This window comes from Williamsia sp. Y844 (genome assembly GCF_056786475.1).
Window position 1 is genome coordinate 573,924 of the sequence record NZ_JBXCJB010000001.1, and the last position, 461,373, is coordinate 1,035,296.

Genomic DNA, 461,373 nt, shown 5'->3' on the forward strand with positions numbered 1-461,373 from the left:
CTTTTCTGCCGCCACCTCCCTCAATGCCCGGCTGTTGATCAAACGCGTCGACCGGCACATCAACGACTGTCTCGACAACGAAGCCGTGACGGAACTCGGATCGCTGGTGGATCAACCAGCCAGCGTCGTCCTCCCGCCCGCACGGCCGAAGAACACCGACACGGACGAGCCGCCTGCTGGCGACCTCGACGAGGTGTACCAACGCCACATCCGCAATGCCCTCACTGCTACCGCGGTGGACCCGAAGAAGGAAGACGACGTCATGCCGGCGCTGCTGAACGCCGGATTGCGCGCCTGGGCAGTCGAATCCGGTTCTGACGACTTCACGATCGACCAGGTCGGAGGTCAGTTCCGCCTCCATGCCAGACTGCGCCAGAGCCTCGACTCCCTCACCGACGACGAACATCACTGGGCATTTCGCGCGATCTCGGCAACACACGCCGGGGCCGTACAGTCCCGCCTGCGGAATGCTTCGATCGATGCGGGTCTGTCCTCATCGGTCCCCCGTCGTCAACTCTTCATCCTGCGAAACATCGACTGGCCGGGCGGACCCAAAACGGCCGACATGGTCGACGAGTTCACCGCGAACGGTGGCCAGGTACTTGCGATGTCGTACGACGACCTCGCCAAACTCAGCGCGCTCAACGAGATGACCAAGGCCATGCTCGCGGGGTTCGACACCTGGCTCCGAACGCATCGACCTGCCCACGGCATCGAGTTCTTGAGCGCCGCACTCGGTGATGCCGGAACCACCCCTGCGCGCCAACCCATCCCGGCCGAGCACACCGACTGGACTACGCCAACCATCCCGGCCGAGCATCAGACACCCGCGTTCGACGAGCCACCCGCAGCGCGGACCCGCGAGTTGTCGGCGGAGATCACCACCGAGATACCGATATACGATCCGACGGTCCAGCCCGAAGTCGCCGCCCCACCGTCCACTACCTCGACGTCCACCACCCCGACAAGCATCAGCCTCGGCGTTTCACGATCGGGCAAGACAGCGACGGTCGATCTCGAGGCACTCCGCAAACACACCGCCATCTTCGCGGGATCTGGTTCGGGAAAGACGGTGATGATCCGTCGGCTCATCGAAGAATGTGCTCTGCAGGGTGTCTCGGCCATCGTGTTGGATCCCAACAACGACCTCGCACGGCTCGGTACCGCTTGGCCTGAACCACCGGCGGGCTGGTCTGGCGACGACGCCGCGAAAGCCGCCGACTACATCGACAACGTCGAGACCGTGATCTGGACACCCCGCCTCAACGGCGGTCGTCCGTTGAGCTTTCAGCCACTGCCCGACTTCGTGGCCGTCCAAGAGAACCCCGACGAGTTCGACTTGGCCGTCGATGCCGCAGTGTCCGCGCTCAAGCCGTATGCCGGGGTCAGCGGCGCGAAAGCAGCTCTCCAGGAAGCCATTCTCAAGCGATCCATGGCGCTGTACGGCCGACAAGGCGGCGGGTCACTTGCCGGGTACGTCGCCCTTCTGTCAGAGATGACGGACGACATGAGCGGTCTGACAGACACCGAGAAGCTCGCCGGCATTCTTGCTGAGAACCTCAAGGCGGCGATGATCATCAATCCCATGCTGGGCGGCGGTGGAACACCGGTCGACCCATCGGTCCTCCTCACCCCGACCGCAGGCAAACGCGCCCGCATCTCGGTGATCAGCCTGATCGGCCTACCGGACGAAGGCAATCGACAGGGTTTCGTCAATCAGCTCGAACTCGCCCTGTTCGCTTGGATCAAGAAGAACCCAGCCGGCGATCGCCCACTCGGCGCGTTGTTCGTCATGGACGAGGCCCAGACCCTGGTTCCGTCGGGACGAGTGACCCCGTGCACGCGAAGCACCGTTGCGCTCGCGTCGCAGGCGCGCAAATACGGACTGGGCCTGGTGTTCGCGACACAGGCACCCAAGGGCATCGACGCCAAAATCGTCGGCAACGCCTCTACCCAGTTCTTCGGCCGCCTCAACACACCGGTACAGATCAACGCCGCGAACGAGATGGCCTCAGCCAAAGGGAGCCGGATCAATGACATCGGGCGCCTCGGCACCGGCGAGTTCTACGTGGCCCCCGATGGCGGGACCTTCCAGAAGGTGAACACCTCGATGTGCTTGAGCTTTCACCCGTCGTCGCCGCTATCCGATGAGGAAGTGCTCGCTCTCAGCAGGCAGTGACCCCGTCCGAAGTCATCCCGGCGCGGTTCTGGCGCAACAACGCAAATGCGGCCCGCCCCTTTACAGGGACGGGCCGCATTTGTTGAAAACGTTTGGCTTACTTGGCCTTCTCGAGGACCTCAACCAGACGCCAGCGCTTGGTGGCACTGGTCGGGCGGGTCTCCATCAGCCGAACGCGGTCGCCGACACCGGCGGTCTCGTTCTCATCGTGAGCCTTGACCTTGCTGGTGGTGCGGATGATCTTGCCGTAAAGCGGGTGCTTCACACGATCTTCCAGCTCGACCACAATGGTCTTCTGCATCTTGTCCGAGACGACGTACCCGATGCGCTCTTTGCGCCGTGCACGGTCCTCGGCGGACGTTTCTGTCACTTCCTGGTCCTTACTCATGCGTCGTCACCGTCCGTAGCTTCGGGTCCGGCGGCCAGGCCCAGCTCACGTTCCCGCATGACTGTGTACACGCGCGCGATTTCGCGACGCACGGTACGCAGCCGGCGGTTGTTGTCGAGCTGACCGGTGGCCATCTGGAACCGAAGGTTGAACAGCTCTTCCTTCGACTCACGCAAACGCTCAACCAGTTCTTCGTCACTGAGCTCGCGGAGCTCGGCGGCGGCGATTCCGATACTCATCAGAACAGCTCCTCCCTGGTCACGATGCGGGTTTTGATCGGGAGCTTGTGCTGCGCGCGGCGCAAGGCCTCGCGAGCAGTCTCCTCACTGGGGTAACTCATCTCGAAGAGGATGCGACCCGGCTTGACCGGGGCGACCCACCACTCGGGAGAACCCTTACCGGAACCCATGCGGGTTTCGGCAGGCTTCTTCGTCAACGGGCGGTCGGGGAAGATGTTGATCCACACCTTGCCGCCACGCTTGATATGCCGGTTGATGGCAATACGAGCTGACTCGATCTGACGGTTGGTGATGTACGCGCTCTCCAGTGCCTGGATGCCGTAGTCACCGAACGTCACCTTGGTTCCGCCCGAGGCCTGACCTTTCAGGCTGGGGTGGTGCTGCTTGCGGTGCTTGACCCGACGAGGGATCAACATGCCTCAGCCCTCCTGGTTCTCAGCCTGCGCGGGCGCAGGCGTTGTCGCTGGAGCGTCAGCAGCCGCAGAAGCACCGGCCGTTGCGGCGCGTCCAGCTTCAGTGCTGGTCGCTGTGGTGCCCGACGAACCGCTTCGCTTCGGACGTGCGGGACGACGCGGACGACGGTCTTCACTCGGAGCAGCAGCCGAGGACAGTGCCTCGCGCTTGCCACCGACGATGTCGCCCTTGTAGATCCACACCTTCACGCCGATACGGCCGAAGGTTGTCTTGGCCTCGTAGAGGCCGTAGTCGATGTCAGCGCGCAGGGTGTGCAGCGGCACACGACCTTCGCGGTAGAACTCGCTACGGCTCATCTCCGCACCGCCGAGGCGACCCGAGCACTGGACCCGGATTCCCTTGACGTTGGGCTGACGCATGGCCGACTGGATGGCCTTACGCATCGCCCGACGGAATGCCACGCGGTTGCTGAGCTGCTCTGCGACACCCTGTGCCACCAGCTGAGCTTCCGATTCGGCGTTCTTGACCTCGAGGATGTTCAGCTGCACCTGCTTGCCGGACAGCTTCTCCAGGTCACCACGGATCCGGTCGGCCTCGGCGCCGCGGCGACCGATGACGATGCCCGGACGGGCGGTGTGGATGTCGACGCGAACCCGGTCACGGGTACGTTCGATCTCCACCTTGGCGATGCCGGCGCGCTCGAGGCCGGTGGCCAGGAGCTTGCGGATGGCAACATCCTCTTTCACGTACTCCGCGTACTGCTTGTCTGCGTACCAACGGGACTTCCAGTCCGTGGTGATACCGAGACGGAAGCCATGCGGGTTGATCTTCTGGCCCACTACTGAGCTCCCTTCCGGCGGTTGCGGCTGGTCGCCGCACCCTTGTCGGCGATGCTCTCGACGACGACGGTGATGTGGCTGGTCCGCTTACGGATCCGGAACGCACGCCCTTGGGCACGCGGACGGAACCGCTTCATGGTCGGTCCCTCGTCGGCGAACGCCTGTGCCACCACGAGGGTGCGACGGTCGAGGTCGAGGTTGTTCTCGGCGTTGGCAACGGCGCTGGCAAGCACCTTCGCCACCGGCTCGCTCGCAGCCTGCGGTGCGAACTGCAGGATGTCGAGTGCCTCGTCCACGTTCTTGCCGCGAACCAGATCGATGACGCGACGCGCCTTCATCGGGGTCACACGCACGAAACGAGCGGTGGCCTTGGCGGTCGGGTTGGTTGTTTCAATAGTCATCTACCGACGCTTCGCTTTCCGGTCGTCTTTGATGTGTCCCTTGAAGGTGCGCGTCGGCGCGAACTCGCCGAGCTTGTGCCCGACCATCGAGTCCGAGACGAACACCGGTACGTGCTTGCGACCGTCGTGGACGGCGAAAGTGTGTCCGATGAAGTCCGGAATGATGGTGGACCGACGGGACCAGGTCTTGATGACCTGCTTGGTGCCCTTTTCGTTCTGAACATCGACCTTGCCCAACAGGTGGTCGTCGACGAACGGGCCTTTCTTGAGGCTGCGTGGCATTCTCTAACTCCCTCCTGGGTTATCGCTTGTTCTTGCCGGTGCGGCGGCGGCGGACGATGAGCTTGTCGCTCGGCTTGTTCTTGCGGGTGCGGCCCTCGGGCTTGCCCCACGGGCTGACCGGGTGGCGACCACCGGAGGTCTTACCCTCACCACCACCGTGCGGGTGGTCGACCGGGTTCATGACGACACCACGGACGGTTGGGCGCTTGCCCTTCCAGCGCATGCGGCCGGCCTTGCCCCAGTTGATGTTGCTCTGCTCGGCGTTGCCCACCTCGCCGACGGTTGCGCGGCAGCGCACGTCGACACGACGGATTTCACCGGAAGGCAGACGCACTGTGGCGTAGGCGCCTTCCTTACCGAGCAGCTGCGCGCCGGCTCCGGCGGAACGGACCAACTTGGCTCCGCCACCCGGACGCAGTTCCACAGCGTGGATCTGGGTACCGGTCGGGATGTTGCGCATCGGCAGGTTGTTGCCCGGCTTGATGTCGGCGGTAGGACCGCTCTCCACCACGTCGAACTGCTTCAGGCCCTTGGGGGCGATGATGTAACGCTTTTCGCCATCGACGTAGTGCAGCAACGCGATCCGCGCAGTGCGGTTGGGGTCGTACTCGATGTGAGCGACCTTGGCGTTGATGCCGTCTTTGTCGTTACGACGGAAGTCGATGAGACGGTAAGCCCGCTTGTGGCCACCACCCCGGTGACGGGTCGTGATGCGACCGTGCGCGTTTCGTCCACCGGTGCTGTGCAACGGACGAACGAGTGACTTTTCCGGGGTACTACGTGTCACCTCGGCGAAGTCTGCGCCAGACGAGCCACGACGACCGGGAGTCGTCGGCTTGTACTTACGAATTGCCATGAGTCTTCTTGTCCTCTACTTCTTCTGAGTCCGACCGGCGTCAGCCGACCGGGCCTCCGAAGATCTCGATGGGCTTACTGTCGGCGGCCAAGGTCACGATCGCGCGCTTGGTGTCCTTGCGCTTGCCGTAGCCGAACTTGGTCCGCTTGCGCTTACCCTGACGGTTGGCGGTGTTCACGCTCGTGACCTGCACGTCGAAGATCGCTTCGATGGCGATCTTGATCTGGGTCTTGTTCGACTCCGGATGCACGAAGAACGTGTACACGTTGTCCTCGATCAGTCCGTAGGACTTCTCGGAGATCACCGGGGCCAGGATGATGTCGCGGGGGTTTGCCTGAACTGTCATGTTCCTCAGGCCTCCTTCTGCTCTTTGTTGGCACCGTCGAGGAACGCACCCAGAGCTTCGCGGCTGAAGACAACCTCATCGGCGTCGAGGACGTCGTAGGTGTTCAGCTGATCCGGAGCGATCGGCAGCACGTGCTGCAGGTTCGCAACGCTCTTCCATGCGGCGGTGTCCTCGCGGCCGACCACCAACAGGAACTTCCGGCGATCAGACAGCTCTTCGAGGAACAGTCGTGCCGTCTTGGTCGACGGGGCCTGCCCGGCAACCAGTTCGGTGATCACGTGGATGCGCTCGTTGCGTGCCCGGTCAGAGAGGGCTCCGCGCAGGGCGGCTGCCTTCATCTTCTTCGGGGTGCGCTGGCTGTAGTCACGCGGCTGCGGGCCGTGGACGATGCCACCACCGGCGAACTGAGGGGCGCGGGTCGAGCCCTGACGAGCGCGACCGGTTCCCTTCTGGCGGTAAGGCTTTGCGCCACCACCGCGGACCTCGGCCCGCGTCTTGGTGGAGTGCGTGCCCTGGCGTGCAGCGCCCAGCTGGGCGATGACGACCTGGTGCAGCAGCGAGATGTTCGCAGGCGCATCGAAGATCGCGGCGGGCAGTTCGACGGTTCCGTCGGTCTTGCCACCGAAGCTCTTCACATCGACCGTGCGGGTCTGCTGCTTCTCGGTGTTGACAGTCATTAGCTCGCACCACCCTTCATGGCGTCACGGACGATGACAACCGCGCCCTTGCGACCCGGGATCGCTCCCTTGATCAGCAGCAGGCCCGATTCAGCGTCCACCTTGTGGACCTTCAGGTTCTGGGTGGTGACCTTGTCATTACCCATCCGACCGGCCATCCGCATGCCCTTGAACACGCGACCGGGGGTGGCGCAGCCACCGATGGAACCGGGTGAGCGGTGCACGCGGTGCACGCCGTGGCTCGCGCCCAGGCCCTTGAAGCCGTGACGCTTCATGACACCGGCGAAGCCCTTGCCCTTGGAGGTTCCGGTCACGTCGACGAGGGCACCGTCGGCGAAGATCTCCGCCGTCAGTTCCTGTCCGACCGTGTACGGCGAAACGTCGTGGACGCGGATCTCGGCAACATGCCGGCGCGGGGTGACCCCGGCCTTGGCAAACTGACCGGCAACCGGCTTGGTGACCTTGCGCGGGTCGATCGCGCCGTAGGCGAGCTGCACGGCGCTGTAGCCGTCGATCTCCTCGGTGCGGATCTGCGTGACCACATTGGGTCCCGCCTTGACGACTGTCACCGGGATCACCCGGTTGTCCTCGTCGAATACCTGGGTCATCCCGAGCTTGGTGCCCAGGATTCCCTTCACATTTGTCTGAGTCATCTGTTAAATCCCGCCACTCACTGGATGTTGACGTCGACGCTGGCCGGCAGATCGATACGCATCAAGGCGTCAACGGTCTTCGGCGTGGGATCGAGGATGTCGATCAGTCGCTTGTGTGTACGCATCTCGAAGTGCTCGCGCGAATCCTTGTACTTGTGCGGCGAGCGGATGACGCAATACACGTTCTTTTCGGTGGGCAACGGCACCGGGCCAACGACACGTGCACCCGTACGGGTCACGGTCTCCACGATCTTGCGCGCCGACGCGTCGATCGCCTCGTGGTCATAGGCCTTGAGCCGGATGCGGATCTTTTGTCCCGCCACGCTGTGTCCTCTTCCGTCATATTCGGCTGCACAGATGAACACCTCGTGGAAACGACTGTGGTCGCATCCTCGTGACCATTACCTCACGGTGGTGATCGACGCTGTTCATCTGTCATTGTTCAAAACCCGCTTGCACGAGTCGTCGTACTGCGCCCAAATCTTGCGGGCCTCCGGTCCACGCACTCGGGTGTGTCGCGGTGGCTACACACGCTTGTGCGCATGCGCTTACCGCTTGTATCCGACTGCATCTATCTGAACTCGGGTCTATCTTTGCTTGTTGTGCATCACAACGGAAGCTCGAACCAGTTCGCAAGCCGCTTAGTTCGTCCGGTGATGCTCTTCGGTCGACAGGCGCTCTGCTGCCGGTTGGACGCATATAGCTTCCAGCCGGGACATACAGGGCCGCACTGCCAATCAAGGCAACCCGACAAGTATGCAATAGATCCGGCTCAGGACCAAATTCGTCCGCTCGGCCCCTTCATCTGCGTCCCGACCTCGACCTCCACCTCGGCCGAGTCCGCCATCCACAGCACATCTTACTGGTCGGTAGGATAACGAATATGCCGACTGAGAACGCGCTGACCAGCACCAGCCCGACCTACCGCCTGCGCCAGAAGTTGCCTGCCGGACGTCTGGGCTCCGTGCTCTTCTCGATGGGGATCTGCGTCCGTGTTCCGTACTTCGCGACGATCCTGCCCTATGTCAAGACCATGGAACCCGGACGATGCGAGGTCACCGCCCCCAAGTGGTACGGCATCCGCAACCATCTGGGCACCTTCCATGCCATCGCCGCGTGCAACCTGGCGGAGACCGCGATGGGCATGCTCATGGAGGCCACAGTCCCCTCTACCCACCGCTGGATCCCGAAAGCGATGACCAGCCAGTACCTGAAGAAGGCAACGACCGGCTTACGGGCCGTCGCCACCCTGCGCGAACCGCTCGACTTCGGCACGATCACCGAGGGCCGCGACGTGGTCGTCGACATCAAGATCACCGACACCCACGGCGTCGAAGTGGTTCACTGCGACATCACCACCTGGGTGACCCCGGCGTAGCTGCGCTTCGTCTTGGGGGGGTCGAAGGTCCCGGGTTTTCCCAACCCTCACCACGTAACCGCAGGTACAAAAACCGCACGTCACACAGTGTTTGACCACACATCAAGAATATGCGCATCTCCGATGCGGAATTACTACGGTGAGTCGTATGCAGCTGACCCGATTCACCGACCTCGGTCTGCGGGCGTTGATGTTGCTCGCCGCAGCCGAGGAAGACGGCCATCGGGTCACGACCGGCGCAATCGCGCACAGCGTCGCCGCCTCTGAAAATCACGTCGCGAAGGCCGTGGCCCGACTCTCAGAACTCGGCCTGGTGCACTCCCAACGGGGCAGGCGCGGCGGGCTGTCCTTGACCGACGCCGGCCGCCGCGCCTCGGTCGGTCGACTGATCCGCGAGCTCGAAGGCGACAAGGAGGTCGTCGACTGCACCGGGGACAACCCCTGTCCGCTCCTGCCCGCTTGCCGCCTGCGGCGTGCGCTCGCCGACGCCAAGGAAGCGTTCTACGCCGCGCTCGACCAGCACGTCGTCAGCGACCTGGTGAAAGGCACGCAGATACCGCTTCTCCCCCTCGTCCGGCTTCCCCACTCTTCCACCGAACAACTGTTGTCACCCATCGAGAGGACACATCCATGACCACTGCATCCACTTCTGCCCCCGAGCGGCTCACCGCAACCCGGGCACAAACCCTCGAACCGCATCACGCGGAGATGATCGCCGCGACGCTGCCACTGGTCGGCGCGAACATCGATGCCATCACCACCGAGTTCTACCGGCGCTTGTTCGCCGATCACCCCGAATTGCTCCGCAATCTGTTCAACCGGTCCAACCAGGCCCAGGGCACGCAGCAGCGCGCACTGGCCGCATCCATTGCCACGTACGCGACGCACCTCATCGATCCGGCGTTGGAGGATCCCGCGGAACTGCTCGGCCGGATCGGACACAAGCACGCATCGCTCGGGGTGACGGCCGATCAGTACCCGCTGGTTCATACCCATCTGTTCGCCGCGATCGTCGACGTCCTGGGAGCCGAGACCGTCACGGCCGAGGTCGCGGCCGCGTGGGACCGGGTCTACTGGTTGATGGCGAACACACTGATCGATCTCGAACACCGCCTCTATGCGGACGCGGAAGTCGGGGCCGGCGATGTCTTCCGCCGCGCGCGGGTGACCGCAAGGACGGACGACCCATCGGGCACAGTCGTGCTCACCGTCGCCGCCACAGTCGACACATTTCCTAATTTCCTTCCGGGACAATACATCTCGGTTGGTACAACACTCCCCGACGGTGCCCGGCAGATCCGCCAGTACAGCCTGATCAACACTCCCGGATCCGGTGAGCTCACGTTCGCCGTCCGTCCTGTTGTCGCCTCCGCCGACGCACCCGCCGGAGAGGTGTCGACACATATCGCCGCGCATGTGGCCGTTGGCGACCTGCTGGACGTCAGCATCCCGTTCGGCGATCTCCCCGTCGACAGTGTCGGTTCGCGGCCGCTGGTCCTGATCTCCGCGGGCATCGGGATCACGCCGATGATCGGCATCCTCGAGCACCTCGCGGCGAACGCCCCGGGCTGCCGGGTACAAGCCCTGCACGCCGACAGGTCGCCGGACGCGCATCCACTCCGGCAGCGCCAGCGTGAGCTGATCGGCGAACTCGCCGAGGGCAGCCTCGACCTCTGGTACGAGATCCCCGGCCAAGACGAGCCGACGATCCATCATGGTCTGATGCAGGTCGACACCATCACATTCGATGAGGACGCAGAGTTCTTCCTCTGCGGGAACAACGGTTTCGTCCAAGCCGTCCGAGGCCAGCTCCTCGCCCGGGGTGTGGCATCGGGGCGGTTGCACTGCGAGCTCTTCTCACCCAACGACTGGCTCCTGGGCTGACGGGCACGGTCGGGGGCGGGCACGGTCGAGAAGCCAACTGCGTCATCGGCGCCTAGAATCCACCGATACCCCCGCCCCGACCGTCCACCGCAGAGGTCGCCTTGCCATCACAACCACCGAACCGTCCACTGATCAGCTACCTGAACGGCGAACTCGCGGGCAGCGCACAGGCCAGTGTGTTCGATGAACTGCGCCGCGTCATCCTCGACGGCAGCGCAGCCCCCGGGTCGGCGATCCCGGTGGGAAGTGTTGCCGAGTTGTTCGGCGTGAGTGCGATACCGGTACGAGAAGCCCTGAAAACCCTTGTCGGCGAAGGCCTGGTGGGTCACCGGACCGGCGGCGGGTACTACGTCGCACAACTGACGCTTACCGAACTCCGAGAGATCTACTTCGTCCGCGGCGTGCTCGAACAAGCCGCACTGACCCGGGCCTGCGCGGTGGCCACCGAGGCCGACCTGGACCGCGCCCGATCCGAACACCGGGCGCTACAAGAGGCCACCATCGCCGGCGACCGCAAGGCCTATCACGTGCATTCACGCCGTTTCCATCAGGCGTTGGTCGGCCCCTGCGGAATGCATCGGTTACTCAACATGTTCGACTCCACCTGGGACATCACCGAACCGTTCCAGGTGATGCAGCGGGCGACCGGCCCCACCCAGCTCCAGCTGCACGGCGATCACGAGAAGATGATCAACGCCATGGCCCGGCGCGATGCCACCGAACTTGTTGCCGTTGCGCAACAACACCATCAGCGACTCGAATCGGTGATCATCGAAACTGCCGCCGAACTGAACGTCGCCCGCGAAGAATCCCCACCCACGTAGCGCCCGATCGCTCGGGAAGCCACGTGGCATCCTCTTGGTGATGGACTGAAGGCCACACGATGGCGCAGTCGATACACCGCCTTCCCGGAATATATCCACTTCCCTGGGCCGGACCCGCGCTAATTGTCACGCACGTAATCCCCGGGAAATATCGCGATCTTAAGTTTTCCTCAGTCCTACGAGGAGCCCGAATCCAGGTTCCGTTCCGACGCTGAAGGAATGCCCATGACCGATGTTCAATCTCCCGATTCAGAGGTCCCGACAAATCATCACAATGCCGCAGGCGAGAGCGTCATCAAGCTCAGTTACGACCAGCGGCTGACCAACGAGGATTTGGCTCCGCTGCGGAATCAGACCTGGACCTGGTACAACATCTTCGCGTTCTGGATGTCCGACGTACACAGCGTCGGCGGATATGTGTTCGCGGGCAGCCTGTTTGCCCTCGGTATCGCCGCGTGGCAGGTGCTGGTCGCCCTGGTCGTCGGCATCGTGATCGTCAACCTGCTGTGCAATCTGGTCGCCAAACCCTCTCAGCAGGCCGGGGTTCCCTATCCGGTGACCACCCGCATCGCATTCGGTGTCCGCGGTGCCAATGTTCCGGCCATCATTCGCGGCCTCATCGCGGTCGCGTGGTATGGCATCCAAACATACTTGGCCTCAGTGGCTTTCGGACTGCTGGCCCTGAAGTTCTGGCCGTCACTCGACAAGTACAGCGAGAGCGGCGACATGTCCTTCCTCGGACTCTCGCCGCTCGGCTGGGCCGGCTTCATGCTCATGTGGGTACTGCAGGCGGTCGTCTTCTGGAACGGTATGGAAACGATCCGCAAGTTCATCGACTTCTGTGGTCCCGCGGTCTACGTCGTCATGGTCATCTTGGCCGGCTACCTGATCTGGAAGGCCGGCTGGGACAACGTCAGCTTCGACCTCTCGGTAGGTGAATCGAAGACCGGTTGGGCCTCGATCACCGCACTCATCTCGGCGATAGCCCTTGTGGTGTCGTACTTCTCGGGTCCGATGCTCAACTTCGGAGACTTCTCGCGTTACGGCAAGTCGTTCAGTGAGGTCAAGAAGGGCAACTTCTGGGGTCTGCCGGTCAACTTCCTGTTCTTCTCGATCCTGGTGGTGTGCACGGTTTCCGCCGGTGCCACCGTGATCGGTAAGGACGACGCAGGCAACATCATCACCGACCCGGTCCACATCGTGGACAAGATCGACAACACCACCGCGGCAGTGCTCGGCGTACTCACCTTTGCCATCGCGACCATCGGCATCAACATCGTGGCCAACTTCGTCTCCCCCGCATTCGACTTCTCGAATGTGGCACCGACCAAGATCACCTGGCGCACCGGCGGCATGATCGCCGCAGTCGGCTCGATCCTGATCACGCCGTGGAACCTCTACAACAATCCGGACGCGATCCACTACACGCTGGACACGCTCGGTGCGGTGATCGGACCGCTGTTCGGCATCCTCATCGCCGACTTCTACCTCATCAAGAAGCAGAAGATCGACATCGACGACCTGTTCACGATGGATGAGAACTCGCAGTACTACTTCCGCGGGGGCGTCAACCCGGTGGCGGTCGTGTCCACGGTCATCGCAGCGCTGGTCCCGATCGGTGTTGTCATCTGGGGTACCGCGTATCAGGCAAGTTTCACGTGGTTCATCGGTGCCGGCATCGGATTCGTCTTGTACATGGCGGGCATGAAGTACCTGCCGCAACACCTGATCTACGGAACCCGCCCGGCCCCGGCCGCGGCCTGAGCCCTCCGATGATGTGGCCTTCTGGCCAACAAACCCGCAGGTCACGGACGCCACAAGGCCACATCATCGGTGTAGCGAGGAGCATGAAGCAATGCGCATCTGCGTGATCAACCCGAACACGACGGCGTCGATGACCGACCAGATCGCCACCGCCGCCCGGTCGGTGGCCGGGCCCGGAACGGAGATCGTGCCGCTCACCTCGACGATGGGGCCCGCCTCGATCGAGTCGCACTACGACGAGGCACTCGCGGTACCCGGCGTGCTCGAGGCAATCTTGGCGTCCGAACGCAGTGAGCGCCGCGCGGACGGGTATCTGCTGGCCTGTTTCGGTGACCCCGGGCTTGATGCGGCGCGAGAAGTCTCGTCGGGTCCGGTACTCGGGATCGCCGAAGCCGGTATGCACGCGGCATCGATGTTGGGGCGGCGATTCTCTGTGGTCACCACATTGGGCCGGACGATCGGCCGGGCCGACGAACTGGCCGAAAGATACGGGATGAGCAAACACTGCATCGGATTCCACGCGTGCGAGATCCCGGTACTGGAGCTCGAATCCAACCCTGAGACCGCCGCTATTCTCATCGAGGCCTGCCGCTCGGCTGCCGAAGCCGATGGCTGCGACGCAATCCTGCTCGGGTGCGCCGGCATGGCAGATCTGGCCAAGACCATCAGCGCAAAAATCGGGCTTCCGGTGATCGACGGGGTCGCCGCCGGGACAGCGTTCCTGCAGTCGTTGATCACCCTCGGCATGGCGCCGGCATGTGTCGGCGAATTGGCGCCCCCGCGACCCAAACACTATGCGGGCCTGCTCGCTCCGTTTGGCATCCCGGACACTCACCCGGCCCGGAATACACCCGATGACTGTGCGTAGCAGTCGGATTCTGCACCCGTCTCAGTCCAATGAATATCTCTACCTGAGAAAAGCCTGTCATTGATAGTGTTTTGTCTCCGCGTTCAATATTCAGGCACACTGGACGTCAATGCATAAGCCGACGATGTCACTGGTAATACCCGCCTACAACGAGGCCGAGACAATCGGCTGGTTACTGGACTCGCTGAAAACCGAGCTCGACGAACTCGACGAGATCATCGTCGTCGACAACAATTCGACCGATGACACCGCAGCGATCGCCACCTCGTTCTGCGAGCAGATCCCGCAACTGCGGCTCGTCAAAGAGACCAGGCGGGGTGTGATCGCCGCACGAAATACAGGCTTCGACGACGTCACCAGCGACATCATCGGCCGCCTCGACGCAGACACCCGCGCCAAGCCCGGATGGGCGGCCGCGGTCCGGGACTATTTCGCCCGCGCCGACGAGACCGTCGGAGCCGGCACCGGGCTCTTCGACCAGTACGACATGCCACTGCAGTGGCTTCACCGGCGTCTCGTCAAGCTGGCGATGTCGAATGCCGATCGCAATGGTGGCGACATACCGTCGCTCTTCGGGGCCAACATGGCAATCCGCCGCACGACCTGGGAGAAGATCCGGCCGATCCTGCTCGAACAGGACGGAATCTTCGACGACCTCGATATCACGTTGTGTACCAAAGAGACCGGACAGCGCAGCGTGTTCATCCCGAACATGGAGATCGGCGCCTCGGGGCGGCGCATGCTGTCGAGCACCGCCATTTATCGGCAGTTCACCGCATATATGCCGGCCACATTGGAAGCCCGCGGCATGCCCGAGGCGGCGAAGCGGTCATGGGCAAACGTGCGCACGATGCGACTGCTCCACCGGCTCTTCTGGGTGCCCGCGCGGGCCTGGGACCCCATCAAGGGTCGGTACTCTCCACGACAACTCTTCTCCGAGCGACAGCAGCGCGTCCTGCCCTACGGCTCCGACTGAGTCGACTCCAGCAGCCCGACCACGGTGGATCGGACGGGTCGACCCCCGCGTACCGGTGGCGCAGGGCTTTCGGTCACGTGGGCGAAGGGCTCGTGGTGTCAATTCGCTCACAGTTTCAAAACTGTGTCGGCGCGAAAGATTGTCATCAGAAATAGGCGGAAGCCGAATACTGACAATAGCGGCACCTTCGCAGCGAAAATGCACAACAGCAAATCCGCGACCAGGGGAGTTGTAACCCCGAATAGTCGGCGTGCGATCATGAAATACAGGGAACAACCGATTCTTCGATGACATATCGCAGCTGGAGGTAGCACATTGATGCGTGATTGGCGGCGCCCGATCGGCGCGTTGGCTGTTGCTGTCCTGCTCAGCATCGGCGCTCACGTCGGCGTTGGCGCGCCTGCGCAGGCCGCGCCTGCGCGATCACCCGAGGGCGCCAATGACCCATCGTGCGTTCCGTCCGCAGAGCACCCTCGTCCGGTTGTTCTCGTGCACGGCACCTGGGCCGACATGGACACCACGTGGAAGACCCTGGCCCCCATACTGAAAGACGAGGGCTACTGCGTTTACGCCCTCAACTACGGGAAGAGTGTTCCGGGCTCCGGCCAGAACCTTCTCGATCTGGTCGGCGGCGACACCGTGGTCCGGTCCGCGCAGACGCTCGCCGGCTTCGTCGCACAGGTCCGGACGCAAACCGGTGCCGCGCAGGTCGATCTGATCGGCCATTCGCAGGGCGCCCTGGTGGCCCGCGAATACTTGAAGAATGCGGGCGGCACCGACATCGACAATCCGGCGCAGAACGCGGTGCACACACTCATCAGTCTGGCCGGCACCAATCACGGCACCAGCTTCCACCTGAACCAGGGACTCGGTGCCATCGCGCAGTTGCTCGGGATCCCGGTCATCGCGCTGTCCAACGTCGCAGTCGGTCCCTCCTACGTCGAACAGATGGCCGGTTCGCCGTTCCTCGGCGACCTCAATGAAGGCGGCGACACCCGGCCCGGCGTCGAGTACATCGCCATCGCGACGCGTGACGACATGATGGTCACACCGGCCGAGAACGCCTTCCTCATGCCCTCCCCCGGCCATACAGTGCGGAACGTCTGGGTTCAGGACGGCTGCCCCGCAGCAGAAGTCGACCACATGCAGATGACCAGCAACCCCCGCGCGATGTGGCTCACGCTCGACGCGTTGGATCCGGGATACGCCGCGACACATCCCGCCCCTTGCCCCTAGTGTCGCGGGGGGGGGTGGGGACGGCACGGATACTGACCAGCCCACGACGCTGAATTCCTGGCTGCCTCCGACGCTCGGTGCGTAGCCGACTTCGAAGACTCCGGCCAGCAGCAGGACGAGCCAAGCGCCGGTGTTCCGCAGTCCGCTCGCCGCAGCGAAATCGCCTGTCGCACCTGTGATGTCTCGGGACATCACAATCGATGTGTCGTACCCCTCGTTTATTCTCGCATGTATGTTCGAAGGGGAGATCGAAGATGCAGGCGGGGACGACGAAATCGGCCCTGTCGAGTCGCTGGACGTCAACGAGTTGCTGCACACCACCACACTCGCGATGGCACAGCAAAGCCGGATGGAATGGCAGCGATATGCCGCCGCGGCCATGGTCCATCGCAAGCTGGTGGAACCAACAGTCGGCACCGACGATGAACTGCGGGCCCTTGATCCGTTCACCCAATGCGCGGCGAGACTGGCCATAGCTCAGGGGCTGACCCAGCAGGCCGCAGAGTTGCAAGTCCATCGCGGGGTGGCGCTGCGCGATCGTCTGCCCGCGGTCAACGCGCTACTGCGGGCGGGACGGGTTGCCGCCCATCACATTCCCGACATTATTGCTCGGACCGAGTTGATCGACGGGTCGGCCCATCGCGCCGAAATCGATCAGGCCATCGCCGAAGCGCTTGCTCGTCAGGGATCGTGGGGTGTGGGGGTCGAATGCCGACCATGGGATGGCGGTGATGGACGCGCACGGCACGGCTGAAGAGATCACGATGATCATGGCCCGCTTGGAAAAGCTGGCCATGGCGACCTGTAAAGCTGATCCGCGCCGCAAAGCTGATCGGATGGCCGATGCTCTGTTCGCGACGGTGATGGGCCGCGAGTTCTACTGTCAATGCCCCAACGATCCGAAACATCCCTGCACCGCCGAGATCATCACCGTCCCCGCCGATCAGGTCATCTCCGGTGTGGATGCGAAGATCGTGATGCATGTGATCACCGATCAGGCCACCCTCGACGGCCGTGCCGAGGATCCGGGCTATCTCGACGGGCATGGCGTCATCTCCGGCGACCATGTGCGCGATATCGCGGCTCGTCCGGAAACCGTCACCCGCCCGATGGGCAACAAGACCGAACCTGTCCAGCCGCACACTGCCGAACCTGCACCTGCACCTGCACCAGCATCTGCGGATACAGGGCCCGTGCAACCACCGGTCACCGAGCCGCCACCACCTGCCGAACCTCGACGCACGGTGAACATGCGTGGGCCACAGAACCCCACACTCGACGAGTTCCCTGACACTGCCGACGTGACCGAAGCACCGTTCCTGCAAGCAGTCCCGCTGCCGGCCACCCAACCCGGCGACAAGTACCGCCCTTCGGCAGTCCTGGACAGCTACCTCCGCATCCGCGACATCTACTGCATGTGGCCCGGCTGTGAGCACAAAGCCTGGGGCGCCGACCTGGATCACACCCACGAATACGACCACGCCTGTCCAGATGCGGGTGGCTGCACCCATCCCTCGGAGATGAAGACACTGTGCCGCTTTCACCATCTACTCAAGACCTACTCCGATTGGCTTGATGATCAATACCCCGACCCCACGACCGGGCGAACGTGCCTGATCGTCACCACCCCCGAAAGCCGTCACTACCACGGCCCGGCCTGGACCGGTGAGGATTTGTTCCCGACGTTGAGGCTGATCGTCTTCGATCAACGCGGTTCACCGGGCGCATCATCGCCACGGACACCGCCACCACCGTCATCGCGCAGGCCGCAGACACGGACCGCTACCAAACACGCACGCCGCCAACAGGAACGGTTGGCAAACCGTCGACAGCGCGAACTGCAGGAACAACACAGCCAGGCACTGCGCGACGAGCGAGGAAGGAACGAGCCGCCACCGACCTACTAGGCGTTGTCGCCGTCCGCACCGGACCTCAGGGTCAGTGAACGGAGCGTTCGGCCAGGGCCCGCAGTGCCAATATCCAGTGCGCGACCAACTCATCGAGATCGTCGCGGTCCAGTACGTCCGGCAGATAGGTCACGTAGGCGCGGACCACGGTCCCGTCCGGCCCTGCGGTGGCCATCGACTGGATGTCGATTTCTGCCTGTGCCGGCATCCGGTTGCCACGTGCGATCACCTCGGCGTCATCGGTGCTGCCCAGATCCGGACCGTTGACGTCGGGGAACCACGGCGCGCGGGCCACCTCGGCAGGCACGTCACCGCCGCCGGGGATCAAACCGATGTAGTTGAAGACGATCTGCGGGTCGGCGAACCCCGAGAGAGCCTGGGCGCCTTCGGTATCGAGATAGCGCAGCATCCCGTATCCGATCCCGCGCTCCGGGTTGGCCGCCATGGCCTCCCGGGTGCGGGTGAGTACGTCCTCGGCGATTTCTGCCCGGGCGTACAACTCTTCGATGTTGATGCCGTCGAGGTCGATCCGGGTCGGGAACATCGACGTGAACCAGCCGACGGTCCGGGACAGGTCGGCACCCGGCACAACCGCTTCCTGCCTGCCGTGACCCTCGAGTGTGAGCAGGGCGTTGTTGATCTGGTAACCACGATCGCGTCGCCACCCGACAACGGCTGCCGCGAGTCCGGCGACCAACTGGTCGGCCACCGTGACATCGGCGCCTGCCGCCGCCAACAGCGGCTCGACGATCTCGGCCGGAATCTCGACCTCCGTGCGGCTTTGCAGGTCCACCCGATCCCGGGTGACGTCGAGACGGCGCGCACCCAGAGCCGGGTCCTCCCCACCGAGCACCGCCGACCAGTGGTCGAGCTCGCCGCGGCGAGATCCGGCCTGGGCGTGCTGTGCGACGGACCACTCGGTCCAGGTGGTGCCGGCATCCGGTAGATCCACTGCCCCACCGGCAGAGACCTGCGAACCCGCAGTTGCGATGTCGGCGACCAGGATCCGCCACGACACCGCGTCGACGACGAGGTGGTGGGCAACGATGAGCAACCGGCCGGTGGCGTCCGGACCCGCGTCCAGCCACACGAACTGCAGCATGACCCCGGCCTCGGGATCCACGCGGTCGACACCGTCGAACAGAGCATCACGCAGTGCGGATTGGTATCCCGGCTCTCCCGGATGTGCATCACCGGCGAGTTCCACCCGCGACAGAAGCGACCTGACGTCGACGCCACCGGCAGGAGCGATCACCAGAGTGCGTTCATCGCTGTCCAGCCGCGAGCGGAGCGCGTCGTGCTGATCGGTCACCGCACTCATCGTCGCGACGATGTCGTCTTCGGTCACACCCACGGGCAGGTTGACAACCATCGGCATCACGAACCGGCGGTGGTCGCCACCGCGTTCGATCATCTTCGCGGCAACCGGACTCAACGGTGCGATACGCGTATGGGCGGCAACATCTCCCGGGATCTCGCCGACAGTTGCTGTTGCAGTTGTGGTCGATGCGGCCGCGGCCAGTGCGGCGATGGTGCGCAACTCCAGGACGTCCCGGGCGGTGAACCTCAGGCCGGCACTGCGCGCCCGGCTCACCAGTTGCATCGCCATGATGCTGTCGCCTCCGAGCTCGAAGAACGAGTCATCGGCTCCGGCTTCGTCGACTCCGACGACGTCGGCGACGATCTGGCAGAGCAGTCGTTCGTACTCGGTCTCCGGGGCGCGCCCGGCCGTCGAGACGGCCTCGGGCAACGGCAATTCGCGGCGGGCGATCTTGCCGGATCGTCCACGCGGGAACTCGTCGAGCACCACGATCGTCTGGGGCACCATGTACGAGGCCAACATTCGCGCAGCGTGTTCGCGTATCGCGGCCGGGTCGACATCGTGTCCGGCGCGTGGGCTGACGTAGCCCACCAATTGCTGGCGGCCCCCGTCGGTATGGATGACGGCAGCGGCCTGCTCGACCGTGTCGTGGCGGGCCAACGCCGTTTCGATCTCTTCGAGTTCGATGCGCAGGCCGCGCACCTTCACCTGGAAATCGACACGTCCGACGTAGTCGAGGGTGCCGTCGGGTAGTCGCCGCACCCGGTCGCCGGTCCGGTACATCACCGAACCTGCCGGGCCGTGGACCGACGGCACAAACCGCTCAGCGGTCAGATCCGGCCGTCCGAGGTATCCGCGGGCGAGCTGCTGCCCGGAAAGATAAAGCTCACCAACAGCTCCCACCACACAGGGACGCAACCAGCGATCGAGCACCACGGTCCGGGTGTTCCACACGGGCGCGCCAATCGGGGTGATGTCGGCCTCGACATTCGAGATGGCCTGCTCAGTGGCACCGGTCGCCGCAACCTGCGACGTGGCATCAACGGTGACCTCGGTGGGTCCGTACAGGTTGACCACTCGCGTATCTGCGAGTGCGGCAACCCGTGTGGCCAGCGGCAGCGGCAGCGCCTCGCCGCCGCTGAACACCAGCCGCAGTGTCGAGACGGTCTCGGGTGTGGCCAGCTGTGAGAAGACTGTCAGCACCGATGGCACGAACTGCACGATCGTCACCGCATGGCGGGCGATCAGTGCCACGAGCTCGTCGACGTCCCGATGTGCCTGCGGTGGGGCCACAATCGTGCGGGCACCCACCAGAGCCGGTGCGAACATCTCCCACACCGAGGCGTCGAAGGTGAACGGCGTCTTGTGCAGCACGACGTCGTCGGCCGAGAAGTGGTGTTCGGCGGCCATCCACCGCAATTGGTTGACCAACGCCCGCTGGGTGATCTGGACACCCTTGGGGCGACCGGTCGACCCGGAGGTGAACAGGACGTACGCAAGCGATTCCGGATGAATGCGTCCACGCCGCTCGGTGTCCCGGAGTGCACTCGCATCGGATGGTTGCAGATCGGGTGCCGTCAGATCCACGCAGACAACACCGCGCAGTACTGACCGCAGACGGCTCAGCAGATCAGCGCTTGCGACGACGCAACGCACGCCGGCATCGCTCACCACGGTCCGCAACCGGTCGTCCGGGCCCTCGATGTCCAGCGGCAGGTACGCCCCGCCGGCTTTGAGGATTCCGTAGACCGTCGCCACCTGTTCGAGCCCGCGCTGCATCGCAATGCCGACAATGCTGTCGGGTCCGATGCCCTGAGCGATCAGGGCCCGGGCACGCCGGTTCGTCAGCGCGTCGAACTCGGCGAATGTCAGTTCGGTGCTGTTGTCCTGGAAGGCGATTGCAGAAGGCGTGGCCTTCACCTGATCGGCGAACAGCTGCATCGCGGTGCGGTCGGGGATCTGCCGATCGGTGGCGTTCCAGGTCTGCAATTGCGCAGTCACTTCGTCCTGGTCCAGCAAGTCCAGCTCACGCACCGGCGTCCAGCTCGCCTGCGCGATGGTGTCGAGGACCGCCGCGATCCGGCGCGCAAGCGTCTCCGCCCGGTCACCGGCCACCAGCGCCGGGACATACTTCAGCGTGAGCGCCAGATCCGGATCCGACTGTGCGAGAACCGTAACCGGGTAATGCGAGGCGTCGTTGATCTGTGCTCCCGCGATGAACATGCCATCGATGCCGGACTCCGTTTGCTGACGGGTCCGATCGACCGGGTACGACTCGAAGACCGTCAACGTGTCGAAGAGCACCGGCAGGCCGGCGGAACGCTGAATGGTCGGCAGACCGACATGGTGGGCGTCGAGCAGCCCTGCCTGCTCGGACTGGATCCGTTCGAGCAGTCCGAGGATCGTCTCGCGTTCGCCCAGCCTGATCCGCACCGGGATCGTGTTGATGAACAGTCCGAGGATCGATTCCACGCCGGTCACCTCAGGCGGCCGGCCCGAGACCGTCGCACCGAAGACCACGTCGTCGCTACCCAGCGTCCGTGCGAGCACGATGCCCCAGGCAGCCTGCACCAACGTGTTCATCGTGATGCCGCGCTCCCGCGAGAGGTCGGCCAGACCGCTCGACGTACGCGGACTGATGTCGAGCGCCATCTCGATCGGCACGGTGTCACCGGCATCGGCGGCCACGGTGTCGGCGACCAGCAGCGTCGGCGACTCCAGTCCGTCGAGCGCCTGCTGCCACGACGAGATCGCCGCGGTCGGGTCACGTTTGGCGAGCCAGACCAGGAAGTCGCGGTACGACCGGTTCCGCGGCAGATGGGTGTCGTCCCCACCGGTGGCGTAGAGGACGAAGAGTTGCTCCATCAGCAGCGGCCCAGACCAACCGTCGAGCAGGATGTGATGGTTGGTCATCGACATCCGGTAACGCTCTTGGCCGCCCTCGTCCGGCCCCATCCGCAACATCATCACGCGCACCAGTGGCGGCGCCGACATGTCGAACCGGGCGCTGCGATGTTCGAACAGCAGGCGCTCGGCCTCGCGGTCGGCAGCGGCGCGATCGTCACCGTATTCGGCGCACAGATCGACGAGCTGCCACGGTGCCTCGACACCGGCCGCCACGAACTGCACGGGCGAACCGTCCTTGACGTGCCGGAAACCCACCCGCAGGTTGGGGTTTCGATCGATGAGCGCGCGCACGGCCTTGCGCATCCGATCGGTATCCACCGCGCCTGCCAGGTCGAAGACGATCTGGGCGGTGTAGATGTCGGTGACGTGCTGATCGGCGACCTCGGCGTGGAACAACATGCCCATCTGCAGCGGCGCCAACGACCAGATGTCCTCGATCGTGGGGAAATCTCCCTCGAGTGCCTCGATCTCGTCCTGTCCGATCCGGACCAGGGGCACATCGGACGGGGTCAGGCCGCCGGCGGCCGGCGATTGGTCGTGCACCGCGAGAGCAGCGGCCGCCTGCGCCCACAGGTCACCCAGTTCGCGGACGTCGTCGGATTCCAGGATCCCGCCGGCATAGGCCAGTGACGCCGACAGCCGTGGACCGTCGGGGTGATCGGTGGTGACGGCGTTGATGCCGAGCACGGCAGGCGCGACCATACCCGCATCCTGCGCACCGCCGAGCGGGCCACCATCTTTCGCCCGCTGCCACCCGAAATCGGTTGCCATATCGGTGTTGTCGTCATGTCCGGCGGCTACCCTGCCGAGATAGTTGAACCCGATCTGGGCACCACGGTAGTCGGCGAGCGCACGGGTCCGATCATCACCGCTGTACTCCAGCAGACCGAAACCGATACCGGCCTGCGGGACCGCGAGCAGCTGCTCTTTGACCGCTTTGACGGCGCCGCCGGCAGCGGGCCCTCCAGCGAACGCGTCTTCGAGGTCGATTCCGGTCAGATCCAGCGCGAGCGGGTACATCGAGGTGAACCAGCCGACGGTACGTGACAGGTCGGCACCGCCCACCGCATCTTCTTCCCGACCGTGACCCTCAAGATCGATGAGGACGGTGCCGGCATCCGAACCGCGACGAGACCGCCAGGCCCGCACGGCCATTGCCAGCGCGGTCAGCAGCGCATCGTTCACGCCACCGCGGTAGGTGGCACTCACGCCGGTGAGCATCGACTCGGTCACCGCGGTGGGGAACTCGAGGTCGATTCGCTTGATGGTGCCCGCGGTGTCCTGATCGGGATCGATGCGCCGGGTACCCAGGACCGGATCTTCGGTCTCGACGATCTTTGTCCAGTAGTCGATCTCGTCGCTGTGCTGCGTGGCGGAATCTACGAGTGCGGTGGCCCAGGTGCGCAGCGAGGTACCGACCTCGGCCAGCTGTGGGGTGCCGCCGTTTTCGCTCTGGCCCCAGGCCACAGCGAGGTCGGGCAGCAGGATCCGCCACGACACCCCGTCGACCACCAGGTGATGAACGAGTACGTAGAGCCGTCCGGTGACACCGGCCGGACTGTTCGGGGCGGGATCGAACCAGACCACCTGGATCATCGAGCCGGTCGCCGGATCGAGGCGCGCAATCGCCTCGGCCGCCGCTGCCTGGGTCGTCTCGACGAACTCGGGACTCCCTGGCACGGCGGTGAACTCGACCCGGGTCAGCACCGACCGCGGATCGATGGAGCCGACGGCCCCGATCTCGAGATGTGCCGGTCCGTCGCCGGACACCAGGCGGGACCGGAGCGCGTCGTGCCGGTCGAGTACTGCGCCGAGCGCGGCGAGCAACCGGTCGGCGCCGGGGTCTGCGGGCAGGGTGAGGAAGCTGGCCTGTGAGAACTCACGGTACTCACGCCGACTGTCGACGAGCCAACGCATGATCGGGGTCAGTGGCATCGAACCCACACCACCGCCGGGCAATTCGGCCAGCATCTGGATCTGTGCGTCTGCCTCGAACTGGGCCACGTGTGCCAGTTCGGCGATGGTCCGCCGGTCGAAGACATCACGCGGGGTGAACACGATGCCCGCGGCCCGGGCCCGCGACACCAACTGGATCGAGACGATGCTGTCGCCACCGAGCGCGAAGAACGAGTCGTCGACGCCGATGCGCTCGGCACCCAGCACGTCGGCGAACAGTTCTGCCAGTCGCCGTTCCATGTCGGTGCTCGGCGCCCGATAGGCATCGGAGTCCGCGTTGAAGACCGGTTCGGGTAGCGCTCGGCGATCCAACTTGCCTGCCGGCGTCAACGGAACCGAGTCCAGGACTGTGATCGAGGAGGGCACCATGTGTCCGGGAAGTCGCTGCCCCAGAGCCGAACCGAGATCTGCCACCGACACGCTCCGACCGGGGCGCGGGTACACGTATGCCACCAACACCGTCTGGCCGGTGTGCGGATGGCGGTGCCCGATGGTCACGGCGAAGTCGACATCAGGGTGATCGCCGAGCGCGGCATCGATCTCGCCGAGTTCGACCCGGAAACCACGGATCTTCACCTGGTGGTCGCTACGCCCGAGGAACTCCAGCTCGAGCCGGCCCGAGGACAGCTGCCTCCACCGCACGACGTCGCCGGTGCGATACATGCGCGCCCCCGGCTCACCGTACGGATCGGCCACAAAACGACCGGCCGTCAGTTCCGGCCTGCCGAGGTACCCGCGGCCGACCGAGGCACCGGAGACATACAGTTCCCCGGCCACGCCCAGCGGCACCGGCTGCAACCGCGAATCCGCCACGAGCGCACGGACACCGGTGACCGGTCCGCCGATCGTGACCGGCATCTCCGGATCCATCGATGCGGTCGAGGTCGACCAGATGGTGGCCTCCGACGGTCCGTACAGGTTGAACATCGAGCGGCCCGGCGCCCAGCGCCGAACCAGCTCGGGCGGGCACACATCGCCTGCGACAGCGATCATCTCGACGCAATCGAGGCCGTCGGCCGGCACGGTGGCCAAGGCTGCGGGTGTCACAAAGGCATGTGTCACCCGGTTGTCGGCGAGCAGCCGCGCCAGGTCGGAGCCACCGAAGATCGTCGGCGGTGCGATCACCTGGGTCGAGGCAGATGTCACGGCCATCATGATCTCGAAGATCGACGCATCAAAGCTCGGGGACGCGAAATGCAGGACCCGCGATGACTTCGTGACGTTGAAACGTGGCGCCATCTCGGCGATCAGATTGGCCAGTCCACGGTGTGTGGTGCCGACACCCTTGGGCCGTCCGGTCGAACCCGACGTGAAGATCACATACGACAGGTCGTCCAGCGACACCGTGACCGGTGCGCCGGCACCATCGGTCTCGGCAAGCTCCGACTCGGAGCCTTCCGACAGCGGCAACCACGTGGTGCGCTGCGGAAGCCGGTCGACGAGGTCGCCCGTGGTGAGTCCGATCCGCACGTCCGCGTCGGCGACCATGTTCTCGATGCGCTCGGCGGGATAATTCGGGTCGATCGGCAGCACCGCGCCGCCGGACTTCACGATCGCCCAGAAGGCGGTCATGGACTCGATGGAGCGGCCGATGGCGAGCGCCACCGGCGTACCCGGGGTGATACCGCGATCGCGGAGCCGGGCGGCATGGCGGCCGGCGCGGCGGTCGAGTTCACGGTAGGTCACCGAGGTGTCGCCACAGACGAGGGCAACACCGTCGGGGTGTGCGGCCACCGCATCGTCGAAGATCTCGATCATGGTGCGCGGCGGTACATCCGGAGCCCCGGTGACCGGCGAGAGTGCGGCCCGCTGCTCGGCCCCGAGCAGATCGATATCGCCAACCCGGATGTCGGCATCGGTGGCCACGGCCGCCACGATCGCACTGAAGCGCTGCGCCAGGGCCGCAATCGTCTCGGGATCGAACAACGCCGTGGCGTAGGTGAACTGTGCGGACAGGCCGGTGTTGCCGTCCTCGTCGACGGTATCGGAGAGCGTCAGCTGCAGGTCGAACTTGGTTGTCGGTGTGGATGATTCGAGTCCCGAGACGCGCATACCCGGAAGCTCCAGCACAGCCCGCTCGTTGTTCTGGAATGCCAGAGCGACCTGGAACAGCGGCGCGTAGGACGTCTCCCGCTCCGGCGCCAGGTGTTCGACCAGACGCTCGAATGGGATCTCGGTATGCGTGAACGCGGCGATGTCGGTGCTGCGGGTCCGGGCCAGCAGATCACTGAACCGCTCACCCGCCTCGACAGGCGTCCGCAACACCAGGGTGTTGACGAACATGCCGACCAGATCATCGAGTTCGGCTTCACCGCGCCCGGCGATCGCCGTACCGACAACGATGTCGTCAGTGGTGCCGGAGCGGGCCAGCAGCACGGCCAGCGCCGCATGGCAGACCATGAACATCGTCGCCTGGTGCCCCGCTGCCACTCGCTGCAGTCCGCCACGCACAGTCGCATCGAGTTCGAACTCGAAGGCGGCTCCGGCCGTCGATTGCACCGGCGGCCGGGGTCGATCCAGCGGCAGGTCGATGACATCGGGGATGCCGTCGAGTTGCTCTGTCCAGTACCCGATCTGACGTGCGGCCAGGGATTCGGGATCGGTTTCCTCGCCGAGTACCGCGCGCTGCCACAGGGCGTAGTCGGCATATTGCACCGGCAACGCCGACCAGCTGGGCTCGCTGCCTGCAGTTCTGGCGGTGTAGGCGACCATGATGTCGCGGGCCAACGGTGCGACCGACGAGCCGTCGCCGCTGATGTGGTGGATCACCATCACCAGTACGTGTTCGGTCTCCTCGCGCCGCAACAGTGCGATCCGCACCGGAATCGACTCGGTCACATCGAATCCGATGCCGATCAGGGCCCGCAGCCGAACGGGGAGATCGTTGTCGTCGGCGACATCGTGGAGCTCGAGGGCCAACGCCGACTCGGGCAGGTCGTCGACGTCGACGATCAGCTGCTGCGGTCCGTGGCCGTCGTCGGGGTACCGGGTCCGCAGGATCTCATGGCGGGACACCACATCTGCGACAGCGGCGCGCAGCGCTGCCACATCGAGCTCGCCCGACATCGCGATCGCGGCGGGGATGTTGTACGCCGGTGACGATGTGTCGAATTGGTTGATGAACCACATCCGGCTCTGGGCCGGAGACAGCGGAATCCGGTCCGGACGCGGCCCGGCCACCAGCGGTGGTCGGTCGCGGCCACCGTCGGCCCGCTCGGCCAATGCAGCCAACCCGGCGACGGTCGGTTCGACGAACAGGTCACGGACGGCGAGATTCGATCCCACCGCGGCGTTGATCTGGGCCACCACACGCGTGGCGGTCAGCGAGTTGCCACCGAGCACGAAGAAGCTGTCGTGGACTCCGACCTGTTCGACACCGACCAGGTCGGCGATGATCGATGCCACGATTTCTTCGACCGGCGTGCGCGGCGGCGCATAGCCCTCGGTGCTGGCGAACACCGGTTCCGGCAACGCTTTTCGATCGAGTTTGCCGTTGATGTTCAGCGGCAGCCCGTCGAGCGATACCACCAGCGCAGGCACCATGTAGGCGGGCAATTCCTCGGCGGCGGCCGCCAGGATCGCGCCGGTGTCCGGCGCTCCGGTGCCTTCGGTGACCAGGTACGCCACCAGCTGCTCCCCCACCTGGGGATCGCTGTGGACGGTCACGACGGCGGCCTCGACCTGCGGCGACTGCAGCAGGACACGCTCGATTTCGCCGAGTTCGATGCGGAATCCGCGGACCTTCACCTGGAAGTCGCTGCGCCCGACGTATTCGAGCGTGGGGGCATCGCCGGCGACCGTGACCCAGCGGGCCAGGTCACCGGTGCGGTACATCCGGGTTCCGTTGCCGCCGAACGGGTTGGCGACAAACCGTTCGGAGGACAGGTCACTGCGTCCCTGATACCCGCGGGCGAGTTGGGCGCCTGCGAGGTACAACTCACCGGTCACCCCGTCGGGCACCGGCTGCAGGCGGGTGTCGAGAACGTAGATCTGCGTATTCCACTCGGGACGGCCGATCGGAACCGCGGAACCGATCGTGGCAGGCACCGGTTGGTGCGTGACGCTGACCGCGGCCTCCGTCGGCCCGTACAGGTTGTGCAACTCCGGCGCGGTGGCCCCGGCGGTCAGCTGCCGGAACCGGTGCACCACATCGGGGGTCAATGCCTCACCGATGCAGAGCACGTGGCGCAGCGATGTCAGTTGCTCGGACCGGGCGTCCGACAGGAAAGCCCCGAGCAGTGAGGGTACGAAGGTCACAGCGGTCACGCCGGTGCGCTCGATGAGCCCGGCGAGGTAGACCGGATCCCGATGCCCCTGCGGCTCGGCGACCACCAGACGGGCGCCTGCGGCCGGTGCCCACCAGAACTCCCAGACCGACAGGTCGAAGGTGGCCTGGGTACGCAGTAGCACCGCGTCGTCGGTGCCGAGCCGGAACTGGGCGTTGATCCAGTTGAGCTGGTTGACGATTGCCGCATGCGATACGGCCACACCCTTGGGCCGTCCGGTCGAACCGGACGTGTAGATGACGTACGCGGTGTTCTCCGGACGCAGCGGCGCCAACCGCGCACTGTCATCGATCGCATCCGCCGAGACCGACGAGGTGTCGAGCGCGGTCAGATCCAGTACCTCGACGTCCTCGGGCAGACCGGATGGCCGCTCCCCCGCCACCAGCACCATCACCGGCTGCGCGCTGTCGATGATGAAGGAGATCCGGTCGAGGGGATGATCGGGATCGATGGGCAGGTATGCGCCACCGGCCATCGAGATCGCGTACATCCCGACCAGGAGGTCGAGTGAACGCGGGATGGCGAGTCCGACAACCGTTTCCGGACCGACACCGCGGTCGATCAGAATCCGGGCTGCGGCGTTGACCCGCGATCGGAGTTCGGCGTAGGTCACCGACAGACCGTGCTCGCCCTCGATCGCGACCAGATCGGAGTTCGACGCCCACGACTGCTGCAGGAGGCCGGGCAGTGTTCCGGGAGTGAGCACCACCGAGGTGTTGTTGCGACCCCGCAGTACCTCGTGACGCTGCCGCTCGGTCAACATCGGCAGATCACCGACGGCGGTGGACGGCTCGGCGATGATCTCACCGACCAGCGTGAGGAAACGGCTTGCGAAGGTGTCGACCGTCTGCGCGTCGAACAGATCGTCGGCATAGGTGAACACCGCGTCGAGACCGACGGGCCTGCCCGCGTCGTCATAGTTGTCGGACAGGATCAGCTGCAGATCGAATTGCGCGACACCGTCCGGCAATTCGACCGGTTCGATGCTCAGACCGGGCAGTTCCAGACTGGACCGCTCCATGTTCTGGAACGACAGACCGACCTGGAAGATCGGGTGATGCGCGGTGGACCGGACCGGGTTGAGGACCTCCACCAAACGCTCGAAAGGCACGTCGGCGTGGGAGAACGCCTCTGCGTCCCGGCCGCGGACGGCGTCGAGCAACGTGGTGAAGCTCGCTCCGAGATCGATGTCGGTCCGCAACGCCAGCGTGTTGACGAACATGCCGATGACACCCTCGACCTCACTCTCACCACGACCACCGATCGGTGTGCCCACGGTGATGTCGGTGTTGCCGCTCAGACGGGCGAGCAGCAGCGCAAAAGCGCTGTGGAAGGCCATGAAGGTACTCGCGCCGCGCGTGCGTGCCAGGTCGGCCATACCGCGATGCAGATCCGCCGAGACGGTGAACGCGTGCTGTCGACCGCGCAGCGACTGCACCGGCGGCCGCGGCCGGTCGGTGGGTAGTTCCAGCTGATCGGGTACACCGTCGAGATTGCGTTTCCAGAACTCGATCTGCGTCGACAGCAGGCTGGTCGGGTCATTCTCGTCGCCGAGGAGTTCGCGCTGCCAGATCGAGTAGTCGGCGTACTGCACCGCCAACGGTGTCCAGCGTGGGCTCTGTCCCTGCGACCGCGCCGCGTACGCCATCGCGAGGTCACCGACAAACGGTGCCACCGATTGACCGTCGGCGGCCACGTGATGGATGACCATCGCCAGCACATGCCGGGTCGCGTCGACCCGCAACAGGCCGATCCGCACCGGCACCGCGATGGTCACGTCGAATCCACGCGAGACGAACTCGCGCATCGTCTCGTCGACCATCTCTTCGGCCGTCTCGAGGAGCTCGATCTCAGGTGTCGCCTGTTGCGGCGTGAGGATCACCTGATGAGGACCGGACGGTGAATCGGGGTAGATCGTCCGCAGCGACTCATGCCGGGCCGCCACGTCTGCGATGGCCTTCCGTAGTGCAGGCAGGTCGAGTTCGCCGACGAGGGTGAGCGCCGCCGGGATGTTGTAGGCGGTCGAGTCGGGATCGAATCGGTTGAGGAACCACATCCGGGTTTGCGCCAGCGACAACGGGATCCGAACCGGTCGCGGACGCGCCACCAGCGGTGGTCGCTGCGTGCGCACGCCGACCTCGGACTGCAGTCGCTGCGCGAGTTCGGCGACGGTGGGCGCCGCGAACAGCTCACGGACTCCGATCTTGCCGCCGAGGGCGGCTCCGGCGCGCCCGACCACCTTGGTGGCGCTGAGCGAGTTGCCTCCGAGATCGAAGAAACTCTCGTCGATGCTGACCTCGGTGACACCGAGCACCTCGGCGAAGACCTCGGCCAGGGTGGCCTCGATCTGATTGCGTGGCGCGATGTACGTCCGCTCGCCCACGCTGAAGACCGGCTCCGGCAGGGCCCGACGATCCAGCTTACCGATCGGCGTGAGCGGGATCGCGTCCAGCAACATGACAACCGTCGGCACCATGTGCTGCGGAAGTTGCTCTCCGACACTGCGCTTGAGTGCTTCGATGTCGAGGTCCCGCTTGCCCTTGGCCAGGACATAAGAGACCAGGACGTTGTCGCCCTGCGGACCGGCAGTACCGATCGTGACCGCGAAGTCGATGTCGGGATGGCCGTCGAGGACCCGGTCGATTTCGCCGAGTTCCACCCGGAAGCCACGGATCTTGACCTGGAAGTCGCTGCGGCCCACGTATTCCAGCGAGTTCGGGGCCACGTCGGGATCGGTGCTGTACCGGACGAGGTCGCCCGTGCGGTACAACCGCGCCCCGGGTTCGCCGTAGGGGTCGGCCACGAACCGCTGCGCGGTGATCTGCGGGCGATCGTGGTAGCCCCGGGCCACACCCGGACCTGACAGGTAGAGCTCACCGACCACGCCGCGCGGGACCACCCGCAGACGCGAGTCGAGGACGCGGGTGGTGACACCACGCAGCGGGGCGCCGATGGTCACGCGGTCGCCGGCGGCCAGGGCCGGCGTGATGGTGACGATGACCGTCGCCTCGGTGGGTCCGTATGCATTTCGGAGCGCGTCCGGCCACCGCTCGGTCAGTTCGGGAGGACAGATGTCGCCGCCGACAACCACAGACTGCACCGAGTCCAGGCCGGCCGGATCGACGGTCATCAAGGCGGTCGGGGTCATCACCACATGCGTGATCTGCTGCGCTGCGACCAGCTCGGACAGCGCGGTGCCACCGAAGACGTCCTGCGGGGCGACGATGACCGCGGCACCGGCGGTGAACGCGGCCAGCAGTTCACCCACCGAGGTGTCGAAACTGGGTGAGGCGACATGCAGGAACCGGGAATCCGCGGCGACGTCGTAGTGCTCCCGGACGTCGGCGGACAGGTTTGCCAGCCCGCGGTGGGTGACCACCACGGCCTTCGGCTTGCCGGTCGATCCGGAGGTGTAGATCAGGTACGCGGCGTGATCGACACGCAGCGCCGTCGTGCGGTCGGCGTCGGTGATGACGGCGCCGGACTCGTCATCGGCCGACAGCGCATCGAGGTCATGCCACTCGAGCCCTGCGGGCAGGTCGCCTGCGTCGTCGGTAACCGTGAGCCCGAACAGGGCACCCGAATCCTCGAGCATCTCCACTATCCGCTCTCGCGGGTAGTCGACATTGATCGGCAGGTAGGCCGCACCGGTCTTGGCTATCGCCCACGTGCCGACAACGGATGCCAGCGATCTGCGAATACCGAGTGCCACCACGGTTTCCGGTCCGGCACCGGCGGCGATCAGCCGGCGCGCGACACGGTTGGTGAGGTGATCGAGTTCGGTGTAGGTCAGAGTGCGACCGCGGTAGGACACCGCGACACCCGACGGATTGAGGGCCGCGCCGCGACCAAGAAGTGCGGGCAACGTCTCCGGCTCGATGGCGGCCGGACCGCAGATCGACACCAGATCGGCGGACTCGGTGCCCGAAAGCATGTCGATGTCGCTGACCACCACGTTGGGATCGGTGGCCACCGCGCTCAGGATCCGCACCAGGCGGTCGGCGAATGCGCTGATCGACGATGCGTCGAACAGGTCGCTGGCATAGGTCAGCAGGCCACGCATCGCTGCGCCCGGTTCGTCGTTGTCCCCGATCGACAACTGCAGATCGAACTTCGCGACGTCGAAGTCGGCACGTACCGGTGACACCCGCAATCCGGGGAGTGTCAGTTCGGGGACCTCGTTGTTGTCGAACGACAGCGCCACCTGGAACAGCGGATGGTGCGCGGTCGAACGGTGTACATCGAGCACCTCCACAAGACGCTCAAAAGGTATGTCGCCGTGCGCCATCGCGTCGATGTCGGCCGTCCGGACAGCCGCGAGGAGATCGGCAAACGTCTGCGCGGGGTCGACCTCGGTCCGCAGCACCACGGTGTTGACGAACATGCCCACCAGTGGATCGAGCGCCTGCTCCCCGCGGCCGGCGATCGGGGTACCCACAGCGATGTCGGTGACGCCGCTGAGACGTTCCATGAACACGGCCAGTGCGGCGTGGATCAGCATGAACATGCTGACGCCGTGCGTGCGGGCGATCTGTTGCAGTGCTTCGCGGGTCTGCGCAGGCACCTCGAACTCGTGGCCCCCACCGCGCAGCGATTGCGTCGCCGGACGCTGATGATCGGTCGGCAGATCCACTGATTCGGGCAGCCCCGACAGGGTCGTGCGCCAGAAGCCGATCTGCTGCGCGGCAAGCGATTCGGGATCCTTCTCGTCGCCGAGAACCTCGCGCTGCCACAGGGAGTAGTCGGCGTATTGCACGGCCAACGGTTCGAAGTCGGGGGCCGCACCCGACCGCCGCGCCTCGTATGCGCGCAGCAGATCGGCGAACAGCGGGGCCATGGAGGCGCCGTCGGCGGCAATGTGGTGGACCACCATCATCAGCAGGTGCTCGGTATCGGCCAGACGCATCAGCACGATGCGGATCGGCAGTTCGACGGTCACGTCGAATCCGGCGACCGCGTGCCTGCGAAGCTCCTCCGCGACAGCGCTCTGGTCGGAGCGCACCTCGATCTCACGGTAGATGTCGGTGACCGAGGCATCGACCGGATGGATGACCTGATGGGGACCATCGGGCGAATCCGGGAACGTGGTGCGCAGCGACTCGTGGCGCTGCGCCACATCGCCGATGGCGGCACGTAGGGCGGCGACATCGAGTTCACCGGACAACCGCAGCGGCAGCGGCAGGTTGTATGCCGGTGAGCTGGTGTCGAACTGGTTGATGAACCACATCCGGGACTGGGCCAGCGAGAGCGGGATCTGGTCCGGTCGCTCGCGCGGCCCCAGTGGCGGGCGGGTGGAGACCGCGCCCGTACGTGAAGCTGCCAGCTCCGCCAATTCCGCAACCGTCGGATGGTCGAAGATGTCGCGGACGCTGATCTCGATACCGAGTGCTGTTGCCACCCGCGCCGCCACCCGGGTGGCCCCCAGTGATGTGCCACCGATGTCGAAGAACGAGTCCGTGGCGCCCACCTGTGCGGCCCTGGCGACGTCGGCGAAGACTGCGGCCACGGCGCGTTCGCCTGCTGTCCGCGGTTCGACGTGCTGGGTGTCGTCGCCACCCGACTCCGGTCGGGGTAGCGCAGCGCGGTCCAGTTTGCCGTTGACCGTGAGCGGGAGCGCATCGAGGATCATGACCACATCCGGGACCATGTAACTGGTCAGGAACTCTGCCACCGCAGCGCGAACCCCGGTGGTGCTCAACGCGGCTCCGAACTCGGGGACCACGTAGGCGATCAGACGTTCACCGGTGGACAGGCCCTGCCCGTTTGCGCCCTCGACGATCGCAACTGCCGAGGCCACGCCGTCGGTCCTCAGCAGCGCTGCCTCCACCTCACCGAGCTCGACCCGGTAACCGCGAAGCTGAACCTGGGAGTCGCTACGCCCCAGGTATTCCAGTTGATCGTGGGTATTCCAGCGCGCGATATCGCCGGACCGGTAGAGCCGCTCACCGGGAGCGCCGAACGGGTTGGCGACAAAACGATGGGCGGTCAGATCCTGCCGATCCAGATAACCCCGGCCGAGCTGGACGCCCGAGACGTACAGATCACCGGCGACGCCCGTGGTCACCGGGTGCAGGCGGCCGTCGAGAATGTGGACCCGCAGACCGCTGATGGGCTCACCGACCACCGACGACGTTGCCTGCGCGGCGAACTCGCGATCGAGACGCATCTTCGTGACATGCACGGTGGTCTCGGTGATCCCGTACATGTTCACCAGCACCGGAGCGGTGTCGGCGTGCCGGGCGTACCACCGGTCCAGCTGTCCGAGATCGAGTGCTTCGCCACCGAAGATCACATACCGCAACGCCAGATCGCCCGATTCGGCCACCCGATCGGCCTCGGCGAACTGATAGAACGCCGACGGTGTCTGGTTGAGGACCGTGACCTGTTCCCGGACAAGGAGCTCGCGGAACTCGTGCGGCGATCGAGACGTCGCGAAGTCGACCATGACAAGCGCGCCGCCGTACAGCAGCGGGCCCCACAGTTCCCAGACCGAGAAATCGAAGGCGTACGAGTGGAACATCGTCCACACGTCAGTTTCGTCGAAACCGAAGTCACGCTGTGTGTTCCGGAACAGGGCCACCACTGTTTCGTGCGTGATCACCACGCCCTTGGGACGTCCGGTCGAACCCGATGTGTAGATCACGTACGCGGTGTTCGCGGGTACGAGCGGCCCGGCGAGCTCGGCCTCGGCCACCGGGGATCCGTCGAGGGTCGCGAGTTCGTCGGCAACAGCGGGCGCGTCGAGCACCACGGTCGTCGGCAACTCCGACGGCAACGCCGCCCGGTGCTTCTCGGTCATCAGCACCAGGACGGGCGCCGCATCATCGAAGACGAACTGCACACGCTCAGCCGGGTGGCTGACGTCGATGGGCAGGTAGCCGCCACCGGCCTTCAACACCGCCAGCAACGCCACCACCAGATCAGCGGTTCGATCGAGTGCGATCGCCACCAGATTCTCGGGTCCGACACCGCGGGCGATCAGCAGTCGGGCAAGTTTGTTGACGCGCTCATCGAGTTCGGCGTACGTCAAGACCGCGTCACCGTCGATGAGAGCGCGATTGCCGGGCGTGCGCACGACCTGTTCGTCGAACAGCCGCACCAGGGTGGCGCCACGTGCCGACCCCTCCCCCGATTCCATGATGACCGAGGCGAGCATGCCCGTGAACTGTTCGGCAAAGCCAACGGCGGAGTCGCCTTCGAGAAGTCCGGGAAGCAACGTCGACAACGCGACCGTGATGGCGGCCTCGGCACCGACACCGACCGCCGCCAGTGTCACCACGAGTTCGGTCGACTTGGCATGCAGGGCGCCATAGGTCACATCGGTGCCATTGTGCGAGAGCGCGATTCCATCGGGATTGATCCGCGCCGCGGTTTCCAGCAGTTCTGAGAGCGACTTGCCCTTGAGCTCGGCAAGTGCCGATCCGAAGCCCTCTGCCTCTGCACCACCGGTCGATCGATCGTGCGATCGGCGTTCGGCCGAGGTGAGGATGTCGATGTCTCCGACGACGACGGCCGGATCGGCCGCGATCGCGGTCAGCACCGACAAGAATCGCTGCGCCATCGACTCGACGGTCGACTCATCGAAGATGTCCACCGCGTAGTCGAGTACCGCATCGATGCCACGGCCACGGCCGTCGGTACCGAAGGACTCCGAGACGGACAGTCCCAGATCGGATTTCACGTACCGCAACGGCGACTCGAGTTCACTGACCTGCAGACCCGGCAGCGTGACGGTGGGGATGTCGATGTTCTGCATCGTGAGCATGGCCTGCACCAGCGGCGCGTACTTACGCGAGCGCACCGGCGCGAGTGCTTCGACAACCTGCTCGAAGGGCAGGTCGGCGTTGTTGAACGCGGCCAGGTCCGACGCCTTCGTCTCGGCGAGCATCGAGGTGAAGGACGCCGAGAAATCCACCCGGCTACGCATCACCAGGGTGTTGACGAACATGCCGACCAGTCCTTCGACGGCCGAGGCATTGCGTCCGGCGGTCGGGGTGCCGACGGCAACATCGGCAGAACCGCTCAGCCGCGACAACAAGATCGCGTAGGCGGCGTGGACCACCATGAACAGCGTGCTCTCGTTGTCCTTGGCGATGGTGTGCAACTGCTGCTGCAGCTCGGCTCCGATCGTGAACCGAACCTCACCGCCTGCCACCGACCGCTTGTCGGTACGCGGCCGATCGGTGGGGATGTCCAGCAGCTCGGGGAGCCCGGCAAGGTGTTGCCGCCAGAAGGAGATCTGCTGCGAGGCAACCGAATCCGAATCCTCTTCGGACCCCATCACAGAGCGCTGCCAGATCGCGTAATCGGCGTACTGCACCGACAGTGGTCGGAACACCGGTGAGCTGCCCGCGGCGCGCGCCGTATAGGCGGACATCAGATCGGTGGCCAGCGGCACCAGCGACGAACCATCCGCCGCGATGTGGTGGATCACCAGGAGCACCACGTGATCATCAGGTCCGACCTCGATCAACAACGCGCGCAACGGAGGCGCCGCGGTGACGTCGAATCCCTCGGTGGCCATCTCGAGGCACAGCGCCAGGAGTTCGTCCTCGGAGCCCACGGTCCCCGAGATCAGCGCCGGCGCAGCCTCATCGACGGTCAAGACCTTCTGGTAGGGCCCCTGGACCGAATCCGGATAGACCGTACGCAGGATCTCCTGCCGCTCCACGACATCCGTCAGGGCCGCGGTCAAGGCGGCTTCATCGAGCCGTCCCCGCAGCCGCAGACCGAGAGGAATGTTGTAGTCCGCGGCATCGGGGTTGAGCCGGTTCACGAACCACATTCGCTGCTGCGCGAGTGACAGGGGGATCCGGTCGGGCCGCGGCTGCGGCGTCAACGGCCGGATGGGCATGCCATCGAGGTCCGGGGAGGCACTGATCGCCTCGGCGAGATCTGCCACCACGGGCGCCTCGAACAGGATCCGGACGCCCAGACGCACACCAAGGACCTCGTTGATCCTCGCGATGGCCCGGGTGGCGGCAAGGGAATTGCCACCGAGATCGAAGAACGAGTCGTCGGCGCCCACTGCCTCGACCCCGAGGACGTCGGCATAGGCCGCGGCGATCGCATGTTCCATCGGTGTGGACGGTTCCCGGTGTTCGGTCGCCGCGGACGCGAACTCGGGTGCGGGCAGAGCCCTCTTGTCGAGTTTGCCCACCGGGGTCAGCGGCACGTCGTCGAGGAACACCATCGAACTGGGGACCATGAACTTGGGCAGGAATCCACCGGCATAGTCACCGAGATCGCGTGAGTCGATGGTGGCGCCGGGCTTCAGTTTCAGATATGCGGCGAGCGCGGTGTCACCGGCGGGGCCGTCGACACCGATGGTCACGGCGAAGTCCACTGCGGGATGACCGGCGAGCACGGCGTCGATCTCACCGAGTTCGATTCGGAAACCGCGCACCTTGACCTGCTGATCAGACCGGCCCATGTAGCCGACTTCGTAGCCGACGTGTCCGTCCGGACCGGTGACCGCAACCCACCGGACGACGTCACCGGTGCGATACATCCGCTCACCGTGGGCGCCATACGGATTGGCGACAAATCGGGTCGAGGTCAGATCCGGCCGGGCGCGGTAGGCGCGGGAGACACCGGGTCCGCTGATGTACAGCTCGCCCGGGACACCGACGGGCACCGGATGCAATCGGCTGTCGAGTACCAGCGCACTCACGCCGGCGATCGGAGCACCGATGGTGATCGGTTCACCGGCCGTCATCGGATCACTGATGTTGGTCATGATCGTGGTCTCGGTGGGGCCGTAACCGTTGTACAGGCGACGGCCGGGAGCCCAGCGCTGCACCAGATCTGACGGCACCGCCTCGCCGCCGGCCACCACATCGGAGAAGTGCGGAAGACCCTGCGGGTCGATCGACGCCAGGGCCGAAGGCGTGATGAACGCATGCGTGACCTGATGCTCGGCCAGCAGTGCGTGGAGCTCGGCACCGCCGTACACCCCGGGCGGCACGATGACCATGGTGGCGCCTGCACCAACGGCCAGCAGCAGTTCGAGGATCGACGCGTCAAAGCTCGGTGACGCAAAGTGCAGTGTGCGCGAGGAGCTCTCGGTCCGGTAACGGCGCCGCTGCTCGTCGCTGAAAGCTGCCAGACCGCGGTGGGTGACCTCCACGCCCTTCGGCTTCCCGGTGGTACCCGAGGTGTAGATGATGTACGCGCAGTTCGACACCCGCACACTGCCGCGGCGTTCGGCGGCGGTGATCGGATCACCTGCATGACGGTGCAACGCCGGATCGTCGATGTCGAGCCAGTCGATCGTCTCCGGCAGCCGCATGGCGTCGACGCGACGCGTCATACCGATCCGCGCCCCGGAATCGGCGAGCATGTGCGCCACCCGATCGGCCGGATAGTTCGGGTCGACAGGCACGAACGCCGCACCACTTCGAGCAACCGCCCACACCGCAAGCACCGATTCGATGCTGCGGGTGATGCCCAGTGCCACCACGTCTTCGGGTCCCAGACCGCGCGAGATCAATTCCCTGGCAAGACGGTTCGATCGGTTGTCGAGCTCACGGTAGGTCATGGCCTGCTCGCCGCAGATCAGCGCGACACCATCCGGGTCAGCGGCGGCTGCGTGGTCGAGCAGATCGATCAGGGTTGCCGGTTCCGGCGCGGGTACACCGCGCACGGGAGCCAGGTCGGTGCGTGCCTGCTCGTCGAGCAGGTCGATCTCACCGATGAGTACATCGTTGTCTGCGACCATGCCTTGCAGGATCCGCAGGAGCCGATCCGCCAAGGCCTGCGCGGTCGACGGATCGAAGATGTCGGTGGCGTAACCGAGGAAGCCGGCCAGCCCGGCGGCCGCTCCGCTCTCGCCCCACTGTTCGGTGAGTTCGAAAGACAGGTCGAACTTGCTGAATGCGGTGTCCACCGCACCCGGGGTCACCTCGAGTCCTTCGAGTTCGAACGTGGGCCGGGCGTTGTTGTTCAACCCGAACACCACCTGGATCAGCGGTGTATGTGCCGTTGATCGACTCACTGTCAGGGTGTCGACGATCTGCTCGAATGGAACGTCACTGTGGTCGAATGCGTCCAGGTCGCGGGCCCGGACGTCGGACAGGAAGTCGCCGACCGACCGGTCCATTGGGACATCGGTCCGCAGGACCAGGGTGTTGACGAACATCCCGACCACCGGATCGAGTTCTGCGGCGCCGCGCCCACCGACGGGGGTCCCGAGGGCAACATCCCGATCAGCTCCGCTGCGGGCCAGCAGAATTGCCACGGCGGCATGCAGGACCATGAAGCTCGACAGCCCGCGGGCCCCGGCCAGAGCCACCACCTGCTGATGCAGATCAGCGGGCACGTAGAACAGGTGACTGCCACCCACGTCACTGCGCACATTCGACCGCGGACGGTCGGTGGGCAGACCGATCACCTCGGGCATGCCTGCCAATTGTGTTCGCCAGAAGTCCAGTTGGGCTGCTGCCGCGCCACCGGGGTCATCGGCCGCGCCGAAGTTCTCCTGCTGCCAGATCGCGAAGTCGGTGTACTGCACCGCAAGTGGTGCCCAACCGGGCGCCCGGCCCTGGCTACGGGCCTCGTAGGCGGTCAGCAGGTCGGACGCCATCGGACGCATCGACAATCCGTCCGAGGCGATGTGATGGACAACGATCACGAGCAGATGCTGTTCGCGGGTGTCGCCGCTGCTGACACCATCGTCCGGTTCGATGCGCCACAGGGCCGAACGGAACGGCACCGTGGTCGTGACATCGAACCCGATGCGGGCGAATGTCTGGATGCGTTCCCACACCTGGTCCCGTGCGATCACATCGAGGCGGAAAGGCGGTAGGGCATCCATCACCGGAACCACCACCTGCTCGGGTCCGTCGGGACCCTGTGGGTAGACAGTCCTCATCACGTGCTGACGATCGACCAGATCGACCAACGCCTCACTCAGCGCCTCGACGTCGAGTTCACCGGTGAGCAGGAGCGTCATCGGGATGTTGTAGGCACCGGACTCCGGGTCATACCGATTGATGAACCAAAGCCGCTGCTGTGCGAGTGAGAGCGGTATCCGCTCGGGCGCAGGGCCTTCGGGCTTCGAGAAGCGGGTGACCGCGTGACCGGACCGGCCGGACCCATCGGTGCGGCGCCGCTCCACCAGCGTGGCGAGTTCGGCCGGGGTCACCGCGTCGAAGACATCGCGCAGCCCGACGGTTGTACCGAGGGCATTGGACAGCCGGTTGGCCAGCCGGGCGGCGCTCAACGAGTTGCCGCCCTGCTCGAAGAACGATGCGGTGGCACTGACCCGATCGACGCCGACGGTGTCGGCGAACACCCCGGCGATGATCTCTTCGAGCGGTGTCCGGGGAGCCACGAAGGATTCCCCGGCGTCCTGCCCGAATTCGGGGGCGGGCAACGCCTTTCGGTCGACCTTTCCGTTCGGGTTGAGCGGCAGTGATTCCATGACCACGAGGGCTTCGGGAACCATGTAGTCCGGCAGCATCTTGGCCAGTTCGGCCCGGACCGATGCGACGTCGAGTTCCGGATCGGCGGACAGGTGGGCCGCCAGACGACGGTCCGAGGACTCGCCGTGCGCCGACACCACGGCCTGGCGGATACCGGCCAGGGCCGTCAGCGCGGATTCGATCTCACCGAGTTCGATCCGCAGACCACGGACCTTGACCTGGAAATCGCTACGTCCGATGAACATCGCGTCGCCACCGGGAAGGCGTCGCACCAGGTCTCCGGTGCGGTACATCCGGGCGCCGGCCGCGCCTGCGGGATCGGCCACGAATCGGGCGGCGGTGGTGCCGGGCATCCGTCCGTAACCGCGGGCAAGCGCGACACCGCCGATGTAGAGCTCGCCCACCACACCGATGGGTACCGGACGCAGGCGCTGATCCAGGATCTTGTGGGTCACGTTGGGGATGGTGTGCCCCAGTGTGATCGGCCCGATGTCGCGGGTCTCGCCCTCGGCGTTGGCCGCGTGATCGGCCAGTGGCACCCACCGCGCCGCCGTGGTGGCCGCGGCCTCGGTGGGCCCGTACATGGAGAGCATCGCGGTGTCGGTCCCGAGCAGGGTGCGATAGGCGCGCGGCATCAAGGCCTCGCCACCGGTCGCGACCGTGTCGAGGGTGGTCAGTACGTTCCCCGCGTCGAGCTCGGTGAGCAGCTCAAGCGCGCTCGGCGCGACGTTCAGCAGGGAGATGTCCTCGGATCCGATGATGCCGAGGATCTCTTCGGGGTCAAAGCCTTCGGTGACCAGGCGGATCACACCGCCGACGCGCAACGCGGTCCAGATGTTCTTCTGGGTGAGGTCGAAACGCGGTGACGACGCGATGATGACGGTGTCGCCGTCGGAGAACCGGAGCTGATCGCGGTACCAGCCCCACATGTTCAGCAGCCCGCCTGCCGGCACCAGGGTCGGCTTCGGTCGTCCGGTCGACCCGGACGTGGTGATCACGTAGGCCAGCCGCAGATCGGCGCCGGGCTCGGCCCAGCGATCTGCGTGGCCGGAGGCGTCGAGCCCGCCGAGGGCGGCATCGGTTTCGGTGTCGCCGAGCTCGATCAGGGCCGCCCCGGCAGCGATGATCCCGGCACGGAGATCGTCGGTGAGGACATCGTGGCTCGCGACAACCACGCGCGTACCGGCGTCGGCGACGATCGACGACGCCCGCTCCGCCGGTGCAGCCGGATCCAGTGGAAGATACGCCGCGCCCGCCTTCCATGCGGCGAGCAGCCCGATCACCCAGTGCGCCGACCGTGCGGTGAGCAGTCCGACGACATCGTCGGGGCCGATACCTCGCGAGATGAGTTCGGTGGCAAGTTGATTGGCCGACCGGTCGAGCTGGCGGCGGGTCAGCGACGCTTCCGGGCTCCGGACCGCCGGGGCGTCCGGGTTCTCACGGACGCGCGCATCCCAGTCGGTGAGCGGGGTCGCGGCGGCTGCGACGGCAGCGGTGGTGGCCGGCGACACCGCAGGCGTACTGCGGTAGCCGGAGAGGTCACGGCCACCGAGCAGGCGGGCGGCATCGGCGATGACGTTGTCGAGAGCGACAGCAAAGCCGTCCGGGATGGCCACGATGGTGGGAACCAGGCTGGTGAGCACCACCGACGCGATGGCATCGGCGTCCATGCCCCGCTCGCCGAGCGGACCCGACAGCGCGCCGAAGCGGTCACTGAAGTCGCGGTAGGTGATCGCGGCGCCGTCGGCGTCGAGTGCCACCGCATCGGGATCGATGTCGACCGCGGCGGCGAGGAGCGCGGCGAGGTCCGCGGCGCTGTATGCCGGGGCGGGCACGGTCGCGGGCTCGGGGTCCTGCGCCACGAGCTCGTCCTCGAGGTGTTCGGCCGCGGTGAGGATGTCGATGTCCCCGACCACGGTGGTCGGGTCCGCGGCGACCGCGCGCGCCAGGATCGCGAAGCGTTCGGCGATGGCGGCCACCGTCTCGTGCTCGAAAACGTCTGTGGCGTAGGTGATCCGGCCGCGCAGATCATGACGGCCGTCGGCGCCGATGGTGTCGTCGATGGTGAACGTGAGGTCGAACTTGGCGCCCTGGATCATCCCGTCGACGACGCCCACGCGCAGTCCGGGCAGGTCGATCGAGGCGGTCTCGTTGTTCTCGAACGACAGCAGCACCTGGAACAGCGGCGAATGGGACTGTTGCCTGCGCGGCACCAGCGCCCCGACCACGGTCTCGAACGGGATGTCGTCGTTGGCGAAGGCGTCGAGATCAGCCACCCGTACCCGGGCGAGCACATCGTCGAAACGATCGGCGGGATCGATTGCAGACCGCAGCACAACGGTGTTGACGAACATGCCGACCAGATCGTCGAGAGCGACGTGGTCGCGTCCACCGACCGGCGTGCCGACGGTGATGTCCGATGAACCCGACAGCCGCGCAAGCAGAGTCGCGACGATCGCGTGAACCACCATGAACACCGATGCCTGCCGGCGCTGCGCGTAGGCGTCAAGCGCGGCCACCACATCGCCGGAGATCACCAACGGCACCGAGGCGCCCTGCATCGTCCGCCTGGCCGGGCGCGGGCGGTCCAGTGGCAGATCGACGACCTCGGGCACACCCGACAATGTGGTGCGCCAGAAGTCGAGCTGGCGGGCGGCGATGGACGCGGGATCATCCGGCGAACCGAGCACCTGCCGCTGCCAGTGCGCGTAATCGGTGTACTGCACCGGAAGCGGCGCCCAGGTGAGCTGCGGATCGGTACCGGTGGTCCGGGCTGCGTAGGCGGTCACCAGATCACGGGCCAGCGGAGCCATCGAGGCGCCGTCGGCGACGATGTGGTGGACGACCACGATCAGCAGGTGTTCGCCGCCGGCACGCAGCAACCGGGACCGAACCGGGGCCGCTTCGGTGACATCGAAACCGCGGGCGGCGAAATCTGCTGCAGCGGAGAGCATCTGACCCTCGTCGGCGACGTCCACCGGGTCGAGATCGACCTGGACATCGTCCGCCGACAGCACCCGCTGGTACGGGCCGTGGGCGGTGTCCGGGAACACCGAGCGCAGCGTGTGCTGGCGCTCGAGTACGTCTGCGATTGCGGCCGTCAGGGCCTCGACATCGAGTGCGCCGGACAGCCGCAAAGGCAGCACGATGTTGTAGGCCGGGGACTGCGGATCGAGACGATTGAGCAACCACATGGCCTGCTGGGCGAGCGACAACGGTGGCCGCTCCCCCGCCCCGCCTGCCACGAGTTCGGGCAGGTCGGCTTCGATCGGCGTGGTGTCGAGGCACCTGGCCAGCGTTTCCACTGTCGGGTTCTCGAAGATCTCGCGCACCGCCACGCGGCGACCGACGAGCGCGCTGATGCGGGCCGCCGCCTTGGTGGCCACCAGCGAGTTGCCGCCGAGATCGAAGAACGAGTCACTCACGCCGATCGATGACAGTCCGAGGACCTCCGCCAGCACCGCGGCCAGCATCCGCTCGGTCTCCGTCGACGGCGCCGCACCGGCCGAGGCCAGCGCAGCCAGGTCCGGTTCGGGCAGCGCGGATCGGTCGAGTTTGCCTGCCTGGGTCAGCGGGATCTCGGCCAGGAACACGATGGTGGCGGGCACCATGTGCGAGGGCAGCCGCTCGCCGACAAAATCCCGAACAGCCTTGGTGTCCAACGGCTTCGAAGCCAGCACATGCGCCACCAAGGTGGTGACGCCCGAGGGCATCCGGGCGCCGGAGGTGACCGCGAAGTCGATGTCGGGGTGCGCGGCCAATGCGGCGTCGACCTCCCCGAGTTCGATGCGGAAGCCGCGAACCTTGACCTGGAAGTCGCTGCGTCCGACGTACTTCACCTCGAGGCCACCGGATTCGGTGCGGACCCACCGCACCACGTCACCGGTTCGGTACATGCGGGCACCGGGTGCGCCATGCGGATCGGCGATGAAGCGTTCGGCGGTCAGCGCGGCGCGGTTGTGATAGCCGCGGGCCACCGCCGGGCCGCTCAGGAACAACTCACCGTCGACGCCCACCGGGACCGGCTGCAGACGGCGGTCGAGGATCAGCGACGTCAGCCCACGCACCGGTGAGCCGATCGTGATCTCACCGGCAGGGTCCATCGGTCCCGCGATGCTCGCGACAATCGTTGTCTCGGTGGGTCCGTAGGCGTTGAACATGCGTCGGCCCGGGGCCCAACGCGCGACCAGCTCGGGCGGACAGGACTCACCGCCGACGACAACGGATTCGAGGCAGTCCAGGCCCGCGGGATCGACCGAGGCCAGCGCGGCAGGTGTGATGAAGGCGTGGGTGACGCCGTATTCGGCGAGGAGGTCGTGTAGTTCGTCGCCGCCGTAGATCTCCGTCGGCGCGATCACCATCACCGATCCGTGGGCCAGCGCCAGCAACAACTCAAGCACGGACGCATCGAAGCTCGGTGAAGCGAAGTGCAGGGTGCGTGAATTCTGGGTCAGCACAAAGCGATCCGACTGCTCACCCATCATGCTCGCCAGGCCGCCGTGGGTGACGACCACGCCCTTGGGGACCCCGGTGGTGCCGGAGGTGTAGATCATGTAGGCCGGGTTGGTGATCCGGATCGGGGTGGTCCGGTCGGCATCGGTGACCGGTGCGTCCGATTCCCGCGAGATCGCGGCGGCGGTCTCCTGCGAATCGAGTTCGAGCCAGTCGATCGTCTCCGGTCGCGCCGATCGCCAGGTCGACGTCGAAAGCCCGTAAGCCGCACCCGAATCGGCGAGCATGTGTTCGATGCGCTCGGCCGGGTACTGCATGTCGACGGGCAGATAGCCGGCGCCGGTCTTCGCCACCGCCCACAGCCCCACCAGGAAGTCGATCGAGCGGCCCATCCCCAGCGCCACGATCTGATCGGGTCCGATCCCACGGGAGATCATGATCCGCGCCAGTGCATTCGACCGTGCGTCGAGTTCGCGGTAGGTGATCGAGCCGGTCGGCGACACGGCGGCGTCGCGATCGCCGCCCGTGGCGGCCGCAGCGGCGAGCAGTTCGGGGAGCGTGTCGAAGGCGGTCTCGCCGGACCCCTGCCTGCCGAGCAGTTCGGTCCGCTCCGGCGCAGACAGGACCTCGACCTGACCCACCGGAACCGAGGAATCCGTGGAGATCTCACCCAGTACCCGCAGGAACATCTGCAGGATCTGCTCGGCCTGATCCCGGTCGACGGTCGCCGGCAGGTATTTCGCCGAGAGTCGCAGTCCCGGTTCGGTTGTCGCGATCAGCGTCAAGGGGTAATGGGTGGCGTCGAGGATGTCGGCGTCGGCGACGGCCATCCCGTCGATCGCGGCGGCGGCGGCGAGCGCGCTGCGATCGAATGGGTACGACTCGTACACCATCATGGTGTCGAACAGCGCGTCGGCGTCGGTGGTCGCGGTGATCGCTGCGAGGCCGATGGTGTGGTGGTCGAGCAGTTCGGTCTGCTCGTTGGCGACCCGGGTGATCAGCCCGTCGAGATCTGAGTTGTTGTCCAGACGCACCCGCACCGGCAGCGTGTTGATGAACAGCCCGAGCATCGACTCGATGCCCGAGACCTGCGGCGGCCGGCCCGACACCGTGGTCCCGAAGATCACGTCGTCGCGACCGGTCAACCGCGCCAACACGACTCCCCAGGCCGTTTGCAGAACGGTGTTGAGGGTGGTGCCGGCGCTCCGAACGTATTCGGTCAACCGGCGCGAGACGTCGTCGGCGACATCGACGTCGACCACATGCGGCACCTGACCGGCACTGTGCGCGGAGGCCGCCGGAAAGAGCGTGGTCGGTTCGGTCACGCCGGCCAGGGCCGCGGTCCATGCGGACAGCGCCGCGTCGGTCGACTGCGACCGCAGCCAGGTCAGATAGTTCCGGTAGGGAGCTGCGGGGCGCAGCGCCTTCGCATCGCCGCCTGCACGGTAGATCTCGAGCAGGTCGCCCATGAAGATCGGCATGGACCAGCCGTCGAGCAGGATGTGGTGATTGGTCACCACGAAGCGGTACGACGTGGCGCCGCGCCTGATCATCGTGAACCGGATGAGCGGCGCAGCGTCCATCTCGAACGGGGCGATCCGTTCCTGATGTGTCAGCTCCGAGACACGTGTCTCGCGATCGCTCTCGTCGACCTCGGTCAGGTCGTGCTCGCTCCAGGGTGCCTCCACGCGTGACGGGACCACAGCCAGAGCCGTGCCCTCGCTGTCGGTGACAAATGCGCTGCGCAGGTTGGGATGTCGGTCGATCAACGCCTGGGCGCTGCGCCTCATCCGGTCGGGATCGACACCGGTCAGATCGAGCACCATCTGAGCGGCGTAGACATCCATCCCGTCGGCGGCGAGCTCGGCATGGAACAGCAGCCCCTCCTGCAGGGGTGTCAGCGGCCACACGTCGACGATGTCGTCGAATCGCTGCTCGAGCTCGTCGACCTGCGGCTGCCGCAGGTCCACCAGCGCCAGATCGGATGGGGTCAGACCACCCGCCCCTGGCGACGCCGCGTGCAGCGCAATCGATTCCAGCGCCTGGGTCCACAGTTCTGTGAAGCGGTCCACCGAGGCGTCATCGAGCAGCGCGGCGGGATATTCGATCGTGGCCGAGAACTGCGGGCCTGCCGCCGATTCGGTCACCATCGCGTTGATGTCCAGTGCGGTCCGAACAGGCACCGCGGTGCCGCGGGTCCCCCGCAGGGCACTCTCGCCGTCCGGGATCCAGGGACCTGACATCCCGGTACCGGACAGCCGGCCCAGGTAGTTGAAACCGATCGCGGGTTCGGCGAACTGCGACAGTTCGGCGGCACCGGCCTCGTTCAGATACCGCAGCAGGCCAAAGCCGACACCGCGCCGGGGTACCGCGGCGAGCTGTTCCTTGATCGACTTGACCAGATCACCCGCGGCGGCGCCACCGGCCATCGCATCGTCGACATCGATGCCGGTGGTGCGCAGGAGTACCGGATAGGCGGTGGTGAACCAGCCGGCAGTCCGGGAGAGGTCGGATCCGGCGAGCAGTTCTTCCTCGCGGCCATGCGCTTCGAGTGCCACGACGATTGACCGTCCGAGCGCTTGCGTGCCGTGCGTCTCCGTCTCGGCGTCGCCGCGTTCACCCAGCCAGGTGCTCGCGGCCAGCGACAGCGCCGCGAGCAGCCCGTCGTTCACACCACCGTGGAAGGCCTGCGGCACCCGCGTCAGCAGGGCGTCGGTGAGCGCGGGCGAGATCGTGAACTCCCGGCGCCGCAGGGTCCCGACCAGATCGCGGGCGGGATCGACCCGCAGGCTCTGATCGTCGATCGCAGAGAGCACCGAACGCCAGTGGCCGAGTTCGCTGGTGAGCTCGGGCTGCGCGGCCAGTTCGGTCAGATTGTGAGCCCAGCGGCGCATCGAGGTGCCGGTCGGCGCGAGCACCACCTCATCACCTGCGGCGGCCGCCGACCAGGCGATGGCCAGGTCCGGCAACAGGATTCGCCAGGTGACCCCGTCGACCGCGAGATGATGGAGCACGATCAGCAGACGCCGACCGAGCTCGGGAGCCCAGTCGCCGGTCACCACCGTCACCGACATGATCGACCCTGTGGCCGGATCGAGCGCTTCGGTGGCATCGAGCGCAGCGGCGGCAACGGCGTCGTCGAACCCCGCCGTCCCGGGCGCCGGGTTCACCGTGATCTCCGATACCGCAACAGCTCTGGCGTCGGAGGTGGGATCGATGACGTGGTGCAGGCGTCCCGCATCGTCACCGAACAGGCGCGATCGCAAGATGTCGTGGTGGGCCACCACGGCGGCAAGCGTGCGGTTCAGAGTGTCGACAGAGAAGGGCTCGGGGGCAGGTACCACCACCGACTGGGAGAACGCTCGTGCATTCTCGGGCTCGGCGGTCATCCACCGCATGATCGGCGTCAGCGCCACCTCGCCCACTGCCCCACCGGGCAGTTCGTGGACCACGGCTGCCGACCCCTCGTCCCTGGCGACCGATGCCAGCGCGCCGATGGTGTTGTGCTCGAACACCTCTCGCGACGAAAAGTGCAGACCGATCGCTCGGGCGCGGGAGACGAGCTGGATGGACATGATGCTGTCGCCACCGAGACCGAAGAACGAATCGTCGAGTCCGACCTCCGGATGTCCGAGCAGGTCGCCGACGAGTCCGGCGATGGCCTTTTCGGCGTCCGTGGTCGGAGCGCGGAATGCGGTGGTGCGTACCGTGAAGTCGGGTGCAGGCAACGCCTTACGATCGATCTTGCCGCTGGGCCCCAGTGGCATCTGCGGTAGTTCGACGAACGCATCGGGCAGCATGTAGTCGGGAACCAAGGCCGCGACGGTGTTGGTCAGGGCGGCGGTGTCGATCGACGATTGCCCGGCGGCACCGACCACGTAGACCACCAGGCGCTGACCGTGTTCGCTCTCGTGGACCGTCACCACTGCCTCGCGAACAGTGGCGTCCGACAGCACCGCGGATTCGATCTCCCCGAGTTCGATGCGAAGTCCGCGGACCTTGACCTGGAAGTCGCTGCGTCCCTGGTACTCCAGTGCTCCGTCTGCCGACCAGCGAACCAGATCACCGGTGCGGTACATACGTGTTCCGGCAGGTCCGAAGACGGCAGGCACGTATCGTTCCGCGGTCAGATCGGCGCGGCCGAGGTAGCCGCGGGTGAGCTGCTCACCCGACAGGTAGAGCTCGCCGACGGCGCCGACCACACACGGCCGCAGTTGCCGGTCGAGGACCCAGACCTGGCAGTTCCACACCGGACGGCCGATCGGGACACCGCGATCGATGTCCGGGCCGACCGACGCGGATGTGGCATGAACGGTGAATTCGGTCGGGCCATAAAGGTTTTCGATCCGGACGGCGGGTAGCTCGCGACTCGCCCGATGGGCCAGCCGCTCGCCGAAGGCCTCACCGGCCACCAGCAGCAGACGCAGGGCGGCGGGGTCGATGGGTCCGTTCTCGCCCAGGAAGAGCTGCAGCATCGAGGGTACAAACGAGGTCGCGGTTACCCGCTCCGACGTGATCACGTCGAGCAGGTACTGCGGATCCAGGTGCCCGTCGGGCCGGGCGATGACCACCCGTGCGCCCACGGTCGGTGCGAACAGCTCCCACACCGAGACGTCGAACGTCGTCGGCGTCTTCTGCAGGACAACGTCGTCGGGCCCGATTCCGTAGTGCCCGGCCAGCCATGCCATCTGGTTGACCACGGCGCGATGCGGAACCGCAACGCCCTTGGGTTTGCCCGTCGAGCCGGAGGTGAACAGGACGTAGGCCAGGGAGTCCGGGCGCAACCGGCGCTCTCCGTCGGTCAGCGGCGCATCCGGGTAACCGGCGAGATCGATCTGCTCGAGTTCGACGGCCTCGACGCCGGTGTCCGCGACCACGGCGCGATCGGCGCCGGCGACGACAACACAGATCGGCGCAGCGGTCTGCAGGACGTCGATCGTCCGGCTTCGCGGATGGTCCGGATCGATGGGTACGTAGGCACCACCGGCCTTGAGGACCGCGTACAGGGTTGCCACGAGCTCGAGGCCGCGGCGCAGGGCCACCCCTACGCGGACGTCGGGTCCCACGCCTGCGGCGATGAGATGTCGTGCGAGCTGGTTGGTCCAGGCGTCGAACTCGGCGAAGGTCACCCGGCGGGACCCGTCGACGAAGGCCGTCGCATCCGGGGTCCGCTCTACCTGGCGGCGCCACATCGCGATCAGGTCAGTGGCATCGACCTCGTGCTCGGTGTCATTCGGTTCCACCGTCGTCGCCGCGATCTCGGCCGATGAGCCCAGGGTGAGCGATCCGACCGGCGTTCCAGGGGCGGCCTGCAGCAGCCGGCCGAGGAAGTGGGTGAAGCGTTCGTGGTGCCGGGTGAGGTCGGCGTCGGAGTAGGACTGCGGGTTCGCCTCGAAGTCAACCCGCAGGTTCGAGCCCGACACACCCGGATACAGGTTCATCGAGAGGTCCTCGACAGGACCGGTGGTGAGGACGTGCAGATGTCCGACGACATCGCCGAGTTCCAGGATGGGATGGAACATCATCAGGTTTATGGACGGGCCGAACAGACCACGCCTGCCGGTGCCCTGCCCGATGTCGCGGCGGATGTCCTCGTGCCGATAGAGCTGCCGCCGCAGCGCGCCCGTCAGTTCGGTCTGCACATCTGTGATGAGCTCGTCGATTGTCGTGGCCGACGCCACCGTCAGGCGCAGCGGGACGATGTTGGAGACCATGCCGCCCGCACGGCGGAGTTTGGCGGTGTTGCGCCCCGAGACGGGCAGGCTCAACACGACGTCTTCGCTGTCGGTCATCCGGGCCAGGTAGGCGGCAAAGGCGGCGATCACCGTCGGCGCGGTGCTGCCTCCGGACTTCTCGGCCGCCTCGTCGAGCATTGCGGCGATGTCGTCGGGAAGGGTGCCCGAGGCGAGTTGTGAATAGGCGCCGGGGGCAGCACGGTGCGCAGACAGGGACAGCGGGCCGGGCAGGTCGGCCGTGCGCTCTGACCAATAGTCGCGATCCTTGACGAAGCGATCAGAGTCCCGGTACTTGCGTTCGTCCGCGATGATGTCGGGCAGTGCGGCGCCCTTGGACGGCGCCGGCTCACGTCCGGCCACCAGTGCCGAGTACACCTCGGCGATCCGGGTGACCGTGGCCATCGAACCGAATCCGTCGAGGGCGATGTGGTGAGTGCGGACGTACCAGAAGTGATGGTCCTCGCCGAGGCGCAGCAGCGCACTGACCGTGAGTCGATCGGCCAGCACGTCGACGGGGCGCCGGTACTCCTCGCGCATCCACCGTTGTGCGGCGGCGTGCGGATCGGGCTCCCCGGACAGGTCGACGAACTCGATGCTGTCGTCGATCGACTTGTCGACGAACTGGAGCGGTAGTCCGCCGGTCTCGACCAGGCTCAGATAAGCCGAGCCCATCTCCCGGCCGGCAACCTGGGAGGCCCTGCTCAGCAGATCTGGATCGATGCGCCCGACCAATTCGACGTACTGGGCGATATTGATCGGAATCGTACCCAGGGATTGCTGGGCGAAATAGATTCCGCGCTGCGCGGCCGAAAGCTCAAATATTGCGCCACCGGGTATATTCACTGGTTCGTCGGAGCGGCCAGCAATCAAAAGCTCTCGCTCCATTCTCGAACGAAATGCTCGCCTCGGGACACAAAGAACTCAGCTTACATGCATCTGGCGATGCCAAAGTCCACGGCCCTGCTTATTCCGCATTTCGCCTGATCGGAGGTTATTTACCACTCTAAATAAATTTTCGTGAATGAGTAGTTAGACAGGAAAATCTGTCAGCGCGGTCCCACGTCGGGGAACCGGGCGGCACAGCGCGACCGCGCAGGGACGAACAGATCCGCCAACGAGCCCCACCGGGTGCGGCAGGGCAGCGGACTAAAGGAGTCGCCGGAGAAACACACGGCGGATCGGGGAGCCGGTCAGGCGCCGGACAACCGGCTGGCGACGACGCGGAGGTCGATCTCATTTGTGCCGCCGGCATGCATCGGCGCAACGGGCGCGATGATGTTGTGCAGGTCGACCACGTCGGTGGATATACCGTTGACGGCTCCGTCGACGACCGATGCCACCACGGCCGGATCGGGCTCGCCGCCCAGAGCAGGCAGGCCCGCGAAGATCGCCGCCACCACCGCGGACCGATCATCCATCCGTTGACCCCGGATCACCGGCATCATCAGCCTGATCGCGGCATCGAGTTCGTGGTAGGTCAGCGCACGCTCGCGGTAACGGGCCACCACGCGTTCTGGTGTCGCGGCGGCGATCCGGGCGACAGCGTCGGGCAGTTCGATAGGTCCAGAAGTCTCGTCCGCGACCTGGTGGCGGGACCGAACAGTTGAGGTAGCCATTTGCACTCCAAACCTGGGCCCTCCAGCGACTTGAGAGGGCCTTGCACAGCCCATGGTCACAGGACAAACACCATAAGGAAAGGTTTCGAGCAAAGCCGTTACATCACCGAAATGTGCAGCCCGTCACATTTGATCGTCAAGATCAGACAACTGGACGTACGGAGGACAAGACCCGACGTCGGCCGGAACCGGATTCAAGGGATTCGGTGCCACCGGAACAGCAGATTGCCCAACGCCGCAGGATTTCTCCCACCCTCGGGCGAGATGTCGATGGCGGGGTGCGGCGGACCGCCCGCGGCTCAGCCCTCCGCGAGGACGATCAGGGCCCGGAGCCGGATAGCGCCCAACGTCTCCTCGAGGGCACGAGGGCCGGCCACGGCGAGCCCTGGAACGGTTGTCATCAACGCGACTGTGAGGGCGGAGTCGTCGATGCGTGGTGAACCGGTCATGGCGGTGGCGGCCCCTTGGGCGCGTGCCCGCAGGTCCGCGAACGTCACCGTGAAGTCACTTCCGCTCACTGCGGGCCGGTCGGGCGCGGCGTCGGCCGCGACGGCCAGCAGTTCGGTCAGGGCTCGGGGGTCTCGCCGACCTCGGAGGGTCTGTACCCCAACTATGGGATACATCTCTTTGTCATCACCTCGGACCTGTGTCACCACAACGCCCACCCCTTTCCGCGACCTGCTAATCAAACTGCACCTATCACACGACATTCCGCCTGCACCCCTGGGATATTCCCCCATAACGCCGTCGCTAAACTATGCATTTGAAGGCTATTACCAAGCAAAACGGAATTTTTCCTTTTCTGGGGAGGGTTATCGCCGGATGACCACTTGGTGTTACTGCTGGATTCTGCGATACGTTCGATGACGTCAGGTAAGGGCGATCGCGTCGCCGCGTGACCAAGATGACGACGGGATCGAAATGCAAGCTAAGCACAGTGGTGGTGCCCGAACGAGCCGGTCAGGTGAGTTCGACGTGTCGGTCGCTGCGCATACGCACGGCGTGGTTGCCGACGGGCTGGTGAAGCGTTTCGGCGACTTCACGGCCGTCGACGGAGTCAGCTTCGAGGTGCCAACCGGCACCGTGCTCGGCCTACTGGGTCCCAACGGTGCCGGGAAAACGACGACGGTCAACATGCTTGCCACCTTGCTCACACCGGACGAGGGCACTGCGCGCATCGCCGGCTACGACGTCGTCCGGGACCGGGCCGCCGTTCGCGCCTCGATCATGCTGACGGGCCAGTTCGCGGCTCTGGACGAGTCCTTGACCGGCCGCGAGAACCTGGTGTTGTTCGGCAAGTTGATGGGCCTGAGCAAAACCGAGGCGGCGCAGCGCGCTGCCGAGCTCCTCGATGCCTTCGATCTCGTCGATGCCGCGTCGCGACGCGTCGGAAAATTCTCCGGCGGCATGCGCCGCAGAATCGACATCGCGTGCGGTTTGGTGGTGCGGCCCGAGGTCGTCTTCCTCGACGAGCCCACGACCGGACTCGATCCGCGTAGCCGCCAGGATGTCTGGAACATCGTGACCTCGCTGCGAGACCTGGGGATCACCACATTGCTGACAACTCAATACCTGGAAGAGGCAGACCTCCTCAGCGACCGGATCGTGGTGATCGACAAGGGCCGCGTCATCGCCGAGGGCACCGCGGCAGAACTCAAGGAACAGGTCAGTGGGACGTTCTGTGAAGTTGTCACGAGCAACCCGGACGACCTCGCCCGGATCAAGGCGTTGCTGACCGAACTCGTTCCTGCGGACGAGATACGGATCGATCTGAACCGCAACTCGCTGACCATGCCTGCGGTGCGTTCGACGCAGACTCTGGTCGATGTCGTACGTCTCACCGATTTGGCCGGCATAGAACTCACCGATGTGGGCTTGCGGCGACCGTCACTGGACGACGTGTTCCTCAAGCTGACGGAAGGCCCGGCCGACGGCGCGGAGCACGCATGACAGTGACCGACGCCACGCGGGTGGCGATTTCCGCAGGCGGTCGCCGCCCCTCGGTCAGACCCGGCCGTCAGTGGCTGGCCCTGACCCAACGTTCCATCATCGGTATGAAGCGACAGGGCGAGTTCTTCCTGTCCATCACCGCACCCGTGCTGCTGACGCTCTGCTTCTACATTCCGCTGCGGACCATCATGGATGGTTATCCCGGAATGGATTACGCGCAGTTCCTCATGCCCGTCATCTGCCTGCAGTCGGTGGGCTTCGTCGCGACGTCGGCCGCGATGCGTGCGGCGAACGACGGCAGTACGGGGCTGACCAACCGGTTACGCAGTATGCCGGTGAACACCTTTGTCCCGCCGTTGGCCCGATTGGCCTCGAACGTCGTGCTGTTGGTGATCTCACTGGTGTGGGCGATCATCTCGGGTCTGGTGATCGGCTGGAGGCCCACCGCCGGGCTCCTCGATTTCATCGGGTTCATCGGGGTCGCGATGGTCGTCGGCGTGATTCTCGCCTTCGGCGCCGATACGATCGGCGCCGTCTCGAAGAACCCCGCGGCCACCAGCCAGGCCCTGGCCCTCCCCCAGTTGATCCTCGGAATGCTCTCGACCGGTTTCGTGCCCGAAGAGCGCTTTCCCGAATGGATCCAGCCGTTTGCGCGCAATCAGCCGATCTCACAGTTCACCGAACTGATGCGTGGATTCGACGCGGGCGATGTGTCCTGGGAACTGGCGCTGCCGTCCATCTGCTGGGCGGCAGGCATCACCGCGGCGGGTCTGGCCGCCGGTGCCCTCGTGACGATCCGGAGCAGCCGACGATGAGCAGGCACAGAGGAGACGACGGCGCCCCCCAACAGCACTGGTGGCGCAGCGATACCGGCGGATCGAGTCCCTCGCCGCGCCGCGTCCGCACCGGCGATCAGCCCACCACACGCTTTTCCCAGGAGGAACAAGACCGGGCCGATGCCGGCCAGTCCGGCTCCCATCAGACCCTCGTCGGTCCGTGGACCCTGCTTTCCCCCGGGGCCGCGGCAGCCGAATGGACCTCCGAACATTCGGCCGTGAGATACCCGCAGGCACCCGAACAGACCGGGCGCCCAATGACCCGGATCACCGACCGGGACTCCCTGGACCCGGTGGAACTGACCCCGGCGATGCAGCAGGCGCCCACGGTCCGGCTGGATCTCGGGCAGATCGCGGCGGCACAGATCGCGGCGGAACAAGCCGCGACGGAACAAGCGGCCGCGCTCAGCGGGAGGTCCACGACGGCCGCGACACGATTCCCCGCCGCCCGGACCACCGACGAGCGAGGGTTTCGCGCCTATCTCACGCATTCGAAAATCCTCACCGGACGACAGCTCCGAGTTGTCACCCGGGACCGGCTGACCCTGATTCAGAGTCTGCTGTTCCCGTTGCTGAGCATGGTCATGTTCAAGGTGGTGCTCGGTGATGCGGTCGGCGGTGCGACCGGGGAGAACAGTGCATACGGCACTGTTCCACTGGTGGTGCTCGTCGGGGCGATGTTCGGTTCGCTGGCAGTCGGGACCCGCTTGATCAGTGAACGCCGAACCGGCTTGCTGACGCGCCTGTACGTCATGCCGGTCCACCGCGGGGCCGACCTGACGTCGCGGATCACCGTGGAGATGCTGCGGATCCTCGTCGGTACGCTCGTGATCACGACGGCCGGAATGCTCATCGGCTGGCGTTTCGACGAAGGGCTGCTTTCGGCCGTCGGGATCTTCGCAGTGGCACTTCTCTACGGTGCGGCGTACTCGACCATCGTTCTCACAGTGGCGATGTCGGCGTCAAACGCTCCCCTGGTGCCCATCATGTCGCTGTGCACCAGTCTGCTGATGTTCTTCAATTCGGGGTTCTCGCCGGTCGAGGCCTACCCGGAAGTGCTGCAGCCATTGGTCCAGAACCAACCGATGACATGCGCGATAGAAACGATGCGGGCGTTGGCCATCGGCGGTCCGGTGGCAGAAAATCTCATCAAGACCCTCATCTGGGCCGTCGGCATACTGGTGGTCTTCGCCTATCCGGCACTTCTGTCCTACCGCCGGGCGGCCGCGGCGCGGGGTTGATGTCACAACCCGGTCCGGACACACCGACGAGGGGGACCGTCCGTCGGACGGTCCCCCTCGTGCGCGTTGTCAGTCCTTGTTCGCCTGGTCCGCGTTCATCGCGTCGATCAGGCTCTTCGGCCGCAGGTCGGTCCAGTTCTGCTCGACGTATTCGAGGCAGGCAGCCCGTGAATCTTCGCCGAAAACCTTGTTCCAGCCCGCCGGGATCTCGGCGAAGGTCGGCCACAGCGAGTGCTGATTCTCGTCATTGACGAGCACGAAGAAACGGCCGTCCTCGTCGTCGAATGGGTTGGTCATGTTGATACTCCCTTCCACTCCGGATGCACCGAGAGTGATGTCGCCTGTTTGTCGTTCTGTCGGATCCTGTTGTTAGCCGGATCTGGTGTAGAAGACCCCGCTCTGACTTGCTCCGCCACCCACGCCCATCGGATCGACCATCACCGGTCAACACTACTCGACCTGTCGGCGAGGAACTCTGCCAACATCGGGCCCGCCTGTGCCAGCGCGTCCGCGCTCATCATCGCCCAGTGCGTGGCCTCGACGCTGTGGTGAACCACCTCTCCCGACACGGCGCCTCGCCATGCGCGCGGTGCGATGGTGTCGTCGTCGCGCCCCGAGCCCGCCGTGAACAGCAGGAGATCGCCGTCGACGGTCCGCGGTTCATAGCGGCGCATCAACGTCATGGATTGCGTGGCCGTCGCGATCATGTTCTCGAGCCACTCCGCGGTGACATCTGCAAATGCCGGACCGCCGGCTTCCCGAAGTTTCCCGGCGACGATGTCGGGAGAATCCAGAACCGGATCGACCCCCATCTCGGCGGGCAGTCCCAGCCCGGCGATGATCTCGCTGGGTGCGACACCCTCCTCCCCGAGGACTTTGGCCGACTCCCCTGGGAAGCTGTCGAACATCACGAGCATCTCGACCTGCTGCCCCTCGTCCTGCAGTCGTGCCGCGACCGCGTGAGCGATCACGCCACCGAGCGACCAACCCAGCAACCGGTACGGACCATCAGGCCGGATCGCGCGGATCTCATCGGCATATCTGGCCGCTATCTCCTCGACCGATTCCGGATTCCACTGACCGGTCGCTGCCGGTGACTGGACACCATAGATCGGGATCGCGGGATCCATTGCGTCGATCAGCCCCCGATACGCCCAGGCCAGCCCGAGCACCGGGTGGATGCAGAACACCGGATTACCGGCGCCCTGCTCTCGAATCGGCAGCATGACATCGAATACACCGGCGGACGAACCACCTCCGGATTCTGCACTTGCCGCGATCCCGGTCACGGTCGGATCGAGGAAGATCGCCCGCAGCGACATCGGTGTACCGAGCGCGTCGGTCAGCCGCGCGACAAGTCGCGTGGCCGACAGCGAGTTACCGCCGAGATCGAAGAACGACGCGTCCGCCGACACCCTTTCGAGCCCCAGAACCTCGGCCAGCACGTCCGCGACGATGCGTTCGATCTCGGTGGCCGGCGCCACGTACTCTCCGATCCGATGGAACTCGGGTAGCGGCAACAGTTTCCGGTCCAGCTTGCCACTCGGGTTCAGCGGGAACTCGTCGAGCACGACAACCGCATCGGGCACCATGTACTTCGGCAGCGAACGACCCACAACGGCTCGCAATTGTTCTGTGTCGAGGTCGGCGCCCCGGTGCGCGATCACGTAAGCGATCAGGTGGTCCCCGGTCCGCGGATCCTTGTGTACCAGCACCGCGCTCTGGCGAATCGGGGTATAGGCCAGCACCGCCGATTCGATCTCCTCGAGTTCGATACGCTGGCCGCGCAGTTTGACCTGGAAGTCGGTGCGTCCGATGTACTCCAGGGCCCCGTCGGCCCGGCGGCGCACCAGGTCGCCGGTCCGGTACATCCGCTCCCCCGGCTGCCCGAACGGATTGGCGACAAACCGGTCGCAGGTGATCCCCGGACGTTGCAGATAGCCACGTGCCAGCTGGGTGCCACCGAGGTACAGCTCACCGGCCACACCGGCCGGGGTCGGTCGCAGACCGGAGTCGAGCACGTGGGCGGTGACGTTCCACTGTGGCACACCGATGGGAACTGTCTGCGTATCCGCCTGTCCAACTTGCCAATTCGTCACGCTGACGGCCGCTTCGGTCGGACCGTACATGTTGTTCAGGCTCGCCGAACACAGTTCACGGAAGCGCTCCGCGGTCTCCGGCGGCAGCGCCTCACCGATCACGAACGCGTGGCGCAAGGTGCGCAGCGCGGACGGATCCGCCTCGGCCACGAACACTCCCAACGGGGACGGGACGAACGTTGCTGTCGTGATCCCGTACTGCTCGATGAGCGATGCCAGATAGCGCATGTCCTTGTGTCCGTCGGGTTTGGCGATCACCAGGGTGGCACCGTTCTGCAGTCCCCAGAAGAACTCCCAGACCGACACGTCGAACGTCATCGCTATCTGCTGCAACACCACGTCGTCGGTCCCGAGCCGGTACTCGGATTGCTTCCACAGCAACTGGTTGACGATCGCGCGATGGGTGATGACCACACCCTTCGGCTTTCCGGTGGAACCCGAGGTGAACATGACGTATGCGGTGTTGCCGGGCCGCAGCGACGCGATGCGGTCGACATCGGTGACCGGGCCGGCGGGCAGATCGGAGAGATCAAGGGTGTCGATCTCGACGACCGCGAAATCCGCCGAGATGTCGATTCCGTCACCGACGGTCGTCAGCACACACACCGGATCCGCGATCTGCAGAACGTAGGTGGTCCGATCCGCCGGGTGGTCGGGGTCGATCGGGACGTATGCCGCCCCGGCTTTGATGATCCCGTACATCCCCACCAGCAGGTCCAGTGACCGCCGCATTGCGATGGCGACCTTCGATTCGGGCCCGACACCCATCCCGATGAGATGGCGCGCGAGACGGTTTGCGCGGGAATCGAATTCGGCGTAACTCAGCACCTCGCCTTCGAAGACGAGGGCGTCGGCGTCCGGGGTGCGGAGCACCTGTGCATCGAACAGGTCGACCAGAGTGCGGTCCGGAACGTCGACCTCGGTTGCGTTGAATCCCGCGAGTTGCTCGCGCTCGGCCGGGACCAGCACGTCGACCCGGCCGACCGGGACGTCGGGCTGAGCGGCGATCTGGGCGAGCATGTGATCAACCCGCGCCAGGATGACATCGACTTCGTCATGGGTGAACACATCGGCGAGGAACTTCGCCTGCAGGCGCACTCGGTCGCCCGCAGTGATGAACAGCGACAGGGGGAAGTTGTTCGCGTCCACACCGGACACATCGAGCACCCGCAAACCGTCGATGTCGGTGACCGAGCCTGATGCCACGGCATCGACCGGGTAGGACTCGAAGACCGTCAGCGTGTCGAAACCGGCTCCGGCCCCGACGCGTCCGGCGATCACCGGCAACCCCACGTAGTGGTGTTCGACCAGTTCGGACTGCTCGACCTGCAACCGCACCAGGAAGTCGGCGAGTGTCTCGGACCTGTTGATCCGGGCTCGGACGGGCAGTGTGTTGATGAACAAGCCGATCATCGACTCCACACCCTCGAGGTGGCCTGGCCGACCCGAAACAGTGGCACCGAATACCACGTCATCCCGGCCGGTCAGTCGCGAAAGCACCAGACCCCAGGCCGCCTGGACGACCGTGTTCATCGTCACCCCAAGGCGTTTGGCGACCGCATCGAGCTCCGTCGTCCGCTCCGGACTGATCTCGAGGAGCATCTCACCGGGCATGCTCTGCTGCTCGCGGGCACGATTTGCCGGCGCCAGCAACGTGGGCTCGGTGACCTCGGACAACGCCGCAGCCCAATGTTCCACCGACGCCGCCAGATCCCGGCAGGCAAGCCACTGCAGGAACCCCCGGTATGAACGAGGCGCAGGCAGCACCGTGGCATCGCCGCTGGTGGCATACAGCGTGAACAGCTCACGCAGTATCAGCGGCATGGACCAGCCATCGAGGAGGATGTGGTGGCTCGTCATCACGAAGTCGACCCGATCGGCATCGAGCCGGATTGCCGTGAACCGCATCAGCGGTGGCGCGTGCATCTCGAATCGGCGATTCCTGTCTTCGTCGAGGATCGCAGCACGGACGTCCTCGGCATCGGGATCGGCGCGCAGATCATGCTCTGCGAACGGAGCCACGGCGGATTCGACGATGACCGCGACGGCTTCATCGGAGAGATCATCGCGGAACGCGGCACGCAGATTCGGATGGCGATCGAGCAGCGCCGCAGCCGCCGCGCGCAACCGACCGATGTCGACGGTACCCCCCAATCGAAGGATCACCTGCGAGGTGTACACGTCGAGCGAACCCTCGGCGAGCCTGGCGTGGAACAACATCCCACGTTGCAACGGCGACAGCGACCACACGTCGGTCATCGACGGATAGTCGATCGCAAGCATGTCGACGGCGCGTTGATCGAGATTCACCAGCGGCAGATCCGACGGTGTGAACACCCGGCCGGACGCACTCGACGACCACTCGGCAACTGCTTTCGCGGCCCGGATCCACAAATCGGTGAGCGATCGCACCTCGGACTCGCGCAGCAGTGTGTTCGGGAACGCGAACGTCGCCTCGAGTCGATCGCCGGTCACCGCGGCGTTGATGTCGATAGCGGCGGCCACCGGCATGTCTGGATCCGGGCCTGCCGATGCGGCGAGTTCACCGCTTGGCGCCGGCAACCATCCGACTGCACCCGACGCGCTCTCGGTACCGATCCGGCCGAGATAGTTGAACCCGATCGTAGGTTGCGGATAGGCCGACAAGTGATGCGCGGTATCTGCATTCAGGTATCGCAGCATCCCGTAGCCGATGCCCTTGTCGGGTACCGCCAAGAGCTGTTCCTTGATCGATTTCACGGCATCGGCAACCGCAGGCCCACCTGCCAGCGCGTCATCGATGTCGACGCCGGTCAGATCCAGCCCCAGCGGGAACATGGTGGTGAACCATCCCACCGTCCGCGACAGGTCGGCTCCGGAGACGACCTCTTCCTCTCGGCCATGACCTTCGAGTTTGATCGTGGTTGCGTCGGTGTGGACCCCGCGGTCGCGTAGCCAGGCGATCGATGCGATCGCGAGGACGGCCAGCAGACCGTCGTTGACCCCGCCACCGAAAACCCTTGGGACCGTGGTGAGAAGCGCGTCGGTCACATGCTCGGGTAGTTGTAGCTTCACCGATTCCACGGTGCCGAACACGTCCAGAGCCGGATCGAGCGGACGCCCGCCGATATCGGCGCTGCCCTGTTCCAGCAGATTCGACCAGAAGCCGAGTTCGGCGACCCGGTCCGGATCGACGGATTGCTCCGACAGAGCGTGCGCCCAACGACGCATGGAGGTACCGACCGGTTTCAGTTGCGGCGGCTGGTTCTGCGAAACCGCCTGCCATGCCGTCACCAGATCCTCGACGAGAACCCGCCAGGACACACCGTCGACGACCAGGTGATGGGCGACGATCAACAACCGGCCGCCACCGGACACATCGGGTTCGGGTTGCAGCCACACCAGCCGCAACACCTGCCCCCGGGCCAAATCCAGTTGGGCGGCCGCACGATCGAAGGCAGGTTCGACCAATTCGGCGAACGCCGGCGTCCCGGGAGCTGCCGAAGCGCCGAACTCGACGCGTTCGATCATGCCTGCGATATCGAGCACCTGACGATCCCGGACATTGATCGTGCCGTCCTCGTATGAGAGCGAGGCCCTGAGCATGTCGTGGTGATCGACCACCGCCGCGAGTGTGTCCACGAGTTGTGCGTGGTCGATGGATTCGGGCAGCGCCACGTACAGCGGCATGATCAGGCGGTTGTGCCCGCCACCTCGCTCGATCATCCATCGCACGATCGGGGTTGCGGGCATCTCACCGACGCCACCACCGGGCAGCTCTTCGAGAACCGTGACCGCCGCGTCGGCACTCATGGTCGCCACCCGGGCAATTTCGGCAACGGTTTTGTGCTCGAATATGTTGCGCGCCGAGATCAGGACACCGGCCGCCTTGGCGCGGGATACCAGCTGGATCGAGATGATGCTGTCGCCGCCGAGGGAGAAGAAGGAGTCGGTGACACCGACCCGTTCGACACCGAGGACATCGGCGAACACGGCGGCCAGGATCTCCTCGGTTGGCGTGCTCGGTGCGACATACTCCTGGGCCGACTCCTCGAAAGCCGGGTGCGGCAGCGCCTTTCGGTCGACCTTTCCGTTGACGGTCAGCGGCATCTCGTCGAGCACCATCACCACCGCAGGCACCATGTGCGCGGGCAGCGATCGGCCGGCGAACGTCATCAGCGCCGACGAACCCACCGTCGTGCCAACGGAGGGCACCACGTACGAGACCAACATCGTTGCCCCCGAAGGACCTTGGACGCCCTGGGTCGTGACGAACTCGACCGAATCGTGCTCGGCGAGGACCGCGTCAATTTCCCCCAGTTCGATGCGGAAACCGCGTACCTTGACCTGGAAATCGCTGCGGCCGATGTATTCGACCTCAAGCGCGCCGGATGGTGTTCGGACCCAACGGACCACGTCTCCGGTTCGATACATCCGCCGACCGGGATCAGAGGGGTCGGCGACGAAACGCTCTGCGCTCAACCCGCTCCTGGCGTGATAGCCACGTGCCAGTTGTATCCCGGAGATGTACAACTCACCGGGCGCACCGACCGGCACCGGGCGCAGGAACCCATCCCGTATCGAAGCCGACACACCGCGGATCGGGCTACCGATCGTTGGTCGGTCACCGGGGAGTATCCGATCGCTGATCGTCACCATGATCTGGGTCTCGGTCGGGCCGTAACCGATGTAGAACTGCCGATCCGGTCCCCAGATCTCGACCAACCGGTTCGGCACGGCCTCACCGCCGACCACCAGGTGTTGCAGACTGTCCAGCCCAGCGGGATCGAGCGTCGCCAGGGCGGCCGGTGTGATGAACGCGTGCGTGACGCGGTGCTCCGCGATGGTCGTCGCGAGTTCGTCGCCACCGTAGACACCCGGAGGCACGATCACCAGCACCGCACCCACCGGGACGACAAGTAACAACTCCAGCATCGACGCGTCGAAGCTGGGTGACGAAAAATGTAGTGCCCGTGAACGTTTGGTCAGCGCGTATCGTGCGGCTTGCTCGGCGGCGAAGTTCGCCAGACCCGCGTGCGACATCACCACGCCCTTGGGCAGGCCGGTCGATCCGGACGTGTAGATCATGTAGGCGGCGTTGTCGATCTGCAGCCGGCGCGGACGTTCTTCCGGCAGGAGGGGCTCGTCAGGTCGCGTCGAGCACTGCATCTCGAACTGCTGATCGTCGAGAACGAACCACTCTGTGGCGGCAGGCAGGTGGGTGCGATGCGCCTCGATCGTCAAACCGATCCGGGCACCCGAATCACGGACCATGTGTTCGATACGGTCGGCCGGGTAGGCCGGATCCATCGGGACCAGGACGCCGCCGGCCTTCGCGACAGCCCACAGCACAAGATTCGAGTACACCGAACGCGGCAGTGCGGAGGCAACTGCGACCTCGGGGCCGACCCCGAGCGCGATGAGCTCGCGCGCAAGGCGATTCGACCAGCGATCCAGCTCCCCGTAGGTGACTCGTCTGTCACCGAGTACCAGGGCGATGGACTCTGTTCCGGCAGCCTGAACCGCTGCGGCGAGCATCTGGGGCAGAACCACAGCCGGTTCGGCGGGTGCGCCACTGACCTGCTGCAACTGGGCGCGTTCGTCACCGGAGAGCAGATCTATCGCTCCGACCGGCACGTCGGGCGCAGTGATCAGGGCCGTCAGTGCCGCGAGGAGTCGCATTGAGATGCGCTCCATGGTGGGTTCATCGACCAGTTCGGGCGAATAGCTGAACTTGAACTTCAAGGCTCCGCGCATGCTGGCGGTCAAAGTCACCGGATAGTGGGCGGCGTCCTGTCCGCTGAACCCGGTAACCCGCATTCCGGCGATGTCGGTCTCGGCTGTGGCACCGGCCATGTCGACGGGGAACGACTCGAAGACGGCCAACGTGTCGAACTGCGCGGCCTCGCCAACCGCCCGTTGGATGTCGGCCAACCCCACGTGCTGATGATCGAGCAATGTCGACTGCTCGACCTGCACCCTGGCGAGCAGCTGATCGACCGTCTCCGAGGCCTTGACCCGCACCCGAACCGGAATCGTGTTGATGAACAACCCGATCATGGACTCGACGCCCGCCACATCGGCGGGCCGACCTGAAACCGTCGCTCCGAAAACGCAATCGGATCGTCCGGTCAACGCGTTCAGCACGATCGCCCAGGCGGTCTGCACAAATGTGTTCGGTGTGACACCGAGCGCCCTGGACCGGGCCTGCAGCATCGTCGTGGTCTCCTCGGTGATGCTCGCATGGAGTTCTGCGACACCTTCGTGTTGCCTGCGACCGCGATCACCGGAGATCAGCAGCGTCGGCCCTTCGACACCGCCCAGGGCATCGACCCAAGCCTGCCGCGATTCCTCCGGCTTCCGTCCCGCCAGCCACGACAGGAAGTCACGGTACGAGCGTGGCGCGGGCAGGACCGAGGCGTCGCCTCCGGTCGCATACAGGACGAGCAATTCCTTGATGACCAATGGTGTTGACCAACCGTCGATCACGATGTGGTGATTGGTGACCAACAGTTCGTACCGATCGGCGGCGGTTCGGAGCAGCGTGAACCGCATCAACGGCGGCTTCTCCATGTCGAAGGGTGCCCGTAGATCGGCAGCCGCCATGTCGGCCCGGGTCCTCTCGACCCCGGCACCGAGAGGATCCGTGCAATCCACTGTGCGCCAGGGGATGTCAACGTCATCGAGGACGACCTGCACCGTGTTTCCGGTCCCGTCGGTGACAAAGGCGGTTCGGAAGGCCTGATGACGTGCGATCAATGCCCGTGCACTGCGACGTAGCCGCTCGGGGTCGACCGTTCCGGCCAGGTGGAGCGACATCTGCGCCGAGTACACGTCCACCGCCCCCTCGGCAAGGGAGGCATGAAAGTGCATGCCCCGCTGCAGTGGTGAGAGCGGCCAGATGTCTTCGAGATCCGGGAACGCCCGTTCCAGCGCCTCGATCTCACCTTGCGTCAGCGTGACCAGACCGAAGTCGGACGGCGTCCGGCCACCTGCCCCTGGTGCGGACGCGTATCGGGCAACCTGTTCGAGCGCCGATGACCACGCCGCAGCCAACTCCCCGACCTCGGTCCGCGTGAACAAACCGACGGGAAAGTCGATGGCTGCCGACAGCCGTTCCGCGCCTTCGCGCTCGGACACGACAGCGTTGATCTCCAGAGCGGGGACCGGCATGTCCGGGTCGAGCGACGATCCCAGTTCACCGCCGTCGCGGGCCGGAACCCAACCGATCTCCCGCATCTCGTCGGTGAACTCGATCGCCGACGTGCGACCGAGATAGTTGAAACTGATCTGTGGCTCCGGTCCGGTCAATTCTGCGGCCGTCTCGTCGTTGAGATACCTCAGCAGACCCCAGCCGATGCCGTTGTCGGGTGCGGATCGGAGATTTTCCTTCGTTGCCTTGATCAGCCGGCCGAGATCGTCACCGCCGGCCAGCGCGCCGTCGACATCGAGTCCGGCCAGATCGAGACGGAGTGGGTATGCCGTGGTGAACCAGCCGACCGTGCGGCCGATCTCGGCCCCCGGCAGTGCCCCTTCCTCACGACCGTGGCCCTCCAGCTGCAGGTAGACGTGATCGGCCGACCGGCCCCGCCTCGACCTCCACTTAGCAAGAGCCAACGCGAATCCGGCCAGCAGTCCGTCATTGACGCTGCCGCCGAAGGCTTCTGGGACCGCGGTGATCAGCACTCGCGTCGCCTCCTCCGAGAGCTCGAACCGCACGCGCTCGGTCGTTCCGACCGTGTCGGAACCGGGGTCGGGGGCCCGCTGCCCCAGCAACGGGTCGTCCACGTCGATCACGGTGCGCCAGAAGCCCAATTCGGCCAGCCGGTCAGGTGTGTTCGCCATCTCGGCCAGCCCGTGCGCCCATCTGCGCAGCGACGTACCCACCGGTTGCAGCCTGGGTCCGTCACCGGCCAGGATGCCTCCCCAGGCCGCAGCCAGATCAGGCAACAGGACGCGCCACGAGACACCGTCGACCGCCAGATGGTGGATCACGATCAACAGGCGTCCATTGCTGCGCAATTCGGCGGCCGGGTCGAACCATACGAACTGAGCGACGATTCCCGCCTCAGGATCCAATCGATCGGCGGCCGAGCTGAACTCGCGCTGAACCAGGGCCTCGAAATCGTCTGTACCGGGCAGACTTTCGAACCGGACTCGATGCAGTATCGACCGACCCTGTTCGGGTTGCGGTTCCTCGACACGCAGATGCCCCACTGTGCCGTCGTCCCCCCGCACCCAACGCAGCCGCAGTGCATCGTGATGCGATACCACCGCATCGACCACCGATTCGATGGTCGTCTGATCGATGCCGTGCGGCAGGGTCACGAAATTCGATTGCGAGAAACGCTTGTGCCCGCCGGGTGCGGACCCGAACGCGGCCATGATCGGTGTCAGGGGTAGCTCCCCCACACCGCCACCGGGAAGTTCGGCGATCATGTTCCGTTGATCGTCTGCGAGATCGGTCGCCACCGTCGCCAGCGCGGCAACGGTCTTGTGTTCGAACACATCCCGTGCGGTCAGACCGATGCCGAGCGCCTTCGCGCGGGATACCAGCTGAATCGACATGATGCTGTCGCCGCCGAGGGCAAAGAATGACTCCACCGCGCTCACCCGGTCCCGGCCAAGCACCTCGGCGAACACCGCAGCGATCTTGACCTCGGCGTCCGATGCGGGCGCCACAAAAGCAGCGCTCTCGACGTTGAAGACGGGCTCGGGCAACGCCTTGCGATCAAACTTTCCGTTGGCCGAGATCGGCATGCTCTCGAGCACCGTGAACGAATCGGGGACCATGTAGTCCGGCAACGACGCGGCGATCGCAGTGCGCAGGGCGGCCACGTCGATCGCGGCACCGTCGGCGGGCGTCACATATGCCGCCAGCCTGCGTCCGTGCTCACTCTGCACAGCCAGGACCGCAACCAGCCCGACAGAGTCATGCCGGGCCGCCGCCGCCTCGATCTCGCCGAGCTCGATCCGCAGACCCCTGATCTTGATCTGGTGATCGGTCCGTCCGAGGTATTCGAGTTGGCCGTACCGATTGATCCGCGCCAGGTCGCCGGTGCGATACATGACGGTACCTGCATCACCGAGTGGATCGGCCACGAACCGGTCTACCGTGAGATCTGGCCGCCCCAGATAGCCTCGGGCCAGCTGGATTCCGGCGAGATACAGCTCACCACCGGTTCCCGGCACCACGGGCCGCAGGCGGGCATCGAGTACGTATGCCCGGGTGTTCCACACCGGTGTTCCGATCGGTACAGCGCCCGACTCCGTGCCGTCGAGCCGATGAGTTGTCGCGGTGACGGTCGCCTCGGTGGGTCCATATTGATTGTCGAGGTACGCCGTATTGTGTTCGAGGAATCGCTGTGCCAGCGACTCCGGCAGGGCTTCGCCGCCCACCGCGATACCGCGCACCGATTCGGGCAGTGCCGGCTGCTTCTCGCTCAGCATGATCGCGAGCATCGAAGGAACGAAATCGAGTAGAGCGACATTCCACCGGCGGACGATCTCGATCAGGTACTCCGGATCCCGGTGACCGTCTGGCCTGGCGATCACGAGATGTCCGCCACATGCGAACGGCACGAACAACTCCCAGATCGACGCATCGAACACGAGCGGGGTCTTCTGGAGGAAGGTGTCCTGCGCGGAGCACTCCAGCCGGGCACTCATCCAACGAATCTGGTTCACCGCGGCCGCATGGGTCACCACCACACCCTTGGGCTTACCGGTCGAACCCGAGGTGAAGATCACGTATGCGGAGTTCTGCGGACGAAGCGGAGTTCGGCGTCCGGTATCGTCCAACGGCCCGTCGTCGAACCCTGACAGGTCCACCCGGTCGATATCGATGACGGTGCAGTCGACCACCGGTTCCATCTGGTCCGGTGCGTTGGTGAGCACGCAGGCCGGCGCAGCCTGGTCGACGACCTCGGCGATCCGCTCTCGGGGCTGATCGGGATCGACCGGCACGTACACGCCGCCCGACTCCATCACCGCGTAAATCGCGACCATCATCTCGATCGACCGGCGCACCGCCACGACCACGGTCACCTCTGGTCCGACACCCTGTGTGATCAGCAGTCGGGCCAGTGCGTTGACCCGGGCGGAGAACGACACGTAGTCCAGGGTCCTGTCCTCGAACGTGACTGCCGGAGCCTGCGGTGCCACATCGACTCCGGCACTGAGGAAGTCGGTCAGTACGCGTTCGGCCACCGGGGTCACGGTGTCGTTGAGCTCGTGGAGGACCAGAGCCCGCTCGCGGTCGTCGAAGATGTCGATGTCCCCGACCCGCAGGTCTGGCTCGGTAACTGCGGCTGCAAGCACGCGAAGAAAGCGCTCGGTCATCGCCGCAATCGTCGGCCGATCGAACAGCGCAGTGGAATAAGCGAATACACCTGAGTACCCCGACTGCGTACCGTCGGTGTCGACCTTGGGCGACAGCGAGAGTTCCAGGTCATATTTCACCTCGAACAATTCGACCGGCAAGGGACTGATACTCAGATCCGGCAGGTCGAGTGCGGGACGCTCGACGTTCTCGAATCCGAAGGACACCTGAGCCAATGGCGCATAGGCCGTGGACCGCTGCGGATTGAGGACCTCGACCACCCGCTCGAACGGCACGTCGGCGTGAGAGAACGCGCCGAGATCCGCATCCCGTACGGCCGCGAGCGTCTGCGTGAACGTCGAATTGCCGTCCACCGTTGTCCGCAGCACCAGCGTGTTGACGAACATTCCCACCAGTCGGTCGAGCGCCTGCTCACCCCGCCCGGCGATCGCGGTGCCCATGGCGATGTCGCCGGACCCGGAGATCCGGGCGAGCAATACCGCAAATGCCGTCTGCAGCACCATGAACGGGGTGGTACCGGTGTTCCGGGCGATGCCTTCGACCGCCTTCGCGAGCTCCGCCGAAACCGAGAACGGCAATCGCTGCCCGGTGGTGGATTGCACCGGTGGCCGAGGTCGATCCGTCGGCAGTTCGAGCACATCGGGGAGATCGGCCAAAGTCCCCCGCCAGTATCCTATTTGCCGGGAGATCACCGATTCGGTGTCGTTTTCCGAGCCGAGCACCTCTTGCTGCCACAGACTGAAGTCCGCGTATTGCACGGGCATCGGCTGCCAATCGGGATCGCTTCCCTGCTGCGCGCGTGACAGATACGCCAACATCACGTCCTGGGCGAGCGGCGCCATCGATGCGCCGTCGGCACTGATGTGGTGCACCACCACGACGAGTACATGGTCGTCGGGACCGATACCGAACAGTGCGGCACGCAACGGCACCGACTCGGTGACGTCGAAACCCTGTCGGCCGAACGCAATCGCCGCCGCGATCACCTCGTCTTCGGAGATCTCCACGATGTTCAGCGACACCCCGGCATCGACCACGGACAACACCCGCTGCTCGGGGCCCTCGGGACCGGAGGGAAACACCGTTCGCAGCGATTCATGGCGTGCCAGAACGTCATCCATCGCAACACGTAGCGCGTCGAGGTCGAGCGCTCCCGTCAACCTGACCGCCATCGGAATGTTGTAAGCCGCCGACGTGGTGTCGAACTGGTTGAGGAACCACATCCGTTGCTGCGCCATCGACAACGGGATCCGGGCCGGACGAGTCCGTCGCGTGAGCGGTGGATGACCGGACTCACGCTTGGTCGCAACCGATGCGGCGGCGGCGATTCCGGACACTGTCGGAGCGTCGAAGATGGTCCGCACCCCGAGTTCGACGTCGAGGGCCTGGTTGACCCGGGCGACGACGCGGGTCGCCGACAGTGAGTTCCCGCCCAGCTCGAAGAAGTCCGCATCGCTGGAGACCCGTTCGACACCGAGCACGTCGGCAATCACCCCGGCGACTATCTCCTCGATCGGTGTCCGCGGAATCTGGAATTCTCCGTCGGTCTCCCATACCGGCGCCGGAAGCGCCCGGCGATCGGTCTTACCATTGGTGGTCAGTGGCATCGAGTCCAGCTCGACGAACGCGGCGGGCACCATGTGCGAAGGCAATTCTCGCCGCGCGTGCGACCGCAATTCCTTCGGATCGATGGCCACACCGGTGGCGCGCGTGACGTAGGCGACCAACGCAACCGACCCGCTGGGAGTCCGCACATCCACGGTTGTCGACATCCCGACATTCGGATGACGCGTCAGCACAGAGTCGATTTCACTCAACTCGATACGGAATCCGCGAATTTTGAGCTGGAAATCCACCCGGCCGATGTAGTCGATCACGTACTCGTCGTCGTTGATCACCCAGCGGACCACATCGCCCGTCCGATACATCCGGCTGCCTTCAGGGCCAAAAGGATTCGCGACGAAGGTGCCTGCGCTCAGGCCGGGGCGGTTCTGGTATCCCCTGGCCAGTCCGCCGCCGATCATGTAGAGCTCGCCGTTGACACCGATAGGCACCGGGCGCAGCCGGGAGTCCAGCACCACGGCTTGCATACCCCGGAACGGTGCTCCGATGTCGACCGGGCGATCGCGGCGCAACGGAACGCTGACCGTGCAGATGATGGTTGTCTCGGTCGGGCCGTACATGTTGAGTACATCCCTGCCTTCGGCCCATGCCTCGATCAGTTCCGGTGGTGTTGTCTCACCGCCGAGGACCACGGTTCGGTAGGTGTCCAGACCAGCCGGATCAACCGTCGCCAACGCGGCAGGCGGAATGAACGCCATCTCAACGGCCTTGTCCTGCAGCAGGCCTGCCAATTCTCGGCCGCCGTAAATCCCCGGCGGGACGACAACCATCGTATTGCCGCCGCTCGCGCCGAGCAGCAGATCGAAGATCGCGCCGTCGAACCCTGGCGAGGAGAACAGGGCGGTACGGACCGCCGCATCACCACGGGTCACCCGTTTCCTTATGGCTTCGAAAACACCTGACAGGCCGCGATGGGTGGCGACCACGCCCTTTGGTTTCCCGGTCGAGCCCGAGGTGTAGATGGTGTACGCCACATTGTCGACCGACGCCGCAGTGCGATCGGCATCGGTCAGCGGCGCGCTCGAGAGGTGCTCGAGTTCCTGCAGCGTCGAGGGATCATCGAGGACGAGCCACTCGATATCGGCAGGCAACGAGTCCCGGAACTGTGCGGTCGTGATACCGAACCGTGCCCCGGCATCGGCGACGATGAACTGCATCCTCGACATCGGGTACGACGAGTCGAGTGGGACGAAAGCCGCACCCGCCTTTCCGACCGCCCACACCGTGGTGACCCACTCGATCGACCGCGGAAGCGCGACCGCAAGGAACTTCTCGCGCCCGGCACCGCGTTCGATGAGCACGCGAGCCAGCCGATTCGACTCGGCGTCGAGTTCGCGATAGGTGATCGACCGATCGTTCTCGAGAACGGCGGGCAAATCCGGGTACAGATCGGCGCCCCGCGAGATGAGGGCGTCAAGCGTCATCGGCTCCGGATTCGGACCCGCGCTATAGGGGACCACTTCCCTGCGTTCGGCCCCGTCGAGAAGTTCGAGGGCTCCGACGGTCACCGTGATGTCATCGGCCACGGCGCGACACACGCGCACGAAGTAATCGGTGAAACGTCTCGCGGCCGCCGGATCGAACAGGTCGGCCGCATAGGTGAGCGTCGCGTCCAGCGCGGGACCGTCCTCGGTGTCACGCTCGATCATCATCAGCTGGAGGTCGAATTTCGCTGTCTCCAAGCCGGATTCGACCGGCTTGATGACGAGATCGGGGAGGTTCAGCTCAGCCCGTTCGACGTTCTGGAACGCCAGCGCCACCTGCGCCAACGGTGAGTGCGACCGGGAACGTTCCGGGTTCAGGGCCTCGACCAGCTGTTCAAACGGCAACTCGGAATGACTGAAGGCAGCCAGGTCGGACTCCCGCACCTGTTGCAGCAGATCGATGAAGCGCAGATCGGGATCGGTGCGGGTTCGCAGCACCAGGGTGTTCACGAACATCCCGATCAGGTCGTCGAGTTCACGTTCGCCACGCCCGGCGACCGGGGTCGCCACCGCGATGTCGTCACCACCGCTGAGTCGAGACAACAGCACCACCAGACAGGCATGAACGGTCATGAAAAGTGTTGCACCACTGTCGGTACCGATCGTACTGAGGCCGGCCCTGGTCGCCGCGTCAACTGTGAAGTCGACGGTGCCCGCCCGGAACGACTGCACCGGTGGACGTGGGTACGTGGTGGGCAGTTCGAGCACCGTCGGCAGGTCGGCGAGCTCGGCCCGCCAGAAATCCAGTTGCTCGGTGGCAGCCGATGCCGGGTCGTCGATGGAACCGAGCCAGTTCCGTTGCCAGACGCTGAAGTCGGCATACTGCACTGCCAGAGGCACCCATGCAGGCGCGCCGCCCTGCATTCGCGCGACGTAGGCGGTGACCAGGTCCCTGGCCAGCGGAGCGCGAGATGCTCCGTCGGAGGCGATGTGATGGATCGACATCAACAGCACGTGCTCATCAGTACCGAACTCGATCAGCGCAACCCGCAACGGAATACGTTTCGCGACATCGAACCCCTGCGAGAAGAACTCGATCATCCGCAACGGGAGGTCATCTTCACCGCAATTGATCCGGGCGACATCGATGTCCGCATCGACCACATCGAGAATGTGCTGGTGGGGTCCGGCTCCGGAATCAGGGAATACCGTACGCAGCGATTCGTGTCGCTCGAGCACATCGAGCAACGCAGCCGAGAGGACGTCGATGTCGAGGCTTCCGGTGAGCCTGATCGCGACCGGGATGTTGTAGACCGGTGAGGCGGTGTCGAACTGATTCAGGAACCACATCCGCTGCTGTGCGAGTGAGAGCGGGATCGCGGCTGGTCGCACGGTGGCGATCAGCGGTGTCCGCGATCGCCCTTCTCCCGCGCTGCGGCCGAGTCGGGAGGCCAGTCCGGCGACCGACGAATCCTCGAACAGATCGCGCAGCCCCAGTCGCGCATCGCCGGCGGCGTTGAGGCGGGCGATGACCCGGGTCGCAATCAACGAGTCACCACCGATGTCGAAGAACCGGTCGTCGACGGACACCCGTTCGAGGCCCAACACCTCACCGAAGACCGACGCCACCATCTCTTCGTACACGGTGACCGGTGCCCGATATTCGGCTGCCGCACTGCCGAACTGCGGATCGGGAAGGGCGCGCCGGTCGAGTTTGCCGTTGACGGTGAGCGGCAGTTCGGTCAGGACGACAACCGCCGATGGGACCAAGGCCGCAGGCAACACCGCTCGTGCACGTTCGAGCAGATCCTCCGGTTCACTCCCCGTGGTCTCCGGGACCACGTAGGCGACGAGCCGATCAACACCCTGCGGACTCGTCTTGAGCGCCGCGGCGCAATGCCGAATCCGGTCGTCGGAGGCGAGTACACCCTCGATCTCGCCGAGTTCGATTCGGATGCCGCGAAGCTTGACCTGCAGATCGGCCCGGCCGAGGTAGTCCAGGGTTCCATCTGATCGACGCATCGCCAGATCGCCTGTGCGATAGAGCCTCGCACCGGGCTCGCCCTGCGGATCGGCAACAAAACGTTCCGCGGTCAGCACCGGCTTCGAGGCATATCCGCGGGCCAGCTGAACGCCGCCGAGATAGAGCTCTCCCACCGCACCCGGAGGAGCTTCGCGCAGCGCCCGATCGAGCACGCGCGCGACCACATTCGCCACCGGGAACCCGATTCCCACCGATCCGTGCAAGACGTCGTCGGCGGTGGTCTGCAGTCGGGTGGAGGTCACCGTCGACTCGGTCGGCCCGTACTCATTGTGTAGCGACGCGATCGACATCGACCGGAAACGGTTCAGGGACGTCACCGACAGTGCTTCACCGCCGCAGAAGACCATTCGTAACGCCGAGATCTCTTCTGGTTCGACGGCGGAGAGAAAGACGTCGAGCATCGAGGGGACAAAGTGCATTGCGGTGATCCGATGGCGCGATACCGCCTCGGCGAGGTAACGCGGATCGCGATGGCCATCCGGGGTCGCGATCACCAGCGCCGCACCGTGCGTCAGGGGCCACCACAGCTCGCGCACCGACGCGTCAAAGGTGAACGGCGTCTTCTGGAGAAGCCGATCATCGGCTCCTAACCGATAGACCGATTGCCGCCACTGCACCATGTTCACCACGGAGCCGTGGGTGACCTCCACCCCCTTGGGCAGGCCGGTTGATCCGGACGTGAACACCACGTAGGCCAGATGTTCGGAGCGCAGCGGCGAGTGCCGTTCGAGAGCATCGATCGGCGCATCAGCGTGGCGCGCGAGTTCATCTGCCAGCGAGTCGATCTCGAGGACCGGACTGTCGCCGGGGACGTCCAGTGGTCGCTTCGAGGTGGTGAGAGTCAACATCGTTTCCGACGCGCGCATCATGTGTTCGATGCGCTCCGGCGGGGCGTCGACGTCGACCGGGACGTACGCGGCACCTGCCTTCGCGACGGCATAGATCGCGATCATCAATTCCGTCGACCGCTCGATGACCAGCGCGACCCGCTTCTCGGGGCCGACTCCGTGGCCGATCAGCACTCTGGCAAGCCGGTTGACGCGAGAGTCGAACTCCGCGTATGTCAGGACCTCGCCGTCGCCGATGAGTGCGGTGGCGGTGGGCGTTCGGGCAACCTGGTCCTCGAAGAGGTCGACCAGCGTCCGGCCCCCGATCGGCTCCGGCGACGGGTTCCACCGGAGCTCCGCGATCCGTTCCTCCGGCGAGGCCGGCTGTAGCGCGGCCAGTCTCGCCACCGGATCAGCGATGAACGACCTCAGCACCCGCAGCAGTCGATCGAGGTGCGAGTCGGCGACGGCCTCGGTGAAACTCTCGCGCGCGAACTTCGCGGCGAAGTGCAGACGATCGGTGTTCGCCGCCACGATCGACAACGGAAAGTGGCTCGCGGCAGCGGATTCCACATTGCGCAGCCGAACGCCGGCGATGTCCACACCACCGCCGACCCCGGCACTGTCCACGGGATAGGACTCGTAGAGGACCGCGGTGTCGAAGACCGCCCCGGTGCCACCGTGGCGATGGATGTCCGCCAGCCCCAGGTACTGATGGTCGAGCATGTTCGACGAAGCGCTCTGCAACCGCTGCAGGAACTCGGCCACCTCGAGCGCGTTGTCGACGCGGACCGCCACCGGCACGGTGTTGATGAACAGACCGATCATCGACTCCACGCCGGTGATCGACGGGGGCCGGCCGGAGACGGTTGATCCGAAGACCACGTCGGCACGGTTCGTCATGGCGCTCAGCACGATTGCCCACGCACCCTGCACCAGGGTGTTCATCGTGACACCCAGTCGGCCGGCGAGTGCCGCGGCCTGCTGCGTCTCGTGGGCGGTGAGTTCACGCCTGACCACGCCCGGCACCGCGGCATGGTCACGGCCTCGTGACTGTGGTGAGAGCAACGTCGGTCCATCGACGTCGGACAGTGCCCGCTGCCAGGCCGCCGTCGAGGCGGCGCGGTCCTGCTGCTGCAACCAATGCAGGTAGAGACTGTACGGGCGGGTGACAGGCATCGACGATTGGTCGGCATCGGTGGCATAGAGCACCATCAGCTCGCGCAGCACGAGGGGCGTCGACCAACCATCAAGAATCGCATGATGGTTGGTGATCACCACATCCCAGCGATCTGATGCCAAACGCAATGCGGCGAGTCTGATCAGTGGGCCCGCCGACATGTCGAAACCGGTCGCCCGGTCGGCAGACAAGATCCGGTCGCGCTCGGCAACCCTTTCGGCGTCGTCGATCATCGTCAGATCATGAACCTCGACAACAACGTTCAGATCAGTGCGTACCAGCGCGACCGCGCCCAGGTCTTCGTCGATGACGAACGTCGACCGCATACTCTGATGCCGCTCCAACAGCGCATTGCAGGCTCGGCCGAGCCGTTCGACATCGAGCAGCCCGTCGAGACCGAGGACGAACTGCGCGACGTACACATCGACCACCGACGTCGATTCGCGAGCCATCAACGCATGGAACAGCATTCCGTGCTGCAACGGCGAAAGCGGCCACACGTCGGCGATGCCGGGGTGGCCCTTCTCCAGTGAATCCAGTTGCGCCTGGGTCGCAGTAAGGAGGGACAGGTCAGAGGGAGTCAATCCGCCCGCATCGGGTTGTGTGGCGTGGCGGGCAATGGCCGAGACCGCGGTGGTCCAGTGCTCGGCCAGAGCAACGATCTCGTGTTCGGTGAACAGATTCGCGGCGTAGGTGAACGTTGTGGACAGTGTTCCGCCACCGAGCACCGACACGTTGACATCGACCGCGGCGCCGAGCGCCATGTCGGGATCGGTCGCACCACCGAGGTTCTGGCCCTCGACCACCGGAACCCAACCGTGCTCGGTCATCTCGTCGGTGATCTCTTGACCACCGAACCGCCCCAGATAGTTGAAACTGACCTGCGGGTCGGACGCTGCCGCAAGAACCGGCCCGGTCTCGGGGTTCAGATAGCGCAGAAGGCCGTAGCCGATCCCGTTGTCGGGGACCGATCTCAGGGTCTCCTTGACCACCTTGATCAACCCGCCTGCCGCGGGGCCACCTGCCAACGCCTCGTCGATGTCCACACCACCGATGTCCAGGCGGATCGGATACACCGTGGTGAACCAGCCGACGGTCTTCGACAGGTCCGCGCCCGGGGCCACACTCTCTTCGCGGCCGTGGCCCTCGAGAGTGATTCCGAACGGAGCCCGTCGCTCGGCAACACCGCGGTCACGGCGCCAGGCGGCAATCGCCAGCGCGAGCGCAGCCAGCAGACCGTCTTGGACGCCGGCTCTGTACGCACGCGGAACCGCCGTGGTCAACGCCTCGGTGAGTTCCGCGGGCAGGGTGACCGAATGCTTCTGTGCGGTCCGCGTGGTGTCGGTGGCCGGGTCCAGAGCACGTGCGCCGATGGCTGATTCGACGGGATCGGACACCGACTGCCAGTAAGGCAGTTCATCGATGCGGCCCGGCTCGGTCGCCTGCACGGTCAACGCATGAGACCACCGCCGCATCGACGTCACCTCTGCGCCGAGGTCGAGGGTCACGTCGGCCGTCAGTTCGGCCCAGGCACCGGCCAACGCGGGAACGAGTACCCGCCAGGAGATCCCATCGACCGCGAGGTGGTGCAGAACCAGCAGCAGTCGTCCGTTTCCGTCGACGCCTGCGGCCGGTTCGAACCACACGAACCGGGCCAGGATGCCTCCGGCAGGATCGAGCCGGTCCGCGGCCTCATCGAGGACCGTGCGAGCGAGTGCAGCGAAGCCCTCGGATGACGGCATCGCGTCGGCGTCGAACTCCACCCTCGTGATCGCCGGTCCCACCTCGATTCCACCGACCTCGGCGACCACCAGCTTCGGAGCCGCCCCGTCCGCGGCGACAAGATGGGCGCGAAGCATGTCATGGCTGTCGACAACCCGCTGGAGTATCGCAACGAGCGTGGAGTGATCAATACCCACCGGCAGTGTGACCATCACCGCCTGCGAGAAGCGATCGCCCATTCCACGCTCGAGAGCCCAATGCATGACCGGGGTCAGTGGCATCTCGCCGACCCCGCCTCCGTCGAGCTCCTCGAGCACCGGTGTCATGTCCGCGGACTGTAGAACGGCCACTTCGGCCAATCCGGCAACTGTCTTGCGCTCGAACACATCTCGCGCGGTGATCTGGACACCCGCGGCCTTGGCTCGCGAGACGAGCTGGATGGACACGATGCTGTCGCCGCCGAGCGCGAAGAAGGAATCCGTCACCCCGACTCTCGGCACCCCCAGCACCTCGGCGAACACGCCGGCCAGAATCTCTTCGAGCGTCGAAGCAGGCGCCATATACGATTCGCTCGCGATGGCCTCGAAATCGGGCTCCGGCAGCGCCGCGCGGTCGAGCTTGCCGTTCACCGTCATCGGTACCGAATCGAGAACCATGACAACGGACGGAACCATATGCTCCGGAAGGGATTCGGCGGCATGGCGGAGCAGTTCGTCGGTGTCGACGGTAGAACCTTCCACCGGAACAACCGTGGACACCAGGACCGTGGCACCCGTTGGTCCGGTGCGGCCCTGGGTCACCGCGAATTCGATGGTCTTGTGGGCCTGCAGAACTGCGTCGATCTCTCCGAGCTCGATCCGGAAACCACGCACCTTCACCTGGAAGTCACTGCGGCCCAGGTACTCAAGGTTCAGTTCTCCTGCCGGATCGGTCATCCACCGGACGACGTCACCGGTCCGATACATCCGGGTTCCGGACTCCCCGAACGGGTTCGCCACGAACCGGCCGCTGGTCAATCCGGCGCGGCGATGATATCCGCGGGCCATGTGCAGCCCGCTTATATACAGTTCGCCGCTCACCCCGATCGGAACCGGACGCAGGCCCCTGTCGAGAACCATCGCCGCGACACCGCGTATCGGACCACCGATCGTCATGGCGTCGTCGGGTTGCAGCCGACGCGACATGGTCACCATGATGATGGTCTCGGTGGGACCATAACCATTGTGGAAGTGACGGCCGGGCGCCCAATCCGTCAGCAGATGCTCGGGTACGGCCTCGCCGCCGACCACCAACTCCTGTAGCGAATCGGCCTCGCAGGCATTGATGGTGGCCAACGCCGACGGTGTGATGAACGCGTGGGTGACCGCGGACCCGCTGATCACCCGCGACAGTTCGTCACCGCCGTACACACCTGGCGGCACGATCACCAGGGCTGCCCCGGCCGACACCGCGAACAACAACTCGAGCATCGATGCGTCAAAGCTCGGCGACGAGAAATGCAGCACTCGGGCCTGCGATGTCACCGAGTATCGCTCCCGCAATTCCGCGGCAAAGTTCGCCATGGCCCGATGGGTGACCACCACGCCCTTGGGCAGCCCGGTCGAGCCCGAGGTGTAGATCATGTACGCCGCATTGTCGATGCGCTGTGGCGACACGCGAACCGGGATGTCACCGCCCGTCGCCGCGGCTTCGTCCAGCACCTGTCGGGTCTCCGGGTCGTCCAGTACCACCCACCGCACCGAATCGGGTAGCTGCGAGCGATGTTCGGCCAGGGTGACGCCGATTGCCGCCCCGGAGTCGGTGATCATGTGATCGATGCGCTCACGCGGGTAGGCCGGGTCGACAGGGACAAAGGCGGCGCCAGATTTGACCACTGCCCACAGCCCGACCTGTTCGTCGAATGAACGCGGAAGAGCCAGTGGGACGAACTGATCGGCGCGAGCCCCGCCAGAGATCAAGATCTGCGCCAGCGCGCTCGACCGTCGGTCGAGTTCACGGTAGCTGTGGACTTCGTCGTCACAGATCACCGCCGCCGCATTCTCATCGACGCTCACTGCCGAATGAAGAAGTTCGCCGAATGTAACCGCGGTTTCGCCGGCCCGGCCCACAACCGGACACAATTCCGCGATCTCGGAATCGGAAAGCACACCGATCCGTCCGACGATGACGTCGGGCTGCGCGACAACCTGATTCAGGATCCGAACGAAGCGCTCGGCGAGTTTCTGGATCGACGCCTGGTCGAACAGGTCCGCGGCGTAGACGAACATCCCCTCCAGACCACCGGCAACCGTCGGATTCAGGGCCAGCTGTATATCGAACTTCGCAAACGTGACTCCACTGTCGTACTCGGCCACCGACAGATCCGGCGCGTCCAGTACCGGCGGCTCGTTGTTCTGCAAGGCCAGTGTGACCTGAAAGATCGGCGTGTGGGCGGTCGTGCGCTCCGGCGCAAGCACTTCCACCAACCGCTCGAATGGAACATCAGCATGAGCCAGGGCGCCGAGGTCGGTGTCAGCGGTGGCCCGCAACAAGTCTGCGAACGTGGCCTCCGGTTTGATCCTGGTGCGAAGTGCGAGCGTGTTGACGAACATCCCGACGAGTCCGTCCAGTTCCCGCTCTCCACGGCCCTCGATCGGTGTACCGATGACGATGTCGTCCATGCCGGACAGTGCGGACAGCGTGAGCGCAAACGCTGTGTGCAATACGCTGAACTCCGTTGTGCCGCAGTCCCGCGCCACTGTGGCGACCCGCTGGTGCAGGGGCCGGTCGATGATGAAGTCCGCGCGCCCGCCAAGCATCGAGGGACGGATGGGCCGAGGCCGATCGGTCGGAAGGTCGAGCACCGCGGGTATATCCGCCAGGACGTCGGTCCAGTAGGAGATCTGCCGCGAGACCAGCGAGTCCGGCTCGGACTCGGACCCGAGCAGTTCACGTTGCCAGAGAGCATAATCGGCGTACTGCACGGGAAGCGGCTCCCACTGCGGGCCGTCATCGATCGAGCACCCCAGGTATGCGGTGACCAGATCCCGCGCCAGCGGCGACATGGACGCACCGTCGGCCGCGATGTGGTGCAACACCAGGACCAGCACGTGCGAGGTCGGTCCGAGTCGGAAGATGGCCGGTCGAACAGGAACCTGAGCGGTCACGTCGAAACCTTGTGATGCCAACGCGGCCAGCCGGTTCCGCAGTTCTTCCTCGTCGGCAACGTCGATCGGGTCGAGGGCGAGATCGACCTGGGTCGGGTGGAGAACCTGCTGCCACGGCCCGTCTTCACCGGACGGAAAAACAGTGCGCAATGCCTCATGCCGCTCGATGACACCCCGGACCGCATTCGCGATGAGATCGAGATCGACTGTTCCGGTCAACCGCACCGCCAGCGGCAGATTGTATGCGGGCGAGGAGGTGTCGAATTGATTGATGAACCACATTCGGGACTGGGCCAGCGAGAGCGGCGGATGATCAGGACGCAGTCGAGGTGCCAGGCGCGGACGATCGACCGAACCCGCTGCCGATTCGCCGACGACGGCGAAGCTCGTCACCGTCGGGTTCTTGAACAGCTCGGCCAGCCCGATATCCGAGTTGAGCATGGAATTGACCCGGGCCACGACCCGCGTCGCAGACAGTGAGTTTCCACCGACGTCGAAGAACGAGTCGTCCGCACCCACCCGGTCCACGCCGAGGACTTCCGCGAAGACAGCGGCGACCGCGATCTCCGTTGATGTGCTCGGCTCCCGGTACGGGGTGGTCGATCTCGCGGCGTGCGGCTGCGGCAGTGCTTTTCGGTCGAGCTTCCCGTGCGCGGTCAACGGCAGCTCGTCGAGCGCGATGATCGTGGCCGGAATCATGTAGTCCGGCAGGAACTCTGCCAGGTGACTTCGCACAGCGTCGGTGTCTTCGACATCCGAGGTCGGACGGACGACGTAGCCGATCAGTCGCTCGAATCCCGAGTCGTCCGTATTGACCACGACCACGGTTCGGACCGCACCGGTCACCCGGGCGAGTACCGTCTCGACCTCACCCAGTTCGATCCGGAACCCACGCAACTTCACCTGGAAGTCAGTGCGGCCCAGGTACTCGAGATCGCCGTTGGGTCGCCGCCGGGCCTCGTCACCGGTCCGGTACATCACCTCGCCCGCCGGGCCCGCCGGATCGGCCACATAGCGTGCGGCGGTCAGGTCCGGGCGGCTGACGTACCCCCGCGTGATCTGCGGACCCGCCAGATAGATCTCGCCTGGAATGCCGGGTGGGACCTCCCGAAGTCGGCGATCGAGCAGGTGAGCACGCAGACCCGCGTACGGGGTGCCGATGGCAACCACCGGTAGCGACAAGTCGTCGTCGGCGCTCGCATACCGGGTGCCCGACACCGTGAACTCCGTTGGGCCATACTCATTGCTCACCGAGGCATCCAGTTTGGCACGAATCTGCCCGAGGAGTTGCGACGTCAATTGCTCTCCGCCGCTGAGGATCTCGCGGAGGGATTGTCCCTCCCCCGGTTGCAGTGCGTCAACAAACACCGCCAGCATGGACGGCACGAAGTGCATCACTGTCACGCCGTGACGATCGACCGCGGCGGCGAGGTACCTCGGGTCCCGCTGCCCGTCAGCGGTGGCGATTGCCAGCCGCGCTCCGCTGACCAATGGCCACCACAGTTCACGCACCGCGGCGTCGAACGTCACCGGGGTCTTCTGCAACATGCAATCGGACGGTCCGACACCGTAGACCTGCTGCCGCCGAGACAAGAACTCCCCGACCGAACGGTGCGACACCACAACACCTTTGGGACGACCGGTCGACCCGGAGGTGAAGATCACGTACGCCGGATTGTCCGCCCGCAGCGGCGCTCGGCGCTCGGAGTCGGCGATCGGGCCGTCGTCGTGAGCCGACAGATCCAGCAGATCCGGATCGACGACAGTCACTCCGGCAGGAACCGTCAGACCGTCAACATCCCGGGCGACCACGCAGAGCGGGGCAACCGACGAGATGACCTCCGCAACTCGCGCCGCGGGATGATCCGGGTCGACCGGCACGTAGGCGCCACCGGCCTTCACGATCGCGTAGATCGCCACCATCATGTCCAGTGAGCGTCGAACGCCCATCACCACCGGGATTTCGGGGCCGACACCGATCCCGATGAGGTGGCGTGCCAGCCGGTTGACCCGCCGATCGAACTCGCCGTACGTCCACGTTGTCTCTTCGCAGATGAGCGCCACCGCATCAGGTGTGGCCCCCACCTGAGTGTCGAACAGATCGGGCAGCATCGCGGTCGTGGTCGCGGCGGACTCCGCCTCGACCACCGCCTGCACCTCCCCGACGGCCCTCGTCAAGGCACCGCCCGCAGCGGCAATCGTCGGGGACAAGCCGGAGATGGCGACGGACAACACCTCGGTCGGGCCCATTCCCCGATCCGCCAACGGTGCGGCCAGCAAACCCAGGCGCGTGTCGAGTTCTACCCAGGTGACCCCGACCCCTTCGTGTTCGTACGCAACGGCTCCGGGATCACGCGTTGTGAGTCGACTGATCGCATCGAGCAACTGCGCGAACGACAATTTGTCCTCCTGGTGGAACTCGATGATTGCGGTCTCGGATGCGCATTGCCCTGTTTTTGTATGTGATCGGTCAGGCGATTCGGGCAGGGTTCGACGACATCCTTGCCACCGTCTGCGCTGCCAGCGAGACGTCTGCAACGAGGGTGTCCACGATCTCCTCGAGATTGGGTCCGGTGCCTGGTAGGAGCAGATCCGGCGCCAGTCCGGACAACGCCGTCATCACCACTGCATCGATGCCGATTCCGCTGGGGGCCAGCGATTCCTGCAGGATCGACAGCCGGTCATGCAGATCCCGGAACGTCACCTCGGTCGCCCCTGATCGCAAGGCAGGCCGGTCAGGATCCTCGCCGGCGACCAGCGCCACCATCCCCGGCAGGTCGGCCACCGTCGTCGGCTCCACCAACGAATCACGCAAACTCTCGGGTTGCGCTGCGGCAGACCAGATGTCGATGTCTCCCACCACGGCACGCGGATCGGTGGCGACCGCGTCGAGAATCCGGATCAATTGGTCTGCGAATCGCGCGATCGTGCTCCGATCGAACAAGTCGGTCGCGTACACGAACGACGCGTTCAGCGGACCGACAACACTGCCGTCCTCACGGTTGTCCGCGAAGGTCAACTTCAGGTCCATTTTCGCGGGCACGACTCCCCAGTCGTATTCACCGACGGTCAGTCCGGGCAGCAGCAGCCCCGACACGGCTGGATTCTCCATCGCGAGCATGACCTGCGCAAGCGGCGAGAAGGCCTCACTGCGAACCGGTTTGAGTTGGTCGACCACCGAGTCGAACGGCACGTCGGCGTGGGCGTAGGCCTCGAGGTCGGTCTTCTGGGCACCGTGCAGCAGATCGATGAACTCCGCGCCGGGATCGACGTCGACCCGCAGGACCACGGTGTTGACGAACATTCCGATGAGATCGTCGAGAGCCTCTTCACCACGCCCCGCGACCGGCGTTGCGATGGCGATGTCATCGCGTCCGCTCAATCGCGACAACAGGGCGGAGAACGCGGCGTGCATGACCATGAACAGTGTGGCTCCATGACCGGCCGCAATGTGATTGAGCCTGGAGACCAACTGTTCGCCGATCTCGAAGTCCACCCGCGCGCCGCGCATCGACTGTTGCGGCGGACGCGGACGGTCGGCGGGCAGTTCGAGGAGTTCGGGCATGCCGTGCAACGCGCGTTCCCAGTACGACAGCTCGCGTCCGGCCACCGTGGCCGGATTGTCGGCGTCACCGAGCAGATCCCGCTTCCACAGCGTGTAGTCGGCGTACTGCACCGCGAGCGGTTGCCAGGCCGGCGCCTCGCCGCGCGAGCGAGCGACATACGCGACCATCAGGTCCCGTGCGAGTGGACCCATCGACTCACCGTCGGCACTGATGTGATGTGCCACAACCGCCAGCACGTGATGATCATCGGACACCCGGAGAAGTCGCATCCGCAGTGGGGGTGCGGCCGTCACATCGAATCCCTGTGCAGCAAAGACGATGAGCTCGTCATCGAGACGTTCGACGTCGACCGGGACCGGATCGAGGGAGACCACGAACTCCGACGGCGCCAGGACAACCTGGCCCGGTACCCCATCACGCTCCGGGTAGTGGGTGCGCAACGATTCGTGACGGCCGATCACATCGCGGGCCGCGTGTTCCAGCGCTTCGACATCCAGTTGCCCCTGCAACCTCAGCGCGCCGGCGATGTTGTATGCAGGCGAACTCTTATCGAGGCGGTTGATGAGCCAGATACGTTGTTGCGCAAGTGACAACGGCAAGAACTCGGGACGCGGCATCGCTGTCAGCTCCGGACGGGAACCAACATCCGGCGCCGCTGCGAGACGGGCGGCGAGCGCTGCGGGTGACGGCGCCTCGAAGAGGTCGCGTACCCCGAGCTGCCGACCGGTGGCCGCGGTGACACGGGCGACCGCGCGCGTCGCCGACAAGGAATCGCCGCCGAGACGGAAGAAAGACTCGACTGCGGACACCCGCTCGATCGACAGGACGTCGGCGAACACCCCGGCGATCGCGATCTCCTCCGGTGTGGTCGGGGCGACGTATATCGCCTCCGCGGAATCGCCGAAGTCGGGTTCGGGCAATGCCGCGCGATCCACCTTGCCGTTGACGGTCAGTGGGACCGTGTCGAGCACCATGATGCTCGACGGCACCATGTGAGCCGGAAGTGTCTGTGCGACAAATGTTGTCAGTTCACCGGCGGTCACGCAGGCCCCCGGAACGAGAACGATGTACGAGACAAGGGCCGTGGTCCCCGACGGGCCGCGGCGCCCGACCGTGGTCGCGAAGTCGACTGATTCGTGGGCTGCCAGCGCCACGTCGACCTCGCCGAGCTCGATGCGAAATCCACGCACCTTGACCTGAAAATCGCTGCGTCCGACGTATTCGATCTGCAGGCGCGGAGCTTCTCCGGCGCCGGCACGATCAACCCACCGCACCACATCACCGGTGCGGTACATCCGGCCACCGGGGTTGTTCGGATCGGCGACGAACCGTCCCGCGGTCAGACCGGGTTTACCGTGGTATCCACGCGCCAAACCCGCACCGGCTACGTACAATTCGCCTTCGGCGCCCACCGGTACCGGCCGCAGCCAGCTGTCGAGCACCACCTCGGCGACACCCCCGATCGGACCGCCGACGGTGACCGGCGAATCGTCCACCGTCAGCTGCTCGCTGACATTGGTGGCCACTGTTGCCTCGGTGGGTCCGTATGCGTTGAACATTGCCCGTCCCACGCCCCACCGGGCCACCAGATCGGCGCCGCATGCGTCGCCGCCGACGATCACCGTGCGCAGCTGTGGCAAACCTTCGGGATCAACCGTGGCCAGGGCGGCAGGTGTGACAAAGGCGTGCGTGATCTCCTCACCGGCCAGGAGCTGATGCAGTTCTTCACCGCCGTAGACGGTCTGGTCGGCGATCACCATCGTCGACGATGCCGCGGTCGCGAGGAACAATTCCAGAATCGAGGCGTCGAAACTCGGAGACGAGAAGTGCAGGGTGCGTGATCGCGCGGTCAGCCCGTAACGCACGCGTTGGTCATTGACGAGATTCGTCAGACCGGCATGCGTCACCACCACGCCCTTGGGCACACCGGTCGAGCCCGAGGTGTAGATCATGTAGGCCGCCTGATGCGGCAGAACCGGTCGACGGCTGATCGGCCCGATCTGGGACGTGCGGGGCATCGCACACCGCTCGCGGAGTGCCGGGCGGTCGAGTTCCAGCCACGTCACATTCTCCGGAAGCGCTGCGACATGGGCGGAGGTCGTCAGCCCGATCGTCGCGCCGGAGTCGGTGATCATGTGTGCCACGCGATCGGCCGGGTAGCCCGGATCGACGGGTACGAAGGCCGCGCCCGCCTTGGCGACCGCCCACTGGGCGACCTGCGATTGCACCGATCGGCCTATGGCGACTGCGACGAAGTCGTCGGGTTTGACTCCTTCGCTGCGCAACACCCGCGCCAGCGAACTGGACAGCTGATCGAGCTCTCGGTAGCTGACGATCCGGTCGGCAGCCACGAGGGCAATGGCATCCGGGGCGTTCCGGGCCGCGGTCCTGAGTAGGTCCGGCAAGGTCGTGACCGGTTCAGCAGCACTTCCGCGCACCGGCATCAGAAGCCGCCGTTCCGCTTCGCCGATCACCGGGAGCTGCGCGATCCGGCGCTCGTGGTCCTCGGTGAACCCCTTGATCACCGACAGCATCCGGTCGGCGAGGTCCGCAACGACCGCGGCATCCAGCCCGGACGACAGATACTTGAACTTGATCTCGAGCCGCTCGCCCGGCATGCCCACCACCGAGAGTGGGTAGTGCGAACCGTCCCGCACGCCCACGCCCCGCAGCTGCATGCCCGCGATGTCGGTGTCCTCGGACAACCCCTGCTTGTCGATCGGATACGACTCGAGCACCAGCAGTGAATCGAACAGGTTTCCGCCGCCCGAAGTGGCCATGACCTCGTTGAGGGCAAGGTGCTGGTGGTCCAGCATTTCGGTCTGCTCGCGCTGCAGCCTGGTCAGGAAGGCCGCTACGGACTCGTCTGGTTCCAGCCGGACCCTGACCGGCACGGTGTTGATGAACAGGCCGACCATCGTCTCGACCCCGCTCAGCTCCGCGGGCCTGCCGGACACGGTCGACCCGAACACCACATCCGACCGACCGGTCTTCGACGCCAGCACCATTGCCCAGGCCGCCTGCAGAACCGTGTTGGCGGTGATGTCGAGCGCCCGCGTCATCGAGCGCAGCGCCCCGTCCAATTCGGGGTCCAGCGTTCGGGTCATGTCGATCGGCACGTCGGAGCCGTCCGGTTCGAAGCGCTCGACGAGCATCGTCGGTTCGGAGCCCTGCAGCGCCTCCGCCCATCGGTGCGTGGCCTCTTCCTTGTCGCGCGTCTGCAACCAGCCGAGGAAATCGCCGTAGGAGCGGACTCGTGGCAGCGCATCCGCCGAACCGATCGCGTACATCGTGAGCAGATCGCGGATCAGCAGGGGTGTCGACCACCCGTCGGCAATCACGTGATGATTGGTGATCGCCAGGACCCAGTGGCCCTCGTCTTGCCGGATCAGGTGCATCCGGGTCAGAGGAGCGGACGCGAGATCGAACCTCTCGGCGCGTTCGGTATCGAGCAACCCCTCGCGTGCTGCGGCACGATCCGCCGGAGCGAGGGTACTGAGATCAGTGAAGCGCCAAGGCAATTCGACCTCGCGGCGCACCAATTGGATGACCTCTCCGGTGCCGGCATCCTGGGTGATCGCCGTACGCAACACGTCATGTCGCGCCAGCAGGCCCTCACCGGCGGCCCGCATCCGATCCGGATCGACGATGCCCTCGAGTTCGAGCACCATCTGTGCCGTGTACACGTCGCCGCCGTCTGCCAACAGGGAGTGGAAGTACATCCCCTGCTGTAGCGGCGACAGCGGCCAGACATCGGTCAATCCCGGGTAGTGGTCCTCCAGGGCGCCGATCTGGCGTTGGTCCAACTCGACCAGCGGCAGGTCGGACGGCGTGAGTCCACCACTTCCGGTATCGCCTGCGTGGTGCGATAGCGCGGTCATCGCCTCGACCCACAGCGCGCCGATCTCCAGTGCATCTGATTCGGACAGGACTCCGGTGGCATAGGTGAGCGAAGCCACCAGTCGTGCGGCGGCTCCATCACCCTCCACACCGGCGTTGATCTCCAGCGGAGCCGTCAATGGCGCGTCCGGATCCACGGTCGCCATGAACCCGCAGATCCCCACGCTTTCCTCCGGCATCCAGGCCACGGCACCAGAGTCCGTTCCGGTGCCGCCGACCGTTCGGCGGCCGAGGTAGTTGAAGATCAGGTGTGGCTCGGCGCCACCCGACAACTGTTGGCGCCCATCGGCATCGAGGTAGCGCAAGATACCGTAACCGACACCGCCATCCGGGATCTCGAGTAGTTGTTCTTTCACCGCCTTGATCGCACGAGCAGCATCGGGGCCGCCGCGCAGTGCGTCGTCGAGGTCGGTGGCCGAGGGCAAGGTCAGCTGAACAGGGAACAAGCTGGTGAACCAGCCGACCGTGCGCGAGAGGTCGGCGCCTGCGACTATGTCGTCGTCGCGACCGTGTCCCTCGAGAGCGACCAGGACCGAGTCCGAATCGTCGCCGCCCAACTGTCGCCAGCGGCTGACCGCGAGCAGCAACGCCGTCAGCAATCCGTCGTTGACACCACCTCGGAACGCAGCGGGCAGGCGGGTGAGCATCGCTCCGGTGACATCCGCGGGAACCGTCACCTTGACTGTCGCCGCTGTCGCCGCTTTGTCGACGTCGGAGTTCAGCGGCCGCGATCCCAACGGCTCCTGCGGCGAGTGGACTGTTCGAAGCCACAGTGGCATTTCGTCTCGACGGCTTGCGGCCGCCGCGATCTCTGTGGTCGCGTGCGACCATCTGCGCAGCGATGTCCCCACCGGTTCGAGCGAAACCGGAAGCCCGGCAGCACATTGCGACCAGGCAATCGCCAGATCTGGCAGCAGCACCCGCCACGAAACGCCATCCACCACAAGGTGATGTGCAACGAGGAGCAGCAGACCGCCGGTACCACTCGAGTCCGGCAGATGTACTGCCTGGAACATCACTCCCCGACCCGGATCCAGCCGCTTAGCGGCCAGTTCGAGCTCGGCTGCGATGAGAACGCCGGAGGTGGTGTGGTCATCTACGACGGCGCTCAGTACATCGCGTGCATCAACTGCGCCTCGCTCGCGGACGTGCATCCGCCATTGATCATCGACCTCGATCAGGCGCGAACGAAGTGCATCATGATGATCGATGATCGCCTGCAACGCCGGTTCCAGGCTTTCGGTGCGCAGGTCTTCGGGCAATCTGATCGCCGTCGCCTGAGACAGGCGCGTCCAGTGCTGCTGCTCGATCATCCAGTGTCCGATGGGAAGCAGCGGCAAATCGCCGCCGCCACCGCCCGGTAGTTCTTCGAGCACCTCCACCACATAGTCCGTCGCTGCTCGCTGGGCGATCAGATCTGCCAGTCCGGCAACAGTTTTGCAATCGAAGACGTCACGGGTGGTGAGGGCGATGCCGGCCTCCCGCGCTTGAGAGACCAGCTGGATCGACATGATGCTGTCGCCACCGAGGACAAAGAAGCTGTCAGCCGTACTGACTCGCGCCAACCCGAGCACCTCACCGAAAACGCCTGCGATGGTCTCTTCGAGCTGCGTGGACGGGGCAACGAAGGTGGTCGAGCGGACACCGAAGTCGGGCTCCGGCAATGCCTTTCGATCGACTTTCCCATTGCCGCTGAGCGGCATCACATCGAGCACCACCACCGCTGCCGGAACCATGTAGCTGGGCAGGGTCTCGGCCAGGTATTCGATCACCGCCCACCGATCGGGGTCGGTGCCCTCGGCGGCCACCACGTAACCGATCAATCGGGTGCTCGGGCCACTCGTGTCGATGGTCACCACCGCTTGCGCCACATCGTGGTGTGAAAGCAATGCGGACTCGATGTCGCCAAGCTCGATCCGCAAACCGCGGATCTTGACCTGGTGGTCGGCACGACCGAGATACCGCAGCTCGCCCTGCCGATCCCAGCTGACAACATCGCCGGTTCGATACATGCGCTCGCCGGATCCGTAGGGGTTGGCGACGAAGCTCGCGGCCGTCGCCCCGAATCGATTCGCGTATCCCCGTCCCACGCCGACACCGGCGAGGTAGAGCTCGCCTGCCACCCCTTGCGGTACCGGGCGCAGTCGTGAATCCAGCACATAGAGCGAGATGTTGTCGATGGGACCACCGATCGGCACCGCTCTGGCGGCATAGGCATCCGGTGCGGAGTCCATCTGGTGGAACGAGACCACATCCGAGAATTCCGTCGGTCCGTAGCTGTTATAGATCGCCGTGCCTGCTGCCAGATGCTCACGCACCTGGTCCGGTCTCACCGGCTCGCCACCGAGTACCAGCGACCTCACCGACGTGGTCATCCTCGACGGATCGTGTTCGGAGAGAACAGCGAACGCGCTCGGCGCCATGTTCAACACGTCATCGGCACCACCACCGATACGGGCCGAGATGTCGTCCGGATCGAATCCGTCATTCGCCAGACTGATCGTCGCGCCGTCTGCCAGCGCCGCCCAGATGTTCTTCTGGGTGAGGTCGAAGGTCGGCGACGAGGCAACCAGCACACCGTCGCCGTCACCGAGTGACATCGTCCGCCGGTACCAGCCGAGCGTGTTGGCAACCCCGGTCATCGGCACCAGTACCGGCTTGGGGCGCCCGGTGGAGCCCGACGTCGAGATGACGTACGCCAGGCGCGCGCCGGCGCCGGCCTCCGCCCACCGGTCCGATGGCGTTGCGGGGTCACGCCGGGCGATGCTCGCAGCACACTGCGGGTCGTCCAGCACGATGATGTGGCTGTTCGCGGCGGCAGGTGCTGCCGCGTCCTTCCACGACGCGGTGGTGACCACAACCCTGCTGTCGCAATCGTCGAGAATCGCCGAGACCCGGTTGCGCGGGACATCGGGGTCGATGGGTGCGTAGGCGGCGCCGGCTTTCCACGCGGCCAACATCGACACGACCCAGTCCGTACCACGCGGCAAGATCAGGCCGACGACATCGTCGGGCCCGATTCCACGCGAGATCAATTCGTTGGCGAGCCTGTTCGCACGTTCATCGAGCTCGGCGCGCGACAGGCCGGCTCCGGCACCAACCACGGCGACTCGGTCCGGTCCGGCGCAGACCTGCTGATTCCACAGTCTCAGCGGACTCGGATCGACCACGACGGGTACGCCTGTGCCGGACTCCAGGATCCGCCCGGTCTCGGCCTCGTCGAGCAGCTCGAGATCGCTGACCGCGGCATCGTCCCCCGCTTCGAGGTACCTGTGCAGGAAAGCCAGGAAACGCCTGTGGTGATCGGCCAGTTCATCAGCGTCGTAGAGATTCGGGTTCGCCTCGAAATCGATTCGCAGATTATCCGATTCGCCCGTATAGATGTTCAGCGACAGATCCAGAACCGGGCCGGTACTGAGTACCTGAGTGGTACCGGTCGCCGTTCCCAGCTCCACAGTCGGCGAGAACATCATGATGTTGACCGCCGGGCCGAAACGTCCGTGTTCACCGGCGATACCGATGTCCCGACGCATGTCCTCGTGCCGATACAGCTGGTGACGCAGCGCGCCGGTCAGCTCGGTCTGTGCCGCCTTTCGCAACTCGCCGACCGAACGATCGAGCGCCACCCCGAGGCGGAGCGGGACAATGTTGGAAACCATACCGCCGCAACGCCGTAGCGCCGCGGTGTGGCGGGCCGAGACCGGGAGACTGAGGACGACGTCGTCCGCTCCGCACATCCGGGACAGGTACCCGGCGAACGCTGCGACGACCACTGGTGCCGCACCGCCCACCGACTCGGCCGAGCGCGAGAGCAGCTGCGCGGTCTCGGTGTCCAATTCCGTGGACGCCACGAGCGAATAGGCGCCGGGGGCGGCGACCTTCGGACTGAGCGATAGCGCGGCCGAGAGCCCGGCCGTGCGCTCCGACCAGTACTCACGATCCATTGCGAACCGCGTCGATTCCCGATATTTCTGCTCATTGGCAACGATCTGCGGAAGATCGGGCGCCTTGCCCGGTGACGGGTTCCGCCCCTCCGCCATTGCGCTGTATACGTCGGCGACCTGGCGTAAACCGGTCATCGCGGAGAATCCATCCGCGGCGATGTGGTGACTGCGCATGTACCAGAAGAACCTGTCGGTGCCGATCTTCAAGAGCGCGGAGACTGCGAGGCGGTCGGTGAACAGAGCGACCGGACGACCATAGTCGGCACGCATCCATGCCATGGCCGCCGCGCGGGGATCGGGCTCTCCGACGAAGTCCACGAATTCGATCGTGTCGTCGAAGCGGCGGTCCACCACCTGCATCGGAAGGCCATCGGTTTCGATGAGTTTGAGATATCCCGAAGCTGTCTCGTGAGCAACGGCGCGGGTTGCCTCCGTCAGCAGTCCCAGATCGACCGGACCTGACAGATCAACAAAAAGCGCAATGTTGATAGGGGTGTCCCCCAGAGCGTGCTGGGCGAACCATATTCCGCGTTGCGCTGCAGAAATTGGAAACGCACTGTCGCGAAGATCGCGCTGTGAACCCGTAACTGCATCAGTCACACCCACCGCTGCTCCGATCCCGGACCAGATGTCCATGACGTCATCGCAGAACACTCCCCCGATCTTTTCCGACAAAACTCACGAGAATGAAATGGTATCCAAACCCACTGGCCCATCTGGCCGGTTGCAGGCGCGTTAGGTTGAAGGGACGACAATTCATTCTCCGGATCACCAAAGAATGCTTCTTGCAATATCTCCCCGGCTCCCCCAGGCGTTACACACCTATTCGGCGACATGACCGAACAGCTTCATAATGCCCTTATCGGACCGGAGCCCGAAATGGTTACGACACTCGCGAGATCTCATCGCCCAACCTCCGTCCCCTGCGGGGCAACAGTCAGTCAATCGACTGATTTGCCCATCGATCCGGTGGATATCACGACCGATCACGAACTCGCCGAATCCGCCGTGCCAGACGTTCGCAGCCGTGCCCGGTTTCGAGTTGGTGCTCGTATCTTTGGGCAGTCGGCGGCGAATACAGTAACGGTATCGCCGCAGGTCGCCGCGAACACGAGTAGCCGGGTACCCGAAAATCTCAGTCCCTCAACGCCGCCATGCGAGTAGGACTTTCACGCGGTCAGTACGTGCGCGGACCCCCCGACGCTTGCCACCCCGACCCGAATCCGGACAGTGGCTTGAAGCGGACATTTCGAACGAATCCTCCGAATCCGGCACCACCCGAAATTCCTGCACTAACCTTGGTGACCGTATGTGGACGTGGAAATAAATCACCACGCCTGGGTATTTCTTTGCTTCTTTCCACTACGATCAAGTCCCGTCCGCCGCGTCGCCGCGTGGGCGAAATCTTAGGCCATCGGACGCGCACCGATTCGGTGGCGGCGTGAGCGATTTCGTTCTTTTCGCCACCCTGGGCGCCCTATTTTTTGCATAGAAGACACTGCGGGCGCAAGATAAAACTTACCTAAAGCAATTAAAAGCTCTGCTAAGCATTAGTTGTAACGGCGACACCTCCGGCACGATGAATAGGACAGCTGACCGGCATGGTATTTGTGGAATCAAAGAGGGTGGGCCGCAAGCATGGCAGAACCGACCTGGCGATGACTGTCGGCGACGAAGAAGCCCCGACAGCTCGTGCGACGCAAACTAGAACGGACTGGACAATGCAGGTGCAGGCGCAACCTGATACGGCCGACTCGGAAGTCGGCCCACAGACCAACGTGACAGGCGCGCGTCATCGGGCGCCGGAATCGCATCCGGGTCCACCGACACCGACCGAGGGCACACAGGTCGGTGAAACCCAGGTCGGTGAAACACAGGCCCCTCACTCGCAGGACGGCGGAATCGGGCACCCTGTCGATCACACCGGTACGGACAGCGGATCTGGTGACCGGTCAGAAGCACCAACACCGGCACCAACACCGGCACCGGCACCGGCACCAACCCTTGCCGACGACGATGCGGTCGTGGTCGACGGACTGGTCAAACGGTTCGGCGACTTCACGGCTGTCGACGGCATCAGTTTTCGGGTCGCGCGCGGTCAGGTCCTCGGGCTCCTCGGCCCGAATGGCGCGGGCAAGACCACCATGGTCAACATGTTGTGCACACTCTTGCGTCCCGACGACGGTCAAGCGTTCGTTGCCGGCCACGACATCGCCAAAGACCGTGCAGCCGTTCGCAAATCGATCATGCTGACCGGTCAGTTCGCAGCCTTGGACGAATCCTTGTCCGGCCGTGAGAATCTCGTCCTGTTCGGCAGGCTGATGGGCCTACCCAAAAAGGCTGCGACCCGGCGGGCCGACGAATTGCTGGTCGCATTCGACTTGGAGGTCGCCGGCTCCCGGCGCGTCGGTAAGTTCTCCGGTGGAATGCGCCGCCGAATCGATATCGCCTGCGGCCTGGTGGTTCGACCGGAGGTGGTGTTCCTCGATGAGCCGACCACCGGGCTCGACCCCCGGAGCCGACAGGAGGTCTGGAAGATCGTCAATGCCCTGCGAGAACAAGGCATCACCACCGTTCTGACCACCCAGTATCTCGAGGAAGCAGATCTGCTGAGCGACAACATCATTGTCATCGACAAAGGCAAAGTGATCGCCGAGGGTACAGCCGCCGAACTGAAGGAACAGGTCGCCGGAACATTCTGCGAGATCCTCCCGGAGCTGCCCGCCGATCTACCGCGCATCCGCGAGTTGCTCACCGGCCTCGTGGCAGATGATGCGATCCGGGCCGACGCGGCCGGGAGCTCGCTTATCGTTCCGGCGCCCCAGGGTGCAGCAACGCTCGTCGAAATCGTCCGCCGCACCGACGAAGCCAACATCACGTTGACCGACATCGGTCTACGCCGACCCTCTCTCGACGACGTGTTCCTGACGCTGACCGAACACTCGCACGTTCAGCAGGGTGACAAACCGTGAGTACCGTCATCAATCCCGGCACCCTCGATTCGGCGCGCCCACATATACAACCGATCAGCCAATGGCTCGCGCTGAATCGGAGGTTCCTGACCACGATGTGGCGCCACGGCGAGTTCGCGCTGTGCGTCCTGGCCCCGATACTCCTGACGCTCTGCTTCTTTGTGCCCCTCAACAAGGTCATGGGCCTGTACGCGGGCATCGACTACGCCCAGTTCCTCATGCCCATCATCTGTCTGCAGTCGACGAGCTTCGTGGCAACCTCTGCGGCGATGCGTTCGGCCAACGACCTCACGATCGGTGTGACCACCCGTCTGCGAACGGTGCCCATCAACCCGATGGTCTCGCCGCTCTCACGGCTCGGCGCGAACACCGTTCTGCTTGTCGTCTCCCTGACGTCGGCGATGATCTCGGGGCTGGTCATCGGGTGGCGGGCACACCACGGGCCGTGGTACCTGCTCGGATTCCTTGCGGTCGCTTTTGTGGTCGGTGTGGTCTTCGCCTTCGGGGCCGACGTGATCGGAACGCTGGCGGGCAACCCGGAATCAACGAGCCAAGCGATGACACTGCCCACGCTCATCCTCGGCATGTTGTCGACCGGGTTCGTTCCCGAGTCCCAGTTCCCGGAATGGATACAACCATTCGCCCGCAATCAGCCCGTCTCTCAATTCGCCGCTCTGATGCGACAATTCGACGAGGGTGCGGTGACAACCGGACAGGTGATCCCAGCGGTGTGCTGGGCTGCCGGGCTGATCGCACTCGCAGTCGCCGGGATCGTACTGGCAGCCTTCCGGACCTCACGCGCATGACAACAACCGAGAATTCGATGTCGGAGTCGACGACCCCACGGCATCGGGCCGCCAGTACAGATCAACAGGATCATTGGTGGCGGGCCCATCTGGACCCGGAGCGCGCGCGAACAAGGCGGGCGGTCGACAGGGACGAAGATGAGACGATCAACTTTCCGGGGACCGGGTCGCTGCGCAATGCGGTGGGGCCCTGGGTTAGCGCACGACCGGGCGATGGCGACGGGACCGGTGTCGTGACATCCGAATCCCTCGAGGATGCCGACCGGCCGCAGTATTCACCGACCGGAGATCGGACCGACGAGCGGTTGGTGGCACTGGCAACCGCATTCCCCGCCGACACCCATGCGCAAGAGACCGGTCTTCGGGCCTACCTACTGCACACCGCGATCCTCTCGTCCCGGCAACTCACGGTGTGGACCCGTGACAAGAAGGTCCTCATCCAGAGCATCGTCTTCCCCGCACTGAGCATGATCATGTTCAAAGTGGTACTCGGCGACGCGATCACGGCTGCCACAGGTATCAACAGCGCATACGGCACCGTCCCCCTCGTGGTCCTTGTCGGTGCGATGTTCGGGTCGCTCATCGCCGGCATCAGACTTCGGCGTGAGCAACGCACGGGACTGCTGACCCGCCTCTACGTCCTGCCGGTTCACAAGGGAGCCGACCTGAGCGCGCGTCTCATCTCAGAACTGGCCCGGATCCTCGTCGCCACAATCGCTCTGACCACGTTCGGCATGCTGATCGGGTGGCGGTTCGACCAGGGACTGCTGCCCGCATTGGGGATCTTTCTCGTGCCGCTGCTCTTCGGCGCCGCATTTTCGACAGTGATGCTGACGGTCGCGATGTCGTCGACCAACCTGCCACTGGTACAACTCATGTCACTGTTCTCGAGCCTGCTGATGTTCTTCAATTCCGGTTTCGCACCGGTGTACGCCTACCCCGCGTGGATACAGCCGATCGTGCGCGAGCAACCGATGACGTGTGCGATCGACAGTATGCGTGCGCTCGCCCTCGGTGGTCCGGTGGCCGAAAGTTTGACCAAGACCATCCTGTGGGCAGTTCTCGTCATTGCGATCTTCTTCTATCCGGCTGTCCGTGGATTCCGCAGGGCTGCAGCCACCCGCGCCTGACGGCTAGGCCGTCATATCGAGCGCTGCAATGACTTTCGTCGGCTCGATCCAGACCACCAGTTCACCGGGAACGCCGTTGCGGTCGCCGAATTCTTTTCCGCGATCGGCGCCCATATAGCGCACCCCGCAAGCCGTTGCGATTCGATGTACGTCGGCCAGATCATCGCTGACATGGGCGATGCCCTGCACCTGGACAAAGGCGTAGGGCGGTTCTTGTAGGTCGACGCACATCACAACCCGATCGTCGCGGACAAGTGCCTTACCCTTTGCCGTACCCGCTCCGGTGTTGAACGCGAACCGGTCACCGTCGACCACGAACCAGACCGGGGCCACCAGCGGTCTGCCATCCGATGCGGTGAAACCGAGGTGACCGGTCTTCGTTCCATCCTCGAGGAACGCCCGGATCGCGGGATCAGAAAGTGAGGTCATCGCTTCACGATACCCACGATTCCACTTCTGATCTCAAATATTCTGTGGACTCAGGCAATCTGGTCTGCGATGTGCGAGGCCACCATCATCACCGTTGCATGCGGACCACTCGACCCCGCGGTCGGCAGAATCGATGCATCGAGGACCCGCAATCCGGGGACCGCGGTCACCGCGCCGTGCCAATCGGTGTCGACACCCATCGGAAGTGTCCCCCACGCATGTTGGGACGTGCGGATCACCGGGTCGGCCACCGCACCACCCCGGCTCCGATCGGCCAGGCCGGCAAAGCGCGGGCCATCGAGCATCTCGCGGACGCGCTCGGCCCATACCTCGAGCTTCTCGACGTCGGATCGGCTCACCTCACCGAGATCGACAACCAGACCACTCGTCAGGTCCCACTCGATCGATCCGGGGTTCTCGGGATGCATCAGGGCAACCCCCATCGCCGGACCAGAGGCCGGGACCCCGGTGATGAAGTCCGCGAAATCTCCGTTGTAGCAGCGCACTTCGATTCCGTCGTCGGTATGCAACACCGATTGCAACAACGCGCGCGCCACACCCACCGCCGGATCGGCCGGTGTGAACCGGACAAGCATCTCGCGATGCTCCCAGACGCCGGCGTTCTGCGTGCCGAGGATCCCGGACCGGGCCAGGAGCGCAGCGGTGCCCAATGTTCCCGCGCACAGGATCACCTCGTCGGCAGCGATGACCTGCTCCCCGACCACGACCGCGGTGACGCGGTCGCCGCAGCGCCGCAATTGCGTCACCTCGGCGTCGGTGACCAACTGCAGATTGGGGCGGCCCTCGATACGCTGCGCGATCGATTCCGCCGCGGTCCACCGCAGACCGCCGTCGCGGTTCGATCGCACCCGGACCACACCCACATCCGGCCACGGCGATACAACGTCACCGAAACCCTCGTCATGCCAATGACTTTCAAATGCTTGCGCATAGTCGTGCAACTCGTCGTCACCAAAGGCCGACACATGCATGCTGCCGCCCCCGGGACTGCCTCCGTCGAGCCGGTCATAGGTCGCGGAGATCCCGGATCGCTGCCACGGCCAGCCGGCGAAATCGGATTCGTGCCATCGCATGAAGTAGCCACCGTTGACCGCCGACGAACCACCCAGACCCCGTCCTCGTGGCAGATCAAAACCCTGGCGGCTCGGAAAGTGGACCACGCGCCCCGAACCGGCCTCCACCGGCAGTCGATCCAGCCTCAACGAGGCCGCCTCCGGCATTCCGGGACCGGCCTCCAGCCACAGCACCGTGCGCTCGGGGTCGCGCGAAAGACGTTCGGCCACCACACATCCGCTGCTACCGGCACCGACAACGATCACGTCCGCACCGTTCGGGGTCAACCGGGATCGCCCCGGCTCAACCGAACTCACCCGGCGGCGGCAGGCACGTCCGGTGAACGCGGCCTGGCGTTGGCCGAGTTACCGATCTGCGGGTACAGCGCTTCCATACTGCGCCCGGTCAATGCACCCTGCCAGAGCCCGGTCCCGTAGGCGAGGTCGTCGAGACGCTTGAGGACCATGAACCGCCACCAGCCGACCCTGGCGCCGGGGGTGGGGTTGACCAATTCCAGCCGCACCCACTCGTATGCAGCCTCACCCACTGCAACCGCGAGGAGCAGTGTCCGGAATCGCTTGGACACCAGTGCAAGCAGGAATGACAGCGGCCAGTAGTGCCGGCACATCGCCGACGCCGACTGCAACAATCCGAATCCCACCGATTGGGCGGTCAGCTTGGCCGCCATCCGGGCCGCATCCGGCATCGACGACACCCTGCGATGAAGACGCCCGCCCAGTACACCGAACACAACCAATGCCACCAGGACACCCCAGCCGGTACCGGTCACCAGTGCAGCCATCGCTGCCGCCATCGGGACGGTCAAGGCCAGCGGTGCGGCCATGCCGGGGTGGCGACCGGACAGCAGCGCTGCCCCGGTTCCGTAATATCGTTTGCGATCCAGACTCTTCGACAGCCGCTGCCGATGATCGTGGGCCACCGTGGCCACCGGGTCGTACCGCAGCGACCAGCCACGTTGATGTAGCCGCCAGCACAGGTCGACGTCCTCGGCCACTTCCATCGACTCGTCGAAACCGTCAAAACAACTGCGCCGCAAGACCATCGCGGCGCTCGGAACATAGGGGATCCGCGACCGGGGCGCGATCTGCCCCTCCCGCCAACCCATGTCGAGTGACGAGCACAGCGCCTCGTAGCGCGACATCGCGCCGCCACCGGGGTCGAGGGCGACGATTCGCGGCGCCACCAGCGCCACCTTCGGATCGGAGAAATGACCGAGCAGCTTGGTCAGCCAGTCGTGCTCGGGAACGACATCCGAGTCGAGAAACGCGACCAGTTCGGTATCGGCCTGCGCAGCACCACGATTGCGGGCCGCGGCCGGACCCTGACTCTTCTCGTTGCGCAACACGGTCGCGCCTGGCGCGGTGATCGGAACGGCCGAACCGTCGTCAACCACGACGACCTTGTGGCCGTCGAGCACAGCCAACAGTCGATCGATACCGGGTTGGTTGTCGCGCACCGGGATCACCACGGTGACAGCGGAATCCGTGGGTCCGAACATCGGCCGGGGATGCCCTACCCCGGCATCGAGGAGTTTGCGGGCCAGACTGGAGGTCAGCTGATCGCGCACGGTCAGCCGGCCGTCGGCATCGAGCAGGCCTCCGGCGACCTCGGACAGGTTCAGCAGTCGCACCGGAGAGCCGCCGACGATATGGCGGCGATCGGAAGTCACCGTGCAGTGGGAGTCGATCTGCACCTGGAAGCCGACCGGCGGAAACTGCGCCGCCGGATCTGCCGCTGCCGGGGCCACACACTCATCGGGGCGGTTGTCTTGCTCCGAGATCACTGCAGCATTCCGTTCGCATCGGCCTGCCACCGCTCGAGTCCGTCGGACAGTTTCGCGGCCATCTCGTTCAACATTCGCCTTCCGTCGGCCGCCGAGGCGGCCAGGGGGTCCCCGAGTACTCCGTTGTCACTCACCGCCGCGACACCCCCGGTACGCATCGACGCCATCAGCTCCGACACCGGGGCCACGTTGCCGCGGACCATCTCGTCGGACCGCACGACCAACGGTGAAATATGAAGCAGTAGCGATGTTTCGGTGTGGCCCGCGTGTGCATCGCCACCGGTCGTGGCGCAAGGAAACCAAGCGACGTCACGTCCTTCCGAACGTAGCTGCGTGACCGCGGATACCAGGGTCCGACCGTTACCACCATGCCCGTTGACGAACAGCAATCGCGAAGACCAACGGCAGGCACTTCGACCGTACTCGACAAGCACCGAATGCAGAACCTCCTGACCGATCGAAATCGTGCCGGGAAAGCCTTCGTGCTCACCGGCGGCACCATAGCTCAGTGGCGGGGCGAGCAAGAGGTCGTGAGCGGTGTTTACCGGGTCGTCGACGCTGCCGGGTCGAACTGCCGCCTCCGCCACCGCCACCGCGATCCGCACGTCGGTGTCGAGGGGCAGGTGTGGTCCATGTTGTTCGATGGATCCCAATGGGACGACAAGGGTTGTTGATCGCTCGTTGAGCTCGGTCCAGCTCCGAAGTCCGAGCTCGCCCGCCGGTGTCATTCCGACCATGTTAGACCGTATCGGTCGACGCCTGAAGGGTTTACCGCCCGAGCAATCGCTCGGTACCTGGTTTACTGGGAAACCGACCGTATCTGGTTGCGAAAGATCGCGCCCGCGAGACGCGGCGCACGACCATTCAACGATGAGGGGCAGCGAATGACGAAGAACGGACCGTTGAGCGGGACACGGGTGATCGAGTTCGCGGGGATCGGGCCGGGCCCGCATGCCGCGATGATGCTCGGAGACCTGGGGGCCGATGTCGTGCGTATCGAGCGCGCGGGCAAGTTGCCCGCGCAGGGCGAGGTGGCCGACCAACTGCTACGCAACCGGACCGTCGTCGAAGCGAACCTCAAGGACCCCGTCGACAAAGAGGCGATCATGAACCTCATCGCGAAGGCGGATGTGGTGATCGAGGGTTTCCGGCCCGGCGTGACCGAGCGGCTGGGCTTCGGGCCCGAGGACGTCGCGAAGGTCAACCCACGCATCGTCTACGGCCGCATGACCGGATGGGGCCAGGACGGACCGCTGGCGAACGTGGCGGGCCACGACATCAACTACATCTCCCTGACCGGCATGCTGCACGCGGTCGGTCGCGCGGACGAGGTTCCCACTCCCCCACTGAACCTCTTCGGCGATTTCGGCGGTGGATCGATGTTCCTGGTGCAGGGCATCCTGGCCGCCCTCCTCGAACGCGAGAAGTCCGGGAAGGGCCAGACCATCGACGCCGCAATGGTCGACGGTGTGTCCGTGCTCGGCCAAATGATGTGGGCCTGGCGCGGTACCGGCTTCTGGGGAGACCAGCGCGGCTCCAATCTTCTCGACACCGGCGCACCGTTCTATGAGGTCTACGAGACCGCGGACGGCAAGTACTTCGCCGTCGGGGCGATCGAGCCACAGTTCTACGCCCTGCTCCTCGAAGGCATGGGCCTGACGGACGACACCACACTGCCGCACCAACTCGACATGCCGCAGTGGCCCGCGATGAAGATCCGTTTCGCCGAAGTATTCAAATCCAAGACGCGCGACGAGTGGACCGCGATCTTCGATGGCACGGATGCCTGCGCGTCGCCCGTTCTCGATTGGGAGGAGGCCACCGAGAACAAGCACCTGGTGGCACGCCAAACCCTGATCGAACTCGACGGTGTCACGCAACCTGCTGTGGCCCCGCGCTTTTCCCGGTCGGTCCCCGACGCCCCGGCCGCGCCGGCCCGCACCGCGACCGACCCGGCGACCCTCTGGCTCGACTGACACCAGCCAGACGCTCCACATATACAAGGACGCTCCACATATTTGTGGAGCGTCCTCGTATTTCCGGAGCGTTTGTGAGGGGTCAGACCTTGGTGGCACCCATGTCGACCTCGATCGAGGACGCGGTGATGAACTTGGCCTTCTTCGAGCACAGGAACATCACCGAATCGGTGATGTCGACCGACTTGGCCATCCCGGTCAGGATCGGCTCGAAATGCGCCTTGTACTGCGGCATCTCGAAGACAGCCAGTGCATCGGTGTCCTCGAGACACATCGGGGTGTCGACGCCGTAGGGGTGGACGGTGTTGACGCGAATCCGGTGCTGTCCCAGCTCTTTTGCCGTGGTCTGCGCCAAACCCACCAGTGCGTGCTTGGACGCCGAGTACGACGCCTGCATCGGCATCGCCTTGATCCCCGCGACCGAGGAGATGATCACGATCGAACCGCCGTTGCCGGCCTCGATCATGGCCGGGATGGTCGCCTTGAGCGTCTTCCAGGTGCCGTTGACATTGATGTCGATGACGTCGGTGAACTGACTCTCGCGCAGCTCGGTGACACCACCCCAGGTGAGGACGCCGGCATTGGCGATCACGTAGTCGAGGCGACCGAACTGCGCCACCCCGTCGGCCACGAGCTGTTGCTGGGCAACAAGATCGCGCGTATCGGCCTGCCGCGCCAGGATGCTGCCTCCGGCCGCCTTCACCAACCGGACCGTCTCCTCGAGATCCTCCGCGGTGGCCGGTGGATATCCGGTGGCGGTGACCGCTTGGCAGACGTCGAGTCCGATGACCGCGGCCCCTTCCTCCGCGAACCGAATCGCGTGGCTACGACCCTGCCCACGGGCGATGCCCGTGATGTAGACGACCTTGCCGTCAAAATCTCCCATAGACGAACTGTAACGTGTTCTAGTCTTGTTGCCCAGTAATCCGCGGACAGACAAAACCACCCGTTGCAGTCATACCCAGGTGCCGTGCAACTGCTGGATATGTCCGGAACGGGTGGTTCTGTTCGTGATGCCTATCCGGTGATCTCGCCGAACCGCTTCTCGAAGCCTTCCGGGATGATGATGTCGTCGCGGGTGAGGTCGTGGATGCTCTTGCGTCCCAACCCCATCAGCGCCGAGTCGATACCGCCACGCAGGATGTCGAGAACGTTTTCGACACCGGTCTGGCCGTTTGCCGCCAGGCCCCACAGGTATGCGCGACCGATCATGACGGCGTCGGCACCCAGAGCCAGCGCCTTGACCACGTCGCTGCCGCGGCGGATACCACCGTCGAGCAGCACCTGGATGTCGCCACCGACGGCGTCGGCGATCGGCCCGAGCATCCGGATGGTGGCCGGGGTGCCGTCGAGGTTGTTGCCGCCGTGATTCGACACCGAGATCGCGGTGGCACCGATGTCCACAGCACGCTTGGCGTCATCGAGTCGGGTGATGCCCTTGACCATGAACGGGCCATCCCACTCCTTGCGGAGCCATTCCAGATCCTCCCAGGACGGCGGCGCGGTCTGCATCCACTGTCCGTAGGCACCGAAGAACGTCGGACCCTGCTCACCCTTGTCAACCACGTTGGGGGCGGTCAGGTCTGGGATGTTGATCTTGCCCTTGTTGAACCAGTCCAGCGCGTAGCGCGGGCGCATCGCGATCTCCGGCGCGAGCTTGAGCAGCGCCTTGAAGTCGACCTTCTCGGGGATCTCCGGACTGCCCCAGTCGCGTCCCATCGAGAACGACCAGTCGGTGGTGACGATCAGGCCCTTGGCCCCGGCCTCGCGGGCCCGCTCTGCGCGCTTGAGGATGTCCTCGCGGGAGTTGAGCCAGTAGGCCTGGAAGAAGATCTTGTCATTGACCGCGGTGACCTCTTCGATGGGCTTGCTGGCAAAACTCGACAGTCCCATCGCAGTGCCACGCGCCGCCGCTGCACGTGCGACGGCGACCTCGCCCTCCGGGTCCACGGCCTGTACACCGGTCGGCGAAATGATGACGGGCAACGAAATGTCTTGCCCCATGATCGATGTCGACAACTCGCGCTGCGCCTGCGCGCCGACGACGTGCGGTGCGAATCCCAATTCGGAGAACGCATCGACATTGTCGGCGAGCGTGATGCCCTTCTCACTGCCCGCGATCAGCGAGGAGTAGACCGATTTGGGGAGCCGCTTCTTCGCCCGACGCTGGGCTTCGAGCACCGTCTCGAACCAGGGGTTCGCCATTACTTCATCCTTTGCTCTCCCGGCAACGCTGCCGGGGGTTCTTCGTTATTTGGCGGGGGTCAGACCGGCCGGCTCGAGGCCGGCACCGTCTTTGAGATCGTCGGGCAGGAACCCGGCGAGCGGGTTTTCGTCGCAGTCGCGTGAGGGCGGCCTGGTCATCAGGGTCAGCGGCACGCCGCGTGAGTGGTCCTTGTTGGCCGAAGGCACCTTGCGGTCTTCGGCGAGCAGGGATTCACCGAAGCCCTGTACACATTCGGGGTCGGGGCCGGCCAGCGGAAGTCCGGTGAAGAACTTCGCTGCCATGCAACCACCACGGCAGGCGTCGAAGTGCTGGCACTTGGTGCACGCTCCGGCGTTCTGCGGTTCACGCAGTTCGAGAAACAGATCCGACTCTTGCCAGATCGTCTTGAATCCGCCGTCCGACAGAATGTTTCCGGCGAGGAAGTTCTCGTGGATGGCGAACGGGCAGGCGTACACGTCGCCGATCGGATCGATCAGGCAGACAACACGTCCGGCGCCGCAGAGGTTGAGCCCGGGCAGGGCACCCTGTCCGGGCTCGGCGAAGGCAGACAGGTGGAAGAACGAATCCCCGGTCAGAACCCGATCACCGTGTTCGACCAGCCAGTTGTAGAGGTCGCGCTGCTGTTCCGGCAACGGGTGCAGGTCATCCCACACGTCGGCGCCGCGGCCCGACGGACGAAGACGGGTGATCCGCAACGTGGCGCCGTACTTGTCTGCGAGCGCTTTGAACTCGTCGAGCTGCGTTGCATTCTGGCGGGTGACGACCACACTGATCTTGGCATCGGCGAAACCGGCTTCGTGCAGGTTCTCGAGGGCCTTGATCGCCATGTCGAACGATCCCGCACCACGCACCGCGTCGTTGACCTCGGCGGTGGCGCCGTCGAGCGAGATCTGCACGTCGACGTAGTCGCTGGCGGCCAGACGCTGCGCCACCTTCTTGTCGATCTTCAGACCGTTGGTCGAAAACTTCACGCCCACTTGGTGATCAGTGGCGTAGTCGACAAGTTCCCAGAAGTCCGAGCGCACCGTCGGCTCGCCGCCACCGATGTTGACGTAGAAGACCTGCATCCGCTGCAGCTCGTCGATGATGGCCTTGCACTGTTCGGTGTCGAGCTCACGCGGGTCGCGCTTACCCGAGGACGACAGGCAGTGCACACACGACAGGTTGCAGGCGTAGGTCAACTCCCACGTCAGGCAGATCGGTGCGTCGAGGCCTTTCTCGAACTGATCAACCAGACGGCCGACCGGCTGACGAGGCGCCGCGGGGCGCTCCAAAATGGAAGTCATTGGGATTCCTCACAAGTGAACATGGGGGGCGTGGGCTGACGCCTGTCGTGCTGCTCGGGACCGAGGGCTGCGGCGCCGAGCAGCACGGGAGAACTCAGGATTTGGGGACGATCATTCCCGAAGTTGCCAGCGCGGCAAGCGCATTGACATACAACGAGCGGTCGCTGTCGGCGATTCCGGCAGCGGCGATTGCGTCAGCGGCATTGTCGTGGTCACCGAGCGACTGCACCACTTCGACCACTGTCAGATTCTTCAGAAACGACAGCTTACGAGTGCCGAAGTGGTACAGCAGCGCGCCGAACGGTTCGGGTCGCAGGGCGACCGAAGAGTTCAGGACCCACGCCCGGTCGATATCGAATGCGACCACCGGTGTCGTGGGCGCAGACGAAGGCGAAGCCGGAGTCATGGGCGCGGACGAAGGCGAAGCCGGAGTCATGGGCGCAGACGAAGGCGAAGCCGGAGCTCGACTCGTCGAAACTGACATGTCAGTAGACGCCGCACATGCCGTCGATGGACACTTCTTCGACCAGCGACTCGGTGACGAGATCGTTCTCGGTGCCGGTGGTGTCGGCCGACACGGAAGGATTCTGGGCTGCCATCTGGGTTACCTCCTGGTTGTTGGTGTGAGGCTCACCATAATGGCACCGAGTGCATAAACACCAGGGTTTCTGCCCGCTCTTTCTGTTAAATCTTTGAAAAACGACCATCAGCCCAGGTCCGGGGGCTCTGCGCCTACACTCCGAGATCCCGCCCGATGAGATCCTTCATGATCTCGGTGGTGCCACCGAAAATCGTCTGGATCCTGGCATCGACGTAGGCCTTGGCAACCGGGTACTCGTTCATGTACCCGTACCCGCCGTGTAGCTGCACGCAACTGTCGACGACGCGCTTGGCGAGCTCGGTCGCCCACCACTTCGCCTTGGCCGCATCCACGGCCGTCAGTTCACCGTCGACCACCGCCCGCAGGCAGCGATCGACATATTGCTCGGCGATGTCGAGTTCGGTGGCCATCTCCGCGAGCTGGAACCGGTTGTGTTGAAAGGACCCGATGGATTGACCGAAAGCCTTGCGGTCCTTGGCGTACTGCAGGGTCTGCGCAAAGGTCTTCCGGGCGCCGGCGACCGCCGCGATCGCAATGGACAACCGTTCAGATGGAAGGTTGTGCATGAGGTGATAGAAGCCCTTGCCGACCTCCCCCAGCACGTTGGTCACCGGCACCGCCACGTCGGTGAAGTTCAACTCGGCGGTGTCCTGGGCATGCTGGCCCATCTTGTCGAGCTTGCGGCCACGTTCGAATCCGGGCATCCCTCGCTCGACAACCAGCAACGAGAATCCCTTGTGCCCGGCTTCGGGATCGGTGCGCGCGACCACGATGACCAGGTCCGAATTGATACCTGCGGAGATGAATGTCTTGGCACCGTTGAGAATCCAGTGGTCGCCATCGAGAACCGCGGAGGTCTTGATACCCGCCAGATCACTGCCCGCGCCGGGTTCACTCATGGCGATGGCGCCGATCAGTTCACCCGAAGCGAATCCCGGTACCCAGCGCTCTTTCTGCTCCGTGGTGGTCAGGTTCGCCATATACGGGCCGACGATGTCGTTTTGCAGGCTCAGCGCTGGACATGCGGACCCGAATTTCGCGAGTTCTTCGACGATCACGGCATTGAACCGGAAGTCGTCGACCCCGCCGCCCCCGTACTCCTGCGGGAGATTGAACCCGATGAGCCCGTATTTGCCCGCGGCCACGTACACGGATCGATCGACCAGCCGATCGGATTCCCATTGCGCCGCATGGGGTGCGATCTCACGCTCGATGAATTGCTTTGTGGTATCCCGCAATTGTTCATGTTCGGTCTCGAAGACGATCCTGCGCATTGATTTCCGCCCCTCACCCGGGTACCGATGTCTTCGGATGTGTGACCTCGGCATCGGCTGCCATGGTAGACGTTGAAGATGCTGGTCACGGGCGATTCGGCGAGAATCAAATCGCCCCCGGTCGGGCGACCGCCCGAGCGTGAACCCGGGACACCTACCCTGCCGACCATGGGGCTACCCGAGGTGACACAGTCGAAGTGATCCCCCCGAGAGGAGTTGTATCCGTGCCGACAACAACACCACCGCAGCCCAGGCAAGTCGAGTTCACCGGGTCAGGCGGCATTCGACTCGTGGCCGACCACTGGTCCCCCGCATCGCCGGACCGGGCAGCCGACGGCGCGATCGGCACGTCGTCACCACGGATCGTTCTCCTCATGCACGGTGGTGGCCAGACGCGGTTCTCCTGGAAGAACACCGGCGCATTGCTGGCTGCCCACGGCCATGAGGTGATCTCTCTCGATACCCGCGGGCATGGCGAAAGTGATTGGGCCCCCGACGGCGACTACAGCCCGGCCGCCCTGCAGGCCGACGGACTCGGGGTGCTCGAACAGCTTTCCGCCGTGACGGGCCGAACACTGCCGGTCACCATCGTCGGTGCCAGCCTCGGCGGCCTGACCGGGATCGGGGTGGCCGCGATGGCGCCGCCGAACACGGTCGACCGCCTCATTCTCGTCGACGTGGTGCCCCGGCCGGAAGAGCGTGGCACCACGCGGATCCGGGATTTCATGGCATCAGGCGGTGACGGATTCGACGATCTCGAACAAGCCGCGGCAGCCATTTCCGAGTACCTGCCGCACCGCCCGTCCACCGGAGCAACCGAGGGCCTCAAGCGAAACCTGCGCCGCCGCGAGGACGGCCGGTGGTATTGGCACTGGGACCCGGCGTTCCTCAGCGTCACCGGCGGTCCGGCCGTGCTGCCCAGCGACATGTTCGAGGAACAGGCGCTGGGGCTCACGATCCCGATCCAGTTGATCCGCGGCCGTCTCTCGGACGTCGTGAGCCAGGAGTCGGTTGATGCGTTCCGCGAACTCATCCCGAATCTCGAGGTGACCGAACTGCTCAGCGCCGGGCACACCGCGGCCGGTGACAGCAACGACGCCTTCACCTCGGCGGTGATCGACTTCATCGATCGATGACGATCTACCATGGATCTTCCACACAATTTGCAGGTCAGGCGAACGGAGATGATGAGTTGATCAACGCATCACGGTTGCCATGACCACCCCCATCGGACGTCGGCCCACCACCACCAAGTCGAAGATCACCGACGCGGCCATCGACCTGTTCACCGAGGCCGGATTCGACGAGACCAGCGTCGACGACGTCGCCGCAGCGGCCGGCATCGCCCGCCGCACGCTGTTCCGGTACTACCCGTCGAAGAACGCCATCGCGTGGGGTGATTTCGACGAGCATCTCCACGGCATGCGTCGCCTGCTGGCCGATGTCCCGGCCGACATGCCTGTCTCCGAGGCCCTGCGCAGCGCCCTACTGGCCTTCAACCGGGTGCCGCCGCACTACCGCGAGCACCATCGTAAACGGATGCGCCTGCTGCTGGGTGTACCTGCACTGCAAGCACATTCGATGCTGATGTACACCGGCTGGCGCGAGGTGGTCGCCGAGTTCGTGGCCACGCGCACCGGTACCGAGCCGGGCGACCATCTACCGCAGACCGTCGCGTGGACGTTGCTGGCCACCGCCCTTGCCGCATATCAGCAGTGGCTCGACGACCCGGATTCCGACCTCGACGAACTGCTCACGCGAGGCACCCGCCTGCTGAGCAACGGCCTCAACAGCGAGTTGGGGTCGACCACAGCTGCTGGTAATCTAAACTAGAACGTGTTCTCGTTTTGTCGCATCTGAGTGTTCATTGCATCGAGGAGGTACGCCGGTGACCGTCACCCCACACAGCACGCGCAGTGTTGTGCTGACCGTGGCCGAGGTGATCGACGAGACGAGCGACGCAAAGTCGCTGGTCTTCGACATCCCGGACGATGCCGCCGGCCGGTTCGACTACAAACCCGGCCAGTTCCTGACGCTCCGGATCCCCAGCGACCAAACCGGATCGGTGGCCCGCTGCTATTCCCTGGCATCGTCGCCGTTGGGTGACGAGAAGCCCAAGGTCACCGTCAAGCGCACCGTCGACGGCTATGGATCGAACTGGATCTGCGACCACGTCGGCGCCGGTGACCAGATCGAGGTCCTGCCGCCTTCCGGAGTTTTCACACCGGCCGATCTCGACGCGCCGATCCTCCTGCTCGGAGCGGGCAGCGGCATCACCCCGGTGATGTCGATCCTCAAATCCGCACTACTCAAAGGCAGCGGCCGCCTGGTCCTGGTCTACGCGAACCGCAGCGAGAACGACGTGATCTTCTCAGGCGAGCTGAAAGACCTGCAAAACCGATACCCGCAGCGACTCACCGTTGTCCACTGGCTCGAATCGGTCCAGGGGCTTCCGTCGTCCGACAAGCTCGCCACACTGCTCCGCCCGTTCAAGGCGTATCACGCCTACATGTGCGGTCCCGGACCGTTCATGGACGCCGTGCACAAAGCCCTCGCCGAGGTGGAGATGTCGCACCATCAGGTGCACGCCGAGGTGTTCACGTCGCTGTCGGGCGACCCGTTCGAAGACACCGAACCTGCCGAGCTCACCGAAGAGCAGCTCGCCGACGCCGCATCGGTCGAGGTCGAGCTCGACGGTGAAATCCACCAATTGTCCTGGCCCAAAAGCCAAACGCTGGTCGACATCATGCTCGGCGCCGGCCTCGACGTGCCCTATTCGTGCCGCGAGGGCGAATGTGGTTCGTGTGCCTGCACACTCACCGAGGGAACCGTCGACATGGAACACATCGGAGCGCTCGACGAGGAAGACGTCGCCGACGGCTACATCCTCGGATGCCAGGCACGGCCGACATCACCGGTCCTCAAGGTCGAGTTCTGAACGCGGTCACCTGAGCCCACGGTAGTGGGCCCGTTGTTCGGGATCGAGGTGCTCGGTCGCGTAACTCAGTGCGGTACGGCCCATCTGGGCGGCATGGGCTTCGAGGAAGGCCAGCAGCAACGCCCGGTCGATGCGCTTGCCCATCTCCCGGAGCATCCAGCCGACCGCCTTCTGGATGAGGTCGCGACGGTCGGCCAGAACCCGCGGCGCCACATCCAGAATCGGCACCGGGTCACCGCTCTTGATGAAGGCCGCGGTCGCGATGATCGCCACCCGGCGCACCCAGAGATCTTCGTGGTCGGCGAGTTCGAGCAGTAACCCGTGGTCCCCATCCAGCATCCAGGCCCCCAGGATGTACTCGGCGGAGCTGTCCACCAGATCCCAGTTGTTGACGCAGCCGTCGAACACTGCCCGCAGGTAGAAATCCACCCAGGCCTGACGGTCCCCCACGGTCGCGGCCTTCTCGAATCCGCTGCGCAGCAAGAACAATCCGGTCAGGCGATGCTCGTGGACATCGCTGTCGAGCAACGCCGCGACACCCGCCCGGTCGAGGCCGCGGAACTCCTTGGCGACCCGTCGCTGCTCCGGGACCGTCACCCCGACAAAGAAATCACCTTCGCCGTACTCGCCGGGACCGGTCTTGAAAAACGATGCCGAACTCCGGGCGCGATCGGGATCACCCAGTGCATCGAGCGCCGCCATCACCGCAGCAGCGGTGGGTCGTGGGCTCCCGGCGCCACCCCGCGGCATCAGCCCAAGAGTTCCGAAATCGGCGTCGGGACAAGCAGTTTGGCGCGCATCTTCATCACTGCTGCCGGCTTACCAGCACCGACCACCGCGGTGAAGACGCCGCTGCGGCTGTAATAGACCACAAACTTGCCGTCCTCTTCGAGGACCACGTTTACATCGTCCAGGCCGGACGGATGACCCAGCGCCTGGATCTTCACCTCGAACTGATCGCTCCAGAAGTACGCAACGGCAGGGCGCGGGTTCTCGACCACGACACCGAGGATCGCGTTGGCGACCTTGCTCGCCTGCTCGACCACATTGTTCCAGTGCTCGACTCGTGACGGCACCCCGGCCGCGTCCTTCCAGTTCGCGACATCGCCCAGTGCGTAGACGTCGGCTGCGCTGGTCCGGCCTTCGGAGTCACAGGCGATACCGCCGCCGACGGTGCGGTCTGCGAGTTCGATGCCGGAACCGTCGAGGAAGCCGACCACCGGTGTCGACCCGATGCCCACGACAACGATGTCGGCGGGCACCACCGTCCCGTCCGCCAGTACGACGCCGGTCACCTTGCCGCCCTCGCCGACGATATCGGCGACGCCGACGCCGGTGCGGACCTCGACCCCACGGTCGGTGAGGATGCGGCCGACCATGTTGCCGACCTTCTCGCCAAGCGCCACAGCCATCGGTGCAGGTGCCGGTTCGACCACGGTGACGTCGAGACCGCGGGTCTTGAGGCTCGCGGCGACCTCACAGCCGATGAATCCGGCCCCGACGACCACCGCTCGGGTGGCACCGTCGATCTCCGAACGCAACGAGTGAGCATCGTCGACGGTGCGCAGCACGTGGACGCCGGACAGTCCGTCGGCGAAAGGCAGGGTGCGGGGATCCAGACCGGTCGACAGGACCAATGAGCTGTAGGAGATCGTCTCGGACTCGCCACCGCCGGTGGGCTGCACGGTGATCGTGTGTGCAGCCGGATCGATTGCGGTGACCAGGGTTCCGGTCCGCAGATCGATCTTGTTCTCGACGTAGAAGTCGTCGGGCTTGAGGTCGACCCGATCTTGCTCCCCGACCAACACGGCCTTGGACAGCGGCGGGCGGTCGTACGGTGCGTAGTCCTCTTTGCCGATGAGGATGAGGTCGCCCTCGTAACCTTCGCTGCGGAGGTCGTCGACCACCCGCGCGCCGCCGAGTCCGGCTCCGACAATCACAATCGCGGCGCTCATCGCCACACCTCGCATCCCTACTTGGAGTTGATCCGCCCGCGCTAGCCCGGCCCAACAGGTTGCAGCCCGGCAAGGCGCCAATTGCCGTTGACCTTACGCATGTCCGCCCACCTTGTGACAGCCACCACCTGTTGTTGCGGCTGTGCCGTAGGTAACGAGATGTCCTGATTCACGAACACCAGCACCCGAGCGCTGTTGTCATCGATGTCCTCGACTCCCGTCGCCAGAACCTGCGCAGTCATCTCCGCGCCGGACTCGACCGCGGTCGGTAGGACCACCCCGGGGCCCTGGCTCCGGAACTGCAACAGCAGACGTCCGGTGAGACGGGCACCGACGGTCTCCTGTGCGGCGGTCAAGGTGTCGGGCCGAAAGGTCATCAGTGCGGTGACCGCGTCGGCAGTGGCCGACTGCACCGCTCGGCGCTCGCCATCGTCACCGCGCCCCGACTCGGAGGGACCGATGAACCCGACGATCGCGATCGCCGACAGGATCGCCAACGAAGCGGCCAGGAGTCCACCGACGATCCGGTGCCGCACCGACATCGCGCGCAAGAACCGATTCATTGGAGCTCTGTTCGATCGATGGTCCAGTGGTCACCGGAATCGTTCATGGTCACCAGCAATGCCACCCGGCTCTGCGAAGGGTCGGCTCCCAGCACCGCCGGGTTGGTTCCCTCGGCGACCACCAGCACCTGTGCGCTACCACCGCCGACCTCGCCGACGATCCCGGCGGAGAGCACCTGTCCGGTGCTGGGCACCCGAAGCCCGCCGATCACCTCGACCAGCTGTTCACGCGACGCCTCCAACCGGTTGCGCTGCTCGCCGGAGGTGACCGCGATCGCCTGATCGACGAACTCCTCGGGCCGTGCCGGGTCGATGGTGAGCATCGTCGTCACCGCAGTGCGGGTGTCGGCGAGGACGGTCGCGTCGCGTTCGCGATCAGCCTCGGCGCCGCGGTGTGCGATGACGAGAACCACCGTGATGGCCAGCAGCACCACGGCCACGACGGCGCAGCAGACGGTGACCAGCATCAGACGCCCGCGCCGACGTTCGGCGCGCGCCTGCAGTGCCGGCGCCGCCGCGGCCCTGGCCTGCTTTGCGGCCGCGCCCGCCTCGGCCACGCGCTCACGTGCCTTGTCGACCCGATGTGAGGCAGCGGTGGTGGGTTGTTCGCTCACAACACCTCGTCCGCTCGGGCGATCTTCCACTGATCACCGATTCGTTCGAGTTCTACCTCGACCACCTTGGTGACATCGGTGGCCTCGGTGCCGGGCACGGCCTCGGTGACGAGCGCAGAGACAACCGCGTCGGCATGGTTCTCCGAGACGCCGGAAATGCCGGTGTGCACCGGTTTCCACACGATCGTCACACCGGCTGGGGGTTCGACATCCAGGACGTCGGCATACTGTTGCGCGAACTCGTCGGTGACCGCAGCCCGGGCCTGCTCACGACCCGCCGGATTTGCCGCGTCAGCGGAAAAGAGTTGGGCCACCAATGGACCCGCCGCTCGAGCGACCTCGGCGCGATTCTTGTCGAGTCGCTGATCGTCGGCATGCGCCTGCCACGCGACACCGAGCCCCACCGCGCAAGCCACGACCACCAACACTGCGATGACGGCAGCGGTGATCGGTCCACGAAGACTCATCCGAAGAACTCCAGCGCCGAGATCTTCAGGGAACCGTCGTCCGGCACCATCTCCACCTGCACCCGGAATCGGCGCGGCGCCGGGTCTGTCGACGCGGCATCGGTCAGATCACTACGCACCGTGATCGCAGCCGTCACGATCAAAGTCGCCCGGTCCCCCGACCTCGTCGACATACCCACGCCGTCGACGGTGCCGGTCGCCACCGCACCGATCTGCGTGACGAATTGCGTATATGCGTCGACCGATTGCGCGAACTCGTCTTCGAACTCACCGGTCGCCCCGGCCAGGATCTGTGCCGATCGACGTCCCTCGTCACCGCCGTCGGGCGTGAGCAGCACCTGAACCCGAGCCGCCGCCGCACGCATGTAGTCATCGTCGCTGTAGCCGCGGTCGGACTGTGCGTAGCGGACTCCGCCCACCACCGCTGCCACCGCCGCGACCACCACCAACGCCGCCAGAACCAACAGCCATCTCGGGCGTGTCTCATGCCGGCGTTCACCGAAGTCGGTTTCCAGCTCCGCCAACGCGGCGTCGGCGGCACGCAACTCTGCCTGTGCCGCTGCATCGGCCTTGATCAGCGCACGTTCCGATGCAGGAGCAGCCGTCAGCAACGCGCGAACATTGGGCATCGGTTCATCGTAGTGGCGCAGCGCACGTCCGCAGGCAATACGAGTGCTCAGCCTGCCGAACTGCGCCGGCGAGCGATAGATTGCCTTGCATGAGCATCGTTGTCGGGTATCAACCAGGACGCGGCGGCGGTGAGGCAATCGAACTCGGCGCCGGTCTTGCCGATGCCATGGCAACCGACGTGGTCGTGGTCACCGCCACCCCCAAGCCCTGGACCACTCCGTCGATGGCCCGGGTCGACGCCGAGTTCAGAGCCTACGCCCGGCGCTACGGCGACGACGCAGAATCCGCCGCCCGCGCCCAACTCGACCAGCGCTTCCCGCAGACCCCGGCGACGTTCCTTCGGGTCAGTGAGCGGTCCGTCTCCACGTCGTTGCACAAGGTTCTCGCCGAACACGACGCAGACATTCTCGTACTGGGCACCAGTCACAGTTCAGAGAGCGGCCGGATGTCCTTGGGCGCGACCACAAGCCGACTCATGCACTCGAGTTCGATCCCCTTGGCCCTGGCCCCCAAGGGGTACACCTGCTCGCAGATCACCGGCATCACCTGTGCCTACTCGGGTGACGAACACGGCATCGACGTGGTGGTGGCGGCCCGTGACCTGGCCAAACAGATGGCGGTTCCGTTGCGGGTGGCCACCTTTGGGGTGCGGCCCGCCGACATGTTTCCACCGGAGATCGGATTGGAGATCGAACGCAGCGTGATGGACGCCTGGCGAGAACAGATTGCCGACGCGATGAACGCGCTGGTGACCGCCAACATCATCGACCCGACAACAACAACCACGATCAGTACCGGCAGTGACTGGGACGCGGCATTCGACGCGATCGAGTGGCGCGGCGGTGAGGTGCTGGCCATCGGCACCACACCCCGCGATCCGATCAAGCGAGTGTTCTTGGGCTCTCGGGCCGCGAAAATCATTGCCTCCGCGACCGTTCCGACGATTATTTTCCCAGGCTGAGGGCGCACACATGGACATGAACAAGAAGCAGGCGCAGCCAGGTGCACTGACCGCAGCAACGCTATTGCGCCGCAAGCCCATTCCGAAGGGCGGTGAGGCAGAGGCCGATACCGGTCTCGAACGCACCATCAGCACCACACAACTGGCCTGCTTCGGTATCGGCGCGACCATCGGCACCGGCATCTTCTTCGTGATGAGCGAAGCCGTACCCAAAGCCGGACCGTCGGTGGTGGTCGCGTTCATCGTCGCAGGCATCGCGGCCGGCCTGGCCGCGATCTGCTACGCCGAGATGGCGTCGTCGGTACCGGTCTCCGGATCCACGTATTCCTACGCCTACGCCACACTCGGTGAACTCGTCGCCATGGCGGTGGCCGGCTGCCTGCTCCTGGAGTACGGGGTGTCGACGGCGGCGGTTGCGGTGGGCTGGAGTCAGTACCTCAACGAGTTACTCGCCCATCTGCACATCCCGGCCATACCGCAGGCGCTGTCGGCCGCGCCATGGGACGACAAGGCAGGCTGGGTCAATCTGCCTGCCGTCGTCCTCGTCGGGCTCTGCGCGCTGTTGCTCATCCGCGGTGCGAGTGAGTCGGCCAAGGCAAACGCCGTGATGGTTGCCATCAAACTCGCTGTGCTGGCAATGTTTTGCGCGATCGCCTTCAGCGCGTTCAGCAGCGACAACCTGACCCCGTTCTTCGCCGATGGCGCCAACGGCGTCACCGCTGCGGCCGGCGTCATCTTCTTCTCCTTCATCGGCCTGGACGCGGTTTCCACTGCCGGTGAAGAGGTCAAAGATCCACAACGCACGATGCCGCGGGCGTTGATGGCCGCACTGGTCGTCGTTGTCCTGGTCTACGTACTGGTGGCGTTGGCGGCGGTCGGCGCTCAACAGGCGTCGAAATTCGAGGGTCAGGAGGCGGGTCTCGCCGTCATCCTCCAAGACGTCACCGGACAGTCGTGGCCGGCGCTGGTGCTCTCGCTCGGCGCGGTGATCTCGATCTTCTCGGTCACGCTGGTGACTCTCTACGGACAGACCCGCATCCTGTTCGCCATGGGTCGGGACGGGATGCTCCCGAAGTTCTTCACCAGGATCGACCCTCGTACGATGACGCCGGTCAACAACACCGTGGTCGTCGCGATCATCGTTGCGTTACTTGCCGGATTCGTCCCGCTCCACTACTTGGTCGACATGGTCTCGATCGGCACCCTCACAGCCTTCACCGTGGTGAGCGTCGGTGTGATCATCCTCCGCCGACGCGAACCAGATCTCTATCGGCCGTTCAAGGTGCCGCTTTATCCCCTCACACCCATCCTGGCGATCGCCGCATGTATCTACATCCTCTACGGATTGCACTGGTACACATACATGTTCTTCTTGCTGTGGGTTTCAGTGGTGGTGACCTACTACCTCATCTACGGCCGAAAGCACTCACTGCTCAACTTCACCGGCGAAACGCTCGACACCGGGGGCGCTTCGCGCGGCAACAAGAGCATCTAGCGTCAGCTTCGTGACCTTGCCCTGCGCTCCGCGGGGCAACTCGGGCACCACGAACACGTCCCGCGGTACACGTGAGCGCGAGAGCTCGATGCCGACATACGTTTTCACATCGGCCTCATCGATCGTCACCCCGTCACGCGGGACGACAAAAGCACGCAAGCGCTGACCGAAGTCGGCGTCGGCAACTGCCACCACCGCGGCATCGATGATGTCCCGATGACGGCCGAGTGCGAGTTCGACCTCTTCGGGAAAGACGTTCTCACCGCCGGAGATGATCATCCCGTCACTGCGTCCCTCGACGAACAGTCGACCGGCGGCATCGATCCGTCCGGTGTCGCCGGTGTTGAGCATCCCGTCGAGCGTTTCCTTGGACGATCCGTTGGTGTACTTGCTGATCTGACTGCCCGACCGGACATAGATCTGGCCCGACTGCCCCTCGGGTACCCGGACTCCACCGGAGATGATGGCAACCTCGACGCCGAGTGGCGGTCGCCCGGCGCTCGTCGGGGCGACCGCAAGATCTTCCGGGGTCGCGATCGTGATGTATGAGGCCTCTGTGGCGCCGTAGAGGTTGTGCAGCACATGCCCGAACTGTTTCTGCACCGAAAGCACCAGGGATTCATCGAGTTTGGCTCCGCCCGACGCGATCATCCGCAGCGTGGAGCGATCGACCCTGGACAGCTCGTCGTCGCCCTGATCCATCAACCGCCGCAACATGGTCGGCACCATCATCGCCGCGGTACAACGATGCTCGATCAGCAGCTCCAGGGAGTTCGGAGCCAAAAAGCGCCGGTCCATGACCACGGTCGCACCGGTGAGCAGGCAGACCATGGTCGCCAGCAGGCCCCATCCATGGAAGGCCGGAGCCGACATCAGTACGCGATCGGTGCCCCGGACCGCGATCTTCGACACGAATCCCGCGGGCAGCGACATCGCCAGACCGCCTTCGCGCGGCGCACCTTTCGGCGCGCCGGTGCTGCCGCTGGTCAAAATGACCAACGAGGACGAATATGCCGGTGCCTGCGGCAAACCGGTGGATGAACGCGCCACGAGCTCATCGATTGTCTGCGCGTCGATCGCACTGTTATCGCCGGGTTCACCGGACCACGCGAGGTAGCGACGCACAGTCGGATCGATCAATGCCAAGACCGGGGTGAACTCGGCGTCGTGCAGGATGACGTCCACCCGTTCACGTTCGACCACCTCGGCCATCTGCTTGGCACCGAGGTCGGTGTTCAGCAATACGACCCGAGCGCCGAGCCCGGTGGCCGAGAGCAGGCCGATGACCGCAAACCTGCTGTTGCGGCACATCACGCCCACGGTCGGCTGCTTGCCGGTCGGCAACACCGCCCGCAGGCCGTTGATCACCCCGTTGCAGGTGCGCGCGAGTTCGGCGTAGGTCAACGGTCCGCGGGGATCGATGATCGCCACCCGATCGCCGTACATCAACCCATAGATCGACGGGCTTGCGGCCTCCCCGCCCGCACGACGCAGTTTGCCGATCTTCGGCAACAATTTCAGACTCGGCAGTGCGCCGGCACGAGACAACTCCCGGACGGCGAGCAACTCGGTCCGGATCTTCTGCAGTTTTGACATCGAGCGGTTACCTGACCATGGGTGCGAGGTAGCGGCGCGCGAACTCGCGCACCGACTCCGGGGACTGCCGCCCTTCATCGAGCGGCGGCGTATCGAGGAATGAGATGACCAGACGCACAAGGATTTCGGTCACCGCATGCAGATCATCGTCCGGCATCTGTGCTCCGGCGCCACGTAGCGTCTGCATGATGCGGCCGGTGACGATCTCGATGAACAGACCGGTCACCGACTTGGTGATCCCCTGCAGCGCATCACGTTCATCGAGCATCATCCGCCGGATCAGCGGGTCGTCATTGACCATCTGCGCCCCGGCAACAAAGGCTTCGACCACCGCGTCCGCAGCGCCGTGGCCCACGGTTGCGGCTTCGAGCATGCGCATACCGTCGAGGTAGACGTACTCGGCCACACCCAACAGGAGTGCCTCCTTGTTGGGGAAACGCCGATACAGGGTGCTACGACTCACGCCGGCCCGCTTCGCGACATCGTCGACGCCGGTCTTTCGGATCCCGTTCTCTTCGAACTCTTTTCGGGCCGCCGTCAGGATCGCGTCCTCCTGCTCCTTTGGCGACTCGGTATTGCGTACCTTCCGGCCACCGGCCACACGGCCCGCCGTGCCCGAAGTGCGCTGCGCCATCACACTCGCCGCATCGTGACGGGAAACTTGTCTTTCGGGACGGGTAGCGCACTGTAATCCATCGGCATCGTGTAATCATCCGGGACGGACCATTCGAAGCCGCGCAGCAGGTGATGCATGATCGTCTTGATCTCCAGCTGACCGAAGTACAGCCCGATGCACTTGTGCACGCCGCCGCCAAATGGATGCCATGCCATCCGATGCGACTTGTCCTCTGCCCGTTCCGAAGTGAACCGCTCGGGATCGAAGGTGTATGGATCCTTCCAGTATTCGGGGTCGTAGTGGTTGGTCAGTCCGGGGATCGAGACCATCGCACCCTTGGGGATGAAGTGCCCCAAGACCTCGGTGTCCTTCACCGCAACCCGCGGCTGGCCCGGAACCGGTGCACACATCCGCAGCGACTCTTTCATGATCAGATCGATGTCGGTCAACTTCGCCAGATCGTCGTATGCCAGTTCCGGTCCGAGTTCGAGTGATTGCGCGCGGGCCCGTTCCTGCCACTGCGGCGACTTCGCCATGTGATAGGCCATCTGGGTCATGGTCATGGTGGAGGTGTCGTGCGCGGCCATCAGCACGAAGATCATGTGGTTGACGACGTCCTCGTCGGTGAACCGGTGTCCCTCTTCGCTTTCCGCATGGCACAGCACCGAGAACAGGTCAGGGGTCTCGGTCGCACGTTTGGCTGCGATATGACTCATGAAGAATTCTTCGAGGATCTTGCGCGAGCGCAGACCCTTCCACCAGCGACCGCCCGGAACCGGCCGGCGAACGATCGCCACACCGGCGCGCACCGTCTCGATGAACGCCTTGTTGATCCGGTCGGCTTCGTCCTGCGGGAGTTCGAGCCCCATGAACACCTCGAGGGCAACATCGAGTGTCAGCGCCTTGAACTCACTGAACAGCTTCACCTGACCGACGGGGAACTGTTTGATGCGCTCGGCGATCATCGGCTGCATGGCCTGCATGTAGCCCTTGAGAACCGGCGGGGTGAAGGCCTGCTGCAAGATCAGTCGGTGGTGCCGGTGCTCTTCGAAGTCGAGCAGCATCACACCGCGGTTGAAGAACGGTCCGATGAAGAAGCTCCACGCAGGCCCGTTGGCAAACGCCTTCTGCTTGTTCATCAGGATCTGGTCGGCCGCCACCGGACCGCGGCAGGTGACCATCTGCTGCCCGAACGCGTTGATGAAGGAGATGTTGCCGAACTCGGCCTGCTGCGCCCGAGCAAAGGCAAACGGATCGCGGCGCATCCTGAGAATCTGGATCACGCCGTTGGTGGTTGACCCATGAACGGGTTTGAGATCACTGTCGGGTGGTACCGGTGCCAGGATGACCGTCATGGGTTGAAACCTCCGCTAATGGAACGTTTTGAAGAAATTGTATCTTCAAAGTCCGCGGCGATCCAGACCCAGGTCGCGTTCAGCTCGCTGCGAGCACCGCATGACATCGGCGCAATCTGTCCAGCCACCAGCGACGACGCTCCTCGGAGGCGAGCGGGACGGACGCGATGTCGACCTCAACCCGCCGGGGTGTCACCATCCCGCCGTCGGGCACAAACGGCTCGGCCACATCGGTGACGAACAGACCTCCTGTTCCCAGGCCGCAGGCCGGGGGTGCCAGCGGCAGCGCCGCTGCGGCGGCAACACCGGCGGACATGCCCACCGCCGAATCCAGTGCGCTGGAGATCACCACCGGGATCGGGATCTGAGCAGCCAGATCCAGGACCCGTCGCATCCCGCCCAGCGGTGCGACCTTCAGGATCGCCACGTCGGCGGCCTTGGCCTCGATCACCCGCAACGGATCCTCGGCCCGGCGGATGCTCTCATCGGCGGCGATCGGAGTGCGCACCGCCGCCCGCACTGCCGCCAGTTCTTCCAAGGTGGCGCAGGGTTGCTCGGCATACTCGAGTTCGCCGAGCGCCCGCAACGCCGTGATCGCTTGCGGGACAGTCCACTTCCCGTTTGCATCCACCCGCACGGAGCCGATGTGTTCGCGCACCGCGGCCACCCGCGCGACGTCGTCGTCGAGGGTTTGCCCCTCCTGCGCGACCTTGACCTTGGCAGTGGTGGCGCCCGGGAACCGAGCGAGCAGCGCCGCGACCTCGTGCGCGGGAATGGCAGGCACCGTGGCGTTGACCGTGACATGGTCCCGGATCAGCTCCGGCGGCCCCAGGTACGCGGCCTCGATACCGGCCGCCAGCCACGCCGACGACTCGACATCGTCGTACTCGGGAAAGGCGCCGAACTCGCCCCACCCCGCCGGACCTCGGAACAACAGCACTTCTCGGGTGGTTATGCCCCGGAACCGCACGTTCATCGGCAACGAGACAACAACGGCCTCCTCGGCCAATTCCGCATAGGACGGAAGTCCCATCATCCGACCGTCATTCCGAAGGCCCCGACAACCAGCGGAGTAGCAGTTCGAGCCGTGCCTCATCGCGCGCGGGCTGCGGATTGACCGTAGCCATGACAGATTCACCGTCGAATAGATGAACCACCGTCAGTACGATCAGTTCGATCTGCCCCTCCGGAAGGTATTGGACCGCAGGCAACGTACGCGCAAAGGCGGCAATCTGGTCGTGATACTCGGATGCCAAGGGCGCCAGTTGTTCCCGCAATGCGGCATCGGTGCGGGCCGCAACGAGCAGCTCGTACCAGGCGCCGTTGATCGGAGCCCGGCAAGCCGCACGCAGCAGTCGCATACAGTCCGACAGCGTCCCCGCCCCCAGTAACGCCAATGACTGCGAGAATGCCTCGAACTGCTTCTGCCGCACGTCGTCCGCTGCCGCGATGACCAGATCCAGTCGGGTCGGGAAGTGCCGGAACAGACCACCCTGCGACACTCCGCTGCGGGCACAGATCTCACTGATGGTGCTGCGCTGATAGCCGAGTTCACACAAGGAATCCACACAGGCCTGCACCAGCCGGCCCTTCGTGGCGTTTCGTCGCTGCTCCTGGGTACGCCGTGGTGGCGGGATGATCTCGTGCTCAGTGCCTGCGGTAGAACTCACGAAGCAACCTCGACGACAGTCGGCTTCTTGTCACCGGCGGCCCCGGCCCGCAAAAACTGTCCACTGCGCGTACTGGTACCGAATCCGGGCGCGAATTGCCCACGGCCATATAGGTATTCGCCGGATACCACCACCGCGCTCACCGCGTCGTCATTCCTGTTGACCATCCGCTTGATCCCCCCGAACTCAGCCATCGGCTCTTCCGCATATTCCTTGCTCTCATCATTCAACCCGTGCGGGTTGACGACCACAAGATCGGCACGGTCACCCACGCGCAGGAATCCGGCGTCGAGGTTGTAGAACTCACCGAGTTCACCGGTGAGTTTGTGGACGGCGGCCTCAACCGTGAGGAAAGGGGTCCGCGCTCCGCCCTGGGCTTCTTTCACCCTTTGCAGCAACCTGATTCCGTAGTTGTAGAACGCCATGTTGCGCAGGTGCGCGCCGGCGTCGGAGAAGCCGACGGTCACGCCGTTCTGGTTGATCAGCCAGTCGGCGATGTCCGGGCGGTCGTTGGTGATCACGGTGCGCCACCGGAATGCAGTGCCGTGTTCGACGACCAGATCGAGGAACAGATCGGTGTTGTGGATGCCGCGCTCACGCGCCACCTGTTCCACGGTTTTGCCGATCACCGAGGCGTCGGGGCAGTCGGTGATCTCCGCGTCGTCGAAGTCCCGGTGCCAGATCCGCGGGCTGAACTTCTTCTCGAAGTCCTCGCGGAACCAACGTCGGTATTCGGGGTCCGTCAGGAGGTCGTTGCGCCCCATCTCTTCTCGCAGGTGCAGGGCCGCCCGGCCCGACGCGAACTCCTCGAATACCACCAGGTCGATGCCGTCGCTGTACACCTGGAACGGGACCGGTAGATGCTGCCACCGCAGCGCCCCCCGTCCCCAGGAGTTGGCAACCGTGGAGATCGGACCGAATATCCGGCGCACCCACCGATCCGACTTCGCATCAGCGGCGGCGAGCACCGAGGTCTTGAGTGGTTTGCGGCCCAGTCCGGTACTCGAGGCGAGGAAGAAGAGGATGTCGTATTTGGTGTTGAGGTTCGGAATGGTCTGCAGCACCCGATCGCGCCGCCGCAGCACCTTGTTGATCTTGCGGCGCTCACTCCAGCGCGCGTAGACCGACGGCAACGATCGAGACCGGTAGCGGTCTCCGTCGAGCTTGTCCCAGGGATTCGTCATCGCCGAGACCCCGAGGAAGCCCGCGTCCAGCGCTTCTTCGACAGCTTCGAGCATCCTGGCCATCTCACCCCGGCTCGGCCTGTGGGCGCGGTCCGTGGACCGTCCCAAACCCATGACGTCGGCGCGGATATCCGAGTGACCCAGGAAGGCCGCGATGTTGGGGCCGAGCGGCAGCCGTTCGATCGCCTCGATATACGACGCCGGATCGGTCCAGGTCTTACCGCCTTCGAGCGCGGCGATGACCTGATCCCGCGGCAGGGCTTCGACCCGGCTGAACAGGTCCGCCGAATCGATCGGGCTGGAATAGACGGTGGACAGCGAACAGTTACCGATGAACGCCGTGGTGACTCCGTGGCGCACCGACTCCCCCAGCCCCGGGGCGACCAGCACCTCGGCGTCGTAGTGGGTGTGGACGTCGATGAATCCCGGCATCACCCATTGGCCGCCCGCCTCGATCACGCGTGTCCTCGATCCGACCGGCAGCGGCCGGGCCGATACCTCCACTACACGACCGTCGCGGATCCCGAGATCGCGAGCCAGGCCCGGCGCCCCGGTTCCGTCGAACCAGGTCCCGCCACGAACCACGAGGTCGTAGGACCGCCCGCCGGTATCCTCGGCACCCCGGGTGTTGTCCAATTGCACGCTCATCAGTGACCTCCATCACGAACTTTGCGGACAATCTAACATCGCGAGCAATCACTCGCTATGTATTTCCGGATTCTGCCCACAGCAGATCCCGCCACCGCCCGGCGAGCGTGCCAACTATCGTCGAACCCATGGGCCCATATCTCACCCGCGTTGCCGACCCCGACCCCGTGTCGATCGAGCTGCTCTGGCGTGAAGCACTCGGCACTGTCCTGCGGCGGGTACGCACCGAACAACAACGCATACTCACCGACATCGCCGCCGAGGCCGGGGTCTCACCGCAATATCTGTCCGAGATCGAGCGTGGCCGCAAGGAACCATCGTCCGAGATCTTGGCCGCCGTCAGCGGCGCCCTCGGACTCTCACTCCTGCAGGTCACCCGCGGCGTCGCCGAGGTACTCGAAGACCTCGCCCGGCCACGGCCTGCCGTTACCGCGGTCGGCGGAGTTCAGCGCACGACGGCAACGATGCGCCGCCCCGGCGGCCACGTGAGCCTCCGGATGGTCTCCTGAGCACCATCCGGAAGGGCCCTGTGACGGCGGCGCATTCGGAGGTCAGGCTGCGACGGGCGTGGAGCGCCCGCACCGAAACAGCTCAGACAGCGCCGGTACGACAAGGCCCCGCCCGGTGAATTGCACCTACAAACGGGCCTGGAGTATCTCGTCGGCGAGACCGTAATCGACTGCTTGGTCGGCGCGCAGAATGAGGTCGCGGTCCGTGTCGCGCCGCAAGGTCTCGAGGTCTTTTCCGGTATGCCGGGACAACAACTCCTCCAATTCACCCCGCACGCGAAGTACTTCATCGGCATGGATGATCAGGTCCGGGATCGACCCCTTCCCCTCGATGGCCGGCTGATGCAACACCACTCGTCCGTGGCGGAGAATCCCCCGCTGTCCGGCAGTACCTCCGGCCAGTAGGACGGCCGCGGCACCGACGGCCTGACCCACACACGTCGTCGCGACATCGCAGCTGATGAAGCGCATGGTGTCGTAGACGGCAAGCATTGCCGACGGAAAACCACCCGGCGAGTTGATGTAGAGGTTGATCGGTTGCCCGGCACTGTCAGATGCGAGGTGCAACATCTGGGCGATCAGCACGTTCGCAACGCCGTCATCGATTTCCGTTCCGAGATAGACGATCCGCTCCGAGAGCAACCGGCTGTACACGTCCAGTGAGCGCTCGCCGCCCGCGGTCTTCTCGATCACGTAAGGCACGGTGTAGCTGCTCATCGCTTGCCGCCCAACGCAACCGGACGTGCGAATGCCGGGTAGATGTCTTCGACGCCGTCGACAACCCGATCGACGAACCCATAGTCCACAGCCTGCGCGGCGGTGTACCACCTGTCACGCAGGGAGTCGCTCACGATCCGCTCGAGCGGCGTTCCGGTGTTGGCTGCGATCAGCGAGAGCACCGTATCGCGAGTATGCCGCAGATCGTCGGCCTGCAATTCCACATCAACGGCCGTACCACCGATACCGGATGATCCCTGGTGCATCAGGATCCGCGAGTGCGTGAGCGCATATCGTTTGCCTGGCGTGCCTGCCGACAACAGGAACTGGCCCGCACTGGCGGCTATCCCGATTGCCAAGGTGCTCACGTCATTCGGGATGGCCCGCATCACGTCCATGATCGCGAGCATCGCAGGCACCGAACCGCCCGGTGAATTGATCCAGAAGCTGATGTCCTTGTGCGGATCCTCGGCAGACAGAAGAAGTAGCTGGCTGCAGAGCCGGTTGCCCAACGTCTGGTCGAGCTGGTCACCGAGCACGACAACGCGTTGATGAAAGAGCCTGCTCACCAATTCATCGTCGATCGTGCTGTTGCCGTTCTGAATGTTGTTCATGTCGCCCAGCGTGCCGAATCGCGCCGATCCACGAAAGAGATTGCTGCCCACAGCAGTTCTGCCGTCGGCAGCTCCGGCAGATCGGCCCACTCGATGGTCGGTTCGGCACGCTCGACGGTCACCTGCGGCGCAGGGTCACCGGCAGTCCGTCTTTCGGGATCGGCAGGGAACTGTAGTCCATCGGGATCTCGTAGCCGGCGGGCACCGACCACTCGAAGTTGCGCAGCAGATGATGCATGATCGTCTTGATCTCCATCTGACCGAAATACAGGCCGATGCACTTGTGTACGCCACCGCCGAACGGACTCCACGCCATCCGGTGCACCTTGTCCTCGGCTCGCTCCTTGCTGAACCGTTCCGGGTCGAAGGTCCACGGATCCTTCCAATACTCCGCGTCCACGTGGTTCGCCTGGCTCGGCACAGCGACCATCGTGCCCTTCGGAACGAAATAGCCCTGAATCTCGGTGTCCTGCACAGCGGTTCGTGGATGAGCAGGCACCGGCGGACACAGTCGCAGCGATTCCTTCATCACGAAGTCGAGATCGGTCAGCGCCGCGAGATCCTCATACGACAACTCCGACCCCAGTTCGAGCGACTGCGAACGGGCCCGCTCCTGCCACTGTGGCGCCTTCGCCATCTGGTAGCACATCTGGGTCATCGTGATGGTCGACGTGTCATGTGCGGCCATCAGCACAAAGATCATGTGGTTCACGACGTCCTCGTCGGTGAACCGATGTCCCTCTTCGCTTTCGGCAAAGCACAGCTGTGAGAACAGATCCGGTGTCCGGGCGGCTCGTTTTGCGGAGATATGCTTGTAGAAGAACTCCTCGAGGATCTTGCGAGACCGCACTCCGCGCCACCACCGGGTTCCGGGGACGGGCTTACGGATCACCGCGGTGCCTGCCTGCACCGTCTCCAGGAATGCCTTGTTGATCCGGTCGGCTTCGGCCTTCGACAGCTCCATGCCGAGAAACACCTCGAGGGCCACATCAAGGGTCAGCGCCTTGAACTCCTTGAACAGCAGCACATCTCCGGTCGGGAACTGTTCCATCCGCCGCCGGATCATCGGCTGCATGGCATCCATATAGCCCTTGAGTACCTTCGTGTTGAAGGCCTGCTGCAGGATCAGGCGGTGATGGCGATGCTCGTCGAAGTCGAGCAACATCACGCCCCGGTTGAAGAATGGGCCGATCAGATAGGACCACGCAGGCCCGTTGGCGAAGGCCTTCTTCTTGTTCATCAGCAGCTCGTCGGCCGCCGCAGGCCCGGACGCCACGACGATCTTCTGGCCGAACGCATTGATCCCGGAAACCCTGCCGAACTTCGCATGTCGCTCGTCCGCATGCTTGAAGGGATCCCGCCGCATCGCAAGCACCTCGAGCGCCCCGTTGCGCGTCGAGAACGGGATCTCCTTGAGGTCGGAACCGGCGGGTATCTCCGAGAACTTTGTGGACATGGTCCGAGAACCTCCATTGGAACGAATTTTCCTAATCGTATCTTTGGAGGTAGGTACTTGTAAACCGTGTAAACAGATAGTTTTCCGGTCCAGGACAGACAAAAGCGCCCGACCCCAAAGGGATCGGGCGCTTTCGCTTCTAGCTGGGCACTACTGCTTACTTGATGATCTTGGTGACGCGACCGGCACCAACGGTGCGGCCACCTTCACGGATCGCGTAGCGCAGGCCCTCGTCCATGGCGACCGGCTGAATCAGCTTGACCGTCATCTCGGTGTTGTCACCGGGCATGACCATCTCGGTGCCCTCGGGCAGGGTCACAACGCCCGTCACGTCAGTTGTACGGAAGTAGAACTGGGGACGGTAGTTGTTGAAGAACGGGGTGTGCCGTCCACCCTCGTCCTTCGACAGGATGTAAGCCTGGCCCTCGAACTCGGTGTGCGGGGTGGTGGTACCCGGCTTGATGATGACCTGTCCACGCTCGACGTCCTCACGCTTGAGGCCACGCAGCAGCAGTCCGGCATTGTCGCCGGCCTGTGCCGAGTCGAGCAGCTTGTGGAACATCTCGATACCGGTGACGGTGGTCTTGGTGGTCTTCTCGCGGATGCCGACGATGTCGACTTCCTCGTTCACCTTGACCTCGCCACGCTCCACACGACCGGTGACAACGGTTCCACGACCGGTGATCGTGAACACGTCCTCCACGGGCATCAGGAACGGCTTCTCGGTTTCGCGAACCGGCTCCGGGATGCTCTCGTCGACAGCGTCCATGAGCTCTTCGATGGTCTTGACCCACTCGGGATCACCTTCGAGAGCCTTGAGTGCCGAGACCTTGATGACGGGGGCGTCCTCATCGAAATCCTGGGCGGCGAGGAGCTCACGCACCTCCATCTCGACCAGCTCGATGATCTCGTCGTCGTCAACCATGTCGGCCTTGTTCAGCGCGACAAGGATGTACGGCACGCCCACCTGACGGGCGAGCAGCACGTGCTCGCGAGTCTGCGGCATCGGGCCGTCAGTGGCGGCAACCACGAGGATCGCGCCGTCCATCTGAGCAGCACCGGTGATCATGTTCTTGATGTAGTCCGCGTGACCAGGAGCATCGACATGGGCGTAGTGACGCTTCTCGGTCTGGTACTCAACATGCGAGATGTTGATCGTGATACCACGAGCCTTCTCTTCGGGAGCCTTGTCGATCTGATCGAACGCGAAGCTCTCGTTGAGGGTCGGGTACTTGTCGTGCAGCACCTTGGTGATCGCCGCCGTCAGCGTGGTCTTGCCGTGGTCGACGTGACCGATCGTGCCGACGTTCACGTGCGGCTTGGTCCGCTCGAACTTCGCCTTCGCCACTTGATTGTCCTCCTGGACTGTCGAGCGACCGGGGCAATCCCGGTCACTGTGTGTTTAGTTCTTGGTCGGGGAAGGGCTTTTCAAAACCCTTCCCCGCACAAGCGATCTCTTAATTGTTGTGCGCCGATGGCGCTATCGCCGAGGCGACGGGTGATTACTCGCCCGTTGCCTTGGCAATGATCTCCTTCGCCACGTTCGCCGGAACTTCGGCGTACGAGTCGAACACCATGGAGTAGTTTGCCCGGCCCTGGGTCCGCGACCGAAGGTCGCCGATGTAGCCGAACATCTCCGACAGCGGAACCAATGCCTTAACGATACGGGCACCGCTGCGCTCTTCCATGGCCTGGATTTGACCACGGCGTGAGTTTAGGTCGCCGATCACGTCGCCCATGTAGTCCTCAGGTGTGGTGACCTCAACGGCCATCAACGGTTCGAGGATTACCGGACCCGCCATCCTGGCTGCCTCTTTCATGGCAGCCGATCCGGCGATCTTGAACGCCATCTCCGACGAGTCGACGTCGTGGTACGCGCCGTCGAGCAGAGAGAACTTCAAGTTGACCAGCGGATAACCGGCCAGTACGCCGTACTGCATCGCATCCTGCGCGCCGGCATCCACGGATGGGATGTACTCACGCGGAACGCGACCACCGGTCACGGCATTGACGAACTCGTAGGTGGCGCCATCTTCGGCATCCACCAGGGGCTCGAGCTTGACGATGACCTTGGCGAACTGACCACTACCACCCGTTTGCTTCTTGTGGGTGTAGTCGTGCTTCTCGACCGTCTTGCGAATGGTCTCTCGGTAAGCCACCTGCGGCTTACCAACATTGGCCTCGACCTTGAACTCGCGCTTCATGCGATCGACAAGGATGTCCAGGTGGAGCTCGCCCATACCGCCGATGACGGTCTGGCCGGTCTCGTTGTCCAGCTTGACCGAGAACGTCGGATCCTCTTCGGCCAGCTTCTGGATCGCAAGACCCAGTTTTTCCTGGTCCGACTTGGTCTTCGGCTCGATCGAGACGTTGATGACCGGGTCCGGGAAACTCATCGATTCCAGGACGATCGGGTTTGCCGCGTCACACAGGGTGTCGCCGGTGGTGGTGTCCTTGAGGCCGATCATCGCGTAGATGTGGCCCGCCGTGGCATCCTCAACCGGCATTTCCTTGTTGGCGTGCATCTGGAACAGCTTGCCGATGCGCTCTTTTTTGCCCTTGGTGGCATTGAGCACGCCGGTGCCGGCCGTGATGTGGCCCGAGTAGACCCGCACGAACGTCAACTTGCCGAAGAACGGGTGCGAGGCGATCTTGAACGCCAGCGCCGCGAACGGCTCGTCCGCCGACGGCTTACGCGACAGGATCTCTTCTTCGTTGCCGAGCGCGTGACCTTCCACAGAGGGAACGTCGAGCGGGCTCGGCAGGTAATCGATGACCGCGTCGAGCATGGGCTGAACGCCCTTGTTCTTGAACGCAGAACCACAGATCACCGGGTAGAGCACGCGGTTGACGGTCAGCTTGCGAATCGCAGCCTTGACCTCGGCGATGGTGACCTCTTCGCCGCCGAAGTACTTCTCCAGAAGCACCTCGTCGGTCTCGACGATGGTCTCCATCATCTTCTCGCGGTACTCTTTCGCCTTTTCGAGCAGATCCGCGGGGATCTCTTCGATGGTGGGCTCAGTACCGGACGGGACAACGCCGCGCCAGGTGATGGCACGCATCTCGACCAGGTCGACAACGCCGTCGAAGTCATCCTCGGCGCCGATCGGCAGCTGGAGAACCAGCGGCTTGGCACCGAGACGCTCTTCGATGGTGCGCACCGTGAAGTAGAAGTCGGCGCCCAGTTTGTCCATCTTGTTGACAAAGCAGATACGCGGAACGTCGTACTTCTCGGCCTGCCGCCAGACCTGCTCGGACTGCGGCTCCACACCCTCTTTGCCGTCGAACACCGCAACCGCACCGTCGAGCACACGCAGGCTTCGCTCCACCTCGACGGTGAAGTCGACGTGCCCGGGGGTGTCGATGATGTTGATCTGGTTCTTGTTCCAGAAACAGGTCACCGCAGCGGAGGTGATGGTGATACCCCGCTCCTTCTCCTGCTCCATCCAGTCGGTCGTCGAGGCGCCGTCGTGGGTCTCGCCGATCTTGTAGTTGACACCGGTGTAGAAGAGGATTCGCTCGGTGGTTGTGGTCTTGCCGGCATCGATGTGAGCCATGATGCCGATATTGCGAACCTTGTTGAGGTCGCTGAGCACTTCCTGTGCCACTTAATTCCTCACTCTGAATTGAAAGTTTTTGCAGCTGTTGCTGAGTATCACCAGCGGTAGTGCGCGAACGCCCGGTTGGCCTCGGCCATTTTGTGGGTATCCTCGCGACGCTTGACTGCAGCGCCCAGACCATTGCTCGCATCCAGCATCTCGTTTGCAAGACGCTCGACCATGGTCTTCTCGCGACGCTGACGGCTGAAGGTGACGAGCCAACGCAGAGCGAGGGTGTTCGCGCGACCGGGCTTGACCTCGATGGGCACCTGGTAGGTGGCGCCACCGACACGACGGCTCTTGACCTCGAGGGCGGGGCGGACGTTGTCCAGCGCACGCTTGAGGGTCACGACGGGGTCGGTGCCGGTCTTCTCGCGGGCCTGCTCGAGAGCCTTGTACACGATGCGCTCGGCGGTCGACTTCTTGCCGTCCAGCAGGATCTTGTTCACCAGCTGGGTGACCAGCGGGCTGCCGTATACGGGGTCATTGATGAGTGGGCGTTTTGGTGCGGGTCCTTTACGTGGCATCAGCCCTTCTCCTTCTTCGTGCCGTACTTGCTGCGGCCTTGCTTGCGGGCCTTGACACCCTGGGTGTCGAGCGAGCCACGAATGACCTTGTAACGCACACCCGGGAGGTCCTTCACACGACCACCGCGAACGAGCACCATCGAGTGCTCCTGCAGGTTGTGGCCTTCACCGGGAATGTATGCGGTCACCTCAACCGAACTGGTGAGGCGGACACGGGCGACCTTACGAAGCGCCGAGTTCGGCTTCTTCGGGGTCGTGGTGTAGACGCGGGTGCACACACCGCGTCGCTGCGGGCTGCCCTTCAGCGCTGCCGTTTTCTGCTTGGCAGGCTTGTCGTGACGGCCCTTGCGGACCAGCTGGTTGATAGTTGGCACTGAGAGTCTTCCTTTGGTTGGCGGTCTTCTTTGCTGCTCTGCTGCGGTTTCTGCTCCGGGCAAGTTTCCGATAAATCTCGGAACCTCCGCAGTACGCCCCACCAGTTGAAAAGCCCTGGTCAGGTAACGCCTTCCCTACCCCTTAGTCGGGCGTGTCGAAAACGCCCAGCGTGGCAGGTGAAGGCACGCAGATGGGACCCGGCCATTTGAATTAATGCGGAGGCCGAGCACCAGCGGTCAAGTCTACCGACCCGGTGTGCCCAGGTCAAAATCGTCCGGCACCAGCGCAGACCAAAGCAATTCTGCAGGTCTCCGCCGGTCTCGTGAAGAGGCCGACAACCGACTGCCCAGGGCGGGATTCGGCGTCGTCAACCACCCTTTACGGAAGTCTATTCCTCGGCGATCATTCCGGGTACGACCGGCGTGAACTGAGCTGTGGAAATTGCCCAACCGAGTCTCGACGACGGGTTGACCCGAAGCCGCGCAGGCTCAGGTGGCGCAACGATCACGGAAGGCGGCGACGGCGGCGTCGATGGTCGGATAGAAGTGTCCGGCGCCGAACCTGTCGCCCACCCCGAACCGGATGAGGCGGTCTTTGATAGGACCCTTCATCTCCGCGAAAACCAGATGGATGCCCTTGCCCTCGAGATACGTGTCGAGGTCGACGAGTTCGTCGACTGCGGTGGTGTCGAGTCCGGTGAGGGCCTCCGCAGCGACGATGACCCATTCGACGGGCGTCTTCGCATCCGCCACCACCGATCGCACGAAGTTGTCGAAGACGTCTCCGTTAGCGAAGAACAGCGGGGCGTCGAAGCGCACCAGCACCAGTCCCGGGATTCGATGTCCTTCGGGATGACGGTCGATGTCGTGGAAGCCCGGTTCTCCAGGCGTCTGGACGAGTTCGGTGCGGTAGGGCTGCCACGACCGGGCCACCACTGCGATGAAGGACAGTGCGATCGCCACCAGGACACCCTGCAGGACACCCACCAGCGCGACGCCGAGGAACGCCGCCGAGGCCAGACCGAACTCGGTCCGGCTCATCTGCCACATCCGGATCATCCCGTTGACGTCCACCAGCGCGGTCGCGGCGACGATCACCACGGCGCCCAGCGTCGCGTCGGGAAGATATTCGGTGACGCCGGGCGCGACGAGGATGAACACCAGGACCGCAAGCGCACCGACAACACCGGCCAATTGGGTCTTGGCACCGCTCTGTTCGGCAACCGGGGTCCGAGATCCACTCGCGGAGATGGGAAATCCGCTGAACATTCCGCCTGCGATGTTGGCGACCCCGATCGCCTTCATCTCGGTGCTGCCATTCACGTCCTCGCCATGACGGGCCGCGAAGGTGCGCGAGAGAACACCGGTATCGGCAAAGGCGATCAATGCGATACCGGCGGCGGGCCCGATGAGTTCGGCCACGTCCCCCCAGTCGACGCCACCGAACGACGGCAGCGGCATCCCTTCTGGCAGTGCACCGACCATCCCGATGTCGTCCGTCAGACCCAGCGCAGCCGAGACGATGATCGCCGCGACCACCGCGACGAGCACACCGGGGATACGCGGAACTGCGATGCGAAATCCGATGATGATGGCCAACGAACCGAAACCGATTGTGGCGGCGAGGAGATCGATGTCGCCGTTCGCGATGGCCTTTACGGTCTCCCAGATCTCGCCGAGCAAGCTGTCCGCGTCGACGGAGAACCCGAGCAACTTGGGCAACTGGCCGACCACCACGATCAGGGCGATCGCATTGAGATAGCCGAGTCGGATGGGTTTCGAGAGGAGGTCGGTGACGAATCCGAGACGCAGGAAGCCGGCAAGCAGGAGGATGAGGCCGACCAGAACACCCAGAACGCCGGCCAACGCGAGCGCACTCTCGGGATCATCGGTGACCGCCAGCGGCACGACAGCCGCCGCGATCAGCGGTGCCAGGGACGAATCAGGACCGAGGACAAGGATTTTCGACGGTCCCACCACCGCGTAAGCCAGTAGCGGGACGATGGTGGCGTACAGGCCCGCGTAGGCAGGCAACCCCGCCGCCTCGGCGTATCCCATTCCCGCCGGGATGAGCAGTGCGGTCAGAACGAGCCCGGCGGTGATGTCCGGCCGCAACCATTCGCGGCGGTAGGACCGCGCAGTCGCAACTCCCGGCAACTTGGCAAAGCCATCCGTCACAACATTTCCCATGACATCACCCCGAACGTCCGACTGCTTCAGACCCGGCCCGGATGGGTCACGCGATCATTGTCAGCCCAAAAGATGCCTTCCGACGAACGATTTAGCAATTCCAGATCCACCGTCGACTCAGACCGCGTCGTCGTCCTCTCCGGAATGACGATGGTGTCCGATCGCCGCGACCACAACTGTGATGACCGCAGATGCCAGGACCCCGGCGCTGACATCGATGAACAGCAGCGCCGCACCCACCAGTGCACCGACGCCGATCGCGAGGACGGCGAGCAGTCGTCGCACCCACAACTGCTCGCGCGCGGCACCGAACCGCGAATCGCAGGCCAGCCCCGTGATCGTCGAGGTGACCACCACGGTTGTCACGTCGGCAACCGCCACGTGCCGGGCCACTGCCGCCTGAAGCCCCATCGGGGTGGCGAGCAGGACCGTTGCCAACGGTTTGGTGAGCCCGTGGTCGATCGGCACGACCAGCAGCATGACGCCGGTGGCGCAGAGCACCGCGGCCACCGCGAACAATGCGCCGGTGACCCTCGGTGTCCACTTGGCCTTCTCGTGACGGACGAACCGCCCTCCCATTGCCGCACCCGCCATGAAGCCGGCCAGCGCGAGAATGGGTCCGAGCACCGGCAACCCGTCGGCCTGCCCGATGCCCATACCCATGATCACGACGTTGCCGGTCATGTTCGCGGTGAACACCTTATCGAGCGCGAGGTAGCCGACAGCATCGGAGATACCCGTAGAAAAGGTCAGGGCGAGCATGCAGAACGTCCGGATGTCCGCGGCGTCGAAGCCCCGCAGGCGCCCCGCCCCTGAACTCCCCGAATTCAGTGCCATGGTGCGAAATCCGCCTTTCTGATCCGACAGTGGACGCCCTTGACATCGTCGACGACCTGACCGACAACGGTGTCCGCTGCGGTCAGGCCCATCGGACGACGTCGTGAACGGATAACCCAGCGCATGGCGGCTCCAAAAGAGAGATTTCAGGGAACGCTGACGGATTGTCAGCTCGAAAATCGGGACCACTTGGTCCGACCAAGTCGACCGTAGAGCCGACGCGATTCCGCCGTCAATTGCAGGCGATACTTGTTCACACCAATGAAACAGAGAATCCTGTCGGCGACATCGAAGTCCCACTCAATGGGATCATAAAGACGCGAAATAGACCTTCTACCAGTGGATTCACGAGGATTGCCGGTTCTGGGATTTCGATTTGCCGCAATTGTTAACAGCCCGTTGCAGATCGCCTCCTCACCTGGCGGGCCGCTCGTGAACCCGGCTAAGGTCAGACCAATTCAACCGGATTGGTCAGGCCAAGTCGACAATTCCGAGGACGAGCGAGGCATGATTTGTCACCCACGATCGGGTCTGGGAACTCGGGCGGACGGACTGTACCCGTCGAGGCACTTTCCATCGGCTACAGCACCTCCACCGGTCGCGACAGCGTCAGCGCCGCGATCGCGGCACATCTCGAAAAGCTCATTGCCACAGGTGAACTCGTCCCCGGCGACCGACTGCCATCCGAACGAGAGCTGGCCATTCACATGGGCGTATCACGCGCGTCCTTGCGGGAGGCGATGCATGAACTGCAGTCGAAGCACCTTGTGGAACGCCGACCAGGACGCGGTACCACCGTGATGCCGATGCCCAAACGGGTCCAGACCCTGTACGCCGAGCTCTCCGATGCCGAGCATCAACTCCGTGATGTTGCGGAGCTGCGGGAGACCATCGAACCCAGGCTGGCAGCGCTCGCCGCACTTCGCGCAACACCGACCAATCTCATTGCACTCGAGGAGGTTCTGCGCCGATCAGTCACCGATGCAACGCCGGACGAATCGCTGCGCTGCGACCTCGAGTTTCATATGCTGCTCGCCGCGGCATCGCAGAATCCACTGATGTCGGCCATCAACACCCTGGCCGGATCATGGACCTGCACCACACGCGTTCTGTCACATTCGACCCGCTATGCGCGGGAAGTCTCGTACCTCGGCCACAAGTCGATCCTGGCGGCCGTCTCCGCCGGAAGCGCAGACGGAGCACGAGAAGCGATGCGCAGGCACCTCGGAGAGGTGGCATCCATGACCCAGGAGACATTTGACTACATGACAGACGGTGTGAGGTGACTTGCCGCGAAGGATTGCTTGCGCGAGATCTGTTGATCCACAACGATCCTCGGCTCGAACCATCCTTAAAGGGGCCAACGAGGCACTTTGTTAGACGAAACACCGTTCACCCTTCATTGATGGCCCACGTGACTTAGTGTTGCGCTCATGTCATCTGAATTTCGGGCTCATCCGACCAAGGGGGCGTTTTGGCCTGCGGCCAAACGCCTCTCCGGAACAGCCCTCGTCGCCCTCACGGTCGGTGCCGCTCTCACTGTCGCACCATCCGGCCCGGCGACCGCGGCACCCGCGCCGATCAACTGTCCGGCACCGGGACCCTGGGTAGGTGCGTGGGGCGCACCCGCGTCGGATTCAAGCGCTCGCAGCATCCCTACCGACCCCAGCGGCAATTTTGCGGTCGCGGTTGACAACTCGACCGTTCGCTCGATCATCACCCCCACTCGAGGTGGCGAGGTCCTACGTGTACGTCTCTCGAACCTGTTCGGAATAGCGCCCCTGACGATCGGGCGGGCGAGCGTGGCAAAACAAGCCGGAGGCGCGAAAATCGCCGATCCCGTCCCGCTGCTCTTCAATGGACAGACGTCGGTGACGGTGCCGGTGGGAGTCGATGTCGTCAGCGACCCCACCGTTCTGCCATTCGCCGCCCGCGAATCCCTGGCGATCAGCACCTTCCTGCCCGCATCCGTCACTGTGCCGACGCGCCATTTCGCGGCCCGTCAGCACTCCTACCAAACGGACGCAGGCGCTGGGGATCAGACCTTTGAGGTCGGTGAAGCGCCCTTCGACAACGCCACCACGTCACGGCTGTTCACGACCGGAATGGACGTCCTCACGCCCGGTGTCGGGGCGGTTGTAGCGCTCGGGGACTCACTCACCGACGGCTATCGGGGAACCACAACGCCACCGCATTACCCTGAATCAGCAGTAGGGCTCGACGAACTCGTCCGCTGGCCGGACTTCCTCGCCGCCCGCGTCAATGCCACAGGGCTCCCGTTGACCGTCGTAAACGCCGGGATCACCGGGAACATGGTCACCATGGATGCGAGCTCCAACCCGGCCGCCGGGCCGTCAGCGCTCAGCCGGCTCAGCCGAGACGTGCTGTCGGTGCCGAATGTGAGTACTGTCGTGCTGTTCGAAGGCATCAACGATCTGGGGCACGGTGCAACGTTTGAATCACTCACCCAGGGCTACGAATCCATCGTCGCATCGCTGCACAAACGTGGCATCCGTGTCGTGCAGGGCACCATCACGCCGTCGGGCGGCAACGCGACCTACGGCGATTCCACCGATCCCACATTGAATCCCCTACGTATCCGCGTCAATGAGTGGATCCTCAAAAGCAGCCCGGCCGACAGCGTCGTCGACTTCGACAAGGCCATCGCCGATCCTGCCAAACCCTCATACATCAGAGCTGATCTCGACGGTGGCGACGGTTTGCACTTGACTCCCGCTGGATATCAGATCCTTGCCAACACGATCAGCCTCAAGCAGATCCAGAATCCGTGCTCCTCGCCGTCCGGTTCTTCTTCCTGGGGTTCGGCAGCGTAGCCGGCAGTTTCATCCAACAATCACGATGAGTGAACTCTGTCCCACCGACCGGCGGGGCAGAGTTCATTTTTTGTTGCGGGCCAGGCTTTCTTGGCGTTCGCGGACCACCGCAATCTGCTCAGGAGATCCGATGAGCTCCCGGATCGCGACCTGCTCGGCATCCAAACCTGCTGCCAGATCGGTACGGCCTGCCAGATCCAACAGCGCCTTGGCATGTAACAGCGCGTTGCGGGAGTTTCCGGCGATCTCGGTGGCGAGTGTGGTCGCCGCGAGCACCGGGTTCAAGTTGATACGTGTGGCCAATCCCAGTGTCACGGCTTCGGTTCCGGTGATCTGACGGCCGGTGAAGACAAGTTCTTTGGCCACGTCTCGTCCGACGAGTTCAGGGAGCAGCTGGGTGCCGGTCATATCCGGAATGAGGCCCCAGACGATTTCCATCATCGACAGCTTGGCCTCCGGTCCGACGATCCGGATGTCTGCGCCGAGCGCCAACTGCAATCCCCCACCGAACGCCACCCCATGCACAGCTGCGATCACCGGTACCGGCACCAGCGACCAGACATGCACGGCCTGCTGGGCCAGTGCAGCCGCAGCACCCAGACGTGGGCGTTCGATCACCACCGCATCGGCTCCCGATGCCATCCGTTCGAACTCCGCCATGTCCAGGCCCGCGCAGAACCCGCGACCCTCACCAGCCAGCACCACCGCCGAGATATCGGTCCGTGCGATCAGGTCTTGGCCCACTGCAACCAGTTCTTCGAACATCGCACCGTTGAGAGCGTTCATCTTGTCGGGGCGATTGAGACGCACCTGCGCGATCCCATCGTGCACATCGCACGTCACCACAGCTTGCGTGTTCGGAGTTTGCGTCATGAACCGTTCCTACCAGACCGGCCCCGTTCTCCGACATGGCGGCGCCGGCCTCCCCCGAGCTCGCCGACGGGTCTAAAAGCACGGTCAAGGGTTTTCGGCACGCACCTTGATATCGGCCAGACGGCGATCCCAACCTGATGCGATACTCGCCAGTTCCCGGCCGATCATGCTCAACCGGGCACCAACAGCGGTGAACTGCACCTCGCGACCTACCTTCTCCGAGGAGACGAGGCCAGTTTCCTCCAGTACCGCAAGATGTTTGGCGATGGCCTGCCGCGACACCGGGAACTCGGCGGCAAGCGACGAGGCCGATGCGGATGATTTACCCAACCGCACCAACAGATTCCACCGGGTATCGTCGGCCAGTGCTGCAAAGACAACCGTCAGACCTGGTTCAGCCATTGGCATCGGCGTGCACACCCTCAACATGGCCTTTGGCAACAGTCAGCTCAACGTTCCAGCCCTTGGTGTTGTCGTCGAGCTTCTTGCGCCGCTCGGCCGCATCACCGGGGAGCGAGGCAAAGCCGCTCTCAACAACCCTGAGAGTCACTGAATCAGTGGACCTCTCGTCGATCCAGAACTCGACGAGTGTGGATGCGCTCTCGGTATCGTCGACATCTGCGAGCCAACGAAAGGCGGCGTATTTCGGCGGGTCGAGCGATACCGTCCGGAACGCAAAAGCCCCATGATTCGGATCATGGATGATGCTGACATCCCCTGACTTCTCGATCCGATGCTCGGTGATCTGTTCCTTGTTGATGAACCAACCAGGTTCCGAGATCAGCGTCCAGACGCGCCCGGCCGGCGCGTCGATGTCGATCTGCTTTTCGATGCGATCAAGTTCCACTGTCATGGTTTCCTCAAGGTCGACGATTTTCTTCCTGCAACCAAAGGATTGCACATCCATCGCCATTTATGCAACCAACAGGTTGCACTTCATCGGTTCACCCGAGTCAGGACAACGACGCCTGCAGCACCTGCGCCCAGGTGCCAACCACCTGTTTGCGTCGCGCCGAGTCGTCGGACAAGGTGTCGGCCAACCCCAGCCCCCGAGCGAAATCGAGGGTTGCCTGCACGAGCCGGTGGATGCGCGGATCGGTACCGTCGACACCGAGCATCTGCACTGTCATCCGGTGTGCCGCAACACCGAATCGGCCTTCCAGCGGGAGTATCAGCTCCTTGAGTGCCTGGTCAGACGCCGCCGCACACCACACCTGCAATGCCGCTTTGAACTCCACGCCGGTGTAGAACTCCACCGCGGTCGACACCGCGACCTCTATTCGCCCCTCGCCCTGCGGTAGCCGGTTGGTCTCCTCGACGGCACGCAGCGTGAGGAGCTCGAACGCGTGCTCGAGTGCCGCGGTGATCAGGTCTTCCCGCGTCGGGAAATGGTGTTGTGCCGCGCCCCGGGACACGCCCGCGCGGGTGGCCACCACGCCCACACTGCACGCGGCCCATCCGTCGGTCGCCAGGACATCGATGGTGGCGTCGAGAAGGCGCTGACGGGTCGCCCGGCTGCGTTCCTGCTGCGGTGACCGCGTGGCACCGCGGGTCATCGGTCCGCCAGCCACGGTGGGGGCTGCTTGTTCAGGAACGCCATCATGCCGGCTCTGGCCTCGTCGGAGCCGAACAGTGCCGCCGACTCCGACGCCAGGCGCTGCGCGTCGGCATCGAATGCGGCCAAGATGGCGGCGGTGGTCAGCTTCTTGCTGGCAGCCAGTCCCTGCGGGGAACCTTTGCGCAGGTCAGCGCACCACCGGGCCACGACCTGGTCGACGGCAGCCGCGTCGGGAGCGGCGACGGTGATCAAGCCGATCTGATCTGCGACATTCGCATCGAACTTCTCACCGGTGAGGAAGTACCGACCGGCTGCGCGTGAGGTCAGTCGAGGCAGGACCGCAAGTGAAATCATCGAAGGAGCCACGCCGATCCGGGCCTCGGTCAGCGCAAATGTGCTCGTCGGGCCCGCGACAACAAGATCGCACGCACCGACGAAACCGAATCCACCGGCCCGCACGTGGCCGTCGATCCGGCCGATCACAGGTTTCGGCAATTCCAGGATCGCGCGCATCAGGTCGATCATCACCTCCGGGCGTGACTGTCCCGCCTCACTGAGATCAGCTCCGGCGCAGAAGGTTCCACCGGTATGCGTCAACACCACCACCCGCACCTGCGGGTCGTCGGCAGCTCCGCGCAGCCGCGCAAAGAGCTGCTCCACCAACGACATCGAGATCGCGTTGCGGTTGGCAGGCGAGTCCAGCGTGATGGTGGCGACCCCAGCATCGACCCGATATCGGACAACCTCGTTCATCTGCTCATCCTGTCAGTGCGTCCTCAGTACGACTTCGGAAGGCCCAGGCTGTTCTGCGCCACGAAGTTCAGGATCATCTCCCGGCTCACCGGTGCGACCCGTGCGATACGACAGAGGTTGAGCAGCGGCGCCAGCCCGTATTCGGTGGACAATCCATTGCCGCCCAACGAATGTACGGCCTGATCAACGATTTTCACGCAGGCCTCGGCGGCCGCATATTTCGCCATGTTGGCCGGTTCGGCGGCACCCCAATCATCGCCGGCGTCATACAGGGTCGCGGCCTTCTGCATCATCAGCTTGGCCAGCTCCATCTCGATCTTGCCGACTGCGAGCGGATGCGCGATTGCCTGGTGGGCACCGATCGGCGTCTTCCAGACCGTCCGTTCGTTGACGTATTCCACTGCCCGCCCCAACGCGTACCGGCCCATGCCGACCGCGGTGGCAGCAGCCATGATCCGTTCCGGGTTCAGTCCGGCGAACAACTGACTGAGCGCAGCGTCCTCGGATCCGACAAGTGCGTTCGACGGCAGGCGAACGTCATCGAGGAAGAGCAGGAACTGCTTTTCGGGGTTGACCAGATCCATCGCTATCTGGTTGAACTCGAAGTTCGGCGCATCGGTGGGCACGATGAACAGTGCCGGCTTGAGTCGTCCGGTCTTGGAGTCCTCGGTTCGTGCCACGATCAACACGGCCTGTGCCTGATCCACACCAGAGACATAGATCTTTCGTCCCGACAGCAACCACTCTTCGCCGTCACGCCGAGCAGTGGTGGTGATGTTGTGTGAGTTCGAACCCGCGTCGGGTTCGGTGATACCGAAGGCCATGGTGATCGTCCCGGAGGCCAGGCCCGGCAGCCACGTCTGTTTCTGTTCGTCGGTACCGAACCGCGCGATCACATTGCCGCAGATGGCAGGCGAGACAACCATCATCAGCAGACCGCTACCGATGGCGGCGAGTTCTTCCATGACAATCGACAGTTCGTACATCCCGGCGCCGCCGCCCCCGTACTCCTCCGGGAGATTCACCCCGATGAAGCCGAGTTTGCCTGCTTCCGACCACAACTCGTCGGTCTTTCGTCCGCTGCGCGCGCATTCCAGGAAGTACTCGTGCCCGAACCGGCCACCGAGGCCTGCCACCGCACTGCGCAGGGCCTTCTGTTCATCCGTTTCCACAAAACTCACGATGCCTTCTCCCTCAGTTGCTTTCGGCCAGTTCATGCTCGGTGATGACGGCGAGGATCTCCCCCACCGACACCTGCTGCCCCGGCGCCACGGGTAGCTCTTCCACGATGCCGTCTGCGGAGGCAGCAATCGTGTGTTCCATCTTCATCGCCTCGAGCCACATCAGTGGCTCACCGCGGGTCACTCGTTGGCCCGGTGCCACGGCGATCCGGATCACCGAACCCGGCATCGGCGCCAGCAACGAACCCGGGGTGTTGGTCTCGGCGGGGTCGACGAACCGGGGCTTGCGGATCAGTGCCACCGATCCTCCTGAGAAGTCCACCCACACACCCTCGCCATATCGGTCGACGGTGTACTTGCGGTCCACTCCGGCAACGGTGAGAACGACCGCATCGGCATCGATTCGGGTCACCGTGACATCGGGGTCATCCGCCAAGGCCACACCGTCCCTGGCGTGCCGATAGTGAACCGTGATCTCGTGCTCGCCGTGGAGGTAGGACTTGGACTGCGGGCCCGACGCCAGGTTGCGCCAACCCGAGGGCAGCGGCCTGCCCGACTGCTGCCGGTTCGTCTCCGCATCCGCGAGTGCCACGGCGACGGCCGCGAGGCGGACCTGATCCTGCCCGGCCAGTGGCGCGGAGAGTACATCGAGACCGATCTCCTCGATGAACTTGGTTGTCGTGTTGCCACTGCGGAACTCGTGGTGGCGCAGCATATTCACCAATGTGTCCCGGTTCGTCCGCGGACCGTGTAACCGGGCCGAGGCCAGTGCCCTGGCCAGGATGTTGATCGCGGCGTCGCGGTCGGGTGCCCAGCTGATGACCTTGGCCAACATCGGATCGTAGAAGGTCGACACCTCACCGCCATCGGTGATGCCGGAATCAACCCGCACGCCCGGCTCGGTGAGCCGTCCGAACCGAACATCAGCATCGAACCCGAACCGATGGAACCGTCCCGATTGTGGCTGGTAGTCCACCGCCGGGTCTTCCGCGTACAGCCGAACCTCGATGGAATGTCCTTGCGGCTCCGGCGGATGCGCAGGTAGCAGGTCGCCGCGGGCGATCTGCAGCTGCCAGGCAACCAGATCGAGCTTGGTGGTCTCCTCGGTCACCGGATGTTCCACCTGCAGGCGGGTATTCATCTCGAGAAAGTAGAATCGACCGTCGTCATCGGCCAGGAACTCCACGGTCCCGGCCCCCGTGTAACCGATTGCCGAGGCGGCGGCGCGCGCAGCGTCGAACAGCTTGTCCCGCAGTCCGGTTCCGATCCGCTGCACGAGCGGTGACGGCGCCTCTTCGATGACCTTCTGATGCCGGCGCTGGATCGAGCATTCCCGTTCGCCGACGGCCCACATGGTGCCTGCGATGTCGCCGAGTACCTGCACCTCGATGTGGTGGCCCCGTTCGATGAACGGTTCACAGAACACCGTGCTGTCGCCAAATGCCGACAGTGCCTCACGGCGAGCACCTTCGACCTGCTCGGCAAGTTGGCCGGAGTCGCGGACGATGCGCATGCCGCGTCCGCCGCCGCCTGCCGAGGCCTTGATCAGAACCGGCAACTGGTCGGCCGTCACCGCGGCCGGGTCGAGATCGTCCAGCGTGGGAACGCCCGCCTTGCGCATCATCGCCTTGGCATTGACCTTCGATCCCATCGCAACGATGGCCGCGGGTTCCGGACCGATCCAGGTCAGTCCGGCATCGAGTACCGCCTGAGCGAATTCGGCGTTCTCCGAGAGAAATCCGTACCCCGGGTGGACCGCATCGGCGCCGGCCGACCGGGCCGCGGCTATCACTTTCGCGGCGTCGAGGTACGTGTCAGCGGAAGTATTGCCCGGCAATCGGACCGCCACGTCGGCCTCGCCCACGTGGGGAGCTCCCGCGTCGGGATCGGAATACACCGCCACGGTGCCGATCCCGAGCCGGCGGCAGGTGGCGAACACCCGGCAGGCGATCTCGCCCCGGTTGGCAACAAGCACACTGGTCACGTTCGGTTTGTTCATCACCCATCACATCCGGAATACGCCGAAGTTGCTTGTACCCTCTACGGGCCCGTTGTCGATCGCCGAGAGACACAGGCCGAGAACCGTTCTGCTGTCCCTCGGATCGATGATGCCGTCGTCGTACAACATGCCCGACAGGAAGGCAGGCATCGATTCCTTTTCGATCTGGGCCTCGATCATCGCCCGCATGCCGGCATCCGCTTCTTCGTCCACGGTGCCGCCACGGGCTTCGGTGGCACTGCGCGAGACCATCGAGATCACACCGGCAAGCTGGGCTGCGCCCATCACCGCAGATTTTGCACTGGGCCAGGTGAACAGGAAGCGCGGATTGTATGCCCGTCCGCACATCCCGTAGTGCCCGGCTCCGTAGCTCGCACCGATCAGCATCGAGATATGTGGGACCGTGGAATTCGACACCGCGTTGATCATCATCGAGCCGTGCTTGATGATGCCACCGCGCTCGTACTCCTGCCCGACCATGTAGCCGGTTGTGTTGTGCAGGAACAGCAACGGCGTATTCGACCGATTGGCCAGCTGGATGAACTGGGTGGCCTTCTGCGATTCGGCGCTGAAGAGCACACCTTGGGCGTTGGCCAGGATCCCGATCGGATACCCGTGAATGCGCGCCCATCCGGTACACAACGACGAACCGTATTCGGGTTTGAACTCGTCGAACAGGCTCTCGTCAACGATCCGCGTGATCACCTCGCGCGGATCGAACGGGATCCGCAGATCACCCGGGACGATGCCCAACAGATCCCCGGCTGGATACTTCGGCTCGATGGACGGAGCCACCGGACCCGGACCCTGCTTGCGCCAGTTGAGCCGGGCGACGATCCGCCGTCCGAGGCGGATCGCATCTTGTTCGTCGGCGGCGTAGTAGTCGGCCAGACCGGACTGACGGGCGTGCATTTGTGCGCCGCCCAATGACTCGTCGTCGCTGACCTCACCGGTGGCCATTTTCACCAGCGGCGGACCACCGAGGAACACCTTCGACTGCCCCTCGATCATCACCGTGTGATCCGACATACCCGGAAGATAGGCACCGCCTGCCGTCGAATTTCCGAATACCAATGCGATGGTGGGGATCCCGGCCGCTGACAACCTGGTGATATCGCGGAACATCGCCCCACCGGGAATGAAGACCTCTTTTTGCGTCGGCAGATCAGCGCCACCGGACTCCACCAGGTTGATCAGCGGCAGCCGGTTCTCCAGCGCAATCTGATTGGCCCGCAGACCCTTACGCAACGTCCACGGATTGGAGGTGCCGCCGCGGACGGTGGGGTCGTTGGCGACCAGAACACATTCGACCCCCTCCACCACGCCGATGCCGGTCACGATGGACGCACCCACCGGGAACTCGGATCCATATGCCGCGATCGGGGAGAGCTCGAGGAACGCACTGTCCTCGTCGATGAGCAGCTCGATCCGTTCCCGGGCCAGCAGTTTGCCGCGCTCGCGGTGCCGGGCGACCTTCTTCTCGCCACCACCGGCCAGCGCCTGGGCGAACAACTCCTCGATCTCACCGATCCTGGTGAGCATCGTCTCCGTGGCAGATCCGGTCCCGGCGGCGCTCACGGGTGGTAGCCCAGACGCTTGCCTGCGAGACCGGTGAGGATTTCGGTGGTACCGCCGCCGATCCCGATGATCCGCATGTCCCGATATTGACGCTCCACCTCGGTACCGGTCATATAGCCGGCGCCACCGAAGAGCTGAACAGCCTTGTCCGCCACCCATTCACCGGCCTCGACCGCGGTGTTCTTGGCAAAACAGACTTCGGCGATGAGGTCGGTCTCCCCGGCCATTGCGGCGTCTACGATTGCGTGGGTGTAGGTCCGCGCGACATCGATCTTGCGGGCCATCTCGGTCACGGTCTCCTGCACCGACTGGCGCGCGATGAGCGGCTTGCCGAACGTCTCTCGACTCCGCACCCATTCGAGGGTCAGGTCGAGGCAGCGTTGCGCACATCCGTAGGCCTGAACGGCGAGTCCCACCCGCTCGGTGACAAATGCTCCGGCGATCTGGAAGAACCCCGAGTTCTCGGCATTGACAAGGTTGCTGACCGGAACCCGCGCGTCGACATACGAGAGTTCAGCGGTATCCGATGCGCGCCAACCCATCTTCTCGAGCTTGCGGGTGACTGTGAAGCCCGGCGTACCCTTCTCGACCACCAGCAACGAAACGCCACCGGCACCCGCACCGCCGGTGCGGACCGCGGTCACCACGAAGTCCGCGCGGACACCGGAGGTGATGTACGTCTTGGATCCGTTGACGACGTAGTGGTCGCCGTCGCGAACAGCCGAGGTGGTCAGGTGCCCGACGTCGCTGCCGCCGCCGGGTTCTGTGATGGCGAGGCTGCCGATCTTCTCACCGGCCAGCGTGGGGGTCACCCACTTCTCGATCTGCTCGGGATCATTGGCCGCAATCAGGTGCGGCAACGCGATTCCGCAGGTGAAGAGAGACGAGAAGACGCCACCGGCCACACCCGAACCATGTAGTACCTCACCGCAGATGGTGGCGTCGATCAGATCGCCGCCGCTGCCGCCGACAGACTCGGCGAAGCCCAGCCCGAGCAACCCGGCCTCGGCGGCCTGCTTGTGCAGATCGAGGGGCAGCTCGCCGCTGCGCTCCCACTCATCCTGAAATGGCAGGATGTGCCGCTCCGCGAATGTCCTGACGGAGTCGCGCAACTGCTGACGCTCCGGGGTGTGCCAGACCTTGGACTCAAGGGATTTCATCTATTCTCCAAACCGGATCGGGATCGTGACGTGACGCGAACGCAGCCACTCTCCGAGCCCCTTAGCTTGCGGATCGAATCGAACGTTGTCTGCTACTCCTCGACCGAGAATTCCTTCGATCACGAAGTTCACGGCGAGTAAGTTGGGGAGTTCGTGGCGGTGGACCTCGAGGTCGGCCGCCTCCGGGATCAGCTGTTTGAACAGTTCGGTGCTCAGAGTCGCCGACAACCAATCGAAGTGCTCTGGATTACGCACCCACACACCCACATTCGCGTTGCCACCTTTGTCACCACTGCGGGCGCCTGCGATCTCACCCAGCGGCGCACGACGTGTCGGCCCCCACGAACTGACCGGCTCCGGAGTTGTGGCCCGAGCCTCATCCATAGGTGCAGCCACCTCGACCGGCAGACCGGGTTCGATGATCTGCGTGGACCCGTCCGCATGATGCACTGTGTGCGAGACCTCGCCCACCGGTACGTATCCGGCCTCGAACACCGCATACGGCGAGGCCGACCCTGGCGGTGCGGTCATGGTGAAGCCGGGATAGCTGGCCAGCGCCAACTCGACTGCAGCCGAAGAGAACTGGCGGCCCACGACCTTCTGGTCCGCATCCTTGACAACACACTGCAACAGCGCACTGGCCTGCTGCTCGGAGGGCGCGTCGACCTGATCGAGACGGGTCAGCGTCCAGGTGAGGTCGGCGGGCCTGGCGCTCAATTCGGCCTCGAATTGGCGGCGCGCGAGTTCGGCCTTGGCCTCGATGTCGAGGCCGGTCAACACCATCGTGACCTCGTTCCGAAACCCGGCGAGGTGATTGAGCGACACCTTGAGGGTCTCCGGAGGTGCCTCACCGCGAACACCGCCGACCCGAACGCGGTCGTGTCCGAGATCGGTGAGTGTGATGGTGTCGAGACGGGTGGTCACGTCGGGACCGAGATAGCGCGGACCGCCGACTTCGTACAGCAGCTGCGCGGTGACCGTACCCACGGTGACCGCACCGCCCGTTCCGTCGTGCTTGGTGATGACAGAGCCACCGTCGGACGAGATCTCGGCGATCGGGAAGCCCGGGTGCGCCATGTCGCCGATCTCGGTGAAGAACGAATAGTTGCCGCCCGTGGCCTGCGTGCCGCATTCGATGATGTGCCCGGCCGCCACGGCCCCGGCCAACTGGTCGAGATCATCGCGGCCCCAGGCGAAATGGGCGGCGGCAGGTCCGACGGTCAGAGAGGCGTCGGTGACCCTGCCGGTGACAACGATGTCGGCACCCGATCGCAGGGCGGCCGCGATCCCGAAGCCGCCCAGATAGGCATTGGCGGTCAGTGGCGTTCCGAGTCCGAGTTCGGCGGCCCGGGACCCGAGGTCGTCACCGTCGACGTAGGCGATCTTCGGCGCCAGCCCGAGTTTCTCGGCCAGCTCACCGATCGCTGCGGCGAGGCCGGCCGGGTTCACCCCTCCGGCGTTGCTGACGATCGTGACACCCGCATCCATTGCGGTACCGAGGTTGACCTCGAGTTGTCGCAGGAAGGTTTTTGCATACCCGGTAGTGGGATCCTTGAGCCGATCACGACCCAGGATGAGCATCGTCAGCTCGGCCAGATAGTCGCCGGTCAGGCAGTCGAGTCCGCCGCCGGTGAGCATCTCCTGCATCGCCGAGAATCGGTCGCCGTAAAACCCGGAGGCATTGCCGATCCGAATGGTGTCGATCATTGTCCACCCCCCGGAGGTCCGGCGAAGCACTGCGCAATCGTGATCCAGTGGCGGGCATCGTCACCGGTCGCGCGGATGTCAAGGTCTCGCAGGCCGCGGCGCTGGGTGACCAGCTGACAGAAGTCGAGGGCCGAGCCGGTAACCCGCTGGGTGGCATCGCCGGGACCCCATGTCCAGGTCGAGCCATCTGGCGCATGCAGTTCAATCCGAAAATCGTCGGTCGGCGGGGTTTGGTTGTTGACCTGATAGGCGAAGTCTCGTGTCCGAACACCAAGATGTGCAATGGGTTTCAGCCTTGCCGTCGGCTTGGTGACAATTCCGAGCGCGTCGGCGACGTCCAGGCCATGAGCCCAGACCTCCATCAACCTGGCGGTCGCCATCGAGGCCGCGGACATCGGTGGACCAAACCACGGCAGCTTCTGCCCCGCTGGGACTGCGAGGAGAGCCTCGGTCAGCACACGCCGCCCTTGCCGCCAGTGTTCAAGCAGCTCGACAGGCGGGTTCTGTGCCCGTTCCCTGGCCGCCACGTCGACAAATCCGGTCGGGTTCTGCCAGGCCTGCACCAGAACGCGCTCGAACTCCGCCGGATTCGTGGCCGCAGCAGTGGCCACCGCGTCCGTCCACGACAGATGCGCGATCTGCTCTTTCACGGCCCACCCCTCCGCGGGTGTTGGTGTAGCCCAGCCATTTTCGTCCAGATCTGAAACCATCTGGTCGACAACGTCGGTTTCCGCGGACAGAACAGACACAAGTTCGGCAACGATGCTCACGCGGCCAGCGTGACACGGGCCACTCACAAAAGCAAGCGCTGGTGCTTGTTTTCCCGGATGCCGGACAACTTGCCTACACGTTCAGCTGTGTTTCCCTCCCGGTTACCTGTCGTGTGGTTGTCCGTACAACTGGGGCCGACACAGTGATGGCATGACCGAGCAGAGATATCGCATCATCGCCGACCAGCTCGAATGCGAGGTCAACCGCTTGGCACCGGGCTCCAAGCTCGACAGTGAACACACGTTGATGCAGAGGTTCGATGTCGGCCGCGCCGCCGCTCGCGCCGCTCTCCAAGAATTGGAACGACGGCTACTCGTGCGGCGAATCCAGGGCAGCGGCACGTTTGTCAGCAATCGCATCGACTACGTGATCTCACGCGACCGCCGACCGTCCTGGCATCGCACCGTCCGTAGCGCGGGCGCCGAACCTCGCACCGTGCTGCTCGAACATTCTCTGGCACCCCTGCCACCGGAATGTGCCGAGATGCTCGAACTGGCGCCCGCCACGCCGGCACACCACATGATCCGGCTCAACTACATCAACAACATGGTCGCCGGATTCGCCTCGGAGTGGATCTCTCACGATGTGGTGCCCCACTTGGCCGACGGTATGCGGGTCGAGGAATCACTCGATGAGGTCCTGCGCCAGATGGGCCACGTCCGCTCGGTTCGTTCCTGGTGCCGGACCGCCTCCGATATTCCACCACCCGAGATCCAGGCACGACTGCAACTGGTGACCGCAACCCCGGCCTGGGTGGTCGAAAGCGTGAACCGCGACGCCGATTCCGGCAGGGCACTGACCTACAGCAAGGCCTGGATGCGGGGCGATTCAGTGCGGGTCGTCATGGAAATCGGCACGTCGCCCGCTGACAGCCATACCAACAACCTCACCACCGACACGAAAGAAGTTGCATGGAAATGACATCCACCGGATACAGCCGAGAACGGATCGCCGAGCTACTCGCCGCGGCCGCGGAGGACGAACTCGTCGAGCTCGCGGACGCCGCCCTGGCCACCGGTGCCGAGTTCAGGCTTCTCACCGCCCCGGAGATCGGGACGATCGCCGCGCAGGTCCGTGAGCCCATCGCCTATGACCGGTTCTTTCTCGGCGACGTCCTCGCGTGTCGCGCCGAGGTCACTTTGGCCGGAACCCACGGCTGGGCAATGCGCATGGGAGACAACCGGGCCGCGACCCTGGCCGCCGCCGTCTGCGATGCAGAAGTCCAGGCAGGCGGTCCGAACAGCTCGAGGGTGATCGAGCTGTGCCACCGCGTCGAAACCGACCTCGAGCTCGCAGACCGTGGCGAGTGGGCCCAATTGGCGCCCACCGTCGTCCAATTCGAGGAGCTGACCTGATGACCGACCTGTTCACCGGAAGCACCCTGGGCGTGGGCGTTGATCCCCTCCTGTCGCAGAGCATCTTCCGCGCCATCCTCAACGCCTTCGCACGACCGGGGATCGTCGAAACCCTGCCCCGGACCACCTACCCGCCCGCGATGTTGCCTGCCCTGGCCCTGGCCGACCTCGAGACGGGCACGCACCTGATCGAAGAGTCCCCGGGCACATGGGCTTCGGTGTTGTCCGTCGCGACCGGAGCCCCCGCGCTCTCCCTGGACACAGCCAAGTTCGTGACAGCACTCCGGCCGCTGACCGATCACGAGTTCGGTTCGGTGGCGGTGGGTAGCCCGCTGAGTCCGGAATCCGGTGCCACCGTGATCCTTTCCGTCGACGCGTTGTCCGGTGGAACGCGGGTGGCGATCGAGGGCCCCGGCATCGCCTCGCCGATCGATTTCGCACCGCGCGGGATCTCCGCTGATTTCTGGAACGTTCGGCGCCGGCTGGTCTCGGACTTCCCCACCGGTGCGGACCTGCTGTTCGTCAGTGCCGACGGGGAGCTTGTCGGAATACCCCGCACCACCGTGGTCCACACCATCGACCACCACACACCGACTCCAAACGTCGACCCCAACAACCCGACTCCAAACGTCGGCCACCACACACCGACCGCAAAGGCCTTCTGACATGGGATATTCGGGAGCACGAGGCGGTCTGGATGCGATCCTCGCCGCAGAGTCATTGGTCCGCGGTGCCAGGAATCAGGACCCGGCGCCGTGGTTGACCACCAAACAGATCACCGGCCGCATGCGCCTGGCCGTCGACCGTGTGATGGGCGAAGGCAGCCTGTACCACGAAGAGACGGCTGCGGACGCGCTACGCCAGGCCGAAGGTGACGTCATCGAGGCCACCCACCTGGTCCGCGCACACCAGTCGACCTTGCCGCGACTGGCGGTGAGCGAGCCGATCGACCCCGACGAGATGGTGGTACTGCGGCGAATCGTCCCCGCTCATCGCGTTCCCGACGGCCCCCAGCTCCTCGGCCGCACAAGCGATTACACCGGTCGCATGCTCGACCGGGATCAGGAGACATCGGCAGCTGTCATCGGGCAAGACGAGCTCGGGCAGTCCGAGCGAACCGAATCCGAGCGCCACCCACGTCGCTTCTCCGACATGCTCCGCGAGATGGATCTGCTGGTCGACAACCGGCCCGGCGACAACGACACCGATGAGCCGCCCTTTGACATCTCGCGTCATCCGGCCCGTCCACCAGCTCCTCGTTCGGCGATTCTCGCGAGCATGGCGCGGGCGGAGACCGGTTCACTCATCGGCACCTGGTACCGCTCGATCCGTGGTACCGAGGGCAACTTCCACGAGGTCACGCTCGGCGAGGTCCGCCACGGCCGGCTCCCCCTCCGAGTCCTTCATCCCCACACCGGAAACCCGGTGCAGCTCGGACACATTCGAGCATCCGAGTGCGAAGCGATCGAAGACCTGGACGGCCCCGACGAGGACCGTAGCCGCTTCGACGTCGGGTACGGCCTCTGCTTCGGTCACAACGAACGCAAGGCCATCGCGATGGCCAACCTGGATATCGCCAGCCGACGATACGGAGACACCGGCGGTCTCGAACAGGTGCTGTTGCTCACCACCGATGGACTCGACTCCTGTGGATTCCTCGAGCATCTCAAGCTCCCGCACTACGTCACATTCCGGTCGATGATCGATCGCAAACGGGCCGTTCGCGGCGTCGACGACGACCTCGCCCGCCCCGCTGAACCCATTGGAAGGACCTGCTGATGACGCTCACCGACACCGTCGCCACAACGCCAACCGTCACCACCTCAGATGTGCTGGCGTCCATCGACTCCGCCGCATTTCCGCAAGGCATTCTCGACGAGGGTTCCAAGCGTGAGATCCGCCGCGCCACACTGATAGCGGTCTGCGTCCCCGGCTACCAGGTCCCCTTCGGCTCCCGGGAGATGCCCGTGGCCCGCGGCTGGGGGTCGGGCGGATTGCAGGTCACCCTCGGCATGCTCGGTGCCGACGACACCGTCAAAGTCATCGACCAGGGCGACGACGACGGCGTGAACGCCACCAATCTCCGGCGCCTGATCGTCAACAGTGAACGGTGCCTGCAGACCCAGGACACCCGTGAATCGACCGTCATCCAGAGCCGTCACCGGATCCCGGAAGAGCCGATGGCAGAAGGCCAGACCCTGGTACTCCAGGTTCCCGTCGCCGAACCGCTTCGCGGAGTGCAGAAGTCGGTTCGAGAATGTGCACGGATGCACGCCGAAGCGGACTATTCGATGATCTGGGTCAGCCTCTACGAGGACCTCGTGCGCAACGGCGTCATCACCAAGACCACCGGTTACCCGGTGTTGGTCAACGGCCGTTACATCATGATCACCACCCCGATCCCGCGCTGGGATGTACCCCGCCTCGACGACTCACCCCACCTCACACTGTTCGGTGCAGGCCGAGAGAAGCGGATCTTCGCGGTGCCGCCGTACACCACGGTCGAGCCGATCACCTTCGATGATGTCCCGTTCGAGGTCGAGGGCAACAGCACCCAGAGCTGTGCCCGCTGTGGTTCGGCTGACACATTCCTGGTCGAGGCACCCGGCGGCCGCCTGGCCTGTAGCGACATCGAATGGTGCACACGCACACTGGACGGTGACGTCGACAAGAAGTTGCACACGGATAACGCGCCGCTGCACTTCTTGCCCGATACCTCGCGTCGAGTCCGCGGCAGCGCAGCGACCACGGTGCGCGAGCGCCGCGAGCCGGTGAGCCGGCCGGCCGAGGCCACCGCCGAGGGCTGGACCCTGGCAGCGCGTGGCGTCGGCAAGATCCACGGACCTGGTGGCGCCGAGGCGGTACCCGGCACCGGCCCCGAGGCCGGCACGGCAATCAGCCCACGCACCGGCGCGATCGTCGCCGCCTGGGATGTCAGCTTCGATGTGGCACCCGGCGAAGCACTCGGTCTGATCGGCGAATCCGGCTCGGGTAAATCGACCGTGCTGCGTTGCCTGGTCGGCGAGGACATCGCCACATCCGGGTCGATGTTCCTGACCTCCGTGGACGGGGGCCGCACCGACATCTTCGGTCTCGACGCGGCCGCCCGCCGCGCCCTGCGGATCGACACCCTCGGACTCGTTCACCAGAATCCGGCCGACGGACTGACGATGAACGTATCGGCAGGCGGAAACATCGCCGAGCGTCTGACCGCGGCCGGATGGCGGAATTATCACGAGATCCGCGACCGCGCAGCCTATCTGCTCGAGAAGGTGGAGGTCCCGCTCGACCGGATGGACGATCCGGTCAAGCACTTCTCCGGTGGCATGCGGCAGCGTGTTCAGATCGCAAAGGCCTTGGCCACCGACCCGCGCGTTCTCCTGCTCGACGAGCCCACCACCGGCCTCGACGCCTCCGTCGCGGCGGGTGTGCTGGACCTGCTGCGCAAGCTCCTCGCCGAGCGCGACACCGCAGCCGTTGTGGTCAGCCACGACTTCGCCGTGATCGAAGCCCTCACCGATCGCTGCCTGGTGATGAATGTCGGCCGCGTGGTCGAGAACGGTCTGACCGATCAGCTCTTCCAAGATCCACACCACCCCTACACTCAGCGGCTCGTTGCGGCCGCACGAAGGTGACACCCACGATGTATGAGGCATTGAATCCGGCCACCGACACCCCGGTACTGTCCGTCCGGGATCTACGTAAGACGTTCACCCTGCACACCATTGACGGTCGCACCGTGACCTCACTGCACGGCGTCGACCTCGACGTCGCAGTCGGGGAACATGTGGCGCTGGCAGGCCCCAGCGGCGCAGGCAAGTCCAGCCTGCTGCGATGTGTGCACCGCAGCTACCTCCCCGATTCCGGCACAGTCGCCCTGAACACCGGGTCGACGACGGTGGAATTGACTTCTTTGCCAGACCGGGAGATGGCCAGGATAAGGGGCCGAGAGTTGGGTTACGTCTCTCAGTTCTTGTCCGCCCCTCCCCGCACCGCTCCACTGGAAGTTGTTGCCTCAGCGGGCCGTCGGCGCGGAATGTCGCGCGAGGAAGCCCGCGAGGCCGCCGCGGCGTCGCTGCGACGACTCGCCCTCGACGAAGCATTGTGGGACGTCGACTGTAGCGTCCTGTCCGGCGGAGAACGCCAACGGGTGAATATTGCTGCCGGAACGGTCAATCCACCCCGGTTACTACTCCTCGACGAACCGGTTTCTGCCCTCGACCCCGCCAACCGTGAACTCGCGCTCGAACTCATCGCGTCACTGTCGGCGCAGGGTGTTGCCGTCCTCGCGGTATTTCACGACCTGGATGCCATGCGGCAGTTGGCATCCCGAGTCATCCGTTTCAGTGACGGTCGCATAGCCCAGCAAGGTACCCCCGCAGAAGTCCTGGAGGCAGCAGCATGACCGAATCAACTCAGACACTCTCCCGGCCCACGGCCTGGTCACTGCCACAGGCACCGAGCAACTATGTGCTCGGACACGTCCGGGCGATCCTGCCCGGCGAGGTCCTCGACGACGCCCGGATCGTGGTGCGCGACGGACGGATCGTCGAGGCCGGACCCATGGTCACCGGATCACCGATCGATGTCGACGGTGGCGGGTTGTACTGCCTTCCAGGACTTGTGGATGTGCACTCCGACGGACTCGAGCGTGAACGGATGCCACGTCCCGGGGCCGAATTGCCCTGGATGTTCTCGATGATGTCTTTCGAGGGCAAGCTGCGCGCCGCAGGCGTCACCACCGTCTTCCACGGGGCATCGTTCTCCGACCGCGAGTCGGCTCAGCAGCGCAGCGTCCATGCCGCGGTGTCGATGTGCGAGGCCATCGATGCCTGGAACGGCCGCGAGAGTGATGGACGGCTGGTCGATCACCGGGTCCTGCATCGCCTCGACGTGCGCTCCGCTGCCGGACTCGCGGCCTTGCGCCACCGGTACGACCAACAATGCGTTGTCGGTCAGATCAGCGACACCCTGCCTGCGGTCATCTCTCACGAAGACCACACCCCGGGCATCGGGCAGTACGCCGACCGCACCTTCTACGAGCGTTACATCGCCGGGATGCGCGGTATCTCCGACGACGCCGCCCGCGCGATCGTCGATGAGGTTGCGCACCAACGGGAAAGCAACATCGGAGTTCGTGAAGAGGCGATGGATTGGCTGGCCGGAAGTTCGGCGACCGGCTTCGTTCGCATCTTCGGGCACGACCCCGAATCTGCCGTCGAGATCGCCGACCTGGCGCGGCGCGGCGGCAATGTGGCCGAGTTCCCCACCACCGAGGAAGCAGCACGAGAAGCCCGTGACCGGGGTATGTCCGTCGTGATGGGCGGCCCGAATGTCCTGCGCGGAGGATCCCACTCCGGCAACGTTTCCGCGGTGGAGCTCGCAGGACTGGGATTGGTCACGGCACTGGCATCGGACTACCTGCCTTCATCGCTCCTCGGCGCCGCCTTCAGTCTCGCCACCGACAAGACGATGGCTCTGCACGATGCGGTCTCGCTGATCACCAGTGGTCCCGCCACCGCCGTCGGCCTGTCCGACCGGGGTGCTCTGGAACCCGGGCAGCGCGCCGACATGGTGCTGGTCGGAGTCGAACACGGCTGTCCCGTCGTCCGTTCCGTGCTGCGCGGGATCTGACCGAGCGCATTGTGGGACAACCTTCGGTTACTGACGCCTGGCCGTTTCGTCTGGTTCATCCAGGGTTGTCCCACTCGTTGCCGCGGTAGAGGACGCTCAGTTCCGACCGCGTTTTCACACCCACCGCGGGTCCTTCCAGTCCCTTGCCCGACTTCCCTCCTGAATCCGGGTTCAGCAATACCTGATTACAGAAAACAAGGAGCACACCTTCATGGGCAGCCAACTACACCGCTCACTGGCCACCATCGCCTGCGGCGGCGCAGCGCTGATCGCGCTCGCCGCATGCGGTTCGAGCGCAGCGGACACCTCATCTTCGGACGCTTCGACGAGCTCTGATCCGACAACGCTGGTCCTGGCGTCCATTCCCTCCGAGGACTCACAGAGCCTTCAGCAGCAGTACGCCACCATCGGCTCGGTCATCGAAAAGGAAACGGGCCTCAAGGTCGAGTTCCAGAACGCCACCGATTACGCCGCGGTCATCGAAGGGCAGCGCGCAGGCAAGATCCAGATCGCCGCGTACGGGCCGTTCTCGTACGTCACTGCAAAAGACAGTGGCGTCAACACCATTCCGGTCGCCGTCCCGGTCAATGCCGCCGACGAGGAACCCGGGTACCAGTCGTACGCGATCACCAAGTCCGGGTCAGACATCAAGAGCCTCGAAGATTTCCGCGGCAAGACCATCTGCTTCGTCGACCCGTCCTCGACCTCCGGCTATCTGTACCCCTCTGCCGGACTCCTCGCGGTGGGCATCGACCCCGTCAAGGACGTGACCCCGGTCTTCGCGGGCGGCCATGACGCGTCTGTACTGGCTGTCAACAGTGGCCAGTGCGACGCCGGGTTCGCCTACGACACCATCGTCGACAAGGTCCTCATCGAAAAGGGCCAGATCAAGCCCGGCGACATCACCACCCTGTGGAAGTCCGACTTGATCGCCGCGAGCCCGATCGCCATCTCCGGCGACCTCTCACCGGAGCTCCAGGCCAAACTCACCGACATCTTCCAGAACAAGCTCACCCGACCGGCACTGGTGACGGCGGGTTACTGCGCCGAGGAGGCATCCTGCCCGCTCCCCGACGACGTCGAGTACGGCTACGTAGCCGTGAACGACGCCGTCTACGACGGTGTCCGCAAGGTCTGCGAGGCCACCAAAGCCGAAGCCTGCCAGGGCTGATCAAGGCCAGTCCCACCGAACCATCCCCTTCGAACATCCTCCACAGCAGGGAGAGCCCGATGACCGACTCCGACCATGCCGCGCTCGGCGCGTCCATCGACCGCATCCTCACACCATCGATCGTTCTCGAGAATGTGACCAAGGATTTCGGCCCGCAGGTACACGCACTCGACGACGTATCACTCCGGATACACCCGGGAGAGGTCGTTGCCTTGCTCGGCTTGTCGGGGTCGGGCAAGTCGACCCTGCTGCGGCTACTGGACGGATTGCATCTCCCCACCGACGGCGCCGTGACCGTACTCGGACGCAACGTGGGCACCGCCCGCGGGCGCGAGCTGCGCGAACTGCGCCGTCAGGTGGGGTTTGTGTTCCAGCAATTCCATCTGGTCGGCAGCATGTCTGTCCTCGAGAACGTGTGCACCGGTGCTCTCGGCGCTCTGCGCGGACCACGCTTCGGCTTGTTCAGTTATCCGAAATCGGTACGCCTGGCCGCTATGGAACAACTCGATCGAGTCGGGCTGGCCGACAGGCCGTTTCAGCGCGCCGACACCTTGTCCGGCGGTCAGCAACAGCGAGTTGCGGTCGCGCGGGCGCTCATTCAGCGGCCGAAGATACTTCTTGCCGACGAACCGGTGGCGTCGCTCGACCCCGAATCCTCTGTCCAGGTGATGGCACTGATCTCGCGTATCGCCTCCGAGGACAACCTGACCGTGGTGTGCAGTCTCCACCAGGTCGAACTCGCGCTGTCCTGGGGGCATCGCCTCATCGGACTGCGCTCGGGCCGAGTTGTACTCGACAAGGTGGTCGAAGGCATGAGTCGCGAAGAGGCGATGAGCATCTACACCAGCGTCGCCTCACCGACATCACCACAGTTGGTTTGACGCGCGTGTCCGTTCTGTCACCCGCGCGACCCGACAAGACCCGCGAACCGTCGCAGCGCACCCTTCCTCGCCCATCGCTGACCTCCATCGGTGTGTGGGTCGTGATGACCGTCTGGTTCATCGCCTCCATCTGGTCCATCGCGGCTCTGAAGATCAACCTCGCAACCTTCGTGGACAGCCTCGACAACGCCGCGAACTTCATCTCCCGGATGTTCCCGCTCGACTTCCCGCCGGTCGGCGAGATGCTCACCATGACCGGGCAGACCCTGGCCATCGTCACCTGCGCGACCGCCCTCAGTGTCGCGCTCAGCATGCCCGTCGCCCTGATGGCTGCCCGCAACACCACCGCCGGCACACCGCTGCGGTGGGGCGCCCGGGTGATCATCGTCATCACCCGCGCGGTTCCCGAGATCGTGCTGGCCATCCTGTATCTGCGCCTGTTCGGCCTCGGTGCCGTCGCCGGGATCCTGGCACTGGGCATCCACTCGATCGGCATGATCGGCAAGATGTACGCCGACGCCATCGAAGACACCGATGCCGGCCCCCGTGACGCCCTCCGTGCCGCAGGCGCCACCTGGTGGCAACAGATCACCGGTGGCGTCATCCCGCAGGCCCTGCCGGCATTTGTCGCAATTGCCCTGCACCGCTTCGACATCAACCTGCGCGCTTCGGTGATTCTGGGCTACGTCGGGGTCAGTGGCATCGGCATGGAACTGTCTCTTGCAATGAAGACCCTCAACTATCAACGAGGGATGGCGCTGGCGCTCTTTGTGGTTGCCCTCTGCGTCGCCGTCGAGATGATCTCCGGTGCGATCCGAAAATCCTTACTCGGAGAACAGATGCCGACCCGCATCTCCCTCTGGGGACGGCTGCGACGACGCGTGACCCGATCCTCAGGTGGTTGGCTCGAAGCCGAGGTCGGCACCGCGCAAACCGCCGCGCGTACCAAAACCGGCGAGTACCGGGTGAGCCCACCGTGGACCGGCGAACGCATTCGGCGAACTCTCTACATCGGACTCACCGTGGCTGCCCTGATCCTGGCGACCTGGGGCGCGAAGATCGACTTCTCCCGCGTGCTCGACGGCCTGGCGACGACATCGACCACGCTCGAACTCTTCTTCCCACCCGGCACCGGTGGCATTTGGGACGAACTGCTCGAACAGCTGATCGTCACTGTCCAGATCGCCTTGGCAGCAACCTTTCTCGGCATCCTACTGGCGATACCCATCGGAGTACTGGCCGCACGCAACGTGTCCCCGACACCAGGTATTGCCAAAGCGTTCCGCATCATCATCGTCCTGGTCCGCGGAATCCCCGACCTCATCATCGCGATCATCTTCATCGTCATCACCGGCCTCGGCGCCACCGCGGGTGCGCTGGCACTGTCGGTCGGTGTGGTCGGACTCTTCGGAAAACTCATCGCCGACTCACTCGAGGAGACCGACGTCCGAGTGCAACAAGCGGTCACCGCAGGGGGAAGCAGCCGCAGCCAAGTGTTCGTGGCGGCCACCCTGCGCCAGTCCGCGCCTGCGCTGATCGCGCACCTGTTCTACCAACTCGATGTAAACATCCGCGCGGCAACACTCCTCGGCGTCGTCGGTGCAGGTGGCATCGGCTTCTACCTGATGAACGCTGCCCGCGTCATGCAATTCGATGTGGTCACGACCATCGTCCTGATGGTGTTCGCCGTGGTGATGGTCGTCGAAGGCATCGCCATGTGGATGCGCCGCGCAATGTCGTGAAATCCCAATTGATGAAAGAGATACCGTGAGTTCAGTCGAAAGTGTCAGAACCCGAACCAATTCCGCCCTGCAGGCGGCATCGGACGCCGCGATGGAAGCACACCGCAGCGCCGTGCAGTCGCATACCCGAGAAGAGTTGCGGGCGACCGTGATGACCGGCGCCGACGGCACACCCACCATGCTCATCGACGAACTCGTCGAAAACGCGATCATCGACGTCGCCACCGCGGCGGGCGTGAACGTACTGACCGAAGAACGCGGCTGGATCGATGTCGGCTCGGCCGTCACCCTGGTGATCGATCCCGTCGACGGCTCTGCCAACGCCGCCGCCGGAGTGCCCCTGGCCTGCTTCAGTGCGGCAGTGGTCGTCGATGGTGCGTTCGTCGAGGCCATGACCACCTGGCTGCACACCGGTGAGAGCTGGTGGGCGTCGAGAACTGTTGCGCCCTACCGCACCAGTGGGTGCACCAGCGTCGCCAATGCCGCCGTTTCCGTGCTACGTCCCCACGAACGTAACTGGGACGCCTGGTCCCGGGTTGCCAAGCGCGCCACCAGGGTCCGAATCCTCAGTTGCAGCACCATCGATTCCGCATTCGTGGCCACCGGAGCCGTCGACGCCTTTCTCGATGCGGGCAGCGACACCCACCGTCTCATGGACATCGCGGCCGCAGTTGTCCTGGTCGAGTCGTCCGGAGGGGCCGTGATCGACGCCTACGGCCGCGCCATCGAGTTCGACACCGACCTCACCCGCCGTTGGAGCGGAATCGTCGCAGCCACACCGGATCTCGCCGATGAACTGCGCGCACTGGTCGTCGGGTGACCGCCCGCCTTCTCCCCGGCACCCACCGTCGCCCGACCGATCAAACGGCGGTGGCGTCGGCGGTGGCCTGGGCGACGACGGTGCCGTCCGGGTGACTCATGGTTGCGGTGACCGAACAGATGCGACGACCTGACTTCACCTGCTTCACCACGACGGTCAGGTTGCCCTGATCGACAGCGGGTGAACGCAGGAAGCTCACGGTGAGGTCGGAGACCTGGTAACGCCCGCCTGCTCTGGCCGACAACTCGGCGCCGAGCGAGCAAACTTCGGCCATGATCGACGTCACGATCCCGCCGTGCATTGTGCCCATCCGATTCGCCATCCCGGGACTCGGCGCCACCGCGATCTCGACTTCGTGGTCACCAACAGCAACGACGCGCAGGCCCAGCAGTCGCTGGATCGGGCCTGCCGCAATCGAGCCGTCCGACAGGCCGGCCAGGATCTGTCTGCCGGTCAGATCCGGGTCGAGGGGCTCCGGCAGCGACGACTGTTCGCGATCCTCGCTCGCACTGACCTGCTTGCCGAGTTCGAGCTCCGGGATTTCTCCGATGGCACGGCGGACCAGGACGCCCCGCCCGGTCGCCACGCAGACCACGGTGCCCGCATCGTCGACCAATTCGGCAGAGGTGACCCCGTGGTCACCGGTGGCACCGACCAGGCGGCCTGTGCCTCGCACGCGACTGCCAGATCTCGCCGGGACGGGGGCGGACAACGACAACCGCGCCTGGACCGTCGCCGAACCCTCCGGATGGGAGCGATAGAAGGCATTGCCGCCGACGATCTCCGCCAACGTGGCATACGAAGACATACCGGCGATCCCGCGGTGATCGACGACATCGGTCCCGAGGAACTGGCTGAACGTCCGAGCCCCTTGGTCGTCGACAACGTGTTCGATGCCGAGTACTTCCATGGGGTCTTTCGTCTGCGTCATGAAAACATGCCTATCACGCAGTCGGCACCGACATTCAATCGGCGAGGATGGCCTGCAGTTCGGCCAACGAATACGGCGGTTCGGGATCGTGCCCGCGGTAGGCCACGAACGCCGGCTCGAACGCCGGATACTTTCCGATGAAACCACCTGCTGCACTGTATATCTGGCCGGTGATGCCGCCGGCCAGGTCGCTTGCGAGATAGGCATACAGCGGTGCCACGTACTCCGGTGGCGCCGGATCCAGCGCGGCATCGCGGGTGAATTCGTCGAGCAGACCACGCTCGAACAGGTCTCTGATGTGCGCCTCGTATCCGGCACCCGTCGACAACCTCGTCTTGCCACCCGGGCAGACGACGTTGACCCGCACACCGTGCGGACGCAGGTCCGCGGCCAACGCCAGCGACAGACTGTTCACCCCACCTTTCGCGGCCGGGTACCCAGTCCCTCCGAAGTTGCCTGCCGACGCCGCCGAACCGGTGGTGACAATCGCACCGGAGCCCTGTTCCACGAGGATCGGCGCAGCCGCGCGCACCAGTTCGAACGTGCTCACCAGATGCGCATCGAGCTGGGCAAAGAACTCGTAGGTGCTCATGGTCAGGATCGATGATCCCTCCGGTTCGGCAACGCCTGCGCAGTTGATCACCACATCGAGCCCACCGAACTCACGCATCGCGGTGGACACCGCCTCTTGTGCGACATCCTCCTCCGCGACGTTGCCGACCACTGCAACCGCAATGCCACCACCCTCGACAATCTGCGCTGCGGCAGCCTTGACTGTGGCGTCGTCGCGGCCATTGACCACCACCGACGCACCCTCCGCGGCAAGCTTGCTCGCGACGGCCAGGCCTATGCCACGACTGGATCCGGCGATCACGGCCCGCTTGCCCTGCAGGTGTTGCGAATTCACACTGCTGAGACCGGTGTGATCGACAACGGAATCCCGCGGTCCGCGAACTCGAATGTCGCGCCGCCGCTGAAGCGTGCGATGGCGACCTCGCCGGACTCCTTGATCGCCTCCCCGCGAGCGATCTCGATCACCACGTCATCCCCCTCGAGATGACCGGAGACCGAGGACCACGTGGGATGCACAGCCGACGACATCGCAAGTACCGGCTCGAGGTGTTCGGGATCGATGTAGGCGATCCATCCGTTGTCGGCAATCGCAGCGGAGTTCCCCGGCAACCGCAACCGAACCGTCACGTCGTCCCCCGCGCCGTGGATCGACACCTGCGCGCCGACATACTGCTCCGGCCCGAGAATCGGGTGAACCCGCAACACCGCTGCCAGCCCCTCGGCGTCTTGTTCCACGCCGAGACAGTGGCGCAATCGATCAGCCGTCAGACCCGAGATGCCGGTCAGCTGCTTTCGGAAGATACTGTCGGCCTGACCCTCGTCCTCGGACTTCTCCCGCACCGACATCGCAAACCCGAGTGCCAGAAGTTGGTGTTGCAGCGCAACCTCTTCCGCCATCCGAATCAGCGCGGAGTGTGACCAATCCGCGAACCGCAGATCATCCCAGACCGGGCCGCGGTAGTCGTCGTGGCCTTCGCCTCCGGCGATGATCGGCGACAGTTCGACGTTCGCTGCCCGCGTCGCCGACATGATGATCGACTGCTCGGGCAACGGCAGTTCGTCACGGTCGGGTTCGATGGTCACCGTCCACGCGCAGTGGGGATGCCGATCCGCCGGCCGTCGTGGTGGCCGGTGGATCGGGCGGATCCGCGCCCGCCTGTTGGTGGCGATCGCGGTCGCGTCGAAGGTCGGATCTTCGATGTCGTGACACATCGAAGTGACGTAGTCATCGCCCATCGGCTCGACATCCATCAGTGCGCCACAATGATTCAGTACGAACTCACCGTGATATTCGTCGAAGATCGTGTACCGGAAGTCCATGAACTGCGGTGGTGCTCCGATGTCGAGCTGCAAGCACTTGAACATGTCCGCGACGCCATCACCGTCGATCTGCAACGCGGTACGCATCCGTTTGGTGTAAACGGGGCTGGCCGCCATCCACTCTTCGATCGCGATCTGGGCCATGGTTTCCCGCCCGAAAGCACCGATACAGTGGGCCATTCCGGAACGGTCGATCAGTTGCCCCGACAGCAGCAGCTCCGGCAGGAGTCTGGCCAATGTCGGGCGGTCGAGGTCTGCGTACGACATCGAGTCATCACCACATCTCGACAGGCGTCTTACCCAGCGGATACCAGCCCGGCAGAAGCTCTTTGGCGTTCATGACCCGGTCGATCCGGCCCTGCATCCCCTTGCTCATCACACCGTCGGTCATCATCTCCATGAACAGTGCGGTGACATTTCCGTAGTCGAAGAAGTCGCGCTGCCATCCCCACTGGAAGTTTCCGGCATATTTGAACCAGCTGCCCTGGATGCCCTCGAGTCCGTAGTGGGTGCCGTCGTCGCGGGTGGCCTCGAAGATCTGCTTCCACAGCCCCATCATGTCGCCGGTCTTCTCGTCGATCACCCAGGTCTGGTACGGGTACGTCCAACCATCGAGTCCGTCCATCTCGAAACCGATTGCATAGTCACGGATCTGCTCGCGGCCGATGGCCATGAAGTCGTGCTTGGCACCGTAATTCCACCCGTAGGTGGCATCTTCGGTGTAGTACTCCGCGAGCGGCCGCCAATCGCCGGTCTTCTCGCAATCGATGTTGGCCTGCAGCCAACGCTCCACCATCTCGTCGAGTTCAGCGCGTTCAAATGACATGGGAGTATCCAACTTTCATTCTTCAACAATTTTGAGGGCTTGGGTCGGACAGTAACGCACCGCGCGCTCCACGTCTGCCATATGACTGCTATCCGGTTGGGAATCAAGCAGTTTCACCGATTCGCGTTCGGCTTCGAAGATGTCGGGTGCTTCCATCTCACACATGCCGTGCCCCTGACACAGGTCCAGATCTACTTCGATTTTCACAGGAACCACCTCCACCGCAGCTCTGGGCACTACCTGTTGCGCTTGCGGTACTTGACCTTGCACGGCTGTGCGAGCTGCACAACCATCTTCGAGTGATCGTTCTTGTACGACTCCGGCGGCTGGGCCATCTCGAACTCGTAGTTCTGCAACAGCACCGAGAAGATCGCCTTGAGCTGCATGATCGCGAATTGCGCACCGACACAACGATGCCGGCCCGCACCGAACGGAATCCACGTCCACCGGTTGACAAGGTCTTCTTGGCGGGGTTCGAGATAGCGGTCCGGGTCGAAGCTGTCGGGTTCAGGGAAATCCTCGGGCAGGCGGTTCGAGATCGCAGGCGACACCGCAATCGCTTGTCCGGGTTCGAGTTGGACGCCTTCGACCACGAACTCGTTCTGCACCACGCGCATCAACACGATCAACGGCGGATGCAGACGCAGGGCTTCCTTGAGTGCCGATTCGAGCTTGGGGATCTGCCGCATCGCGCCGAAGCTGTATTCGGCTCCATCGGAGTAGATTTCGCCGAGTTCGGCGGTGACTTGATCCATGTACTCCGGATGGCGGAGAAGTTCGATCAGCGTCCAGGCGGCCGTGCCCGAAGTGGTGTGGTGGCCGGCGAACATCATCGAGATGAACATGCCGGTGATCGTGTCGGCGGTGAAGCGCAGGTTGCCTTCGTCGTCCTTGATCGACATCAGGACATCGAGCAGATCCCGATCCTCGTCCGTCGCCGGCTCTCCGGCGAGACGCGTGTCCATGATCCCCTGGACCAGCTCCACCAAACCGACTCGGGCGGCATCGCGTTTACGGAAGCTCTCGATGTCTGCGTAGGCATCGACGTAGGCGATCGGGTCGGTACCCTTTTCCAAGTCGTGGTAGAGATGCGCGAATCGGCCGTCGAGTTGTTCCCGGAACTTCTTGCCGATCAGGCAGGCAGACGAGGTGTAGATGGTCAGCTCGGCGAAGAACTCCAGCAGATCGATCTCACCCTCATCACCCCAGTTGGCGATGATGCGCTCGGTCTCCTCGGGAATCGTGATGGCGTGCTGCTTCATGTGAGCGCCCTTGAGCGCCTGGTTGTGCAGCATCTCCGAACGACGTTCGGGGCTGGCGTCGAACACCACGCCCTCACCGAAGATCGGTGTCATGAACGGATAGGCGGCAGCCTGATCGAGATCCTCTTCCGAGGCACGGAAGAACGCCTCGTTGGCGGCGGCACCGGAGACCAGCGCGACCTCGCGGTCGGCGAGTTGGAAGACACCGACGTCGCCGCACTCTTCGCGGACGCGCCAGAACAGGCCGATCGGGTCGGTCGAGAGTTCGTCGAGGTGGCCGTGCTCGCCTTCACCACCGGATACGCGCTTGGGCTTGGTAAGGGTCATTTGCTCTCTCCTCCACTGCGTGCGATCGGGGCTTCTGCCTCGACCTCGACCAGGCGCATATGGGCCCCCCGAGGCATGGAAACGATGGTTGCGATGGCTGTTGCGAGATGTTCGGGTTTCAAGAAGTTGCTGTGCCGGGCCAGGCCCCACGGAACCCAGTCGTTGAGAACCGATTCGGCGACCTCGGCCGTGAAGTTCATGCCCATCCCGGTCATGACCTGGCCCGGTCGGACCAGGCTGGAGCGGACGCCGGTGCCCTCGAGCTCCATTCGGGCCACGTCAGACAGGCCTTCGACACCGCGCTTGGCCGCGACGTATGCGGCCATCTGCGGCCTGGGCCACGTGACGACGTCGGAGCTCACGAACACGAAGTCGCCACGTTGCCGCTTGATCATCTCGGGGACGACCCGGCGGAACAGACGCTGGGCACCGAGGAGATGGATGTTGACCTGAGCGGCGAAGTCGTCGTTGCTCAGCTCGTGCGCACGTCCGGGCTCCAGGTCGCCTGCACCGGAGACCGCCACCTCGATCGGGCCCAACTGGGCTTCTGCCTTTGTGACGAACTCATCGATCGATGCCGCATCAGTGACGTCGAGCGGCAGTGCCACCGCCTCGCCTCCCGCCGCGTTGATCTGATCGACGAACTCCTGAGATTTCTGAACTCGCCTGGCGCCCAGTGCAACCGGGTATCCGGCCGCGCCCAGCATCACTGCTGTGGCGGCACCGATTCCGGATGATGCGCCGGCGACGATGACCGGGCGACGATCGGGATGAGCGGGAAAACGGGGCATTCAGCGCACCTTCACCTTCATGGGGAGCGACGCGAATCCGCGAACGTTGACCGAGTGCACGCGGACGGCTTTGTCGATGTCGATGTCGACCTGATTGATCGACTGCACGATCTGTGAGAGAGCAACATTCGCCTCGAGACGCGCCAGGTGCGCCCCCAGGCAGAAGTGGGTGCCGAGACCGAAGCTGGTGAGCGTCTGCGAACTGTCCCGGCCGATCAGGTAACGGTCCGGCTCGTCGAAGACGTCCTCATCACGATTGGCCGATCCGAGAAGCAACAGCACCCGCTGTCCGGCAGCGATGGTGTATCCACCGTATTCGACGTCCTCGATCACGCGTCGCAGCACGATCTGAGTTGAATTGTCGTATCGCAGAGTCTCTTCGGTCCACTGCGGAACCGCTTCGTGATCAGCCATCGGAATCGCCAGCTGATCCGGGAAACGCCAGCCCCAGTACACCGCATTGGACAACAGCTTGGTGGTGGTCTCGTTGCCCGCAACGATCATCAGGATCATGAAGCCGATGATCTCGTCGTCGGTGAGCTTGGTCTTCTCGCCGGTTTCGTCGTCGAGGATCTCTGCGTCGAGCAGCGCCGAGACCAAATCGGTGCCGGGGTTCTTTCGGCGATCGACCAGCAATTCGGAGTAGTACCGATGCAATTCCAGGTAGGCGTAGACCGCGGCTTCAGGAACGTCGAACACGCCTTCGTCGCGGTGGATCAGCAGATCCGACTGGGTCCGCAAGTTGGCGCGGTCGCTCACCGGCACGTCGAGCAGCTCGGAGACAACGTCCATCGGCAACAGACCGGCGAACTCGGTGACGTAGTCGAACTCCCCCATCTCCAGGCAACGACTCCAATGTTGCTGCGTCAGTTCACCGATCCGGTCGGCCAATTCGGCAACACGCTTGGGGGTGAAGCCCTTCGACACCAGCTTCCGGATGCGCATGTGCTTCGGATCATCCAGTGCCAGAAAGGACATCGACTTGTGCGCATCGGGTCCATAGGCTGCCGGGTCGAGGGAGACGCCCCAACTGTTCGACAACCGCGCCGCATCCCGGAAGCCGTTGCGGACATCCTCGTGCTTGGCGAACGCCCAGAAGTCCATATCCGCGTTGCGATAGACCGGCGCCTCGGCCCGCAGGCGCGCATAGGTCGGATAGGGATCCTCGTGGAAGTTGTAGTCGTACGGATCAAACGAAAGCTTTGTCGGCACAGTCATCGGCGCTCCAGCAGTAGTTTTGCCGCGGCGACGAGCCGATCGGCGATGGCGGAATACGATTCGTAACCCATACCGGCGCGGACCAGAGCGCCGGAGTACAGCATTTCCAGGGCTTCGAGCTCCCCTTCGTTGACGGCCTCGCCCGAGTCGCCGACCAGCGCATCCGAAATTCGCTGCCGGATCAGCAAACCGATCCGCAGCCGGAGATGTTCGACGTCGGGGTCCGACCCCAGCAGTGATGCGGTGACCGCGCGCGCGAGATGGCTGTCGTCCTCGACGGCCAGGGACACCGACCGCAACACCACGGCCACCCGGTCTGCGCGCGGTGCCGACGGATCGGGTTCGGTGATGCCCTCGGCCAGCCGGCGCCAGAACAGCTCGGCGACGACGTGCCCCTTGGAGCTGAAATAGGTGTAGGCGGTAGCCGGGGCAACCCCGGCACGCTTGGCCACCGACCGCACGGTGAGGGCGTCGTAGCCGACCTCACGGAGTACTTCGACCGCCGCCTCGGTGAGCTTGGCGACGGTCTCGGCCTGCGCGGTCGTGAGTCGGCGGCGAGTGGATTCGAAAGAAACCGGACTGGACATGGACAGTGACGTTACACTACGTTCAAACCACAGTCCAGACACGTGTCCAGCCAGTCATCCACGAAGGAGAGGTCAGCAATGTCGCTCAGACCAGAAACCAGCTCCGAGCTGCTGATAGATGGGAAGTTGGTGCCTGGATCGGGGGGCACATTCGCGATCATCAACCCGGCAACCGAAGAGCTCATCGGCCACGCCGCCGACGGCACAACCGGGGACATGGAAGCCGCAATCGGCGCCGCCCGGACCGCATTCGACACCACCACGTGGCCCCGCGACCATGCCTTCCGGGCACACTGCCTCCGCCAACTCCGGGATGCGCTGCAGGGCCACATCGAAGAACTCCGCGAGATCACCATCGCCGAGGTCGGTGCCCCGGCATTCCTGACCTCCGGCCCACAGCTCGAAGGCCCGATCGCCGATCTCGGCTACTTCGCCGATCTGGCCGAGAGCTACGAATGGGAGACCGACCTCGGCCGCGCGAAGCCGATGGGCATCAAGACCCATCGCACAGTGCAGCGTGAGGCGGCCGGTGTCGTCGGTGCGATCACCCCGTGGAACTTCCCACACCAGATCAATTTCGCGAAGATCGGTCCCGCACTGGCCGCGGGTTGCACCGTGGTGCTCAAGCCCGCCCCCGACACTCCGTGGTGTGCGGCGCTGGTCGGCAAGGTGATTGCCGAGGAAACCGACTTCCCGCCAGGTGTCATCAACATCGTCACGTCGAGTGATCACAGCGTCGGGGCGTTGCTATCGTCCGATCCGCGCGTGGACGTTGTCTCCTTCACCGGTTCAACCGCCACCGGCAAGAAGGTGATGGTCGCCGCGGCCGAGACACTCAAGCGGGTCTTCCTCGAACTCGGCGGCAAGTCGGCGTACATCGTTCTCGACGACGCCGATCTGGGGGCCGCCTGCTCGATGGCGGCGTTCTCCGTGGTCACCCACGCCGGCCAAGGCTGTGCACTCACCACCCGCATGCTGGTGCCCCGCGAGAAGTACAACGAGGCAATCGAATTGGTCAAGGCCGGTCTGGCCGGGCTCCCCGCCGGCGACCCGACCAACCCCGGGACCATATGCGGTCCGGTGATCTCCGCTGTCCAGCGCGAGCGGATCGAGGGCTATCTACAACTCGCCCGCGACGAAGGCGGCACCATCGAGATCGGCGGCGGGCGTCCGGCCGACAAGGACAAGGGCTTCTTCATCGAGCCGACCTTGATCTCGGGGCTGGACAACTCCGCGCGCGTGGCACAGGAAGAAATCTTCGGGCCGGTTCTGGTGATCATCCCGCACGACGGCGACGACGACGCGATCGCCATTGCCAACGACTCCCCCTACGGCTTGTCGGGCGCGGTGTGGGGCACCGATCCGGATCGGATCAAGAAGGTCGTCGACGGCGTACGCACCGGAACCATGGGCATCAACGGCGGTATCTGGTACTCCGCCGACGTCCCGTTCGGTGGCTACAAACAGTCCGGCATCGGGCGCGAGATGGGCGTGGCCGGATTCGAAGAATATTTGGAAATCAAAGCGGTAGCGACACCTGCATAAGGAGATCGACCTATGAGCAACAACAGATTTGAAGGCAAGACCGCGATAGTCACCGGAGCCGCGGGTGGCATCGGCGAGGTCTATGCCCGCCGGCTCGCTGCCGAGGGCGCGAATGTGGTGGTCGCCGACCTCAACGACGAGGCAGGCAAACAGGTGGCAGCCGACATCGGCGGGCTGTACGTCAACACCGACGTCGCCGAGCCCGAATCGGCACAGGCACTGGCCGCCGCAACGCTGGAAAGCTACGGCCAGATCGACTATCTGGTGAACAACGCGGCGATCTACGGTGGCATGCAGTTGGACTTCCTGATCACCGTTCCGTGGGACTACTACAAGAAGTTCATGAGCGTGAACCTCGACGGCGCACTGAACGTGACCCGCGCGGTTTACGGACACATGAAGCCCGGCAGCGCAATCGTGAACCAGTCCTCCACGGCCGCATGGCTGTACAGCGGTTTCTACGGTCTGGCGAAGGTCGGCGTCAACGGCCTGACCCAGCAGCTCGCCACCGAGCTCGGCGGATCCGGCATTCGTGTCAACGCAATCGCACCCGGCCCGATCGACACCGAGGCCACCAGGTCGACGACACCGAGCAACATGGTCAAGGACATGGTCAGCAAACTGCCGTTGTCGCGCATGGGAACCCCCGACGACCTCGTCGGCATGTGCTTGTTCCTGCTGTCCGACGAGGCCGGCTGGATCACCGGGCAGATCTTCAACGTCGACGGCGGACAGATCATCCGATCATGAGCGAACAACAGGCATCCGACACCGCGTCGGACCAGAGCGCACCTGTCGGGTTCATCGGACTCGGCAACATGGGCGCACCGATGGCCGATCGATTGGCGAAATGGCCGGGCGGCCTGGTGGTCTGCGATACGCGCCCCGAGGCCACGATCGAAGGTTCCACCCGCGCCGACACCCCTGCCGAGGTGGCCAAGACCGCCACCGTCATCGGCGTGACCGTCCTCAACGACGAGCAGGTCAACACCGTGGTCGCCGGGTCACACGGCATCCTCGAGACGGCCGCACCGGGAACCGTCATCGCCATCCATTCCACAATCGGGCCGCAGACCGCGATCGATCTGGAGAAGGTATGTGCCGCACAGGGGGTTTCGCTGGTCGATGCACCTGTCTCCGGCGGCGCGGGTGGCGCCAAAGAGGGCCGTCTTGCCATCATGGTTGGCGGTGAGCGCGAAGCCTACCTGAGGTTGAAGCCGCCGTACTCACTGATGTCCGACATGCTCATCCACGCCGGCCCGATCGGAGCCGGCACCAAGATGAAGCTGGCCCGCAACCTACTGCATTTCATCTCGTTCACCGCCGCCACAGAGGCGTCTCGACTCGCCGAAGCTGCAGGCATCGACATCGTCAAACTCGGCAAGGTGGTCCGCCACACCGATGCGATCACCGGGGGCGCAGGCTCGATCATCCTGCGGGACACCACAGCCCCCATCCCACCGGACGATTTCTGGTACGACATCTTGAGCCACGTCCGCGACCTCGGCGAAAAGGACCTCGGTCTGGCGCTGGCCCTGGGTAGTGAACTCGGCATCGAACTCCCTTTGGGCGAAGTAGCTCTCGACCGTTTCGCCGACGGTCTCGGCGTGGGCGGAGACGCAGCGGAGCGGAGCTCGACCTTTGGAAAGGAAAAGAAATGACAACCGACCAGAGCTCCTCGAATGGCGAATTGCCACCGACATCGGAGCTACGCCAAAAGGGCATGGACACGATGGCCAAGGTGTACGGCTTCGAGATGCAGGACGGGCCGGGTGACTTCTACGCCTATCTCACCGAGCATCTCTTCGCCGACGTCTGGAACCGGGAAGGTCTGAACTTCCGTGATCGTCGCCTGCTGATCTTCGGCGTCCTGGCCGCAACCGGTCAGATCGATGTTGCCGAGATCCAGGCCGGTGCCGCACTCGCCAACGGTGAACTCACCGGCGATGAACTTCTCGAAATCGCCCTGTTCCTCTGCTATTACGTGGGATGGCCGCAGGGTTCGAGAATGAATATGATGTTCGGTTCTGTCATCCAGAAGCACGAGGCCAAACTCGCAAAGCAGAACAAGTCGACATGACCTTCTTCGCGACGCGCTACGACTTTCGTGCGCCCGGGGCCACACCGCAGGGGCGGGCCGAACTATTCAAGCGCGCCGTGGAGCAGGTCACGTATCTCGAAAACCATGACCAGGACGCCGTGATGCTCTCTGAGCATCACGGCTCACCTGATGGCTATCTGCCGAATCCACTGATCGTCGGCTCGGCATTTGCCGCCTGTACCACCCGAATCCAGATCACCATCTCGGCGATCGTGGTGAACCTGCATGATCCACTGCGACTAGCCGAGGACATCGCGCTCCTCGACAACTTGAGCGGTGGCCGGGTGTCGTACACACTCGGCCTCGGTTACCGGCGAGAGGAATACGAACAGTTCGGCAAATCCTGGACCACTCGGGGCGCCGACATCGAACACGCCGTCGGCGTATTACGTCAGGCCTGGACTGGCGAGGAGTTCGAGTACAACGGCCGACGGGTTCGCGTCACACCGACTCCCCTGTCGCAGCCACATCCATTCTTGTTCTACGGCGGCGGTTCTCGGGCCGCCGCACGCCGCGCCGCCCGACTCGATCTGGGATTCGCACCGCAGGTCGCCGACCCCGAACTCCGCAAACTCTACGACGACGAATGCCGTAGCCACGGCCGGAATCCCGGTTTTGTCATGACACCACCACCAGGACCGTCCACCGTTTTCTGCGCCGAAGACCCCGACAAGTTCTGGCACGCCTACGGCGAATACCTCCTCGCCGACGCCCGCGCCTACGACGCCTGGCACGGTGATCACGCTTCTCATGTTCGCGACAGCTCCACCAGCGTTGACGAACTTCGAAGCGGCACAGGATATGTCGTCTGCACACCGGACGAGCTCATCGAACGCTGCCGCAGCAAAGAGTTCCGGCTCGTGACCAGTCACCCGCTCTGCGGCGGCATGCCGGAGGAGCCATCCTGGGACAGCGTGCGGTTGATCGGAGAGAAGGTCATTCCGACCCTGCGCACCCACCCAGATAGTTGATTCAGGGGCCGCGCTCGCGGTCTTCCGTCACAGTCGGACCTATCGTCACGCCCCGGTATCGTCGCGCTACTCTCACAGAGGGAATGTGTTAACACACATAGGGGGATGCAATGACAACACAGGTAGATCCGGAAGATCTGCGTGCTGCGGCGCGACAGATCGGGGGCGGCATGACCGGCACCACCTCATATGGTGGTACCACGCCCGACACAGCGACGAGTTCCCTGCGATTCGGTGGAACGGGCATACCGGGCACGGATACATCAGCGGCCTTGACCACAGCAGCCGGCGCCGCCGCGACGGCAATCGAGGTGGTGCGTTCGCGAATCAGCGAATGGAACACTGTTCTGACCACGTCAGCTGAAACCTTTCAAACAACTGAGGAAGACAGCACACGACGTCTAGAAGCCCTTGGCGACTTCAATACGCGCCCGCAGAGCTGACCCGTGCGACCGACCAAGAGTCAAGTCTCCGCCTTCAACTTCGGCAACATGCCCGCTGCTGCCACCGACTCCACCACCATTGGCGACCAGATCGATGGGGACGGACTGAATATTCAGCGCACCATCAGCGGAATGGACTGGTCTGGCACGTTTCGGAATGCTGCCGTAACGCGCGCCGATCGTGAGAGAGTGCAGTTCGCCAGGGTTGATGATGCCTTCGAGAAGCTCTCAACAGCCATCACCGATGGCCACACGTCGATGAGCCACATCTCCGAGAGGCTCAAAACCGGAGCCGCGGGGTGCGAGGCGACGGGCTACGTTGTGGCCGAAGACTGGACGGTCACCGACAGCTACAACTACGCCTTGGCCGAGTCTATGTACAAGGATGACGATGCAGCGCTGGAGCTCCTCGCCACCATGAGGGCCACGCGGGCGAACAACGCCGCCACGTCAACGACACAACTGCAGCGCTTGGCCGGCGAATTCGAAGTAGCAGATACCAATTGCGCCGCCGCCATCGGTGCAGCGAGTTCTTCGATTTCCACTCTGACACCATTGGAGTCTGCACTCGGTGGTGGCGTCGCGGATCGAATCGGAGAGAAGCTCCGAGACGGGAAGCAGCTGAGCGACTTCGAGCGGCGGGTGTTGGAGGCCGGCACCAATCTCGACGCAGACGAGTTGGAAGCACTCAAGTATGGGAAGCCCGCCACGATGACCCAGGGCGAGTTCGATTTCCTCAAGGAAATTGTTGGCGACCTCGACGGGCTGACCATGGATGAGATAGCCGAACTCGGAGCGGGCGCCCACCACAACGATATTCAAAGCAATCTCGCGAACGCGACTCAGCTGCTGGGGACCCCAAATCTGGGCACCTCCAGCGGAGACCGCGGTGGCATGGCAGCGCTACCAGCGAATATGCGTAGAATCCTGACCACAAATCCAGTGGATGACAACGGATATCTCTTTTCACACTTCCCAGAATTTTCATCATTCGTCGACTTCGTCGCGTCGGGCGATCAGAACGCGCGTCACGGGTCGGATGTGAATCGAGGATTGCTCAAGCAATCATCTGAGATTGCTGGCGCCGACAGCGCAATCAACCCTAATCCCGGCGGCCAGGCCACCATCGACGCGCTCTTGAATACCGCACTGAACGTCGGCGGTTCCGACAGGATAGCCGCCCACGATTTCATCACAGGCGAAAATATGAACGTCACCTGCGACAATGGCGGACAGTACAATGCTGGAATTCATCTCAACAACATCTCGGAATATAAATGGACAGACACCAGTGGCCTACACACCGTGTTTGACACCATCGGCCAAGACGTTGGATCGTCCAATCCGTTCTACGCGGAAATGTCCCGAGAAAACGCCAGCTCGCTGGCTCACTACCTCGGGTCACCGGGAGACATGGCCACCAATGACGACGTTGGCATCACCAACCCCAAACTCGCCCGCATCTACGCAAACGCGTTGAGCCCCTATCTGGGAGACTTCACCGGAATCGACGCGACCAGCACGGGTGCACCGAGCTACGGAGCAGACCGCCTCAACCCTGGAGAACTGGAAAACATATTCCGCTCTCTGAATACTGACGGCGAGGCCGCCGCAACCATGAACTCCGAAGCATATAAGTGGCAGAATCTGATGGCCTTGCAGTATGGAGTGACTGACCAGGCCCACTTCTCAGAATTGGCCGGAATTCTCAGCCAGGCAATGACCGATGGAAATGGCCAGGCCGTAAACCATCTCTCCGAGACGGATCTAGCAGAACGAACGGCGAGTTACAACAACAAGATGGCGCTATTCTCCACCGTTAAGGATCTGACCGGACTATTGCCGGTGGGTAGCGAAGCGGGCATAGCGATGCAACAACCGCTCGCCGACGCGATCTTTGGCGAAGCGCCCACACTCGAGGATGAATCCAACCAAGGAAACGACCGAACTGGGTAGCCCAACTCAACGACCCTGACATTCGCGATTTCTACGAATTGCAGGGCTATATTGCATCTCACCCCGAATTCGGGCAGCGCCTGCCAGATGAGTGGTTTCGCGACGGCAAGTTGGACTGGAATGCGGTCAGCAGCGGCGACAACAAAAACAAGTTCGACGACTGGGTGGGCGACATGAACAGCGACTGGGAAGATGGTTTTGACAAAGGAACCCAAGCGCCTGATTGGCCAATGGAAAGCGTTGATGGATCAAAACCGGAAAATCCCAATGCCCCTGCCCAACAACCACGTTAGATCGATGGCCAGCCGCCGACGCAATTGGCAGGTAGCCCTTCTACTGCGCGGCGCGGCCATAGCAATTGTGCTCACGTTCACGATCTCGAGCTGCGCGGGGCCCACGGAGAAGGCCGGCGACACTTCGGCCCCGCCAAGTTCGATACGCACCGCCGACGATTACCCGGTCGTCTGGTTCAACACCGACAACCTCGACCTCACCACCCCCGACGGCACCTTCATCCGAGCCATCTTCGAGTCGTACATACAGCGATCAGAACTCGGCCCGTCCGCATACTTCCCAGGCTGGGCCGACGCCACCGGAGACAGTTGGTACCACTGGCCTAATAGGCGTAGCAACGGCCCTCGCAATGGCCCCCCCTTCACCATCTTCGCCTGGGTTGCTCCCTTCATCGACCCAGACCCTGCCGGAATCGCCGACTGGACTCCACCATCAAATGTTGTCGGCAGAGTCATGATCTGCTCACGAACCAGCCAGAACATTGACTACGCCATGATCTTCACCTACCAACGCACCGGTACCGCACCCCCGGCAAACCAACGCGGCAACCAGCCAGCCCCAACCCGCACCGTCTACGGCGACTGGACAATCCTCGATACCATCCACCCAGATCACCGGCACATCGACCGGGCCGAACGATGCAACACCCCACCCGCCCCGATCTCCCAAGACATTCACACCCCTAGCCCCGGCTGGCCCGCCAGCAGCCAATAACCCATGACCACAAAAGAACCCAACCTCCCACCACACATCATGGCTGCCCTGCGCTCACCCGAAGGCACCACCGCCGAAGACATCTACCGGCAGTTCCCCGACGCACGACCCGCCCGCACACCCCCACCCATCGACCACGACGAACTCAACGCCCGCCTGCACCAAGCACACGACGACTGGCACCGCCATCACGGTTGGCACACCGACATACCACCAGAGACCAGAGAACAACTCGCCCAACAAGTCCGCGACGAACTCGCCTGGGAACAACGATGACCCGCCACCCTCACACACGCATCAACAGCGATCACCCTCGCGCTGACCATCGCCGGCTGCCGACTCGCCAATTCGCCCGAAGGACCTTCGGTACCGCTCTCCGACCCTATCGGCAGAGGCATCGTCTGCCCACCAGTGAGCCGGGACGTTGACTACGCCATGATCTACACCTACGGAGCAAAACCAGAGAATCCCAATGCCCCTGCCAAACGACCTCGATAGGCCGGTTGCCAGCCCCCGTAGTCAACGGCCGGTAGCCCTTCTACTGCGCGGCGCGACCATAGCAATTGTGCTCACGTTCGCGATCTCGAGCTGCGCGGGGCCCACGGAGAAGGCCGGCGACACTTCGGCCCCGCCAAGTTCGGTACGCACTGTTGACGACTACCCGGTCGTCTGGTTCGACACCGAGAACATCGACCTCGACACCCCCGACGGCACGTTCGTCCGGGCCATCTTCGAGTCCTACATCCTGCGTTCAGAACTGGGGGCGTCCGCATACTTCCCAGGTTTCGCCCATGCCGCCGGGGACAGTTGGTACAACTGGGGCGACAGACCCGGATACGGCCCCCGTAACAACCCCCCGTTCACCATCTTCGCCTGGGTCGCACCATTCATCGACCCAGACCCCGCCGGAATCTCGGACTGGACTCCACCCTCCAATGCGGTCGGCGGAGTCATCATCTGCTCACGGAACAGCCGGAACGAAGACTACGCAATGATTTTCACCTACCAACGCACCGGCACCGCACCCCCGGCCAATCAACACGGAAACCAGCCAACCCCAACCCGCAACGTCTACGGCGACTGGACAATCCTCGATAGCATCTCATCTTCTGCCGGCTTCCACATCGACCGCACCGAACGATGCAACACCCCACCCGCCCCGATCGACCAAGGCATCCAAACCCATAGCCCCGGCTGGCCCGCAAGCAGCCAATAGCCCATGACCACAAGAGAACCCAGTCTCCCGCCACACATCAAGGCCGTCCTGGCTCACCCGCCGTCGAACGACTGCGCGCGAACCGTCGAGGTCATCGAGAGTCTGACGACAACGAGGACCAGCGCCTCGAGTTCATGAGGGCTCTGGTGGCTGCGCACGCGCGAAGTCACGAAGTGCTCGACGCCGTCGCCGACGCCGACAGCGAAAGCTCAGCGAGGGCTTCGCTCGTTCGCCTGCTGGGTGTCACCGATTTCGGCGCAGACTCGATCATGTCGACGCCACTAGCCCACTTCCGTGGAGACCACGTTGAGGGCATTCGGCGCACGCTCGAAACGATGGAGCGCCAACACCGAGGGTGATAGCAAGGCGGCGACCCCACACGATTTGTTTCGTCTGCCTTCCGAAAGATGTTGTGGTCAAGCTAGATACACCACTTTCAACCTTGCGAACATGTGTTCGAATGGGTACAGTGGAGTCAGTCGACCATAAGCATCACGTATCTGACGCCTTCCCCGCAGAGACACTCCGGTCGACGCCCCCGGTTTGCTCTCTCCTTGGAAGGTGCTGTGCTATGCGACTTCTCGAGATGGTCGACGATCTCGTCGACCTAGTGATTCCTGATGACGCGAACGTTGCGCTGGGGGTGGTGAAGGATCTGATCACCCTGCGCAACGCCGCCGAGCACCAACTCGCGATATGCGCAGCGATGATCGATGAATCGGGTATCGCCCGTAAGGCCGGATCGACGACAGCAAAGTTGTTGCAGGCCAACGGGGCAGCACCCGCTTCTGCGTACCGCTGGATACGTATCGGCGCGGGACTGGCCGGCCTGGATCGTACCGCCGGCTATTCACGGGACGGGTTCCTGTCCTCCGAACACATCGACGCAGTGGTCAAAGGTGTCGCCCATATCGTCGGCCGGTCCGAGGATCCGGTGACACCCGAACAACAGGTCGAGTTCGAGCGGAAACTGTTGAGCCACGCCATCTCCGGATGTCCACCGGCTGAGATCGGTGCGGCTGCCCGCATGCTGGGCAACGAGGTCGCCAGGGACACCGGCGGGCCGCCGCCGGCCGAAGACCGGTCACTGAACAGCCTGGACTATGCAGTCCGTGAGGGTCGATGTGTCGGAACGTTCGATGTTGATGCGGTGATCGGAGAAAAGCTGTTCTCCGCGTTGGACTTCTGGTCCAGGGCCCGTCCCGAGCCCGACGGCTCGGATGACAGTCGAAGTCCTACCCAACGCCGCGCCGATGCCTTGCACCAGCTGCTGGATTGCGGTGGTGGCGGGCAATCGCTGGTGTCGGCGCCGCGAACCGAGGTGATCGTGACCGTGCCCGCCGATCATCCCGCGGCTGCGTCCCTGCCATGGATGGGTCCGGTCACCGAAGCAACCGCCGCTGCGTTGGCGTGCGATTCATCAATCACCTCGATCACCCTCGACGGGCAGGACGTACCGATCGATATCAGTCCACCGAAACGGCTGTTCAAAGGGCTGGTCCGTAAAGCGATCATCATCCGCGACACCTGCTGTGTGAAATGCGGGGGACATGCGAGTTGGTCTGACTGCCACCACATCGTCCACTTCGTTGATGGAGGTGCCACCACCCTGGAGAACGGTTGCCTGCTGTGCCGCACCTGCCACATGGCGGTCCACAACACCGACTGGGAGGTGATCATGGGCTCCGACGGGCACCCGTGGCTGATACCGCCCGCCGATATCGATCCGCAGCGAAAACCACTACCGGCCTACAACCGACGAACCCTCACCCTCGCCGCCTGATCCAACTTCACTACCGTCACCGACTCTCCACCACCAGCGCACCCGAGACTTTGTCGGGACCGCGCACGCATCTTTGACAACTCCATAGTGTGAAACGCATATGGTGCTGCCGCCCGGACGAAGTCCGCTTCATTGGCCGGACGAAGTCCGCTCCATCGACCGGACGAGCTGGGCGGCAGCACCACCCCGGCCTCGCCATGGGTAACGTGAAGGTCGTGTGTGAAGTAGCAGGCCTTCCCGTCGCAGAGGCGTCAGCCGTCCAGTCGATCTGGCAGGAGCTCGATCTGCCTGGACTCATCGACGTACACACCCACTTCATGCCGAAATCGGTGATGGACAAGGTGTGGGGCTACTTCGATTCGGTGGGCCCGTTGGTCGGCCGTGAGTGGCCGATCACCTATCGCGCCGATGAAGACCAACGGATCGAGACGCTGCGGGACTTCGGCGTCCGTGCATTCACGTCGATGATCTACCCACACAAACCGGACATGGCTGTCTGGCTGAACGGTTGGGCCGCCGATTTTGCGGCCCGCACACCCGACTGTCTGCATACGGCCACGTTCTACCCGGAGGTATCGGCGCCGAAGTATGTTGCCGATGCCATCGAATCCGGTGCAGCAGTGTTCAAGTCGCATATCCAGGTCGGCGATTACAGTCCCGTCGACCCACTACTCGACGATGTCTGGGGCACGATCTCCGACGCTGCCGTACCCGTGGTGGTCCACTGCGGGTCAGGACCGGCACCGGGGACGTATACCGGCCCCGAGCCCATCGCCGAACTACTGCAACGCTTTCCGCAGCTGCCACTGATCATCGCCCATATGGGCATGCCCGAGTACAACGATTTCCTGGACCTCGCAGGCACCTACGGCAACGTCCACCTCGACACGACCATGGCGTTCACCGCATTCGCCGAGGAAGGCGCACCGTTCCCGGTCGAATCGAGGCACAAACTGATAGACCTGGCTGATCGCATCTTGTGGGGCAGCGACTTTCCGAATATTCCGTATACCTACACCAGTGCCCTCGAAGCCGTTACCGGACTCGGCCTGGGCGACGACTGGGTACGCGGAGTCCTGCACCACAACGCGGCAAGCCTGTTCGGTCTCGAAACTTCCGAACTCGACCGCTAGCTCTTCTTTCCAGTTAACTCTGCCGAGCCGCCTGCGCCGCGATCCGCGCCTGCACTTCGGGGCGCCGCAGCGGTGGCACCGTCTTGGGCGGCTGCCGTCGTGGCGGCAGCGCTTGCAGCAATTCCATGGTCGCTGCCGTGACCCGTTCGACGGCGAGTTCGAAGGCTTCGACATTCGCCGCCGACGGTTTTTGTACGCCGCTCACCTTGCGCACATATTGTCGCGCCGCCGCTTCGATCTCGACGTCACTTGCGGGAGGCTCCAGCCCTCGGAGCTCGGTTATGTTGCGGCACATGGGCTCAACTCCTCATGGTTCTCGATCTGATCATTCGGCTATCTTGACAACCGCCTTGCCCAGGACTTTTCCGTTCGCCAGATCGTCCAGGGCCTGCGGGAGATCGGCCAGCGCATAGGTGCGATTGACCGGCGGGCGCATACCGGCGGCGACCATGGCCGTGAGGTCTTCGTGAAGCTGTGCGGGCAGTCCCGGATGGGTTCGCACGTATTCACCCCACGCCGCACCGACCACAGAAATGTTGCGGAATAGCACGCGGTTCAGCTTCACCGACGGAATCCCCCCTGCCGCGAATCCGATCACCACAAACCTGCCGTCCGGGGCAACCTGACGCAGGGCCTCGTCGAACACCTCGCCGCCGACCGGGTCGATCAGGACATCAACGCCGGTTCCGGTGAGTTCCTTGATCTTTGTGCCCCAGCCTTCTTCGAGCTGAACAACCTCGTCGGCCCCGACGCTTCGCAGCAACTCTTCGGCACCCTTGCGGTGCACGATCGCGATGACTCTCGCGCCCATCGCTTTTGCCACCTGAATGGTCGCAACGCCGACGCCACCGGCACTGCCGAGCACACCGACGGTCTCACCGGGCTGCAGATTGGCCCTGATCTTCAGCGCAAAGATGGCCGTCTGAAGGTTGATGCCCATCGCCGCGCCTTCGTCGAAACTCAGCTCCGGCGGAATCGGAAGCAACTGCTCGTCGGTGGCGACAACCTGCTCGGCAAATCCACCGACCACCGACATCACCTGAACACGGTCGCCTACGGAATATCGGGACGTCGCCGGCGCCTTGGCGACCACGCCGGCCACCTCGGTGCCGGGTGTGAACGGGGTCGGGATCCGGAGCTGGTATTTGCCCTGACTCATCAGGAGGTCGGGAAAGCAGATCCCGCAGGACTTCACGTCGATGAGCAGCTGGTTGTCGGTCGGTACCGGATCAGGCACCTCTGACAACGTCAATCCGCTCGGACCGGTCTCTTCGTTCAGTATCTGAGCCTTCATATCGCCCAACCCTACGCGGGGACGCCGATAGGATCACCGGTATGACATCTGTTCCACAGAAGCACGATGACCAGCCCAGTGAGCTCCAACTCCAAGCGGCCAAAGACGCGCCCGGTTTCATGCCGATCGACGAGGCGATCGCTCTCTATCGGGTTGCGCAGCAGTATCTGTCAGCCCCAGACGCTGTGGGGATCGGCGTCGAGATCGGCACCTATTGCGGTAAATCCACCGTCTTCCTCGGTGCCGCGGCGCAACCGCTCGGTGCGGTGATCACCACCATCGATCACCACCGCGGATCCGAAGAACACCAGGCGGGCTGGGAGTACCACGACATCAGCCTCGTCGACCCGCACACCGGCACGCTGGACACCTCCGCCCGGTTCCGCCGGACGATGTGGGATGCCGGACTCGAAGACACCGTCATCGGGTTGCTGGCCACCTCAACAGCGGCAGCCCGCATTTGGGGCCGACCGGCGGATTTTGTGTTCATCGACGGCGGGCACAGCAGCGAGGCCGCACAAAACGACCTGGCCGGATGGGCACCATGGGTTCGTCTCGGCGGAGCACTGCTGATCCACGATGTATTCCCCGATCCCGCCGACGGTGGCCGACCCCCCTTCGAGATCTACGAGAAGGCGCTCAAGACGGGCCAGTTCACCGAGGTCGGCGTGCAGGGCTCACTGCGGGTTCTGCGACGCGACGCCGGAAGTCCAGGTCAGCCCCTGTTCTAGACAGGTCTGTCTAGGTGGGTCTGTTCTGGGTTGGTCGGGGCAATCGGTGCAGTTGCACGTGAAACACAGAATCGTCGCCGATCGTGGCGGTCATGTACGTGCAGTGCGGTTGTCGTCGGCGGTCGGTCGGTGACCCCGGATTCAGCAGTCGCAGACCGGTGTCGGATGTGGTGTCCCAGGGGATGTGACTGTGGCCGAACACCAGGACGTCGGTATCCGGATAGGCCGCCGACATCCGCTTCTCCCGTCCCGTCGCGGCCCCGGTCTCGTGGGTGACGGTGAACCGCAGGCCACCAAGCACAACATCTGCGCGCTCGGGCATCCGAGCGCGCAGATCGTCACCGTCGTTGTTGCCCCAGCACGCGATCAGACGCGTCGAGCGCGCAGCGAGGGCTTCGTATGACGCCACATTCACCCAGTCGCCTGCGTGGATGACCACGTCGGCGCGCTCCACCGCCTCCCATACCGGTGTCGGCAAGTCGCGGGCCCGCTTGGGGATGTGGGTGTCAGAGATCAGGAGGAGGTCCACACCTCAACCGTAACCCGCTACCCGGCCTCAACCCGAATACTGCTCGCGCACTTTTCGTTTGAGGATCTTCCCGGTGGCACTACGCGGAAACGGCGCAAGGTCGAACACCACGGCTGCGGGCACCTTGTAGTCGGCCAGTGCGCCGCGCGCGATGTCTTGAACGTCGGCCTCCGTCAGGTTCACACCCTCCCGTGTCGCAACCGCGGCGACCACCACCTCACCACGCCTCTCATCGGGAACACCGAACACCGTGACCTCGGTGAACTTGTCGGAAGCCATCAACGCCAGCTCGACTTCGGCGCAGTAGATGTTCTCCCCCGCCGAGATCACCATGTCTTTCTTCCGGTCGACAACGAACACCAGGCCGTTGTTGTCGAGGTAGCCCAGATCGCCACTGCGATACCAGGATCCATCGAAGGCCGCGGCCGTCTCGGTGGGTCGGTCGAGATATCCCGCCATCACCAGCGGGCCGCGGATCTCCAGCTCACCCACCTCACCTGCGGGCAAGACCGTTCCGGTGTCATCAACAACCCGCACCGACATCACCGAACTCAACGGCCCGGACGAGTCCGGGTATGTGGCAAGCAGATCACCACCCGCGGTGCACACACTGCCGGCTGCCTCTGTCATCCCCCAGCCAACACTCCGACCAGCTGATGGGAGTACCTGACTGATTCGATTCACCAGGTCAGGTGACGTGGCCTGCCCGGCAGGTGCCACATTGACCAGACTTGCGAGGGCCTCTGGCGGCGGGTTGGCGGCCAGGAGGTCGGTGATCACCATCGGCGGGCCCGCCAGCATCGCCAGCTTGTGCTTGGCGATCAATCCGATCGCGGTTTCCACATTCCACCGATTCTGGATCACCACGAACCCACCGGAGGTCATCGAGGTCAGGATGCAGACCAGGCCAGAGGTGTGGAACAGCGGAAAGACCAGCAGCGCCGACAGACTCGGCATCAACCCGCGCAGCGCATCGGGCTCCATCCCGTACTTGTGGGCGTTCGTGAGGATATTGACCTCTTTGATCATCCGCAGGTTCATGACCATCGTGCAGATGTTGCGTTGCGTCAGCAGAACGCCTTTACTCCGGCCAGAAGTGCCCGAGGTGAACAGGATCAAACACAACGATTCCGGGTGGACCGAGACCGGCGCCGGCGGAGCGAACGACTCCCCCAGGACATCGGCATACGAGCGGGCGGGCCCGCCTGGCAGCTCGTCGCCAACCACCAACAGCGACACGTCTGAGCCCGCCGAACGCACCAGCGAAGCTCGCCTGTCATCGGCGATCACGACCACGCAGTTGGCATCGGCCAGCGCATGACCGATCTCCGCGACGGACTCCCGGCTGTTGAACAGCACCGCCGCGCCACCGCAACGGGCTATGGCCATGATCGAAACCACATACGCCAGTTGGTTTTTCATCAACACGCCAACCCGGCTCCCGGGTCCGACGCCATAGTCGGCCACGAGCGCGCCCGCCAGCCGTCCGGCCTGCTCCGCAACCTCTCGATAGGTGTACTCGACGCCATCGGAGACCAGCAGGGTGTTGTCGGAATAGGTTTCGACGAGCTCACGGAACACCATGTCGAGCGACGCCGGAGCGTCACGATAGACCAGCATGGACTCCCCGCGGACCGTGGCCGTTGCCAGCGCAAACGGACCATCTCGCCCGGTCAGCTCAGTTTCCAGCTTGCGATAGAGGGATATCGGTTCGAGGACTGCGGTCACGTTCGGCTACCTCCTTGGCTACATACGTCACCGAGCATATGAGAACAGGTTCTAGTTTATGAAGAAAAGCCAGAACCCGCATCAGCAGACCTGCTCGATGATCGCGTCGGCGACAATCCGCGGAAACTCTTCGGGTATCCAGTGGGTGCCGCCTGCGACCTCCACGTACCGATACGGCCCGCTCACATGTTGTGCGCAACGCGCCGGACCGGCAGCGGTGATCGCGATGTCATCGGTACTCCAGATGAACGTCGTCGGGATTGCGACGTCGCCGATGTCATGGGTGTCGAGCGGCATGGCCCGATACCAGTTCAGCGCAGCGGTCAGGGCACCCGGCTCGGACAACACCGCGAGGTGCCGCTCGACGGCCTCGGCCGGAACGGCATCGCCGTACCCCAACCGCAGGGCCAGGCAGTCGTCGGCCAGGAACGCCTTCTCGGGCTCGTCAGGCGTGGCGAAATACTCCATATAGCCCGACCGTTCCCGCTGGTCCGGATCATTTTCGCGCGCCCAGGCAAACGCCGCCGGATGCGGCACCGACACGGCGGTCAATGTATGCAGCCGTTCCGGATGCGCAGCGGCAACCGCCCAGGCGACAATCGCACCCCAGTCGTGTCCGACCAGATGCACCTTCGCCAGGTCGAGGGCATCGCAGAGTCCGATGACGTCGGCCACCAACTCCGGCAACCGGTAGTCGCTGATCGACCCGGGACGCGCTCCCGGCGAGTAGCCACGCTGATCGGGGGCCACCGAGGCGATCCCGGCGCCGGCGAGTAGCTCCGAGACCGCCGACCACGACGCGGACGTCTCCGGGAATCCGTGCAGCAGGACCGCCACGTCACCCGACCCCGTTGGTGGCGTCCACGAGGTGACCGTGAACTCGAGGTCGCGGGTGGACACAGTGGACACCGTGGAAACAGGGGAAACCTTCGCATCTGCGGGGCACATGGATGGAAGTCTCATCGATCGCGTCGAACTCTGCAAGGATTTGCACTGTGCAAACAGAGGCGAAAGTGTTTGGGCGACAACGTCTGCCAATTGCGCCATTCGTCGGCGCATCCGGCTGCTCCCGGCTAATCTGCAGCAATGCGCGCAGCCGTCATCGAGGGTGGAAGGTTTGTCGTCCGCGACGTCGCCGAACCGGAACCCGCACCCGATGAGCTGTTGATCCGGGTCCGCGGCTGCGGAGTCTGCGGCTCGGACCTCAAGACCTATCCCCTGCTGCCCGACGGCGCGATCATGGGACATGAGTTCGCAGGCGAGGTTGTCGGCGCCGGATCCGCCGTCGCCGATCAATGGGCCGAAGGCACCCCGGTCGCGTCGATGCCGGTGATCGGATGCGGTACGTGTCAGCACTGTGTGGCAGGCGACCCGGCCCGATGCGCCACACCGCAGGCCCTCGGACTCGGGATCCGGGCCGGCGGATTCGCCGAATACGTCACCGTGGCCGCATCCGGCACCGTGGCACTCGATCCGGCCGTCGACCTGCGGTCCGGCGCACTGGTCGAACCACTCGCCGTCGGCCTGCACGCGATGAACCGGGGCGGTGCCAGAAGCGGCGACCGCCTGTTGGTAATCGGATCCGGACCGGTCGGACTGTCCGTGGTGATCTGGGCACGTGCGCAGGGAATCACCGACATCACCGTCTGCGATCCGGTGGCACAGCGGAGGCAGGCGGCACTCGATCTCGGTGCCGCCCACGCCTTCGACCCCGCAGGCGAGGATGTCGGAACGGGCTTCGATCTCGTCGTCGAATGCGTTGGCAAGACCGGAATGATCGCCACCTGCCTCGACGCGGCCGGGCCACGCGGCCGGATCGTCATTGCCGGGGTCTGCATGGAACCAGACACGTTCATGCCACTGGGCGCCATCGTCAAAGACGTCACCATGAGCTTTGTCAGCTACTACACCGCCGACGAATTCCGCACCGCCGCCGCAGCATTGGCTGATGGCAGCCTCCGTCTCGACGGCTTTATCAGCGGCTACTCGACCCTGGACGACCTCCAGGAGGTTGTCGCCGGTCTATCCCATCCAAGTGACCAGCAAAAGGTCATCATCACGCCTTAGGAGTGCACCATGGAATCAAGCCCGCTTGCCATTATCACCGGCGGCGCCTCCGGCATCGGGTGGGCCAGTGCACAGGCACTGAGCACCAGAGGATTTCGGGTGGTGATCGCCGACATCAACGCCGACGCCGCGCGCGAACGCGCGGCCGAACTCGGCGGTGATGCAGTGGCCGCCATCGTCGATGTCGCGGACGAGGATTCGGTGTGTGCGTTGTTCGAGTCCGTGAGCACGAACCAAGGCCAACTGACCTCGGTGGTCAATTGTGCAGGCCTGACCATCCCCGGCGCGCTGGCAGACCTGAGCCTGGCCGATTGGAACACCACCATCGCCGTCTGCCAAACCGGCACGTTCCTCACGTTCAAATATGCTGCACGCCATATCGCCGACGGCGGTTCCATCGTCACCATCGCCTCACTCAACGGCCGTCAACCCGCGCCCGGCCTGGGCGCCTACTGCGCGGCAAAGGCTGCGGCACTGATGCTGACCCAGGTTGCCGCCCTCGAACTGGGCGAGCGCGGCATCCGGGTCAACGCGATTTCCCCCGGCCTGGTCGACACACCACTGGTCGCCGGACTGTCCCTGGTCCCGGGGATGACCGAGGACTACATCGAGAACACCCCACTCGGGCGAAGTGGCAAACCCGAAGAGATTGCCGCGATGGTTGCATACCTGCTGTCCGACGAGGCATCCTGGATCACCGGTTCGGCCTTCGACATCAACGGCGGCGCCCACACCAAACGCTATCCAGATCTGCTCAAACATGTTGCTGCAATGGGTTTGTGAACATCAATCCCAGGGAACCGAACCGCCCAGCTGGCCGGTCACGTCGTCGGCAACCGAACTGACGAGCGCGCCCCGCCTGTTCAGTTCGGCACCGGCCATCGGTGCAGAACAACCCAGTACACAGAGCGCCCCGACCACCTCACCTCCGGCATCGAAGATCGGCGCATTCACCGACAACGGGTGATACCAGGCGCTCTCGTCGATGGCACCCACCAGCACATCGGCATCCAGATTCTGTTGTTGACCTTCCACAAACGCGGCGGTACGTCGCGAACCCCGAACACCGGAACCCGTCGCAGCCGAGGCCAGGTCATGAATGCGCCCCGCATCCATCGGGTATTGCTCGACCGCAAAACGCCGGGCGCGCACCGCGGCAAGACGGTCGGTAAGGCGTTGATCGTGCTGTGCCTGCACCGGACTCCGGTCAAGCCAGTCGGCGATGGCCAGGTCATCCGACCACGCAACCAGAACCGAACCCAGCGGGGGCCGAAAGGTGATCCGGTCACCTGATCGCAGATTCAGCCCACCTCCATTGACCTGCCCGGCATCTTGAACACCTGCTATCAACAGGTCGTCACCGGAAGGTACTACAGCACAACATGATTGGCCGGTCATCTCGACGAGCTCTGCGATCGCGCGTGAGGTCGGCGCCAGTTCAGCGATACTGCGCCCGGCCGCTTCACCGATGCGCACCAGCGCCGGACCCAGCCGATAGGCCTTGCTGCTCGGATGTTTGACCACCCATCCGACCCGTGTGAGCTCGGTGAGCATCGGATAGACGGTGGCCTTGTCGAGCCCGAGGAGTGCTGCGATGTCGGTGAGACTGCAGCGCCGGCCCGGTGGATCACTGAGCATTTCGACCACGTCGACGAGGCGTTCGGTCTGCGGGGACCGCCGTACCGTCATACCCCGGGCGACTGCCTGCCGAGATGCCTTGCCAAGAACTTGATCTGGTGGCGCGCAGCGGCTTCGAACCAAGGCTGCCCGGAATAGATTCCGAAGTGATCGCAAGGATAGTGGCGCACTTCGGCTCGGGCCTTCACTGCGGCGTTGGCCGCCGGATGCGTCGGCGCACTCCGATCGAAATCGGCGATCTGCATCAGGACCGGGCATCCGATGTCGCCGGCATCCCGGTCTGGCCGATAGCCACCGATCTCCGGACCGATCGCCGCATCGATCGTGTTCTGCCAGGTCGGACCAGCGATCGCGAGGTAGTCCTGTCGATAGCCCGGCAGCGTCATGGCGCCGACCTCACCCGGCTCGGCGACGATCGGCATCATCTTCGGTGTCCGACCGGCGGCCTTGCGAACCCGGCTCCGCAATCCCAGCGCGGTCGATCGGGCGATCGCCGACACCGGCAGGTTCGCAAACGCCAGCCGTCCCGCCGCAAGACCGTTGACCAACGGCGTCATCGAGATGATCGCGGCCAGGTCGTCGCGCCCGGCTCCCACGGAGAGGACATGCCCTCCCGACAACGAAACACCCCACAACACAATCCTGTTCGGGTCGACGCCCTCAATCGCCTTCACAGCCGAGATGGCGGCACGGTAATCCTCGAGCTGACCCTCGATCGACACCGTCTGCCGAATGTGGCCACCCGAAGACCCGAACCCACGGTAGTCGAAGGCGAACACATCGAGGCCACTTGCGGCCAGCGCTGTGGCGAACGGTTCCAGGCCGGAATCCTTTGTCCCACCGAGCCCGTGCGCCATCACCACAATCGGGGTACCGGCGGGACCCTTGAGAGCGTCGGTGCCTGCCCGGAAGTACCAGGCATCACATTCGACCCCGCCGCTGTAAAACGTCCGGGTCAGGTAATGCCCGGAATCCGAACTGCCGGTGCCGGGGGTTACCGTCTGCGCGGTCATGCGGACACCGCCCAACGGGGCGCACCGAGGTCGGCAGCCCGGGCCAGACCATCCGGCAGCTCCTTGGTCCGCATGTCGTGCTCGTAGATGAAGTAGTCGACCTGCTGGGTGTGCCGCGGGCGATCGAGCATGTGACCGGTGTACTTCTGTTGGTCGCTCACGATCACCTCCTCCATCACCTCGGGCGTCGGCAACCGGTATCTGCCTGCGGCATAGGCGCCGAGTAGCCGGGACTGGCATTCTACGAACGGGAACAGTGTGGGGGTCGACTGCGCGAATCCGATGAACACCAGGTCGTCGATCCCCGGCTTGAACATCCGCTTGTACAGCGGAATGTGGTTGTCGGGCGCGCTGATGAAGTCTTTGTCGAAGAACGGGAAGGTGATGTTGTACCCGGTGGCATACACGATCACATCGAAATCACCGCTGGTGCCGTCCTCGAAATGTACGGTGGCTCCGTCGAGTTCGCGAACATTCGGCTTGGGAATCACATCACCCGAGCCCAGTCGCAGTGGCAGCTCCACCGACTGCGTCGGATGTGCCTCGAACAGTTTGTGATTGGGCGTGGGCAGTCCGTAGTTCTCCGGCCGACCCGACAGCATCGGGTGGCCCATCTGGACCAGCTTGCGCTGCCAGGACAGGGGCAGATAAGGCGTGGTCTGGTAGTACTTGTCCGCAGGTTTGCCTGCTATGTACTTCGGGACGATCCAGGCGCCCGATCGCGTCGACAGTGTCACCTCGTTGCGCAATGTCTTGGACGACAGTTCCACAGCGATGTCGGCCGCGCTGTTGCCCAGTCCGACAACGAGTATCCGCTTGCCGGTCAGGGGCAACGGATCCTGCGGGTCGATGTAGTGATGCGCATGGATCGACTCGCCACTGAAGGTTCCCGGGAAATCGGCGCGGCGCGCATCCCAATGATGTCCGTTGCCCACCACGAGCAGGTCGAACCTTCGGGTCTCGCCTGCCTGGGTCTGCAACTCCCAGCCTCCGCCGTCGAGCCTGCGGGCGTGGGTCACCCCGTTCTGGAACTCGATGTTGTCCTTGAGGTCGAACGCGTCGGCGTAGGCATCCAGATACGACTTGATCTGGGAGTGATGCGGAAAGTCGGGATAGTCCTCCGGCATCGGGAAGTCCTTGAACGACAGACGATGTTTGGAGGTGTCGATGTGCAGTGAACGGTAGGCGCTGCTGTACCCGTTGGGATTCTTGAACGCCCAGTTGCCGCCGACCCGATCCGAGACCTCGAAACACGTGTACGGAATGCCGTAGTCGTTCAAAATCTTTCCGGCTGTCAATCCACTGATACCGGCGCCGATGACAGCCGTGGTCGGACCCTGCATGAGAGCTCCTGAAGCATCTAGTTGACACATTCTGCAATCTGTTGACCCGAGAGTACACAGATCGGAGAATGTGTCTACCAGTTTTGCTATGTTTGCCCCGTGACAGATTCCATCGATGCCCGCAGCGTTCACGATCGACTCCTCGACGCCGCCGAAGTATGTCTCGCGGCCAAGGGCATTCGGGCGACCACCGTGCTGGAGGTCGCCGAGACCGCAGGCGTGTCGCGGGCGTGGCTGTACCGGCACTTTTCGGACAAGTCGGCGCTGCTCGGTGCCACGATCGTGCGACTCAACGATGCATTCTGGGCAGATGCGCACCAGAGACTGGCCGGATTTGACCAGTTCGACGCCCAAATGGCTGCGGGTGTCGCCCACGGCCGCAGCGCCTACGATTCGCCGGGGGCGCTGATGATGAAACTTCGCATGAGTGAACCCGAGGAGTTTGCTGCCTGCGCGGGTATCGGAGTCCAAGGTCTGGTGCCCGACCTCGCGGCGTTCTGGCAGGACTATGTGATCGCTGCCCGCGACCGCGGCGACATCCATCCGCAGACCGACATCGCCGAGGCCTCCGAGTGGGTGGCCCGGGTGCTCATCAATCTGACAACGGTTCCCAGTCCCAGCCTGGACCCCGACGACCAAGCCGCGGTGAGGCGTTACTTCCGGCGCTACGTGATGCCAGGACTGCAGGCCGCTCCCGCACAATAGATTTCGGGTGGATGCGGGTCAGGAGTGGTTCCGGACGCTTTCCTTCACCACATGATGTCCGGATCGGCGCCGAGCCGGTCGCCGGTGTTGAGCCCATCGATCTGCGCCATCTGGTCGTCGGTGAGCTCGAAATCGAATACGCCGAAGTTCGACTCGATACGGTCGGGTGCCGACGATTTCGGGATCACCACCGTATCGCGCTGCAGATGCCAGCGAAGGACCACTTGGGCCGGCGTCTTCGACTGGGCTGCAGCGATATCCACGATCTCCGGGATGGCGAGGGTACTTCCCTGCCCCAGCGGCCCCCAGGCTTCGGTGACGATTCCGAGCGATGCATGGAACTCGCGTAGTTCGTTCTGGGCAAGTCTCGGGTGCAACTCGATCTGGTTGACGACGGGGACCTCACCGGTTCCCTCGATCAGTTCCTCGAGATGCGCGCGGGTGAAGTTGGAGACTCCGATCGAACGGATCACCCCGTCGGCCTTCAGCTTCTGGAAGGCCCGAAACGTATCGACGAACTTGCCCTCCTTCGCCAGCGGCCAATGAATCAGGTATATGTCGACATAGTCGAGACCCAAAGTGGCCAGCGACTTCTCGAAGGCTCTCATCGTGGTGTCGTAGCCCTGATCGTCGTTCCACAACTTCGTGGTCACGAAGAGTTCGGATCGCGGAACCGGTGATGCCCGAACGGCCCGGCCGACCCCGGCCTCGTTTCCGTACATCGCCGCGGTGTCGACACTGCGATAGCCACACCCGATTGCGTGCGTGAGCGCCTCCTCGGCGGCGTCATCGGCCACCTGATAGACCCCGTAGCCGACGGCCGGAATCATGTTGCCGTCCAGCAGGTTCACGGTCGCACCCATGGCGTACTCCTCAGATCTTCTTTCGCGGACGAACTGGCCTGATCGCGGACGGCCGATTCTCGGCCCCACAGCCTGAAGAGAAGACTAAATTGCCTGCGTCCTCGCGTCAATGTGAAACACCATCTTGCGATACGAGAGAGTTTGGACTCCGGGCAACAGTGTTAAGTCTTCATGAAGAGACATCGATCAGGTGCAGTTCGCGTTGACAAGACCTTGATCCAGCCAGGATTCTGTCTCATATTGCGAGTCACTAGCTTGCATACAGAGACGGATAGGACAGGAGCGCCATGGCGTACGTCATCACCAGCCCGTGCATCGACGAGACAGACAAGTCGTGCATGGAGGAATGCCCCGTCGATTGCATCTACGAGGGCGATCGGATGATGTACATCCACCCCGACGAATGCGTCGATTGCGGTCGCTGCGAACCGGTCTGCCCGGTGATCTCGATCTTCCACGAGGAGGACGTACCCGAAGATCGAACCGTGTTCATCGGCATCAACGAACAGTTCTTCGCGAACATCGGATCACCCGGTGGTGCCAGAAAGGTCGGGGTCATCGGCAAGGATCATCCGACGATCGCCGCGTGGGAGGCCACCGAATGACATCCACGACACCAACGCCGGTCACGGTGGACCTGTTGGTCATCGGGGCCGGACCGGCCGGTCTCTACGGGACGTACTACGCCGGTTTTCGGGGGATGTCCGTCGCGTTGATGGACTCGCTCCCGCAGGTGGGTGGACAAGTTGCGGCCCTGTACCCGGAGAAACAGATTTTCGACATCGCCGGCTTCCCCGCTGTCAAAGGGCAGGAACTGATCGATTCCCTGTACACACAGGCACTGCAGAGTGAACCGATCCTGCTCCTCGGCCAGACCGCAGCGAAACTCGAGACCCATCCCGACGGTGTCTCGGTCACCACCGACGCCGGGACCACCGTGCACGCGAAAGCCGTTCTCATCACCGGAGGTGTCGGAAGTTTCGAACCTCGCCAGTTGCCGGTGGGTTCCGACTACGAGGGCCGCGGCCTGCGCTACTTCGTCCCACGTCTGAATGACCTCGCCGGCCACGACGTCGTCATCGTCGGCGGCGGCGACTCTGCCCTCGACTGGGCACTGGGGCTCGAGAAGATCGCGGCGTCGGTGACCCTCGTGCACCGCAGGCCGGTGTTCCGCGCACACGAACGCAGTATCGCTCTGCTCGCGCAGTCGACGGTCACGGTCATGACGCCGTATGAAGTCGCGGCCGTCACCGGCGAGGACGACGTTGCCGAGGTGACGGTCCGGCACGCGAAGAGCTCAGAAACCGTTGCCCTGCCTGCCAACTCGATTGTCGCGGCCCTGGGCTTCATCGCCGATCTCGGCCCACTTGATTCCTGGGGCCTCGAACAGGACAAGCGTCGCATCGTCGTCGGGCGCGACATGCAGACGTCGATCCCCCGGGTCTTCGCAGCCGGGGACATCAGCGAGTACCCGAGCAAGACACGTTTGATGAGTGTCGGTTTCGGTGAAGCGGCGGCCGCGGTGAACAATCTCGCGCCGCTGGTCGACGCGAACCTGTCCGTGACGCCGGGACACTCTTCCGACAGCTAGATCTGCAACCCCAAAGAACGACGACGGCGAGTTGTGGTCACGTTCACCACAACTCGCCGTCATCAGGGGTTCTCGTCAGTGCAGGCCCTCAGGGGACACAACCCCTCAGAGGATGAAGCTCAGTCGTGCACCGGGGTCCATCGCCTCGTTCGTCAGCGTGGCGCGCCGCAACGTGAACGCGAGACCATCGTCGGTCACGAGTAGTTGGTGATCGTAGCGACCGACGTAGTAAAACGCGCCCCCATCGCGGAAACGGTGGATCACGAAATTGGCGCTCACCTGCAAGCAGGCTCCGTCACGCCCGAGGATCCGGACATTGCTCACCAAGCGGGTTGTTCGCGAATGCGGGTTCTCGGCGTGCGCTTTTCGGCTCTTGAGGCGTTTGACCCGCGCGTTCAGCAGATCCCAGTCATCGGCCACAAAGTAGCCCGCCTCCTCGGGGCCCAGACCGCGCGCGTCGGTCGTGGGTACGAACATCGACGCCCCGGGGACGAACCGCGTCAACCATTCTTCGAGCTTCCAGTCATCGAGCAGTGCCGCCTCGTCGTAGAAGAACTCTTCGACCTCGGCACGGGAGACCGCCCGGTCACTTCCGGTGGACACATCCAATTCGATTGCAGTAGTCATCATCCGACCTTTCCGCTGACGCCGTCGATCTCGCCTACGCGCTTACTCCAGTGCCTCCAGAAGCTGCGCATCGCACCTTCGTCGATCGATCGTCCCCGCGGGCCGGTGAGGTCGTCTCCCATACCGCGGGACATGTCACTCCAGTCCAGGTCCACCGAATCGAAGCCGGCAGTGGCGGATACTCCACGCTGGACCGCTTCATACGCTTCGATGTCATCCGGTGTCGCCAGTCCGCCCGGTCCGACGAAACTCGCCATCGTCTTGAGCCGCAACGCCCGTACATCCGCAGGCTCGCCATTCTCGACGAACTGCCAGGCGCGGACATCGGTCACTCCCGGCTCCACCGGCTCGAGCTGCCGAATGGTCAGGGATTCGAGGTCGAAGAGCAGAAGATTGGGGAATACGAACAGGATTCGTGAGGCATTCGCCACGTCGTCCGCACGCTCGGCACCGAGGCGCTCCGCCATCTCCGCGCGCTTGCTCTCGATACGGGTCTTCTCCGGTTCACCGAAGCGCGGTTCCCAGATCATGCCGATACGGCCGTTGTGGCCGGTCAGGATGAGCAGTCCGTGGCCTTGTCCGAGATCATGGGCGTACTGGTCGTGGTCGGTGACGGCGAAGCCCGTCTCCCTCAGATAGCCGACAAAGGTGTTGTGCGTCGGCGCGAAATGATAGCCATCCATGGCATTTTCGACAGCGAGCTTCCAGTTGCCGCGCACGCTGTACTTCTGCACGCCGGGAAGGGTGGTCATCCCTTCTTTACCGATCGAAGCGGTCATGGTCATGTAATCCGCAGCCGGACCGAGATGTTCGAGCAGCGGCGGGACGCCCTCGTCGAAGGCCACGAAGACAAAACCCTCGTGGATGTCCAGACGCGGGACCCGGCGCAGCGAGAGCGAATCGACGAACTCGCTTGCCTCCGGATAGGCGTCACTGTCCGGCAGGGCCGCGAGTTCACCGGAATTGCGGAAAGTCCAGGCGTGATAGAAGCATTGAAAGTTCTTGGTGCGCCCTTCGGCTTCCCGGCAGAGGATGGTTCCGCGGTGGGGGCACGCATTGAGGTACGCCTGCACAACACCGTTCGAGTCCCTGACAAAGATCAGGGGGCGGCCGCCGAGTGTTCGGGTCTTGAAGTCCCCGGCGACCGGGATCTCGGTTTCGTGGCCCAGATAGAGCCAGGTACGGCCCCAGATCTCGTTACGTTCCCGATTGAAGACGGCATTTTCTCGGTAGGCGCCGCGGTGAACTTTGAAGGTCAGCGCATCCCAATCCTGCGCGATCAACGAGTTCCCGACGTCCAGACGTCCAGCATCCGCTGCGGGCAGCGTAGTGGTCATGGTGCACTCACATTTCGTTGTGGTTGTTCAGTGCGAGACATCGTCTCGCACTACGAGATATTCGATCAAGCCCTTGATGCCTTGTCAATTCGCCCGGAGAGCCGGAAAGCGAGGTTTACGAGCATGTTTCACGGCCGTAACCTGCCGGTCCGGCCGCCGGTCCTGATCCGGTGCAACAACGCGGCCGCAACCCCCGCAATCGCGGCGAGGATACCGAAGGCCAGCGGCCACGACGTCGCCTCGACGACCACGCCCATCAACGGGGGCGTGATGGCCATCCCGAGCGCGACGGCCGTGTTCTGAACACCCAGGATCAGACCGATCTTCTTCGGATCGGCCAGCTCCCCGATCGCCGTGAATGCGAGCCCATTCCAACTGATCGCCGCAAATCCCGCACAGACCAGCACGATCACCGCGACCACTCCACCGACGAGTTCGCCGACAACCGCGAGTGCGAACAGCACACTGGTCATCACCGCGACGTACTGCAAGGGGGCGATGCGGACACCTCGCCGGTCCGAGAGGACCCCGAGTCCGATACGAGCCGCGCCACCACCGAGCTGAACGAGCGCCAGCAGTCCGGCGGCAGCCACCGCCGACATGGCATGCCCGTCGACCAGGTAGACGACCAGGAACCCGACGACCGTGAGTTGGGGCACAACGAGGAGGAAAGAGACCAGACACAACTGCACGACGGCACGGCGATTGCCGGTGCGGATCTCGGATCCGTCTGCGCCGGAGGGCGCTTCGACGGGCCCACCCGGATCGCGGACGAACACCCACACCACGATTGCGCCTGCACCACAGGCTCCCGCCGCGACCAGCAAAGCACCGGTGAGCCCCCACATCCCCGCGACGGCAGGCAAAGTCAGCGATGCCACTGCCGCACCGAGTGGGATCGCCGTCTGCCGCGCCCCCATCGCCAGACCACGCTCGGAGCGCGGGAACCACAGGATGACGGCACGCCCACTGGCAGCGTTCACGCTCGCGCAGGCGGCGCCCGCGAGAACCATCGCCGCCATCAATGCCAACACCGTTGTCGACACGGCGGCACAGACCAGGGCCGCGGCACTGAGAAAGAGACCGACCGTCATCACCCGACGCTCACCGATCCGGTCGGCGAGCAGGCCCCAGGGCACGAGGAACAGCAGCAACCCGATCGTGCTGGCAGCCAACACGAACCCGAGTTCGGTCAGCGACAACGAGAACCGGGAACGCAGAATCGGCGACAGACTGGGCATACCCTGCAGCACCGAGGCCGCAGACGCCTGGGCGAAGACGCCCGCAGCCAGGACGACCCACCGGTATCGGCGGGCTGGGCGGTCGCCGGGCACCGGAACGAACGCCTGCTCTTCCGTATGGGTCATGTCGGGCCGTCCTGGGTCCATCTCATGAATCGGCCCATCTCATGAATCATGATGCACTGCGTGATACTCCTCGTTGAGTGACGTCAGGGGTCGTTGGCCCGCGTCGAATCACCGCTGCCAGGGCCAACATTCGCGTTGGTCGCCTTACAATCGGTTGATTCGCATCAGATACGGGCCGGGGCCGGCCCCGTCAAGGGCCGACCCCTACATCTAGACGATGCCTCGAACGAATGGTTTGCCCAGCGCTCTCGGTTCTCGTAGCGCCCCGCTGATCACCACCATCGCGACCAGCGCGAGCACATACGGTGCCGCGATCAACATCTGCGAGTTGAGCTCGAATCCCAAGGCGGGCAGTGCGAGCCGGAGCGCATCGGCAAGTCCGAAGAGCAGGCATCCGAGCAGCGTGCGGCGCAACCGCCACGCACCGAAGATGACGGCGGCAAGAACGATGAAGCCGCGGCCTCCGGTCATGTTCGCGTTGAACGAACCGACTTCGCCGACGGCCAGATACGCACCACCCAGGCCCGAGCAGAGCCCACACCACAGCAATGCCTGCCTACGCAGCTTGTTCACGTCCAGACCGGTCGCGTCGGCGGCCTGCGGGTTGTCGCCGATGGCGCGCAGATTGAGGCCCCAGCGACTACGTTCGACCAACCACCAGGTCAGTGGGATCAGAGCCACCAACAGATACATCGGCCAGCGTTCGACAAACAACGCCTGCCCGATCACCGGTATGTCCCGCAGTATCGGAATACTCATCAGTGACACCTGATGATTGGAGAAGTCGGCCAGTGAGATCAGGTACGTGGTCAGGCCGAGGACAAGCGTGTTGAGCACCAGGCCCACAACAAAGGTGTTGACGTTCAGGCGATGTGACAGGTTGCCGTGGATCAGACCGACGATCATGCCGATGATCGCACCACCGATCAAACCGGTGGTCGCGCTGCCCGTTTCACTGGCGATCGCGATGGACGAGAAGGCGCCTGCCAACATCATCGATTCGACCGAGATGTTCTGGGTACCTGCTCGTTCCGCCAGGTACTCGCCGCAGGCGGCGAATGCCAGTGGTGCGGTGAGCCGCATCGCGCTGGACAGGATGATTCCGATGTCGTCTGGACTCATGACACTTGCTGCGCTTTCTTCGACAGTTTGTCACTGGCGAACGACAGTGCCGGGGCGATGACACATGCCAGCACCAGCAGTGACTGGACGACGTTCACCAGATAGATGGGCACGCCGGTCGCCGACAGGAACGCCGACCCCGTTCGCAAGGCGCCGAACACGATTGCGACCGGAATCGCGACCATCGGCCGGTTTCGGGCGATCAGTGCGATGAGCATGCCATCCCAGCCGATGTTGTTGGCCACCGCGGGCTGGAGCCGGAAAACCGAGCTCTCGACCACAACCGCGCCTGCGAGTCCGGCGCAGGCGCCGGAGATCATCAGAGCCACCGCGCCTACGAGGGCCACCCGTACGCCAGCATGCTGTGCGGTCAACGGGTTCAGACCGACGATGCCCATGGTGAAACCCCATCGGCTGCGGGCCAGTACCACCGCGATGATCACGGTGAGCACAAGGCCGATGATCAGTCCGGCATTGACGCTCAGATCGGGATACTGCCCGATAGAAGGCAACCGATAGTCCTTGGGCAACAGCGCCGATTGGTTGGCGGCTGTGCTAGAGGCGTCGGCTTTCGGTTCCTGCAACAGCCACGGAACACTGACCATGTAACTGACGACCTGGACCGCGATGAACGACATCAACAACGTGCTGACGACGATGTTCACACCACGGATGCGATGCAGGAGAGAACTGACCCCGGCCCACAGCCCACCGAAGATCGCGCCGACCACGATGCTCACGGTGATCACCAGTATCGGCGGACCGGACATGCGGAGCCCGATGAACATCGCCATCAGGGCGCCGATCAGAACCTGCCCTTCCTGACCGATGTTGAAGGCGCCCGCCCGGTTACAGACGCAGGCGCCCACTGCCACGATCAGCAGTGGAGCCGCCGCGAGAAGTGTTTGCGACCACGATGCGGCATCGGACATGCTGCCCTTGAACAGGGCAACCGCCACCGCACTCGGCGAGCCGCCGGTCGCCGCCACCAGGATGGTCGACAGCAGTAGCGCCACAGCGAGCGCGAGGATTGTCAGCCACGCCTGCGCAAACGCACCAGGCCCCGGCGCGATCCGTATCACCGCGCGTCGGAGAAACTCCGAAGGCGGCCGGGGACTCGGCGGCGGTGGCGGCGCGGGCTCCTTGTCCAGAATCGACGTGGTACTCATGCTGCCTCCTCACCACCCAAAAGCATTCCGAGCCGCTCGGCAGTGGCGTCGGGTGTGCGGATCACGCCGACGATCCGACCATCGGAGATCACCGCGATCCGGGAACACAGCGCGGTGACCTCTTCGAGTTCTGTACTGATCAGCAACACCGCGACCCCCTGTTCTGCGGCTTTACGCAAATGCATGTACATGTCCTCGATCGCGCCGATGTCGAGCCCGTGTGTCGGCTGTGCCGCCACGAGCACGGTGGGACCTGCCGCCAGTTCACGCGCCAGCACCACCCGTTGCTGGTTGCCACCGGAGAGGTTGCGAACCGGCGTGTCGATCGACGGGGTCGAGATCCGGTGACGGGCAACCAGTTCCTCGGCACGCTTCCGAATCTCCCTGCGTCGCAACCAGCCTCGTTTCGATAGCGTGTCAAGGTCCTTGAACACGAGATTGTCGGCAACGCTGAGATCGAGTACCACGCCGCAACGGTGCCGGTCCTCGGGGATGACACCGACTCCGGCTTTGCGCAGCGCGCCCGGCTTCGACATCGAGACCGTGCGTCCGGCCACCTTGAGTTCGCCTCCCACAGAGGGAACCAGTCCACAGAGCACGTCACCGAGCTCTGCCTGACCGTTGCCCTCGACGCCGTAGAGCCCGACGATCTCTCCCCTGCGAAGTTGCAGCGACACACCGTCGAGCACGGCCCGACCGTCGGCATTCTTCATCGTCACGCCATCGAGTTCCAAAGCCGCAGGCTCCGAATCGATTTCCTCGACATCGGGGGCATCGACCCCGAGAGATCGGGTGGCAACGCCATCGAGTGCGACCCCGAGTGCGGGGGCCGAGTGGTCGAGCGAGACGTCCCGGCCCACCATCTGCCTCGCCAAGATCTGCGGGGTCGTGTCGGATGTGGCGGCACGGAAGACCACCCGACCCTTGCGCAGCACGGTCACCCGGTCGGTGGCGGCCGAGATCTCCGCCAACTTGTGACTGATCAGGACCACGGCACGGTTCTCGGTGGAGACCACCGTGCGTAGCACCTCGAACAACTCAGCCGACTCGGCCGCCGTGAGCACCGATGTCGGTTCGTCCAGAATCAGGATCTGCGGGTCCCGGCGCAGACACTTGACGATCTCGACCCGCTGACGCTGCCCGGCGGACATCTCTCCGACCACCGCCAACGGATCGATCGGGAGACCATATCGGCGCGAGACCGCTTCGACCTCACTGCACGCCCGATCACGGTCAATCGCACCGCGCTCGCCCAAAACAGTGTTCTCCCAGACGGTCAGGGCATCGATGAGGCTGAAGTGCTGATGCACCATGCCGATTCCCAGTTGCAGGGCGTCGTATGGTGACCCGATCTCGACCCGCTTGCCGCTGCGCATGATCGTTCCGTCGTCCGGTTGTACGAGCCCGAGCAGCACCTTCATCAAGGTCGACTTGCCTGCACCGTTCTCACCGAGCAGTCCGTGGATCTCACCTGTTCGTGCCGACAGATCAACGGCATCACAGGCCACAACCGACCCGTATGACTTCGTGATTCCGCGGGCCGCCAGAGCAGGCGGGGGAGCTCCCACTTCGAAAACCTCAGAGAGCGGTCCGGTTTCGACCACCCGCACCAGCGGCGTCCGATCCCCTGGCGCCCGCACCTGCTCACCGGTCATGCTCTACACGCCCGATTTCGCGATGACGTCGTCCGGCACGATCTCACCGGTGCCGATCTTCTCGATGAAGGTGGCCAGTTCAGCGTTCTGGGCTTCGGTGCCGTTACACAGCTTCACGGTCGGAACGGAGTCCTTACCCATGTGCCATTCACGGACCTCGCCCATCGTGAGCTCACCGTTCTTGAACTTCTCCAGCGCGGCGGCGAAATACGCACCCGGATCGAAGATCACCGAGACACCCCACTTGATGGCCGTCTCGCCGCAGCGGTCGGTACCCGGGGTCGACAGGATGACGCCTGCCTTGGTTCCGAGCTCGCCAACGCTGTCCGTCGCGCCACCCAGATACGGGTAGAGAGCCTCGACGCCCTGGCTGATCTGTGCCTGAGCCGCTTCCCGCGCTTTCGCCGAGTCGTTGAAGTCACCTGTATACGTGGTCGCCAGAGTCGCATTCGGGATCAACTGTTTGATACCCACTTCGAACGCCTTGGCAGCCATCACCGAGAAATCGAGCTCGGGTCCGGAAATGTAACCGGCTTTGGTGGCGTTCCGCTCGCGCATCAGGATGCCGTTTGCGTAACCGGCGGCGAGCATCGCCTCGTTGACGAAATCCTTCGACACGGTCACGTTGGCTGTCGGCTCGATCCCGGTGCCTGCCGGCGAGTACCAGTTGGTGTTGGCGCATACCGGTTCTTCCGCGGCAGGCAGCGCATCCTTGAGTTCCTGCGCGGCGATCGCGATGAGGTCGACATTCTGCCTGCACAGGTTACGGGCCTGTTCCAGCACAGCTGCCGGATTGACCGAGCCGACCTTGATCAGGGTCCAGTCGTTCGCGTCGACGAACTCCTGTGCACTGGCGACAAACGTCTCGTAGTACCCGTTGTCGTTCAGGTCGCCCGGACTGAGCACGCCGACAACAACTTTGCCATCGCCGTTCACGTCGGGTTGAGATCCGGATGTCGACTGTGCAGACCCGCCGCCGCTGGTGTCACTGTTGCCGCGGTCCGAGCACGCGGTGAGTGCGGCCAGCGCGACGCAAGCGACCGCCGCAGCCTGAATGATGCGCGATTTTGACATTGTTCAATCCCTCCAAGGGAGTGAGATGGATCAGGAATGGGGGCAGATCACAGGTCGGCGTAGGCAATACGTTCTTGCTGGAACAGCGCGCCGCCTTCGGCCCGGACGAAGTGGGGGAAGCCCATCCGGCCGACCGGCGCGACACGTGTGGGGTCTATGCGATCCGGCTCTATGAGTATCGATTCGTCGACGGTGATCGAGACGACCTCGGCGAGCACGATGTGTACCCCGGAGAATCGGACCTCCGGCTCACCCCGATGGATCACGTCGAGCACACGGCATTCCAGATTGGCGGGGCTGTCGATGAGGGACGGCACGGCAACCACCTGCGATTCGGTTGTCCCCCACCCCGTGATATCCAACTCCGACACGTCATTTGGGTATTCGCGCGCGACCGCCTCGATGTGATCGGCCATGCCACCGCCGGTGACGTTGACGACGAACTCACCCGTGCGTTCGATGTTGGCCCAGGTGTCCTTCGGTCCATCCGTTGCCTCGCGGAGGCTTCCGATCGTGATGGCGATCGTCGGCGGTTCACCACAGACCGGCATGTAGTAGCTGTACGGCGCGACATTGACCGTGCCGTCGGCGGAGACGGTGGTGATCATGGCGATCGGCCGCGGAATGATCAGGTGCGAGAGCAAGCCCTGCTTCTGAGCCGGGGTTCGACCAGCCAGATCGACGACCTGCCGGGTGGACGAGCGATTGCTCGTAGATGACTGGGAGGCGTTCACAGAGTTTGTCCTTTGACTCAATACGGGATGGCGTACCGCTTTATGAGATGGTTTCCGGTTTTCGTGGCCGTGTCAATCGGCAGCGGACGCCTACCGAAAGACGAAACACAGTATTAAGAGACGTAATGCATCAGTAACGAAAGACACTGCTAACAGGCAGGATCTGGCACATTTGGGCCAGAATCCAAAGAAGAGGCCACCCATTGAACTGGCAATGGGCGGCCTCTTCGATTTCGGCGAGAAGTGTCGCCTATACCGAGACGCTGTTCTCGGATTCCCCCAACAGATTGGCGCCGAGCAGGTTGGCACGCAACGTCGTTCCCGGGTAGTCGGGCGGACGAAGTCCGCGCGAGCGCAACTCAGGAACGAGATGGTCGACCACGTCGTTGACGGCCCCAGGTGTCCGAAGCGGATTAGAGATCATGAAACCACCGAGTGAACCCGTCGCCTCGAATTGGCCCTCCATCTCGTCGGCGACGTCAGCGGCTGTTCCGGCGATGGTCTGGTCGTACCCGGTGGAGTATCGCCAGCCCTCATCGAAGAATTCCTTTCTGCTGAGTCGGGTTTGGGCACCATGGTCGGAAATCAGCCGATCCACGAAGCCCGACTGTGTGCCCTGCGCGTCGACGATCGATTGCCGCAATTCGCCGAGCACGAAGGAGGCAGGCAATACCGAGAAGTCATAGCCGGTGTTGTAGGAGAGATAGGCTCCGACGCCTTCCATGGGAAGCATCCCGAGCAGCTCTTCACGCCGGGCGATCGCCTCGCTTCTGCTCGCACCGAGTACCACTTGGATGGCCCACAGGATGCCCACCGACGCCGGCTCCCGCCCGGCCTTGTCCAGAGCTTTGTCCAACTCCGATCTGTGTCGCCGCTGGGAGTCGAGGTGTCCGCCCGAGCCGAAGACCACGTCGGCGAACGCAGCGGATGCCGCGATCCCCCTGGGCGATGAACCGGCCTGTACCAGAACAGGTCTGCGCTGGGGACTGGGCACACTCGGAAGTGGACCCCGCACCTTGAAGTGTTTGCCGTCGTGGTCGAGGCGGTGGACCTTGGTCGGGTCGGCGAACACCCGGGTCTGGTGATCGCGCACGATCGCTGCCGGTTCGACCGAGTCCCACAAGCGCTGACAGACGTCGACGAACTCTTCCATCCGTTCATACCGGGTGCCGTGATCCATCAACGTGTCGAAACCATAGTTCGCCGCATCCGACGTCCGGGCAGAGGCCACCACGTTGAACGCCATCCGCCCGCCGGTCACGTGATCGAGTGAATTGAGCAGCCGCGCTACGTAAAACGGATGCATGTACGTCGAGGAGTACGTCAGTCCGAAGCCGATCCGCGATGTCGCCTGGCCGAGTGCGGCGATGATCGGCGACATGTCATGGCGCGGCCACGAGATCCCCCATCGGATCGCGGCGTCGGCCGAACCTTCCCACGTATCCGGGATCCCGACCCCGTCGCCGAAGAACAGCATGTCGATGCCGCCGCGTTCGGCGGTCCTGGCCAATTCCGTGAACATACCGACGTCGGGATAGTCGGAGCCGACCCAGGAACCCGGAACCGCCCAGCGACCCTCCGTGTGGGTGAACGACAGATCGAAGGCCAATGCCATCTGCGCCGATTCGTTCACGTTCACCGCGATCCCGCAGCGACGTGTGTCGACAGCGCATCCACAGCGTCGGCTGTGGAGATCTTCTTCGCCGCGTGCAAGGTCAGTGCGGTGACCGCGCCCTCATGTGTCGACAGCTCGTAACTGGCCGTTGCATCCTCGGCCAGAACGACGTGGTATCCGAGTTGCGCGGCATCGAAAACCGTTGCCAAAACGCAGCATTCGGTTGTCAGTCCGGCAACCAGCAGCCACTGTACTCCGGCTTCACTCAACCGGGCGTGCAGGTCCGTCTCGAAGAATGAGCTATATCGCCGCTTGGCGATATGCCATTCCCCTGGCGCCGGGCGCAGCGAGTAGATGTCGGTGCCCGATGTCCCGGCGACACAGGGTTCGGCCGGACCGGGCCAATCCTCCGGTTCGATGTCGCGTAGCCACAACGATGCCGCCCAGGGCTTCTCACGATCCTGCACCAAGGACACCCAGATCACCTGCAAGCCCGCGGTCCTGGCCGCCTCGACGAGCGCACCGGTTCGCTCGACGGCTGCCGCGACCGCCGCGCGACCCTCCTCGCCAACCCAGTCGAGGACCGCCGGATCAGCGAAGGAGTTCTGCACGTCGATCACGAGCAGTGCGCCGTCGGCAATCGGCCCGGGTAGCGCGCTCACGAGGTCACCACCGTGGACAGCGCGGGAAGAACAGCCTCGGCGAACGCGTTCATGTCGGGCACGTAGTCCGGGAAGATCAACATCAGGCCGTCGAGTTCGGCGTAGTCGACCATCTCGTGGATCTTCTCGGTGACCGTCGACGCCGAACCCTTGATGACCTCGGTCTGAAAGCCGCTCTGCTCCAGTGCCTTCGCCCCCGGTGCGTCGTTCTTGTCGACCGGCATGCCATAAGCGATCGCCATGTTGCGCAGAGCTTCTTGATCCGCGCCCGCACCGTACACATCGAACCTGCGTTGAGCGTCCGCGTCCGTATCGCCCATCACGATCGTCGCCATCGCGTAGGTGCGTAGACTCCGTCCCTGGTCCACCGCGGCCGCCTTCGCTTCCCTGCTCACCTTTCGCAGGCCGTCGAGTTCATGCGCCGACAGAAACGATGCGTCGCAATACTTCGCCTGGAATTCCAGACCGGCCGGTGATCGTCCTGCCGAGATGAGCGTCGGTGTTGCAGGCGGGTGTGGCCGCGACGAGCAGGCATTCATGTCAAAGAACTCGCCGTGGTGGGTCACCTCGTCCTGGCTCCACAACGCCAGCAGAACCTGAACCCATTCTTCCGAATAGCGGTAGCGCGCCGCATGATCGAGCTCTTCGGGCCACATACCCATCTGGGCGAACTCTTCAGAGAACGAGCCGACCACGATGTTCATGCCGCAACGCCCGCCGCTGATCTGGTCGAGTGTTGTGAACATCTTCGCGACGATCGCCGGGTTGAACAAGATGGTGTGCACTGTCGACCAGATCTTGACCCGCTCTGTTGCCTCGGCCAAGCCCGACATCATCGTCATCGACTCGAGGGTTCTGCCCCAATGATCGGTCCGGCCACCGTATCCGCGCCATTTTCCCTGCGACATGATGAAGTCGAAACCGAGCTGGTCTGCCGCCACAGCGATTTCGCGATTGTAATCGTAGGTGGCCTCGATGGGCGGCGCGGTGTCGGAGACGATCCAACCGCCGTTGCTGATGGGTAGGAATATGCCGTATTCGTGTTTATTCACGCTCTTTTAGACTTTCTTCACTGAAGTATGGAGGGGACCTTCGTCTCTGCGGCACCGAACGATGCATGCCTGCCGAATATCTCTTACCTGCTGTGAGGAACTCACAAATCCAGGATCAAATCCTCGCCGCACGCCCGCCCGACGCAGACCATCATCGATCGGTTCGCGGTCCGTTCTTCTTCCGTCAACACCGAATCCCGGTGCAATGGCTTCCCGGCGAGTACCCGCGTCTCGCAGGCGCCGCAATACCCTTCCTCGCAGTCGCGCGATATGCCAGGAACCGCCTCGGATATGGCATCGAGCAGCGTTCGGCCGACAGGTACGGTCAGGGTTGTCCCACTGCGCGCCAGGGTCACCGAGAACTCCCGGTCCGGGACGCTCGGCGCCGTGCCGAGCGAGTTCTCCGGAACCGTGCCGAAGTGTTCTCTCCGGAATCTCTTCGACGAACCCGCGCCGCGAGCGGCATTCTCGACTGCTGCGGTCATCGAATACGGACCGCAGCAATAGATCAGTGCATCATCGCCGATTGCGCTCACCCATGACGCGATGTCCGGGCGGAGACTTTCGGCCGTGTCCACGATCGTCAGGGACTCGCCGAGCAGCTCGCGCAATTCGTCGACGTAGGCCATCGAAGCACGGCCGCGGCCGCAGTAGAGCATCGTGACCCGGGCCTGCTGCGCCAGCGCATCTTTCACCATCGGCAGTATCGGGGTCACACCGATGCCACCGGCGATGAAGAGATACTCCGGCGCGTCCTGGAGCCGGAACTTGTTGCGCGGAGGTTCGATGTTCAAGGTTGATCCGGCACCGAGTCGCTGATGGATCTCGGCGGAGCCGCCCCGCCCGGATTCCTCCAGCAGCACTGCGATTCGGTAGCTGCGCAGGTCCTGCGGGTCACCACACAGCGAGTAATGTCTGCGCGTACTCGATGGCAGGGTCACCGGGAGGTGGGCACCGGGAGTCCACTCCGGTAGTCGCTGCTCCGCGGGATGCCGCAGTGTCAACTCGACGACCCCGTCGGCGACCTGGCGGACGGATTCCACCCGAACGGTTCCGAGTGCGAATGTGGTGGACGGATCGACCGGGCCGGGTGTGAAGGTGGCAGGCACCCGATCCCAGCCCGCCTGATTCCCGAGCGTCGGGTACGGCACCACCGCGTTCTCGTCGATCACGTAATCGGGCAGCCGGGTCAGGACCTGCGTGATCATCTCGGTGAACATCGCCCGCGCCAAATGCGCTCCCGGACAACGGTGGCTGCCGATTCCGAATGACAGGTGCCTGCGCGCATCGCGGTCGAGCCGCACCGACTCGGGCTCGTCGAAGACCTCTGGATCGTGGTTGGCCGCCACCCAGGGCAGCAGCACCCTCTGGCCTGCCTGCACCGGGCAACCACCGACGGTGGTGTCGGTGACCGCGGTCCTGGCCATCGCCTGCGAGGGTGCAAAGACCCGGAGAAACTCCTCTGTCGCGTTCTCCAGGGTCTCCGGTTGCGAGATCAGGCGATCACGCTCAGCGGGATTCCTGGCCAACCAGACCAGCGTCGATCCGGTCAGCGACGTAGTGGTGTCCACCCCTCCGGCGACCAGCAGGTAGGTCACCGAGACCAATTCGTCGTCGGTGTACGGCCGTCCTTCGGGGTGGACGGCCTGTACCAGTGTGGTCAGGACATCCGCGGCCGGTTCCGCTCGCCGCGCGGCGAGCAATTCGCGCACCCGTTGTTCGAGGTAACCCAGTCCGGCGACCCCACGCATGCTGCGCTCGCTGCCTGCCGGAGCCGCGAAGATGTCGTGGACGGGACCGGCGAGCAGCGGGAAGTCCTCCTCGGGAAATCCCACCCAGGTCAGGGTGACCGCCGTCGGCAGCGGATTCGTGAGATCGGTGACGAGATCACAAGAACCCGACTCGATGAACCGGTCGATGACGCGAGTCGTCAGCTCGGCGATCATCGGCTTCAGTGCATGCACCGCGTCCGGGGTGAGAAGCGGATTGATCAGGTCTCGGTACGGCTGCGACGCCGGCGGATCGAGTTCGATGGGGTACTGCACCAGGCCGCCGCCCCGGGGTATGACAAACGAGACCCCGTCACCGGGATTCTGGCGCTCCGAGGAGTAATCCTCATCGTCCCGGGCGATCGCCGCGATGTCGGACCACCGCGTGGTGTACCAGTAGCCCTCGTGTGCGTCCGTCCACCCGACAGGGCAGCCGGATCGCCGATCACGGTAGTACGCAACGGGATCGGAGTTGCACTCGTCGGAGTGGTGGTCGAATGACATGTTGCCAAGCTGTGCGGTCATGATATTGACTTTCAGGCATCGAATCTCATGCGCGGTGTTTCCCGGCCGCGCCACCGGGGTTCGCCTCGGGTCAGGCCGGTAGTAGCCGGATCGCCACGCCCTTTTCCTGGGTGTACTCGCGCATTGCGCGATAGCCCCCGCCGCTGCTGAAGCCGCTGTCCTTGCTCATGTTGAACGGGAATCCGATGACCCCGGAATCGGCGAACTGGTTCACCGATACCTGACCGGCCTGCACGGACGCCGCCATCCGCAGTGCGCGTGAGACATCGCCGGTCCAGATCGACGCCAGCAGACCGAAATCCGTGTCATTGGCGATCGACAGCGCCTCGGCATCGGTGGAGAAGGTCTGCAGCGCGAGTACCGGCCCGAAGACCTCCTCGCGAATGATCCGCGAGGACGACTCGGCGTTGTCGATCACCGTCGGTTCGATGAACCAGCCGGTGTCCCCGACTCCTGTCGGCCTGCCACCACCGGTGAGGATCTTCCCGCCCTCGTCCGGCGCAGCGTCGAGAAATCCCTGAACCCGTTCGTACTGAACGCGGTTGACCAGCGGACCCATGTCGAGGTTTGCCTCCCAGTCACCGACCCGCACGCCCCGCATCAGCTCGACGACCCGCTCGCGCACCTCGCCGACGATCTCGGCGCTGACCACCAATCGCGAACCGGCATAACAGTTCTGGCCCGCATTTTCGGTGATCGAGCCGACGATGGCAGGCAGCGCGACATCCAGATCGGCGTCGGCGAACACGATGTTGGGTGATTTGCCGCCCAATTCGAGCTTCACCGGTGTCAACGACTCCGCAGCGGCGTGCATGACCGCGCGACCTGTCGCCGTCGACCCGACAAACGAGATGTGGTCGATACCGCGATGCGCGGTGAGTGCGGCACCGGCGTCGGAAAGTCCGGTGACCACGTTGAACACACCGGCAGGGAGGCCGGCCTGCGCAGCAAGCGCCGCCATGGCCAGGATGACCCGCGGAGCCTCTTCAGAGGGCTTGAGTACGACGGTGTTACCCGCGGCGAGTGCAGGCGCAACGTTGGCAGCGGCCAGCACTGCCGGCACGTTCCACGGTGTGATGACCGCGCACACCCCCAGCGGCTGCAGCAGGGTGTACCCGTGGAAGTCGGGCGTGCGAGTCGGCAGCGTGGCACCGGTGAGTTTGTCTGCCGCACCGGCGAAATAGTTGACGATCGAGGTCGCGATGGCGATGTTCATCGAACCACCCCACAGCGGCTTGCCGACGTCGCGGGATTCGAGTGCGGCCAGCGTGTCCGCGTTTTCTTCCAGTGCACGTGCCCATCTCGCCAGAGCGGCACCGCGATCAGAGGCCGAGGTCGCCGCCCATGCGGGTGCGGCCTCGCGCGCCGCGGCAACGGCCACATCGACCGTCGAGGCGTCTCCACGCGCCACAGTGAAGAAGGCGGCTTCTGTCGAGGGGTCGATCAGCTCGATTGGGTTGCCGCCGCCCGGAACCCAGCCACCGGCGATGAAATGAGAAGCTTCGGGTACTTCGATTACCATAAGCAAATAGTCGCAGCTTGATCGCGCAAGTCAAGACGGCATCTCTTATTCTAAGACAATGAAACCTGATGTTTACGCCGTCACCGCCGCTGTGGTCCGCCACGAGGGCGGCCCCTTCGAACTAGAAGAACTCGTCCTGGAAGGTCCCGCAGAAGGGGAAGTACTCGTCCGGGTGTCGAGTTCGGGCATCTGCGGCACCGACCTCGAGTTTGCCACGATGATGAGTACTCCGGTGGTCCTCGGGCACGAGGGTGCCGGAATCGTCGAGGCCCTCGGCGCCGGTGTCACCGATCTCGCCGTTGGCGACAAGGTCACGATGACGTTCGCGCGATGCGACACGTGCAAGCCTTGCCGATCCGGCGCTCCGGCTTACTGCGAGCAATTCTGGACCCACAACTTCATCGGTTCCCGACCGGACGGCACAACGGCGTTGTCCTACAGCGGCAGCGCGTACCCGCACTCGCCGGTCGGTGGGCACTTCCTGGGACAGTCGTCCTTCGCCACCCGCGTGGTCGCCCGCCGGAGCAGCGTCGTCCGGGTCCCCGACCACACCGACCTCCACACCTCCGGACCCTTCGGATGCGGATTCCAGACCGGCGCCGGGGCCGTGATGAATGTACTGCGCCCCCAGCCTGATTCGACCATCGCCGTGTTCGGGGTCGGCGGCGTCGGAGCCGCAGCGGTGATGGCCGCAGCCATCGAGAAGTGTGGGGCGATCGTGGCCGTCGACGTCAGTGACGCGAAGCTCGCTCAGGCCGCCCGCATCGGCGCCACGCACACGGTCCGCAGCGACGACCCGGACCTGCTGACGATCCTGGACGAGATCGCACCGGGAGGTTTCGACTACACGGTCGAGGCCACCGGTCGCGCCGATGTCGTCCGCAACGCGGTGTCGGCATTGGCGCCGCTCGGTCGATGCGGCGTTGTCGGCGTCGGCGCCAGTGCCGAGATGTCGTTCGAATGGCGCTCAATTCTCGCAGGCCGCAGCGTGACCGGCATCACCGCAGGCAACAGCGTTCCGGAGACATTCCTGCCACGACTCCTCGAGCTCCACCACGACGGGCTCTTTCCGGTCGACCAACTGATGACCAAGTTCGCGTTCGCCGACATCGACAAGGCCATCGACGCGGTCCGACAGGGTTCCGTCGGCAAGGCCGTGCTCATCATGGAGTGACCCCCTGCAAACACAAGGGCGCCCACCCGGAGAAGAATCCGTGTGGGCGCCCTGCGTGTTCAGAACTCAGATCTCAGCGCGGTCATGCACCCCAATCAAGGTCAGGGACAACCGCTTCGGCGATGTGCTTCACCCGGCTCGCAACCGCGGAATCGGCATCGCCACGCGCCTCATCTCTTCCCTGCACGACGTTCTTACCGAAACCCTCGACCATCGGGCGACCGACATCACGCTTGAGCCACAGGCGAAGCAGATGACGTCGACGTTCCGGTTCGGGGTGGTCCTCGAACGAGGTACGCGAATGCAGCGCAGCGTAATTGAGCAGCCACTGCACGTCGCCGGGCTGAAAGTCCATGTCGATGGCCAGACCCGGTTCCTGAGCGATCTCGTCATACAGTTCGAGGAGTTCGATCTGGGCAGGCGTCAACCGCGGCACCTCCGGGTAGTCCTGCGCCGTGAAGATGATCGAACTGCCCGCGTACGTGGAGAAGATACCGTCGACGTAGCTCGCAATCGGGCTCACGTAGAACTTTGCCGGAGCGTCGTGATCCTGCCGGTACCAGTCGAAGTACCAGTCCTCGAACAGCAATGGAGCCAGATCCGGCCTGCGCGCGAGGATCTCGTTGTAGATCGTGGTGCCACTGACCAGGCTGCTCGCGCCGCCCGACTTCGAACCGCGCAGACACATCAACGCAACAACGTCCGAGCTGTCGGAATGGAAGGGCAGCCGGTCCCGCACGCGCGACGGTAGCGCGGACGGATCCGACCACATCTTGTTCGAGGTCGCGATCACGTGGTCGATCAGATCGCCGACCTCGTTCTGCTTCATCGGCACCCCGAGATGCAGACCCATCACGAAAAAGATCGCCCCGGCGACCGCGTCGCCATACTCATCGGTACGCAGACCCCGCACGAGAACGAACCCTCGACCCGAGTCCATCGCAGCGGCGAAGACCTCGATCGCCTTGGCGCATACCGGCAACGGATACTGCTCGGCTCTCACGGTCCGGAGATCTGGATCGTCGGAGACGAACGCACGGCCGACTTCTTCGAGCTCGGTCCGCTCGGCGTCGGAGAGCCGGTAGATCCATTCATCGGTCTTCATGAGCTCGTCGCCGCGCCAGGCACTCGGGCCGGTGATCGGCTCCAGTATTCGAGTTGTCATCTGTAATCCTTCAGATTGATGTCAGCTTGAGCGGCGATCGCACGACATTGCGGAACGCCATCTCGCACTATGCGATAGTGCCAAGCTGCTGAAGGGCTGTCAATCGGGCATTACAGCGTTAACCGTGGCGTTCCTCGGTGGTAACACGCCGAGTTCGCCGATGACGCTTGGATCAGTGCGTAGAGCGCGCCAGCGCCAGGGTGCCCAGATCTCGAATCGCCGCACACGATCGCGCCACCATCGCCGCGAACATGGCGTCGCCACGATCGGTCCGGGTGCCGTAGGCACATCCGAACACGGAGATCAGCGGACCCTGGATCATGGCGAATCGATAGTCATCCCAACAATCGTCGGCGCTGTAGTCCGCCACGCCGTAACCGCTCAGCGCTCGGCGGTAGTCGTCGACAAGCCCGGATTCGTGCTCACGCCGGAGATCCGGCGACAGGCTGGTTCCGATGAAATAGGCGAGATCGCGCGCGGGCAGGGCCAGACTCAGGGTCTGCCAGTCGATGGCGGTGACGCCCTGACCGCCACCGGGCGGGAAGAGCAGGTTGTCGAGCCGGTAGTCGCCATGGACCAGCGCGAACCGCTCGGCGCGGCCCAGGGCCCAACCTTGCGCCACCTCAACACAACCCCAGAGCGTCTCCTGGTCATCATCGGAGATCAGGTCTCCGAGTGCGTCGATGAAGATCTCGGTCGCCGGACCGTACATCTCTGCAAGCAGCTTCGCATTGTCGGGGCTGTTGACCGAGAGTCCGTCGATGTCGAGGAGTGTGGGATCACACCAACGCGGCCCATGGAGCCCCGCGAGATTGATCACCGCATCCCGGGCCTGCGCAACCGAGCATCCGGCGAGTTGATCACCCTGCTGCGACGGACTCATGTCCTCGAGCAACAGGGTGAAATCGGCGCCACTGTCAGAGATCGCCGCGTAGTAACAGTGCGGACTCTTGACGACGACGGTCGATGCGATGTCGGTGTAGAAGCGGGCTTCGGACCGGTACACCCCGGACAGCATCTCCCGGGTCGCCGGGTCGGTGGCAGGCAACTTGGCAAGAAGTCGCTGCGGCACAGCCGTTCCGGTCAGTTCCAACCGGTAACAGGTCCCGATCTGGCCGGTCCCGACCGGTGCAGCCGTGACGGTATCCACGGTCGCTCCGAGCGCGGCCGAGAGCCATCGGGCCGTCAGCTCATCAGGTGAGGTGACGATGGGCGCGGTCACATGTGTCATGGTGCAACCCGTCCGGGGTTCGCGGGAAGGTGGTCGAAACGGCCGGCAGGCCGCACGCGGCGCCAGGCATCGATGACCGGGATGAGTTCTGTGGGTGTCGCACCGTGCATGATGACTCCGTCTGCACCACAATCGAATTGGTCCGCGATCCGGGCTGCGCATGCCTTGGCACTACCTGTCGCCGATGCGGCAAGCCAGTGGTCGGGAAGCAATTCGGCCACCCGGTTCAGATCGTCGACCGTTCCGATCGCATCAAAGGCACCTGCGAAGTTCTGCACGAACTCGTCATTGCGGAACCGGTCGAGGTCTGCCTGGTCCCAGCCGTTCATCTGGACCAGGACCTGGCCATAGCCCTGCAGGTAGGTAGCCATCCGTCCGACGAGTTTTCGGAGGCGTAGCTCCTCTGGAATCGAATCCTCGATCGTCGCCAGTACCGACCAGATCCGCACCGAGGCCGGGTCTCGCCCTGCTTCGGTAGCAGCCTTCCGGATCGTCTGCACCGCATTGTGCAGCGTTTCATCACTGAAAAAGGTGTGCAGCACAACACCATCGGCGATCCGCCCGGCAAGCTTGAGTGTCTTCTCACCGATGGCCACCATCATGATCGGGATATCTTCATCGAACGACGCATCCTGCATGAGGAATGGATATTTGCCCGCAGGCCCGTCGTGACCTGCCACCGCACCACCGGACCAGAGCGTCCGGTAGATACCGACCACATCCTCCAACTGCGCCGAGGTCACCCGCGGCAGACCCATGACATCGAAGAGCATGTCGAAGCCGCGCCCGAGACCCAGCGCATAGCGCCCCCCGGTCAGCCGATGCAGGGTCGTGGCCATGGTTGCCGTGACCAGCGGATGACGGGTGTTGTGATTGGTTGCCGCCGAGGCGATTCCGATCCGCTGACTGACCGCGCCTGCCGCACCGGCCATCACTGCGGCATCCTTGGTGTTGAACCGCTCGGACAGGAAGATCGACCCGATGCCCAGGCGTTCGGCGAGCTCGACCTCACCGAGTAGATCGCGCGGGCTGTTCGCATGCCCGGCGAGTCCATAACAACCGAGTTCCGGAAAATCGACGTGAGCATCCATCTGCAGCATCCTTGGTGTTGAGTGAATTCCCCTGGGCTACGGCTACTTTGGCATGCTCGACGGCAATACGGGCACGTTCGGCGGTATTGAGGGCACGGTCGGCGGTCTTGACAGCCGGTCGACAGTCAGACGCCGACCGGGCGCAGGCCCAGCTTGCCTGCGAGCTTCGCCAGATAGGCACCGGCCTTCTCGGCGTTGTCGTCGGGCACGCCGTACAGAACCGTGGTGACGCCCAGTTCGCGCCACTGGTCGAGCTTCTCGGCGACCGGCTTGAAGTCGAGCACCACGATCTGCGGCGCACCCTCGCGCCCGGCGTCAGCCCAGATCTGCTGCAGCAGCCTCACCGAACCCTCGATGTCCTGCTCCCCCGGCGTGGTGATCCAACCGTCCGCACTACGGGCGATCCACTTGAAATTCTTTTCGTTGCCCGAGGCCCCGACCAGTACCGGCGGGCCGGGCTGCTGGACGGTCTTGGGCCAGGCCCACGAGGGCCCGAAGTTCACGAACTCCCCGCTGTACTCGGCTTCCTCTTGCGACCAGAGCGCCCGCATGGCCTCGATGTACTCGCGCAACATGGTCCGGCGACGCTTCGGCGGAACGTGATGATCGCCGAGTTCGTCCAGGTTCCAACCGAATCCGACGCCGAGGGTCACCCGACCGCCGGACAGGTGGTCCAGTGTTGCGATGCTCTTGGCGAGTGTCAACGGATCCGATTGCACCGGAAGCGCAACAGCGGTGCCGAGCCGGACCCGCGAGGTCACCGCGGCAGCACCACTGAGGGAAACCCAGGGATCGAGCGTGCGCATGTAGCGGTCGTCGGGCAGCGACGAGTCACCGGTCTGCGGATGGGCCGCGTCCCGCCGGGTGGGGATGTGACTGTGTTCGGGGACGAAGTACGCATCGAATCCCGCCTCCTCGATGAGCGGAGCGAGCACCGACGGCGCAAGGCCCCGATCGCTCGTGAACTGGACGATCCCGAAGTCCATGGTTGCAGCCTTTCCGCAAAAGAATCCGACATTCCGAAGCAATATGGACTGGTGACTGGACACCAGTCCGGCGAACCTCAGAAATATAACACGTTCCAGATTCGCCAGACCGGCGTTCACCCAACCCGAAAACAACAATTAGCGACGCGTAAGACATCCTTGTGCTCGCCACCACACACACTTCTGATAGCGTCCCGACTCACATAAGTTACTGGCGGGTAATACCGTCGGCGGAACGCCAACGGGGGCGATGAATGCGGATGTCACGGTTGATATCGACGATTGCGATTGCGGGATTGGTGCAGGTCGCTGGGGTGATCGCAGTGGCGCAGGCCGAACCTGACACCTTTGGTGGCTTCTACACGCCGCCTGCAGATATCAGCGCCGACGCCGGGACCGTGTTGAAAACCCAGTCGATGCCGTTGTACGCCTCGATACCCGGCCGCAGCGGTTCGTGGCCGGGCGAAGGACAGCGGATCATGTACACCTCCGCACTCCAGGACGGCACCGCCACCGCCGTCACCGGCAGCTTCGTCGAACCCGCGGTCCCGTGGCGGGGTGAAGGTGACCGGCCGACGATCGTCATCGGCCCGGGAACCGTCGGCCAGGGCGACCAATGCGCGCCCTCCCGCAACTTCTCCACCGCACTGCGTGTGAGCGACGATCCGCTCTCCGCATCGATCAACTACGAGTTGATCGCCGCCGACCGCTGGCTGGCCGAAGGAGCCCGGGTCTTCATGACCGACTACATCGGGCTCGGTACCCCCGGCACCCATACCTACGTCAACCGCGCCGAGGAAGCACACGCGATGCTCGACGGCGCGCGGGCGGCACTGTCGCTCGGCGACGACGCTGACGCGCCCATCGCCTTCTGGGGTTACTCGCAGGGCGGTGGCGCTGCGGCTGCAGCAGCAGAACTCCAGCCCACCTACGCACCGGAACTCAACGTCAAGGGCACGTTCGCCGGCGCACCACCCGCCGACCTTCTCGACGTCCTGCCCGCAATCGACGACAACCTCATCGCCGGAGCGATCGGCTATGCGTTGAACGGATTTGTCGAGCGTCATCCGGTGCTGGCGGACCTGGTCGACAACAAGTTCACGGACGCCGGAAAAGCTGTCCTGAAGCGGATCTCCACCGAGTGCATCGGCGACAGCATCCTGTCCCACCCGTTCATGTCGACAACATCGCTGACGAAGGACGGACGGTCAATGCTGGACAACGTGAGGGACAGCCCCACCGCGCTCGCGGTGATCGAGGACCAGGAGATCGGCAAACTCACCCCGACCGCACCGGTCCTGGTGACCAACGGCCTCAACGACGACGTCATCCCGTACGCGCAGGCCCGACGGCTGGCACAGAACTGGTGCGACCAGGGCGCAACGGTGGAGTTCCGCAGCAACGGGATCCCGCCGATCCTGTCTGGCACCGCGGCCAATCACGCACTGCCGATGATCACCGACGGTGTACTGCCCGGCGGTGGCGTCGACTACCTCCTCGATCGCTTCGCCGGAAAGCCCCTGTCTGGCTGCCAGTTCAACTGATCGAGTACGCGGCGATCGGGCCGTCGGCCGTGCGGGCATCGTGTGCTGCGCGGTTCTGGTCCACCTCGTCCATGTGCGTCTCGGCCCAGTTCTTCAGGCCGCTCATCAGGTGACGCAGTGACAGACCGAGATCGGTGAGTTCATAGGAGACCGTGACGGGGACGGTGGCGGTCACGGTCCGCGTGATGAAGCCGTCCCGCTCCAGCGAACGCAGTGTCTGCGTGAGCATCTTCTGACTGACGCCTGCAAGCGCCCGGGACAGTTCCGAAAAGCGCATCGGACGGGGTTCGTCGGCTTGGTATCCGCCGCCGAGCGCGCACAGGATCAGGGTGACCCATTTGTCGGACAGCCGATCGAGCAGTTTGCGGCTCGGACAGACATCCAGGAATGCGTCGTATTCGGTCTTGGCCTGAGCGCGCTTATCGGCCGCCGTGGTCGTGCTCATCGTCTGCTCCCTCACCTACGGGTGACAAAGGCACTCGAAAGTGCCCACTTCCCAATAGGAAGTTACAGGACGATTGTGAAGTGAGGCGCCACGAGGCACCGACGCGCGATCGACACGAAAGACACATCCACATGAGCACACTCTCCGCAACACTGCCCGGTGGCACCTGGGCGCTGGGCGATCTGACCGTCACCCGCTTCGGCTACGGCGCAATGCAACTCGCGGGCCCCTGGGTCATGGGCCCGCCCGCCGATCCCGACGGCGCGATCGCCGTCCTGCGCGAGGCCGTCGACCTGGGCATCACCCACATCGACACCAGCGACGTCTACGGGCCTCGCATCACCAACCAGCTGATCCGCGAAGCACTGCATCCCTACCCGGACTCGCTGCACGTCATGACGAAAGTCGGTGCGCAGCGCGACGATCAGGGTGGCTGGCCGACGGCACGAGAGCCGGATCAGCTGCGTCGTCAGGTCGAGGAGAACCTCGAATCGCTCGGACTGCAGACCCTGGATCTGGTGAACCTACGACTCGGCACCGCCGATGGGACGGCGGCGGACCCGGTCGATGAAGCGTTCACGACGCTCGTCGACCTCCAGCGGCAGGGCCTCATCCGTCACCTCGGCCTGAGCAACGTCACCCCCGAACAGGTTGCCGAAGCACAGGACATCGCACCGATCGTGTGCGTGCAGAACATGTACAACCTCGCCCACCGCCGGGACGACGAGCTGATCGACCGGCTCGCCGCGCAGCGCATCGCCTACGTGCCGTTCTTCCCGCTCGGCGGGTTCAGCCCACTCCAGTCCTCGGCGCTCTCCTCCGTGGCCACCCGGCTCGGCGCGACTCCGATGTCGGTTGCCCTGGCCTGGCTGCTGGACAGATCACCGAACATCCTGCTGATCCCCGGCACGTCGTCGATCGCGCACCTCCGCGAGAACATCGCAGGCGCCGGGCTCACACTGTCCGATGACGATCTCGCCGAGCTGGACACCATCGGACGCGAATGACCGCACCGCGCCGCGGATAGCCGAACCCGGTCACGCAGTGGCGCAACCACATCCGTCCGAACCGGTGACCCGGATACGAGCCGCCACCTGATCGGCGTCCCGGAAGATGCCGTTGCCTGCGGTGGTGCGACTGAGCGCATCTACAGCGAGCACCACCGCAGCCGACGTCCAGCAACTCTTCTCGACCGGCCAGCGCTTGCCGTCGGCGAACACCAGTCCGGTCCAGTACGAGCCGTCGGGGTCGCGTAGATGCTGCATGTCACCGAGCAGCAGCGTGGCATCGGCGGTGTCGCCCAACGCATCCAGGGCCAGCACCAGTTCACAGGTCTCGGCGCCGGTCACCCACGGCCGGTGATCCACGCATCGGATGCCCAGATCGGTGACCACGAAATCGTGCCAACGTGCGGCGATCAGTTCTTGTCCGGCGCGACCACGGATCGCGCCGCCGAGCACCGGGTAGTACCAGTCCATCGAGTATTCGGGCTTGGGTTCGAACAGTTCCGGATGACTACGCAGCGCGTGACCCAGGGCCAGCAGTGCGGTTTCCCAATCACCGACCGGCCTGCCCAACTCGTTGCCGATCAGGATCGCGCACCCCAGCCCCTGATGAATGCTGGCGTTCCCGGTGATCAGCGCGCTGTGGTACATCCCCTCGTGGGCACCGGTCTGCGGCGGTAAGGGATGGGTTGCGCCCCAATAGAACTCCCCGCCCGGTGCCTGGAACTCGGCAACCAGGTCGATCGCCGACGACACCGTCGGCCACATCTTCTCCAGGAATCGGATGTCCCCGGTGATCAGGTAGTGATGCCAGACACCGACGGCGATGTACGCGCAGAAGTTGCTGTCGGTGTTGGCGTCGGTCACCTCCCCCACCACCAACCGGATCGGCCATGAACCGTCTTCGCGCTGCAGCCGCCGGGACCACTCGTAGGCCGCCTCCGCCTCCGCGATCAATCCGGTGGCGGACAACGCCATTGCCGACTCGATATGGTCCCACGGGTCGGTCTGTCCACCCGGGAACCACGGCAACGCGCCGGTCGGCTCTTGCATCGCCGCGATGGCCCGGCCGGTCGCCAGCCACTCGTCGACCGTGAGGATCCCGGCGAGGTTCGGCAGGTCGAGTTTGTTCGGCAGTTCAACAGTGTTCGGCGCGTCCGTCAGGTTCGGCAGGTCGGCCATGGATCAGGCCGACCCGGGGCCGGAGGCGGAGCTCGACCCAATTGCGGGCTTCTGCAGATACAGGATCACGCTCTTGCCGATCACCGGGTTGAGGATCTGCTCGCCAACCCGCGTCAGTTTCGGCGCGCTCATCATGTCCCACACCAGCAGCTTGTGATAAGCCTTCACCAGCGGGTTGTCGTTTTTCTCCACGCCCACTGCACATTTGAGCCACCAATATGGCGCATGCAGTGCGTGCGCATGTCCCGTTCCGGTCACCTCGAGTCCGGCATTGCGCAATTTGCCTGCCAGTTCGGACGCCTTGTAGATCCGGATGTGCCCACCCTCATTGGCGTGATACTCGTCCGAGAAAGCCCAGCAGACCTTTTCCGGCCAGTACCGCGGGACCGTCACCGCAGCCAGCCCCCCGGGCTTCAGGATGCGCGCCATCTCCGCGATGGCGTCGGTGTCGTCCGGGATGTGTTCGAGGATCTCCGACATCAGGACCACATCGAACTCACCGTCGGCGTACGGAAGTCGCAGTGCGTCACCGACTTCGGCGCGGGCCTTGGACGAGGCCGGAACCTGCCCCTCCGCGATCATCGCGTCGAACATCTCCGCGACCGCGGCCATGTCGCTTTCCGATTGATCGAATGCGATCACGTCGGCACCACGCCGGAACATCTCGAACGAGTGCCGTCCCTGCCCGGCCCCGATGTCGATCGCCTTGCACCCCGCGCCAACTCCGAGTCGATCAAAATCAACGGTTAACAACTCTGCCCCCTAGTGCCCGAACGTTTCTGATTGATTGAACTCGTCGATCGCGAGCTGGTAGTTCTGTGCGGTCTTGGCGGCGACGGCCGACCAGCTGTACCGGTCCTCGACCCGGGCGCGACCACCTGCGCCGAGCCGATCCCGCAACTCCCTGTCACCGAGCAGCGACCCCAGAGCCGTTGCCAATGCACCCGAATCCATCGGTGGCACCAACAGCGCCGCTTCCTGCGCCTCCCCGACGACCTCGGGGATGGCACCGGCGCGCGTTGCCACCAACGGTGTCCCGCAGCTCATCGCCTCGACCGCGGGCAACGAGAAACCCTCGTAGAGTGACGGCACACAGGCGACTTCGGCCGAGGCCAGCAACGCCGCGAGCTCGTCGTCGTCCAGGCCCGAGACGACCTCGACCGAATCTCGGATCGAGAGCTCGTCGATCCGGGTGTCCGACGGTCCGCCGGGCACCAGCTTCGACACCAGCTTGAGCTCCACATTCCGTTCGGCGCGCAACTTCGCCACCGCTTCGAGCAGATACGACACACCCTTGAGTGGGGCGTCCGCGCTGGCGACACACACGATGCGGCCCGGCACCCGCTGCGCCCCTGGCCGGAATTGTTCGGTGTCGACGCCGAGCGGGATCGTTGTCAGGCGACCTTCGGGGATGCCGAAGGCCTTGCGGATGTCGACCTCGCTGCTGCGCGACACCGTCAGCAGGCGCGGTATCCGACGGGCCACCCGGCCCTGCATGGCCAGGAAGCCGTGCCAGCGTCGCGCGGTGATCTTGCGCCACCCCTTCGCCGCCTTCACCGCGAGTTCCCGGTCCCGCGTGATCGGGTGGTGGATGGTCGCCAGGACCGGTAACCCGTCGCGCTCGATCTGCAACAGTCCGTAGCCCAGGCACTGGTTGTCGTGGACGACGTCGAAATCTTCGGTCCGGTTCCGCAGGAGCCGCGCGGCGCGCAGGCTGAACGTCAGTGGCTCCGGGAATCCCGCGGTCCACATCGTCAGTACCTCGAGGGCGTCGATCCAGCTCTTGATCTCCCACGGCCACGGCGTCCGGAACGGATTCTCGTCGTTGTAGAGATCCAGGCTGGGCACCTTCGTGAGCGTGACACCCGCGGCGATCGCCTTGTCGTCCAGATCGGGATACGGCTGGCCGGAGAACACCTCGACCTGATGTCCCAGCAGCGCCAGTTCCCGCGACAGGTGACGCACGTACACGCCCTGTCCACCACAATGAGGCTTACTTCGGTAAGACAGCAGTGCTACGCGCATTGTGACCTTTCGTACCGGGCCTGGTGGCCGTAACCGTATCCGTCCAGAACGTGCCTTGCTGGTTCGGCAGAACACTGCCGAGGCCGGCCGGATTCACCCGGCCGGCCCCATTTCGGGTGCCTAGGCCTTGGCGGCAGCCTCCATGGCCTCGATGCTGACGAGCTTGATCCGCCGTCGTCCCGCCGCTTTGCCCGCGGTGCGTTCGGCGAGATCGATCTTCTTCCAGCCGGCGCCATCGATCCGGTCGGCGCCGCGCTCCGCGATGAGAGCGGGGATCTCCTCACGCGACTTCACCGGGTCGGAGAGCTTGCCCTCCGTGAAGTCCGCGATGACCGCGAGTGCGGTCTCCTGACCACACAACCGGTTCATGCCGATACCGCCGGTGGCCCCGCGCTTGATCCAGCCGGTGACGTACACGCCCTCGAGCCGTTCACCGCCGGGTGTCTCGAGCACACGCCCTCCGGTGTTGGGCACCACGCCCTGACCACCGTCGAACGGCACACCCTGCAAAGGCAGACCGGTGTAACCGATCGCCCGCATCACCACGCCGGCAGGCAGATCGAACTCTTCGCCCGTCGGCCTGATCGCAACCCGGCTCGATGCCGGCCGTGGTGAATCGCCGGAGTTGTCCGCCGACTCATCCGGGGCGTTCACGAACTCGTTGCGAGCACAACGGACAGTTTCGACGCCCTCACCCGAACCCTTGATCGCCAGCGGCGACACCAGGAAGCGGAACACCACCCGCTTGTTGCCCTCGGTGGGCACGCGCGCGGCGAACTCCTCGGCGATGCGCACCTTGGTGGCGATCGTCGAGTCGAGGGTCCCGGCGTCTCGTGCGGCCTGGTTCGCCGCATCGAGCACGAGTTCTTCGGGGTCGATGATCACGTCGACACCGGGGATGTCGCCCATCGCGAGGAACTCCGAGTTGGTGTACGCGCCCTGGGCCACGCCGCGCCTGCCGAGCAGGACGACCTCCGAGACGTTGCTGCTCCGCAGCTTCTCGAGGGCGTGATCGGCGATGTCGGTCTTGGCGAGCTTGTCTGGGCTGTCCAGCAGGATCCTGGCCACGTCGAGGGCGACGTTGCCGTTGCCGACCACGACCACACGCTGCGCCGACAGGTCGAAGTCTTTGTCGGTGTAATCGGGGTGCCCGTTGTACCAGGCCACGAAATCGGTCGCGGCGATGCTGCCGGACAGATCCTCACCGTCGATACCCAGGTGCTTGTCGGTCGACGCTCCATGTGCGTAGATGACGGCGCCGTAGTGGTCGGTCAGGTCACCGTGGTCGAGGTGCTTGCCGACCTCGACATTCAGGAAGTACTCGAATGTTCGCTTGGCAGCGGTGGACGCGAACGTCTTCTCCACGCCCTTGGTCGACGGATGATCCGGAGCGACACCGGCCCGCACCAGGCCGTACGGGGTCGGGAGGCGGTCGAACATGTCGACGCGGATCGAGCTGTGCCGAACCAGTTCCTCGGCCGCATAGAAGGCAGCGGGCCCGGCCCCGACGATCGCAACGTGGAGTTCTTTGTCAGCAGGGAGCGGCGGCTTCTTGCGCGGTGCGACCAGACCACCCGACACGTCGTGGTCGGTGTAGTAGTCCGCGTTGATCTGGAGGTAACGCTCCTGGCCTTCGTCGAGCGCATCGTCCGGGAAGATCGCTTCCACCGGGCACTCGTCGATGCATGCACCACAGTCGATGCATGTATCCGGATCGATGTACAACATCTCCGCGGTGGCGAACTCCGGCTCATCCGGCGTCGGGTGAATGCAGTTCACCGGACATACGCTGATGCAACTGGCATCGTTGCAACAAGGCTGCGTGATCACGTGTGCCATACGGCCCCTACCTCGACTACTCTCTTCGTTCCAAAAATGGAACCTGTTCCAATTTTTACCCTGAATTTGCCCGGCGTCCAACTACCAGGCCGCGACGAGGAGTTATGGCTGAGTCCCCGCGACCGAGTAGACGTGTCGGAGGTCATCATTCGACACTTTTTGTTACGCCGGTCCCACAAAGGTAATGCCACCCGCCCGATTACGAGAAGCCCATATGCTGCGATCCTGGTGCGGACCTTCGCGACACCCGCTTGCCACCGCGGAAAACGAGAGGACCCGATATGCCGGATTCGCCGATCGACGCTGCACTGCACCCCCTCGAGCTGCCAGATCTCAAGGAAGGCGCCCGCCACTTCGAATCGAACTACCGGGTCCGCACGGGAGACGTCGACCAGTACATGCGCCTGCGATTCGACGGACTGACCCGCTACCTCCAGGACATCGCCAACGACAACCTCGAGGCGACCGACTTCCACACCACCGATCCGTTCTGGATCGTCCGTCGCACGGTGATCGACGTGATCCGCCCGATCTCCTGGCCTGCAGAGGTGAAACTCGAGCGCTGGTGCGGCGCGCTGTCGACCCGCTGGACCAACATGCGGGTCCGGGTGACCTCGACCCACGAGACCAATCGGTTCAACCCGGAGCCTCGCGAAGACGGACTCATCGAGACCGAGGCGTTCTGGATCAACGTCAACGATCAGGGTCTGCCCTCACGGCTGACCGACGAGGCGTTCGAATTGCTGAGCCGGTCGACCGACGAACATCGACTGCGTTGGAAGACGATGAACACCGCCACCGCGCCCGAGCCGTCGGAGGCCGACCGCCCGCATGTTCTCCGGGCCACCGACTTCGATCCGTTCAAGCATCTGAACAACGCCGCATACTTCGCCGTTGTCGAAGATGAAGTCCTCGACCACGAGGACCTCGTCAAGGGCCCACATCGCGTCGTCATCGAATACCTGCGCGCGATCCAACCCGGAGCAACGGTGACGATCCGGCGCCGGCGGGATGCCGACCAGCTCCAGATGTGGATGATCGACGGCGACAAGGTGGCAGCGACCGTCACCATCACCAAACGCCCCGTCTGATCTATCGTTCGAGGCCCGTCACTGTCCGCCGCCGAGCAGTATCTCCATCAGCTTGGTCGGTGCCGCGCAGGGATCTCCGATCGGTGTCGTGCTGCGCGGTTCGACGAACCAGGTGTAGATCCCGCCGCCGGGCGCCCTGGCGGTGATCCCACACGACGCCGGACGGGCCGGGTTGACCTGTGTGAAGGCCGTGACGCTGGCGACCTTGACGTTCTCGGTGGTGTAGCCGAGTTGTTTGGCCGTCGACTTCTCGACCTCGATGTCGCCCCACTCGAACCAGTTGAACGTGACCTCGGTGACGACCGGGCCGTTGACCGTCCATCGGCAGATCGCACCATAGAAGCCCGGTTCGGCGACCGTGCCGCCGACCGCGTTCGCGATGGATTCCGGGGCGATGATCTCGCACTCGTAGAGCAGGCGTTTGTAGTCGTCGGTGTCGACGTTTCCGTCGGCGGTGCCGCTACCTCCACCGATCGCGGTGGCATCCCCGTCGACCGCCCGGGTACAGCCCGCCAGCAGGGCGACAGTGGCCAGCACGGCCAGCAGGGCCGGCCCGGCGACACGGCGACGAACCCCGCTGGGGCGGCCCGTCTTTCGGCGGCCCGTCATTTGGCGTTCTCGACGGATTGGGTGGCAAGCGTTTTGGCCACTTCGCAGATCTCGGCACGGCTCGGGTAGGCCTGACCCGGTGAGGCCAGGCCGTAGGTGACCGACCACTCGAAGAAATCGGCGCCGAAGTCGATACCGATCTCGCAGATACCCTCACTCGAGCCGATGAAGCCGGTGTGGCCGTCGATCGTGATGTCCTCGACCACGTCTCGGGAGAGCTGGATGGTGGCGCGTTCGCGGCCGATCGGGCTGCCGCGGTACCAGTTGAACGACAACTGCGGACCGAGTTGATCCTGCGCGGTGACCCATTCGCAGACCGATGGATTGTTGATCGTGTTCGTCAGGCCACCGATCTTGGAGACCGCAGTGACGTCCTCGGTGGTGACGCCACCACATTCACCGAAGAACGGACCCTCCCCGGCCTTGCCGCTGGGTGCGTCCGCCTTGGTTGTCCGGTCGGTGTCGGCGGAGCTGTCATCGGAGCAACCCACCACCATGAGCATCGCCGCGAACGCCGCCGCCATCACCGCCCCGATCCGATTCTTGCGCGCCGAGGTCATCACAGATTGCAGTGTAGAGAAGTGCCCGCCTGCGGCCGACTGATCAGCTGACATCTGGTCGGCCGAGCAGCCGGTCCGTCTCGCGCCGTTCACGTTTGGTGGGACGACCGCTGCCGCGATCGCGCAACGGGAGCGCGGCGAGCAGTTCCTTGGGAGGAGGAGGTGGGCTGCGGTCGATGAAACACTCCACCGCAACGGGTGGGCCAACTCGCTTGGAGACGACTCGGGCGACCTCCACGATGCGGTCGCGGCCGGCAGCCCGGATCCGGACCTCGTCGCCGATCGCCACATGTTGCGCAGGCTTGGCCGGGGTTCCGTTGACCTTGACGTGTCCACCGCGACAGGCGGTGGCAGCGGCGGATCGGGTCTTGGTCAGCCGGACCGCCCAGATCCAGCTGTCGACCCTGGTGCTGGGTTGCGCGCCTGACATCAGTGTCGGGACATCAATTGCTGAGGAGCTTCCACAGGGCGGCGCCGCCGGCGACCACACCGACGATCAGCGCAATCCAGAAATTGGTGATGAGCCACAGGACACCGAAGACGATCACCGCCGGGGCCAGAGCGAACAACACCATGCCGGGATGGGCGGAGACGGTCTGTTTGACCGCCCGGGTACGGTCTCTGTCGATTTCTTTGGCCATGGTTCCTCCTCGACCTGGCGCGACCTCGGCGGTCGCACGGTGCCCAGTCTACGGAGAATTGCTCGGTGCAGGAATCAACTGCGAACCAGGCTGTGCGCCGCGGACCAGAAGCTCGGCGTCGTCGAGCGGATAGGGCGGTGCTCCGACACCGGTGATCCGTACGGTCCCCCACGGGGTGATCTCCGTGAGGCGGGCCGGTACCGGCTCGCCATCGCCGACCACGACCTCCACCGCGGTGACCTTCGCATCCTTGAGCGCGCGGACCTCGTCACCGAAGGCGATTCCGGCCCAGTGGTACTGGCCGTCGAGGGGATCGACGTAACCCTGGACCCGGATCCGGGAAGTGACCTGATCCTCTTCGTGACCGATGGAAGCCGGTCCGTCGTAGACGCCCTCGTCCCGGATCTCGGCAGAGCTGAAGTCATGGTCGGAGGCATCGAACCGGTTGAGCTCACGGGCGCGTTTGCGCTCACCGCCGTTGGCGCGGACGTACCCGAGCCATGACCGTTCGATCGGTATCCGCACCTGCACCCGGGTCGAGCCGGACAAGACGAGTTCGTCGATGGCCGCACCGATGTAGTCGACCGCAGGACCATCGACGTGAAAAAGGTTGGGCTGCCGACTGCTGACGACTCCGAGGTAGTTGTCGTCGGGCGCAGCGTCCGAGGTGATCAGGATCCGGCTGCGTCCGTCGTTGTCCCAGAGGTCGCTGGTGGCGTCGAACTCCCCGACCGCCGCCACAGTCGAGAACTCGACGTCGATGGGCGATCTGCGCAATCGCGCAACCATCGCCGACATGGCCGGTCCCGATCCGACCAGACCCACGCGTAACCAGCTCATTCGAGGAAGCCCGCCTTGCGCCACGCCCCGCGCGAGAACCGGGTCATCAGACCGTTGTCCTCGAGGAACTGCGCGAGATCGGCGAACCCGAGCAGCTGCATCTGGTGAAAGTTCGGATTGCTGCGGGCGACGCGGGTGGCCTCGTGCTTGTCCAGACCCGCCCGGGCGTACATGGCCGGATTGGTGAAGAGGTATTTGAATCGCAGCGCGGCCAGTCCGTGCAGGTTCGCGGCCAGAAAGGTCTCCCAGCGCCCGCGGGTACTGCGACGACGGACGATGCCGTCCCTGGCGAACCCGATGTGCCGAGACTCTTCGGTGACGTGGATCCGCATCAGCCGGGAGACCAGCGGCTGCAGCTCGGGATCGTCGAGCATCTCGCGCTGCAGCGCATCGAAGATCTCCTCACCGACCAGCGCGGCAACCCACATCATCGAGCCCCGCAATCCGAACGGGAGCGCCAGCATGATCATTCGCTCCCACCCCGCCAAGCCGTAGGCCCGCGCGCCGCTGCGTTCGATGGCGCGCCCGAACATCACCATGTGACGGCATTCGTCGCCCATCTCGGTCAGGGCGTAGTGGCTGACCGACGACGCCGGATCCTGCTTGAGAAGTCGTTGCAGCAGAGACCGGTTGAGCAGATTCTCGAACCAGATACCGATCGAGAGGATGTTGGCGAGTTCTTGGCGGGACACCTCGATCCGCTGCTCCTCGGACAGGCCCGTCCACAACTCGGTGCCGTACAAACTGCACACCCGCGGCGGCAAGAAGTACTTGTCCGGATCGAGTGGGGCGTCCCAGTCGAGGTCGACGATCGGTGAATACGACCGCTTGACCGAACCGCTGAGCAATCTCGCGGCGATCGCCTCACGGCCGCCGGACACCTCGGCCTTCGGTGATTCGGAACGGGATCGGGATGGGGCTGACATCGGGCCTCCTGGTGGCGTTGTGTTCGCTGAACCCGACGCTATGCGCCACCCCACAATGTGTCAATGCTCACTGTCACATAAACCGGTGTCGACATTGGGGTCGGGACCTACCGGGACGCGCGCTGCCGCTGCTGTTGAATAGGAGGATGCCGAGCGACTTCCCAGACGACGACCCCATCGCCGAGGCTCGCCGAAACTGGGAGGCGGCCGGATGGGGTGACGTTGCAGTCGGCATGCAGGCCGTGACATCGGTGATGCGCGTCCATCAGATCCTGCTCGCCCGGGTCGAATCGGTACTCAAGCCCTGGGGGCTGAGCTTCTCCAGGTTCGAACTCCTGCGACTACTGGCATTCAGCAGGCGAGGCGCGCTACCGATCACCAAGGCCAGCGACCGGCTCCAGGTGCACGTGACCTCGGTGACCCACGCGATCCGCCGCCTCGAGGAGGCCGGCATGGTCCGCCGCGTACCGCACCCGACGGACCGTCGCACCACACTCGTCGAGATCACCGATTCCGGGCGCGAGACGGTGGAAGAAGCCACCCTCGCGCTCAACAGCGACGTCTTCGGCGACGTCGGAATGACCGAGTCCCAGGCCAATTCACTGGTCAAGTCGATCAACGCGGTACGCAAGCACTCCGGCGACATCTGAGAACCGATGCCGCCGGAGTGAATTCGGTGTCACTCAGTCGTTGTCGCCGAAGATTGCCTTCGCCTCGAGGAACTCCTCGATCCCGAACTTGCCGAACTCGCGGCCGTTGCCCGACTGTTTGTAGCCACCGAACGGGGCGCTGCGATCCAGCGGGGCCCCGTTGACGTGCACCGTGCCGGTCCGCATGCGGCGCGCGATGCGGCGGGCCCGTTGCGGGTCGGCCGATGAAACCAGCCCGCCCAGACCATAATTCGAGTCGTTGGCGATGCGGACGGCGTCGTCCTCGTCCTGGTAGCCGATGAGTGTCATCACCGGACCGAAGATCTCTTCGCGGGCGATGGTCATGTCATTGGTGACGTCGGCGAACACCGTGGGCCTGACGAAGTAGCCCACCTCGATGCCCTCCGGGCGGCCCGGGCCACCGGTCACCACCGTCGCGCCCTCGTCGATGCCGGTTTGGATCAACCGCTGGATCTTGTCGAACTGCGCTTTCGAAACCACCGGTCCGATAACGGTATCGGCACCATCGGGTGCGCCGACCACGATCTTTGCCGCCGTCGCCCTGGCGATCTCTGCGGCCTCGTCCATCCGCGATGCCGGCACCAGAATGCGTGAGCCGGCGTTGCAGGACTGCCCCGAGTTCACCACCATCGCGGCGACGTCGCGTGCCACGGCCCCGGCGAACGCGTCGTCGTCGACGATGATGTTGGCCGACTTGCCACCGAGTTCCTGCGCCACCCGCTTGACCGTCGGTGCGGCATTCTTGGCGACCTCGATACCGGCGCGGGTCGAACCGGTGAACGAGACCATGTCGACCTCAGGATGCGACGACAGGGCCGCGCCCACCGTCGGACCATCACCGTTGACCAGGTTGAACACACCCGGAGGCACGCCTGCCTCATGCATGATCTCGGCAAATACCAGAGCGTTCAGCGGAGCGATCTCCGACGGCTTGAGAACCATGGTGCAGCCGGTCGCCAGCGCCGGTGCCACCTTCGCCACGATCTGGTTCAACGGCCAGTTCCACGGGGTGATGAAGGCGCAGACGCCAACCGGTTCGTAGACAACAGTGGTCGAACCGAGCTTCTCTTCGAACTCGTAGTCCCGTAGCGCCCGGAGCGTGGCCTTCAGATGTCCGAGCCCGGACGGCGCCTGGGCGGCAGCGGCCAATTTCGCCGGTGCACCCATTTCCGCGCTCACCGCGGCAGCCAGATCATCGAGCCGCGACTTGTACACTTCGATCACCCGTTCCAGCAACGCAATTCGCTCGTCGCGGGTGGTGGCGGCAAATCCGTCGAAGGCCGATCGGGCCGCGGCAACGGCCCGTTCGACGTCTTTTTCATTGCCGAGCGCGATGGTGGCGATACTGCGCTCCGTTGCCGGATCGACGACGTCGAGCGTCGCTGCCCCGACGGGATCGACCCACTGACCGTCGATGTAGAACTTCTGGGCATTGGCGGGCGTCATCGGTTTCTCCTCGCACCTGGACTGATTACCTATCTCTTTACCAGTGGCAGGCCGCTCTACCAATATCGGCGCCGATACAAACAACTCCGCTCACTGTTCTCACATCCGCGCGGCCTGCAGTGCAGACTGCGCGGGCGTGAGTTCAGTGAGCGAAGTGGTGGTGGTCCGACGTCGATCAGCGCAGGGTTTCGATGATGGCGCTGAAGTCCTTGGCGCCGTTCTCCTGTGCGTAGTCGGCGTAGAGCGTCGCGGCGTGCTCGCCGAGCGGGGCGATCGCACCGGTCGACTCGACCGCGGCCATGGCCAGGCCGAGATCCTTGTTCATCAGTGCGGTGGCGAACCCCGGCTTGAAGTCGTTGTTCGCAGGCGATGTCGAAACCGGTCCGGGCACTGGACAATTCGTATGGACCGCCCAGCAGTTACCGGTGGCACCGGTGATCACGTCGAAGAGTGCCTGAGCTTCCAGGCCCAGCTTCTCGGCGAGCACGAATGCCTCACCGATCGCGATCTGTTGCACCGCGAGCACCATGTTGTTGCAGACCTTCGCCGCCTGACCCGCACCCGATCCACCACAGTGGATCACCTTGCCTGCCATCGGATCCAGAATGCTCTGCGCAGTGACGAAGGCCTCGTCGCTGCCACCAACCATGAAGGCCAGGGTGCCGGCATCGGCACCCTTGACACCGCCGGAGACGGGGGCGTCGAGCTGGGCAAAGCCGTGGTCGGCCGCCTGCTGATGCACCTTGCGTGCCTCCTCGACCGAGATCGTCGAGGAATCGATGAGCAGCGCACCGGTTTTGGTTCCGGGAAGGATCTGCGAGTAGCAGTCGACGACGGCCTTGCCGTGCGGCAGCATCGTGATCACGACGTCGGCGTCTGCCACTGCTTCGATCCCACCGGCGAACACCTCGATGCCGTTGGCCGTTGCGGCCGCGGACGCCTCGGGCGACGGATCGAATCCGTGCACGGTGTGTCCGGCCTTGACCAGGTTCTTGGCCATGGGTCCACCCATGTGACCCAGGCCCAGAAACGCGATGGTGCTCATAGATATTGCCCCTTTGTCGACTTGTCGGCCTCTGCCCGGCCGATCACAACCCGCATGATCTCGTTGGTGCCTTCCAGTATTCGGTTCACCCGGAGATCGCGGACGATTTTCTCCAGACCGTATTCCTTCAGGTACCCATAACCACCGTGCAACTGCAGCGCCTGGTCGGCGACGTCGAAGCAGGTGTCGGTGACGTAGCGCTTGGCCATCGCGCACAGTTCGACCTTGTCCGGATGGCCCGCGTCGAGTGCGGCGGCGGCCTTCCAGAGGATCAGCCGCGACGTCTCGAGCGAGGTTGCCATGTCGGCGAGCGTGAACCGGATGGTCGGCTCGTTGATCAGCTTGCCGCCGAAGGCTTCTCGATCCGAGACATACGTGATCGCCTTGTTGTACGCCGCCTGTGCGCCACCGAGCGAGCATGCCGCGATATTGATGCGGCCGCCGTTCAGGCCGTTCATGGCGATCCCGAAGCCTTTGCCCTCTTCTTCGCCGAGAAGATTGGCGGCAGGCACCCGGGCACCCTCCATGATGACCTGCGCGGTGGGCTGCGCGTTCCAGCCCATCTTCTGCTCGTTGGCACCGAAGGACAGCCCGGGGGTGTCCGATGGCACGATGAACGTCGAGATGCCACGCGGCCCTTCGGCACCGGTACGCGCCATGATGATGTACACGTCGGAGACACCACCGCCGGAGATGAACTGCTTCACCCCGTCGAGGATGTAATGGTCGCCGTCCCGAACCGCCTTGGTACGCAACGCCGCAGCGTCACTTCCCGCGGACGGCTCGGTGAGGCAATAGCTCGCGATGGCTTCCATCGACGCCATCTTCGACGCCCAACTCTGGCGCTGGGATTCGGTGCCGTAGGAATCGACCATCCAGGTACACATGTTGTGGATCGACAGAAACGCGGCGGTGGTCGGATCGGCCTTGGCCAACTCCTCGAAGATCCGGACACCGTCGAGACGACGTAGTCCGCTTCCTCCCACATCCTCGCTGGTGTAGATCCCGGCCATACCGAGCTCGGCGGCTTCACGCAGTTCTGCGGCCGGGAAGTGCTTGCGCTCATCCCAGTCGAGGGCGCTGGGCGCCAACCGCTTGCGCGCGAAGGCCGCCGCGGTGTCGACGATGACCTTGTCATCCGCATTCAGATCAAACGGCGAAAAGGTCTCAACTGACATCGAAAAGCCTCAGTCCATGGTCGGGATGACGAACTCGGCGCCATCCTTGATGCCCGACGGCCACCGGGTCGTGATGGTCTTGACCTTGGTGTAGAAGTTGATCGACGCGGTTCCGTGCTGGTTGAGGTCACCGAATCCGGAACGCTTCCAACCACCGAAGGTGTGGTAGGCCACCGGCACCGGGATCGGCACGTTCACGCCGACCATACCCACCTGAACCCGCGAGGTGAAGTCGCGTGCGGCGTCGCCGTCCTGGGTGAAGATCGCGACACCGTTTCCATACTCGTGGTCGGTCGGAAGTGCCAGTGCCTCTTCGTAATCGGCAGCACGGACGATGCAGACGACGGGGCCGAAGATCTCGTCGGTGTAGATCGTCTGATCCTTCTTCACGTGATCGAAGAGGGTGGGTCCGATGAAGTAGCCCTCTTCGAGGCTCTCACCGTTGTAGGTCAGGTCGTTGGCAGCGCGCTCGCGGCCGTCGATGACCAGCTCGGCGCCGGCGTCCACACCCTGCTGGATGTAGTCCTTGACGCGCTCGAGGGCGGCCTTGGTGATCAGTGGGCCGTAGTCGGCCTTGATGTCGTGGCTGTGGCCGACGCGCAGCGCGTTGACCTTGTCGATCAGCTTCTCGCGCAGACGATTTGCAGTGGCCTCTCCGACCGGAACGGCAACCGAGATGGCCATGCAACGCTCGCCTGCACTGCCGTAGCCGGCACCGATCAGCGCATCGACAACCTGATCGAGATCGGCGTCGGGAAGGATGATCATGTGGTTCTTGGCGCCACCGAAACACTGTGCGCGCTTACCGTTGGCCGCTGCAGTGGAGTAGATGTACTGCGCAATATCGGAGCTGCCGACGAAGCCGAATGCCTGGACGTCCTTGTGGTGCAGCAGACCGTCGACGGCTTCTTTGTCGCCATGGATGACCTGGAAGACACCGGCAGGCAGACCGGCTTCGAGGAACAACTCGGCCAGACGAACCGGCACCGACGGGTCGCGCTCGCTGGGCTTGAGGATGAACGCGTTGCCACAGGCAAGCGCGGGGCCCGCCTTCCACAGCGGGATCATGGCCGGGAAGTTGAACGGCGTGATGCCTGCGACCACTCCGAGGGGCTGGCGGATCGAGTGGACATCAATGCCGGTGCCGGCACCTTCTGTGAACTCACCCTTGATCAGGTGCGGGATGCCGATGGCGAACTCGATGACCTCGACGCCGCGCTGAATGTCGCCCTTGGCGTCGGGGACGGTCTTGCCGTGCTCGATGGACAGCAACTCGGCAAGCTCTTCGATGTTCTCGTTGATCAAGGCAACGAATCGCATCATCACGCGAGCGCGACGCTGCGGATTCCACGCAGCCCACACCTTCTGCGCCTCGACCGCGCCTGCGACAGCGGCATCGATGTCAGCCTGGTTGGCCATCGGTACGGTGGCCTGCACTTTGCCGGTGCTCGGGTTCAGCACATCAGCGGTGCGGCCGCTGGTTCCAGCGGTGCGGACGCCGTCCACAAAGTGTTCGATTTGCCTGGTCATGGGGTCCTCACAAGTCATCTACGAACGTGTTGTCTCGATCACTATATACTAGGACTTCCTAGTAATGCGAGGGTTCGTAGATGACCTGCGCAAGGACTACCCGGTCTTGCGGCGGAACTGGTGCGGGCCACCCTCTGCACCGTGCTGACCACCGGCTTTCGAGCCGGCGTCCTTGTGATCTTCCGCCAATTTCCCCTTCTGATTCTTGCGATCGAGGGCCTCGCGGAACTTACGTTTGGTTTCTGAATCGGCAGCCATGCCATATCCCTTCATGTGGGGTCCATCTACGAGCCTAATCATCACAGAATGCGATGTCAGGCGATTTTCTTGCGGTCCGGTTCAGCCAGAATGGGGCCGGTGGACAGTGGTGCGCTCCACCGATCCGTCCGCGGCGAAGTATTGCCACTCCCCCGTCTTCTTGCCGTCCTCTCGATGTCCACGATCGATGAGGTTCCCCTCGGGACTCCACCGCTCCCAGAGGCCGGTCTTCTCACCGTCGACAAAGGTCCCCTTTTGCAGCAGACCTCCGTTTTCTCGATACCAGACGCTCTCGCCGTGGAGGATGCCGAAACGATAGTTCGACTCCGAGCGGACTGTGCCGTCACGAAAGTAGTGCCGCCACAATCCTTCTCGACGACCGTTGTGGTAACTGCCGATGAAATCACCCTTTCGCGCGTCGGCCTCGCGCCACAGTCCGGTTTTGTGACCCTTCGGGTCACGGGCATTCTCGGGCTGCTGGCCAGCGTCGGGTTTCATCCCCCCAGGCTACCGAGCATTACGGGTTGTCTATGACCACCGGATCGGATTCGCTAGCATCACGGACTGGGTACTGCTTGCCCGATGGTCGAAAAGACCGGCCGTTAGGGTAACCTCGGTCGGCCCTCATCCTCGTAGAAAGAGATGTACATGTCTGTTGTGATCCTGTACGGCAGTGAGACCGGCACGGCGGAACTCGTTTCCGATGCGATCTCCGACGTCCTGGCCAAACAACACGATGTCTCGATGTACGACATGAGCGACTTCGCCGTCGAAGATCTCGACACCGACGACTTCCTCGTCGTTGTCTGCAGCACCTACGGCGAGGGTGAGCTCCCGACCGGTGCCGAACCATTCGCCGAAGGCCTCGACGAGGAAAAGCCCGAGCTGGGCGGGCTGCGTTTCGCCGTATTCGGACTCGGCGACAGCGTCTACGACGCGACCTTCAACCGCGGCGGCGAGATCATCGCCGAGAAGCTGACCGAACTCGGCGCGAGCCAGGTCGGCGAGCACGGACGTCACGACATGTCGTCGAAGGTTGCCGCGAGGGTGCAGGCCAAAGAATGGGCCGAGGGCATCAGCAGAGTCGTCAGTTCCCAATAGGTCGAGCTCCGCTGCGCTTCGTCTCCGCCCAATAGGTCGAGCTCTGCTGCGCTTCGTCTCCGCCTAATAGGTCGAGCTCCGCTGCGCTCGTCTCCGCCCAATAGGTCGAGCGCTTCTCTCCACCCCGCGTCCGGCGTCGCCGATTACGCTGCGAACATGTCGACAACAACAGTGATGGCAGAGCTGGTAGCCGCATTGCCCGCGGGCGTGGTGGTCACCGATCCGGACATCGTCGCAGGCTACCGGCAAGACCGGGCCCTCGATCCCGATGCGGGCACCCCCATCGCTGTGGTCCGGGCGACCAGCACCGCCGACGTCCAGGCGACCGTCCGCTGGTGCGCGGAGCATCAGATCCCGGTGATCCCCCGCGGCGCCGGTACCGGCCTGTCCGGCGGCGCCACGGCACTGTCCGGCGGCATCGTGCTGACCACCGAGAAGATGCGCGACATCACCATCGACCCGGTGACCCGGACCGCGGTCTGCAGGCCCGGCCTGCTCAACGCCGAGGTGAAAGCCGCGGCCAAAGAACACGGACTCTGGTATCCGCCGGACCCGTCCTCGTTCGAGATCTGCTCCATCGGCGGAAATGCCGCCACCAACGCCGGTGGCCTGTGCTGCGTGAAATACGGAGTCACCGGCGACTACGTCCTCGGACTCGAAGTGGTCCTGGCCGACGGGCGCGCGGTCCGTCTCGGTGGACCGCGACTGAAGGACACCGCCGGGCTGTCGCTGACCAAGCTGTTCGTCGGCAGCGAGGGCACCTTGGGCATCATCACCGAGGTCACCCTGCGACTGTTGCCGCCGCAACCGCCGGCATCCACGGTGGTGGCATCGTTCGAATCGGTTCATGCCGCGTCGAAGGCGGTGCTGGCCATCACCTCGACCATCCGCCCGGCGATGCTCGAGTTCATGGACAAGGTGGCGATCAACGCCGTCGAGGACCACCTTCATATGGGGCTCGACCGCAGCGCCGGAGCACTGTTGGTCGCCCAGTCCGACGCACCCGGTGCCGCTGCGGCCGCCGAGGTCGCCGTCATGGAACAGGCCTTCACCGACTGCGGGGCCACCGAGGTGTTCTCCACCACCGACCCCGACGAGGGTGAGGCATTCACCGCCGCCCGCCGATTTGCGATCCCCGCCATCGAAAAGATCGGACAACTGCTCCTCGAGGACGTGGGCGTACCGCTGCACAAACTGCCCGACCTGATCGACGGTATCGAGGCGATCGCCGCCAACCGCCGGGTGCTCATCTCCGTGATCGCACACGCAGGCGACGGCAACACCCATCCGCTGATCGTGCACGATCCCACCGACGCCGACGAGACCGCAAGGGCCAATGCCGCATTCGGAGAGGTCATGGATCTGGCAATTGCGCTTGGCGGCACCATCACCGGCGAACACGGTGTCGGCAGGCTCAAAAAAGGTTGGCTACCCGATCAATTGGGCGACGACGTCATCGAACTGACCCGGCGCATCAAGGACACCCTCGATCCCCTCGGCATCCTCAATCCGGGGACCATGCTGTAGACCGCTGACATTCAAACGAATTCATCTGCTGGCCGCAGTCGCCCTGCGGGCGTTACGTTCTTGATCGATCCGCACATCGTTCAAGGAGAACCCTCGTGTCCGCCAACCGATCTGCACGCCGTCTGACCACTGCACTCGGCGTGGGCGCCCTTGGCCTGGGCCTGCTAACCGCCTGTTCGGACAGCTCTGAAGACGGCGCCCCCGTCGCCCAATCGACCACGACCGAAGCGACGAACAGGACCGCAGCCGGGTGCGGTGTTGCCGCACCCGCCGATCGCCTCGCGGTACCGACATCATCAGTCGAATACACCACCGGCACAGCGGCATATTCGGTGACATTGTCCGACGGGACCACGCAGTGCATCACCGTCGAAACCGATTCGAGCGCAGGCGAATACGACGCCATCGACAAGGAGATCGAGATCCGGTTCGGTGACCCATCGGCCGGCATCCTGATCACCATCGACGGCGAGACCGACGGCAATCTGCCCAGCAAGGATCCCCACCAGGTCGAAGACGCCTTCATGGGTCTGCAGGTCGACGGCGGCTACTTCGCCGACAGCATGCACACCGGCTGCGATGTCACCCTGACCGGTTTTGACGACGAGACGATCACCGGCACATTCACCTGCACCGGTGTGGCATTACTCGGCGACGGACCCTTCAGCCGTGATGGCAACGAAACCGTGACGCCACAACCCCTGGACACCTCCATCGAGAAGGCCGAGGGCTGGTTCGCGGTCAGCGTGTGAATCCAACGGAGTCAGTCGAGCGACTCCAGTAGCCGCAGCCAGACCTCACTCACCGAGGGATATGACGGCACCGCGTGCCACAGCGTTGCAATCGGCACTCGCCCGACGATCGCGATGGTCGCGGCGTGGACGAGTTCGTCGACCTCGGGTCCTACAAATGTGGCCCCGACGATGACGTCGGCGCTCCGGTCGATCACCAGGCGGGCCCGCCCGGTGGCGTCGTCCCGCAACAACCCGAACCCGGCAACAGACGACATGTCGACATCGGCGAGCTTCACGTCGATTCCCTTGGCAAGCGCCTCACGTTCGGTCAGCCCGACGCTCGACACCTGCGGATCCGTGAACACCACCTGCGGGACCGGTACGTCGACGGGCGCCGCAGGTGGGACCCGATTCTCGGCGTGGGCGGCGATGGCGTGACCGACATTGCGGGCCTGGTATTTACCCCAATGTGTCAGCGCCGGACCGCCACTGGCATCGCCAACCCAATACAGCCACGACGCATCTTCCTTGACCGAATCGAGCCCGATTCCCGCGCGTGCGGGACGCCTTCCGGTGGCCACCAGGATCTCGTCGGCCGTGATCGACTCGCTGCCTGCCGTCACCGTCACCGCATCACCGTGAATCCGGCCCACCCCGGTATCGGCCGCGACCGGACGGACCACCTCGGTCACCTCCGCGCCCAGCCGCACGTCGATGCCGCTGTTGGTCAAACCCTGCGCAACCAGTTCACCGGCAAACGGCTCGGATTTGCCCAGTAGCGTGCCTCGGGCCACCAGCGTGACCTTGGTACCGAGCGCGGCCATCCACGTCGCGGATTCACAGGCGACCACACCGCCGCCGACCACTATCAGTGACGCCGGGATATCCCGGACACCGGTCGCATCGCGGGATGTCCAGGGATGCGCGGTGGCGTAGATACTCGGGATGATCGGCGTACTCCCGGTGGCCACGACCACCGCCTGCCGGGCCTTGATGGTCCTGCTGCGTCCACCGTTGTCGACCTCGACCGTGCGCTTCCCGACCAGGATCCCGTGACCCCGGACGACGTCGATGTTGAGCCCATGAGCCCACTTCACCTGACCCTCGTCCTCGTAGTCGTTCACCCAGTCGTCGCGACGGCGCAACAGTTCTTCGGGGAGCATCTTCTTGCCGACCTTGATGCCATCGAGGTGGCGGGCGGCGGCGTGGACGGCGACCGGTCGCAGCATCGCTTTGCTGGGCATACAGGCCCAGTAGGAACATTCGCCGCCGAGGAGTTCGTGCTCGATGATCACTGCGGTTCGTGAGGATCCGGCGATGGCGTATTGCGCAGCCACCTCTCCGGCTGGGCCGCCGCCGATCACCACGACGTCGTACTCGGTCTCTGCCATCACCCCACCTTGCCACTGGAGGTGAACGTGTTCCAGACCTACGGGCGGTTCAGTGGTCCGGTGGACCCATGGCGCTGCCCCCGGAGGCGGGAGCAACCTTCTTGATCAGGTCGACTTCGAACTCGGTTTCGCGTTCGGCAGCATGACGCGCCAGCACAAAGACCGCCCGCAACATCGTCACCAGAGCGATTCCGGCCACAACGCCTTCGATCCAGTTGACGTCGATCCGCTCGCCGAGGATCAGTACACCCATCGCCATGGCGACCGCAGGCTCCCACACCGTCATCGCGGGGAACGACGTCTGCAGATCATGGGCTGCGAACGCGAGCTGCTGAGTGACCACCGACCCGGAAGCGACCAAAAGGATCAGATAGACCTCGGGGTGGACGAGGATTTCGACAACACCATCCTCGAGCTGGGTCATCACACCTTTGAGCAGAAACGCCTGCACGCCGGTGAGCAAGCCGGATGCCGAACCCAGCAGGAGCGCTCGATGATGGGCGGACACGAAGCGCGAAGTCACGACCAACGCGGCCAGGACGGCGATCACCACCACGATCGTGCCGGCGAGCGTACCCACCGACACGTGGCCCAAGCCCGCTTCCGGCTGCGCGATCACCACAAACGCCGCAACGCAGACCGTCAGGATGATGCCCCATTTCCACTCGTGGAAATTGAGACGTCGATGGTCCAGATAGGCCTCCATCGGCAAGGCGAACAGCACCGACAGCACGATGAGCGGCTGCACCAAGAGCAGCGATCCCATGCCCAGCGCCGCGGCCTGCAATGCGAAACCGCCCGCCGCGATCACCACTCCCAGCCACCACCGTTTGGTGATGCCACCAGAGGGGGTCGACGAGCGCTGGCGCACGAGAGTTCCGCTGGCGACGAGCAAAGCTGACAGCGTCGCCAACAGCGCCGGGAGGAACAAGTGCACGGCCTCGACATTACTTGCCGAGGGTGGCAGAAAGCTGAGAGCGGCGGCCTCTTGTGAGGCAATCGGCAGCGACTTCCGGATGAACACTGGGACATTTGGGTACTGGTAATCCTGCAACCGATGCGGCGGCGGCTGATAATCGAGAAGCACTGTCCGTATCAGAGAGGTGCCACCATGTCCTTGGCCGACTACACCGAAACAGAACTCGACCTCGACCTGCGCTGGTGGGACGCTGCCAACTACCTGACCGTCGCGCAAATCTACTTGCAGGACAACGTCTTATTGCGGGACCCGCTGAAGAACGAACACATCAAGCCGCGGCTCCTCGGGCACTGGGGCACCAGCCCCGGGCTCTCCCTGATCTACACGCTGATCAATCGCCGGATCCGGGACACCGGGTCGAACTGGCTGTACATCACCGGGCCCGGACACGGCGGTCCGGCGCTGGTGGCTTCGACGTACCTCGAGGGCACGTACAGCGAGATCTACCCGCACGTCTCCCCCGACGCGGCCGGTGTGCGCGCCCTGTGTCGGCAGTTCTCGACACCGGGCGGTGTCCCCAGTCATGTCAGCGTCCAGACCCCCGGGTCGATCCATGAAGGCGGCGAACTCGGATACGCCTTGATCCACGCCGCAGGCGCGGCCTTCGACAATCCCGAACTGGTGGTCGCCTGTGTGGTCGGCGACGGTGAGGCCGAGACCGGCCCTTTGTCCGGGTCGTGGAAGATCCCGGCCTTCCTGAATCCGGTACGCGATGGTGCGGTGCTCCCCATCCTTCATCTCAACGGAGCCAAGATCGCCGCCCCGACAGTGCTCGGCCGGACCAGCGACCGCGACATCGAAGCGTATTTGTCCGGCCAGGGCTGGGCTCCGGTGTTCGTCGAAGGCCACCATCCCCGCCAGGTCTTCACCGACCTCGCCCGGGCACTGGTCGACGCCCACGAGGAGATCGCGAACATTCAGGCCGACGCCCGCAGCGGGGCGCCCAGCGGCAACAAGTGGCCGGCCATCGTCCTGCGGACCCCCAAGGGATGGACCGGCCCACACACGGTCGACGGCAAACTGATCGAGGGCACCCATTGGAGTCATCAGGTTCCGCTGTCCGGGGTTCGTGACAATCCCGAACATCTTGCCCTCCTGGAGGATTGGCTTCGCAAGTACCGCCCGGATGAACTGTTCGACGACAACGGGACGCTTGTGCGCGAACTCGCAGAACTCGCACCCGCGGGCGACCTGCGGATGGGAGCGACCCCGTACGCCAACGGAGGCCGCAACCTCGTCCCGCTGAGGATTCCTCCGCTCGAGTCGTATGCACTGCAGATCGATGCCCCCGGCGCCACGTCGTACGAGACGACCAGGGTGCTCGGTGAACTGATGCGTGACATCTACCGCGACAACTCCGATGCCAACCACGGTGGCAACTTCCGGCTGTTCTCTCCGGACGAAACGGCATCGAACCGATTGCAGGCCGTCTTCGAGGAGACCGACCGGTGCTGGCAACTACCGCGCACCGAGTTCGACGACGGGCTCTCCCCCGAAGGCCGGGTCATGGAGGTTCTCAGCGAACATCTCTGCCAGGGCTGGCTGGAGGGTTATCTGCTGACCGGACGGCACGGTCTGTTCGCCACCTATGAGGCGTTCGCGATGGTCAGTGTGTCGATGCTGGTGCAGCACGCCAAGTGGCTGCAGCATGCGGTGGCCCTGCCCTGGCGCGAGCCGGTCGCCTCGCTGAACATCCTGCTGACCAGTACCTGCTGGCGCAACGACCACAACGGATTCAGCCACCAGGGCCCGGGAATGATCGACGCCGTCATCCCGCTCTCACCCGAGGTGGTCCGGGTCTGGTTGCCGCCGGACTCCAACACGTTGCTGTCGGTTGCCGACCACTGCTTCCGCAGCAAGGACCACGTGAACGTCCTGGTTGTCGACAAGCAGTCACATCCGCAGTACCTGACACTCGAGCAAGCCAACGAGCACTGTGCCGCCGGGGCGTCGATCTGGGAATGGGCGGGTACCGAGAAGACTTCGGTGGTTGGCACCGAAGACGAGCCCGACATCGTGCTGGCCGCCGCCGGTGACGTACCCACCGAAGAGATCCTGGCCGCGGCCCACCTGCTGCGCGAATGGGTGCCGTGGCTGCGTGTCCGAATGGTGAATGTTGTTGACCTGATGGTGCTTCTGCCACAGAACGATCACCCACACGGTCTGCCCGAGCAGGCATTCATCGACCTGTTCACCGCCGACACCCACGTCGTCTTCGCATTCCACGGCTATCCGCGCGCAGTCCACCAACAACTCCACGGACGCACCAACGCCGATCGGTTCCACGTCCGCGGGTTCAGCGAACAGGGCACCACCACAACACCTTTCGACATGGTGGTGCTCAACAAGATGAGTCGCTACCACCTGGTGCTCGAAGCTCTGCGACGCACCAGGCGAGTGCCCGAGAAGACGGCCGAACTCGCCGAGTACTGCGAAAAACAGCTGCAGCGACACCACGATTACGTCCGCGAGCATTTCGAAGATCTGCCCGAGATCCGTGAGTGGCAATGGTCCTGAGTTCAGTCGACGGAGCGGTTCGCATCGCCGGGGCTCTGCTGGCCCGGCCCCTGCGGAAACAGCGGACGACCTGGGGCGCGACCGCGACCGAGATCACGGCCGCCTATCCCGGCGATGAACTTGTACCGCAACCGAAATGGGGCTACACCCACGCGATTGATATCGCTGCACCTCCCGAGCGGGTCTGGCCGTGGCTGGTGCAGCTCGGACAGGGCCGCGGCGGGTTCTACAGCTATGAGGGCCTGGAGAACCTGGTCGGCTGCAACATGCGGAACACCACAGCGATCCTCCCGGAATTCCAGTCACTGATGGTCGGCGACGAGGTGAAGCTTCACGTCAAGGCCCCTGGCCTGCGGGTGGAGGTGGCCGAACCGAACAAGTCGCTGGTTCTGTTCGGCGGCACGGATAGTTCACCCGAAAAGTCGCTGTGGGCCTTTCACATCGTCGATACCGGAAACGGCCGCAGTCGGCTGATCGAACGCGGACGCTATTCGTACGGCGACAAACTCGCCGGCCGGGTCGGGTTCTCTCCGACGTTCCTGGAACCGATCTCCTTTGTGATGAGCCGAAAGATGTTGCTGACCATCGCCGATCTGGCAGGCGGTACCAAAGGTGCGCTGCCGTCCCACCACGTGGACGGGTGACGGTCGGTGGTGAACCGGGTCATGAAACCGGTGGACGCCAGCGATTGATGGCCGTGAGCGGCGCGAGAACCAATCTGTCCGGCAGTACCCGCACGACGGCGTCGCGCAGAGCGGTCGTGGCGGAACCCGGCGGCATCAGCAGCGGTGAGGCAGCTCTGGCCGCCGCCACAACCGCCCGGACACGTCGCCTGCGGCCACGCGAGTAAGAATCGAGGTCCGGCGCGCAGGACGCCAGGACCACGGCATCCTCGATGGCCAGCCCGGCACCCTGCCCGAGGTGGGGTCGCAGCGTGTGTGCCGCATCCCCGACCAACGCGATACGGCCGCGTGCCAGGCTCTTCGGAACCGCCAGGTCGAGAAGCCGATGTTCGATGACCCCGGTGGCCTCCGCGACCAGAGCGGCGACGGGCTCCGGCCAGAGCGCGAAATCGGCGAGGTCGCCTGCGCCGCTTGCGGCAGCGAACACATACGTGCGGTCGCCGGGCAACGGAACGACACCGAACTCGGCGCGCTGCGCCCAGATGGTGCCCACGAAGTCGCCTGGCGGTCGGTCGACGATCCAACGCCACACCCGTATTCCGGTATCCCGCGGACGCCCGTCGTCGGGCCACCACGTTCGACGGATCGTGCTGTGTACGCCGTCTGCGGCCACCACGAGATCGAATGTGCTCACGCCACGCCCGGTTCGGACCCGACCGTCGGGGTGCACGTCGTTGACGGGCTCGCCCACACACATCGTCCCCGGCACCGCCGAGACGAGCACATCGATGAGATCGGCGCGGTGCATCGCAACAACATCCGAATCCGGTCCGGTCACCTGCGTGAGCTGCGCATTGATGAGCGTCCTGCCGTCGCGGGCCCTCACCTGACCGGCACGCGCCGCGATCGCCCGATGCCGGACCTGTGCTCCGACACCAAGATCATCAAGCGCTGCAAGCGCATTCGGCCACAGCGTGATGCCGGCACCGACGTCACCGAACGCGTCTGCACGCTCGAACAGGACCACGTCCCAGCCGGCCCGACCCAAACCGATCGCTGTCGACAATCCCGCAACACCACCCCCGACCACCGCAGCCCGGCCCATCGCCCGAACCTACCGCGTGGCGGGGTCAACACAACAGCATCGCCCGGGACGGCCGCCGGCAAAGGGCCTGGTCGGCGCGGCGACTGGCAGTTGGTCGCAAAGTAGGGCACCCTGGTTCAGGTGAGTGGCCTTTCCGCACCGACGCGAACGATGCTTCGTGATGACCTCGAACGGCTGATGACGTTGAGCCGAGACCAGATCGAGTGGGCCTGCTCCGACACCACCGCGCTGGCCGAACTGATCGAGTTCGGATTCGATGAGGTTGTCGAACTGCGCGAGAACGCCGAACTCGAATGGGTCCGCGGCCACTCCGAGTGCGCACAACACCTCGAACAAGAAGCGTCCGCCTGGAACGCCACCGTCCGCCTGCTCCGTACCGCGCTGGCCGAGGCCCGCCGCGCATCCACCGGTCGGCATCGCCGTACCGCCTGAGCGGTTCACTCGGTGTAGGGCCCGGTCGCAACCGGGTGATATCCCTTCACCACCAAGAACCTTTGTGCGTTCACCGCGGTGAGGCTACCGTCGAAAACGTGACAGGCACATTGATTTTGATGCGGCACGGCAAATCGGGCTATCCCGACGGTGTTGTGGACCATGAACGTCCCCTTGCCGAGCGCGGTCGTCGAGAGGCCGCACTCGCCGGACGGTGGATGGTCGACTCCGGACTGTCCGTGGACTTCGTGCTCTGCTCCACCGCCACCAGAACCCGTCAGACGCTGGAACGTACCGGTATCAACGCGCCGACCACCTATCTCGACGACATCTACGGCGGTGATCCCGACGACGTCTGCGAGGCCATCCGGATATACGTCCCGGCCGACGCTGCGACGGTCTTGGTGGTCGGCCACGAACCGGGGATGCCGGCGACTGCGTTCGCCCTGGATCCCGACGCGGACATCCCGCGGTTCCCGACCTCGGCGTATGCCGTCCTGCACATCGAGACCCCCTGGGCCGAGGTCGGATTGACGCCCGATCCCGGCAACCGAATGGTCAAGATGGTGGTACCGAGGGATTGAACTCGGTCGCGTCGGGCCCTACTTGACGAGGGCGCGCTCCAGAATCGGCGCGAGGTCCAGTCCATCCGGCAGGGTTCCGTACGCGCCTGCCCAGTCGCCACCGAGACGCGTGGCGGCAAACGCCTCTGCAACGGCCGGGTGACCGTGCCGCAGCAGCAATGATCCCTGCAGCGCAATACAAATCGACTCCGCGATTCGACGGGCGGCAGGTTCGGATGCGTTGACCAGTTGCTTCTTCAAGCCGGCCAGGTACCCGTCGTACCTTTCATCGAGTCCCGCGGCCCGGTCGAGTTCGTCGAACAGCGCGTCCACCGACTTCGGGGCGGTGACCATGGCGCGCAACGTGTCCAGAGCGCTGACGTTGCCGCTGCCCTCCCAGATCCCGTACAGCGGCGCCTCCCGATAGAGCCTCGGCATACCGGAGTCCTCGACATACCCGTTGCCACCAAGGCATTCCATCGACTCGGCCACATGCCCGGTGGCCCGCTTGCACAACCAGTATTTCGTGGCGGGCAGCCCGATGCGCCGGAGCATCGTCTCGGTGTCGTCGCCGCGTTCGGCGGCATCGGTGGCCCCTGCCATCCGCATCGACACCATCGTCGCGGCCTCGGACTCGATGGCCAGATCGGCGAGCACATTGCGCATCAGTGGCTGGTCGATCAGATACTCACCGAACACTTTGCGGTGTTGGGCATGATGCATCGCCTGCGTGAGACCGTGTCGCATGTTGCCCGCACTGGCCAGCGCACAGTCGAGCCTTGTCAGGTTCACCATCTCGATGATGGTCCGCACACCGCGGCCCTGCGCCCCGACCAGCCAGGCAGTGGCCCCGTCGTACTCGACCTCCGACGACGCGTTGGCATGATTGCCGAGCTTGGTCTTCAACCGCTGCAAACGCATTCGGTTGCGGGTCCCGTCCGGCAGCACGCGCGGCAAGAAGAAACACGACAGTCCGCCCGGCGCCTGGGCAAGCACCAGGAACAGATCCGACATCGGCGCCGACGTGAACCATTTGTGCCCGGTCAAGGTGTAGCTGCCGTCCGAATTCGGCTGCGCAGTGCTCTGATTGGCCCGAACGTCGGAGCCGCCCTGCTTTTCCGTCATCGACATCCCGGCGATCAGGCCGGCCTTGCCCGACGGCACCGACAGCGTCGGGTCGTAGATACGCGAGCTCAGCAGCGGCTCATAGATCGCGGCGAGCTCGGGATTGTGGCGCAGCGCAGGCACCACGGCATAGGTCATCGAAATCGGGCAGACATGCCCGGCTTCGACGTTCCAGACCCCGAGTTTGGCGGCGCGCACCACATGGGAACCGACCCGGGCGTCGGCCCACGGCGCACCGTGCAGTCCGTGCCCGACCGCCACCTCCATCAACTGGTGGTAAGCGGGGTCATATTCGACCTCATCGATGCGATGTCCGTATCGGTCGTGGGTCCGCAGCACCGGTTGGTTGCGATCGGCCAGCTCACCCCAGCGCTGCGCCTGCGCGGATGCGGCGATGGCACCGAGGGCCATGACCTCGTCGGAACCCCACCCGCCACCTTCTCGAACCAGCGCCTCCGACAACGCCGGACTGGTTGCCGGGTTGTATCCGACCAGCGGTGGAACCTGATTGATCACTTCGTGTGTATCGACCATCACACCATCGTCCCACCAAACGAATTGGTCCGTTTTCGAAACCCTCCGGACGCCGCTATTGTGCGATTTGCACGGTTTTCGTCCGGCGAGGTGTCGGCGGTTCCGGCCATACTGAACATGACGCAACCAGCGATCAGGAGTGCAGCAGGTGAAGTTCTCAGCATCAAGGGCCAATGCCCACGCAGACACCGATCCGGCTCGCGCGCTGTTTCTTGTCCACGACAACGACACCGATCGCGGGATCGCCGACACCGGCACCCTCCGCGAACATGTCGCCGAGCGCGGATACGAGATCGACATCATCCATCCGGCGGATGAGTTCCCCGATGTGACCGCGTACGAGTTCGTGATCGTCATGGGTTCGGCAGAAGCGGCGTACGACGATTCCGTTCCATGGCTCGCCGCCGAAATCGCTTACCTCCGCGTAGCTCTGGCCGCCAACGTGCCGATCTTCGGTGTCTGCTTCGGCGGACAGCTGCTGGCCCGGGTTCTCGGCGGCAAGGTCAAACGTTCCGAGATGCCGGAGCACGGATACGTCATGATGGACACGGTCGCACCGGATCTCGTGTCCCGCGGACCATGGATGCAGATGCATTTCGACCGGTTCACACTCCCACCCGGCGCACGAGAGATTGCCCGCAACGGCGCTGCGCTGCAAGCTTTCACGTTCGGGAAAAGCCTGGGCGTCCAGTTCCATCCGGAGATCTCACCGGCGGTCTGGGCGACGTGGCAGGCGAGCTGGGCGGCCACCCGCGAGGGACAGTTGGTGGTCGAACGCGGCATCGACCTGCAACAGATCACCGCCGAGATCTCCGCGCGCGCCGAAGAGTCCCGAAGAAACTGCGGCAACCTCCTCGACGCGTTCCTCGCCCTCGCTCAGGCACCGGTGTAGGGCGGCACCGCCAGGCAGGGCACCGCGCGGGGGTGCTGTGGATCAAGTGCATTGAGTACCATGGCGGCCGAACGTTGGTTGGCGACGATCGACAGATGGTCGGACCGATCAGCCGAACAGGTGTCCTGGACAACGATATTCGTCACGTCAGTGCCGGCCGGACCAGCCAGGATCCCACTGGTATACGGCACCACCAACTGGTCGTAGCGGGTGACGATGTTGGTGTAGGTGATGCCCTCGACATACGGTCCGCCGCCGGCATCGATGGCCGCTTCAAAGGACTCGTCACCGGGTGCGGCAATACAGTCCGGGCAGTCGGTGTCCGGGATCGCGATCGGCGGCAGGCCCAGGCCGTCGATGAACACCGTCGTGAAGTCCGAATAACTCGCACCGTCGTCGGAGCCCTGCCAGTAGGGCGCCAAGGAAACATACTTGTCGATCTTGGGAGCGCCCCCGTAGTACTTGGCCCAGTACGTCGGGATCTGAGTCCCCTGCGAATGACCCACGATGTCAACCTTTTCCGCACCGGTCTTCGCCAGGACGTTGTCGACGAACACCTTGAGCTGCCACGCGCTGACATCCTTGGGACCCAGACCACCGACCCGTGACACCGGCCATACCGATGACAACTCGCCGTACGTCAACGCGAAGACGCAATAGCCGTCGTTCTTCAGCGTCGGAACCATCGAGATCCAGTTGGTCTGCTGACTGCCTGCGGTTCCGTGCACCAGCACCACCGGATTCGGATGCTCGGCAGAAGGCTTACAGCTGTAGTCGTTCGATCCGGGCAGTGATCCACCCGGGTTGGCGAGTTCGGCCGGGATTCCGGCCAGGAAGTTGTAGGTCACCGGCAGCGGTGCGGCCTGCGCGGCCGGCGCCACACCGACCCCGACCACCAGCAGGATTGTCGTGATCAGCACCGATCGAAATGTCCACCGCATGACATCCATCCTTCCGGGTTCTCGCATTTTTCGAAGCTAGCACTGAACCTTCAGTCCTCGGCAGACATCAGCAGATCGAAGCGCACCCCGAGTAGACGGATCGGGCGATCGAGTTCGAACTTGTGCAGAACATCGAGCATCTCGGATTCCAGGACGGCAAGGTCGGTGGTCGGTGTCGGCAATTTGTGCGACTTCGTGCGGGTATAGAAGGTCTTCGTTCGCACCGTCACCGCCACGCGAAACGGTGTGCGTTGCTCGGAGATCACCTGATCGAGCAGTTCCCGGGTGAGCCGGCGAACGGCGTCGTCGATCTCCACAGGATCGGTGAGATCGGTCGGAAAGGTCTCGACCTTGCTGTGCGAGCGCGCGATGAACGGCTCGGTACTGACGTTGATGTCGCCGCCGCCGCGTGAGAGCAGGTTCAGCCAGTTGCCCAGATGCGGGCCGAATTCTGCGATCAGGCGGCCGCGGTCCTCCGCCGCCAGCTGCGCCACCGTCATGATGCCGAGCTTCTCGAGCTTTGCCGTCGTCTTCGGTCCGACACTCCACAGGTCGCCGACGCCACGCGCCCCCATGACCGGCATCCAATTCTGGTTGTCCAGCGAAAAGACATGGTCTGGTTCGCGTTTGGCAAAACCGGTGGCCATCTTGGCCCGTTGCTTGTTGTCGCTGATCCCCACCGCCGACGACAGCTGGTTGTCATCGAGGATGCGCCGACGGATCGCCTCGGCAAGCCCGCGGAGGTCGACGTCGATGTCGTCGGCCGGAACACCGAGAAACGCTTCGTCCCAGCCGATCACCTCCACCGGATATCCGAAGCTGCGCAGCGTCGCCATCACCTCATCCGAGGCCACGTCGTACGACGGGTGATCGAGCGGGAGGTAGATGGCCTCCGGCATCTTGCGGAACGCCGACCGCAGCGGCATACCTGCCCGAACCCCGAGGTCACGGGCTTCGTAGGACGCACACGTGACAACTTTGCGCGGCTCCATGGGATCCCCGGTACCCCCGACTATCACGGGTACACCGATCAGATCCGGGTTCCGGCGGCGCTCCACCGAGACCTGGAACTGATCCAGGTCGACGTGCATGATCGCGCGAAACCGGCGGATCGGGGGTGATGTCATCGATGCCGACGATATTCGACAACGAGGTCAGGCGCCTGGGGAATCCCCAGACGCCTGACCACCCCGCGATGTGTGTGCCTACACACCGTCCTCATTCGAGTCCGGCGGATACGTTCCGTTCGCGTACGGATTGAACTCGTTGGTGTAGAGGTCCTCCACCTTGATTCCGGCCGGAAGTTCGCCGAGTCGAACCGCTTCGTCCACCCAGACGGTGAACTCTTCGGGTTTGATCACGCCGCCCGGCACCGGAATGCCCGGACTCTTCCACTTCTTCACGAACTCGGTGTTCTCGTTGCGCCCGCGGGCGTCGATGATCTCGACGAATCGGTTGACCACTTCCTCACGTGGACGCAATTGCGCCCACCGGATCGCGCGCGAGACACCCTGCACATAGTCCCGGACCACCTCCGGATTCTCGGCGATGTAGTCGTCCCGGAAGACCTGCGTGGCGATGGAGAGGCTGCCGATCAGGTCCGTGTCCCGGAAGATCTCGTGCAGGCCACCTTTCTCCAGCGCAACGTCTTTGAAGATCGTCCCTAGGTTCCCCGCCTCGATCTGACCCTGACGGAGCGCCAGTTCGGTGTTGATCGGCGGCACCACCGTGAGCGCCACCTTCTTGATGTCGGCGTCCGAGACACCTTCACGATGCAGCCACTGTTTGATGGCGTACTCGTGATAGGCACCAAGGGTGTTGATACCGACGGTCTTTCCCACCAGGTCCTGCGCCGTCTCGATGCCACTGCCTTCCAGGGAGTAGTAGCCGTGGAACGTCTGATCGTCGGATCCGTTGGTCGAAAGAACCCCGGTCACCTTCGACCCGGCCTGCTGGAGCTTGGCGACCGACCCGTTGAACGCGCCACCGGTATCGACCTCACCGGTCGCGACCGCCTGAATGTCCTGTGGCCCACTGGTTGTGTCGCCGACCCACTCGAGTTTGACCTTCTGGAAGTACCCGAGTGATTCGGCGAGCTCCGACCATCCGACCTGCGACGCCCACCCCTGGTAGCGCACCGAGACCTTGCCGTCCTCACCCACCTCGGCGGCGGCTCCCGACGAACACGACGCGAGCAACATCGTGATGGCGGCAAGAACCGCAACAACGGCGCTGGTGGCGACCTGTGGTCGATTGGTCATGGAATATCTCTCTGTCGAGTGCGGTCGCGGCCTATGAGCCGATGAACTGTTCGCCGGAGATGGACACCGATGGCCTGCCGTCGACGCCGATCGGCACATCGCCTTCGATGGTGGTGCGGTACAGCGTCCGCGTCACGTCCAGGTGATTGATGTCGCCCGGCGCCAGATGCGCGGTCGCGCGGTTGTCCCAGACCGCGATGCTGCCCGGCAACCACCGGAAACGCACCGTGTACGCGGGCCTGGACACCTCCTCGAACAGCAGATCGAGGAGCGCATCACTCTGACGTCGGCTGTATCCGATGATCCGGTTCGTGAATCCGGGTTGGACGAACAGTATCCGCTCCCCCGTCACCGGGTGGACCCTCACCACCGAGTGTTCACTGATCAGTGGCGCCTTGCTCACCTTCTCTCCATAGCTGCTGTCGGACTTGAAGATCGGGTGCCGTCCACCAAAGCGGTGCTCGGCACGCAATCCGTCGACGAGTTCCTTCAACGAGTCCGGCAGCCCTTCGTAGGCAGCGGCCAGATTGGTCCAGCTGGTGTCACCCCCGCGCACCGGCGCGACGTCGGCACGCAAGATCGTCACGGCCGGAGGATTCACCAAAGCCGTGACATCCGTGTGCCATTCGTTGGTGTAGCCGGCCGCCTTGATCCCGAACTTGCGTTCGTAGTCCCGGTTGTCGACCTTCAGGATCTCGGGGAACTCGGTGGGCGCATCATCGTCGTAGGGGTGTGATGCCGTGACCCGGCCGAACGTACGCGAAAACGCGATCTGCGCAGCGTGATCGATGTCCTGATCGCGGAAGAACAGCACCTTGTAGTGGTGCAGCCCCTTGGCCAGGGCCCTGGACTGTTCCGGTGTCAGCGGGTCTCGCAAGTCGATTCCGTCGACCTCGGCTCCGATGTGTCCGGCGACGGGGAAGAACCGGAGATCGGCCCGGGTGGTGTTCTCACTGATGTTCTCGGTGATCGTCATGGCTGTTGTTGCCCTTCTGGTTGTTGGTCAGGCGCTCTTGCGCGCAAAGAATGGCTCACCCGAGACGGATCGGGACCGCTGGCCGCCAACCCCTTCGGGCACATCACCTTCCACGGTGGTGCGGTGCAGAACGCGAACGACGTCGAAATGATCCAGATCGGTCGGGGCCTGGTGGATGGTCGCCCGGTTGTCCCAGACACCGACGCTGTCGGGCGTCCAGCGAACTCGAACGGTGATGGCCGGGTTGGTGATCTCCTCGAACAGCAGGTCCAGGATCCGGTCGCTCTGCGACGGGCTGACGCCGAGGATCCGGCTGGTGAATCCCGGGTTGACGTAGATCAGCCGCTGACCGGTCACCGGATGCACGCGGACAACCGGATGTTCGCTGATGATCGGGGTCTGCGTCGTCAGCGCCTCGGACTCAGAGCCACTCTCCCAACGCTTTTCGCGCCCCCCGAACCGGTTCTCGGCGTACAGACCTTCAAGGAACCGCTGCAGCGAGGGCGGCAGGTTGTCATATGCCGCACCGAGATCCGCCCATGTCGTATCACCGCCGACCTCGGGAACCAGCTCGGCCCGCAGGACGGTCACCGCCGGAGGGTTGATCAGCGCGGTGACATCCTGGTGCCAGAAATTGGCGTAGCTGTACCGCCGCGAACCACCACGGCTGGCGTAGGTACGTGAATCCACCTCCAGCACTTCAGGATGACCGGCAGGTGACTTGTCGGTGTACCCCAGCGGATGTGCATCGGTGACCGGTCCGAAGTACTTCGTGAACCGGACTTGCTGCGCATGATCGATCTTCTGATCCCGAAAGAACAAGACCTTGTACTCATACAGCGCATCCCGAAGTTCCTGCTGCGCCCGCACATCGAACTCCTCGGTCAGGCTCAATCCCGAGACCTCGGCGCCGATATAGCCGGCAATCGGCTCCACCGACAACCTCGTCGACACAGATTCCCGGGTGTCTGCAATTGCCGTCATAATTGTTCCATTTCTCTAATCGATAGGCGGGCTATCCGCTTTCTGTGATGGAACTCAATTGATCATCGAGGGTGCAGTTGATGGCAAGGACGCCTTCCACAATGTGAAATCCCGGGCTAGATAGGTTCACTGCGCGCACAAATGTTTGCGACAGACGGCGGTGGCACCACCATGTCAACCAAGGACTGCACGCACACTCCAGGGGGAGGACCACCAGGTGACCGAACTGACCGGGACGGAGCAATCAGGGCGAACCGGATCGCAGTCGGTTGAGCGCGCGATCTCGGTGCTGTACGCGATGGAAGGTGCGGAACACTCACTCACGATCAGCGAACTGGCGGGGCGTGTCGGGCTCCCGGTGAGTACGACGCACCGCATCGCGCAGGCGCTTGTCCGTGGCCGGCTGCTGGCACGGGAAGGGCCGAGTTCGTACCGGATCGGCGACGGGATCACCGCCCTCGCACAAACAGCGGCCCGCCAGATCGACGTCGAAGCTGCGGCCCCTCACCTGCACGGATTGTCGTCAGGAATCCGGATCACCGCCAGCCTCGGGGTTGTTGAGCACAGCGAGGCCGTCACGGTCTATTCAGCGCGGCCACCGTCGATGTTCTGTGGTCATCAATTGCCCAGCCGTCGGTCCAAGCTCGAGGACAGCGCGATGGGGCAGGCGATTGTGGCCTTCGGTCAACGGCGGGACCGGCGTATCGCAGCCATTCCTGACGTCCAGGCATCGCGACGGCGCGGCTACTCGGTGTCCTCGGCGGACGGCGTCACCGCGATCGCGGTACCGGTGTTCGACGCGGACGGTCAGGTCCGGGCATCCATCGGCGTACAAGCACGAAGTGTTCGGCTCAACCACGAACTGATCAACCTGATCCACCCCGCGATGCGGCAGACCGCCGAGTTGCTGCGCGGTGTGGTTGCCGATGGTCCGGTACGGACCAATATCGATCAACTTATACGCGCCACGATTTAATCGAGGCAAATCTTCCACAATGTGAAATACGTTGTTGGGACCAGGGGGGCCCGAGCGTGAGAATCGGTCCACATACCAATTCTGTGTCCGCATTCAGCCGTTGTTCTCGAGCGCATCAATAAATCGGACAAATCGAAAGGAAAGCAGTGAGTCACATTCACAAGTGGCGCGTTCTCGTCGCAGCCGCACTTGCATTGACCGTCGGAGTGAGCGCTGCTGCCTGCGGTTCGTCCGACGAGGCAACCGTCACCGCGGACGGCAAGACCGAACTGCGCTACCTCGGTTCGCCTGCCACCGTGCAGTTTCCGGAGCTGGCCGCCGATCTGGGCTACTTCACCAAGGTATCGCTGAAGTCGGTCGGTGAGACAACCAGTGGCCCCCAGTCGATTCAGGCCACCGCCACGGGTGACTCCGACTTCGGTTCGGCGTTCAACGGCGCCATCGTCAAATTGAAATCGGCTGGATCGCCGATCACCGCGGTTGTCGACTCCTACGGCGCCGACGACAAGACGTACAACGGATTCTATGTGGTCGACGGATCTCCGATCCGCGGTGCGCGTGACCTGATCGGCAAGAAGGTCGGTATCAACACATTGGGTGCACACTCCGAGTTCGTCATCCGTGAATGGCTTGCCCGAGAGGGACTTTCGAAGGACGAGATCGCCTCGGTGCAGCTACTGGTCGTACCGCCGATCAACACCGAGTCGGCACTTCGCGAAGGCCAGATCGATGCCGGGGCCTTCAACAACATCTTCCGTGACAAGGCTCTCGAAACAGGCGGCCTCCGTGAACTGTTCACCGATGCGGTGTTCGGCGACTTCAGCTACGGAACCTTCGTCCTGCGCGACGACTTCATCAAGAAGAACCCGGAGGCCGTCAAGGACTTCACCCAGGGCACTGCCCGTGCCATCCGCTGGACGCAGGTGACACCACGCGACGAGGTCGTCGCCCGGTACAAGGACATCATCACCAAACGCGGAAAGGGTGAAGACCCGGCATTGGCCGACTACTGGCAGAGCTCGTCCATCCCGACCCCCGGCGGAGTCATCAAGCCCGAAGAGTTCGCGCTCTGGATCGATTGGCTCGTGCGCAATAACGAGTTGGATGAAGGTCGGCTGACGCCGGATGATCTGTACACCAACGCCGACAACCCCTATTCCGACGGCACATACCAGCCCGACTCGGGCCCGGACGGCGAAGCGGTGGTGGCAGCGCGATGACAACTCCGAAACTGGAACTGCGAGGCGTACGAAAGACGTTCTCCTCCCCCGGAAAACCCGACTTCGTCGCCATCGACGACATCAGCATCGCATCCGCCGAAGGCGAGTTCCTGGTGCTCGTCGGGCCAAGCGGCAGTGGCAAATCCACGCTACTCGACCTGGTGGGCGGGCTCACCAGGCCGACCGCCGGCGAGATCCTGCTGGACGGCAAAACCATCACGGGTCCGGGCCTGGACCGCGGCGTGGTCTTTCAGCAGTACGCTCTCCTGCCGTGGCGCACAGCCCGCGCCAACATCGAATTCGGGCTGGAGGCCAAAGGGATCTCCCGCAGGCAGCGCCGCGCGATCGCCGACGAGTACCTCGGGTTGGTCGGTCTGGGCGGATTCGCCGACCACTATCCACATGAACTCTCCGGCGGCATGAAACAGCGGGTCGCGATCGCCAGGAGCCTAGCATACGACCCCGAGGTATTACTGATGGACGAACCGTTTGCCGCACTCGATGCGCAGACCCGAGAATCGTTGCAGGACGAGCTTCTTCGCATCTGGCGGGCAACCGGCAAAACGATCCTGTTCATCACACACGGCATCGACGAAGCCATCTACCTCGGCCAACGCGTCGCCGTCCTCACCGAACGTCCGGGCCGGATCAAGGAAGTCCTCTCGATCAGCATCGACCGGGACTCCACAGACGACATCCGGTCATCAGAACAATTCCGCGACTACCGGCACCGCATCTGGTTGTCGTTGCGGCCGGAAGTCCAGAACAGTCTCCACGGAGACGAAGCGCAGCGGAGCTCGACCATTCCACTGATCGGAGTAGGAACCCATGTCTAGTGTCACGTTGGAGAAGGCAGTAACCGCAGCACCGGTCGAGGCACCATCCGACTCGGCGCCGGCATCGACCCAATCGCCAGGCCGCCGAATATTCAGTGGCGCAACCAAATCAGGCAAGTTGATCTTTCGTTCGACGATCGCGCTGGCGTTGCTGATCGCCTTCTGGGAGATAGCACCACGCGCCGGACTCGTCGACCGGACGTTCCTGCCGGAGTTCTCGGTGGTGGTGAAAGCACTGGTGGATCTTGCCGAGAGCGGCCAGTTATGGGAGCACATCTCCGCCAGCCTGAGCCGAGCCCTCAAAGGTTTCGTGATCGCGGTGATCGTCGCGGTGCCGCTCGGCATCGTGATCGGCTGGTACCGGCCGGTGGCCCAGTACCTCAATCCGGTGCTCGAGTTGTTCCGCAACACCGCAGCCCTCGCCCTGCTGCCGGTCTTTGTCCTGATCCTGGGCATCGGCGAGACCTCGAAGGTGGCGCTGGTGATCTACGCCTGCGTCTTCCCGATCCTGCTCAACACGATCTCCGGGGTCCGGACCGTCGACCCGTTGCTGATCAAATCTGCTCGTTCCCTGGGACTTCCGTCCTATCGACTGTTCCAGAAGGTGATCCTGCCTGCTGCGCTACCCACCATCTTCACCGGCATCCGGTTGTCGGCGGCCGCGTCGATCCTGGTGCTGATCGCCGCCGAGATGGTCGGGGCGCGGTCCGGGCTCGGCTACCTGATCATGGCCAGCCAGTTGAACTTCCAGATCCCGCAGATGTACGCGGGCATCCTCACCATTGCACTGGTCGGGTTGGCCTTCAACTTCGTCCTGGTTCTGTTCGAACGTCGGTTCTCACGTTGGCGCACACCCGCCAACGTCTGAATCACTCTCACCAACAAAGGAAATCATCATGTCTCGTCAACTACATCTGAACGCCTTCCTGATGGGAGTCGGACACCACGAGGCCGCCTGGCGCCATCCGAGGACGAACGAACAGGACATTCTCGACGTCGGCCATTTCGTCAGGCTCGGTCAGATCGCCGAACGCGGCCGCCTCGACTCCGTGTTCTTCGCGGACGGCCTGGCTGTGGGACCCAACATCCGCCGGAACACTCAGGCGATTTTCGAGCCGATCACGTTGCTGTCCGCCATCGCAGGCGGCACCAGCAAGGTCGGCCTGATCGCCACTGCCTCAACGGGTTACAGCCATCCGTACACGTTGGCCAGGGCGTTTGCCTCGCTCGAACACATCAGCGGTGGGCGGGCAGGCTGGAACATCGTGACGTCGGGGCAGGAACTGGAAGCACTGAACTACGGCTACGACTCGATCCCGGATCACGCCGGCCGATACCGGCGGGCCCAAGAGTTCGTCGACGTCGTCAATCGGTTGTGGGACAGCTGGGACGACGATGCCGTGGTGCTCGACGTCGAGCGTGCCGAGTTCGCGAATCCAGATCTGGTCAGTCCGATCCACCATGTGGGCGAGCACTTTTCGGTACGCGGTCCGCTGAACTCACCGCGATCTCCGCAGGGAAGGCCGGTGCTGGTCCAGGCCGGATCGTCGGAGGACGGCAAAGAACTCGCCGCGCGGTACGCCGAGGTGGTGTTCACCGCGCAGCGCACCATCACCGAAGGCCAGGACTTCTACCGCGACCTGAAGGGCCGATTGGCTCGCTACGGCAGAAGCCTCGATGATCTACAGATCCTCCCCGGCATCGTGCCGTTCATCGGGAGCACCGAGAAAGAGGCCCTTGACCTCGAGCGGGAGTTCACCGACCTGATCTCCCCGGACTATGCGCTCGGCCAGCTCTCGAACTTCTTCAACGTCGACCTCACCGGGCTCTCACTCGACGCCCAGCTCCCCGACCTGCCACCGGAGTCCGAGATCGAGGGCCACAAGAGCAGGTCGACGCTGGTGCGCCAGCTCGCCGCCAACGGCAATCTGACGATTCGCGAACTCATCGGGCGCCTCGGTGGAGGTCGCGGTCATCGCAGCATCGCCGGTACACCCGAACAGATCGCCGACAACCTGATCGACTGGGTTGACGCCGGGGCAGCCGACGGCTTCAACGTGATGCCACCCTACCTACCCGGCGGACTCGAGGACTTCGTCGACCACGTGGTGCCGATCCTGCAGGCGCGCGGCCGATTCCGCGAGGACTACACCGCATCGACATTGCGTGGGCACTACGGCATCGAGCTGCCGTCGACCACCAACCGGATTCGGGAGACTGCGTCCACGTCGGCATGACGTCACTCGGCGAGCCCGCGCGGGAGACGAAGCCTGCGGAGCTCGACCCGAGGAAGCGGGAGACGAAGCCTGCGGAGCTCGACCCGAGGAAGCGGGAGACGAAGCCTGCGGAGCTCGACCCGATTGGACAGCGTTCCGTCGAGCGCCCACTGCGGTCACTGGCCGGCACCGTCTATCTGCCTGCGGCCGCCTACGGGATCGGGCAGGGGGCGGCGGCACCGGTCATGGTGTTGTCCGCCCTCGAGCTCGGCGCCTCGGCTGCGGTCGCCGGGTTGACGGTGGCCATCGTCGGGCTCGGTCAGGTCATCGGCGATACCTGTTCGGGACAGATCGTGGCGAGGATCGGTGAACGCCGCTCGATCATCGCCGCCAGTTCGGTTGCGGCAACGGGTGCACTCACCTGCCTGTTGGCGAACACCGTGTGGCTGTTGGCTTTTGGAATCCTCCTCGTGGGCCTGGCCAACGCGGTCTGGGGTTTGGCGCGACAGAACTACTTGTCGCTGGCCGTACCGTTCGCCTGGCGCGCGAGAGCGATGTCGTTGTTCGGCGGAGCCATGCGGTTCGGATTCTTCGTCGGGCCGTTGGTGGGGGCAGGCGCGATCGTGCTGATGGGGTCGAGGGGCGGATTCGTTGTCCAACTGGCGGCGATCGTCGTCGCCGGACTGATGATGGCGCGCCTGCCGGATCCGCCGGAGGCCGGTGCCGTGGCTTCACCGCAGAGCCTGCGAGGGGTGTTCTCCGAACATGGCCGCCTGCTGGCCACCCTCGGTGCCGGATCGCTACTGCTCGGGGTGGCCCGCAGCTCGCGAGACGCGATACTGCCGTTGTGGGCCAACCACATCGGATTGTCCCCCGCCGTGGCCAGCCTGTTGTTCGGTGTCGGCGCGGCCGCGGACGTACTGTGCGCCTACCCCGCCGGTCATCTGATGGACCGCTTCGGGCGCACGTTTGTGGCCATCCCTTCGATCGTGGTGCTCGCGATGGCGTATCTGATGCTTCCGCTCACCTCGACCGCGGCCGGTTTCGCCGCCGTTGCCGTCGTGATGGGCATCGGGAACGGGTTCGGGAACGGGGTGATCATGACCATCGGTGCCGACGTCGCACCGGAGTCGGGACGGGCCGAGTTCCTTGCCGCATGGCGCTTGACCCACGATGCGGGATTTCTGACCGGCCCACTGTCGGTCGCGGTGTCGGCAGCGATCTTCCCACTGTCGGCTGCAGCATTTGCGGCAGCGGGACTTTCCGCGGCGGGCGCCGGACTCCTGGGCAAGTATGTTCCGGAATACACCCGTATCAACAGACACAAGGAGCGAAGCGATGGACCTCGGATTGATCGGAAGACGAGCGATAGTCACCGGCGGTAGTAAGGGCATCGGATTGGCGATCGCCTACGCGCTGGCCGCCGAAGGCGCCGACGTGGTGATCGCCGCCCGCGGTGCCGAGGCGCTCGAGAAGTCCGCCGGCGACATCGCCGAACGTTCCGGTCGGCGGATCCTGGCCATCCCTGTCGACACCGGCGACGACGCCTCGGTCCAAAACCTGGTGGCTCGCACGGTTGCGGAGTTGTGTGGCGTCGACATCCTGGTGAACTCGGCGGCGACCCCGTGGAGTGCGGGCAAGCCGACCGACTTCGCCGCGACCACCGACGACATCGTGCGTCGCGAGGTCGAGATCAAGGTCCTCGGCTACCTGCGCACCGCGCGTGCCGTGGCGCCGCATCTCATCGACCAGGGCTGGGGCCGCATCATCAACATCAGCGGTCTCGGTGCGCGGCAGGCGAATTCGATTGCCCAGACCATTCGCAACGTGATTGTGTCGGCGCTGACCAAGAATCTCGCCGACGAGCTGGGGCCGCACGGCATCAACGTCACCGTTGTCCATCCCGGTCGCACCCGAACCGCCCGGCTCGATGAGCAACTGGCCGCCCAGTCCGCGGATACCGGCACCCCCGTCGCAGAACTGGAAGAAGCGTTGGCCACCAACTCCATCCGGCGAATCGTCGATGCGAGCGAGGTCGCCGACGTGGTGGCCTTCCTGGCGTCGCCACGCAGCATCGGGATCACCGGGGACGCGATCGCGGTCGGGGGTGGTGTGCCGGGGCCGGTGTACTACTGAGGCCCGCTAGCCGTCAGATCTGTCCGGTGGCGTCGTACATCCAGGACATGTCGGAGGCGGCCAGCTTTTCCATCCAGTCCGGCGGAGCCGTGGAGGCCAACCCGCCGAAGTCCCAGTAGTCCTTCCACAGGGTGATCTTGCCGCCCGACACCTTGTGAACGGTCACGAAAGCCAGTGTCGCGGTCTCGCCGGAGGGCCAGGACCAGGTCTCGCTGTGCTCGTACATCACGTCGGGGCCGCTGGAGATCAGGAGACCGTCGTGGTTGATGTAGTCGGACAGTGGTTCCAGGCCCACCTTGAGCCGCTTGACGATGTCGTCGGGCCCACACGCCGCGGCGGCGGGCCCGAGCGGCATGTCGACGTAGATGCAGTCGTCGGACACACATCCCTTGACCCCCTCCCAGTCCCGCTTGCTCAACGCTGCCCAGAGACCCAGGACTGCGGACTTGTTGTCATCTGACACGCTCGTACCTCTTTTCAGTTGTTCGCGCGGGTAGGAAACGGCCAAACCTCTTGTGTCCGAGCACCTCTGCCGGACGGCCACCGGTGAACACCGTCTCGCCATTGACCATGACGGTGCGGACGGTGCTGTCGTTGCGGTTGACCATCCGCGACAGCCCGCCGAACTGCTCGACCTCGGCCTCCCGGTAGTCCTCGAGCGATGCGTCCAGATGCTCGGGGTCGAGAAGGGACAGGTCGGCCCGGTCACCGACGCGCAGGTGCCCGGCGTCGATGCCGTACCAGTCGGCAAGCTCGCCGGTCAGGCGATGCACCGCGTGCTCGACGGTCATGAACGGCTCACCGGCTTCGGCGGCCGAGTGCACGTGCCGGAGTAGCCGCAGTCCGAAGTTGTAGAACGCCATACTCCGCAGGTGTGCGCCCGCGTCGGAGAATCCGATCTGGATCCCCGGCTCCTTCGCCAGCTTCTTGAGGAGCTCGGGACGGTGATTGGAAATGGTTGTGCGCCAACGCACTTTCGTCCCGTGCTCGAGAAGGAGGTCGAGGTATGCATCGACCGGGTGAACCCCACCGCGGTCGATACCCACCTGCCCGAATGTCTTGCCGACCACGGTCTGATCCGGACACTCGACGATCTCGGCGTCGAAGAAGTCCCGGTGCCAGACCCGTGGCCCGTACTTTTTGTCGTAGTCCTTACGGAAAGCGCGGCGGTAGTTCTCGTCGCGCATGAGTTCGTTGCGGTCGATCTCGGTCTGCAAGTGCAGCGCTGCGGCGCCGGATCCGAACTCCTCGAACACGGCGAGTTCCATGCCGTCGGCGTACACCTCGAACGGAACGGGCAGGTGCTGCCACCGGAAGTCAGCGCCGAGCCGATTGACTCCCCTCGCGATGGGACCCATTGCGTGGATCACCTCCGGGCGAGCCTTGATGTCCGCCGCGGACAGGAGGCTCGTCTTCAGTTGTGGCCGGCCCCATCCCAGTGATGTGAGCACCTGCGACAGCACGTTGAGTGGACGTGAGATGTCCGGCCCGGACTGCAACACCCGCGCCCGTGTCCGCAGTATCGCGTTGAGCTTCCGTAACTCGCGCCGCTTCGCATACGTGGACGGGAGCGTCCGGGACCGGCAAACATCGCCGTCGAGTTTGTCGAAGAGGAGCTGCTGCGAGGACAACCCCAGGAAGCCCGCATCCAGCGCCTCGGTGAGCATGCGTTCCATTCGGAGCTGCTCCGCAGGCGTGGGCCTGACGTCGCCTCGGGTGGCGCGGTCGAGGCCCATCGTCGCGGCGCGGATGTCGGAGTGCCCGATGAAGGCCGCGACATTGGGGCCAAGGGCGAGGGACTCGAGCGCCTCGACGTACTCGGCCGCGGTCCGCCATGTTCTGTGTTGTTCGATGTTCGAGATGACATGTTGCCGCGGGATCGCCTCGACCCGCCCGAACAGGTCACCGGCGACGTCGGCGTCCACGTGGATCGTCGACAGCGAGCAGGAACCCAGCAGCACCGTGGTGACGCCGTGGCGAAGCGACTCGCTCAGCGCCGGACCCCCGAGCACCTCGACGTCGTAGTGCGTGTGGATGTCGACCATCCCGGGCAGGACCCACAAACCAGTTGCGTCGATGACGTCGGAGCAACCGTCCGCGTCGAGAGGTTCAGCGGAGATCGCGACGATGCGGCCATCGCGGATCCCGATGTCGCGGATCTCTGACGCGGTGCCGGTGCCGTCGAACCACCGGCCGCGACGGATCACGGTGTCGTAGGTCATGGACGGATTACAACCCAGGCCGGGGAGTCACGTCAGCCGAATCACCAACCTGGTGACAAGTTGCCGAATCTCGTTCGCATAGTGCAAATAGTCCTCGATGGGGACCGTCAGGCCGGTGCCGGTTTGTGGTCGGCGACGAGCCTTTCGGCCAACTCGTAATCGTCGTCGCTGTTGTAGGTCAGACCTCCGACGGTCACTCCGGCGCTCTGGTACCAGACGGTGAAACCCTGGTCTGCTTCGATCAGATGCGCGGTGTCGAAGCCGTCGCCCCAGGCGGCGTACTTGAGAGTGTGATCGCCGATGGTCGTCCAGAAGCCCGGCACCGCGCTCCACGATCGTTCGACCCCGGCGACCGTGGCACCGGCGACTTCGCCTTGATCGGCGGCGTCCTGCCAGTGCTCGGTCGCGATCCGGCGGCCCGCAGTCGGGTTGTGGGCGAACGCCACATCACCGACCGCAAGGACGCCGTCTGCACTGGTGCGCATGTGTTCATCGACGACGATCCGGTTCTGTTCGGTGGTCAGCCCCGCGTCCTGCGCGATGTCGGCGCAGGGCGTGATGCCGGTGGCCGCGAGAATCAGGTCGGTGTCGATCCGTACGCCATCATCCAGGGCCACAACCCCGTCATCGAGTCGGGTGACCGTCGCCCCACCGACGTATCGAACACCGGAATCTTCGAGCATCCCGAGTATCTTTCTCCCGGCTTCGGGACCGAGCCGACGTGCTTGGGGCACCTGTAACGGCGCGACGAGGGTGGTCGTGATCCCCCGTGCCGACAACGATGCAGCCGCCTCACATCCGATGAAACCGGCGCCGATGACCACCGCCGAACCGGCCTGCTGCGCAGTGGTGCGCAGGGCCTTGGCCTCGGCGAAGGACCGCAGTATCAGCGCATTCCCGGCGCCGGGCACCGGTATCGTCGCCGGCCTGGCACCCGTTGCCACAATCACGGTGCCGAAGCCGACGGTTTCGCTGGTCGAGAGTTTCGCGGTCCGGGCGTCGATGTCCAGGCCGACAACCGATGTGGCAGTGCGGATTTCGATGTCCCGGTCGGCGTACCACGATTGCGGATGCTGGGTGATGTCATCGAACTCGCTCTTCCCCTGCAGGAATTCCTTGCTCAGGGGCGGACGAAAGTAGGGGGCGTCGGCGTCGGTCGTGACCATCAGAACATGCGCGCTGCCACCGTTGTCCCGGTAGGAATCCGCCGCGGCCACCGCTCCCGGGCCGCTACCGATGATCAGTACGTCCTTGCTGTCCATATGTGGTCGCGTACCCGGATTCGAGATCTGCGAACCATAAAGGACCCGACCTGTCCGCAATAGCTGGGAAGCTGATTTCAGCCCACAGATAGCCCGCAACCAGGAGGAACCGTCATGAACTGGACACTCGAACTCGTCATCCTGCCGGTCACCGACGTCGATCGCGCCAGGGACTTCTACAAGAAGATCGGCTTCAACGTCGACCACGACCAGACCGTGTCCGACGACATCCGTTTCGTGCAGATGACCCCACCCGGCTCGGCCTGCTCCATCGCCTTCGGCAAGGGGGTCACCGACGCCGAGCCCGGCTCGGTGCGAGGCCTGCAGGTCTGTGTCTCCGACATCAACAAAGCTCGGGACCAACTGTTGTCCGTCGGCGTCGACCCCGGCGAAGTCGACATCCAGGCCTGGGGTCACTTCGTCTACTTCACCGACCCCGACGGCAACGCCTGGAATGTCCAATACCTGCCCTACCGCGACAACTCATGACTCCGTCCCCCACCCCCACCTCCAAATTCGCGGCCTCTGCTCACGCCACTTCTCCCGCTCGTACGCCTGTTCAGTCGTTTCACCGGGACGGAGGTAGCGGATGTACTTTGCGTAGCCGTCGAACTCGCCCGCCACCAGACCACCCCAGTCGAAATCGGTGCGGGCCACGAAGGTTCCATCTGGGGTCAGGAATCTGTGCTGCAGACGCGGAACCGGTATGTCGCCGAAGCTCAACATCAATGCGCGAGAGAGGGATTCACCAATGCTTTCGGACTTCCCGTCGGCCACCGCGAGTGCGGCGCGAGCAATCGAGACGCCGGTCCTCCCTGCGCTGCGTCGTAAAACGGTCTCGAGCTCGGATCGCGACACCCCCGCGTACATCGCGCCATCGAGCACACACACCGCCTGAAAGAACGTCCCGGAACGTGCGACATCGATTGCCGTCCTCGCCGGCGAGGTCACCAGGAACTCACCAACCGTGATCACCTCGTCGGGCTCCCATTTCGCCCCGTGCACGACACATGCCCGACCCTTCCGGTGTCCACCTCCGATTCGGTTTGCCGTGAAGTGGACCCGGGTTCGGTCACCATCGAGCGCCGGCAGTCCATGCAGGACTGCGGCAGACCAGTGACTGATCGCCTTGCCCGGCTCGCCGTTGTCGGCAGCGGCAAGCACCTGCCGCCGATAGATCTCCCTTTCGCGGGCAAACCGATCGAGCGCAGCCAGATCTGAGGTGAAGGTGCAGAAGCCGCAAATTCGCGCCACCTGCTTGCGTTCGCGCCTGTTGCAACCGGTGCGAACGCAGGTAAGTGGCGCGAATTTGCGGGTGGGGGCTCAACACAAAAAAAGCGGGCGCCCCCTCGAAAGGGAGCGCCCGCTTTTTGTTGCGTTTACCTAGCGGTAGTCGCTGCTGAAGCCGTAATCGTCCAGCGGGACAGCCGCACCCGACGGGGCACCGAAGGTGCCGTCCGGGCTGTAGTAGGTGTCGTCGTAAGACGGCACCGCGTACGCAGCTGCACGTGCTTCTTCGGTCGGCTGCACCTGGATGTTCCGGTACCGGTTGATACCGGTTCCGGCCGGGATGAGCTTACCGATGATCACGTTCTCCTTGAGGCCGACGAGCTTGTCGCTACGGCTGTTGATGGCCGCATCGGTGAGCACGCGAGTGGTCTCCTGGAACGACGCCGCCGACAACCAGGACTCGGTTGCGAGCGATGCCTTGGTGATACCCATGAGCACCGGACGTCCGGCAGCGGGCTCGCCACCTTCGGCCACGACGCGACGGTTGGCCGCCTCGAACTCGGCGCGCTCGGTGAGCGAACCGGGCAGGAACTCGGTGGCACCGGAATCGATGATCGTCACGCGACGCAGCATCTGACGAACAATCGTCTCGATGTGCTTGTCGTGGATCGACACACCCTGGCTCCGGTAGACCTCCTGGACCTCGTTGACCAGGTGAACCTGCACCTGACGGGGACCCATGACACGCAGCACCTCGTGCGGATCGGCAGCACCTTCCATGAGCTGCTGGCCGACCTCGACATGATCGCCGTCAGCGAGCAGACGCTCACTGCCGTCCTCATGCTTGAACACGCGCAGACGCTGACGCTTCGAGATCTTGTCGTAGATGACCTCTTCCGAGCCGTCGTCCGGGATGATCGTCATCTTGTAGAAGCGATCATCGTCTTCCAGGCGAATGCGTCCGGAAACCTCGGCGATCGGGGCCTTGCCCTTGGGGACACGGGCCTCGAACAGCTCCTGAACACGCGGCAGACCACCGGTGATGTCGTCGCCGACACCACCCTGGTGGAACGTACGCATGGTCAGCTGGGTACCGGGCTCACCGATCGACTGGGCCGCGACGATACCGACGGCCTCACCGATGTCGACGAGCTTGCCGGTGGCCATCGACCGTCCGTAACACGTGGCGCAGACACCGGTGCCGGTGCCACAGGTCAGGACCGAACGGACCTTCACCTGCGAGATGCCGGCCTCGAGCAGAGCCTCGATCGCGGGATCACCGAGATCAAATCCACGGTTGATGATGAGCTTGCCGTTGGCGTCGATCGCGTCGGTGGCCAAAGTCCTTGCGAACGTTGACGTCTCGACGTGGGCGTCGCGGATCAGCGTGCCATCGGCCTGCTTCTCCGCGATGATCGTGTTGATGCCACGCTCGGTGCCACAGTCGGTCTCACGCACGATGACGTCCTGCGAAACGTCCACCAGACGACGGGTTAGGTAACCCGAGTCGGCGGTACGAAGCGCGGTGTCGGCCAGGCCCTTACGGGCACCGTGCGTGTTGATGAAGTACTCGGCGACGGTCAGACCCTCACGGAACGAGGACTTGATCGGACGCGGGATGAACTCACCCTTCGGGTTCGTCACCAGACCCTTCATGCCCGCAAGCGAGCGAATCTGGGTCATGTTGCCCGCGGCACCGGACTGCACGATCATCGGGATCGGGTTGTCGTCGGGGTAGTGACGCTCCATATCGGCGCCAACCTCTTCGGTTGCCTGCTTCCAGATCTCCACCAGAGCGTCACGACGCTCGGCACCGGTCAGGGCACCACGCTGGAACTTGCGCTCCAGACCATCGGCCCGGTCCTCGTACCTTTCGAGGATCTCGCCCTTGTTCGGCGACACGAGCACGTCGGACATCGCGATGGTGACACCCGAACGGGTGGCCCAGTGGAAGCCGGCGTCCTTGAGCTTGTCGACGGTCTGCGCGACAACGATCATCGGGTAGCGCTCGGCCATGTCGTTGATGATCGTGGCCTGACGCTTCTTCGGCATCTGCTCGTTGACGAACGGGTAATCGTTCGGCAGCAATTCGTTGAACAGCACGCGACCCAAAGTGGTCTCGATGATCCACGGGGTGCCGAACTTCCAGCCCTCCGGGAACTGCTCCCGCTCGATCGCCCGGGTCGGACGCTGGTGCGTCAGCCGGACCTTGATCGGCGCCTGCACGCTGAGCACGCCACGGTCGACAGCCATCTGAGCCTCGGACGGGGTCGAGTAGACCCCGCGCTCGACATCGTCGCCGGTCGATGCGGTGTACGCGCCGACCGCCTGATCCTTGAGCGTGGTCAGGTGGAACAGACCGGTCACCATGTCAAGACGCGGCATGGCCAACGGACGGCCCGACGCAGGCGACAGGATGTTGTTCGACGACAGCATCAGGATGCGGGCCTCGGCCTGCGCCTCGGCGGACAGCGGCAGGTGGACTGCCATCTGGTCCCCGTCGAAGTCGGCGTTGAAGGCCTCACACACGAGCGGGTGCAGCTGGATGGCCTTGCCCTCGACCAGCTGGGGCTCGAATGCCTGGATGCCCAGACGGTGCAGGGTCGGCGCACGGTTCAGCAGAACCGGGTGCTCGGCGATGACCTCTTCGAGGACGTCCCACACGGCCGGGCGCTGACGCTCGACCATCCGCTTGGCGGACTTGATGTTCTGCGCCTGGTTCAGGTCGACGAGACGCTTCATCACGAACGGCTTGAACAGCTCGAGTGCCATCAGCTTGGGCAGACCACACTGATGCAGCTTGAGCTGCGGGCCGACGACGATGACCGAACGGCCCGAGTAGTCGACGCGCTTGCCGAGCAGGTTCTGACGGAAACGACCCTGCTTGCCCTTGAGCAGATCGCTCAACGACTTCAGCGGGCGGTTACCCGGTCCGGTGACCGGACGGCCACGACGACCGTTGTCGAACAGTGCGTCGACGGACTCCTGCAGCATCCGCTTCTCATTGTTGACGATGATCTCGGGAGCACCGAGATCGATCAGTCGCTTGAGGCGGTTGTTGCGGTTGATCACGCGGCGGTACAGGTCGTTCAGGTCGGAGGTCGCGAAGCGGCCACCATCGAGCTGGACCATCGGACGCAGCTCCGGCGGGATCACCGGCACGGCGTCGAGAACCATACCCAGCGGCGAGTTGCCCGACCGGTGGAACGCTGCCACGACCTTGAGCCGCTTCAGTGCGCGGAGCTTCTTCTGCCCCTTGCCGTTGCGGATCGTGTCGCGCAGGATCTCGACCTCGGCGGCGATGTCGAAGTCCTCGAGCAGACGCTTGATGGCCTCGGCACCCATGGCTCCGGTGAAGTACTCGCCGTAGCGGTCCTGGATCTCGCGGTACAGCTTCTCGTCGATGATCATCTGCTTGGGAGCAAGTTTGACGAACTTGTCCCAGATCTCGTCGAGATCGTCGAGGGCGCGCTGCGCGGTGTCACGGATACGGCGCATCTCGCGCTCGCCGGCATCCTTCACCTTGCGGCGGGCATCGGCCTTGGCGCCTTCGCGCTCCAGCTCTGCCAGGTCCTCTTCGAGCTTCTTGGCGCGCTCTTCGAGGTCGGAATCCCGAGTGTCTGCGACACCCTTCTTCTCGACCTCCATCTCGGCCTCGAGCGTGGACTTCTCGTTGTGGCGCAGTTCGTCGTCCACAGCGGTGATCACATAGGCGGCGAAGTAGATGATCTTCTCGAGATCCTTCGGCGCCAGGTCGAGCAGGTAACCCAACCGGCTCGGCACACCCTTGAAGTACCAGATGTGGGTGACCGGTGCGGCCAGCTCGATATGACCCATCCGCTCACGACGCACCTTGGCGCGAGTGACCTCGACGCCGCAACGCTCACAGATGATGCCCTTGAAGCGGACACGCTTGTACTTGCCGCAGTAGCACTCCCAGTCCCGGGTGGGACCGAAGATCTTCTCGCAGAACAAGCCATCCTTCTCGGGCTTGAGCGTGCGGTAGTTGATCGTCTCCGGCTTCTTCACCTCACCGAACGACCAGTTGTGGATGTCGTCGGCGGTGGCCAGGCCAATCTTCAGTTCATCGAAAAAGTTGACGTCGAGCACTATTTACCTTTCAGTAGCTCAGACAGAAAAAGCTGGGTGATCAGTTGGCCAGGTCATCGACGGTGGCGGCTTCGTTACGCGAGAGGTTGATACCCAGGTTGGCCGCAGCCCGCTCCAAGTCCTCGTCGTCGCCGTCACGCATCTCGATGGCGGCACCGTCGGAGCTGAGTACCTCGACGTTCAGGCACAGCGACTGAAGTTCCTTCAGCAGCACCTTGAACGACTCGGGGATACCCGGTTCCGGGATGTTCTCGCCCTTGACGATTGCCTCGTAGACCTTCACGCGGCCGACAACGTCGTCCGACTTGATGGTCAGAAGCTCCTGCAGCGTGTACGCCGCACCGTAGGCCTGCATGGCCCAGCACTCCATCTCACCGAAACGCTGACCACCGAACTGCGCTTTACCACCGAGTGGCTGCTGGGTGATCATCGAGTACGGCCCGGTCGAACGAGCGTGGATCTTGTCGTCGACCAAGTGATGCAGCTTGATGATGTACATGTAACCGACCGAGACCGGGTACGGGAACGGCTCGCCACTACGACCGTCGAACAGTGTGGCCTTGCCGTCAGCGTTGACCATCACCTCGCCGTCGCGGTTCGGAAGCGTCGAGGCCAGCAGGCCCGTCAGTTCCTCTTCGCGAGCGCCGTCGAACACCGGGGTGGCGGTGTTGGTTCCCGGCTCCACCGAGAGCATGTCCTCGGGCAGACGCGACGCCCACTCCGGCACACCCTCTGCGACGTTGATATTCCAGCCGGTCTTGGCGATCCACCCGAGGTGGGTCTCCAAGATCTGACCGATGTTCATACGACGCGGAACACCGTGGGTGTTCAGGATGATGTCGACCGGGGTGCCGTCAGGCAGGAAGGGCATGTCCTCGGCGGGCAGGATCTTGCCGATGACGCCCTTGTTGCCGTGGCGGCCGGCGAGCTTGTCGCCGTCCTGGATCTTGCGCTTCTGGGCCACGTACACCCGGACCAGCTCGTTGACACCGGGAGGCAGATCGTCGTCGTCATCACGCGAGAAGACGCGGATGCCGATGACCTTGCCGGTCTCACCGTGAGGAACCTTGAGCGAGGTGTCGCGAACTTCGCGAGCCTTCTCACCGAAGATGGCACGCAGCAGACGCTCTTCCGGGGTCAGCTCGGTCTCGCCCTTCGGCGTGACCTTTCCGACCAGGATGTCGCCGTCGCGGACCTCGGCACCGATGCGGATGATGCCGCGCTCGTCGAGATCGGCGAGCACCTCATCGGAGACGTTCGGGATGTCCCGGGTGATCTCCTCGGCACCGAGCTTGGTGTCGCGCGCGTCGATTTCGTGCTCTTCGATGTGAATCGAGGTGAGCACGTCCTCTTCGACGAGACGCTGGCTCAGGATGATCGCGTCCTCGTAGTTGTGACCTTCCCACGGCATGATCGCCACGAGGAGGTTCTTTCCGAGGGCCATCTCACCGTTCTCGGTGCAAGGACCGTCGGCGAGAACCTGTCCGACCTCGACCCGCTGACCCTCGTCCACGATCGGACGCTGGTTGGCACAAGTGCCCTGGTTCGAGCGTGCGAACTTGCGCATCTGGAAGGTGTCGCGAGTGCCGTCGTCTGCCATCACGGTGATGTAGTCGGCGGAAACCTCTTCGACCACACCGTTCTTCGGCGTCAGGATCACGTCACCGGCGTCGACAGCAGCACGGAGCTCCATGCCGGTACCGACCAACGGCGACTCGCTGCGAACCAGCGGCACCGCCTGACGCTGCATGTTGGCACCCATCAGTGCACGGTTGGCATCGTCGTGCTCGAGGAACGGGATCATGGCCGTGGCCACGGACACCATCTGACGCGGGCTGACGTCGAGGTACTCGACCTGGCTCGACGTCACGAACTCGACCTCGGCGCCCTTCTTACGGACGAGCACGCGCTCATCCGTGATGACACCGCTGGCATCGAAATTGGTGTTGGCCTGACCGATGAGGAAGCGATCTTCTTCATCGGCGGTCATGTACTGGATCTCATCGGTGACGACACCCTCGGTGACCTTGCGGTACGGGGTCTCGATGAAGCCGAACGGATTGACCCGTGCGTACACCGACAGCGAACCGATCAGGCCGATGTTCGGGCCTTCCGGGGTCTCGATCGGGCACATACGGCCGTAGTGCGACGGGTGGACGTCACGGACTTCGAGGCCGGCACGCTCACGGGACAGACCACCGGGGCCCAGCGCCGACAGGCGGCGCTTGTGGGTCAGACCCGACAGCGGGTTGTTCTGGTCCATGAACTGCGACAGCTGCGAGGTTCCGAAGAACTCCTTGATCGCGGCGACCACGGGACGGATGTTGATCAGGGTCTGCGGCGTGATGGCCTCGACGTCCTGGGTCGTCATACGCTCGCGAACGACACGCTCCATGCGGGACAGGCCCACGCGGATCTGGTTCTGGATGAGCTCGCCGACGGTACGCAGGCGACGGTTGCCGAAGTGGTCGATGTCGTCGACCTCGACCGGAACCTCGACGCCACCGGGCACGGTCATGGTGCTGGTGACGTTGGGGTCGGCCTCGTGCAGACGCACCAGGTACTCGACGGTGGCGACGATGTCTTCTTCGGTCAGCACCGGAGCGCCGGCCATCGGGTTCTCGACCAGACCGAGCTTCTTGTTGACCTTGTAACGGCCGACCTTGGCCAGGTCGTAACGCTTCTCCTTGAAGAACAGGTTCTCCAGCAGGGTCTGCGCCGACTCCTTGGTCGGGGGCTCGCCCGGACGCAGCTTGCGGTAGACCTCGAGCAGGGCCTCATCGGTGCCGGCGGTGTTGTCCTTCTCCAGCGTCGACATCATGATCTCGGAGAAGCCGAAGCGCTCCTCGATCTGCTCCTTGGTCCAACCGAGCGCCTTGAGCAGCACGGTGACCGACTGGCGGCGCTTGCGGTCGATACGAACGCCGACGGTGTCGCGCTTGTCGATGTCGAACTCGAGCCAGGCGCCACGACCCGGGATGACCTTGACGCTGTGCAGGGTCTTCTCGGTGGCCTTGTCGATGTTCGCATCGAAGTAGACACCGGGGCTACGGACCAGCTGGCTCACGACGACACGCTCGGTGCCGTTGATGATGAAGCTGCCCTTGTCGGTCATGATCGGGAAATCGCCCATGAACACGGTCTGGGACTTGATTTCGCCGGTGTTGTTGTTGATGAACTCGGCGGTGACGAACAGCGGAGCCGCGTAGGTCATGTCTTTGTCTTTGCACTCCGCGACAGAGGCCTTGACCTCATCGAACCGCGGGTCGGAGAAAGACAGCGACATGGAACCGGAGAAGTCCTCGATCGGGGACAGTTCGGCGAGGATGTCCTCCAGGCCGCCGGTAGGGTTTCCATCGCCGCGAGATGCAGCGCGCTCACGCCATTCCGCGGAACCGACGAGCCACTCAAAGGACTCGAGCTGCACATCAAGCAGTCCGGGTACTTCCAGTGGCTCGCTGATCTTTGCGAAAGAGGCGCGCCGAGGCGCACCTGGAATGGTTGAGGTGGACTGGCGGGTGACTGCCAAGATATGTCCTTCCAACACGAATAACTCGTTAGTGCCCTAGTGGTGTTTCGCTGCTGTACAACCTGGTCAACGGCGATCACCTGGAACACCACAAGCTCTGTGGTTGGAAGGTGAAATCGTGAGGTGGACAGGACGCAGCCAGCGCAACGTCCAACTGTACCAGAAAATGGGCGCACGTAAACAACCCCACGGAGTTACTGCGAACAGACTGCAACCAAGAAGGCCCCGCGTCAAGAGGAACGCGCGGTTTTTGAGGTTAAAAATCAGAGATGCGGCTGATCAACCACTGGCCATCGATCTTCTGTAGGCCGAGTTCGGTACGGGCCTGACCGGGTCCACCCATGACCGCCACACCCTGCTGGGTGCTGCTGATGATCATGGTGGTGATGACGGTCGCATTCGAGTCGTCCATGTGGCTGACCGCAACCATGTCGACCTGGCATTCTGCGCCCTGCCCGCTCTGCGCGGCCAGGTCCTTGGTGGTCGTCTGATATTCGTTGAACTGCGTCAACGCCTCACCGGTGAGACCGGTCTTGGCGTTGTTGGCCCAGTCGTCGAACTTCGTGGGATCCACCGACAGCACCGCACAGATCCGGTCGCCGGCCTGCGCCTTGAGCGCACTCGTATCCGACGCACTGGTGAATGCGAGGTTCGATCCGGATTCCGACACACCGGGCTTGAACGCCGCGATGATCGCGAACACCCCGACCACCAGCGCGATACCGGCAACAACCGCGACCTTGCGCCAGCTCAGGAATCCCGACTCGGGAGTCGGGGCCGAGGGGGCTCGCGGACCGGCCTTCGACGAGGCGTTCGCAGGCGAGGACGCCTTCGTGAGAGAGACGGATTTGTCGTCGACGGCGTCCGTGGCTCGATCGGGCGCAGTGCCGGATGACGGCCCGCTACCGGCGACCCGCACCTTGCCGCGTGGCGCATTCGAACCCGGACGGGCCGGCTTACGTGGACCTGACATCAGTTACCCCCTGTGGTCGGGGCGGTGGTGGTGCCTGCCGGATCCTGCAGTCCGATCGCGTCGATCGATTGGATGTCCGAGGCCTTCCACCCACCGTCGACGTCGACCACATCAACCGAGAAACCCATGTTGGACGTGGCCGGCTGCGCGCCCGGGACGGCGCTGGTGACGTCCACGTACACGAGCACCTTGGCGGTCTTGTCCTCTTTGTTGAACTCGACCACGCCGCTGCGCTTGATCACGGACGTCAGTGTCGCGGTGTTGTCGCCGTTCTCGTCGACCTGCTTGGTGAGCGTCTCGAAGTCTTCCGCGGTGATCTGCGTGCGGGCCTTGCCCGTCAACGACGAGTCCACCTGCTCGCGAAATGCCGACAGATTCTTCGGGTCGATGTTGGTGACGTTGAGGATGACCTGCTCGGCGCCGTCCTGTGCGTCGTCCCGGACCTCCTGGGTGTTCTGCACACCGAAAAAGGCGGAGTCGATCCACCGGTAACCGAACCAGCCCGCGCACACCACCGCGGCCACGAGAGCGACCGCCGCGAGGGCAGCACACACTCGCAGCCACAGTTGCTGCGAACCGAGATGTCGCTTGCCGCCGGGCTCAGAAGTAGAAGTCGTAGTCATCGCCCGCCAAAGGTACACGGTGCCAACGGGTCGAGCTCCGCCTCCGGCTTCGTCTCCGACATATGGTCGAGCTCCGCCTGCGGCTTCGTCTCCGCCACAATCACTTCTCCCGCACGCCCAACAGCGCAGCCATCTGTCGCGCAATGGGATTCAGATTGAGGGTGTCGGGCATCTTCTTCGGGTTGTTGTCCCACGGCTGAGGCGTGTTCGGGTCAGCGAACTGCGCCCGGTCCGCACTTCGTACTCCAGTCGGATTTCCCTGTGCCACATCACAATTGGCCTCGGTGTTGAACGGGAAGTCGTCGTAGTTGGGGTCGAAGTCCGGGTTCTTGGCCTTCTCCGCCGCGATGATCGCCTCGGTGCTCTCGTAACCGACCGTGCAGGCGGGCGGATTGTTGACCTCGAGCACGATTCCGAAGTGGATGGTGCCATCACCGGGGGTCGGGCCGTAGCTACCGCTCGACAGTGCCGAGAGCAACGCCAGCGCCGGGCTGATGCCATAGAACGTCGGGGCGATCGTGTTGACCGTCTCGGCGAGATTGCGGACCACCGTGGTGATGTCACCGCCGCTGTCCTGCAACAGTTGTGAGATCTGGGTGGCGCTTGCGGTACCGGTCGTCAGCAGTCGCCGGATGGCCGGATCAGAGGCCTGCAGCGTCTGCGTCACCAGTTCCAGATTGCGTGACCACGCCAGGATCTCGTCCGATTGATCGGCCTGGGTTCCGAGCACGGTGTCACTGTTCTGGATCAGCGAAATCGTCTGCGGCAGATTGTCCAGACCCGCCTTGGACAGGTTCGACAGCGAATCGACCAGCGACTCCAAATTGTCGGCATTGCCATTGAATGCCTTGCCCAATTCCGTCACCACGGTCCGCAGATCGTCCACCGGGATCGAGCCGGTGAAGTCGACTGCGGACTTCAGCACATCCTGCAGCGGCGGCGGGATCTGCGTGTCGGTGATGACCGACCCCTCTTTGAGATACGGCCCAGAGTTGTTCTTGGGCCGCAGATCCACGTACTGCTCACCGATCGCCGATCGGTTCGCGACGACTGCCATCGCCGAGTCCGGGATCTTCGGGCCACCGGAATCGAGGACCAGTTCGACCTGGACACCGTCGGGTTGCAGCGTCAACGGACCGACGCGGCCGACCGGCACACCGCGGTAGGTCACCTCACCGTTGGTGAAGATGCCGCCGGAATCGGCGAACTCGGCCTTGACCGTGTACGAACCGATGCCCACCAGCCGGTCCAGCCGGGCATACGTGGCACCGACATAGACCAGCGCGATCAGACCGACGACCACAAAGACGATGAGCTGCCATTTCGCGATCTTGGAGATCATGACCCACCACCTTCGGACGGTCCGGTATTGGCATTGGTCAACAGATTCAACGGCCCCTCGATGAAGCTCTGACTGCCCCGTTCTTCCGGCATCAGCGCGTACTGTCCGCCCGAGGGCGGAGTGTTCGGGCCCGGTTGCGCGTTGGGCAACGGCAGCAACGTGATGGTCGGCCACCCCAGACGCGGTCCGTTGCCGTTGTAGTAGGGATTCTTCGGATCGATCTTGGGTGTCGGCCCGGTCCGCGGCGGGCTGTACACCGGATCACCCTGCCCGACACCAAGTGCCTCGAGCTGATTGAGCAGCCGTAGATCGAGGTTGGCGAACAGGTTGGTCGAATCACCGATCACGCCAGGCAACAGGTTGTCCGGGAAGGGGTAGGTGAACAACAGGGGCGCCGCGGTGACGATGTCCGGAGCAGCCCCCGCGAGGGACTGCAGCACCGGTCGCAATGCCTTGAGATCGGTGATGATCTCGTCGCGGGCAGTCCCGAGGACCGCAACGCCGGCGTCGCCGAGGCTGTCGAGTTGCTGGAGCATCGTCACGAACTGCGGCCGCTGCTCCTCGAGAACCTTTACGCCCTTCGGCAATTCATCGAGCACCCGATTGATCTGGTCGGTCTGGGCGCGGGCCCGGGTCGACAAGGCGTCGAGTCCGTCGAGCGCGGTGACGATGTTGTTCTTCTGCTCGTCGAGCCCGTTGATCAGGCGTGCGGTCTCGTCCAGCAGACCCTTGACCTCGGTCTGACGACCCTCTAGCGCCGTGTTCAGCTCGTCGACGATCGGTTTGATCTGTGCCACACCGCCTCCGTTGAGCAGCAGCGACAACGCACCCAGGACCTGTTCGATGTCCGTTGCGGTGCGGGTGCGGCAGTCGGCGTCGCCGACACCGGGACATCCGATGACCTCGGCCGGATTCTGCCGGGGCAGATCTGCGTTCTCTTGCGGATCTTCCAGCGCCACGTACTTCTCACCGAGGAGGTTCGTCTGCTGGATCTCGGCGCGCGCCTGGTCGGAGAGGTCGACGCGATTCTGCACCTCGATGGTGATCTCGGCCGTCCACTTGTCGGGCGCGACCTTGATCTCCTGGACCCGGCCCACCTCGACGCCGTTGAACTTCACCGTCGACTGCGGCACCAGATCGAGCACATCGATGAACTGGAGCTTGTACGTCCGCGGGTTGTCCCCCAGCGGCGCACCGCCGGGTAGCGGGACCGACTGGAGGCCCTGACTACCGCAACCACCCACCGCGATCACCGCAGCGCCGATCAGCGCTGCAGCGCCCGCCTTGAACCACCGGTTCATCAGTTGCCACCCAATCCCGGTGCCGGAGTACCGGGCACCGTTCCTGGGACGGGACCGCGATTCTGGTTGTTCTCGTTGCTCATGATGCCGAACGGCAGGTTCAGCGTCGGCGTCGTGATGCCGTCGTTGATCTGCTCGGCAACGTCCTTGCACTGGTCGATGATCGGCCGCAGGGTTGAGCTGAACTGTTCGAACGCCGGGTCACCGGGCTTGAGCTTGCCCAGATCGAGCAGGCCACACTGTGCGCCGAGCAGGTTCTGCAACTCGGGCAACGTCAAATGCAGGTCGAGTGTCCCCGACTCCGCGTTGTAGGCGTTGACCAGGTTCGACAGGGTCACCGGGAGCACTTCCAGGATTTCCTTCTGGTATTCCTTTGTGTCCACCAACATCTGGGTGGTCGGGATCAGGCCTTCGACCGCGTCGCCGAGCGCCTCACGGTTGTCCTGAACGAATCCCGCGACATCACCGAGTGCCACCGACAACTTGTCCAGAGCGGTACCGAGCTGTTCGCGTTCACCGGCCAGGAAGGTGTTGAACGAGGCCATCTGCGTGTTGAATCGGCGCACCTGCTGATCGTTTTCGGCCAGCATTCCGACAAAGCTGTCGAGGTTCTTGATCGTGTCGACGATGTTGCCGCGCGACTCACTGAGGGTGTCCGCAGCTTTCGACAGTCCGCGGATGGTCTCCCCCAGCGCCTCACCGTTGTCGCCCAGGTTCTCGGCGCCGGTGGCCACCAGTTCCGAGACCGCACCGTCCTTGTTGGCGCCTTCGGGCCCGAGCGCCGTAGACAGCTTCTCGACGCTGGCATAGAGCTCGTCGACCTCCACCGGGACCATCGTCTTCTCGATGGGAAGGGTGAAGCTCTGCGGGGCCTTTGGCCCTTCGATGTAGACCGGGGTGAGCTGAACGTATCGGTCGGCGACCACGGACGGCGTGATCTGCGCGGCACCGACATCGGCCGGCAGGTTCACACTGCCGTCGACGCGCATCTTCACGCGGACCTGGTCACCCTGCGGGGTCACCTCGGTCACCCGCCCCACGGCAACACCGAGCACCCGGACATCGCTGCCCTCATAGATGCCGACACTGCTCCGGAAATCCGCGGTCACCGTGGTGCTGGTGACGCGCTTGAAAACCCACCACATCGAGCCGGCGATCAGCAGCGCCAGGATCAGCCCGATGACGATGAACACGATGTGTTTGGGAGTGAACCAGCGCCCGGGTCCCCGGGTGCCCTGGAGGTCGCGTGCCGTGGTCATCATCCGCCTGCCTCCGTTCCGCCGCTGTTGAGTGTTGTCTTGTTCTTGACGGGAGGCCGTGTGGTGTTCTGCTGCGGCAATGCCGGCGGCAGGATGTTGGTGACCACGGACTCGAACCAGCGACCGTTACCGAGCACGTTGGTGTAGAGCCGGTAGAACGGTGCCATGTAGGTCAGCGACTGCCGCAGATTCTCGTTCTGATCCTGAAGGATCACAATCACCTGCTTGAGGGTTTCGAGCGTTGGACCGATCTGTTCCTGGTTGTCTTTGACGATGCCCGACAACGCATCCGACAACGTGATCGTGCTCGACAACAGGGTCGAGATCGACTGCTGACGATTGTTGAGTTCGGTCAGCAACTCCCCTGCCCCGGAGATCAGCCGTTCGAACTCGTTGTTCCGGTCGGCCAGGAGCTTGGAGGTGTCCTTGGTGGCCGCCAGCAGCTCCTGCACCTTCTGATCGCGGCTGGCGATGGTCTCCGAGAGCCGGGTCAGGCCGTCGAGCGACGACCGCAGGTCGGCAGGTGTTCCCGAGAACGCATCCGAGAGCGTGCGCATACTCGTCGCAAGCTGGTCGGTGTCGAGTTCGTCGACCTGTTCGGCTGCGTCAGAGAACGCCTCGATCACGTCGTAGGGCGACGTGGTCCGGCTCAGCGGGATGACCTCGTCGGGGTCGGCGATCTTGCTGCCCTGCGGATCGAGCGCGATGTACTTCTGCCCCAGAACGGTTTTGATCTGGATGGACGCCTTGGTCTGGTTGCCGATCCAGGCGTTGTTCACGCGCATCTCGACCCGGACCTTGTCGCCGTCGAGGTCGACCGCGCGCACATCGCCCACCTTGACGCCTGCGACGCGTACCTCGGCGCCGGGTTTGAGCCCGGCCGCCTCGGAGAAGTTCGCGGCGTAGGTGACACCCGCCCCGAGCAGCGGCAGTGAGTTGAGGAAGAAGGCGGACATCGACACCATCAGCAGGATCAGGATGCCGAGGAACCCCACGGTCACCGGGCTTCTGCCCTCACCTGGTCGTCGATCACTCATAGCGTCACCCCCCTACCGTGCGTCTGTCTGCGCGTTGTCATGTTCCTGTTTGTCGACATCACGGCGGGTCCTCGTTCGCCCAGCAGCGGGTCGCAGCGCTGGTGTAGAGGACATGATTGATGTCCGGCAGCGGGACCAGTGGCTGTGTCAGTAGCACACTCGAACCGTTTCCGGCGGTCACGTCCAAACCACAGAGATAGAACTGGAACCACGAGCCGAACGTGGCTGCCCGGCCGATCTTCTGGAGCTTGACGGGCAGCGTGGTCAGCGTCTGTTTGATCGAGTCCTGCTGTTCCACGATCGTGGTTCCGAGGTCGTTGAGGGCTGCGATCGAACCCTGGATGGACGGCCGGGTGGGCTGCAGGATCGAGGCCGTCACCGCGGTCAGGTTGGACAACGACGTGATCGCCGACCCGACTGAGTCCTTCTGCGCGGCAAGACCGGTCACGAACTTCTCGGTGTTGGTCAGCAACGCCGTGAACTGATCGTCATGCGCGTTCAGGTTGCCGAGCACCGCATTGAGGTTGTCGATCAGGCTGCCGATCACCGCGTCTCTGTCGGCGATCGTGTTGGTCAGGCTGGCGGTGTCGCGGACCAGTTCCGAAATCGTGCCGCTCTCCCCTTGGAAGACCTGGATGATCGATGCCGACAGCTTGTTCACGTCGTCGGCCGTCAGTTGCTGGAACAGCGGCTTGAATCCGTTGAACAGCTCGGTGAGGTTGATCGCCTCGACCGTGTTGGGCAGTCCGATGGTGGATCCACCGCCGATGGTCTGGGTCTGATCGCCCGGCCCCTTCTCGAGGGCCAGGTAGCGCTGGCCGGTGAGGTTTCGGAGCTTGATAACCACCCTGACCCCGGCCGGGAGCCGGTCGCGGTCGACCGAGAAGCTGACCTTGGCCTGGGTGCGATCGTGGATCTCGACGCCGCTGACCTGGCCGACGCGAACGCCCGCGATCCGGACGTCATCACCCGGTGCGACCTGGGTCGCGTCTTCGAAGATCGCCTTGAAATCGGTGCCGCCTCCGCTGCCACCGTTGGCAACGGCGAACGCGAGCACCGACGTCGCGAACACGGTGACCACCGCGAACACGATCAGTTTGATGAGTGGAGCAACCAAGCCCTTCATTTGATGGTCACCTGGGCTCCCTGCACGGTGGACGCGGCGAGCAGCGTGATCCAGCCCGGGACCTCGGAGGGATCCTTACCGGCCGAGGCCGCCACGATGGCCTGCATCTGGAGCTTGTTCCTCGGATCGTTGTAGTTCGTGACCGACTTCTGCTCCGATGCCGAGCCCTCGGGCATCGTCGAGTACTGCGCTGCCGGCATCTGGGGAACGTTGCGCGGACCGGCATTGCGGGACGGCGGCTGATAGGAGCCGTCGTTCACCGAACCACCCGGGTACTGCGGGAACGGTCTGCCGTTGGTCGCCGGTGCGTAGCAGATCGGTCCACGTTCATCGAACAGGCGCGGTTCGTCCTGGTTGGGCAGGTACCGACCCCGCGGGTTCACGAACTGCAGGTTCACCCGGACACCGGGGTTCTCGGTGCCCAGCCCGGTGATGACATCGGCCTCCGGCACGAGTCCGGCGAAGTTCTCGAACGTGCATCCGAACGCAGGCGACTGCTTGGCCAGCGCTGTGAGCAGCGGTTCGGACTCGATGGCCAGATCGACCAGATCCTGCCGGTTGGTGACCAGGAAGTTGGTGCCGTCGATGGCGACCTGGGTGACCGCGGCGATGGTGGTCCGCAGGTCACCTTGCTTCTCGTACAGCGTGTTGGTTGTCGTGCGCAGGTTGTCCAACGAATCCACCAGGTCGGGCAAAGCCTCGGAGTAGGTCTGGGAGAAACTCGCCAGTCCCCGCAGAGTGCCCTGCAGTTCGGGCATGTTGTCGTTGATCTCGGAGAAGATCGTGTTGAGCTCGGACAGGCTCGTCCCCAACTTCTCGCCGTTGCCTGCCAAGGCCTTCGACAACGCCGACAACGTCACGTTCAGATCGGCAGGCGGGATCGCGTCGAGGACCGGCAACAGCTCATCGAACAGTTGCTGGAGTTCCACGGCGTTACCCGATTGGTCCTGTTCGATGGTCGACCCGCTGGACAGATGATCGGCCGACGAGCCCTCCTGGCCATCGGGGATCTGCAACGCCACATAGCGCTCACCGAAAAGGGTCTTGGGCAGGATGCGCGCGGTGGTGTCGGTCGGCAGCAACTCGACCTTGTCGGGCTGCAGCGCGAGGGTGACGATGACCGAGCCGTCTTCGATGTCCGGTGCGACGTTGCTGACCTCACCGATGATGAGCCCGCGGACCTTCACATCGGCGTTGGTCGGCAGTGCATTGCCCGCCGACGAGGTCAGGAGCTTCACATCCACCGTGCTGGTGAACGACTTGTTGTACTGCATGATCGTCAGCGTCAAGAACAATGCGACAACGAGGAAGAACACCAGGCCCAAGGCCCGGCGGCGTAGTGCCTGCATCGGGTTAGCCCCCCACTCGTACGGACGTGGTGGTGCCCCAGATGGCCAGGCCCAAGAAGAAGTCGAGGATCGCGATGATCACCAGAGCTGCGCGCACGGCGTGCCCGACCGCCACACCGACACCGGCAGGACCGCCGGTGGCGTAGTAGCCGTAGTAGCAGTGGACGAGGATGATCACGAAGGCAAAGACCAGCACCTTGCCGAACGACCAGAGCACATCTTCCGGGGGCAGGAACAGGTTGAAGTAGTGGTCGTAGGAACCGGACGACTGGCCGGTGAACTGCGTGGCTATCAGTCTCGACGCGAAGTAGGCCGACAGCAGTCCGAGCACGTACAGCGGGATGACGGCAACAAAGCCGGCCAGCACGCGGGTGGTCACGAGGAACGGGATCGACGGCACGGCCATCGTCTCGAGTGCGTCGATTTCTTCCGAGATCCGCATGGCGCCGAGCTGCGCAGTGAAACCACAACCCACGGTCGCCGACAACGCGAGGCCGGCGACGAGTGGTGCGACCTCACGGGTGTTGGCATACGCGGCGAGGAATCCAGTCAGGGCTTGCGAACCGAGCTGGTCGAGCGCGTTGGCGCCCTGCAACCCGACGACGACACCGGTGAAGCCGGACATCAGGATCATCACGCCGATGGTGCCGCCGATGACGGCGAGTCCACCCGATCCGAATGCGACCTCGGCGAGCAGCCGCAGCAGCTCTTTGGGATAGCGGCGGATGGTGCGCGGCGACCACCCGATGGCGCGTCCGTAGAACGACATCTGGTCGCCTGCGCCGTCGAGGACCCGTAACGGAATGCGCGCGATCTTGCCTGCGCGGTAGCCGAGCTCTCCTCTGCCTTTCGCGATCGTCACCTGTTCTCCTATGAACCCTTGGCCGGAACGATCTGCAGGTAGACCGCAGTGATGATCAGGTTTGCGAAGAACAACAGCAGGAAGGTGATGACAACACCCTGGTTGACCGCATCACCGACACCCTTGGGACCACCCTTGGGATTGAGTCCCTTGTACGCCGCGACCACTCCGGCGATCACACCGAACACCGCGGCCTTGATCTCGGCCACGTATATGTCCGGCAATTGCGCAAGCGCGCTGAATGATGCCAGATAAGCACCCGGTGTTCCGTCTTGCACGATGACGTTGAAGAAATAGCCTCCGCCGATACCGACAACAGAAACCAGGCCACACAGCAGTACGGCCACCAGGATCATGGCCAGCACACGCGGGACGACAAGACGCTGAACCGGGTTGATACCCAGCACCTTCATCGCGTCGATCTCTTCACGAATCGTCCGGGAGCCGAGATCGGCGGTGACCGCCGATCCGGCGGCACCTGCCACCAGCAGCGACGTCACCAGGGGTGCGCCCTGCTGGATCACCACCAGCACGCTGGCCGCACCGGTGAACGATTCGGCGCCGAGCTGCCGGATCAGCGATCCGGTCTGCAGTGACACGATCGCGCCGAACGGGATGGCGACAAGTGCGGTCGGCAGGATGGTCACACTTGCGATGAACCAGGCCTGCTGGATGAACTCGCGCCATTGAAAAGGACGCACAAACGTTTGGCGTGCGACATCGACGAACAGCTGAACAATATTGCCGGTTTGAGCGAGCGCGCCCGTACCGGCTTTTGCAACCCGATCGACACCACGCGTGGTGGCACTTGTCATCTACAGAGCCTTGTCCCCGGGCCGGTACGGGGGGAACTGCTCGGTCTGAGCATCAGAATCGACGTAGGGGGGTTGCGTCTGCGCATAACCCTGGGTCTGGTCATACGCTCCGGCCCCGGCCGGAGCCATCCGATGCGCGGCCTGCCGCTGATTCTCTTGCGCAGCGTCTTCCTGCACGAAGCTCTCCTCGATCGCCTTCTGCGCGGCCGGTGGCAGCGTATGCAAGATCTCACGGACTCGGGCCTGACGACGTCCGACAGCCTTACGCTCGGGCAATCCCGGGGTGGCCTGTAGCTGCGGGACGATACCGCGGACATCCTCGGCGGTACCACCGTCGGAGTGGCCGGCATCGACCATCTCCTGCTCGCGCTTCTGCTGCGCGTCGTCCTTTTCCTCGGACATACCGATGGGTCCGATGCGACGGCCGTTGAGGAACTGATCAACCACCGGCTCGTCCGATGTCAGCAGCACCTCACGCGGACCGAACATCACCAGTTCCTTGCGGAAGAGCATGCCGATGTTGTCGGGCACGGTCCTGGCGACCTGGATGTTGTGGGTCACGATCAAAATCGTGGCGTCGATCTGGGCATTGATGTCGATCAGCAGCTGCGACAGGTAGGCGGTGCGGACAGGGTCCAGACCCGAGTCGGGCTCGTCGCACAGGATGATCTGGGGATCGAGGACCAGGGCGCGGGCCAGACCGGCGCGCTTGCGCATACCACCGGAGATCTCACCGGGCAGCTTGTGCTCGGCACCGGTCAGACCGACCAGCTCGATCTTGTCCATCACGATCTGACGGATCTCGTCTTCCTTTTTCTTCGTGTGTTCACGAAGCGGGAACGCGATGTTGTCGAACAGGCTCATCGACCCGAACAACGCACCGTCCTGGAAGAGGACACCGAACAGTTTGCGGATCTCATAGAGCTCACGCGAGGAACACTTCGTGATGTCGGTGCCATCGACGATCACCGACCCCTGCTCGGGATGCAGCAACCCGATCAGCGACTTGAGGAACACCGACTTACCCGTACCGGACGGGCCCAACAGAACACTCACCTCGCCCTGCGGCAAGGTCAGCGAGACATCACGCCAAATATTCTGCGACCCGAACGACTTCGTGAGCCCCTCGACACTGACCTCAACACCCACTGAAATGCCCTCCAAATGAAGTCCGCCCCCGTCGCGGAACCTGTGGTTCGGCTCACTCTAACCCACAGGACGTGATGAATAAACGCGCTGTCGACGGATTCACAGACTCGGTCATACCGGAGTCCCGACATGGGTGACGCCGTTCGGTCGCGGTTGCCGCAGGTAGAGGAAAAATCCGGTTACCGGCGAGTAACTTCCGTCACCGTCCGACGACGTAGAAAATTGCTCTGACGAAAAACAAAACGACCCGCAGCCGAGGCTGCGGGTCGTTGTGCGTTCTGGGTGGATCCGGCGAACCAGATCCTCGTCAGATCAGAATTACTTGACGGAAACCTTGGCGCCGGCTTCTTCGAGCTTGGCCTTGGCTGCCGCGGCGGAATCCTTGTCGACCTTCTCGAGCAGTGCCTTGGGGGCAGACTCGACGAGATCCTTGGCTTCCTTCAGGCCCAGTCCGGAGACGAGCTCGCGGACGACCTTGATGACCTGGATCTTCTTGTCGCCGGCCGACTCGAGCACGACGTCGAACTCGTCCTGCTCAGCAGCGGCTTCAGCGGCGGCCGGAGCGGCAGCAGCAGCGGCGACCGGAGCAGCCGCGGTGACCTCGAAGACATCTTCGAACTTCTTCACGAACTCGCTGAGTTCCAGCAGGGTCAGTTCTTTGAACTGCTCGATGAGCTCGTCAGATGAGAGTTTCGCCATGGTGGCAATCCTTTCTGTCTTTCCCATGGGCGCATGGTGACGCGCCCCGGGAATGTTGGTGGGGTTTTATTCGGCCGCTTCTGCGGGTGCGACCGCGGCTTCTTCGCTGCTGGAAGCAGCTTTCTTTTCCTGCAGTGCGGCCGCAAGACGTGCGACCTGGGATGCGGGCTGACTGAACAGACCCGCGGCCTTTGCCAAGTTGCCCTTCATGGCACCGGCGAGCTGTGCAAGGAGTACCTCGCGGGTTTCGAGGTCGGCGATCTTGTTGACCTCATCCACGGACAGCGCGCGGCCATCCATGAATCCACCCTTGATGACGAGAGCCTTGTTGTCCTTGGCGAAGTTCTTGATCGCCTTGGCCGCCACAACCGGTTCACCCTCGATGAAGGCGATAGCGGTGGGGCCAGTGAACAGCTCGTCCAGACCGGTCACGCCCGCATCAGCTGCGGCACGCTTGACCAGGGTGTTCTTGGCGACGGAGTAGACGGCGCCTTCGCCGAGTGAACGACGCAGCTCAGAGATCTGCTTGACCGACAGGCCACGGTATTCCGTGACAACTGCTGCGGTGGCTCCCTTGAACTGCTCGGTGATCTCCGCAACCGCGGAAACCTTTTCGGTGTTTGCCATACTTCGCCTCCTCTCATGACGTGTCGGTTGGCACGTTGGAGCGCGACGCATCGGACGGGCCAAGTGCCCCACCAACGACAAACGCCCCGGCACAAGGGCACGGGGCGCACACGAGCGAAGTGGCATGATGCCACCTGACGGCGATACCTCGTTCACCCTGCGTGGGTCGCCGACGAAAGTCGGGCCTTCGGCCGATCCGCGATAATCGCGTACCGGTAACCAACGGTCTCTGGTTGAACTGACATCCGCGGGCATATGACCCACGAACACCAAGGGGCAACACTACCGGTAAGTGCCTCCCGGTCACAAATCGGCCACATCCAGATCAATTTGTGAAGCCGGATTAACCCGATTGTCGCGACCGAACGCCCGCTCGGCTACATTGATGCAACCAGTCCAGTGTGAGCCCGGTCACGAATACCGGGTAGCACTGGCCAGCAGCACGATGGAGTGTTGTCGCGACCTGAAACCCCCGGTCAGCACCGGGGGTTTGAGATCTCGCCGCATCCCTCCCGGCAGTGGAGAGGGAGCGCCATGGTCTACCAGTTGAGCCCGTACGAGTCCGCAGTGAGCCGCGGGGTCAGCCGGACTGCGCCCACACTCCCCCTCGGCGATCCGACCGGTGGCGCGAACGCCCGCTGGTGGCGCGAACTGGTCGACGGCGAGCCGGAGTTCGCTTCGGTGTCGATCGACCGGTCCGTCGACCTGGAGATGAGCGACGGTGTCCGGTTGCGGGCCACGTTGATCCGGCCGGTCGGCCGCTCCGGCGAGGCTGTCACCACCGCGCTGCCCACCGTCGTCAGCATCAATCCCTACAACCGCGCGATCCTCGACCTCATCGATCAGGCCACCCACCGCCTGCCCCTGCCACCGATGTCCGGCGGCATCCTCGATGTCTTCGGTATCAACCGCAAGCTGGTCCAGAGCGGATACGTACAACTGGTGGTCGATGTCCGCGGGACCGGTTCGTCTCATGGCCGCTGGCAGATCCTCGGTGACCGCGAGCAGCAGGACTCGATCGAAGTCATCGAATGGGCTGCCGGCCAGCAGTGGTGTGATGGCAACGTCGGCATGGCCGGCTGGTCGTATTCGGCCATCAACTCCCTGCAGGCCGCGGGCAACGGATCACCGCATCTCAAGGCCGTCTTTGCGGTGGAGGGTTGCGAAGACATCGTTCGCGACATCTACATCACCGGCGGCGCACCGTCGGTGTTCATCCCGATCTGGCTGGCCGGGGTGAACCTGCTCAAGTGGCTTCCCAATCCGTCCACCGCACTCGGCGACGTGCTCGGCACCAACGGGTTCGCCTGGCTCAAGGATCGACTCGCCTCCCCCGCGACCGAGATCGGTTCTCTGGCAAGGGGATTCCTCACCGGGTCCGATCCCCGGATCTACGACGATCCGTACTTCGACGAACGCGATCCGAACATCGATCAGATCACCGCACCGACATTCGTCTTCGGCGGTTGGCACGACCTGTTCGGCCGCAGCGCAACCCGGATCTACAACCAGCTCAACCTGCCTCCCGGCCATAAGCAGCTCGTCATGGCCGACGGCTATCACATCGATGCCGGTCTCGGCTTCGGCGGACGGGTCTCGCCGCCACGGGTCGATGTCCTCGAGCGCGCCTGGTTCGACCGCTGGCTCAAGGGCATCGACAACGGTGTCGACGAATACGGTCCGGTGACGCTGCAGCAGCAGGGTGGTTCGTGGACGTCGGGACAGTCGTTCCCGCGCAACGACTCCCGAGTGCAGCGCCTCTATCTGTCTGCGGCCCATTCGGATACGTCGAAGCACAGCGTCCACGACGGCAGTCTCGGCACCACCGTCAACACCGAGCCGGCTGCGCTGGGCATTCGCCCGGACGCCCGCGGGATCGTGTCGCGGGACATGACGCAGGTGACCGCAGGTGCGACGCGAGTGCTTGGCAAATGGTTCACCACCGACGCCCGGTTCCAAGAGCGTGGCGCACTGTCGTTCACCACGGCCCCGGTATCCGATTCCGTCCAGATCTCCGGCTCGGTGAACCTGCACCTGCGCACCACCTGTGCGGGAACCGATGCCTTGTGGGCGGTCACACTCAATGATGTTGCACCGGACGGCACCTCGACCGTTCTGTCGAACGGATCACTGACCTCTTCGAATCGCTCGCTTGATCCGGAGTTGTGTGAATACGCCGAAGACGGGTCGCTGCTCCTGGCCCACCATCCGCTGACTTTCAAGCGCAAGCTCAAAGTCGAACCGCACCTGCCGGTCGACCTCGACATCGACCTGGTCGCAACGGATGCCATCCTCGAGCCCGGACACCGACTGCGGGTCGATGTGTACGCCGCCAGTCTGCCGCGTTTTTTGGCGGTGCTGCCCGACCTGATCAAGGCCGGATTCCGGACCCAGAAGATCGTCCTCGACCCCTTCCATCAGAGCTACCTGACCTTCCAGGCGGTCGGCACACCCGCCTGGTAACAACTCGACCGAGGTCGAACCCAACCGCGTCGCGGTTACCATCGACCGTGCCGAACCCACCGCCGAGTGCGCCCATGACTCCGACCACACGAAGGGCGGCTGGTCGTGTTTGACGCGATCGCCCAGACCGTCCCGATCGGGATCGGCCTGACCCTGATCTCGCTACCGATCGCAGTCATGGTTCTGGTCCTGATGTCGGCGGGTGAGTACCGCGCGGTCGTCGCGTTCCTGGCCGGCTGGGTCGCCGGAATCGTGGTGTTGTCGGCGGTCGCGATCGCCATTGTCGATGCGCCGGTGGACGACTCCGCAGACAGCTCGTCCCGATGGGCCGACATCGTGCGGATTGTGGTCGGCGCGGCCGCACTGGCATTGGCGGCGAAGAACTGGACCGGGCGGCCGAAGGGCGACTCGGCGCCACCGATGCCCAAGTGGATGGCTTCGTTCGAAACCATCACCCCGCCCAAGGCCTGCGGACTGGGCTTTCTCCTGGTCACCACCAACCCGAAGAATGCGGTGGTCGTCGTCTCGGGAGCGACAACCATCGCGGCGGCAACCGAACTTGTCGCCCACCAGTCCATCTCGGTGGCAATTCTCGCTGCGATCGGCACCCTGGGTGTCGCTGCACCGGTCATCGCGAAGGCGATTCTCGGGGATCGGGCATCGTCGGTGCTCGACGCCACCAAGGACCAGATGATCCGGCACAACAGTCTCATCATGGCGGCGGTGCTGACCGTCATCGGCGTCGTGCTGATCGTCAACGGCATCACCGGACTCCGCTGAATGCTCAGCCGACGCGGATCCCACTGTCGCCGAAGGTGACCCGATAGACCAACGCCGCTTCCGGCCCCAGCACCAGACCCACCAGGTCGATGAGGGTTCCGGCGAACCGCGGTCCGTGTTTGTCGATGGCCGACCCCGGACTCAGGTGATGGGCCAGCTCGTGCAGAACCACCAACTCCCTCATCGCCCAACGTCCCTGCGTCGCAACCGGAACCGCGATCACGCCGGCGCCGCCGGTGGGGTCGTATTCGTAGTGCGCCTGATGTTGTCCGCGACGGGTTCGGACGCTGACCGGGCTGCGCGCCCGGGCGAATCGGGCGACGACACTTTCCATCGCCAGCACCCGCTCGACGTAGTCGCGGACCGAGTCGACTGATCCGAACTTCGCCTCGGGTGGCAGGGTGACCGTGGTCCCGGCGATGGACAGAACGTTCCCGCCGCCTGCGGCCCGCTCGAACACATTGTGAACCAGCCGTTCTGCCGCATACAGCGCCGACCGCTGGCCATCGCGCACGTTCACCGCCAAACGCTCCGCTTATTCGAAGACGCTCCACATACTTCTGGAGCGTCTTCGTAAAAGTGGAGCGTTTGCGTGGTCACGCCTCGAGTGCCCCGCGAGGGCCACCCAGTGCGATGTCTTCACCCAGTCGTGCACGACGCCCGGCCCGATCGCCTGCCCGGCGCGCACCTTCCGAGTAACCGGCCGACGCGCTGTGGGAACGCCAGGTTCCCCGGGCCGTCGAGACATCCCGATGGAAATCCCGGACCTCGATCTCCTTGTTGCGCAGGACCAGTGCCGTCCCCGACTCCTTGTTGCCACCGTCGGCGGCGACCGCCTGCTCCCGCGCCTCATCGCGAGCCGCGGCGAGCCGTTTGCCGATCCGTTCGGCGAACGCGGACTGAAAGTTCAGCCGGGCCGTGATCGGCGACAGCTGCTTCTCCTCGACGACCCGGCGCGCGTACCGGCCACGACGCTCGGTGACCACGCGGGCGAACGTCTCACCCTTGTAGTCCCCCGACTTCAGGTAGGCGTCACTGGCGGCGACCATCTGCACCACGAGCGAGCTGTACAACGCCTCACACGAGTCGATGTCGCCGGGAAATCCGTAGGCGTAGACGAAGGTCGAGTTGCTCGCGACGTCGCACGTGATGTCGTTGGCCCTGGCGATCGCGACAAACAGCTGCACGTACGTACGCAGACCGCGTTTGCCTGCCTCCCCGATCGCGATATTGCGCTGTTCCGGGGCGACTCGCTGGTTGCCATTGCCGTGCGCCCTTGCCACGGCGAGGTCGATGGACGCCGCGGTGGCCAGCCGCTGAGCCGCCTGCATGAATGCCTGCGCCTCGTGTTCGTTGTCTGTGCCCTCGGCTTGGCGCAGCAGACCCGCGATCTTGGTCAGAAGTTTGTTGTCCTGCACCCGTCCAACCTTAGGGGCTGGCCCCGACCTCACCATTCGGGCGGCGCCGCATTGTGGACGGCGTCCTTTGGTGGGGACAAATGCCGCGGCACACTCTGGTCCGAATTAGGAAATGGTGATTTACTAACTCCTGTGGCCCGACCTCGCGTGAACACCGATACCGCTCTTCTCGACGCTGCCGCGGCGGTGCTCGCCCGGACCGGCTGCGCACGATTCACCCTCGAACTCGCAGGTCAGGAGGCGGGCGTGTCAGCCGCGACCCTGGTCAAGCGGTTCGGATCCAAGCGTGGACTCCTCATCGCGTCCTCACAGCGCTGGATTGATGCCATCGACGCCGACCCGGCACCGAAACCCGGCGAAACGCCGGTGACGACGCTGCATCGACTGTCGGTGCGGTCCTATATCGACCACTCCCACCCCGACGAGGCCGCAAACCATGTGTCGTCACTGGCGGCCGACCTCGGCGATCCCGAGCTGACCCGCCTGTTGGCACTGGGGTGGCAGCGCAAACGCTCGCAGTTCGAACTCCTCATCGCCCGCGCGATCGCGGCCGGGGAACTCCCCCGCGCTCCCGACCCAGCGGCGGCAGCACGCACCCTGTTCGCCCTACTCGAGGGCAGTTTTCTCGGGTGGACCATCGACCCGACCCACCCCCTGGTGTCGATCCTCGACACCGAGTTCAACAACCTCACCTCCGCGTGGAGATGAAAGGAAGCCACCATGACCTCGACCACCGACATCACCGGCGCTGTGTTCATCGCGACCAGTGTCGACGGCTACATCGCCCGCGAGGACGGCGGCATCGACTGGCTCACCAGACGTGATGACGACATGAGCGAAACCGGCTACGACGATTTCGCCGCATCCATCGATGCAATTGCCATGGGCCGCAACACCTACGAGGTCGGCCTGTCGTTCGAGCAGTGGCCGTACGAGGGCATGCGCGTCCTCGTCGTCAGCTCGCTGCTAGACGCAGGCGTCGACGACCGCATCACCGTGCACCGCAGCATCGACGACGTGCTCGAAACCGCGAAGATCGAAGGCCTACGCCACCTGTATGTCGACGGCGGGCGGCTGATAACCGGATTCCTGAACCGCAAGATCATCACCGAACTCACCATCACAACGGTGCCCGTGATCCTCGGTTCGGGACTACCTCTGTTCGGATTCGTCGACGAGGACATCCTCCTCGAACACAAGCGGACCGTGACCCTGAGCAAGGGCCTGGTGCAGTCCGTGTACCGGGTGATCCCGGATGCCATGCTGGAACGGTGAAACAAGACCTCGAGCCGAACGCCGAACGCAAACTCTTCGACCACAGCAACACCTCGCCAGGAGAGTTCTACCGGCTGCTCACCTCGTCGGTCGTGCCGCGCCCGATCGCCTGGGTGTCCTCACGTAGCGCCGCCGGTGTCGACAACCTGGCACCGTTCAGCTTCTTCTCCGTCAGTTCGACGAATCCACCGATCGTGCAGTTCACGACGGTGGGCGGCTTCAAACACAGTTCCGACAACGCCAGAGCCACCGGCCAGTTCGTGATCAACGTGGCGACCGAGCCGATGATCGACTACGTCAACGCCACTTCGGCCGGCTTCGCCGAGGACGTCAACGAGTTCGAAGCCGTCGGGGTGGCATCCGAACCCGCGGCGGTGGTCGATTGTCTGCGGGTCAAGGACAGTCCGGTCTCCATCGAATGTGTTCTGCACCAGATCATCGAGGTGGGAAACTCGCAGGTGGTGATGGGACGGGTCGTGGCGGTCACTGTCGATCCCCGGGTCGCGGCCGACGACGGCCATCCCGACTTCGCAAAACTCGCACCGCTCGCACGTCTCGGACGTCTCGAATGGGGACTGCCCGGAGAGGTAGTCGTCCGCGACCGCCCGTAGGCGCGCAAGCGCTAGTGCACGTTGCGCGCGATGACGGCTCCGACGATTGCCGTGGTCGGAAAGTCTGCCATCACAACACCCGTCCGTCCGGTGGGTTCGACTGCCAGGTGACTTCGGGTGCGCTCGAGTATCCCGACCACCCCGGGTGCGCCTCGCGCCACGGTCACCGGAACCGTCCCCTGCGCGATCGCGATCGGATCGGTCCCGGTGGCACTGAGGTGGTTGACGAACAGGGTCGGCGCCTGCCCGCCGCGGGCCGCGTCGAACTGCCGTTGAACACTGCGCCACTTCGACGGCACATCGGCCAGACTCCCGAGCTCGTAGTCGTCCTGGATATCCATCTGGGCGCCGCCCCATCGCGGCCCGTAGCTTGTCGAAGCGGCGAAATCCTGCAGGACAACAATCTTGCCGCGCACCACACCGAGATCCGGGATGCTGCCGTCGTATCCGGTCGGCGGCGTCCACAGATGTGTGGCCAACAGATCCTTGGTCTGGGGGTTGTTGTGGATGTACCAGTTCAGGGTTTCTTCATACGACCGCGTGTTCTCCGCGGCGATGTGTTCTTCCTTCAGCCGCATCAGGATCGTCTCGCCCGGATGCACCTGCAGGAATTCCGAGATCTGCCTGACCACGTCGCCGAAGTCGGCAGATAGATACTCGACCCCGTGGTGAATCGGGAAACCATCGCGGAAATGCCTGGTCCGGATGTCGACGGCGCGCACCCCGGCCGCCAATTGTGTTGGCAGATCACTGCTCTGCGTCTGCCCGATGATCGTCCCGCGCCAAGCCATCGTGTCGTGGGTGCCAGGGACGGACATCGCCGTCAACGCGGTGCCGTCCGGGATCAGGCTCATCCAGTCCGGTGCCGGCCGCGAACCGAGGTCGTCGCCACCGGCACTACCGGTTGGCAGATCGGCGCTACCGCTCGAGACCGCCGTCGCCGTGTACGACGAGGTCAACGGAAGCAAGGCAACTGCGGGAAGGGCGATCAGGGCGCGCAGCGCAGATCGGCGGCCGAAACCTGCAGAGTTCACAGACAATCCTTTGGTGGTGGCCCTCTTCAGGGTCCGGGGAAGGGACCCGGGGCCAAACGCGTTGCTAGTCATATAACCCGATCGACTTCCAGTTTGTACTCAAGACCCCGAACCAAAGAAGGCTCCCGTATGTCAGTGACTTTGTCCGTGCTCGACCTCGCCCCTATCGCCCCCGGGCAGAGTGCTCGCGAAAGTTTCGCAGGCAGTGTGCAACTGGCCCGCGCCGCGGAACGACACGGTTACAAGCGGGTTTGGTATGCCGAGCACCACAACATGGCAACGATTGCGTCATCGGCCACCAGCGTCCTGATCGCACACATCGCCGCGCATACCGAGACCATTCGACTCGGCGCAGGCGGCATCATGCTCCCGAATCACGCACCCCTGACCATCGCCGAACAGTTCGGGACGTTGGAAACACTTCATCCGGGCCGGATCGATCTCGGTCTGGGCCGGGCACCCGGCAGCGATCAGGCCACCATGCGCGCCCTGCGCCGCGACAACAGCTCAGCTGATCGGTTTCCCCAGGATGTGCTCGAGCTGCAAGGCTTTCTCGGTGACGAGTCCCGGATTCCCGGGATCACCGCGGTTCCCGGAGCCGGAACCCATGTGCCGCTGTACATCCTCGGGTCATCGTTGTTCGGTGCCCAACTCGCGGCGCACCTCGGTCTGCCGTACGCGTTTGCCTCGCACTTCTCCCCCGATGCCCTGCAACAGGCGGTGACCTTGTACCGCCGCGACTTCAAGCCATCGGAACAACTGTCCGAGCCCTACGTCATCGCAGGTGTGAACGTTGTCGCCGCCGACGATCCCGATGCTGCGGCCGCGGACTTCGAGGCGTTGCGGCGCATCCGCGTTCGTGGCCTGATCTCCAGAGGACCATCGACCCCGGAGTACAGCGACGAAGAGATCGACGCCTTCCTGACAACGCGCGAGGGACACCAAATCGCCACGATGATGAAGTACACCGGAATCGGAACCGGCGACGATGCCCGCCGCTATCTGGAGGACTTCGCCGAGATCGCACAGGCCGACGAACTGATGGTCTGCCATCAGTCCGTCTCCATCGAAGGACGTTTGCGCTCACTCGAGCTCACCGCCGACGCGATGAAGGCCGCGCAGGTCTGATCCGCCGAACAACAAAGGCCGGGACCCCCCGTTGGGGAGTCCCGGCCTCATGTCAGTTCAGACGTGCTCAGACTTCTTCGTTGTTGTAATTGCGGTTGACCGACGGATCCACCGGGATGCCCGGTCCGGTGGTGGTCGAGACGGTGACCTTCTTCAGGTACCGGCCCTTGGCTGCCGACGGCTTCGCACGCAGGATCTCGTCCAGCGCAGCGCCGTAGTTCTCGGCCAGCTGCTTCTCGTCGAACGAAGCCTTGCCGATGACGAAGTGCAGGTTCGAGGCCTTGTCGACACGGAAGTTGATCTTTCCGCCCTTGATCTCGTTGACGGCCTTGGTCACGTCAGTGGTGACGGTGCCCGTCTTCGGGTTCGGCATCAGGCCACGCGGTCCGAGGATGCGGGCGATGCGGCCGACCTTGGCCATCTGATCCGGGGTGGCGATCGCGGCGTCGAAGTCGAGCCAGCCTCCCTGGATCTTCTCGATCAGGTCCTCGGCGCCGACCTCGTCAGCTCCGGCAGCGAGGGCCTCATTGGCCTTGTCGCCTGCGGCGAAAACGATCACACGGGCGGTCTTACCGGTGCCGTGCGGAAGGTTGACGGTGCCGCGCACCATCTGGTCGGCCTTACGGGGGTCGACACCGAGACGGACTGCAACCTCAACGGTCGCGTCGGTCTTGGTCGAAGAGGTCTCCTTGGCCAGCTTTGCAGCCTCCAGCGGACTGTAGAGCTTGGACTTGTCGACCTTTTCAGCTGCGGCCTTGTATGCCTTGCTGTTCCTGCTCATATTTGCTCTGTCTTTCTCCGCAACACATGCGGTTTGGTGGTGCGGACCGAGCCGGCCCTGCCACGATTACTTGGTAAAAAGTTCAGCCACTGTCAGAGCTTGCGAGTTCGCAAGCTCACTCGACGGTGATGCCCATGGAGCGGGCGGTTCCGGCGATGATCTTCGCGGCCTGCTCAACGTCGTTGGCGTTGAGGTCTTCCTGCTTGGTCTTTGCGATCTCACGGACCTGATCCATGGTGACCTTGCCGACCTTGGTCTTGTGCGGCTCTCCCGAGCCCTTCTGCAGACCGGCGGCCTTGAGCAGCAGCTTCGCGGCCGGCGGGGTCTTCAACTTGAAGTCGAAGGAACGATCTTCGTAGACGAAGATCTCCACAGGCACGACATTGCCGCGCTGGCTTTCTGTCGCGGCGTTGTACGCCTTGCAGAACTCCATGATGTTCACACCGTGCTGACCAAGTGCCGGACCCACGGGCGGTGCCGGGTTGGCGGCGCCTGCGTTGATCTGGAGCTTGATGATCCCGGTGATCTTCTTCTTCTTCTTTGGGGGCATCCTTTTCCCTGTTTCTGATTGATGTCGCTTGGGCTGATGACTTGCTTCAGCCCGGTTTCACGCCCGCTGGAGACGTGAAAGTCTGTTGGGCGGAAAAGACCTGTTAGATCTTTTCGACCTGGTTGAAGGCGAGCTCGACCGGGGTCTCACGACCGAAGATCGAAACCAGCACCTTCACCTTGCGCTGCTCTGCGTTGACCTCGCTGATCGACGCAGGCAGCGTTGCAAACGGTCCATCCATGACGGTGACCGATTCGCCGACCGTGAAGTCGACCTCGACGACCGGCGCGTTTGCGGCGGCCAGGTCTGCTCCACCCTCGGAACCCGATTTGCCCGAGGCCTTCTTGGGCTCCGTGCGCGGCATCAGGAACTTGAGAACGTCGTCCATCGACAACGGGGACGGACGCGAGGTCAGTCCCACGAAGCCGGTGACGCCGGGCGTGTTGCGCACTGCGCCCCACGACTCGTCGTTCAGTTCCATGCGAACGAGGATGTAGCCGGGCAGCACCTTGCGGTTGACCTTCTTGGGCTGACCGTTCTTGATCTCGGTGACCTCTTCGGTCGGAACCTCGACCTGGAAGATGTAGTCGCCGACGTCGAGGTTCTGCACACGGGTCTCGAGGTTGGCTTTCACCTTGTTCTCGTACCCGGCGTAGGAGTGGATCACGTACCAGTCGCCGGCAGCCTTCTTGAGAGACTTCCGCAGCGCCTCGACTGGGTCTTCTTCTTCCTCGGGCTCGGCAGCTTCAGGGGCATCGACAACCTCTGCGGCGTCGGCAGCCTCGTCGAGGGTCTCCTCGGCGACGTCGTCGCTGTCGGTCGCCTCGGTGTCGGGGGCCTCGTCGGTCGGTTCGGAGTCGGAGACGCCACTGTCAACAGCGCCCGAATCACCGGCCGTCTGATCGATGGTGTCGGTTTCGGTCTCGCTGATATCAGCGTCGTTCTCGGGGGTGCTCACTGCAGCCCACGCTCCCTTTCTTCGAAGCAGTCGCTCGGGTTGGTTACCCGAACAACCACAAAACTCCCTTGGCAAAGCCCAGGTCCAGCGCCGAGACGAACGTAACCATCACGATCACGAAGATCAGCACGATGATCGTGTACTGGATCAGCTGCTTCTGCGTCGGCCAGATGACCTTCTTGAGCTCACTGACAACCTGTGTCAGGAACACGTAGATCCGGATGAACGGATTACGGCTGTCTTCCGGCTTGACCCGCTTGCGCGCGCCATCCTTTTTCTTGTCTTTGCCGGCGTCTTTGGTGGTGACGGCCGACGTGGTGGAGTCGTCGTCATCGCCACCGTCGCTTTTCGCGAGGTTTGGTCGCTTGCCACGCGGCGAACGCTTGCCCGAAGGACGCGCCTGCGTTGCGGTATCACCGCTGGCGGCGTCGTCGTCCACCGAATCCGTTGCGGAGTCCACAGAAGCGTCGAGCTCGACCTCGTCGGTCGGCCCGGCCGCGTTCTTGGCGCGTTCGGCACGGTCGCGCTTGCTCAACTTGATCCTCTCGTGGCTGAAGTCCGCTGCTGACGTGTCGGGCCTGGGCCCTGCCACACAACAACTGACATCGGTTGCCCTTCCGGTGTGTGAAACACACCGCCAAGGGCAGGGGCGACAGGACTTGAACCTGCAACCTGCGGTTTTGGAGACCGCTGCTCTGCCAGTTGAGCTACGCCCCTTTGGGTCGTCTCGGCTTCGCTGACCACGTGATGGCCCTCGAGTCCTCGTCGACCCGGCGTCTGGACTACACAAAACCAACGCGCCACCCTCAGGGCAGCGCGCGAGTTTGAGTAAATCTCAGACTTTAGAAGTGTACGTCACCAGGTGGGTCGAACTCCAACCAGCTCTGTGAGCTGGGCTTTGTCCGTCGATTACCCGGTTCGGTACGAGAGATTCAGTTGAACTGCACTGTGGCGAGCGCGCGCCCGAAGATCTTGCGCTCACCTTGTTTTGCGACCATCGAGATCTGCCCGCGCCGGGTTTCCGGATCGAGCGACTTCACCTTGCCGGTGAAATCGACAGATGCGTAGTCGTCTGCGGGTACGTACACGGGGCTGGTGAAGCGCACGTTGTACTCGCAGATTGCCGCTGGGTCGCCGATGAACTCGCCGAGGAAACTTGCTCCCAGACCCATCGATTGCATGCCATGGGCGACGACGTCGTCCAAGCCGGCGACCTTGATGACCTCATCACTGTAGTGGATGGGGTTCGGGTCTCCGGCAACCCCTGCATAGTTGATCAGGTTGCCACGGGTCAGTTTGAAGGTCCGCGGCGGGAGCTCCTGGCCGACGGTGAGCTCATCGAAGTTGACGGCACCGTAAGCCTGGGGCGAGATGTCGGGATCCGGGTCGTCGTATCGGGCGAACGGCCCTTCGACCGTCTTGCCCGGGTTGATACCGACGGGTTCCTTCATCATCACGTGCTCGAGTTTGTCGACCAGCGCCGGGTCCGCCTCCACCGCGGCGCGGGCGGCCAGGCTGGTGAAGGTGGTCATCACCGGTTCGTTGCGCTGGTTCCAGATGACGTTCTTGGTGACCATCAGATCGGTGCCGGACATCTGACGGAAGGATTCGAGTGAGACGTCGCACACCAGCTGGTCGCCGACCTTGATGGGCTGGTGGAAGACGAGCCGCTGATCGCTCTGCATGATCTGCCAGAGGTCATAGCCGGTGATGACGTCTTCGAACAGGCGTCGTTGGGCGATGATGCCGAGTACCGAGACGAACGTGGGAGCGGCCACGAGGGTGTCGTGCCCCATCTCGCGGGCCTTCTCCTCGTTCCAGTGCACGGGGTTGGTGTCCTGCACGGCGCGGGCGTGTTCGCGTACCTTCTCGCGTCCGACCTCGTAGTAGTCGTCGACGGTGTACTTGAAGCCGACCATCTTCTGCGTGTGCTCGGCGATCTGTTCGGGGGTCTGCTTCTCGCCATCCCCGAGCGGTTCGAGGCGCTGCTCGACCTGTGCTTCGCTCGCATTCGTCACTCGACCGACCTCATCTTTCAACTGTCCATTGGACGCGGGCGGGGCGATCATCGACCAGGGCTGGGATGCCGCCGCGCCATTTCCGCTTCAACACCAAAGACCGGGAACACTGGCGCGTCCCCGGTCGAATAGGCAGTCAGCGACTGACCACCAGATGGTGGCTAGCGCGATTCCTTGTGGTTCTGGTGGGTTCCGCAGTTAGGGCAGAACTTCTTGATCTCAAGGCGATCGGGGTCGTTACGCCGATTCTTCTTGGTGATGTAGTTGCGGTGTTTGCAAACCTCGCAGGCCAAGGTGATCTTGGGGCGCACGTCTGTTGAGGAGGCCACGGGATTGCCTTTCAGGTGGATCGTGTGGTGTGTCTCCTGGTGGGGAGACACTCGGTGGTCATCGCCGGAGCGATACTGCTAGCGCGTTGCCGTAGGCGGCACTGGTAGCACTTTGCCGCAGGCGGCACGGTAGCGCGTTGCCGGAGGCGACCCTGGTAGCGATGGCCGGACTCGAACCGGCGACCTAACGATTATGAGTCGTTCGCTCTAACCAACTGAGCTACACCGCCATGGCCCGGAATCGACTACGGCGGGGCGGCGTCTAGCAGTCCCACCGCTCGATCCTGAGTCCAGCGAGCCCCCTGACGGAATCGAACCGTCGACCTTTTCCTTACCATGGAAACGCTCTACCGTCTGAGCTAAGGGGGCGTGGCTCTGCGCTCCGGTGCCTCGCGGCACCCTTACTTCAGGGCCTCATCGAGATTACACAGCGCGCCCGGCTGGTGCCAAATCCGCTGTTCATCCCTCTTTCGCACCAAACGGCCTCTCACTGAAAAATCCAGCTCGAGGCCGCTTTTCTGGCGCTGTGGCAGGTATAGGATTCGAACCTATGTAGCTTGCGCGGCGGATTTACAATCCGCTCCCTTTGGCCGCTCGGGCAACCTGCCGTGCCACTTTCCGTTGTCTTTTGGACCGTCGGAAAGCAACGCGGGAAACATTACATTGGGTACCCCCCAGAACCACAAATCCGCTGTTCAGCGGCACCGGATCTGGAGCTTTTGACCCGTGATGCAACGTTTCGGCCGAGCACCCGACTACCCTTGTCGGTTATGGCAGATTCAAGTTTCGACGTGGTCAGCAAGCTCGACCGCCAGGAAGTCGACAACGCGCTCAACCAGGCCGCCAAAGAGCTGTCTCAGCGTTACGACTTCCGCGGTACCAACACCACGATCGAGTGGTCCGGCGAAGAGAACATCGTGATCACCTCCGATGCCGAGGAGCGGGCCCAGGCCGGGCTCGAGGTGTTCAAGGAAAAGCTCATCCGCCGGGACATCTCACTCAAGGCGTTCGACGCCGGCGAGGTGGTGGGCTCGGGCAAGACCTACAAGATCACCGGTTCGCTGGTCCAGGGCATCGACTCCGAGAAGGCCAAAAAGATCTCCAAGGCCATCCGCGACGAGGGGCCCAAGGGCGTCAAGGCTCAGATCCAGGGCGAAGAGCTCCGGGTGTCGAGCAAGAAGCGCGACGACCTCCAGGAAGTGATCAACCTCCTCAAGGGCAAAGATTTCGAGATCGCCCTGCAGTTCGTGAACTACCGGTAGTCCTGACCGACTCTCCACCAAACTTCGTCCCCCTGAGTGCCCGCCGAGGGCAAATGACCCTCGGACACCAGTCAGGGGGACGAATTCGGTGACGCTCGGCTCGTCGATGCCGCAGAATCAGGCCCGTGCAGGTCGGAATGACGATGCCGGTGATGGAACCGGACCTTGATGCGGCAATGCTCAGAACCTGGGCGAAGGTCATCGACGAAGGCCCGTTTTCGTCGCTCTGTTGGGGCGAACGGATCGCCTTCGACAATCCCGACAGCCTGACGCTGCTCGGCGCGGTGGCGGCGTGGACCGAGCGGGTACGTCTGGTGACCACCGTGATCGTGCCGCAGTTGCACGATCCGGTGATGCTGGCGAAAGCACTCGCCACCGGAGACGTCATCAGCGGCGGCAGGCTCACCGTCGGTATCGGCGTGGGTGGTCGACACGAGGACTACCGGTCGGTGGGTGCTGATCCGAAAACCCAGACGATGCGGCAGATGGCCGAGCGCGTCGACGTCATGAAGCGCGTGTGGGCCGGTGAACGCCAGACCGATTCCGTACTCCCGGTCGGGCCTACGCCGATCCAAGAGGGCGGACCCCAGCTGCTCGTCGGGACGATCGGACCCAAGACACTTCGCAGCGCGGCCGCGTGGGCTGACGGATTGGCAGGCATCACGCTGGACCTCGACGTCGGCAAGCAGCGGGAGCTGTTCGACATCGCCTCCACCGCATGGTCCGAGGCCGGCAAGAAGCCACCCCACCTCGCCACGTCATTCTGGTTCGCGCTCGGCGACCCCGAACCCGCTCGCGCCCAGATACACCAGCACCTGCGCCACTACATGAACTGGATTCCGGCCGAGTTCGTCGACGCCATTGCGCCCACGACGGGCTGGTCCGGCTCCGACGCCGAACTCGCCATCGTGCTCGAGGAGTTCGCCGCGATCGGCACCGATGAAATCCACCTCATACCAACCAGTTCCGACATCGGCCAGCTCGATCGGGTCGCGGAGATCGTCAAAGACCTTCGGCTATAGCGCCCACATCATGAGCTGCGGCAATCCTGCCGTCGCTTTCGGTCAACGAATCGCCATCTGCTGCACGCGGCCTGCGCTGACGAAGGCTCTGGCCTGTTTGATCTGGCGGACGACAGGGGTCACCTCGATGTCATCAACACCCGCCACGCCTCCGAACCCGGCAGTCATCACCTCGTACAGATGACTGGTGTCGCGACACAGCGCCGACGCCATCAGATTCGTGGTTCCGGTTGTGGCGCAGACGAAAGGGACCTCGGGCAGCGTCCCGACAGCACTACCGGCGGCATCGAGTCGGCTGACCGGAACCTTTCCCCAGATGATGGCCGCCAAGCTCACCCCGAGCTGCGGCAGCGAGACATCGAGATCGAGGTACACCACGCCACTGTCGACGAGTTCACGTAATCGATGCGCGGCCCGCGCGGGCGTCCAACCGAGGTTGTCCGCGATCTTCGCGTATGGCATTCGCGCGTCGCGCTCCAGCATGTTCAACATCTTGTGGTCATCGGTGTCGAGCTGAAGCGTTGCGCGATGGGATCTTTCGTCCCGCTCATGCTCGGTGATGACCGAAAATCGCGTCTCCGCAGCCTCTTTCAATGCTTCGAGTTGATCAGGTTCGAACAGCTCCGGAAAACTCGGCATGCGGGCTACGAGCGGATATCGTCGCACCACCGTGTGCGACGATATCGCCTGCACCAGAGATGTTTTCGGAAGCTGATCGGTGACCATCTGATCGCGCTCCCCCGCCGACTTGGGACGATGGACAGCCATCACCTGCGAGCTGGTGAGATTCACCCAACTCATATCCGGATGCCGCCCGAGGGCCGTCGCGAGCGTGGCGCCACTACCCGGGACCGGCGTGATCCGCAGGACGCTCTGACTGACTCCGAGCGCAAGGGAGTCGATCAGTGCCGTGCACTGCAGGACCCCACCGCGCACCATCGCCTGATAGCGCCGCGCGGCTGTTTGTTCCGCCATGCCCAGCGCCGCCCCGATCTTGGCGAACGACATCCGGATGTCGTAGCCGAGAGCGTGGATGATTCTGCGGTCATTGTCATCGATCATCGCTGATTCCTCTACATCGGCCCATGGGTCTGGAGGTTATCTCGATTATCGACGTCAAGAGTGCTGGATTGTCGGTTGGAGTCCGCACACTCAGGGACAACAACTACGGCTTCAACCGAAAGGACCTGACCATGCGCAAGTGGATACCACTCGTCGCGGCCTGTCTCGGCACATTCATGCTGCTGATCGACATCACCATCGTCAACATCGCACTCCCCGACATCCAGTCGGACCTCGACACCAGCTTCTCCGCGCTCCAATGGGTGCTTGATTCCTACGCACTGGTGCTTGCCGCACTGGTTCTCGCTGCAGGCAGCCTGTCCGACGGTGTCGGACACAAAAAGATCTATCTCATCGGTATCGCGGTGTTCGCGCTCGCTTCGCTGGCGTGCGGGCTGGCGCCCAATGTCGCCGTGTTGATCGCAGCCCGTTGCGTCCAGGGCATCGGCGGCGCGGCCATGTTCGCGACCACCCTCGCCCTTCTTCACGCCACCTACACCGGCCGCGACCGTGGAACAGCCTTCGCAGCGTGGGGCGCTGTCAGCGGCGCCGCAGCCGGAGTAGGTGTCGTCCTCGGTGGCCTGCTGACCGATCTGCTCGACTGGCGGTGGATCTTCTTTGTCAACCTGCCACTCTCGGCGATCACCCTGTGGCTGGCGGCGACCGCGTTCAAGACGGACAACCGCCGTGCCCTGAGACTCGACATCCCCGGCGTGCTCACATTCAGCGTCGGCGCGGCATCGCTGACGTACGCGATCATCCATGGTGGCGAGGACAGCTGGACCGCACCGGTCACCCTGGCCGCATTCGCGGTGGGCGTGGTGATGCTGGCTGCCTTTGTGGTCGTCGAGCGCAAGCAGGAAGCCCCGATGTTGCCGCTCGGCTTGTTCACCCACCGCGGACTCACCGGCAGCGTCATCGGAGCCCTCGGTATCAGCATCGCCGCGTTCTCGAGCTTGCCGCTGCTCGCGATCTGGATGCAGGGCACAGTCGGATTGTCGCCGCTGAACAACGGGCTGGCCGTCCTCCCCATGCCGGTGATGGCGTTCCTCGTCGCCGGTGTCGGCGGGAAGTTCCTGCATGATGTGCCCCCACGAATCACCATCGGCGGCGGACTTGTCATCGTCGGTGTCGGATCGCTGGCACTGATGCTCATCGGGCCCGGGTCGGATTGGTATGCAGCAACTCCCGGCCTCCTGATCATCGGTATCGGCGTGGGTGTGATGTCACCGGCACTCAATGCCACCGCACTTGCTGCGGTACCGCCGCAGCAATCGGGTGTCGCCTCGGGTGCGGTGAACACAGCCCGCCAACTCGGCTTTGCGCTGGGTATCGCGGTCCTCGGATCGGTCTTCCAAACGGTGACCGGCTCCGACACCGATCACAGTTCGACGAACTTCACGTCCGGACTGGACAGCGCCTTCGCCGTCGCGGGCGTTGTCGGGATCATCGGCGGCGCGGTGGTGTTCGCGCTCCTGAGCGCTCGTGCTGACGCCGCCGCCCCAGAGACCGCCCGCGTGTAACGAACCGCGCCGGCCATACGAAGACGCTCCACATATGTGAATCAATATGTGGAGCGTCTTGGCGTATGTGGGAGCACGTCCGGTCAGCGGTGCCCGCGCGACATCTCTTCGAGCCGACGGATACGGTCCTCCATCGGCGGATGCGTGGCGAATATCTTGCTCATCCGCTCACCGGCCCGGAAAGGGTTGGCGATCATCAGATGTGACTGCGCAGCGATCTCCGGATTCGGCGGCAGCGGCGCCTTCTGCACCCCTCCGGAGATCTTGCGCAGCGCCGAGGCCAATGCCAAAGGGTCACCGGTCAATTCGGCTCCGGAGGCGTCTGCCTGATACTCGCGAGACCGCGACACCGCCAGTTTGACCACCATCGCCGCGATCGGACCGAGAATGGTGATCAGCAGCAGCACAATGGGATTCGCCCCGCCGTTACGGTTTCCGCCCAGGATGAATGCGAAGTTGGCGATACCACTGATCACCGCCGCCATCGCACCGGCGATGGACGAGATCAGGATGTCGCGGTTGTAGACATGCGAGAGCTCGTGTCCGAGAACAGCTCTGAGCTCACGCTCGTTGAGGATCTGAAGGATTCCGGACGTGCAACACACTGCCGCATTCTTGGGGTTCCGGCCGGTCGCAAAAGCGTTGGGCGCCTCGGTGGGACTGATGTACAGCGCCGGCATCGGCTGGCGGGCAACGGTCGCAAGTTCGCGCACGATGCGATAGAGCACCGGCGCCTGAACTTCGGTGACCGGCTGCGCATGCATGGACTTCAGCGCCATCTTGGCGCTGTTGAAGTACACGTAGCCGTTGACGCCGACGGCCAAGATGATCGCCACCACCAGGATGGCCGGACTCTGGAATGCCGCACCGATCCCCACGATGATGGCCGACATGAGACCCAGCAGGAGGGCCGTCTTCAGTCCGTTGGCATGGCTGCCCATTGATCACTCCTGTTCTGTTGCACTGGAGGTTCAACGAACGAACCACACGGTGTGGTTCCCCGATGATGTGGCCTTTTGGCGAACAAAAGCCCAGGTGGGTTCCGCCAAAACGGCACTACATCGGGGTGGAGTGGTGGGGTCAGCCGATGCGGTCGATGGTGTAGCGAACCAGTGAGCTCATCGCGTCGTTTGCGGCGCCTTCGGGAAGCTCGGCCAGTTCCGCATAGGCGGCGTCGGCGTATCCTTTCAGGGTCGCCCGGGCCTTCACGAGGCCTTCGGACTTGTTGAGCAACTTGAGGGCCTCTGCGACCTCGTCGTCCGTGGTCAGTGCGCGGTTGCTGCCGTCGGCGGCCACCACGAGTTCCCGCAGGCGGGTCTCGGCCGGGTCCGCCAGAGCGTAGAGCACCGGAAGCGTGTGCACGCCCTCGCGCAGATCGGTTCCCGGGTTCTTACCCGAGTCACCGGCTGCCGAGCTGATGTCGATGATGTCGTCGGATACCTGGAAGGCAACACCGACCGCGTCGCCGAGCCGCGAGAGCCGCTCGATCTGTTCGGTGTCAGCGCCCGATGCCATGGCACCGAACCGGCCACTGGCCGCGATCAACGAACCGGTCTTTTCCCACACGACCCGCAGGTAGTGCTCAACCGGATCAACTTTGCCGCGGGCGCCGACGGTTTCGCGCATCTGACCGGTGACCAATTCCGCGAAGGTGTCGGCGATGATCAGCACGGCATGCGGGCCAAGGGTCGAGACCAGGCGCGACGCCCTGGCGAAGAGGAAGTCGCCTGCCAGGATGGCCACGCTGTTGCTCCACCGACTGTTGGCGCTGAGCGCACCACGGCGCAGCTCGGCTTCATCCATCACATCGTCGTGGTAGAGCGTCGCGAGGTGGATCATCTCGACAACGGTCGCCGAGGTGATCACCTCATCGGAGTGCGGCTGGGGGCCGAAGTGCGCCGACAAGATGGCGAAGATGGGGCGGAACCGCTTGCCACCGGCCTTCGCGAGGTGTGTGGCGGCCTCGGTCAGGAAATCCTCGCCGGACGACAGCTCCTTGAGCAACAGCTCCTCAACGCGATCGAGTGACTGCCCCACATCCGTGGCGAAAGCCTCGGATCCCATTTCAAGACCTGCGAACGTTGTCTTCACGCCTGACCTGCTCCTGTCATAGGGAGAGCCTAGTGGTGCGGGATACTTACCGGGTGAGTGCACCCATCCGCGTTCCCGCGCGCACCGAGATTCTAGTCGTCGGCGCAGGTCCTGGTGGGTCGGCGGCCGCCGCAGCCGCCGCAGCCGCCGGTCGGGAGGTCACCCTGCTCGATTCAGCGGTGTTCCCGCGCGACAAAACCTGCGGTGACGGGTTGACGCCGCGTGCCATCGCCGAACTCGATCGCCTGGGTCTGGCAGATGCGTTCAGTGGCCCCCGCATCGAGGGTCTCGACCTGCAGGGGTGGGGTGGACGGCAGCAGGTGCGGTGGCCGCAGAAGTCCACCCATTTCCCCGCCTACGGCAGTGCCGTGGCCCGCACCGAACTCGATGACCGCATCCGGCACCACGCCTTGGCCGCGGGTGCGACGATGGTATCCGGCGTCAAGGCTGTCGGCGCGACCATCATCGGCGGCAAAGTGACCGCAGTGCAATGCAATACACCCGACGGACCGGCTCAGATCGAGGTCGACAAGGTGATCGTCGCCGATGGTGTCCGCTCGGCGCTGGGCACGTCGCTGGGTCGCGCCTGGCATCGAAACACCGCCTACGGCGTGGCGGCGCGCGCATACGTGGAGTCGGGACGCTGCGACGACACCTGGATGGGATCACACCTCGAATTACGGGACGGGGCAGGCGAATTGCTGCCCGGTTACGGCTGGGTCTTCCCACTGGGCTCCGAGTCCGGGTTGGTGAACATCGGGGTCGGCGCGCTGGCCACCGAGAAGCGTCCGGCCCACATGGCACTGCGGCCGATCATCGAGCACTACACCAACTCTCAGCGCGACGACTGGCAGCTGCGTGGCAAACCCCTGCGCATCGCCTCGGCGTTGTTGCCCATGGGCGGGGCCGTCTCCGGCGTGGCAGGCGCGAACTGGATGCTTATCGGTGATGCCGCGGCCTGCGTCAACCCACTCAACGGTGAGGGTATCGACTACGCCCTCGAAACCGCCCGCCTGGCCGTCGAAGTGCTTGGTGAGAACGACTATTCGACGTTGTGGCCGGATCTGTTGCGGTCGCGCTACGCGCTCGCCTTCTCTGCGGCCCGCCGTCTCGCCGCCGTGTTGACGGTGCCTCGGGTGGTGCCGATCCTGGGGCGTCCCGGTATTCGATCGGCCGCCCTGATGTCGATGGTGGTGCGGGTGATGGGCAACCTGATCACCGAGGACGATTCCGATCTCATCGCCCGCGCCTGGCACCTCGCCGGCCTGACAAGCAACAAACTCGACACCCGCCCACCCTTCACCTGACCCCGACCCCCGATGATGTGCCCTTTTGGCGAACAAAAGCCCAGGTGAGCACCGCCAAAACAGCACATCATCGGGAATTACTCCAGCATCTTGCGGATGTCGTCTGCATCGACGGCGGTGGAGAACATCTCGCCGTCGTCGACCACCGCGTTGAACAACTCACGTTTGCGGTCCTGCAGTGCGACGACCTTCGCCTCGATGGTTCCGGCGGACACCAGCCGGTAGACGGTCACCGGCCGGGTTTGGCCGATCCGGTGCGTCCGGTCGATGGCCTGGGCCTCCGCGGCCGGATTCCACCATGGGTCGCAGACGAAGCAGTAGTCGGCCTCGGTCAGGTTGAGTCCGAAGCCACCGGCTTTGAGACTGATCAGGAAGACCTGCGTCTTACCGGAGGTGAAGTTGTCGATGGCGACGGTCCGCTCCTTCGCCGACAGCGACCCGTCGAGGTAGCTGTACCGGATACCGTCCGCCTCGAGCGCCTTTCGCAATATGCCGAGGAATCCGGTGAACTGACTGAAGACGAGCGCACTGTGGCCTTCGGCGATCAGTTCCGGAAGCTGCTCGCGGATGAAGTCGACTTTCGCCGACGCGACATCGCTGTCGGCAGCGTCCACCAGTCCGGCGTGCAAGCTCAGTTGCCGCAGCATCGTCAACGACCGGAAGATCTGGAAACGGTTTTTCTCCCAGTCCCCGAGTAGTCCGAGCACCACTTCGCGTTCCCGGACCAGCCGGGTGTCGTAGATCTTGCGGTGCTTCGGCGACAACTCGACCTGCAGGACCTGCTCCTGCTTGGCAGGCAGATCCCGCGCGACCTGGTCTTTGGTGCGGCGCAACATCACCGGTTTGATGCGTTTGCGCAGGACCGGCAACCGTTCGGGATCCTCGCCCTTTTCGATGGGTTTACGGAAGAACTCTCCGAACGACTTCGGACTCGGGAACAGCCCGGGCACGGTGATCGACAGCAGCGACCACAACTCCATCAGGTTGTTCTCCATCGGAGTCCCGGTGACGGCGAGTTTGAACGGCACGGACAACCGGCGAGCACACTGGTGAGCTTTCGAATTGTGGTTCTTGACGAACTGCGCTTCGTCGAGAAGCATGCCCGCCCAATCCTGTTCGTCATACGAGTCGAAGTCGATACGCAGCAGGGCGTAGGTGGTGATCACCAGATCGGCATCGGCGATGAACTCTGCCAACGGTTTACGACTTCGCGCCGCGGTCGCGGTGACGGCAACCGCATTCAGGTCGGTGAAGCGATGGCACTCCGACACCCAGTTGCCGACCACACTCGTTGGCGCGACAACCAGAAACCTTCCGGTCTCCCCGTTCTCACGGGCGCGGGCGAACAGCGCCAGGGTCTGCAAGGTCTTACCGAGTCCCATGTCATCGGCCAGGACACCGCCGAGTCCGTTGTCCCAGAGAAACGACAGCCAGTCCAGCCCCTCACGCTGGTAATCACGCAGAGTGGCATCGAGCATCCGGGGCTGTTCCACGCGCTGCGGAGGTCGTGCCGCGCTGAGCTTTTCGACCCGTTCGCGCCACTGCCCGAGTTGCTCGTCGACGACACCGAGTTGTAGCAACTCTTCCCACAGCGTTGCATTCGCCGGGATCGCAGGAACTCGACCGGAGCCCAACTCCCCCAGCGTCTCAGCTTCGGTCATCAACGCTTTGAGCTTGGTCAGCTCCGGTGTGTCCAGCGCGAAGTAGACCCCGGACGGCAGCAACATATGTGTTGCGCCCGTGGACAATTCTGCGAGAACATCGGCCACCGGAACCTGTTCGCCGTCGACATCCATGGTGATCGCCAGGTCGAGCCAGTCGGACTCGGCCGAGTCCGAACCGGAAAACCGTACCCGCGCACGTTCGGTGACCTGCCGATACCGCGTGCTGACCTCGGCCACGTCGAGGACCAGGTCGTCGCGGTCGACGAGCGTCGGCAGGATCTCGGCGAACAGGCGCGCCGTCTCGACGGGGGTCAGCTGCAGGTCGACACGCAGCGTTCTTGTCGTCGCGGCCGCCAGGGCGTGATCATGATCGGCCGGTTGGAGTTCGTGGAGCGGTGGGAAGCTGTCGGTTCCCGGCACTCCCCCGATGTGCGCGACCAGGATGCGATAGGCCGCCATCTGCGACAGGAGGGTGACCGCACCCAGGACGTCACGGAGCTTTTCCCACAGTTCCTGCTCGGCGGCCACATCGCGCCATCGCGGCTCCGTCATCGGGTTGTCACGGAAGTCGCGGGGTTTGTCGTTGACCAGATAGCGCATGGCCCAATGGATGTGGGCGGTGTCGTGGATGAGCTGGACGGTGAGAACAGCGACGGGTCCGGTGATGACGGGTGGCTCGAATACCGATTCATCCACACGCACCGCCACCGATTCGCGCAAGCGCGGCAACATATCCGCAGCGAACGCGGCGGCATCTCCAGCCGGGATGACAATCGGAGGACCATCCAACAGTTGCGCAACCGCACCGTTGTCCGGTTCGAAGGGTGCGAGCGTGAGCACACCATCGTCGTCGATATATGAAACACCGTGCGGCGCCTTGTTTCCCAAGATTTCGACGCCATCGGACGGCAGCGTGACGCCATCGACGTCGATCTCGATCACGACGCGGGTATCACCGCCGAGCTCCCCACCGATGTCGAGGGTGAGCCCGGCCCGCTTGCCGATGTGTACGTCCTCGATTCCGGCAGACGGGTCACCGAGGATCGGGATCCCGGCTGCGATCGCGGCATCGAGCTGCTGCCAGATGGTGGCCGGTGCCGTCGTGAGGATCAATCCGTACGGGAGCCCGTATCTGGTCGTCCGCATGGCGTCCGAGGCCATCGCCTGGAGCGCCGACAGCTGCGCCATGTCGAAATGTCCTGGTCCGAGCCCGACGATCATCGGCCAGTCGATACCCGACCTGATCCATTGCGACCGGGTGCCTGGACGCAACAGTCGCAACGCCAACTGGGCCGGTTTGGGCCGACGCCCCGCGTTGACGCCATCGCTGTAAAAAACCTGCAAGGCCAGCGGTTCGGCAGGTTTGGGCCGGTTCGGCTCGAGCAGCGGCCGCAGCCGGCGCTCCCACTGCGGGACCTGCTGAGCGGGCAAGCGAGACAAGTCGGTGTCGATGCCTTCGGCAAAGGTGAGCAGCAGCGCGACGGCGTGTTTACAGAAGTAGCCGACCGGACAGGTGCACGACGCATCCGCGATCTTCCAGTCCGCACCCAACCCGCTGAAGACAACGCGCATGCCATAGGTGGAGACACCCGAACCCGCGCATCGTCCGGTCAAACGATGCTTTTGCTCGTCCCACTTCACCGCGCTGACGCGGCGCTGCTTCGCATACGCCGATCCACGACCGATCGTCCCCTGCTCGAAGTCGTCGGCAAGCGACGCCGGGGTGATCAAGTGCGCCCAGTCGGTAGTCATTGATTGCAGGTTATCGAGAGATCGAGACAGCGCCGGAATCGAACAACTCGTACCTCCCGATGATGTGGTGTTCTGGCGAACGAAAGCCCTGGTGAGCGCCACCAAAAGGCCACATCATCGGGGTCAGGCAGGTTTGACACCCCGATGCAGCGCGGTGATACCGAAGGTGAGGTTGCGCCAGCGAACATCTTCGAATCCGGCATCGCGCATCTGCTGCGCCAGCGCCGGCTGTTTCGGCCATTCGCGGATCGACTCCGCGAGGTAGACATACGCCTCCGGGTTACTCGACACCTTGGTCGCCACCGCGGGGAGCGCCTTCATCAGGTACTCCATGTAGGCCACCCGCATCGGCTCGAAGACCGGGGTGGAGAACTCGCAAATCACAACGCGGCCACCAGGTTTGAGAACCCGGAACAGCTCGGCGAAGGCGACATCGACATCGTTGACGTTGCGGAGACCGAATGAGATGGTCGCGGCGTCGAAGGTGTTGTCGCCGAACGGCAGATGCAACGCGTCGGCGGCGACCTTCGGCACCGGCCGCTTGGCCCCCGCCTTGAGCATGCCGAGAGAAAAGTCCGCCGCGACGCAAAACGCACCGGACCGCGCGAGCTCGACGGTGGACACCGCAGTGCCTGCCGCGAGGTCGAGTACGACATCGTCGGGCCCAAGCGCCAGCGCCTTGCGGGTGGCAACGCGCCAGCCGCGATCCTGACCGAACGAGAGGACGGTGTTGGTGAGGTCGTAGCGTCCCGCGACACCGTCGAACATGGCCGCGACGTCTTTGGGATTCTTGGCCAGCGATGCACGTGACATGACCGCAACCGTACCGGCTGCGTCGATCAGGCCTGGTGTCGAGCTCCGCCTCCGGCTACGTCTCAGGCCAATTGTCGAGCTACGTCTCAGGCCGCCAGTCGGCGCGCAGCCCGGTTCCGTCCGAGGACGGCGTCGTAGTGCCCGATGAGTTGGTCGGTGATCGCCGACCAGGTCCGGCCCTGCACACTACGGTGCGCTGCGGTACCGAACTCGGAGCGCACGTGATCATCTCCGAGAGTCGTGATCGCGCCCGCGAGACGCTCGGAGAAGTTGTCGAGGCCGAGTAGATATCCGGTTCGGCAGTGGTTGATGAGATCGCGCGGTCCGCCGGCGTCGGGTGCGATCGCCGGGACACCGCTGGCGAGGGCTTCCTGCACCGCCTGGCAGAAGGTCTCGTGCTCCCCGGCGTGGACGAACACGTCCAGGCTCGCGTAGGCCCGCGCGAGTTCGAGGCCACCGAGCTCACCGGTGAAGACCGCGTCGGGCATCAGCCCTTCGAGCGCTCGTCGTTGCGGTCCGTCGCCGACGATCACCAGCTGCACGTCGTCGCGGCCCGAAAGGACAGCCAACCGTTCCACATGCTTCTCAGGGGCCAGGCGACCGACGAATCCGACTATGAGCTTGCCGCCGCTGCTCCAGCGGGCGCGCATGGCGTCGTCGCGGCGCGAGGGATGAAAGCGGGTCTCGTCCACCCCGCGACCCCAGTGGTGGACGCGCGGAACACCCCGGTCGCGGAGGGCCTTGACCGAGACCGTGGACGGGGCCAGGGTGCGGTCGCAGGCGCTGTGCAGTTTTCGGGTCCACACCCAGGCGGCCCAGGTGCCGGGTTTCATGCCGTAGCTGGCGGCGAATCCGGCGACGTCGGTCTGGAACACCGCGACGGTCGGGACATCGAGCCGATGCGCGCAGGCGACGCCCGCCGCACCCACGACAAACGGCGAAGCGAGGTGGACGATGTCGGGGCGAAAGTCGGCCAGCGCTCGATACATCGACAGCGCGGGTACTCCGACCGGCATCGAGCTGACCTTGGGAACCATCATCGACGGGATGTATTTCACCTGCGCACCGGACACCACCGCCGGGCCCGGCTTCGATCGCCCCGACCGCTTCGCCGACCGAGGGATGTCGGGGGCGACGATCAGGACCTCATGTCCGCGACGTTCGAGGTTCTCGGTCACCCGCAGGACCGAGTTGACCACGCCGTTCATGTTCGGCAGGAAGCTCTCCGCGACTATTGCCACTCGCACGAACCCAGTGTCGGGCGTGAAGTTGTCAGGCTGTGTTCGACGCCGTGACCGGGACCGGAACTGCAGATGAACGTCCACCTGTCCGACGCCGGTTGATCTCGGCGAGGAGCACCATGATGCCGCCGATGACCAGCCACGAATACACCAGCACCGACAACGCGGGCAGGATCGCCAGGCTCGCGTCACGCCCGGTGACCCGGACGAGTTCGGGGTCCGACTTCGAGTAGTCGATGCTGATGCGCTGACCCTTGGTCAGTCCACCGGGATAGAAGACACCCAGGCGCGGGCTGTGGAACATGCCGTCTGGTGTGGAGAACGCGACCGACGCCCTGGTCGGACCGGCACTGACCACCTCGGCCACCGTGGTGGCCTTGTCAGAATTGATCAACACGTCGTTCCGGTAGGCCCCGGCGACCATGGTCGCCATCATGATCGTGATGATGATCCCGACAGTGAGCAGCGCGATCTGAACACGGCGCAGCACGGTCGGAGACATGCCGCCACCATAGTCACTCGGTTCTGACGACCCAATTCCGTCGCCACTCATCCCCCCGCGAACGGGTCAGAGGCGGGTTTTGATGGATGCGTGCACGGACCTCAGCGTCGACCGGTCCGTCCGGACCTCGATTACCTCGATGCCTGAACCCGACGCATTCAGCGCGCCGGGCAGCTCATCGAGCGTCACGAGCCGGTGCGGGGTTCCGAATCCGGCACAGACCGATGCCAGGTCGGTCTGGTGCGGTGTGCCGAAGACCCGTTCGTAGGCGCCGAGGTAGTCGGGCCCCGAGAAGCGGGGGTCACCCTGTTCGAGCAGACCGAAAATGCCTCCGCCGTCGTCGTTGGCCACGACGATCGTCAGCCGGTTCGGCCGTGGTTCGGCCGGACCGATCAGCAGTCCGGTGGCGTCGTGCACAAATGTCAGGTCTCCCATCAGCGCGACCGTTCGGACGCCGGTCGCGAGTGCCGCGCCGATCGCGGTGGAGACGTTTCCGTCGATCCCCGCGACACCTCGGTTCGACAGGACCCGAACATCGGGTCCGACACGTCCGGCCAATGCGACGTCGCGGATGGGATTGGACGCCCCGACCACCAGTTGCTCGCCGGGTGCCATCGCCGCGCTGACAACCTTCGCGACGTGCAGTCCGGTGACGGCTTCGGTGGCATCGAGTTCCAGGTCGACGGCGTTGACCGCACGTTGGTGCGCGGCGGCGCAGGTCTTGAGCCAGTCCTCGTCCGGTTCCCCGACAACCTCGGCGCGCGAACCGGTGGCGAGCACGTTGCCCGAGACGTCGGGCCAGCGCGGCCCGGTGGTCAGCGCGTACACGCGGACATTCGGATCGGCGAGCAGCGTCGAGACCTCGCGGTGCAGGGTCGGACGACCACAGATGATGGCCTGGGTGGGACGAACCGCCGACAACGCCAGCGGATGCAGCGGGTTCTCGGGGGCCGGGGCGGTCGGCTCGGCCACGGTCGGCAGTGCGGCCAGCTCGGGTCGATGTCCGGCGCCGTGCCCGGACACCACGACGGTCGGTTCGCTGATGTCGATGTCGACGGGGACGTCCAGCTTGCCGACGGCGGTCACCGTCCAGGGGGCACCGTCGGGCCGGCCTGCGAAGACACCGAGGTCGTCGCTGGGCGCGGCGCCCGGATCCGGAACCAACGGCTCGCGCAATGGAATGTCGAACTGCACCGGTCCGGCGTTGCCCGTGCGGGCGCCGCGGGCCGCGGCGAGCACACGCCCGACTGCCGAACGCCACTGACTGTTGGTGTCAAGGTCCTGCTCGGCCAGCCCGAGGCTGATCGCCGCGCGGACCTGGGTGCCGAAGATCCCGAACTGTTCGATGGTCTGATTCGCACCCGACCCCAGGAGTTCGTAGGGGCGGTTTGCGCTGATCACGACCAGTGGCAGCCGCGCATAGTTGGCCTCGAAGACCGCCGGACTCATGTTCGCCACCGCGGTACCGCTGGTCATCACGATCGGCACGGGCTGCCTGGATGCCGCGGCCAATCCGAGTGCGAGATAGCCGGCCGTGCGCTCGTCGACCCGCACGTGCAGTCGCAGGAGTCCGGCCGCATCGGCGGCATGCAACGCGAACGCGAAGGGTGCGTTGCGTGAGCCGGGGCACAACACGGCTTCGGCCACGCCTCCGCGGATCATCTCGTCGACGATCACGCGCGCCTGCAGGGTCGAAGGATTCATTACTTCAGGCTAGCGGCGCCACCTGCGTGCCCATCGCGTCGACCGGTGTGACGACGCGGACAATCGGCCAGATCGCCCGATCCAAAACGCGGTGCCCGACTTCGGACCGCGAACCCAGCCCTACCGGGTACGGTCGCAAGGGTGATCGGCTTACCGAGATCGGTGACGGCACTACTGTTCGATCTCGACGGAGTTCTGACCGACACGGCAACAGTTCACCGGCGGGCATGGAAGCAGGCTTTCGACACCTTTCTCGTGTCGTACGCCGCGGCAGATCCCGAGCAGCGTCGACCGTTCACCGACGACGACTATCTCCAGTACGTCGATGGCCGGTCCCGGAACGACGGGATCGCGACATTTCTGGCGTCCCGCCACATCACGCTTCCGCCAGGTGACACCGGCGATACCGCGGCCGACGCCACGGTCAGCGGGATCGGTGACACCAAGAACGCATTGTTTCTCGACGAACTGAAAACAACAGGCGCGCAACCATATTCCGATGCAGTAGCGTATCTGAAGGCAGCGCAGCATGCCCGGTTGGCGATCGCCGTGGTGACCAGCTCCAAGAACGGCGCACCCATCCTGGAGGCGACGGGTCTCGCGGCGTATGCCTCGGCCCGGGTCGACGGACTCACGATCGCGCAGCGTGGCCTCGCTGGAAAACCCGCTCCCGATGCATTTCTCGCAGGCGCGGAGGCCCTTGGCGTGCCGCCCGAGCAGGCCGCAGTGTTCGAGGACGCCGTCGCGGGCGTGGCGGCCGGGCACGCCGGTCGTTTCGGCTACGTCGTGGGCGTCGACCGCTCCGGTGGCGTCACGCATGGCGACGACCTGCGCCGTGCCGGTGCCGACCGCGTCGTCACCGCCCTCACCGAACTGTTGGAGGACCGATGACCCAGGCTCCCGGCATGGAAGTGGCGCCCTGGCATCTGAGCTGGCGCGGCACCGATCTGGAATCGCTCGGTCTCATCGAATCGATCTTCGCGCTGTCCAACGGCCACATCGGGTTGCGTGCCAACGTCGAGGAAGCCGAGCCGGTCTTCAACCCCGGGACCTATCTCAACGGCTTCTACGAACGCCGCGAGCTGCCGTACGCGGAAGGCGGCTACGGATATCCCGAGGACGGGCAGACGGTTGTCAACGTCACGAACGGCAAGATCATCCGGCTTCTGGTCGAAGACGAGCCGATGGACCTGCGTTACGGGACCACCCAGCATCACGAATGGAAACTCGACTTTCGTTCGGGAACCCTGCTGCGCACGACCGAGTGGACCTCACCGACCGGCAGGCGGGTCCGGATCACGTCCGAACGGCTGGTGTCGTTCACCGAACGGGCGATCGCCCTCATCCGTTACGAGGTCGAACCGCTCGACGAAGACACCGAGATCGTCCTTCAGTCCGACTTGTTGGCCAATGAATCGGTGGCCAAGCCTCCGGGCAAGGACCCCCGGTTGGCGGCGGCACTGCACCGACCGCTGGTCGGCGAATTCGCCACCGCACACGGGCATCGGGCCGTACTGGGTCACCACACCAGAGAGTCCGGGCTACGCATTGCCGCCGGGATGGATCATGAGCTCGAGGCGCCGAACTCGGTGTCCTGCGAGATCCTCAGCGAGGACCTCGCACGGTTGACCGTGACCGCCACCGTCCCTGTCGGACAACGGGTCGCGATCACGAAGTATCTGTCGTACGGATGGTCGAGCCAGCGATCGACCTCGGCTCTGCAGGCCCAGGTCGAAGCCGCTCTGGCATCGGCCCTCGACAACGGCTGGGACGAGTTGAAGGCCCGCCAACGCCAATATCTCGACGACTTCTGGGCTACCGCCGACGTCATCCTCGACGGCGACCCGGAGCTGCAGCAGGCCGTCCGCTTCGCACTTTTCCAGGTCTTGCAGGCGGGCGCTCGCGGCGAGAACCGAGCCCTGCCCGCCAAGGGCCTCACCGGACCGGGGTATGACGGCCACGCCTTCTGGGATACCGAGACCTTCGTACTGCCGGTCCTGACCTACACCGTCCCCGATGCGACCGCCAACGCGCTCGGCTGGCGACACGCGACGCTTGCCATGGCCAAGAGCCGGGCCATCGAATTGAGTCAGGCGGGTGCGATGTTCCCGTGGCGCTCGATCAATGGCGAGGAGTGTTCGAGCTACTGGCCTGCAGGCAGTGCTGCAGTCCACATCAATGCCGACATCGCCGCAGCGGTCTCGCAGTACGTCGCCGCAACCGGTGACGAGCAGTTCGAGGTCGACCGCGGGCTCGAGCTCCTGATCGAGACGGCACGATCGTGGGCGTCGCTGGGCCATCACGACCTGCGCGGAGATTTTCGCATCGACGGGGTGACCGGGCCGGACGAGTACTCATCGATCGCCAACAACAATATTTATACGAATCTGATGGCGCAGAAGAACTTCCGTGATGCCGTCGCGGCGTGCAAGCGGCATCCCCCGGAGGCTGCCCGATACGGTGTCGACGACGAGGAGACGGCGCACTGGCAGAGCTGCGCAGATCGGATGACGCTTCCGTATGACCCGGAATTGGGTGTCCATCAACAGGCCGAATCGTTCACCCGCCAGGCCCGATGGGATTTCGCGGGCACACCACCCGAGAATTATCCCCTGCTCTTGCACTATCCGTATCAGGATCTCTACCGCAAACAGGTGGTCAAGCAGGCCGATCTGGTGCTCGCGATGTATCTGCGCGGCGATGCGTTCACCGCGGAACAGAAGCGGCGCAACTTCGACTACTACGAGCCGCTGACCGTGCGGGACTCGTCGTTGTCGGCCTGTGCGCAGTCAATTGTCGCGGCAGAGGTCGGACACCTCGATCTCTCGTACGACTACTTCGTCGAGACCGCACTCACCGATCTGCACGACCTGCACCACAATGCGTCGGGTGGCCTGCACATCGCGGCGCTCGCAGGCACCTGGTTGTGCTGTGTCGCCGGCTTCGGCGGGATGCGGGATCACGGCGGGGTCGTCACCTTTGCGCCGCGACTTCCCCTCCGGCTGGACCGCATGGTCTTCCGGATGGCGCTGCGGCGCAGCTACGTCGAGGTCGAAGTGCATCACAACGAGGCGACCTACCGGCTGATCGGCGGCGACCACCAGCAGTTGTCGCACCACGGCGAACAGTTCGTACTCGGTGATCGACCGGTGACACTGCAGATCGACGAACTGCGCCCGGATTCGACGCCTGAACAACCGCCGGGGCGCGAGCCGTATCGACGGGTCGCATCGTATTGATGCCGGAGCACACGTTCGATTTCGTCCTGCTCAACCAGGGTGGCGCGGGCAAACCAAAAGCCGACAACACGCGTATTCAGTAGGGTCGGATCATGACTGATCGCGAGTTCGACATTGTTGTCTTCGGAGCCACCAGTTTCGTCGGCGCACTGACGGCCGAGTACCTGGCCGAACATGCGCCCGCCGGAACCAAGATCGCCCTGGCCGGCCGCAGCGAGCACAAACTCTCACAGATGCGGTTCGACCTGCCTGAGCCCGCCAACGCCTGGCCGCTGATCATCGCCGACGTCGACTCACCGGCGTCGCTCGATGCGATGACCGCTCGCACCCGGGTGTTGTGCACCACCGTCGGCCCCTACCTGAAGTACGGCGAGACGGTCCTGGCGTCGACCGTCAACAACGGCACCGACTACGTCGACCTCACCGGCGAGGTACCTTTTGTTCGGATGTCGATCGACAAGTTCGGTGATCAAGCGAAATCCAACGGCGCACGGATCCTTCATTCCTGCGGATTCGACTGCGTCCCTTCAGATCTCGGCACCTACCTCTTGTACAAAAAGGTCGGTACCGACGGCGAGGGCACGCTGGGCGACACCACGATGATCGTGCGCAGCTTCCGGGGCGGGATCAGCGGCGGGACGATCGATTCGTTTCGGGTGATCGCAAAAGAGGCCGCGAACCCGAACACCCGACGCACCCTGCTCGATCCACATGCCCTGTCCACCGGGCCAGGCGAATACGCCGGAATCAAACGCAGCGCCGAGCCCAGCGATTTCGCCCTGGTCAACGCCTCGAAGGTTGATCCGGGCCTCAAGGGCACGCTGGCCCCTTTCTTCATGGCCAGCGTCAACACCCGGGTCGTGCGCCGAACGAATGCACTGCTGGACAATGCTTATGGCGACAAGTTCCACTACGGCGAGGCCGTGTACGTCGGCAGCACCCCGATCGTCTCGACCGCGGTTTCCGCTGCGGTTGCCGCCGGGACCACGGCATTCCTCGGTGCGATGTCGGTCGGCCCGATCCGCAAGGTGCTGGATCGCGTGCTCCCCAAGCCCGGCGAGGGTCCCAGCAAAAAGGTCAGGGAGGCAGGTCATTTCACGACGGAGACCTACACGACCACCACCACCGGTAAGCGTTATCGGTCCCGGATCGTCGGCAAGGGTGACCCGGGATACAAGGCCACGGCGGTGATGTTGTCGGAGTGTGCGCTGTCGCTGGCGTTGAATCGCGACGAATTGCCGCCGCGCTCGGGCATCTTGACCCCCGCCGCCGCGATCGGCGATGTCCTCATCGAACGGCTGCGTGCCGCCGGCTTCAAACTCGAAGCCGAGCAGCTCACCTAGCCCCCACCTCCGCAAACGAGCCGGTAGTACAAAGACGAGCCACATATTTGTGGCTCGTCTTCGTACTACCGGCTCGTTTGGGGGTGGAAGGAGATCAGACCACCGGCCGCCGCCGACTCACCGATGGAACGAAGGCCGTCCGCGACAACCGCAATACCGCGGCGACCGCCCGGTCGCCCCTCACATCGAACAGTTCGTTGAACTGCGTTGCCAGGGTGGATAACTCGGCACTCTTCTTCGGCGAGATCGCGCCACATTCCGGCGACCCGTCGGCATAGAGAAAGGCCGGCGTGATCGGATGGACGGCCAAGCCCAGCGCCTGCGCGCGGATCCAGAGTTCCTGCATCGTCACCCCACCGCGCACGTACGCGTCGGCACTTCGCCCGTCGACCGTCACCACGGCAAGCGCAGAGGCGGTCATGATCCGCCCCTGTGCATCTGCGCCCAGTGCGGAACCGGCACCCCAGGCATCGAGGTGCGCCATCACGTCGGGACGCCGCAGCAGTGCCAGCAACGGAGCCTGCTGCGGCATGAGTGCCATGTCGCCGACCTCGATCCCGGTGTCGGAGGAGGCTTCTGACGCAGCAACGATCTCTGCCATCATCTCGGACTGCAGGTCCGGATCCAGATACCGCAGACGTTCGGCCGCACCGGCGATCACGCCGAATGCGGCGAGTGTCTCCTGATCCGTGATCAGGCGGGTCTGCGCCCCTTCGGGCAGTTGCTTCAACAGCGCTTCGACGACGTCGTCGCCCAGCTCGCTGCGATCACCGAATCCCCGATTTGTCCGGCGATCGAGCATCGCCTGCAGAGGCGCGGCGCCATCGGCGTCCACGACGCCATCGAACTCGAATCGAACCTGTAGTTGCGCACCCGACCCGGTGATCGCCGTCTTTCCGGCCACCCCTACGGCCGAAGCCGCGACCGTCATGTTGTGCAGCACCGCGCCCAGTGCCACCGCCGATGCCCGTCCACCGACATCCATCCTCGACGACAAGGGGTTCGATCGCGCCGTCACCCCGGTGTCGTCCGCATCAAATCGCCAGGGTTGTGCGTTGCCGAGTGAGGGCGCCCGAGATCCGGCGTACACCAACGCATCTCGAGCATCGAGCGCCGCGAACTCGGCATGCACATCGACGTCGATCCGGGGCGCGGGCGCCGCAGCCAGGGCCGGTTCGGCCAGACCATCGAGGATGGAATCGAGGTCGACCCGGATGCGACCGGACGGTAGCGGTTCTCCCCGGACGATGCGCCGAACAGCTGCGGCGACGGTCGCACCACCGAGTGCGACATCCCCACCGAGTTGCGGCCACGCAGACAGGGTTCGGCCCATTTCGAACACCGAAGCCGCCATTCGCGAAGTCAGTCGGTCGCCGTCAAGAATCTGAAGTGCAAACGGTACTTTCTCCGCCGCCGACAACCCCGACAATGATGCCGCATTGAAATCGCCGAGCAAACCGTGGAACAACGGCCGATCGGGTTCCAGATCAAATCGTTCGACGTCGAGAACACCGCCGTCACTTGTTTCCATGATCACCGGAATCCCCAGTGCCCGCGCCCTATCCCGGACCAATACTTTGGCGTCGAATGAGTCGCATTCTTCGATTACGATATCGAGGCCTGCCAAGAACTCATCGATGGTCGATTCCTGAACACCCTGTTGATGTACCTGGACATCGAGATAAGGATCGATCTCGGCTATGCGCCTGGCCGCGACCACAGCCTTGTTGAGGCCGATGTCAAAGACCGAACCCGGCACACGATTCAAATTCGACAATTCGATGTCGTCGAAATCTGTGAGCCGCAACTGGCCGCACAGGCCTTCGAGTGCCAAGGTATGTGCGACTGCATGTCCGACGCTCAGCCCGACGACACCGACTCTCAACACACCGGCCCGGTCCTGCTCAGCGCTGGTCAACTTGTTGCGATTCCGATCCAGCCGTAGTCGTCGAAATCCGGCGGGGCCGAGCAGTCGAATTGCCTTCTTTCGCCAGGGATAGTAGATCCAGCGCGCCGGCTCATCGAGAATCTGATTGCCCAGCGGCGGGATCAATTCACCTGCTGCCGACAACTGGTTGGCCACCGAATCAAGGAAGTCAATTCCTGATGTGGCGCGCAGTTCCTCGAGCCGGCTGTGCCCCTCCGGATTGCCGTCCTCGAAAACCTCAACGGTGGCCATGGATTCTTTAGCCTGATCGTTCACTACACCATCCTGTTTATAATCTCAACGCGAGGCCGAGATTGAAGCCTGTTCTCTCGACGGTATACGGGAGGCTCACATCCCACATCCCATGGGCCCAAGCGACATTCGGACAACTGAATTGGACATTCGATCAGAAGACTGTCCAAGCCCGAGCGCAAGACAAACCAAATGGGATGAATTCGGCGAGGGAGATTGACACACAGTGACATAACGGCCACAAACAAGCAACAATAAGCAAGGGGCAACAAAACGCTGAGAAATATTTGCTACCTGCAAGACCATCAACGATCCCACACCAACTATCCACGATAGTGAGATAGCAATAGCGCGCACAAGTGTGCAGGCCAGGAGACGCAATGACCACCGCATTCGCCCACGATCGTCGGACCGCACAGATCAGCACCGGAGCACGTGATTTCACCGCTCAGGTGATCGACGAACAGACCGGGACGACACTGATCGTCGGCACGCCACACTCAGTTCCGGACGTATGGATCGAGTATCTCGACGGTGCTCGCGAAAGCTACGCCAAGTACGGCGCGGAGATGGCCCTCGAGTACGACGACGTCGTCCGCGGCAATTGCACAACTCTGTTCTACGCCGCCCTCGATCGCTCGGGAACGGTCATCGGAGGCGTGCGCGCCAAGGGGCCGTACGTCAACGCCCACCAGTCCCACGCACTGCTCGAATGGGCCGGTCAGCCAGGTCTCGAGATGGTCATCGACGCGATCGATTCGCGTCTGGAGGATGGTGTTGTCGAGATGAAGACGGCCTGGGCCGCCGACGGACCCGCCGCCGCGACCGTTGCCGGGATGCTTGCCCGGGTCGCCCTTCCCACAATGACCCTGACCGGCGCTCGCTACATCATGGCCACGGCTGCGGACCACGTGCTGCGTCGCTGGGAATCCTCGGGCGGCCGGGTCGCCGAAGACATCCCCGCCTCGCCGTACCCCGATGCCCGCTACCAGACCAGCCTCATGTGGTGGGACCGTGACCGGATCGCGATCGATGCCAAGCCGAGGGTGCTCGCCCACATGGTGCAGGACACTTCGATCCTCGCGGCCGGTGCCACTCAGAACGTCTGGTCGTCGACAAATGGCGTCGCGGCCTGAGACCGGGCGTCAGCGGCCCGCCGCCTGCGGACCAGGTCGAGATTCCCCACGCGGCGTTCGTCCGCGACAAACTCGATCTGAGGCTCGCTTGGAGGACCAGGAACCCAGACAATCGGCGCACATGTGCGCGAGATCACTTTATTGCGCCCGGCGTCTTTGGCTGCATACATGCACCGATCCGCCTGCCTGGTGAGGAAGTCGATCACGTCGTCGATGTTGGGGCGACCGGTCGTCGATCGGATCAGCGGTGCGTAGATTGCGCCGATACTGATCGTCACGCCGCATTCGGCGTGGATTCGGTGACGGATCTGTTCGGCGAGTTCGATGAGTTCTGCCGGGCTTGCCGACTCTGCCATCACCACGAATTCCTCGCCGCCGAACCGGCTGACCATCGACCGGCTGGGCACGGTCTTCTCGATGACGGCTGCCGCCGACACGAGCACGGAATCCCCCGCAGCATGGCCATGGCTGTCGTTGACGATCTTGAAGTTGTCGAAGTCCATCATCATGAACCCGATCGATTGACGGGTTCTGACGATGCGCTCGAGGAGATCACTGTTTCGGTTCAACAATCCGCGACGGTTGAGCACCCCGGTCAGCGGGTCGGTATCGCCCAGCTTTGCGACCTTGAGGAGCACCGAACCCAATGACTGCCGGAGCGCGGCAACCATGAACACCGGCACGAAAACGGTGGTGACCGCGGCGCCGGTTGCGACGATGAGTGCCACCCCAGAGGTGGCGTTGATGGATGACAGTGCCACCGCCAGCACCATTGCGAGCAGTGTGAACGAGACCGTCACACGCCGCGACGAACCCATGGCAGCGATCGCCGGGATGGCGGCCAACAGTGCCACAATCGCTCGGGCAGCAGCCGGGTCCGTCACCAGATAGGCCGACCAGGCGACACCCAGCATTCCGCCGAATCCGAGTATTGCGAATTGGGTGTCGGACAACCGGCCGATATAAAGCGTGACAGCGAATGTGAATGTGCTGAAAAGCCAGACCAGGACGAGGTATTTCATACCGCCGTCGATAATGAATTCCGGCTGTATGAACGCGAACAAAGGCAACGCGAAGGCGCCCGCCGTACTTATCAGTACCGCAGTCGATCGTGCGTCGAAACGCTCCGACACTTTGTTATCCACAGCGATCAGCTATCCGAATCCCCAGCACGGTGGCGACGCCGCCGGGCAGGTGCGCGAGACCCTGACCAGACGGGCGACGATGGTGAAACCTTCGAGGCGTGAAAATCCACTCAACGCCGGTTCCCGATTGGGAACAACCACACCCAGTCTAGACACGGGTTGGACATCCGGCCATCGGAGGTCGAAATCTGCTCGGGGCGGTAGTCTCAACGATTGAACGAGCGCGAGGTGTGCATTTGTAGGGATGCCGCTGCGCTGGACTGATCATCGGGAGTTGTGCATGTCAGCGTCAACCCCGCCACTGGAGCCATCGGTGGCAACCCGCGATGCCATTCGCGCCCTCATCTCAGATGTCGAATTCCCGTCCCTCGGAGTCGTCCTTGTTTCCATGGACCCGACCTGCCTGCTCGCGGCTGCGTTGGGCTGGCGCTTGGCCAGCAAACTCCGGCCCGCTGTGTCCGCCGAACTGAGCGCGATGTTCGGCGGCCATCCGGCTGTCTGGGAGGGACCGTACGACCACCTGATCCTGGTGTTCTTCAATGCCGACAAGGTCGATACCGAGACCGTCGAACGTCGACTCGCCGAGCGCATGTCACGTCAGGTGATGGTCGAGGGACAAGCTGTCTTCGTTCCGACCTGCCTCGGCATCGCGATTGCCTCCGAGGTGCCAACCGCGCGCGACGCCCCGGATCTGGTCCAAGCGGCAAGTGCTGCCGTCCACCATGCCATCCGCACCTCGTCGACGTCCTTCCGCGCAACGTCACAGTCCGTGGAATTGCTCAAGCATGAAGTGGCGGCGACCACCGAGTTGGCGAAGTCGATCGGCAGCGACTTCACCCTGCACTACCAACCGATCGTCGACCTGGCATCAAGGAAGCGTGTCGGGTTCGAGTCCCTGCTGAGATGGCGGGTGGGTGATGAGCTCCGACTCCCCGCCGACTTCCTCGACGCGGCAGAGGCCACGTCGTTGATCGTCCCGATCGGCCGCTGGGGCGTGAGCGTCGCACTCGAACAGTTGGCGCAGTGGCAGCGGGAATCAGGCGACACGGCTCTGTTCATGTCGGTGAACTTCTCGGCTCGCCAGCTTGTCGACCGCAGGCTGGTGCAGCATGTCGCCGATGCGATTGCGGCGACGGGTGTTCCGGCCAAGTCGGTGTGGGTAGAGGTGACCGAACGTAACCTGATCGAGGTCGGGTCCCCTGCGGCACAAACACTTCTGGAACTCGACGCGCTCGGGTGCACTGTCTGCGTCGACGACCTCGGGACCGGTTTCGCGGCACTGCGATACATGGTGGAACAGCCGGTGCAGGTGGTGAAGATCGACCGCTCCCTCGTTTCCAAGGTGGGTATCGTCGAACCGTTGCGCAGCTTGGTCGGAGCGGTGTGCACGTTGTCGGCATCCCTCGGCATCCTCACTGTCGCCGAAGGTGTTGAGAGCGAAGACGAGGTACGCAAACTCCGCGAGCTCGGTTTCACCCATGCGCAAGGATTCCTGTTCGGCAAACCTGCAGCCGCAGGCGACATCCGGTTGTAACCGCCCGAGCCGTACCATCGGCGTTGACATGAGCGCCTTCGAAACCGGCCCGGTGCCGATCACCCACCCGACTGCCCTGACCCGGCGCCGTTTTCTGATCGCAAGTCCGGCGGCGGCAGCGCTGCTGATCTCCGCATGTTCGTCGTCCGATGCCGGAACACCGACCAGCGGCGACGACGACGACCTCAGCGTTCCGTCAACGTATGTTCTCTCGGATACCGACGCCGACCTGACCGGTTCGGACGACGCGACCGCGGCCCTGCAGTCGATTCTCGACACCACGCCGGCAGGCTGCGAGATCGTGATCCCCGGCGGGGCGGTGCTCCGATGTACCGCAGGCCTCGAACTTCCTGGTGGAAAACACCTTTCCGGCCCGGGCGAGCTGAAGTTCACCGATGGGATCGCACAGGCATCGGGACTGACCGTGACCGGGTCCGGATCCCGGATCCACCGACTGCGCATGACAAATCCCGGCCTGCTCGGGGCTCGATCGCAGACCGGCGAAAACCCGTTCGCCATCACGATCAAGGCCAACAACGTCGAGGTCTCCGAGTGCTTCATCGAGTCGTTCCAGAGCGGGATCGGCGTGGACCCCTACGGCGAGTGGTACTACACCCGAATCCTGAACAACCGCATCAAAGACGTACTTGGCGCCGGTGACGGTCCGGACGATCTCGAGTCGACGCTGGGTGAGGACCGGGGCGACGGAATCGTCACATGGGGTGCCGCCGCGACCATCATCGGCAACGAGGTCGACTGCCGGGCCGGATCCGATGCACGTATCGGAATCCACTGCGAGGCATTGAAAGACCGGGAGCAAGAGTCCGGACCGATGCCGAACTCGATCTATACGGTCGCGAACAACACCGTTCGGGGTCAGTTCCGCCGGGGCATCGTCGTCGAGGACATCACACAGGCCACGATCATCAACAACACTGTCGCCGACAGCACCTGGTGGGGTGTGGCGGTGATCCGCAGCAGCGAGGTCACCGTCGCCGACAACACAATTGAGGTCACCCGCGCCGACTCCGACCGACAGGGCGAGTCCTACGCGCCTCACCGGGCTGCGGTGATGTTGTACGGATCGACCACAATGACTGCGGTGGAGCGCAACTCGATCACCGTGTCCGGTCACGCCGATTCGTACATCGCCATGTTCGGCGTCGACAACGTCGATGACCAGCCACGCAATTGTCACGCCACCGACAACACGGGCAACACGACCGCGGAGGGTGTCACCACCGTCGGTGGCAGCGTCACCCTTGGGGTGTCATGCCGATTCGAACGCAACACACTGACCGATTTTCAGGCCGACGGGATCACGTTCTGGCATACCACCGGTCCGGCAGCACGCCAGAATACGCTCTCCCGCAACGGAGACCGTTCCCATGCCGGCATCCAGTTCGAGAACAGCAACGACGAGTCGGCCGACACCATCACGGACGGAAACAGCATTTCGGGATTTGCCGACGGCATCCTCGATACGAACGCCACCACCGGACGGATCGAGCACCGCGGTAACCGTATCTCCCGATGCACCAACGGGATCAACCTGTTCGACCGCTCCGAGTCGACGGGATCGTTGGACGCCAACGAGTTCGTCGATGTCACGGTCCCAACCGTCAACGTCCCGGAAGGTGTCTCGGTCTCCTAGCCATCGACGGCCTTCACCGGCTCGGCTTCTGTCACAGGCTCGCCTTCTGCCGCAGGTTCGGAGGCCCCGGAGAGGACCGCCGGGGCGATGCTCTTCGGTGATTCGCTGTTGCTCTTCGGCTTTCGACGCCCACGGCCGACCGCCGGGATGAGAACCGAGCCGATCACCTTGGCTCGCACCTTCGCCAGCTGGTCAAGTGCATCCGTGAACTCCCCCGCCCGGGTCCGACCGCCGACACAGACGATGAGAGTTCCTTCGGCGCCGACCGCCAGGACCGACGCGATGTCACCTTCCAGGACCGGCGGGCCCTCGATGACCACGTGCTCGAACGACTTCTTGAGTTCGTCGAACATCTCCGTGGCGCGTGGGGACTTCAGCAACTCCGGTCCCGCACCGCTGCGTGGGCCGGTGCCGAGCACCAGGGGCCCGGGCACCAACTTTCCGAAGATCTTGTCATCGAGCGGATGGGAACCACCCAGCACTGAGCTGACCCCGGGCTCGGACACCTCCTCGCCGACATCAGACAGATCAGCTCTGACGAGTACCACAGAGCGCCCCGTTTTCGACAGTGCTGCAGCAAGATTCGATGCGACCACCGATTGCTCCGGCGACTTCGTCGGGCTCGTGACCAGAATGCTGGAGATCGGGTTGTCCCCTGTCGCATAGGCGACGTTGGTCGACAAGACGTCGAAGGACTGCGCTGCAGCAGTGCCCCGCACTGGCAGGTACGGGAAACCGTCGACCGACTCCAAGCCCTTCGACGAGATCTCGGCGAGCACCGGCGGTGCACCCGGCACCATTGCCACGTCCACAGCGCTCCGCAGGCGATTGTCGAGTACGGCCCGCGTGATCACGACCGCTGTTGCGACCACGATTCCGAAGATCAACGACCAGAACACATTCGCGATCAGATTGGGCGACACCTGCTCGCCGGTCTGGGCCGGGGTGACGATCCGCATTTGTGCCGGCTCGGATTTGCCCTGCTTGTCCGCGGTGGACATGAACCCGGCGAGCGACACCGCGACGCCATTGGCGAGCCTTTGAGCCAGGCCGGCATCGGTATCGCGCACCGCAACCTCGAGCAGCGTGGTTTCCGGTACGGCCAGTGCGGTGATCTCCTTGATCGCGTCGGCGACCGGCATGACGATCTGGGCGTCACGCAAGGCCGCGGTCACGATCTCGGTGGACGTGGCCAGTTCTGAATAGGTGGCGACGAGCCCCTGCAAGCCCTCGGGGGATTCACGTTCACCGCTCTGGTTCGCCACCGAACTGACATACAGGGTGGCGGTGGACTCGTACTCGGATTTCTGTGTGAGCGTGTATCCCACCCCCGCCAGTACCACCACAACCGTGATCGCCACGATCAGAATCCAACCGTTGCGGAGTGCGTTCGCACATAGCCTCAGCCAGTTGGCATCTCGTCGATCCGGTGTCCGGGATGTCATGTCTTTTGCTCCATGGTGGATTCGTGGTGTTCGATCGTCGAGTTGTCATGAGAAGCCGGTGAGCCTCGTGCGACCAGGCAGACCAGCAACACCAATGGCAATATCGGAACCTGATGCCGGAGCGCTGAACCGAAGTCGGGTTCGAATATCGCCTGCACCGTGACGAAGGCGAGCACGAATGCCATCGACCTTCTCACCAACACGTTGATATCCGTCGAGGCTCCCTGCAAAACCCTCCCGACTCGGCTCAGCGACACGAAGAAGTATGCCCAGATGCCCGCGATCAGTATTGCGAGTCCGGCGTAGTAGGCCCCGCCGAGCAGCACCATCGGGATGGGTACGAACAGGAACGCAAAACTCGCGATCGCGTTGACGATGCCTCCGAGCGGATCGGCGATATCGGTGAACGAACCGATGGCGGTCATCGAATCCGGCCCCGCGCCGCGAGTGCTGTTCACCATCTCGCGATAGTGATCGACAGGCAGCCCGAGAAGGACGGCAAATGCCACCGCCAGCGCAACCAGCGACGCGACTCCCATTGCGACGCTGGAGATCACACGTATTCGGCGCCAATTCACGATCCGTAACGCCACGTATACAACCGCGATGATGACCCAATACTGTCGGAAGACCTGCGCATAGACCAGCATCGCGGCAACCAGAACCGCGTCGAAGACAACGCTGCTCGGCACCAGGAGCACCAGGGCCGTGAACGGCAGAACGGTCAGTTCCTTGGAGTAGTACCCGATGTACACCGCTGCCAAGACAATTATCAGGCCGGCCAGAACGGCTTCCGGAAGCCCGCCGGGATATCCCCTGGTGCGCACCAGACACACCAGCACCACAGCCGTTGCCGCCGCCAGCCCCAACAGGGAGGCCGCGGTCGCATGCGGACCAAGTCCCATGAAGTCGTACACCCGTGCGGTATTCGTGTACGAGGCATCTTCCCTGATGACGATCCGGCCGGTGGCGAGCTGCGCGATCACGTCGCCGTCGTAGGAGAACTTGGGTGGAAGAATGACCGTCCGGTGCATGACAACGAAGACGCCGAACACAAAGGCGTAAGCAGTCGCCAGTGCCATGAACACATGGCGGTACCGCTGGTATCTGAAGCCGATACCTACCAGACCGGTTGTCGTAAACATGATTTCGCGAACGGATCCTACTCTTGACACCTACGCCCAGGGGTTTCATCTCGCGCTCCCCCGGGCACGATCGAACGGGCACGCGCCGAGTCGCGGCGCTTCTTTTCAAGACAATAGCTCAGATGTGCCCTTCCTGCGCATTGTGATTGCTCTCATTCTTCAATAGATCAATTACGTAGTATGGTCACTCCGGAATCTTCCAGCGGCGATTGAAGCGATAATGAAACTACTGATGACCGGCCATTTGGGATACCTCGGAACCGAGATGTCATCAATGCTGACCCAGTGCGGCCATGAGGTCTTCGGGCTGGACAACGACTACTTCGAAACCGGGAATTTCCTTGGGGCGCCTGACATTCGGCCGGTGGTGGCGAAGGATCTGCGGGACGTTACTCCGGATGATCTCGAAGGATTCGACGCGGTAATTCATTTAGCAGCCCTATCTAATGACCCTTTGTCAGACCTCAATCCAATTCTGACCTACACGATCAATTTAGATTCTTCCGTGCATTTAGCTAAGGCCGCGAAAACCGCCGGGGTGTCAAGATTCCTTTTCTCTTCTTCCTGCAGCCTCTACGGCAAGGGCGGTGACAACGAGGTCGACGAGAACGCGGAGTTCAATCCCGTCACGCCCTACGGCGAATCCAAGATCCGGGTTGAGCAGGCGTTGATGGAACTTGCCGACGCCAACTTCTCCCCGGTCTATCTGCGCAACGCAACGGCATACGGACTCTCGCGACGCCTGCGGTGCGACATCGTGGTCAACAACCTCGTCGCTCACGCGGTGACCAGCGGCAAGGTCGTGATGGAAAGTGACGGCACACCACACCGCCCGCTTGTCCACGTACTCGATATCGCCCACGCCTTCGCCTGTGTCCTCGACGCACCTCGCGAGGCAATTCACAACGAGGCCTTCAACGTCGGTCGAGTCGGCGAAAACTACCAGGTCAGGGATATCGCAAATCTTGTCGCCCGCGTGGTCCCCGATTGCGTCGTGAGTCTCGGCGAAGGTGCCGCACCAGACATTCGTGACTACAAGGTCGACTTCTCGAAAATCGAACGGAACCTGCCCGGCTACGCCCCGCAATGGACGGTGCCGCGCGGCATCGAAGAGTTGTACAACGCGTATTCGGGTGCGATGACAGACGAACTCTTCAACGGACCCAGGTACTTCCGGCTACGGACCATCAAACAATTGCTCGACGCAGGCGCGTTGGACATCGACCTACGCAGCGTTGTGACGATATGAGTGGGACCGACCACGAAGTAGGCCGCGCATTGCACGACTTCTCCGAGCGCATCCCGGTCGCCGGTCCGTGGGTCACCGAATTGGAGGCCAAGTTCGTCGCGGACGCGGCACTGCACGACTGGTACGGAAACGCCGGCCAGTCCGTCGGGTTGTTCGAAACGGAGTTCGCGGCCCACCTCGGTGCACGCCACGCGCTGGCAGTCCCACATGCGACCTCGGCACTTCACCTGGCGATGGTTGCACTCGATCTCGGTCCCGGCGATGAGGTGATCGTTCCCGAGACCACCTTTGTGGCAACCGCGGCCCCGATCACCTACACCGGCGCAACCCCGGTATTCGCCGACATCGACGCCGACACCTGGTGCATGTCAGCCGATTCGTTGAGAGCACGCCTGAGCCCGCGGACCAAGGCCATCGTCACCGTCGACCTGTACGGGGACGTCCCGGACATGTCGGCGATTCGCGAGCTCGCGGGCGACATCCCTGTCATCGAAGACGCCGCACAGGCGATCGGCGCGAGGCATCACGGCATTCCGGCCGGGATGCTCGGCGACATGGGTGTGTTCAGTTTCCACGGAACCAAGACACTGACCTCGGGCGAGGGCGGCATCGTGGTCACCGACCGAACCGACCTGCACGAGAGGATGGCCCAGCTCCGCAATCTGGGACGGCGGCCCGGCGCGCACGCACAACTGGTATCCGACATCCCGGGATTCAAGTACCAGATGAGCAGCTTGCAGGCTGCTTTCGGCCGAGCCCAATTGCAGCGCGTCGACGAACTGGTTGCGAAGAAACGGCAGCTGTTCGGTTGGTACCGCGACAGACTCGCCGACCTCGACGGCGTCCAACTCAACGCGCAGAGCGCAGGCAGCGTCAACACATACTGGATGACAAACATCGTCGTGGACAAGGCGTTTGGCACCTCGACCCGGCAGATGATGGCGTACTTCGACGACAACGGTGTCGATACGCGCCCCTTCTTCCCGCCGCTCAGCTCGTTGCAGGCGTTTTCGAACTACCCGGACCAGGTCCGCACCGCACGTGCCACCAACTCGGTGGCCTACGACATCGCACAACGCTCGATCAACCTGCCCTCGGCTCTGATGCTGGAAGAACAGCACGTCGACCGGGTCGTGGGGTTGCTGCGGAGTTTTTTGCACACAGAAAAGGACAACCGATGAAGGCTGTCATCTTTGCCGGTGGTCGCGGGACCCGCATCAGCGAGGAATCGCAGACCCGACCCAAGCCCATGGTCGAGATCGCCGGCCAGCCGATCTTGTGGCACATCATGAAAATCTATGGCGCAGCCGACATCACCGAGTTCGTGGTGCTACTCGGCTATAAGGGCTACATGATCAAGGAGTACTTCGCGAACTACTTCTTGCACACCTCTGATGTGACCATCGACCTGGCGACCGACACGATCACCACGCTGCAGTCGAAGGCAGAGCCGTGGAAGGTCACCCTCCTCGACACCGGCCTGGACACCCAGACCGGCGGCCGGCTGCTGCGGGCGAGAGAACACATCGGCGACGAGACGTTCTCCTTCACCTATGGCGACGGGGTCGCCGATCTCGATGTCCGCAAGGTCGTCGATTTCCACAAGAACAACAACACGATCGCCACGGTGACCGCCGTGCAGCCTCCCGGCCGCTACGGAACCCTGGAGATCGGAGACCGTGGCGCAACCACTTTCAGCGAAAAACCCCTTGGCAGCAGCGGCTGGGTCAACGGTGGGTTCTTCGTGGCCGAACCAGAGATCCTCGACTACATCGAGGACGGGGACCCGACGATCTTCGAACGCAAGCCGATGGAACGCCTCTCCGCCGACGGCCAGTTGTCGTCGTACCGGCACGATGGCTTCTGGCTCGGCATGGACACCATGTGGGACAAGATCAACCTCAATCAGATGTGGGATTCGGGCAACGCTCCCTGGAAGATCTGGTCGTGATGAACACCGGGGCACTGTGATGAGTTCTCTACGGGTGCTGCATGTGATCAGCGAGATGGGTGTTGGCGGAGCCGAATCCGTGGTCGCCGAGTTGGTCGCAGGCGGCGATCAGGTGGGATGGGAATCCGCTGTTGCCTCCGGTGGTGGTCAACGTGCCGACCTGTTGGCCGACGCAGGCGTGCCGCAATTCTTCGTCGAACCGCCCCGGCGCTCGCTTGGCGGCCTGGTGAAGGCGAGAAACCATGCTGCCAAGGCGATTTCCGATTATCAACCGGATGCGATAATCGCCCACAATGTGTCGGCAAGCGCACTGACCCGGCTGGCTCAGCGCCAGGTTCCGGTGCTCTCGATCTTTCACGGTGTCGCCGACGACGACTACCACCGTTCGGCCCGGATCCTGGCTGCGACCGCGGACCACATCGTCACCGTGTCCGAGGCGATCGCCACCAGGCTTCAGTCCGTTGCCGGCAGGCGAAAGTTGCCGCTCAGCGTGATCCGCAACGCCATCACCGACATGCCCCGCCCGGACCGTGCGCTCTGCCGCACAGAACTAGGCATCCCGGCCGACAGACCGGTGGCGCTGTGCCTGGCGAGGATGGAACCGCAGAAGCGGCACGACGTTCTCCTCGACGCCTGGGCCGAACTGTCCGGCGAAGAGTTGCTGATACTCGCCTCGGACGGGTCACTGCGGCCCGAACTCGAATCCCAGGCCCAGCGCCTGGAACTGGGCGATCGAGTGCGCTTTTTCGGCAGCGGTGTGCGGTCGGATGTCCCCAAGCTCCTTGCAGCGTGCGACATCTCGGTGCTGACCAGCGACTGGGAGGGACTGCCGATCTCCATCCTGGAGTCGCTGTCGGCCGGCAGGCCGGTGGTGGCCACCGATGTCGACGGACTCCGCGAGATCCTGGGCACCGGCGGCGGGCGACTCGTCTGTGCCCAGGATGTCGACGCGATCGCCGATGCGTTCCGGGAACTGTTGCACGACGAATCGGCCCGCGCGCTCGAAGCCGATCTCGGAATGGAGACCATACGGAGCAGGTACAACCCCGGCCTGATGATGGAGAGCTACGATGCGCTGCTACGCCATCTCGTCCACGGGTAGTCCTCCGCCAATTCATCCGAATCCATCGGCAGGACAACGCCAATGAAGATCATGCATGTGTCACAGCCGGTGGATGCCGGCGTTGCAGCGGTTGTCTCGGCCCTGCTTGCCGACCAGATGTCCCGCGGTTGGTCGCCGATGTTGGCCTGCCCACCCATCGGCCCGCTCCCCGAACGCGCCGCGCAACTGGGTGTGCCCGTTCATCCCTGGCCTGCGACCCGCTCACCCGGGCCATCGATTGCCGCCGAGACCAGGCGCCTGCACGCTGTGTTCCGCGCCGCCGAACCTGATGTGGTCCACCTGCACAGTTCCAAGGCAGGACTGGCAGGCAGGCTCGCTCTGCGAGGTAGTGTGCCGACGATCTTCCAGCCACACCTGTGGTCGTTCCAGGCAGTGGACTCCCCCGTCACCCGGTTGGCGCGCGGCTGGGAGCGACTCGGTGCACGGTGGGCTCATCGCCTGTTGTGTGTCAGCGACGACGAACACCGCATCGGTATATCGGCGGGAATCGACGGGAACTACGCCGTCATCGCCAATGGTGTTGACACCGAGGTGGTTCGGCCGGCATCGGATATCGAGTCCCTTCGCGCGACGCTCGAGCTGTCCGGCGGACCGCTGGCGGTCTGCGTGGGTCGTCTGGCCCGGCAGAAGGGTCAGGACATGTTGTTGGAGGCATGGCAGGATGTGGTCCCGACTCACCCGACCGCCATGCTGGTGATGGTCGGCGACGGTCCGCTGGCACAACAACTACGAGAGAGCGTCCACGGCAGGCATCCGTCGGTGCGATGGATGGGTAGCCGCGACAACCCGACTGCGTACATGTCGGTCGCCGACGTTGTGGTGGTTCCGTCCCGGGTAGAGGGTATGGCGTTGGTTCCCATGGAGGCGATGGCGGCCGGCACCGCCGTCGTCGCCTTTGACTGCGGCGGAATGAAACAATCTGTGGGTGGGGCCGGAACCGTACTCCCGATCGGCGACATCAACGGCCTCGGGGCCGAGATCCGCAAGCGTTTCGACAATCCCGACCTGACCAGATCCGAAGGTCTGGCCGGACGGGCACGGATCGAGCGATGGTTCGACCACCGGCAATCATCACGTGCGGTGGCAGAGCTGGCACAATCACTCGTTTCCGGGCAGAAAGTCGAGGGACGATGAGCACCACCGACATCTCGGTGAGCACCACCATGGTCCAACTCGGTTCGGGAACCCTTCGACGCACCGACACCACGTTGGTCATGTTGGACCTTGTTGCGATCACCGCCTTCATGACACTGTGGTCGAATTCGTTCAAGGTCACACTTGTCGCCGCACTCATCGTCACCCTGTTCATCGAGTTCACCGGCGGTTACGCTCGGGCGATCACGCTCTCTGCGCTCGACGATTTCCCGAGACTGACCGTCACGGTGTCCATCGCAGTCCTGACCGGCCTGGTCATCTTTGATCACGAGTCCACAACGCTGTGGGCCTTGTTCACCGCCGGATTCCTGACGGTCGTCTTGTTTTCCATCCGGCTCATCTATTACTGGATGCGGCGCAGTCGTCGGCGCAGGCGACCGAGTGCACGAAGCCGCACCGCCATCGTGGGCAGCGGAACGGTCGCCTCGGTACTCGTGGAGAGTATGACCCGACAGCCAGAACTCGGGCTCGAGCCGGTGGTGGTCATCGACGCCGAACCCATGTTCGACACCGACCGGTTCCAGATCCCGGTCATCTCCGATGTCCCGCTCGCCGAGCTCGTCAGGCGCGAGCAAATCGGCACGATCATCGTGTCGTTCCGGAATCGTCCCGATTCCTCACTCGTCGCAGACCTGCGCGCATGTGACGAAATGGACTGCGAGATCTACATCGTTCCAAGGCTTTTCGAGTTCCTGCACCTGACCCCGGGGATGGACCGGATCCACACGATCCCGATCGTCAGGGCACGGCGCAACGCCCAGCGGGCGTTCTATTGGTATTGCAAACGGTTACTCGACCTGTGCCTGACGGTGCCCGCACTCATCTTCCTGTCGCCGATACTCGCGGTCACCGCTTGCGGCGTCTACCTCTCCGACAGGTCGGCACCTGTCATCTTCCGCCAGGAGCGCGTCGGCAGGCACGGAAAGACGTTCACCCTCTTGAAGTTCCGGTCGATGAGGCCGGTCTCCACCCATACCTCGGATACCGACTGGACGCCCGGCCAGAACGAGCGCATGGGCAGGTTGGGCCGCTTTCTCCGGCAGACGTCACTTGATGAGTTACCCCAGTTGTGGAATGTGGTCCGAGGGGACATGTCGCTGGTCGGCCCCCGTCCCGAGCGCCCACATTTCGTGGCACAGTTCAGCGATTCGGTGTACTCGTACACCGACAGGCACCGGGTCACCGTCGGACTCACCGGGTGGGCTGCAATCAATGGGCTCCGCGGGGACACCAACATCAACGACCGGGCTCTCTACGACAACTTCTACATCGAGAACTGGTCGGTCTGGCTCGACATCAAGATCATCATCCTGACTGTTCGTGCGGTGTTGCATCGGACGGGTTCGTAGCGGCCAGAATGCAGATCCTCTCGCGCATCAAGAATCTCCGCTCCGTAGGAGTGGGATTTCTGGCGCAAGGAATGACGTTGGTGTCCGGCGTTCTTCCGGCATTTTTCGGCCTCGACGATGTCTTGGTGTTCATCCTTGTCGTGGTTGCGTGCTCGACGATCACGGCCGGTGTTTCCACACTGGCCATCGGTTACCGCTTGCCCACTGCGCATCTCGGTGAACGTCGATCACAGAGTCTCGTGCGCTCGGCACTGCTCTGCACCGGAGCGCTCGGCCTCGGGATACTACTGACCGGAGTGACCGTCTATTCGGTCAACCATTCCGCAGGCACCGTCGTCGCCTGTGTGGCCATCGTTTTGGTTGCTCAGGCGTCATATCTCATCGCGCAGGCAGTCCTGGTGGCAGCGGACTGCTATCCCGAGTTCATGGTCATGCGCTTCACCTATGCCTGCATTCTGCTGACCGGGAACGTACTGCTGTGCCTGGCCTCCGGCAACGAGTTCAGCTTCATCGTCTGCATCGCGGCAGCGTACGGACTGGCGGCGGCAATTGCATTGCTGCGCACAAAGATCAGGCGCATGGCGTTCACCCGGATACCCTACGGCCTCGGCTCGATCGGCCATGACATCCACAGCGGCGGCGCCTTGATCACCGGACAGTTCTTCAACGGCCTGTCGATGCAGTCCGGTGCTCTCGCCGCCGGGACACTGGGCAGCTTTGCACCCGCCTGGGCGTTGGCCACCCGTGTCACCAACGGCTTTCAGACGATCGCCGGGCAGATCCTGACGCCGGCCATCGACACCACGGTCGCCAGAGGGATTCGCGAGCAGTCACGGACGACGGTCCGATCCGGGACGCGCAACGGATTGTTGTTCGGTTCCGCGCTCGGCCTGGGATGCCTCGTCGCCAGTGTTGTCGCAGTGCTGATCACCGGCATACTCCCCGATTCGGGCACGTCGGGCGATCTGTGGGCTTTCTTCGCCGCGACCGCCGTCTACAACTGCCTCAACATCGTGATCATCCCGATCGACCGGATCCTCCCGTTCCTCGGGCGCACTCGCTTCCGGATGATGTGGGACATCTTCCGCGCGGCGACGATGGTGCCGTCGATCATCTTCCTGCACGGCGACGCGATGCTGGTCGCTCTGACGGTCATCTCCGGTATCGCATTCACGATCTACGTCGGCGAGACGTGGAGCATGGTGTGGCGCTACCGATCACACAAGATGCCCCGTAGCCCCTGGCGGATTCCCGGGACAGGCAGGCAACGCCCCGCTGGCAAGCGTTTGGCGAGAGGTAAGACGGCCGACGAGATGGCCACGGAGGCGATCACGATCGAACTCGACATGTCGGTGGCCACTTTGTTCCACACCCGCCGCCAGTACGGCGACATCGAGATGAGCAGCGGCACAACAACTGAACTCAGGGCCTTGCGCGAGCAGAACGCCGACCTCCGACGACGCCTGGCCGAAGCAGAACTGCGCGCCGACGGGCACCGCTACGAATCCGGGTCGTTGATCAAACGAGTTCGGTGATCACGCCCTGTCATTGAGCAATAGGGCCAGTTACTGATCAGCGGGGTTCAGGGCGTCGAAGTCGACTGTGTGACCGCCGCCCTTGGTCCGGGCGTGATACATCGCGGTGTCGGCAGCGCTGATGATGTCCTCGGCGCTGCGCCGATCGCCCGGCCGGATACGTGCCATCCCCACACTCGCCCGGAGCCGGACCTGCGTGCCATCGATCTCTGACGGCTCGGTCAGCAGGACGTGGACGAAGTCCGAGACGTCTTCGACGTCTTCTTCGTCGACATCACGCAGGACCGCGATGAACTCGGCCCCGACCACCCGCCCGATCAGATGCGGTTCGGGCAACTCGTCGCGCAAGCGCTCGGCCGTCATCGCAAGTGCCCTGTCGCCGCCCAGATGTCCCAGGGAGTCGTTCAGTTGCCGCAGTTTGTCGAAGTTGATCACCATGACCACATCGACCTTGGGACGATCCATTGAACGGACGGTCCCCAGCAGTTCGTTGATGTACCGGATCACGTATTTCAGGTTGGGTAGCCCGGTCAGCGCGTCGCGTTCCCCATCGATCGCAAGACGCTCGCGCATGGTCCGCAATTCGGTGACGTCGTTGAACGACACGATCACCAGCGACTCCGGCTCCTCGGGGTGCAGCAGGGTGGCACTGCAGTCGAGCCAGACGCGCTTGCCGTCGATGCGGTCGACGCCGAGAGTGATCCCCGAGACGGGCCCGCCGGTGGCGATGGCACGTTGGTTTGGGAAATCGCCTGCAACCAGGCGCGCGCCGCAATCGCTGCGGAACGTCACGGAGCAGGACTCGTTGAACTCGAGTTTTGACCGCCTGCCGGAGAGCTCCAGAACCCGGTCCGCGGCCGCGTTGGCGGCCTCGACTTTGCCCTCGGGGGTCACCACAACCAGACCACCGACGAGGGAATCCATCACCGTCGCCAATGACCGGGCATCCCAACCCGACCAGTCCTGCCGCACTCCGGCCCCCGTTTCGATCAACCGCATCCTGCTTCCCCTGACTGTCCCAACCCCGTAAGTATGATCCTTACGATCACACAATTCTCCGATGTTCGCGCAGCAATTGCGGTATGCATGGTGGATTGGGGCGATATTTCGCGCGCTCTTTGGATGATCAGGATGCTCTGGGCTGTGATTCGCCGTCACCGGTGCGGCCACCGGCATCTTCGGCAAGGTCGCGCAGGCGAACTGCGCGACCAATAGCGATTGCTACCACAATCGACACGACAAGCCAGGCGATCACCGCTACAGTGACCCAGAACACGATCATGGCGACTATTCTGCCAAGCGAACCTGAGAAAACCCTCTATTCGGGTGATTCAGGCAGGCTTGGGCCACGTTCGGCGCGTGCGCGACTCCAGTTGGGGCGATCAGAGCCGCTTCAGCGCCATGGACGCAAGTGGTACCGCGATCAGAAGAAGCACGCAGATGGAGATCAGCGAGTAAGCCTGCGGGTTCTCCGACGCCCACGTCACGGGGTTCGGTAACAGCGGGTTCACCGTCACCGGATTACCGAAGCATTCACGCAGGCTCTGCGCCACCGAGGTGACCGGGTTCCAGTTGGCGATCTCACGCAACGGTGCAGGCAGCGTGGACGCGGGAACGAAGGCCGACGAGACGAACGTCAACGGGAACAGGATCGTCAGCAACAAACTCTGCGCGGCCTCCGCGGATCCGGCCACCAAGCCCACGACCGCGCCGACCCAGGACAGTGCAAAGCCGAAGAACAGTGCGATGGCATACCCGGCGAGGGCCTCCCACAGACTGGTGTCGATCCGCCAGCCGATCACGAAACCTGCCACCGACATCACCACCAGCCCGACGATGTTGACCGAAATGTCGGAGATGGTCCGTCCGACGACAACGGCCAGGCGTGACATCGGCAGCGCCCGGAAGCGGTCGATCATGCCGTCCTTCAGGTCTGTCGCCAATCCCAACGCCGTGAACCCGGCGTTGAAGGCGACCGTCTGCGTCATGATCCCGCCGATCAGGAACTCCCGGTAGCGGTCGCCGCCGAGCGCCTCACCGAGCACGTAGGAGAACAACAGCACAAACATCAACGGCTGCAGCACGACGCCGAGGATCATCTGCCAGTTCCGCAGGATGGTCCGGATGTTCCGGACCGCGACGACCTCACAGTCGATCAGGAAGGTCCCCACGTTGTGCGGTCGCGGGCCGACCAACGACTGTGAGAAAGGCCGGGAGTGCGAGAAAGGCTGGGATTCGGACAGGGGCTTCGTTTCAGTCACGGGCTTCGTTTCAGTCGCGGGCTGCAGGTCGGTCACGAGCGACCTGCCAGAGATACGAACACATCGTCCAATGTTGGTTCGGAGGTCACGGCGTCGTCGACGTCGATGCCCGCGGTGGTCAGCATCGAGATCGCGCGGGCCATCTGGGGCCCCGCGTCGGCCGCCGAGAACGTCAGAGCGGTTCCCTCGACGCCGACGCCGGATGCGCCGTCCAGCCGCGAGACGATCTCACGGGCGGCCGCTGCGTTGTCCGTGGTCGACAGGTGCAGGCGAACCTGCGCGGTCCGCAGTGTCGCCTTCAGTTCTGCGGGGGTGCCGCGGGCCACCACTTCTCCCCCGACGATGACGGTCACCGCATCGGCCAGCTGATCAGCCTCTTCCAGATACTGCGTGGTCAGCAGGACGCTGGTACCCGCGCCGACCAAATCCCTTACCTCCGACCACAATTCGGTCCGACTGATGGGGTCCAGACTGGCCGTGGGTTCATCGAGTAACAACACCGGCGGGCGGATGATGATGGCACCGGCGAGGTCGATCCGCCGACGCATACCACCGGAGTAGGTTCTCACCCGGCGGGCACCGGCTTTGGCGATGTTGAACTGCTCCAACAGCTCTCGCGCCCGCACCACCGCTCTACGCCGGCCGAGGCCGGACAGCCGGCCGATCATCACCAGGTTCTCCTGTCCGGTCAGATTGTCGTCGACCGCGGCGTTCTGCCCGGACAGGCCCATGAGGCTGCGCGCCCGATGAGCATGGGCCAGTCCGTCGACGCCGTTGATGCGTACCGACCCACTGGTCGGCTTGAGCAGGGTTCCGATGATCCGGACTGTGGTGGTCTTGCCCGCGCCATTGGGGCCGAGCAAACCCATCACGGTGCCCGCGGGTACCACAAGGTCGATTCCCTTGAGGGCGTCTACACCGCGATAGTGCATCCGCAGATCAGAGACCTCGATCGCGTTTTCACTCACAGGTAGGGACGTCAACACGCACCTCCGCATCCTTGACGAGCGGCTGCACGGGCACGACGGCCGGACCGGCGGACGTCGGTTCGGTCACCTCGTAGGAGACGGTCACCGTCTTGCCTGCCGGAATCTTCACCTGTGCGGTCGCAATCGGATGGCCGAGCTCGGTCCCGGTGGAGTACAACATTGCCTGACCATCAACCGTGACTCCGTCGATGGTGGCCCCGGTGGTGCCGTAGAGCGTGACGGCCGAGTAGTTCGTACCGTTTGGTAGTTTCAGCTGCGGATTGCCGAGGCTACCGATCACGTACGGCGGCAGGCTCATATCGGTCACTGCGTTGGTCAGCTTCACCTCGACGGTCGAGGTGCGCTGGTCACTGTCACAACTCCCGGCCCGGTAGCTGATCTCCCGCTCGAGGTAATAGTCGATCTTGTTGCCGGACAGGTTGCCCACCAGAACATTCGCGTAGGGCGCCGCGGTTTCGGCGACCTCGTGTGCCAGCCCGGCCTCGGTCAGCAGTTGCTGTTCACCCGCATCGGCGCTGTAGACCATGATCCGCTGCTCGTGGACTGAACGGCCAAGGGCCTCCAGCACTTTCGATGTGTTGCCACGCAACGCCGAGACCTTGGAAACCGCCATCTGAGCGATCTCCTGCAGGTAGGCCTTGCGGGCTGCGTTGTCATCGGCGAACCGCACATACGACGTCGACAGGGTGAGCTCGACGACGTTGTCGCCGCTCACCTCCTGCCCGTCGGCCAGGGTGATCGGACCGGTCGCATCGAGCAGGTAGCTCAGCGCCACCGGGTCGATCGCGACCGCACCATCGAGCTGCGTCCCGGACTGCTGCTCCCACATGGACATCCAGATCTGGGCCGCATACGGGAAGTGGGCACTGATGTTGCTGTTCCGGACGTCGAAGTACGGGCGGTTGATGCCGTAGTTGTAGTCGTACTCCTCGCCGAGGTCGGTGGGCTTGTCCGGTGTGCCGATCTCCGAGTTTGCACCGAGGTCATCGACATCGACACGACCATCGCGCGCACTGACCACGCCGTAACCACCGAGCAGACCACCTGTTGCACGGGATTCGGCCGGGGTCTGGAATCCGAAGAAGTAGTTGCGTTCGCCATTGGCACCCAGCATCGGTGGCAGCAGCCTGGCAGCGGTGTCGGTTCCGCGGATGAACCTGGCCGACTCCGTGAGCTGATCGAGCAACTGCGTCCGCGCATCGGACACGGTGCCCAACCAGGTGCCGTCGGTGCCTTCCACATCCGCCAGAACCGCCTCGGCACGATCGGCGATACGCGCCAACTCTGGCTGCGCCTGCGCCAGGGCGGCGGTGTTGATTGCACTGTCCTGCGTCCGGAGATTGTCCGGGCTGATGACATCGGCGAGCTGCATGGTCGGTGCCAACACATCGGTGGCAAGCGCATCCACCGACTCGGTCATCTCCTGTACCGACTTCAGCGGTTGCCCCAGCCAGGGGATCGCCGCTGCCGCCGACCAAACCACATTGTGCGCATCGCCTTTGGCTGCGCCGGCGGCATTCACGGCCGCTTCTGCAGATGTCGCCGCCTTGTCCGTATCACCGGCAAGAAAGGCACGCTGTGCAGTCGTGACGTGTCCACGCGCCGAGTCGATGGAGTCCTTGGCCTTCAAGGCCAGGTAACCGAGGTACAGCCCGGCCAGTACCAGGAGCACCAGGACCGTGAGCCCGCCACCGATCCACCATCGAAGTCGACGCGACTTCGGCTCGGCGGTGGGGTCTTCCGGTACTACGTCGGTCACCTGGTTCTCCTGCTCACTTCGTCGTGCGGCGATGTCTCGCCGGAGTCTGTTTCTCGATCCGTCGGCAGATGGCGGTTCACAAGTTCCGCAATCATTGCCATCGCATCGGGGGCACCCATTGCGTGGTGTACCACCGGTACCTCTTCGAGGGTCATCGGTCCGGCGACCAGCGACTGCCATTCCGCCGGGTTCGGATTGTCCTGTGCGGCAACAAACACGGTCGTCTCCGCCGTGACCGGCCTCGGCTGGTACGCGATCGCCGCGGCGACCGACTCGGCACAGCGTATCCGGTACTGCTCGAACCGCTCGGGGTCGATGGCACGCAGCGACCGTTCGAGCGACTCATCGATATCGGCACCCCGCTCGGTGCCGGGATCCAGCCGGGGGTCGAGGAGCACCAGCAACTCGACGGTCTCACCGTCGGCCGTCAGTTGCCGGGTCACCTCGTGGACCAGGACCGCCCCGAGCGACCAACCGAGCAGTCGGTACGGGCCCGCGGCCTGCGAGCGGCGGATGGTTTTGGCGTGGTGCGCTGCCATTGCCTCGATCGAGAGCAGGTGTGGTGCCGTGGGATCGTCCAGGCCCGGCATCTGCAGACCCCGGACCGGGACCGACAGTGTCTGCCCCAGGGGCCGGTAGTCACCCACCAGTCCGCTGACCGGATGGATGCACCACAGTGGTGTACCCACGCCACCCGGCGAGAGTTCCACGACCGCATCGAGTCCGGCCGTCATGTTCACATAGTCGTCGAGGGCGGCGGCCAGCGCCGCCGGCGTCGATTGCGCGAACAGCACCGCAGCCGGTACCGGTCGGGCGAGACGGGTGGTGAGCGCCGCGGCCGCTGCGGCCAACAGCAGCGAGTTACCGCCAACGGCAAAGAAATCGTCGTAGATCCCCAACTCCGGGTTGCCGAGGACCTCCCGGAACACCTCGACCACAGCTGCCTCGGTGTCGGTGCGCGGTGCGCCCCCGGCCACGGACCAGACCGGTTCCGGCAGTGCAGCGGTGTCGAGTTTGCCCACGGGCGTGCGCGGGAGTTCGACCATCGGCACGATCGCCGCTGGGACGAGGTGATGCGGCAACATCGCCACGAGCGAATCCAGGAAGTGCTCGGGCGTTGCCTCGACTCCCTCGTGCACGGTCACGTAGGAAACCAGAACCGGGCCGGCGGGTCCGGGGCGCAGCACGGTCAGCGCGGTCCGGGCGCCGGCCGCCACCAGAGCCGCGTCGACCTCGGCCAGCTCGATCCGCTGGCCGCGGATCTTGACCTGACGATCGGCCCGGCCGTGGTATTCGAGGTCACCACTTTGCAACCGGCGCACCAGATCTCCGGTGCGGTACATCCGTTGGCCGTCCGCGGCGGCGACGAAGCGCGAAGCCGTCAGCGGTGTGTCCCCGTGGTAGCCGACGGCCAGCCCCGGACCGGTGAAGTACAGCTCTCCGAGCGCGCCATCCGGTGTCGGACGCAGGTGCGCGTCGAGCACATGGGTCCTCATGTCGGGTAGGCCCCGACCGATGATGGTGGAGGTATCCGCCTGCATGGGTCCATGGGAGGTTCCGATAACCGTTGTCTCCGTGGGACCGTACCCGTTGATCATGGTGTGGCCATCGCTCCACCGGGAGACCAGTTCCGGCGGGCAGGCCTCCCCACCGACGTAGATCGTGTGGAGCCGCGGCAACGCGGTCTCGTCGAGGGTGGCCAGGACCGAGGGGGTGATGATGGCCTGGTCGACGGTGAGCCACCGGAGTTGCTGGGTGAGACTGCGGCCGCCGGCATCGTCGGCACGGACCACCACGAGCGTCACGCCGTACCCGAACGCCCACACCATTTCCATGATCGATGCATCGAAGCTGGGGCTGGCCATGTGCGCGATCCGCTCCTGCGGATTCGCCGTGAACACCGTGGGCTCCACCAGACTCCGCAGTCCACGGTGAGATACCACCACACCGTTCGGCACACCGGTGGTCCCCGAGGTGAACAGCAGATAGGCCGGATGGCCCGGGGTCACCGGCACCCAGTCCACCGCCGACTGGGCGGGGGTCCGCGGGTCGGGTACCGCGATCATGGCGCGGGTGTACTGCGGTGCAGTGTGGGATGCGATGGTCACCTGGGTGCCGCTCGCCGTCAGCATCCGCGCGATACGTTCGGCCGGATACCGCGGATCGACGGGGACGTAGACGGCGCCGAGGCGGGCGATCGCCCAGAAGGCCACCACCGATTCGAGGCTGCGCGGCAACATCATTGCCACCGGATCACCCGCGCGCACCCCGGCCGCGGCCAATTCGGCTGCCAGTGACGACGACCACCGGTCGAGTTCGGCGTAGGTCTGAGTTCTGGTCCCGTCGTCCACGGCCACCTTGTTCGGGTGACGCAGCACCGACGCCTGCAGCATCTGGCCCAGGGTCAGTGCGGGCCCACTGGTGCTGCGGTGCAGGCGGCCGGCGCATTCTTCCTCGGTCCGCAAATCGGCGGTCTCAAGTGACGGGTTGTCGTCGGAGACCACGAGTTGCAGAGCGACTTTCCAGCGCAACGCGAGGGTCTCGATGGCCCGTTTGTCGTACAGGGCGCTGGCGTGGGTGAACATCGCGGCATCGCGGCCGACCGTCACCTGGAGGTCGAACTCGGACGTGGGGCTGAGTTCGTCGGGGACCTGCCCGCCGGGTTCGTCGTTCACCGCCAGTGTCACCTGGACGATCGGGTGCCGACCCATCTCCCGGATCGGATCCTGTTGCGCGACCACCTCGTCGAACGGGAGCAGGGCGTGATCCAGTGCGGCCAGGTCGGTGTCACGGACGAGGTTGATCAGGTCCGCGGTGGTCATCCCGGTGTGCAGCGTTGTCCGCAGTGCCACCGTCGAGACGAACATACCGATCATGTCTGCGGTCTCTGGATGCCGTCGCAGCGACACCGGGGTGCCGACCGCGACATCGTCGGTGCCGCAGGCGATCGAGAGCGTGAGAGCCAGTGCCGCGTGATAGACGTGGAACTCGCTGACCCCGAGTCGGCGGGCGGTCCGGGAGACCTCGTCGGCGATGTCTTCTTCGACCGGGACAGAGACCGTCGCGGTGGCCAGGGACCGCTGTGGATCACGGGGTGCGCAGTCGGGCATTTCCAGGGTTCCCGGGTAACCGGTCAACGTCTGCTCCCAGAACTTCAGCATCGCCTCACGGCGCGTGCTGGCGACCAAGTTCTGCCATCGCGCGACCTGCCCGTAGTCGACCGGCAACGGCGACAACGTTTCTCCCGCCATCACCGCGTCGAGGTCACGACTCAGAACCGCGGCCGATTGGCCGTCCATCGCAATGTGATGGGCCACGATCACCAGGAATCGATATCCGGATTGCTCGACCAGAGCCACCCGCACCGGTACCGACGATGTCAGGTCGAACGGCGTTGCGAGCAGGGTGCCGACAACGTCGGTCACCTCACGGTCACCGAGTTCGGCAACCTCCGGGGTCTCCTCCAGCGTCACCTGCACCGGTACGCCGTCCACCTCGGGGTAGAGCGTGCGAAGAGGTGTGTGCCTCTGCGCCACTGCCCGCCAGGCGCCATGGGCATCTGCACCCGGCGGTACGCCGACCACCACCGGCACCGCATAGAGCGGACGCTCGGGCAGTATCTGTTGCACCAGCCACAGCCGGTTCTGCGCCGGCGAGAGCGGAACCACACCCACGTTCGGCGGTGCACCCGGACCCGTCAGTGGTGGGAGTTGTTCGGCGTCGGCATCTTCCGCGCCCGCCAGGAGTGCGGCCAAGGCGGCGGGAGACGGCGCAGCGAACACATGCCGCACCGGTACCGCGGTGGCCGTCACCTCACCGATGATGGCGACCACCTGCGTGGCCGACAGAGAGCTACCACCGAGGTCGAAAAAGCTGCTGTCCCGTCCGATGGCCTCGACGGGGACGTCGAGAACCGTCGCCATCGCTGTGGTGACAATCCGTTCGAGCTCCGGGTTCGCGTCGACGGGCACAGCCGCACTCGGCGCAGCCGCGATGACCTCCCCTTCGACGACTCCACCACTACCGGCCCCGGTGCGGTTCACGGCAGTGTGCAGCATCGGGAACGGTTGATCCGGCGCGATGCTGATCGCGCACAACAACTCCCGATACTGGGAGATGAGTTCGGCGGCCAGGTCTTCGGGTATCGCCGGACCGTGCACCAGGGTGATGTCGAGTCCCCCATCGGAATCGGACGCGAGCACCACCTCGATGTCATACTTGGGCGCAACGAGACCTGCTGTGTCCGACATGATTTCAACATCCACACCGGGCAACGACAGTCCGCCGGCCGGCAGGCCGCCGAGGGCCTCCTGATGCACCAGGAGAACGGAGATCAGCGGATCTGTACCAGCGACATCCGCTCCGGCGGACACAGCGCGAGCCACCGCGTCATAGGGCACATCGGCGTGGGCATGGGCCGTCAGGTCAGTGTTCCGCACTCGACGCAGCGCCTCCCGGACGGGCGCTTCGAGGTCAATGGTCGTGCGCAGCGGCAGGGTGTTGACGAACATCCCCACCACCGACTCCCAAGCCGGGTCGTCGCGCCCGAGCACAGGGACTCCGACAACCAGGTCACGATCGCCGGTGTGCTGTGCGAGCAGCGCGGTCAGAGCAGTGTGCGCAACGTGGAACAGGGTGGCCGATTCCGACTGCCCAACGCCGGTGAGGTTCCCGAGCGTCGCCGCATCGATCGACGCGTGGACCGCTCCCCCTGTGCCCCACGCCGCATTGTCAGATATCCGGCCGGGCAGACGAACCGGTCCGGTGATGCCCGAGAGTTCCCGTTGCCAGAACGCGATCTGCGTCGCATACCGGCTGGCGGGATCGGACGGCTCACCCAGCCGAGCACTCTGCCACTGGGCGAAGTCGGCATACGTCAATTCCACAGTGGCACCGGCATTTCCCACGTACGAATCGATGAGGTCGGAGACCAGCAGCGGCATCGACCACCCATCGGCGGCGACGTGGTGCAGGGTGATGACCAGCCAGGTCTCGCGCTCGCCGCTGACCAGTATCTCGCCGCGGAAACCCGGTTCGCTGGTGAGGTCGAACGGTGCGGTGACCAGGTCGATGATCTGCTGCGGAACATCGGCTGCGAGCACCTGGCGCACCGGTGGAGCCACCACGTGCGCCGGATCCCCGATGAGCTGCCTTGGCCCAAGCGGAGTTTGCGGATAGGTGGTGCGCAGGCTGCCATGCTTGCGCTGGACCGCGGTGACCGCGTCGGCCAAGCGCGCGGTGTCCAGATCACCCTCGAGTCGCAGCACCAACGGAATCAGGTATGCCGTCGAGGTCGGGTCGATCCGGTTGAGTACCCAAAGCCGCTGCTGCGGATAGGCCAGGCCCAGATCGGCGGGTACCGGCAGATGCCGCGGCGCCTCGTCGTCCGGCAGCACAGCCGGTAACAGGTCGATGGCCCCGGCAAGGTCGGCGAGGGTTCGTGAATCGAGCACCTGCCGAACGCTCACGTCGCGGCGGGTCTGTTGCCGCAGTCTTCCTGCCACCCGACTGGCCGAGAGCGAGGTGCCCCCGGCTGCAAAGAACTCGCTCTGCCGTCCGATCGTGGTCACCGATAGCTCCAGGACCTCGGCCCACACGGCCGCGACGAGGATCTCGGTCGGTGTCTGCGGCGGCGTCACAGCGTGATCCGCAGGAGCCGGAGCCGGAAGGGCCCGCCGGTCGAGTTTGCCGCTCGGTGTCATCGGGAAATGATCGACAACAGTGATGTAGGTGGGTATGTGGGTGGCAGGCAGGATCTCCCGCAATCCCTCGCGCACGTCCTGGACGTCACAGGGGTGGTCGGGGTCGGCGATCAGCCACGACGCCAGCACCGGCTGTGCGCCAACCGACGAGATCCCGGTTGTGGCGCGTTCGACCCCGGGCAGCGACATGAGGGCCGCATCGATCTCGGTCGGCTCCAGCCGAATACCGCGGATCTTGATCTGCTCATCGCTACGTCCGTGCACCACGATCTCGCCGGAAACATTGCGGTGCACCAGGTCACCGGTTCGGTACATCCGCGAACCGAGGACTCCGAACGGATTCGCGACGAACCGGCCTGCGGTGATCGCACCCGACCCCACGTAGCCGCGGGCCAGGGCGCCGCCGGCCAGATACAGTTCGCCGACAACACCGCGCGGAACCGGCCGCAATCTATTGTCGAGAACGTAAGCGGTGGCCGCGGCCATCGATCGGCCGATCGGGATCACCGCGTCCGCAACGACGGACGGGTTGACGGTCACCGCGATCGTCGCCTCGGTGGGGCCGTAGAAGTTGACGATCCGGCGCCCGGGGGCCCAGCGCTGCGCAACTGCCGCAGACAGCGATTCGCCGCCGGTCGCAACAACTCTCACTGCAGTGATGTGCTCCGGATCGATGGTTGCCATCACCGCCGGTGTCGAGAAGAAGGTGCTGATCGACTTACGTTCGAGCAGGTCACCGAGTTCGCTGCCACCGATGACCTCGGGCGGACAAACAACAACAGTTGCCCCGACGGCGAAGGCGGGGATGAGTTCGATGAGATGCGCGTCGAAACTGGTGGCGTAGTTGTGCAACACCCGACTCGACGGCGTCAGTCCGGTGTGTTCGACCACGGCGTCGACCAAGGCCGCAAGTCCGGCGTGAGTGACGCTGACGCCCTTCGGTTCTCCGGTGGATCCCGAGGTGAAGATGATGTAGGCCACGTCCGCGGGCATGATCGGACGCACCCGCTCACCGGCATCGAAGGGCAGCGGTCCGGCCGAACCAGCCGGTGTCGCAACGATCTCCACCAGGTCGATCCAGTCAATGCCGGGCGAGGGTCGCTGCTGCGGTCCGTGCACGCCGAGTGTTACCCCGGACGCGGTAGCCATGGCAGTCTGACGGGCCTCTGGGTCACCGACACCCAGGGTGACGAAGGCTGCGCCGGTCTTGGCGACCGCCCATGTGGCGATCACCGACCACATCGACCGCGCCGCGCAGATCGCCACCACATCACCGGGCCCCATGCCACGTGCGATCAGTGCCCTGGCCGCGGTGGTGCTGGCCGAGTCCAGATCCCGGTAGCTCAGCAGCCAGTCACCGTCCTCACATGCGATGGCCATCGGATCAGAGGACACCTTGCGCTGCAACAGTTCCGGCAGGGTGGCTCCGCGCACGTACGCAGGTGGTCGCTCGAACTCTTCTACGGTTCCGACCAGGTGACGGGCCGGTGCGGAGTCCGGGTCGTCGAGTACCGCAAACAGAAGGTCCGCGAAGCGGCCCATGAACAGTTCGGCGTCGGCGGCATCCATGCGCGAGGTCGCGTACGCAAGCCGGATCTGCAGGGTTCCGTCAACCTCGACGATCATCAGATCCAGGCCGAAACGTGCTTGTGGCTCTTCGGTTCCGCTGCGCAGCACCTCCTCGGGTGCCTCACCCAAATCGGCCAGGAACACATCGACGATCGGACCGGAGCCACGGCCGTGGTCCGGATCTGCGAGCGCGGCAACCGCGCCTGCGGGGTACGCGGCGTGCGCAAAACTGTCGAGATCGGTGCGGGTGACCTGACGCAAGATCGCCGAGAAGGGCTTCTCGATATCGATGGCCGTGCGCAACAGGACCGTCCGCGCAAGCATGCCGACCGTGTGGACGAAGTCGGGGACATCCCGGCCGGCGGCGACGGTACCGATGACCACATCCGGTTCGTCGCCGAGTCTGGCGAGCAGGACCGCCAACGCAGCATGGATGACCATGAACGGTGAACTATGGTGTGCCTGCGCCTGTTCTCGCAGTTGCCAGTATCTCGCCTGATCAACGGTGATCTCGGCAGTCGAGCTGGGTCCGGGGTCGCCCGACGCCGGCCGCAGACCCGGCAATTGAGGCCTGGCCACCGGTTCGGCGAACACACCTTCCCAATAACGGCGCAAGATCTCACCATTGTGCGCGAGCACCTCACCGGACCAGATCGCGTAGTCGCTGTATCCGAGCTTCTGTGACACCAGCGGGATTCCGGCACCAAGTCGCGCTGCCTCGTGCTGCATTATCCGGATCGACTCACCATCGACCGCGATGTGATGAACAACCGCGGCGAGTTGCATCCCGTACATCGGCGACTCGAACAACGCCACCCGCCATGGCAGTTCCGCAGTGAGATCGAATGGCCGGTCAAGCTCGGACAACGCTGCGATCGGATCGGCGACCACTTGCGTGGCCAGGTCCAGCTCGATGGAACCGGACTCCCAGAGCTGTTGCCAGGGACCGTCCTGATCCACCGGGAAACTGGTGCGCAGGGCCTCGTGCCTGCAGATCATCGTCCGCACCAGGGCCTCGACCCGGTCGGCGGGAACATCCTCGACCGAGATCAATCCACCGAGGTTGTAGTCGGTGCGATCCGGGGCGACCTGCCAGTCCAACCAGAGGGCCTGCTGCTGAGGTGTCAGCGGTAGCCGTTCTGGTCTCGGCCGGGCCACGGGGTGCACCATCGGGAGCACGGACGCGTGAGCACCGGCATCGTCGACAGCCGTTGCCAGAAGGGCGATCGTCGGACGTTCGAAGATCGCGCGGACCGGGAGGTCAGAACCGGTGAGGGCACTGATCGCTGCCGAGAGCCTCGCCGCCGACAGCGAATTGCCGCCCAATTCAAAGAAATTGGAGTCCGGCCCGATGACGGCTACCGGGATGTCGAGCACCTGCGCGACAGCAGCCGCGACACCGACCTCGGCGCCGCGCAGAGGCAATCGGACCTCGATCGTGGTGAGCGCGGGCAGGCGAGCGACGTCCAGCTTGCCGGTGGACGTTGTCGGCCAATCTTCGACGATCTGCACCCGTGCCGGAACGAGGTGGGCAGGCAAGACCGCGGCGCAAGCGGTGCGGAGCCCGGCCTGGGACACATCCTCGGAATCGACCACGACGTAGCCGATCAACACCTCGTCGCCGGTCCGATCGCGGTTGTGTAGGACCACCTTTGCGTCGGAGACACCCGGCTGGGACCGCAGGACCGCGGTGATCTCGCCGGGCTCGAAGCGGTGACCACGAATCTTGAGCTGCGCGTCGCTGCGGCCGAGGTATTCGAGGTTGGTCTCATCGACCCAGCGCGCGAGATCGCCGGTCCGGTACATCCGAGTTCCGGCAGGCCCCCATGGCGCCGCGATGAAACGGGTTGCACTGAGCCCCGGCATGTTTGCGTAACCCGCGGTGACCTGCGGACCGGTGACGTACAGCTCTCCGGTGGCACCCACCGGTTGTGGCCGCAGGTACCGGTCGAGGACCATCAGTCCCAGGCCGGGCAGCGCGGACCCGATCAGGCTGCGCGCATCCGTGACATCGACGTCGGTCACCGACGCGTGCACCGTCGTCTCGGTGATTCCGTACATGTTCACCAAACGCACATCCGGATGTCCGGAGTGCCAGTCCGCCAGCGCCTTCGGATCGAGCGCTTCGCCGCCGAAGAGCACCAGTCGGACGGACTCGGGCAGGGGCGCATCCGGCAGCTGCAGCAGGCGCGAGAACGCCGTCGGTGTCTGGTTCAGGATCGTCACGCCATGGCGACGCAGCAGGTCGACCAGACCCGAAGGCTCCCGGGCGGTGTCGTGGTCGACCACCACAACCTGTCCGCCTGATGTCAGTGGGCCGAAGATCTCCCATACCGAGAAGTCGAACGCGGCCGAATGGAACCAGGTCCACACATCGCCACGGGCCGCATCGATCGCAGACAGCGCCGACTGCAGCAGGTTCGTCATGTTGGATCGGGTCACCATGACGCCCTTGGGTTTACCCGTGGACCCGGAGGTGTAGATGACGTACGCCGGATCCTGTGGCAGCGGTGCCGAATCCCGATCCTGGAGTTCGCGCATCGCGTCCTCGGAGGGCGCGACTGCCGCGATGTCGATGATGTCCCTGAGCTCGGATGTGATCGATGCGTGCCGGGCCTGCCCGATCACGGCCACCGGATCCGAATCGCTCAGGATTGTCGAGATCCGCTCTGCCGGGTAGTTGGGATCGACAGGCACGTAGCCGGCACCGACCAGCAGAACCCCGACCATCGCCACGATGGTGTCGCGGCTGCGGTCCGCCATCACCGCGACGAGGTCTCCGCGACCCACACCCCGGGAGCCGAGCTCGCCTGCGATAGCGCACGCCTGCTCGACGAGTGCGGCATAGGTGGTGCTGCCATGGGCGTCGACGATCGCGATCGCATCCGGTGCCACATCCGCTTGCAGCACGATGCTTTCAGCGATATCTACGAAGTCGGTGACCGCCGCCGCCTCAGGCGGTATCTGGGCATCGGCCAGTTCGGCAGTTCCCGGTGCGGTCAGTTGGTGCATGGTCACAGCGGCCGGATCGGCCGCGGCTGCCATCGCCTCGATCGTCCGGATGAAGGCGCCTGCCAACCGCTGCGCCATGGCCGGAGCAACGTGCCACAGGCCGTAGCTGAGCGTGACCTCCATGGACGCACCGTCACCGTGGTCGGTGATCGTGAACTCGAGCGGGACGCGAGCCTGACCGACTCTGATCGGGGTGATCGGCAAGTCCCGCTCGGCCGGGGTCCCCAGCGCGAGCTGATACGCGACCAGGACATCGAGGTAGGCGTCCGAACCGAGAGACTGTGGCGGTGCCAGTCTTTCTTTGACCTCTTCGAAGGCGACGTCGGCGTGGTCCACCGCGTCGGCGACCACCTGATGGCTGGCATTGATGGCAGCACGCAGAGAAGCCGCGGGCCGCGCATCGGTGCGCAGCAGCACGGTCTGGACGAACATGCCGACCGCCGACAGCATCTCGGTGGTCCGGCCGGCCGTCGGTGTCCCGATGATGATGTCGTCGGTACCGGTGAACTGGCCGATCGTGGCCGCCAACGCCGCGTGCAGCACATGGAAGACACTCGCGCCTTCGCTGACAGCCAAGTGCTGCAATGCCATTCGCGTCTGGATCGACACGACAACGTCGAGATAGTCTGCGGGCTCGGGTCCCCGCGGAACCTGACCCTGATACGCCTGGAATGGCAAGGGTAGATGGATAGGGGCGCCGTCGAGCACCGCTGACCAGTGATCGAGCATCCGGTCACGGCGCGCGGTCGAATGTTCCTGCGTCCCCATCGATTGCATCGTGTGCCACGCGTGGTCGCGGTACTGCGCGGCCGGCGCCGACCAGCGTGGTGCGGTACCTGCGATCCGCGCCTCCAACGCCTGACCGAAGTCTTGCGCGAGCACCGTCATCGACCAGCCGTCGACCGCGACGTGATGCGCGACGAGCAGCAACCGAAGCCCGGAATCGGGGTTCGCCGGCTCGAACAGATCGCCACGCCACGGGAGCTCGGTGGTCAGGTCGAACGGCCTGCGCGCCTCCGACCGGAGGTTCGACTCTGCATGAGAATCGGGCAGCGGACGCGGCGTCAGCATGCCGGTCAAACGATTTCGGATCTGGTCGAGCGGCAACAGCTGCGGCTGCGGGAGCCCGCCGTGATCGTTCAGAACCGTGCGCAGCACCTCGTGCCGAGCGACCACATCCATCAATGCGTCGACCGCTGAGCGCGGAGTTGCATCTGCCGGGAGTTCGATCACCGCCGGTAGGTGGTAGACGGCACTGCTCGCGTCGATCCGGCTGAGCACCCACAGCGCCCGTTGCTGAGGTGTCGGTGGCGGCGGCGCTGTGTTGCCACCGAGGGCAGGGCCGCCGGTGTGCAGAGGAGCCTCGTCCACCGCGGCCTGCAGGTCAACGATGCTTGCCGCGCCTGCCACCGTGCGAACACTGACATCGCGCCCGGTGCGCTCGGACAGCAGTAGAGCGATGTGCATAGCGGACAACGAGTTTGCACCGAGCTCGAACAAGCCGACGGTCGGATCGATCGTGTCGGCGTCGACGGCCAGCACTTCGGCCACCACGGCGCGGACCGGCGAGTCGATGTCACCGGCACCAGCAACGACCGCGGCACGACTGATTGTCGGCTCCGGAAGCGCCGAGATGTCGCGCTTGCCAGAGGCGTTCAACGGCCATCGCGGAACCACCACGATGCGGGCGGGCACGAGGTACGCAGGCAGCAACCGCTGGGCCATCATCCGCAGATGCGCTTCGCCGGGATGCTGGTCGGCCGGCGGTTCGTCGTGGAGCCGGACATAGCCGATGATGTCTCCGCCGCCCGCCGACTCGGTGTTGCGGATGACCACCTCGGCCTCGGCCACTTCCGAAATCGCTTGCAGCCCCGCGGCGATATCGCCGGGCTCCACCCGATGTCCACGGACCTGGACCTGCCGGTCGGAGCGTCCGCGGTATTCGAGACGTCCTTCGAGGGTCCGCCGGACCACGTCGCCACTTCGGTACATTCGGCCACCACCGAGGCCGGCGGGGCAAGCAACGAATCGCTGCGCGGTCAGATCCGGCCTACCCACATATCCGCGGGTGACCTGGGGCCCGCACGCGTACAGCTCGCCCCACACACCGGCCGGCACGGGTCGCAGACCGCGATCCAGCACCAGCAGCGCAGAGCCCGCGAGTGGTTCGCCGATCAGCGAGCGTGGATCGGTCGGGGTCACCGCACCGGCGGTCAGATGCACGGTGGTCTCGGTGATCCCGTACATGTTCGACAACAGCACGCGGTCGCCAAAGATGTTGTGCCAGTCTGCCAATCGTCCCGGTCGCAATGCCTCGCCGGCAAAGATCACGGCCCGCAACCGTCCAGCGTCACCGTCACGGACACCCACTGCCGCAAGTGGATAGAACGCCGACGGCGTCTGCGACAGGATCGTGACACCGTGGCGACGGAGCAACGGCCACAGCGACTGCGGGTCGCGGACTGCCAGATGGTCGATCAATACGACCTGTGCACCCGAGGTCCAAGCGGCGAAGATCTCGAAGACGGAGACGTCGAATGCCGTGGAGTGGGTGCAGCTGAACACGTCTTTGGCCGTGAAGCGGTAGCTCTGCTCGCACGCGTCCAAAAGCGCGAGGGCATTGCCATGCGTGACGGCAACGCCTTTGGGTCGACCCGTGGAACCCGACGTGAAAATGACGTAGGCGCCGTCGTCGGCGGTGAGGCCGTCGAGTTCAGGCGACTCGTCGCCGAGATGGTCCCGATCGTCGACATCGATGATCCGCAACTCTTCCGGAATACGGTGACGCGTAGTCGAACTCACCAACACTGCGCGGGGCTGCGCATCCTCCAGGATGGCGAGTATGCGCTGCTCCGGGTAGTCGGGATCGACCGGCACGTATGCCGCACCCGCCCACATCACCGCGAACTGAGCAACAAGTGCCCTGGCATCCCGCGGCAGAGCTACGGCCACGAGGTCACCCCGGCTGACACCGGCGTGCACCAGATCGGCCGCCAGGGTCCGTGCCGCATCGACAAGCCCGCGATACGTGTACGTCTCGTCGCCGAAGACCAGCGCCTGCGCGTCAGGGGTCTTCTCGGCCACGCCCAGGATCCGGTGCACCAGCGTTCCGGTTGGCGAGGTCACCGCAGGTATGGGTGTTGATGCTCCTGGAACAAGCTGCGCAGGAGCCGCATTCGGCTCCGCCAGCGACTGGGCGATGGCGGTCGTATACGCATGGCAGAGAGCTGCGGCCATGGGTGCGCTGAACCGGTCGCTGCGATACGTCAGCTCAATGCGCAGTCCATCGGTGGTCTCGTCGACGATCCACTGCAACGCCACCCGGGCGTGCGCCGCCTCGCGAGGATGAACCTCGATCTCGAGACCATCGATATTCCATTGCCCGAGTGGATGATTCTGGTAGGTCAGCAGGATGTCGGACAATGGCGTTGTGGTGATGTCGCGCCGTGGTTCCACCGTCGACGCAACCGCACCGAGCGGGACGTCCGCAGAATTCAGTGCGAAACCGATCGCATCGGCCGACTGGGCGAGGACGTCCTCGAACGTTCCTGCGAAGGCGATGCGTGACCGGACTGCCACCGGATTGACGTACATCCCCACGGCGTTGTCGAGGTGTGACCCCGAGCGCCCGGCCTGCGGGACCACGATCAGGAAGTCGTCGGCACCGGTGTAGCGCGCAATGGTCACGGCGAGGCAGGCGTGCAGCCACGCGAACGTACTGACACCCCGTTCAGTGGCAGCCGCGGCGAGGAGAGAGGACATCGATGTACCAAGGGTGCGCCGCACCACGGCGGCCGGAGCGATATCTCGGATGTCGGCGGCAGGCAAGTCTGCGGGCAGTCCCGGGCGGGGGGCCAGATCCGCCAGGTGCTGCTTCCACAGCTCGAGCTGCGCGGCAACCACTTCCGGACCGACGCCACTGCCCCGGGCCGCATCGATGTACTGGGTCGTCGGCGCCCATACCGGTGCCGATCCCTCGAGACGGGCACGGTAGGCGGTTGCGAGATCAGCCGTCAGGACACCCAGCGACCAACCGTCCACCGCGGCATGGTGGGTACGAACCGACAACCGGTGCATCTCCGGCGCCAGTGTCGTCAGCTGCACGATCAGAGGTGGGCGGACAGTCGGATCGATCAGATCATCCGAGTGGTCTGCAGAGCCATCATTCGAGTCGAAACGGATCGGAACGAGGGCATCTCGGGGATCGACCACGTCCTGCCAGGCGGTCCCGTCGGTCTCCATCCGGATGATGGTGCGCAACGCTTCGTGTCGATCGACCACATCGGCGACGGCGGCGCTGAAGGCGCTACGGTCCAGTGGTCCCCGCAGATCAATATCGGCGCCAAGATGATTGGCGGTGGATCCGGGTTGCAATCGGTCGGCGAGAATGAGCGACACCTGACCTGCGGTGGCAGGTGGGCGCTCTTCCCTGGCGATCACTCCGTTGAGCTGACGCGTTTCTACGGCGGTGCGGTCGATGATCTCGGCCAATTCGGCAAGGTCTGCGGCTTGGAGAACGTCCCGGAGGCCAAGAGACCGACCAGTGAGCTCCCTGATCCGTGCCGCAATGCGAGTGGCATCGAGGGACGAGCCACCGAGCGCGAGAACGTCGTCGTGCATCGACGGATCCCGAACGTCCAGCACCTCGGCAATCGCCTGTGCAAGAGACTTTTCGGTCAGCGTTTCGGCCGCGCGATGCGGGCGGACCTGCGCGAGATCGGGATCTGGAAGGGCAGCCCGATCCAGCTTGCCGGTGGTGGTGACGGGAAGTGCGTCCAGGACCACGATGTGCGCAGGCCACATCGACGTCGGTAGCCGCGAGGCAATGTGGTTGCGAACGCGTTTGGGCAGGCGCCGATCATCTGAGGTGCTGACGATGTAGAGCGCCAGCTGGGTCCCACGGTCGGTGTCGACCACCACTGCGGCGGCCTGTCTGACATCGGGATGGGTCAGGGCGGCCATGGAGATCTCGCCCGGTTCCACGCGCACTCCGCGAACCTGGACCTGGTCGTCGCTCCGCCCGACGTAGTGAAGCTGCGAGAAGGTCTCGTCCCAGCGAACGCGGTCGCCGGTGCGATACATCCGTCCGCCGGTCCACGGGTTCGCCACGAATGCCGTTGCTGTGAGCGATGACTGGTCTGCGTAGCCTTGGGCCAGTGCGGGTCCCGCCAAATAGAGGTCGCCAACCACACCGCCCGGCACCGGACGCAGCCGATGATCGAGGACAAAGCACGTCATCCCGGCGATCGGAGTTCCGATCGCGGGTCGTTGATCGCCGGCTGAGAGAGGTGCCGTTGCCGTGGCCATGATCGTCGATTCGGCTGGGCCATAGAGATTGAACACATCGCGGCCACTCCCCCATCGGCGCACGACGTGGGGCGGGCAGGCCTCACCGGCCAACATCAGCGTGCTACACACCTTGGTAGGCAGCTGTTCGGGGTCGAGCGTGCCCAACACGCTGGGAGTGATCACCGTGTGGGTGATCGAGCCGGCTACAAGGAAGTCCGCCAGTTCCCTGCCTGCAACAACATCTGTCGGTGCCGGGCATAGTGCGCCGCCGCCGGACGCCGCGAGCAAGATCTCGAAGACCGAGGCGTCAAAGGCCGGAGATGCCAGTCCCGAGACCTGCGCCCACTCATCGACGCCAAGGAGACGCTGCTGCTCCATCAGGGCGGCCAGGCCGCGGTGGGTGACCTGCACGCCTTTGGGGGTTCCGGTGGAGCCGGAGGTGTAGACAAGGTAGGCGACGTCGTCGACAGACAACGGACGCTCCAGGTCGACCGGTGAATCCGGGGTACCGGTGAGGTCAATGCCGGACAGATCCCACCAGTGCTCGCCGGGTTCCGGCTCAACACCTCCACTGGTGGTGAGGACCATGATCGGATCAGACTGCGCAAGTAGGGTTTTGATTCGTTCGCGCGGGTGCGCAGGGTCGATCTGCAGGATCGTCGCACCGGTCTGGGCCACGGCCCAGAATGCGAGCAGTTGATCGAGTCCGCGTCCCGTGGCGATGGCGACGGTGGTGCCCGGCACTACGCCCCGCGCCTTGAGTTGGTTGGCCAACTGCCGTGATCGCGACGACAGTTCCGCGTAGCTCCAGTGGGCCGATCCAGAATGGACGGCGGGCCGGGCAGCGTAGCGGCCGGCGGCGGTGTCGAGAAGTTCGCGAAGTGTTGCGGGGGCCGGGACCGGCTGCGCCGTGATCGGCACGCGGCCGAGTTCGTCCGGCGCCATCAGCGCAAGATCGTCAAAAGTTTGAGTCGACTCGCGCAGTGCCGCGTCGGCGACTGTCGCCACGAAGTTCAGGAGTCGGATGTGGTGGCCGCGAATCTCTTCATCGCTGTACCGGTTCGGGTTCGCTTCGAGGTCAAACCTGAACTCGTCTGGCTCGCTCGGGTTTCCGGTGCGGTACAGGTTGATCGCGAGGTCGTCGACCGCGCTCGTCGACAGGAGGTGCAGCGATCCGGTGGCGTCACCGAACTGCAGCGCGTCCACTGTCAGCATCAGGTTCAGCAGTGGTCCGGCGAACTCTCGACCGGCCAGTGGCGGGTTGTCGCCCGGCATCAGGTCGAGCATGTCTTCGAACCGGAAGCGCTGGTGCCGCAGGGCACCCATCATCGCGCCCTGCGCCGAACCGACCGCGGCCGCGACGGTGGTACCGGCGCCGATCCCGGTCGGCAGTGGCACAACGTTGGAGACCGTGCTGAAACTTTTACGAAGCAACGCGGTGGTGCGTGCGGCCACCGGCAAGCTCAGCGCAATCTCGTCCCGCCCGGTTATGCGCGCAAGATATCCAGCGGCGGCTGCGGCAACAATCACCGGCAACGTTGTCCGGAGCGATGTCTCGGCGCGCTTCAACGCGGTCACCGTTTCACGGGGAACAATCCCGGAGACACGCAGCGGCCCGGCTTCCGGTGGGCCGACGCGGTGCGACAGCGTGACCGGAGGCGCGAGCTGGGCCACCTGTTGACGCCAGTACTCGCGGTCCTTCTGGTACCGCGGTGAAGATTCGTAGTCGAGGTCTGTCTGGGCCAGTCCAGCCAGATCCCTCGAAGGAACAGGTTCACCCATGCCGTCGGCAAAGCGCCGACCGTAGGTGCCGGCGACTATCTCCAACATCGAAAAGGCGCTGGACCCATCGAAGACCAGGTGGTGTCCACGTTGGTAGAACAACCACGTGTCATCGGCGACTTGAAGAATCGCCGATGCCATCAGGCGATCAGTGAACAGATCGACCGGCCGGGTGTAGTCAGCCAGCATCCACTGCTGTGCGGCCGCCATCGGGTTCGGTTCACCGCGAAGGTCTTTCACGGTGATGTCGTCACTCAGGTCGCGGTCGATGACCTGCTCGACACCGTTGTCGGTTTGCTCGAACCGGGTGAAAGCGACCCCGGTCTGCCGGCCGACCTCTTGGGTCACCGTACGGAGAAGACCGACATCGACGAACCCGGTCAGTTCGATGTATTCGGCAATGTTGATCGGGCACAGTGGCATCGCCTGTTGAACCGCCCACAGCGCTTGCTGTGCACGGGTCAACGGTTGACGAACCACCATGCCCACGACCCACTCCTCACCTGAGTTGAGGCGCGTTGTCACCTATGTTTTCCGGGCGACACCGGCTCGAGAGCAACTTCGATGTCCTGATGCGTGTGGTGCTTCTTACCGAAGCGACCAAGGAATCCCGGCTTCTTCACAACGTCAGATGACGTGTAGTAATACCCGTACTTGTATGCGCCACCGCGAGTCGGGACGTCCGTGAGAACGACACCGACAAGCGTGGCTTGAACGGCCTCCAGCTGTTCGACTGCGGCGACGACATCAGGCTGACGCGACTGATTTGCTCTCGCGACGAGCAACACGCCATCTGCCCACTGCGCCAAGACTGCCGCATCCGTTACCGGCAACAGCGGGGGCGAGTCGATGATCACGTAGTCGAACATTGCCGACAGGGTCTCAATACCTTCACCGGCCTTCTTGGAACCGAGCAATTCGGCGGGATTGGGTGGTTGTGGACCCGAAGCCAGAATCTGAAGCCCAATGACCTCACTGGGTTGCAGTAGATCTGCCATCGATCCGTCGCCCTTGAGGTAGTTCGTCAGACCAACATCACCCATACCACCGGTTCGGTGATACACCTGAGGCCGGCGCAGGTCAGCGTCGACCAGAACAACGCGCTTTCCGGTTTCCGCCAGCGCGGCAGCCAAATTCATTGCAGTCGTCGTCTTACCCTCGGCGGCCAACGCACTGGTGACAATAATCCGTCGCGATGGGTTATCAACGCTGGTAAACGAGAGATTGGTACGCAGTTTTCGGTAGGCTTCCGCAGCGAGGGTCGCGCCAGAGCTGAAGTCGATGAGCCCCTGTCTCTTGAGGAGTTCGTCCGACGGAACAGCTGCGAGAACCGGGGCATTTGTGATCCCGGCGATCTCTTCCTCATTCCGGACCTTGTTGTTGTAGCGATCTCGAATGAACAACGTCGCAAGCCCAGCGATCAACCCGAATACCATAGCCAACACCACATTGCGCGTCGTCATCGGAGAGACCGGTGAATCGCTGACAGTCGCCGGCGTCACCACCGTCAACTTCGCAAGCGGCGCAGTCCCACCCGCAGGAGTTTCAAGCCGCTGAACATAGGTCGTCATCGACTCCGCAACGGCGTTGGCCAGATCCGCAGCGGTCTGCTTGTTCGTGCTCTCCGCCGAGATGCTCATGAGCACAGTGTCCGGTGTCGTGGAGGCAGTCAGGGCAGCCCTTGCGTCTGACAACGACAGTGGCACACCGCCCGGTCCAATCGCCGGACCAACCACACCGTCCGAATCAGCCAGTTTCAAGTACGACGTCACTCGTTGCTGCGAGGCCATCGAACCTTGGTAGGCGCTCTGCGCGTTCGCGTCATTGCCCGATGTCACGTACAAGGTTGCGGTCGATTTGTAGACAGGCTCCTGCAACAGGCTGTAAATGAGACCAACAGCGCCGCATACAAGTATCAGCGCCAAGAGCAAGATCCACCCGCGTTTGACAACACCCACGGAAGAACGCAGCGTGTCCTTTCCGAGCGCCTGCAGGCCTTGCGGTGTTTCATTCATCGAAAAGATCTCCTAATTCCACGCCTTCTCCTGTGCTTGTGCCAAGCACTACGACGGAGCGCACTTTCACGAATGGTTCAAAGATCGAATGAGGCTCTCGACCACCAGAGACCACCGCCTTCGGACACTTCACTGCCGGCCGCGTGCTTTTTCAACGACTGATACGAGAAGCCCGTCCCGATTTCCTGAATTATGCACTAGACGGTCAGCCGCTGCCGTTCGAGTCATTGCGCTGCCCACCCCTACGTACGCAAGGCGTCTAGGTTGGACCGATACCACGCAACCGTGTTCGCCAAACCTTCATGCAACGAGATGCTCGGCTTCCAGCCACTATTGAGCAACGTGCTGATGTCGATGAGCTTCCGTGGCGTACCGTCTGGCTTACTTGTATCCCAGCGGGTTTCGCCGGTGAAGCCCACCACATCAGCCACTGTCGCAGCGATCTCTTTAATTGTCTGGTCCTCGCCGGTACCGACATTCACTTGCGTCGGTCCATCGTAGTGCTCCAGTAGGTGTAGACATGCCGATGCCATGTCGTCGACGTGAAGGAACTCACGTCTGGGCGTGCCTGTACCCCAGTTGGTTACGGAAGTTGCCTGCTGCTGGGACGCTTCGTCATAGCGGCGAATCATGGCGGGTAGAACGTGCGACCCCATCGGCGAGAAATTGTCGCCAGGACCGTAAAGGTTTGTCGGCATGGCCGAAATCCACGGCAGCCCATACTGCCTGCGCACGGCTTGCACCTGCAATATGCCGGCGATTTTTGCTATCGCATACGCATCGTTAGTTGGCTCGAGGAGCCCAGTCAGGAGCGCCTCCTCCTTGATCGGCTGCGGCGCGTACTTCGGGTAGATACAGGTCGACCCGAGGAACAGGAGCCGGCCAACACCATGCTTGAGCGCAGCATCGAGCACGTTGACCTGAATCTGAAGGTTTTCTGAAAGGAAGTCGACGGGATAGGTGCTGTTCGCGTGGATCCCGCCTACTTTCGCTGCCGCGAGAATCACAACTTCCGGTCGCTCCTGCGCGAAGAAGTCGAACACGTCCGCCCGATCCTTGAGATCGAGCTCCCCACTGCTTCGTCCGACAAGATTCTCGAAGCCGTTGGCGCTGAACTGGCGCCAGAGAGCGGAACCGACCAACCCTCGGTGCCCGGCAATATATACCTTCGCCGACCGATCCAGAACCGCTGGTGTGAATTCACCGCTCACTGTCAATGCCTTTCCAGGATGGTACCGACGGCGTGTCGATCCAGGACTTGCCCTCGCATTCAAGGGCCCGAATGTCGGCATCAACCATTATTCGGGCCAACTCCGGAGTGTGCACGGTGGCTTTCCAACCAAGCTTCGCTTCGGCCTTGCCTGCATCGCCAATCAGGGCATCGACTTCGGTGGGCCGCAGGTAGCGGTCGTCGAACCGAACATGCTTCTCCCAGTCGAGACCGGCGTGGTCGAATGCTGTCTGCAGGAAGTCTCGAACCGTGTAGTTTCCCCCGGTCGCCAACACGTAGTCATCGGGTTCGTCGACTTGAAGCATCCGCCACATACCCTCGACATACTCGGGCGCGTACCCCCAATCGCGGACCGCATCCAGGTTGCCCATGTACACGAACTCCTCCATGCCGGCCTTGATCCGGGCCACCGCACGGGTCACCTTTCGAGTGACGAAAGTCTCTCCGCGTCTTGGGGATTCGTGGTTAAAAAGAATGCCGTTGACCGCAAAAATCCCGTACGCCTCGCGGTAGTTACGCGTCACCCAGTACGCGTACACCTTCGCCGCGCCGTAGGGGGAACGCGGGTAGAAGAGTGTGTCCTCATTCTGCGGCGGCGGCGAAGCGCCAAACATCTCGGAACTAGAAGCTTGATAGAACTTGCACTGCAGACCCGCCAGCCTGACCGCTTCCAGTAGGCGGATCGATCCAATGCCAGTTGTATCTCCGGTGTGCTCAGGCTCATCGAAACTCACTCGAACGTGCGATTGCGCACCCAGGTTGTATACCTCGTCGGGTTCGATCTGGGCGAGGAGAGTGACGAGGCGAGCACCATCACTCAGATCTCCGTAGTGCAAAAACAGACGCGCAGACGAATCATGCGGATCCACATAGAGGTGATCGATCCGCGCCGTGTTGAACGATGATGAGCGTCTGATCAGCCCGTGTACCACATAACCCTTGGCAAGCAAGAGTTCTGCCAGATACGACCCGTCCTGACCGGTGATCCCCGTAATCAGCGCAACTTTGCCATTTGTCATAGTACGACACCATTCCCTATTGTCTGCGAAATTGTGGAAAGCCGGTCCCGTTGATAACACCAGGATCCGACAAGTTCTGTTATAGGAGATCTCACCTCAACACCCTTAACAGTCGCTCCAACTCCAGGTCCAAGGACGACATGCGCGAGAAAGCATCTAAGAATTGTTGATCGATTCTCTTAGACTCTTCTGCATTTATGTCAAGATCTGCAACCGCGGAATGAAGCCCGACATGTTGAGGTGTAAGTACATGATCCAGCGCGTCCGGTATCTTTGTCACTCCGTCGCGATCAAACACAACGGGTATGGCGCCTGAACATGCCGCCAGGATCAGTACGTGCAAGCGGTCACTCACCACAGCTGCCGCCTGAGAATAGAGCTCGACCAACGCACACTCCTGCGCGCGGTGTGGGGAGTCGGACGGCCAGTCGACACTGGACAGTCCGAGAGATGATGCGAGTCGCCGATTCTCGGCAGAATCCTCCCTTACTTGCGCCGCGAACACCACTTCGTACCCAGCACCCGTCGCCAACTCTTGGAGTCCCTCGAATATCTCGACGTCGGAACGCTGCAGTCGATCATGCCGTAGCGATATTACCAACAGTTTACGACGCGCAAAATCGTTGGAAACACGTCCCGGGATGCGGTTTCCGCGGTCCCTGAACGCATAATCGGGGAAGAGCAGACAACGGCGGCCGATTATATCTCTGGTTCGAGAATCGCGGGCCACGTATATATTCGACACCACCGCAAGCGCCCGCTCTACGGGCAGCGCGTAACTCCTGCCGACGTCAACGGAGCGTCCGAGAGTTAGCACCACTCCCCCGAACATCCGTACCGCGCCGAGTAAACCCAACAGGAATATATGTTTCACAACCGTGCTCGGTGAACCGCCGACACGAAACGGCCCCGGGGCCATCACCACGACCGGCCGGCGGATCAATACGATATCCAGCAGCAATGAGCGCACAAACGTAATCGGTGACGGTGTCACCGTCTCTGCGGGCCCGAATTCAAACGAGTCAACGAAGTCGCGACTCATTGTTCCGCTGAATACCATCGGACGCAGACCAAACTCACGTAATTGTTGAATTACTGCCCGCCGGATAACAACATCTCCAATGTTGCCTTCGGCCGCGGATATACTCATAAAGAATCGTCTCATTTTGCAATATTCCTAATTGTTCGCCACGTGCTAACGACGAGAACGAATGACTGGACGACATAGCTGATCGTCAAACCCCACCCTGCCCCGGCGGCCCCTGCAAACGGAACTAGTGTGGCGACCAGCACCAGACAAGTCACAGTCGACACCAACGACACGTTGGATACAAGCCTCGCCCGTCCGAATCCCTGCAAAACCGCATTCAGCTGAGACGAAATGGCGGCGAAAACCAGTCCTACACAGACGATCTGGATCACCGGTACGGCACCTTCGAAACTGGATCCGAGAACAACCGGCAGTACCCACGGCATCGACAATGCGACGGCCAAGAAGCCGGCCGAGCTCAGCATGCAGATCAGCACCGTCGCACGCAGAACGCCCCGAACGCTACCGCCCGCAGCAGACCGGACGGCCGCAGGCATCAGCACCGAGGCGAAGGAAGTAGGCACGATCCGGAGCGGACTCGTCAAACGGCTTGCGGCAGCATAGTAACCCGCAGTTGATCCGGCACCCGAACCAGTTGCAACCAGTGACACCACGAATACGTCGATATTCCGGGCCTGGGTGGCCAACGAGTTGATCCAAAAGTACTTCGCCTCAGCTGCAAGGTCCCGATAGCTCATTCGTGACTGTTCTCCGGCGATCCGAATCTTGCTGTCCTTCACGATAAAGACCAGTACAGACAATGAACCTATTGCCAGACCCAACGCGTAGAACAGGGCCGCGTTCGCGTGGAATACCAACCCGATCAGTAGGACGATGACTGAAATCGATCGCCGGTAGACAAGCGACATCGCGTTTTGCCACGCTCGGCCGTCTGCCAGTGGAATCGCGAGGTAGGTCTCCACCAAGTTGTCTGCAACCACCCAGAGCACCAGCGGTACCAGGTACCACTCTGTTTCAAAGAACACCGCTGACACTGACGCAAAAGCTGCTACGACAATCGCGAAACCGACACTTGAGACTCGGCATACGGATAACATTCGCAGTACATCAGAATCTCGCCCCCCCTGTGCCCTAACCCGCACCAACAAGGGGGTGAGTCCGAAGTTCAGGAAGGCTTGCAAAACGACGGCGAGTCCGTACCAAACAGCGAAGTCACCAAAGTCGGACGGTCCGAGGCTGCGAGCCAAGAGCGCCAGGGAAAGCGCCTGAATCAAAGCCCCGGCGAGCCTGCCACCGGCAATATAGCCTGCTTGACCGGCGATCTTCCGAGTCTCGATAGTGGTCATGAGATTCCTCAGTCGCTGCCTGCTGAAGTAATCGGGCCCCTAGCCAATGCGACTCTAGCCAGACGACTGCCCGCTGCGACCACATCGCTCCTCATGAGTGCTCTCGCCCGCCGTCTACCAGGGGAAACCGCTCAATACTCGAGCTCGAAACATCCTTTACGACAAGAGCGCAGGCACCAACAACGGCATGGTCGCCGATTGTGACGCCCCGCAATACTGTCGCTCGCGCTGCGATCCACGCGCCGTCTTCGATACGAATGGGAGCGTTGTCGAACTCGAACGTGGGAGATCGACGATCATGACTACCGGTGCAGAGAAACACACTTTGTGAGATGCAGCAGTTCGATCCAATTTCGACCGGTTCGAGATTCAGGATCCATGCGCCTTCCCCGATCCAGGAGTTATCGCCAATTTTGAGCTTCCACGGCCAGTGGATCGTCACGTCGTGCCGGATCAGAACACCCGTCCCAATATCGGCTCCGAACAGACGAAGGAGCCGAACACGAGCCGAACCAGGGACCCACCAGCAGCGAAACAGACCTCTAAGGCAAAACCATGCAACCTGGATCGCCGGGCCTCGACCTTTGTCGTATCCGCGCCCGGAAAAGTCTGCCAGCGAAATATTCGGTGAAGTCATCTGGTCACGCACTTTCCAGTTGCGTGCGTTCCCTGGTATCGGGATTCAGTTCCTCGCACAATCTTGCGAATCGGCTTATCGCAGCGCGTTCTGTGAGGAAGTTCGTCACATAGTTCATTCCGTTCTTTCCGTACGCGCTCGACACACCGTCATTGCCTCGCAGCTTCGCGATGGCTTCTAGCATCTGGTCCGGGCTTGCTGGATCTACCCTTATGCCGGCTTCGGCCTCGGCCAACTCTTGAGCCGTCCCACTGGCTTCGTGTGTCGCCGCTATGACGGGGCGGCCTGACGCAAAATACGACGTCAACTTGCTCGGCACCGCCATACCCAGCACTGTCGCGGCTTCGTTGACGAGCAGAATGTCTGCTGCGCCGAGAAGCGATGGAAACTCCGAGCTGTCGACAGGCTCAAGGAACCGTACGTTGGCCATTCCACGTGCCGACTCCTCGAGCACGGGTCGCTGATTACCGTCTCCTAGCAGAACGAAGAGTAGGTCTGCGGAACCCGCCGGCCCAGAGGCCAGCCGTGCGGCGTCGAGAACGTTCTCCAGGCCCTGTTTACGGCCCATGTTTCCAGCGTGCAGAACAATGGTGGCGTCTTCTGGAAGCCCATGCTTCCGACGTACTTCGGACTTGTCCACCTCAGGCAAACCAGTGGGAATGTGTGTCCAGTTCTTGATGACCGTGACTTTCGAATCATCAATTCCGTAATCTTCGACGATATGCCGTTTGAAAGACGCATGGATCGCTACAACATGATCTGCGTTCCGCAAAACCCAACCCTCGAGCGTCTGTATTGCAGATACCAGCCATCCCCCGCTGACCTGGCCGGTCTCGACGGCGCCCAGACCGTAAAAGTCTTGGACCCATACCGTCACCTTTCCCGTTCGGCGCGTGAACTTCTTGCGAAGGATTACCGCTGCAGCACTCAGCAACGTTGGACTCACACAAATCGTGTGCACATCGTCATCAGATGCACTTCGATGCGTCACCACACGGGCGGCGAACACCGACTCCATCGCGAAGCGCCGCAGTGTCGACGGGCGCCGGGGTACGTAGTGCCGGAGTCTGTGTACATCTGGACTCCGAGTCACGCCAGTGCTGCAGATCGACATTCCGCGGAAGTCATCGTCGGTTTTCCAGGCTGGATAGTGAGGAAAACCGGTGGTCACCTCAACATCAAATCCTCGTGCATTCAAGCCCTCAGCGAGGCCCTCCATATACGGAGCAATTCCAGTTGGCTCAGGCGCATAGTTGATTCCCACCAACTTCAGATCAACCATTTGCCGCTCCATTCCCAGTACCACTGTGGTCGGTTTCCGATATCTGACCGCCCGTAAGCATGGCCAAGTGCCGTGCACGTTCCTCGTCATTCTCAAAGCGCTTTCCGACCTCGCGCGCCGGAACACCCACTGCTATCGCGAAATCCGGAACGTCACTGATCACAACAGCTCCGGCGCCGATGACAGCACCGCTTCCAATCGTCACGCCACTGAGAATCGTTGCCGACGCCCCGATCCAGACATCGTCGCCGATTGTGACGGTATCGCTCACGCGCTGTTCGCGGTCTCCGGACCACGTCGACAAGAGCATCGGCGTTCCGACCTCGTCGATCGCGTGGTCATCGCGTCCGACAATGTGCACATTCATCCCGATCATCACGTAATTGCCCATTCGGCCGTCTACCTGGATGACAGACCGAGGACCGACACTTACGTTGTCGCCGAAAGTCAGCTGGTGGGGCGCACTGACTATCGCGGATCGCCCAGCTCTGAAGTTCTCTCCGGTTCGAACGTTTTGCCCGATGGCCATCCAGTTCAGAGTTCCGGTGGCTGCATTTCTCACGACACTTGGCAGTCGCGATCTAGATTTGGCCATTGTCTCTAATTCTCCTCCACCGGCCAGCCATCGACGCCGTAGTCGACAACTCTCGCCGTAAGGGCTGAAACCAGCCCGCCCGCCATTATTTCTGCTGAATAGAATGATGCAGTTGACCTGGCGATCTGGTCCCTTACCGTCGCGTCAATTTCCGCGAACTCCCGATATGCACTATCCATCGCGGCCGCAAGACCCTTTACCGAGGTCGGCACATAGCCACGCATATAACCGAGCCTCTTGAGCTCGATCTCTGGTGCGTGGGGTGCGTCCTCGGCGTAGATCATCGGTACGCCGAAGCCGAGACTCTGTGTCGCACTGAGTCCGACGTAACCAGGCGAAAGCGAGAAGATGGCGCGCGAGTAGATCCGCTCCAGATCGGGCGCACCGTTGACTTGTCCGTGGACATCGACATCATCAAGTATCCCGAAGTCGGCAGCCTGTTTCGATATCGTGTCGCGCAGTGCGCCTCCACCGACGATTTCTAGCCTGACACCCATTTTCCACAATCCAGATTCGTGAAAAGCAGGCACCAATTGCTCGACATTTTTCGACGCCTCGAGCCTTCCCACGTACACAAGCGCGTTTCGTGGGTGCAAAGCTTGAATGGCCTGCATCTGTTCCTGGTTGTAGATCGCATTCGCAGCGACCCAGACAGGCTGTGCGGGTACTTCCCTCCGCGCGTCAGAGACGCTGTCATATCCATATAGGATCGCGCCGTCGGCGATACGTCGCATCGCTCTACGAATAACAGCAGATTTTGACTGCGGACCATTTCTTGGATGGAGGTGCCCCCACACCACGACTCGCCGACGAGTCAGGCGTCGGACGAGAAGCACAGCCCAAGCTGAAGTGCTTCTCGGATTGAGATCGACCACGACGCAACCCTTTGCGCGGAACACCTTGATCGGAATTCGCTGAACCAACAGCTTTCCGCGCAGTATGCCGCGCCGGGCAACCGAAACGTATTGTTCTCTTTTGATTCCCGTTCGGACGGTCTCGTCCAAACCATAGTCGGACGCGTATATCTGCAATTCAGACCCCAGACTCGTCTGAAGTGTGTCGATGCACTCCTGACGGTACCAAGGTATGACTGCGAGAAACATCACATGCTGAAGCCTCTCGCCCTTTCTCATCGGCCCTCCTTGCAACGCATCCTCGCGCCCACGGTCGGCTCGTGCACGTAGCGGTTTGCCGGAGCGTTTCAACTTGCGTTGCTCGCTCGTCCGAGTCCGCGGTAGGACCAGCCACTGGCACGCCAAAGGTGCTCGTCGAGGCAGTTGCGCCCGTCAATCACGCTCCTGGCTCTGACTCGATTGTTGAGCTCCGCAGGTCGGAGTTTCTTGAACTCGTTCCACTCCGTCAGTACCAGCAATACATCCGCACCTTCACACGCTTCGTGGACCGAATCGGAATAGCTCAGCGTCGGAAACAGCCTGCGCGAGTTCTCCATCGCTTTTGGATCGTAGACGCGCACGTCCGCGCCTTGAAGATGGATCTGACCCGCAATATTCAGTGCTGGCGAATCACGGACATCGTCAGATTCAGGCTTGAATGCCGCCCCGAGTACTGCGACTCGCGAGCCGAGAAACCCGCCACACGCGTTTCGCGCCAACTCAACCATCTGCGTTCTCCGCCGCATATTGATGTTGTCGACCTCCCGGAGAAAGGTGAGCGCTTGGTCAGCGCCCAATTCGCCGGCTCGCGCCATGAACGCCCTGATGTCTTTTGGCAGGCACCCGCCGCCAAAGCCGATGCCTGCATTGAGGAACTTCCGACCGATGCGATCGTCATAACCAATCGCGTCAGCGAGCTCAGTGATGTCCCCGTCCGCAGCCTCACAGACTTCGGCAATTGCGTTGATGAACGAGATCTTGGTTGCAAGGAACGCGTTCGCCGAGGCTTTCACGAGTTCTGCGGTCGCCAGGTTGGTAACCACTAACGGTATCCCTGCCCCGAGCGCGTCAGCGTATATCTCCCTCGCCAGGACTTCGGCTCGGCTCTCGCGGGTCCCATCGACGCCGACCACCAACCGGTCTGGTCTCAACGTGTCTTCCACAGCGTGGCCTTCGCGCAGGAACTCAGGGTTCCAAGCCACCTCTATGTCAACACCATCCGGCGCCAATTCACGCGCGCGGCGGCCGAGACGTTCCGCGGTTCCAACTGGGACAGTGGACTTTCCAAATATCACTGTCGGGCGGGTCACCAGCCGACTCAACGTTTCGACGACGCTGTCAACGTATTTCAGGTCAGCAGCATATTCACCACGCTTCTGCGGTGTACCAACTGCCAGGAAGTGAACATCCGCAAAATCGGCGGCTTCTTCGTACGAAGCCGTGAACCGCAACCTTCCAGCGTCGATGTTACGTTTAAGTACTTCTTCGAGTCCCGGTTCATAGAAGGGAACTTCGCCAGCCTGAAGTTTAGCCAGCTTGGACGGATCTACGTCTACGCCGAGCACTTCATGGCCCAATTCAGCCATGCATGCAGCATGGGTGGCGCCGAGATAGCCCGTCCCGAGAACAGTGATACGCATGAATTCGTCTACCTCGCTACTTGATCATTTGAGTCGCGCATACGGAGCTGATTTACGAGCCAGTCAGTCAAGGCAGTCACAGCGGCCTCGATCTCGATTGCCACATGGTCAAAGACGTCACCGGACTGGCCCATTGGGTCCTGAATGTCCAATCGCGCATCATTCGGATCGACTGTTGCGGAGGGATTTCGGACACCTGGACGTTCGTCTTCAAAGTTGCCGGCGACCTCTCGGAGTGCAAACATCTGCCGCCACTTTGCAGGCGCGAGTTGTCGGGCAACAGCCCGATGTTCGCGAGTCATTCCCAGTACCAGGTCGAACTCGCCCACAAGTACCGGCGTCAGGAACTGAGCCCCGAATCCATTGTCCGTGATGCCGCGATCTTCGAGGACACGGACGCTTTCGGGGTGCATCGGTCGACCGTTCAAGGCCCTCGTGCCGGCACTCGCGACGACGATGTTTAAACCCTGCTGATCAGCAATGTGTTCCAACATTCGCTGCGCAACTGGTGATCTGCAGATATTGCCCGTACATACGAACAACACCTTCATCGGCTCAGTAGGCACCGTCGCTCCGCACGACTGCCTTGACTGTGCGCCACAGAATCATCGCGTCCTGCATGATGGACCAGTTCTCGACGTACGACAGATCAAGCCGAACCGACTCGTCCCAGTCGAGGTCCGAGCGGCCCGATACCTGCCACAGACCCGTCATCCCTGGACGAACAAGCATACGACGGGTGACGATCCCACTGTACTGTTCGACTTCGCCACGTAGAGGAGGCCGTGGGCCGACCAGGCTCATCGTCCCTGTGATGACGTTGAATAGCTGTGGTACCTCGTCAAGGCTGAAGCGGCGCAGCACCTTACCAACTGATGTAACCCGAGGATCATCCCGCATTTTGAACAGGACACCGGAACCTTCATTGCGATCGGTGAGCGCGAGCTTCTGCTTGTCAGCACCGTCGATCATCGTTCGGAACTTCCACATCTGGAATGGCGCGTTGTTCAATCCGATCCGCTCCGCGCGATAGAAGATCGAACCCTTGGAGTTGAACTTCACCGCTACCGCACAGATGAGCATCACTGGCGCCAGAACAGCAAGGATGGCTGTTGCCCCCAGCCGGTCAAAGGCGGCCTTGAAGAATTTGTTGGCACCCTCATAGCGGGGTTTGTCGATATGCAGTAGCGGCAGTCCGGCAACCGGACGGACCAGCATCCGCGGTCCGGCGACGTCTGCGACACCAGGGGCAACGAGCAGATCCACATGCATGCCCTCGAGGTCCCACGACAGCTCACGCATCACCGAGTGGCCCAGCGTCTCGGCGCACGTGACTGCCACTGTGGTTGCACCAGATTTCGCAACTCCATCGCGAGCGTCACTGCAGTCGCCGAACACCGCCACATCACGCCCACCGATATCGACAACATCACGGTGCCGCGCGGGGTGGCCCGGTGGTACACACAGACCAACGACTTCAAGACCTAGCCCCGGATTGCGGTCAAGGTGTCGAATCAACGAGGCAGCCGAATTGGGGCTTCCCACAACCAAAACCTGATCCAGATTCTCGCGATTGCGTCTGTCACGGGTCAGATTCCATCGCCACAGCCAGCGAGTCAACAGCAGGCCGAGGGTGCCGGCCGGTAGCGCGATCGCGAGGAGCCCGCGCGCCACATCCCACTTGAACAACAGGTCAACAATTGCCAACAGTCCAAAGACAACGAATGAGGCGCGGACGATTCGGCTGTACTCCTCAGCACCGGAGCCGACGATCCGTCGGTCCGTGCTCTGCACGACACGGAGTGCCAGCACCCAGGCAAGAACGAAACCCGTAGATACCACGACCCCAGGAGTGGAAAATCTGCCAATCGGATCCGTCACGGAAGGGAATCCGAACCGAATCTGTTGCGCGCCAAAGACTGCCGCGACGACGATCGCGGCATCGAGGGCCTGAACACGGCGGATGTAGGTATCCACCCACGTCTTCAGCCTGGGCCGGACCACAAGCGGTGGCGGCTGGGGCGCATTGCGCCATTCAAGACTCGCCACTCTCGTGCTGCGTGTCATCTCTACCTTCCCGAGACTCCAGGAGCCCCTGCCGCTCGAACATGGGGGCATCCCTGGCCGTGTGCTAAACATCGCAATCTAACGAGCTAGCTTCGTAACTTTCCCGTGTTGAAACTGGGGGTTATGTGCGACCGAATGTCTAGAGAGTAGCGCCTGTGTAATCGTTTCGCGACCTAAAACCCATTGGCCAACTCTCCCTATTCGGAAAATTAACATTGCGCGAACCGTCCCGGTGATATAGGTCACGCATAGACGGCGTTCCACAAAAGGACGACGAGTTTATTGTCGGCCCGGGAGCGTTCATGCAAAACGATGCACCGAATCAGTTCTTCTGTGCCACAAGATAATTGGGTGATACTCCACGTGCCGTCACCGGTATGCAGGGCAGCTCATTGATACGTCGGAACGTTGTTGCGTTATGTATGGGTTAAATCTCGACACCGCGAGTCTCGTACAGGCTCAGGCATATCAACTTCAGCCAGACCAGTTCCCAACATTGAATAAACCCGGCCATATTTGCATACCCCACATGGCATCTACATTTCACTGGCGCGACCCCCGGTAGACACTCCAGCTTCCCCATTAGGCAGCCCGGTCTCGCCGCCTGACGGACTCGATCCTGACCGTAACGATCATTTGTGGTTACTCTAACGCACTTTGGCCGATCGCGAAACCGGTAGGCGTTAACGCCGCAGAAACATACAGCCTCGGGCGAATCTATTGACTGCAGCATTTGGTTTATCTGCTGCGAGCAAGGGCCATTCGTGATAAGAAGCGGTCTCCACAATCCCCACCTGGACGCAAATGCCGCTACCCGCGACATATACCGAGCCACACATCTATGTGATGCGCATCACAACTTCACCACGGGCAAGGTCAGGCTTCGGACCGCCAAAACGCAGAATCGCACGCGTATCACGTGCACCTCCGTTGATACCAACGCGGTCCAGAGACTTTTCGGCACTGACGTTTGACACGCCACAGCGCCTCTTTTGACCGCAGCCTCAAGCTCTCGACAACGCCGCTATCAAAGCAGCCATTACGGGAAACTACCTGCAAACGCGGTTCTGCCTTAACGCAGAGCTGTCGCGGCTGGCCATCACTACTTCGGCTTCAGCAGCATCATCCGCGATGTCGCAATCGCGGCGCGCGTCACCCACAATCCGGTGCGGGAAATTATGATCCTGCGATGCTCGCGAAAAATCTGAACCGTCACCGAGTGGCTGAGCACACACTATGACCCTGCAGTTCCGCGGTCAGCCGGTTCGCGATCTCTTTATGGCCGGCCAGGTTCGGATGCGCACCGTCCGCGCCGTACTGGTCGACGGTCAGCCATCCGATACCGTCAACGAATTGAACGTCGTTCTTGGACGCGGCCTCGCGCACAGCGTCGCGCAAGGCTATGTCCCGTGCACGATCCGTTTTCGGTGGGTCGAGTGGCCCCACTGCGACTATCGTCGCATCCGGCAACTTCGCCCGTAACTCGCTGAATACGCGACCCGCCTCAGCGCCAACCTGCCCTTGGTGGTCGTTGGTCGATCCCTGGACAACAACCAGGTCCGGCAAACTGTTTACTACTTCGTCGATCCTGTCGCGATAGATCGCTTCACCTTCGGCCGGCCGGCCGGGATTCGAATAGCCTGTTCCGCCTTGCCCGAAAATGGCGCTCGTCCAACAGAGATTCTCCGAGACGAGCTGTGGAAACGCCTCATTGATATTGCCACCCGTACCCGTACCCGCCGTATATCCGTCACCCAACCACGCGACGTACAGATCGGACTTCAGAGCAGGCCTCGGCGCGGGGTTGGCACTATTTGATTCATCATCACCGCGCGAGGCGATTGCGGCGGATACAACAGCCACGATCCCAAGGACAAGCGCGATTCCGAGGACGGTGTTTCTCGCGCGAGTGCTGCTCCCCTGACCCCATCGACTCATAACTCTAAATGATCCCGAGCACAAAGGGCATGGGCAGCGCTAACGGAGGCTCTCATCTGATCCAATCAACTTGATGTCACCCGAATATGTGCACATTTTCCTGGAGGCCGAAGATAATCAACATACCGCATGTCCGCGCTGAGGCCAGGCAAAGGTCGCCCCGAGGATCGCGCTTTAAGTAGACGTGCGGTGATCCGCACCGTCGCAGACGGGACGACCGCGACGAACGGTCGGCGCGTGCGCAGCATTGTTCTCCGGTCGGCGACGCGCCTACGAAGGCGGTGGTGAGCCAGGCTTCAGATCTGTTCCGCCCAACGCTCCACTGGCGGGCGAGGATTGCAGCGGTCGCCCAACAGATCGGCCGTCCCAATGTAAGAGTTGCGCCGCTCACACAGCCCACCGCTCAGCACCATTTGTAGAAATAGAGGGACAGGAATACGCGATGCCCACCCACCCGTTCATCACACCCAGTTTCTTTTGGCGGCCGATTTGCGAAAACTAGTTTTTGGGGAATGATGACGCTATGGGCACTCTGATTTATGACGCCGACTGCGGTTTTTGTACTCGCTCGGCCGTTTGGCTACAAAAGGACGCCGACTTCGAAGTGCTAGCTGGTCAGTTCGTCGACGACCTAGAAGCCCTCGGCCTGAACGAAGAGATGCTGGCCGAGGCGGCCTACTGGTGCGAGAACGGTGTCGTGGTCGCCAGTGGATCTGACGCTATTGGCCGCGCATTGATGTCTCGGGGCGCCTGGTACACGACCCTGATGGGACGCTTCACTATCGCAGCGCCCGTCCGCCCCTTAGCACACACAGTCTACAAATTCATCGCGAAGTACCGCTACAGAATGCCCGGAGGGACAGCGGCGTGCCGGATCAGCCCGAAGTAGTCCAACCGGCCACCGAGTCCACCCGCAAGCGGCGCCAGTTGATCGTTGTCGGCATTCTAGCTGTCGCGCTGGTGATTCAAGGCCTGTACTCGATCGCCAATCGGCCGGAGCCATATCCGACAATCCGAATGCCAGGTTTTGGCGATTCTCCCACAGCGGCAGGAAAGTTCGCGAATGACGGACTTGAAATCACAGTTCGCCTCGCGGACGGCACGGTTCTCCACCCCTCACCTGACGAGCTCGCCAGCGGCGTACGATACTCGTCGGCACGACCAACACTCGACTTAGCTTTTCGCCCGCAGCCCAACGGTGCAAAGAATCCGAACACAACTGACCCAAACGTCATTTCATGGCTAGATTCTCGGGTTGCGGCACTGAGTCCTATTCCGGCGAGGGAGGTCGAATTCTGCTGGCGGAAAAGGATAGTCGACATCTCTGATGCATCGGTTGAACGACCCGGTAGATGCGAGCTAGAAAGGGTTGCGTTATGACCGTTCTCGACAGCAAGCCAGCACAGTCCGCCGCAAATTACGTGGACCGACTGTGCGAAGCGTATCGAGCTGAACCTAGCTACCTTGGGGTCCTTCGCATCCTCTTCGCCGTCTACCTCATCGTCCGACCGACGGACTACGGCTGGGTGGGGGACGTCCCCTCCGCGCTGTTCCAGCCAGCACCCGGCCCGTTCTCGATGCTAACCGGTCCGCCGCCCTCCGGGTTTCTGATGTTTCTTGAACTCGCCCGCCTGTTACTAGCAGTTGTGCTTTTGGTTGGGTTCCGGACGGCGGAGACCTCGATAGCCTTGACAATAGTCATGGTAATCGGGGCCGGCTTCACAAATGCCTACGGCAAAGTGGATCATTTTATTCTCTTCGAGATCCTCCCACTCGCGATGGCTGCTGCAGGATGGGGAGCCGCTCTATCAGTCGATGCGTACCTCCATCAGAAACGCCGCAACGGAAAACGTCAGCGCCGCAACAGCGGTCTCCCGATACTGATGTGGGCAATGGTCGTGTCTTTCGCACTGTTCAGTGCCGCGGCGCCAAAAGCCATATCAGGGTGGCTGAGCCCCTCACGTGAAGCTACCCGAGGCTACGTCGCACGCGACGTTGCCGACTCCACGAAGCTGGGTTCGATGACGAACACCATTTTCGATATCGACTCCACGCTGTTCTGGAAATTCCTTGACTACGCCACGCTCGCAGCCGAAGGCGCCCTGGTCGTCTTGATTTTCTTCCCTGTGCTCTTTCGCATCGGCCTCGTCATCATGCTGATGTTTCACCTCGGCGTCTACCTAACGCTGGGCATCGCATTCGACAGCTACCTTTTCGTCTATCTCCCATTCTTCGCGGCTCCGGTGATGTGGTCTGTCCGATGGGGCTACTCGCGATATGGCCGAAAAGCACGAGTTCGAAACCGTGCAACTGATCAGTCAACCAGCATTGGAAGCATCGCAAGATGACGACGCATGTGAAGCCCTCGCTTCATCCACCCAAACTTGCCCCACCGGCGTCACCATGGATGTGGACAACCGTGCTGTGGACCGCCGCTGTGTTTGTGTTGCCGATGTATCGCGCGCTCCCCGAATCATTCAAGGTCCTCTGGTTCGCCACAGTCCTAGGGTTGATCGTGGGATCCGTCGTGATCCTGCGTGTAGCTGTGCCTTTGTTCGCGGCGATCTGGATGTTCGCGGGGTTCGCATCGATTGTTGCCGTCGTGACAGCCACAAATGCTGGAAGCATCCAAGACAACATCTACAACGGTGTGCAACTGTTCGTCGTGCTCGGTCTCGGTGTCTTCGTAATGACCGCGAACGTTCATAGGGCGCCCCGATTTGTCGAGTCGGTGAGCTTGGCCTTTGTCGCAGGGCAGACGATCTCGTCGCTAAGTGGCATCGTGCAGGTAACTGGTCGCCCGGTTTTCGGAATCGAGACAGTGCAAGGCCGAGCATCCGGCCTCGCCGCCCACCCCAACACTTTGGGGATGATGTCCACGATTGCCGTAATCCTCTGCTTGTCAATGCTTCTGCAAGGCGATCGCTTACGCATCGTTCTGATCGCGTTGACCATTATCAACATCGGCGGGTTGATGTCGACTGGTAGCTTGAGTTCGATGATGGCGGCCGGGTTCGGCGTCGCAGTAACCCTTTTGGCCATGCGCGACCGAATCAAACATTTGGCAGTTGTTCTAGTGGCGATCGGCATTTTATTGTGGATTCTCGCAAAATTTACCGACATAACCGACAGCATCCTTTCGCCCGCTGATCGCTACATGCAAGTCACTGGACAAACGAGTGCTGCAAGCACGTGGGAGATTCGTCAACAGACCTACGACTTCGCGCTGTCACGCATTCAGGAGCAACCCTTCTTCGGGAACGGACTCGCCGCCGAACACGGGGGTACCTTCGACGGTACGACCGTGACACACAACATATTTCTGCGTGCTTGGTATCAGGGCGGAATCCTGCTCGCGATAGCCATCGCGCTGATCATCGCTGCAGTTCTGTTTGTGGCGATACGATCGATCGTTCGAAAGAAGGACGGAGGCGCAGCAGGGATTCTCGTCGCACTGATGGGATTCGCTTTGACGTCGGCCTTCTTCGAACAACCAGACTACTGGATCCCCGCGTTGATCGCGTGGGCGGCCATCTCTGTCAATAGTACGAAAGTCCCTGCGCCAGGCGTCTTTTCGCGGTCTGTTCAACCGCAGTAGCGGAAGACGCTGCCATCATGCCCCGCCCCTGCGGAACTACGCACGCTGGACAGATCGGGGAGCGGAGAATATGCGCGAAAGCATGAAAGCCACGCAGTTCGCGCCTGACATCGGGCAAATCTATTGTGAACGCGGCCTCCGGGCCGCCTGACACCCCTCCAACACTGGGGGAATCTCGTACGATTTCAGCCTTCCCAAAGAACGAGGTATCCAGGCACACCTGGTGTTCAGGCGCCCTCACGACCGTCAGGCGTAGAGAGCGTCAGCTTTGGGACTTTGATTCGTCTCACAAGCCTGCGCAAGTGCGTCAAGGGGATCTGAACATAGTGGCCAACCCGATACGTGAGGGCAAGCGGCGCATCGGTAGGGAATCCCGTGACGACGGATGGGAGTGGCGCGTCAAGGGCTCGCGCCACCCTGTCTGCGATTTCCATTTGCCCGAGCGCGGTGGGGTGCACCAGGTCAGCCCGTAGTAGTCGCACACCACTGAGTCTTGAGTCAACGACTTGGACGTTGCTATGGTTGCCGGCAATCCGACGAACAATCTCGGTCGCTTCTGTACTAATCGGAATCGACAAGACGACCACTCGGTCGCAGTGGTTGGACAAGTGACTGACAGCCTTCGCTAGGTTGACCTCAAGGTCCGCCAGGCTCAATCGTTGGTATGCATCATTCAATCCGCAGCTGAGAATGCCGACGTCGTAGTGCAGCCGCACCTTAGGGATTAGCCGCCCCACGATCGGCGCAGATGTTAGACCGCCCTTTGCGTACCGGGTGTAAGGGAGGTCGAGTGCCTCGGCGACCAACGCGGGGAAGCCCTGCGAAGGAACACCTGCGATTGGTCGGCCGAAGCCGTTGACGATGCTGTCTCCGACAGCGACCAGGCCAGCGTTCAATGGACGGAACTCAATTCGACTCAGTCGGGCGGGATCAAGACCTTCACAATACCCCTAGGCACGCTCAATCGGTGCCTTTGTCAGACCCCATTCTATCGGCGTGCAACCGGATTCCGGCGACTGCTGGCGCACAACGTTGGCGTTGATCGTGGTGTCATCGGCGATGGTCTCTGCGCACGACTTGTTTCAGGCGATCTTGGAATGCCTGTAGGAGTCGCGCCAAATTTTTGCCCGCAGCAGACACGACGCAACAACGAGTCCTTCCGGCCTCTGGGTCCTGCGTTGTCGATCAGGACGACCGGCAGACCGGAGAACACACCGTCCGATAGAGTTTCCGAACTGAGGAAATGACGAAATCACCGATGGTCAACCAATACCGAGGGATCGAGACAGCATCGGCCACGAGGCGTGGAAGTCGTCGTTCCAATAGCTCCAAGCATGAGTGCCCGTGAACCTGAAGTGAGTGGTCGGGCTCATGCCCAGTGACGCCAATCGAAATGCGAAGGCATGCGTGCACGCATTGGTGACCGCCTCGATCGATCCGCCCGCGACGATTTGATCAGCGAGCTTGGCTATATCGCCATCGATGTACGAGTTGTTCAGCACGTCGTACTGTCCCGGCAATCCGGTCCCTGATGACAAAAAGACCTCGGTCCCGCGGAGTCGCTCGGCGTGTACGAATGGATCGTGCGCGGCCCACGCCGGATCGTCCGGCGGCCCATACATGTTTGCCGGATCACCCTTTCCGACGTGATTCATGGTGATGCGGATCAGTGCTTGACCCACGGGGTCGCTGACGTTGGCACACCCGCTGTACGCCGCAACGCCCTTGTACAGCCCGGGTTTCGCAATCGCGAGTTGCAGTGCCGATGTCGCCACTTGCGACATACCCACCACAGCGTTGCGCCCCGTCGTGTCCAGCAGCTCATCGATGACCGGCGGCAGCTCCTCGGTCATAAAGGTCTCCCACTTGGCCACGCCAAAGTCCGGATCGGGCTTCTGCCAATCCGTCCAGTAAGCATTGACTCCGCCGGATGGCGCCACGATGTTGACATGATCATCGTCGAGAAACTCGGCGATATCGGTTCCGCTGTAGCGCGCACCGCCGTCTAGCAGATACAAGACGGGAGCAGGGGTGGACATATCCGCGGGGCGTCGAATATGCACCGTCACGTCCCGGCCCATCGCCTCCGACCAAACCGGAACCTTGAACTCACGCGGTTGCGCGACCGACCTGCTCAGCAGCGAGTTGTCCATGCGTGACAACTCCCGATCCCAATAGCCGATGTCACCGCTGTCGGCAGCACCGGATTGAGATGGTGCCGGCTCACCAACCGCCGTCCCTGCACCTGCCAAGAGGCACGCGGTGACCGCCGTACAGATTCCAAGACGCGTGAAAGACGACCTCGTCAACAATTTCTTTTCCAACCCCAGTGATAGCGAAAAGACGGAAACATTCTGTAGCAGGCTAACCCGCTCAGCAGGCTCACACGTTTTCGATACCAACGTGTTACCGCGATTGCGGCCTTAGGTGCCGGCAATCGAATAGATCCGGAACTGGGCGCCCCCATTGGGGCCGTGGATGGTCATTACCAGAGTGGCGAAGCCGGCGCCATCTTCCCAGAAGGTGGGATACCGCACATTGATGGAATCGAGCTCACCGAGTCCGGAAGGCTTGGGCGCCAGAATGTATCGCACACCTTCGCGTGCCGGATCGTTGAGTTTGGTAAAAAAGTCGTAGTCACTGCGCACCACAAACTGCTTCGGGTGTTCCGACCACAGCCACATGCGCGAGAGACCAAAGGTGTCGACGAGGATCGACCCTTCAGGCAGATTCTGCGCGTCGAACCAACGGACGGTATTCCTGGAGACTTCGCCGAACCAGTAGAACCAATACTCCGACTTTGGATATTGCTCAGGCCAGAATGCCGAACGTAATCCGTACTCTTCTTTACCTATCGCCGGGTTGAGCATCGATTTCCACGTCACAGGCACCGAGGTGACCAACACCGCGGCCATGAGCAACGTCGCCCACGCTGACGGTCGCCGCCACCGCGACGACTTGGCGGGGGCCCGAGCGCCCGGCGGACGCCAGGTACACATCAACGCCACCACGACCAGAGGAATGGCACCCATGAAGAACCTGAACCAGCCGAACGTCGATCCCGACAGGATGGCGTACGACTGGAAGGTGAGCACCGAACCGAACACCGCGAGTGGCGCTGCCGCCTGGAGCGTCCGATTTCGAATAGAGAAGGCCACCACCGCAATCCCGACCACCAGTATCAGCGGTTCGGTGCCGAAAAGGTTCGCAGCAATAGCCTTCAGGAGCGGGCCGTACCCAGTGCTCTCGGCCGAGACGATACCGGCCGCCTCCACCTGGGCCGCGTTGCCGTACTGCGAGGTGAACTGGGCAAACAGCGAACCGTCCAACATCCAGCCAATCAGCGCCCACAGCACAAAGGCACCGGCCAACGGGAAGGCGACGATAACGACGTCGTGAACAGCAAGTGCGGCAGCAGTTTTCGCTGTCCGTCCAGCTCTATGTTGTCGCAGCACCGACACACCGAACACCAGAATGGCGACGGCCGCACCGGCTACCACTGCCTCGTAACGCGTCAGATACGCCAAACCCAACGCGATGCCGGCCCAGGTGAGATCGTCGACGCGTGCTGTTCGCATCCACTGCAGCAACCGCCGGCATGCCCACAGCAACAGAAAGAAGAACGGCGCCTCACTCATACCCGACCCGGCGTACAGGATGACCATCGGGTTCAGCGCAAAGGCCGCTATCGCAAGCCATCTCGCGACCGTCGGGACGTGGCAGTCGAGTCCGATCCGGCGTACCTGCCAGACTGCACCCGCCATGAACAGCGCGCTCATCACGGCGCCGGCGAAGCCCACCGTCTTCAACTCCGGCCACCACGCGCTCAGCGGCAACAGCGGTATCTCAACGAGACTGGGCAGAGGATTCCACACGAAGCCGATGGCGCCCAGGTGAGGATCACGACTCATGATCGTGTACCCGGCATTACCTACCCGACTGCTGGCATCGGGGTTGATGAACCCGACCACCAGATAGAGGTAGTAACCCACCGCGAGGTATGCCCCGGCGCTGAACACGAACACCGCGAGACCCCAGCGCTTTTCGGTCCGCTTACGCAACTGGGCACGCTGACCGATGTCGACCGGTTCGGCTTCACCGACCGAGGCCGGCGCGATCAGTTCAACTGTCATGATCCGCGGTGGTCGGGTCTGCAGCGGTGGAGCGGCGCCGCCGGAAGACCAACAACACTCCGGCCATTGCCCCGACACCTATTCCGACCGCCACAGCGACCCAAACCCACACAGTCCAGCCGTCTCCCACGTCGGGACCCGAAGCCCCCAGCCCGTCGCTGTGGACGGTCAGCACCGTCGGTACTCCACCGAGACCCGCCACCAGGACATCGCCGGTCAGGTTGCCCAACCCGCTTTCGAGGGAGTCGAGGTACCCGAACAGGGGGTCGACCAATGCCCAGTCACCGGACGTCGTCACCACGACCAGCGTCCGATTGCCTTGCGCGTACGACTGGATACTGCCGAGTCCGCTCGGGATCTGCGCAACAATCGCTGCCGGCACGTCGATGGTGGTGGTCTCCCCCACCGCGTCGATCGGTGGATGCAACCCCGCTGCGGTGACCGACTCGGCCGACGCCACGATCAGCGCGCCCGAGCCACTGTGTGCTGCCTTGTCCAGATCGACGACGATGGGCCGCAAGATCTCCGGCGACAACCGTTGTACCGCGGCGACCATGTCTGCCGCATGGGTGAGAGTGTTCGGGTCGGAATCGTCGGTCGCCACCTGGAATGTGGGTGCCCACGCCAGAGGCAACGCCGAGAAACCTCCGACCGCCTCATCCCGCGTGTGGGCCGTGGCCGTCGAATTCGGCTCGACCTCGAAGGTCAACGGCACGGTCCGCGGGTTGCACGCGCCGGGTGCCGGCTCGTACGAAACCACCATCGCCAACTCTGCACTGGAAGCCACTCGTTGTGCCGGAATGGTGAACTGCGCGTGCAGCCTCCCGCTCTCTCCAAGGGCTGCCGAGTAGATTGTCTGCCCGTCGGCCTGCACCAGCACCGTGGACTTTTCACTCTTCTGCACCGGCGTGTAGATGGCCCGAAGATCAACATCGACCGTGCCGGGGTTACTCAATGCGAAGACCGCGGGATCGAACCCGGTGTTGAGAGTCGCCTGACCGAGGACAGATACCTTGAGGTTCTGCGAAAAGTGCTCAAACATCACGGTGTTCGAGCCCTGCACCGATGACGCATCAACGGAGTCGACAGCCACAGAGGGGACTTGCGCCAGAGACAGCAGGCCGCTGGTGAACAGTTCCACCTGCTTCGCCAATGTCTCGTTTTCTCCGGTTATCGCCAGATACGGCGCGCCACCGTTCGGATTCAGCGTTACTGCACCAGCTACGGAGTCCCGGACCACGATGGTTCGTGAGAAGTTGCCGAAGGCCGCCCGCGGCGGCTCGGCGGTGCGACCGAGTGCCCGCACCGAGATGTCGATCGGGGTCGGACGGTAGTGATTGGTCAGCGCTGCAACAAGACTCAGAGCTGCCTGCTTTTCGGCGACGGTCGGCGCCGGGTCTACGTACACCACGGCGTTCGGCAGTATCGATGGAAAGAACTGCTGCACCGTCGTCGGAAGCACCTGCCCGCCCGTAAACCTCACAGCCAGGTTGCTCAACGTCAACTGCGGGATCGGGCCGCAGACCTGGTCGCCAGCAGTCGAACGAAGGACCAGCCTGATCATGGCGGCATGATCCCGCACAGGTACTGCCGAGATGTCAATATCGAACGGAGTCGCCTGCAACGCAGCATCTGCCGCGGGCACCGGTATCGCACCGATGAGTTGTCCATCACCGCCCTGGATCTCGACATAGCCGTTGTCGACGTTGACCGCCGGTTGCAATTGCCCGGTCAGTCTCGTCGGCTGGACACCGTCGGGAGCGGGAATCGTCACTGTCTGAGGTGCATTGATCGCACCGAACGACACCGTTGATCCCATCCCCAATTGCCGCCAACCCAAAGTGGTGCTGACGCCGGGCTCATCACCGGGAGCACCCCACGCCGGCCCAACACCTGACACCAGGCCGACCACGACCAGGAGTCCTCCACACAATCGACGCAACGTTGTCACTTCTTGTCCACTTTCTTCGAAGACAGCCCGTGGACCGTCTTCTCCCAATACGAAGGTTTGTAAGCGATTTGCAGCAGCCCTTTCACAGCGGCGAACGACTGCAGGATCCAGTACGCGGGCACCAACAGCGCCGCGACCAGCAGATACGGCTTCTCTCGTGCGCGTGTCGAGATGATGCCCAGCAGGATGGTCAACAAGTTGCCGACGGTGAACATCAGCAGACAGACGTAGTAGATCGGGCCGGGAAAAAGGTTCAGCATGAAGTCCGGGTGCCCGGCGAACCAGACGAGCAGCGACGCCCAGAACCCGAGATTCAACACATTGGCAACCGGCATGCCGATCGTCAGATTCGCGATCCGCAACAGCGGCACGAAACCGACCTGTTGGTAGAGCGACAGCGGACGGCGGGCGTGTACCAAGAACGTCTGTACGTATCCCTTGTACCAACGAGAGCGTTGCCGAATCCAGTTCACCACATCGGGATTCGCTTCCTCCTCGGTCAGCGAGTCGAGCACCAGTGTCCGATACCCGTGCCGGCCGAGCCGGATACCGAGGTCGGCATCTTCGGTGACGTTGTAGGCGTCCCATCCGCCAAGAGCCCGCAACACCGAGGTCCGGATGTGGTTGGACGTACCACCCAGGGGAATGATGCAGTTTGATTCGCTCAGCGCCGACAGCATGTACGAGAACCACTGGTCGTACTCGATCGCAAACCACTTCGTGAGCAGGTTGTCACGTTCGTTGTAGTACCCCAGCCGCGCTTGAATCGACGCGACGTCCGCCGGACTGTGCGCAAATACCCATGCCGCCCTGCGCAATTGGAGCGGATCCGGAACGTCTTCGGCATCGTAGATGGTGACGTACTCGCTGCGATCGAGGTCCAGGGCCATCGCATAGTTGCAGGCTTTGGGTTTGGTCCTGGGCTCACTCGGTGGCACGAGCACCTTGGTCACACCCGGCAGTTCAGCGGCTTCGTAGGCGGTGATCGTGGCCTTGTCGTCGGCCTCCAGCACCAGGAAGATGTCGAGTTTATCTGCCGGATAGTCGAGTTGGCCCACGCCCTCGACCAGTGTCTGCACGATCTCGGGTTCGTCGTATACCGGCAACAGGACCGTGTACCGCGGGAGATCCTCGTCGGGTATCGCCCGCGCAACCTCGTCGGAAACCTGCACCACGCCCTTGCCGTAGAGGCCACGCAGAAGCAGAACAGTCTTGTCGACGGTGGAGACGAGAAAGTAGATCGACGCGAGCGATGCAACACAGCTCACCGTCAGCCGCCAACTCAGGATCGTCGCAACCACAACGACGACCAGCACGACTGCGCCACCGATCTGCTGACCACCTGTGAACGGGCGGCGCGCCGAGAACTCATCGGCGAGCGGTGCGGTACGGGGGTCCTCGAATGTCGCAGTCATTCACGGTCCTTCGCAGATTCAACGATGATCTCGGCCATGTCGGTCAGCTGGGGTTCGAGTGTCGTTCGAGTGCCCTGCTGCGATGTGGGGGCGATCATCAGCCACTCGATGGGGTCCACCACCGTGTTGGCGTAGTTCAGCGATGCCGGTTCGGGCACGTTGTCGGGGGCACCATCCTCACGGGAGCCCAATAGGTACACAGCCTGATAGTGCGTATCCGAGCCAACTTTGGTGCGCCAGAGCCAGTAACGAGATGCCCACAACGATTGCCCCGGCTTGGTGACCGTCTCGAGCTCGTTGCTCAGTTCGCCGAACTGCGTGATCTCACGACCGTCACTCTGATACCCCTCCCCGAGCACCACCGGCGGTGCCGACGAATACCAGATGCCGCGCCGGAAACTGGAGAACCGGCCGAGCTGGGGGCTGGAGAACACATCAAGGAACGCCACCTCGCCATCGATTTCCACCCGGCGGCGGACCACCGACCCGTCGTCACCCAAGAATCTCGGACCCCACTCGAACGTCTGAGGTTCACCGACAACGACTCCGCTGCTCGTCAGAGCATCGATCCAATCGGGTTGGGCCCACATCAGGCGGTCCGAATCGGGCAGGTCGAGCGGACGTGGTCCGGTCGCCAGGACCACGAACGCCAGGGTGAACGCCACGATGATGGAAAGACTCGAACGCTGCGGCAGGGAGATCCTGGTCGGGACGTGAGCTCGCCGCGCCACCAACGCGATCACAAGGACGGTGCCCACAGCAGTTGGTGTCAGATAGACGACCGGTGCCGGCTGTTCTCTCAGCAACCAGGTGGCCACGATCCCGATAGCCAGGAACGCCGGCGGCACCGCCCACTGCAATGCCGAACCACGCAATGCCAAGAACGCAGCCATCGCGCCGTGAAAGACGGTCAACGCCCCGAAAGCGAAGGTGGTTCCACCCAAGATCGCTCCGAACAACAGAAAGTTTGGCGGAAAGCAGATCGCAACAAAGACCCAGGTCAGATAGTCACGGACGACACGGCGTATTCCGAACGCCACGATGGACACACAGAAGATCCAGATGAGCGGTGCAATCACATCGGCATGCCAGAACGCTGCCACCGCCGGAAGCCTGGGTATTGCCGCGCTGGCGCAGACGATACCGATGACGCCGACCACCACCGCAACGATCCGGTCGAACTCCCCGTCGTTGATCTCTTTGCCGCGCGGAGTCCGGTCGAGGCTGTAAGTGATCATCACCGACCAAATCGGACAAAAGAACAAATACGCCACGGGCGATCCCGCGAGCATCATCTCCAGATTCGATGTCCACACGGGCCAGAAGGCAATGACGGTGGTACCGACAGTCACGACCACTCGCGTGTTGAAAGAATAATCGCGAGGGCGCCCGACGGCCGACAGAAATCTCGACAATTGCTGACGCGGCGGCGGAGATGGTGGCGAAGGTGCGCTCGAGTGATAAACGTCCGGAGAATCTATCGTCACTGCGATTTCCCCGAAACAAGCTTATTCGACAGACGGAAACCAATTTCACGATCGTCAGACACACCGCGAATCAACTGCAATGTTGACACTCCCGTGCATTTGACCACGACATTTACCTCTTCACTCGACCAATTCTCCATCAATTCACACACGAATTGACACGGTGTGTCAATTCGTGTCGGACGAGGGACTTAAACCCCGAGTGGTGAAGTAGCGCAGCCACTTCCGTTCGTGAATGTGACGATCAGAAAAGTGTGATCGTGTCGATCATTACTGCATTTCGCACTCCAGGATGCCATGACAATTCCAGTTCGCGAGGTCGATCTCGATATTCGTCCAAATTGCAGAAGAGTCCCCACAGAAACGTGGTTAAAGATTTGCATTCGGTAGTTCACATTCCCTGACGACAAACCAAGCGCGGGACTCCGTGGAGACGCTGACCGCCACCGGGAATCCTCGGTGGCCGGGGCGGACAACTCGACGACCCGCATCTCTCACAGAGAGAACGCGCATCCTGGCCCCGTGAAGCCGCGCAGCAAACCGAACGACATCGGGAACCCGCCGCACCCAGCGACACGAACAGGTCAAAGTATCCGAATCGCGAACCCCGCAGGTAGCACCTCAGGCGCACGAAAAGGTCGGGGTTAAGTCGCCGCGATTATTTCGGAATGCGGGCGATTTCACTCACACATGGGTCATCATATCTACGGTTCAACTTCTCGCGGTCGAGGTATTTGTGTTCGATAAACGTCCGCGAGGCATTACGAGCCACTTACACTATACGAAAGGAACACACATGTCATCAGATCTCATCCCATTCATTCAGTACGTCGGCACCCTCGTCGAGTACTTCGTCACTTCGTTCATTGGCTCGCTCGGAAGTTCATAACCACGTGATCGGCGGTCGGATCCCGGACAATTTCCGGGTCCGACCGCCGCCTCCGTCGCGCGACCGCCAATTTGATATTGGCCACGACACCATCGGCAGCCTCCTACAGGCCCGCCCTACGCCAGTCACCTCCCCCACGCGAACCCGCTGGAGCGGCTAGACGCCACTCGCGGTGAATCGTCCCGTGCACCATTCGAGCGTCTTCGCTCAACGCAGACGCTCCCCCGTGGCGGCGATGGCCATCGATCTCGAAGAAGTCGCAATTCCCTGCGTGCCCGAAGAGGTCCCGCCCCGGGACGGGTGTGGCCATCAGAACCCTTCCCGAAGAACTTGCGGATGTCTGGAGTGGCGCCCATTCGCCCGCAGTCACAGTTCGAGTGATCCAATTCACACAAATTGAATGGCGATCGTCAAGGTGGCTAATTTCCTACCCGCGAAGGCGGGGCCGCCGGGGATATATGAATCTAAAGATCATCAAACATTGACTCTAACGATCAGTATTGAATCTAATACTCGCAAATGCTGCAATAATTCGAGAATATAGAAACTCGATTTACATTCTTTTAGTTAGGGACCAAAGTCCCAACCAGACGTAGCCCAAACAGCTTCACCTGCCTGAAATCATGCGCATCAATGGCAAGTAAAGCTGCAGTACACGGTACTGTCTGGTGGTGTGCAGGGGCGCAGAAAAGCGCGCCGGCCAGCAGACTTGATTTCGGGAGAAATATCCGAGATCCGCGCTCCCACTTCGTCGTTCCCCCTGGGATCGGCACGTGAAGAGCAACAACGAACCCACCAAAATATCGCTAGAGATCAGCGCTGGAATGCGCATGCCTCGGCGTGGCGCTGAAAGGAATTCAAAAAGTGGATTACCCCAGGAAAGACATTGTTGCCGTCGTCGGTCTCGGTTATGTGGGCCTGCCCACAGCAATGTCATTGGTGGCCGCCGGGCATCGTGTTGTCGGTTTCGACGTCGCGGTGCAGCGTCTGACGAACATTGCAGCGGCTGACGTCGACCTCCCCCAGGACGACCTGGCGCGCCTGCGCACTGACGTAGGGTCCGGGCACCTCGAACTCACCTTGGACGCTGACCGGCTCCGGGACGCCGACACCGTGATCGTTTGCGTCCCCACTCCTGTCGACGAGAGCCAAGCTCCCGATCTGTCAGCCCTGCACGCTGCTTGTAGCACCGTCGTCGCCCAGGCCCACCCAGGTCAGACCATCGTTCTGACCTCCACAACCTATGTCGGCTGCACCCGTGAACTGCTGGTCGGCCCGCTGAGCGACCGCGGCATGACCGTCGGCGACGACATCTTTGTTGCGTTCTCGCCCGAACGGATCGACCCGGGCGTCGTCGGACACGAACCGACCGCCACCCCCCGCGTCATCGGTGGGGTCACCCCCGCGTGCACCCATCGCGCGTCCGAAGTGCTCTCCTCGACCGCGGCCAGGCTTCACGAGGTGTCGTCCCCCGAGGTCGCGGAGATGGCCAAGCTTCTCGAAAACACCTTCCGCGCAGTCAACATCGCCTTCGTCAACGAGTTCGCCGAAGCCGCCGAATCGCTGGGACTGCCGATTACCGAGGTCATCGATGCCGCCGCGACCAAGCCCTACGGCTTCATGAAGTTCACCCCGGGCCCCGGCGTCGGCGGGCATTGCATCCCCTGCGATCCGCACTACCTGCTCTGGCAGTTGCGGCGCGGCCGCCACAGCGCCCCGATCACCGAAGCGGCGATGGCAGGCATCGTTCAGCGTCCGGCAGCAATCGTGAACAAGGTGCGGACCCGACTTGCCGACCTGGGCAAACCGCTCAAGGGCGCGCGCGTGCACATCGTCGGGGTGGCCTACAAACCTGGCGTGGCCGACGTTCGCGAGTCACCGGCCCTGGAGATCATGGCCGACATGATCCGCGCCGGCGCACTCGTGACGTACTCCGATGCGTTTGTCCCGTCGGTCACGATCGATGGGCAACGGATCCCACCGTCATCCGTCGAAGCCGCCGAATCGTCCGATCTGATCCTCGTCCACACCATTCACCCCGGTGAGACCGACTGGTGGACGGCTCATTCCGAGGCGAACGGCCGACCGCACGTACTCGATGTCACCTACCGATCCCAGCCGCGCCTCATCGCGGACGTGCACTGAAGCGATGGTCCTCGATCATTCGACTCGGTCCACTCCCCGGACCGGGTCAGGACAAACGTGGGCGCCACCGGACGGCTCTGCCGCTCAAATCGACGCAGAACGTTGGGGCGCACCACGAGCGACTCATCGCTGGTTCGACAACTGGGACCCCCACGTCCGTCGGGCCACCAAGATGCTCATCGCGGTCATCGCTCTCACCCCGCTGTTTGCGCTGCTCGCGCGCCAGTTCCCTGAGATCGTCTTCGACCCGTGGATCATGCTCTATGGGTTCTTCGTGTTGTCGTCGACGATCTACGCCTTCACTCTCGCGTATGCCCGCTACGAGGATCCGGCCGAGTCCCGGCACTCCAACCACGTTGCACCCTTGAGCTTTCCACCGCTCGACGCGGTTCCTACGGTGAGCTTCCTGGTCGCGATCAAGGATGAGCGGGACGTCATCGAACGGTGCGTACGGTCGATGGTCGAATCGGACTATCCGGACCTCGAGGTCATCGTCGTCGACGACGCGTCCACCGATGGCACCACTGAGATCCTTCGGCAACTGAGAACCGAGTTGGACTTCACCCTGATCGAACTCGAGCAGAACGTCGGTAAGAAGAACGCACTGGTCCGTGGCGCCGAAGTCGCGCGCGGCGACGTCATCGGATTCACCGACTCCGACTGCGTCCTGGCACCAGATGCCCTGCGGCGCTGCGTCGCGGCGCTGGTATCCGAGGCAGATCTCGGTGCTGTCTCCGGACATGCGCGTGCACTCAACGCCGACTCGACACTCCTGACCAAGATCCAGGACACGTGGTACGAGGGATCCTTCCGGGTTGTCAAGGCGGCCGAGGCGTCGGTCGGATCCGTGACATGCGTGTCCGGACCCCTGGCCGTCTTCCGGCGCGACGCCATCTGGAACTACCTGCCGGCGTGGGCAAATGACCGCTTCCTCGGTGGTGAGTTCAAATTCGCCACCGACCGCCAGCTCACCGGTTACGTACTCGGTCAAAAGTGGCGTGGGCAGGCACTCAAGAGTCAGTACCCCGACTCTTCTTTCGTCACCGATGTCGACTATCCCGAACGCAAGTGGCGGGTGGGGTACGTCCGATCCGCCAAGGTCTGGACGGTGGTACCCGAGTCCACGAAGGCCTTCTTCAAGCAGCAGGTGCGCTGGAAGAAGAGCTTCATCCGCAACCTGTGCTTCTCGGGAACATTCATGTGGCGGCGCGGTATTCAGGCCTCGATCCTTTATTACGGCCATGCACTGTGGGTTGCCGCTGCCCCGCTGATGGCGATTCGGCACATGATCTGGGCGCCGATCAACGGTCTGTGGTTGCTCACAGCCCTGTACCTGGCAGGCATCTTCATCAAGGGCTGCGCGTGGGCACTCGCCTTTGCAATCGACAATCCCAATTCGACGCGCTGGCGCTACCGCCCATTGATGGGGCTCATCTCTACGCTCTGTCTGTCCTGGCTACTCCCCTACTCATTGCTGACGATTCGTCGCAGCATCTGGTCGAGGTCACTGTGAGTCTGAAGTCCCGAAAGCTCCTGCGCGCCATCCTCACCGTCGCGTTTGTTGTTCTCGCCCTCGTTGTGTACGTCTTTGTCTTGAGCCGGGGCACGCTGCTATGAAGTTGCTGGATCGGAACCCCGAAGCACACGAGCGGGCGGCGATCACCCGATCCCGCGGAGCCGCGCTCATGCCCGAACTCGGACCGGCCGCTCGGCGAGGCCATGTGGGCCAACGTCTCTCGGCGGTCGGACTTCGGGTACTTGCAGTGGTGATCGTGCTGTCATTGGTGGCCGCTGCCGTCGGCCTGTGGTGGTGGCAGACCTACCTCGGCTCCCGGGAGGACACTGCCGCACCGGCATTCAACACCGAAGACACCCAGGCGTTCAGCGGGTGGGCAGCAGAGAACGCGGCGCGTGGAGAGTCCGGCTTCGGCGCCGCCCCCATCGTCCTGACTTACCACGACATCAGCCCCGACCCCGAGGCCGGACGATATGTGATCAGTCCCGAAGCCTTTGCCTCGCAGATGAAGATGCTGCGCGATGCCGGCTATCGCACATTGGCCGGCTCGCAATACAGCGACTACCTCCAGGGCGTCTACACACCGCCGGAACAGTCGGTGGTAATCACGTTCGACGATGGCACGTCCGGCCTGTACAAGTATGCCGACACCATCCTGCAAGACAACGGCTTCACCGCTATCAGCTTCCTCATCACAGCATCGGTCAGCACCAAACGCCCGTACTACCTGACCTGGCAACAGGTCGATCGAATGCGCGACTCCGGCCGGTGGTCCTTCCAATCCCACACAGACAGCCTCCACTACCGCACGTCCGTCGAGGGGCAGCAACTTCCCGCCATGGCAGCTCTCGAGACCCAGAACGGCCAAGTCGAAACCGGTGAACACTTCGGCGAGCGGATGCGCGACGACATCAACGCATCCGACGCACAGTTCGCCGACCACGGATTGTCTGCGCCGACATTGTTCTCCTATCCGTTCTCGGCGCCGAGTTCTCGGATAGCAAACGACGCCGTGGGGATCTCATCGCAAGTCTTCGCAGCCCACTACGTCGCCGCGTTCACCAACCACGGTCACGCCATCGCGCCGGCGCCGGTCTCCTCCCAACAGGCGACCCCGCTCGAACGCCTCGAGGTCACGCGCGGTGAGTCGGCCCGCGCCCTGTTCGAGCGTCTTCGCTCAGCGCAGACGCTCCCCGTGGCGCCGATGGATCCGGTCGCGGTCGATGACAGCTGGCTCGAACCCGGGCGTCACTACCGGGGTCCGATCCATGACAACGAACTGCCCGCCGGCATTGTCCGGTTCGATGCCGACACACTCACCTACACCGAAGCACTGTGGGCGGCGCAGCGGACCGACCAGTGGACCGACTACACACTCACGGCGACGGCCATCGACCTCGACCAACGCAGCTCCGTCGGTCTGCGGGTCCGGACCGGATCCGGCCCCGATCAGTCGGTCCGTCTGATGGTCGGTCCCGACCGGGCCACGATCACCGACAGCGCCGAACGCGTGGTCGACGCCCAGACACTGCAGGCCGGCAATACGCACTTTGTCCGAATCACAGTGTCGGCGCGGGAGACAATCGTCTGGGTTGACGGCAACCGTGTTGCGACGGTCCCATCCGACGATGGACGGGGCGGCTTCAGCGTCATCGGCAGTCGCAACACCTCAGCACAGCCCTTTGCGGCGTGGACCGACGTGCGGATCTCCCAGCTGACACCGCGCCAATAGCACCAGTCGCCGATTCCCTACAACCGGATTGCACGTGACGATCAGTTTCACCCTTCGAGCTCCGCGCTGTCGAACACGCGTGCACACGACGCACTGAACGACGTATGCGAAATTGTCTGATTCGAACTTGTCTACAGAATCTGACGCACCGAAATTGATTTGAAAAGCGGTAGTCCGAACACTTGAACTTCCACCGCATCGACCGGAGTCGAACAACGAGTGTCACGTTCATATAAGAACTTAAGCAACATCATTACCGAGGCTACCTAATTAAGGTTCGCAGACGCCGAACTCGGAGGTATCCAAGGAGACTCAAAACCAACGGGTATGTGCCACAGCAACTCTGGAAGACATCGACCGCCACCCCACCCTCGTCGTGTTCAGCCCAATCACTCGAACCAGCGAGTCCTATTGAATACAGCTCGATACCCGAAATCAGTTGCGAATCATTGGGTCATCGTCTGTTCGAATCTCGTTTGCACTAACTGAAACGGTTAACGTTGGCAGCGATTTAACGATGAAATTGGCGAGCACGAAAAAAGTGGCATCGCAAGAAGGAGAGCTATGGTTCGGACCATCGGGATCACAGCGATCGGACCTGCGCCAACCCCGCTTCGGTTGTCCAAGACCCAGCCCCACGATCCCCACTAAGACGAGGACCGAATGAAAGTTCTCGTCTATCCACACCTCATGGAGATCGGTGGAAGCCAACTCAACGCACTGGAGCTGGCCGACGGCGTGTCCAAGGCCGGCCACGACGTGACCGTGTTCGCACCGGACGGCGATCTCTACCCATTGGCCGAATCCATGGATTTCACGTTGGTCAGAGCACCGACCACTGGTCGATGGCCCTCCATCAAGAACATGAGACGCCTGGATGAGTTGGTGATCGCCGAAGGTTTCGATGTGCTCCACGGCTACGAGTGGGGAGCTGCCGTTGACATCTGCCTCGGTCCTCATCGCACCCGGTCGACGCCGATGGTGACCACCATCCTGTCAATGGATGTCCCAGATTTTCTGCCGCGCCATACACCGATGATCGTCGGCACGCGGGAGCTCCTCCTCGGTCAACAAGGCCGTCGGGAGCAAACGCACCTGATCGAACCCCCAATCGATACCGACTCCAATCGCTCCGGTGCCGACACCGACATCACCCGTGCGAAGTTTGGCTTCGAAAAGGCCGACATCGTCGTCGCTGTGGTCTGCCGATTGACCACCGACCTCACCAAACTGGAGGGCGTGCTGCAATCTGTTGCCGTCATCGGCAAACTCGCAGAACGCTATCCGATCCGACTACTGATCATCGGTGACGGCGAAGGTCTCGCAGCGGTTCGCGCTCACGCCGAGACAGTCAACCAGGGCCATGTCCGCCCCGTCGTTGTCGTGACAGGAGGCGTACTCGATCCTCGACCGGGATATGCCGCCGCGGACATCGTCATCGGCATGGGTAGCTCCGCACTCAAGGGCATGTCTTTCAGCAAGCCGTTGATCGTTCAAGGTGCGTCGGGATTCTGGAAGGTTCTCGAGCCCGAGACCCTCGAGACCTTTCTGCAGACCGGTTGGTTCGGACATGGCGGAAGGGGCGAAGTCGATCTCAACGACGCGCTCGAGCGATTGCTTTCCGATCAATCTGAGCGCGAGTCACTCGGCGCCTTCGGTCGGACCGTTGTTACCTCGCGGTTCAGCCTCCGAAGCGCGATCGAACGACAACTGTCCATCTACGAATCAGCGATGGAGAACAAGCCCGGTCGCACCCAGATCAGACTCGAAGTCCGCAGAACCGCGCGTGAAGTGGCCAAGTTCAAGGCCGTTCTCGCGTGGCGACAAAGAGTTGGAACGAGCCCGACCCACAAGCACGCCACACAGACACTCGACCGACAGGCCGTGTCGTGAGTACCGGCCTTGGCCAGTCGATCCGGCGCGGCCTGATCTGGAGCACCGCAAGTGCGATGACCCTGCGCATGGGCAGCCTCGTGCTCGGTATCGCACTCGCGCGTCTCCTCTCTCCTGAGGAGTTCGGCGTCTATGCCGTCGCGCTGACCGTCCAGACCATACTCATAACGCTGGTCGACCTCGGACTGACAGCAGACCTGATCCGAACCCGCGATCCCGCGCGCAGGGCTCCAACGGCCGCGACGCTGGGCCTTGTCGTCGGAGCGGTGCTTGCCGGTTCCATGGCACTCGCCGGCAACGCGATTGCAGATATCTTCAAGTCGCCGAGCGCGGGGCCCGTCGTCATGGTGATGTCCTTGACGCTACTCATCTCCGGTGCAAGCCTGGTGCCCACCGCAACGCTGCAACGTAACTTCGAACAGAAGAAATTGTTCGGGGCGAGCGCACTCGACTTCGTGGTGGGCACCTCGATCACAGTTGTTCTCGTCCTGCTCGGCATAGGCCCCATGTCACTCGCGATCGGGCGGATATCAGCCCAGATTTGTTCGACAATCGCGCTGTTCATACTCTCTCGAACCCGACCGAAGTTCGGTTTCGATCGTTCCGAAGCCGGCCCAGCGCTACGTTTCGGGATCCCGGTCGCCGCTGCAAACCTGCTCTCGTGGGCCCTGCTGAACATCGACAATCTCGCAATCGCTCGCATCTCGGGCGAGGAAGCCCTGGGCTTCTACGTGCTGGCTTTCAACATCGCGAGCTGGCCGATGAGCGCGATAGGTCAAGCCGTCCGATCCGTTTCGTTGCCGGCGTTCTCACAGATCGCCCTGCGCAACGAGGAAGACGACGGCCGCACAGCGAGTAGAGATCACAGCCTGGCGACTGCCACGACGTTCGCATGGGCGGCAGGTGTCCCCGCAGGAGCATTGTTGGCCGCTTTGTCCATCCCACTGATCGAGTTCCTCTATGGCGGTCGCTGGCTACCGTCCGCCGGAGTTCTGGCAGCACTTGGCTTCTTCGGATCACTGCGCGTTCTCTTCGACATGATGGCGACCTACCTCATGGCCCGAGGTGCCGCCCGGCCGGTCTTCTGGGTTCAGGTCCTGTGGATGATCACCTTGATACCGGCTGTGATCATGGGCGTCCACTACGGCGGCATCGAAGGTGCCGCGTATGCGCACATCGCGACCGGAATAGTCTTCGTCCTACCTGCCTACTTGTTCGCCGCCAACCAAATCGGGGCGGACGTGCGTGCCGTGGCCCGAGCGCTCATCCCCCCGATCCTGGCCGCTATTCCGAGTTGGTTTGTCGCACAATATGTCTCAGATCGCATCGACAGCCCCTTCTTGGCGATGTCCATCGGCGGTTTGGCGTTTGTGCTCATCTACGTGATTTTCATCCATCGCTGGGTCCTACAGACGTGGCGTTCGAGTGCGGGGGCATTGTCATGAACCGACCAGTGCAGTCAGCGGACGCACTCACACACCGCCGGCGTGTGAAACCGGAAGTTTCCCAGCAGCGATTCACGCGCGTCTCCGTAGTCATTCCCTGCTACAACTACGCACGCTTTCTGCCCTTTGCCGTCGCAAGCGCACTCGACCAGCAGGAGGTAGATGTCGAAGTCATCATCGTCGATGACGCATCGACAGACGACAGCCTCTCTGTTGCAAGGTCATTGGCTGCATCCAACCCCGCTGTGCGAGTACTGCACCATGCGCACAATCGTGGTCCGGTGGCCACGTTCAATGACGGGCTGGAAGCGGTGTCCGGCGAATACATCGTCCGGCTCGACGCCGACGACATGCTCACCCCCGGATCACTGTCCAGGTCAGTTGCACTGGCGAATGCGTTTCCGTCAGTTGGGATTGTCTACGGACACCCGGTCCACTTCACCGAGGTGCTGTCAAGTGATCGACATGGTCGTAGTTGGGGCAGACCGATCAGCATCCCGCCCGGGAGTATGCCCGTCCATGTCTCGACAGTCCGTTCTTGGACAGTCTGGCCTGGGCGAATGTGGCTCCGAGATCGTTGTCAGACCGGACTGAACGTGATCACCTCACCGGAGGCCCTCATGCGAGCCTCGGTGGTTGACAAGGTCGGAGGCCAAAAGAATCTGCCACACACCCATGACATGGAGATGTGGCTACGGATTGCCTCGGTCTCCGACGTCGGACATGTCGACGGCGCCGACCAGGCCTGGCACCGCGAGCACCCGGACAGCCTCTCGCGCGCGTTGTCGGGACCTGTCGATCAATGGCGTGCCCAGCAGGTGGCTTTCGACGCCCTCTTCGAGGATGCCACGGGAGAAGAACCCGAGATGGTGGAGCTACAAGCCATTTCGCGACGTGCGGTCGCCACCGCGGCACTTCGAGAAGCCTGCCACGCCTACGACCGAGGGCGGGCGATTCCCGAAAACGTCGCCATCGCCGAAACCTACGCTGCGTCCCTGCTCCCTGGATTCGACGAGCTCCCGGCGTGGCGTGGTCTACAACGACGAAAAGCCCTGCAGCGGTTCGCGCCGGTTCACTGGACGCCCTACGCCGGGATCGGGGCCGCGCGTGGTGTCGTCTTCGAATACCGCGCATTGAGATGGAAGAAGTACGGCGTATGAGCAACCACAGCGACACAACCACCGCGGTCCGCCGCCGAGTGGCCCAGATCTCCACCATGGTTCAGCAGCGCGACTTCCAGGACATCGCACGTCGTGTCTCCCGTCGCGCATACCTCGCGACCGGTGCCAAGTCACTCGAATTCCCGTTGGCCGCTGATGACGTGTGCGATTCACGCACCGTGATGTGGCAACTTCCCGACGTCCCACCAGCCACCGGCTCACGTTTGACCATTGGCTGGGTTATGTGCCCGCCTTCCGGTGGCTCGGGAGGCCACACCACCATTTTTCGTATGGTCGAGGCGCTCGAGGCCGCGGGGCACGATTGCGTCATCTACCTCTACGAGCGAAGTAGCACTCCAATCGGGTTCCACGAGGCGGTGATTCGGCGACATTGGCCTGATATACGCGCCACTGTGGTCGATATCGCCGACGGGGTCACAGGCTGCGACGCCTACGTCGCGACGTCCTGGGAGACAGCGCATGTCTTGGCGCGCCGGGGGCGCGCCGCGCCTGGTCCACGCCTCTACTTCGTCCAGGACTACGAGCCGTTCTTCTACCCACGAGGATCTGAATCTGCATTGGCAGAGGACACCTATCGATTCGGGTTTCGATGCATCACAGTCGGGCGAATGGTGGCCGACCTGCTACAGCAGCATTGTCACGCCGATACGCTCGAATTCAGCTGTGACACTTCGGTTTACTCGCTCGGCCGCGGACATATCCGAACTGGTGTCGTGCTGTACGCCCGGCCCGACACCCCCCGCAGGGGTACGGCGCTGGCAATGCTCGCACTCGAACAGTTTCACCGAATGCATCCAGAACAGGCCATTCACGTGTTCGGCGACATTCCCGAATCGCTGCCCTTCCCGATCACGAAGCACGCGCGGGTCAGCCCACGGGCGCTGGCAAACCTGTACAACGAGACGCTCGGTGGACTCGCGATGTCGTTCACCAACATCTCACTGGTTGTCGAAGAGATGCTCGCCTGCGGCGCGATTCCCGTCGTCAACGATTCGCCCTACGCACGCGCCGACATGCCGAGCACTGCGGTCCGCTGGGCGACACCCACCCCATCGGCAATCGCCGATGAGTTGAGTGCCGTTGTCACAGAGCCCGATCCACAAGAACAGGCCGCTGCCGCGGCGGCCACCATCCGACAAGACAACTGGAAGTCGGCGAAATCCCAGCTGGTCTCCATCGTCGAGAGCGAGGTCTACGCATGACCGATCTGAACGGGAACCAAGTGAATCACGTCGGCAAGATCGACCATGTCCTGCTCACCCGCTTCAACCTTCCGTCCGAAGGCCGCGAGCAGCGCATCAGACTCGAAAAGGGTTGGCTGACCGAACGGTGGGACCTCTTCACCCGGTACTGCTTTCCCGCTGTCGCCAACCAGACCAACCAGAACTTCTCATGGATCATCTATTTCGATCCGGAGACACCGCAGTGGCTTCGCGACGCGATCGGTGAAGTCAACTCCAAGGAGTTGTTCACGCCCATCTATCGGGCAACCGTGAACCGTGAGCAACTGTTCGCCGACATCGCGCACGTCACCGGCGGAAGTGGCGATCTGGTGATCACGACAAATCTCGACAACGACGACGGGCTCGCGCGCGACTTCGTCGCAAGGCTGCAGTCAGCCCCGGACGACAGCGCCCGGTGTGCCATCTATTTGACCAACGGACTCATTCGGAAAGACGCGAAGCTCTACCGCCGAACGGATCGTCACAACGCCTTCTGTTCGGTCAGCGAGAGCTGGGTTCAGCCTCAGGGGTGCTGGTCCAATTGGCACAATCTGCTGGCCGCTGACCTGCCGTTGATCGAACTGGACGGCGCCCCCGGATGGTTGCAAGTGATTCACGGACGCAATGTCAGCAATCGAGTCCGCGGGCGTCTGGTGTCACCGACAGGGTTCACCACAGAGTTTCCAGGACTCATCGATGACATCCCCGAACCGACGATGCTCGCGCGCGTTTACGACTTGACGGTTCAGAACATGGCCCGGGCCCTCTACGAGAGCGCACGCGCGGCGCTCAAAGCAATCGCGGTCCGACTCTTCGGTCATCGCGGAATGGATGTTGCTCGCGACAAGGCAGAACGAGTCTTGGTCCGCGTGCGTCCGTCGTCTCGGCACGACCACACAAAGCAAGCGGAAATCTCATCATGATCGCTCTCGGCAAGGGGAAGTAATGGATCTCTTCGATGTTGGTCGCGCATGCGCCCGCAGATGGTATGTGACACTGCCCGCGCTGTTGCTGGCCGTACTCCTCGCCGGCTTCTCGTACGTATCCGTCGAAACCCGATATTTCGGAACGACAGTTCTCGGTATCGCTCCGGCAGTGGCCCCGGGCAGCCCGCAGGCCGGCCTACCGGCAAACGGACTCATGGACTCGGGCGGTATCAGTCTCGTTTCAAATCTCGTGGCACTCGGTCTTCAAGACGAATTGGTGCGCGCAGGAATCAGCGAGCAGGGCGGCCTACCGGACTACGTGACAGCGGTCTACACCGTGCCAGGAGGCCAACTACCGCTCGTCACCGTCGACGTCACCGGTCCGAACCCAGAGGAAGTCAACAAAACCCTGGAACTAGTGACACAGCAAGCGGCGACGACCCTGCAGCAAATCCAAGACAACGCCGGTGTCGTCGCCGTCAGTCAGGCCAGAACGTACCGAGTTCGTCCCCCCACCGCGCCCGAGCCCCGCAAACCCGGACGAGCCCGGAACACCGTGGCGATCTTTGTCATCGGCGCAGGTTTGTCGGTCCTGCTCGGTGTCGGCGCCGATGTCATCATCAAGCGGTCCCGGGATCGCAAGCGGTCCGAACAGGACTCTGACGCCGAGGACTCGCCCGAACCCACAGACGAAGGTGTCGGGTCGCCGGTCGGTGCCCCCGAAGACCACGCCCAGTCGCCGATGCCGGACCAACCCGACCCGAGCAACGTCCAGACATCCGGCCATCCCGATCCCGTTCCCGATCCCGATCCCCGCCACGATCAGTTAGCAGACGAACCCGCGAAGGTTGAGCTCGTACGCGCCGACACACGTTCCCGATGACCGCTGAACTCGCTGCACGGACAGACACGTCGCGCGCACACACCACCATTCCCTGGATCCCGGCGATCCTGTGTGTTGTGGTACCCGTAATCCCCTCCGTCTCGGTGATTCCCGGCCCACTGCGTGGGCACGGATCCCCTGCGAGGTTGCTGGCATACATCTGTCTGGCCCTTGTCGTGGTCGGTTTCATCAAGGCGCGGGGCAGCAGAAAGGGGGGCGCAGCAGCACCGAATACCGGAGCGCTGCTGATGCTGGGATTTCTACTGCTGCAGTTACTCACGTATGTCGTCGGCTCACTCGAAGTCGGCAATGCGGTGGTCGAATCGAGCAAGACACGAACAGCCTTGATCACCCTCGCCGATGCCGGAATTGCCCTCTACATCATCCAGTCGGTACGCACGGCCCGCGACCGATCAATCGTCCTTGGTGCTCTGGTGTCAGGCCTCGCGTTCGCGTGCGCGGTAGGTGTCCTGCAGGGGACGACGCCATTCGATTTTCGATTCGCCCTGGTACCACCCGGATTCGTGTCCAATCTCGAAGCGGCCGGGCTCGACGCACGAGGGGATGCCGTCCGGGTGCTCGGAACGTCTGATCATGCAATCGAATTCGCGGTCATCGCGGCCGTCACAGTCCCGCTCGCCATGCACTTCGCGCGGTACGCCACGACACCGATTCGACGCCAGCTGAGCACGATCTCCTGCGTCCTTGCCTTCATGGCGGTCCCACTGGCGGTGTCCAGAACCGGAGTGGTCGCCATCATTGCTGCGGTGCTGATCTACGCATTCTCGATGAACATGCGACTTCTCGGTAACGCACTGATCGCCGGTACCGGGATCCTGCTGTTCTACAAAATCGCCTTTCCTGGACCGCTCAATTCATTGTTCGCCACGATCACCGGGTCAGGCACTGATTCAAGCGTTCTCAGTCGTACCGAGGACTACGCCGCGGTCGCTGAACAGTTCAACAAGGATCCGTGGTTCGGGCTCGGACTCGGGGCGTACCCACCCACCGAATACCGGTTCCTGGACAACCAATGGTTGCAGGCAATGGTGCAGGGTGGTCTTGTTGGGCTGACCGCGATGATCTTGCTCACCATCGGCGCTGTCATCGGAATCACAACCGGGCTCCGCACGACGACAGACAGAAAAGAGCGAGATCAGGTCTACGCGATCGGAGCGTCAGTCGTCGGACTGCTCGCTTCGTCTGCGACGTTCGACATGTTCACATTCCAGCAGTCGACCTTCATCTTGTTCATACTTTACGGATTGCTGTGGGCCAGTAGGTCGAACAGCAGCGCCAAAGCCACTCCCTGAACGGGCCTCTGACCGCACACCATCAACGTGTGGTGGTGTGCCGGGACCCTCAACGTCACATTTGGCCCCAACGGCAGGATCCAGAAGCCATCCCGACCACAGAGGAAGACCGGTCGTGTGAGACCGGTCTTCCTCTGTGTCGCCGAACGAGCTCTATGCCAGAGCGATCTTGTACACGTGATAGCTCGATTCCAGCGGGAACTCGTCTTCGAAACGCCCGCCGGTGATCGAGATGTTTCGATCCTCACCGACTACTTCAACGGAGCTCGCGAGCCCGTCCGGGACGGTGAAACTCTGTGTTCCCGCCTCACCGTCGGTCATCGCGAACAGATAGGCGTAGCCGTCGTGGACTTTGAGCATGGTATCGGTCCCCTCACCCGCATCCCACTTGTAGCTCTGCGTATTCAACACCGGCGCAAGCGAAGCGACGAAGTTGTTCACCTCACCCACTGCCATGACCTGTTCGTATCCACAGAACGCCGCACCCTGGAGTTGCGCCTCCCTGATCGACTGTGAGGTCTTACAGTTGCCGGCAAAAGACTGCGGGAACCACACGAGCCCGCGCGCCTCATTGATCACCGACGACATCGCTGCACCCTTGAGTTGGTCGGGAGTGATGTAACCAGTGAACGAGTCTTCGCCGCCTGCACCTGACACGACCTCCAAGAAGCTCCAAGTCTGTTGCAACCGGCCGTCCACTGCATCGCGCTGTCGTAGTGAATCGACCATTCGACCATAACTCGAAGCCGTCCGACACGTGTCCTTGGGAATCGGGTTCACGTAGATGTCGCCGCGGTATTCCGGCCAGTCACAGAACGGGATCGTATAGAAGTACATGTCCAGGCTCACGACGTCCGAATAGTTGTTGACGTACTTCTCCTGATCGGAAACCGGCAAGTCGGCCCCCACCACCAGTTGGGTGTAGTTGCCATACAGGAATTGCCCCTTACCCCCGTATTCGTCGACGACACCTTGCAAGAGAGCCTGACCTTCTGCCGGGTCTTCATATCGTCCGTCGATCTCGTCGTCTGTCACGATACCGGGCCAATTCTTGGATTTTCGATCGAACCCGCTGTTCACCTGTCCGCCAACCCAATACATGTCGGTGGCCTCAAGCGTCGAGAAGTCGGACTTCTCCCACAGTCCCCCGGTGTAGAAGTTGAATCCAAGGTCTTTGTCCCACTGGACCTGCGCCCTGTCGTCAAATGATCCGTGCCAGATTCCGACCGGAAAGAAATCAGGGTTCGTCCAATCCGATGCGTTCTCGAACTGCTCGTAATAGGCTGGGCCCCCTTCCCACGGAACACGCTCCAAACTCCCTATCCCTTCGGTCTTTTCATCACTGCTGCCCGCGCCGGCAGCATCGCAGGCACCCACACCGACAACTGTCAGGGCTGCAATGATCAGAAGTTGGGTGATGCGAAGGTGAAAAGAAACCATGGTGAGTGCCAATCATGAAGATCTGGAGGAACGCCGCAATTCGACGCATGTGTACTTTGCAATTCGAGCTGCATCAAACGGGGGTCACCTGCCGACTGCTGTCGTCACGCTCCCAGGATGTGCTTGTCGTACGTGAGGTCCCGCTTCGGGCAACCAGGGTGAGACAGACGTAAGTTCCTGCATCCCAGGCCGATACCGGCCCCCTGATGGAACCGGATAGCTCACCCAAGGTGCGGCCTGCCCCACGAGCCGCTTCGACCTCGGCCTTACCCCGGTAAACCCGCTTCAGCATGTGCAGCAAACTTCGGCGGTCGCGCGGAACGACAACGGCGGTCGGTGCTGTGTCGACGACAGTCTTCTCGTGCGCCGCAAACTGGGCGTCCACCCATAGATCGTCGCCGGTCAAAACCGGGAACGAACCGATGCGGCGATGCCCGGCCTCACTGAGCCCGTAGGCACCCGCACCCCACAATGCCGTGCGGAACCAGGCGATCCGAGATCGGGCTCGATAGTACGAACGCACAACTCCATCTGCACCGTCGACATCAAATCTCGAAGACGGTCGAGCTGCCAGCACAGAACCTGACCGGAGCACGTCAAAGACCTGTGCCACAGCCGATACGGTGATTTGCGTGTCCGCATCCAGGTAAAGGCGGGGCCACAAGGTCGCTGTTGCATCCCCCAGGTTCAGCGCAGTGGTCTTCGACGCCTCGGCCGTCTGCACCACCGTGACTCCCTCGTAGGCACCAGCGACTTCCGCGGTATCGTCGGTGCACCCGTTACACACGACGATGAGCTCGATTGAGCCGGCGACAGCAGCTGCTGCCAGTGGCTCGAGAGTTCGCGCGATGACGGCAGCCTCGTTGTGTGCGGGCACGATCACCGCGCCCAGACCAGCCCCTTCGGTCCGAATCGGGAGTGGCGCTGCGCTCGGCAACTCGGTCCACCGGGCACTGTTACAGAGAACTCGCAGCGTTGTTCGGTGGCCACTATCGTACGACCGCAACAATTCGCCAAGGATGACCGCCGCCCGGATCGATCCGGAGTGCGACCTGCCGTGGTGGTTACGGAAATAACGAACTCGGTTGACCGCCATCAGTGTTGACAATGCAGAAGAACTACCCGACCCCGCGCCGCGGTGTGCCACCACTGCAGCCGGCTCGAACCAGACCACATACCCGGCCTCTCGAACCCGCCGAAGGAAGTCGACCTCTTCGGAGTAGAGGAAGTATCGCTCGTCCCAGTCCCCCACGACCCGATCAAGGTCGGCACGAATCAACAGCGCCGCCCCTGTCGCCCACTCGGCCTGGTGCGGGTACTCGTACTCCGCAGGATCCCACACCGTCTCTGACATCCACGCAGGTCGACGGGCGAGGTGACGTCCGAATACGGCGTCTCCCAATGCGTTCCGAACAGTCGGCTCGGCACGCAACGACGGGTAGGTCTCGCCGTCTTCATCGACGATTCGCGGGATGATCACACCCGCATGGCTGTCGTCGAGTGCATCGAGCATCACCGCGACCGCACCCGGCTGTACCCGCAGATCTGGGTTCAGGACGAGAATCGCATGACAATCACCGACGTGTCTGCGCGCGACATTGATGCCACCTGCGTATCCGATGTTGGCACCGGCAGAAATCAAGATCACGTCGCCGTGTGTTGACACGAGTTCCACAGTGCGGTCGGATGAATCGTTGTCGACCACGACCACTCGGATCGAGTTCTTCCGAGCTTCGCACCGAAGGTCGGCGAGTAACCCGCCAATGTCGTCGGCGCTGTTGTAGGTCACCACAACCACTGCGACGTCTGCAGGTCCTTCGGCACCGATAAATTCACCGACATCAGTCATGATGCAGAATCCCCGGTTGGTTCGAGCACATCCCCGTTGTGTCTATAGGTGCGTCCGCAGTCACCGCAGGTCAGATCATCAGGCAGGCGTTGCCCACACATGCACGCCCATCCGATTCGCCTGCCCGGATTCCCGACTATAAATCCATGCGCCGGTACATCTGCGACAACAACAGCGCCGGCCCCGACAAAGGCGTGCTCACCAATTGTTGTTCCGCACACCACGACAACACCCGCGCCCAACGTCGCTCCGCGCCGTACCCGGGTTGACTCCAATGCTTCGTCGCCACGTTTGATGTGAGCGCGTGGACGCAGATCATTGGTGAAAACCACTGCAGGCCCGAGGAAGACATCGTCCTCGATGGTCACGCCGGCAAAGATGAGGACTCGGTTCTTGACGGTCACACGATCTCCCACGACCGCACCGGACTCGATGTAGGCGTGGTCGCAGACATTGCAGTCACGGCCGACCCGCGCCTCGCTCAGAATGTGCGCGAATGCCCAGACCCTCGTCCCCGCACCAACATCGCTACTTTCACACAGCGCCTGAGGGTGGATCTGTACGCGTCTGTCACTGACGACTGTCATATCGATCGCCTTCATAAGTGTTCACACCGCGCTTTCGCAGTGTGGTCGGGGCGTGCGCTAGCGACCCGGGGCTTGTTCGGCCGGGACGGAGGTGTGCGGCTAACTGATGCCGGGCGCAAGCGGAAACCGCGGTGAACCAACAGGGCAGCACCCACACGACATACGTCGACAAACCTCGCAAATCGGCCGACCTTGGTGTTCAGGGCGTCAAGGTACTCCTGGAGTTGCCGCTGAACTGCTTCATCCAACCCGTAGGCCGCCACCACTTCGCGTGAATACGTGCCCCGATACTCACGAAGTCGCGCACTCTCGAGTAGCGGTTCCAGGGCCGTGAGGAGTTCGGTTTTGCCAAGGCGCGTTCCGCTACCGACGCCATACCATCCACTCCACGAGAATTCGTCGATGGTCGCATGACTCAACGGCATGAAGAAGCCGCGTTCGCCTGCGATGACAACTGGTTTCCCAAAGGCCATGCCGTGCGCCAAGGAACTGCCAGAGGCCACCACCACGTCGGCAGCCGCATATGCAACTCGGCGATCGAGCAACTCCCCCGCCACGACAACCACTTCGCGTCCGGACCGCAGGTTGAACTCAGCCGCGCGTACCGAAGCCGACCCGAGTAGTGCACCTTCTCCGATCACCAGCAGTTGCACGGATATGCCTTCCGCAGCTATGTCTCCAACAGTCTCGATCACCGTCATCAGGCTGGTGATGGACCGCTCATTGTCGAGCGGTGTCACCAGCGCCACGAGCAATCCGTCACTGTCGATATGACTGCGCTCCAGGAAGTTTCCGGTGGCTGCAGGCAGTCCGGGCGCATTCTCCGCCGTGTCCACCCACGGCTCCAGGACACCCACCCGTGTGAATCCTGCGATACGCTTCTCCGCCGCCGCGCTCCTTGCTCCCATCAGGAGTGGAGCCGTGTGCGGCAAGATCGGAGACGAACCTCTCGAATGGATCGTGCCGACCACTGCCACCTCTCGGCGGCTCAGATTGGCGGCGATGAATGCTTCAGATATTGCCTCCCACTCGAAAGCGTGGACGACATCAATCGACCGCTCCCGGATGACTTTCCGTAACCGTAGAATCGATTGAAGGGTGCTCTTCTCCTGACCACAAGGCATCAGGACCAGCTCAACATCGAGCTCGCGAACCCGTTCGACCAACATCCCGGGGCAACCGATTACCGTGACCGAATGCCCGACGGCAGCCAATGCCCCTCCCAGTTCGACAGCGCTTCGCTGACTATCTCCGGAGCGGAGATTTTTGGGATAGACCAGTATTCGCATTCGATTCACCCTCGACGACGGTTCCCACGCCGGACATGCGGCGCAAAGGGCCGCCTCACCGGGTGCCGCCGACTATCAGCCCGAGACAGTCCGCAACGCACTCTTGCTGAGCGGTCGTGATGTGCGGAAACAAAGGTAGCGAGAGGATTTCGCGGGCCGCCTGCTCACTGACCGGGAACTGTCCGACTCGGTGACCCGCTCCGTACGCCCCGGTCAGATGAATCGGTGTCGGGTAGTGGATGCCCGCTCCGATCCCCGCGGCCCCGAGCCTCTCGAGTACCCGGTCACGACTGTCCACCCGCACCACGTACAGGTGCCACACATCCACGTTGCCCGGGGCCGAAGTCGGCACGCGCACGCCCTCAACTCCTGCGAGAAGCTCTCCGTAGTGGTCGGCTGCGTTGCGCCGCAGTTTATTCCAACGCTCCAGATGTCCGAGCTTTGCGCCCAAGACCAGAGCCTGGACGGCGTCAAGTCTGGAGTTCAAACCGATCACATCGTGCACGTACTTTTGCCGGCTCCCGTGGGCCGCGATGGTTCTGACGCGGTCCGCTACTGATTCGTCATTGGTCAGAACCGCACCCGCATCACCGGCTGCCCCGAGGTTTTTGCCAGGGTAAAAGCTGGTCCCGGCAGCGATCCCGGTGGTTCCGGCCGGCACCCCGTTTCGACTTGCGCCCTGCGATTGCGCCGCATCCTCGATGATCGCCACATCGTGCCTGGCCGCCATGTCAACGAGCTTTTCAACGGGCGCACTCTGTCCGAACAGATGGACCGGGATGATTGCGCGAGTGCGCGTGGTGATCGCCGCCTCAACCTGCTCCGGATCGATCAGCAGGTATTGCGGGTCGACATCGACGAGTACCGGTGTCGCACCGGTTCGGCTCACGGCCTCTGCCGTCGCGATGAACGAGTTGGTGGGCAGGATCACCTCATCACCCGAACCGACTCCAGCTGCGCGCAGCGCGATCTCGATGGCATCGGTGCCATTGCCGACTCCGACGCAATGGCGCGCACCGGAGAACGCGGCGTATGCCGACTCGAAATCTGCCACCGGTCTGCCACCGATATACCCGGCGCTCTGCAGCAGGTCCTGGAGCTGGGGCATCACCTCGGCGGCGACGTCGTCGAACTGCGACACGAGATCCACAAAGGGCACTACGGTACGAGGGGCAAGTCGCTCTATTGTCATTCCCTGCTGTCTCCATGATTGATGGGATGTGCGGGATTGCCCGCCCAGACCTCGTCGTCAGGTAGGTCGGTCAGCAACACCGAGCCCATACCCAGAACCGCACACGCCCCTACCCGGACGTTTTGTTTCACGGCGCTGTTCATACCCAGATACGCCGCTTCTCCCACCACCACAGATCCGCCGAGAGTTACTCCGGCACAGAGTGTCCCGAAGTCACCGACCTGGTTGTCGTGTGTGCAGACCACATGTGGCATCAGCACAGCGTGGCGCCCTATCGACACCGAGGCGGTGAGCACCGTGCCTGCCAGGAGGATGGCCCCTGTACCGACTGTGGAATCCGAAGGGACCCGAACATCCGGGGCGACAACGGTGGCATACCGCGCGCTGTTGATTCCCAGGCGAAACAGCCGCTCCACTATGCGCCTGCGCGACCGACCCGATCCGGTACACACCAAGAAGTCGGAATCGTCATGCTCACCGGCCGAGTCGATCCCGCCGAGCACGGACAGGCCGCCCATGTCAGTACCGTGCAGAACCGGATTGTCGTCCAGCAGACCGATCGGCTTGTACTCTGCCGAACCTTCGAGCAGCGCAATCACTTCCCTGGCAAGACCGCCTGCACCGACCAGGATCACCGATCGCATCAGGTCCCCCTGATCACATCCACGACCCGGAACAGGTCGTCAGAGGTCATCTGGTGGAACAGGGGCAAGATGAGCGTGGTGTCGGTCAACCGTTCGGTGACTGTCAGATCAGCGTGATCACGCCACGCATGCGCCGGCTGACGGTGCGCGGCCATGATTCCCCTGCGGGCCGAGATTCCCGCCGTTGCGAGTTCACCGAGTAGTTCATCACGGGAGTTGCGATGCCCGACACCGACTTCGATCCAGAACGATTGAAAGTTCGATCGCCCGCCGGCGGGGTCGGCCACGCAGCGCACACCGGCTATATCAGCGAGCGCATCTTGGTACATCCCCGCCATGACACGTCGGCGGGTCACCGTCTCGCCGAGCCGGCCCAGTTGCACGATGCCGACCGCGGCCTGCAGGTCGGTCATCCGGTAGTTGAAGCCGACCTCGAGGTACTGCTCTGCCGGAGCCAGCACGCTCTGATGACGTTGTGTTGCACTGACACTCATCGCATGCTCGCGCAGCTTCCGGGCGCGGTCGGCCCAGTCCGGCCGGTTTGTGGTCAACATGCCACCTTCACCGGTGGTGAGCAGTTTGCGCGGATGAAACGACCACACCGCGATGTCGGCGTGCACACCCACCGAGCGGTTACGCAGGCGCGAACCCGCACCACACGCCGCATCCTCGATCACCGTGATACCGCGTGGTTCACACAGCGCTTTGATGGCGGCAATGTCGGCGGGTATGCCACCCTGATCAACAGCGATCACTGCGGTGGTTGCCGGTGTCAATGCGGCTTTGATGGTCGCGGGGGTCACATTGCCGGTGATCGGATCGACGTCGGCAAACACCGGGTTGGCGCCGACGTACGTAGGCGCATTTGCAGTCGCGACAAATGAGAATGACGGCACCACCACGTCGTCGCCGGGCTGCACACCTGCCACCACCATCGACAGATGCAGGGCCGCAGTGCAACTCGATACCGCGACGGCATTGCGGGAATCGACCGCCGCAGCGAAGCGGGTCTCGAACTCCGCGACCCGGGGGCCTTGCGCAACCCATCCGGATTCGAGGACCTCGGTCACCGCCGCGATCTCTTCCTCACCGAGGTAGGGCTGCATCACGTTGAGCCTGGTCACGGCGGTCATGAGGCCACCACTCTGCCGGCCGCAATGCTCTCGCGTTGAGGTTCCCACCACCGCACCAGCGCACGTAGTCCGTCTTCAACACCGACTTCCGTACTGAACCCGAGGTCACGCCGGGCCGCGGTAACGTCGGCGAGTCGCCGTGCCACCCCGTTCACGGCCCGCTCCGGACCGTGCTCGACAGACAACGGGGAGTTCATGGCGCGCAACAGCGAATCGGCCAGCTCCAGCAGTGAGGTCTCGACACCGCTGGCGATGTTGTAGACGCCCTCATCGATATCACTGAGGGCGGCCAGGACATTCGCACGAGCGATGTCCTCGGTGTACGCAAAGTCCATCGTCTGCGATCCGTCACCGAAGATCAGCGGTGGAAGACCATCCGCGATTCTCTCCATCCAGCGGACGAGGACCTCGGTGTACAGACCATGCACGTCCATCCGCGGCCCGTACACATTGAAGTACCGCAGCGCGACGTACCTCATCCCGTACATGGCCCGAAAGCTGCGGAGCATGCCTTCGTTGAAACTCTTGGCAGCGCCGTAGAACGTGTCGTTGTTGTGGTGATGGTGGCGTTCGCCTGTCGGGAACTGCTCTGCCATTCCGTACACCGAGGCGGATGACGCCGCGATCACCTTGTCCACACCGTGTGCAGCCGCCGCTTCGAGAACCGTGAAAGTCCCGTTGACCAGCACATCAAGCGCAAGCCGCGGCTCTTCGGCGCACTGGGTGATCCGGATCGCAGCTTGGTGGAACACCAGGTCGGACCCCTTGGTCAGATCGTTCACCAGGTCACGGTCGCGGAGATCGCCTACCACCAACTCGGTGCGCGGATCATCCAGGGCTACAGACAGATTCGCTTCCCGACCGCGAACCAGGTTGTCGAGAACCACAACCCGATCCACACCTTGATCCAACAACTGGTCGACGATGGTCGAGCCGATCGTGCCGGCCCCGCCGGTCACCAGGACCGATGCGCCCTGCAATGCCGTCATGATGCGCTCCGGTAGGCAAGCGCGTTGTCGTAGTGACGCGGCGTGATCGGGCGACCACGGGCAGCCAGGCTTTCCGAGACCGCTTCGAGGACCGACAGCACCCGCAGGCCTGCCGCGCCGTCAGTCCGGGCCGTGCGCCCAGATCTGATCGCGTCGGCAAACTCTCCCACCATCGTCGCGAGTGCTTCTTTCTCGGTGAGCGCCGGAACCGTGATGTCTCCCAAGCGATACGAGACCCGCGCCGCCTGCCGTTCGTCCTCGGATCGGCCGAAGGCCAGGTCGACACCCCTGTCATGAACAGCTACGCGGCGTTGTGCGTCGAGATCATCCCACACAACGGTCCGATGACTGCCTCCGATGACCATCTGCCGAATCTTGGTGGGCGACAACCAGTTGACGTTGATGTGGGCTGTCGATCCATCGATCATGGTCAGTGAGATGTGACCGACACATGCGTTGCCGACCCGAAGCGGATCAGCTCCGGTGGCACTCACCTCAACAGGGTTGAGACCGCCAGGCAGAATGAAGTCGAGGATCGACAGGTCATGCGGCGCCAGATCCCAGAAGACATCAACATCGGGCTGTACCAGCCCCAGGTTGATTCGAGTCGAGTCGATGTACATGATGTTGCCGAGCGTGCCCGACCGCACGGCCTGAGCGATGTACTGCACCGCAGGCGTGTAGCAATAAGTGTGGTCGATCATCAGGACCCGGTCCGCTTCGCGAGCTGCCTCCACCATCAATCCCGCTTCGACCACACTGGGAGCCAGCGGCTTCTCCACCAACACATGTTTGCCGGCTTCGATCGCGGCCATCGCCAGCGATGCATGGGTCTGGGCCGGCGTCGCGATCGCGACGGCGTCGATGTCATCCCGCTCCAGGAGTCGCTCGAACGACGACTCCGCCACCACCGTCGACCGCGGACCGATCACCGCGCGAGCACGCTGTTCGTCCAGGTCACACACGGCGACAAGATCCCAATCCGGTGATGCCCGAAAGTTGCGCACCAGGTTCGGGCCCCAGTATCCGGCACCGACCACTGCCACGCCGAGTTGTTTCGTCATCGATTGCTCCTTGGTAGAACGCGCGGGGCGACCACCGAAGCAGCCGACGTGCACGCTCGACCGGGGCGGAGTCTCTCCGTCACCCGGTCGCGAACTTTGGGATCGCAACCCCGATTATGCGTCGGGTATTGCAAGAACCGCGAGCCAGATTCGAAACTGAATACGTTCAGACGATCCTTCTTATGATTAGTGCACGTAACTTTTGTAGGCAGAATGATTGAATTTCAACTTGAACACCTGGAGAAGCAGCTACCAAAGGCAATGACTCTCCATTTCAGTTCCGTTCCTGTGATGCAGATCTGAGCTTAACGTTCATTTATGGACCATCAATTGATGATCTTCTATTGAAATTCGTAATTCCCAAATCAATCCCCTTTGAGAATTTATTCAAACGAACTTTTATCCCGGTCCAGCTGTAGCCCAATTGGACTATGTGGCCCGTCGAGCAATCAAAGGTAATTTCGCCAATATTCGATTAACTGTGGCAATCAGCATCCTGCGTCCACACCGGAAATTCGAACAGCGCAAGGGGTCCGAGAGTCATGTTGAACGAAGCGCACGCCGCACCTGTCCACACCGACAGACCTACCCTTGAGCTGGTGAACGGCACTTTTGAGCGCTGGTCGGTGGCGTATGTGCGCCGGGTGCTCTGGACCGATCTCACGCTGGTACTCGGGGCGGTGGCGGGTGCGGTAATTATTCGATTCTCCGGAAATGGTGGGTTGGGAATTGACCAACGCAACCATCTTCTCATCGAGACAATCGCGTTGTCTGTTGCGTGGATCGTCGCATTGCGCATAACACAGAGTTCGGACAAGAGAATCATAGGATCCGGAGCGACGGAATACAGCAGGGTGGCCACCGCCTGCTTTATGGCTTTCGGATTCTTGGCAATTTTTGACCTCGCATTCAAGCTGGATATCGCTCGCGGTTTCGTGGCGGTCGCATTGCCATTCGGAACAATTGCGCTACTCTCCGGCCGATGGGTGTGGCGCAAGAATCTGACCCACCAGCGCGCAAACGGAACGAATCTACAGCGAATACTCATAGTGGGCGATTCCGATTCTTCGATTCCATTGATCGATCGCATCGAAGACAATCCGATCTTGGGCTACAAGGTGGTCGGCCTGGTGAACACCAGGGACGCCTCGACCCCGAAGGGCCATTTCGGCTCGGCCGCGACGCCGCTCGGACCCCGTCAACCCTCGGCCGTGGATCTTGTTGGCCTCACCACTGCCGTCAAGCAGACCGGCGCCACGACTGTCGCCGTGACATCCGCTTCCGCACTTGGCTATTCGGTGATGCGCGAGCTGTCCTGGGAGCTCGAGGCGATGGATGTCGACATGGTGGTGGCACCCGGCGTCACGGACATCGCGGGCCCCCGGATGATGGTGCGCCCGGTGGCCGGGCTGCCGATGGTGCACATCGACAAGCCGCGCTACGCCGGAGCAAACCGGTTCCTCAAAGCCGGCGTCGACCGACTCGGCGCCGGTACCCTGCTATTTCTCTTGGCCCCGGCGCTTCTCGTCTGCGCAATTGCGGTCAAATGCAGCTCACCCGGCCCAATCTTCTATCGGGCGGAACGTATCGGACTGGGCAACAAACCGTTCTTGATGTGGAAGTTCCGCAGCATGGTCGATGGTGCTGACCAGCAAAAAGCCGCATTGGTTGAAGCATCCGACGGAAACGGCGTCTTGTTCAAGATGCGTGTGGATCCCCGCGTCACTCGTGTCGGCGCCTTTCTGCGCCGGTACAGCCTCGATGAACTCCCCCAGCTGATCAATGTCCTGACCGGCGACATGAGCCTGGTCGGACCGCGACCGCCACTCCGTGAAGAGGTCGCGCAATACCGCGGCCCGGTGATCCGCAGAATGCTCGTTCGCCCCGGGATGACCGGTCTGTGGCAGATCTCGGGGCGCTCGGAGCTGTCGTGGGACGAATCCGTACGCCTCGACCTTCTCTACGTCGAGAACTGGTCGATCATGCAGGACCTCCTAATCCTTTGGCGCACATTGCATGCCGTCATCAGAAGCCAAGGCGCGTACTAACCGAACCACCCCCGACTCGACCCGATTTTCAGGAGAGCGACGATGCACTCAGAAACAACTCTGGCACCGCAGACCGTAACGATGATGGTCGGCGGAGTCCCTGTCGACCTATGCACGGAAGATCTGGTGCTCGATGCGGTGCAGAGACGTCTGAGCGGTCCGCAGAAAACCCCGCTGGCAATCGGATCGGTCAACCTCGATCACTTACATCACTTCACCTCCCCTGGTGGCCCACGCCTCGACCACCCGGATCGCCACGGTGATGACGGCGTCGACTGGGTGCTACTCGCCGACGGAGCCCCCATCGTTGCCCGCGCGACGAAGTTGACGGGGCGCCCTTGGCCTCGCCTCACGGGCGCAGACCTGCTGCCGTCGATATTGCACGAGGCCGAGCGCGCCGGGAGCCGCGTCGGCTTCTACGGGGGGTTTCCCGATCTGCACCGAAAACTGGATGAGCGGATCAGGGAGGACTTTGGCGGGCTGGGACCGGTCCGTTACTGGTCGCCTGACCGTGCCGACCTCTCGGACCCACGTAAATGCGCACGCGACGCCGAGGAGGTCCGGGATGCCGGGATCGACATACTCGTGGTCGGATTGGGCAAACCCCGTCAGGAGATGTGGATCGAACACTTCGGCACATTGACCGGATCACGCGCATTGCTGGCCTTTGGTGCAGCGGCCGACTTCCTGGCAGGAACCACTGCGAGGGCACCGGTTCAACTGCAACGCCTCGGGCTCGAATGGCTCCACCGGCTCGGGTCCGATCCTCGACGGTTGGCCCGCCGCTACCTACTCGAAGGTCCACCCGAGCTGCTCACCTTGCGCCGTGCGCAAGTGACACGAGATTTCCGCTCCGCCATTGTCGAAACCACCGTTGCCCTACCGCCTCGAGCCACGGTCCCGGTCAACGCGGTGTGAATCAAACTTTCCCGCCCCGCATAACACGCTCAGCCTGCCGCCCACGTGCACCGGGCAATCAGTAACGACCCCTGCGGTTTGGGCTGGTGACAGCTAAGATAATTCTTGGCCAGCTCAAGAACATGGGCGTGAGTTCATCCCGAACCGGCAAATAGACGTTCTGTCTGTTCAGGCAGACTTGAACCAGTAGGTCCCACCAATGGAGGCTTTCGCAATTTCTCACCGTGTGACCCATGGATGAGACGCGCGAGCTTGCCCGAATTGGAGTCGTGGAAGATTTCGCGACCACCCGGCGGGGTCTGGTGACGATCATCAATCAGGCAGCCGGATTGTCGGTGGTGGCTGATGCTCCGACGGTGGCGAAACTCATCGACCAGGGCGAACCGATCGATCTCGCTCTCCTCGACCTTCGGCTTTCCGATGATTCGAGGCCGCGCAGCAATATCGAGCAGCTGCGCAGCGTCACCGAAAATATCTTGATCTTCACGTCTGCGTCCGAGCCATTCCTGATCCGCGAAGCTCTCACCGCGGGGGTGCTCGGCATCCTGCGAAAATCAGTCGACGTAGAAGAGCTCATCAGCGCGATCCGATCGGCACTGTCCGGCGTGGTGGTTCCCACCATGGAATGGGCCACCGCCATCGACTCCGATCCCAATCTCGCTGCGGTCAACCTCAGCCCCAGACAGCGTCAGATTCTCGAGCTGTACGCCGCGGGTGAGCCTGCAACGCGGGTGGCCGCGATCACCGGCCTGTCGGCCGAGACCGTGAACTCGTACGTAGGGCGGATCAAACAAAAGTATTCCGAGGCAGGTCGGCCGGCACCCACGAAGACCGATCTGTACAAACGGGCACTGGAGGACGGATGGCTACCAATGCCGCGGCGCTTTCGCCGCTGAGATCGGTAACGCCGGAGTCGCCAACTCCGACATCGGCCGGCGATCTCACAGCCCGACAGGTCAGCCGGTTCGGGTCGATCGCGATGTGCCTTTACCCGCTGCTGCTGATCACCCCCATCAGATCTCTCTCGGAAGTCGTCCCGACGTGGTGGACCATCACCGCGTTGACGTTCATCGTCGCGCCCGCAGCAGCGATGTTCGTCTACACATTCATCCCCGACAGCCGCTGGACATATCGTGCGGCGTGGGCGGTGTCGATCTCCTACGTCGTCGTCTTCGCGTCGTTCCCCTTCGTGTGGAACGGCCTACCGACCGACGATGGGAGCGGCGCCTGGCTGACACCGATCGCCGGCGTCGCCAGTGTCGCGGCTGTGGTTGTGATGCCGCTCCCTGCGGCGACCGTCTACTTCCTGGTGTCGGTGACGGCAACCCGCCTGATCAGCGCCTCCGTGGCGGAGCGAACCAGCGCCACCGAGTTCGTCACCGACCTCGCCTGGGGGCTGTTCGTATCCGCGGTCCCATTTACCATCGCAATCATTGCCTTGCAGACCGGCAGGCTTCGCGATCGCGCCCAGGTTCGCGCAAAAGCCCGCGCGGAAGCCAACGCCGCTGAGCAGAGTCGACGACGTGAACGCGCACGATTGGATGCGATCACCCACGATCGCGTCATGTCGATCATGTGGGCCGCGTCCCGCGAGGGCACCAACGTCGAACTGCAGAGCCAGGCCCTCGCCACCCTGAAGCAACTCGATGACCTCCGAGCCGATGACGATCTACAGCGCGCCATGACTCCAACCGAGGTGATTTCCGAGGCCGAATCTGCCGCCGAGGTCGTGGACCCGGGCTCACAGGTGCACAACACCGCAGCGATCGAAGCATCGACGACCTATCCACAGGACGCCGTGCACGCGATGATGGCAGCCATGTCCGAGGCGCTGCACAACAGTGTCCGGCACGCCGGTCCTGACGCCAAGCGCTCGGTCCTGTTGACGATGGGTACGAACTCGCTGACCATCGACATCTCGGACAATGGGATCGGCTTTGACGAAAGCCTCGTCCCCTCCGATCGTTTGGGTATTGCGCTGTCGATTCGTGGGCGGCTGGAACAGATCTCGGGCGGATCGGCGACAATCAGCTCGAAGCCCGGCGACGGTACCCACGTGGTATTGACCTGGCGGCGACCGACATGACCACCCGAATCTTCGTCGGCCTGGCGTTTCTCAGTTTTGTCGCGGTCACGGCCTTTGTTGCCTTCGGCAGCCTGCCCGCCGACGGCGCTGTGTGGCCGGTCATCGTGACACTGGGGTTCCTCTGCATCTGTGCAGGCGCAATCACCTTCGGGCACAAGGACCCACTTGAGCTCCGGTTCACGGCCATCGCTTGCCTGGCACTGCCGGCCGCCGTGCTCACATTCCTGATCGCGGAACCTCAGGTCATCGAAAGCAGCCGTCCACCTTGGCTTTTGAGCTCTGTCGCCATACTGTGCGTCATACTCTGCCTTCGTGGACGAATCCTGCTCTCCTGGTCCAGCTTTGCAGGCTGCTACGTCCTCATCATCGCGTGGTCCGCAATATTTTCCGAGGGACGCCCGGACATTGTTCTGATGATGCTGCTACCGGTCCGACTGTTCGTCGGAACAGCATTCGCATTGGTCCTGCGACATTCGATTCTCGCCATCGAGGCAATGAACCGCGCAGAGTCCGAGGAAGCGGCCCGAGCAGCTGCTGCCGGCGCCGCCCGTGAAGAACGCATGTCCCGGCTCTCCGACCTCGAAACGATGGTCCGACCGATGCTCACGCGAATCGCCGAGGGACAGCAGCTTTCCGACGCAGACAAGAGAACCTGCGCGCTGCTCGAGGGTCAGCTCCGCGATCAGATACAGGCGGCAGAGCTGACGAACGCTGCGGTCGCCGGCAATGTGCGTGCCGCCCGGCGCCGAGGCGTCGACGTTGTGATGATCGATGACGGCGGGCTCACCTACACATCGCCCGCGGTCCACCAGCGGGTCACGCAGCATGTGAATGCGGTGCTCCACACCTCCGATGGTGGGCACCTACGAATCCGTGTCCTACCTCCTGGAAGATCGAATTTGATTTCGATCTATCGCAGCGACGAAAAGTCTGGCACGATGAGGATTGATCTTGACGTGCATGGAGATCCGGCCTCCGACCTTGCTAGCTAGCAACGGTAACGATGAGGCATTTTTGGTGTAACCAAAAGATGTGGCTACCCGAACGTCGCCAATCATAAGAAGATCATCCTGGGCCGGGAAGCCAATCACCAGGAGATATTTCGATGACTTTGTCACTTGCCCCTCTCAGCATCAGAGGGTTTGCCATGCCACGTCTCACCGCACGCGAGATCGAAGTGCTGCGCTGCTGGGTAAAGCATGACTCGAAGTCCAGCGCTGCCAGCGAATTGTTCATCACTGCGGCGACCGTCAACACTCACGTCAACCGGATCCGAGGTAAATACGCGGCCAGCGGCCGACCCGCGCACACCAAGGCAGCACTGTTGGCGCGCGCTCTCCAAGACGGCTACGTCACGCTCGACGAGTTCTGACACATCCCGGAGTCCATGACAGCGCGGTGCCTGAGTAGGGCTACGAATCGGCACCCGTAATCGGGGTAGTCCGCTACCCCACCCTCGCCTTCCAAATCGGATGACGATGCATGGGTGGCAACCAACGCGCCTGATCTCGACACCGCCATGAGTGATCTGCCGGTGGTGTATTCGATCGCGCTGCGCTTGCGAGCCGCCGGAATCCCGGCCACAACAGTCGCCGACTGCCTTGACGTCGACATCACTGCGTTACCGATGCTCTACGACGTCGCCGAGGCAAAGCTGGCTCACCTACGCCAGCGGCACGGGTGAGCAGATAAAGCAGAACTTTCAGACATCGTGAATTGTGATCGAGGGGGTCGATCATGTTCGTCGAGTGGCCGATCGCGGGACGCCGAGAAGAAGTAGAACTCGCCACGGCCTCAATCACTCGTCGCGGTGGGGGCAACGGCATCGTCATCGGTGGTGCGGCCGGTGTCGGCAAAACCCGACTGTGCACCGAGGCCGTCGCGGCGGCGAGCCGCCTGGGCCACCGGTGTTACCGGGTGTCCGCGACGTTGTCGTCCCGAGATGTACCACTTGCCGTTTTTGCCGACCTCGACCTCGATATCGACGTGGACGCGCAACCACTTCGGCAGATTCGAAGCCTTCTCAACCATTTGACGTCATCGGACGACAAGTCCCCGATCGTGGCGGTTGATGACGCGCATCTCCTCGACAATCAATCCGCATTCGTGATTCACGAGCTGACGGTACGCAAACTCGCCAATGTGTTGGCGTCGATACGCACCGGTGAACCCGCACCCGATGCCATCGCAGCTCTGTGGAAAGACCGGCACCTGCCGCGCCTCGAACTGCAGCCGCTGTCCCGCACAGAGACGCGCCAGTTACTCGAGCGAGCATTCGGCGGACCGATCGAATCAACAAGCCTCAAACGGTTGCACACGCTGTGCGACGGGAACGTCCTGTTGCTGCGCCAACTCGTCGACGAAGAGTACGCAGCAGGCCGTTTCACCAACACCTCCGGCTTGTGGTTCTGGTCCGGCAACCTGACCATCTCTCCGACATTGGCGGAAATCATCCGGGCCAACATGACCAATCTCCCATCCGCGGTGTCGGATCTGGTCGACCTGCTGGCCGTCAGCGAACCACTGACGACGGCCGAACTGGCCTCACTGGTCGACGCGCCCACGCTGGAACTCGCCGAATCGTTGGGTGCCATCAACACGCGCGTCTCACCCACGGGAACGATCAGCGTCCGACTCGGCCACCCTTTGCTGGGAGAGGTCCGCCGGGCTGAACTCGGTCTGCTTCGGCGCCGCCGCCTGGCCACAGACATCGCGAACACGCTCTCCGACGGTGAGCGTGGTGAGCCGTCCGCCGTGCTTCGGCGCGCAGTGCTTCTGATCGAATCCGATCTTCGTCCCGATCCCCCACTTCTCGCCCGGGCATCACAGATCGCGCTGTTGTCGCTCGATGTCGACCTTGCGACACGATTCGCCACATCCGCGCTGGCCCTGGATATCTCACCAGAAGAGGCGTATTTTCACCTGCTGACATTGGTGGTGGCGGGCCAGGGGCAGAGGGCCGAGCAGGCTTTCATCGAATATGCCGTTGAGCCAGGTAATCCGGCCTTCGCCCGGTGGAACATCTTGCGGGCCGCAAACCTCGTGTGGATGCTCGCACGTCCCGCCGAGGCGTCAGAACTGCTCGATAGGGTCGATGCGGGATCACTCACCCAGGCGGTGCGATCGGAACTCTACGCAGTCCGGGCCTGCATACTCTCTGTGCAGGCAGCGCCCAGGGACGCTATCAGGGAGGCCGAGGCGTCATTTTCCGGGACCGGGACGGGTGACTTCTTCTCGATGATGGCAACAGCCGCCATGGTGATGTCCACCGGAGCCATCGGAAAATGCGATGCTGCAACCGAATACGCAAACCAAGGCTTCGCCAGAGCAGAGGTCTCGTGGCAGACCGCGCAATTGCAGTTCTGGCTCGCAGCCATCCATGCCCGGGTCTGCCGAATCGCCGGCCGTATCGACCGATGCCTCGATGAGGCCACCCGGTTCACCGAGATCGCACGTGACGTCGGGGGTACCACCCACATCCAGGCCACGTTTCTACGAGGGCATGCGGCTCTGGCGGCCGGGCGGGTGCAGACTGCGATCACCGAACTGTTGGATAGCCGGGTGGGAATCGAGAACGACACCTCGAACCCGCACGGCCTGAGTCCGGCCTGCCTCATCTGGCTTGCGGAAGCGAAGGCCGTCAGTGGTGAAATATCCGGTGCCCGAACAACTCTGCAATTGCTGTCGGACGTCTGGCCTTCCGAGTACACCTTCATGGAAACCGGGTTGGCACTGGCCAAGGCCTGGACCCACGCTGTCGAGGGTGCCGTCAGCCACGCGATTAAACTGGCGATCGCGGCCGCCGATGACGCACGGCGCCGCGGCCAAACCGGCTATGAGGTCATGGCACTGCAAACCGCCACCCAATTCGGTTGTCTCACAGTGGCAGACCGGCTCGGCGACCTGACTTCTCGAGTCGATGGACCCCGCGCACTCATCGCCGCACGCCACGCGGCCGCGCTGGCAACCGACGACGCCGCAGGCGTGCTCACCGCCGCCGGATACTACGAGAGAATGGGCGACCGGTTGGCGGCCGCGGACACCGCGGCTCAGGCAGGACGGATCTTCAGCAGCAGGCAACTACGTGGATCGGCACTCCTGGCGTCCGAGATGTCGCGGCGTCTGGCCATCGAATGCGGACGCACCGCAACTCCGGCCCAACTCCAGGCAACGGTGGCCGTACCTTTCACAGCGCGGCAACGCGAGATCATCACGTTGGCTGCAGCCGGCCTGTCAAACAGCGCGATCGCCACCCGTTTGAGCGTCTCTGTGCGATCCGTCGAGGGCCACCTGTATCGCGCCGCACAACGCGCGGGGGTCAACAGCCGAGAAGAACTGTCACAGATCCTCACCGGTGCCCGATTGAGGTAGTCGACTACTCGCGACGCTCCGGCCAGACCGTTGAATAGTCGGTTGCAGAACCAATCGACGACCCGATACCGGAACAGGCGGTCGCATCATGGTCGAAACAGTCGATCCCGTCGAGGTGGCCACACTCCCCCTCGCACCACGCAACCCACTGCCCTATCTCAAGCGGGTGAAGGCCACCCGGAACTATCACAGCGGGATGGAAACGCTTCGCGACGCCGGTGGCCCAGTGACCCGCTACAAGCTCGCGCCCAAGTGGATGATCCCCGAACTGGTCATCACCACATCACCGCAGGGGATTCACGATGTGCTCGATCGCCCGCACACATTCATCGAGAAGGACCTTCCCTTCTTCGATGAACAGCGGCAACTGATGGGCGGCAATCTGTTCAACCTCAAGCACAACGAGTGGTTGCCGCGTCGTCGCGCTCTTCAGCGAGTGTTCACCAAAAACCGCGTTGCCGGGTACTCCCAGTACATGGCCGAGGCGGCCGAGTACTGCTTTGACCAGTGCGACGATTCGGACGTGGCCGACCTCGACGCAATGTGCCATTCGCTGACGTTGCGGGCTCTGGGGCATTCGGTGCTCGGGCTCGGGCTCGACGACCACATCGAGGGTCTCGCGGATGCGATGAACACAACGCTGGGGTATGCAATCAGCCGCGCCGCGAGGGCGCTCAGAGCGCCGCGTTGGACGCCGACCCCCGCCCGACACCGCGCACGAACAGCCGCCGCAAATCTCCAGCTACTCGCCGCCAAGATCCTGCAGGAGTGTCGCGATGATCCCAGCCGGGAGGCACCACTGGTCCGTGCGCTGATCGATGCAACGGACCCGGAGACCGGTGCTTCACTCACGGACAAACAGATCTGTGCCGAGCTCGTCCTATTCGTGTTCGCCGGTCACGACACCACGTCGACGACGCTGACCTATTCGCTGTGGGCACTGGGACGCAATCCGGTCCTCCAGAATCGCGTCGCAGACGAGGTCGCCCAGCTCGGCAATCGTCGACTGACACCCGACGATCTGTCGGATCTGCCCTACACGGTTCGGGTGTTGCACGAGGCGCTTCGGCTGTGCCCGCCGGCACCGGCACTGTCCAGGCAGGCGGTCGCCGACGTCGACGTGGACGGTTTTCGGGTCGCAGGTGGTACTTGGTTGGCGGTGGGTATCTATGCGATGCACCGCGATCCGTCGATTTGGGATAATCCTTTGGAGTTCAACCCCGATCGGTTCGCTCCAGAGAACTTCGACGACCGCGACCGGTGGCAGTACCTGCCCTTCGGCGGGGGACCACGTGGCTGCATCGGATCTCACTTCGCAATGCTCGAAGCCACTCTTGCACTGGCCACCACCGTCGGTCGCCACCGAATCGAAGCGTTGAATGACGACTTCCCCGTGACACTTCCGTTCACGATGATCCCGAAGGGACCCATCCGCGTCCGGGTGTCCGACCGCAACCCAAGCGACAGCCGCGCAGAAAACTGACGCCCGCGCAGTCTGCGAACTGCGCGGGCGTGAGAAGGACGAGCGTTTATACGGTGTGCGCGATCAGCGGTGGTTGAACTTCGCGTCGCGCTTCTCGACGAAGGCGGCCATGCCCTCGGACTGGTCCTCGGTTGCAAACGTCGAGTGGAAGACCCTGCGCTCAAACAGAATTCCCTCGGTGAGGCCGATCTCTTGCGACCGGTTCACCGCCTGCTTGGCAAGGATCGTGATCGGCAGCGACAGTTCCGCGATGGTGTTCGCGACCGCGAGTGCGTCGTCGAGGTACGACTCGGTGGGCACCACCCGGGAGACCAGGCCAGCGCGCTCGGCCTCGTCGACCTTCATCCGGCGGCCGGTCAAGACCATGTCCATGGCCTTGGCTTTACCGATGGCGCGGGTGAGTCGCTGCGAGCCACCGATTCCGGGGATCACACCGAGGTTGATCTCCGGCTGACCGAAGACCGCGTTCTCGGCGGCAATGATGATGTCGCACATCATCGCCAGCTCGCACCCACCACCGAGGGCAAACCCGGCGACGGCCGCGACGACCGGTGTCCGAACGTTGACCAGGCCATCCCAAGCGCTGAAGAAATCCACCGCCAGCATGTCCACGTAAGACTTGTCGGCCATCTCCTTGATGTCGGCGCCGGCAGCGAATGCGCGTTCGGAACCGGTGATCAGAATCGCGCCGACCGACTGATCGATGTCATATGCCTGGGCCGCCGCGACGACCTCGTTCATCAGCTGAGAATTCAAGGCGTTCAGAGCCTTCGGGCGATTCAGGGTGATGATTCCCACCCGGCCGCGCTGCTCTGTGATGATCGTTTCGTAGTCGCTCATGCCTGGTTTCCGTTCGTCAGTTCGAGTTCTGTGGGTACCGGGGCGAAGAAGGCGTCGATGTCAGCCTTCTCGACTGCGGTGAGGCTTGGCGGTGACCACTTGGGTGACCGATCCTTGTCGATGACCTGTGCGCGAATGCCTTCGGCGAGGTCGTGATGGACGAGGAAGTGAATCGACACCCGATATTCGGTGACCAGCGCGGTCTCCAATGTGGTCGGTTGGCTGGGTCGAGCTCCGCTGCGCTCCGTCTCCGCTGCGGTGATCTCTCGCAGCGATCGCACGGTCACCTCGATCGAGGTGGGAGACTTCGCCGCAACGACATTGGCGGTGTCGTGGGCATCGGACTCGTCGTGACCGCGCAGTCGCTCGACGATCCCGACCGCGGTGTCGGCCGCAAAGGCATCATCGATCCAGCGCTTCTTGGCCAGCAGGCCCGATTCCGGCGGTTCGATGCAGAACTCGCCGATGACCTCATCCACCGACCGATGCGTCAGCGCCGAGATGAAGTCGGTGATCTTGTCCGACGGTAGGTAGTGGTCGGCGAATCCGACAGCGATGGCATCGGCGCCGTTGATCTGCGCAGCAGTCAACGCCAGGTATGTGCCGAGTTCGCCCGGGGCCTTGGCCAGCAGATACGTGCCGCCGACGTCGGGCGCAAAGCCGATTCCGACCTCAGGCATCGCCATCTTGGTGCGGTCGGTGACGATCCGGGTGTTGCCGTGCGCCGAGATACCAACCCCGCCGCCCATGACGATGCCGTCCATCAGTGCGATGTAGGGCTTCGGGTAGTGCGAGATGTAGGCGTTCAGGATGTACTCGTCGTACCAGAACTTGCCCGAGGGAGACGCGACCGCGTCGTCGAGGGTGGTCGACTGCAAGGCGTCGCGGTGGATGGCAACGATATCGCCGCCCGCGCACAGGCCCCGCTCACCGGCGCCGTCGACGACCACCGCTTCAACGGTGTCGTCATCTGCCCATTTACGGAGAGCAGCATCGATTTCAAGCACCATTTCGTGGGTGATGGCGTTGATGGCCTTGGGGCGGTTCAAGGTGATCCGGCCGATGCGGCCTTCCGTCCGGACCAGGACGGTGCTCTCGTCTGACATGACTCTCCAATGATCGAATGCGACGGCGCTCACAATACTTGCATATCCTAGTAACCTGGTCCAGGACACTCCGCCCGGGTGGGCAGGCTCACGGCGGCAGATCCCAGACCGATGGGGTCGACACGGCGATACTGTGCTGATGATGTCGCACGCAGCCTTCTATGGAGTCGTGGTGCTCAATCTCCTGTTCACATGCGGCGCGTGGACGCTGGCTCGACCGAGTCGCCCGGCGGCATTCATCTTGATCGGTGTATCTATCGCGTGGGTCCTGTTCAACGGACCGTGGGAGGGGCACGTCCTGATCCGGTTCACGCCCTCCAATGGCCTCACCGTCTCCGATTTGTTCAGCGCCGTCGGACTCGGCATCGCCCTCTACGCCCTGCGAAAGCGGCGGCGCTGGTAGATCTACGGCTGGCCGGGGTTCAGTTTGATGAACAGTCCGTCGGCCTCGGCGCACAGGGTGTCGCCGTCGTGAAGGCTGCCCTTGAGGAACACCTTCCGTCCTTCGATGCGGTCGACCCACGACCTCATCACGAGCTCTTTCCCCAGCGGGGTGATGGCGCGGTAGCTGACCGTCAGATATGCGGTCCGGGTGATCCCACCGGATCCGAGCGCGCCGGACATGCCCAATAGATCGTCGAAGGCCACCGCGACCTGGCCACCGTGGGCAGCATTGTTCCCACCGAGGTGATAGCGCCGGAATGTGATCCGCGCTTTCACGTTCTCGGCCGTGGCCTCGTCGACCTCATAGGGCGGCAACGTGATGTTGCCCCGTGCCGGCAGATCGATGCGCCCACCTGAAGGTGCGCGCCATTCGTCGATCGCCACGGCGTCCAGCCGGTCGTTCATCACCTTCAGTTCGTCGATCAGCTCATCGACGAGATCGTCAGGCGGACAAGCCGCTTTCACCCGGTCCATGAACGTACGAACCTGCTCTATGAACTCGCCGTATCGCGGACCACCGCGGGTCAGGTCGAGGTCGAACTTCGGGCGAAATCCACCCTCGTGACGCTCTTCGAGAGGCGCGTCGTCCCCAAAGGTCACGGCGGTCTCTTCTAGTGGGTTTCCCGGGGTCATGGCTACGACAGTATCGACCGGAGTCGATGAGCCGCACGCAGGCTCTTCAGCCTGCGTTGCACAGCACCGATTCGGACACTGGGACATACTTCTATCCGTGGTGTGTGAACGCGGGCCGGCCCGACAAGCGTGAGTACACCGTGAACCGATTCAGCCTGGTATCCGGCACCACGACCCAGATTGTGCGGCGGCTACAGCTCCGGGCCCTTCGCATCTATTTGGCAGCAACGACATTCCTGTACACCATCGGGCTTCTCTCCATCCTGTTCCCGTTGTCGATCAGGAAAGTCGAGGTCGCCAACCCCGCGGGCGCCATCGTCGCAGTGATCATGGGCCTATTCGGTTTGATCTATCTGCGGCGCCGGCCGGCCAATCTGCTTCCGGCAATCGTTGCCGCGATGATCGCGACCCCTGCAGTGATCGCATTCCACGTGCTCGCCGGCGCCCCGTTCGTCTGTCTGGTGGCCGCCATGTTCTTGTCGATGTACATGATCGCGTTCTTGCGACTCGCCCTCGCACGCGTACTCATTGCCGTCCTGACCGCGTCAACCGTGCTCGCGCTGGCGGTGTCGGTATCGGCCTCACCACTCACCTATTTCGCATTTGTCCTCGCCATAGTGGGCGCGGCCGAATCCTTCGGGCTGGTGACGCGCGCTCTCGTCACCATTGCATGCACCGACCCACTGACCGGACTGCCGAATCGGGCCGGCTGGGAGATTGCGACCGCCCACCAACTCGCTCGCGCACGTTCCGCACAGACAACACTGAGCATTGCCGCGCTCGACGTGGACAACTTCAAAGCCATCAACGACGCGTTCGGACATCAGGCAGGAGACCAACACCTGATCGACTTCGCCCGACAGTTGCGGTCGTCGATTCCCGAAGATGCCGTCTTCGCCCGACTCGGCGGCGACGAGTTCGCGATCTGCATCGAAGGCACGTCCGGCGCACGATCCGATGACGTGCTCACCCGGATCCGCTCACAACACATCGACACCAGTTTCGGCGCCGCCTTCGGACCTGCCGCGACCATCACCATCGCGCAATTGCTTGCCGAGGCCGACGCCGACCTCTACCGGGCCAAACGCGCCAAAGGTCCGGGAGAGCTCGAGCAGACCTCCTGATCATGGTGTGAAAATCTGCCACTACGCTCAGAACCCATGAGCGCCTCAACAGATCAGCCCTTTGATCCAACGCAGTGGAAATCGGTTGAAGGTTTCGACAACCTCACCGACATCACCTATCACCGCCACGTCGGCGAGGGTCGCCCACACGGCATCGTGCGGATCGCATTCGATCGCCCCGAGGTGCGCAACGCCTTTCGCCCCCACTCTGTCGATGAGCTGTATCGCGTCTTGGATCACGCGCGTCGGAGCCCCGACGTGGGAGTGGTCCTGCTGACCGGCAACGGCCCGAGCGAGAAGGACGGCGGCTGGGCCTTCTGCAGTGGCGGCGACCAGCGCATCCGCGGCCGCTCGGGTTATCAGTACGCGGGCGGCGACACCTCCGACACCGTCGATTCGGCCCGGGTCAAGGCCGAGGGCGGCCGGCTGCACATCCTCGAGGTGCAGCGCCTGATCCGGACCATGCCCAAAGTGGTGATCGCAGTTGTCAACGGATGGGCAGCCGGAGGTGGCCACTCACTGCACGTTGTCTGCGACCTCACCCTGGCCTCGCGCCAACACGCCCGTTTCAAGCAGACCGACGCCGATGTGGGCTCGTTCGACGCCGGATACGGCAGCGCCTACCTCGCGAAGCAGGTCGGTCAGAAGAACGCCCGCGAGATCTTCTTCCTCGGCCGCGCCTACGACGCCGAGTCGATGCAGCGGATGGGTGCCGTCAACGAAGTGGTCGATCACGCCGACCTCGAGGCGACCGCGATCGAATGGGGCAAGACCATCAACGGCAAATCCCCCACCGCTCAGCGCATGCTGAAGTTCGCGTTCAACCTCACCGACGACGGTTTGATGGGCCAACAGGTCTTCGCCGGTGAAGCCACCCGGCTGGCCTACATGACCGACGAGGCCGTCGAAGGCCGAGATGCCTTCCTGGAGAAGCGCGATCCGAACTGGGACGACTACCCGTTCTACTACTAGGACCCAACAAAAAGGCCCCGCCAGATGGCGGGGCCTTTTTGTGTTGTCGAGTGGGTCAGGCGCCGATCGGGCCTGCCAGCGTCGGCCATGAGAGGTGCAGCTGATCTTCCCAGTAGCCCCACGAGTGGGTTCCGGTCAGCGGGAAGTCGTATGTGGCCGGGATCTTCAGCTCGTTCAGGCGATCAACCAGGGCAGCGGTGCACAGACCGGTGGCGGCCTCGATGCCACCACCAACAATGATCTGGTCGATCAGAGTCTGGACGTCACCGTCGGCCCGATCGAGGGTCTCGTGCTTTCCGGGCAGGCCGGTGCCATTCGAGATGTAGAGCTTCACACCGCGCAGCTTCTCAGCGTTGAGGATCGGGTCATTCGCCGCCCAGCCCGGTCCGTCAAGCGGCCCCCACATGTTGGTCGGGTCGCCACCGCCGCGTGCGTCGACCGTGATCCGAATGTACATCTGGCCGAGATCACTGGATGTCGACGCGCAGCCGCTGTACGAGCCGACCGACTTGTAGAGTCCCGGATGCTCGATCGCCAGGTTCAGCACCGAGGTCGCGGACGACGAGATACCGGCAATGGAGTTGAGCCCTGAGGTACCGAGAGCTTCGTCGATGATGGGCGGCAATTCGTTGCCCAAGAACGTCGACCACTTGTTGCGGCCGAGCACCGGGTCGTCCTGCTGCCAGTCGGTGTAGTAGCTGAAAGCACCCGCGTTCGGGGTCACCACGTTGATGTTCTTGTCGGCAAAGAACCCGTTGATGTCGGTCCTGGCCTGCCAGTTCGCAGAATCCTCACCGCCACCGGCCCCGTTCATCAGATACAGCGTGGGCCGCGGCACCGACCGATCCTTCGGCAAGATCACCGAGATCGGAATGTTCCTGTCCATCGACGCCGAGTAGACGAGTAGATCGAGATTCTTGGGGCCGGTCGGGGTCATACCCACCAGCTTCGATCCACCGGGCGATTCGATGCCGATCTGCGGCAGGCCTTCAGCGGTGGCCGGCGACGTCACCAGTAGCGTGGTGGCAGCCATCACCGAGGTCACTGCTGCGGTCAGCGCGACGCGCGCATACCGGCGGGTCTTTCCTGTACTCATTCGGGTCACGAGGCGACATTAGCCGGAAAACGGCCGCGCGGGAAAGTAATACAGGAACACCAGGCCCGCAACCGGCCGAACCAGCTGTTCGGCGTACCGGTCCGAGCGAGCGCAACCAGCGCATTTGCTATCGCTATCCCTCCATACACTCGTCATCCGAACGGTGTCGCCCAGCCATACCACCCGGCGCCGTCATGACATTTGGGGACACAAATCAATTACCAATTTTCCAAATTGATTCCAGCTCAAAGCGATATGTCAAAACAATTCGAAAATCAGCCGCCGAAAACACATGACATATTCGAAATTCGATGACAGGGTGAAGTTGGCTCAAGTTGGTCGGGGAGTTCAAAACTGGAGCCCCCTTCGACGAGTCGTGTTCAACCAAATGAAGTCTACGAAAGGTAGAAAGCATATGGCATCGACAGACCTGTCATCCGAAATCGGACTCGGCACAATCATCGCGATCATCGGGGGCCTCCTCGGTGGCGGTGGCGAGACACCTCCAGCCGAATAGACAAGTAACACAAGCTGATTCCCCCGGGGCGCCCATTGGGGACCCCGGGGGTTCGCTTTCCGACACGTCGGCAGCCAAACCTGGGAGCACCACTCAATCGTGTGGTCGGCGAATCTCCGTGAGACCCTCAGCGGCTAGACGTCGCATGGATAATTGAGGTCCGTCGATATCGACAAGACCGTCGCGTCGATTACCTCCAGCCAATTCGCAGCGATATTCCGTTTGCCAGCATGGGATTATCGCCGCGAGACAGCGTATCCCCGCTCCTCAGCACGCCGATTCTCCATCAGTAAATTGATTGAATCAGTGACACCGCTGTTCAACCGCAAGACCAGGCCGCAACGATTCGTCAAGGAAAGTCTGCACACACCCGGCGAACAACGTGGTCAGGAGCGGATCCGGACGGTCGCCACCCGAAACCGCTCATTTCGGACACACGATCTCGAGTCGGTAACGGTGACGGGGCAGCCCCCGAGTTCAGCAGGACGGCAAGCAGGCCGACCCTCTGGCAGCACACCAGCGCGGCAACTTCTCCGAACCGCGATCAACGCCCGCCGCCACCATCAATGCCCGTCGTTCGCGATTACGAATTCTATTTGGACGATGGACATTTGGAGAGATGTCATCCGAACGAATCAAATGTGGACGCCTTCAGCGGTCACTGATGCTGCGACCCAGAGGTCTTCGCCAGCAAAAATCGGACTTGTGAGCGCAGAGCTCCAGATATTCTCCGTCGCACAGCTTTTCAATGAACTTGACGATCATCTAATTGGGATGAGGTTTTGTTCCGCTAAAGAAGGAGATTCGAATTCATTGGGCGCAGTTGGGAATTCATTCAGCGGCTTTTTCAAAAAGTCCTTGCGATCAATCTGAATGTGTCAATCTGATCACGACTCGCCTGGTCGGGGATCAAGAAGCGTTACCTAAGCCAACGGGTCGCAGTAAGTAATCACAACATAGGGAGAAACCATGCTCGCTTCATCGCAGGACATCACAACCTTGTTCCCCCAGCTGCTCGAGTTCCTCGGTGGCCTCATCAACGGCCTCATCAGCGGCAGCGCGGCCTAGAGACCCAGCGCGAAAGGTTTGATTGTACGTCCCTGAGGTGCCCTGATGGCACCTCAGGGACGTGCGATGGGCAATATCAGAAATTCCGAGTTCCGCCCGGCCGGCCGGCGCCAATGTACCTTTCTGACGAAAGGTGATTAACCGCTGCGCGAATGGCATTGCTAGCCTGGTTCATTATCCAGGCGTATTCGGCGGCTGTGGGAATATGACGTCGAAAAGGAATTCAATGACCTCATCGAATATGGGTTCGCTTGCATAGTTCCGTACCCCGCGCTGCTGGGCCTCAGGGACGTGTGGTGCCTTGACGAAGAATTCGGACAGAGCCCTGACGACGGTATTGAAGCCGCATGTGCGCGCATTCCGTGGTCCCCTTCTTCTACTACTACTTCTGCAGGTGACTGCTGCAGGAACAACACTGTTGCTGCCCAATCTCAACGGCCGCCTCATCGATGAAGGCATCGCCCAAGCCGACATGGACGCGATCCGCACCATCGGTGGCGCCATGCTCGCACTCGCATTCATGAACCTCTGCGTGTCCGTACTGGCGACGATCCTGGGTTCATATATTTCGACCAGCATCGGTCGCGACATCCGCAACCAGACCTACGCGCGGGTCCAGAGTTTCGCCGACACCGACCTCCACCGGTTCGGAATCCCGTCCCTCATCACCCGCAGCACCAACGACATCAACCAGCTACAGATGATGGTCTTCATCGTGATGACCATCCTCGCCACCGCCCCGATCCTGGTGATCGGTGGAACCGTGATGGCCTTGAGTGAGAACTACCGGCTGGCGCCTCTGATCGTGCTCGTCGCCGCGGCGCTCACCGCGATGGTGGTCGTCATCGTGCGCAAACTGATCCCGCACTACGAGAAATTGCAGATGTCCGTGGACCGGGTCGGACGAGTGCTCCGCGAGCAGCTCACCGGCATCCGCGTCATCCGGTCGTTCGGCCGCGAAGACCTCGAGACCTCACGCTTCGCGACGGCCAACACCGATCTGACGAAGACCGCGTGGAGTATCGGCTCGCTGCAGGCCTTGCTGTTGCCCAGCATCATCTTGATCGCCAACATCGGCGCCGCCGCGGTGATCGGTGTCGGAGCCATCCTGGTCGACAACAATTCGATGCAGGTCGGCGGGATCATCGCATTCGTCGGATATCTCACGCAGATCGTCATCGGTCTCTCCATCGGCGCCGCCATGGTTGCACTGCTCCCCAGGGCGAAGGTGAGCGCTCGCCGAATCCATGACGTGCTCGGCACAGAGCCGTCGGTGAAAGATCCGATCGCCGGCCGTCTCCCGGTCTCCCGGACGGGACACGTCAAACTCGAGGATGTCGGTTTCCGCTACCCCGGTGCGCAGCATGCAGTCCTGAGCGACATCAGCCTCGAATGCCAACCTGGCACCCTCACCGCAGTGCTGGGGGGAACCGGGGACGGTAAGAGCACACTGCTCGGGCTCATCTCTCGGTTCAGCGACGTCACCTCCGGGCAGATCTTGATCGATGACATCGACGTACGCGAGCGTCATCGATCTGAGCTCTATGAAGACATTTCCTACGTGTCCCAGGTGCCTTCCCTGCTGTCGGGCACTCTCGAATCGAATCTGCGTCTGGGCAATCCGGAAGCGAGCGACGACGATCTACGGTCGGCCCTGGAGGTCGCCTGCGCAATCGACTTCGTGTTCTCACACGAAGACGGCCTCGACCAGCGGGTGCAGCACGCCGGCAAGAACTTCTCCGGCGGCCAGCGCCAACGTCTGGCGCTCGCACAAGCCGTCGTCGCCAAACCGCGCTTGCTGTTGCTCGACGACCCCTTCTCTGCACTGGACCCCGAGATCGAGAGCATCGTGAAACATCGCCTCCGACAGGAACTTGCGGATGCAGTCATCATCTTGACCGCGCAACGCGTGTCGTCGGCGCGCGGCGCGGACACGATCGTCGTCTTGACGGACGGTCGTATCGAGGCTCAAGGGACCCACGACGAACTGACCGCCGAGAGCTCGGTGTACCGCGAGATCCTCGACTCACAGGCGGCACTGCGATGAACCTGAAGTGGTTGTTGGCCAGGCTCGCCCACGAACGACGGAAGCTGATCGTCGTGGGTCTGGTGGCGCTGACCAATGTTGTGACACTCATCGCGGCCCCGCTGATCCTGGCCGGCATCATCAATCAGATCTTCTCCGGCGCAATCGGTATGACCCTTCCGGATGGTCTGACCACCGACGAAGCCGTCGCCCAACTACGTTCCGATGGTCAAGGTGACTACGCCGACGTCGTCCAGGGGGCCGATGCGGTGCCGGGCGTGGGTATCGCCTTCGACACCGTGTGGAAACTGCTCGCTGTACTTGTCGTCGTGTATGCGATCGGCTCCCTGGGCAATTGGGTCCAGGCATCGACGGTCAACGGCATCACACAGCGCGCGATGAATCGGATGCGGGCCGACATCGAGGCGCATATCCATCGGCTGCCGGTCGCCTACTTCGACACCGCCACACGCGGACAGATGCTGACCAAGGTCACCTCCGACATCGACAACGTCTCATCAGTGTTCAGCCCGCTGTTCGTGAAGTTGCCGGGGGCCGTACTGACAATGGTCGCGTTGCTGGTGGTGATGCCGATCATCTCGTGGCAGCTGAGTTTGGTTGTGCTGGCGTCCATTCCACTCATCGTCACGTTCGGCGTACTGATCGCGAAACGGGCCAGGCCCCACTTCCAGGACCAGTGGGAGGCCACCACCAACCTGACCACGCACATCGACGAGAGCTATGCGCAGCTACACACTCTGCGGGTCTACGGGGCGCAGGAACGGGCACGTGAAGACTTCGAAGGGATCACCGACGGACTGGCGCGATCGTCACGTAGCGCACAATCCTATTCCGGCTCGATTCTCCCGGTGCTGCAGGCGATCACAACACTGAGCTATCTCACCGTTGCGGTGGTCGGAGCAGTCCAGGTCCTTGCGGGTTCGCTCAATGTCGGACAGGTTCAGGCCTTCGTCTCGTTTTCACGCATGTTCAGTCAACCCATCAACGACCTGACCGCCATGATGAGTCAACTCCAGTCGGGGTTGGTGTCGCTGGGTCGAGTGCGGTCGCTGCTCGAAGAACCCACCGAGGATGTCCCCGCAGTCGACGAAGTGATGCCAGAACACGTCGGCCGCCATACCGAACCTCCGGCAATCGATTTCGACACGGTGCGGTTCGGGTATCGCCAGTCATCGGACGATGAGAACCGGACGGTCGACGTCATCGAAGACCTCTCACTCCACATCGACGCCGGATCCACGGTTGCGATCGTGGGACCGACCGGAGCGGGAAAGACGACCCTCACCAATCTTGTTCTACGCCTCTATGATCCGTCGTCCGGGTCGGTGAAACTCAATGACCGCCCGCTCGAGGAGACGCCACGGTCATTCGTTCGCAACCAATCCGCCATCGTCACCCAGGACCGCTGGGTTTTCACCGGAACCATCGCCGACAACATCGCATTCGGCCGCCCCTCCGCCACCCGGGCTGCCATCGAACAAGCTGCCCGCGACAGCCACGTCGCGCAGTTCGTCGACGCCCTTCCAGGCGGATACGACACCGTCATCGGCGATGGCGGCACCACGCTGAGCGAGGGTCAACTCCAGCTCATCACCATCGCCCGCGCGATGATCGCCGAGCCGCGGATCCTGGTCCTCGACGAGGCCACCAGCGCCGTCGACTCCCGCACCGAACTCCTCATCGCCCGCGCATTGGAGACCCTCCAGGATCGGACCACCACAATCGTTGTCGCACATCGGCTCTCGACCATCCGCGAAGCGGACAGCATTGCCGTCGTCGAGCACGGCGTGGTGACCGAACAGGGCACCCACGCCGAACTCCTCAACCAAGAAGGTCGCTACGCCATCATGTACAAATCCCAGTTCGAGTAGCCGCTCGCTGTTCTCACGCTCGCTCGGCCTGCAGAGCGAGCGTGAGTGAGAACAGTGAGCAAGGGCAGTTGTCCCCATTTTCCAGGCTCATCCACAGGTCGAGCGGAACTGGGCTCACCCACCCAGCGTCCGTCGAAGCAGATCCCCATGATCATCGCATGGGGGATTTCACCGAGGACAACGATGGCCTGATCTGGCGCTCGACGGCAACAGCGCAGGGGCATAGCGACCAGGAGATCAAGCGCGCAGTACACAGTGGACAACTGCGCCGCATCTGGCCGGGTGTGTACGTATCGACCGTTCACCGATTCACGCCGGACGGGCTGGCACGCCTGCGTGTCGTCGCCGCGGTACGCAGTTGGGGCGAGGCCATGCCTGTTTCGCACCAATCCGCCGCCCTGCTACATCGCCTGCCGTTGCTGCAATCTTCGTACGACAGAGTGCATCTGACCAACGGGCGCGACGGTGGAGGACGTATCGAACCCCGACGGCACGTGCACTCGGGACTATTACTGCCCGGCGACCTCACCGAAGCCGATGGCCTGGCGGTTACCACAATCGAACGTACTGCTGTCGATACCGCTCAGGCGGGAACGTTCGCGCAGGGTTTGGCCGCATTCGACGGCGCACTGCGGCTCGACGCCGACCGCGAGCAGCTCACCACTTTGATCGACGGCCGACGCGGTAAACGCGGTGTCGGAGGCGCCCGGCGCGCTCTCGCCTGTGCGAATCCCTTGTCGGAGAGCGTCGGCGAGTCGTGGAGTCGCGCCCAGATGCTTGCGTGCCCCGACATTCCCGCGCCCCGCCTGCAGCACCGTTTCTACTCTGCGGACGGAAGATTCGTCGCCCGCACCGACTTCGACTGGGACGGACGGCTCGTCGGCGAGTTCGACGGCCTGATGAAATACGGTGGTGGATCGATGAAGCCCAGTCAGACTGCCACCGACGTGGTCATCGCCGAGAAGATCCGAGAAGATCGCCTGCGCCGGATGGGAATAGAGGTGGTCCGATGGGTATGGGCCGACCTCGTCAACGGCACCCTGCCGGCGATTCTGCGCCACGCGTTGGTCCGCGCAGGACTACGTTGACCTTCTCGCTCACCGTTCTCACGCTCGCGCGGCCTGCAGACCTCGCGAGCGTGAGAAAACTGAGCGGCAATCAGATCAGCTGGTGAGTTCTTTGAGTTGACGGATCTGGTCGACGCGAGCCTCGTGAGTCGGGGCCGGTGAGCCGACGAGCAGCATGCTCAGGCCTGCCTCGTCGAATGCGGCGAGACGCTCTTTGACGTAGCTCACCGGACCGATCAGCGACATACCGGAAGCGAGCTCGTCCGGGATCGCTGCGGCCGCTTCGGCCTTCTTTCCATCGAGGTAGAGGTCCTGGACCTTCTTGGCGGCATCGGCGTATCCGTAGCGGACGGCGAGGTCGTTGTAGAAGTTCTTGCCACGGGCACCCATGCCGCCGATGTACAGCGCGGAGTGGTGTTTGACCAGTTCGAGAGCGTTCTTCTGCTTTTCTTTGTCGTCGGTGATCAACGCGGTGACGGTGGCCGAGACCCCCAGCTTGCCGAGTGAGGGGTCGCGCTTGGCGTTGCCCTTGGCCAGCGACTCACCGAAAACCGAGGTCAGGTGCTCGGGATGCAGGAAGATGGGCTGCCATTCCTCGAACAACTCGGCCGCGAGCTCCACGTTCTTGGGGCCGATGGCGGCGAGCAGCATCGGGATCCGTTCGCGCACGGGATGGTTGATGATCTTGAGCGGCTTGCCCAGTCCGGTGCCGCCGTCTTCCTTGGAGAAGGGCAGTTTGTAGTACTTGCCGTTGTACACGGTCCGTTCACGACGCCAGACCATCCGGCAGATCTCGGCGGTCTCGCGCGCGCGGCCGACCGGGGCGTCGTACTTCACGCCGTGAAAACCCTCGATGACCTGCGGTCCGGATGCGCCGATGCCCATCACGAAGCGGCCGTTCGAGATGTAGTCGAGGCCTGCGGCGGTCATTGCGAGGTTGGTCGGCGTCCGCGTGTACATCGGCAAGATGCCGGTGGCGAGTTCCAGAGTCGTGGTCTTGGCTGCGATGAAACCGAGCTGACTGACCGCGTCGAAGCTATACGCTTCCGGGACCGTGATCCGATCAAGCCCAACCTTTTCGAAGTCGACCAGATTATTGATCGTCTCGGCAAAATCTCCCGAGTAGTTGATGCCCATACCGATCTTCATATATGTCCTCCCAAGGGCCGCGCAGATCTACGAGACAGGTTTCGAAAAGTGTGTCACATCACCCTGAACCAGCATCTGTCACGCCCCCGCGAGTGGTCCGAAGATGAACAATGAATGAACATATTTGTGGAGCGAACCTAACTGCTGGTCAAGTCGGGTTTCTAACAGATGACCGTTTAGGAAATTCGGCCCGCTCGACCGCAGAATATTCAGCATGAGCGCAGAAATGTTGATCCTCGTGCTGCTCGTCATCACCGCACTTGGATTCGACTTCACCAACGGCTTTCATGACACAGGAAACGCGATGGCAACGTCCATCGCAACTGGTGCTCTCAAACCCAAGACCGCGGTGACAATCGCCGCCATCCTGAACCTGGTCGGCGCGTTCCTCTCGGTCAAGGTCGCTGCCACGATCACCAAGGATGTGCTGAAGATCCAGCAGACCAGCGGTGACGATACCGGTGATCTGATCGGTGGCCTCGACGCCCAGAAGGCCATGCTCATCATCTTCGCCGGCCTCGTCGGCGGCATCCTGTGGAACGTCTTCACATGGTTGTTCGGACTTCCCTCCAGCTCTTCCCACGCACTGTTCGGCGGTTTGATCGGCGCAGGCATCGCCGCGCTCGGCTCGTCCGGGGTCAATTGGGAGGGTCTGACCAAGAAGATCCTCATCCCGGGCCTGCTGGCTCCGGTCATCGCGTGCATCGTGGCCGCCAGCGGTACCTACCTCATCTACAAGCTCACCAAGACGGTCGCCGACAGCAAAAAGGCGCAGGGATTCCGGGTCGGCCAGGTTGCGACCGCATCGCTGGTCGCGCTCGCCCATGGCACCGGTGACGCCCAGAAGACCATGGGTGTGATCGCCATGGCGATGATCGCAGGCGGACACCTCGACGCCTCGAGCGTGGAGCATGGTCTGCCGTTCTGGATCGTGTTCAGCTGTGCCACCGCCATCGCGCTGGGCACCTACCTCGGCGGCTGGCGCATCATCCGCACCCTGGGCAAGGGTCTCGTCGAGATCGAATCGCCGCAGGGCATGGCGGCCGAGGCATCATCGGCAGCCATCATCCTGACGTCGAGTGCCGCCGGTATGGCGCTGTCGACCACGCAGGTGGCCACCGGATCGATCCTCGGCTCCGGCATCGGCAAGAAGGGCGCCTCGGTGCGCTGGTCGGTTGCCGGACGGATGGCCACGGCCTGGATCTTCACGCTTCCGGCGGCCGGGCTGATGGGCGCGGTGTCGTTCGCGATCGCCAACATGACCGGTGGCGCGGCAGGTGCGATCGTCATCTTCGCGATCCTCGTCGTCGCGTGCGGCTACATGTACTGGCGCGCACAACAGCAGAAGGTCGACAGCCACAACGTCAACGCCGATTGGGACGAGACCACCGACAGTGTGATCCCGGCCGAGCTCGCGGTCGCGGAATCCGGCGACGCGGCCGTCACCGCCCAGAAGCAGGCGAACATCCCGGTGGCGATCATCGACGACGCACATGCAGCCGCTTCCCCCGGACCGTTCAGCCAGAAGGAAGGGGTCTGAGGCGATGGGAACCTTCGAATCGATCCTCAGGGTTCTTGTTGTCGGCCTCGTCCTCGGCGCCGGGTTGCCCGCCGTCTACGCGATCGGTATCCGTCTCTACGCCGCCGGATCGAGCGAGGTGCAGACCGACGGGACGCTGACACCATCGAATCCGCTGCTGAAGGGGATCGCATACTTTCTGTTCGCGATCATCGCAGCGGTCATTCTGGTCGGCATCCTGTGGATCACACGCGGGACAATCGACTACTACTTCGGCATCAACCTGTTTCCGTTTGTAGAGAGCTGATCAGATCGGGTGTTGGTGATCGAGATCAGTAAAATCGGGTGAGCCCGGGCAGTCTGGAAGAGGCTGCCGGGGACCGCCTCGAGTTGCGAAGGAGGCGAAAATGGATCGGCCGCAATTTCTCACCAGAGTTGTCAGTTGGCTTCGCGAGGGTTATCCCAATGGTGTCCCGTCCAGCGACTACGTACCCCTGTTCGCACTGCTTCGCAGGCAACTGTCCGAAGAAGAGGTCACGTCGGTCTCCCGCGAGCTGATCGGTAGCGGCCAGATCGCCGACAAACGGCCTGGGCCGATCACCTCCATCGACGCCGGGGTCCTCATCACCAAGATCACCGACGAGCTGCCCCTCGAAGCCGATGTGGAACGTATCCGCAAGCACCTCGAGTCCAAGGGCTGGCCGTTCGATCCCAACCCCCTGACCGACCCGGCCGGCAATTCCGAAACCGGTGAGTGAACCGCGGGTTCTGCAACCCCTGCCGCTATCGGCCACACCCGATATCGGAGCGCTGACCGATCTGTTGGCGGGGTCGGCAAGCTACCTGCCGGTCCCGGCCGCCGACCCCACCGAAACCGCCCGGCTGTGCACTGCGCTGGGTGCCGGAGAGCCCATCGACCCCGATGTCGCTCTGGTGGTCGCGACGTCCGGCACCACCGGAACACCTAAGGGTGCAATGCATTCCGCGGGGTCACTGATCGCATCCATTGACGCCACTCACGAATATCTCGGCGGCGAAGGCGGGTGGCTGCTTGCCCTGCCCCCGCATCACATCGCGGGACTGCAGGTGCTCCTCCGATCCATCGGGTCCGGATTCGCCCCGGTCACCATGGACGTGTCGACCGGCTTCGACGCTGACGCACTGGTGGACGCGATCGCCTCGATGACGTCGACGAGGCGCTACACCTCGCTGGTGCCAACCCAATTGGTGAAAGTCCTGGAACACCGGGGCGCGACCGCCGCCCTTGGCGAGGTCGACGCGGTACTCGTCGGCGGTGCGGCAACCCCGGCGCCTTTGCGCCGCAGGGCAATCGAAGCAGGCATACCCATCGTCCAGACCTACGGCATGAGCGAGACCTGTGGCGGTTGCGTCTACGACGGCACGCCCCTACGCGGGGTCGAGACCCGCATCGACGGCACACCGCAAGGCCGGGTCATCCTGCGCGGCCCGATGATTGCGGCGGGCTACCGCGGGCTACCCGACCACCCGGCGTTCGCCGAGCCCGGATGGTTCCGGACCGACGATCTGGGCCGGGTCGACGAGCATGGCTTGCTCACCATCATCGGCCGGGCAGATGAGGCGATCACCACGGGCGGTCTGACCATCGTTCCGCAGGTGGTAGAGGCCGTACTGCTGGCCGATCCGGCAATCAGCGAGTGCGCTGTACTCGGATTGCCCGACGACCGTCTCGGCGAGAAGGTGGTCGCCGCGGTTGTCGCCGCACGGGGCGCTCAGATCAATCCAGAATCTGTGAAAGCCTTTGCCGCCCAACAGCTTGATCGAACAGCGGTACCGCGCGAAGTACATGTCGTCGACGAACTTCCCAAGCGGGGCCCTGGCAAGATCGATCGCGCCGCGTTGCGCGCACTCCTGCGCCGATAGCCTCGGTCGCCCGCTCCGGGTATAGGAATGCGAAATATCGGGTAGTCGACTACCCGAGACCTGCACACCCCACACAAAGCAGGCTGTCATCAAGCACTCGTCAGAACCGAAAGGCCGTCGACATGACTTCCATCAGCCTCACCCGAAGAGCGGTCGTTCGGTCGACGGCGTACTGCAAGGTCGATGACAGCAGCGGTCCGATCACGCCTGGCGATCTACTCATCCCGTCCACCGCCACGTTCGGCCACGCCATGAGAGCCGCTCACGCAAACAATGATTCGGCGGTCATCGGTGAGGCCCTCGCCCCATTCGACGGCGGGTGCGGTTTGATTCGCATTGCCGTCACCGCCGAACAAGCTGCTGTGATGCGGGAGCAGGTCATCAGGACAAAACGACGAAGGAATCTGTTCTACCGACTCCTCAACCACCACCGAATACATGGCCGATGTTTCATTCGGGGTTGCGATGGGTAAAGTTACTCCGTCACCCAGAATTTCGGCCGAGTAGCAGCCGGGAGCTGTGCAGAAAGTCTTGTGCCGAAGCTGGGAATGAACGAAGGGTCCTCTACACAAAACAGTTGTGTACGGGATCGGGGAAGGTCCGGGGGATAGGTGAGCATCAGCGATTCAGGGCGCGACTACAGGATAGGTGTCGTCGAAGATTTCGAGTCGCAACTCAAAGGTCTGCAAACAATCATCGAAGAAGCGGACGGAATGACGTTTGTCGCGGGGGCGGCCACCGTCAAGGATTTGCTGGCCGCATCCACAGATCTCGATGTCGTTGTGCTCGATCTGCGTCTCGAAGACGGTTCGAGTCCCCAGGTCAATGCCGAGCAACTGCACGCCCACAACATCAACGTCCTGGTCTTCACCACCGCGGATTATCCCGATCTGGTCCGGTCGGCCATCTCTGCCGGGGTTGCCGGTGTGATGCGCAAGTCTGCCCGCAACAAAGAGCTGGTGGAGGCCATCCGGCTCGCTGCCCAGGGACAAACGGTGGCGACCATGGATTGGGCGGCTGCCATCGACGCCGACCCCGACCTGGCCACGGTCGACCTCAGCCCCCGTCAGCGTGAAGTACTCGAGTTGTACGCCTCCGGCGAGCCCGCGGCGCGGGTCGCGTCGATCACGGGACTGTCGATCGAGACCGTCAACGCCTATCTCTCCAGGATCCGGCGCAAATACGCCGACGCAGGCAGGCCCGCACCGACCAAAACCGACCTCTACAAGCGCGCACTGGAAGACGGCTGGCTGCCGATCCCCAGATTGTTCCGCCGTTGAAGAAGCCCGTCACCTCGCTGACGACATCTGATTTCGGAAGCTCCGCCGACAACATCTTTCGCCAGTTCTGTCGCTATCTCGGTGTCGCCTACCTGCTGAGCTTTGCCTTCTTGTTCGGCGCCATCGTTCGTTCCACGGATGTGGTCCCGGTCTGGTGGACCATCGCTGCGGTGCTGGCGATCTACGGCGTCGCCCTCGCGATGTTCCTGGTGTCATTCCATAGGGCCGATGTGACCTGGGTGCGATGGTCAGGCAGGGCCCTGGTCGTTGGCTATGGGCTTGCGATCGCGACGTGGCCGCTGGTGTGGAACGGCGAGCTCATCGACGCCAACTACGGAATGTGGTTCACCCAGTTCAACGGGTTTGCCGCGGTCACCGCCGCCGTGGTCTGGCGAGTGCGGTGGTCGCTGCCCTATCTGGTCTATGTGGTGGTCTCGGTCCAATTCGTCAACAGTGCCGTCCACACGCCCAGGTACCACACCGCGGTGCCCACCGACATCGCCTGGAGCATCTGTCTGACCGCGATCCCCTACGCGATTGCAGTCGCCGCACTTCGGTCCGGGCGCGTCCTCGATACAACCCGGGTGCAGTCCGCCCAGGCGGCGGCAGATGCCGCAGCGATAGTTGCGCGAGCCGACGAGCGTGCCCGTTTCGACGCCTTGACCCACGACCGGGTGATGTCGACACTGCTGAGCGCCGCTCGGCATCCGATGTCCGCCGAGCTCGTGTCGCAGGCGACGAGCACACTGTCGAAACTCGAGGCCCTCAAGGCCATCGGCGAGACCGACGTACGTCCACTCGACGTCGACGACGCAGTCCGCAAATTCATTCTCACCGTCACCGAGGTCGACGGAACCACCTCTGTGCGCACGGACATCTCCACGCGGGCTCGCGATGAGCCAATTCCCGGGCCGGTGGTCGGCACGATCGTCGAAGCCGCGGCGGAGGCGGCGCGCAACAGCGTCCAGCATGCAGGGCCCCGGGCGACGCGATCGATGGACATCACCGTGACCGAAAGCGAGCTGTACATGGAGGTGGCCGACGACGGCGCAGGTTTCGATCTGAACAACGTCCGTCCCGACCGACTCGGCGTGTCCGGAAGCATCCATGGACGCATGGAGAACCTGACCGGAGGTAGCGCCGAAGTGATTTCCGCACCCGGCCGGGGTACCAGGGTCCGGCTGCGATGGATCAGGTCATGACCCACCCGGTACCGCGCGTCGACCCCGAGGATGTCCGCGACATCTTGGGCCTACGAACCCCGGTGACCTGCGCGATGGTCGGCCTGGTGGTGGTCGCGGTGTGCTTTGGGGCATCCCAGAGTCTCGACGGCGTGTCCCCGCGCTGGCCGGTGCTGCTGGTCGTCGGGATCATCGCCGCGGCCACGATCGCACTGATCACCGTGCCGCACGATCCATTGCCGTTGGGCGCCGCCATCGCGATCGCCTCTGCCCCACCGCTGGCCGGCGCAATCCTGCTGTCCGTCGTTCCGGTACCGCTGGCCATCGGAAATCAGGTGTGGGTGTCGGGGTACGCGACGCTCATCTACATCTTCATGTGCATCCGCGGACGGTATGTCCTGTCCTGGATCAGCGTCGTGGCCTCGGTCGTAGTTCATGCCGTCTGGTCCGCCACAACCGACCAGGGCATCTGGGAGGGCGCACACATACCGCTGTACAACGCGGGAGGACTTCTGGCGGTGACACTGATCGCCCGCGCGCTCCGGTCGACGACCGAGTCCGTCCTCTCGCTTCGCACTGCCGGGGCGCAGCGCGCAGCGCGAGCCTCGGCCATCGCCGCTGCCCTCCAGGAGCGGCACACCCGGCTCGCCGAACTCGGCGAACTCGCGCAACCGGCGCTTGCGCGAATAGCCACCGGGGTGCCGTTGACCGACGCCGAACGCCAAGCCTGTGAGTTGCTCGAGGCCCACCTGCGCGACCAGCTCCGCGCACCCGCACTCGCCAGCCCCGAAACGACCGCGGCGGCCCGCGCTGCCCGCGCCCGGGGCGTCGAGGTGATGCTGATCGATGACGGCGGACTGGCCGGCGCGTCCGAACTGCTCAAGACAACCGTGCGACGCGAGGTCACAGCGGCCTTGCAGAGCGCCAACGAAGGCGAAGTACGGGCCCGGATCATGCCGCCGGGACGCACCAACGTGGCGAGCATCTATCAACACGGCGAGGCCGGAACCACCCGGATCGAGATCGACGCCGTCGGCCGCATCGCGAAAGACAGTCGCGCACATCATCTCCCGGAGCAGTCACAAACGACTTAGTTAGCTCAGGCAATGATGGCCCCAGCGCTGGTGGCACATCCTTTGGCGACTACCGGCTCCACCACAGCCCTGGTTAGGGTTATCCGCCGGGTAGCCCCGTCCGGTATCCGAGGAGTACCCCGAACCGAACATGTCGCTGCCATTGAACACTTCTGAGCCCCTACCCGCGCCCATACTCACAGCTCGCGAGATCCAAATTCTTCGTGAATGGGCCATGCGGGACACCAAATCCGAAGTCGCCACGACCCTATTCATCACATCAGCGACTGTGAGCACCCACATCAACCGGATCCGGCTGAAGTATGCGGCCATCGGACGTCCGGCCACCACCAAGGCAGCTCTCATCGCGCGCGCCCTACAGGACGGACACGTCCAACTCCACGAGCTATGAGAAACGCGCACTCGCCCAACTGAGTTGAGAGCCGGCCGACTCTCCGCCCACTTCGGGTGGACGAGGTGACAGCTGACGACAGCCGCTGTCAGTGCGACGACAGGACGCCGGCGCACTGTGTGTTCCATGAACACACCACTGCACTCCGGTGCGCCGGCCATCGAGGCCCGCGGACTGGTCAAACACTTCGGTTCCACCAAAGCCGTCGATGGCGTCGACCTGGTGGTTCCCACCGGAACGGTCTACGGCGTCCTCGGCCCCAATGGGGCGGGCAAGACCACCGCCGTCCGCATGCTCGCCACACTCCTGCGACCTGACGCCGGCCAGGCCAAGATTTTCGGATACGACGTCGTCGATGATTCGGTTGCGGTGCGGTCGCTGGTCGGTGTCACCGGCCAGTACGCATCAGTCGACGAAGACCTGTCGGCCACTGAGAACCTCATCGTCTTCTCGCGATTGTTGGGAAAGTCCCGCCGTGACTCGCGGATCAGATCAACCGAACTTCTCGAGGAGTTCGGACTCACCGACGCCGCGAAGCGCCCGCTCAAGGAGTTCTCCGGTGGTATGCGACGACGGCTCGATCTCGCCGCCAGCCTGATCGCAACTCCGCCACTGCTGTTCCTCGACGAGCCGACAACGGGTCTCGATCCGCGGACCCGAGCCCAGATGTGGGACACCATCCGGCGACTGGTGTCCGGCGGCAGCACCGTGCTGCTGACAACCCAATACCTCGACGAGGCAGACCAACTCGCCGATCGCATCGCCGTCATCGATCACGGACGGGTCATCGCCGACGGAACCGCCGATGACCTGAAGAACTCCATCGGCTCGACCACCTTGCAGCTCACGCCCGCCGACAAATCCATGGCGCCCGCCGCGATGGCGATCATCGAGCGGATCCTTTCCGAACAGGCCACGCTCAGCCCGGAGGCCGGGCGGATCACCGCGCCGCTGGTACGCCCGGATCTGTTGCCCGACATCCTCATCGCATTGCGTGAGCAGGGCATCGTCGTCGAGGGCATGAACGTCCAGAAGCCCAGCCTCGACGAGGTCTTCCTCACCATCACCGGCAAACCCGCCGATTCCGATACCACCCCGCAGGAGAACGCAGCATGACAACACTCATCGAAAAACCGACAACCACAACCGAACACGCACCGCGGCCGGTCACAACCATCGGGCTCCGCGACACCATCGCCCAGTCGTTCACCATGGGCTACCGCGGGCTACTCAAGATCCGCCACAACCCCGAGCAACTGTTCGACGTCGTGCTGCAACCGATCATCTTCACCCTGATGTTCACGTACATCTTCGGCGGAGCGCTCGCCGGGAGCGTCGCCGACTACCTGCCGATCATCATCCCCGGCATCCTCGTTCAGACGGTGATCGTCACCAGCATCGTCACCGGTACCCAACTCCGCGAAGACATGGACAAGGGCGTCTTCGATCGCTTCCGTTCCTTACCCATCGCCCGGATCAGTCCGTTGGCGGGTGCGCTGCTCGCCGACGTCGTCCGGTATCTGATCGCCACGGTGATCACCTTCGTGGTCGGCATCGCAATGGGCTGGCGACCCGACGCACTCGGCGTCATCGGCGCGACGCTCCTGGTCATCACCTGCAGCTTCGCGGTGTCGTGGATCTTCGCTTTCATGGGCACCGTCATGAAGAAAGCATCTGCAGTACAGGGCATTTCGATGCTCATCCTCTTCCCGCTGACATTCATGTCCAATGCCTTTGTCCAGCCCGACACCATGCCCGGCTGGATGCAGGCCTTCGTCAAGGTCAACCCGATCTCACATCTGGTCACGGCAGTTCGCGAGTTGACCAACAACGGTCATGTCGGCATCCACGTGCTCTGGTCACTCGTCGGGGCCGCGATCATTATCGCGATCATGGCGCCGCTCACCGTGAAGTCGTACATGCGTAACGCCTGAATCAGATTGTGGCCGAATACTTTTCTATATTCGCCAGGATGTCCCGCACCGCTTGCCTGCGGGACATCCTGGCGATCTCCGCGCGCAGTTCCTGCCACCGTTCGTCCGTCACACCGGCCAATGCCTGCCGGCGATCCCGCACAGCCACCAATGTCACATAGTCCAACCGGCAACCGACGCGCTCTGCAAGCAGCATCAACCGGGAACCGGTCGTTGATCCCGGATGGCGGCCGCAGATCGACGCCCCGAAAGCCATTGCGATCGAACCCAGTTGCGGCATGTCCCCGAACCCACCCGGCCGGAACATGGCAGCCGCAATCGCCGCCAGGTTGACCAGATACCGTTCGGCGGTCGCGGCCCGCCCGGCCAACGTCATCCCGCAGACACCAGCGCTGATCACCATGCCGACAAAGGGATCTTGCGCCGGCAGCGGATGCTCGGACAGCAGCAGTCGCACCGAACGCTCGAACAGGTCGGCGGCATCGTCTGTGTTCTCGTCATGGCACTCCAGTTCGGCCGCACCCACCAGGATCGCTGCGGCGATCTCGGGATGGGCTTGTGGGTCGGGGTCCGTGGGCAGCCATCCTTCGGCAAAGACCGAGAACTCCTTGCGCGCCTCCTCGATACGACCAAGCCCGATGAGTGCAGCCACGACAAAACCCCGCGCCTGCCGGACATCCTGTTCCGAGCCGAGCACCTCGAGCATCCCGATCGCACGACGATAGCTTTCGACCGCCATCTCGTACTGAGCCGTCTGGCCATGCAGACTTCCGATCGCCATCAACGCTGCCGAAGCAACCCAGAAGTCATCGTGAGACTCCGCAATCGCGAGATTGGCTCTCGCTGCCACCAACGCGCCGCTACGGTCGGCCTGGTTCTCTCGCGCGTTGGCGACAACCAAGGTCGCGATCATCCGCACCCGTGAATCGGCACATCCGGCACCTGAAACGATCCGCCGGAGCGCGCCGACCATGTTATGCGCCAACATGATCGATGAAACAAAATCCAACTGTCGATGGTCTACGAGGTCGGCACGGAAGAGTCTGCGCAACTGCCAGCGGGAGATCGCCACGAGACGATGTTGCCGGGCGATCAGCAGGTGACCTCCCGCAATCAGGTACGTGGCCTGGCGGCGTTCGCGCTCGGACTCCGAAAGCGCGTCGATGGCAGCATCATCGAGGTACGGCAACGTCTCCACCACTCTGGGCCCCCAGGCCATCACCTCGCCGTGCAGTCCACGGATCGCCCAGAACCCTGCGACGAGCGGAAAGCACACGACGATGGTCTGTTCCCAATCCACTGGGCGGGCAGTCAGATCAGGCTCCATGCAGCGGCGCAGTACCCAGACCAGATTGTCCAACTCTGCGGACGTGGCCGACAACACCGCAGGCTGCTCACCGTTCTCGAAGGGCTCTCGCGCTTCGTCGGCAAACGTCCGGGCCCACCGCGCGATCGACGAATTGACCTGCGACCCTTCCCTCGTGGCGAGGAGCTGTTCTTCACCGAACTCGCGAACGGTCTCGAGCATGCGGTAACGCACAGTGCCTTTTTCGATCACCTGAAGAAGGGACTGGTCGACAAGCGCATCGAGGTTGTCGTCGAGTTCGACATCGGTGACTCCCACGACCTCGGCAGCCGCGGAGCGCGAGAAACCACCGGGGAAACGACACAGCCTTCTCAATGCGATCCGGGCGGGTTCGTCAAGAAGTTCCCAGCTCCATTCGATGACTGCGTGCAGGGTCCGGTGACGGACGGGTGATGAGCGGTCTCCCGTGCGCAGCAACGCGAATCGGTGGGACAGCCGCTGCGAGATCTCGGCGACACTCATCGTGCGGACCCGCGCCGCAGCCAGTTCGATCGCCAGCGGCAGCCCGTCGAGGGCCCGGCACAGTACGGCGACGACGGCGGCGTCGATGGCGACATCCGGTCGGATCGCGCGCGCTCGGGCGATGAACAGATCGGTTGCAGCCGAGCCATTCTCGTCGATGGACAGAGACGGAAGCTGATGGGTCACCTCGGCGCTGACCCGCAGCGGCGACCGGCTCGTCGTCAGAATCCGTACCTTCTCCGACATTCCGATGAGTTCGGTCGCCATCTGCGCACAGGCGTCCACCACATGCTCACAGTTGTCAAAGATGACCAGGCTCTCCGACGTCAGGGCGTCGGACAGACGGGTCTGCAGGTCGGAGTACGCCAGGCGTGGGCGACCCGCGGGACCGACGTCCGATTCACCGACACCAAGGGTTGCGGCCACCGCGGCAAGCACGTCGTCGGCTCCGCGCACCGAGGCCAACTCGACAAAGAAGACACGAACACCGTCATCGGCAACCAGATGTCCGATGCGGTTGGCAATACGCGTCTTTCCGGCCCCGCCGGGTCCCTGGATCGTCACAACTCTGGACTGTCGGAGCAGCGAAAGGATGTGACCGATGTCTTCGGTACGACCGAGCAGCTCATTGGGTTCAGTGGACAAACCAATCGACATCGCCCGGCCTGCCTCTCGCGGAGGCGCGGCTGCGAGCGGCGGCCGCAACAGTTGTTCGTGCAGCGCAACGATCTCCGGGCCAGGGTCGGCACCGAGTTCGCTCGACAACGTGCGGCGCAGACGTGCGAATACCGCCAACGCCTCTGCGCTGCGGCCCATACCCGACAGCGCGCGGATCAGGGTTGCATGCGCCGACTCGTCGAGCGGATCGTCGTCGCATCTCGCCTGCGCCAATGCCCGGGCAAGCTCAAGATCTCCGTCGGCCAACGCCTTCTGCGACCGGCGTTCATCAAGTTCGGCACGAACGCGATCGGCGCTCTGACGAACGGATCGGGCCAGGGCGTCGTCGCCGAGATCATCACCGGGTTCCCCGCGCCACAGACCGGCGGCCTCGCGCAGCGCGTCGGCAGAACCGTCGGCGAGCAGGGAAGCTACCGCAAAAACATCGACGGCCTCGGGTGCCAGGGTCAGTCGATATCCGGCCGGGCCCGCTTCGATGGCTCCCTCGGGCAGCAGTGGCCGCAGCCGGGAGATCTGCGTGTGCAGCGCGGATTGCGGCGACCGCGGAAGGTCGTCGCCCCAGACACCGTCGATGAGCGCCGACTGCGACCGTTGACTGCCCGGCGTCAGGGCCAGGACGGTCAGCAGACGACGTGCCCGGATCCCGGGGACCGGTCGCATCCGCCCGTTCTCGTCCGCGATCGAAACCGGTCCGAGCAGTCCGACGATCGGCGCTACTGCGGAAGGTGGCACGTTTTCCTCGCAAATCGTGGACGGACTCGATGCATAACTGCAGGTCAACAGTATTCGTTACAGCCTAGCGCGGACCGGAGCTCGACTGTCGCGTGGATGTTGCACGTCGCTGGGTGGAGCATAGTGCGGGGGCCGGGCAGCGCGTATCGATCGGTACGGAAGGATGCTCACATGGCTTCCGCAGCGCAATGGTTCGAAGGATCTCGGCCCCGTACCTATCCGAACGCGATCGCCCCGGTGATCGCCGGAACGGGTGCGGCCGGTTGGGCCGGCGACGTCGTGTGGTGGAAGGCGGCGCTGGCGCTGGTGGTGTCGTTGGCCCTGATCATCGGCGTCAACTTCGCCAACGACTACTCCGACGGCATCCGTGGCACCGACGACGTACGGGTCGGTCCCATGCGCCTTGTCGGCTCCAAAGCGGCGAGCCCGAAGTCGGTGAAGACCGCGGCGATGACTGCCCTGGCGGTGGCCGGGATCGCCGGATTGGTACTCGCATTGTCGAGCGCCTGGTGGCTGATCCTGGTGGGCCTGGCTTGCATCGTCGCGGCCTGGTACTACACCGGCGGCCGAAACCCATACGGGTACAGCGGCTTCGGTGAGGTTTCTGTTTTTGTGTTCTTCGGACTTGTGGCCGTCCTCGGCACGCAGTTTGTCCAGGCCGAGAAGATCGACTGGGTGGGCGTGCTGGCTGCGGTCGCGGTGGGTTGCTACTCCAGCGGGGTCCTGGTGGCCAACAACCTCCGCGACATCCCCACCGACACCGAATCGGGCAAGGTCACGCTCGCTGTTCGTCTGGGAGACAAACGAACTCGGATGCTGCACACGGCACTCGTGGCCATTCCGACGATCGTCACCCTCGCTTTGATCGCGGCGACCCCATGGGCATTGCTCGGCCTGATCGCGGCCCCGCTGGCCTACAGGGCCAACGCACCGGTACGCGCCGGCGCCGGTGGCCCGGCGTTGATTCCCGCGCTCGGACTGACCGGCCTGGCAATGCTTCTGTGGTCGATCGGCACCACGGTCGGCTTGCTCGTCGCCTGACCGCACCCCGATGATGTGCCCTTCTGGCGAACAAACTCCCAGGTCGGGACCGCCAAAAGGGCACATCTTCGGTTAGCTGGTGGCCTGCAGGACGGCCTCACGCAGGGCTTCCGGCGTTGTCACCGATTCGATGACTGCCTTCGAGGCCGCGTCACCGGTGGCCAGGATGCCGAGAAGCACGTCTTCCGCGATCAACTCACGGTCGGCGTCACGGGCGATGATGCCCGCGTGGGTAATTGCCGCTTTGGCATCGAGTGAGAACCGGGGACGGCGCATGCCGCCGCGCGGTCCACGTCGGCCACGACCACCTTCCCAGGGTCCGCGTTCGCCTTCTTCGCGACCCCAAGGAGGTGTGTCGTCGCCTTCGGGACGCTCCCAGGGTCCTCCGCGAAAACGACCGTGCGGTCCGTGAGGTCCCCCGCGGCCATGTGGACCGCCGCGTTCGCGTGGACCGCCACGTTCGTGTGGTCCTCCATGCGGGCCGCCCCGACGACCACCTTCACGGCCACCACGACGTTTGCCCCAGTTGTCGGTGATGTCGTCGCCGAATGCGGATTTGACCGCTGCGCGAACCTTGTCGAGATCGATCCCGATGGCCGCGAGGGCGTCCCGGTCTTCATCGACGCGTTCTGTATCCGCGTCGGACTTGTTGGCCTCGTGGTACTCACGCACCACTTCACGGGCCTGAGCCAGGGTCAAACCCTGCTCACCGAGAATGTTGAACACCGAACTCCGGGCGTTGCAGAGCATGCCGAGGATGAGGTGATCGTTGCCGAGTGTGGGATGCCCGAGGTCGGCTGCCTCTTGATATGCGAAACCCAGGGTCATCCTGTTTTCGCGAGTGAACTGGTGAAACATATTGTCTCGCTTCCTGATATGGAATGCGGCGGCTATTCGCCGCGTGAATGCTTTTGGTGCACGGCTTGACGGCTCACCTGCAGAACGTCGGCAATTGCCTGCCAGCTCCAGCCTTGTTGCCGGGCATTGGCGACCTGTACGTCCTCGAGGCGATCGGCCAACGTTCGCAGTGCCCTGACCGCTGCCAGCCCTTTGGCCGGATCACGATCTGCAACTGCTGTGGTGATGTCATCTTTGTTGTCTTGCACGATTGTCAAGTTACCCTGACAACCAAAAACTGTCAACATTTATTGACACCGCCTCCCCGGCACCCCGATGATGTGCCCTTTTGGCGAACAAAACACCAGGTGAGCACCGCCAAAGGGACACATCATTGGGGTTTGGGGGTCCAGCCACGCAGGGTCAGCTCCCGACGAAGCTGGACTATGAACTCGTCCCGGCCGCTTCTGATGTTCGAAGCGGTGACGGTGATGACGGTCCATCCCGCAGCACGCAGGCGATTCCACCGTTCGAGGTCACGGGCGTGCTGCTCTGCGTTCCGGTGGTGTTCGCCGTCGTATTCGACGGCAACCAGTAGATGCGGCCAGGCGGCGTCGAGGCGGTACCGACCATCCATGACCGGGTGTTGCAGAACGAACCCGTGGAAACCCTCGTCAATGAAAACAAGTCTCAGGCGGGTTTCCCACGGCGACTCCGATAGCGGATCGACCAGCTTGAACGCGGTGATCGCCTTACCGATCCCCCAGTGACGTTCCCATCGCCTCAATGCCGATCGGACGTCCTCGAGGAGCCCCGGATGCCGACGCGCCAATGAGTCCAGAGCGGCCACGGCTTCATCGCGGGAATTGAATCGCCCCAGGTCAATTGCCGTCCGAGCCAGCGTGGTCACCAACGTTCCATCGATCTCGGTGAATTCGTTCTCATCGATCTGCAGGCGACGCACCTTGAGGCCACGGAACTGCCGACCGTTGATCGGCACGATGAGCTCAGGCTGTGCGCCTTCGGGCCGATACGCATTCCCCCAGATATCGGCTGCCGACCACCCGCACAGAATGCCCGGCAGATCTTTGTCACCACCGGGATAGGCCAACCCCGCAGCGAAACTCAGCATCGCGAAGTCGACAATCTGGTCACATCGAACCCAGACGCCCCGAAACAGGACCCGGTAGTTCTCCCGCAGCTGATACCGCGACATCACCGCGAGTAAGTCTTCGGCCCGCATCGGGCCAGTTGGCAATTCCCCCATACCGACACCGAACACACCCCGACCGACGGAATACGCGCCTCAGCACCGAGTTATCCACAGCCCGGAACCCAATGATGTGCCCTTTTGGCGAACAAAAGCCCAGGTGGGCTCCGCCAAAAGGGCACATCATCGGGGGTGGGCTATTCGGTGAGGAGTGATTCGCTGATGTTCATCCGGCCGGCGCGAGCCGCGGGGAAGAAGGATCCCGCGAAGCAGAGAACAAAGGCGATCACCACATAACTGGCGATCACCAGCTGCGGCGAGTACTGCACCTGCACAGATGTGGTCTGCGTCAGGATCTTGTTGCCCACGATGTGGAGTCCGGTGCCCATCACCACACCGAGCAACGACCCGACCGCTGCAACGGCCGCGGCCTCAGCGAGAACCATCTTGCGGACAAATCGCCGCGACGCACCCATCGCCCGCAGCACACCGATCTCGCGTTTGCGCTCGATCACCGACAGCAGCAACGTATTCAGCAAGGCGACTGCCGCGACCACCGCAACAATCCACTGGATGGCGATGGCAAAGGCACCCGACTGTTCGACGGACGCCTTGGTGGCATCGAGACCCTCTTGCCCGGTGTAGACGTTGACAGGCATGGTGGACGCCTGCGTGGCAGCGGCTTCCAGCAGCGGTCGCATCTGTTCGGTGTCGACCCCCGGATTCAGCGTCACCTGCAGATAGGTGTCGCCGGGACGGTTGAACCACTCCGCCAGCAGGTCAAAGGAGATCGCGGCGGTTCCGGAGTTGATGCTCACGTAGTCGACGAGTTGCAGCACCGGTAGCGAGTGATAGCCCGTGGGAGAAGCGATTTCAACGGTGTCACCGGTGGTGACGTCCAGGTTGCGGGCCAGTGTGCGCGACATGATCATGCCCCGACCGGCCAGGACCTCGTCGATGACCTCCGGCGTACCCTTGCGAATAAAGGGCGCGGTGGTTCCAGGAGTCAATCCCTGCAACATGACTCGGGATTCACCGACGTTGACCGACGCCCACTGGCCACCGACCACCTGCTCGACCCCGGGGACCTGCCGCACCGCGTCTGCCACCGCCGGATCGAGGATCGGACCGTCCGGGATGGTCGACTTCTCCTGCGACGACACGTAGAAGTCGGTGTCACCCAATCCATCCAGCGAATCCGTGATCGATGCCACCAGGTTGTTCATCACGCCGGACGTACACAGCCCGACCGTGATCGCCACGGCCACGGTCATCAGCGTCGCCCACGCCCGCCGCGGCGCCCGATCGGTGTTGACCGCGCTCAGTTTCCCGGGCCCGCCGAAGCGCCCGGCAAGCCAGGTCACCGCCGCGACCAGCGGTTTGGTGATCGCATAACAGACAAGCAGCATGCCCACGCAGAAGACGATGCCGGCGATGGCCACCGCCTGACTCTGGATCTCGAGGGCCATGATCCAACCGACCACGATCAGCACAACACCCAGTACCGCACTGACTTTCGCCGCGAGCCCGGTGCCGGCCTTCTGGTCGGCAACCACTCCCCCGGACATCGCCTCGATGGGCGAGACTGTGAACACAAGCCTCGCCGCCAGCACGCTCGCACCGGCGCACGCCAGGACACACGCGATGACCGCAACGGGCGCCGCATAGGCCGGCAGACCGAACTCGACTGTCGCGCCATACGACGACAACACATCCGGTAGCTGCCCGATTGCCCAGCGCCCGGCCAGGATTCCGACCGGAACACCGATCAGGCCACCGACCAGGCCGAACAGCGCGGCTTCACCGATCAGGTCGGCAACAAGTGGTCCACGTCGGCCACCGAGCGCCCGGATCATCGCGATCGACGAACGCCTCGACGCCACCGCCATGTTCATCGTGTTGAACACCAGGAAGCCGGCGATGACCAGCGAGATCAACGACACCAGCAACGTCGAATCCCGGGTCACCGCACTGGCGGTCTCGGCTTGTTTGGCCCGGAAATCGGGGTTGACGACCACGGCCCGACCATCGACGACCGCGTTCAACTGCTCACGCAGCTGACCGGTGGTGGCGTCAGATTCCTTCGTCACCAGAATCGAGTCGACGCGGCCGTCGTGGCCAGTCAGCTTCTGGGCCAGACCCAGGTACGCAAAGATGAACTGTCCGTTGTTGATCGAACCGGCCGCAGGCGCGTCGATCACCATGGTCACGGTGGTGTCGACACCGTTGATCGAAACCTGTTGGCCCTTCTGGAATCCGGTCGCCTTGCCGACACTGATCCCCGACATCAGGGCGGTGACATCAGCACCCTCGGTGGCCGAGGCCACGGCATCTCGCAGGCCGCCCTGGATGGAGGCGATGTTGTTGTCGCTGCCGAGTACGGTGGTGCGTTTGCCATCCACAAAAATTGAGCTGTTGATCAGCGGGACAACACTTTTCGCAGCCGGGACATCGCGGCGGATTTCACCCATCAGCTCGTCGTCGACACCCGAGTCGACGATGCCTGCGATCTCGAGATCAGCGGACCCCGAAATGGTCGCACCGAGCTTTTGCACAGACGACGTCAACGACCCGTAGGTTCCGAACACGGCCACCAGCAGTGCTGAGGCGACCACCACCACCAGCAACGAGGTGGTCACCCGCAGGCGATGGCCGAGTAGTTCACGAAGATTGACAAGCCGTATCCGCGTCAGGCCTGCACGAACCGACCCGAACAGTGCCAACGGCTTCACTCCTGAATCTTCCCGTCCCGCACGGTGATCGTCCGATCGGCGTGCGCAGCCGCCTTGTTGTCGTGGGTCACCATCACCACCAGTCGGCCGTCACCTTCGCGCGCAACCTCGGAGAGCAACTCCAGGATCGATTCGCCCGTCTGCGAATCGAGGTTTCCGGTCGGTTCATCGGCGAGGACGATCCGCGGGCTCATGATCAGCGACCGCGCAATCGCCACGCGCTGCATCTGTCCGCCGGACAGCTCGGACGGGCGGTGCTTCGCACGTTCGCCGAGCCCGACCCGGTCCAGCAGTGCGATGGCCTCCGGCTTGGCCGACCTCAGCGACTTTCCGTCGAGCAGCCGTGGCAACGCGACATTTTCCCATGCCGACATCGTCGGGATGAGATTGAAGAACTGGAAAATGAATCCGACCCGCTTACGCCGGAACTCGGACTGCTCTTCCTCGGACAACTTCGCCAGATCGAGACCATCGACGATGATCGATCCGGAGTCCGGGACATCCAGTGCCCCCAGGACATGCAGCAGCGTGCTCTTGCCTGCGCCGGACGGCCCCACGATGGACACGAACTGACGTGCTTCCAGCGTCAGGTTGAGACCGTCGAGTGCACGGACCTTCTCCTGTCCCATCTGGTACTCCCGCACCAGATCGATCGCTTCCACGATCGGCCTTCCATCCGTCTCCCGGACGACGTCACTCAATCCCGCGCTCTGCTCACTCAATCCACTCCCCCGTCGTGAAGAACTTCTCCAGAGTCGCTTCGGCACGGGTCAGATCCAGACCGGCGCCGGCGACCCAATCGTCGTTGTAGTACGTGTCGGAATACCGATCCCCGCCGTCGCACAGCAGAGTGACGACGCTGCCCGGCGTACCTTCCCTTCGCATTTCGGCGACCAGGCGCAGCGCACCCCAGAGGTTGGTTCCGGTCGATCCACCCACCCGCCAACCCAGGACCTCACTGGCGCGCCTGGCGGTGGCGATGCTCGCGTCGTCGGGTACCGACACCATGCGGTCGATCACCTGCGAAACGAACGACGGCTCAACCCGCGGACGACCGATCCCTTCGATGCGTGAGCCGGGCAAGGGCCCGGCCGGAGCTTGCGCGTCACCGTCGCGATAGGCCGGGTAGAACGCCGAGTTCTCGGGGTCGACGACACACAGCCACGTGTGGTGCCGCCGATATCGGATGAAGCGGCCGATTGTGGCCGAGGTTCCGCCGGTTCCGGCACCCACGACCACCCATGTCGGTACCGGGAATTCTTCTTGTGACAACTGACTGAAGATGGATTCGGCGATGTTGTTGTTGCCACGCCAGTCCGTGGCGCGTTCGGCCATCGTGAACTGATCGATGAAATGACCGTCGGTCTGATCGGCCAACTGCTGCGCGGCGCCGTACACCTCGTCGGACCGGTCGACGAAATGGCACAGTCCACCCTGCCGCTCGATGAGCCCGATCTTGGCCGGTGACGTCGTCGCGGGCATCACCGCGATGAACGGGACTCCGATCAACTGCGCGAAGTAGGCCTCGGACACCGCCGTCGAACCCGATGAGGCCTCGATGACCGTGGTCCCCTCGGTGATCCAGCCGTTGCAGAGTGCATAGAGGAACAGCGACCGCGCCAGACGATGCTTGAGCGAACCCGTGATGTGGGTGCTCTCGTCTTTCAGATAGAGCGAAATCCCGGCGGCACCCGAAGTCGTGTCCCACCGCGACCAGGCAGGCAGCGGAAATCTCAGTAGATGCGTGTCCGCGCTACGGGTGGCATCGGCGTCGATGAGCCGGATCGCGTTGTCGACCCACCCACGATCGGCCCGCCTGTCGACCTCACGTGTCCACACCGGTCCCGCGCCGTCCCCAGCGTTCGCCATGGCTACTTGTCAGATCCGTCTTCACCACGAAGCCGCGACGTCAGGTTCTCGCGCTGCGCCTTGCGGCCGGCGTCGACCGTCGCGATACCGACGTTCACGCGGTCCCGCAGGCCCTTGAACAGCAGCATTCCCAATGGCAGGGCGATGATCACCGCAAAGAACGCGGCCACCAGTATCGGAACGTCGATCCCCGCTGCCTGACCGATCAGGTAGATCGCGCCTGCCAGCGCGATCACCAGAGCGATCCGCGCACCGGTGAAGAGCACCAGGTCGATCGCCAATCGGCGCCCGGCACCGGGCGTCGGCTCCA

Annotated in this window: 345 protein-coding genes, 4 tRNA genes and 1 pseudogene (2 of these 350 running past the window's edge); 138 read left to right on the forward strand and 212 right to left on the reverse strand. The window is 63.6% G+C overall.

All coding sequences use genetic code 11. The annotated features are described in order from the left end of the window. A protein-coding gene (locus AC1TQG_RS02800; RefSeq protein ID WP_482135416.1) for a helicase HerA domain-containing protein crosses the window boundary here: on the forward strand, nucleotides 1-2,179 show its 3' portion. 1,094 nt of this gene lie to the left of the window's left edge; only the last 2,179 of its 3,273 coding nucleotides appear in the window; its start codon lies off the left edge, out of view; it ends in the stop codon at nucleotides 2,177-2,179. Nucleotides 2,180-2,276: 97 nt separating this feature from the next. Here AC1TQG_RS02800 and rpsQ read toward each other — a convergent pair whose 3' ends face one another. Genes rpsQ through rpsJ form a run of 11 tightly spaced genes read right to left on the reverse strand, consistent with a single transcriptional unit; the run spans nucleotide 2,277 to nucleotide 7,597 of the window. Continuing rightward, nucleotides 2,277-2,567 carry a 30S ribosomal protein S17 gene (gene rpsQ / locus AC1TQG_RS02805; RefSeq protein WP_482135417.1) on the reverse strand — a complete coding sequence of 97 codons (291 nt, stop codon included), beginning with the start codon at nucleotides 2,565-2,567 and terminating at the stop codon, nucleotides 2,277-2,279. Further along, the gene (rpmC, locus tag AC1TQG_RS02810; protein WP_482135418.1) at nucleotides 2,564-2,806 is read right to left on the reverse strand and encodes a 50S ribosomal protein L29; all 243 of its coding nucleotides are present in this window, start codon (nucleotides 2,804-2,806) and stop codon (nucleotides 2,564-2,566) included. The genes rpsQ and rpmC overlap by 4 nt, the downstream gene beginning before the upstream one ends. Then, nucleotides 2,806-3,222 (reverse strand): 50S ribosomal protein L16, encoded by a 417-nt coding sequence (gene rplP, locus AC1TQG_RS02815; RefSeq protein ID WP_482135419.1) that lies wholly within the window; start codon nucleotides 3,220-3,222, stop codon nucleotides 2,806-2,808. Before rplP ends, rpmC begins: the two co-directional genes overlap by 1 nt. Before the next feature lie 3 nt (nucleotides 3,223-3,225). Beyond that, nucleotides 3,226-4,059: a 30S ribosomal protein S3 gene (gene rpsC, locus AC1TQG_RS02820; RefSeq protein ID WP_482135420.1), complete on the reverse strand. Its 834-nt coding sequence runs from the start codon at nucleotides 4,057-4,059 to the stop codon at nucleotides 3,226-3,228. After that, nucleotides 4,059-4,460: a 50S ribosomal protein L22 gene (rplV, locus tag AC1TQG_RS02825; RefSeq protein WP_482135421.1), complete on the reverse strand. Its 402-nt coding sequence runs from the start codon at nucleotides 4,458-4,460 to the stop codon at nucleotides 4,059-4,061. The genes rpsC and rplV overlap by 1 nt, the downstream gene beginning before the upstream one ends. Then, nucleotides 4,461-4,742, reverse strand: a complete 282-nt coding sequence (gene rpsS, locus AC1TQG_RS02830; RefSeq protein WP_331883974.1) for a 30S ribosomal protein S19 — start codon at nucleotides 4,740-4,742, stop codon at nucleotides 4,461-4,463. 19 nt (nucleotides 4,743-4,761) lie between these two features. Further along, nucleotides 4,762-5,598: a 50S ribosomal protein L2 gene (gene rplB / locus AC1TQG_RS02835; RefSeq protein WP_482135422.1), complete on the reverse strand. Its 837-nt coding sequence runs from the start codon at nucleotides 5,596-5,598 to the stop codon at nucleotides 4,762-4,764. Between the two features lie 40 nt (nucleotides 5,599-5,638). Continuing rightward, nucleotides 5,639-5,944 carry a 50S ribosomal protein L23 gene (gene rplW / locus AC1TQG_RS02840; protein ID WP_482135423.1) on the reverse strand — a complete coding sequence of 102 codons (306 nt, stop codon included), beginning with the start codon at nucleotides 5,942-5,944 and terminating at the stop codon, nucleotides 5,639-5,641. 5 nt (nucleotides 5,945-5,949) lie between these two features. Further along, nucleotides 5,950-6,621, reverse strand: a complete 672-nt coding sequence (gene rplD, locus AC1TQG_RS02845; protein ID WP_482135424.1) for a 50S ribosomal protein L4 — start codon at nucleotides 6,619-6,621, stop codon at nucleotides 5,950-5,952. Next, complete coding sequence (gene rplC, locus AC1TQG_RS02850) at nucleotides 6,621-7,274, reverse strand: 50S ribosomal protein L3 (protein WP_482135425.1); 654 nt, start codon at nucleotides 7,272-7,274, stop codon at nucleotides 6,621-6,623. The genes rplD and rplC overlap by 1 nt, the downstream gene beginning before the upstream one ends. Before the next feature lie 17 nt (nucleotides 7,275-7,291). Continuing rightward, complete coding sequence (gene rpsJ, locus AC1TQG_RS02855; protein WP_003938093.1) at nucleotides 7,292-7,597, reverse strand: 30S ribosomal protein S10; 306 nt, start codon at nucleotides 7,595-7,597, stop codon at nucleotides 7,292-7,294. Nucleotides 7,598-8,157: 560 nt separating this feature from the next. Between rpsJ and AC1TQG_RS02860 the strand changes: the two genes are divergently transcribed. From AC1TQG_RS02860 to AC1TQG_RS02900, 9 genes and pseudogenes are all read left to right on the forward strand, one after another. Continuing rightward, the gene (locus AC1TQG_RS02860) at nucleotides 8,158-8,652 is read left to right on the forward strand and encodes a hotdog fold domain-containing protein (RefSeq protein WP_482135426.1); all 495 of its coding nucleotides are present in this window, start codon (nucleotides 8,158-8,160) and stop codon (nucleotides 8,650-8,652) included. Nucleotides 8,653-8,800: 148 nt separating this feature from the next. Further along, nucleotides 8,801-9,286: an RrF2 family transcriptional regulator gene (locus tag AC1TQG_RS02865; RefSeq protein WP_482135427.1), complete on the forward strand. Its 486-nt coding sequence runs from the start codon at nucleotides 8,801-8,803 to the stop codon at nucleotides 9,284-9,286. Next, nucleotides 9,283-10,536: a globin domain-containing protein gene (locus AC1TQG_RS02870; protein WP_482135428.1), complete on the forward strand. Its 1,254-nt coding sequence runs from the start codon at nucleotides 9,283-9,285 to the stop codon at nucleotides 10,534-10,536. Before AC1TQG_RS02865 ends, AC1TQG_RS02870 begins: the two co-directional genes overlap by 4 nt. Nucleotides 10,537-10,637: 101 nt before the next feature. Continuing rightward, entirely contained in the window at nucleotides 10,638-11,360 is a 723-nt protein-coding gene (locus AC1TQG_RS02875; RefSeq protein ID WP_482135429.1) for a GntR family transcriptional regulator, read from the forward strand. A gap of 225 nt (nucleotides 11,361-11,585) precedes the next feature. Beyond that, nucleotides 11,586-13,124, forward strand: coding sequence for an NCS1 family nucleobase:cation symporter-1 (locus AC1TQG_RS02880; RefSeq protein WP_482135430.1), 1,539 nt, complete (start codon nucleotides 11,586-11,588; stop codon nucleotides 13,122-13,124). Between the two features lie 91 nt (nucleotides 13,125-13,215). Then, on the forward strand, nucleotides 13,216-13,992 hold the full coding sequence (locus tag AC1TQG_RS02885) for an aspartate/glutamate racemase family protein (RefSeq protein ID WP_482135431.1): 777 nt from the start codon (nucleotides 13,216-13,218) through the stop codon (nucleotides 13,990-13,992). A 109-nt stretch (nucleotides 13,993-14,101) separates the two neighbouring features. Beyond that, nucleotides 14,102-14,968, forward strand: coding sequence for a glycosyltransferase family 2 protein (locus AC1TQG_RS02890; RefSeq protein ID WP_482135432.1), 867 nt, complete (start codon nucleotides 14,102-14,104; stop codon nucleotides 14,966-14,968). A 318-nt stretch (nucleotides 14,969-15,286) separates the two neighbouring features. Then, nucleotides 15,287-16,204: an esterase/lipase family protein gene (locus AC1TQG_RS02895; protein ID WP_482135433.1), complete on the forward strand. Its 918-nt coding sequence runs from the start codon at nucleotides 15,287-15,289 to the stop codon at nucleotides 16,202-16,204. Nucleotides 16,205-16,583: 379 nt separating this feature from the next. Continuing rightward, nucleotides 16,584-18,111, forward strand: a pseudogene (locus AC1TQG_RS02900) (HNH endonuclease signature motif containing protein). A gap of 31 nt (nucleotides 18,112-18,142) precedes the next feature. Here the strand turns inward: AC1TQG_RS02900 and AC1TQG_RS02905 are convergent. The 3 genes from AC1TQG_RS02905 to AC1TQG_RS02915 form a co-directional block, all read right to left on the reverse strand. Then, nucleotides 18,143-52,036, reverse strand: a complete 33,894-nt coding sequence (locus tag AC1TQG_RS02905; RefSeq protein WP_482135434.1) for a non-ribosomal peptide synthase/polyketide synthase — start codon at nucleotides 52,034-52,036, stop codon at nucleotides 18,143-18,145. 347 nt (nucleotides 52,037-52,383) lie between these two features. Continuing rightward, nucleotides 52,384-52,809 (reverse strand): hypothetical protein, encoded by a 426-nt coding sequence (locus tag AC1TQG_RS02910; protein ID WP_482135435.1) that lies wholly within the window; start codon nucleotides 52,807-52,809, stop codon nucleotides 52,384-52,386. Nucleotides 52,810-53,108: 299 nt separating this feature from the next. Next, the gene (locus AC1TQG_RS02915) at nucleotides 53,109-53,432 is read right to left on the reverse strand and encodes a hypothetical protein (protein ID WP_482135436.1); all 324 of its coding nucleotides are present in this window, start codon (nucleotides 53,430-53,432) and stop codon (nucleotides 53,109-53,111) included. Nucleotides 53,433-53,784: 352 nt separating this feature from the next. Here AC1TQG_RS02915 and AC1TQG_RS02920 point away from each other — a divergent pair, with 352 nt between their 5' ends. Genes AC1TQG_RS02920 through AC1TQG_RS02930 form a run of 3 tightly spaced genes read left to right on the forward strand, consistent with a single transcriptional unit; the run spans nucleotide 53,785 to nucleotide 56,836 of the window. After that, on the forward strand, nucleotides 53,785-54,759 hold the full coding sequence (locus AC1TQG_RS02920; RefSeq protein WP_482135437.1) for an ATP-binding cassette domain-containing protein: 975 nt from the start codon (nucleotides 53,785-53,787) through the stop codon (nucleotides 54,757-54,759). Beyond that, complete coding sequence (locus tag AC1TQG_RS02925) at nucleotides 54,756-55,574, forward strand: ABC transporter permease (protein WP_482135438.1); 819 nt, start codon at nucleotides 54,756-54,758, stop codon at nucleotides 55,572-55,574. The genes AC1TQG_RS02920 and AC1TQG_RS02925 overlap by 4 nt, the downstream gene beginning before the upstream one ends. Continuing rightward, nucleotides 55,571-56,836, forward strand: coding sequence for an ABC transporter permease (locus AC1TQG_RS02930; RefSeq protein WP_482135439.1), 1,266 nt, complete (start codon nucleotides 55,571-55,573; stop codon nucleotides 56,834-56,836). The genes AC1TQG_RS02925 and AC1TQG_RS02930 overlap by 4 nt, the downstream gene beginning before the upstream one ends. A 69-nt stretch (nucleotides 56,837-56,905) precedes the next feature. Here the strand turns inward: AC1TQG_RS02930 and AC1TQG_RS02935 are convergent, their stop codons facing one another. The 3 genes from AC1TQG_RS02935 to AC1TQG_RS02945 form a co-directional block, all read right to left on the reverse strand. Beyond that, a complete protein-coding gene (locus AC1TQG_RS02935) occupies nucleotides 56,906-57,133 on the reverse strand; it encodes an MbtH family protein (protein ID WP_482135440.1) in 228 nt (75 codons plus the stop codon). Between the two features lie 140 nt (nucleotides 57,134-57,273). Continuing rightward, nucleotides 57,274-83,622, reverse strand: a complete 26,349-nt coding sequence (locus AC1TQG_RS02940; protein ID WP_482135441.1) for a non-ribosomal peptide synthase/polyketide synthase — start codon at nucleotides 83,620-83,622, stop codon at nucleotides 57,274-57,276. A gap of 70 nt (nucleotides 83,623-83,692) precedes the next feature. Beyond that, nucleotides 83,693-93,268: an amino acid adenylation domain-containing protein gene (locus AC1TQG_RS02945; protein ID WP_482135442.1), complete on the reverse strand. Its 9,576-nt coding sequence runs from the start codon at nucleotides 93,266-93,268 to the stop codon at nucleotides 83,693-83,695. Nucleotides 93,269-94,656: 1,388 nt separating this feature from the next. Here AC1TQG_RS02945 and AC1TQG_RS02950 point away from each other — a divergent pair. From AC1TQG_RS02950 to AC1TQG_RS02960, 3 genes are read left to right on the forward strand one after another with little or no spacing between them, the layout of a single operon-like run. Further along, nucleotides 94,657-95,604: an ATP-binding cassette domain-containing protein gene (locus AC1TQG_RS02950; RefSeq protein WP_482137241.1), complete on the forward strand. Its 948-nt coding sequence runs from the start codon at nucleotides 94,657-94,659 to the stop codon at nucleotides 95,602-95,604. Further along, nucleotides 95,601-96,410 (forward strand): ABC transporter permease, encoded by an 810-nt coding sequence (locus AC1TQG_RS02955; protein WP_482135443.1) that lies wholly within the window; start codon nucleotides 95,601-95,603, stop codon nucleotides 96,408-96,410. The genes AC1TQG_RS02950 and AC1TQG_RS02955 overlap by 4 nt, the downstream gene beginning before the upstream one ends. Then, a complete protein-coding gene (locus AC1TQG_RS02960; RefSeq protein ID WP_482135444.1) occupies nucleotides 96,407-97,540 on the forward strand; it encodes an ABC transporter permease in 1,134 nt (377 codons plus the stop codon). The genes AC1TQG_RS02955 and AC1TQG_RS02960 overlap by 4 nt, the downstream gene beginning before the upstream one ends. A gap of 3 nt (nucleotides 97,541-97,543) precedes the next feature. Here the strand turns inward: AC1TQG_RS02960 and AC1TQG_RS02965 are convergent, their stop codons facing one another. Genes AC1TQG_RS02965 through mftE form a run of 4 tightly spaced genes read right to left on the reverse strand, consistent with a single transcriptional unit; the run spans nucleotide 97,544 to nucleotide 101,575 of the window. Continuing rightward, complete coding sequence (locus AC1TQG_RS02965) at nucleotides 97,544-97,969, reverse strand: PPOX class F420-dependent oxidoreductase (RefSeq protein WP_482135445.1); 426 nt, start codon at nucleotides 97,967-97,969, stop codon at nucleotides 97,544-97,546. Between the two features lie 50 nt (nucleotides 97,970-98,019). Further along, the gene (gene mftG / locus AC1TQG_RS02970) at nucleotides 98,020-99,360 is read right to left on the reverse strand and encodes a mycofactocin system GMC family oxidoreductase MftG (protein ID WP_482135446.1); all 1,341 of its coding nucleotides are present in this window, start codon (nucleotides 99,358-99,360) and stop codon (nucleotides 98,020-98,022) included. Further along, complete coding sequence (gene mftF / locus AC1TQG_RS02975; protein ID WP_482135447.1) at nucleotides 99,357-100,847, reverse strand: mycofactocin biosynthesis glycosyltransferase MftF; 1,491 nt, start codon at nucleotides 100,845-100,847, stop codon at nucleotides 99,357-99,359. Before mftF ends, mftG begins: the two co-directional genes overlap by 4 nt. After that, nucleotides 100,844-101,575, reverse strand: coding sequence for a mycofactocin biosynthesis peptidyl-dipeptidase MftE (mftE, locus tag AC1TQG_RS02980; RefSeq protein ID WP_482135448.1), 732 nt, complete (start codon nucleotides 101,573-101,575; stop codon nucleotides 100,844-100,846). The genes mftF and mftE overlap by 4 nt, the downstream gene beginning before the upstream one ends. A gap of 156 nt (nucleotides 101,576-101,731) precedes the next feature. On the opposite strand from mftE, the gene AC1TQG_RS02985 reads away from it, so the two are divergent. Beyond that, nucleotides 101,732-102,823, forward strand: coding sequence for a CaiB/BaiF CoA transferase family protein (locus AC1TQG_RS02985; RefSeq protein WP_482135449.1), 1,092 nt, complete (start codon nucleotides 101,732-101,734; stop codon nucleotides 102,821-102,823). Nucleotides 102,824-102,905: 82 nt separating this feature from the next. On the opposite strand, the gene AC1TQG_RS02990 is transcribed toward AC1TQG_RS02985, so the two are convergent. The 6 genes from AC1TQG_RS02990 to AC1TQG_RS03015 all read right to left on the reverse strand — a co-directional run bounded on the left by AC1TQG_RS02990 (nucleotide 102,906) and on the right by AC1TQG_RS03015 (nucleotide 108,211). Then, nucleotides 102,906-103,709 carry a mycofactocin-coupled SDR family oxidoreductase gene (locus AC1TQG_RS02990; RefSeq protein WP_482135450.1) on the reverse strand — a complete coding sequence of 268 codons (804 nt, stop codon included), beginning with the start codon at nucleotides 103,707-103,709 and terminating at the stop codon, nucleotides 102,906-102,908. 131 nt (nucleotides 103,710-103,840) lie between these two features. Beyond that, nucleotides 103,841-105,028 carry a pre-mycofactocin synthase MftD gene (gene mftD / locus AC1TQG_RS02995; RefSeq protein WP_482135451.1) on the reverse strand — a complete coding sequence of 396 codons (1,188 nt, stop codon included), beginning with the start codon at nucleotides 105,026-105,028 and terminating at the stop codon, nucleotides 103,841-103,843. A 45-nt stretch (nucleotides 105,029-105,073) separates the two neighbouring features. Next, nucleotides 105,074-106,336, reverse strand: a complete 1,263-nt coding sequence (gene mftC / locus AC1TQG_RS03000; RefSeq protein ID WP_482135452.1) for a mycofactocin radical SAM maturase — start codon at nucleotides 106,334-106,336, stop codon at nucleotides 105,074-105,076. A gap of 94 nt (nucleotides 106,337-106,430) precedes the next feature. After that, on the reverse strand, nucleotides 106,431-106,742 hold the full coding sequence (mftB, locus tag AC1TQG_RS03005; RefSeq protein WP_482135453.1) for a mycofactocin biosynthesis chaperone MftB: 312 nt from the start codon (nucleotides 106,740-106,742) through the stop codon (nucleotides 106,431-106,433). A gap of 79 nt (nucleotides 106,743-106,821) precedes the next feature. Beyond that, entirely contained in the window at nucleotides 106,822-106,935 is a 114-nt protein-coding gene (gene mftA / locus AC1TQG_RS03010) for a mycofactocin precursor MftA (protein ID WP_482135454.1), read from the reverse strand. 133 nt (nucleotides 106,936-107,068) lie between these two features. Further along, complete coding sequence (locus tag AC1TQG_RS03015) at nucleotides 107,069-108,211, reverse strand: acyl-CoA dehydrogenase family protein (RefSeq protein WP_482135455.1); 1,143 nt, start codon at nucleotides 108,209-108,211, stop codon at nucleotides 107,069-107,071. Between the two features lie 224 nt (nucleotides 108,212-108,435). Here AC1TQG_RS03015 and AC1TQG_RS03020 point away from each other — a divergent pair, with 224 nt between their 5' ends. The 3 genes from AC1TQG_RS03020 to AC1TQG_RS03030 all read left to right on the forward strand — a co-directional run bounded on the left by AC1TQG_RS03020 (nucleotide 108,436) and on the right by AC1TQG_RS03030 (nucleotide 111,149). Next, nucleotides 108,436-109,347, forward strand: a complete 912-nt coding sequence (locus AC1TQG_RS03020; RefSeq protein WP_482135456.1) for an alpha/beta fold hydrolase — start codon at nucleotides 108,436-108,438, stop codon at nucleotides 109,345-109,347. A 79-nt stretch (nucleotides 109,348-109,426) separates the two neighbouring features. Beyond that, nucleotides 109,427-110,044: a mycofactocin system transcriptional regulator gene (mftR, locus tag AC1TQG_RS03025; RefSeq protein WP_482135457.1), complete on the forward strand. Its 618-nt coding sequence runs from the start codon at nucleotides 109,427-109,429 to the stop codon at nucleotides 110,042-110,044. A 55-nt stretch (nucleotides 110,045-110,099) separates the two neighbouring features. Then, nucleotides 110,100-111,149, forward strand: a complete 1,050-nt coding sequence (locus AC1TQG_RS03030; RefSeq protein ID WP_482135458.1) for a 2Fe-2S iron-sulfur cluster-binding protein — start codon at nucleotides 110,100-110,102, stop codon at nucleotides 111,147-111,149. Between the two features lie 6 nt (nucleotides 111,150-111,155). Here the strand turns inward: AC1TQG_RS03030 and AC1TQG_RS03035 are convergent, their stop codons facing one another. The 6 genes from AC1TQG_RS03035 to AC1TQG_RS03060 are packed head-to-tail and all read right to left on the reverse strand — an operon-like array spanning nucleotide 111,156 to nucleotide 115,377. Next, on the reverse strand, nucleotides 111,156-111,851 hold the full coding sequence (locus AC1TQG_RS03035) for a DNA alkylation repair protein (protein WP_482137242.1): 696 nt from the start codon (nucleotides 111,849-111,851) through the stop codon (nucleotides 111,156-111,158). A gap of 47 nt (nucleotides 111,852-111,898) precedes the next feature. Next, nucleotides 111,899-113,104, reverse strand: a complete 1,206-nt coding sequence (locus AC1TQG_RS03040) for an NAD(P)/FAD-dependent oxidoreductase (RefSeq protein WP_482135459.1) — start codon at nucleotides 113,102-113,104, stop codon at nucleotides 111,899-111,901. Nucleotides 113,105-113,145: 41 nt separating this feature from the next. Beyond that, a complete protein-coding gene (locus AC1TQG_RS03045) occupies nucleotides 113,146-113,667 on the reverse strand; it encodes a hypothetical protein (protein ID WP_482135460.1) in 522 nt (173 codons plus the stop codon). Next, complete coding sequence (locus AC1TQG_RS03050; protein WP_482135461.1) at nucleotides 113,664-114,281, reverse strand: hypothetical protein; 618 nt, start codon at nucleotides 114,279-114,281, stop codon at nucleotides 113,664-113,666. The genes AC1TQG_RS03045 and AC1TQG_RS03050 overlap by 4 nt, the downstream gene beginning before the upstream one ends. Further along, nucleotides 114,278-114,748: a hypothetical protein gene (locus AC1TQG_RS03055; RefSeq protein WP_482135462.1), complete on the reverse strand. Its 471-nt coding sequence runs from the start codon at nucleotides 114,746-114,748 to the stop codon at nucleotides 114,278-114,280. Before AC1TQG_RS03055 ends, AC1TQG_RS03050 begins: the two co-directional genes overlap by 4 nt. After that, entirely contained in the window at nucleotides 114,745-115,377 is a 633-nt protein-coding gene (locus AC1TQG_RS03060) for a hypothetical protein (protein ID WP_482135463.1), read from the reverse strand. Before AC1TQG_RS03060 ends, AC1TQG_RS03055 begins: the two co-directional genes overlap by 4 nt. Before the next feature lie 89 nt (nucleotides 115,378-115,466). On the opposite strand from AC1TQG_RS03060, the gene AC1TQG_RS03065 reads away from it, so the two are divergent. Together AC1TQG_RS03065 and AC1TQG_RS03070 are read left to right on the forward strand one after the other, a co-directional pair. Next, entirely contained in the window at nucleotides 115,467-116,339 is an 873-nt protein-coding gene (locus AC1TQG_RS03065) for a universal stress protein (protein WP_482135464.1), read from the forward strand. Nucleotides 116,340-116,355: 16 nt separating this feature from the next. Beyond that, a complete protein-coding gene (locus AC1TQG_RS03070) occupies nucleotides 116,356-117,834 on the forward strand; it encodes an amino acid permease (RefSeq protein WP_482137243.1) in 1,479 nt (492 codons plus the stop codon). Here AC1TQG_RS03070 and AC1TQG_RS03075 read toward each other — a convergent pair. The 6 genes from AC1TQG_RS03075 to AC1TQG_RS03100 form a co-directional block, all read right to left on the reverse strand. Then, a complete protein-coding gene (locus tag AC1TQG_RS03075; protein WP_482135465.1) occupies nucleotides 117,766-119,430 on the reverse strand; it encodes an AMP-binding protein in 1,665 nt (554 codons plus the stop codon). The genes AC1TQG_RS03070 and AC1TQG_RS03075 overlap by 69 nt on opposite strands. 7 nt (nucleotides 119,431-119,437) lie before the next feature. After that, entirely contained in the window at nucleotides 119,438-120,064 is a 627-nt protein-coding gene (locus AC1TQG_RS03080) for a TetR/AcrR family transcriptional regulator (protein ID WP_482135466.1), read from the reverse strand. After that, complete coding sequence (locus AC1TQG_RS03085; protein ID WP_482135467.1) at nucleotides 120,064-121,401, reverse strand: cytochrome P450; 1,338 nt, start codon at nucleotides 121,399-121,401, stop codon at nucleotides 120,064-120,066. The genes AC1TQG_RS03080 and AC1TQG_RS03085 overlap by 1 nt, the downstream gene beginning before the upstream one ends. Nucleotides 121,402-121,480: 79 nt before the next feature. Further along, a complete protein-coding gene (locus tag AC1TQG_RS03090; RefSeq protein ID WP_482135468.1) occupies nucleotides 121,481-122,437 on the reverse strand; it encodes an o-succinylbenzoate synthase in 957 nt (318 codons plus the stop codon). 7 nt (nucleotides 122,438-122,444) lie between these two features. After that, the gene (locus AC1TQG_RS03095) at nucleotides 122,445-123,071 is read right to left on the reverse strand and encodes a TetR/AcrR family transcriptional regulator (protein ID WP_482135469.1); all 627 of its coding nucleotides are present in this window, start codon (nucleotides 123,069-123,071) and stop codon (nucleotides 122,445-122,447) included. Then, nucleotides 123,068-124,903 (reverse strand): N-acyl-D-amino-acid deacylase family protein, encoded by a 1,836-nt coding sequence (locus tag AC1TQG_RS03100; protein ID WP_482135470.1) that lies wholly within the window; start codon nucleotides 124,901-124,903, stop codon nucleotides 123,068-123,070. Before AC1TQG_RS03100 ends, AC1TQG_RS03095 begins: the two co-directional genes overlap by 4 nt. 128 nt (nucleotides 124,904-125,031) lie before the next feature. On the opposite strand from AC1TQG_RS03100, the gene AC1TQG_RS03105 reads away from it, so the two are divergent. Then, nucleotides 125,032-125,412, forward strand: a complete 381-nt coding sequence (locus AC1TQG_RS03105; protein ID WP_482135471.1) for a helix-turn-helix domain-containing protein — start codon at nucleotides 125,032-125,034, stop codon at nucleotides 125,410-125,412. Nucleotides 125,413-125,538: 126 nt separating this feature from the next. On the opposite strand, the gene AC1TQG_RS03110 is transcribed toward AC1TQG_RS03105, so the two are convergent. From AC1TQG_RS03110 to AC1TQG_RS03155, 10 genes are all read right to left on the reverse strand, one after another. After that, a complete protein-coding gene (locus tag AC1TQG_RS03110; RefSeq protein WP_482135472.1) occupies nucleotides 125,539-126,129 on the reverse strand; it encodes a ClpP family protease in 591 nt (196 codons plus the stop codon). Further along, nucleotides 126,126-126,743 (reverse strand): ClpP family protease, encoded by a 618-nt coding sequence (locus tag AC1TQG_RS03115; protein ID WP_482135473.1) that lies wholly within the window; start codon nucleotides 126,741-126,743, stop codon nucleotides 126,126-126,128. The genes AC1TQG_RS03110 and AC1TQG_RS03115 overlap by 4 nt, the downstream gene beginning before the upstream one ends. Further along, on the reverse strand, nucleotides 126,740-126,865 hold the full coding sequence (locus AC1TQG_RS03120) for a hypothetical protein (protein ID WP_482135474.1): 126 nt from the start codon (nucleotides 126,863-126,865) through the stop codon (nucleotides 126,740-126,742). The genes AC1TQG_RS03115 and AC1TQG_RS03120 overlap by 4 nt, the downstream gene beginning before the upstream one ends. Further along, nucleotides 126,862-128,199 (reverse strand): cytochrome P450, encoded by a 1,338-nt coding sequence (locus tag AC1TQG_RS03125; protein ID WP_482135475.1) that lies wholly within the window; start codon nucleotides 128,197-128,199, stop codon nucleotides 126,862-126,864. The genes AC1TQG_RS03120 and AC1TQG_RS03125 overlap by 4 nt, the downstream gene beginning before the upstream one ends. A gap of 157 nt (nucleotides 128,200-128,356) precedes the next feature. Further along, nucleotides 128,357-129,547, reverse strand: a complete 1,191-nt coding sequence (tuf, locus tag AC1TQG_RS03130) for an elongation factor Tu (RefSeq protein WP_482135476.1) — start codon at nucleotides 129,545-129,547, stop codon at nucleotides 128,357-128,359. Between the two features lie 154 nt (nucleotides 129,548-129,701). Further along, complete coding sequence (gene fusA, locus AC1TQG_RS03135; protein WP_482135477.1) at nucleotides 129,702-131,807, reverse strand: elongation factor G; 2,106 nt, start codon at nucleotides 131,805-131,807, stop codon at nucleotides 129,702-129,704. Nucleotides 131,808-131,854: 47 nt separating this feature from the next. Next, on the reverse strand, nucleotides 131,855-132,325 hold the full coding sequence (gene rpsG / locus AC1TQG_RS03140; RefSeq protein ID WP_482135478.1) for a 30S ribosomal protein S7: 471 nt from the start codon (nucleotides 132,323-132,325) through the stop codon (nucleotides 131,855-131,857). Next, nucleotides 132,325-132,699, reverse strand: coding sequence for a 30S ribosomal protein S12 (gene rpsL, locus AC1TQG_RS03145; RefSeq protein WP_482135479.1), 375 nt, complete (start codon nucleotides 132,697-132,699; stop codon nucleotides 132,325-132,327). The genes rpsG and rpsL overlap by 1 nt, the downstream gene beginning before the upstream one ends. 489 nt (nucleotides 132,700-133,188) lie before the next feature. After that, on the reverse strand, nucleotides 133,189-134,889 hold the full coding sequence (locus tag AC1TQG_RS03150) for a SulP family inorganic anion transporter (RefSeq protein ID WP_482135480.1): 1,701 nt from the start codon (nucleotides 134,887-134,889) through the stop codon (nucleotides 133,189-133,191). Nucleotides 134,890-135,006: 117 nt separating this feature from the next. After that, nucleotides 135,007-135,726, reverse strand: coding sequence for a YoaK family protein (locus AC1TQG_RS03155; protein WP_482135481.1), 720 nt, complete (start codon nucleotides 135,724-135,726; stop codon nucleotides 135,007-135,009). Between the two features lie 512 nt (nucleotides 135,727-136,238). Between AC1TQG_RS03155 and AC1TQG_RS03160 the strand changes: the two genes are divergently transcribed. Both AC1TQG_RS03160 and AC1TQG_RS03165 read left to right on the forward strand, forming a co-directional pair. Beyond that, nucleotides 136,239-137,012 (forward strand): FadR/GntR family transcriptional regulator, encoded by a 774-nt coding sequence (locus AC1TQG_RS03160; RefSeq protein ID WP_482135482.1) that lies wholly within the window; start codon nucleotides 136,239-136,241, stop codon nucleotides 137,010-137,012. Between the two features lie 147 nt (nucleotides 137,013-137,159). Beyond that, nucleotides 137,160-138,560 (forward strand): GDSL-type esterase/lipase family protein, encoded by a 1,401-nt coding sequence (locus AC1TQG_RS03165; RefSeq protein ID WP_482135483.1) that lies wholly within the window; start codon nucleotides 137,160-137,162, stop codon nucleotides 138,558-138,560. 63 nt (nucleotides 138,561-138,623) lie between these two features. Here AC1TQG_RS03165 and AC1TQG_RS03170 read toward each other — a convergent pair whose 3' ends face one another. From AC1TQG_RS03170 to AC1TQG_RS03220, 11 genes are all read right to left on the reverse strand, one after another. After that, on the reverse strand, nucleotides 138,624-139,433 hold the full coding sequence (locus tag AC1TQG_RS03170) for a crotonase/enoyl-CoA hydratase family protein (RefSeq protein WP_482135484.1): 810 nt from the start codon (nucleotides 139,431-139,433) through the stop codon (nucleotides 138,624-138,626). An 84-nt stretch (nucleotides 139,434-139,517) separates the two neighbouring features. Next, nucleotides 139,518-139,841 carry an ArsR/SmtB family transcription factor gene (locus tag AC1TQG_RS03175; protein ID WP_482135485.1) on the reverse strand — a complete coding sequence of 108 codons (324 nt, stop codon included), beginning with the start codon at nucleotides 139,839-139,841 and terminating at the stop codon, nucleotides 139,518-139,520. Continuing rightward, on the reverse strand, nucleotides 139,828-140,286 hold the full coding sequence (locus AC1TQG_RS03180; RefSeq protein ID WP_482137244.1) for an SRPBCC family protein: 459 nt from the start codon (nucleotides 140,284-140,286) through the stop codon (nucleotides 139,828-139,830). The genes AC1TQG_RS03175 and AC1TQG_RS03180 overlap by 14 nt, the downstream gene beginning before the upstream one ends. A 100-nt stretch (nucleotides 140,287-140,386) precedes the next feature. After that, a complete protein-coding gene (locus tag AC1TQG_RS03185) occupies nucleotides 140,387-140,989 on the reverse strand; it encodes a TetR/AcrR family transcriptional regulator (RefSeq protein WP_482137245.1) in 603 nt (200 codons plus the stop codon). Beyond that, on the reverse strand, nucleotides 140,986-141,744 hold the full coding sequence (locus AC1TQG_RS03190; protein ID WP_482135486.1) for an enoyl-CoA hydratase family protein: 759 nt from the start codon (nucleotides 141,742-141,744) through the stop codon (nucleotides 140,986-140,988). Before AC1TQG_RS03190 ends, AC1TQG_RS03185 begins: the two co-directional genes overlap by 4 nt. A gap of 23 nt (nucleotides 141,745-141,767) precedes the next feature. Continuing rightward, entirely contained in the window at nucleotides 141,768-142,925 is a 1,158-nt protein-coding gene (locus tag AC1TQG_RS03195; RefSeq protein ID WP_482135487.1) for an acyl-CoA dehydrogenase family protein, read from the reverse strand. Nucleotides 142,926-142,938: 13 nt separating this feature from the next. Further along, entirely contained in the window at nucleotides 142,939-144,924 is a 1,986-nt protein-coding gene (locus AC1TQG_RS03200; RefSeq protein ID WP_482135488.1) for an acetyl/propionyl/methylcrotonyl-CoA carboxylase subunit alpha, read from the reverse strand. A gap of 6 nt (nucleotides 144,925-144,930) precedes the next feature. Further along, nucleotides 144,931-146,466 (reverse strand): acyl-CoA carboxylase subunit beta, encoded by a 1,536-nt coding sequence (locus tag AC1TQG_RS03205; RefSeq protein WP_482137246.1) that lies wholly within the window; start codon nucleotides 146,464-146,466, stop codon nucleotides 144,931-144,933. Between the two features lie 32 nt (nucleotides 146,467-146,498). Then, complete coding sequence (locus AC1TQG_RS03210; protein ID WP_482135489.1) at nucleotides 146,499-147,662, reverse strand: acyl-CoA dehydrogenase family protein; 1,164 nt, start codon at nucleotides 147,660-147,662, stop codon at nucleotides 146,499-146,501. After that, on the reverse strand, nucleotides 147,663-149,369 hold the full coding sequence (locus AC1TQG_RS03215) for an acyclic terpene utilization AtuA family protein (protein ID WP_482135490.1): 1,707 nt from the start codon (nucleotides 149,367-149,369) through the stop codon (nucleotides 147,663-147,665). After that, entirely contained in the window at nucleotides 149,366-150,139 is a 774-nt protein-coding gene (locus AC1TQG_RS03220; protein WP_482135491.1) for a TIGR03084 family metal-binding protein, read from the reverse strand. Before AC1TQG_RS03220 ends, AC1TQG_RS03215 begins: the two co-directional genes overlap by 4 nt. 151 nt (nucleotides 150,140-150,290) lie before the next feature. On the opposite strand from AC1TQG_RS03220, the gene AC1TQG_RS03225 reads away from it, so the two are divergent. The 11 genes from AC1TQG_RS03225 (at nucleotide 150,291) to AC1TQG_RS03275 (ending at nucleotide 161,743) form a co-directional block, all read left to right on the forward strand. Then, nucleotides 150,291-151,061, forward strand: coding sequence for a GntR family transcriptional regulator (locus AC1TQG_RS03225; protein WP_482135492.1), 771 nt, complete (start codon nucleotides 150,291-150,293; stop codon nucleotides 151,059-151,061). After that, nucleotides 151,052-151,495, forward strand: a complete 444-nt coding sequence (locus AC1TQG_RS03230; protein ID WP_482135493.1) for a phosphonate C-P lyase system protein PhnG — start codon at nucleotides 151,052-151,054, stop codon at nucleotides 151,493-151,495. The genes AC1TQG_RS03225 and AC1TQG_RS03230 overlap by 10 nt, the downstream gene beginning before the upstream one ends. Continuing rightward, nucleotides 151,495-152,160 (forward strand): phosphonate C-P lyase system protein PhnH, encoded by a 666-nt coding sequence (gene phnH, locus AC1TQG_RS03235; protein WP_482135494.1) that lies wholly within the window; start codon nucleotides 151,495-151,497, stop codon nucleotides 152,158-152,160. The genes AC1TQG_RS03230 and phnH overlap by 1 nt, the downstream gene beginning before the upstream one ends. Nucleotide 152,161: 1 nt before the next feature. Then, nucleotides 152,162-153,274 (forward strand): carbon-phosphorus lyase complex subunit PhnI, encoded by a 1,113-nt coding sequence (locus tag AC1TQG_RS03240; protein WP_482135495.1) that lies wholly within the window; start codon nucleotides 152,162-152,164, stop codon nucleotides 153,272-153,274. Beyond that, on the forward strand, nucleotides 153,274-155,130 hold the full coding sequence (locus AC1TQG_RS03245) for an alpha-D-ribose 1-methylphosphonate 5-phosphate C-P-lyase PhnJ (protein WP_482135496.1): 1,857 nt from the start codon (nucleotides 153,274-153,276) through the stop codon (nucleotides 155,128-155,130). Before AC1TQG_RS03240 ends, AC1TQG_RS03245 begins: the two co-directional genes overlap by 1 nt. 8 nt (nucleotides 155,131-155,138) lie before the next feature. Continuing rightward, a complete protein-coding gene (locus AC1TQG_RS03250; RefSeq protein ID WP_482135497.1) occupies nucleotides 155,139-155,900 on the forward strand; it encodes an ATP-binding cassette domain-containing protein in 762 nt (253 codons plus the stop codon). After that, a complete protein-coding gene (locus tag AC1TQG_RS03255) occupies nucleotides 155,897-157,129 on the forward strand; it encodes an alpha-D-ribose 1-methylphosphonate 5-triphosphate diphosphatase (protein ID WP_482135498.1) in 1,233 nt (410 codons plus the stop codon). Before AC1TQG_RS03250 ends, AC1TQG_RS03255 begins: the two co-directional genes overlap by 4 nt. 211 nt (nucleotides 157,130-157,340) lie before the next feature. Next, complete coding sequence (locus AC1TQG_RS03260) at nucleotides 157,341-158,300, forward strand: phosphate/phosphite/phosphonate ABC transporter substrate-binding protein (protein WP_482135499.1); 960 nt, start codon at nucleotides 157,341-157,343, stop codon at nucleotides 158,298-158,300. A gap of 59 nt (nucleotides 158,301-158,359) precedes the next feature. Then, entirely contained in the window at nucleotides 158,360-159,181 is an 822-nt protein-coding gene (gene phnC, locus AC1TQG_RS03265; RefSeq protein ID WP_482135500.1) for a phosphonate ABC transporter ATP-binding protein, read from the forward strand. A gap of 104 nt (nucleotides 159,182-159,285) precedes the next feature. After that, the gene (phnE, locus tag AC1TQG_RS03270) at nucleotides 159,286-160,923 is read left to right on the forward strand and encodes a phosphonate ABC transporter, permease protein PhnE (protein WP_482137247.1); all 1,638 of its coding nucleotides are present in this window, start codon (nucleotides 159,286-159,288) and stop codon (nucleotides 160,921-160,923) included. A gap of 25 nt (nucleotides 160,924-160,948) precedes the next feature. After that, a complete protein-coding gene (locus AC1TQG_RS03275) occupies nucleotides 160,949-161,743 on the forward strand; it encodes an inositol monophosphatase family protein (RefSeq protein WP_482135501.1) in 795 nt (264 codons plus the stop codon). Nucleotides 161,744-161,783: 40 nt separating this feature from the next. Here the strand turns inward: AC1TQG_RS03275 and AC1TQG_RS03280 are convergent, their stop codons facing one another. From AC1TQG_RS03280 to AC1TQG_RS03320, 9 genes are read right to left on the reverse strand one after another with little or no spacing between them, the layout of a single operon-like run. Then, on the reverse strand, nucleotides 161,784-162,674 hold the full coding sequence (locus AC1TQG_RS03280; RefSeq protein ID WP_482135502.1) for a PaaI family thioesterase: 891 nt from the start codon (nucleotides 162,672-162,674) through the stop codon (nucleotides 161,784-161,786). A 34-nt stretch (nucleotides 162,675-162,708) separates the two neighbouring features. Beyond that, entirely contained in the window at nucleotides 162,709-163,581 is an 873-nt protein-coding gene (locus tag AC1TQG_RS03285; protein ID WP_482135503.1) for an SDR family NAD(P)-dependent oxidoreductase, read from the reverse strand. Beyond that, nucleotides 163,578-164,834: a hypothetical protein gene (locus AC1TQG_RS03290; protein ID WP_482135504.1), complete on the reverse strand. Its 1,257-nt coding sequence runs from the start codon at nucleotides 164,832-164,834 to the stop codon at nucleotides 163,578-163,580. The genes AC1TQG_RS03285 and AC1TQG_RS03290 overlap by 4 nt, the downstream gene beginning before the upstream one ends. Before the next feature lie 7 nt (nucleotides 164,835-164,841). After that, nucleotides 164,842-165,393, reverse strand: a complete 552-nt coding sequence (locus AC1TQG_RS03295; protein WP_482135505.1) for a nuclear transport factor 2 family protein — start codon at nucleotides 165,391-165,393, stop codon at nucleotides 164,842-164,844. Nucleotides 165,394-165,408: 15 nt separating this feature from the next. Further along, complete coding sequence (locus AC1TQG_RS03300) at nucleotides 165,409-165,600, reverse strand: ferredoxin (RefSeq protein WP_482135506.1); 192 nt, start codon at nucleotides 165,598-165,600, stop codon at nucleotides 165,409-165,411. Between the two features lie 29 nt (nucleotides 165,601-165,629). Then, the gene (locus AC1TQG_RS03305; protein ID WP_482135507.1) at nucleotides 165,630-166,982 is read right to left on the reverse strand and encodes a cytochrome P450; all 1,353 of its coding nucleotides are present in this window, start codon (nucleotides 166,980-166,982) and stop codon (nucleotides 165,630-165,632) included. After that, entirely contained in the window at nucleotides 166,979-167,773 is a 795-nt protein-coding gene (locus AC1TQG_RS03310) for an SDR family oxidoreductase (protein ID WP_482135508.1), read from the reverse strand. The genes AC1TQG_RS03305 and AC1TQG_RS03310 overlap by 4 nt, the downstream gene beginning before the upstream one ends. Further along, on the reverse strand, nucleotides 167,774-168,991 hold the full coding sequence (locus tag AC1TQG_RS03315) for a cytochrome P450 (RefSeq protein ID WP_482135509.1): 1,218 nt from the start codon (nucleotides 168,989-168,991) through the stop codon (nucleotides 167,774-167,776). Next, nucleotides 168,988-169,578 (reverse strand): TetR/AcrR family transcriptional regulator, encoded by a 591-nt coding sequence (locus AC1TQG_RS03320; protein ID WP_482135510.1) that lies wholly within the window; start codon nucleotides 169,576-169,578, stop codon nucleotides 168,988-168,990. Before AC1TQG_RS03320 ends, AC1TQG_RS03315 begins: the two co-directional genes overlap by 4 nt. 78 nt (nucleotides 169,579-169,656) lie before the next feature. On the opposite strand from AC1TQG_RS03320, the gene AC1TQG_RS03325 reads away from it, so the two are divergent. The 13 genes from AC1TQG_RS03325 to AC1TQG_RS03385 all read left to right on the forward strand — a co-directional run bounded on the left by AC1TQG_RS03325 (nucleotide 169,657) and on the right by AC1TQG_RS03385 (nucleotide 181,734). Next, nucleotides 169,657-171,123: an aldehyde dehydrogenase gene (locus tag AC1TQG_RS03325; RefSeq protein ID WP_482135511.1), complete on the forward strand. Its 1,467-nt coding sequence runs from the start codon at nucleotides 169,657-169,659 to the stop codon at nucleotides 171,121-171,123. A 12-nt stretch (nucleotides 171,124-171,135) separates the two neighbouring features. Continuing rightward, nucleotides 171,136-171,873, forward strand: a complete 738-nt coding sequence (locus AC1TQG_RS03330; RefSeq protein WP_482135512.1) for an SDR family oxidoreductase — start codon at nucleotides 171,136-171,138, stop codon at nucleotides 171,871-171,873. Next, the gene (locus tag AC1TQG_RS03335; protein ID WP_482135513.1) at nucleotides 171,870-172,784 is read left to right on the forward strand and encodes an NAD(P)-dependent oxidoreductase; all 915 of its coding nucleotides are present in this window, start codon (nucleotides 171,870-171,872) and stop codon (nucleotides 172,782-172,784) included. Before AC1TQG_RS03330 ends, AC1TQG_RS03335 begins: the two co-directional genes overlap by 4 nt. Then, entirely contained in the window at nucleotides 172,781-173,203 is a 423-nt protein-coding gene (locus tag AC1TQG_RS03340; RefSeq protein ID WP_482135514.1) for a carboxymuconolactone decarboxylase family protein, read from the forward strand. The genes AC1TQG_RS03335 and AC1TQG_RS03340 overlap by 4 nt, the downstream gene beginning before the upstream one ends. Continuing rightward, complete coding sequence (locus AC1TQG_RS03345; protein ID WP_482135515.1) at nucleotides 173,200-174,195, forward strand: LLM class flavin-dependent oxidoreductase; 996 nt, start codon at nucleotides 173,200-173,202, stop codon at nucleotides 174,193-174,195. The genes AC1TQG_RS03340 and AC1TQG_RS03345 overlap by 4 nt, the downstream gene beginning before the upstream one ends. 110 nt (nucleotides 174,196-174,305) lie before the next feature. Next, nucleotides 174,306-174,638 carry a hypothetical protein gene (locus AC1TQG_RS03350; protein WP_482135516.1) on the forward strand — a complete coding sequence of 111 codons (333 nt, stop codon included), beginning with the start codon at nucleotides 174,306-174,308 and terminating at the stop codon, nucleotides 174,636-174,638. 3 nt (nucleotides 174,639-174,641) lie between these two features. Continuing rightward, the gene (locus AC1TQG_RS03355; RefSeq protein WP_482135517.1) at nucleotides 174,642-176,594 is read left to right on the forward strand and encodes a TPR repeat domain-containing protein; all 1,953 of its coding nucleotides are present in this window, start codon (nucleotides 174,642-174,644) and stop codon (nucleotides 176,592-176,594) included. 38 nt (nucleotides 176,595-176,632) lie between these two features. Then, on the forward strand, nucleotides 176,633-176,887 hold the full coding sequence (locus AC1TQG_RS03360) for a hypothetical protein (protein WP_482135518.1): 255 nt from the start codon (nucleotides 176,633-176,635) through the stop codon (nucleotides 176,885-176,887). A 4-nt stretch (nucleotides 176,888-176,891) separates the two neighbouring features. Beyond that, complete coding sequence (locus tag AC1TQG_RS03365) at nucleotides 176,892-177,602, forward strand: hypothetical protein (RefSeq protein ID WP_482135519.1); 711 nt, start codon at nucleotides 176,892-176,894, stop codon at nucleotides 177,600-177,602. Nucleotides 177,603-177,605: 3 nt separating this feature from the next. Then, nucleotides 177,606-177,878: a hypothetical protein gene (locus AC1TQG_RS03370; protein WP_482135520.1), complete on the forward strand. Its 273-nt coding sequence runs from the start codon at nucleotides 177,606-177,608 to the stop codon at nucleotides 177,876-177,878. Nucleotides 177,879-178,167: 289 nt separating this feature from the next. Next, complete coding sequence (locus tag AC1TQG_RS03375) at nucleotides 178,168-178,818, forward strand: hypothetical protein (protein ID WP_482135521.1); 651 nt, start codon at nucleotides 178,168-178,170, stop codon at nucleotides 178,816-178,818. A gap of 571 nt (nucleotides 178,819-179,389) precedes the next feature. Continuing rightward, a complete protein-coding gene (locus AC1TQG_RS03380; protein ID WP_482135522.1) occupies nucleotides 179,390-180,601 on the forward strand; it encodes an HNH endonuclease in 1,212 nt (403 codons plus the stop codon). A gap of 197 nt (nucleotides 180,602-180,798) precedes the next feature. Beyond that, a complete protein-coding gene (locus AC1TQG_RS03385; protein ID WP_482135523.1) occupies nucleotides 180,799-181,734 on the forward strand; it encodes an amidohydrolase family protein in 936 nt (311 codons plus the stop codon). Nucleotides 181,735-181,747: 13 nt separating this feature from the next. Here AC1TQG_RS03385 and AC1TQG_RS03390 read toward each other — a convergent pair whose 3' ends face one another. Both AC1TQG_RS03390 and AC1TQG_RS03395 read right to left on the reverse strand, forming a co-directional pair. After that, nucleotides 181,748-182,029 carry a DUF2277 domain-containing protein gene (locus AC1TQG_RS03390; RefSeq protein ID WP_482135524.1) on the reverse strand — a complete coding sequence of 94 codons (282 nt, stop codon included), beginning with the start codon at nucleotides 182,027-182,029 and terminating at the stop codon, nucleotides 181,748-181,750. A 30-nt stretch (nucleotides 182,030-182,059) separates the two neighbouring features. Then, a complete protein-coding gene (locus tag AC1TQG_RS03395) occupies nucleotides 182,060-183,028 on the reverse strand; it encodes an NADPH:quinone oxidoreductase family protein (RefSeq protein ID WP_482135525.1) in 969 nt (322 codons plus the stop codon). 41 nt (nucleotides 183,029-183,069) lie between these two features. Between AC1TQG_RS03395 and AC1TQG_RS03400 the strand changes: the two genes are divergently transcribed. Further along, nucleotides 183,070-183,759 carry a class I SAM-dependent methyltransferase gene (locus AC1TQG_RS03400; protein WP_482135526.1) on the forward strand — a complete coding sequence of 230 codons (690 nt, stop codon included), beginning with the start codon at nucleotides 183,070-183,072 and terminating at the stop codon, nucleotides 183,757-183,759. Nucleotides 183,760-183,769: 10 nt separating this feature from the next. Here the strand turns inward: AC1TQG_RS03400 and AC1TQG_RS03405 are convergent, their stop codons facing one another. From AC1TQG_RS03405 to AC1TQG_RS03415, 3 genes are all read right to left on the reverse strand, one after another. Next, nucleotides 183,770-184,288: a metallophosphoesterase family protein gene (locus AC1TQG_RS03405; RefSeq protein WP_482135527.1), complete on the reverse strand. Its 519-nt coding sequence runs from the start codon at nucleotides 184,286-184,288 to the stop codon at nucleotides 183,770-183,772. A 27-nt stretch (nucleotides 184,289-184,315) separates the two neighbouring features. Then, the gene (locus AC1TQG_RS03410) at nucleotides 184,316-186,016 is read right to left on the reverse strand and encodes a class I adenylate-forming enzyme family protein (RefSeq protein WP_482135528.1); all 1,701 of its coding nucleotides are present in this window, start codon (nucleotides 186,014-186,016) and stop codon (nucleotides 184,316-184,318) included. An 81-nt stretch (nucleotides 186,017-186,097) separates the two neighbouring features. After that, nucleotides 186,098-186,916 (reverse strand): alpha/beta fold hydrolase, encoded by an 819-nt coding sequence (locus AC1TQG_RS03415; protein WP_482135529.1) that lies wholly within the window; start codon nucleotides 186,914-186,916, stop codon nucleotides 186,098-186,100. Nucleotides 186,917-187,102: 186 nt separating this feature from the next. Here AC1TQG_RS03415 and AC1TQG_RS03420 point away from each other — a divergent pair, with 186 nt between their 5' ends. Both AC1TQG_RS03420 and AC1TQG_RS03425 read left to right on the forward strand, forming a co-directional pair. After that, the gene (locus tag AC1TQG_RS03420; RefSeq protein WP_482135530.1) at nucleotides 187,103-188,083 is read left to right on the forward strand and encodes a zinc-dependent alcohol dehydrogenase; all 981 of its coding nucleotides are present in this window, start codon (nucleotides 187,103-187,105) and stop codon (nucleotides 188,081-188,083) included. A 9-nt stretch (nucleotides 188,084-188,092) separates the two neighbouring features. Next, nucleotides 188,093-188,866: an SDR family NAD(P)-dependent oxidoreductase gene (locus AC1TQG_RS03425; protein ID WP_482135531.1), complete on the forward strand. Its 774-nt coding sequence runs from the start codon at nucleotides 188,093-188,095 to the stop codon at nucleotides 188,864-188,866. Between the two features lie 3 nt (nucleotides 188,867-188,869). Here AC1TQG_RS03425 and AC1TQG_RS03430 read toward each other — a convergent pair whose 3' ends face one another. Genes AC1TQG_RS03430 through AC1TQG_RS03440 form a run of 3 tightly spaced genes read right to left on the reverse strand, consistent with a single transcriptional unit; the run spans nucleotide 188,870 to nucleotide 192,077 of the window. Beyond that, nucleotides 188,870-189,772 carry an IclR family transcriptional regulator gene (locus AC1TQG_RS03430; protein ID WP_482135532.1) on the reverse strand — a complete coding sequence of 301 codons (903 nt, stop codon included), beginning with the start codon at nucleotides 189,770-189,772 and terminating at the stop codon, nucleotides 188,870-188,872. Then, nucleotides 189,769-190,734 carry an alpha/beta hydrolase gene (locus tag AC1TQG_RS03435; protein ID WP_482135533.1) on the reverse strand — a complete coding sequence of 322 codons (966 nt, stop codon included), beginning with the start codon at nucleotides 190,732-190,734 and terminating at the stop codon, nucleotides 189,769-189,771. Before AC1TQG_RS03435 ends, AC1TQG_RS03430 begins: the two co-directional genes overlap by 4 nt. After that, complete coding sequence (locus tag AC1TQG_RS03440) at nucleotides 190,731-192,077, reverse strand: flavin-containing monooxygenase (protein WP_482135534.1); 1,347 nt, start codon at nucleotides 192,075-192,077, stop codon at nucleotides 190,731-190,733. Before AC1TQG_RS03440 ends, AC1TQG_RS03435 begins: the two co-directional genes overlap by 4 nt. A gap of 99 nt (nucleotides 192,078-192,176) precedes the next feature. On the opposite strand from AC1TQG_RS03440, the gene AC1TQG_RS03445 reads away from it, so the two are divergent. Beyond that, entirely contained in the window at nucleotides 192,177-192,782 is a 606-nt protein-coding gene (locus AC1TQG_RS03445) for a TetR/AcrR family transcriptional regulator (protein ID WP_482135535.1), read from the forward strand. Between the two features lie 44 nt (nucleotides 192,783-192,826). Here AC1TQG_RS03445 and AC1TQG_RS03450 read toward each other — a convergent pair whose 3' ends face one another. Continuing rightward, nucleotides 192,827-193,645: an aldo/keto reductase gene (locus tag AC1TQG_RS03450; protein ID WP_482135536.1), complete on the reverse strand. Its 819-nt coding sequence runs from the start codon at nucleotides 193,643-193,645 to the stop codon at nucleotides 192,827-192,829. Between the two features lie 287 nt (nucleotides 193,646-193,932). Between AC1TQG_RS03450 and fdxA the strand changes: the two genes are divergently transcribed. Together fdxA and AC1TQG_RS03460 are read left to right on the forward strand one after the other, a co-directional pair. Beyond that, a complete protein-coding gene (fdxA, locus tag AC1TQG_RS03455; protein ID WP_482135537.1) occupies nucleotides 193,933-194,250 on the forward strand; it encodes a ferredoxin in 318 nt (105 codons plus the stop codon). Beyond that, entirely contained in the window at nucleotides 194,247-195,236 is a 990-nt protein-coding gene (locus tag AC1TQG_RS03460) for an NAD(P)/FAD-dependent oxidoreductase (protein ID WP_482135538.1), read from the forward strand. Before fdxA ends, AC1TQG_RS03460 begins: the two co-directional genes overlap by 4 nt. Nucleotides 195,237-195,341: 105 nt before the next feature. Here the strand turns inward: AC1TQG_RS03460 and AC1TQG_RS03465 are convergent, their stop codons facing one another. From AC1TQG_RS03465 to AC1TQG_RS03525, 13 genes are all read right to left on the reverse strand, one after another. Further along, the gene (locus AC1TQG_RS03465) at nucleotides 195,342-195,863 is read right to left on the reverse strand and encodes an aromatic-ring-hydroxylating dioxygenase subunit beta (protein WP_482135539.1); all 522 of its coding nucleotides are present in this window, start codon (nucleotides 195,861-195,863) and stop codon (nucleotides 195,342-195,344) included. Further along, complete coding sequence (locus AC1TQG_RS03470) at nucleotides 195,863-197,200, reverse strand: aromatic ring-hydroxylating oxygenase subunit alpha (RefSeq protein WP_482135540.1); 1,338 nt, start codon at nucleotides 197,198-197,200, stop codon at nucleotides 195,863-195,865. Before AC1TQG_RS03470 ends, AC1TQG_RS03465 begins: the two co-directional genes overlap by 1 nt. A gap of 128 nt (nucleotides 197,201-197,328) precedes the next feature. Further along, complete coding sequence (locus tag AC1TQG_RS03475; RefSeq protein ID WP_482135541.1) at nucleotides 197,329-198,567, reverse strand: MFS transporter; 1,239 nt, start codon at nucleotides 198,565-198,567, stop codon at nucleotides 197,329-197,331. Between the two features lie 210 nt (nucleotides 198,568-198,777). Continuing rightward, entirely contained in the window at nucleotides 198,778-199,689 is a 912-nt protein-coding gene (locus AC1TQG_RS03480; protein WP_482135542.1) for an ABC transporter permease, read from the reverse strand. Further along, nucleotides 199,686-200,858, reverse strand: coding sequence for an ABC transporter permease (locus AC1TQG_RS03485; RefSeq protein WP_482135543.1), 1,173 nt, complete (start codon nucleotides 200,856-200,858; stop codon nucleotides 199,686-199,688). Before AC1TQG_RS03485 ends, AC1TQG_RS03480 begins: the two co-directional genes overlap by 4 nt. Continuing rightward, nucleotides 200,855-202,513: an ABC transporter ATP-binding protein gene (locus AC1TQG_RS03490; protein ID WP_482135544.1), complete on the reverse strand. Its 1,659-nt coding sequence runs from the start codon at nucleotides 202,511-202,513 to the stop codon at nucleotides 200,855-200,857. The genes AC1TQG_RS03485 and AC1TQG_RS03490 overlap by 4 nt, the downstream gene beginning before the upstream one ends. A 3-nt stretch (nucleotides 202,514-202,516) precedes the next feature. After that, nucleotides 202,517-203,587, reverse strand: coding sequence for a BMP family ABC transporter substrate-binding protein (locus AC1TQG_RS03495; RefSeq protein WP_482135545.1), 1,071 nt, complete (start codon nucleotides 203,585-203,587; stop codon nucleotides 202,517-202,519). Between the two features lie 47 nt (nucleotides 203,588-203,634). Continuing rightward, complete coding sequence (locus AC1TQG_RS03500) at nucleotides 203,635-204,321, reverse strand: flavin reductase family protein (RefSeq protein ID WP_482135546.1); 687 nt, start codon at nucleotides 204,319-204,321, stop codon at nucleotides 203,635-203,637. Nucleotides 204,322-204,571: 250 nt separating this feature from the next. Then, nucleotides 204,572-205,960: an NtaA/DmoA family FMN-dependent monooxygenase gene (locus tag AC1TQG_RS03505; protein WP_482135547.1), complete on the reverse strand. Its 1,389-nt coding sequence runs from the start codon at nucleotides 205,958-205,960 to the stop codon at nucleotides 204,572-204,574. Next, a complete protein-coding gene (locus tag AC1TQG_RS03510; RefSeq protein WP_482135548.1) occupies nucleotides 205,957-206,598 on the reverse strand; it encodes a cysteine hydrolase family protein in 642 nt (213 codons plus the stop codon). The genes AC1TQG_RS03505 and AC1TQG_RS03510 overlap by 4 nt, the downstream gene beginning before the upstream one ends. Next, a complete protein-coding gene (locus AC1TQG_RS03515; protein WP_482135549.1) occupies nucleotides 206,595-207,650 on the reverse strand; it encodes an LLM class flavin-dependent oxidoreductase in 1,056 nt (351 codons plus the stop codon). The genes AC1TQG_RS03510 and AC1TQG_RS03515 overlap by 4 nt, the downstream gene beginning before the upstream one ends. Before the next feature lie 101 nt (nucleotides 207,651-207,751). Next, a complete protein-coding gene (locus tag AC1TQG_RS03520; protein WP_482135550.1) occupies nucleotides 207,752-209,944 on the reverse strand; it encodes a cytochrome P450/oxidoreductase in 2,193 nt (730 codons plus the stop codon). Between the two features lie 70 nt (nucleotides 209,945-210,014). After that, nucleotides 210,015-211,466: an aldehyde dehydrogenase family protein gene (locus tag AC1TQG_RS03525; protein WP_482135551.1), complete on the reverse strand. Its 1,452-nt coding sequence runs from the start codon at nucleotides 211,464-211,466 to the stop codon at nucleotides 210,015-210,017. A gap of 58 nt (nucleotides 211,467-211,524) precedes the next feature. Between AC1TQG_RS03525 and AC1TQG_RS03530 the strand changes: the two genes are divergently transcribed. Beyond that, nucleotides 211,525-212,640, forward strand: coding sequence for an NAD(P)-dependent alcohol dehydrogenase (locus AC1TQG_RS03530; protein ID WP_482135552.1), 1,116 nt, complete (start codon nucleotides 211,525-211,527; stop codon nucleotides 212,638-212,640). Nucleotides 212,641-212,722: 82 nt separating this feature from the next. Here AC1TQG_RS03530 and AC1TQG_RS03535 read toward each other — a convergent pair whose 3' ends face one another. From AC1TQG_RS03535 to AC1TQG_RS03550, 4 genes are all read right to left on the reverse strand, one after another. Continuing rightward, nucleotides 212,723-213,805 carry a TauD/TfdA family dioxygenase gene (locus AC1TQG_RS03535; protein ID WP_482135553.1) on the reverse strand — a complete coding sequence of 361 codons (1,083 nt, stop codon included), beginning with the start codon at nucleotides 213,803-213,805 and terminating at the stop codon, nucleotides 212,723-212,725. A 172-nt stretch (nucleotides 213,806-213,977) separates the two neighbouring features. Next, entirely contained in the window at nucleotides 213,978-215,027 is a 1,050-nt protein-coding gene (locus AC1TQG_RS03540; RefSeq protein ID WP_482135554.1) for a phosphotransferase, read from the reverse strand. A gap of 5 nt (nucleotides 215,028-215,032) precedes the next feature. Then, nucleotides 215,033-216,127 carry a TIGR03857 family LLM class F420-dependent oxidoreductase gene (locus AC1TQG_RS03545; RefSeq protein ID WP_482135555.1) on the reverse strand — a complete coding sequence of 365 codons (1,095 nt, stop codon included), beginning with the start codon at nucleotides 216,125-216,127 and terminating at the stop codon, nucleotides 215,033-215,035. Between the two features lie 125 nt (nucleotides 216,128-216,252). Continuing rightward, a complete protein-coding gene (locus tag AC1TQG_RS03550) occupies nucleotides 216,253-217,113 on the reverse strand; it encodes an LLM class F420-dependent oxidoreductase (RefSeq protein WP_482135556.1) in 861 nt (286 codons plus the stop codon). Between the two features lie 260 nt (nucleotides 217,114-217,373). Here AC1TQG_RS03550 and AC1TQG_RS03555 point away from each other — a divergent pair, with 260 nt between their 5' ends. Continuing rightward, on the forward strand, nucleotides 217,374-218,657 hold the full coding sequence (locus AC1TQG_RS03555; RefSeq protein ID WP_482135557.1) for a lipase family protein: 1,284 nt from the start codon (nucleotides 217,374-217,376) through the stop codon (nucleotides 218,655-218,657). On the opposite strand, the gene AC1TQG_RS03560 is transcribed toward AC1TQG_RS03555, so the two are convergent. Further along, entirely contained in the window at nucleotides 218,650-219,102 is a 453-nt protein-coding gene (locus AC1TQG_RS03560) for a winged helix-turn-helix transcriptional regulator (RefSeq protein ID WP_482135558.1), read from the reverse strand. The two genes, AC1TQG_RS03555 and AC1TQG_RS03560, sit on opposite strands and share 8 nt — an antisense overlap. A gap of 131 nt (nucleotides 219,103-219,233) precedes the next feature. Between AC1TQG_RS03560 and AC1TQG_RS03565 the strand changes: the two genes are divergently transcribed. Then, nucleotides 219,234-220,109 carry an aldo/keto reductase family oxidoreductase gene (locus tag AC1TQG_RS03565; protein ID WP_482135559.1) on the forward strand — a complete coding sequence of 292 codons (876 nt, stop codon included), beginning with the start codon at nucleotides 219,234-219,236 and terminating at the stop codon, nucleotides 220,107-220,109. Between the two features lie 30 nt (nucleotides 220,110-220,139). Here the strand turns inward: AC1TQG_RS03565 and AC1TQG_RS03570 are convergent, their stop codons facing one another. The 4 genes from AC1TQG_RS03570 to AC1TQG_RS03585 form a co-directional block, all read right to left on the reverse strand. Beyond that, nucleotides 220,140-221,288 carry a prenyltransferase gene (locus AC1TQG_RS03570; protein ID WP_482135560.1) on the reverse strand — a complete coding sequence of 383 codons (1,149 nt, stop codon included), beginning with the start codon at nucleotides 221,286-221,288 and terminating at the stop codon, nucleotides 220,140-220,142. A gap of 3 nt (nucleotides 221,289-221,291) precedes the next feature. Beyond that, a complete protein-coding gene (locus tag AC1TQG_RS03575) occupies nucleotides 221,292-222,041 on the reverse strand; it encodes a class I SAM-dependent methyltransferase (RefSeq protein ID WP_482135561.1) in 750 nt (249 codons plus the stop codon). Between the two features lie 9 nt (nucleotides 222,042-222,050). Then, nucleotides 222,051-223,313: a glycosyltransferase family 4 protein gene (locus AC1TQG_RS03580; RefSeq protein ID WP_482135562.1), complete on the reverse strand. Its 1,263-nt coding sequence runs from the start codon at nucleotides 223,311-223,313 to the stop codon at nucleotides 222,051-222,053. Between the two features lie 120 nt (nucleotides 223,314-223,433). Further along, on the reverse strand, nucleotides 223,434-225,152 hold the full coding sequence (locus tag AC1TQG_RS03585) for an FAD-dependent oxidoreductase (RefSeq protein WP_482135563.1): 1,719 nt from the start codon (nucleotides 225,150-225,152) through the stop codon (nucleotides 223,434-223,436). 281 nt (nucleotides 225,153-225,433) lie between these two features. Here AC1TQG_RS03585 and AC1TQG_RS03590 point away from each other — a divergent pair, with 281 nt between their 5' ends. Next, the gene (locus AC1TQG_RS03590) at nucleotides 225,434-226,243 is read left to right on the forward strand and encodes an acyl-[acyl-carrier-protein] thioesterase (RefSeq protein WP_482135564.1); all 810 of its coding nucleotides are present in this window, start codon (nucleotides 225,434-225,436) and stop codon (nucleotides 226,241-226,243) included. A gap of 18 nt (nucleotides 226,244-226,261) precedes the next feature. On the opposite strand, the gene AC1TQG_RS03595 is transcribed toward AC1TQG_RS03590, so the two are convergent. Genes AC1TQG_RS03595 through AC1TQG_RS03620 form a run of 6 tightly spaced genes read right to left on the reverse strand, consistent with a single transcriptional unit; the run spans nucleotide 226,262 to nucleotide 229,819 of the window. Then, nucleotides 226,262-226,852, reverse strand: coding sequence for a DUF3558 domain-containing protein (locus AC1TQG_RS03595; RefSeq protein ID WP_482135565.1), 591 nt, complete (start codon nucleotides 226,850-226,852; stop codon nucleotides 226,262-226,264). Next, complete coding sequence (locus AC1TQG_RS03600; RefSeq protein ID WP_482137248.1) at nucleotides 226,849-227,412, reverse strand: DUF3558 domain-containing protein; 564 nt, start codon at nucleotides 227,410-227,412, stop codon at nucleotides 226,849-226,851. The genes AC1TQG_RS03595 and AC1TQG_RS03600 overlap by 4 nt, the downstream gene beginning before the upstream one ends. Nucleotides 227,413-227,455: 43 nt before the next feature. Next, on the reverse strand, nucleotides 227,456-227,842 hold the full coding sequence (locus AC1TQG_RS03605) for an RNA-binding S4 domain-containing protein (protein WP_482135566.1): 387 nt from the start codon (nucleotides 227,840-227,842) through the stop codon (nucleotides 227,456-227,458). Between the two features lie 13 nt (nucleotides 227,843-227,855). Further along, entirely contained in the window at nucleotides 227,856-228,053 is a 198-nt protein-coding gene (locus AC1TQG_RS03610) for a hypothetical protein (protein WP_482135567.1), read from the reverse strand. A 48-nt stretch (nucleotides 228,054-228,101) separates the two neighbouring features. Beyond that, the gene (locus AC1TQG_RS03615; protein ID WP_482135568.1) at nucleotides 228,102-228,893 is read right to left on the reverse strand and encodes a DUF4873 domain-containing protein; all 792 of its coding nucleotides are present in this window, start codon (nucleotides 228,891-228,893) and stop codon (nucleotides 228,102-228,104) included. Further along, nucleotides 228,890-229,819, reverse strand: a complete 930-nt coding sequence (locus AC1TQG_RS03620; RefSeq protein WP_482135569.1) for an AurF N-oxygenase family protein — start codon at nucleotides 229,817-229,819, stop codon at nucleotides 228,890-228,892. Before AC1TQG_RS03620 ends, AC1TQG_RS03615 begins: the two co-directional genes overlap by 4 nt. A 146-nt stretch (nucleotides 229,820-229,965) precedes the next feature. On the opposite strand from AC1TQG_RS03620, the gene AC1TQG_RS03625 reads away from it, so the two are divergent. Further along, nucleotides 229,966-230,469 carry a MarR family winged helix-turn-helix transcriptional regulator gene (locus AC1TQG_RS03625; RefSeq protein WP_482135570.1) on the forward strand — a complete coding sequence of 168 codons (504 nt, stop codon included), beginning with the start codon at nucleotides 229,966-229,968 and terminating at the stop codon, nucleotides 230,467-230,469. Between the two features lie 33 nt (nucleotides 230,470-230,502). Here the strand turns inward: AC1TQG_RS03625 and AC1TQG_RS03630 are convergent, their stop codons facing one another. From AC1TQG_RS03630 to AC1TQG_RS03655, 6 genes are all read right to left on the reverse strand, one after another. Next, a complete protein-coding gene (locus AC1TQG_RS03630; RefSeq protein WP_482135571.1) occupies nucleotides 230,503-231,936 on the reverse strand; it encodes an aldehyde dehydrogenase family protein in 1,434 nt (477 codons plus the stop codon). 175 nt (nucleotides 231,937-232,111) lie between these two features. Then, nucleotides 232,112-232,981 carry a 3-hydroxyisobutyrate dehydrogenase gene (mmsB, locus tag AC1TQG_RS03635; protein ID WP_482135572.1) on the reverse strand — a complete coding sequence of 290 codons (870 nt, stop codon included), beginning with the start codon at nucleotides 232,979-232,981 and terminating at the stop codon, nucleotides 232,112-232,114. Then, a complete protein-coding gene (locus AC1TQG_RS03640; protein WP_482135573.1) occupies nucleotides 232,978-234,159 on the reverse strand; it encodes an acyl-CoA dehydrogenase family protein in 1,182 nt (393 codons plus the stop codon). Before AC1TQG_RS03640 ends, mmsB begins: the two co-directional genes overlap by 4 nt. Nucleotides 234,160-234,168: 9 nt before the next feature. After that, nucleotides 234,169-235,689, reverse strand: a complete 1,521-nt coding sequence (locus tag AC1TQG_RS03645; protein ID WP_482135574.1) for a CoA-acylating methylmalonate-semialdehyde dehydrogenase — start codon at nucleotides 235,687-235,689, stop codon at nucleotides 234,169-234,171. 96 nt (nucleotides 235,690-235,785) lie between these two features. Next, nucleotides 235,786-235,962 carry a DUF5302 domain-containing protein gene (locus AC1TQG_RS03650; RefSeq protein WP_482135575.1) on the reverse strand — a complete coding sequence of 59 codons (177 nt, stop codon included), beginning with the start codon at nucleotides 235,960-235,962 and terminating at the stop codon, nucleotides 235,786-235,788. Between the two features lie 66 nt (nucleotides 235,963-236,028). Further along, nucleotides 236,029-236,445 (reverse strand): toxin-antitoxin system YwqK family antitoxin, encoded by a 417-nt coding sequence (locus AC1TQG_RS03655; RefSeq protein WP_482135576.1) that lies wholly within the window; start codon nucleotides 236,443-236,445, stop codon nucleotides 236,029-236,031. A 150-nt stretch (nucleotides 236,446-236,595) separates the two neighbouring features. Here AC1TQG_RS03655 and AC1TQG_RS03660 point away from each other — a divergent pair, with 150 nt between their 5' ends. The 3 genes from AC1TQG_RS03660 to AC1TQG_RS03670 all read left to right on the forward strand — a co-directional run bounded on the left by AC1TQG_RS03660 (nucleotide 236,596) and on the right by AC1TQG_RS03670 (nucleotide 239,327). Beyond that, on the forward strand, nucleotides 236,596-237,048 hold the full coding sequence (locus tag AC1TQG_RS03660; RefSeq protein WP_482135577.1) for a flavodoxin domain-containing protein: 453 nt from the start codon (nucleotides 236,596-236,598) through the stop codon (nucleotides 237,046-237,048). A gap of 156 nt (nucleotides 237,049-237,204) precedes the next feature. After that, nucleotides 237,205-238,575, forward strand: a complete 1,371-nt coding sequence (locus AC1TQG_RS03665) for an FAD-binding oxidoreductase (protein WP_482135578.1) — start codon at nucleotides 237,205-237,207, stop codon at nucleotides 238,573-238,575. Between the two features lie 95 nt (nucleotides 238,576-238,670). Further along, nucleotides 238,671-239,327, forward strand: coding sequence for a hypothetical protein (locus AC1TQG_RS03670; RefSeq protein ID WP_482135579.1), 657 nt, complete (start codon nucleotides 238,671-238,673; stop codon nucleotides 239,325-239,327). Nucleotides 239,328-239,338: 11 nt separating this feature from the next. On the opposite strand, the gene AC1TQG_RS03675 is transcribed toward AC1TQG_RS03670, so the two are convergent. Then, nucleotides 239,339-240,700 carry a dihydrolipoyl dehydrogenase family protein gene (locus tag AC1TQG_RS03675; protein WP_482135580.1) on the reverse strand — a complete coding sequence of 454 codons (1,362 nt, stop codon included), beginning with the start codon at nucleotides 240,698-240,700 and terminating at the stop codon, nucleotides 239,339-239,341. Nucleotides 240,701-240,749: 49 nt separating this feature from the next. Continuing rightward, entirely contained in the window at nucleotides 240,750-241,787 is a 1,038-nt protein-coding gene (locus AC1TQG_RS03680) for a DMT family transporter (RefSeq protein ID WP_482135581.1), read from the reverse strand. A 24-nt stretch (nucleotides 241,788-241,811) separates the two neighbouring features. On the opposite strand from AC1TQG_RS03680, the gene AC1TQG_RS03685 reads away from it, so the two are divergent. After that, nucleotides 241,812-244,196: a phosphoketolase family protein gene (locus AC1TQG_RS03685; RefSeq protein WP_482135582.1), complete on the forward strand. Its 2,385-nt coding sequence runs from the start codon at nucleotides 241,812-241,814 to the stop codon at nucleotides 244,194-244,196. After that, nucleotides 244,187-244,840, forward strand: coding sequence for an SRPBCC family protein (locus tag AC1TQG_RS03690; protein ID WP_482135583.1), 654 nt, complete (start codon nucleotides 244,187-244,189; stop codon nucleotides 244,838-244,840). Before AC1TQG_RS03685 ends, AC1TQG_RS03690 begins: the two co-directional genes overlap by 10 nt. A 19-nt stretch (nucleotides 244,841-244,859) precedes the next feature. Here AC1TQG_RS03690 and AC1TQG_RS03695 read toward each other — a convergent pair whose 3' ends face one another. Next, nucleotides 244,860-245,924 carry an FAD-dependent monooxygenase gene (locus AC1TQG_RS03695; RefSeq protein WP_482135584.1) on the reverse strand — a complete coding sequence of 355 codons (1,065 nt, stop codon included), beginning with the start codon at nucleotides 245,922-245,924 and terminating at the stop codon, nucleotides 244,860-244,862. Nucleotides 245,925-246,044: 120 nt separating this feature from the next. Here AC1TQG_RS03695 and AC1TQG_RS03700 point away from each other — a divergent pair, with 120 nt between their 5' ends. Both AC1TQG_RS03700 and AC1TQG_RS03705 read left to right on the forward strand, forming a co-directional pair. Beyond that, nucleotides 246,045-246,356: a hypothetical protein gene (locus tag AC1TQG_RS03700; protein ID WP_482135585.1), complete on the forward strand. Its 312-nt coding sequence runs from the start codon at nucleotides 246,045-246,047 to the stop codon at nucleotides 246,354-246,356. A 119-nt stretch (nucleotides 246,357-246,475) separates the two neighbouring features. After that, nucleotides 246,476-246,940, forward strand: coding sequence for a SixA phosphatase family protein (locus AC1TQG_RS03705; RefSeq protein ID WP_482137249.1), 465 nt, complete (start codon nucleotides 246,476-246,478; stop codon nucleotides 246,938-246,940). An 18-nt stretch (nucleotides 246,941-246,958) separates the two neighbouring features. Here the strand turns inward: AC1TQG_RS03705 and AC1TQG_RS03710 are convergent, their stop codons facing one another. After that, on the reverse strand, nucleotides 246,959-248,578 hold the full coding sequence (locus tag AC1TQG_RS03710; protein WP_482135586.1) for an acyl-CoA dehydrogenase family protein: 1,620 nt from the start codon (nucleotides 248,576-248,578) through the stop codon (nucleotides 246,959-246,961). Nucleotides 248,579-248,726: 148 nt separating this feature from the next. Between AC1TQG_RS03710 and AC1TQG_RS03715 the strand changes: the two genes are divergently transcribed. Continuing rightward, on the forward strand, nucleotides 248,727-249,470 hold the full coding sequence (locus tag AC1TQG_RS03715) for a type 1 glutamine amidotransferase (RefSeq protein WP_482135587.1): 744 nt from the start codon (nucleotides 248,727-248,729) through the stop codon (nucleotides 249,468-249,470). Here the strand turns inward: AC1TQG_RS03715 and AC1TQG_RS03720 are convergent. The 5 genes from AC1TQG_RS03720 to AC1TQG_RS03740 all read right to left on the reverse strand — a co-directional run bounded on the left by AC1TQG_RS03720 (nucleotide 249,455) and on the right by AC1TQG_RS03740 (nucleotide 254,632). Beyond that, a complete protein-coding gene (locus AC1TQG_RS03720) occupies nucleotides 249,455-250,411 on the reverse strand; it encodes an esterase/lipase family protein (protein WP_482135588.1) in 957 nt (318 codons plus the stop codon). The two genes, AC1TQG_RS03715 and AC1TQG_RS03720, sit on opposite strands and share 16 nt — an antisense overlap. 50 nt (nucleotides 250,412-250,461) lie before the next feature. Beyond that, nucleotides 250,462-251,538 (reverse strand): DNA polymerase IV, encoded by a 1,077-nt coding sequence (locus AC1TQG_RS03725; protein ID WP_482135589.1) that lies wholly within the window; start codon nucleotides 251,536-251,538, stop codon nucleotides 250,462-250,464. A 78-nt stretch (nucleotides 251,539-251,616) separates the two neighbouring features. Continuing rightward, entirely contained in the window at nucleotides 251,617-252,672 is a 1,056-nt protein-coding gene (locus tag AC1TQG_RS03730; protein ID WP_482135590.1) for an ABC transporter substrate-binding protein, read from the reverse strand. Between the two features lie 31 nt (nucleotides 252,673-252,703). Continuing rightward, nucleotides 252,704-253,648 (reverse strand): TauD/TfdA dioxygenase family protein, encoded by a 945-nt coding sequence (locus AC1TQG_RS03735; protein WP_482135591.1) that lies wholly within the window; start codon nucleotides 253,646-253,648, stop codon nucleotides 252,704-252,706. Nucleotides 253,649-253,675: 27 nt separating this feature from the next. Then, on the reverse strand, nucleotides 253,676-254,632 hold the full coding sequence (locus AC1TQG_RS03740) for a TauD/TfdA dioxygenase family protein (protein ID WP_482135592.1): 957 nt from the start codon (nucleotides 254,630-254,632) through the stop codon (nucleotides 253,676-253,678). A gap of 217 nt (nucleotides 254,633-254,849) precedes the next feature. On the opposite strand from AC1TQG_RS03740, the gene AC1TQG_RS03745 reads away from it, so the two are divergent. The 7 genes from AC1TQG_RS03745 to AC1TQG_RS03775 all read left to right on the forward strand — a co-directional run bounded on the left by AC1TQG_RS03745 (nucleotide 254,850) and on the right by AC1TQG_RS03775 (nucleotide 262,016). Then, on the forward strand, nucleotides 254,850-255,608 hold the full coding sequence (locus AC1TQG_RS03745; RefSeq protein ID WP_482135593.1) for an IclR family transcriptional regulator: 759 nt from the start codon (nucleotides 254,850-254,852) through the stop codon (nucleotides 255,606-255,608). A gap of 146 nt (nucleotides 255,609-255,754) precedes the next feature. Beyond that, entirely contained in the window at nucleotides 255,755-256,828 is a 1,074-nt protein-coding gene (locus tag AC1TQG_RS03750) for an ABC transporter substrate-binding protein (RefSeq protein WP_482135594.1), read from the forward strand. After that, entirely contained in the window at nucleotides 256,825-257,664 is an 840-nt protein-coding gene (locus tag AC1TQG_RS03755; protein WP_482135595.1) for an ABC transporter ATP-binding protein, read from the forward strand. Before AC1TQG_RS03750 ends, AC1TQG_RS03755 begins: the two co-directional genes overlap by 4 nt. Next, nucleotides 257,657-258,532 carry an ABC transporter permease gene (locus AC1TQG_RS03760; RefSeq protein WP_482135596.1) on the forward strand — a complete coding sequence of 292 codons (876 nt, stop codon included), beginning with the start codon at nucleotides 257,657-257,659 and terminating at the stop codon, nucleotides 258,530-258,532. The genes AC1TQG_RS03755 and AC1TQG_RS03760 overlap by 8 nt, the downstream gene beginning before the upstream one ends. Nucleotides 258,533-258,560: 28 nt before the next feature. Beyond that, complete coding sequence (locus AC1TQG_RS03765) at nucleotides 258,561-259,901, forward strand: LLM class flavin-dependent oxidoreductase (RefSeq protein WP_482135597.1); 1,341 nt, start codon at nucleotides 258,561-258,563, stop codon at nucleotides 259,899-259,901. Beyond that, complete coding sequence (locus AC1TQG_RS03770; protein WP_482135598.1) at nucleotides 259,898-261,265, forward strand: MFS transporter; 1,368 nt, start codon at nucleotides 259,898-259,900, stop codon at nucleotides 261,263-261,265. The genes AC1TQG_RS03765 and AC1TQG_RS03770 overlap by 4 nt, the downstream gene beginning before the upstream one ends. Continuing rightward, nucleotides 261,219-262,016 carry an SDR family NAD(P)-dependent oxidoreductase gene (locus tag AC1TQG_RS03775; protein WP_482135599.1) on the forward strand — a complete coding sequence of 266 codons (798 nt, stop codon included), beginning with the start codon at nucleotides 261,219-261,221 and terminating at the stop codon, nucleotides 262,014-262,016. Before AC1TQG_RS03770 ends, AC1TQG_RS03775 begins: the two co-directional genes overlap by 47 nt. A 13-nt stretch (nucleotides 262,017-262,029) precedes the next feature. On the opposite strand, the gene AC1TQG_RS03780 is transcribed toward AC1TQG_RS03775, so the two are convergent. From AC1TQG_RS03780 to AC1TQG_RS03790, 3 genes are all read right to left on the reverse strand, one after another. Then, nucleotides 262,030-262,479: a nuclear transport factor 2 family protein gene (locus AC1TQG_RS03780; protein ID WP_482135600.1), complete on the reverse strand. Its 450-nt coding sequence runs from the start codon at nucleotides 262,477-262,479 to the stop codon at nucleotides 262,030-262,032. Further along, a complete protein-coding gene (locus AC1TQG_RS03785; protein WP_482135601.1) occupies nucleotides 262,469-264,238 on the reverse strand; it encodes an N-acyl-D-amino-acid deacylase family protein in 1,770 nt (589 codons plus the stop codon). The genes AC1TQG_RS03780 and AC1TQG_RS03785 overlap by 11 nt, the downstream gene beginning before the upstream one ends. 107 nt (nucleotides 264,239-264,345) lie before the next feature. Beyond that, nucleotides 264,346-265,500, reverse strand: a complete 1,155-nt coding sequence (locus AC1TQG_RS03790) for an NAD(P)/FAD-dependent oxidoreductase (RefSeq protein ID WP_482135602.1) — start codon at nucleotides 265,498-265,500, stop codon at nucleotides 264,346-264,348. A gap of 114 nt (nucleotides 265,501-265,614) precedes the next feature. Here AC1TQG_RS03790 and AC1TQG_RS03795 point away from each other — a divergent pair, with 114 nt between their 5' ends. Further along, a complete protein-coding gene (locus AC1TQG_RS03795) occupies nucleotides 265,615-265,989 on the forward strand; it encodes a VOC family protein (RefSeq protein ID WP_482135603.1) in 375 nt (124 codons plus the stop codon). On the opposite strand, the gene AC1TQG_RS03800 is transcribed toward AC1TQG_RS03795, so the two are convergent. From AC1TQG_RS03800 to rplJ, 16 genes are all read right to left on the reverse strand, one after another. After that, nucleotides 265,984-266,754 carry a hypothetical protein gene (locus AC1TQG_RS03800; RefSeq protein ID WP_482135604.1) on the reverse strand — a complete coding sequence of 257 codons (771 nt, stop codon included), beginning with the start codon at nucleotides 266,752-266,754 and terminating at the stop codon, nucleotides 265,984-265,986. The two genes, AC1TQG_RS03795 and AC1TQG_RS03800, sit on opposite strands and share 6 nt — an antisense overlap. 129 nt (nucleotides 266,755-266,883) lie before the next feature. Next, on the reverse strand, nucleotides 266,884-270,840 hold the full coding sequence (locus tag AC1TQG_RS03805) for a DNA-directed RNA polymerase subunit beta' (RefSeq protein WP_482135605.1): 3,957 nt from the start codon (nucleotides 270,838-270,840) through the stop codon (nucleotides 266,884-266,886). 40 nt (nucleotides 270,841-270,880) lie between these two features. Continuing rightward, nucleotides 270,881-274,369, reverse strand: a complete 3,489-nt coding sequence (gene rpoB / locus AC1TQG_RS03810) for a DNA-directed RNA polymerase subunit beta (protein WP_482135606.1) — start codon at nucleotides 274,367-274,369, stop codon at nucleotides 270,881-270,883. A 256-nt stretch (nucleotides 274,370-274,625) separates the two neighbouring features. Beyond that, nucleotides 274,626-275,342, reverse strand: a complete 717-nt coding sequence (locus AC1TQG_RS03815) for a hypothetical protein (RefSeq protein WP_482135607.1) — start codon at nucleotides 275,340-275,342, stop codon at nucleotides 274,626-274,628. Further along, entirely contained in the window at nucleotides 275,342-275,965 is a 624-nt protein-coding gene (locus AC1TQG_RS03820) for a hypothetical protein (RefSeq protein WP_482135608.1), read from the reverse strand. Before AC1TQG_RS03820 ends, AC1TQG_RS03815 begins: the two co-directional genes overlap by 1 nt. A 100-nt stretch (nucleotides 275,966-276,065) precedes the next feature. Beyond that, on the reverse strand, nucleotides 276,066-277,307 hold the full coding sequence (locus AC1TQG_RS03825; RefSeq protein WP_482135609.1) for an MCE family protein: 1,242 nt from the start codon (nucleotides 277,305-277,307) through the stop codon (nucleotides 276,066-276,068). Further along, a complete protein-coding gene (locus tag AC1TQG_RS03830; RefSeq protein WP_482135610.1) occupies nucleotides 277,304-278,608 on the reverse strand; it encodes an MCE family protein in 1,305 nt (434 codons plus the stop codon). Before AC1TQG_RS03830 ends, AC1TQG_RS03825 begins: the two co-directional genes overlap by 4 nt. Then, a complete protein-coding gene (locus tag AC1TQG_RS03835) occupies nucleotides 278,608-279,867 on the reverse strand; it encodes an MCE family protein (RefSeq protein WP_482137250.1) in 1,260 nt (419 codons plus the stop codon). The genes AC1TQG_RS03830 and AC1TQG_RS03835 overlap by 1 nt, the downstream gene beginning before the upstream one ends. Next, a complete protein-coding gene (locus AC1TQG_RS03840; protein ID WP_482135611.1) occupies nucleotides 279,867-280,904 on the reverse strand; it encodes an MCE family protein in 1,038 nt (345 codons plus the stop codon). Before AC1TQG_RS03840 ends, AC1TQG_RS03835 begins: the two co-directional genes overlap by 1 nt. 58 nt (nucleotides 280,905-280,962) lie before the next feature. Then, nucleotides 280,963-282,030 (reverse strand): MCE family protein, encoded by a 1,068-nt coding sequence (locus tag AC1TQG_RS03845; protein ID WP_482135612.1) that lies wholly within the window; start codon nucleotides 282,028-282,030, stop codon nucleotides 280,963-280,965. Next, a complete protein-coding gene (locus AC1TQG_RS03850) occupies nucleotides 282,027-283,379 on the reverse strand; it encodes an MCE family protein (protein WP_482135613.1) in 1,353 nt (450 codons plus the stop codon). Before AC1TQG_RS03850 ends, AC1TQG_RS03845 begins: the two co-directional genes overlap by 4 nt. Nucleotides 283,380-283,383: 4 nt before the next feature. Then, entirely contained in the window at nucleotides 283,384-284,253 is an 870-nt protein-coding gene (locus AC1TQG_RS03855) for an MlaE family ABC transporter permease (protein ID WP_482137251.1), read from the reverse strand. Then, the gene (locus tag AC1TQG_RS03860) at nucleotides 284,250-285,056 is read right to left on the reverse strand and encodes an MlaE family ABC transporter permease (protein WP_482135614.1); all 807 of its coding nucleotides are present in this window, start codon (nucleotides 285,054-285,056) and stop codon (nucleotides 284,250-284,252) included. Before AC1TQG_RS03860 ends, AC1TQG_RS03855 begins: the two co-directional genes overlap by 4 nt. Next, entirely contained in the window at nucleotides 285,057-286,205 is a 1,149-nt protein-coding gene (locus AC1TQG_RS03865; protein WP_482135615.1) for an ABC transporter ATP-binding protein, read from the reverse strand. It lies immediately after the preceding gene. Nucleotides 286,206-286,523: 318 nt separating this feature from the next. Next, nucleotides 286,524-286,904, reverse strand: coding sequence for a 50S ribosomal protein L7/L12 (gene rplL / locus AC1TQG_RS03870; RefSeq protein WP_482137252.1), 381 nt, complete (start codon nucleotides 286,902-286,904; stop codon nucleotides 286,524-286,526). A 66-nt stretch (nucleotides 286,905-286,970) separates the two neighbouring features. Continuing rightward, nucleotides 286,971-287,531 carry a 50S ribosomal protein L10 gene (gene rplJ / locus AC1TQG_RS03875; protein WP_482135616.1) on the reverse strand — a complete coding sequence of 187 codons (561 nt, stop codon included), beginning with the start codon at nucleotides 287,529-287,531 and terminating at the stop codon, nucleotides 286,971-286,973. 534 nt (nucleotides 287,532-288,065) lie between these two features. Here rplJ and AC1TQG_RS03880 point away from each other — a divergent pair. Further along, nucleotides 288,066-289,994: a CocE/NonD family hydrolase gene (locus tag AC1TQG_RS03880; RefSeq protein ID WP_482135617.1), complete on the forward strand. Its 1,929-nt coding sequence runs from the start codon at nucleotides 288,066-288,068 to the stop codon at nucleotides 289,992-289,994. 105 nt (nucleotides 289,995-290,099) lie between these two features. Further along, entirely contained in the window at nucleotides 290,100-290,774 is a 675-nt protein-coding gene (locus AC1TQG_RS03885) for a GAP family protein (RefSeq protein WP_482135618.1), read from the forward strand. A gap of 4 nt (nucleotides 290,775-290,778) precedes the next feature. Here the strand turns inward: AC1TQG_RS03885 and AC1TQG_RS03890 are convergent, their stop codons facing one another. Next, on the reverse strand, nucleotides 290,779-291,294 hold the full coding sequence (locus AC1TQG_RS03890; protein WP_482135619.1) for a TIGR04338 family metallohydrolase: 516 nt from the start codon (nucleotides 291,292-291,294) through the stop codon (nucleotides 290,779-290,781). Nucleotides 291,295-291,370: 76 nt separating this feature from the next. Continuing rightward, nucleotides 291,371-292,192, reverse strand: coding sequence for a DUF2786 domain-containing protein (locus tag AC1TQG_RS03895; RefSeq protein WP_482135620.1), 822 nt, complete (start codon nucleotides 292,190-292,192; stop codon nucleotides 291,371-291,373). Between the two features lie 132 nt (nucleotides 292,193-292,324). Here AC1TQG_RS03895 and AC1TQG_RS03900 point away from each other — a divergent pair, with 132 nt between their 5' ends. From AC1TQG_RS03900 to AC1TQG_RS03910, 3 genes are read left to right on the forward strand one after another with little or no spacing between them, the layout of a single operon-like run. Then, nucleotides 292,325-292,900 (forward strand): TetR/AcrR family transcriptional regulator, encoded by a 576-nt coding sequence (locus AC1TQG_RS03900; RefSeq protein WP_482135621.1) that lies wholly within the window; start codon nucleotides 292,325-292,327, stop codon nucleotides 292,898-292,900. A gap of 12 nt (nucleotides 292,901-292,912) precedes the next feature. Continuing rightward, nucleotides 292,913-293,467, forward strand: coding sequence for a dihydrofolate reductase family protein (locus AC1TQG_RS03905; protein WP_482135622.1), 555 nt, complete (start codon nucleotides 292,913-292,915; stop codon nucleotides 293,465-293,467). After that, on the forward strand, nucleotides 293,464-294,078 hold the full coding sequence (locus AC1TQG_RS03910) for a flavin reductase family protein (RefSeq protein ID WP_482135623.1): 615 nt from the start codon (nucleotides 293,464-293,466) through the stop codon (nucleotides 294,076-294,078). Before AC1TQG_RS03905 ends, AC1TQG_RS03910 begins: the two co-directional genes overlap by 4 nt. Nucleotides 294,079-294,089: 11 nt before the next feature. Here AC1TQG_RS03910 and AC1TQG_RS03915 read toward each other — a convergent pair whose 3' ends face one another. Then, entirely contained in the window at nucleotides 294,090-295,112 is a 1,023-nt protein-coding gene (locus AC1TQG_RS03915) for a phosphatidylinositol-specific phospholipase C (protein ID WP_482135624.1), read from the reverse strand. A gap of 129 nt (nucleotides 295,113-295,241) precedes the next feature. Here AC1TQG_RS03915 and AC1TQG_RS03920 point away from each other — a divergent pair, with 129 nt between their 5' ends. Then, the gene (locus tag AC1TQG_RS03920) at nucleotides 295,242-296,240 is read left to right on the forward strand and encodes an LLM class flavin-dependent oxidoreductase (RefSeq protein WP_482135625.1); all 999 of its coding nucleotides are present in this window, start codon (nucleotides 295,242-295,244) and stop codon (nucleotides 296,238-296,240) included. A gap of 67 nt (nucleotides 296,241-296,307) precedes the next feature. Here AC1TQG_RS03920 and rplA read toward each other — a convergent pair whose 3' ends face one another. From rplA to AC1TQG_RS03970, 10 genes are all read right to left on the reverse strand, one after another. Further along, a complete protein-coding gene (gene rplA / locus AC1TQG_RS03925; RefSeq protein WP_482135626.1) occupies nucleotides 296,308-297,021 on the reverse strand; it encodes a 50S ribosomal protein L1 in 714 nt (237 codons plus the stop codon). Between the two features lie 115 nt (nucleotides 297,022-297,136). Next, nucleotides 297,137-297,571, reverse strand: coding sequence for a 50S ribosomal protein L11 (rplK, locus tag AC1TQG_RS03930; RefSeq protein ID WP_482135627.1), 435 nt, complete (start codon nucleotides 297,569-297,571; stop codon nucleotides 297,137-297,139). Nucleotides 297,572-297,674: 103 nt separating this feature from the next. Further along, complete coding sequence (gene nusG / locus AC1TQG_RS03935) at nucleotides 297,675-298,529, reverse strand: transcription termination/antitermination protein NusG (RefSeq protein ID WP_482135628.1); 855 nt, start codon at nucleotides 298,527-298,529, stop codon at nucleotides 297,675-297,677. Between the two features lie 43 nt (nucleotides 298,530-298,572). Beyond that, nucleotides 298,573-299,064 carry a preprotein translocase subunit SecE gene (secE, locus tag AC1TQG_RS03940; protein WP_482135629.1) on the reverse strand — a complete coding sequence of 164 codons (492 nt, stop codon included), beginning with the start codon at nucleotides 299,062-299,064 and terminating at the stop codon, nucleotides 298,573-298,575. 109 nt (nucleotides 299,065-299,173) lie between these two features. After that, nucleotides 299,174-299,246: transfer RNA gene (locus AC1TQG_RS03945), tRNA-Trp, on the reverse strand. Nucleotides 299,247-299,461: 215 nt separating this feature from the next. Beyond that, complete coding sequence (locus tag AC1TQG_RS03950) at nucleotides 299,462-300,547, reverse strand: fused (3R)-hydroxyacyl-ACP dehydratase subunits HadA/HadB (RefSeq protein ID WP_482135630.1); 1,086 nt, start codon at nucleotides 300,545-300,547, stop codon at nucleotides 299,462-299,464. 161 nt (nucleotides 300,548-300,708) lie between these two features. Then, the gene (rpmG, locus tag AC1TQG_RS03955; RefSeq protein ID WP_028463290.1) at nucleotides 300,709-300,876 is read right to left on the reverse strand and encodes a 50S ribosomal protein L33; all 168 of its coding nucleotides are present in this window, start codon (nucleotides 300,874-300,876) and stop codon (nucleotides 300,709-300,711) included. A gap of 153 nt (nucleotides 300,877-301,029) precedes the next feature. Next, nucleotides 301,030-301,106, reverse strand: a tRNA-Met gene (locus tag AC1TQG_RS03960). 66 nt (nucleotides 301,107-301,172) lie between these two features. Beyond that, a tRNA-Thr gene (locus AC1TQG_RS03965) sits at nucleotides 301,173-301,245 on the reverse strand. Nucleotides 301,246-301,403: 158 nt separating this feature from the next. Next, nucleotides 301,404-301,484: transfer RNA gene (locus AC1TQG_RS03970), tRNA-Tyr, on the reverse strand. A gap of 162 nt (nucleotides 301,485-301,646) precedes the next feature. Between AC1TQG_RS03970 and AC1TQG_RS03975 the strand changes: the two genes are divergently transcribed. Both AC1TQG_RS03975 and AC1TQG_RS03980 read left to right on the forward strand, forming a co-directional pair. After that, a complete protein-coding gene (locus tag AC1TQG_RS03975) occupies nucleotides 301,647-302,138 on the forward strand; it encodes a YajQ family cyclic di-GMP-binding protein (protein ID WP_482135631.1) in 492 nt (163 codons plus the stop codon). A gap of 137 nt (nucleotides 302,139-302,275) precedes the next feature. Beyond that, nucleotides 302,276-303,160 (forward strand): LLM class flavin-dependent oxidoreductase, encoded by an 885-nt coding sequence (locus AC1TQG_RS03980; RefSeq protein WP_482137253.1) that lies wholly within the window; start codon nucleotides 302,276-302,278, stop codon nucleotides 303,158-303,160. Between the two features lie 42 nt (nucleotides 303,161-303,202). Here AC1TQG_RS03980 and AC1TQG_RS03985 read toward each other — a convergent pair whose 3' ends face one another. Continuing rightward, entirely contained in the window at nucleotides 303,203-304,222 is a 1,020-nt protein-coding gene (locus AC1TQG_RS03985) for an Lrp/AsnC family transcriptional regulator (RefSeq protein ID WP_482135632.1), read from the reverse strand. A 23-nt stretch (nucleotides 304,223-304,245) separates the two neighbouring features. On the opposite strand from AC1TQG_RS03985, the gene AC1TQG_RS03990 reads away from it, so the two are divergent. Then, on the forward strand, nucleotides 304,246-305,745 hold the full coding sequence (locus tag AC1TQG_RS03990; protein ID WP_482135633.1) for an MFS transporter: 1,500 nt from the start codon (nucleotides 304,246-304,248) through the stop codon (nucleotides 305,743-305,745). A gap of 83 nt (nucleotides 305,746-305,828) precedes the next feature. Here AC1TQG_RS03990 and htpX read toward each other — a convergent pair whose 3' ends face one another. Both htpX and AC1TQG_RS04000 read right to left on the reverse strand, forming a co-directional pair. Then, nucleotides 305,829-306,686: a zinc metalloprotease HtpX gene (htpX, locus tag AC1TQG_RS03995; protein WP_482135634.1), complete on the reverse strand. Its 858-nt coding sequence runs from the start codon at nucleotides 306,684-306,686 to the stop codon at nucleotides 305,829-305,831. A gap of 139 nt (nucleotides 306,687-306,825) precedes the next feature. Further along, on the reverse strand, nucleotides 306,826-307,836 hold the full coding sequence (locus AC1TQG_RS04000) for a polyprenyl synthetase family protein (protein WP_482135635.1): 1,011 nt from the start codon (nucleotides 307,834-307,836) through the stop codon (nucleotides 306,826-306,828). Between the two features lie 53 nt (nucleotides 307,837-307,889). Here AC1TQG_RS04000 and AC1TQG_RS04005 point away from each other — a divergent pair, with 53 nt between their 5' ends. Next, the gene (locus AC1TQG_RS04005) at nucleotides 307,890-309,143 is read left to right on the forward strand and encodes a geranylgeranyl reductase family protein (protein WP_482135636.1); all 1,254 of its coding nucleotides are present in this window, start codon (nucleotides 307,890-307,892) and stop codon (nucleotides 309,141-309,143) included. 77 nt (nucleotides 309,144-309,220) lie between these two features. Here AC1TQG_RS04005 and AC1TQG_RS04010 read toward each other — a convergent pair whose 3' ends face one another. The 5 genes from AC1TQG_RS04010 to menD all read right to left on the reverse strand — a co-directional run bounded on the left by AC1TQG_RS04010 (nucleotide 309,221) and on the right by menD (nucleotide 316,819). Next, the gene (locus tag AC1TQG_RS04010; protein ID WP_482135637.1) at nucleotides 309,221-312,559 is read right to left on the reverse strand and encodes a DEAD/DEAH box helicase; all 3,339 of its coding nucleotides are present in this window, start codon (nucleotides 312,557-312,559) and stop codon (nucleotides 309,221-309,223) included. A gap of 123 nt (nucleotides 312,560-312,682) precedes the next feature. Next, nucleotides 312,683-313,372: a demethylmenaquinone methyltransferase gene (locus AC1TQG_RS04015; RefSeq protein ID WP_482135638.1), complete on the reverse strand. Its 690-nt coding sequence runs from the start codon at nucleotides 313,370-313,372 to the stop codon at nucleotides 312,683-312,685. A gap of 86 nt (nucleotides 313,373-313,458) precedes the next feature. After that, nucleotides 313,459-314,619 (reverse strand): glycosyltransferase family 4 protein, encoded by a 1,161-nt coding sequence (locus AC1TQG_RS04020; RefSeq protein ID WP_482135639.1) that lies wholly within the window; start codon nucleotides 314,617-314,619, stop codon nucleotides 313,459-313,461. A 25-nt stretch (nucleotides 314,620-314,644) separates the two neighbouring features. Then, nucleotides 314,645-315,115: a hypothetical protein gene (locus AC1TQG_RS04025; RefSeq protein WP_482135640.1), complete on the reverse strand. Its 471-nt coding sequence runs from the start codon at nucleotides 315,113-315,115 to the stop codon at nucleotides 314,645-314,647. Between the two features lie 66 nt (nucleotides 315,116-315,181). Continuing rightward, nucleotides 315,182-316,819, reverse strand: coding sequence for a 2-succinyl-5-enolpyruvyl-6-hydroxy-3-cyclohexene-1-carboxylic-acid synthase (menD, locus tag AC1TQG_RS04030; RefSeq protein ID WP_482135641.1), 1,638 nt, complete (start codon nucleotides 316,817-316,819; stop codon nucleotides 315,182-315,184). A 141-nt stretch (nucleotides 316,820-316,960) separates the two neighbouring features. On the opposite strand from menD, the gene AC1TQG_RS04035 reads away from it, so the two are divergent. From AC1TQG_RS04035 to AC1TQG_RS04045, 3 genes are all read left to right on the forward strand, one after another. After that, a complete protein-coding gene (locus AC1TQG_RS04035; RefSeq protein WP_482135642.1) occupies nucleotides 316,961-317,710 on the forward strand; it encodes an HAD family hydrolase in 750 nt (249 codons plus the stop codon). Next, a complete protein-coding gene (locus tag AC1TQG_RS04040) occupies nucleotides 317,707-320,058 on the forward strand; it encodes a glycoside hydrolase family 65 protein (protein ID WP_482135643.1) in 2,352 nt (783 codons plus the stop codon). Before AC1TQG_RS04035 ends, AC1TQG_RS04040 begins: the two co-directional genes overlap by 4 nt. A gap of 92 nt (nucleotides 320,059-320,150) precedes the next feature. Next, complete coding sequence (locus tag AC1TQG_RS04045) at nucleotides 320,151-321,401, forward strand: saccharopine dehydrogenase family protein (protein ID WP_482135644.1); 1,251 nt, start codon at nucleotides 320,151-320,153, stop codon at nucleotides 321,399-321,401. A gap of 94 nt (nucleotides 321,402-321,495) precedes the next feature. Here the strand turns inward: AC1TQG_RS04045 and AC1TQG_RS04050 are convergent, their stop codons facing one another. Continuing rightward, on the reverse strand, nucleotides 321,496-323,604 hold the full coding sequence (locus tag AC1TQG_RS04050; protein ID WP_482135645.1) for an Rv1355c family protein: 2,109 nt from the start codon (nucleotides 323,602-323,604) through the stop codon (nucleotides 321,496-321,498). 356 nt (nucleotides 323,605-323,960) lie between these two features. On the opposite strand from AC1TQG_RS04050, the gene AC1TQG_RS04055 reads away from it, so the two are divergent. After that, on the forward strand, nucleotides 323,961-324,716 hold the full coding sequence (locus AC1TQG_RS04055) for a hypothetical protein (RefSeq protein WP_482135646.1): 756 nt from the start codon (nucleotides 323,961-323,963) through the stop codon (nucleotides 324,714-324,716). Here AC1TQG_RS04055 and AC1TQG_RS04060 read toward each other — a convergent pair. Then, complete coding sequence (locus tag AC1TQG_RS04060; protein WP_482135647.1) at nucleotides 324,677-325,738, reverse strand: GGDEF domain-containing protein; 1,062 nt, start codon at nucleotides 325,736-325,738, stop codon at nucleotides 324,677-324,679. The genes AC1TQG_RS04055 and AC1TQG_RS04060 overlap by 40 nt on opposite strands. Nucleotides 325,739-326,141: 403 nt before the next feature. Between AC1TQG_RS04060 and AC1TQG_RS04065 the strand changes: the two genes are divergently transcribed. Beyond that, complete coding sequence (locus AC1TQG_RS04065; RefSeq protein ID WP_482135648.1) at nucleotides 326,142-327,395, forward strand: EAL domain-containing protein; 1,254 nt, start codon at nucleotides 326,142-326,144, stop codon at nucleotides 327,393-327,395. Between the two features lie 28 nt (nucleotides 327,396-327,423). Beyond that, nucleotides 327,424-329,049, forward strand: a complete 1,626-nt coding sequence (locus tag AC1TQG_RS04070; RefSeq protein ID WP_482135649.1) for a NosD domain-containing protein — start codon at nucleotides 327,424-327,426, stop codon at nucleotides 329,047-329,049. Here the strand turns inward: AC1TQG_RS04070 and AC1TQG_RS04075 are convergent. Beyond that, complete coding sequence (locus AC1TQG_RS04075) at nucleotides 329,046-330,494, reverse strand: tyrosine-protein kinase domain-containing protein (protein WP_482135650.1); 1,449 nt, start codon at nucleotides 330,492-330,494, stop codon at nucleotides 329,046-329,048. The genes AC1TQG_RS04070 and AC1TQG_RS04075 overlap by 4 nt on opposite strands. Beyond that, the gene (locus AC1TQG_RS04080) at nucleotides 330,491-331,639 is read right to left on the reverse strand and encodes a hypothetical protein (RefSeq protein ID WP_482135651.1); all 1,149 of its coding nucleotides are present in this window, start codon (nucleotides 331,637-331,639) and stop codon (nucleotides 330,491-330,493) included. The genes AC1TQG_RS04075 and AC1TQG_RS04080 overlap by 4 nt, the downstream gene beginning before the upstream one ends. A 220-nt stretch (nucleotides 331,640-331,859) precedes the next feature. On the opposite strand from AC1TQG_RS04080, the gene AC1TQG_RS04085 reads away from it, so the two are divergent. The 7 genes from AC1TQG_RS04085 to AC1TQG_RS04115 all read left to right on the forward strand — a co-directional run bounded on the left by AC1TQG_RS04085 (nucleotide 331,860) and on the right by AC1TQG_RS04115 (nucleotide 340,001). After that, on the forward strand, nucleotides 331,860-332,888 hold the full coding sequence (locus AC1TQG_RS04085; RefSeq protein WP_482135652.1) for an NAD-dependent epimerase/dehydratase family protein: 1,029 nt from the start codon (nucleotides 331,860-331,862) through the stop codon (nucleotides 332,886-332,888). Further along, on the forward strand, nucleotides 332,885-334,069 hold the full coding sequence (locus tag AC1TQG_RS04090; RefSeq protein ID WP_482135653.1) for a DegT/DnrJ/EryC1/StrS family aminotransferase: 1,185 nt from the start codon (nucleotides 332,885-332,887) through the stop codon (nucleotides 334,067-334,069). The genes AC1TQG_RS04085 and AC1TQG_RS04090 overlap by 4 nt, the downstream gene beginning before the upstream one ends. Then, nucleotides 334,066-334,839, forward strand: coding sequence for a glucose-1-phosphate cytidylyltransferase (gene rfbF, locus AC1TQG_RS04095; protein ID WP_482135654.1), 774 nt, complete (start codon nucleotides 334,066-334,068; stop codon nucleotides 334,837-334,839). Before AC1TQG_RS04090 ends, rfbF begins: the two co-directional genes overlap by 4 nt. Nucleotides 334,840-334,858: 19 nt before the next feature. After that, nucleotides 334,859-335,941, forward strand: a complete 1,083-nt coding sequence (locus AC1TQG_RS04100; RefSeq protein ID WP_482135655.1) for a glycosyltransferase — start codon at nucleotides 334,859-334,861, stop codon at nucleotides 335,939-335,941. A gap of 42 nt (nucleotides 335,942-335,983) precedes the next feature. Next, the gene (locus AC1TQG_RS04105; RefSeq protein WP_482135656.1) at nucleotides 335,984-337,096 is read left to right on the forward strand and encodes a glycosyltransferase; all 1,113 of its coding nucleotides are present in this window, start codon (nucleotides 335,984-335,986) and stop codon (nucleotides 337,094-337,096) included. Then, nucleotides 337,093-338,466 carry a sugar transferase gene (locus tag AC1TQG_RS04110; protein ID WP_482135657.1) on the forward strand — a complete coding sequence of 458 codons (1,374 nt, stop codon included), beginning with the start codon at nucleotides 337,093-337,095 and terminating at the stop codon, nucleotides 338,464-338,466. The genes AC1TQG_RS04105 and AC1TQG_RS04110 overlap by 4 nt, the downstream gene beginning before the upstream one ends. 80 nt (nucleotides 338,467-338,546) lie before the next feature. Continuing rightward, nucleotides 338,547-340,001 carry a hypothetical protein gene (locus tag AC1TQG_RS04115; protein WP_482135658.1) on the forward strand — a complete coding sequence of 485 codons (1,455 nt, stop codon included), beginning with the start codon at nucleotides 338,547-338,549 and terminating at the stop codon, nucleotides 339,999-340,001. 30 nt (nucleotides 340,002-340,031) lie between these two features. On the opposite strand, the gene AC1TQG_RS04120 is transcribed toward AC1TQG_RS04115, so the two are convergent. The 18 genes from AC1TQG_RS04120 to AC1TQG_RS04205 form a co-directional block, all read right to left on the reverse strand. Further along, nucleotides 340,032-341,000, reverse strand: a complete 969-nt coding sequence (locus AC1TQG_RS04120; RefSeq protein WP_482135659.1) for a GGDEF domain-containing protein — start codon at nucleotides 340,998-341,000, stop codon at nucleotides 340,032-340,034. A gap of 383 nt (nucleotides 341,001-341,383) precedes the next feature. Next, entirely contained in the window at nucleotides 341,384-342,262 is an 879-nt protein-coding gene (locus AC1TQG_RS04125) for an ABC transporter permease (protein WP_482135660.1), read from the reverse strand. A 32-nt stretch (nucleotides 342,263-342,294) separates the two neighbouring features. Beyond that, entirely contained in the window at nucleotides 342,295-343,230 is a 936-nt protein-coding gene (locus AC1TQG_RS04130; RefSeq protein WP_482135661.1) for an ATP-binding cassette domain-containing protein, read from the reverse strand. Next, nucleotides 343,223-345,010: a DUF4012 domain-containing protein gene (locus AC1TQG_RS04135; protein ID WP_482135662.1), complete on the reverse strand. Its 1,788-nt coding sequence runs from the start codon at nucleotides 345,008-345,010 to the stop codon at nucleotides 343,223-343,225. Before AC1TQG_RS04135 ends, AC1TQG_RS04130 begins: the two co-directional genes overlap by 8 nt. Further along, on the reverse strand, nucleotides 345,007-362,847 hold the full coding sequence (locus AC1TQG_RS04140; RefSeq protein ID WP_482137254.1) for an amino acid adenylation domain-containing protein: 17,841 nt from the start codon (nucleotides 362,845-362,847) through the stop codon (nucleotides 345,007-345,009). Before AC1TQG_RS04140 ends, AC1TQG_RS04135 begins: the two co-directional genes overlap by 4 nt. Before the next feature lie 38 nt (nucleotides 362,848-362,885). Next, on the reverse strand, nucleotides 362,886-364,379 hold the full coding sequence (locus AC1TQG_RS04145; RefSeq protein ID WP_482135663.1) for a tyrosine-protein kinase domain-containing protein: 1,494 nt from the start codon (nucleotides 364,377-364,379) through the stop codon (nucleotides 362,886-362,888). Nucleotides 364,380-364,621: 242 nt separating this feature from the next. Then, nucleotides 364,622-365,590, reverse strand: a complete 969-nt coding sequence (locus AC1TQG_RS04150) for a GDP-L-fucose synthase family protein (RefSeq protein ID WP_482135664.1) — start codon at nucleotides 365,588-365,590, stop codon at nucleotides 364,622-364,624. Beyond that, the gene (gmd, locus tag AC1TQG_RS04155) at nucleotides 365,580-366,629 is read right to left on the reverse strand and encodes a GDP-mannose 4,6-dehydratase (protein WP_482137255.1); all 1,050 of its coding nucleotides are present in this window, start codon (nucleotides 366,627-366,629) and stop codon (nucleotides 365,580-365,582) included. Before gmd ends, AC1TQG_RS04150 begins: the two co-directional genes overlap by 11 nt. A 91-nt stretch (nucleotides 366,630-366,720) precedes the next feature. Beyond that, the gene (locus AC1TQG_RS04160; protein ID WP_482135665.1) at nucleotides 366,721-367,779 is read right to left on the reverse strand and encodes a polysaccharide pyruvyl transferase family protein; all 1,059 of its coding nucleotides are present in this window, start codon (nucleotides 367,777-367,779) and stop codon (nucleotides 366,721-366,723) included. Between the two features lie 11 nt (nucleotides 367,780-367,790). Further along, the gene (locus AC1TQG_RS04165; protein ID WP_482135666.1) at nucleotides 367,791-369,026 is read right to left on the reverse strand and encodes a lipopolysaccharide biosynthesis protein; all 1,236 of its coding nucleotides are present in this window, start codon (nucleotides 369,024-369,026) and stop codon (nucleotides 367,791-367,793) included. A 91-nt stretch (nucleotides 369,027-369,117) separates the two neighbouring features. After that, nucleotides 369,118-369,663, reverse strand: a complete 546-nt coding sequence (locus AC1TQG_RS04170; protein ID WP_482135667.1) for a DapH/DapD/GlmU-related protein — start codon at nucleotides 369,661-369,663, stop codon at nucleotides 369,118-369,120. Nucleotides 369,664-369,667: 4 nt separating this feature from the next. After that, entirely contained in the window at nucleotides 369,668-370,945 is a 1,278-nt protein-coding gene (locus AC1TQG_RS04175) for a glycosyltransferase (RefSeq protein WP_482135668.1), read from the reverse strand. Continuing rightward, nucleotides 370,938-371,336 (reverse strand): CatB-related O-acetyltransferase, encoded by a 399-nt coding sequence (locus AC1TQG_RS04180; protein ID WP_482135669.1) that lies wholly within the window; start codon nucleotides 371,334-371,336, stop codon nucleotides 370,938-370,940. Before AC1TQG_RS04180 ends, AC1TQG_RS04175 begins: the two co-directional genes overlap by 8 nt. A gap of 209 nt (nucleotides 371,337-371,545) precedes the next feature. Continuing rightward, the gene (locus AC1TQG_RS04185; protein ID WP_482135670.1) at nucleotides 371,546-372,673 is read right to left on the reverse strand and encodes a glycosyltransferase; all 1,128 of its coding nucleotides are present in this window, start codon (nucleotides 372,671-372,673) and stop codon (nucleotides 371,546-371,548) included. Between the two features lie 68 nt (nucleotides 372,674-372,741). Continuing rightward, nucleotides 372,742-374,073, reverse strand: coding sequence for a UDP-glucose dehydrogenase family protein (locus AC1TQG_RS04190; protein WP_482135671.1), 1,332 nt, complete (start codon nucleotides 374,071-374,073; stop codon nucleotides 372,742-372,744). 8 nt (nucleotides 374,074-374,081) lie between these two features. Beyond that, nucleotides 374,082-374,639 carry an arsenate reductase/protein-tyrosine-phosphatase family protein gene (locus AC1TQG_RS04195; RefSeq protein ID WP_482135672.1) on the reverse strand — a complete coding sequence of 186 codons (558 nt, stop codon included), beginning with the start codon at nucleotides 374,637-374,639 and terminating at the stop codon, nucleotides 374,082-374,084. Continuing rightward, nucleotides 374,629-376,191 carry a sugar transferase gene (locus tag AC1TQG_RS04200; protein ID WP_482135673.1) on the reverse strand — a complete coding sequence of 521 codons (1,563 nt, stop codon included), beginning with the start codon at nucleotides 376,189-376,191 and terminating at the stop codon, nucleotides 374,629-374,631. Before AC1TQG_RS04200 ends, AC1TQG_RS04195 begins: the two co-directional genes overlap by 11 nt. A gap of 1,161 nt (nucleotides 376,192-377,352) precedes the next feature. Beyond that, nucleotides 377,353-378,003, reverse strand: a complete 651-nt coding sequence (locus AC1TQG_RS04205) for an SGNH/GDSL hydrolase family protein (protein WP_482135674.1) — start codon at nucleotides 378,001-378,003, stop codon at nucleotides 377,353-377,355. Between the two features lie 598 nt (nucleotides 378,004-378,601). Here AC1TQG_RS04205 and AC1TQG_RS04210 point away from each other — a divergent pair. From AC1TQG_RS04210 to AC1TQG_RS04220, 3 genes are all read left to right on the forward strand, one after another. Further along, nucleotides 378,602-378,967 (forward strand): thiol-disulfide oxidoreductase DCC family protein, encoded by a 366-nt coding sequence (locus tag AC1TQG_RS04210; RefSeq protein WP_482135675.1) that lies wholly within the window; start codon nucleotides 378,602-378,604, stop codon nucleotides 378,965-378,967. 487 nt (nucleotides 378,968-379,454) lie between these two features. After that, on the forward strand, nucleotides 379,455-380,426 hold the full coding sequence (locus AC1TQG_RS04215) for a hypothetical protein (RefSeq protein ID WP_482135676.1): 972 nt from the start codon (nucleotides 379,455-379,457) through the stop codon (nucleotides 380,424-380,426). Continuing rightward, complete coding sequence (locus tag AC1TQG_RS04220; RefSeq protein WP_482135677.1) at nucleotides 380,423-381,676, forward strand: O-antigen ligase family protein; 1,254 nt, start codon at nucleotides 380,423-380,425, stop codon at nucleotides 381,674-381,676. The genes AC1TQG_RS04215 and AC1TQG_RS04220 overlap by 4 nt, the downstream gene beginning before the upstream one ends. 227 nt (nucleotides 381,677-381,903) lie before the next feature. Here AC1TQG_RS04220 and AC1TQG_RS04225 read toward each other — a convergent pair whose 3' ends face one another. The 6 genes from AC1TQG_RS04225 to AC1TQG_RS04250 all read right to left on the reverse strand — a co-directional run bounded on the left by AC1TQG_RS04225 (nucleotide 381,904) and on the right by AC1TQG_RS04250 (nucleotide 390,527). After that, nucleotides 381,904-382,572, reverse strand: a complete 669-nt coding sequence (locus AC1TQG_RS04225) for a GDSL-type esterase/lipase family protein (protein WP_482135678.1) — start codon at nucleotides 382,570-382,572, stop codon at nucleotides 381,904-381,906. 366 nt (nucleotides 382,573-382,938) lie between these two features. Next, nucleotides 382,939-383,928, reverse strand: coding sequence for an alpha/beta hydrolase (locus tag AC1TQG_RS04230; RefSeq protein WP_482135679.1), 990 nt, complete (start codon nucleotides 383,926-383,928; stop codon nucleotides 382,939-382,941). Nucleotides 383,929-384,099: 171 nt separating this feature from the next. Beyond that, entirely contained in the window at nucleotides 384,100-385,809 is a 1,710-nt protein-coding gene (locus AC1TQG_RS04235) for a hypothetical protein (protein WP_482135680.1), read from the reverse strand. Beyond that, the gene (locus tag AC1TQG_RS04240; protein WP_482135681.1) at nucleotides 385,799-387,760 is read right to left on the reverse strand and encodes a cellulose biosynthesis cyclic di-GMP-binding regulatory protein BcsB; all 1,962 of its coding nucleotides are present in this window, start codon (nucleotides 387,758-387,760) and stop codon (nucleotides 385,799-385,801) included. Before AC1TQG_RS04240 ends, AC1TQG_RS04235 begins: the two co-directional genes overlap by 11 nt. Beyond that, nucleotides 387,757-389,175: a glycosyltransferase family 2 protein gene (locus AC1TQG_RS04245; RefSeq protein WP_482135682.1), complete on the reverse strand. Its 1,419-nt coding sequence runs from the start codon at nucleotides 389,173-389,175 to the stop codon at nucleotides 387,757-387,759. Before AC1TQG_RS04245 ends, AC1TQG_RS04240 begins: the two co-directional genes overlap by 4 nt. Further along, a complete protein-coding gene (locus tag AC1TQG_RS04250) occupies nucleotides 389,172-390,527 on the reverse strand; it encodes a hypothetical protein (protein WP_482135683.1) in 1,356 nt (451 codons plus the stop codon). The genes AC1TQG_RS04245 and AC1TQG_RS04250 overlap by 4 nt, the downstream gene beginning before the upstream one ends. A 1,888-nt stretch (nucleotides 390,528-392,415) precedes the next feature. Between AC1TQG_RS04250 and AC1TQG_RS04255 the strand changes: the two genes are divergently transcribed. From AC1TQG_RS04255 to AC1TQG_RS04300, 10 genes are all read left to right on the forward strand, one after another. Further along, nucleotides 392,416-393,696, forward strand: coding sequence for a nucleotide sugar dehydrogenase (locus AC1TQG_RS04255; RefSeq protein ID WP_482135684.1), 1,281 nt, complete (start codon nucleotides 392,416-392,418; stop codon nucleotides 393,694-393,696). A 4-nt stretch (nucleotides 393,697-393,700) separates the two neighbouring features. Next, nucleotides 393,701-395,209 (forward strand): glycosyltransferase family 2 protein, encoded by a 1,509-nt coding sequence (locus AC1TQG_RS04260; protein ID WP_482135685.1) that lies wholly within the window; start codon nucleotides 393,701-393,703, stop codon nucleotides 395,207-395,209. A 100-nt stretch (nucleotides 395,210-395,309) separates the two neighbouring features. Then, nucleotides 395,310-396,944, forward strand: a complete 1,635-nt coding sequence (locus AC1TQG_RS04265; protein WP_482135686.1) for a polysaccharide deacetylase family protein — start codon at nucleotides 395,310-395,312, stop codon at nucleotides 396,942-396,944. 663 nt (nucleotides 396,945-397,607) lie between these two features. Next, complete coding sequence (locus AC1TQG_RS04270; protein ID WP_482135687.1) at nucleotides 397,608-398,837, forward strand: glycosyltransferase family 4 protein; 1,230 nt, start codon at nucleotides 397,608-397,610, stop codon at nucleotides 398,835-398,837. Next, nucleotides 398,834-400,282, forward strand: coding sequence for a lipopolysaccharide biosynthesis protein (locus tag AC1TQG_RS04275; RefSeq protein WP_482135688.1), 1,449 nt, complete (start codon nucleotides 398,834-398,836; stop codon nucleotides 400,280-400,282). The genes AC1TQG_RS04270 and AC1TQG_RS04275 overlap by 4 nt, the downstream gene beginning before the upstream one ends. Nucleotides 400,283-400,326: 44 nt before the next feature. Further along, nucleotides 400,327-401,442, forward strand: coding sequence for a glycosyltransferase family 2 protein (locus AC1TQG_RS04280; protein WP_482135689.1), 1,116 nt, complete (start codon nucleotides 400,327-400,329; stop codon nucleotides 401,440-401,442). Then, the gene (locus AC1TQG_RS04285) at nucleotides 401,439-402,665 is read left to right on the forward strand and encodes a rhamnosyltransferase WsaF family glycosyltransferase (RefSeq protein WP_482135690.1); all 1,227 of its coding nucleotides are present in this window, start codon (nucleotides 401,439-401,441) and stop codon (nucleotides 402,663-402,665) included. The genes AC1TQG_RS04280 and AC1TQG_RS04285 overlap by 4 nt, the downstream gene beginning before the upstream one ends. After that, nucleotides 402,662-403,609: a glycosyltransferase gene (locus AC1TQG_RS04290; protein ID WP_482135691.1), complete on the forward strand. Its 948-nt coding sequence runs from the start codon at nucleotides 402,662-402,664 to the stop codon at nucleotides 403,607-403,609. Before AC1TQG_RS04285 ends, AC1TQG_RS04290 begins: the two co-directional genes overlap by 4 nt. Nucleotides 403,610-403,631: 22 nt before the next feature. Beyond that, nucleotides 403,632-404,495 carry a YveK family protein gene (locus AC1TQG_RS04295; protein ID WP_482135692.1) on the forward strand — a complete coding sequence of 288 codons (864 nt, stop codon included), beginning with the start codon at nucleotides 403,632-403,634 and terminating at the stop codon, nucleotides 404,493-404,495. Next, nucleotides 404,492-405,808 carry an O-antigen ligase family protein gene (locus AC1TQG_RS04300; RefSeq protein ID WP_482135693.1) on the forward strand — a complete coding sequence of 439 codons (1,317 nt, stop codon included), beginning with the start codon at nucleotides 404,492-404,494 and terminating at the stop codon, nucleotides 405,806-405,808. Before AC1TQG_RS04295 ends, AC1TQG_RS04300 begins: the two co-directional genes overlap by 4 nt. Before the next feature lie 153 nt (nucleotides 405,809-405,961). Here AC1TQG_RS04300 and AC1TQG_RS04305 read toward each other — a convergent pair whose 3' ends face one another. The 9 genes from AC1TQG_RS04305 to AC1TQG_RS04345 all read right to left on the reverse strand — a co-directional run bounded on the left by AC1TQG_RS04305 (nucleotide 405,962) and on the right by AC1TQG_RS04345 (nucleotide 415,995). Beyond that, nucleotides 405,962-407,248: a hypothetical protein gene (locus tag AC1TQG_RS04305; RefSeq protein ID WP_482135694.1), complete on the reverse strand. Its 1,287-nt coding sequence runs from the start codon at nucleotides 407,246-407,248 to the stop codon at nucleotides 405,962-405,964. A gap of 73 nt (nucleotides 407,249-407,321) precedes the next feature. Beyond that, a complete protein-coding gene (locus tag AC1TQG_RS04310) occupies nucleotides 407,322-409,097 on the reverse strand; it encodes a glycosyltransferase family 2 protein (RefSeq protein ID WP_482135695.1) in 1,776 nt (591 codons plus the stop codon). Continuing rightward, nucleotides 409,094-409,501, reverse strand: a complete 408-nt coding sequence (locus AC1TQG_RS04315) for an acyltransferase (protein WP_482135696.1) — start codon at nucleotides 409,499-409,501, stop codon at nucleotides 409,094-409,096. Before AC1TQG_RS04315 ends, AC1TQG_RS04310 begins: the two co-directional genes overlap by 4 nt. A gap of 194 nt (nucleotides 409,502-409,695) precedes the next feature. After that, nucleotides 409,696-410,973 (reverse strand): glycosyltransferase, encoded by a 1,278-nt coding sequence (locus AC1TQG_RS04320; protein ID WP_482135697.1) that lies wholly within the window; start codon nucleotides 410,971-410,973, stop codon nucleotides 409,696-409,698. A gap of 55 nt (nucleotides 410,974-411,028) precedes the next feature. Continuing rightward, entirely contained in the window at nucleotides 411,029-412,123 is a 1,095-nt protein-coding gene (locus tag AC1TQG_RS04325) for a DegT/DnrJ/EryC1/StrS family aminotransferase (protein WP_482135698.1), read from the reverse strand. Between the two features lie 38 nt (nucleotides 412,124-412,161). Beyond that, nucleotides 412,162-412,809 (reverse strand): NeuD/PglB/VioB family sugar acetyltransferase, encoded by a 648-nt coding sequence (locus AC1TQG_RS04330; RefSeq protein WP_482135699.1) that lies wholly within the window; start codon nucleotides 412,807-412,809, stop codon nucleotides 412,162-412,164. Then, a complete protein-coding gene (locus AC1TQG_RS04335; RefSeq protein WP_482135700.1) occupies nucleotides 412,809-413,942 on the reverse strand; it encodes a DegT/DnrJ/EryC1/StrS family aminotransferase in 1,134 nt (377 codons plus the stop codon). Before AC1TQG_RS04335 ends, AC1TQG_RS04330 begins: the two co-directional genes overlap by 1 nt. Next, nucleotides 413,939-414,931: an NAD-dependent epimerase/dehydratase family protein gene (locus AC1TQG_RS04340; protein ID WP_482135701.1), complete on the reverse strand. Its 993-nt coding sequence runs from the start codon at nucleotides 414,929-414,931 to the stop codon at nucleotides 413,939-413,941. Before AC1TQG_RS04340 ends, AC1TQG_RS04335 begins: the two co-directional genes overlap by 4 nt. After that, nucleotides 414,928-415,995, reverse strand: coding sequence for a Gfo/Idh/MocA family protein (locus AC1TQG_RS04345; protein WP_482135702.1), 1,068 nt, complete (start codon nucleotides 415,993-415,995; stop codon nucleotides 414,928-414,930). Before AC1TQG_RS04345 ends, AC1TQG_RS04340 begins: the two co-directional genes overlap by 4 nt. 599 nt (nucleotides 415,996-416,594) lie before the next feature. On the opposite strand from AC1TQG_RS04345, the gene AC1TQG_RS04350 reads away from it, so the two are divergent. The 9 genes from AC1TQG_RS04350 to AC1TQG_RS04390 all read left to right on the forward strand — a co-directional run bounded on the left by AC1TQG_RS04350 (nucleotide 416,595) and on the right by AC1TQG_RS04390 (nucleotide 426,901). Next, nucleotides 416,595-418,043: a sugar transferase gene (locus tag AC1TQG_RS04350; protein ID WP_482135703.1), complete on the forward strand. Its 1,449-nt coding sequence runs from the start codon at nucleotides 416,595-416,597 to the stop codon at nucleotides 418,041-418,043. Between the two features lie 42 nt (nucleotides 418,044-418,085). Beyond that, complete coding sequence (locus AC1TQG_RS04355; protein ID WP_482135704.1) at nucleotides 418,086-418,961, forward strand: WecB/TagA/CpsF family glycosyltransferase; 876 nt, start codon at nucleotides 418,086-418,088, stop codon at nucleotides 418,959-418,961. Nucleotides 418,962-419,194: 233 nt separating this feature from the next. After that, complete coding sequence (locus AC1TQG_RS04360; protein ID WP_482135705.1) at nucleotides 419,195-419,857, forward strand: response regulator transcription factor; 663 nt, start codon at nucleotides 419,195-419,197, stop codon at nucleotides 419,855-419,857. Next, a complete protein-coding gene (locus tag AC1TQG_RS04365; RefSeq protein WP_482135706.1) occupies nucleotides 419,824-421,047 on the forward strand; it encodes a sensor histidine kinase in 1,224 nt (407 codons plus the stop codon). The genes AC1TQG_RS04360 and AC1TQG_RS04365 overlap by 34 nt, the downstream gene beginning before the upstream one ends. Beyond that, nucleotides 421,044-422,039 (forward strand): hypothetical protein, encoded by a 996-nt coding sequence (locus tag AC1TQG_RS04370; RefSeq protein WP_482135707.1) that lies wholly within the window; start codon nucleotides 421,044-421,046, stop codon nucleotides 422,037-422,039. The genes AC1TQG_RS04365 and AC1TQG_RS04370 overlap by 4 nt, the downstream gene beginning before the upstream one ends. A gap of 155 nt (nucleotides 422,040-422,194) precedes the next feature. Next, nucleotides 422,195-422,419 carry a response regulator transcription factor gene (locus AC1TQG_RS04375; RefSeq protein ID WP_482135708.1) on the forward strand — a complete coding sequence of 75 codons (225 nt, stop codon included), beginning with the start codon at nucleotides 422,195-422,197 and terminating at the stop codon, nucleotides 422,417-422,419. A gap of 114 nt (nucleotides 422,420-422,533) precedes the next feature. After that, nucleotides 422,534-422,731, forward strand: coding sequence for a hypothetical protein (locus AC1TQG_RS04380; protein WP_482135709.1), 198 nt, complete (start codon nucleotides 422,534-422,536; stop codon nucleotides 422,729-422,731). Nucleotides 422,732-422,784: 53 nt separating this feature from the next. Beyond that, complete coding sequence (locus tag AC1TQG_RS04385; RefSeq protein ID WP_482135710.1) at nucleotides 422,785-425,418, forward strand: helix-turn-helix transcriptional regulator; 2,634 nt, start codon at nucleotides 422,785-422,787, stop codon at nucleotides 425,416-425,418. A gap of 88 nt (nucleotides 425,419-425,506) precedes the next feature. Continuing rightward, nucleotides 425,507-426,901, forward strand: a complete 1,395-nt coding sequence (locus tag AC1TQG_RS04390) for a cytochrome P450 (RefSeq protein WP_482135711.1) — start codon at nucleotides 425,507-425,509, stop codon at nucleotides 426,899-426,901. A 63-nt stretch (nucleotides 426,902-426,964) separates the two neighbouring features. Here AC1TQG_RS04390 and AC1TQG_RS04395 read toward each other — a convergent pair whose 3' ends face one another. Both AC1TQG_RS04395 and AC1TQG_RS04400 read right to left on the reverse strand, forming a co-directional pair. Beyond that, entirely contained in the window at nucleotides 426,965-427,741 is a 777-nt protein-coding gene (locus tag AC1TQG_RS04395; protein ID WP_482135712.1) for an enoyl-CoA hydratase, read from the reverse strand. Then, a complete protein-coding gene (locus tag AC1TQG_RS04400; protein ID WP_482135713.1) occupies nucleotides 427,738-428,847 on the reverse strand; it encodes an enoyl-CoA hydratase/isomerase family protein in 1,110 nt (369 codons plus the stop codon). Before AC1TQG_RS04400 ends, AC1TQG_RS04395 begins: the two co-directional genes overlap by 4 nt. Nucleotides 428,848-428,986: 139 nt before the next feature. Between AC1TQG_RS04400 and AC1TQG_RS04405 the strand changes: the two genes are divergently transcribed. Then, complete coding sequence (locus AC1TQG_RS04405; RefSeq protein WP_482135714.1) at nucleotides 428,987-429,250, forward strand: hypothetical protein; 264 nt, start codon at nucleotides 428,987-428,989, stop codon at nucleotides 429,248-429,250. Nucleotides 429,251-429,252: 2 nt separating this feature from the next. Here the strand turns inward: AC1TQG_RS04405 and AC1TQG_RS04410 are convergent, their stop codons facing one another. Beyond that, complete coding sequence (locus AC1TQG_RS04410; RefSeq protein ID WP_482135715.1) at nucleotides 429,253-429,924, reverse strand: PaaI family thioesterase; 672 nt, start codon at nucleotides 429,922-429,924, stop codon at nucleotides 429,253-429,255. Nucleotides 429,925-429,950: 26 nt separating this feature from the next. On the opposite strand from AC1TQG_RS04410, the gene AC1TQG_RS04415 reads away from it, so the two are divergent. Together AC1TQG_RS04415 and AC1TQG_RS04420 are read left to right on the forward strand one after the other, a co-directional pair. Next, nucleotides 429,951-431,048, forward strand: a complete 1,098-nt coding sequence (locus AC1TQG_RS04415; RefSeq protein ID WP_482135716.1) for a GGDEF domain-containing protein — start codon at nucleotides 429,951-429,953, stop codon at nucleotides 431,046-431,048. Between the two features lie 36 nt (nucleotides 431,049-431,084). Further along, nucleotides 431,085-432,020, forward strand: a complete 936-nt coding sequence (locus tag AC1TQG_RS04420) for a 1,4-dihydroxy-2-naphthoyl-CoA synthase (protein WP_482135717.1) — start codon at nucleotides 431,085-431,087, stop codon at nucleotides 432,018-432,020. A 55-nt stretch (nucleotides 432,021-432,075) separates the two neighbouring features. Here AC1TQG_RS04420 and AC1TQG_RS04425 read toward each other — a convergent pair whose 3' ends face one another. Beyond that, on the reverse strand, nucleotides 432,076-433,116 hold the full coding sequence (locus tag AC1TQG_RS04425; RefSeq protein ID WP_482135718.1) for an alpha/beta hydrolase: 1,041 nt from the start codon (nucleotides 433,114-433,116) through the stop codon (nucleotides 432,076-432,078). Nucleotides 433,117-435,050: 1,934 nt separating this feature from the next. On the opposite strand from AC1TQG_RS04425, the gene AC1TQG_RS04430 reads away from it, so the two are divergent. The 3 genes from AC1TQG_RS04430 (at nucleotide 435,051) to AC1TQG_RS04440 (ending at nucleotide 439,707) form a co-directional block, all read left to right on the forward strand. Beyond that, nucleotides 435,051-436,748 carry an ABC transporter ATP-binding protein gene (locus AC1TQG_RS04430; protein WP_482137256.1) on the forward strand — a complete coding sequence of 566 codons (1,698 nt, stop codon included), beginning with the start codon at nucleotides 435,051-435,053 and terminating at the stop codon, nucleotides 436,746-436,748. Further along, nucleotides 436,745-438,619 (forward strand): ABC transporter ATP-binding protein, encoded by a 1,875-nt coding sequence (locus tag AC1TQG_RS04435; protein ID WP_482135719.1) that lies wholly within the window; start codon nucleotides 436,745-436,747, stop codon nucleotides 438,617-438,619. Before AC1TQG_RS04430 ends, AC1TQG_RS04435 begins: the two co-directional genes overlap by 4 nt. 158 nt (nucleotides 438,620-438,777) lie before the next feature. Further along, nucleotides 438,778-439,707: a hypothetical protein gene (locus tag AC1TQG_RS04440; protein ID WP_482135720.1), complete on the forward strand. Its 930-nt coding sequence runs from the start codon at nucleotides 438,778-438,780 to the stop codon at nucleotides 439,705-439,707. Nucleotides 439,708-439,782: 75 nt separating this feature from the next. Here AC1TQG_RS04440 and AC1TQG_RS04445 read toward each other — a convergent pair whose 3' ends face one another. Further along, nucleotides 439,783-440,835, reverse strand: coding sequence for an LLM class F420-dependent oxidoreductase (locus AC1TQG_RS04445; protein WP_482135721.1), 1,053 nt, complete (start codon nucleotides 440,833-440,835; stop codon nucleotides 439,783-439,785). Between the two features lie 214 nt (nucleotides 440,836-441,049). Here AC1TQG_RS04445 and AC1TQG_RS04450 point away from each other — a divergent pair, with 214 nt between their 5' ends. From AC1TQG_RS04450 to menE, 4 genes are all read left to right on the forward strand, one after another. Then, entirely contained in the window at nucleotides 441,050-442,375 is a 1,326-nt protein-coding gene (locus AC1TQG_RS04450; protein ID WP_482135722.1) for an inorganic phosphate transporter, read from the forward strand. A gap of 4 nt (nucleotides 442,376-442,379) precedes the next feature. Next, entirely contained in the window at nucleotides 442,380-442,661 is a 282-nt protein-coding gene (locus tag AC1TQG_RS04455; protein WP_482135723.1) for a hypothetical protein, read from the forward strand. A 100-nt stretch (nucleotides 442,662-442,761) separates the two neighbouring features. Further along, on the forward strand, nucleotides 442,762-443,112 hold the full coding sequence (locus AC1TQG_RS04460) for a DUF3349 domain-containing protein (protein ID WP_482135724.1): 351 nt from the start codon (nucleotides 442,762-442,764) through the stop codon (nucleotides 443,110-443,112). After that, nucleotides 443,105-444,256, forward strand: coding sequence for an o-succinylbenzoate--CoA ligase (menE, locus tag AC1TQG_RS04465; RefSeq protein ID WP_482135725.1), 1,152 nt, complete (start codon nucleotides 443,105-443,107; stop codon nucleotides 444,254-444,256). The genes AC1TQG_RS04460 and menE overlap by 8 nt, the downstream gene beginning before the upstream one ends. A 215-nt stretch (nucleotides 444,257-444,471) precedes the next feature. Here the strand turns inward: menE and AC1TQG_RS04470 are convergent, their stop codons facing one another. Beyond that, nucleotides 444,472-444,696, reverse strand: a complete 225-nt coding sequence (locus AC1TQG_RS04470; RefSeq protein ID WP_482135726.1) for a hypothetical protein — start codon at nucleotides 444,694-444,696, stop codon at nucleotides 444,472-444,474. A gap of 177 nt (nucleotides 444,697-444,873) precedes the next feature. Here AC1TQG_RS04470 and AC1TQG_RS04475 point away from each other — a divergent pair, with 177 nt between their 5' ends. The 6 genes from AC1TQG_RS04475 (at nucleotide 444,874) to AC1TQG_RS04500 (ending at nucleotide 450,136) form a co-directional block, all read left to right on the forward strand. Further along, nucleotides 444,874-445,536: a response regulator transcription factor gene (locus AC1TQG_RS04475; protein ID WP_482137257.1), complete on the forward strand. Its 663-nt coding sequence runs from the start codon at nucleotides 444,874-444,876 to the stop codon at nucleotides 445,534-445,536. Then, a complete protein-coding gene (locus tag AC1TQG_RS04480; RefSeq protein ID WP_482135727.1) occupies nucleotides 445,533-446,738 on the forward strand; it encodes a sensor histidine kinase in 1,206 nt (401 codons plus the stop codon). The genes AC1TQG_RS04475 and AC1TQG_RS04480 overlap by 4 nt, the downstream gene beginning before the upstream one ends. Then, nucleotides 446,735-447,811, forward strand: a complete 1,077-nt coding sequence (locus tag AC1TQG_RS04485; RefSeq protein ID WP_482135728.1) for a hypothetical protein — start codon at nucleotides 446,735-446,737, stop codon at nucleotides 447,809-447,811. The genes AC1TQG_RS04480 and AC1TQG_RS04485 overlap by 4 nt, the downstream gene beginning before the upstream one ends. 130 nt (nucleotides 447,812-447,941) lie before the next feature. After that, nucleotides 447,942-448,202 (forward strand): LuxR C-terminal-related transcriptional regulator, encoded by a 261-nt coding sequence (locus tag AC1TQG_RS04490; protein ID WP_482135729.1) that lies wholly within the window; start codon nucleotides 447,942-447,944, stop codon nucleotides 448,200-448,202. Between the two features lie 126 nt (nucleotides 448,203-448,328). Then, nucleotides 448,329-449,318, forward strand: a complete 990-nt coding sequence (locus AC1TQG_RS04495; protein ID WP_482135730.1) for an ATP-binding cassette domain-containing protein — start codon at nucleotides 448,329-448,331, stop codon at nucleotides 449,316-449,318. Further along, nucleotides 449,315-450,136, forward strand: a complete 822-nt coding sequence (locus AC1TQG_RS04500; protein ID WP_482135731.1) for an ABC transporter permease — start codon at nucleotides 449,315-449,317, stop codon at nucleotides 450,134-450,136. Before AC1TQG_RS04495 ends, AC1TQG_RS04500 begins: the two co-directional genes overlap by 4 nt. A gap of 1 nt (nucleotide 450,137) precedes the next feature. Here AC1TQG_RS04500 and AC1TQG_RS04505 read toward each other — a convergent pair whose 3' ends face one another. Then, the gene (locus AC1TQG_RS04505) at nucleotides 450,138-453,374 is read right to left on the reverse strand and encodes an AfsR/SARP family transcriptional regulator (protein WP_482135732.1); all 3,237 of its coding nucleotides are present in this window, start codon (nucleotides 453,372-453,374) and stop codon (nucleotides 450,138-450,140) included. A 171-nt stretch (nucleotides 453,375-453,545) separates the two neighbouring features. Between AC1TQG_RS04505 and AC1TQG_RS04510 the strand changes: the two genes are divergently transcribed. After that, nucleotides 453,546-454,415: a 1,4-dihydroxy-2-naphthoate polyprenyltransferase gene (locus AC1TQG_RS04510; RefSeq protein ID WP_482135733.1), complete on the forward strand. Its 870-nt coding sequence runs from the start codon at nucleotides 453,546-453,548 to the stop codon at nucleotides 454,413-454,415. A 72-nt stretch (nucleotides 454,416-454,487) separates the two neighbouring features. Here the strand turns inward: AC1TQG_RS04510 and AC1TQG_RS04515 are convergent, their stop codons facing one another. The 7 genes from AC1TQG_RS04515 to AC1TQG_RS04545 all read right to left on the reverse strand — a co-directional run. Beyond that, nucleotides 454,488-455,243 carry a Clp protease N-terminal domain-containing protein gene (locus AC1TQG_RS04515; RefSeq protein ID WP_482135734.1) on the reverse strand — a complete coding sequence of 252 codons (756 nt, stop codon included), beginning with the start codon at nucleotides 455,241-455,243 and terminating at the stop codon, nucleotides 454,488-454,490. A 62-nt stretch (nucleotides 455,244-455,305) separates the two neighbouring features. Then, nucleotides 455,306-455,560 (reverse strand): helix-turn-helix domain-containing protein, encoded by a 255-nt coding sequence (locus AC1TQG_RS04520; protein ID WP_482135735.1) that lies wholly within the window; start codon nucleotides 455,558-455,560, stop codon nucleotides 455,306-455,308. Between the two features lie 83 nt (nucleotides 455,561-455,643). Then, a complete protein-coding gene (locus AC1TQG_RS04525; protein ID WP_482135736.1) occupies nucleotides 455,644-456,495 on the reverse strand; it encodes a DUF559 domain-containing protein in 852 nt (283 codons plus the stop codon). Between the two features lie 164 nt (nucleotides 456,496-456,659). Continuing rightward, entirely contained in the window at nucleotides 456,660-459,194 is a 2,535-nt protein-coding gene (locus AC1TQG_RS04530; RefSeq protein WP_482135737.1) for an FtsX-like permease family protein, read from the reverse strand. Further along, on the reverse strand, nucleotides 459,191-459,823 hold the full coding sequence (locus AC1TQG_RS04535; RefSeq protein WP_482137258.1) for an ABC transporter ATP-binding protein: 633 nt from the start codon (nucleotides 459,821-459,823) through the stop codon (nucleotides 459,191-459,193). The genes AC1TQG_RS04530 and AC1TQG_RS04535 overlap by 4 nt, the downstream gene beginning before the upstream one ends. Nucleotides 459,824-459,908: 85 nt before the next feature. Further along, nucleotides 459,909-461,063, reverse strand: coding sequence for an L-cysteine desulfhydrase Cds1 (cds1, locus tag AC1TQG_RS04540; protein WP_482135738.1), 1,155 nt, complete (start codon nucleotides 461,061-461,063; stop codon nucleotides 459,909-459,911). A 2-nt stretch (nucleotides 461,064-461,065) separates the two neighbouring features. Continuing rightward, nucleotides 461,066-461,373: the 3' portion of a DUF4229 domain-containing protein gene (locus tag AC1TQG_RS04545; RefSeq protein ID WP_482135739.1), read on the reverse strand. It continues 67 nt past the right edge of the window; 308 of the gene's 375 nt are visible here — the last part of the coding sequence; the start codon falls outside the window, past its right edge; its stop codon occupies nucleotides 461,066-461,068.

Bases quoted from the DNA above. Each gene is read 5' to 3' on its own strand.
- rpsQ (WP_482135417.1), bottom strand. From the start codon at position 2,567: ATGAGTAAGGACCAGGAAGTGACAGAAACGTCCGCCGAGGACCGTGCA.
- rpmC (WP_482135418.1), bottom strand. From the start codon at position 2,806: ATGAGTATCGGAATCGCCGCCGCCGAGCTCCGCGAGCTCAGTGACGAA.
- rplP (WP_482135419.1), bottom strand. From the start codon at position 3,222: ATGTTGATCCCTCGTCGGGTCAAGCACCGCAAGCAGCACCACCCCAGC.
- rplV (WP_482135421.1), bottom strand. From the start codon at position 4,460: ATGACTATTGAAACAACCAACCCGACCGCCAAGGCCACCGCTCGTTTC.
- rpsS (WP_331883974.1), bottom strand. From the start codon at position 4,742: ATGCCACGCAGCCTCAAGAAAGGCCCGTTCGTCGACGACCACCTGTTG.
- rplB (WP_482135422.1), bottom strand. From the start codon at position 5,598: ATGGCAATTCGTAAGTACAAGCCGACGACTCCCGGTCGTCGTGGCTCG.
- rplW (WP_482135423.1), bottom strand. From the start codon at position 5,944: ATGACAGTTCAGGCAAACCCCCGCGACATCATCCTGGCCCCGGTGATC.
- rplD (WP_482135424.1), bottom strand. From the start codon at position 6,621: ATGACTGTCAACACCGAGAAGCAGCAGACCCGCACGGTCGATGTGAAG.
- rplC (WP_482135425.1), bottom strand. From the start codon at position 7,274: ATGACTCAGACAAATGTGAAGGGAATCCTGGGCACCAAGCTCGGGATG.
- AC1TQG_RS02860 (WP_482135426.1), top strand. From the start codon at position 8,158: ATGCCGACTGAGAACGCGCTGACCAGCACCAGCCCGACCTACCGCCTG.
- AC1TQG_RS02865 (WP_482135427.1), top strand. From the start codon at position 8,801: ATGCAGCTGACCCGATTCACCGACCTCGGTCTGCGGGCGTTGATGTTG.
- AC1TQG_RS02870 (WP_482135428.1), top strand. From the start codon at position 9,283: ATGACCACTGCATCCACTTCTGCCCCCGAGCGGCTCACCGCAACCCGG.
- AC1TQG_RS02880 (WP_482135430.1), top strand. From the start codon at position 11,586: ATGACCGATGTTCAATCTCCCGATTCAGAGGTCCCGACAAATCATCAC.
- AC1TQG_RS02885 (WP_482135431.1), top strand. From the start codon at position 13,216: ATGCGCATCTGCGTGATCAACCCGAACACGACGGCGTCGATGACCGAC.
- AC1TQG_RS02890 (WP_482135432.1), top strand. From the start codon at position 14,102: ATGCATAAGCCGACGATGTCACTGGTAATACCCGCCTACAACGAGGCC.
- AC1TQG_RS02895 (WP_482135433.1), top strand. From the start codon at position 15,287: ATGCGTGATTGGCGGCGCCCGATCGGCGCGTTGGCTGTTGCTGTCCTG.
- AC1TQG_RS02910 (WP_482135435.1), bottom strand. From the start codon at position 52,809: ATGGCTACCTCAACTGTTCGGTCCCGCCACCAGGTCGCGGACGAGACT.
- AC1TQG_RS02915 (WP_482135436.1), bottom strand. From the start codon at position 53,432: ATGTATCCCATAGTTGGGGTACAGACCCTCCGAGGTCGGCGAGACCCC.
- AC1TQG_RS02925 (WP_482135438.1), top strand. From the start codon at position 54,756: ATGACAGTGACCGACGCCACGCGGGTGGCGATTTCCGCAGGCGGTCGC.
- AC1TQG_RS02930 (WP_482135439.1), top strand. From the start codon at position 55,571: ATGAGCAGGCACAGAGGAGACGACGGCGCCCCCCAACAGCACTGGTGG.
- AC1TQG_RS02935 (WP_482135440.1), bottom strand. From the start codon at position 57,133: ATGACCAACCCATTCGACGACGAGGACGGCCGTTTCTTCGTGCTCGTC.
- AC1TQG_RS02945 (WP_482135442.1), bottom strand. From the start codon at position 93,268: ATGGACATCTGGTCCGGGATCGGAGCAGCGGTGGGTGTGACTGATGCA.
- AC1TQG_RS02960 (WP_482135444.1), top strand. From the start codon at position 96,407: ATGACAACAACCGAGAATTCGATGTCGGAGTCGACGACCCCACGGCAT.
- AC1TQG_RS02965 (WP_482135445.1), bottom strand. From the start codon at position 97,969: ATGACCTCACTTTCTGATCCCGCGATCCGGGCGTTCCTCGAGGATGGA.
- mftE (WP_482135448.1), bottom strand. From the start codon at position 101,575: ATGACACCGGCGGGCGAGCTCGGACTTCGGAGCTGGACCGAGCTCAAC.
- AC1TQG_RS02985 (WP_482135449.1), top strand. From the start codon at position 101,732: ATGACGAAGAACGGACCGTTGAGCGGGACACGGGTGATCGAGTTCGCG.
- AC1TQG_RS02990 (WP_482135450.1), bottom strand. From the start codon at position 103,709: ATGGGAGATTTTGACGGCAAGGTCGTCTACATCACGGGCATCGCCCGT.
- mftD (WP_482135451.1), bottom strand. From the start codon at position 105,028: ATGGCGAACCCCTGGTTCGAGACGGTGCTCGAAGCCCAGCGTCGGGCG.
- mftC (WP_482135452.1), bottom strand. From the start codon at position 106,336: ATGACTTCCATTTTGGAGCGCCCCGCGGCGCCTCGTCAGCCGGTCGGC.
- mftB (WP_482135453.1), bottom strand. From the start codon at position 106,742: ATGACTCCGGCTTCGCCTTCGTCTGCGCCCACGACACCGGTGGTCGCA.
- mftA (WP_482135454.1), bottom strand. From the start codon at position 106,935: ATGGCAGCCCAGAATCCTTCCGTGTCGGCCGACACCACCGGCACCGAG.
- AC1TQG_RS03015 (WP_482135455.1), bottom strand. From the start codon at position 108,211: ATGCGCAGGATCGTCTTCGAGACCGAACATGAACAATTGCGGGATACC.
- mftR (WP_482135457.1), top strand. From the start codon at position 109,427: ATGACCACCCCCATCGGACGTCGGCCCACCACCACCAAGTCGAAGATC.
- AC1TQG_RS03035 (WP_482137242.1), bottom strand. From the start codon at position 111,851: ATGGCGGCGCTCGATGCACTGGGTGATCCCGATCGCGCCCGGAGTTCG.
- AC1TQG_RS03040 (WP_482135459.1), bottom strand. From the start codon at position 113,104: ATGAGCGCCGCGATTGTGATTGTCGGAGCCGGACTCGGCGGCGCGCGG.
- AC1TQG_RS03045 (WP_482135460.1), bottom strand. From the start codon at position 113,667: ATGAATCGGTTCTTGCGCGCGATGTCGGTGCGGCACCGGATCGTCGGT.
- AC1TQG_RS03055 (WP_482135462.1), bottom strand. From the start codon at position 114,748: ATGAGTCTTCGTGGACCGATCACCGCTGCCGTCATCGCAGTGTTGGTG.
- AC1TQG_RS03060 (WP_482135463.1), bottom strand. From the start codon at position 115,377: ATGCCCAATGTTCGCGCGTTGCTGACGGCTGCTCCTGCATCGGAACGT.
- AC1TQG_RS03065 (WP_482135464.1), top strand. From the start codon at position 115,467: ATGAGCATCGTTGTCGGGTATCAACCAGGACGCGGCGGCGGTGAGGCA.
- AC1TQG_RS03070 (WP_482137243.1), top strand. From the start codon at position 116,356: ATGAACAAGAAGCAGGCGCAGCCAGGTGCACTGACCGCAGCAACGCTA.
- AC1TQG_RS03075 (WP_482135465.1), bottom strand. From the start codon at position 119,430: ATGTCAAAACTGCAGAAGATCCGGACCGAGTTGCTCGCCGTCCGGGAG.
- AC1TQG_RS03080 (WP_482135466.1), bottom strand. From the start codon at position 120,064: ATGGCGCAGCGCACTTCGGGCACGGCGGGCCGTGTGGCCGGTGGCCGG.
- AC1TQG_RS03085 (WP_482135467.1), bottom strand. From the start codon at position 121,401: ATGACGGTCATCCTGGCACCGGTACCACCCGACAGTGATCTCAAACCC.
- AC1TQG_RS03090 (WP_482135468.1), bottom strand. From the start codon at position 122,437: ATGATGGGACTTCCGTCCTATGCGGAATTGGCCGAGGAGGCCGTTGTT.
- AC1TQG_RS03100 (WP_482135470.1), bottom strand. From the start codon at position 124,903: ATGAGCGTGCAATTGGACAACACCCGGGGTGCCGAGGATACCGGCGGG.
- AC1TQG_RS03105 (WP_482135471.1), top strand. From the start codon at position 125,032: ATGGGCCCATATCTCACCCGCGTTGCCGACCCCGACCCCGTGTCGATC.
- AC1TQG_RS03110 (WP_482135472.1), bottom strand. From the start codon at position 126,129: ATGAGCAGCTACACCGTGCCTTACGTGATCGAGAAGACCGCGGGCGGC.
- AC1TQG_RS03115 (WP_482135473.1), bottom strand. From the start codon at position 126,743: ATGAACAACATTCAGAACGGCAACAGCACGATCGACGATGAATTGGTG.
- AC1TQG_RS03125 (WP_482135475.1), bottom strand. From the start codon at position 128,199: ATGTCCACAAAGTTCTCGGAGATACCCGCCGGTTCCGACCTCAAGGAG.
- rpsG (WP_482135478.1), bottom strand. From the start codon at position 132,325: ATGCCACGTAAAGGACCCGCACCAAAACGCCCACTCATCAATGACCCC.
- AC1TQG_RS03150 (WP_482135480.1), bottom strand. From the start codon at position 134,889: ATGGGAAATGTTGTGACGGATGGCTTTGCCAAGTTGCCGGGAGTTGCG.
- AC1TQG_RS03155 (WP_482135481.1), bottom strand. From the start codon at position 135,726: ATGGCACTGAATTCGGGGAGTTCAGGGGCGGGGCGCCTGCGGGGCTTC.
- AC1TQG_RS03165 (WP_482135483.1), top strand. From the start codon at position 137,160: ATGTCATCTGAATTTCGGGCTCATCCGACCAAGGGGGCGTTTTGGCCT.
- AC1TQG_RS03170 (WP_482135484.1), bottom strand. From the start codon at position 139,433: ATGACGCAAACTCCGAACACGCAAGCTGTGGTGACGTGCGATGTGCAC.
- AC1TQG_RS03175 (WP_482135485.1), bottom strand. From the start codon at position 139,841: ATGCCAATGGCTGAACCAGGTCTGACGGTTGTCTTTGCAGCACTGGCC.
- AC1TQG_RS03180 (WP_482137244.1), bottom strand. From the start codon at position 140,286: ATGACAGTGGAACTTGATCGCATCGAAAAGCAGATCGACATCGACGCG.
- AC1TQG_RS03185 (WP_482137245.1), bottom strand. From the start codon at position 140,989: ATGACCCGCGGTGCCACGCGGTCACCGCAGCAGGAACGCAGCCGGGCG.
- AC1TQG_RS03190 (WP_482135486.1), bottom strand. From the start codon at position 141,744: ATGAACGAGGTTGTCCGATATCGGGTCGATGCTGGGGTCGCCACCATC.
- AC1TQG_RS03200 (WP_482135488.1), bottom strand. From the start codon at position 144,924: ATGAACAAACCGAACGTGACCAGTGTGCTTGTTGCCAACCGGGGCGAG.
- AC1TQG_RS03205 (WP_482137246.1), bottom strand. From the start codon at position 146,466: ATGCTCACCAGGATCGGTGAGATCGAGGAGTTGTTCGCCCAGGCGCTG.
- AC1TQG_RS03210 (WP_482135489.1), bottom strand. From the start codon at position 147,662: ATGAAATCCCTTGAGTCCAAGGTCTGGCACACCCCGGAGCGTCAGCAG.
- AC1TQG_RS03215 (WP_482135490.1), bottom strand. From the start codon at position 149,369: ATGATCGACACCATTCGGATCGGCAATGCCTCCGGGTTTTACGGCGAC.
- AC1TQG_RS03225 (WP_482135492.1), top strand. From the start codon at position 150,291: ATGACCGAGCAGAGATATCGCATCATCGCCGACCAGCTCGAATGCGAG.
- AC1TQG_RS03230 (WP_482135493.1), top strand. From the start codon at position 151,052: ATGGAAATGACATCCACCGGATACAGCCGAGAACGGATCGCCGAGCTA.
- phnH (WP_482135494.1), top strand. From the start codon at position 151,495: ATGACCGACCTGTTCACCGGAAGCACCCTGGGCGTGGGCGTTGATCCC.
- AC1TQG_RS03240 (WP_482135495.1), top strand. From the start codon at position 152,162: ATGGGATATTCGGGAGCACGAGGCGGTCTGGATGCGATCCTCGCCGCA.
- AC1TQG_RS03245 (WP_482135496.1), top strand. From the start codon at position 153,274: ATGACGCTCACCGACACCGTCGCCACAACGCCAACCGTCACCACCTCA.
- AC1TQG_RS03250 (WP_482135497.1), top strand. From the start codon at position 155,139: ATGTATGAGGCATTGAATCCGGCCACCGACACCCCGGTACTGTCCGTC.
- AC1TQG_RS03255 (WP_482135498.1), top strand. From the start codon at position 155,897: ATGACCGAATCAACTCAGACACTCTCCCGGCCCACGGCCTGGTCACTG.
- AC1TQG_RS03260 (WP_482135499.1), top strand. From the start codon at position 157,341: ATGGGCAGCCAACTACACCGCTCACTGGCCACCATCGCCTGCGGCGGC.
- phnC (WP_482135500.1), top strand. From the start codon at position 158,360: ATGACCGACTCCGACCATGCCGCGCTCGGCGCGTCCATCGACCGCATC.
- phnE (WP_482137247.1), top strand. From the start codon at position 159,286: ATGACCGTCTGGTTCATCGCCTCCATCTGGTCCATCGCGGCTCTGAAG.
- AC1TQG_RS03280 (WP_482135502.1), bottom strand. From the start codon at position 162,674: ATGACGCAGACGAAAGACCCCATGGAAGTACTCGGCATCGAACACGTT.
- AC1TQG_RS03290 (WP_482135504.1), bottom strand. From the start codon at position 164,834: ATGTCGTACGCAGACCTCGACCGCCCGACATTGGCCAGACTCCTGCCG.
- AC1TQG_RS03295 (WP_482135505.1), bottom strand. From the start codon at position 165,393: ATGTCATTTGAACGCGCTGAACTCGACGAGATGGTGGAGCGTTGGCTG.
- AC1TQG_RS03305 (WP_482135507.1), bottom strand. From the start codon at position 166,982: ATGACCCTTACCAAGCCCAAGCGCGTATCCGGTGGTGAAGGCGAGCAC.
- AC1TQG_RS03310 (WP_482135508.1), bottom strand. From the start codon at position 167,773: ATGCCCCGTTTTCCCGCTCATCCCGATCGTCGCCCGGTCATCGTCGCC.
- AC1TQG_RS03315 (WP_482135509.1), bottom strand. From the start codon at position 168,991: ATGACTGTGCCGACAAAGCTTTCGTTTGATCCGTACGACTACAACTTC.
- AC1TQG_RS03320 (WP_482135510.1), bottom strand. From the start codon at position 169,578: ATGTCCAGTCCGGTTTCTTTCGAATCCACTCGCCGCCGACTCACGACC.
- AC1TQG_RS03325 (WP_482135511.1), top strand. From the start codon at position 169,657: ATGTCGCTCAGACCAGAAACCAGCTCCGAGCTGCTGATAGATGGGAAG.
- AC1TQG_RS03330 (WP_482135512.1), top strand. From the start codon at position 171,136: ATGAGCAACAACAGATTTGAAGGCAAGACCGCGATAGTCACCGGAGCC.
- AC1TQG_RS03335 (WP_482135513.1), top strand. From the start codon at position 171,870: ATGAGCGAACAACAGGCATCCGACACCGCGTCGGACCAGAGCGCACCT.
- AC1TQG_RS03340 (WP_482135514.1), top strand. From the start codon at position 172,781: ATGACAACCGACCAGAGCTCCTCGAATGGCGAATTGCCACCGACATCG.
- AC1TQG_RS03345 (WP_482135515.1), top strand. From the start codon at position 173,200: ATGACCTTCTTCGCGACGCGCTACGACTTTCGTGCGCCCGGGGCCACA.
- AC1TQG_RS03350 (WP_482135516.1), top strand. From the start codon at position 174,306: ATGACAACACAGGTAGATCCGGAAGATCTGCGTGCTGCGGCGCGACAG.
- AC1TQG_RS03365 (WP_482135519.1), top strand. From the start codon at position 176,892: ATGGCCAGCCGCCGACGCAATTGGCAGGTAGCCCTTCTACTGCGCGGC.
- AC1TQG_RS03370 (WP_482135520.1), top strand. From the start codon at position 177,606: ATGACCACAAAAGAACCCAACCTCCCACCACACATCATGGCTGCCCTG.
- AC1TQG_RS03380 (WP_482135522.1), top strand. From the start codon at position 179,390: ATGCGACTTCTCGAGATGGTCGACGATCTCGTCGACCTAGTGATTCCT.
- AC1TQG_RS03385 (WP_482135523.1), top strand. From the start codon at position 180,799: ATGGGTAACGTGAAGGTCGTGTGTGAAGTAGCAGGCCTTCCCGTCGCA.
- AC1TQG_RS03390 (WP_482135524.1), bottom strand. From the start codon at position 182,029: ATGTGCCGCAACATAACCGAGCTCCGAGGGCTGGAGCCTCCCGCAAGT.
- AC1TQG_RS03395 (WP_482135525.1), bottom strand. From the start codon at position 183,028: ATGAAGGCTCAGATACTGAACGAAGAGACCGGTCCGAGCGGATTGACG.
- AC1TQG_RS03400 (WP_482135526.1), top strand. From the start codon at position 183,070: ATGACATCTGTTCCACAGAAGCACGATGACCAGCCCAGTGAGCTCCAA.
- AC1TQG_RS03420 (WP_482135530.1), top strand. From the start codon at position 187,103: ATGCGCGCAGCCGTCATCGAGGGTGGAAGGTTTGTCGTCCGCGACGTC.
- AC1TQG_RS03425 (WP_482135531.1), top strand. From the start codon at position 188,093: ATGGAATCAAGCCCGCTTGCCATTATCACCGGCGGCGCCTCCGGCATC.
- AC1TQG_RS03430 (WP_482135532.1), bottom strand. From the start codon at position 189,772: ATGACGGTACGGCGGTCCCCGCAGACCGAACGCCTCGTCGACGTGGTC.
- AC1TQG_RS03435 (WP_482135533.1), bottom strand. From the start codon at position 190,734: ATGACCGCGCAGACGGTAACCCCCGGCACCGGCAGTTCGGATTCCGGG.
- AC1TQG_RS03440 (WP_482135534.1), bottom strand. From the start codon at position 192,077: ATGCAGGGTCCGACCACGGCTGTCATCGGCGCCGGTATCAGTGGATTG.
- AC1TQG_RS03450 (WP_482135536.1), bottom strand. From the start codon at position 193,645: ATGGGTGCGACCGTGAACCTGCTGGACGGCAACATGATTCCGGCCGTC.
- fdxA (WP_482135537.1), top strand. From the start codon at position 193,933: ATGGCGTACGTCATCACCAGCCCGTGCATCGACGAGACAGACAAGTCG.
- AC1TQG_RS03460 (WP_482135538.1), top strand. From the start codon at position 194,247: ATGACATCCACGACACCAACGCCGGTCACGGTGGACCTGTTGGTCATC.
- AC1TQG_RS03465 (WP_482135539.1), bottom strand. From the start codon at position 195,863: ATGACTACTGCAATCGAATTGGATGTGTCCACCGGAAGTGACCGGGCG.
- AC1TQG_RS03470 (WP_482135540.1), bottom strand. From the start codon at position 197,200: ATGACCACTACGCTGCCCGCAGCGGATGCTGGACGTCTGGACGTCGGG.
- AC1TQG_RS03475 (WP_482135541.1), bottom strand. From the start codon at position 198,567: ATGACCCATACGGAAGAGCAGGCGTTCGTTCCGGTGCCCGGCGACCGC.
- AC1TQG_RS03480 (WP_482135542.1), bottom strand. From the start codon at position 199,689: ATGAGTCCAGACGACATCGGAATCATCCTGTCCAGCGCGATGCGGCTC.
- AC1TQG_RS03485 (WP_482135543.1), bottom strand. From the start codon at position 200,858: ATGAGTACCACGTCGATTCTGGACAAGGAGCCCGCGCCGCCACCGCCG.
- AC1TQG_RS03490 (WP_482135544.1), bottom strand. From the start codon at position 202,513: ATGACCGGTGAGCAGGTGCGGGCGCCAGGGGATCGGACGCCGCTGGTG.
- AC1TQG_RS03495 (WP_482135545.1), bottom strand. From the start codon at position 203,587: ATGTCAAAATCGCGCATCATTCAGGCTGCGGCGGTCGCTTGCGTCGCG.
- AC1TQG_RS03520 (WP_482135550.1), bottom strand. From the start codon at position 209,944: ATGACCGCACAGCTTGGCAACATGTCATTCGACCACCACTCCGACGAG.
- AC1TQG_RS03525 (WP_482135551.1), bottom strand. From the start codon at position 211,466: ATGGTAATCGAAGTACCCGAAGCTTCTCATTTCATCGCCGGTGGCTGG.
- AC1TQG_RS03530 (WP_482135552.1), top strand. From the start codon at position 211,525: ATGAAACCTGATGTTTACGCCGTCACCGCCGCTGTGGTCCGCCACGAG.
- AC1TQG_RS03535 (WP_482135553.1), bottom strand. From the start codon at position 213,805: ATGACAACTCGAATACTGGAGCCGATCACCGGCCCGAGTGCCTGGCGC.
- AC1TQG_RS03545 (WP_482135555.1), bottom strand. From the start codon at position 216,127: ATGGATGCTCACGTCGATTTTCCGGAACTCGGTTGTTATGGACTCGCC.
- AC1TQG_RS03550 (WP_482135556.1), bottom strand. From the start codon at position 217,113: ATGGACTTCGGGATCGTCCAGTTCACGAGCGATCGGGGCCTTGCGCCG.
- AC1TQG_RS03555 (WP_482135557.1), top strand. From the start codon at position 217,374: ATGTCACGGTTGATATCGACGATTGCGATTGCGGGATTGGTGCAGGTC.
- AC1TQG_RS03560 (WP_482135558.1), bottom strand. From the start codon at position 219,102: ATGAGCACGACCACGGCGGCCGATAAGCGCGCTCAGGCCAAGACCGAA.
- AC1TQG_RS03565 (WP_482135559.1), top strand. From the start codon at position 219,234: ATGAGCACACTCTCCGCAACACTGCCCGGTGGCACCTGGGCGCTGGGC.
- AC1TQG_RS03570 (WP_482135560.1), bottom strand. From the start codon at position 221,288: ATGGCCGACCTGCCGAACCTGACGGACGCGCCGAACACTGTTGAACTG.
- AC1TQG_RS03580 (WP_482135562.1), bottom strand. From the start codon at position 223,313: ATGCGCGTAGCACTGCTGTCTTACCGAAGTAAGCCTCATTGTGGTGGA.
- AC1TQG_RS03585 (WP_482135563.1), bottom strand. From the start codon at position 225,152: ATGGCACACGTGATCACGCAGCCTTGTTGCAACGATGCCAGTTGCATC.
- AC1TQG_RS03590 (WP_482135564.1), top strand. From the start codon at position 225,434: ATGCCGGATTCGCCGATCGACGCTGCACTGCACCCCCTCGAGCTGCCA.
- AC1TQG_RS03595 (WP_482135565.1), bottom strand. From the start codon at position 226,852: ATGACGGGCCGCCGAAAGACGGGCCGCCCCAGCGGGGTTCGTCGCCGT.
- AC1TQG_RS03600 (WP_482137248.1), bottom strand. From the start codon at position 227,412: ATGACCTCGGCGCGCAAGAATCGGATCGGGGCGGTGATGGCGGCGGCG.
- AC1TQG_RS03605 (WP_482135566.1), bottom strand. From the start codon at position 227,842: ATGTCAGGCGCGCAACCCAGCACCAGGGTCGACAGCTGGATCTGGGCG.
- AC1TQG_RS03610 (WP_482135567.1), bottom strand. From the start codon at position 228,053: ATGGCCAAAGAAATCGACAGAGACCGTACCCGGGCGGTCAAACAGACC.
- AC1TQG_RS03615 (WP_482135568.1), bottom strand. From the start codon at position 228,893: ATGAGCTGGTTACGCGTGGGTCTGGTCGGATCGGGACCGGCCATGTCG.
- AC1TQG_RS03620 (WP_482135569.1), bottom strand. From the start codon at position 229,819: ATGTCAGCCCCATCCCGATCCCGTTCCGAATCACCGAAGGCCGAGGTG.
- AC1TQG_RS03625 (WP_482135570.1), top strand. From the start codon at position 229,966: ATGCCGAGCGACTTCCCAGACGACGACCCCATCGCCGAGGCTCGCCGA.
- AC1TQG_RS03630 (WP_482135571.1), bottom strand. From the start codon at position 231,936: ATGACGCCCGCCAATGCCCAGAAGTTCTACATCGACGGTCAGTGGGTC.
- mmsB (WP_482135572.1), bottom strand. From the start codon at position 232,981: ATGAGCACCATCGCGTTTCTGGGCCTGGGTCACATGGGTGGACCCATG.
- AC1TQG_RS03640 (WP_482135573.1), bottom strand. From the start codon at position 234,159: ATGTCAGTTGAGACCTTTTCGCCGTTTGATCTGAATGCGGATGACAAG.
- AC1TQG_RS03645 (WP_482135574.1), bottom strand. From the start codon at position 235,689: ATGACCAGGCAAATCGAACACTTTGTGGACGGCGTCCGCACCGCTGGA.
- AC1TQG_RS03650 (WP_482135575.1), bottom strand. From the start codon at position 235,962: ATGAAGGGATATGGCATGGCTGCCGATTCAGAAACCAAACGTAAGTTC.
- AC1TQG_RS03655 (WP_482135576.1), bottom strand. From the start codon at position 236,445: ATGAAACCCGACGCTGGCCAGCAGCCCGAGAATGCCCGTGACCCGAAG.
- AC1TQG_RS03660 (WP_482135577.1), top strand. From the start codon at position 236,596: ATGTCTGTTGTGATCCTGTACGGCAGTGAGACCGGCACGGCGGAACTC.
- AC1TQG_RS03665 (WP_482135578.1), top strand. From the start codon at position 237,205: ATGTCGACAACAACAGTGATGGCAGAGCTGGTAGCCGCATTGCCCGCG.
- AC1TQG_RS03675 (WP_482135580.1), bottom strand. From the start codon at position 240,700: ATGGCAGAGACCGAGTACGACGTCGTGGTGATCGGCGGCGGCCCAGCC.
- AC1TQG_RS03685 (WP_482135582.1), top strand. From the start codon at position 241,812: ATGTCCTTGGCCGACTACACCGAAACAGAACTCGACCTCGACCTGCGC.
- AC1TQG_RS03690 (WP_482135583.1), top strand. From the start codon at position 244,187: ATGGTCCTGAGTTCAGTCGACGGAGCGGTTCGCATCGCCGGGGCTCTG.
- AC1TQG_RS03695 (WP_482135584.1), bottom strand. From the start codon at position 245,924: ATGGGCCGGGCTGCGGTGGTCGGGGGTGGTGTTGCGGGATTGTCGACA.
- AC1TQG_RS03705 (WP_482137249.1), top strand. From the start codon at position 246,476: ATGCGGCACGGCAAATCGGGCTATCCCGACGGTGTTGTGGACCATGAA.
- AC1TQG_RS03710 (WP_482135586.1), bottom strand. From the start codon at position 248,578: ATGGTCGATACACACGAAGTGATCAATCAGGTTCCACCGCTGGTCGGA.
- AC1TQG_RS03720 (WP_482135588.1), bottom strand. From the start codon at position 250,411: ATGCGGTGGACATTTCGATCGGTGCTGATCACGACAATCCTGCTGGTG.
- AC1TQG_RS03725 (WP_482135589.1), bottom strand. From the start codon at position 251,538: ATGACATCACCCCCGATCCGCCGGTTTCGCGCGATCATGCACGTCGAC.
- AC1TQG_RS03730 (WP_482135590.1), bottom strand. From the start codon at position 252,672: ATGACCAATCGACCACAGGTCGCCACCAGCGCCGTTGTTGCGGTTCTT.
- AC1TQG_RS03735 (WP_482135591.1), bottom strand. From the start codon at position 253,648: ATGACGATCACCGAGAACATCAGTGAGAACACCACCCGGGCCGATCTC.
- AC1TQG_RS03740 (WP_482135592.1), bottom strand. From the start codon at position 254,632: ATGACGGCAATTGCAGACACCCGGGAATCTGTGTCGACGAGGTTGTCG.
- AC1TQG_RS03755 (WP_482135595.1), top strand. From the start codon at position 256,825: ATGACAACTCCGAAACTGGAACTGCGAGGCGTACGAAAGACGTTCTCC.
- AC1TQG_RS03760 (WP_482135596.1), top strand. From the start codon at position 257,657: ATGTCTAGTGTCACGTTGGAGAAGGCAGTAACCGCAGCACCGGTCGAG.
- AC1TQG_RS03765 (WP_482135597.1), top strand. From the start codon at position 258,561: ATGTCTCGTCAACTACATCTGAACGCCTTCCTGATGGGAGTCGGACAC.
- AC1TQG_RS03770 (WP_482135598.1), top strand. From the start codon at position 259,898: ATGACGTCACTCGGCGAGCCCGCGCGGGAGACGAAGCCTGCGGAGCTC.
- AC1TQG_RS03775 (WP_482135599.1), top strand. From the start codon at position 261,219: ATGGACCTCGGATTGATCGGAAGACGAGCGATAGTCACCGGCGGTAGT.
- AC1TQG_RS03785 (WP_482135601.1), bottom strand. From the start codon at position 264,238: ATGACCTACGACACCGTGATCCGTCGCGGCCGGTGGTTCGACGGCACC.
- AC1TQG_RS03790 (WP_482135602.1), bottom strand. From the start codon at position 265,500: ATGGACAGCAAGGACGTACTGATCATCGGTAGCGGCCCGGGAGCGGTG.
- AC1TQG_RS03795 (WP_482135603.1), top strand. From the start codon at position 265,615: ATGAACTGGACACTCGAACTCGTCATCCTGCCGGTCACCGACGTCGAT.
- AC1TQG_RS03815 (WP_482135607.1), bottom strand. From the start codon at position 275,342: ATGTCAGGTCCACGTAAGCCGGCCCGTCCGGGTTCGAATGCGCCACGC.
- AC1TQG_RS03820 (WP_482135608.1), bottom strand. From the start codon at position 275,965: ATGACTACGACTTCTACTTCTGAGCCCGGCGGCAAGCGACATCTCGGT.
- AC1TQG_RS03825 (WP_482135609.1), bottom strand. From the start codon at position 277,307: ATGATCTCCAAGATCGCGAAATGGCAGCTCATCGTCTTTGTGGTCGTC.
- AC1TQG_RS03830 (WP_482135610.1), bottom strand. From the start codon at position 278,608: ATGAACCGGTGGTTCAAGGCGGGCGCTGCAGCGCTGATCGGCGCTGCG.
- AC1TQG_RS03835 (WP_482137250.1), bottom strand. From the start codon at position 279,867: ATGACCACGGCACGCGACCTCCAGGGCACCCGGGGACCCGGGCGCTGG.
- AC1TQG_RS03840 (WP_482135611.1), bottom strand. From the start codon at position 280,904: ATGAGTGATCGACGACCAGGTGAGGGCAGAAGCCCGGTGACCGTGGGG.
- AC1TQG_RS03845 (WP_482135612.1), bottom strand. From the start codon at position 282,030: ATGAAGGGCTTGGTTGCTCCACTCATCAAACTGATCGTGTTCGCGGTG.
- AC1TQG_RS03850 (WP_482135613.1), bottom strand. From the start codon at position 283,379: ATGCAGGCACTACGCCGCCGGGCCTTGGGCCTGGTGTTCTTCCTCGTT.
- AC1TQG_RS03860 (WP_482135614.1), bottom strand. From the start codon at position 285,056: ATGACAAGTGCCACCACGCGTGGTGTCGATCGGGTTGCAAAAGCCGGT.
- rplL (WP_482137252.1), bottom strand. From the start codon at position 286,904: ATGGCGAAACTCTCATCTGACGAGCTCATCGAGCAGTTCAAAGAACTG.
- rplJ (WP_482135616.1), bottom strand. From the start codon at position 287,531: ATGGCAAACACCGAAAAGGTTTCCGCGGTTGCGGAGATCACCGAGCAG.
- AC1TQG_RS03880 (WP_482135617.1), top strand. From the start codon at position 288,066: ATGGTCTACCAGTTGAGCCCGTACGAGTCCGCAGTGAGCCGCGGGGTC.
- AC1TQG_RS03905 (WP_482135622.1), top strand. From the start codon at position 292,913: ATGACCTCGACCACCGACATCACCGGCGCTGTGTTCATCGCGACCAGT.
- AC1TQG_RS03920 (WP_482135625.1), top strand. From the start codon at position 295,242: ATGTCAGTGACTTTGTCCGTGCTCGACCTCGCCCCTATCGCCCCCGGG.
- rplA (WP_482135626.1), bottom strand. From the start codon at position 297,021: ATGAGCAGGAACAGCAAGGCATACAAGGCCGCAGCTGAAAAGGTCGAC.
- rplK (WP_482135627.1), bottom strand. From the start codon at position 297,571: ATGCCCCCAAAGAAGAAGAAGAAGATCACCGGGATCATCAAGCTCCAG.
- AC1TQG_RS03975 (WP_482135631.1), top strand. From the start codon at position 301,647: ATGGCAGATTCAAGTTTCGACGTGGTCAGCAAGCTCGACCGCCAGGAA.
- AC1TQG_RS03980 (WP_482137253.1), top strand. From the start codon at position 302,276: ATGACGATGCCGGTGATGGAACCGGACCTTGATGCGGCAATGCTCAGA.
- AC1TQG_RS03985 (WP_482135632.1), bottom strand. From the start codon at position 304,222: ATGATCGATGACAATGACCGCAGAATCATCCACGCTCTCGGCTACGAC.
- AC1TQG_RS03990 (WP_482135633.1), top strand. From the start codon at position 304,246: ATGGGTCTGGAGGTTATCTCGATTATCGACGTCAAGAGTGCTGGATTG.
- htpX (WP_482135634.1), bottom strand. From the start codon at position 306,686: ATGGGCAGCCATGCCAACGGACTGAAGACGGCCCTCCTGCTGGGTCTC.
- AC1TQG_RS04010 (WP_482135637.1), bottom strand. From the start codon at position 312,559: ATGACTACCGACTGGGCGCACTTGATCACCCCGGCGTCGCTTGCCGAC.
- AC1TQG_RS04015 (WP_482135638.1), bottom strand. From the start codon at position 313,372: ATGTCACGTGCATCGCTGGCCAAGAATCCCAAAGACGTCGCGGCCATG.
- AC1TQG_RS04025 (WP_482135640.1), bottom strand. From the start codon at position 315,115: ATGTCTCCGACCGTGCTGCGCCGTGTTCAGATCGCGCTGCTCACTGTC.
- menD (WP_482135641.1), bottom strand. From the start codon at position 316,819: ATGAATCCTTCGACCCTGCAGGCGCGCGTGATCGTCGACGAGATGATC.
- AC1TQG_RS04040 (WP_482135643.1), top strand. From the start codon at position 317,707: ATGACCCAGGCTCCCGGCATGGAAGTGGCGCCCTGGCATCTGAGCTGG.
- AC1TQG_RS04045 (WP_482135644.1), top strand. From the start codon at position 320,151: ATGACTGATCGCGAGTTCGACATTGTTGTCTTCGGAGCCACCAGTTTC.
- AC1TQG_RS04055 (WP_482135646.1), top strand. From the start codon at position 323,961: ATGACCACCGCATTCGCCCACGATCGTCGGACCGCACAGATCAGCACC.
- AC1TQG_RS04060 (WP_482135647.1), bottom strand. From the start codon at position 325,738: ATGAAATACCTCGTCCTGGTCTGGCTTTTCAGCACATTCACATTCGCT.
- AC1TQG_RS04065 (WP_482135648.1), top strand. From the start codon at position 326,142: ATGTCAGCGTCAACCCCGCCACTGGAGCCATCGGTGGCAACCCGCGAT.
- AC1TQG_RS04070 (WP_482135649.1), top strand. From the start codon at position 327,424: ATGAGCGCCTTCGAAACCGGCCCGGTGCCGATCACCCACCCGACTGCC.
- AC1TQG_RS04075 (WP_482135650.1), bottom strand. From the start codon at position 330,494: ATGACATCCCGGACACCGGATCGACGAGATGCCAACTGGCTGAGGCTA.
- AC1TQG_RS04080 (WP_482135651.1), bottom strand. From the start codon at position 331,639: ATGTTTACGACAACCGGTCTGGTAGGTATCGGCTTCAGATACCAGCGG.
- AC1TQG_RS04085 (WP_482135652.1), top strand. From the start codon at position 331,860: ATGAAACTACTGATGACCGGCCATTTGGGATACCTCGGAACCGAGATG.
- AC1TQG_RS04090 (WP_482135653.1), top strand. From the start codon at position 332,885: ATGAGTGGGACCGACCACGAAGTAGGCCGCGCATTGCACGACTTCTCC.
- rfbF (WP_482135654.1), top strand. From the start codon at position 334,066: ATGAAGGCTGTCATCTTTGCCGGTGGTCGCGGGACCCGCATCAGCGAG.
- AC1TQG_RS04100 (WP_482135655.1), top strand. From the start codon at position 334,859: ATGAGTTCTCTACGGGTGCTGCATGTGATCAGCGAGATGGGTGTTGGC.
- AC1TQG_RS04105 (WP_482135656.1), top strand. From the start codon at position 335,984: ATGAAGATCATGCATGTGTCACAGCCGGTGGATGCCGGCGTTGCAGCG.
- AC1TQG_RS04110 (WP_482135657.1), top strand. From the start codon at position 337,093: ATGAGCACCACCGACATCTCGGTGAGCACCACCATGGTCCAACTCGGT.
- AC1TQG_RS04120 (WP_482135659.1), bottom strand. From the start codon at position 341,000: ATGCGGTTGATCGAAACGGGGGCCGGAGTGCGGCAGGACTGGTCGGGT.
- AC1TQG_RS04140 (WP_482137254.1), bottom strand. From the start codon at position 362,847: ATGGTGGTTCGTCAACCGTTGACCCGTGCACAGCAAGCGCTGTGGGCG.
- AC1TQG_RS04145 (WP_482135663.1), bottom strand. From the start codon at position 364,379: ATGAATGAAACACCGCAAGGCCTGCAGGCGCTCGGAAAGGACACGCTG.
- gmd (WP_482137255.1), bottom strand. From the start codon at position 366,629: ATGACAAATGGCAAAGTTGCGCTGATTACGGGGATCACCGGTCAGGAC.
- AC1TQG_RS04160 (WP_482135665.1), bottom strand. From the start codon at position 367,779: ATGAGTATATCCGCGGCCGAAGGCAACATTGGAGATGTTGTTATCCGG.
- AC1TQG_RS04165 (WP_482135666.1), bottom strand. From the start codon at position 369,026: ATGACCACTATCGAGACTCGGAAGATCGCCGGTCAAGCAGGCTATATT.
- AC1TQG_RS04170 (WP_482135667.1), bottom strand. From the start codon at position 369,663: ATGACTTCACCGAATATTTCGCTGGCAGACTTTTCCGGGCGCGGATAC.
- AC1TQG_RS04175 (WP_482135668.1), bottom strand. From the start codon at position 370,945: ATGGTTGATCTGAAGTTGGTGGGAATCAACTATGCGCCTGAGCCAACT.
- AC1TQG_RS04180 (WP_482135669.1), bottom strand. From the start codon at position 371,336: ATGGGCAATTACGTGATGATCGGGATGAATGTGCACATTGTCGGACGC.
- AC1TQG_RS04185 (WP_482135670.1), bottom strand. From the start codon at position 372,673: ATGAGAAAGGGCGAGAGGCTTCAGCATGTGATGTTTCTCGCAGTCATA.
- AC1TQG_RS04190 (WP_482135671.1), bottom strand. From the start codon at position 374,073: ATGCGTATCACTGTTCTCGGGACGGGCTATCTCGGCGCCACCCATGCT.
- AC1TQG_RS04200 (WP_482135673.1), bottom strand. From the start codon at position 376,191: ATGCCCCCATGTTCGAGCGGCAGGGGCTCCTGGAGTCTCGGGAAGGTA.
- AC1TQG_RS04210 (WP_482135675.1), top strand. From the start codon at position 378,602: ATGGGCACTCTGATTTATGACGCCGACTGCGGTTTTTGTACTCGCTCG.
- AC1TQG_RS04215 (WP_482135676.1), top strand. From the start codon at position 379,455: ATGACCGTTCTCGACAGCAAGCCAGCACAGTCCGCCGCAAATTACGTG.
- AC1TQG_RS04220 (WP_482135677.1), top strand. From the start codon at position 380,423: ATGACGACGCATGTGAAGCCCTCGCTTCATCCACCCAAACTTGCCCCA.
- AC1TQG_RS04235 (WP_482135680.1), bottom strand. From the start codon at position 385,809: ATGACAGTTGAACTGATCGCGCCGGCCTCGGTCGGTGAAGCCGAACCG.
- AC1TQG_RS04245 (WP_482135682.1), bottom strand. From the start codon at position 389,175: ATGACTGCGACATTCGAGGACCCCCGTACCGCACCGCTCGCCGATGAG.
- AC1TQG_RS04260 (WP_482135685.1), top strand. From the start codon at position 393,701: ATGGTCCTCGATCATTCGACTCGGTCCACTCCCCGGACCGGGTCAGGA.
- AC1TQG_RS04265 (WP_482135686.1), top strand. From the start codon at position 395,310: ATGAAGTTGCTGGATCGGAACCCCGAAGCACACGAGCGGGCGGCGATC.
- AC1TQG_RS04270 (WP_482135687.1), top strand. From the start codon at position 397,608: ATGAAAGTTCTCGTCTATCCACACCTCATGGAGATCGGTGGAAGCCAA.
- AC1TQG_RS04285 (WP_482135690.1), top strand. From the start codon at position 401,439: ATGAGCAACCACAGCGACACAACCACCGCGGTCCGCCGCCGAGTGGCC.
- AC1TQG_RS04290 (WP_482135691.1), top strand. From the start codon at position 402,662: ATGACCGATCTGAACGGGAACCAAGTGAATCACGTCGGCAAGATCGAC.
- AC1TQG_RS04295 (WP_482135692.1), top strand. From the start codon at position 403,632: ATGGATCTCTTCGATGTTGGTCGCGCATGCGCCCGCAGATGGTATGTG.
- AC1TQG_RS04300 (WP_482135693.1), top strand. From the start codon at position 404,492: ATGACCGCTGAACTCGCTGCACGGACAGACACGTCGCGCGCACACACC.
- AC1TQG_RS04305 (WP_482135694.1), bottom strand. From the start codon at position 407,248: ATGGTTTCTTTTCACCTTCGCATCACCCAACTTCTGATCATTGCAGCC.
- AC1TQG_RS04310 (WP_482135695.1), bottom strand. From the start codon at position 409,097: ATGACTGATGTCGGTGAATTTATCGGTGCCGAAGGACCTGCAGACGTC.
- AC1TQG_RS04320 (WP_482135697.1), bottom strand. From the start codon at position 410,973: ATGCGAATACTGGTCTATCCCAAAAATCTCCGCTCCGGAGATAGTCAG.
- AC1TQG_RS04330 (WP_482135699.1), bottom strand. From the start codon at position 412,809: ATGCGATCGGTGATCCTGGTCGGTGCAGGCGGTCTTGCCAGGGAAGTG.
- AC1TQG_RS04335 (WP_482135700.1), bottom strand. From the start codon at position 413,942: ATGACCGCCGTGACCAGGCTCAACGTGATGCAGCCCTACCTCGGTGAG.
- AC1TQG_RS04340 (WP_482135701.1), bottom strand. From the start codon at position 414,931: ATGACGGCATTGCAGGGCGCATCGGTCCTGGTGACCGGCGGGGCCGGC.
- AC1TQG_RS04345 (WP_482135702.1), bottom strand. From the start codon at position 415,995: ATGACGAAACAACTCGGCGTGGCAGTGGTCGGTGCCGGATACTGGGGC.
- AC1TQG_RS04355 (WP_482135704.1), top strand. From the start codon at position 418,086: ATGCACTCAGAAACAACTCTGGCACCGCAGACCGTAACGATGATGGTC.
- AC1TQG_RS04360 (WP_482135705.1), top strand. From the start codon at position 419,195: ATGGATGAGACGCGCGAGCTTGCCCGAATTGGAGTCGTGGAAGATTTC.
- AC1TQG_RS04365 (WP_482135706.1), top strand. From the start codon at position 419,824: ATGGCTACCAATGCCGCGGCGCTTTCGCCGCTGAGATCGGTAACGCCG.
- AC1TQG_RS04370 (WP_482135707.1), top strand. From the start codon at position 421,044: ATGACCACCCGAATCTTCGTCGGCCTGGCGTTTCTCAGTTTTGTCGCG.
- AC1TQG_RS04375 (WP_482135708.1), top strand. From the start codon at position 422,195: ATGCCACGTCTCACCGCACGCGAGATCGAAGTGCTGCGCTGCTGGGTA.
- AC1TQG_RS04385 (WP_482135710.1), top strand. From the start codon at position 422,785: ATGTTCGTCGAGTGGCCGATCGCGGGACGCCGAGAAGAAGTAGAACTC.
- AC1TQG_RS04390 (WP_482135711.1), top strand. From the start codon at position 425,507: ATGGTCGAAACAGTCGATCCCGTCGAGGTGGCCACACTCCCCCTCGCA.
- AC1TQG_RS04395 (WP_482135712.1), bottom strand. From the start codon at position 427,741: ATGAGCGACTACGAAACGATCATCACAGAGCAGCGCGGCCGGGTGGGA.
- AC1TQG_RS04400 (WP_482135713.1), bottom strand. From the start codon at position 428,847: ATGTCAGACGAGAGCACCGTCCTGGTCCGGACGGAAGGCCGCATCGGC.
- AC1TQG_RS04405 (WP_482135714.1), top strand. From the start codon at position 428,987: ATGATGTCGCACGCAGCCTTCTATGGAGTCGTGGTGCTCAATCTCCTG.
- AC1TQG_RS04410 (WP_482135715.1), bottom strand. From the start codon at position 429,924: ATGACCCCGGGAAACCCACTAGAAGAGACCGCCGTGACCTTTGGGGAC.
- AC1TQG_RS04415 (WP_482135716.1), top strand. From the start codon at position 429,951: ATGAGCCGCACGCAGGCTCTTCAGCCTGCGTTGCACAGCACCGATTCG.
- AC1TQG_RS04420 (WP_482135717.1), top strand. From the start codon at position 431,085: ATGAGCGCCTCAACAGATCAGCCCTTTGATCCAACGCAGTGGAAATCG.
- AC1TQG_RS04425 (WP_482135718.1), bottom strand. From the start codon at position 433,116: ATGAGTACAGGAAAGACCCGCCGGTATGCGCGCGTCGCGCTGACCGCA.
- AC1TQG_RS04435 (WP_482135719.1), top strand. From the start codon at position 436,745: ATGAACCTGAAGTGGTTGTTGGCCAGGCTCGCCCACGAACGACGGAAG.
- AC1TQG_RS04440 (WP_482135720.1), top strand. From the start codon at position 438,778: ATGGGGGATTTCACCGAGGACAACGATGGCCTGATCTGGCGCTCGACG.
- AC1TQG_RS04445 (WP_482135721.1), bottom strand. From the start codon at position 440,835: ATGAAGATCGGTATGGGCATCAACTACTCGGGAGATTTTGCCGAGACG.
- AC1TQG_RS04450 (WP_482135722.1), top strand. From the start codon at position 441,050: ATGAGCGCAGAAATGTTGATCCTCGTGCTGCTCGTCATCACCGCACTT.
- AC1TQG_RS04455 (WP_482135723.1), top strand. From the start codon at position 442,380: ATGGGAACCTTCGAATCGATCCTCAGGGTTCTTGTTGTCGGCCTCGTC.
- AC1TQG_RS04460 (WP_482135724.1), top strand. From the start codon at position 442,762: ATGGATCGGCCGCAATTTCTCACCAGAGTTGTCAGTTGGCTTCGCGAG.
- AC1TQG_RS04470 (WP_482135726.1), bottom strand. From the start codon at position 444,696: ATGTATTCGGTGGTGGTTGAGGAGTCGGTAGAACAGATTCCTTCGTCG.
- AC1TQG_RS04485 (WP_482135728.1), top strand. From the start codon at position 446,735: ATGACCCACCCGGTACCGCGCGTCGACCCCGAGGATGTCCGCGACATC.
- AC1TQG_RS04490 (WP_482135729.1), top strand. From the start codon at position 447,942: ATGTCGCTGCCATTGAACACTTCTGAGCCCCTACCCGCGCCCATACTC.
- AC1TQG_RS04495 (WP_482135730.1), top strand. From the start codon at position 448,329: ATGAACACACCACTGCACTCCGGTGCGCCGGCCATCGAGGCCCGCGGA.
- AC1TQG_RS04500 (WP_482135731.1), top strand. From the start codon at position 449,315: ATGACAACACTCATCGAAAAACCGACAACCACAACCGAACACGCACCG.
- AC1TQG_RS04510 (WP_482135733.1), top strand. From the start codon at position 453,546: ATGGCTTCCGCAGCGCAATGGTTCGAAGGATCTCGGCCCCGTACCTAT.
- AC1TQG_RS04515 (WP_482135734.1), bottom strand. From the start codon at position 455,243: ATGACCCTGGGTTTCGCATATCAAGAGGCAGCCGACCTCGGGCATCCC.
- AC1TQG_RS04520 (WP_482135735.1), bottom strand. From the start codon at position 455,560: ATGTTGACAGTTTTTGGTTGTCAGGGTAACTTGACAATCGTGCAAGAC.
- AC1TQG_RS04525 (WP_482135736.1), bottom strand. From the start codon at position 456,495: ATGCGGGCCGAAGACTTACTCGCGGTGATGTCGCGGTATCAGCTGCGG.
- AC1TQG_RS04535 (WP_482137258.1), bottom strand. From the start codon at position 459,823: ATGGGACAGGAGAAGGTCCGTGCACTCGACGGTCTCAACCTGACGCTG.
- cds1 (WP_482135738.1), bottom strand. From the start codon at position 461,063: ATGGCGAACGCTGGGGACGGCGCGGGACCGGTGTGGACACGTGAGGTC.